We start from the raw sequence: 461,373 nt of genomic DNA, 5'->3' as shown, positions 1-461,373 counted from the left end.
GCCAAGAAACGTTGCAATCAGCGTGACCGAATGCCCGAGGGTGAAGGCAGTCACCAAATAGATTAGTTTACGTGTGGCACCGACACCAAGGGCCATGGCAATCACCAGAAGCACATGATCAAGACCTTCCAGAATGTGCAAGGCACCTTGAAAAACGAAATGACCGAAAGTTGAAAGAGGCGATCCGTCAATCACTACCGGCGTCTCAAGCTGTCCAGGTGCGGTCAGTGAGACAGGCGGGCTTATGCGCGCGTCGATGAGATGATTGTCGAGTGTAACGCCTGGCCCCGGAACAAGCGGGTCATACCCTGCGTGTACACTGAGGATCCCCATGGGGTCCTGACTGTTCAAATGCACCACGTAATCGACCATGGCCTGTCCGAAGAGCGGGTCGAGGCGCGGTGTAGGTTCTGCAATCGCTGCTTTGGCCGCGGACAGCGAATTGAACCCTGATTGCGGTTGTTTCATGTGCACGGTGAAGCCCGCAATCTTTGCGGAAAGATCCAGGCCTGCTTGCGAAAAGACCAGAGCTTCGGTTAATCGTGTTTCGAACGAACTCCTGTCTTGGGCAATTGCACTCATGTTCAGTCGGTAGCGGTTGCCGGTTCCGGTTGCCTCAAAGTGCAGGAAAGGCGATTCCAAGGGCGTTTGATCAACCTGTGCTTTTCCAACCAGATCGGAAAAAACAAGTGGCGCTGGCGCCCTGACATAAACAACCAGAATGCCGTTCTGCTCAGCAACCAGAATTGTGCGGACCTTTGTTCCTTCGGAAAAATGCGCGCTCGCGGGCTGCGTCAGCAGTATCGCCAGGACAAAAAACAGGCTGAAGAAAACAAAGTTAAGCGCGCTGGTGCACTTGTGGCTCTGAGGCATCGGGGCGGTCCGTCGAATGGGCCCGAGCGCTTCAACGGCACCCGGGCAGTCTATGTTGCAGCTTACCGGTTTTTACCGGCTATTCATTCCAGAATTTCTCTTGCCAGGTCATTTGCGGCAATTCGTCCACGACCTCGAAGGTTTTGGTTTGATTGAACGTGCGCTCGTAACGGTCTGTTGTGCGAACGTTCAGCGTGTGAACGCCAGCCGGTAAATCCGTGGGCAACTCGGCTCGCCAGAGATGGTTTGATTTTGTGGTGAGCATCCAGTCCTGGAACGGGCCGGCAATACCTGCCCATTGCAGGCCCTGCCAGGTGCGGTAGCCGGCGGTTGCTTCGCCCCCGTCTGTGCTGCGTACGGCCTGACGTCCATTGGTGGATTGCTTGGCCATCGCCAGAGGGTCGGAATAGGTCGGACCTTCGAATGCTTCCTCTCCTTCACCTTTTTGCGTGCGCTCTGCCTCAATCGGGTCGCCACCATTGATGGAGAAGGATACCTGGCTTTCCTTTGAACCGTTCCAGACGTTGATAGCGACATACGTCGTTCCGGAGAGGTCCTCCTTCGTCAACATGTCCATGTCTCCCAGGTCATTGACGGTAACCGGAGGCGTGATGTCGCTGGGGATGTCGTTTTGGTTCGTGAAGCTGACAAGCTTTTCTGCCCAATCACGAAAGCGGGGTGTGTTGAAAGAGACGTGAAGCTGATCGTCTTCCTCGCCTTCGAAGGTCATATAGGTATCGACATAGTCAGAGCCTGCGAAATCCAGCACGTAGTAGCCGCGCGGGGAGCCAAGACGCTGTGTCGCGTGGGGAATTCCGCTGTTGTTCAGGTCACCTGCCCACCAGGAGCCGGAGACCGCACCGGTGACGATCTGATGAAATTTGGCCGGCCCGGTCCCTGTAGCTTCTTCCCAGCCTTTGTAAAATTCGCCCGGCAGGATCTGTTCTGTTGTGTGTGTATGGCCCGAGAGCCCGAGCGCGGGTCTGTCACCTATCAGCTCGTAGAGCTTGTCGAGATTGTCGACCTGGTGCTTCTGGGCGGTTGCATCCGTATAGGTCACGAATGGTATGTGAGCGCTTAGAACGATCAGCTTGTCTTCCGGCACATTGGCAAGATCGTTTTTCAGCCATTCCAGCTGACGTTCGGAGATGACGCCGTTGTAGGAAGGCTTGGCCGACAGGTCACAGAATTCGTGGGCGTCAAAACCGTTGCAGGGGTAGCGCACGTCGTCGAGAACGACGAAGTGCACCTGACCTATGTCGAAGGAATAGTATTCGGGTCCGAATTCGCGGCGAAAGGTGTCAAAGCTGTCGGCATCGGATTTGGCATCAAAGTCAAGGTCATGGTTGCCGGCAACGTAGTATTGCGGCACGCCGCCCGTGGCGACAATCTTTTTGAAGCGCGGATAAAGCGAAAGGTCGTCACCCATGACGTCACCCTGAAACAGCAGGCACTGGGTGGCACTGTTGTCACGGTTAGCCAAAAGCTTGCCCACCGTCTGGCGGACATAGGAAACTTCCTGGTTGGAATACGGCTGTGTATCGCCGAAAACGAGACACTGAAATTCATCGCCGACCGGATTTTCCACAAGCGGAAAATTGACCGATTGAGGCAAAGGCCCCGTTGGCTCGATACCGCCAAACCGCAGATCGGCCGAACCGGCGACCTTGTGCACATAGCTGAACTGCGGAACCATGTCGTCACTGACTGGCGTCATGTAGCCCGCCGGTTTCGTGATGAAAAGGTTCATGTCGTCATAGGCGGGCAAAGAGTAGGAACCGTCTTCACCGGTTGCGACGACCTCGCGCCCGTTTGAGACTAGAACGCCGGCCAGTCCGGTCTCTCCAGCGTCCAGTCTGGAATTGCGGTTGGTATCCAAAAATACTCTTCCGGTTGCCATGTCAGCAGAACTGTCGCCATGCACGACATCAATTTCGCCAGTATATCCGGCGTCCTTGGCAATCGCACTGGATGCCATGACGCTGGTGCCCGCCAAAAGCAGGACCTGGGTAAGTTTTCTCATGAGAGCCTCCGCAGGGAATGAGCTGAAGATCAGCCAGGGCACTCTGCAAGCACACGGTGATGGAAGATTGGCATTCGCGTTAAAGTTATATTTCAGTTCGCAAGCACGCAATGTCATATTGTGGTTGAACCGTCACAAACAGCACGGGACACATTAGAACGAGGCCCGTTTTCGGGCCTGAACACAAAATCTTGCCAATGATGTTCCTGTCGGTTTCTCCTGACAGAAGGCTGTCAGGAGCCCTTTGCTAGAGTGCCTGACGTCACTGCAGCCAAGGAGACTTTCAATGACATTTGTTCCTGACAATTTCACTGTTTGGATGGAGATTCCGGTTACGGATCTGGACAAGGCAATCAGTTTTTACAATGACGTTTTCAAAACCGAACTCAAACTTGTTACAGATATGGGACCGAACCATATCGCGATGTTCACGACCAACAAGCAGGATGGCATTGCAGGACATCTTTATCCCGGCAAACCGGCAGGCGACGGCTCTGGGCCCACTGTACATATTGCATGCCCTGACACGCTTGAGGAAACCATGGAACGTTTTGCGAAAGCAGGTGGTGAAGTCGTCTCCGACCCGATTGCAATTCCGGCAGGCCGATTTGCGTATTGTATCGACCCGGATGGCAATTCCATCGGGCTTTTCGCTGCTTAAGGGTCTTGCAGCATGAGACGTGCCGACCGCCTTTTTCAGATCGTTCAATATCTGCGTGGCGGGCGGCTCGTCCGGGCACGACAGTTGTCCGAATGGCTGGAAGTATCGGAACGCACCATCTATCGCGATGTTGCCGACTTGCAGGCCTCCGGTGTGCCCATCGAGGGCGCTGCAGGTGTCGGCTACATCATGCGAGATGGCTACGAGTTGCCGCCTCTCATGTTCACACGAGATGAAATCGTTGCCTTGCTTGCCGGTGCACGTTTGATCCGCGCCTGGGGTGGAGCAGCCATGGCCCGGGCTGCCGAAGAGGCCATGATCAAGATCGATGCCGTCATGCCAGACAAACTGCGGGTGAGGCAGAATGAGGTGCAAATCCACGCATTTGCGCCAGAGATGACCCCACAGGTCAGGTCACATATCGATTTTCTTGAAAATGCTGCGGACACACGCAAGCGCCTTTCGATCGCCTATCGCGATGGAAAAGGCGATGCCTCTGACCGGGTGGTCCGTCCTCTCGGCCTTTGGTTCTGGGGCAAGGTATGGACACTTGTAGCCTGGTGCGAACTTCGCCATGACTTCCGCATGTTCCGTCTCGATCGTATTTCCGAATTGCGGGAGACCGGCGACAAGTTCAAAGCGGAGCCCGGCAAGACCTTGAAGGACTTCTATCGCTCCATGGAGAGCAAGGACCCGGGACGGTAACTGCGCATCAAATCGCTTCCAGTCCGGTTGAACCTCAGACAAGTTGCGATCTCCCGCCATACACATTTCTTCATGTTTTTCGAGCGCACAAAAAGCTTCAACTCACTTGAAAGCCATTGGAATATTGACCGGTGTGACGATTTGAATGTCGCTGAGGGATGCGGCTGGCTCGGGCCCGATACCATGAAATGCCATAATGTGCCGAAAGGCCGTTCTCATGTCGGAGCGCAGGTCGTGGTGAAGGACGAAAGTCAGCTTCTCACCGCGAAGCAGCTCGAGATTGTCTTCATCAAGATCATGCGCGACGAAGACCGATGGGGTCTTTCCGGCGCGTTCCAGAGCCTTCAATACAGCTTGATTGCCACCGCCCATGGAATAGACGCCGGCAATTTTGGGGGCGGACTGGATTTTCTCGGCAACTGCGCGCTCTGTCGCCGTGTTCAGGCCGCCGCCACCACTGGCTTCAAGAACCTCAATATCAGGCCGCGAGCGGCTCAACTCTGATCGGAAGCCGTTATACCGTTCTTCTTCGCCCTGAAAGGCAAGTTGACTGAGGATTGTCAGAACAACGCGGTCCGCGGGGCCAAGCTGTTTGAGCATGAGATAGGCCGCGGTCCTCCCCGCGTTCTCATTGCTCAAACCCGCATATGCCAGTTTTTGCGAACCGGTGATGTCGGTAAATATTGTGACGACCGGAATCCGCTTGTCCGTCAGGCGAGATATGGCACTGCGCAATTCAGCAGTGTCTCTGGCTTTCAGGCACACACCGTGACTTCCACGTTTGCGGATCCGGTCAAGCGTTGCCGCACACGTGGCTGAGGTCATCGTTTCAGCAATTGAAAAGCGCGTTCTAAGCGCCGCTGGAGCAAGTTGCTTCTGGACGTCTTCACTGGCCAGCTGGACTTCCCGGCTGAAGCGGGCAGGGGCCTCCATAACCACATCGATGAATAGACGCCGGCCCTTCGCCGCCAGTTGGCCTTCTTGCCGGCCAAGTTCTTCCATTGCGTCATGAACGCGACGATGGGTCTGGGGACTGACATTGGGCCGTCTATTGAGAACGCGATCTACTGTCGCCGTGCTCAGACCGGCTTGCAGTGCGATCTCCTTGATGGGAAATCGATGTGTCATTGATGGATTTTTGATGGATTATCACAGCGACGCAAGAGCGATTTCTGATAATCTTCGGGTTCTGGCAGATTGACCGATGCCTGGGAGGAAAACATGGATCAGAGAGCGGCCCTGAGCGGCTATTTCGATGCAGCTGATTGCGACATCGAAGAGTTTAAAGAACTGGTAGGGCAGCAACTGGACCCGGCTGCTGTGCCGCATGCTGCAAAGGTGACATCAAACATTCCGATTTATCGGGTTGCCGATTTGCAAGACGTGTTGAACGAGACAGAATCACGCCGGCGCCTAATGGCCGAATGGGCCAGGGTGCTGATGCACGGGGCTGGAGTGCTCATCCTTGATGGAGCCTATGCTGATGTCACGGCCATAGATCATGCCACCGACATTTTTGATCGGGTCATCGAGACGGAGAAGATTTCCACGGGCGGAGGGGCAGATCATTTTGCCGCAAGCGGGGCAAATGACAGGATATGGAACAGTTTGCAAAAGCTGTGCATGGCTTCGCCGGAGGTGTTCGCCACTTATTTTGCCAACACGGCAATCGACGCGGTTTGTGAAGCCTGGCTTGGCCCCAACTATCAGATGACGGCGCAAGTCAACGTGGTGCGGCCGGGAGGCGCTGCGCAGCAGGCACACAGGGACTATCACCTGGGTTTCCAGACTGCTGAAACATGCGCACGTTATCCGGCACATGTGCATGACCTGTCACCAGTGATGACATTGCAGGGCGGCATCGCTCATACGGATATGCCGGTCGAGAGTGGTCCGACAAAGTTGTTGCCGTTTTCACAACTCTATCGCCCGGGATATGCGGCCTACCGGCTGGAGACGTTCAAGCAGTTTTTTGAAGAAGCCTATGCTCAGCTGCCCTTGAAAAAGGGTGATGCATTGTTCTTCAATCCAGCCCTGTTTCATGCCGCAGGTGCAAATATCAGCAGCGATATCCAACGCATGGCCAATCTGCTGCAGATTTCGTCTGCATTTGGTAGAGCCATGGAGAACATTGACCGGCAGTCGATGTGTACTGTCCTCTATCCCGTTTTGCTAGAAAGAGTGAAAGCGGGAGACTTGGGGCAGGCAGAACTTGAGGCTGCAATTTCCGCCTGCGCGGAAGGGTATTCGTTCCCCACCAATCTTGACAGCGATCCCCCCACCGGCGGCCTTGCGCCAGAGACACAGAAACAGCTCATGCTACGAGCTGTGAGCGAGCGCATGAGCGTCGAAGAGTTTGCAGACGCACTTAAGGTCCAAAGCTCCAGGCGGCTCTATTAAGGGGCTGCATGTCTGCGCGATTTGCGATGCAATAAAGACGAACGGATGCTCTCACGCCGCCCGCAATGCGTTTGCGGGCGGTTTGCACCTGAAGTCGTTCGCCAGTGAACGGACAAAGGCGACATTTGAAAACAATTTCTGAGAGCGCGAGTTGATAGCTGCCAGGTCCTGTGCGGAGCGCCTCGAAATTGTTGCGCTGCAAAAAAAATATTGCTGAAGGACTTGAAGCCGTCCAAGCACCTGGGGCAGGCTTAGGACATGTATGCATCCCATGGATTTTTGAGGTCGGACATCGGCGACGTCGATGTTGTTTATCACGATGGGTTATTCCATCTGTTTCATCTCGTTCTTCCAAATCACGATTTCATTGCCCACGCGGTCAGCTCCGACGGCATGACTTGGCGCCGCGTAAAGAACGCGCTTTTTGTCGGAGAACCGGGAGAGTGGGACGACGACATGCTCTGGACAATGCACGTCACGCCGAACCCCGACAAAGCGGGAGAGTGGCGCATGTTCTATACGGGCCTGGCCCGTTCTGAATTTGGCCGTGTTCAGAGGGTTGGGTTGGCGCGCTCGAGTGACCTTTACCACTGGGAACGCTGCAATCAGGGTGTTTATCCACTCGAGATTCCAGCGCCACACTACGAAAGCTCGATTGACGAGGGACGGCACTGGGTCAGCTTTCGGGATCCGTTTTTCTATCATGATCGGCAAACCGGAGACCGGTTGCTATTGAGCGCAGCACGCGTCAAGGACGGGCCAGTCATCCGGCGCGGTTGCGTCGGTCTTACGCGGGAAACAGCACCTGACAGGTTTTCGTTTGAGGCCCCGCTGCATCGTCCTGGCCTCTATGATGATGTTGAGGTTCCCAACCTCTTCAAGCTTCACGACCGTTATTATCTGATGGGCTCGATCCGAGAAGATACAAAGATCCACTATTGGTATGCGCAATCCTGGGACGGGCCATACGAGAACTTCTTTGACAACGTTCTGCTTCCCTCCGGAAATTACGCCGGCCGCATCTGTCAAACCGAAGATCGATTGCTCCTATTCAATTTCTTTTCAAAGACCGAGAATTTTTACGGTCGCGAAGTGGTCAAAAAACTTCTACCGCCTCCAAAGGAACTGGACACCGATAAGGCAGGACGTTTGAAAGTCAGGTCCTACAGGAGTTTTGACAATCTGGTGACGGGCCAAGAGGTCGTTACAGCCTCCTATCAGTGCAAGATACTTTATGACAACAACTATGCCACGGCCATAGATCGACCTGATGGGCTCCATCTGGCCTGCAAAAGCGGCTACGAGGCATACCTGTTTCCAGGTCAGCACCAGGATTTCAGGCTGAGGACGCAGCTGATGCTTGAAGGGTCTGGAAAAACGGGCCTCGTGTTGCGGATGAACGAAGAGGGAGACGGATACTATCTTTCCCTCGATCTGGTGAATGGTATTGCGCAAATGCGCGCCTGGGGCGCAAATCCGACACCGGAATTTGAACACGCATTCCGATATGAGCCGCTTCAGGAGGCGCATTTCCGCGGCAGCGACCAAGGACCATGGCAGATCGAAGTTGTTGCGCATGGCATGTACATCGAATTTTCGATCGACGGATACGTCGTCTTAAGTCTGGTCGACGACAGCTTCCATGAAGGCGGCATTGGCTTTTACGTGGAGAGCGCAGCGGTATGCGTGAAAGATCTCGTAATTGAAACCTTGCGAAGACCGGTCAGTGAAGACACCGCGGAACGGGTTTATACGACCACTTATCTTGCGCCAGAAGACGAGGCGGACACGCGATGAGTGAGGCTCCCGATGAGTCGGAGCCGTGGCTCCTGGTCTGCGACGTCGACGATACGCTGACCGGGAACAGGGAGGACCTGAGAAAGCTCTGGCAGGCTTTGAAAAAACGCCGGAAAACCTTGAAGTTGGCCCTTAACTCCAGCAGACCGTGGCAAAGCGTTGATGAAACTATTTCGACGTATTTCCCCGAAGATTTTGAACCTGAAGCGATCATTACCGGACTTGGTACGGAAATCCGCTTAAGGGGTGCCTGGCTCGACAGCTGGCAGAAGCAGTTCAAGGAGTGGCCGGACCGGCGTGTCCGCAAACTCGTCACAGATATGGGATACGCTGCTCATTCAAGTGCCTACCAGACATGTGGGAAGGCAAGTTTTGAAGTTGCTGGCATAGATGCGGTCCAAGGTGTGTTGAATGCTCTGACGGATCAGGAAATACCGTTCCGTTCGGTCCACTCGGGAACAAGCGATCTGGACATTTTGGCGCCTGGTGCCGGTAAGGACACTGCCATGATGCATTTGGCAGGTATTCTTGAGGTCGCAACGTCTCATACGATTGCTGCCGGAGACTCCGGGAATGACCTTGCGCTCTTTAATGCCGCAGGCAAGGCAATTGCCGTGGGCAACGCGCGCAGCGAACTGATTGCCGCCATGCCGACGGAAAAAACCTTTCACGCTATAGCTCCTCATGCAGCTGGCGTGATGGAGGGATTGATAGAATTTGGACTGCTGACCAAAGAAGAATGCTGAAAAAGCCTTCGCAAACAAAAATAGAATGCCTGGGAGGGATGAAGTCTCAAACACGAAAGAAGGCCAACTCTCATGACTAAGCAAAACATCGGTTCACTGCTGATGATTTCATTACATGGCTATGTCGCCGGTTCGCCTGAGTTGGGCAAACCCGACACCGGTGGTCAGGTTGTTTTCGTTCTGGAACTGGCCAAGCGCTTCGCACGCCTCGGCTATCGGGTGGATGTCATGACGCGCCAGTTCGAAGACCAGCCAGCTGAAGACATTCTCAATGAAAATCTGCGGGTTGTCAGAGTGCCATTTGCGGGCAAGGAGTTCGTGCGCAAGGAAGACATGCACGACTGGTATGGCGACTTTGTCACGAACGCTTTGGCCATGATACGCGCAAAGAACCTGCATTATGACGTGATCAACAGTCACTACTGGGATGCAGGCGTATCTGGACAGAAAATCGCTGAAGAACTGCAAATTCCACACATCCACACACCGCACTCGCTCGGTTGGTGGAAAGAACACGACATGACCGGGGCCGGTGAGGAGGAGATGGCAGGCTATCGGTTCGAGGAGCGCATCCAGAGGGAATTTGTTCTCTACAGAAACTGCGATCATGTGATCTCAACGACAGAGCAGCAAACCGATCTCATCGTTGAACATTATCAGCTGCCCAAAGAACACATCACCATGATCCCGCCTGGGATTGACGAGGGCAGGTTCATGCCGGCAACGCCAGGCAAGGTTGAGGATGCCAGGGCAAGACACGACATGAAGGACACCGACATCTATGTGGTCGGCAGAGCTGCAGAAAACAAAGGCTACGACCTCATCATCGAAGCCTTGCCCAAAATCCTGGAACTTCAACCGGAAGCAAGACTTGTTCTGGCCGCAGGCGCGAATTCTCAAAGCGACATCGCTCTCCTGAACCAATGGAAACAAACGGCTGCCGACATGGGGGTTGGCGAACGGATTAGTTGGCGCGGATATGTCGAAGACGAAGACCTTGCAGATCTTTATCGTGCCCCGGGAATATTTGCCCTGCCGTCGCGCTACGAACCATTCGGAATGACCGCGGTTGAGGCCATGGCATGCGGAACCCCGACAGTTGTCACTGTTCACGGCGGCCTTTTTGAACAAATCGAGTTCGGAAAACATGCGCTAATCGCAGATCCCAAAAGGCCTGAAGAGTTTGCGACCATGGTCAACATGCCGATGCAGTATCCCTGGATCCGGGAAACGCTCGCCGTCGAAGGCGCAAGATTTGCCCGGCGTGTTTTTGGCTGGACCGGTATCGCCCGGCGGACACTGCAGGTCTTTGAGCACTTCAAGGGGCGCTATGACGATCTGCAGACTGAAGACATGCTTCTCGGCTAAGGATTTCTGAGAAGGAGGTGTTTTCCGTTTTCTAAAGGGATGGTTCAGCTTGCGTTCATGTGAATTTGATTACACGTTGATGATCAAATCGTAGGCAGAACCGGAACCGAAAACGTGAAACAGCTCGTTGCCCTTTTAATCGTGTTTTTTGCCGCCGTGACCCCGGCAAGCGCGGCCTGCCTGTCTCAGGCGCAGGCCCGCGATGCGGTGGCGAGCGGCAAAGCAGCACCACTTGGTGCGGTCGCCGGCCGTGCCGGCGGGGAAATCGTCAAGGCACAGCTGTGCCAACAGGGTGGCGGCTATGTTTACAAGTTGTCGGTTCTGAAGGGCGGTAAGGTGACGACGGTCACAGTCAACGCCAGTCGCTAGAGGATATTCACTGTTGTCCGGCGGCTTGGTCTGAGAATTGCCGGAGTGTTCCATTTTTGAAAGCCCGAAGTCAAAACGCATGCGCATTCTCGTTGTTGAAGATGATACGGATCTGAACCGTCAACTGGTTACCGCTCTCGAAGAGGCAGGTTATGTGGTCGACAGTGCCACGGACGGCGAAGACGGACACTTTCTGGGCGACACGGAGCCCTATGATGCAGTTGTCCTCGATCTCGGCCTGCCGACGCTCGATGGTCTTTCTGTTCTGGAAAACTGGCGCCGCGACGGACGCACGATGCCAGTTCTGATTCTGACCGCACGTGACCGCTGGTCCGACAAAGTGGCTGGCATCGACGCAGGCGCTGATGACTATGTCGCAAAACCCTTTCACATGGAGGAAGTCCTTGCCCGCGTCAGAGCCCTGGTACGGCGCGCCGCCGGTCATGCTTCCAACGAACTGACGTGTGGCCCGGTACGGCTCGACCTGCGGGCTGGAAGGGTTACGGTTGACGGAAATCCCATCAAACTGACCTCTCATGAGTACAGGCTCCTGTCCTACCTGCTGCATCATCAGGGCAAGGTCATCTCGCGTACGGAGTTGACGGAACATCTTTATGATCAGGACTTTGACCGCGACTCAAATACGGTCGAAGTCTTTGTCGGCCGGCTTCGCAAGAAAATCGGATCGGACCTGATCGAAACCATAAGAGGACTTGGGTATCGTCTCGGAGATGCCAGTGACAGCTGAATCGGCTGAGGTGGCACCGAACGTGAAAGCGCCGCCGCAGCGGTCGCTAGCAGCCAGGCTCGTTCTTGTCGCAGCTGTATGGTCCGCTATTGCTCTCGCCCTTGCAGGTGTGTTTCTCGTCAGCCTCTATCAGCGGGCAAGCGAACGTGCGTTCGACACGCAGCTGGAAATTCATATCAAGGCGCTGATATCCGAAATGCTGGAGACCGATGCCGACGCGCCTGAAGCTGCAGCACGCGTGACCGCACCGACCTATCGCGGAGATCCAAGATTTTCGCTGCCACTATCAGGTTGGTATTGGACCGTCAGGCGAGCCGACAGTCCAGCCATTCTTTATGCCTCTGAATCGCTTGTCGGTGACCCGTTGAACGTCCCCGAAATTGGAGACGCGGAAAGTGCGGTTGGCTTCATCACCGGGCCGACCGGCGACGAAATCAGGGTGATGCAGCAGAGAATTTCCATAGAAGACGTGCCCTACATCATTGCTGTTGGTGCCGCGACGGCGGGTTTCTGGGCCGATGTTTCCGAATTCAGCCGCATGGTCGCAATCACGCTCTGCGTCGTCGGACTAGGCTTGATCCTGGCTATTTTCCTTCAGGTTCGCGTCGGTTTGCGGCCGCTGTCCCGTTTGCGTGCGTCTCTAAGTGCAGTGCGGCAGGGAGAGGCGGACCGAATTGAGGAAGCTCTGCCGCGCGAGATCGCCCCGCTTGCGGTGGAGCTCAATGCTCTGATTGTCTCCAACAGGGAGATTGTTGAACGCGCCCGTACCCACGTCGGCAACCTTGCACACGGGCTTAAAACCCCGTTGTCGGTGATCTCCAATGAAGCAAGAGCGTCCGGCGGTCCGCTTGCCGACAAGGTTTCGGAACAGACCGCTATCATGTCGACGCAGGTACAGCATCACCTGGAGCGCGCGCGCATGGCGGCACAGCGGCGAGTGATCGGCGTTTCGTGCGAGACCGAACCGGTTCTGTCCCGTCTGATCCGAGCCATGGGCAAAATCTATCGCGAAAAAGGCATTGCGGTGACGTTCGATCAAGCGTCCGAGATACGGTTCCGCGGCGAGAGCCAGGATCTCGAAGAAATGAGCGGCAATCTGATCGACAATGCTTGCAAATGGGCTGTTTCAAAGGTCGCCGTCAAAGTTGAAACGCTTCAGGATCCGACCACCAACAGGGACATGTTTTCGATTACGGTCGAGGATGATGGTCCTGGACTGACGCCCGAAGAGCGCGCAGAAGCCGTCAAGCGCGGTCGTCGGCTGGATGAAACTGTCCCCGGGACCGGACTGGGCCTGTCGATCGTTGCGGATCTTGCCGCGCTTTATGGTGGCAAGTTCACGTTGGACGGGTCGGATTTGGGCGGTTTGAAGGCAAAGCTGATCCTGCCGTCACTCACCAGGGAATAGGCGAATTTTTAAGTGTTCCATGCCAATTTGATGAAGTGACTGTGATAAGTTGAATCGCAAATCATGTGCTTATATTCCGGTTTGTGGCCAAGTTCGGCCACAAATTGAAAATATCAATGATTCACCCACCGGTTCACGCCGGTTCTCAAACCCACTGGAGCATGTCGCCTTCAGGTGACAACCAGAAAAATGCTCTGGTAACTGGAAATCGAGCAACAGCACCGCGGTCGGCACAAATGCCGCCTTCCGGTGCTCTGGGAGCTTCAACGCATGCGTTTTCGCAGTGCCATCTGTCTTGCTCTGTTCACCGCTCTTGCCGGCTGTTCCATGACATCCGGCACGAAGGATACCAGCGGATTGGGATCGTTCTTCGGAGATCCGAACGCAAATGTTGCGGGGACTGAAGCCAATGCTGCAATTTCGGTGCTCGTGAACAACGAGTTCGGAGATGCGCTGGAGCCTTCGGATCGCCGCGCGGCAGAAGATGCGCAGAACCGGGCGTTGCGGGCCAAAGGTGTCGGTGTATCGGTGGCCTGGCAAAACGACCGTACCGGCCGCAGTGGCCAGGTGCGTCCCGGTCCTGTTTATTACGTGAATGAGACTGGCTGCCGTGAGTTCACTCATGAAATGGTATTGCGAGGGCAGATCCTGCAGGCACGCGGAACAGCTTGTGAAACCGATCGCGGCAAGTGGCAAGTCATCGGTTGAAGCCTCTTTGCGGTCTTTATCTCGAAACGCAATTCCCGATATCTATCAATCAGCTACTTGCAATCTCAACAATTGCTTAAGTCTCTGCGGGTACCATCGCTCGAATTGAGATCGCGATGTTGACCCTGTGAATGGTATATTCGGACAAGCTTGAAACCAAATTGAAGTCATATTTGGGCAGCCTCAGTCCTCAGGCGGTTGAGGCTTTGGTCCGTAATTTGGAACGCGCCAAGACCGAAAAAAACGCAGATCCCAACATCCAATTTATTCTTGCTGCAGCCGTAAAACTACTTCGCAAACCTCAAAAGGTGACGCCCGATATACAGGGCGGGGAGCAACGACGCGGCCAGATCCAGCGAATGTTCTTTTCGCCGCTGGATGACTTCCTGATCAACGAGGTTCTGCCGAACAGGCAGGAAGGCCGCATTTACCGAGGTATCCTGGACAAGGTCTGGGCATGGCTTTGCCGGGATGTTCTGGCGACTGATGTCAGGATCGTTCTGGAACAGGCCGGTAATGCGACAGTCAGCGGTGAAAGGGTTGACGCTCTTGTCCACGCCCTGCGAAGCCGGTCCGTCGAGCTGATCGGTGACGCTTTGCACCGCGCCGAAATCTCCGAGAAGGCGCATCGGCGAATTGGCATTGAACTTGGCGGTGAACGGGGTATCGCGGAAGTCAGGGATATCCTGAAGGTCTTTGCTGCCGAGAAGTGGCTTTCGCCGCTGTTGCAAAGCATCCCCGACCGGATCAACGAACATCGCTTGAAAAAGGACATGGATGTCCTGCGTCTGGTCGACAAATGCTCTGCGCGTTTCCCCGATCACGTGCCTGTGCTGGCCGCGGCGCTTGTTGAGCGATCCGAAACACCGTCCGCATTGTGCACCTTTGCCGGAAGGCTCGTGGGAGACGACGATCCCAAAGCCATCGCAAGCTCGCAATTCGCCCCATTTGTCGATGTGGTCATGAGCGAGGCCGAACGCTTGCAGATCCTTGCGTTCGAACACCGCAATCACAATCCGGATCCGGTTGCGTTTTCTCAAGCGCTTTCGGAGTATCACACTCTGGTTCGTGGCGTGGAACGCGACATCGATCTGACTGTTACAGGCAAGTGGCACAAGCAGCTGTCGGAAACCAAACGCAGCATATCGGGTGTAGTCACACGCGAACTTGACGGGGCCCACGGCGCTATAAGACGCGCCTTGCGGCTACCCAAACATGACCAGAGCGGCAAACTCGTGGTGGACCAGTCCGCCATCGACGACGCGGTCCGGGCGCTTCGGGTCGTGGGGATGGTGCGCAATGCGTCCGAGACCTTTGCAGTCAACGAGATCGGAAAACGGACGCGCCAGGCAGTCGAGCAGACGCTGGAAATCATGACACGTTCGCTGATCACCGACCTGGGTAAGGCGAAGGGGCAGCAGTTGGAGGCCAGTACGGCTGCGGCAGATGCTGCGATCATGCTCTCCGAAATTTATTTTGGTGCTGACTATGCCGCACAGTTGCGGCGCAGCCGACAATCCGCGGTTGGCAAGGGAGCTTCGAGAGAGGGTGCTCCACCCAAAAATCCGGAACGAAAGCTCGTCGCCAGCGCCCTTGGAAGGCGCTGAAAACATCTCCGAATTTAGGCCCGGCGTATCCTGTTGCCGGTTGGTCAGCCGCGACCGCCGGTCACAGGACAGCTGCCTTGCATTTGTCTGCTGCCGGTAGTCTATAGTGCGCCCATGATGTTCTGGATCCTTATTGCTGCATTGACGGCGGCCGCAACGCTTGCGGTTCTCGTCCCGCTTTCTAGAAACCGGCAGCCAGCCGGCGCTGCCGCTTCAAAGGCGGATGAGGCTGTTTACCGCGAACAGCTTGAAACAGTGGATCGCGACCTGAAAAGAGGGCTGATCGAGCCGGAGGCTGCCGAGGCAGCCCGGACGGAGATCGCGCGCCGTCTCTTGTCGGCCAGCGAACGGCAGACACAAACGGTCGAAAAGAGCGAGAGGTCTCTCCAGAACAAAATTGCAATCGGTCTGGCAATTGTCTTTCTGCCTGCCGCGACTTTCGGCCTTTACATCTTCCTGGGATCTCCGGATCAGCCGGATCAGCCGCTTTCGGCGCGTCTTGAGGGACCTGCGCAGGGACAATCAGTTGATGTGCTGGTTGCGCGCGTTGAGCGGCACCTTGCGGAAAATCCCGAAGACGGCCAAGGCTGGGCGGTTATTGCTCCGGTTTATATGACCATCGGGCAACCTGAAAGCTCGGCAAGAGCCTATGCAAACGCGCTTCGCATTGTCGGTCCGAACGCCGATTGGCTGACGGACATGGGCGAAGCGCTCACAATTGCCAATCAGGGACTGGTGACAGCAGATGCGCGCAAGGCATTTGATCAGGCCGTCAGCCTGCAGCCCGAAGCGGTGAAGCCACGGTTTTTCCTGGCGCTTGCACTCGGGCAGGAAGGCCGGACGGATGAAGCTGTAGCCGCCTGGGAACAGCTTCTTGAAGGCGAGGATGAAACGCAGGCCTGGGTTGGCGCTGCGCGCGCGCAACTTGCCGAACTTCAAGGAACCGCGCCGCCGGTGGCGAATCGGCCAGGACCCACTGAAGAAGATATTGCCGTAACTTCGGACATGACAGCCGAAGATCGACAGACCATGATCCAGGGTATGGTTTCCGGTCTTGCTGAGCGGCTGTCTGCGGAAGGCGGAAGCGTGGATGAATGGAACCAGCTGATGCGGGCTTACATGGTTCTTGGCGAAAAACAGAAGGCGGAAACAGCCTTGAATGACGCTCTGGCGGCTTATGCTGAAAATCCGGATGATTTGTCTCTGATCAAGGACGCTGCAGATCAGTTGGGCTTAACTGGATCATGAACGGAGCCGGGTGAGGGACATTTGGGGGCCCAAACGACTTCGCAATTGAAATTCGGACGCAATGCCATGACAAGAAAACAGATGAGATTGACCTTGATCGGATCGGCTGGTGCCGTTCTGGCTGTTGCGCTTGGGCTGATCCTGTTTGCCTTAAACGACCAAATCGTCTTTTTCCAAAGTCCAACGGACATCACGCAAAACACGATCCCCGACGGACAACGCATCAGACTGGGTGGTCTTGTTGAAGAAGGTTCCATCGTTCGCTCCGACAACGCTCAGGTTGAATTCCGCGTGACCGACATGGAGAACGTGGTTCAAGTTACCTATAAAGGTATTCTGCCGGATCTCTTCCGTGAAGGGCAGGGTGTTGTCACGGAAGGTATCATCGGGACCAATGGTATTTTCGTCGCAGACAGCGTTCTGGCAAAACACGACGAGAACTACATGCCCAAGGAGGTTGCCGAAGCCCTGAAGGATCAGGGGCATTGGCAAGGTGGTGAGGCGACTGCAAACTAGTTTGGCGGTCGAAATGGACGGGACTTAAAGGCCGACGATGATCATCGAATTCGGACACTATGCGCTGGTACTCGCGTTCGCTCTTACGCTGGTGCAATCCATCATCCCATTCTGGGGCGGTATTACGGGAAATGAACGGCTGATGGCGGTTGCCTCTCCAGTCTCCGTGATGCTTTTCATCCTGGTCTTGATATCCTTCATTGTCCTGACCATGGCCTATCTGAGTTCTGACTTTTCCGTTCTGAACGTCGTGCAGAATTCTCATTCGGCAAAGCCGTTCCTCTATAAGTTCACAGGCGTTTGGGGCAATCACGAAGGCTCGATGTTGCTCTGGGTGCTCATCCTGGTGTTTTTCGGCGCCTTGGTCGGCTTTTTCGGTGGCAATCTGCCGGCCGATCTCAGGGCTCTGACGCTGGCCGTTCAAGGCTGGGTGACCGCAGGTTTCATTCTCTTCCTTCTGGCCACGTCAAACCCGTTCCAGCGGGTCGTAAATCCGCCCCTGGAAGGTGCGGATCTCAATCCGATCCTTCAGGACATTGGTCTGGCGATCCATCCACCGCTTCTTTATGTCGGTTATGTCGGTTTTTCCATCACCTTCTCTTTTGCGGTTGCCGCCTTGATCCTGGGGCGGACTGACGCGGCGTGGGCGCGTTGGGTGCGGCCGTGGACATTGCTTGCATGGTGCTTTCTCACACTCGGCATCGCGATGGGCTCATACTGGGCTTATTATGAACTCGGCTGGGGTGGCTGGTGGTTCTGGGATCCGGTTGAAAATGCCAGTTTCATGCCCTGGCTGGCCGGGACAGCGCTGTTGCATTCCGCTATCGTCATGGAAAAGCGCGAAGCGCTGAAGGTCTGGACGATCCTTTTGGCGATCTTCACCTTTTCGCTCTCGCTTCTTGGAACCTTCCTTGTCCGTTCGGGCGTTCTGACCTCGGTTCACGCCTTTGCAACCGACCCGGCGCGTGGTGTCTTCATCCTTGGCCTATTGTGTATCTTTATCGGTGGCTCTCTGGCGCTTTACGCCTGGCGTGCACCGATGTTGAAGCAAGGCGGACTGTTTGCCCCTATCAGCCGGGAGGGCGGACTTGTCCTGAACAACCTCTTCCTGACAGCCGCGTGCGCAGCCGTTTTTGTTGGCACGCTTTATCCCCTGGTGCTCGATGCGATTACGGGTGAAACGATTTCCGTCGGAGCACCGTTCTTCAACCTGACATTCGGACCGTTGATGATACCGCTTTTGATGGCGGTTCCGTTCGGACCGATACTTTCCTGGAAACGTGGAGACCTTCTGGCGGCCTGTCAGAGGCTTTACGTTGCACTCGGCATTGCGCTGGCAATGACCCTGTTCACATTCTGGCTCTGGGGCATGGAAAAGGTCCTGGCACCGCTCGGTGTGGGCCTGGGTGTCTGGGTGATGGCCGGTGCGGTTTCTGAAATCCTGACGCGTGTGAAGCTTTTTGAAATCGGATTGAAGCGCGGGATCTCTCGACTTTGGGGACTTCCAGGCTCGGCGTGGGGAACCGCTGTTGCCCATTTCGGCGTCGGGGTGACGGTTCTCGGTATTGTGACCGCATCCGCTTTCCAGGAGGAACACATTCAGACCATGCGTCCCGGCGACTCGGTTGAGTTGTCCGGTTACCAGGTGACCTTCGACGGAGCCGCTCCCAGACGGGGACCGAACTACACCGAAGAAGTTGGTCATTTCACGATCCGCAAGGGTGGGGTCGTTGTCAGTGAACTTGATCCATCCAAAAGGGTCTACACCGCGCGGCAAATGCCGACGACAGAAGCGGGAATTTACACGACCGGCTTTTCCCAGGTCTATTTGTCGCTGGGCGAAAGTCGTGGTGATGGCGCGGTTGATGTCAGGGTCTATTTCAAGCCCATGATCACATTGATCTGGATTGGCTGCGTTATCATGTCAATTGGGGCGGTTTTCTCGATGGCCGACAGGCGCCTTCGTGTCGGCGCGCCCAAACCCTCACGAAAACGCACCGCTGCAGCGGCGCCGGCACCGGCAGAGTAGCGCCATGTGGAAGACGTTCTTTTCAGCCTTTGTCCTGAGTATTTGCTTGATGGTTCCCTCCGTACATGCGGTTACGCCGGACGAGGTTCTGGATGATCCGGTGTTGGAACAGCGCGCAAGGGCGCTTTCAGCTGAACTCCGCTGCATGGTGTGTCAGAACCAGTCCATCGATGACAGCGATGCACCCTTGGCAAAAGACTTGCGTGTCCTGGTCCGTGAAAGGCTTGTTGCCGGCGACAGCGACAAGCAGGTAATCGACTATCTGGTGTCGCGATACGGCGAATTTGTATTGCTGAAGCCGAGGCTTGCCTGGCACACGATCTTGTTGTGGGCAGCCGGTCCAATTTCACTGGTCGCCGGCATGATCGCAATTGTTGTGACACTACGGGGGCGCCCGAAACGTTTACAGGCCGAGGCAGGTTCCGCGCAGACGAAACTGTCGGCTGAGGAAGAGAGACGCCTGAAGGCCTTGCTTGAAAAAACGGATTGAACCTGCGGCCAGCTGAACACCAGCAAGGCCGGATCACATTGTTCACACCAAGGCGTTACTTGTATGGCTATTGGGCGTGCTTACCTCTGGCGCAGACAAACGCTGGAGGGCCTGGATATGGCAAGTCGACCACAGAAACTGGAATTTGACGGCGCACATGGTGCGAAGCTGGCGGCCCGATTGGATCTTCCAGCTGGTAAAATTCGGGCATTTGCGTTGTTCGCTCATTGCTTTACCTGTTCAAAGGACATTCCTGCCGCGCGCCACATCGCCGGTGCTCTCTCCGCCGAAGGTATCGCTGTTCTTCGCTTCGACTTCACCGGACTTGGCGGCAGTGGTGGCGATTTCTCTTCCACCGGTTTTTCTTCGAATGTCGAAGATCTGAAGTTGGCCGCTGACTTTTTGCGCAAGAACTACGAAGCGCCACAGCTCATAATTGGCCATTCCCTCGGGGGAGCTGCGGTCCTGAGCGTTGCCGGTGACATACCCGAAGCGCGTGCCGTGGTTACAATCGGCGCGCCTTCAGATGCTGATCATGTGATCCACAACTTCAAAGGGGCGGAAGACGAAATTCGGGAAAATGGGCTTGGCGAAGTTGATCTCGCGGGCCGCACCTTCACGATCCGGAAGGAGTTCCTGGAGGACCTGGAGGCGCAATCCGTTCAATCGAAAACGGCCAGCCTCGGCAAACCGCTGCTTGTTATGCACGCGCCCCTGGACGAAACGGTTGGCATTGACAATGCGACCAGTATTTTCGTTGCCGCCAAACACCCGAAGAGTTTCGTATCGCTGGACAAGGCGGATCATCTGCTAACGCGGAGCGAGGACGCTGCTTATGCGGCTCGTGTGATTGCCGGCTGGGCGAGCGCATATCTCGACAAGGACGAAGGATCGCAGAACGAACCGGTCCCGGAAGGCGTTGACGTTGTCGAGACAGGTCAGGGCAAATTCCAGGCAATGGTCGCCACAGGGCATCATCGGTTGATTGCCGACGAACCGACTTCCTATGGCGGTCTGGACAGCGGTCCGTCTCCTTACGGCTACCTGTCGGCAGCTCTCGGCGCGTGTACGGTGATGACGTTGCGCATGTATGCCGATCGCAAGGGACTGCAACTTGACCGCATCGGAACGCGGGTGCTTCATGACAAGGTCCACGCGGCCGATTGCCAGGAGTGCTCTGAGGAGCAGAAGGCCAAGGGGGGCAAGATCGATCGCTTCGAGCGCGTTATCTCTCTGGAAGGCGATCTGGATGCCCAAACACGTGCTCGCATGCTTGAGATAGCCGACAAGTGTCCGGTCCATCGGACGCTGGAAGCAGGTGCTGCTGTGGTGACCCGCGAAGAAATGAAATAGCGTCGACGCGAAAAGAGGCAGGCTGACTGTGCTAGGCAGCTGCCTCGCTTTCGAGCGATGAAAGGCGGATTTTCATGAAAGACAGCAGACGGCGCGCATCCCGGTCCGTGAGCGACTGGTAATCGTTTATCCAGTTTTCCACGGTCGATTGCGGTTGCTTGTTATGCATGGCGCGCGCCTTGCACAATGCGTTGTAGTCGGTGTTGTCCACGCCCAGTGCACGACAAAGAACGGCCACGCCTGTTGCGTCGTATCGAACCATGACATTGGTGACGTATTTCTGCTCCAGCCCAGCCATTTCTGCGAGCAGAAAACAGATGTCCAATAGGTTGTTTGACAGAGCCAACTTGGTAATGGCCTTGCCGAGAGTGCGCTGACCGGCACGGATTTCCTTCAGGACAGCTTTGGAGTCGATCCGGGTTGCTTTGCGTTCCAGTTTCGAGCTGGCAACGACCTTGCTTGCCTTGTGAAAGAGGTCGTGAATGAGCTCTTCATTTTGAGATCGCATCTCGCGTATGCGCTTTTGCTGCTCGCTCGGCATTTGTGCGATGAGCTTTTCATAGTCCGCTTCGCTGACGTCTGCACGCTCCATCAGCGCATCACGGATCTTGTCATCACGTTCGGCGAGCTTGATGAGCAGGCGGGAGCCCCAATCGGAAAATTCTGCCCCGGAGTTGGCGGCAACGGATTGTTTGACCGGGCTTTCACCGCGCTCCAGAAGCACGTCGGTGACTTTCGATTCAAGGTTGTCGCGTTTGGAAATGGCCAGCAGGTGACCTTGCCCCATTGTCTTGGCCAAACGGAGAATGTCTTCGCTCGCCAGCGCTTTGGATTGGGTAAGCATTGGACGCGCGATATCGATTTCTTCTCGGGCCAAATGGTTGGCAATCTCCGATGATGTCGTGTCGATTGGAGCTAGCTGTTCGGATACGTCTTTCTTTTGTTCCCGCTCCATTGCCGGCAACATCTTTTCAAGCACCGTGTTGAAGAGGGTGATCTCTTCGGTCTGGTAACTGTCCGCACCATTTACAAACAGCTCGGTGACGTGTTCGACGAGCTGATGGCGTTTTTCCGGCGTCGTTTCCTGGGCGAGATTAAGAATATCTTCGATCATATCGGGGCCAATCCGTTCTTTTGACCTTCAGGACTACCGTATAGACCGTTTACAACTGGATAAAACGCACCGAAAAAATTCAATTAATCTTGGGTGCATTGTGAAAAATCACAGTGAATGGACCGTGCGCTGCAGCAAATGCAAGTGTTCAGAGCTTTGTTCACTGTCGCGGCAATGTGTTTGAAAAGACCTGCGCGTCGATGTTGAACACGCAGGTCGGAGTTGCGGCTTTCAACGGAAGAAAGGGGTCGCTTAAAGGTAGCGGATGGGGCCGCCGGTTTTACTGTGCAACCTCGAAGTGATCTTCGCGCAACAAGACACTACCGTCAGGCTGAAGGACCCAATGCTCATTGGTGATGATCCCTTGTGCATTGTTCATTTGCCAATCCGCTGCAACGCGCGCGGATGTCAGGCCTTTGTCAACGATTGTGGTTGACGTGTTGAAATAGACGACATCATCAAATCCATCTTCAATGAGTTTTGTCCAGAACCCCTCAATGGCGGCCCGGCCCTTGAACGTACCGAACGGTTTAGCGACCATGACAGCGTCTTCTTCATAAAGCGCTGCCGCAGCGGCTGCGTCGCCAGCATTGAAGGCATCGCGCCAGGCACGGCTGGCTTTCGCAACGGCGGTGCTAAGTTCATATTCGCTGGCAGCACGTGTCTCCGCATCCTGCGCGAAGCTCTGTCCGCACGTGAGAGCGAGAATTGCGACAAGGGCGGTAAGCGAGTGTTTCAGTTTCATTGATTTGGTTCCTTAATGCATGTGTCAGGCTTGGGTGAGGTGAGTGAGGCAGGCTCGGTGGCGAGAAGTTGGTGCATTCATGCGTAGTCGCCGCGTTCAAAATGCCAGTTCAGACAAGCTTCAAATCCTGCTTTTGATTGCCGCTTTTCAGTAAGCTAAGCCGGGAAAGGCGCGTTTTCAGACACGGCAAATTCAGCCGTTTTGCGGCGCTCGAAACAACGGATCTGCGGCACGATGGTTTCCAGGAAGGAGGCGGGGCTGTCAGCGGCTCGGTCGGCTGAGGTTAACTCAAAGGTAACAAGGCGGGTCATGCTCGGCTCCGTGATGATTTCCGGTGCCGCTAATTTGAGATGGTTCTAATGTTCTAAAAAGAGTATAAAAAAGAAAATACTGTTCATTTTAGGAGAATAAATAATCAATGTTGTCCGTCTTGCCGCAAACGTTCGTCACCATTGTCGAGACCGGGTCGATAACGCGTGCCGCAGATGAGATGAACTTGGCCAAGTCCGCCGTCAGTCAAAACCTGAAGCGGCTTGAGACGGAACTTGACGTGAAGCTCGCTGTGCGCACGACGCGGCGTTTGTCACTGACGCCGGCGGGAAAGCGGTACTACCAAAAATGCAAAGAACTGATTGCGTTGTCGCGACTTGCACAAACGGAAATGGAAGCCTTTGGCGCCAGGCCATCCGGGCCAATTACGATCACGGCTCCCCATGCATTGATCTCGACCGTCATAGCGCCGGCAATGGCGTATGTGAGGCGGCAGTTTCCTCATCTCAAGCCACAGGTTATCGCTGACGACAAACGGCTTGATCTGATTGCAGAAGGAATTGACGTGTCCCTGACCGTTGGAGACCTGCCCGACAGCAGTTTGAGGGCGCGACGTGTTGGAGCCTTGCACGATATGCTTTGCGTTGCACCTGGCCTGCTCGATGCAGCACCTTCCCGTGACAATCCGACCTTCCAGGAATGGGTGCAGTCGCTCCCCTATATCGCTCATGCGCGCGAGCCGGAATATCTTGAGCACATCCTTCAACCTCAAAAGGACGGCACTCCGATACACCTTCATTTCACACCAGGTATCAGAAGCAACACGGTCGAGGCCATCGCAGCGCTCGCCCGGGAAGGCCTGGGCGTTGCGTTGCTGCCTGACATTGGGGTCGTTGAAGACTTGCGAACAGGACGACTTGTACCTCTTTTCGGAGAACACGCGCTCGAACAAACACCCGTATATGCTCTTCATGCTTATGAAAAGCTGTTGCCCGGGTCAGTTCAGGCAACCATCAAGGCAATTGAAACAACTCTCGCCGGTGCAGCAGACTGGCGATGATGCAAATTGGAGAGATGGCTGATCTTTGTGGGCCCGCTGTGCTGGGAATTGAAATCCGGATGGACCTGACTGCTGCCAGCCCTCGACGTTTCAAGAAATGTCAGGCAGCCTTTTTCTGCTTTGTTGCCTTCAGCTTCATCTTCATGAGCGACAGCAGGCGCCGGGCATCGGTTTCATCCAGCATGTGGTAGTTGGTCAGCCACTTGCTGCCGGTGCTTTCTGGAAACTTCAGGTGCTTGCAGCGTTCCTTGCAGATGGCTTGAAATTCCTTCGCGCCAATACCGGTTGCACGACAAACTGTGGCGATGCCTGTTGAATCGAAGCGAACCATCAGGTTGTGAACATATTTCATGTCCAGTCCGCAGAAAAAGGACAACAGTGCGACGGCATCCAGAAGATTATGCTCGATGGAGAGCTGATAGATTGCCTTGTTCAGGTTGGTTTTCTTTAGCCTGATGCCCATCAGCCATGCCTTCGGGCTGATCTTTGACGGGCGTTTGACAAGCTCTTTGCCGGCAGCGATATCTCCGTCGTCCTTGAAAAGGTCTTCAATCAATTCGTCATTCGACTTGCGCAGATGCCGGATGCGGTCTCCCAGCTGTTTGGGCATGTCTTTGACCAGGGACTCGAACACCGGCAGGGTGATCTCGGCACCCAGATTTGCGGCGACCGCATGCTTAACCTTTTTGCTGCCGCGATTGACGAGGATACCGCCCAGATCCTTGCTGATATGGTCGCGTTTGGCCAACGCAAGCAGATAGGCTTCGTCCTTGGTTGCGGCGATATTTTGAAGATCTTTCTCGCGAAGGCAATTGGAGCGCTCCAGAACCGCTTGGGCGACCGGCAAATCATCGCTTGCCATCGCTACGGCAAGCTTGTTCGAAGTCGCCTCGACAGTGCAAAGGCGTTCGGACATTGTTTTCCGGGCTTCCAATTCCAGAGAATCGTAAACGCCTTCGAGCATATTGTTCAGGAGACTGGTTTCTTCTGATTGAGTGTCACTTGCCCGTGCTACAAGCAGTTCGGTCACGTGCTCTGCAAGCTCGTGTTTCTTGTCTGCGGAACTGTCTTTTGCAAGTTGAAGGAGCGACTCAGTCATGTTGATACCCTAAGTCAAAAGTATCACTGCAATTCATTTACAACCGGTGAAGAAAAAGCCTTCAAGTTGCAATCGCTTGGTTTCATAATGTGTTTTTTGCACTTTATGATTGAAATAAAGAATAAGCATGAATACCTACCCAATTCTGTACTCCTTTCGGCGATGTCCCTATGCAATTCGGGCGCGTCTTGCTTTTCATGCAAGCAGAAAAACAGTTGAACTGCGCGAGATTGTACTGCGCGACAAGGCTCCGGACTTTCTGAAAACGTCGCCATCAGCAACAGTTCCTTGCCTCAAGGAAGGTAACTTCGTGCTTGATGAAAGCTTGGACATCATGTTGTGGACGTTGCGTCAATCCGATCCGGAGCATTGGTTGCGGCCCGAAGTTGGGACGCTTGATGACGCACTTGAATTGATCGAAATATGTGACGGTCCTTTCAAGCACCATCTTGACCGTTACAAATACGATACCCGTTATCAGGACGCAGACAGAGAAACCGAGCGCAGCGCTGCCTCCGATATCCTCTGGCGGTGGGAAAAGCGCTTGTCGCAAGGCTCCTGGTTGATGGGAAAACGTGCGTCACTTGCCGATTACGCCATTCTTCCTTTTGTCCGCCAATTTGCCAATTGCGACCGAACATGGTTCGACGGAGAGGCTTGGAATGCCATCAAGGCATGGCTTGGTGCATTTGAGACTTCTGAACAATTCCAGGCCGTAATGCCCAAATGGTCTAGATGGCAGGCGGGGGACGCGCCAGTGTTGTTTCCAGTTCCTTCGTCGTGAGAAGCAACTCTACAAAGGTTGTCTCCGGCTGAAGAGACCATTTGCCGATACTCTATTTTGTATGAACCACAGCGCAGAAGTCAGCGGTTCATTGCCGAAGCTGCGCGCCTCCAGCACAATCTTACAAAAACGTAATGCTACCGACAGGCGGCTGTAAGGAACGATTACCTAAGTTCTTTCTCGAACCGGAACGTGAGTCCCCGCAAGCGTTCCTGCAACGACCTTCAATTTGAAAGTCTACAGAGGAAGATAATATGCAAAACGGTCGGTCAGTTTCTCCCTTGCGGTCTCGCCGCGCCAAATTACTGGCAGGAGTATTCGCGCTCGGCGCTGCGGGTCTTTTGACCGCGCAAACCATAGTCCCCAGCCAGTTGGCGCACGCCGAGGCTGTACGCGTGAATGCAGCGTCTCCGGCGGACTTTTCTGACGTTGTCAGCACCGTAAGCCCTGCCGTTGTCAGCGTGCGCGTGAAGCAGGCAGCCGAGCCCCGCATGATGAACTTCAACGGCGGAGAGGGATCCCAGGAATTCTTTAAAGGCTTGCCAGACGGGCATCCGTTTGAACGCTTCTTCCGTGACTTTGGAAACCGTGGTGGTGAAGAAGGCCAGCGCGAGCGTCGCAATCCGCGTCAGTTCGGCATGTCCCAGGGCTCCGGCTTCTTCATCTCCAAAGATGGGTTTGTCGTCACCAATCATCACGTGATTGATCGCGGTACCGAATTTACGGTCATCGATCAGAATGGTGATGAGTACAACGCAACCCTGATCGGCGCGGACAAGCGCACAGATCTGGCGCTGTTGAAAGTCGAAAGCGACAACGACTTTACCTATGTCGATTTTGCTGATGATGCTCCGGAAGTCGGAGAGTGGACTGTCGCAATCGGCAATCCGTTCGGTCTCGGCGGTTCTGTGACCGCAGGCATCGTCTCCGCTCGTGGACGCGATATCGGAGCTGGTCCTTACGACGACTTCATCCAGATTGACGCACCCGTCAATCGCGGAAACTCCGGTGGTCCGGCCTTCAACATGAAGGGTGAGGTGATTGGTGTGAATGCGGCGATCTTCTCGCCGTCTGGTGGCAATGTCGGTATTGCCTTCGCAATCCCGGCTTCGACCGCGCAAGATGTCATCATGGAGCTGAAGAACGACGGCACAGTCGTACGCGGCTGGCTGGGTGTTCAGATCCAGAACGTGACCGATGACATCGCGGAAAGCCTTGGCCTTGATCAGGCCCGCGGCGCCATCGTCGCGGAAGCGCAGGAAAACAGCCCGGCTCAGAAGGCTGGCCTGCGCTCAGGCGACACCATCCTCGCGGTGGACGGCACCAGCGTCGAAGGGCCTCGTGATCTGTCCAAGATTGTTGCTGCCTATGAGCCGGACACCAAGGTTGACGTTACCATCTGGCGAGACGGCGAAGAACAGGACGTAACCGTTACACTCGGCCGTCTGAAGGAGCAGGAACAGGCTGCTGTCGAACAGCCGCAGGTCGAAGAAACAAAAACCAGCCTTGATGAGTTGGGTCTGGTTCTGACCACCAAGTCCGAAGCTGGCATGGAAGGCAAGGGCGTTGTGATTGCGGAGATCGATCCGGAAAGTCCTGCGGCCGAAAAACGCCTCAGCACTGGCGACGTCATTCTTGAAGTCGCTGGGATGCAGGTGAGCAACCCGGAAGATGTTCTCAAGGCACTCGACAAGGCTGAAAAGGATGGCCGCAAGGCGGTTCTCTTCAGGGTCGAAACCAACAACTCAACACGGTTCGTGGCGCTTCCCATGAACCTTGCCTGATCAGGATCCGGTCCCGCCCCGGACCGGCCCCTGTGTGGCAAGACCGGCCTGCCCTCTGCCCCCAAACCCCGACAGGCCGGTCTTTGCCTAGGGTTTAGCCTCTAAACCCGCACTGACTGGCGGTGGCGTCTCACATCCATCGCCGCCGCCAGCCATTTTCATTCAGCGCAACTCACGGTAAAAGGAAGCTATGTTGAGGATTCTTGTTATCGAAGATGATCCCGAAGCGGCCAGCTACCTAGTGAAGGGTCTGACCGAGCTCGGGCACACGGCCGACCAGGCCGCAGACGGTCAGACAGGGTTGCAGATGTCGCTGGACAGCGACTACGACATCCTCATTGTCGACCGCATGTTGCCCAGGCTGGATGGACTGTCCGTGATCCAGCAGCTTCGCGACGAAGGCAATCACACACCGGTGTTGATCCTTTCCGCCCTCGGTCAGGTGGATGACCGGGTCAAGGGTCTGAAAGCCGGCGGTGACGACTATCTGCCCAAGCCTTATGCCTTTACCGAACTCCAGGCCCGTGTCGAAGCGCTTGCCAGGCGTCCGAAATCCGCCAGCCAGGTCGAAACAACCTATACTGTCGGTGACCTGACACTTGACCGTATGGCGCATTCCTGCCGCCGGGGCGAAACCGAAATTCCACTTCAGCCGCGAGAATTCCGTTTGCTGGAATACCTGATGCAGAATGCCGGTCAGGTGGTCACCCGCACCATGCTCCTGGAAAATGTCTGGGAGTATCACTTCGACCCGCAAACCAATGTGATCGACGTTCATATCTCGCGCTTGCGTAGCAAGATAGACAAGGGCTTCGCCACACCGCTTCTGCACACAATCAGAGGTGCTGGATACACGATCCGTGACACGGCTCACTAGATTCACCCGAACGACGGCATTTAAGCTGTCGTTGCTCTATGTCGGTGTTTTCACGGTCATGTCCGGCTTTCTTGTCGTCTATGTGGCTGAAAATACCGACCACTTGATGTCCGAACAGGTCGTTCAATCCGTTGATTCCGAGCTTAAGGGATTGGCGGATGTTTACGTTCGCGGCGGCGTCCGTGACCTGGTGGAAACCATCGACCGTCGATCCAAACATCCCGATGCCAGCCTCTATTTGCTGACCGACTTTGCCGGCAATGCCCTTGTCGGAAACATTGCCCGCCTTCCGACTGTCGTGCTCGAAGAAGCCGATGGCGGACTGCGCCGCGTTCGCTACACGAGGCTTGGTCAAAACACCGAAGACATTGAACGTCAGGCCATGGTGCGCACGTTTGAGCTGCGTGGCGGTTTTCGTCTTCTCGTCGGACGGGATCTCGGCGATCAGCTGAAATTCTCCAATCTTCTGGCGAATGCGTTGCGGCTCTGGCTCGTCGTGATTGTTTTGATGGGGGCGATCACCTGGTTCTTTGTCAACAGCCGCGTGATGAAGCGCATCGACGATATTTCGGCAACGAGCCGGACGATTATGCATGGCGATTTGACTGGCCGGCTATCCGTTGCCGGAAACAATGATGAATTCGATCGGCTCGCGGTCAATCTCAATACCATGCTGGAACGCATTGAGTTGCTCATGCAGTCGATGAAGGATGTGACAGACAACATTGCTCATGACTTGAAAACACCTCTCACGCGTCTTCAGACACGCATCGAAGTCGCTCTGCGCGACTCCAAGGGAGAGGAAGGGTATCGCGACGCCCTTGAAGCAACACTTGACGAGACCGACCACCTGCTTCGCATTTTCAACGCGTTGCTGAGGATCGCCAGAATTGAATCGATGGCACCTGGAACGGTTATGGAACCAACGGACCTGAACAAAATGGTCGCGGAAATCGCCGAGCTCTATGAACCGCTTATCGAAGATGAAGGGGGCCGCCTAGAGACTGATGTGCCTTCCGGCCTTTATGCCGAGTGCAACAAGGACCTGATCAGCCAGGTTCTGGTCAACCTGACAGAAAACGCATTGAAATATGGCCGACCCGACGAGGGAAGCCTCTTGATCAGAATGTCGGCAAGCCTGGAAGACGGCCGTGTACAGCTGTCGGTAAGCGACAACGGTGCCGGTATTCCGGAGAAGGATCAGGAACGGGTTATAGAGCGGTTCGTGCGTCTAGAAGAAAGCCGTTCAGAACCTGGAACCGGACTTGGATTGAGCCTTGTCAAGGCAGTCGCCCGCTTGCATGGAGGAGAGTTGCGCTTCAAGAATGAGACACCGGGCCTGTCCGCCCGGATCGACTTGAAGCGGGCGGAGCCGGATGGCAGCGGGAGCGGAAATGGACAAGGCGGGAAAACCGGAGACGAAGCCCCTTGATGGCGAGAACGGCACCAGAGGAAGTCTTGCTGACCGGATAACCATTGTCCCAAGGACACCAGATCCGGACCGTGCAGACCTCTTCCTTAAAGACCTGTTGGACCATCCCGAGGCGGGCGAAAGCCTGAAAGACCTGTCCCGGGAAAAACCGAATCTGAGAGGTTTTCTTTCAGGCATAATTTCCAACTCACCTTATTTGCGCGATTTGATGCTTGCTGACCCGCCGCGCTTGTTGGCCTTGCTGCAAGAAGTGCCTGAGGCGCGCATCAGTCGGCTGCTGTCAGAAGCAGAAAATGCGGTTGCGGAAGATGAAGCCGGTATCATGCAGGCCCTCAGACTGTTCAAGCAGGACCTTGCCCTGACGTTGGGGCTGGCGGATGTCGGCGGAGTGATTGGATTGGACCGGGTAACAGGAGCGCTTGCCGGTTTTGCCGACGCTGCCCTGACTGCTGCTATCCGGTTTTGTCTCACGGATCTGACCCGCCGCAACAAGTTTTTACCTGTTGACGCCGAGCGGCCTGAGATCGACAGCGGAGTGATCGTGCTTGCAATGGGCAAACACGGTGCAAACGAACTCAATTACTCCTCGGACATTGATCTGATCGTGCTCTATGACCCGGATAAGGCGCCAATGTCCGGCAATGCTGAAGCACCTGTGGAATTTGTTCGCATGACCCGGCGCCTGGTAAAGATCATGCAGGACAGAACGGCTGAGGGATACGTATTCCGAACCGATTTGCGTCTGCGCCCCGATCCGGGAGCAACGCCGCTTGCAATGTCTGTTCCCGCGGCATTGGTTTATTACGAGTCACTTGGGCAGAATTGGGAGCGAGCAGCTCTGATCAAGGCACGCCCCTGCGCTGGGGACATTCCGGCGGGCGAGGAGTTTCTCAGAGAAATTGCACCTTTCATCTGGCGTAAATATCTGGACTTTGCAGCGATATCGGATGTGCAATCGATCAAGCGGCAAATCCACATGCACAAGGGTCACGGCGTTATCGCGGTTGCCGGCCACAACGTTAAACTCGGACGTGGCGGTATCCGAGAAGTGGAATTTTTCGTTCAGACACAGCAGCTGATTGCAGGCGGGCGCAATCCGAAATTGCGCGGACGCCGGACACTTGAAATGCTCGATGCGCTTTGTGATGCGGATTGGATCCGGGTGCGTGCAAGAGATGAGCTGAGGCACGCCTATGGCTTCTTGCGGGATGTCGAACATCGCATCCAGATGATGAATGACGAGCAGACCCAGCTTCTGCCGAAAGACAGCGAAGGCCTTAATCGTATCGCGTCGCTGATGGGATTTGAAAGCCTGCCTGACTTCGAGGAGGTCTTGCTCGATCATCTGCGCAAGGTGCAGCATCACTATGCTGAACTCTTCGAAGATGAGCCTGGCCTGTCGTCTGAACTCGGCAATCTGGTTTTCACCGGCGATGATCATGATCCGGACACGCTCGATACGCTGGCAAGGCTCGGATTTAAGCAACCGTCCGAAGCCGCCAACATTGTCAAATCGTGGCACTTCGGCCGGTACCCCTGCACCCGGTCAACCAAGGCCCGTGAACGGTTGACAGAAATGCATCCCTCTCTGATTGGAGCGCTTGCGGCAACTGATAACGCCGATGCAGCGCTCAGAGCATTCGACAGTTTTCTGTCAAAACTCCCCGCTGGCGTGCAGCTGTTTTCGCTTTTGAGATCAAACCCGCAATTGCTCTCGCTTCTTGCAACGACGATGGGAGCCGCCCCGCGCATGGCCGAAACGGTCTCAAAGCGTGTGCACGTTCTGGACGCCGTTCTTGATCCGGCCTTTTTCGGCGCCATGCCGAGCGTTCAGGAGTTTCGTGTCGGACTTGACCGTACACTTGCTCAGTCTCGCTTTTACGAAGAAGCCTTGGACAGGGCGCGCATCTTTACTCAGGAACAACAGTTTCTGATCGGCTTGAGGCTGATCTCCGACACGCTTTCTGCCGACCGGGTCGGGTTTGCCCTGGCCAGACTGGCGGAAGTTGTTGTTGACCGCATCCTGCGGCAGGTGATGGTCCATGTCGGCGAGAACCACGGCAACGTTCCAGGGGGAGACGTCGCAGTTCTTGCCATGGGCAAACTTGGCGGGCGGGAGATGACCGCTGCCTCTGATCTTGATCTGATTTTGCTCTATGAAGCTCCTGAAGATGTCAAAGAGTCCGATGGTCGAAGGCCATTGGCGATTTCACAATATTACACCCGCCTGACCCAAAGGCTTGTGACCGCTCTTTCCGCACCGACAGCAGAAGGCTCCCTTTATGAGGTCGACTTCAGGCTGCGCCCGTCCGGCAACGCTGGTCCACTGGCGACAAATCTGGGCGGCTTTATTGCCTATCAGGAGAGGGATGCGTGGACTTGGGAACATATGGCTTTGACCCGTGCCAGAGTGATTGCGTCATCGTCGCCGGAATTCAGAGCCAAGATCATCGGGAGTATCTGCAACACGCTGACCAAACCACGTGACCTCGTGCAACTCGCCAACGACGTGCGGGCAATGCGGGCGCGCATCGAAAAGGAAAAGGGGACCAAAGATGTCTGGGATCTGAAACAGGTTGCCGGTGGGTTGGTCGACATTGAATTCATTGCTCAGTTCCTGCAGTTGGCGAATGCAGAAAAGAGCAAGGAAATTTTGGCGCAGGGGACCGAAGAAGCTCTTGAAAAGCTGCGGGACGCTGGTTTCCTGGCACTGGACGATGCAGAACTTTTGTTGGAGGCGCTGCGCCTCTACCACAGGCTTACGCAAATCCTTCGGCTCGTGCTATCCGGCAAGTTTGTGTCTTCCGAGGCTCCGGGCGGAGTGCTTGATCTGCTTGTGCAAGCGTCTTCGAGCCCGACATTTGCACGCCTGGAAATCGAACTGGGGGAGCTGCAAAGCAAGGTTCGTTCGGTGTTCGTGCGACTGATTGGAAAAGTCGAGATCGAGGAATGATCAGTTTTGCGCGACTACGCGGCTTCTGCCTCGGCAATCGGGAGCGTGAAGCTGACGGTCGTACCCTTTTTCACCTTAGATTCAATCGTCAGCTTGCCGCCATGCAGTTCAACCAGTGAGCGGGCAATGGCCAGTCCAAGACCGGAGCCCTGGTGGGTTTTGGTAAACTGGTTTTCCACCTGAACGAACGGCTGCGCAAGGCGTTCTATGTCGCGCTCCGATATGCCTATGCCTGTATCGGTCACCTCGAAGCGCAGCTTGTCGCCACGCGGGATGGCCCGCAAGGTGACCGTGCCGTTGTCCGGCGTGAATTTCACCGCATTGGCCAGCAGGTTCAAAAGGATCTGTTTCAGCGCCCGCTTGTCCGCCAGGACCTGATAATCGTCCGACACGTCCTCGACCACAGTGATGTTCTTTTCGGTCGCAGCACCGGTGACGATCCGGCCTGCATCTGCTGCCGCCGCCGTTGCGCTGACAATTTCGGTTTCGATGGACATGCGCCCAGCCTCGATCTTGGACATATCGAGGACGTCGTTGATCACATTGAGCAGGTAAGTTCCAGAGGAATAGATATCCTTGCAATAGTCATTGTAGCGATCAGTACCAAGCGGCCCGAACATCTCCTGCGTCATGATGTCGGAGAAGCCGATGATCGCGTTGAGAGGCGTGCGGAGTTCATGAGAAATATTTGCAAGAAACTCCGATTTGGCCTGGTTGGCAGCTTCGGCCCGGGTCTTTTCTTCCTGGTACTTGTCCGCCATTTCCACGAGCTGTCGTGCCTGGATCTCAAGCGTCTGACGGGATTTCTGCAGATCGGAAACCGTCGCCTTCAACCGTTTTTCCGACTCCATCAGTTTTTCTTCGTGTTTCTTCAGCGCGGTAATGTCGGTGCCGACAGAAACAAAGCCGCCGTCTTTGGTGCGGCGCTCAGAAATCTGCAGCCAGCGCCCGTCTTCCAGCTGCGCCTCATAAGACCCTTCGGGCGCTCCGCCGCGCTGTGTCACGGTGATAGGCCTCGGAGCAACTTCTGAATTGGAAGCCGCCTCCATGACTGCCTGATATGGCGTTCCGGCCTTGATGACCGCGCTCGGCAGGCTGTGCAGCGATTGGTAGTTGGAGTTGCAGATGACCAGTTCGTTCTTGGCATTCCAGAGAACAAACGCTTCTGAAATGGTTTCGATCGCATCGCGCAAACGCAGGTCGGCCATCCGGCTTTGCTCTGCCAGCTCATGCTGCTCGGTGATGTCGATGCAAATACCGATCAGATGCGGTTCTGCGCGGCCGGGTTCAGACTGGATTTCACCGCGAGCCCGGAGCCAGATCCAGCTTCCGTCTGAATGCCGCATGCGAAAGGTCTCGTCGACCAGTGTTTCGCCGCTTTCAAGCAGGTGCTCGGCAAGGCCGAGGAGGTCGATATCATCCGGGTGGGTGATGTCTGCGACATCTGCAAAGCTCAGAATATCGTCTTTGGGCTCCCGCCCAAGCAGCTCGTAGAGTGAAGACGACCAGAACATCCGGCCCCTGGAAAGATCCCAGTCGAAGAGACCGCAGCGGCCATGGGTGAGGGCGGTGTCGATCCGTCCTCTTGTGGTCGCATACATTTCGTCAGCGGATTCCGCACGTGTTGCCTGACTGAAGAATCCGTAGATCACCGCTAAAAGAACCAGGGATGTTCCGACGAACAAGGTTACGTTGGCCGAAAGATCATTGCGCCAGCTCGAATAGATGTCCGTTTCCGGCTGAACAACGGCGATCATGCCGAGACGGCCGGACAAGTGATGGACGGTCGCGAAGACTTGCTCTTCCTGGTCGAGGCCGCCGATGTCCACGGGAATGGACAGAACGCCGGCTCGAGCACCAAAGACCGTCAGCGGTTGTGACGGGCCGAGCAAGTCGGTGATTGGCCGGCTCTCAAGGCCAGGTTGAATGGGGGCGGTCGCAACAACGGTGCCTGATTTGTCGGCAACAATGTAAATACGTCCCTTGCTGGTAGCGCCCGCGGGCAGGCTGTCTGCAAGAATACGTTTTAGGGTGGTCCTGTAGCCGGTGTCCGGCAAGGTCGGTTCAGATGCTTCCAGACTGCTTGCAACAACAGTTGCCATCAGGCTGAGTGTTGTCTGCGCCGAGCGCTGCGTGTCTGTATATCCGTTTGCCAGTTCACCGGCCCGAAATATCGCAAGGACGATGATGAAAATGATGGCGAGGCCCGGAATAAGACGGCGCATCAGGCTGTCTGATCTCGCCAGACCCGAAGAGAGGGCAGTGAGCAGAGAGCGGAGAGACAAGCTGGTGTCGCTTGTTCTTGTTTCTCCGTTTGACTCCTTATCGCCGCGCCGCGCAGATGCGTCGCCAGCCAATGCTCGCGCCATAGGAAGTGTGCCTCAAAAACCGCCGTCTCGGGGTCGGCCCCGAATCACTTCCATTTGAATCAAAACACGAGTTCTTGTCCAGACCTTGCCAAGAAGAAAATGGTTAACGCCGCGCCGCTTTACGCGCTGTTGCGTTAACCTTTTCCAGTATTTCACACTATTGCAGTGTTCTGTCGACGATATCGCGGCTGTCTCTTGACAGATTTTCGAATGATGAAACCCTCAAGAGGGCAGTTTCAGCAAGGGCAGAACGTTGTGGGTCTAGTGCGCGCCACGAACGAAAACTGGTCAAAAGCCTGGAAGCTACCTGTGGATTTCGGCGATCGATCTCCAATACTGATTCGGCAACAAGCTCAAATCCAGCACCATCGCTTCGTGCAAACTGTGTCGGATTGCCTGTGGCAAAGGATTGCAGCAAAGAGCGCACCCGGTTGGGGTTACCGGCATCATAGAGCGGGTGGGATTTGAGCGCGCGAACCTTTGCCAGGGCATCTTCTCCAGGGGCTGTCGCCTGCGTCACGAACCATTTGTCCATGGCCAGAGAATTGCCCTCATGGCGATTGAGGTAAGCGGCAAGAGCCTCGTCTTCCTTGGCAAGGTGGTCATGAACAAGCAATGTCAGTGCGGAAATTCTGTCGGTCATGTTGTCCGCAGCTGCAAACCCTTCCCAGATCGTTTCTGCGGCCCCTGCCAGTTCAGACACGGCGACAAATGAAAGCGCACGATTGGCGAGTGCGCGCTTGCCGGCGCTGACCGCATCTGGAGAAAAGGAACCGTTTGGCGTGGTAGACTTGGCAATCGACTGAAATTCAGCCCCGTGTGCAGCTGCAATGGCCTTTCGCAGCAGCTGGCGCGCCTCATAAACGGCATCTGGATCGACGTTCTTGCCGATCTCCTGAGCGATGTCGGCTTCACTGGGCAGGGCCAGGGCCTGTGCACGCAGTGCTTCATCCAGCAAGGCGTCGGTCAAAACATTGCCGATCACAGCAATCGTATCCGTCGACGGTGCGGCGCAGTTTCCCTGCCTTGTGTCGCCGGTCAGGCGAACGAGATCCTTCATCAAAAGGCTTTGAACGGCCTGCCACCGATTGAAGGGATCGCCGTCATTGGCAGCAAGGAACACAAGTTCGTCTTGCGACAGGGTTTGATTGAGCCTGACCGGTGCGGAAAACCCCCTGAGCAGCGACAGGACGGGACGGGAGGCGACATTGCCGAAGGTGACCTTCTGGTGTGCCTTGTCGAGTATCAGTACGTCGCCTTGAACGCGTGCACCCTCGGAAGCGACCGTATCAAGGTCGTTGCCATTTGCGCCTATCAATCCGAAACGCAGTGGAATAACAGCTGGTTTGCTGGTTTTCTGACCGGGAACAGGCGGGATTTCCTGGGACAGTGACACCGTAAATGTCTTTGAACCTGCATCGTAGTCGGTTTCCGCCGTTACAACCGGCGTGCCGGCCTGTTCATACCAACGCGAAAACTGATCGAGATTGGTTGACGCTGCTTCGGCAAAGCACGCCAGGAAGGCCTCAATCGTGGTGGCTTCACCGTCGTGCCGCTCAAAATAGAGATCCAGTCCTGCCTTGAAGGCATCATCACCAATTAGCGTTTTCAGCATTCGGACGACTTCAGCGCCCTTTTCGTAAACCGTGGCAGTATAGAAGTTATTGATTTCATGATAAGTTCTTGGTCGAACCGGATGCGCGAGCGGGCCTGCATCTTCCGGAAACTGATGCGACTTGAGCAATCTGACATCTGCGATCCGCTTCACGGCGCGCGAACGCATATCGGAAGAAAACTCCTGGTCGCGAAAAACCGTCAGACCTTCCTTCAGGCACAGCTGGAACCAGTCCCGGCAGGTGATGCGGTTGCCCGTCCAGTTGTGAAAATATTCATGCGCGATCACGGCTTCTATGTTTGCAAAATCCTGATCAGTCGCTGTTTCCGGATCGGCGAGAACATATTTATCATTGAAGATATTGAGGCCCTTGTTCTCCATCGCCCCCATGTTGAAGTCCGAAACTGCGACAATGTTGAAGACGTCCAGATCGTATTCGAGGCCAAACACTTCTTCATCCCAGCGCATGGAGCGTATCAGCGAGTCCATAGCCCACGCGCACCGGTCTTCCTTGCCGTGTTCAACATAAATGTTGAGTTCCGCTTCGTTGCCGGATTGCGTGGTGAAACGGGCAGGGACGCGGGCAAGGTCACCAGCCACAAGCGCGAAAAGGTAAGCGGGTTTGGGATGCGGGTCGTGCCAGACTGCAAAATGCCGTCCCGTGTCACCCAATAGTCCCTGTTCAACAAGGTTACCGTTGGCCAACAGAACCGGACATGCGTCTTTTTCGGCTTCCAATCGGGTTGTGTAGACGGAAAGGACGTCAGGCCGATCGAGGAAATAGGTGATGCGGCGGAACCCTTCTGCTTCGCATTGCGTGCAATAGGTGCCGGACGAACGGTACAGCCCCATAAGCTTGGTATTGGCATCCGGGTTGAGGCGGGTGATGATCTCAAGTTCGAACGGCTCCTCCGGTGGCGTGAAAAGCTCAAGTCGATCCGCTGTTACACTGAATTCGTGCTGGGCAGGGGCCTGTCCGTCAATGGTCAAGGACACGAGTGTCAGCTCGTCGCCGTCCAGTTCCAACGGGGCACCGGGATGCGTCCCGTCTTGCCGCGCGATGGACAGCACTGCCCGTACGATGGTTTCGGTTGGCGCAAGTTCGACACGAAGATCGACCGTTCCAATGCGGTATGCAGGCGGTTGATAGTCTTCCAGCCGGATGGCTGGCGCCGTTTCAGAACGCATCTGGATCTCCCGAGTGACAATGGCCAAGCGATGGCAGAGGGTTAGGCTCCCGCGTTAACATGATCGCGGAACATGGCAAAGTCTAGATTCCATGGCAGGCAGTTGATCCCCAATTCCAGCAGCTGGTGAAGGCAATCGAAGCTCAAGTTTTGACGCGGCTCTGGCCTTTGTCTATGTGAGGGGCAACGTCACTTGAAGGGACATTTTGAATGAGCCGTCTGGACAGCTTTATCCGCCGCATGACCTCGCAGAAAATCTTGCTTGAGTATCTTGTCGAAAAGGTCAATCAGGTCGATGGCCCGGTCCTGGAGCTGGGGTTGGGCAACGGCCGGACCTATGACCATCTTCGGGAAATTTATCCTGAAAAGGAAATTTTCGTATTTGATTTTGCCATGAATTGCCATCCGAGCTGCGCGCCGGATGCGGACCATATGATCCTCGGTGATATCCGCGACACGCTGGCCTTTTGCGGACCTCGCGTTGGGGCAAAGGCCTCGTTTGCCCATATCGATATCGGTTCAGCCGATCCGACCAATGACCTTGCCATTGTTCACTGGCTCGCGCCTCTTTTGAACGAACGCATGGCGGTTGGTGGTTTCGTCCTGACCGCATTGAAACTGGAGCTTTCGAATTTTGAAACGCTCGACAAACCGGACGGCATTCATCCAGGCCGGTATCACATCTACCGGAAAGTTTCGGAAGCCTGATCGTTCCTGACCGTTCAAGGATATCAAGACATGAGCGCCCCATTGGAAGGCATCAAGGTTGTTGAACTCGCCCGAATTCTGGCCGGTCCCTGGACGGGTCAGACGCTGGCCGATCTTGGTGCCGATGTCATCAAGGTTGAAAGTCCGCAAGGCGATGACACCAGAGGCTGGGGGCCGCCATTTGTCGATGGCGATCCAGACGAGAGCAGTGACGCTGCTTATTTCCACGCCTGTAACAGGGGGAAACGCTCCATAACCGTCGATTTCCGGACCGAGGAAGGACAGGACGTTGTTCGGCGTCTTGTGGCCGAGGCCGATATTCTGATCGAAAACTTCAAGGTCGGCGGTCTTGAGAAATACGGTCTCGACTATGACAGCCTTAGTAAGGTCAATCCGAAGCTGATCTATTGTTCGATCACCGGGTTCGGCCAGGACGGGCCATATGCCCACCGGGCAGGATATGATTTCATGATCCAGGGCATGGGCGGCATCATGGATCTGACCGGCGACCCTGAAGGCGACCCCCAGAAGATAGGTGTTGCCTTTGCCGATATCTTCACGGGTCTTTACGGTGTCGTCGGCGTTTTGGCCGCGCTCAGGCGTCGGGATCAGACCGGCGAAGGTGAGTGGATCGACATGGCTCTGCTCGATGCTCAGGTCGGGGTGCTCGCCAATCAGGCACTGAACTACTTTGTCTCCGGCAACACGCCGAAGCGTCTTGGCAATGCGCATCCCAACATCGTTCCCTACCAGGTCTTTCCAGTCGCCGATGGTCACCTGATCATAGCTGTTGGCAATGATGGCCAATTTGTAAGGCTGTGTGACGTTCTGGGGTGCCCTGAACTGCCGAAGCGCACAGAATTTGCCTCCAATGCGGCACGCGTTGCCGCGCGGGATGAATTGGTGCCACTCTTGACGGCGGCTATGGCCGGTTATCGTCGCGATGACCTTTTGAACGCACTGGAAAAAGAAGGTGTGCCTGCCGGTCCGATCAATTCCGTGGAAGATGTCTTCAACGATGAACAGGTTCGGCACAGGGGGCTGAAAGTTGAACTTCCGGCACCGCAGGCCGCGACAGGTAGTGTTTCATCGGTTCGTACACCTATCAGCTTCAAGAATGGCAATCTCGTTCTTGAGAAGGCGGCTCCTGCGCTGGGAGAACATACAGAAGAGATCCTTAAGGAACTCGGTCTGCAATCCGGATCCTGACGATTGGAGAAATGCGTGAAGGACACAGAGTATCTTAAGGTCAAGGACACAAGGGTTCTGTCCAATGAATGGGGCACGCTGACCCAGTTCAAGGTCGATTATCGCCGCAAGGATGGAAGATGGCAGGAGCAGATCCGTGAAGCCTATGATCGGGGCCACGGCGTGGCGTGTCTTCTGCACGATCCCGATACGGACTGCGTGCTGCTAACGAGACAATTCCGTCTGCCGGTTTGGTTGGGCGGCGAAGATCCGTTTTTGATCGAAGCACCCGCTGGGTTGCTTGAAGGAGCCCAGCCGGAAGAACGCATGCGCCTGGAGCTGATCGAAGAGACCGGATTTGAGGTTTCCGAACTCAATCATCTTTTCGATGCTTATATGAGCCCAGGGTCCGTCACCGAGTATCTGGCATTTTTCACTGGCACTTACCATTTGAAGAACAAGGTGGCCGCCGGTGGAGGCGCTGAAGACGAAGGAGAGGACATCGAGGTCGTTCATGTTCCCTTGCCTGACGCGCTAGGCATGGTGCGGTCGGGTGAGATCAGGGATGCGAAGACAATTATTTTGCTGCAGGAACTGGCACTTCGACAGTTTTCTGTGAGCAAAGATTGAGCTGGGGATTGCGTCGATAACACTGTTACATCTCTTAAATTGACGGCTCCTTTCAGGCAAGTAAGCTGCCAAATGTAAATCGAGGATCAGGGCCAATGGCAAAACCAGCACGGAATGACCGGCGATTGAAGCTGCGCTTGGCCACCGTCGTTGGGCTTGGATTTGGAGCATTTGTCGCGATCGCCATCGGCCTCGTCCTTGGTCTCTCCGTTGCCGCCAATTTCAAGAACACGTTTTCACTTTTGAACGACAAGGCGATTTTGAGCACGCAAGCGCTCGAACAACAATTGCGCACGCATTTTGGCTCGGTTCAAAGCGCGGTTGTCGGGCTGAAACCCTATTTCGACGACGGTACTCTGGGGTTTGAGAACCCGGAACGCACGCTTGAAGACCTCAAGATAGCACTCGGCTCCAACAACGATATTACGACACTTGCGGTAACAGACCCTTCAGGCAAACGCATGGGGATCTACCGCGCGCCAAATGGAAAAATGTGGCGCATCGAGAGCGATGTTCCACCGCCTGGCATGACTTCAAGGGACTTGCCGAAACTTGACGCCGACAGTCCGCCGAGCTGGGGGCCGCTGGTGGAACACGAAGTTGGGCTATTTGCAAATGTCTCGGTTCCAATCGTGCAGGACGGCGAGGTCAAGGGTCTTCTGACGGCTGCCAGTTCCATGCGAGACCTGACCCACATCGTGGCCTCTCAGGACGAAGGCAGGAACAATACGGTATTCATTCTGGATGGCGACAATCGGGTCATCATGCACTCAGATGCCAGCGGCTTGCAGACCGGCAGCGAAATCAGGACGAAACTGCCCAGTTCGCTCAGAACTGCCGGCGATCCGGTGCTGGCCGGCATGTCTGGCGAGGAAAAGCTTACGGAATTTGAAAAGGCGGCAGACCTTGGTATCGAGGTCTCATTCGTCCAGGTCGGAGACGCCGAATTCATCCTTATGAAGGCCCCGTTATCCGGCTTCAGCCAAAGGCCATTTACAATCGGACAGTATTTTCTGGGAGCCACCGTCTCGCGCGAGGTCGAGCGTTTGGCCGGTTCCATGTTCGTCGGATTTGGAGCACTGGTCATTTCGGTTCTGATTGCTTTCTGGATTGGACGCAGGGTTGCGCGACCTTTGCGGACACTGGCCGTTCAGTCGGAGCGTGTCGGAACGCTGTCCTTGAACGAAGTCGAACCGCTTCCGCGGAGCCGGGTCGCCGAATTGGACCAGGTTGCCCTTGCCTTCAACGCCATGGTTGAAGGCCTTAAGGCAATGAACACCTATGTCCCGCGTTCGTTGTTTATCAAACTGATGCGCCTTGGAGGCGGCGAAGCTGCCGAGGCAAGAGAAGCAGAACTCACGATCCTGTTCACCGATATCGTCGGCTTCACTGCGCTTTCCGAGCATCTGAGCGCTGAGGAAACAGCAGGCCTTCTGAACGATCATTTCGCCATTCTTGTGGAGGCGGTTGAAGGTGAGGGGGGAACGGTCGACAAGTTTCTCGGTGACGGCATGCTGGCATTTTGGGGCGCACCCGATGCACGTCATGATCACGCCGAAGCTGCCGTCAGAACGGCCCGCCGGATTGCGTCGGCGTTGCGCGAGGCCAATGCCAGGGCCAAGGCGAATGGAAAGCCGGAGATGTGTCTGCGGATAGGTATCCACACAGGGCAGGCCGTTGTCGGCAACGTGGGTGCCCTTGATCGGTGGAACTATACTGTTGTCGGGGACACCGTGAATGCAGCCGAACGTCTGCAGACCCTTGGTAAGGAGGTTCCAGGACATCCGGACGTTACAATTCTGGCGAGCGCGGATACGATTGCCAGGCTTCCGGAAGAAGAAAACCAGCGGGCTGTGGGGGAGCACCACCTGCGCGGACGCAGCGGTCTTATGGAAGTTTATTGGCTCGATCCGTTCCCGGTTGGCACGGTTCAAGCCAAAAACCTTCCCGTCAGTGCGGCAGAATAAGCCCTGTTTCCGGCCTCTCGGCAGGCCAAGATCATGAACCGCAATATAAAAATTTGAGAATGTGACGAACGTCACAGTCGATTATCACTGAATTCTGCATTGCTATCGACCGGCGAATTTGGTTGTCTTTCTATTGCAATAAGGGCTTAGTAAGCCTCTCGCAGACAATCCTTGCCGGGGAGGAAAAGCGCAGTGAATGTTCTCTCGATTGAGGGACTGACGGTAGACTTTAATACAGCAGAAGGCCGCGTGCGTGCTGTCGATGATGTGTCGTTTGTCGTTCCCGAAAACCGGACTGTCGCGCTGGTAGGGGAATCGGGGTCCGGCAAGACCGTTATTTCGCAGACGATTATGGGGCTGTTGCCTCAGGCAGCTGAGATCTCGTCCGGCAATGTAATCCTTGCAGATCCAACAGGCGAAGAACCGCCGGTGGACATCGCGGCGCTGGAGCGCAAGGGGCCGCAAATGCGGCATCTGCGCGGAAACCGCGTCGCGATCATTTTTCAAGAACCCATGACATCACTGTCGCCGCTCCACACGATCGGCGACCAGATCGGCGAAGCCGCCCTGTTGCACAGGAATGTATCCAGGGCCGAGGCGAGCGAACTGACCAAGACCATGCTTAGTCTTGTCAAGTTTCCCGATCCTGAGAGAGCGCTTGAAACCTATCCCTTTGAATTGTCCGGAGGCCTGCGCCAGCGCGCCATGATCGCGATGGCGATGATCTGCCGGCCGGCGCTGTTGATTGCCGATGAGCCGACAACAGCTCTCGATGTCACGATCCAGGCGGAAATTCTGAAGCTGATCCGCGAAGTTCAGTCGGAACTGCGCATGTCCGTTTTGATGATCACTCACGATTTCGGTGTTGTTGCCAACATGGCTGACGAGATCGCGGTGATTTATCATGGCCGGATCATGGAAAAAGGCACTGCACAGCAGCTTTTTTCCGATCCGAAGCACGATTATCTGAAGGCGCTTTTGAACGCGGTTCCAAGCTTTCACATGGACAAGGATGAACGGCTGGTGCCGATCCGGCCCATTGTTTTGAAGTCGGAAGAGCTGACGAGCAACAGGCCCCACTGTGATGTGGCTCCGGGTGAGCCTCTGGTTGAAATGCGGGACGTAACCAAGCAGTTCACGCTGCGCAAGGGATCATTCTTCGGGTCCAAGGCCAAGACCCTGACTGCGCTGGACGATATCAGCCTGACCATTCGCCGTGGCGAATGCCTGGGTCTGGTCGGTGAATCCGGATCAGGCAAAACCACAGCTGCAAAGGCAATCTTGAGGGCCATTGGTATTGAAGGTGGTCAGGTTCTCTATAACCGCGGCAACGGTCTGGAAGACATTGCCAATCTGAGCGGCGCGGAACTCATGGATTACCGTCGCCGGGTGCAATTGATATTCCAGGACCCGTTTTCCTCGCTCAACCCGCGCATGACCATCAACGATACGCTGATGGAGCCCATGGAAGTACATGGTGTCGGCACGCCGAAAGAGCGCGCGGAGCGCGCGCGCAATCTCATGAACCTTGTGGGGCTCGATCCGCGCTTCCTGAGGCGCTATCCGCATTCCTTTTCCGGCGGGCAAAGGCAGCGCATCGGCATTGCCAGAGCGCTGACGCTCAACCCGGAATTCATCTTGTGTGACGAACCGACGTCGGCCCTGGATGTATCTGTCCAGGCGCAGATCCTCAATTTGCTTCAGGACCTGAAGCGGGATCTCAATCTCACTTATCTCTTTGTCAGTCACAACCTTGCCGTTGTCGATTATGTTGCCGACAGGATCGCAGTCATGTGCCGCGGTCGACTGGTTGAAATTGGTGAGACCCGAACAGTGGTTGGCAACCCGCTTCATCCTTATACAAAAGCGCTCTTGTCCGCGGTACCGGAACCGGACCTGTCAGCGCCGCTTGATTTTGCCGCTCTGGATGCGAACAACGCGTCAGAGCCGCAACTTTGGCCGGAACCATTCCGCCTTGTGAACGGTCAGGAGCCGTTGCTGGTGGAAATGGAGCCGGATCACTTTGTCTGCGCACCTGGCCTAAAGAACACCGGGGCGCAAGAGGGGACAGCTGCATAATGCTTGTGAACACCGTAAGGGCCGGTCTGTTTGTGACCGCCGTCATGTTCGCGGGGCCTTTGGCCGCGCTTGAACTGAAGGAAACGCCAGGTCTCGACCCGGCACTTCCACCGGTGGCCGAAAGGCTGCCATCCGAACCGCTGGTCGTGGACCTCCAAGCCAAGGGCCGCACCGTCGGCAAGCATGGCGGTGCCATCGACACGCTCATCGGCCGCGCCAAGGATGTGCGTCTGATCAATGTCTGGGGTTATGCGCGCCTCGTCGGCTATAACGAGAAGTTGGAGCTGCTGCCCGACATTCTTGAAAATGTCGAAGTGGAAGACGGACGCATTTTCACGTTTCACACCCGTGAAGGCCACAAATGGTCAGATGGACATCCTTTCGGAGCTGAAGACTTCCGTTACTATTTCGAGGACATCGTCAGCAACGAAAAACTGACCCCCTCCGGTTTGCCGCCGTTTCTCGTTGTGAACGGCAAAGGTCCGAAATTCGAGGTGGTGGATGAGACCTCTGTTCGGTTTACCTGGGACGACCCCAATCCGCTGTTCCTGCCGGAACTTGCCAAAGCCCGGCCTCCGTTTATCTATCGCCCTGCGCATTATCTGAAACAGTTTCACGAAAAATATGGCGATCCGGACTTCATCACCAAGGAGGCCGCCAAGGTAAAGGCGCGCAGCTGGGCGCCGCTTCACGCCAAAAAAGATGACATGTACAACGCCCGGAATGTCAGGCTTCCGAGCCTTCAGCCCTGGGTGCGCATGCGTGACGACAGCGATTTGCGGTTCATTCTTGAACGCAATCCATACTACCACCGGGTCGACAGCACCGGACAACAATTGCCCTATACCGACAACGTCATCATGACAGTTGCGGACGGCAAGCTTATCCCGGCGAAAACTCAGGCTGGCGAAAGCGATCTTCAGGCCAGAAACCTGAGTTTTTCTGATATCACCGTCCTGAAAAAAGGCGAGAAGCAGAACGGTTACGTGACAGCGCTCTGGTCCAATACCAAGGGTTCTGAAATCTCCATTCTTCCGAACTTCACAGTGAAGGATCCCGAGTGGCGCGCGCTTTTCCGTGACAATCGCTTCCGCCACGCATTGTCGCTCGGCATTGACCGCAATCTGATCAATCGTGTTCTGTTCTTCGGTCTCGGTACACCCGGCAACGACACGATTCTTCCGGCAAGCCCGCTTTATAAGCCCGAATACACGACCAAATGGGCTGAGTATGACCCGGACAAGGCGAACGAACTGCTGGATGAAATCGGTCTGACCAAACGCGATGGAGAAGGCACGCGCCTTCTGCCTGATGGCAGGCCGATCGAAATCATCGTGGAAACAGCAGGCGAAGCCCAGGTGCAGGACGACGCGCTGGAACTGGTGAGCGAGATGTGGGGCGAACTCGGCATCAAACTGTTCGCCAAGCCAAGCCAGCGCGACAACCTGCGCGAACGGGCAATCACCGGCCAGCTGGTAATGTCGGTCTGGTGGGGGCTTGAAAACGGTATTCCAACTTCAGAAATGCCGCCTGAAGACCTGGCGCCGGTTCACGGAGATGTTTTGTCTTGGCATTCCTGGGGCGACTACTACGAAACAAAGGGTGAGGGCGGCGAAAAGCCGGATTGGGCGCCTGCCGAGCGTTTGATGGAACTCTACAATTCCTGGCTCGTTTCCAAGACACCGGAAGAGCGGACCAAAATCTGGGATGAGATGCTCCAGATCCATGCAAACGAGACAATCCGCATTGGACTTGTTTCCGGCGTTCGCCAGCCCGTAGCGATCAAGAATGTGGAGAATGTCCCGCTTGAAGGTATCTATGGCTGGGACCCGGGTGCGCATTTTGGAATTCATCGCATGGATGAGTTCTATCTGACGAACTGAACCCGCACCCGAAAGTGATTTCCGGGGCTCGTACGGAGGAAATATGGCTGACCGGCTGGAGATTACCGCAGAACTTATCGACTATGTTTGCCAGCACGGAACCCGGGAAACCGCATCACTTAAGAAACTTCGCCACCACACTCAAATCCTGCCGGACGCCGAAATGCGCGTCCCGCAGGAGCAGGGCCAGTTGCTGTATTTCCTGATCAAGGCCATGTCTGCCAAAAGGGTTATGGAGCTCGGTGTGTTCACCGGCTACAGCACGCTTTGGATGGCCTCCGCTCTGCCTGATGATGGCCGTGTTGTCGCCATCGACAAGCGCAACAATTGGCAGGAGTTGGCTGAAACCCATTGGCAGGAAGCTGGAGTCCGCCACAAGATCGATTTTCGGATCGGACGAGCGCAAGGGGTTATGCAGGACATGCTCGAGGAAGGTGAGGGAAGTTCATTCGATCTGATTTTCGTAGACGCCGACAAGAAGAGTTACACCGCCTATTACGAGCTTGCCTTGAAACTGCTCAGAACCGGCGGGATGATGGTGTTTGACAATATGCTTCGTCTCGGTGACGTCATCGATCCGGAAATCAAGGACCCGGCTGTAGATGAAATTCGCGCCTTGAATGCACGTTTGCGGGACGACGAACGGGTGGTGATTTCAATGTTGCCGTTTTCAGACGGCCTGACGCTTGCGCTGAAGGCGGGCTGATGCTGGAGTAAAATTCATGTTGTCACTGGTGCAGTGACAGCTCGTATTCAGACGCAGTTGGGGCTTAGGGGGAATAAGTGCTCTACTACATAATACGTCGGATATTGATGATGATCCCGACTTTGCTGGTGATCAGCTTTCTGACGTTTCTCATCATCGAGCTTCCGACTGGAGACTATATTTCCAACCAGATTGCAGCTCTGAAGGCTTCAGGGGAAAGTTCATCTGTTGCCAAGCTGGAGTTCCTGCGCAAGGAGTTTTCGCTCGATCGGCCATTTTTCGAAAGATACCTGATCTGGGTCGGTCTATGGCCAGGACCCCATGGGCTTGATGGTCTGATCCAAGGCAACTGGGGATGGTCTTTCGAGTTTGACAAGCCGGTCGATCAGGTAATCGGCCCGACATTGCCGCTCACGGTGGTCCTGAATTTCGCGACGATCCTTTTTGTCTATGTGGTTTCATTTCCGATCGGCATCTATTCCGCAACCAGGCAGTATTCATGGGGCGATTACGGCATCACCTTTGTCGGCTATATCGGATTGGCCACACCGAATTTCCTGCTTGCGTTGATCCTTCTATATTTTTTCAATCGCTGGTTCGGTCTTTCCGTGGGCGGGCTAATGGCGCCAGAGTATATCGATCAGCCTTGGAGTTTTGATAAGGCGATGTCGGTGTTGGCGCACTTGATTGTGCCGACGATCGTGATTGGAACTTCTGGAACGGCGGCCATGATCCGCCGTCTGCGAGCCAACCTGCTGGATGAGCTCCACAAGCAATATGTCACCACCGGCAGGGCAAAGGGGCTGAAGGAAAATCAGCTTCTGGTAAAATATCCGCTTCGAATGGCGATCAACCCGTTCATTGCCGATATCGGCAACTTGATCCCGTCGATGGTGTCGGGCTCGGTGATTGTGTCCGTGGTGATGAGCCTTCCAACGGTTGGGCCTGTTCTGGTCTCGGCACTTCAGTCTCAAGATCAGTTTCTGTCCGGATTCATTCTGCTCTTCGTCGCCGTCCTGACATTAATCGGCATGCTGATATCCGACCTGCTGCTTGCGGTGCTTGATCCTCGTATTCGTCTCGGCGGGAGGGCTTCGTCATGACCACGGATACCAACAACGGCGCGCCCGTCCGTGAAGTGGAACACTATGTAGATCCCACGCCGTTCAACCCTACCGTTGCCGAGGAGATGACGCCTGAGCAGGAGCGTTACTACCAGGCTTCCCAGTGGAAGATCATGTGGTGGAAATTCAAGCGCCACAAGGTTGCGGTCTGGTCGGGTGTCATCCTGATCCTGTTTTACCTGACGGTGCCTTTTGCCGAACTGATTGCACCTTATGATGCAAATACGCGCGACAGCTTGCATCTTTATGCACCTCCCCAACCGATCCATCTCTTCCATGACGGCTCTTTTGTCGGGCCCTTCGTCTACGGCATGACATCGGAAATCGACATGGAGACCCTGCAATGGGTGTTCAAGGACGACACGTCGCAAGTCCAGAAACTGAGGTTCTTCTGCAGCGGTGACGACTACGAATTCTGGGGCCTGTTCGACGCGTCTTTCCACTTGGTCTGTCCGGCTGAAGGCGGCACGATGTTCCTGCTGGGGACGGACCGTCTGGGCCGCGATCAGTTCTCCGGTCTTGTCTACGGTGCCCGCCTGTCTCTGACGGTCGGTCTAATAGGCGTTACCATTTCAATCGTCCTTGGTCTCTTCTTCGGTGGCATAGCCGGCTATTTTGGCGGTCTGGCCGACAGCGTGATCCAGCGTGCTATCGAGATCATCCGGTCCTTGCCGGAGTTGCCGCTTTGGATGGCGCTTTCCGCAGCGCTACCGGTTACCTGGAGCCCGGTCTGGATCTATTTCGGCCTCACGATCATTTTGGGGCTTCTGGATTGGCCCGGGCTTGCCAGAGCCGTGCGATCGAAGCTTCTGTCTCTGCGTGAGGAAGAATATGCCAAGGCTGCGGTATTGATGGGCGCCAAACCGAAACGGGTTATCACCCGGCACCTGTTGCCCGGTTTCACCAGCCACATCATCGCATCTGCTTCGCTGTCGATCCCATCGATGATTCTGGGGGAAACAGCGCTGTCATTCCTCAACCTGGGCCTCAGGCGTCCGGCGATTTCCTGGGGGGTCCTGCTGAACGAAGCACAGAACATTTCGGTAGTGACAGTTTATCCCTGGCTTATGGCTCCGGTAATCCCCATCATCATTGTGGTGCTGGCGTTCAATTTCCTTGGCGATGGTTTGCGCGACGCGGCAGATCCCTATAAGTGATGCAGCACAATTTTGAAAAGACATGGCGGGCCGTTCTGGCCCGTCTTTAGTGTTAGGAAGCGATCCATGTCGAAAAATGCCACAACTGCCGAAGGTTGGGATGAAGAATATGAAGCAGGCCGTTGGGCCTTCTTGCGTTCACTGCCGGAAAGCGGACGCTACGGCATTATCGGCATGTGGCTCAGCCTGACCGGATCCATGGACGAGGTGCTCGACATTGGTTGCGGTGAAGGCCTGCTCTACGAACGCCTGCAGCCCATGGGCATCAAGCGCTATGTGGGCATGGATCTTTCTCCTGCTTCGCTGGAAATCGCCAATGTCGATGCGGCTATCGCCAGTTTGCGTGCCAGTGACATGCACACATTTGAGCCACAGGATGGCGAAACCTTTTCCGCCATCGTTTTCAATGAAGTGCTGCACTTTGCGGACGATCCAGCAGCGCTTGTTGCCCGCTATGTGCCGTTCCTGAAAAAGGACGGGGTCATCGCGCTTTCCATGTATTCGCCGAATCGGCCGGAATCAGGCGCGAACAAGCTGATCAACCGGCTCTGGGAAGCGACGGACAATGAGGCGAACTGGGAAGTTCTGGATGACTATCGTCTTGTCTCGGACAAGAAGGGTGTGACCTGGCGCATGCGCCTTGTGAAGCCGTTGAGTTGAGTTTGATGCTGGCTGCTTTTTTGTCGCTGCCCAACAAAGTCGGATGTAATGCCCAGATGGCTTAATAGCCGGAAATCGCCGAAGGCGTAGCAAAGGCCGACGGAGACAACCAGCCCTGAAATCAGGGCTGGCTCAAACATCAACCCGGCAGCACGACAATGGTCGATTTACCGCCCTTGTTGCGCAGTGCATGGATCTCGGCGAGGTCCGGATCCGCGTGCCATGCCTGAGCTGCCTTCGTATCCGGAAACGAGAGCAGTGCAGTGATATTCGGAGCGTCTATGGCAGCTTCCAGCACCAACGGCTCTGGATCAGCGGCAACCACGCTTCCCCCATGTTTGGCGAGCGCATCGGCAGCCTTCTTACGGTAAGCGCCGAGTGTTTCCTTGTCGGTGACGGTTATCATGGCAAGAGCCTGTATAGTCATCTCAAAACTCCTTTTGAAGAGATGGCGCAACACTGCATCAAGTTTCCATGCGAAAAAATATTCAAATTTGGAATGCTAGTGTGCAAAAATGCACGGCATGGACAACTGGGATGATTTGAAGTTTGTGCTCGCCATTGCAAACGCTGGCAATGTGACCAAGGCGGCAAGGGCACTCGGGGTAACTCACTCCACCGTGTCTCGCAGATTGTCGGCGCTGGAAGACCGCCTCGGGACGAGGCTGTTCGACCGACTGCCTGATGGGCTTAAGCCAACCGTCGCGGGTGAGGAAGCTGTGTCGGCGGCGCGGCGTGTTGAGACAGAAGTGTTCGCGCTCGACACAAGGATCACCGCACAGGACACGGATCTCGAAGGCCCTCTTCGCGTCACTGCCGCACAACTGCTTTTCCAGATTCAGGTCGCGGAGATCATGCAAAAGTTTTCAGAGCGGCATCCCCGCATTGAGCTTGAGATGATCGCGGCCAATGAAAAACTCAGCCTGCATCGGCGCGAAGCGGATGTTGCAATTCGCGTGACCAACAATCCAGATGAAAGTCTATTCGGCAGGCAGGCGACAGGGCAAAACCGGACGTTCTATATGTCCAAGGAATTTGCGCGGCGCAATCGAGAGGCCATGGACGTTAGCCATGACAATGCGGATTTGCCATGTGTTGTCTTTAAATGGTGGGGCCGAGGCGTTCCGAAAGAGATGCGGGCGCGCTACCCCAAAGCCTATGTCAGTCTGGTGTCGGATGACATGATAGCCATGCTGGCAGCTGTTAGAGCTGGAATGGGCATTGGGAGGTTGCCATGCTTCTTGGGCGATCCCGACCCTGAACTGGTCAGGGTGCCCGGCCTGGAGCCGAGCCGATATCTCGATATCTGGGTCCTGACCCATCCCGACCTAAAAAACGTCACCAGAATTCGGACATTTCTGCGGTTCGCAGCCGATGCATTCAAGGCAAGCAGCGATCTTTATCTGGGGCGAACCTGACCCATCAGATCCAGCGCCGGACCTGGGCTTTGTAGGCAAGGTAATCCTTTCCGAATTTGCGCTTGAGGTGATCTTCCTCAGGCTTGATTTGAAATTCTGTCAGATACCAGATGAAGAGAGGGACGACAGCAGCAACGGTCAACGTTCCGTAGTAGGCCGCCAGCGACAAAAGAAGCAGGACATCGGCGACATACATCGGGTTTCGGCTGAAGCGATAGAGCCCGGTCGTCACCAGGACATTGACCTTGTCCGGCGTTGTTGGATTGAAGGTTGTCTTTGCCATTATGAAACGAAAAAGAGCGTGAAATCCGATTGCAAGACCGGATGCCAGCAGCACGATCGCGAGTGATATCTGACCAGGAAACGCCAGGCTAAAGCTTGGTAGCTGACGGTCACCTAAATAAAGCAGGCCGAGGCCAATCAACACGACGACCGGTGGTGGCACCTTCAGATGCATGATGCCGTCACCGATCAAGTTCGATAGGTTGGCCATGAGGCGTCGCCCGAGCGGCTTGGTCCCAGGCTTCCTTTAGGTGGAAAAGCTGGTCCGCTGCGACCACGCCTTTTTTGGCCAACAGTTTCTCAAATGCATTCAGCCAATGATCGTAGTACCCCTTTGTATCGCCTGAGCCGTCACCATCACCTGCAAGTTCAGCGCCGAGTGTGTCTGCCCACTCGCTCCACGAGAAGACGCCTGCTTCGTGGGCCTGGAGCGTCATGGCAAAGACACGCGCTTCCCAGGGAGCTGAAAAGACCGGACCCCCATCTTCGTCAAGAGGAAGGTGCGGTGTTGAACTCTTATGATCAGGCTGGGACAAGGTATGGCTCCCAAAGGTCAATACGAAGCGTCAGCGTTGGATCGCTGTCTTCGCCCCAGATATCCGGCCCGCGAAAGACCACACCGTAGAGCCAGCAAGGCTGTTCGCCATTCCCGTGTGCATTTGCATCCGGAAAAACATGAACACCATGGATGGCCTCGATTGTTCCAATGGCATCGCGTGCATATCTGGGCAGTCGAGTGTGATGCTCAGGGTGCATTCTTTTGGTTCGCACCAAGTCTCCAACCTTGAACCGGGCAACTTCCGACTGAGGACGGTCGACAGCTGCGCCTTTCGCCAGCGTTGCGGCAACGTCGGCTGCCGTGAGCACTCTTTTGACCGGTTGGACAACGGCTTTCTGGCGGCCTTCCTTCAGCTCGTCTTCTGTAACGAGGCCGTATTTGACTACCAGTCGCTCAAGTCCCCTGGCCCAGATTTCGTAGTAGCTGGACGAAAGATAGATGTCAGGTGGAAGAGACTCGCGTGAGAAACGGGAAGCATCGAGCGTCCATGTTCCAGTCGCGCCCATGGCAAGCGTCACCGCAAAAGCCCGCTTTTCCCAATCGGCATGAAAGTTGGGTTCGTTTTCTTCCAACTCTATGGGGCCGAACCCCATCTGGCCGCCAAGGTCGTGTGCACCGTTCATGCGCTTTCCTTCGCCTGCTGTGGAGATGCTGCAAGCCCGGTGCCGATCATGCTGTCGCGGGTGACCAGCTCCGCCAGTCGTTCCGCACTCCAGCCATCTGTACCCGCTGGGCGCTCGGGGATGACCAGATAGCGGACCTCAGCTGTGGAATCCCAGACCTTAATTTCCTTGACCGCTGGCAACGTGATGCCGAATTCCGCCAGCACACCGCGTGGATCACGCACTGCGCGGGAACGATAAGGCGCGGATTTGTACCAGACAGGCGGCAGTCCGAGCACCGTCCATGGATAACAGGAGCAAAGTGTGCAAACGACCATGTTGTGTGTGTCGGGAGTATTCTCAACCGCCACCATGTGCTCGCCCTGACGGCCGGTAAAGCCGAGCTCGGCGATGGCCGACGTCGCATCCTTCAAGAGCCGGCTTCTATAGTCCGGGTCGGTCCAGACCTTTGCAACCACTTGTGCTCCGTTTTTAGGACCGATCTTGGTCTCATAAGTCTCGATAAGCTCATCCAGGGCAGGCGGATCGACATAACCCTTTTCCGTCAAGAGCGTTTCCAGCGCTCGAACGCGGAGTTCGATGTCGCTCAATTCTGAATGGTCGTGATCGTGGTCGTGACCGGACATGGAATTCTCCTGATTTGTGGCCGGCCTCATTTGAGGTTGGGCCACCCTGACTGTCAATCGTGGACCGAGCTCTGCTCTTGCTGACGCGAGGGTCGACGGCCTTGGAACATCGACAATTTGCGGGATATTGCGTCGCGTGCCTCTCGTAAGTCCTGTAAGTCATTGATCATATAATCATATGTCCAGAGATCCATGACGTTTGCCACGACGGTGCGAACTCCCCTGGGGGAATCTCTGCCAAGCCATTTTGATTATTTCCCTCCAGAGGTCAAAATGGCATGCATTCGACGGAACTTTGGAGACGTTTCTTGAAAATCGGGCTGGGCGGTGGGTGCCACTGGTGCACCGAAGCCGTCTTTCAGGCAATTGCTGGCATTTCGAAGGTGGAGCAGGGGTTTATCCGCTCTGATCCTCCAGAGGACGCCTGGTCGGAGGCAGTCATCGTGACCTTCGATCCTGAATTGTTGCCTATGGATGTCTTGATCGAAATCCATTTGCGCACCCATTCAAGCACCTCCCGCCACAAGATGCGGGGTAAATACCGCAGCGCCGTCTACGTGTATGATGCAGGAACAGGCGTGAAAGTCGGCCGAATCCTGCGTAAGCTTCAACGTGATTTCGATGAACCCTTGATCACCAATGTCATGACACTCGCCGGTTTCAAGACGTCCGATGAACGTTTTCAGAGCTATTATGAGAAGGATCCCGAGCGTCCTTTTTGCAAGACGTACATTGATCCGAAACTTGCATTCCTCAGAAAGGAATTCTCGAAGGTGTTGAGGGAACAGCGCGTCGAAGCTGCCCAATAGGAATGACAAGTCTTGTGGTTTGAGCTTCAGTCAAACAGGCTTTTCACGCCCGGCCAATCCGCACCTTCATGGTGGGCGGCAATGGCCAGAAACTCTTCCAGAAACTCAAAGCATCCCTCGTCATGCGCCAAATGATGCGTCAGCAGGCCGATCGGTTCGCTACCAGTGTTGCGGCGGCGCGTGAGCTGCAGGTCAAAGCGTAACCGAGCACTTTCCCAGCCGATGAAGCGAACCTGTTTTTTCCACTTGATAATGTCGATATGTGACTGAACCTGATGGTCGCGCGGGAAATTGTGCCAAGTGAAGGTGGAAAGACCCGCAAGTCCCATACCAGGCAATCGGCGTGAAATTTCAGGCGCGATCCGGTTCCAGGGAGGCACCATAGCCTTGATGAATTTGGCGGCGAACAACGTCTCGAGCCGCGCTTTGCCGTTGGAAAGCTGCGCCATCAACTCATCCGGGTCGCGCCGGGTTCCAAGCTCCGCAGCCTTTTCGCGCAGATCCTTGCGTTGAAAGTTCTTGTGCTGCCAGCCATGTTGCAGCACCCATGCATGCGGCTCGTTTTGAAGCCGAGCTGCAAGGTCTTCAGTCGCGTTCTTCGGAATAACGGCAAGCGCAACATCGACCTTGTGGCGATTGCAAAGAGCGAGCATCTGCTCAAGTTCTGGCGTCGGTTCTACTGCGTCATCGTCCCGCCACCAGAACCTTACTTTGCGCCCACGTTCTGCAAACCAGTCGAGATGAGCCGTCAGTTCGTCTTTGAAGCGTTGCAGGTCCGTTGTCATGCGGCGCGCTCTTTAAGGTCGGTGAGGAGAATTTCGGCGCTTTTGTCAGCACCGCCGAGCAGAACCGCATGATGACTGCGGGGAAGTGCCAGAGCATCATCCGCTGCCACGGCAAGCCGTTCAGGTGTCAAACCCACTTCGGGTGTAACAATTGCCCTTCCATGTCGTGCCAATGCTTCCGCGCGTTGTGTTTGCTCCGTCTCGTTTTGCTGGGCAAACGGCGCAAATACTGCGGCGACGCCTGCAGTCAGTACATCAAGCACCGTGTTGTAGCCAGCCTGGCTGACGGAGAGCCGGGCGCGTTTCAAGAGGTCGGGAAAGTCACGGCGGGCCCGTTCAACACTGACACCGGTCGACGCGCGTTTCTGGTAGGCAAGAAAGGTGTCATCCGGCACGTCGTGACCCACTAGAACCCGCCAATGGGTGTCTCCGGCACGTCGGGAAAGTGGGCGGGCATCCAGGGCAGCTGTCAGCAGGTTTTCAGCGACCGCACCGCCACCGCAGGAAACGATGACTTCGTCTTCGCCATCAAACCCGCCATAGGCGGTGAGGGCATTCCCTTCGACATAACCGGTATAGCGGATCAGATGTTCTATCCGATCCGCAAATGGAAAGCTGTCGGCAAGTTGGACAAAATCCGGGTCGGAATGGACCAGCACTCGATGATAATTGTTCAGTGCCTGATCAGCCATCCACTCCTCTTTCCACAGTTCCTTCTTGCGAACCAGAATATCGCGAATGGATGTTGCAATAACAGGAGGGCTGGACCGTGCCTTCGCAGCACCGAGGAGGGGGCTCAGTTCAAAGTCCAGTTGGCGCCGCCCAAATGGATAGGTCTCTGTCAAAAGCAGATCGAAGTCTTCCTGCTCGAACGCTTGAATCGATGCTTTAACGCGCGCTGATTTCCATTCATCGTCAATATCTTCATCGTCTAAAGTAACAAGCCGCTTGAACGCGGCATCGGGGCTTTTACAGGCGGGAAGTTCAACGATGTGAAGCGGGCCGGTGTCCAGGGTCGGGGGGATCTTGTTGCCGCTGACCAGTGTCACATCAACACCTGCGGAGGCCAGCGCCTTGCCAATTGCAGCTGCCCGGACCACATGGCCTGTTCCCAATAGATGTTGCACGTGAATGAAGGCCTTGCGGGTCATATTCCTTGATCTTTCTGGGTCCGCTTATGGTTTTCGACGGCCTTGCGGGCAAACAAGTCCAACCGGGCAGCCCCGGCTTCCAGTGAATGGTTGGCGGAAATATATGCGCTGGCTGCCATACCCAATCGATCGGCAATGCCTGGGTTTTTGATGATGTTTTCCAGATGTGCGGCAAAGGCCTCAACATCGCCTTCCTGCGAAAGCAATCCGGTTTCGCCTTGCCGGACGATATCGGGAACTCCAAACGTATTACCGGCGACAACGCCGGTACCAGCCGCTTGTGCTTCCATCAACACCAGTCCGAATGCTTCGCGGATTGCAGGCCAGACGACAAGATCGTGTTGAGCATATTGCGCCGGTAATTCCTTCGCCCCGAGAGCGCCGAGATAGGTGATCCTGTCTGCCGGGAAGAGGTCAACCACCTGGGAGCGGACAGGCCCGTCACCGATCAGGGTCAGATGCCATGGAAGCTGCATAAGGCGGTCAAGGGCTCCGGCAAGAACCTGATAGGAACGAAACTTGTCACCTTCACGCATCATTCCGACAGCAAGAAGCTTCAAGGGCGCAGCTGCGGGAGGTTTGGCTGTTGATGCCGCCTGTTGATAAGGCTCTGCATCCAGAAAAGGCAAAAGAACTTCAAGACGGTCTGCTGGGACGACCTCTCGCAGGCACTCAGCATCAGCATTGTGAATGGCGGCAACGGCGTCGGCCTGTCGCAGTGCCGTATCGGCTGCAGCAAAGCCGAATGCCCAATTGCCTGTTTTGCGTTTCGGTGCGCGACTTGCCTCGATGATGGCGTAAGGCAGATCAAACCGTTCGGCGAGGGCGGGCCCAATCCAGTCGGGAGCCTTGTGATAAAGATGATACGTCAGGAACAGGTCTGGTTTGCTCCCATCGTATTTCCAGGTGTTGGCAATACGGCTGACTTCCTTAAGAGCTTCGGCCTTCACCTTTGACTGAAGCTCGTCGCTGCCATCCTTGCGCCAGGACCGGAATGTACTTGCAACCTCAATCTCATGCCCTGCTGCCCGGAGGGCTTTTACAATCAGACGTCCCATCGTCCTGTCACCGGATGGGACAGGATGATCAAGGGGTTTCATCGGAGCTGTGAAAGCGATCTTCATGAAAAGTCCTGCTGGCGGATCAAAGCACCTTACGAAACTTCTCTGCCAGCCGGTCAAGGCCTGGGTCAGTTGAAAACTCTTTGCGAACACGGCTTGCAGCGGCAAGTCCAAGCGTGCGCCTGCGATCCGGGGCTGCAATCAACCCGCTCAAGGCATCTGCGAGTTCATCTGGGGCACCCGGTTCCACAAGGACACCCGTTTCACCGTCAACGATAAGCTCCGGTATTGCCGAGACACGGGTTGAAAGACAGCAAAGCCCCATGGATTGAGCTTCCATCAAAACATTGGGCAGTCCATCCCGATCACCGGACTTTGCAAGTTTCGATGGTAAAACGAACAGGTCAGCCTCCGCGCAAGCCGCGATGACTTCCTCCCTTGGTTGGGCGCCGCGCCAGGTAATGCGATCTGCAACACCAAGCCGCTCGGCTTCTCGCTTCAGCACTTCAGAGAGATCGCCGCCACCGATATGCGTAAAGCTCCAGTTCAAGTGGCCCGGCAGCCTTGAAAGTGCACTCAGCAGATCGTCATACCCCTTCTTTTCAACCGCACGTCCAACGGATACGAGCCGAACCGGCCTTCCGCTGCCATCGCGCTTTGAAATTTCCCTGGAAGGCTCCGGAAATCCGGAAAAATCGAGCCCATGATAAAGGAGCTCGACCTTGCCGGGTGTCTCGGCAAGTCCCTTGAGGAAAGTGGCATTGACGCTCGTGCATGTCACACCCCAGGCCGCGTCGTTGATCTTGGTTCTCAAATCCCATTCCGGACTGGTCCAGATATCTTTCGCATGGGCGGAAAACGACCAGGAACGACCGGACAGGTGCGCTGCATAGCGTGCTGCGGAACAAGGAGTATGCAGATAATGGGTGTAAATCCAGGCGATGTCATCTGGTAATTCGTGAGCAAAAACACAGGCCTGCGACCAGCGGCGTTGCCGGTCCGCATTGGATTGCCGGGCAAAGTCGGCTTCAAAGAGCGCTTTGGCGTTCTCGTAGGTTGGTCGCTTTTCAGCCCAACGCTTGGCCCTGGCAACACGCGCCGGGTCGTCCTTTACATATTCGGGAAGATAGAGAACGTCCGCGGATATCTGTCGGTGCAGGTCGTGAATAAAGGGATCATAGGGTTTGCGCAGCGCAACGATCAAGATGCCTATTCCACGCCGCTCAAGGCCTAGAATTTCCTGTGCAATGAAAGTTTCAGACAGGCGTGGATAGCCTTTGACCACAACGGCAATTCTGGACATTACTTCGATCTTTGAAAGGGTTGGTCGTAGAGCTGCGAATCGCGATAGCGATCAGACTATAGCCAGTTTGACATTGCTATCCGCCGGATACTGCTCATCGAAGATTTCGCCGACACGTCCGGAAATAACCTCCAGTCCGCCAAGCAGATTGTCGACACCTGCGGCCGAGGGTGGCGCGAGGTTTGGGAGCTCCGACAAAGCCGTCGCCATAAGATCGGGATCCGGATAGCAGTCTATCGGCAGGACCTTCAAGAGGCCGCTCTTTTCCGCCCGCTCGGCGCGTATGGCCTGTTCGCGGCGCGGGACGACACGCGGCACCATTAAAGTGGGTTTGTCGAAAGACAGAATTTCACAGAAGGTGTTGTAGCCCCCCATGCCGACAATTGCCGTGGCATTGGCAAGATAGGGTTCGATCTGAGGCGTGAAACGAATAACCTCAACGTCGCGAAGATGCTCTGCCCGTTCGGTAAATTGCGCTGCCGAAGCAGCCGGCATGAAGGGGCCAAGCACAATCAATGCCGGAAAAAGAGGTCGCTGGCGCGCTTCATAGGCCCGCATGACCCAATCCACCATTTCAACACCGTCACCACCCCCGCCCGGGGTCACCAGAATATAGGGTTCTTCGTCGAACGGGGCAGGAGCGGGGTTCTCCAGTGCAGCATTCGGCATTTCCCTGCGCAGGTAACCCGTGTATCGGAGTTTTTCCTGCACACCTTCCGGCAACTCCATGCCTTCCAGCGGGTTACAGATATCTTCAGGGCCATAGACCCAGATTTCATCGTAGAGTTCTTTCAGCGCCGGGAAGACGTTCTTGCGGTCCCATTCTTCCTTCAGGACGGTTGCGTCATCCATCACGTCTCGCAAGCCCAGTACGAGGCGGGTGTTGGTGCCTTTGAGCGCTTCCAATGTGCCGAGCACTTCGCCTCTCAGGCCGAGCGGTTCCTTGTCGACAATGAAAATATCGGGTTCGAATATCTCGGCCGTATGTTCGATGATCGAAGAACGGATCGCCAGTGTCTGATCGATGTTGATGTGCAGCGACAAAGGTGTGTATTCGCCATTGCGCAGCTTGATGACACCCGGAATCCTGACAAAGTCGACACGGGTTCTGAATTCGAAACTGCCAATGATCGGTGAACCTGAGAGGATCAGAACAGAAAGAGTGTCAAAGTCTCCGACCAGAGACTGAGCGATTGCACGGCAGCGCCTTAAGTGGCCTAATCCGAACGAATCATGGCTATAGATCAGTATCTTAGGCGTTCCGGAACTCATACTGCCCCTAAATTTGTAAATTTGCCCCGAGGCACTTATGTCTCAATTGACTGGAGTTTGTCACGTTCCGATCTGTCTTGACAGACATCTTTCGACAAGGAACGGTCAACTGATACTTTCAATACGGTTGTGCCAAATGCTAAACCCGGCTAGCACTTCGAATTCGGATCGTTAATATACCAAATATGATCTGCTTGCACATTTTTGATCCATTTCTGTTTGGATGAGCTGATGGAAAAAAGCCTTTTCCGCTTCATTTGGAAGTATAGTTCGCGCCAGCAGATTTTTATTTTGATGGTCACCGTCCTTACCTATCCGGTGGTCTATTTCCTGCTCGAATTGCCCAAGTTGATTGTCAACGATGCCGTCCAGGGAGATAACTTCCCGCGCGCCGTTCTGGGTTTCGACTTTGACCAGATCCCGTATCTGGTTCTCCTTTGCCTGACATTTCTTGCGCTCGTTGTGGTCTCCAACGGGCTTAAATTTTATCTGAATGTCTATAAGGGCCGCCTGGGTGAGCGCATGTTGCGCCGTCTGCGTTTCGAGCTCTTTCAAAGGGTCTTGAGATTTCGGTTGCCGCATTTCCGGAAAGTGAGTTCCGGCGAGATCATTCCGATGATCACGTCTGAAGTGGAGGATGTTGGCGGTTATATCGGTGAAGCCTTTGCTCTGCCCGCCTACCAGGGCGGTATGCTGATCGTTCAGTTGGGCTTTATCTTCATGCAGGATCCCCTTTTGGGATTGGCCGCGATCAGCTCGTACCCGATCCAGGGCTACATCATCCCGATGCTGCAGAAGAAAGTCATTCTGCTCTCTCGCAAACGGGTGAAGAACGTTCGCTTGATCGCAGACAAGGTCGGCGAGAGCATCACCGGTGTTGCAGAGATCCACGCCAATGACGCTGCAGCCTGGCATTCGGCGGACCTTTCCGACCGTCTCTATGAGAACTTCAAGATCCGATATGAGATCTTTAACCGGAAGTTCCTCATCAAGTTCCTGAACAACTTCATGAACCAGCTGACGCCGTTCTTCTTCTACCTGATCGGCGGGTATCTGGTCATTCAGGGCAACCTGAGTATAGGTGCTTTGCTGGCCGTGATCGCCGCCTACAAGGATCTGGCAGGACCATGGAAGCTGCTGCTGTCCTTCTATCAGATGACGGCTGATGTCAGCGTCAAGTACCAGACCGTTGTCGAGAATTTCGACCCGCCGGACATCTATGACACCGAGCGCCTGACCGATGACGATCAGGTTGAATTGTCGGGTGATGTGAAGTTTGAAAGTGTCAGCTTCTCCGGCGGTGCGGCCGGTCAGGAAGTCATGGATATCTCGCTGACGGTCCCTGCGAACAGCACATGCGCGATTGTCGGGCCCGACGGGTCAGGTCGTTCAGAAGTGCTGCAACTTGCGGCTGGCCTGGTTTCGGCTTCTTCGGGAAAAGTCAGTATCGGCGAGCATGACCTCGACAAATTGACCGATTCAACGCTTGGCCGCGAAATCGCCTATGTCGGCGGTGCTGTTCACGTTTGGACCGGCACGATCCGGGACAACCTTTATTATGGTTTGCGTCACCGTCCTCTTGTGCCGCCCGAGCGGGAAGGGGAAGACCTCAAGAATTACAAGCGTAGGGTCAACGAAGCCAACCAGACGCGCAATCCGGTCTATGACCTAGCAGCAGACTGGGACGACCTGTCTGCAGCTGGCGTTGACGACGAGGAGCAACTCGACGCCAAGGCGCTGCAATTGCTTGAAGCGGTTAAACTCGACAAGGATATTTATCGGCTCGGTTTGCAATCGCGCTTTGATCCTTCCATGAACGACGCCTTTGCAGACAAGATCCTGAATGTGCGCAAAAACCTGGCTGGCCGCATTGCCAGCGAACCCGCGTTGGGTGGTTTGGTCGAGCTCTGGCACAAGGACCGTTTCAACGCCAGCGCAAGTCTGGCCGACAACCTGTTCTTTGCCGTACCTTCAGATCCGGATATCACCATGGACGAGGTGCCCGACCTCGAAGAGGTGAAATCGTTCCTGGCCGACACCGGGTTTGATGTCAAACTGCAGCAGATTGGCCTGAAGATCGCCGAAACCATGCTGGAGCTGTTCTCCAATGTTTCTGGCGACAGTGGTCTTCTGGGGTCCTATTCCTTCATCAATCAGGATGATCTGCCCGAGTTTGAACGGATTGTTAGGATCGCGAAGTCTGGGCACCAGCGTCCGGGTCTGACAGAAGCGGACAAATCTCGTCTGACCGGGTTGGCATTCAAGCTCGTCCCCGCAAGACACCGTCTTGGCGTTATGGACGACAGCTTGAAGGATGAAGTTGTGGCGGCCCGCAAGCGGTTCCTGGAGGGCGTCGTCAAGAACAGCGATGGGTTCGTCGCGTTCGATCCTGACGTTTATTTGCCGCCGCTCACAATCGAAGACAACTTGCTGTTCGGTCGCGCGAGGGTTGACCGCAGGGACGCCCGACGGCGCATCGACGACGTTATCCGTGCCATCGTGGAAGAGACAGGACTGCGCCATCCGATCATATATGCCGGCTTCGGCTACCATGTGGGCGTTTCGGGTTCGCGGCTGTCAGCGGGCCAGCGCAGGCGTATCGCATTGGTTAGAGGTCTACTGAAGAACGCAAAAATCACCATATTGGATGATATTGCTACAGGTATGACAGATGACGACAAAGAATTGCGCAGTGGTTTGCGGGGAATACTAGCCGGGAAAACGTTCTTGTTCGGTACATCGAACATGGATATTGCCGGTGAATTTGAAAAGCGCTTCGTTTTGGATCAGGGACGTATTGCAGACAAAGGGTAGGACAATGGCGGAAAACACGGTAAGGCCGCGAAGCAGCGGCCCAAAATGCCGGGGAGGCGAACATGACACTAGAAACTGAAGTCGAAGCCCTTCGTAAGGTTCCGCTATTCCACGGTATTGACGAGACCAAGCTGCGTCTCCTTGCCTTCATTAGCGATCGGACCGAGTATCCGGAAGGAGAGCGTCTTTGCTCCCAGGGTGAAGAAGGTGACTGCGCCTTTATCATCTTGTCCGGCGACGCGAATGTCCTGGTCCAGACCCCGGAAGGCGAGAAGAAAGTCGCTCAAGTGTCGGAAAACTCCATCGTCGGTGAAATTGCTATTTTGTGTGATGTTCCCAGAACAGCGACACTTGTCGCTGCCAACAACATGGACGTGCTTACTGTCTCAAAAGATGATTTCTTGAAACTCTTGCAAGAATTTCCGGATATATCGCTGGAAGTGATGCGGACGCTTGCGCTTCGTCTTGAGCGCACGACCCGTGACCTTGCGGATGCGCGCAGGGGGTCCTCCGGTGGTTAGGGAGTAACACGTGGCTGAGGAATTTTCGCTTCGATGCTGGGGAGTCAGAGGCTCTACTCCAACGCCGGGTTCGAGCACTCTCCGGTATGGCGGCGAGACGGCGTCTTTCGAAATCCACGCGGGAGACGCGCTCGTCCTCGTTGACTGCGGATCAGGCGCACGAAACCTCGGCATGGAGCTTCTCAAAGGGAAACATCGCCGTTTCGATCTTCTGTTCACGCACACGCATCTCGACCACATCTGCGGTCTGCCGTTTTTCAAGCCTGCTTATGACCCGAGTTTTGAAGTGACTGCCTGGGCCGGCCATTTTCAGGATGAAACAAGCCTTGTCGATATCGTCAGCAGGATCATGTCACCGCCGATCTTTCCGGTCGCAGCCAAGACGCTGAAAGCCGTCGAATTCAAATCGTTCACTGCAGGCGACAACATCCCGAGTGAAGACGATCTGGTCATTCGGACCACGAAACTGAACCATCCGGGCGGTGCCTGCGGCTATCGGTTTGACTATCATGACAAGTCGATCTGTATCATCACGGACCACGAACATGGCGATCCTGAAATCGATGCGGCATTGCCTGATTTCGTGCGTGGCGCCGACATCATGATCTACGATGCCATGTTCACGGATAGTGAATATGTTTCCTTCAAGGGCTGGGGACACTCGACGTGGGAAAAGGCTGTCCAGTTGGCCAAGGACGGTGATGTGAAGACGCCTGTCCTGTTCCACCACGATCCGCGCCGTTCTGATGATGAGCTCGATGAAATCGGGCTTGCTGCACAAAACAGCTATCCAGGTATGCTGGTTGCTAGTGAAGGCATGGTGCTGCGGCCCTAGAGCACATCCATTCAATGATTCAGCACTAGATGGATGTGCTCTGGTTCGCTGCGCCTTGCTTCTTTGAACCGTCAAACTAAAAAGGGCGGCCCAAACGGCCGCCAAAAAAATAATACGTGCTAAACTATTGATCGCCTGCCGACTACAGGAGTGCGGGAATTCCTTGATTGCACCCGGAATTCAGACGCTCTCAACTTCCAAACACGTTGAGAACGAATGACCTTTGCGATCAAAAGTTGTTTACAGGGTGTATACATTAAGTGCATGGTCCATTTGGGCTAAGCGTGCCGGATTTTTTTACTGACCGCACGTGAGAAATGCCGAATTGACGTCGCGTATGTGAGAACCTTGGGGGGCAAAGGTGGTCATTTCTGCGGAAAAATTCCTGCATTTGTCCAATCTTGCGGTGGCTGCTGCAATGGACCCGGTTTGCTGGCAGTCTTTTCTCGATGAATTGGGAACAGTGCAAGGCACGCGCATCTGCACACAACTGATTGGCTTCGATCAGCTGACCAAGGTTGCACCGCTGGCATTTGCCTCGGGCTATGATCCGGGGATCCTTGAATTATACGAAGCGCACTATTCGGATAAGAACCCTTATGCGGCCCATTTCACCAAATGCGCTGTTGGAGATACCATTTCCTCTGACGAGATGATTGTCCCTTGCGAACTCAAAAGAACATCCTTTTATGCGGATCTTCTGCAGCCCATGGAAGACATTTGGGGCGGTGGGGGTGCCATGCTGGCCAACGACGCGGACCGCATGTTTCTGATCGGCGGCAACATAAGGGAAAAGGATCGGGCGAAGTATGAAAGCGACTGGCTTGAGCTCTGCAGGGATCTGGCGCCGATCATTCGGCAGTCGCTTGAAATCAATCGGACGATCGCAGGCTTGTCGTTTGAGAAGTGGGCCGCCGAACAGCACAGGCTCGGTTCGCGGACTGCCATACTGCTTGTTGATGCCGGCAGAAGGATCCACTACGCGAGCAGCGAAGCTCAGGAGCTGCTCTCCGAAGGCAGTGTCATCGAGGCTGCATTTGGCGAGCGGGTCCGGTTTTGCTCAGATGCAATCCAATTTGAATTCAGTCATATGGCCCAACTCCAAGGCAATGGCAGGCAGGCGCCTTTTGGCAGTTGGAACTTTAAGGATCCAAAAGGTCAAGGCTGGACGTGCCGGGCAATGTCTGTGCGGCTTGATGAATTGGACAGAACGCCGTTCAGGGCATTTGTTTCCAAGAACAATCCAGCTCTTCTGGTCGCAATCAAACCTGAAGCAGACATGGAAACACTGCAGCGACAGGTTCAAGATTGTTTTGACCTCAGCAAGACTGAAGCAACTGCTGCCGTGATGTTGGCAAATGGACAATCCATCAAGCAGATTGCCACAAACCGGAGCGTCAGCGTTCATACCGTGCGCAATCAGATCAAGGCAGCCTTGTCGAAGTCAGGGTGCCATCGACAGAGCGAACTTGTCTGCAAGATCGAGCATTTGCGCCTGAGTGGCAGTGTGTGACCGGTCCGCAGCTCTTCACTTTGACTCACATTCCCGAAGGTCTTATTGCGCGTCGCAGCATATAAGTGGAAACTCCGAGGCCTTGGATTGAAGGGTCAACATGAGCTCACTTTCGGACAAAATGCGATACATATTGCGTGGCGGGCCGCCGGAATCCGGCATTCCTGACCGTGTGCGCGCCGAAATCCGTGCTCATGAAGCCTCCTCGGAGCGCCTGATCAGTTGGGTGCAGCTGGGTCTAGTGCTGTTTTTTTCGACGCTCTACATCATCGCGCCGCGTGCGGAGGGGTCGGCCGGATTTAATTTTGTGCCGATTGCGCTCGGCGCGTACTTCCTGTTCACGATCTTTCGATTGCTGCTGTCGTACCGGTTCGAGCTTCCACAGTGGTATCTGCTGATCTCCATTGGTGTCGACATGGCGCTGTTGGTCGGGCTCATTTTTTCGTTTCACATTCAGTACGACCAGCATCCGGCGTTTTATCTCAAGACGCCGACACTCATGTATGTTTTCATTTTCATTGGTTTGAGAGCCCTTCGTTTTGATCCGCGCTTTGTATTGACCACCGGCCTTGTCGCCGTTTCCGGTTGGCTTGGCCTGGTATTCTATGCCGCCTTTGCAGACATGGACTCCATGCGGGTCACCCGAAACTATGTGGAATACCTGACCGGAAACTCGATCTTGGTGGGCGCGGAGCTGGACAAGACCATGGTGATCTTAGCCGTCACCGTCATCCTGTCGGTTGCGCTCTATCGGGGACGCTCAATGCTGTTCGAGGCAACGCGCGATCACGCTGCGGCCATGGACTTACGGCGTTTCTTCGCGCCTGAAGTTGCCGCGTCTATTACAGATGCCAATACAGAGCTTCAGGCGGGAGAAGGCAACCTGCGTGAGGCGGCGATCCTCTATGCGGACATCCGCGGCTTTACGTCGGTGTCATCTTCTCTTCCTCCAGAAGCGGTTTTAAAGGTGCTTGCCGAATATCAGAACCTGGCGGTTGAAGTGATCAATCAGGCCGGGGGCCGGGTCGACAAATTTTTGGGAGACGGCATTCTGGCGACCTTTGGAGCGGTACAGCCTTCGGAGAGTTTTGCAGCCGATGCACTAGTAGCTGCAACCACGCTTGTGGAAAGCGTCAGGTCAGATCAACAGCGCTTCCGCACCGCAGGCTGGCCTGGAACTCTGACAATTGGAACAGCGGTTGCTGCCGGTCCGGTGACGGTCGGCGTCATTGGTTCAAAAAACAGGTTGGAATTCACCGTTATCGGCGATGCCGTCAACCGCGCGGCAAAGATGGAAGACGCCAACAAGGCGCAATTGACAAAAGCGCTGACAGACAAAAGCACCTGGGAACTGGCACAGAGCCAGGGGTATCAGGGCCCGGATGCGGAAATTCGTTGTGATACCGTCGTATCGGGTGTCTTGAAGCCGCTGGATCTTGTTGTGTTGGCGCGTTGAAGCAAGTCGCGGCGTTCCTGTCTCCTTCATACTGATTGTCCGCGGAAATGCTTGACCGGAGAGCATTTCTCGGTCACTTTGGCGCGTAAATTGACCATATCGTCAATAGAGTAAATTAAATTCATTGTTTTCAATGAATTATGATTTGGGAGAGCAAGGTGAAATTGGATTCCTCACTGGCCGCTGTTGTTACAGGCGGTGCATCCGGGCTCGGTGCCGCGACGGCGCGCATGCTTGCAGCCGAAGGCGTCAAAGTGGCTCTCTTCGATCGCAATACTGAACAAGGCGAGGATATGGCTGCTGATGTTGGCGGCTTGTTCGTCAATGTTGATGTGACGGATCAGGTGAGTGTGGAACAGGGATTTGCAAAAGCCCGTGAAGCACATGGTCAGGAACGTATCCTTGTCAATTGCGCCGGTATTGCTCCGGTCGCCAAGACCACGTCACGTGGTAAGCCGCATCCCATCGACATGTTTGAAAAGGTGATTGGCGTCAATCTGGTCGGTTCTTTCCGCTGTTTGTCTCTGGCAGCCACCGGAATGGCTGATCTGGAGCCTGTGACGCCCGACGGCGGACGCGGTGTGATCGTCTCGACGGCCTCGGTCGCCGCGTTTGACGGTCAGATAGGTCAGGTTGCCTATGCAGCGTCGAAAGCCGGTGTCGCAGGCATGACGCTCCCGGTGGCGCGCGATCTGTCAAAGTCCGGCATTCGCGTGATGACGATAGCTCCTGGCATATTCGAAACGCCGATGCTGCTCGGACTGTCCCAGGAGGTTCAGGACAGCTTGGGTCAGCAGGTGCCGTTTCCCTCGCGGCTTGGCAAGGCGTCGGAATATGCCAAGCTTGTAAAATCGATCTGCGAAAACGACATGCTCAACGGCGAGACCATCCGTCTGGATGGTGCAATTCGCATGGCGCCGCGTTAGGGCGCGAACCTGGAATTTTGTACGATCCTGTCCCTGTCGATCCGAAGGATGCCGATCAGGTCCTGAGTTGCAGCGTCAAAGCCTTTGCGCCATTCAGCAAACATGGCCTGCAGGCTTTTCCCGCAAATCTCCGCCTGATTGACGCCTGAGAGTGTGATTTTAAGGATCCGCACCCTGGACGTGACCTGTGGAAGCGCTCCAGGTTGCGGCTTTCCACTGCAAGATCTTCAGTTGGCTTGTTTTTTTAACACGGTCGGTTCAGTTTCCACTTTAATGTGACGCAGCGTTGCCGGACTTTTCCCGGCGCCCTGGTACGCACGGGAGAAACCAATGGCCGAAAACGCGCACGAATTAGCGCCCCATCACCTACCTTTTTTTATTCCAGCTGCTGACGGTAGCGACCAGATGATGACGAGTGTCCTCATCGGTCTGATCGTCATTGTGGTGCTTCTTGGCACTTTTTACCTGTATCTGCATTCATTGCCTGAACGCCTTGCCCACAAGCACGGCCGCATTCAATTCGAACTTGTTGCGGTGCTTGGGTTGTTGGCGCTGTTCACCCATAACCAGATATTCTGGGTTGCTGCGCTCGTTCTGGCTTTCGTGCAGATGCCTGACTTCATGACACCACTGGAATCGATAGCAAACTCGATGAGCAAACTCGCGAAGCGTTCTGGAAATGAGTCCTGTGAACCAGCACAGGAGAACCCGGAACCATTTGAAACGACCGTTGCGTCTGAGGCAGCGCCTTCTCAACCTGTAACGGATCCCGGACCGGCAATGGCAACACAAGCAGCTGCCGATGCTCCGGTTGTTCAAACAGAAAAGCAGGAGGACAAATAATGTTCGAGACGCTTTTCAGTGCGATGATTACAATTCTTCCTGACTACCTGTTTCGCAGATATGTGCAGGGCAAACGAATTGGTCATGAAATCACACTCTATTCGGTCTGGTATGAGCTGAGATTTGGCATCGTGACATGCCTGATGCTCACGATCACCCTGATCACTTTGATCTTTTACTACCACCCAACAGCAACAAGCGCGGTGTCGACATTCCGCACAATTCCCATCCTGCCGGAAGCGTCTGGTCGGGTCGAAGAGATATTCGTTCCCAACGAACTTGAGACGGAGATCAAGGCGGGTGCACCAATCTTCAAGTTGGACAGCAGTCGGCAGGAAGCCGATGTCGTAACCGCGAAGCAGCAGGTTGAGGAGATCAAGGGTGAAATCGCCCTGGCAGAGGGCGAGCTTGCGGTCGCGTCCGCACAGGTTGACCAGGCTGTAGCTTCATTGAAACAGGCCCAGGACGAGCTTGATACACGACAGGAATTGTTCGAACGCAATGCGAATGTCGTCAGTGAGCGTGACCTGGAAAAGCTGCAGAACACGGTTGATTCCCGCACGGGTGCACTCGAGGCTGCGAAAGCAAACAAGGACCTTGCTGAAACCAAGATCAACGTTGCGCTTCCCGCAAAGCTTTCAAGCGCAGAGGCAAAGCTTGAAGAAGCTGAAGTCGAATTGGGGAAAATGACCGTTTATGCCGGTGTCGACGGCATGGTCACCCAATTCGTGCTGCGTCCCGGCGAGATCGTCAATCCTTTGATGCGCCCGGCGGGAATCCTCATTCCCCACGATTCAGTGCAGGAGCGGATTGTTGCCGGTTTCGGGCAGGTCGAGGCTCAGGTCATCAAACGGGGAATGGTTGCAGAAGCTTTTTGTCCCGCCGTTCCATTCACCATCATCCCGTTGGTCGTGGCTGATGTTCAGTCTGAAATTGCTGCTGGTCAGGTCAGCACGGGTAGCCAGCTTGTGGATGCGACCAAGGCGTCGGAAACATCGACCGTTACAGCGATCCTTGAGCCCTTGTATGAAGGCGGTCTCGACAAGCTGCCACCGGGCGCAAGTTGTGAAGTGAATGCCTATACCAGCAATCACGACAGGCTTCTGGAGGACAAGGATTTGACGACAGCGCAGTATGTTTTCCTGCATGTGGTCGACACTGTTGGACTGGTGCATGCCATCATTTTGCGCAGTCAGGCTATCCAGTACCCGATCAGAACACTTGTACTGTCTGGGCACTAAACAGGCAGTCCGGATCGGGCGGCTCTCACCGCCCGATCCCGGTCCTGGGCGTCAGCTGGAATAGCTGACGATTTCAAATTCGATACCGTCATCATCGTCGAAATAGAAGCGGCGGCCCGGTTCGTAGTCACCGTGATTGCGGGTCTTGTAACCTCCAGCCTTTATGCGCTCTTCCGTGGCATCCAAGTCGTCCACGACAACGGCAATGTGGTTGAGGCCGCCATGGCGGGAATAGCTGCTTTCCTTCACCGCCTCTGTCGTGTGCGCAGGTGTATAGGCCGCCACATAACTGGTTTCGTTGCCTATGTGATAGGTGGTGCCACCGTCTTTCGCTGCACCTTTCCAGCGAACTTTCCATCCAAACCACGTTTCAAGCCGCTTTGCGGTCGCTTCCGGATCGCTCACGGTGACGTTCACATGTTCCAAAAAGGGGGTGCTCATCTGGTGTCCTTTCTCAGATTGACTTGATCGGGACACTGGAGATAATTCCTCAAGTTAAGTTGAGGTCAAGAGAGAAAAGAGAAAAAATTGAATAGGGTTATGCGAGGAAGTGATCTTCTTAGTATTGGTGAACTTGCGAGCAGAACCGGTCTCTCGGTGTCGGCGATCCGGTTTTACGAGGAAAAGGGACTGGTACATCCCGTGAGAAATGAAGGTGGGCAAAGGCGATTCTTGCGCGCGGATATCCGAAGGCTGTCCTTTGTCCTGGTTGCACAGGAATTCGGTTTTTCAATTGGAGAAATCGCTGGTCAGCTGAAACGGCTACCAGAGGGCAGGGCGCCAACAAAGGCAGATTGGACACGCATCGGAAGGGACTTTCGCCGGCACCTGGATGATCGGATTGAGCGCATGACGACGTTGAGGGACAAGTTGGATGCATGTATCGGATGTGGGTGCCTGTCGATGAAGTCATGCCAGCTTTACAACGCCGGTGATGCCGCGTCCCGACATGGCCGGGGACCGCGTTATCTCCTGGGAGATCTGCCTGATCCCGATGTCATTGAGAGAGCCGCCGGCCTGAACCGACCCGGCCGGCAGAAAAAATAATTTGGCATCAGTGTTTCTCTGGCGGGCTAAAGACATTTCTTTGGCCTTATCAACGCTTTGAGGGGCGGCCACGCTGCGTCCCACAACTCCAAATCACCGTTGTAATCCATCTGTCATCTGCCCGTCATCGCTCTGTCACGTGGACCCATTTAATGCGTGGTGTGCGCAACGATGCGTTTCACTTTAGCCATCCGATGGAGAGCCACTATGGATCATATCAACAAGGACGATCTTTCCTGGGACGAATGGGACGAAATGGTTCGTCCTACCTCTGAAACGACAGATTTTGACAAGGTCGTCGAATCCGGTCTTTCTCGGCGCGGTTTTCTCGGGGGCCTGGTGGCATTCGGGTCCGGCGCCGCCGTCATGGGCCTTGGCACTGGTGCGAGCCTCATGAATTCCACCTCCGCAAGGGCACAGGATGCCGGACGTTTCGCATTCAGCCCGGTTGGCATTGCGACCGACAGCACGGTTCATGTTCCTGAAGGTTACACATGGGACATTCTGGTGAAATGGGGAGACAAGCTCGTTTCCGACGCGCATGATTTCTCGCATGAGGCCGGTGTCCCGATCAGTTCTTCTGACAAGGTTTTCGGTGAAAACACTGATGGCATGGAGCTTTTTGCCATCGGCGACAAGCAGATCATCGCGGTGAACAGCGAGTATGTGAACCCGAAGATCAATCTGCCGCATACCGAAGATGGCACACCGCAAACGGCGGAAGATGTCCGCATGCTTCAAAACTTCCAAGGCGTTACCGTAATGGAGGTGGAAGAAGACGAAAATGGCTGGCGCGTGGTCGTCGACAGCCCGTTCAACCGCCGCATCACGCACAACACGGAAATGGCGATTTCCGGTCCGGCTGCTGGTCATGATCTATTGAAGACGGAGGCCGATCCGACTGGAACCCGGTCTCTCGGAACCTTCAACAATTGCGGTGCAGGCAAGACGCCGTGGGGCACTTATCTGACCTGCGAGGAAAACTTCAACGGCTATTTCGGGTCCACAGATCCTGAGATTGAGCTTCCCGAAGACTTCAAACGTTATGGTATTGCAGCGGAAAGCCGCTATTCCTACGAGAAGTTCGATGATCGCTTCGACATTTCCAAAAACATCAACGAGCCGCGCCGTGCTGGCTATATCGTCGAAATTGATCCCTCTGATCCGGCATCAACGCCTGTAAAACGCTCGGCGCTTGGACGTTTCAAACACGAAAATGCGGCTTGTGCGCTGGCACCCAACGGCCAGGTCATCGTCTATATGGGAGATGATGAGCGGGGTGAGTTTCTTTACAAGTTTGTCTCCAACGGCACCTACACACCGGGCGTGCCGACAGACGGCCTTTTGGATGATGGTGTCCTGCACGTTGCCAAATTTGCAGATGACGGAACTGGCGAGTGGATGGCCCTGACCCCGGAAACGACCGAAATGAGTCTTGAGGAAATCTCGGTCTTCACCCGGATGGCCGCTTCCAAGGTGGGGGCGACAACAATGGACCGTCCTGAATGGGTTGCCGTCAATCCGGTTGCCGTTGAAGCGTATTGCGCGCTGACCAACAACAAGAACAGGGGCGTGAAGCCGAATGCCGGCGGTGACGACACCGCGGTTAACGGTCCGAACCCGCGTGAGGAGAACAACTTCGGCCAGATCGTCCGTTGGTATCCCGAAAACGATGATCATGCAGATACCAAATTCAAATGGGATCTTTATGTTATGGCCGGGAACCCGGATGTCCATGCCGGAACCCCATATGCCGGCTCGGACAATGTCAACGCGGGTAACATGTTCAACTCGCCGGACGGCATGATGTTCGACTCTTCCGGTCTCTTGTGGATACAGACTGACGGAAACTACAAGAATGAGGGCGACTTTGCCGGCATGGGCAACAACCAGATGCTGGTTGGCGATCCGGTTACCGGCCAGATCGAGCGCTTCATGACTGTTCCTTATGGATCTGAAGTCACTGGAATTACATGGTCGGCCGACCGGCGTACGCTCTTTGTCGGCGTGCAGCACCCAGCAGCACCGTTCCCTGACGGTGAAGGCAAATTGGCTCGCTCGTCCGTCATCGCGGTAAAGCGTGCAGACAATGCGCTGATCGGCTAGCGCCGGACAAACTCAGCGTGAAAAAGAAGCGCGCCGGAAACCGGCGCGCTTTTGTTTCTCGTACCAGAGGTACTCTCCTTATCGATTGTTCAGTTGTGAACGGACACGCTTTAAACCCAGCTGAGTAATACGATATGGTCCACTGTTCTTGGATGCGATAAGGCGCTTGTATTTGAGTTTGCGGAAAAGTCGCAAAGAGCACCCGCCCCAATACCATCCGTCCCGCGTAACCGTTTCCTGATTGAGAATATGACCGTGCTCGTCCTTTTCCACGAGAATACAGCCACCTTGAGCCAGCAGGTGAAGAACCCGCTGCTCGGCTTTCGAAATGTCCATTGAAGTGAGAAGCCTGAATTTTGATGCAGTTAGTCAGTCACTGCCGCAAAACGCCTGCAGTGCTGGTGTGCATGACCCCGGCAAAGATCAGCCGGGGATTACCGGGACTCTGAAAATCCGCGCATAAAACCTCTCAATTGGAAGCTTGCGCCTAGCACGCCATGCCGCTCAAGACAATCAGGAGCTCAAGTCGGAATTGAAAGAAGGGCCGGATTTGAAGCAGCTGTTGCAAATCAGCAATCAGATCAGCTGCTTTCGGCAGGCCAGTAGCCGCTTTCTGGATCTCTGGAAACGACAACTGCGTTGACTTCTGCCGCTCCGCATTTGGCGCAAGTCAAACCGCTGCTAAGATCGGAGACCTTTTGAGAACCGGAAAATTTTGAGATCTTCAAGTAGCGAAAACGACCGCAATAGTCGCACCGAATGCCAAGCCGCTTGTCAGACTGAGCCAAGGTGTCAATAGTGGGATCGTCGGCGTCGACGGTAGCGCGCAATGCCATGGTAACAAACTTGTCTAGCTGAAAATCTGCATGGGATCGGTAAAAATCCGGATATTCAAGGTAGCACACTGTGTTGATTTAGAAAAGTTGCCACTTGCTCCACTTTGGTGATCCAAATGGATTACTAATGCAATTTACGTTGGAGTTTGCCCAATATCTGGTCCGGGGTTCATGCGACTATTTGAGTTTTGTTCGGTTCTGCCTCGAAGTCTCCCGGAATCAAGTCTTCTAGCACCGAATAAGGTGTGTTGGGATGCAATGGATGCCTTGACTTGAGGCACGTAAATGATTGCAACGATAACAGGCAAATGCTGTGCGTTCCGAGACGCCATTGATGACCATGCACACTCAGCCCGGCGTTGGACCGGAAGGTTCGTTGTCAGATGAGTGTTGACCAGCATGGATATATTGGTGTGGTGGGAGATCAGCCCTTCCAAACAGACTTCCACTCTTTGTTGCAAGAAGTGCGGGACAGGTTTTCTCCCCAGACCCTTACGTTAGTCCACAGCGTCTATATCTACGGAAGTATTGCGACTGGAAAGGCTGTTGCGGGTCGATCCGATCTAGATCTGACATTGATCCTGAACAAAGCGCCATCGAAGCACGACAGTGACCTAATCGAAAGCAAGAGGCGAAATTTTGAGATTGCCAATCCCATTGTAAGTAAAGTCGATTTCGGTATCGGATTTCTTGAGGACATTGTGTCGGTGGATGCAAGTTTGGCGTGGCGTTATTGGCTCAAACATCATTGTCGGTGCATCGCAGGCGAGGACCTGGCTGAAGACATCCCGCTGTTCCGGCCGTCTCGGTCGCTTGCCCTTGAGGTGAACGGCGATTTTGAACAGGTGCTGGGAAAATATCACCGCTTGCTCCTTGTCTCTAGACCGGCGTCCAACAACGGCAGGCTCGTGAGAGAGGCCTCGCGCAAATTGATACGTTCAACCAATATGCTCAGGAAAGATCGGGACATCGATTGGCCAGACACGCTTGAGGAGCATGTCGCCCGCTTTCAGGGCCTTTTTCCAGATCATCGCGACGAACTGCAATATTTTTTTCAGCAGGCCCGGGAACCCGTAGCGGAGCCTGAGTATTTTGCAGGACGGCTCGAAGCATTCGTGGGTTGGATGAGTGGTGTTTTGCACAATCGCGCTCAATAACGGCTTTGTAACACTTGGCCGGGCTACGCGGCAGGTCGCTCAGTTTTTATAAGCGCCTCGTTTAGCGGTCTCGGGTCATATCATCTCAATGGGCACACGACGCCATCCCTGCTTCGATCCTTTCGGCAGTGTTTACCGGCGTTTGGTGTACAAAGAGGTTCTTCGCTCAACCGAGTGAAACTCAACAAATCACGACGGAGTAAGGTCTCGGGGTATCCTGTCGGGATCGTATCTTCGTCCGTAAGTGGCCTGACCAAAGCTTGCCGCGGCAACCAGACCTAACAGCGCGAAAATGATAAGACCGGGGCGCACGAACCATTGTGCATCGGCTCGCATGTTCATCCAGAGAAATACAAAGAGTGCGACATCGATACCAGCGCTGACGGCGAACACCGTCCACCCTTTGGCTGGAGAACCGTTTGCGGTCCCCCGCAAAAACCGGATGTTTCTTTTATGCCCCGGGGCCAGACAACGATGCAGGTGACGCAGGAATTCAAGATATGTCCGAGCGCGGATCGTGTCGGGTGCGCCGGTCGCAAATGCCCCGCTGACCTTTACTGACATGCCGTCAGTAAACTTAATCAGGGCTCGGCCTGCAGGATCGGCGATCTTCGGCTTTTCCGCCCAGAGCCTGATTTCTATGACCTCGGCAAGCGGTCGCGCGTCACGGACCGGGTCCTTGCCCCAGACAAGGCGCATATCATCTGTAATGCGCAATTCCAGATCGCGCGACGTCGGTTCTCCGTCAACTGATGTAAATAATGAATAACAATTCATGGACATGACACTAACCAGCTCTGCGGCAAGGATAAGATCTGTTCAGAAAATTGCGCCAACAAATAGCAAATTAGAAATCTTCGTTACGAACGGCTTTAGCAAAGCACTCGACGAAGGGTGATCTTGGCGGCCCATATTTGCCTTGAGACGCCTGAAACATTGAAGAATGAATGTGTTGCCAGTTTTCGCTTGAAATCCAAGGTCTTTGTATACGAGATGCCTCTCGCTTTTTTTGACAGGCGGAAGTAAGAGGAGCACATGACAATGCTATCAGACACTTGGTTCGACCTGCTCGGTCTGTCAGGCCTGCTTAATCCGTTTGCACTTCTGATTGGAGGGTATCTTGGATGGCGCGCAGATCGCACTGGCAAATTGTGGATCGCTGGTTTTGCCGCCGCAGCACTCTCCTTGATACTTGAGGCCGCAGTCGGAATGCTTCAGATACCGCTGCCGGTCTCGCAGGACGCCGGCGCGCTGGCCATGTTTCCGTTCCGCTTTGTCGGTGGTGCCCTAGCCGGTGCACTCACTTATTGGATCGGCAGGCATCGTCAAAGGAGCTGAGCGGAACTCAGTCGTCCAGCCAGCTGTTGAAAAGATGCGCATTCGGGCATTCGGACAGGGCTTTGTCAGCACCGTCAGTGTGCTTATCCAGCCAGTTTTTGCATTTTTCAGTCTCCGAGCAATTGATACATCGGAATGCAGCAGACCGGATTGCAATTTTGCTCGGGGGGCCAGCGGGTATCTTCTTCATAGCGCCGATGGTTTCCAGCATTCTTCCCATCAGGTCAGCGCGTTCGTTCAAACGGTCCATCCAGTTCACGCTTTTGTCTCCTTCTGCCGGGACTCGTAGCGGACATTTGCCGCTTATTGTTCTTGAGGCCGGGCGGTGGCAGGCGCAGACCGGCAAGTTGGCAAACACTGCCTGATCACCGCCACATAGGCCTTGATCCGTATCAAGGCTGGGCAGGCAACTTGTTTGCGGCCATAATCAGCTCTTGAGAATCTTTTCGGCACACAACACCAGGAGATGGTGTGATGGTTGAAACGGTGAGCGCGCAGACGCTCCCACAAGGTGCAAGCGGTTCATCATCTGCCAAAGGGCTGGAGCCAGGCACCGAGCTGAAAGCCAAAGTCGAGCAGAACATGCCTGGGGGCGTTGTTCGTTTGGCTACGGCAGAAACGAAACTGGACCTTCGTGTGCCGGCTCCGCTTCCTGTTGGTGCGGATGTGACAGTCACAGTTTCCGGCAGCCGTCAGCAACCCTTGATCCAGATATCGACCCTTCCGGAGGGCGGACAGGTTGCGAATTCTACAGGACAACAGCCGACGACGCCGGGCAATGGTGCCTCTGCACCACCGACAGCTCAGGGGTCGGGTGTATCAATCGGAACGGCGCTGCGACCTGCTCCGACAATGGCTCATATGCTGCAATCGGTTGCGCCGCCTGCGCCCCAATCTGAAGCCGGTTCCGCAGCGTTGAGACCCGGTGTACCGCCACTGGCGCAAAGTACCGCTCCTCGAACTCGTCCGTCCATTTCTTCACCGCTTCAGCTGCAACCTTCAGAAAGCGGTGTGAAACCGCCAATGTCGGCATCTGGATCGTTACCAAGCGCGGAACCTCGCGGCAGCACCTCTTCGCAATTCACAACGACGCAATCGGGCACATCATTTCAGGTATCGCCCCGGGTTCCGGGCACCGGTCAATTGACAGGAGCTCAAAATCCCGTAAACGCGCCCACACCCAGTGCCGGGGCACCGGGCTCTTTACAGGTTGGCGGCCGGTCCAGTGTTCAGATTTCCGGTCAATTGGCTGGTCCGGCAAGCGGACAGTTGGCAACGGTTGCCCCGCCGTCTCTACCGGTAAACACAGCACCCGGCAGTGCTCAAAGCCCTGCACAGGTATTCGGTTCCGAACAGGTCATGGGTGCGCCACGACAGTCTTTGAGCGCACCTCAGGCAACAGGTCAACAGTCGGCCAACCCTCAGCAGGTTCAGACGGCAGGCGCAAACCCAGGTGGGCAGGGAACACAAGCGACACCGTCCCAACCGGCTGCCACCGGCAACCAAGGAGTGCCTATCCCCAATGTGGTGGAACCACGACAAACACTGACCGGTCAAACGGTACAAACTCAAACCGCTTCCGCCGCGATAAACTCGGGTCTGTCGTCTGCGCCAAAATTAGGTGCCGGAGGGGTGCTACCCGCGTCGCCTTTGCCAAGCAACACGCCTCAATCGGGACAGGTTGGCCCAACTGTGCCTGCACGCGCGCAGTCCGCCTCTGCTCCCGTCTCAGGAGGACGTGCGCCGGCCCATCCGAATTCAGTCCCGTCACAGGTGGCAACAAGCACCAGCCTTGGAACCAATACGAAAGCAGCAGCATCGCGTACGCCCGCATCGCAAGCCTACGCTACGGCGACGGTCGGATCACCGGCAGGGCAGACCGCTGCCACTCAACAAAGGGTTTTTCAGCAGCCTGTGGTCCAGGCCGCTGCTCAACTGCAAAAACCGCTGACGGAACAACAGGCCAGCTACAGCGCACTGTTCGCGCAAATTGGCAGTCTCATGAGTGCGCAAACAGCGGGCAAAGTTTCCATGCCGGATGCGGTCGTCAAGGCGATGCAACAGATCTTGGGCTTGCGATTGAATGCGGGACAACCGCCGACTGCGCAGTCTTTGCAGCAGGCCGTGAGCCAGTCTGGTCAGTTTCATGAGGCTGGCCTGGCCAGATCCGTCGGTGGAAATATGCCTCTGCCTGATTTGAAATCAGTACTTTTGTCCTTCAAGTCGCTGTTGCGATCTATGGGAGCGGAGGAGCAGATTTCCAGACCTGCCGGACAAGCGGCGCCGCCTGCGCGGCACGGTTCACCGCAGGGGCAGGCACCGCAAGCCGCAAGCGGGTTTTGGGCTGGTGCAGCTGCGCAGAACTTGCAGGCCTTGTTAAAGGATACAGATGCCTCGCTCGCTCGGCTTCGGCTCAACCAGCTGGTCAATTCGGGCCTTGCAGGCGAGGAGGGACCAAGGGCAGCTTCACGCCCGATGGATGTTGTGCTGGAACTGCCGCTCGCACTGGGACAGGAAACGGCCATCATGCAGATGCAAATTGGCAGGGATGGAAATGGTTCGCACCAGGAAGACGACCATGAGCTGGCATGGCGGCTGCGATTTGCGCTGGATTTAACTGCAACCGGACCTTTGGAGGCTGCGATCAGTCTGCGTGGTGGCGGCACCTACGCCAGCTTGTGGGTTGACCGCAAGGAGACCTTCGACAATCTGAATTCGTTGCGGGAGACCATGGAAGCCGCATTTGCCGATGCCGGGCTCGATCTTCAGGAATTCCGGCTTATCCGCGGACTGCCGCCGAGAACTGCTGCCCGCTACGGCGCGTTGATCGATCGTCAGTCTTGAGGATGGCTGTCCGATGAGCGATCAGAGCAAAGATAAAAAGCTGGCAATTGCCCTCCAGTACGAAAATGAGGGTGCGCCCATAGTCACGGCCAAGGGTGCCGGAACGGTTGCCGAGCAAATTGAACAGATCGCGCGGGAGGCAGGCATCCCCATTGAGGAAAACCCGATGATGGCCGAGGCACTCTCGCAGATAGAAATCGACCAGGAAATTCCGATAGAACTATATCAGGCGGTCGCTGTCATGATTGGCTTCATCATGCGCACCGGGCAAGCGCAGAACCCGCCTGAAGAACCCGGACCGTCCTGAAGTCCAACGGGTCTCCTCTTCACCTCGTGACCGACTGTGCGAAAGCGCATGGCTGGAGCAAGGAAAACCTTGCAGCAGAAGCAATTCCCGATTAGGTCAACAAGACAGCTACATATTCGCGCCGCAGCATAGTCTTCCGGGCTGCTTTTCAAAGGGCGCAACCGAAAAACAGGATTCTTGACGAAAATGACGATTGTCGACGTACGCACACCCGATCCGAAGAAATTCATCAAGGGCGCGACCGGCGACTGGGAAATCGTGATCGGCATGGAAGTTCATGCCCAGGTCACGTCCGAAGCCAAGCTTTTTTCCGGTGCCTCTACTGAATTCGGCAAGGATCCCAATAACAACGTCAGCCTCGTTGACGCGGCCATGCCAGGCATGTTGCCGGTCATCAACGAAGAGTGCGTGCGACAGGCGGTCCGCACTGGTCTTGGCTTGAAAGCCGAGATCAATCTGAAATCGGTTTTTGATCGCAAAAACTATTTTTATCCGGATTTGCCGCAAGGCTATCAGATCTCGCAGTTCAAGCAGCCGATCGTGGGCGAAGGGCAAGTCCTGCTGGACATGCCGGAAGAGCAAGTCGAGATTGGTGTTGAGCGCCTTCATCTGGAACAGGATGCCGGCAAGTCGCTGCACGATCAGCATCCCTCCATGTCCTTCGTCGATCTGAACCGATCAGGTGTTGCTTTGATGGAGATCGTGTCCAAACCCGACCTGCGCTCCTCGGAGGAAGCCAAGGCCTATCTGACCAAGCTACGCACAATCTTGAGGTATCTCGGCACCTGCGACGGCAACATGGACCAGGGTTCCATGCGCGCTGACGTCAACGTTTCTGTTCGCCGCCCAGGCGGTGAATTCGGTACGCGCTGCGAAATCAAGAATGTCAACTCGATCCGATTTGTTGGTCAGTCCATTGAATATGAAGCCCGCCGCCAGGTCGCGATCCTGGAAGACGGCGGCGAGATCGATCAGGAAACACGCCTGTTTGATGCCGTGAAGGGTGAAACGCGGTCTATGCGTTCCAAAGAGGAAGCGCATGACTATCGCTATTTCCCGGACCCGGATCTGCTGCCGCTGGAATTCACCCGGGGCTTTGTTGATGAACTGGCAGGCCACCTTCCGGAATTGCCGGATGACAAAAAAAGCCGTTTCGTGGCTGACTACGGGCTCACGGCCTATGATGCGGATATTCTTGTCGTCGAGAAGGCATCCGCTGATTTCTTCGAGGATGTTGCCAAGGGACGCGATGCGAAACTGTCCGCCAACTGGGTGATCAACGAGCTATTTGGCCGACTGAACAAGGAAGGCAAGGATCTTTCCGAAAGCCCCGTTTCCGCTGCGCAGCTTGGCGGGATTGTCGATCTGATCAAGGCCGGAACGATTTCGGGCAAGATTGCCAAGGATCTGTTCGAGATCGTGTGGACAGAAGGTGGTGATCCCGCACAGATCGTTGAAGATCGGGGCATGAAGCAGGTTACGGACCTTGGCGCTATCGAAGCGATTGTCGATGAAATCCTCGCCGCGAACCCGGACAAGGTCGAACAGGCCAAGGAAAAGCCGAACCTCGTAGGATGGTTTGTGGGTCAGGTCATGAAAGCCTCGAAAGGCAAGGCCAACCCGCAGGCAGTGAACGATCTGCTGAAGCAGAAAATCGGTCTGGAATAAGCCATGTCCACAGATGCTCCGCAATCGAATGTGGCATTGCCGATTACCGGTTCGTGCCACTGCGGTGCCGTCTCTTTTGAAATGAACGCTGTTCCTCGATACGCGGTTGAATGCAACTGTTCGATCTGCAGAAGTCTTGGAACAGTTTGGGGGCACGGGCAGGGGGCCGAAACAACCATTCACGCCGCCCCTGAAGCGACAATCAGATATTTTCGTGGCGAGAAAGAACTGGCTTTCCACACCTGCAGGACTTGCGGTTCGACCACACATTGGGAAGCCGTGAAGGGTGAGGCCTTGGGCCGACTGGCAGTCAACCTGCGCCTTGCAGAACCCGGAACAATCGAAGCCATCGGACATCGCAAATTCGATGGGGCGGAAACCTGGACGTTTCTGGATTGAGCTTTGACGGTTTCACCTGATATCCTTTGTCTTTGATAGTTGAAGCAGGGCACCTGAGTTCTGCCGGTTGTCGCGATTTCCAGGAGCTTCGATGAACGCGGATCTTTCGAGCCTGCTGCTGGCCCTTGGCATATTCGCCGTTGGCTTTGTGAGCATTGGCCCCAACATTCTCGCCATCATCGGCACGTCCATGGAACGTGGGCGCCGGTCGGGTGCCCGTTTGGCGCTGGGCGTTGGTCTGGGGTCCGGCATCTGGGCAACACTCACCGTTGCTGGCCTTACCGCGCTGATTGCCGCCTTTGCCTATGCGATCACCGTTCTGAAAATTCTGGGCGCTGCCTACTTGATCTGGCTTGCTTTCAAAGCGTTCCGTTCTGCCGCCAGTAGAAACGGTCACATCGCCGTCAAAGCAGCCAGAGGTGACCGGCTCCTGTTGCAAGGACTGGCCATTCAGATGACCAACCCCAAAGCAGCCCTGCACTGGATCGCGATTGTTGGCGTCGGTCTGGGACCGAACGCGCCACTCTGGGTCGGGTTCGTGCTCATCGTTAGCTGCACGATCATGTCCGTTCTGGCTCATCTGGCGTATGCTGTCACCTTCTCCACGCAGCCGGTCGTTACGCTTTATCGTCGCTCACGCCGTGTGATTGAAGCTGGGCTCGGCGTGTTTTTCACCTTTGCTGCCTTCAAGCTGGCGACCTATCGCAGCTGATCGCTAGGCAACCAAGTCTCAATAGGCTAAACGGCTGACAGTCTTGATCAAACCGCTGAGCCGCATGACCGCTCGTTTCGACACCAGCTCTTCTAAGGCGCCATTCTATGCCACACCCGTGGGCGTGTGGGCTATCGTGGCTCTCTGGGGCTTGTCACACCTGCTGTTGCGCGCGCTGTCGACACCGGTTCTCGGAACGGACGATATGTTCGAGAACGTGCTGGTTCAGACGCTTGAGCCTGGCTACATGCTACGCCAGCCACCACTTTACGAATGGCTTTTGTGGTCGGCACAACAGGTTTTCGGACCGACAATCTGGGCCGCGCTGTTCATCAAGTATGGACTGATATCACTAGCGGCGTTGTTCTTGTTCCTGATCGCACGCAAAGCGCTCTTTGATCCGAGATTGGCCGCGCTCTGCGCATTTTCCTATTCGCTTTACTATCAATTTGGCTGGAACCTTCATGAGGGTGTGACCCACACTGTCGTTCTGACAACAGCTTGCGCGGCAAGCGCGTTCTTTTTTCTTAAGGCGCTGGAAACTGAAAAGCTGGCCTTTTACCTGCTGTTCGGAGCAGTTGCCGGTGCCGGGCTTTTGGGTAAGCATTCCTATCCGCTCTTCGCACTTGCCCTTGTTCTTGCCGCGTTGAGCGACGCCCATTGGCGCGGGCGGTTCCGTTGGGCTGGCTTGTGTCTGGTGCCGGTCGCTGCGGCATTTGTCTACAGCCCCTATGCTCTCTGGATCTTGAGCGAAGGCTTGAAGTTGCTCGCCTCCGTATCCGACACCATGGGGGTAACCGCACAAACTCCGCATATTGCGAGGGCAGGCGAAGGGCTGGGAAAACTCACTTTCGGACTTGTTGGGTTTTCCGTGCCGCTCGTCCCGCTTCTGATCTTGTTGTTCTGGCCGAGGTATCTGCGGCGTATCCAGCCTGACGGAGCTTCACTCAACGCGGTCGCACGCCTGTGCGGGCGGACCGTGCTGGTGATGATCGTACTTACAGCTTTGCTGATCGTGGTGACCGGGGCGACCTATGTCAAAGAGCGGCACATGCATCCGCTGTTGCTGCTGTTGCCGATCTATCTGTTTGCCGACCTGGAGCGTTTTGAATTCAAAAGCCGTTGGCGCTGGCTTGCGGTTGTCATGCTGGCCGTGGTGGCTGTTGCGTTTCTCGCCCGTGTTCCAGGCCTCATCGCGCCCGACAAGTTCTGGTGCGGCGGCAAGTGCCGGCACATGAAGCCATATGCAGATCTGCAGGCGCCGCTCTCTGAATTGGGTGCAGCTGAAGCGACCTTGATTGCAGACGACGGATATACGGGCGGCAACATGAGAGTGCTTTTCCCTGATGCGAGAATTGTCACCAAAGCCATACCGGCGCGGGTGCCGCCGCGCGGAAAGTGTTTCTATATCTGGGAGGAAGGTGACCGGGAGCCGGAGTTGCCTTCCCAGGATCGTTTCAGCAAAAACGCCTATTGGGATGCGGCGGATCCGAAGTCAGCGCGCTATTTGACCGGCAATTGGCCTCATCTTTGGAAGCGTCAGGGTTGGAGAACAACCTGGTGGGGCGTTGCTGAATTGGACCCGGATCAGACGATTTGCAGATAGTGACCTGCTACGACCAACTGAAACATGCCCTGGACAGAGAAATCAGTATGAGCTCCACGATCCAAATTGAAAAAGCGTCTCCTGATCACTTGATGGAGATTGTCGAGATCATCAATGCCGGGGCGACTTCCGTTCGCAAGAACAAGGAATTTGGAGAATGGCAAAACTATCGCTCCGCCTTTGATGCTTTAAGGGACGCACCTGAGTGCGACATCTACGTGGCATTGGATGAGGCGGGTGCGGTTGTCGGAACCTATCAAATCCATTTCCTGAAAGGCATTGCCTTCAAGGGTCGGCCACGCGTGGAATTGGAAAGCGTTCATGTGCGCGCCGATCAGCGTGGCAAAGGCGTTGGCCGCACCATGATGAAACATGCGGAGGACCTGGCGCGCTCGGTGGATGCCTGCATCATTCAGCTGACCTCCAACAAGGAGCGTGAAGGCTCTCATCATTTCTACCGTCAGCTCGGCTACGACCAGAGCCACCTCGGTTACAAGAAAATGATGATGTGAGGCAGCTCACAAAGATGCTCGCTGCCGAAATCGCAATCGCCAGCTAACGGGCTTGCCAGAACAAACCCTAGTTGCTTCACTGTGGTAGCAGTGCCCTCGGCATCTTACCTTCAAACAGGAACTTCCATGACCATATCGCAGGAACAACCGATCGAGCTCTATTTTTGGCCGACGCCGAATGGCTGGAAAGCGAGCATCATGCTAGAGGAGCTCGGGGTTCCCTATAACCTGCACCTGGTCAATATCGGCAAGGGCGATCAGTTCGCCCCCGAATTTCTTGCGATTTCCCCCAACAACCGGATGCCGGCCATTCTTGACCCAGAAGGTCCCGGCGGTGAACCGATATCCGTATTTGAGTCCGGCGCAATTCTTCAATATCTCGGCCGGAAGTTTCAGAAATTCTATCCTGACGACGAACGCAAGCGCGTGGAGACGGAAGAGTGGCTGATGTGGCAGATGGGCGGATTTGGGCCAATGCTGGGACAAAACCACCATTTCCGCCATTATGCGCCGGAAGAAGTGCCTTACGCGATCGAGCGATACTCCAATGAGACCCATCGGCTCTATGGCGTTTTGAACAGGCGGCTGGAAGGACGGGCGTTCATTGCCGCTGACGAATATACCATTGCGGATATTGCAACCTTCGGATGGGCGCAGCGCTGGCAACGACAGAATATCGACTTGGAAGAGTTTCCCAATGTCAGAGATTGGCGGTTGCGGTTGGAGGCGCGCGACGCCGTTCAACGCGGTCTCGCTGTCGGTGCAGATCAGCAGAAAACGCTGGTGATTGAGAAGGACAAGGCGGCCCAAAGCGTCCTGTTCGGGCAAAAGGCGCGGTAAGGCTACCTGATCGAATAAAAGTGGTCCTGCCTGTTACTCAATTGACTTTGCGCCAGACTTCCTTTTCGCAAACATTGAATACAACCCGAACACAGCCTTGAACTTCGAGCGCTGAACCACCCTTCTTGCGTATGGTCGCGTTGGCGCTGAAGCCCCTGCGTGGATCATAGACCCGCCCCTTCCAGGCGTTGGGCTGCGACTTCATCCGCCAGAGCACCTTGAGTCCCAGGATCTTGCGGCCGCGTTTGCTGGCATCCCTGTTTTTCAGATCCGGCGTGTTTTTCATCGTATAGCCCTTGGGCGGCGTGAACCGCACGATTTTCCCGCAAGGCGCACTGCCGCAGGTGCTGATGTTGATGATGGCCCCGGCCGGTGTCTTCCAATTACCTGATATGTCGGGAGCTGCAGTTGCAGGAGGGGCTGCCAGGAAAAACAAAACCGGGATTGCGATCCCGAATGCGGATTTAAATAGAAACCGGAGCAAACTGAAATATGAAAGAGATGTCACGGAAATACCCCGCCGCGATGCCGATGAAGATTGCGCCACAATTTTTTACCAGCAAATGCGACGGGGCAATGGCCAAATCACCAGGATTTGGCAAACAGCACAGTTTTGTCTAATTGGCGCGGGTCCAGGTTTCACCCTTGCAGATCAACCCGCCCATCACGCAGCCTTCAAGTTTCAGCTTGTCGGCTGAGGTCAGTTCAATGAAACCGGTGTATGTCTTGCCGTCTTCAGCGTTGTAAACCTTGCCCTTCCACTGGTTGAATTTGGCCGTGGGTATCATCGATTTGACGATCTGAGCACCGAGCAAGGGCTGCTCACGCAAAGAAGTATCGGGATTGTTGGTGTCTTTGCGTGGCGTTTTCAGCCAGATCAGTTTGCCGCAAAGAGCGGCACCGCACGAACTGATGCGGATTTTTGAGGCCCCGTTCGGGCGCACCCAGTCTCCCTTCGCGTCTGCGGCAAGAGACAGCGTGGAAGATGCGGCAACAACACCGGCGGCCAAGGCAGCCGCCGCGATCATGGATTTCAGCATTAAGTCCTCCCAATGCGGAATAAGCTTCCGTTTACGGAAACGGAATGTATATGCTTTGAAAGCCTGCTGAAAACCCGTGTCCCCACGTCACCTGGCGGACTTTTTCCATCTGCTCACAAATTGTGAACTCAAACCCGGGGCATGTTTTCAATCCATTTCATGCTTTTGGCGGCGATGTCTTCCCAGCCATCTTCGAGCTGCATGTAGTGGCAGCGTCCTTCAATCACTTCGAAGGTTGCCAGGCTCCCATATCGGTCAGCCATGGTGAGGGCGGTGGAGGGGGGAACGACTTTGTCTTCACTTCCGGACAAAAACAGCAATGGCGCTTTTGCGTTGGCGAAGTCGACCTTGGTGGTCTGGTTGACATCGTACATCCAGAAAAACAGTTCGAAGAGTACGGCTCCGGACTCCGTACCCAACCGATCGCAAATTTCGTGCTGTTTTCGCTCCGGCATGGTGTTGAGACCATAAGCGGCAAGCAATTCAAAGTCCTGCCCCGGCACCATTTCCCAAAAACGCCCTGCCGACATGAACATCTTGCCAAGTGCCCGCTCCATTTCGGTCGTAGGCAGAGTGCCGTGAATAATGCTGCTGTTTATCAGAACGCCGGCCTCAATTAGTTCGCGTGGGGATAACAGCTGAGCAATCAGTCCTCCGAGAGAGTGACCAATGACAATGGGGCGCTGCTCCATCTCCCTAATGTAGTGGGCAATGTCCTCAACATAGTCCGCAATGCTGGCCCCCGTCAGCGCATCATTCCTGGCGTCCCCTTCGGGAAGCCCATGCCCACGATAGCTTGGCGTATGGCACTCAAATCCTGCGTTCTCAAAATAAGACTTGAACGTTTCCATGGTCCAGGGTTGGGCATTGGTGCCATGCAGGAGGACGATTGGCGGTTTTGGCATTTTCTTTCACTCCGAAGCAGCGATGGTTTTCCCAAAAATTTCAGCCAAGACTGCACTGAATTTCCCGTTTGGTGAACAGAACGTTGAGAGGTCCTTTCAAATTTTGTGAGAATGTCACTGATATTAAAGAGGAATTCGCAACTGCATGCTTACCGGCAAGTAAATTTCAGAGATATTTAAATTTTTGTTCGCATTACGTTAAACCTGTATCTTAACTGGCCATTTAACTGCTCCTGCTGAAGTACACCTCAAGAAACGAAGGGGAAAGCTACAAGAAAGCTTACGTTTCTTCGGTCGCAATAAAGGAGTGTTTTCGCTCCGGTCCGACCGGCAAGCAGGGGGAAGCATCTGGTGTTCCACGGAACCAAGAGAAGCTTCTGGAAAAACAGAGTAGGAAAGGGGAGCATCATGGCTCGTTTTGAAATTCATTCGGCTGATATGGCCATCATGGGCGGCAAGCCCGTTACAGCTGACATTCTGTTTCAGATGGGTCTGGACAGCGCTTGCGGCCGCAACGGCGCGACTGATCTGGTCACCGCACACAAGTGGTTCAACATTGCAGCTCTCAAAGGCAACCGGGATGCGGTTCAGTACCGTAAGGAAATCTCCGGTGAAATGAGCCCATCAGAAATTGCTGAAGCTCAGCGCTCCGCCCGTGAATGGCTGTCAATGCATTGAGCTGGTCAAAGGCTGCCGGCCATACGGCACCTCAACCGCAAACACCCATCTGACGCGGCAGTCGCATTTCAGTCTGCCGCGTCCGGATCTTGGTCGAAATTGTCGTAAGCTCAGCCGGAATGGGGTTAGTGAACTGGCGCTAGCCCATGCTCATCCCAGAGCGATCTTTCGATTTCCGCACCGAGTGCATATTCAAAGCCGATGATTTTTTGACTGCCTTTTTCAAGGCGGCACCGATAGGCAATTTCGTACCAGATACGATTGCTTCTGACGGCTCCTGCCGTGACATGAAGCGTATTTCCTTTTGAAAATCCGTTCCTGAAAGCATGCGGTGCAAGTCGCGTCGGACGAAAATCCGGCTTGTCTTGACGGAGTTGTTCCATCGCTTCAAGCGCGCATACCTGTTCGTGTTTGTCGGCACCCGTCAATGAGGCAAGTGCCACGCGCGCCTGGCTGGACCGGGGGCTTCTTAAGACATCCGCAGCCAGGAAAGATGTGGCGGTAACCCAGCTGTCAGCCAAAGGATTGGCTGGTTCTGTTTGAGGCGTTTCAGGAACGCCTTCTTCGCTTTCACCCGTCAAAGCGCTTCCATTTGGAAGGCCTGCGATGTCCAAGGTTCCTCTGGCCGCTGCTGGCGCTCGAACCAATTGCACTTCCACGGTTTCTTGGGGAGAGGTCTGTTGGGGCGGCCAGTAGCCGGCTCCTGTCAGAAAACTAAAAACAGCAAGATGCAACAATACGGCGCAGACCCAGTCGAACCGGGTTGCGATGAGATGAGAGAGTGCAGCAGGGGCAGGTGGACTATAAATGTCACGCTCCGAACCTGACCAAAAGACGTGGCAAGCTCACCAAAGGAGTGCGGCTGAAGTATGGAAGGCTTGGATATCGTGCAACCTTTATCTGTGCAAAATGTTTGCCTTTCACGAAAAGGCAATTGCGCTCAATTCCAAAAGCTGACGGGCGCCTGCCTTGCTTGCGAGACAAAGACCAATCCGCATTGCCGCGCTCACTTCTGACGGGCTATCCAACATGCAAGCCCATGGTAGCCAATGGGGAAAACGAATGGGCGTTCAAAAAAACGCCTTGAACTCCGAGGTTTTTGTTCGTACACGGAGCTTACCGGAGAGGTGGCCGAGTGGCTGAAGGCGCTCCCCTGCTAAGGGAGTATACCGGGAACGGTATCGAGGGTTCGAATCCCTTCCTCTCCGCCATTTCTTTTTGACAGCTATTTGATTTTTATCGGTGTTTGCGCAGGCCTAGCCGTAGATCTTGTCCAGAGCTCTGAATTTCTTGGGCGAGTAGCCGGTGTAGTGCTTGAATTCCCGTGACATATGAGACGAGCTGCTGAAGCCAAGGTCTTCGGCCAGGATCGATAGTGGCAAGTCTGATGAGTGCAATTCGTTCTTGACCAATGTAATCCGTTTCTTCCGGACATAATCTTGCGGAGAGACGTCGAATGTTGCCTGGAATTTCCGGACAAAATGCGAGCGGCTCATGCCAGCCAGAAGGTGCAGTTCCGAGATTTTCACACCCGTGCGGAGATTGTCTGCGATATGCCGGAGCACCGGCGCCATGCGCCGGACGTCGCGCTGGCGCTTGAGATCCCGGTGTTTCGCACGGGTTCTGAAATGGGGAGAGAGCAGGGATAGAATCCGGCTGCGGACGAGGATTTGATCCGCAAAGAATTCGCTGGTCAGATTTTCGTCAATCATCGTCATGGACCGAAATGTTTCCGACGCTGATTGCGCTTGAATTTCGAAGCTCCAGGGATAGAGGTCCAGCACGTCAATGCCGCCCTGAACAGTCATTTTAAAACAAACATTTAACAATCTGAGATGCGACGGACACGAATAGTCGAAACGTCGCGTTGTCGGGAAGAGATAAGTCCGCCCCTCTGCAAGCTGGCAATGGTGGCCGTCGTAAGTCACCTCAGCAGAGCCTCCGGCAATGAAATAGAGCCGGTGATAGTCGTCATTCAGACGGGTGCCGTTCCACTCGGTGAGGTAGTCCGAGTTGTCGGAGTGAAACAGCACGATTTCCAGGCCGCTGATATCCAAAGATCTGCTCACATTTGGAATAAAAGAGATCACATCAGTGAATGATAATTGGTTTTAAATAAAGAGATTTTTTCAAAAATGGGAAATAGGTGCAAAAAAATGAAACATTGATGCATAGACAGTGAGGCGTCTCGCAGGCTGTATTTTCCAAGTATTTGAAGGCATCGACGCTCTGGGAGGACCAATGAGGATCGAGAAATTCGAGACCTGGATATGCAAGCGGGGGCACGGGGTGTTCGACGAGGCCCGTGAAGGCGCTGCCCCAATGCCTTGGGACTATGGTGTCGGAAAAATTGTGACAAGCGACGGTGTCGAGGGCCTCGCTACCTTCTGGGCCGCACGCTCCGGCGCTGTTACCGATGCGTACCTGCAGGACGTAATCGCTCCGGTTATTCTCGGTCGCAACATTTCAGACCGCGAACGTATCTGGCACGATTTCTGGAACATCGACCGGCACGGAGCTTTTTTTCCCGTCTTCCTGCCGGGGCCCATCGATGTTGCTCTCTGGGATGCGGCGGCAAAGACCGTAGAACTCCCCTTGCACAGGTTTATCGGCAGCTACCGGCAGAAACTTCCCGTTTATGCCAGCAGTCTTTGGCTGGATTCGGTCCAGGCTTACGTGGATGAGGCGCTGAAATACAAATCGAAAGGCTTCAAGGCCTACAAGGTTCATCCTTGCGGTCCGTCCGATATGGACATGGAAATTCACACAGCAGTGCGCGCCGCTGTTGGCGAGGACATGATCCTGATGTCCGACCCGGTGTCCGAATACACCCTCTCCGAAGCGATCAAAGTGGCCAGGCAACTCGAGGATCTCAACTACAGATGGCTCGAGGAGCCATTCCGTGACTACGAGCTCGACAAATACGCCAAGCTTACTCGCGCCACTGATATTGAAATCGTTGGAACCGAAACCACTCGGGGTGGCCCCTGGGGAATTGCTCAAGCAATCAAGTTCGATGCGGTTAACACCGTCCGTGCAGATGTTTCCTGGAAAGCAGGGATCACGGGGACGTTGAAATCCTGTCATCTGGCTGAGGCTCACGGGATGAACTGTGAGCTGCATACAACAACTATGGGACCCATGGACATGGCGAACGTTCATGTCTCTTGCGCGGTTCGAAACTGCGACTTCTTCGAACTCTTTGTTCCAGAAGACATTTTTCAGGCTCCCATGCGCCAGAGCTACTACGACTTCATCGACGAAAATGGCGACATTCATGCTCCTGAGGGGCATGGGCTTGGCGTGGATATCGACTGGGATCTCGTCGATGAAAACTGCGTATCTCATCGCAGCTACAGCAACTGATTATCGCCGACGCAGGAGGAAGCGGACGGAATAATCGAAAAGGGAGGAAGTAAACCATGAAACTGATCGCAAAACTCGTAACTGGTGCCGCGCTGAGCGCAATGACCATAGTTTCAGCCGCCGCTGAAGACGCCCGTTACGCTTGGTATGCGTCAACAGTGCATCCTTATTTCGACGAGGTGCAAAAAGGCGTCGACAAATTTTCCGAAGACTTCGGCGTCGAGGTCACAAAGCGCCTCGGTCAGGATTGGACGCAAGACAATCAGAACGAAAACGTTGCTGCCATGGCGGCGCAGGGTTTCAATGCGTTCAGCATTTTTCCGTCGGATGTGTCAGGCGCCAGGGGGCTTTATGAAGAGCTTGCCGAGCAAGGCGTCACCATCGTGGATTTTGGCCAGGCAACCAAGGAGCCTACACCGGCTGCCTTTTACGTCGGGACCCAGTTGAAAGAGGCGGCGATGCTCGCCACTGAAGAGCTGATCAAATCCATGGGCGGCAAGGGCAACATCATCAACGTTCTGGAAGTTCCCGGGGACAACACCCGCTTGCGTCAGGAGGGCGTCGAGGAGGTCGTCGCCAAGTATCCCGACGTCAAGATTATCCAGACTGTCGGTGACCTTTCTTCAATTGAAGACAGTGTCGAGAAGGTCCAAAACGCCATTGCCGCAAATCTTGGCAACATCGATGGTATGATCGCGACCGGTTACACGCCGACCGTTGCAATCGCCCAGTTGCTGACCGAGTACCATGAAAATGGCGGCGAACGCATCCACTTCTACGGTATCGACACGGATGCCGTTGTTCTCGACGCGATCCGGGCCGGCCACATTGATGGCACGATGGCGCAAAACCCATTCGGGCATGGCTACATTCCAATGGTATTGCTGAAAAAACTGTCCGAAGGCTACAAGCCTCGTGAAGGCGTGCATTCAATCGATGCCGGTGTCGTCCCTGTAACCGCTGATAACATCGATACCTATCAGGCAGATATCTCTGCACTGACCAAAAACATCATCGACAATCTCGACAGCAAATATCTGACCAACTGATCCAGCTGAAACACCTCGCGGAGCCGGTCTTCCGGTTCCGCGAGCCATGCTCATATGTCAACGACAGGACCCCAGCTGTGTTTCTCACCAGACTAAAGTCGGGAAAGATCATCACGGGAGCAGAGTCAGGCATCATTGGTGCCGCCTTGATCCTGGTGATTTTATTCACGCTCTCTTCAGACAGTTTTCTGACCCAATACAATCTGTTCAATCTCACGCGTACGCAGTCACTTTACATCTTTGTCGCTCTTTCTCAGGCGGTGATGCTCGCCACCGGTAACATGAACCTTTCAGTAGGGGCGATTGCAGGACTGACTGCGGTGATATTCGGTTATTCCGTCGACACGCTCGATCTCGGATGGCCGCTGGCTCTGCTGATTGCATTGGGCGTTGCCTTGCTCGCAGGTGCCTTTAACGGGTTCGTCATGACCGTTCTCGGTGTGAACTCATTTATCGTGAGCTTGTCGACCCTCTTCATCTTCACCGGGTTCGTCTATGGAATTTCGGAAGGCTATTCCTACCGGGAGATCCCGGCGGATTTTGTCAGGATTGGCCGCGGCAACTTTCTGGGGCTGCCCTATCTGTTCTACCTCATGGTCGGGACCTTGATCGCCGTCTGGTACATGTTCCGGTACACTGTTTTCGGGCGGCAGGTGCTTGCGACAGGCAGCAATCTGGAAGCCGCAAAACTCTCCGGCATCAACACCGGCCGCATCATCATGGGAGCCAATCTCCTGTCGGCGTTCTTTGCTGGCGTCGGTGGGTTGCTTTGGGTGTCCCGACTAGGGTCGGCTCAGCCCGCCATCGGTCAAAATTGGCTTCTGATTTCATTTGCAGTCGCGATCATCGGTGGAACAGCGCTTGCTGGTGGCCGTATCACTGCCATCGGCCTCTTCTGTGGCGGCCTGATCATGGTACTGATCAAGAATGGCCTCATCCTGGTACAGGCAAATGTCTACTTCGAACAGGCGTTTTTGGGATCGATCATCCTCCTGACGATATTGCTCGACCGGGCACGTGAGGTCTGGAGCCGCAAGGCTGGAAAGTCATGACGCTCGAGCTCAGAAACATAAGCAAGTCCTTTCCCGGTGTGAGAGCCTTGGACGATGTGTCGGTCACATTCAAACCGGGCGAGGTTCATGCGTTGCTCGGTGAAAACGGCGCGGGCAAGAGTACCTTGATCAAGGCCATCTGCGGCATTCAAAGGGCCGACCAAGGCACGATCTCGTTGGAAGGTGTCCCACTCAACCTGTCGTCCCTGAAGGACGGTATGCGTCACGGCATCACTATCGTGAACCAGGAAATCCAGGTGTTTTCGGAGAGCAGCGTCGCCGAAAATATCATGATCGACAAACTTGAAAAGTACCGCAGTTTTGGCGGGATTTCCTGGAAGCGTCTCAATGCCGATGCCCTGGAATATCTAGAGCTGGTCGGACTTGAGATCGACCCGGAGACACCCATTGGGGGGCTGAGTGCCGCGCAGAAGCAACTTGTACAAATTGCCAAAGCGCTCTCCAGCAAGGCGACTGTCATTTTGTTCGACGAACCGACTTCATCCATTACCGCAAATGAAGTCACCAAACTGTTCGAGGTGATCGAAGACCTCAAGGCCAAGGGCTACACTTTGATCTTTGTGTCCCACAAGCTTGAGGAGGTGCTTGAGATCTGTGATCAGGTAACCGTGCTCCGCGATGGCCGCCATGTCGGGACGCGATGTATCTCGGAGCTGGACAAGGAAACGATCATCGAATTGATGATCGGCCGGAAAATTCAGATCGAAAACTTCGCCAGACTTGATACCGATCCAGATGATCTGGTCTTGAAGGCAAAAGAATTGTCGTCGAAAGGTCTGTTCGAAAACGCATCGTTCGATCTTCGGCGCGGTGAGATTTTGGGCTTTTACGGATTGGTTGGTTCCGGGCGAACCGAACTTGCCAAGACGATTATCGGCCACTTTCCCGTCAGTGCCGGAGCGCTTTCCGTCCATGGACGCGATGTCAAGATCCGAAGCGTCGCGGACTGCATCAAAGTGCACAACATCGGTTACGTGTCGGAGAACCGCAAGGAAGACGGCCTCTTTCTCGATTTTGATATCGAAACAAATATGACGATGGCGATCTGGAAGAAAATCCAGCATCCGGTAACGCGCGCCATCAACATGACTGAGCAACGCAATGTCGCAAACGGGTTGATGACGGCGCTGGATGTGCGCGCGACGGGCATCGACCAGCGCGTCGGCAATCTGAGCGGGGGCAATCAGCAGAAGATATCGATTGCAAAATGGCTTGCCGCCAATTGCGATATCCTGATCATCGACGAACCGTCGGTTGGCGTCGATATTGGCGCGAAGGCCATGATTCACAAGCTCATTTGGGATCTTGCCAAAGTTGAGAAGAAATCGATTATCCTGATTTCCTCAGACATGCCGGAAATGATTTCACTGGCCAGCCGGATACTAGTTTTCAAGGAAAAGCGCATTACGGGCGTGGTTCCGGGCATCGCTGAGCCCGGGCAGACCTACGACACTTTGAGCCGTGGGATCGGGAGATTGATGGCATGAGGACAATTGAAACGCCTTTCCGCCTGGACGGGAAAGTAGCCTTGATCACGGGCGGGGGAAGCGGATTGGGGTTGGCCATGGCCCGTTGTTATGTTGCTTCCGGTGCCAAGGTCCTGATCGCGGGCAAGACAGAGGCGAAGCTGCAGGCTGCGGTTTCGGAACTTGGCGAATGCGCCTCCTATCATGTTGCCGACATTACCTCACAAGGTGCGGCACGCGAATTGATCAGCACCTGTGTTGAGCGTTATGGGGGCCTCGACATACTGGTCAACAACGCTGGAAACCACGTCAAGAAACCACTCCTTGAAACGGAAGTGGAGGATATTCAAGCCATTCTGGACACCCATGTTCTGGCGGCATTCGAGTTGAGCCGCAGTGCGGTTCCGGCTATGAGCGCTCGGGGGGGCGGCTCCATCCTTTTTATCGCATCGATGGCTTCATATCTCTCCGTACCGCAGGTCATCGGATATACGGTGGCAAAATCCGCCGTTCTCGGGCTTGTCCGGGGAATAGCGGCGGAAATCAGCTTGCAAGGCATCCGCATAAATGGAATTGCGCCAGGATGGATCGAGACGCCCATGACGGCGAAGGCACTGGACAACGATCCGGAACGCAAGAACAAGATTATTTCAAGAACACCGATGAAGACCATGGGCAAGCCGGAAGATATCGGCTGGGCAGCGACTTATCTGGTCTCCGATGCCGCAGCCTTTGTGAACGGCCATGTGCTGGTCGTCGATGGTGGAGCCCTTAGCGGATTTTAAAGAATGAGAGCATTTTACATTGACAGCCCCGGAGTTACCCGCTTCGGGACCGCAACACCGCCTGAGATGAAAGAGAACGAGGTTCTTCTGAAAGTTCAAAGGGTTGGCTTGTGCGGATCAGATCTGAATACATACCGAGGCCGTAATCCGCTTGTCAGCTATCCGCGCATTCCAGGGCACGAGATCGCCGGTGAGATCGTGAAGGTCGGCACAAAGGTTCCGGGCTCAATTCAACCCGGTCAACTTGTTACTTTGAACCCTTACAAGAATTGTGGTGAGTGCCCGGCATGCCGCAAAGGGCGCATCAATGCCTGCCGAAACAACCAGACCATGGGTGTCCAGCGCGAAGGTGCCTTAACTGAAGTCATCGCGGTTCCCTGGGAGCGGATCATAAAGGCATCCGTCAAGGAGCTAAATCATCTTGCGCTCATCGAGCCGATGGCCGTCGGCTTTCATGCAGTCCGGCGCGGTCGGGCCCGAAAGACGGACAAGGTCATCGTTTTCGGCTGCGGTGCTATCGGGCTTGGGGTTATTGCCGGCTGCGTGCGGGCGGGCGCAGAGGTTGTGGCGGTCGATATTGTCGACCGGAAACTGGAAATTGCACATGCTGTTGGGGCTGCCGCGACAATCAACAGCAGGTCTCAGGATGTCATCGAATTTGCAAAGGATTATACCCGCGGTGACGGGATGGATCTTGCAATCGAGGCCGTGGGCCACCCCCAGACATTTGTTGATTGCGTCGATGTGGCCGCTCCGGCCGGGCGCGTGGTCTATATCGGGTATTCCCAGGCGCCAGTGTCTTACGACACCAAAAAAATCCTGACCAAGGAGCTGGATATTATGGGGTCCCGCGGAGCGTTGCAGCAGGATTTCGAGGACGCGGTAAACTATGTTGAGGCGGGTAGCTATCCAGCTGATGCGACCATCACCAGAGTTTTCGACTTCGAAGATGCCGATACCGCGCTTCAGCTTTGGGAAGACGACCCCAATGCGGTGACAAAGTTCATCATAGCGCAACCCGAAGCATCAAGCCGTGACTGAGGCTGTTCGCGCTCTTTCTTTTGGCGCTTCTGCACTCGCGGGACTTTATCGTCCTTGCGACACGGACGCCGCCAACTCAGTGCTCTGGGCGGCCTGGGCACACGGCATCCGTTCGTTTGACACGGCTCCCCACTATGGAAATGGAATGTCCGAGCGGCGCCTTGGCGATTTCCTCAGGCAGAAGGAGGGATGGGTTCTTTCAACAAAAGTCGGCCGTGTCCTGACACCTGCCGCCGATGCAGCCGATGTTGTCAACGGTTTCCACAATCCACTTCCTTTCGACCAGCATTTCGACTTTTCCTACGAGGGCATTATGCGGTCCGTCGAGGCAAGCTTTCACAGGCTGGGCCTGAACCGGATCGATACGCTCTATGTTCACGATATTGGCGACCCAAACGCTGGTACCGACACGGCCGGTCACAAGAAGCAGCTGCTTAACGGAGGGCAGGTGGCTCTTCACGAATTAAAGTCTAGCGGCGTCGTCAAGACTGTTGGACTGGGCGTCAATCACACGGCGATCTGCCGTGAGCTTGTCCCGGAGATGGACCTTGATCAAATTCTGCTTGCGGGCCGATACACTCTGCTGGATCAATCCGCACGGGATGAGCTGTTTCCGACAATTGAAAAGAAAGGCGTCCGTCTGGTTGTTGGCGGTGTGTTCAACTCCGGAATTCTGGCAACAGGTCCGGTAAAGGGCGCGCACTATGACTATGCGCCGGCTTCGGACCGCGTGTTGAAGAAGGTGTCTGAAATCGAAGCTATTTGTAAAAGCCACAATGTTCCGCTTGCTGCGGCCGCACTCCAGTATCCAGCACGCAATCCCCTGGTTGCGTCGACCCTGATCGGGACGGCCAGGACAAGTTCATTGATGAAAAACATCGAGCAATTCAAGACCCCTTTGCCCGAGTCTTTGTGGGGTGATCTGAGGCAGGCCGGTTTCATTGGAGAGAGAGAATGATTGTTGACGCCCATCAGCATTTCTGGTCGCTGGCAAGAGGGGACTACGCCTGGCCGAATGAAAGCGTCGCACCGATCTTCAAGGATTTCTCACCACAAGATCTGGAGCCGTTGCTTGTCGCCGCCGGCGTTGACCGCACAGTTTTGGTCCAGGCGACCGATAGTGTCGATGAAACAAGGTTTCTACTCGATTTGGCAGACAAATCAGATCGCATCGCAGCTGTGGTCGGATGGGTCGACTTTGCGTCGGATAAGGCGGTCAGCACGGTGCAGGAACTTGCGAAGAACCCGCAGCTCAAGGGGCTCAGACCCATGCTGCAGGGAATTGAGCAGGCAGACTGGATTTTGCAAGATCGTGCTGCAACCGTTCTGACGCATATGGCCAGTGTCGGATTGCGGTTTGATGCGTTGATCCAGCCGCGTCATCTGCCGCATCTGCACGAACTGGCAGAACGCCACCCGGATTTGGCGATTGTAATCGACCATCTGGCCAAACCTGAAATGGGGGAAGGGCGCGAACCTGATCATTTCTGGCGGACGGGCATGGAGCACCTCGCGGCGAGGCCCAATGTCTTTTGCAAACTCTCTGGCATGGTTACGGAAATAGGACCCGACTGGACATTGCAGGACCTGCAGCCATTTGCGCAAACGGTCCTTGATTGCTTTGGGCCTGATCGGGTGATGTTCGGGAGCGATTGGCCGGTCGTAAATCTTGCAAGTGATTATGCATCCTGGGTAACAACTGCCCGTTCACTCCTGTCAAACCTGCCGGAGCGCGACGTGAACAAGATAATGGGCGATACGGCGCGGAAATTTTACGGGATCGAATAGCCTGATCGCTGCTGTGCAGATCAGAGTTTTCTTGCAAACCGAAGATGTTCCTAAACGATCCCAAGCCGAACTTCGGGCGGGTAATCAGGATACCTGCGGCTTTTCCTGGAAACGTTCGAGGACTGAGTGCCATGCATGCTCGAGATGGCGGCGCATGACAGCCCTGGCCGCACCGCATTCGCGTGCCCGAAGAGCGTCAATGATTTCCAGATGGTCGCTGAGTGCAATAAGCCGCCGTTCCGTGTTGTGCTCGCGCCAGCTTTCGTGGAACCTGAAATAGAATATCAGCGACAAAGCAGCTTCGTTGACTAGTAACAGAATGCTGCTTGAGTACCGCAACAGCAGGCGGTGGAAGGCTGCATCCATCTCGGCAACATTCTGGGACGACTCTTCGGGTGCATCGAGGTAGGACCTGTGCAGCTGTTGCGCTGCGTCCAGATGTTGCCAGAACTCAGAGTCGTCTGGCAACTCGACAAGTTTGTCCAATGCCGACATCTCGCAGTAATACCGAAAATCAAAAAGGGTATCAGCCAGTTCTCTGGTGAAGCCGTGGTAAGTCCAGTTTCTGTGTTGCTCCTTGCTGAGAAACCCGAAACGGCTGAAGCTTACAAAGATTTGGTGGAGTGTCGCGATCGGTACGTTGATCTGAGCGGCGACGTGATTTTCGGCGATCCGGGCTCCTCTCGCGATCTTCTCATCCAAAAGCCAATTGAAAAACCGTGTTTCAGCGACTTCGCGCGTGGGCTTCGTCAAAACGGGTGAAAAAAAATCGGAGCCTTTGACAGGTTGTAAGAAATGAACTCCATCATCGCTCCTTGCGATGATTTTGTTTTTTTCCAGGTGGGCCAACACTTTTCGCGCTGTCGTCCGGCTTACTCCCAGAGTTAGGGCGAGGCCTTGAATGGTCGATGGAAGTTTTCCTTCCCGGCACAACTTCAGCGATTCATTGTATGACAGCTTAAATGTTTTGTCGGTTCGTGCCATTCCAAGCTCCGCTGCTGGAATTCTGAGTGTTCTTAATATCTGTTTTATATTTTTAAAAACATCTTCTCAAGGGGTGTGTGTCTTTTATAAATTTTGAACATAGAAGTGTGCGGCTGGATGGAGGTCTGGTCGAGGAAGGAGACACAATGTTCAAGAAATCTATGAATCGCCTGTTGGCCACGTCCATAATCAGTGCAACTGCTGCTTTGGGGGCAAGCGCTGTTCAGGCTCAAGACGTTTTGAAGTTCGGACACGTTTACGAGGCGGCCACTCCGTACCATGAAGCAGCGCTCCGGACCGCAGCCGAATTTGAAAAGGCGACTGACGGCAGGTTCAAAATCGAAGTGTTTCCTGCGTCTCAGCTCGGCAAAGAAGTCGCGTTGAACGAAGGATTGTCTCTCGGTACCGTGGATATTATCTACACCGGCATGGGGTTCATGGGCCAAAGTTACCCGCCAATCTCCATTTCAGACTATCCCTTTACACTGCGTGGATATGACCATTGGAAGGCGTATGCCACTTCGGATTTGTTCCGTGAGCTGGCCGGCGAATATACGAAAGTAACGGGCAATCTGGTTGCCTCGATGACGTATTATGGGGCACGTCACGTCACGTCGAACAAGTCGATCCTGAAGCCTGAAGACATGGCCGGTCTCAAGATCCGTACGCCAAATGCACCTGCATACCAGTTGTTCCCAAAGGCAACCGGCGCAAACCCGACACCGATGGCATTTTCTGAGGTTTATCTCGCGCTTCAGCAAGGTGTCGTCGACGCTCAGGAAAACCCACTTCCGACGATTCAGTTCAAAAAGTTCTACGAGGTTCAATCGAACATCAACCTGACCGGGCACATCACCAATTCTCTGGCTGTACTGGTCTCGCCGATTACTGCGCAGAAACTCGGTGACGACTATGCGGTTCTTCAAAAGATCCTGGGTGAATCATCAGATTGGGCGTCGGGAAAAATTGTTGAATCAGAGAACAACCTTGCCGGTTGGTTCCGCGAACAGGGTGTAACAGTCAATGAAGTTGACCGGGCGCCCTTTATCGCAGCAGTAGCGCCGCACCTGAAGGGCGATGAAACACCGTTCTCGGCGGAGCTCTACGACAAGCTTCAGGCGATCAAATAACCCAACCGGGATTATGGTAGCGAGTATTGGTTTGCCCCAACTGGGGCAAACCAACTAGCGAAAGGACGGCAAATGGCTGTGGACCCGGCAAGCATTGAAAAGCTGCTACAGGAACAGGAAGCGGAACAGACAAAAGCTGCCGAAGGAAACCGGCTTTCCCTGACAGACTACGTGCTTCTGGCCATTTTCCTAACGCTGTTTGTTGTTGTGTTTCTGCAGTTCTTCACCCGCTATGTCCTCAACGACTCCATAGCCTGGACTGAGGAAGCTGCGCGTTATCTGCTTATCATACTCGGATTTGCGGGAGCGTTTAAGTGCCAACAGCTCGACCTCCACATCAGGTTGGAATTCGTCGATCACTGGCTACCCAGGCAAGCAAAGTATCTGAAGTTTTTTGCACTGATTGCCACGACGGTGTTTTTTGCTTTCTGCGGCTACTCCCTGCTTGAACTGATCGAAAAGACGAGCTTTCAGCACATGGTGTCGCTGCCGTTCCCCAAATACTATCTCTACTACGTTCTTTTGGCGTCAATCGTCGCCATCGTCTGCCTCCAGCTTGTGCAGTTGACAAGGGCTTTTCGGACACTCTTCAAATGACAATCATCCTTTTGTTTGCGAGCCTTTTCGCGTTGATGCTGTTGCGCGTACCGATAGCCGTCGCGCTCGGACTGTCGTCTCTGGGCTACATTCTGGTTGAAGGGCTGCCATCCGTCGTCCTACCGCACAACATGATCGCTGGTATGGACAGTTTTCCCCTTCTGGCCGTTCCATTTTTCATACTCGCCGGGGCTTTGATGAACTCGGCCGGCATCACCTCACGCATATTCGATTTCGCGCGTTCTATTGTCGGATGGATGCATGGTGGCCTTGGCCATGTGAACATCGGCGCGAGCATCATTTTCGCAGGGATGTCAGGCGCCGCCGTTGCCGATGCTGGTGGGCTCGGCGCAATTGAAATCCGCGCGATGCGGGACGCAGGCTACGACGACGACTTTTCCGTTGGTGTGACGGCAGCTTCGTCAACAATCGGCCCGATTATTCCTCCTTCTCTTCCGCTTGTGATCTTTGGCGTGATGGCGTCCGTCTCAATCGGCGAATTGTTTGTTGCAGGCATCGTACCAGGGCTGCTGATGGCGTTGTCACTGATGGTCATGGTCTGGTTCTATTCGCGCCGTCGGAACTATCCGAGGGATACCGAATTCCGGCTGGGGAATGTCTGGAAAACGTTCAAACGTGCCTTTTTGCCGCTAATGACACCGGTCATTATTGTTGGTGGCATTGTCTCGGGCGCTTTCACGCCAACGGAAGCGGCGGTTTGCGCTGCTGCGTATGCCATGGGACTGGGGCTTTTTGTTTACGGCACACTAAATGCCAAGCGCTTGGCCACGGCCGCGATGGAAACGATCGAAATGACGGCCTCCATCCTCCTGATTGTTGGCGCGGCAAGCGTGTTCGCCTGGATCTTAACAGCCAATCAGGCCGCGGCCCTTTTCGCGCAAGGGCTGTTGTCACTGACCGAAAACAAATACCTGATTTTGCTATTGATCACTCTGGTCGTCCTGGTGGTCGGCCTGTTCATGGAAACGATTGCGGCTATTTCCATTCTGGTTCCGGTTCTTTTGCCCGTAACACAGCAAATTGGTGTCGACCCTGTGCACCTGGGCATCATTGTAATTTTGAACCTGATGATCGGACTTTTGACACCGCCCGTTGGCATGGTGCTTTTTGTCCTCTCGAAGGTCTCGAACGTACCATTTGAAAGATGTGTCAAAGCAACGGTGCCGTTCCTGGTGCCTTTGATAGGCGTGTTGCTCCTTCTGACCTTCGTGCCTTCGCTGACGCTTTATCTGCCCGAAGTTCTTTACCGGCAGTAGATCTTGGCGTGTCAGAACGCCGGAAGACCTCAAGAACACCTGTCGAAGGTTCCACTTTTCTAAAGTGGAGCCTTCTTTGAATTTCTCGCGCATTTTTGGCTGCCTTTCGGAAATTCCGCATTTGCATTCTGCAACTGGAAGATGGAGGATCAGACACGGACATGGTGTCCTGCCAAAGTTTGCCAGTGTGAATGCGCCTGTCGAACAGCTGTGCGCTTCGTGAACGAGAATGCGGTGCGGAGAGGTGATCGCACCAGCAGCGACATGCAGCTTTGGGATCTCAGTCTTTTCCCCCAATCGCAACAAGTGCCCAATTCCGGCAACGGCACCGACAAAACCTCGCTGAACACCACTATGCATGAAACGATAACTCCGGTGACGCTCAATTGCAGGATCGCCCACCTCTTCGCCGAGTACCGGTCGTGCTGTGCAATGATTGTCAGAACAAGGCCAAGGAGAATTGCCGCAATTCCAAATCCGAGTATGGGAAAGAGGAACATCGCGCCGTGCATGGCTATGGGCAACGCTGTTATTCGGAGCCAGGAGCCTTCCACATCGAACTCGGTTACGTGCCTTGTTAGGGCAAGCCGGAGAAGAGCGAAACAAACGAGCGCTGTCATTGCCATTGCGATCGTTCGGGCGGAACACGGCGGCTTCAGGATTGAGATGCGCCGACTGCTGAAGAGTGAGCAGGGCGATCCCGCCAGCAACCAGAAGCGCAACCAGAAGCGCAATCAGATCGCGCACTATTGCGGGTCTTGCTGCGCGTTCGCGATCATGTGCAGGCCTTACTTCGCATCGGGAGAATATATGCTTCAGACGCGGCAGAAAGGATTAGAAAAATGTGATCAGCGTCAGCGCAATGATCGCCATGGACAATGGACGCCCGAAGAATTGTCCCCAGAGATTGCCAATCATCTGCCAGAACTCCGGAGTTGATGCGAAGACGCCCCGCCGGAGAACCAGCATCGCGCCGATCACACACTCCACGACCGACTGTGTGTTGGCGCCGGTCGCGGGTTTGACGCTGACGCCTCTCTCTGCACAAGCCTCAAAGTCGATATTCTCCAGTCCGACCCCGAGACGGCCAATGACGCGAAGGCCTGGTGCGGCGTCCGGAAGAGCCAGGTCAACCCGCGTTCTATTTCTCACGATCAATGCATCTGCTTGCGCGAGGTCCCGGTGCAGACGCTCGGTATCGTCAACCAACGTCGGGTCATAGCAAACGTCAATTGCCGGGCGAAATGCCTCAAGAGCTGCTTCGTGCATGAACTTTGAAATGACGGTCTTTTCTGCCTACTAAGCCCCTCCCACAAGACCGTTCTTCCTCAGATCTGCACCAATCCTGCAGATCCGAGGTGACCATAGCAAGGTAGGCTCATGCCCTGCTTGCAGTCTACGGCTGGGAGGCTCTCAAGCGCACAAACGCGCCCTCCGATTTGTTGAAAGCAAACGTCAGCCGGACTGTTCGGCGATCAAGTCCCGGCCCATTTGCTGAAATAGATCCAGGTAGTCCAGCAAGACCCAGTTTTCCATGATCTTTCCATTTGCACAGCGATAAAAATCCATGACGCGGAGGGTGAGGGACCGACCGGAGGCCGCTACGCCCAGATAGTCGCCTGCATGCGTCATCGTCATGGAAGGCCAGCCGCTGACAGCTGCGTAATTGCCATCACCGATCCGGCAATAGTGATCACCGCCAACACGGTCTGGAAAAGCGGTCAGGAAAGACGCCCGGTGGTCTTTTTCAAAGCCGCTCCAGCGATAGTTGGAACCGATTCCACCGGGTCCGTACCAGAGCATGTCGTCATGCCAGTAGCCGTCGTCACCTGTCTGGCCCTTTGATGTGAAAGTATCAGGGTCGAACGCCTTGAGGTCGGCCAGCATTGCCTCGCACAGGTCCAGCGTTTTTTCTCCGTCAGCCTGTTCGGTGGGCAACACACCGTCATGCGTGGCCGGGCCCGGGAACAGCATTTCCGTACCCAGCATCTTCGGCAGAGGCAATCCGCCCGACTGGCGCATCAGGTCCAGCAGGTCGATGATTATCTTCGCTTCCGATATTCGTCCGTCAGGCTCCACGCGGTAAAACTCTCCCGCGCGCAGAAAGGCGAGGTGGCCTGACGGTTTGACACCGAAAAGCGGCTCCTCGAAATTGCCGACATAATGCACAACACTTGCCAGCCAATGCCCTCCAGGCGCACGCCCGTTTGGACCTCCAATGAAGATTTCGTCGCGGCGGCGAACATCTTTCAAAGCGTTTGTCAGCGGATCGAAGAAGCCGGCAACAACGGCATCGCGGCCTTTGAGGCGGTTGACCGGAAAGGCGACGTCAAAGACAGCGTCTTCTGCCAGATGACGGTCAAACAGGTCCTTTGCCTGAGAAGCCGAGACCGTATGAACCGCATTCAGAAATTGATGCGGGGGTATCCGAAAATCGGGCATTTCCAAACCTTTGAGATGAAGAGCTGAACGTGGCTTGATGTCATTTTTGCATTCGTATGCAAAAAATCATTGCCAAAGAATGATAAGTGTGTCTACTTATTTTGCATAGGAATGCAAAAATGAGTTTGCGAACGGTTCGGGAGGGGCGCTGTGGCTGAGATTCAGCTGAAAAACGTGTCAAAACGTTGGGGGGCCTTTGTCGGCGTCGACAACTTCAACTTGACGATCGCGGATCGAGAATTCCTTGTGCTTCTGGGGCCCTCCGGTTGCGGCAAGACCACAACGATGCGGATGATCGCCGGCCTTGAGGATGCCTCGGGCGGTGAAATTGTTATTGGTGACCGGGTGGTCAACAATCTCGAGCCCAAGGACCGGGATATCGCCATGGTCTTTCAGTCCTATGGCCTTTATCCGAACATGAATGTCTATGACAATATTCGCTTTCCGCTGAAAGTGCGCAAGGTCGATCCCTCGACGCATGACGAAAGGGTCATGCGCGCTGCCGATATGGTTGAGCTGCGGGAGTTTTTACATCGCAAGCCGGCGGAACTTTCAGGCGGTCAGCGTCAGCGCGTCGCGCTTGCCCGCGCCATTGTGCGCGAACCGAATGTCTTCCTGATGGACGAGCCGCTTTCCAACCTTGACGCCAAGTTGCGTGTGTCCACACGGGCACAGATCAAGAACCTGCAGCACGAGCTCCAGGTCACCACGATCTACGTGACACATGACCAGATCGAAGCAATGACGCTTGCCGATCGGGTCGTCGTGATGCAGCGCGGCATCATTCAGCAGGTTGGCACCCCCACTGATATCTACGACAAGCCTGCCAATACGTTCGTGGCGGGATTTATCGGTTCCCCCGCAATGAACCTCATGAACGGCACGTTAAAGGGTGGCACGTTTTCCGGTGAGCATGTCGAAATTGGCGGGTTGAACGGCCCGGACGGACCCGTGACCCTGGGTTTTCGCGCCGAAGATGCAGCCGTTGCTCAGTCTAGCGCTGAAGCGGAGATCAACGCGCCGGTCTACACGATGGAGCTTCTCGGCGACGCCACAATGATCACGGTCAAGGCGGGTGGTGCGCTGATCTCTGTGAAGGCAAGCAAAGACTATCGAATTGAGATTGATGAGACCGTCGGTCTGCATATTCCGCCGGAGATCTGTCACCTTTTTCATCACGAGACAGGCGCGCGTCTCGACGCCTAAAGCCTGTCCATACCCGGCACAGCCGGTTTCCAGAGATGCGTCATCGGCGCAAGGAATAGCAGGAGGACAAATATGCTTGTGAAAAGACTATTGTTGGCAGGTGCCATGTCATTGATGGCAACCGCTGCATATGCTGAATGCGGCGTCGAAAACGGCCGGATCAGTATCATCGGCAACGAATTCCCGGCAATTCAAACCGTTGGAGCGGGCGCTCAGGAATGTGCTTCGGACACGGTTGAAGTCAAATCGAACCTTACAGCCGACCATCAGAAGCTCAATGTTGCTGGCATGAGCGGAAATCCGGCCGAGTACACCACAGCCATCATTGCCAACTCGTCCATCGTCGCCTTGATGAACGATGATCTTATCCGCCCGCTGGACGATCTTGTTGCCAAGCATGGCGACGGGTTGAGCAAGAACCAGCTGATCACAATCGACGGCAAGGTCATGGCAGTTGCCTTCATGGCCAATGCGCAGCATCTGGTTTACCGCAAGGACGTCCTTGATGAACTTGGCGTCGAGCCGCCGAAAACCTATGAAGACATGCTCGGCATCGCGCAAATGATCCGCGAGAAGGGCATCATGGAAAACCCTGTCGGCGGTGCCTATGCCGCGGGTTGGAACCTTGCTCAGGAATTTAACAACATGTTCCTGGGCTTTGGCGGTGAGTTCTTCAAACCGGGCACCGCAGAACCGAACGTCAATTCCGAAGCCGGCGTCAAGGCTCTGGAAATGATGAAGGCACTCAGCGAATACATGAACCCGGACTTTCTGACCCATGATTCAAACGCCACAAATGCCGAATATCGTGCCGGCAACGTTGCGTTGATGAACATGTGGGGGTCGCGCGCAGCTACTTTGACCACAGCGGATGGTGTGCCACAGGAAGTTGTTGACGGCTTCGCCATTTCCGGTCCGATGACCGTTGGCGGTGGCTCAACGCCGGCTTCGACACTTTGGTGGGATGGCTGGACCGTTGCAAAGAACATTTCCGACGAAGATGCAGAGGCGACTTTCGTTGCAATGAAAAATGCAATCGATCCGTCCATTCTTAATGACGACGGTGTTGCGATCCAGGCCGTATGGCTGATTGACGGCTATGAGCCGACAGCTGCAGCAACCGGTGTTTTCGATGCCGCCAACAAGGGTACGATCCCTTACCCGACTTTCCCATACATGGGCCTGATGCACACAGCACTTGGCGCTGAATTGACTGACTTCATGCAGGGTAAGGAAAGCGCTGAGCAGGCGCTCAAGGATGTGGAAGCTGCTTACACAGCTGCTGCCAAGGAAAAAGGCTTCCTTTAATCGGGACCGCCTGGAGTGCGTCCAACTGGACGCACTCCATTTTCTCCAATCAACCAGATGATCGGGCAACGGTATGAAACACAGGACCTTCTTTTGGTTTTTTCTACCGACAGCACTTGCAATGCTGATCTTCATCGCAGCGCCAATAGGGTCGGTCGTGATCCAGTCGCTGTTCGTACCTCATGAAGCCGTTCTGGTTGAGACGGAAAACTGTGGTCCCTTTGGCTGCACCAAGAGTGTGGTGATCGACCAGGAAGCAACAGCTGAACTGCGTGAAGCCGAGCCGCTTGGGCGGTTTGCGGGACTTGGGATCTATCTGGATCGCGGGCACCTGGCTTTTGCAGAGGTGAGCGAAGCCTGGACCACTAGCCAGAGCATCGGCGAGTTCTTTAGCGATGTCGGCGATCTCCCCTTCTATCGGGCAATGGCGTTCACGCTGACTTACACATTTGTTGTGACGCCTCTGCTCATCGCCCTCGGATTTGTGATTGCGCTAGCGGTAAATTCGCTGAACCGCAGAATTCGCGGCTTTGTCATCTTCTTTTCGCTTCTGCCAATGATCGTTACACCGCTGATCGGATCGCTGACCCTTTATTGGATGATCGACAGTCGCGGCGTCATTGGTGAGTTCATCCAATATGTTGCAGGCAGCCCGGATCTTTCGCTGAAGGCCTCGACACCGTTGATGTGGATCGCATTGATGGTTTACGGCATTTGGCACTCGGCACCTTTTGCATTCGTTGTTTTTTACGCCGGACTACAGACCGTGCCGCAAGACACGCTGGAAAGCGCGCAGATCGACGGCGCAACACGCTGGCAGCAGACCAGATATGTTGTGCTTCCGCATCTGACGCCGCTCGTGACATTTGTGGCGCTTATCCAGCTCATGGACAATTTCCGCGTGTTTGAGCCGATCATCGGTTTCAATGCCTCCGCTCATGCGACGTCGCTTTCGTGGATCATTTTCAACGATCTAAGCGGAGAGACCAACCAGCTGTCAGCGGCTGCAACCACGTCCGTTCTGACGATTATCGGGGTGGCCATTTTGCTGTCGCCGGTTCTTGTGCGCACTTGGCGCGACTTTAAAGGGAAGGCTTGAGCCATGAGTTCATCTGCCAGACAGGCACCGGTTTCCCTCAAGGTTGCCTCGACCTTATTCATCGTTTTCTGGCTTGTGCTGGCAGCGTTTCCCTTCTTCTGGACGCTGTGGGGATCCTTCAAGGTCGAACTCGATTTCTTTTCGATCGCCGACTGGACCAATGCCATCACCGGCAAGCTGACCGAAGAAACGCATGGTTCGACCTTTACCGGGGCCGGATACTATGGTGCCTGGGTACAGGAAGAGTTTTGGCGCGCTGCGTTGAATACCGGCATCGTCTGCGTATTTGTCGTCGTCACCTCATTGACGATTGGCACGCTTGGTGGATACGCGCTCAGCCGCTCCAACTACAATTATGTCTTCTGGCTCCTGATAGCTGCGCTGATTTTCCGCGCCATGCCCCAAATCACACTGGTTTCGGGGTATCTGCCACCGTTTTTTGCCTGGAACCTTTGGGGGTATCTGCCGACAGCGATCATCGTGCTTGTGGCGATCAATCAGCCATTCACCCTTTGGATGCTGCATTCGTTCTTCAAGAAGATCCCGATCGATCTTGATGAAAGCGCGAAGGTTGATGGGTGCACGCAGTTTCAGGCCTTTCGCTATGTCATCATTCCGGTGATGTGGCCCGGTGTAATCACGACCGGATTGTTCAGTTTCCTGCTGGCTTACAACGATTTTGCTGTAACCACGATGCTGCTGAACGAGCAGAACCGGACCATGGTGCCGAAAATCGCGGCGTTCCTTGGAACGACCTATACCGAGGGTAACGTGATGTTCGCTGTTGCAGCTGTTGTGTCCGCCACTGCACCGTTGTTCCTGCTCGTGATGCTGTTCCAGCGTCAGATTGTCTCCGGACTGACCGCCGGAGCGGTGAAGGGCTGATCGGTGAACCAGGTGTCCCCCATACCGGCAAACAAGGCTGCCCTGAAGGCGTATGTGGACGCCTGCAGATTGGGACATGCCGGTGGGGCAGTTGCAGCAACGCATCGTTTTTTCGCTGAAGATGCGGTCATCAATCTTGTGCATCCTTTGAACGAGATAGTCGGACCGGGCAACTATGTCGATCGGTTCCTGGGGCCCCTCAAACAAGCTTTCAGCGGACTTGGGCGGTCCGACTATATCGCTTTCGGTGGAAGCTTTGAGGAGGCAGGCTGGGTAACTTCGACAGGCTACTATTTTGGGAATTTCAAGTCACCCTGGCTTGGCATCAGACCGACGGGAGCGCTAGCTTATCTCCGATTTGGGGAATTCCACCGAATGGAAAATGGGCGCGCTGTCGAGAGCTACATCTATCTCGATATCCCAGAGCTGATGATTGCGGCCAGTCAATGGCCAATTGCCGTTTCACCGGGAGCAACCCGCGGATATACCGGGTATCTGCCCGGCCCTGTGACCCAGGATGGTTTGCAGTGGCACCACAATGATCCGGCGGTAAGTGCGGTTTCCTTGAAGATGGTTACGCACATGCTGCGCAAGCTCGCGACCAAGGACGAACTGTGGCGGCCGTACTGGCACGAAAACATGCTCTGGTATGGCCCCGCAGCCTTCGGGAGCTTTGCGGGTCTGGAAGGCTTTGCCGGATTTCAGGTGCCTTTCGAGAACACATTCAGTGAATGGATCGGCGGAGCTGTCGAAGGCAGCCGCACCCGGCATTTCACGCGTTTTGGCGACGGCAATTATGTCTGCTCGGGCGGATGGCCGTCACTGAACGCGGTTCAGGCGAAGCCATTTCTGGGGCAGCCGTCCAAAGGAGATCGTCTCTATATGCGCGTGTGCGACTGGTGGCGGCGCGAAGGTGACAAGTTGATGGAGAACTGGGTCTTTGTCGATGTGCCACACGTGCTTTTGCAGTTGGGTTTTGATGTTTTTGAAGAAATGAACAGAGGCCGGACATGAAGGGATCTCGTCCTGAACAGGCTGTTTTGAGCCGCGATACGGATATGAGCAAAACCGATGAGACGAAACGTGTCATCGAGACAATGGTAGATGGCCTCAATGACCACCGGATCGCCGACATTGGAGAATTCTTCTCCGAAGGTTTTCGTTGGCTCGGCAACACCGGCTGCGGCACCAAAACCGGACTTAAGGAATTTCAGGACAACTGGCAAAAGCCGTTTCAGGCGGCCTTTTCGGAAAAGGTTTGCGTGGACGAAGCACGGCTCTACATGGGCGAGTGGGCGGCTGCATTCGGGAGGCAGGAAGCAACACATTCCGGTGCATTCATGGGCGTCGAGCCGACCGGAAAACGGGTTGAGATCCGCTATATGGACTTCTGGAAAGTGGTAGACGGCAAGATTGTCGACAACTGGGTCATGGTCGACTTTCCGCATGTCCTGGCTCAGCTCGGAATAGATGTTTTCAACGGGGAAGGGTGGGAGGCCTTCGACCGCGGAAACCGTCAACCCCCCGTTCCTGGCAAGGCGGCCTAACCGGGCCGCAGACAACTTCCAGAGCAATCTGAATAAGCGTCTTGATTGTTCTGCATACGTATGCAAATTGAGAATTGACAATTTTGTGCAAGCGGTAGAAGGCCGGAACAAGACCTTCGCCGGCGCTTTGAAAGGGAAGAAACATGGCGATTGAATATCTCAAGCGTGGCAAGCCTGAAGCCGAACGGTCTGAGGATGACGCCAAGGTTCGTTCAATCGTCGAGGGAACGTTGCACGAAATCGAGACACGAGGCGACGCCGCCGTGCGCGAGCTTTCGGAGAAGTTCGATAATTATGCACCACCGTCCTTCCGCCTGTCTCCGTCTGAAATTGAAGCCTTGATGAATCAAGTGTCGCCACGCGACATGGCTGACATCAAATTTGCGCAAGAGCAGGTGCGGAAATTTGCTCAGGCACAACGCGATTCCATGCTCGACATCGAGGTGGAAACGCTGCCCGGTGTCATTCTCGGTCACAAGAACATCCCGGTGCAGTCGGTCGGTTGCTATGTGCCGGGCGGCAAGTTTCCGATGGTCGCTTCAGCGCATATGTCCGTCGCGACCGCATCCGTGGCGAAAGTGCCACGTATCGTTGCCGCGACGCCCCCCTTCAAAGGAGCGCCTAACCCTGCGGTCATCGCGGCCATGCATCTGGGTGGTGCTCATGAGATCTACGTGCTTGGCGGTATTCAGGCGGTCGGCGCAATGGCGATCGGGACCGAAACCATTGACCCTGTGCATATGCTGGTTGGACCTGGAAATGCATTTGTCGCCGAAGCCAAGAGGCAACTCTTCGGCCGTGTCGGGATCGATCTCTTTGCAGGACCAACAGAAACTATGGTCATTGCGGATGAAACAGTTGATGCGGAAATGTGCGCGACGGATCTCCTGGGGCAGGCAGAGCACGGCTATAATTCCCCGGCTGTCCTCGTCACAAACTCCCGCAAGCTTGCCACAGAGACTTTGGCGGAAATCGACCGCCTCCTTGAGATCTTGCCGACTGCAGAGACTGCAGCGAAATCCTGGGAAGACTATGGCGAGGTTGTCCTGTGCGACAGCTACGAAGAGATGCTGGCGGTCGCTGACGATATTGCCTCCGAACATGTGCAGGTGATGACGGACAGGGACGATTGGTTCCTGGAAAACATGACTTGTTACGGTGCGCTGTTCCTGGGGGCCCGTACCAACGTTGCAAATGGTGACAAGGTTATCGGAACGAATCATACGCTGCCGACAAAGAAGGCAGGCCGCTACACAGGAGGTCTCTGGGTTGGGAAGTTCCTGAAGACGCACTCCTACCAAAAAGTACTGACGGACGAGGCTGCGGCTGAAATTGGTGCCTATTGTTCCCGTCTTTGCATGCTTGAGGGTTTCGTTGGCCATGCCGAACAGGCCAATATCCGGGTGCGCCGCTATGGAGGCGGCAATGTACCTTATGGAGAAGCAGCAGAATGATAAAAGTCCATGGACGCCTGACATCCGCCAATGTTCAGCCCGTCGTCTGGTGCCTGGAAGAGCTGGGCCTTTCTTATGAGCGTCTTGATGTCGGCGGGCCGTTCGGCGGCAACGACACTGCGGAATTTCTTTCAATGAACCCGCTGGGCCTTGTGCCCGTGCTGGAAGATGGTGGCGAAACCCTTTCTGAGGCCATGACCATATTGCGGTACCTGATACGCAAATATGGCGATCATCCCACCGATCCCATGGCTGCAGCGCAGATCGAGCGCTGGGCGGATATGTCGAGGCAGCACATCTATGTGCCGCTCATCCCGACCATTTTCATACAGTTCGTGCGCACCACTGTCGAAGACCGGAACTCAGCCGCAATCGCCGCTGCCGAGGCAGCTCTCAAACAAGCCATGACAATTGTCGAACAGTTGATAAAGGGTCCTTATATCGGCGGCGATGCGCTCAACCTTGCCGATTTTCAGATCGGAGGTCTGTTGTACCGATACTATGAGCTGGAGTTCGACCGCGCGGACCTGCCGGGGCTCAAGGCTTATTACGACAGGCTGTGTGAACGACCTGCTTATCAGAAGAATGTCATGATCGACTTCTGGCCGATGAAGGTGCCCGGCGCATGACGTTGGACACGCATACGCAGCACAAAGCGCGCATCGCCTCCTTGCGCGAAGCGATGTACGATTTTGAGGAGGTGAGTGTCCGCAAGGCACTCACCGAGCTTTGTTCTCCGGATGCCGTGTTTCGTCTTTGCCATCCAATTGGCGAAACGACAGGAAGCGACGCTTTTTATGACAAGGCCTATGCGGCCTTGTTCAAGGCAATACCTGATCTGGAGCGCCGGGATACCATCGTGATGGCCGGCTCGACACCGGAAGGCAATGATTGGGTCGGATGCGGTGGGTATTACACCGGTTCCTTCGAAAATCCATGGCTCGATATCCCGGCGACCAGGCACCAGGTTGCCATGCGTTTTCATGAGTTTTTTCGTTTTGCCGACGGCAAGGTGGTCGAGTTTCAGGCGCTTTGGGACATTCCGGAAGTCATGATGCAGGCCAGCGCCTGGCCAATGGCTCCAAGCCTTGGTCGGGAGTGGCAAGTGCCGGGCCCTGCCACTGCCGATGGCATCGTACCAGGTCCCTACGACGCAGGTGCCGGCAAAGTCACCTGTCAGCACATTATCGATATGCTCACATACATGAAGCGGCATCCGTCGCAAGGCGGCCCTGAAGTCATGGAAATGCCAAGGTTCTGGCACCCTAGGATGAGCTGGTACGGTCCTTCCGGTATCGGGACTGGGCGCGGCATCGAGGGATTTCGCAAATGGCACCAGATCCCCTTCCTGAACGGAATGCCGGACCGTGGACAATACGTGGATCAGGTCCAGTATCACTTCTTTGGCGACAGAAATTTTGCCGCCGTGACTGGTTGGCCGAACATGATCCAGACCGTTTCGCACGACGGTTGGATGGGAATTGCCCCATCTGGCAAGAAGATCACCATGCGCAGTCTGGATTTCTGGAGACTGGAGAACGGCCTGATCCGTGAAAACTGGGTGCTGGTCGACCTCTTGGACGCCTATGCGCAGCTCGGTGTTGACGTTTTCCAGAGGCTCCGGGAATTCAACAAGGCCCGCGCCGGCTTTGACCCAGACACCGGAGTGGCCTTTCAATGATCGAGCTTCCTTCCACCCCAAGTTTTTCTCTTGCCGGTAAACGCGTCCTTGTTACAGGTGCTTCCTCCGGTATCGGGCTGGCCTGTGCCACAGTATTGGCGGAAGCTGGCGGCGAGGTTGTCCTGGCTGCCCGGCGTGAGGAAAAGCTGAAAGAGGCAGTCTCAGCGCTCAATGGACGAGGCTGGAAGGCATCTGCCTTGCAGCTCGATATTGCCGATGTGCTGGAAGTGCAGGTGAGCGTGGAAAGACACGGGCCGTTTGACGTGCTCGTAAACAGTGCAGGCCTTGCAAGGCACACCCCGGCGACACAAACCACGCCTGAAGATTTTGACGCGGTGATGAATGTCAATCTCAGGGGGGCCTATTTCATCACGCAGTGTGTCGCCAAGGGGCTGATCGAGGCGGGAAGACCCGGTTCCCTGATCAACATGTCATCTCAGATGGCCCATGTCGGTGGCATCGATCGTGCTGTCTATTGCGCATCGAAGTTTGCAGTTGAAGGGTTCACCAAGGCGATGGCCCTGGAATTCGGTCCGAAACAGGTGCGGGTCAATACTATTTGCCCAACCTTCATACGAACACCTTTTACCGAACAGACCTTCGACAATCCCGAGCGGGTCAAGTGGATCGAACAAAAGATCAAGCTGGGTCGCACTGGTGTTGTGGAAGACATCATGGGCGCAGTGCTTTATCTGGCAAGTGATGCCTCGTCCCTCGTGACCGGAACCTCCCTTCTGGTTGACGGAGGTTGGACGGCAGACTGATGGGCAGCGAAAAAGTCACATCCGTTGAAGTTGCACGGCATGCCGGTGTCAGCCAGTCGGCGGTCAGCCGTGTCTTCACACCGGGTGCCTCCGTGTCTCCTAAAATGGCGGACAAGGTCCTGAAGGCAGCTGAAGAGCTTGGGTATCGGCCAAATGTTCTCGCCCGCTCACTGATCACGGGGCGCTCTCGCATCATCGGCCTCGTTGTGGCCTATCTGGAAAACCAGTTCTACCCGGACGCTCTGGAAAAGCTTTCAAATGCCCTTCAGGCTCACGGGTATCACATTCTGGTTTTCATGGTGTCGAATGATGATGCTGGTATCGACAAGGTGATGGGTGAATTGCTCGACTACCAGGTCGACGGCATCATCACCGCCTCGGTCGGCATGTCGAACGAGCTTGCCTCACGTTGCTCAAACGCCGGGGTTCCGGTGGTGCTTTTCAACCGTGGACAGGACGACGAGCGCCTTAATCAGGTGACCTCCAACAATTTCGAGGGCGGCCGAAAGATTGCCGAATTCCTTGTGGCCGGTGGTCACAAGCGCATAGCGCATATTGCCGGATGGGCTGGGTCTTCAACGGGGCGAGACCGTGAAGCAGGCTTCCGTGCCGGGTTGGAAGCAGCCGGTCAGGAACTTTTGGCCTGTGTTGACGGAATGTACAGGCGCGAGACCGCTGCCGCTGCAGCGCTCGACATGTTCAAGGGCGGGGATCGCCCTGACGCGGTTTTCGTCGGCAACGATCACATGGCTTTCGCTGTCATGGATGTCCTGCGGTTTGAGTTGAAGCTGGATGTACCGGGCGATGTTTCGGTCGTTGGCTACGATGATGTGCCTCTTTCGTCCTGGCCCGCCTACGACCTGACAACGTTGCGCCAGCCTTCCAACCGGATGGTGGAAGCGACGGTTTCCACGCTGCTTGGCTGGATCGAGGAAGGCAGCAAGGACGTTCAGAAAATCAAGATAGATGGGCCGCTCATGATCCGCGGGTCCGCACGTGTACCGGAAGGATGGCCGAATGAAAGGCTTTGACCCGCACTGGAAGGACTTTCCCGACTACATTATCGGGATCACCCGAGAGATCTGGGAAGAGCGAAAGATCGCCACGCTTCATCACTACTATTCTGACGATATCGTCGTTCGTTCGCCTGGTTCACTCGTTGTAGGCAACCAGGACGTCATCGGGGCGACAATGGCGACACTTGCCGAATTTCCCAATCGCACGCTTCTGGGCGAAGATGTCATTTGGTCCGGTTCACCTGAAGAAGGCATGCTGTCGTCTCACCGGATCATTTCAACAGCGACCCATCTCGGGGACGGTGTCTACGGCAAGGCGAGCGGCAAGAAACTGCAATACCGGATCATTGCCGACTGCCACGCGATCAACAATCAGATCAATGACGAGTGGCTGATCCGGGACCAGGGTGCGATCGTGCGTCAGATGGGATGGGATCCGGCGGACTATGCGCGAAACCTCATCACTCGCGAGGGTGGCCCAAAGGAATGCGTGCGGCCATTCACGCCTGCCATTGATCAACCGGGCCCATACAAGGGCAAGGGCAATGACAATGAGTGGGGCGCTAAATACGCCGACATTCTAGCCCGCCTTATGAACGCCGACATGTCAGCAATTGAAGCCGAATATGATCGGGCCTGCCAGCTTGCCTATCCAGGTGGTGTTGCCGGTTGTTCCTGGAGTGATGCAGACCGGTTCTGGATGGGGCTGCGTGCAAGCTTTCCGTCTGCAGAATTCAAGATCGAGCATCAGATTGGCCGCGATGACCCGATGATGCCGCCGCGCGCGGCGCTGCGTTGGTCGCTCCACGGCACCCATGACGGCTGGGGTGCCTTCGGCGAACCATCTGGTGCCGACGTCCACGTGATGGGTGCCGCACATGCCGAATTCGGTCCATGGGGTCTGCGCCGGGAATACGTACTTTTTGATGAAACGGCGATCTGGAAACAGATTGTCCTGAAAACAGGCTGATAGCCAGCCGCAACACCAACAGGTTCCGTCATGACCCCTGAACAAATGGAAACACGGATCGTCCGATACGGCGATTTGAAACCCTGCCGTACGGCCTTTATCGATGCTCATACACCCGGGTCCGATCAAAAGGAAAACTTCACGATCATTGGTGGCGGTGTTTCCGAAAGCCCGGACCAGCACGTCCATATCAAGGAGACACCGGGCTTTAACATCGGTGCGGCCGGACAACCGCCAAAATGCCGGAATTCACTTCACTCGCACACAACGGCCGAAGTCTTTTATGTCTTGAAAGGGCGGTGGCGTTTCTTCTGGGGCCGCTGGGGCAAGGCCGGAGAAATGGTGCTTGAAGAAGGCGACATCTTCAATATCCCCACCGGGATTTTCCGAGGCTTTGAAAATATCGGCACGGACTACGGAATGATCATGGCGATCCTGGGTGGTGACGATGCCGGCGGAGGGGTGACATGGGCGCCGCAGGTCATCGAAGACGCCGCAGATCATGGCCTTGTGCTGGGGGAAAACGGCGTCCTTTATGACACAAAAAAGGGTCAGTCTCTGCCTGCTGAAGTCAATCCGATGCCGCTCTTGAGTGAAGAAGAGCTGAAGGCGTTTCCGGAACTGCGCAACGACATTGTCGTTCGGGATTATATCGCCCGGTATTGGGACATGATGGCGCTTGCGGCGGGCAATCCTTGCAAGGTGATTGGTGAGAATGCGCTGCTCAAGGACAAGCCAGGTTTTGAAGTCGAATTCCTGACCCGCGGATCGATCCCCGAAACCGCTTACAGGCTGAACTGCCACGAGATCCTGATGGTCATGCGCGGCCATTGGAAACTCAGTTGGACGGGTGGCGAAAAGGTGCTGGCCCCGGGGGACACCTGCGCTGTTCCGCCGGAACTGGAGCATAGTCTGGAACCCTCGATGAGCGGAGAAGCCAGCCTCTTCAGAGTGATGAACACAGACGACCCCGCAGGTCCAACCTGGATCGGCTGACCAAGGGTTTTGAAGGACAGGTCAACCTGTTCCGCAAGGGGGAAATGCACATGAGCAAAATCGAAGTCACGCACGTGGGATCGCTGCCACGCACGCAAAAAGTCGTCGACTACATATTCGCCCGGGAAAATGGTGACGACTATGAAACTGCGGCGTTTGACGCGGCAATGACGGAAGCCGTCAATGAAACCGTGCGCAAACAGGTGGACGCCGGTGTCTCCATTGTGAGCGACGGCGAGACTTCCAAGATATCTTACGCAACTTACGTGAAGGATCGATACACCGGCTTTTCAGGTGACAGTCCGCGCAATGCGCCTGCGGATCTGAAGCTCTATCCGAGCTTCCTGAAACGCATCGCAGAAAGCGGCGGCACTCCAAAATACGCCCGGCCGATGTGCACTGGTGAAGTTCGTTCAAAAGGGCAGGGGGAACTGGAAAAGGACATCGCCAATCTGAAGGCGGCGATGGCCGCCAATGGGGTCGAGCGCGGCTTTATGAATGCAGCGTCTCCTGGTGTGATCTCACTCTTTTTGCAGAACGACTTTTATCCTTCGCGTGAGGCTTACCTTGAAGCCCTGGCCGAGGTCATGAAAGCGGAATACGAGACAATCGTTGGAGCAGGGCTCGATCTGCAGTTGGACTGTCCCGACCTCGCCCTGTCGCGGCACATGCTCTTCACCGACCTGTCCGACGAAGAGTTTATCAAGATTGCCGCAAGCCATATCGAGGCCTTGAACCATGCCCTTCAGAACATTGATCCGGCGAATGTGCGTATTCACATTTGCTGGGGCAACTACGAAGGACCGCACGTGTGCGATATTTCGATGGACAAGGTTTTTTCCACGCTGATGTCCGCACGTGCAAGGTATGTTCTCTTCGAAACGTCGAACCCGCGCCACGCGCATGAATGGAGCGTCTTCCGGGATCGAAAATCAGAAATTCCCGAAGACAAGATCCTTGTGCCGGGTGTTGTCGACACCACGACGAATTTTGTCGAACACCCGGAGGCCGTTGCACAGCGTCTCGACCGGTTTGTCGACATTGTTGGCGCTGACAGGGTGATCGCAGGCTCCGATTGTGGTTTCGGGACATTTGCAGGTTTTGGCGCCGTTGATCCTGAGATTGCGTATGCCAAGCTCGGCGCTCTTGCTGAAGGGGCTGCCATCGCTGGAGAGCGTGCGTGACCCCTTTGGTTCTATTGCCCGGCATGATGTGTGATGCACGCCTTTATGGGCCGCAAATAGCAGAATTGTCCGGTGAAGTGCCGTTACATCTGGCGCCCGTGACCGGGCACGAGAGCATTCGCGAGCTTGCGGAAGATCTCCTGCAAAATGCTCCTCCTCGCTTCGCGCTCGCCGGCCTTTCAATGGGTGGCATTGTGGCGATGGAAGTCGTTCGCCAAGCGCCTGAGCGCGTTGTCCGGCTTGCGTTGCTCGACACCAATCCGCGTGCCGAACTTGATGAGGTCAAGAAAGGCCGGGAACCGCAGATAGACAAGGTTCGGGCCGGCAGCCTCAAGGACGTCATGAGAGACGAATTGAAGCCCAACTATCTGGCGAACGGACCGCGCCGTCAGGATGTCCTGGACTTGTGCATGGACATGGCGCTGGATCTTGGTGCTGGTGTGTTCGAGCGTCAGTCGCGGGCATTGCAGACACGGCCCGATCAGCAGGACACTCTGGCTGGGGTCACATGTCCGACCCTCGTTCTCATGGGTGCCGAGGACAGGCTTTGCCCGCTCGATCGACATGAACTGATGCATGACCTCATAAGCGGATCGACATTGACGATCGTGGAGGGCGCTGGGCATCTCCCGACACTTGAACAACCTGACGCTGTCAATGAGGCGTTCAAAACCTGGCTGGAACTCTGATGGACATTGATCTCATCGACCTCCTGAAATCCGTCGACACACCGACTGTCTGCAACGCAATTGAAGTCGCCGAAGGGCGGCGCGGTTTCAATCGTTTCACGCGCGGCACAATGCTGTGTTCCGCACCAGAGGATGGTGCAATGGTCGGGATCGCAAGAACGGCAAAGATCTCCGCCTTGGCGCCGCCAACAGAGCCGGCTGAAGTTATCAAGGCTCGGCGGATGGACTACTACCGCTATATGTCGGAAGGTCCACGCCCGGCGATTACAGTTGTCGAGGACCTCGACTATCCAAATGCAATTGGAGCCTTCTGGGGCGAGATCAACACGACGGTACACAAGGGGTTTGATCTGGCCGGCACGCTCACCAATGGCGTCATGCGCGACCTCGGTGACTTGCCAGAAGGGTTTCCAGTTGTCGCCGGATCCATTGGCCCCAGCCACGGATATGTGCATGTGAAAGAAATCGACACTCCGGTGAAGATCTTCGGCCTTGAAATTCACCCCGGTGAACTTGTGCACGCAGATCGCCACGGTGCACTTGTGATACCGGACGCGGTCGTGCCGAACCTTGCCGGCGCCATCCGAAAGCTCCTTGAGACTGAAATGCTGGTTTTGGGCCCTGCACGCGAACCAGGGTTCAATTTCGAGAAATTTCAAGCAGCATGGACCGCGTTCGAAAAGGCGCGAACGTGAGCCTATTGGGTTCTCTTCACGGGTCTCGGCTGCCGTTGCTGGTTCAAATCGGCCGGGCGCTCTTAAATCGTCGTCTTTGCGCGACTGGTTCCTTGAAAGTGTTTGGCTGAGAAAGCATATCGAGGGGAAACGGACCAAAGCCAGTTCCTTGGGTACTTCAGTGCGGCAGAGTTTTTGTCTGTACAGGTACTCATTGCCGCATTGGACCAAGTGCCGAACATGCACTAAACATCAAGCTGAGCTCATCACGCAGGGCTGAACATCCGCCTTCCGCCCCTGATCCCCGAAGACTGAAAGGACACATCACATGTCGCTTCGCATCAACGATATTGTTCCGAATTTCACCGCTGAAACCGACCATGGTCAGATCACTTTCCATGACTGGATCGGCGACAATTGGGCGATCCTCTTCAGTCACCCCAAAGACTTTACCCCGGTGTGCACGACTGAGTTCGGCGCAGTGGCGCAGCTTGCTGCGGAATGGGAAAAGCGTGGCACGAAGGTGATCGGCGTGTCGGTAGACAGCGCAGACGATCATAAGAAGTGGAAAGCCGATATCGAAAAGGTTGGCGGTGCCGCTGCCGGATTTCCGATCATTGCCGATGAGGGGCTGGAAGTTTCAAAGGCCTTCGACATGTTGCCGTCAGAAGCGTATCTGCCGGATGGCCGTACACCTGCGGACAGCGCGACTGTGCGTTCGGTTTTCATTATCGGACCGGACAAGCAGCTGAAACTGTCGATGACATACCCGATGACTGTCGGCCGTAACTTTGCCGAAGTGTTGCGTGCGCTTGATGCACTGCAGACAACAGGCAAGGGTGTTGCAACACCGGCCAACTGGGAAGTTGGTCAGGACGTGATTATCCCGGCGACCGTAAGTGACGAAGATGCCAAGGCAAAATTCGGTTCTTTCGAGACCGTTCTGCCGTACCTGCGCAAAACCAAGGTTCCGGCCTAACGCCAATTGCCGGAACAGCGCTCAAGAGTGCCGTTCCGGCGTCCGATCACAGTCTCATCGGCGATTGAACCGTTCGAATGTGTCGGCGATCCGTTTTGCCTAACTCAAGCTGTGACGGTCTGGAGATCACCAAACGTCTGCAAAGAGCAGGTTATGACCTTGATGAGGTCACGCCAGATGCAGACAACTGGAAATACGCACCTCTCTTTTAATGCGGCGCTTAAAAGCGTCAGTAGCGCATCACTTGGCGAGTGAACTCTGTCGTGATGTCACAATACCGGAAAATGAAAATCCGCTCATTGTGCCTTGCTGGCGTTTGCCTCGGCGGCCGTGCGCCAGTCACTGGCATAGGTCGCAAGACCTGGAATAACCGCGGGTTCCACCGGTTTCAGGCTGAGATCAATGGGCTGCCCACCCAATTCTTGTGCTGCCAGGCAAAGCGCACCTATCACGACACCATTTTTTTCTTCTGACAGCTCTGTTTTGTCATCGGGGCGCAGAGCTGCGACCAGTGGCGCATATAAAGGTTCCTTCAAAAAGGTGCCGTCGAGCATCAAGCGGCGACCACCGTCCAGAACATCCGCGCAGTTGACCGTCAGCAGGGCAGCCTGCAACACCGCGAGAGCCGTTCGGTCTGCTGCGGTTTCCGGCATCGGCCCAATAATTTTGCCACGGCCGGCGCTGCCGGGAAACTGGCCGTCATTGTTGCTGAAGCTGGGAAGGGCCAAAGTGCCTTGATTCACGATATGGGCGAGCGCCTCAAGCTTCGCGCCGTCGCCGTGCCAGGTGGGGCCGGCAATTGCCGAAAACTCACGTCCTGCCATCACCAGTGCACCGCCAACAGGCATTCCGCTCATGTCGGCGTTAATCGTCGTGCCTCGATCGTGATTCAGTGTTGCCGTGTTGGCTTCCCTCGACATCGCAACGACCCAGGTTCCGGTCGAAACCAGTGTGAAGTCTTCAAGTCCAGCGGCAATGTAACGGTAAAAGTTCGAGCTGGAATCATGAGCACCGGTCAGAACGCCAATTGTGTCTGGCAAGCCGTATCGGCTCTGCAACTCGGGGCGAATATTGCCGAGTTTTGACCATGCCGGCCGGAAGTCGGGCATAAGCCCGCGCCAGCTCTGGGCATCCACGATGGGGCTCCACTGTCGTCGAGGAACATTCCACAGATGCGATTGAGCCCCCATGGCAGAAAATTCCGAAGCGGCAACGCCGGTCAGCCACCATCCCCAGTACTGGGCAATGTTCAAATAGTGGCTTGCCTTTGCAAAGGTTTTTGGATTTGCCCTTTGCATAAGAAGCAGTTGCCGCGCCGCGTGGGTCGAGGCCATCATCACCTGGCTTCCGCGATCCTCGAATGTGCCGCTTATGCCGAGATATTCAGTGTTGATGTCTTCCGGGCAGCTTTCTTCATAGTCAATCATGGGCAGCATCGCGCCCATGTGTTCGCTAGAAGGGTCCCCACCCACAAGAACACCTCCCGCGCCGTGTCCGACCGGTATCAGGAGCTCGATCGGGTGGTGCAGGCAGATAGCTGCAAGCGTTTCTCCCAACCAATCGCCAAGTGTCTTGAGGTCATGGTGCCGCCAGGGAGGGCCGTCCGATACTTTGTTCGGCGTCGACCGGTTCTCAAGCAAGTGTCCCGCTGGATCCGCCACCCAAAGGTCAACGTTGGTTTTACCAACATCGAGGACCGCGATTTTGCCCTTGCCGGTCATTCCCGATATCGAATTACGAAGTTGGCTGAAGTTTGATGCTCCCGAACAAGCCGTCCATTTGGCAGATCGTTCTCCTCGACTTTGGCATCGATTTCGGCCTCACTAAGCTGAAAAGCCTGCCAGCGTTCGCTGAGTCTTTTGCGAAGCTCGCTTTCAGGAACGTCCAGCGATACCGTGACGTCGAAAAAGGGAAGCAGGTCTTTCCACGGAGTTTTGTCCAGAAGAAGGTAGTTTCCTTCTGCCACCAGAATACGAACCGAATTGTCAATCAGGCGCGCTCCTGCGCGTGCGATTTCAATCTCCCGATCGAAAACGGGAACTGCCACATCCGGTTCTTTGTTGTCACGGAGCCGGGCGAGCATGGAAGCAAGCCCGCCGACATCAAAGGTGTCTGGAGCGCCTTTTCGCGGACGCAGGCCAGCCGGCACGAGATACAGGTCGTCATAGTGAAACCCGTCCATTGGAAACACTTCAGCAATACCGGGCTGGCCTGCGTTCATGCGATCAACAAGGGATTGTGCCAGTGTCGATTTGCCTGATCCGGGTGCACCGGCAACCGCGCAGATGATGCGTTGCCCTGAGGTCATGCCCAGCAGATGGTCTGCCAGGGCGGCTTCTGAGATTTCCACGCTCATATCAAACGATACTGCTTTGCCTTGTTGCGCAGGAAGGGGAGGCCCTTGTCCATCACTTCCTCGAAAGAGTTGGCGACAGGCCTCCAGATAGCAAGGCCGTATCCCACTTGGGGCGGCATGTTGATGAAACTTTCCATCGCCAACCCTCCCTTGAAGCCGATCGCCGCCAGAGTGGCGTAGATTTCATCCCAGTCGCAGGTTCCTTCGCCCGGCGTTCCCCTGTCACTTTCCGACAGGTGGATGTAACGCAGATGGTCACGCGCATCGAGGATCCCGTTGCCCGCGCCTTTTTCCTCAATGTTCATGTGATACGTGTCGAGGTGAATGAAGATGTTGTCGGCTCCCACCTTCTCAATCATGTCCTTCGCCTGCCAGCCCGTGTTGATCAGGTGGTTTTCATAACGGTTCACCGGTTCGATCCCGAAGTCGATACCAAGGTTCTTGGCATGTTTCGCCGCGGCCTCCAGGGCACGGGCGATATTGTCGTATTCGGTCTGGGTTGGCGGCACGCCGGTGCGCTCGCCTATCCCGCCATAGGTCACTCCAGACAGCGCTTCCGCACCCATGGCCTTGGTCATGTTCATTGCATCGATCAGATGCTCGATGGCACCGTCCGGGTTCACCGAGGCCCAGTTTTCCTGCGGCAGACCCAGCGAGCAGACGGCCCGCATGTCGTGCTTGGCCAGAAGATCGCGTGTGTGCTGCGCGTCGACGACGCTTGTGTCCAGAAGCGCGATCTCGATGAAATCCATTTTGTAGGCCGCGGCAGCCGGTATTGTTCTTTCTGCGCCCGCGCGGTCCCAATGCATGGTCCACATGCTTGTATGTACGCCGAAACCTTCCACGGTCATGTTCCTTTTCGTTGTCTGCTCCGCCATCGCAACCCGACCCACCTGAGCGCCATAACGCCGATCAGAAACAAGCCCCAGACTGCGGTTGAAAGATGTTGGTTTGCCCCGATCAGGTTCAGACCTGATGACAGCGCCTGAAGGATTATCAGGGCAACGGCCACGGGGAGGACGCGGCCGAAGCCACCGAAGGGATCGATGCCTCCCAGAAAACATGCCAGAACCGTAACAAGCAAAAGAGCCTCGCCATGGCCGACACGAACCGAGTTGAAACGTGCCGCCATCACGATCCCGGCAATCGCGCAAATTACGCCCGAGATGGCATAGATCGTGACCAGGGTTTTGCGGGTATGGATGCCGGAATATTCGGAGGCCTTGATGTTCGAGCCGACCATATAGACCGAAAACCCATGCCGCGTGCGCTTCAACATGATGTGCCAGACGATCGCGGCGAGTATGAAGATGATCATTGGAACCGGAATACCGGCAATGCTGCCGTGACCGAGGATGTTCACGAATTCCGGGAACCCTGAAATGTCGCCGCCTCTTGTGAGGAACTCTCCCAGCCCGCGCAGAAAAATCATCATGGCAAGCGAAACAAGAATAGGATGTGCGCCCACATAGGCAACGACTGCCCCCATGACGGCGCCAGACAAGGCGCCGGCAAGTACGGCAAGCGTGACACCAAGGATAAAAGCACCGATGCCCGCATCGGGTCCGCCGAACTGGATCAACGTCCATGCAAGAGCCAGGCCGGAAATGTTGGCCTGGTAGATGATCGCCAGGTTCAGACCGCCTGATAGAATGGGTACCAGCATGGCCAGTGTCAGCAGACCCAGCACTGGCATCTGAAATGCCATGGATCTCAGGTTTGCCCCGGTAAGAAACAACGGTGTTGCCAATGAGAATGCCAGGAACACTATTCCGAGAAAAATCAGAAGCGGCAACGTTTCTGCGCCGGCGACGGCATGAATGCGCTCTCTTAGGCTCATGTGGTGTTTTCCTTCAAGCGCGCTTCGGTGTCTCGAGACCTGTTCCAGAGTTTGAAGGACAAGTTTGAAGACGAAATCGCCACCAGGATTGTGGCACCGATAATCATCTGGAACGCGAAGGGAGATATGCCGAGAAGGTTCAATCCATTTTGTGTGATTGCCACGAACATCACACCCAATACACAGCCGACAACCGTTCCACGTCCGCCGCCAAGGCGTGCCCCGCCCAAAACGACCGCCGCCAGTACGTCCAGTTCCCGGCCGTAAAGCGCGTTGGGCACGATTTCCTGGGCGATGTTAACCTGCATTAGTCCGCCAATTCCCGCCATCATGCCGCACCAGCCGAAGGCCACGATCTGCATTTGCCAGATGTTGACGCCGGAGCGTCGCGCCCCTTCAGGATTGTCTCCGAAAGCGTAGAGTTGACGACCGAGTGTTGTCAGCCGGATCAGTGCCCATGTTGCCAGAACGCAAGCGATCATGACCGCAACAGACAGGTTCAGTTCCGACCAGCTTCCATCCGGTGCCTGGCGTTCGAAAATGAAGATGCGGTCAGTCCACCAATCGGGAAGATTGTAAATGTTTCGCCCCTTGGTGAAGAACATCAAGAGGCCGAAAAACGCGTTGAACGTCGCAATGGTGATGACGATGGATATCACGCGGAAACCATGGATTAAAAGAGCGTTGACCATCCCCAGGCCAATCCCCAACGCCGCCGCGACCAAAAAGCCGATGGCCCAACTGCCACCGCCGATCCCCATGAAAATCTGTGCCGCGACGTATTGGACAACCGAGGCAGCGACCGCGAACGAGATGTCGATGCCTCCCGCAATCAGAACCACGAGAAGGCCGACGGCCCAGATCAGATTGACGGCGTTGTTGTTCAGAAGCGAAGTGATATTGCCGAGTGTCAGGAATGTGTCTGTTGCCAGCGAGAGGCCGAGGATCATCAAAAAAAGGACAACCGAAAGGCGGGCTTCAACAGGGTATATGCGGAAGAGGTCACGCATAGATGAGCGCCTCCAGGTCTTGCACACTGGTAGCGTGAGGATCGTATTCTCCCACAATCTTGCCGTCGGCCATGTGCAAAACGCGGTCTGCGTTGAACATGACTTCGCTCACCTCGTCAGAGATCAACAGTATCGCAAGACCCTCATCTGCGAGCCTTCGAACAATACGAAATATTCCTGCCCGTGCCCCCACATCGACACCGACAGTCGGGCTGTCGAGGATCAGGAGGCGCGGTTCGGTCGCCAGCCATTTGGCGAGTACGACCCGCTGCTGGTTGCCGCCCGAAAGGGTCGAGACAGCGTCGTCCGGTTTTCCGATCTTGACGGCCAGCTCTTCGATCCAGTGCCGCACCAGCCGTGATTGTCGCGCTGGAGAGATCAAGCCAAATGCACCGAGAATGCGATCAAGCACCGAAATGACGGTGTTGTCGGCAATTGATTGCGGCTGGATCAGCCCCAGAGACAATCGATCTTCCGATACATAGGCCACACCGCGTGCGATTGCGTCGCGGATCGACCGGAGGCGGATTGGGGATCCCCCAAGACGGATTTCGCCTTTGTCGGGTGCATTCATACCAATCAGGGCATGTGCCAGTTCACTCCGACCGGCTCCGATCAACCCTGTGAGGCCGAGCACTTCTCCCTGTCGAATTATAAGATCTATATCCTTGAACTCGTCATGGCGTGAAAGGGCTTTGACTTCCAAAACAGGTAGGGCGGTCGACCGGTCTTGTGCCCGGACGACATTTTCCAACTGAGCTCCGGTCATCAGTTCTCCAAGGCGATACTGGGTCATGCCATCAGTCGGATAAACGCCTACAAGCTTGCCATCGCGCAGGACGGTTACTCTTTCAGAAATGTCGATCACCTCTGCCAACCTGTGACTGACGAAAACCACAGCGACACCTTGCGCGGAAAGCGTACGCACAACTTTCAAAAGCGCGTCGGTCTCGCTTTGCGTCAGGGACGCGGTCGGCTCGTCCATGAAGACAAGCCGGGCATCGCCCATCAATGCTCTGGCAATTGCAACAACTTGGCGTTGTGCAATCGGCAGGTCGCCAAGCCGAGTGTCCAGGTCAAGTGACACATTCAGCCGGTCCAGAACCTTTCTGACGCGGCCCTTGTAGCGCCCACCGAAGGCAAGGCGAGGCGCCACACCCACCATCTCGTCGAACGCAATGTTTTCAGCAACGGTCATGTGCGGAAAAAGGGCAAGGTCTTGCCAGATTACGGCAATCCCGAGGGCTCTGGCCTTGGTTGGCGAGGTTGTGCCGACGCGTTCGCCAAACAGCTCGATTTCGCCGCCCGCATCGGGGGTGTATACACCGGTCACGATCTTGATCAGCGTCGACTTTCCGCAGCCGTTTTCACCGGCAAGGCAGTGGACCTCACCCGCACGCACCTCGAAATCGACAGACTGCAGGGCTTTCACGCCGCCGAAGGTCTTCGAAACGGAACGAAGCCGCAGCGCGTGGGCTGTATCGGAAACTGTTGTCATGATTGTTTTCAGCGCCTGACGGGGAACCCGCTTTGCGCGGGGTCCCCAGGTTCAGCGTCAAAAGGTCTTAAAGACCCTTAGCGGCCAGCTCATCCACGGTGCTTTTGTTGATCTCAAGCAGGTTGTCCGTGATGATGTTGCGGGTTTCCGCGTCGGGCTCAACAACGCCGAGGCCTTCGATTTCGGTGCCACTGGCGATTTCGTCACCGTTGACCAGCATATTGCCCATCGTGACAAACACTCGACCGGCTTCAGCCGGATTCCACATGAAACCGCCTGAGATTACGTCGTCCTTGAGGAGTTTCTGGCCCTGGCCGGGCGAGAACGGTCCCATGACATGGACCTTGCCGCCCAGTCGACGCTCCTCGATGGCCCGACCTGCGCCAATGGGCCCCTGGCTGCCAAAGGCAAGGAAGCCACGCAGATCCGGGTTGGCCGCGATCAGGTCGAGTGCCGTCGAGCGGCTGTCATCGACACTTTCAGCCACGCCGTAACGGTCACCGACCGGCTGCAGCTTGTCTGCGCAGTTTTCGGCGATCCACTTGATTCCGGCATCGGCCCAAGCATTGTGGAGGGGGACGGTGAGGGATCCGACATATACTGCGTATGTGCCTGGCTCATTTGTCTTTTCGCACAAGAGTTTGGCATGGGCCTCACCAAAACCGTCTGCCGATGCCAGCTCGAAGTTCCAGTCGACATTGTTCAGGCCGGGTCCCTCATGCGCGACAACCTTGATACCGGCATCCATTGCTTTTTTCAGAACCGGCTCAAGTGCGGCTTCGTCGTTCGGCACCACGCCGATGACATCGACACCCTTGGCGATAAGATCCTCGATAGCACGGACTTGCAGCGCCGGGTCAGCCGAGGTTGGCCCGATCATTTCCGCACTGACACCAAGTTCTGCTGCGCGCTCTTTGATGCCTTCTTCCATTGCGTTGAACCAGGGGATGCCACCGATCTTGACGACGATACCCATCGAAGTTTCTGCATTGGCAGTGCTTGCGCAGGCCACCAAGGCAATCGCTGCTGTGACGTACTTTAGTTTGTTCATGTTTTCCTCCCATGCGCGGCACGCGGGTACCGCAAAGTCATCCGGTCCAATCCGATTGGGCCAGAGCTCGACTGGGCAAAAAACAAGTTGCTCAATCGATGTAGCAATGTTAGGCAGAAAGAAAAGTTCAGTCAAGCTGCTCGTGACGCAATAATTGAAGGGCACTGTCGCGTGAAATCCAGGCAGAAGAGCACGATCTACGACATCGCACAGAAAGCCGGCGCCTCTCCGTCAGCGGTGTCTGCAGCTTTGAATGGCAAATGGAAACAGCGACGACTGAAGAAAGAAACAGTCGACAGGATCCAGCGGATCGCGCAGGAAGAGGGCTATATGGCCAACCTTCAGGCGCGCGGGTTGCGGAAAGCGGAGTCCGGGCTTGCCGGCATGGTTTTGCCGGACCATGAAAACCGGTTTTTTGCAGAGCTTAGTCAGCAATTTGCGAAAGAGGCGCATGCGCGCGGTCTATGCCCGGCAATTGTGCATGCGGGACGTGATGCGGACGCTCAGCTCACATCAGTCGAAAGCCTGATTGCCTATTCTGTCGACCTGCTGATGATCGCAGGTGCGACTGAACCTCTGAGCTTGGCCAGTGCCTGCAGCAAGGCACGCATAAGACATGTTTTTGTCGACCATCCCTGCAGCGAAGCGCCCTCCATTGTCACCGACAACACGGGTGGTGCTGCAATGCTCACGAAGACGCTTCTGGATGAGATGGACATGCCATCGGAAACCGATCCGACGACGTGGCTCTATTTTCTCGGTGGTGAATCGAGCCTTCCTGCTTCGGCAGACCGTATCCATGGGTTCCGCCAGCAAGCTGAAGCAGCGAAAGTTCTGTTTGATCCGGGCCAGATTTTGGCCTGCGGCTATGAAAGCGAAAAGGCCGAGGAGGCACTTTCCGATCTCTATTCGAGGCTCGGGCAATTGCCTGCAGGTCTTTTTGTCAATTCGATCGGCTGTTTTGAAGGAGTTCTGCGTTTTCTCTCGCGCTTGCCGGAGGGGGATATCTCTCGATCCACGTTCGGCTGTTTTGACCACGACCCTTTCGCAACACTGTCGCGGTTTCCGCTGCGCATGGTCCGCCAGCGCGCAGACCTTATGGTGGAGGAAGCTTTTCGTCAGTTGGACAAAGGAACTTCCGAAGCGTGTTTGATCCGGGTCGCGCCAGATCTGGTCTGACATCACACGAACTGTAACCTCTTGGCCGAAATGCCGTAAAGACAAGCGGAAGAGGGGAGCGCCCCAGCGGGTTCCCTGAATTGGTGCAATCTAATCAAAAAGGTCAGGTCTCGACTGCCTGAGCGGTTCGAGTCGCGCCACAAGATCGCGCAGATGTTTCAGCATCGCGTTGCGGGCCTTTTCAGGGTCTCGTTGCTGTATTGCTTCGATGATCTGACAGTGTTCGTCAAATGCCTGGCGCGAGCGGCCCGGGATCGGCAGCAGCAAGCGGCGTGCGCGATTGACCTGAACCCATCCGGAAGCTGCAATCGCATTCAGTTTCGGATAGCCGGTAAATTCGAAAATCAGATCATGCATCTGCTGGTCTTCCCGGTAAAAACCAGCTTCATCCCTGTCTTCCAGACAAAGTGACTGAAGGCGGAGATTTCTGTTCAGCTCCGAGAGTTGTTCCTCGGTTCGGCTGGCGGCAACGCGCGCAACGGCGGCGAGTTCTATCGCTTCGCGCAGGAATGCACCTTCGCGAATTTCAGGCATGGAAAACCGGGTGACGCGCGAGCCGGATTGGGGCACCACCTCCACCAGCCCTTCACCGGCGAGCCTGGTAATCGCTTCGGTCACAGGTGACCTGGAAACGCCAAGCTGCGCGCAAATTTCCGGTTTTTTCAACAGCGTGTCGGGCGGCAGCTCCATGGCCAGTATGGCAGTGCGCAGGGCTTCATAAACGCGCTGGGCCAATGAACCTCTGAGCTTTCTGATATCGGGCAGGATGTAAGGCGGCAGGTCGCGTTCAGCGTTTGGGGACATGAGAGTTCCGTATTTGAATGCTAACATGTTAGTTGACGCGGCCGCTCTGTCAAGATAACCGTCAAAACCGAAAGGTGTTCACGCCTGAGAAGACTTGGAGAGACAATCGTGGCGCAAGCTCGGCCGAATACGATCCTTTTAAACGCCCAGGACACCGTCGTTGTTGCCCTGCAGGACATTGAAGCGGGGAATTTGGCAACACATGTCGACAAACCGCTGCCTGGTCAGATTAAGCAGGGGCACAAGATTGCCTGCAAGGATATTTCTTCGGGTGACCACATCATCCGCTATGGCCAGATCATCGGGCAGGCAACGCGGGATATCCGAACCGGCGAACATGTGCACACCCATAATCTTGGAATGGGTCAGCACAATCGAGACTACCAGCACGCAGAAGCGTCACAGCCGCTCCCTGCCGCAAGCAGCGAGCGGTCGTTCATGGGATACCGGCGCTCGACAGGCAAGGTCGGCACACGCAACTATATTGGCATACTGACATCGGTGAACTGCTCAGGGTCGGTCGCAAGGTTCATAGCCGAGGCGGCCGAAAAGTCCGGATTGCTGGACGCCTACCCGAATGTCGATGGCATCGTGCCGATTGTGCACGGTACCGGTTGTGGCATGTCTTCACGCGATGAAGGCTATGCAACCTTGTTCCGCACCCTTTCTGGCTACGCCCAGCATCCGAATTTCGCGGCAATTCTTTTGATCGGTCTGGGCTGTGAAGTGATGCAGATCGCTGACCTGATCGGTGATCGGAAAATACGGACGGGTGGCGATCTCCGTTACATGACCATTCAACAGAGCGGCGGAACCCGAAAGACCATCGAAGCAGGGCTAGCCGAATTGAAGGCGCTCGCCGGACTTGCCAACGAGGCCGTTCGCTCGCCTGCTCCGATTTCAGAGATAACCGTTGGTATGCAATGCGGTGGATCGGATGGCTATTCCGGCATAACGGCCAACCCGGCACTCGGGCTGGCCTCCGATATGCTGGTGCGCCATGGCGGTACGACGATCTTGTCGGAAACGTCGGAGATTTACGGTGCGGAGCATCTTTTGACGCGTCGGGCCGTCTCCGTCGATGTCGGCGAAAAGCTGATTGAACGCGTGCGCTGGTGGGAAGACTATACAGCCAGAAACGGTGGTGAAATGGACAACAATCCGTCGCCTGGCAACAAACGCGGCGGGCTGACGACCATCCTTGAAAAGTCGCTCGGCGCTGCAGCCAAGGGGGGAGCGGCCCCCCTGGTCGATGTCTACAAGTTCGGTGAGAGCATCGACAAGAAGGGCTTTGTCTTCATGGATAGCCCTGGATTTGACCCCTGTTCGGTGACGGGGCAAATCGCATCGGGTGCGAACATCATCGTCTTTACCACCGGTCGGGGCTCTGTTTCCGGGTATATGCCCACGCCCTGCATCAAACTGGCGACAAACAGCGAGATGTATGGCCGGATGTCTGAAGACATGGACATCAATTGTGGTGACATCGTTTCTGAAAATGTCAGTCTGGAGACCAAGGGGGACGAGATCTTCGAAACGATCATAAGGGTTGCTTCAGGCGAAAGGTCGAAAAGCGAAGAACTTGGATTTGGTGGTGTCGAATTCGTTCCCTGGCAGATCGGTGCCGTGATGTAGTCACATCACTTGGTAATCCAGGGAAAACCGGGTCAAAGGTCGCTCAATTTCGCTGGATACAAAGTATCTAGCCTGCCGCCTTGTGACTTTGCCTGCCGGAAAATCGGCTGAGAAGAACCGCAACGTTCTTGACCTGAAACTTCTTCAAGAGGCGGGCGCGAACATCTTCGACAGTTCGGGGTGAGAGGCCCAGAACCTGCGCCATTTCCTTGCTCGTCTGACCTTGTGACAGGAGCAGCAGAACGTCGCGTTCCCGAGGCGTCAGCTGTGGTCCGTTTGGTGTGTTGTCGATGAGTGCGAAGCTCAAGACGATGCGAGCGAGAGGGGTCTCCGGTGTCAGTGTTCGGGCACGAAATCGGCACCAGATGGCTGAGCCGTCCGCGCGGCGCATCAATCGCTCATCCGTATAAGGCAGGGACCGGCGCAAGGGTTCAAGCCCGATGTCTCTGATCTGATGAAACTCCTGATCCGTTCCATAAAGCAGACGGAAACTTTGTCCGACCAGATCTGGTTTTTGATAGCCGAACATGTGGGCAAATGTGTCGTTGCATGTGCGGATAACGCGGTGCTCCGTCAAGGCCAGACCCATTGGGGCACAATCGAAGGCGAGTTCATCAAGAAGGTTCATGGTTACCGTGTTCCTACGGTATTGGCACCGTAGTCAGACGATAGCATAGTAAAACTTTACAGGACCAGCAAAGGATGAACCCTGAATGCCGTTGCCGGATCAGCTGAACGCGGAAATCGATGCCAGACGTGAAGATCTGATTGCATTGACCCAGGATCTGCTGCGTATACCGACGCTGAACCCGCCTGGCGAAAACTATCTGGAAATTTGCGAATACCTTTCTAACCGATTGAGAGGTTCTGGATTTACGGTCGAGTTGATCCGTGCGCATGGAACTCCAGGCGACAGCGAGAAGTATCCACGCTGGAACATGATTGCGCGTCGCGAGGGGAAGCGTCCTGGCGAATGCGTTCATTTCAACAGCCACATCGATGTCGTGGATGTCGGGCACGGGTGGACCAGAGACCCGTTCGGCGGCGAACTCGTCGATGGAAAAATCTACGGGCGTGGAGCCTGCGACATGAAAGGAGGGCTGGCCGCAAGCATTGTTGCGGCGGAGGCTTTCCTGGCAGTTAGCCCCGACTTTTCAGGCTCAATTGAAATCAGTGGAACAGCGGATGAAGAATCCGGTGGCTATGGGGGCGTCGCTTATTTGGCTGAAAAGGGATATTTCAGCCCAGAACGCGTTCAGCACGTGATTATTCCAGAGCCGCTCAACAAGGATCGCATTTGCCTTGGGCATCGGGGCGTGTGGTGGGCGGAGATCGAAACGCACGGCGAGATCGCACATGGATCGATGCCGTTTCTCGGCGACTGTGCCGTCCGGCATATGGGCGCTGTCCTGGAGGAGATGGAAGAGAACCTCTTTCCTGCTCTTGCCCAGAAACGAACCGATATGCCGGTAGTTCCCGAAGGGGCGCGGCAATCGACTCTCAACATAAATTCCATCCATGGTGGTCAGTCAGAAGGTGACGAAGATTTCACGGGCCTTCCGAGCCCATGTGTGCCGGACAGTTGCCGCGTAGTGATAGATCGTCGTTTTTTGCTTGAAGAAAATATTGAAGATGTTCAGGCTGAGATCAGAGACCTACTTGAAGGCGTTGAAAAGAAAAGAGAAAACTTTCGATATGACTTGAAAGAGTTGCATCGTGTTCTGCCGACAATGACCGACAAGGACGCACCTGTGGTCAAGACGGTCGCAAAGGCGATCGCGCAGACAATGGGGAAGGAAGCGGAATATGTCGTAAGTCCAGGAACTTACGATCAAAAACACATTGACCGGATCGGCAAATTGAAAAACTGCATTGCCTATGGGCCCGGAATATTGGATTTGGCGCACAAGCCGGATGAATATGTAGGCGTGGAAGATATGCTCGATTCAGCAAAGGTTATGGGCCTTTCGCTGTTGGAGCTTCTTGCAAGGCCGTAACGTTCGTTGCGGCACTGAAAAAGGGGAGAGCTATGCGTTTGACGAAGTTAGGGAGTGGACTGATCAGCGTCCTGGCATTGGCCGCGGGTATTTCCATGGCACATGCCAAGAGCGACATCGTCGTTGCCATGCAACTGGAGCCGCCGCATCTGGACCCGACCAGTGCTGCTGCCGGAGCAATCGATTCCGTTCTTTATTCCAATGTCTTCGAGGGGCTTACGCGCTTCGGACCGGATGGTTCGGTCAACCCGGGGCTGGCGGAAAGCTGGAGCATCTCCGAAGACGGCAAGACCTATACGTTCAAACTTCATGAGGGTGTGAAGTTCCATGACGGGTCCGACTTGACTGCCGAGGATGTCAAATTCAGTCTGGACCGTGCTCGCGGTGAAGACAGTGCAAATGCTCAAAAGGCTCTTTTCGCCGGCATCGAAAGTGTCGAGGCCGTCGACCCGACCACGGTCAAGGTCGCGCTGAAGGAACCCAACGGGAGTTTGCTGTTCAATTTGGCATGGGGTGACGCGGTCATCGTTGCGCCTGAAACCATTGCCGACATCAAGTCCAAGCCGATCGGGACCGGTGCATTCAAGTTTTCCAACTGGGTCCAGGGTGACAGGATCGATCTGGAGAAAAACGCAGACTATTGGGGAACGCCCGCCAAGCTGGACAACGTCACCTTCAAGTTTATTTCGGACCCGACTGCAGCTTTCGCAGCCGTCATGGCGGAAGATGTGAATGCGTTTGTGGGTTTCCCGGCGCCTGAAAATTTGCCGCAATTCGAAGCCGATCCAAGGTTTCAGGTGCTGGTGGGTTCGACGGAAGGTGAAACCATTTTGTCGACCAACAACAAGCAACCGCCACTCGACAACCCCAAGGTTCGCAAGGCCATTGCCCACGCAATCGACCGGCAGGCGATCATTGATGGCGCCATGTTCGGCTACGGAACGCCGATCGGCACGCACTTCGCCCCCCATAATCCGGACTATGTCGATCTGACAGGCCTGAGCATGTACGATCCGGAGTTGTCTAAAGAGCTTCTGGCGGAGGCGGGACTGGCTGACGGCTTCACCACGACACTCAAGTTGCCGCCGCCTTCCTATGCCCGGCGCGGCGGCGAGATCATCGCCTCTCAATTGCGCGCCGTCGGCATCGAAACCGAAATAAGCAATCTGGAATGGGCCCAGTGGCTGGAACAGGTGTTCAAGGGCAAGGATTTCGGCCTGACCATCGTCAGTCACACGGAGCCGATGGACATCGGCATCTATGCCCGTCCGGACTATTACTTCAACTATGACAATCCGGCATTCAAGGAACTGTTCGAGAAGCTGACCGTTGAAAACGATCCGGACAAACGTTCTGAGCTTTTGAAGGAAGCGCAGAAAATGATCTCCGAAGACTATGTCAACGGTTACCTGTTCCAGCTTGCATTCCCGACTGTTGCCAATGCCAAGATCATGGGACTTTGGAAAAACCAGCCCACGCAGGCAACCGACCTGACGGCAGTCTATTGGGAAGACTGATCTGACTTCGCAACGCGGGCGCTTGCACGACTGTCAAGCGCCCGTTTCCAGACACACTTTATTGCAATCGCCCCGGTTGGATGTCGCCGGTCGGCGTGTGACAGGCTCATGCTGCGGTATTTTCTGAAAAGACTGCTGTCTCTTGCGCTCAGCCTGGTCGCGGCGTCCGTGGTCATATTCCTGGCTTTGGAAGTCGTTCCCGGAGACCCGGCTGCCTACATGCTCGGATTGAATGCCCAGGAAGACACGCTGAACGCGCTTCGCGAGCAGCTTGGCCTGAACGGAACGATCCTGGAACGTTATCTCTCCTGGGCAGGAGGTCTGCTCACAGGCGATTTTGGAATTTCCTACACATATCGAACGCCTGTTTCGGAGATGATCGGAGACCGGCTTTGGGTTTCGCTGCCACTTGCACTTTACGCGCTGACTTTGAGTACGCTGATTGCGTTCCCTGCCGGTATCTGGGCAGCTTCGCGCCGTGGTTCCTACGTTGATACCGGTGTCATGGGAGCAACCCAGCTTGGTGTTGCAATTCCCAATTTCTGGTTCGCCATGCTGATGGTTCTGGTTTTTGCCATCAATTTGCGCTGGTTTTCCGCTGGTGGTTTTGCCGGATGGGAGGCAGGGTTCCTTGCCGGGATGAAATCACTGACGTTGCCGGCGATAGCCCTCGCGCTGCCTCAGGCAAGCATCCTGACCCGTGTCATGCGCTCCAGCCTGCTGGACACATTGAGCGAAGACTTTATCCGGACTGCCCGCGCTAAGGGCCTGACCCGTGCTCAGGCTATGTGGCGGCATGCGCTTCGCAATGCACTAATCCCGGTTCTGACCATCATGGGTCTGCAATTCTCGTTCTTACTCGCAGGCGCGATAATTATCGAGAACGTCTTCTATTTGCCGGGCCTGGGACGCCTCGTTTTTCAGGCGATCAGCGCGCGCGATCTTATCGTGGTCGAAAGCGTTGTGATGCTGTTGGTCTTTGCGGTGATTGTTGTGAATTTCGCCGTGGACCTTGCCTATGCGCTTGTTGATCCGCGGTTGCGGAGGCGCCGCTGAATGAGCCTTCTGTTCTACAACCGCTCGTTTTTACCCGGGATCATTCTGACAACCGTCTTTGCAGCGGCAGCGCTCATAAGCTTGGTCTGGGTTCCATACGACACGACAATTCTGAACATTGCCGAAAAATTGAAACCGCCGAACCTGGCCCACCCGCTTGGCACAGATCAGTTCGGGCGTGACATCCTCAGTATGATCATGGTGGGGGCGAGAACGTCGATTGCCGTTGCGTTGGTGGCGGTCGGCATCGGCATGATTGCCGGTGTTCCGCTTGGCCTGGCAGCTGCGGCTCGCAAGGGTGGACTGCTGGATGAAGTCATCATGCGTATGAATGATCTCGTCTTTGCGTTTCCGAGCCTATTGATTGCCGTGATGATCACCGCGGTATTCGGAGCGTCGGCGCTGAATGCCATTATTGCGATCGGTATTTTCAATATCCCGGTTTTTGCGCGGTTGACGCGCGGTGCAGCGCTCACGCTCTGGAACCGGGAATACATTCTGGCAGCCAGGGTCGCCGGAAAGGGACAGGCGCGCATCTCCGTCGAGCACATCCTGCCGAACGTTGCCAACCTTTTGATTGTGCAGGGTACCATCCAGTTTTCGCTGGGCATTCTCGCTGAAGCTGGCCTTAGCTATGTCGGCCTGGGCGCTCAGCCACCGACAGCCAGCTGGGGCCGTATGCTGGCAGACAGCCAGACGATGATATCCTTCGCACCGCATCTGGCCCTGTTTCCCGGACTGGCCATTCTTCTGACCGTGCTGGGATTGAATCTCCTGGGCGACGGCTTGCGTGATTTGCTCGACCCAAAATTGAGGAGGGCAAGAACATGAGCCTCCTCGGGATCGATCGCCTGTCGCTGAAGATCCATGGCACGCCCATCCTGAAGGACGTGTCGTTTGCCGTTGACCCCGGACGCATCCTGGGCGTGATCGGCGAGAGCGGGTCCGGCAAGTCGATGACAGCTTTCAGTGTTCTGCAGCTATTGCCGAACGGGGCAGAATGTACCGGCAACATCAGTCTTGCCGGCAAGGATATCCTGACCTGCAGCGAAACAGAACTTTGCAGCATCAGAGGCCGCGAGGTTGGTATGGTGTTCCAGGAGCCAATGACCGCCCTCAATCCACTACAGACCATCGGCGCACAAGTCGCTGAAACGATATTGGTGCATGAGAACGTGTCGAAGGCGGAAGCGATGACACGCGCGGCAAAGGCTTTGCAACGGGCAGAGCTGCCGCAGGAGAAGTTTCCTCTGTCGCGCTACCCGCATGAACTTTCCGGAGGTCAACGCCAGCGGGTTGTGATTGCTATGGCAATCGCCCTGAGACCAAAGCTGCTGATTGCCGACGAACCCACAACAGCACTCGACGTGACGACACAGGCGCAGATCCTGGATCTATTGAAGCGTCTGGTCGCGGAAGACGACATGGGCCTGATGCTGATCAGCCATGATCTGGCGGTCGTTGCCGACCTTGCCGATGACCTTGTGATCATGCAGCAGGGAGAGGTGGTGGAGAATGGTCCCGCCCGGTCTCTTTTCGGTGCCATGCAGCATCCTTATTCGAGAGCGTTGCTGGAAGCGTCGAGCCATGTACCGGACCGGCTGGGCGAAGCGCACAAGACCTCGCTTCTTCAGGTCCGCAATGTCGTGCGCGATTATCAGCAACATGTTCATGGCTGGTGGGGAGCGACAACTCATTTTCGAGCCGTCAATGATGTCAGCTTCGACATACGGCGCGGTGAAAGCCTTGGCCTTGTCGGTGAATCCGGTTGCGGAAAATCCACGCTGACCCGTGCCATTCTCGGTCTGGAAGAGGTGCAAGGCGGGGAGATTCTTTTTGATGGTCAGCCTGTGTTCACACACCATCACGCCAACAAGGATGTGCGGCGAAGGATGCAGGTGGTTTTTCAGGATCCATATGGAAGTTTCAATCCCCGTTGGCGCGTTGAGAAGCTGGTCAGCGAACCGTTTCACCTGCTTCAGACACCTCTTCACGGGCATGAACGGGAAAACGCTGTCGTGGAAGCCTTGGAAAGTGTTGGTCTCGGCGCAGAAGACCGGCACAAGTACATACACGAATTCAGCGGTGGTCAGCGGCAGCGCATCGCGATTGCACGAGCCTTGATCATCAAGCCGGACCTGATCATCCTGGATGAAGCGGTGTCCGCCCTGGACGTTTCCGTGCGTGCCCAGGTGCTCGACCTTCTTGCTGATCTCGGGGATCGCTTCAATCTGACTTATCTCTTCATCTCCCATGACTTGAGCGTCGTGCGCTCCATCACCGATCGGGTGCTGGTGATGAAGGCGGGAGAGATCGTGGAGGGCGGACCGACAGATGCGGTCTTCGATCATCCAAACCACGACTATACGAAACAGCTTGTTGCCGCGGCGCCGGTTCTGCCAGTTGGTGCCGCGTGAGGGGGAATGATGACTGAAAACCTTAATCTCTGGTTCGATCCGGAAAAGTGCCTGATCGCTGGGAGATGGATCTCCAGCGCGAGCGGCGACAGCCTTCCGCTCATGAACCCGTCAAATGGTGAACGGATAGGGGCAATCGCAAGGGGAGGGGTCCCTGACATCGATGCCGCAGTTGCAGCAGCGCACGAAGCGCGCAACGGCGAATGGGGAAAAACAACAGCCGCTGAACGCGGCCGGTTTCTGTTTCGGCTCGGCAAACTGGTCGAGGCGCGCATTGACGATCTGGCTCGCATTGAAGCACTCGATGTTGGCAAGCCGCTCAAACAGGCGCGCAATGATGCGGTCGCTCTCGCCCGTTATCTTGAGTTTTACGGCGGCGCTGCGGACAAACTCCATGGCGAGACTATCCCTTATCTGGATGGCTACACGGTCTACACCTTGCGTGAGCCCTTCGGGGTGACAGGCCATATCGTGCCATGGAATTACCCCATGCAGATCATTGGACGTTCGGTTGGTGCAGCCCTGGCTGTCGGAAATGCCTGTGTCCTGAAACCGGCGGAAGATGCTTGTCTCACGGCCTTGGCTTTTGCTGATCTTGCAAAGGAAGCCGGTCTTCCGGAAGGAGCATTGAATGTGGTGCCCGGTCTTGGGTCTGAGGCCGGAGCCGCGCTCACAGGCCACCCGGGCGTTCAACACATCAGTTTCACAGGATCTGTGGCAACGGGGGTTCATGTCCAGACGGCTGCTGCGCGAAATGTCATACCCGTAACGCTGGAACTTGGCGGTAAATCGCCCCAGATTTTCTTCGATGATGCAGATCTTGAGGCTGCCCTGCCGTTTCTTGTGAACGCAGGGATCCAAAATGCAGGCCAGACCTGTTCAGCATCTTCTCGTATTCTGGTGCATAGATCCCGCCTTGCTGAAGTCGCCGAGCGCATGGCCGAAAAATACCGGGTCCTGAAAGTCGGACCGGCATTGGCGGATCTTGATGTCGGTCCTCTGATTTCATCAAGGCAACAAGGCATCGTCTCCAGCTTTCTGGATCGCGGTGCCGATCTGGAGAAGATCGCGGAGGGCCAGTTTCTGGATGCGCCTGAAGAAGGCAATTACGTCAAGCCGACGCTCTTTGCCGGTGTCGATCCCTCTCATGTTTTGGCACGGGACGAAATCTTCGGTCCCGTCCAGGTGATCATTCCCTTCGATAGCGAAGATGAAGCGATAGCGATCGCCAACGGCACGGACTACGGCCTCGTCGCAAGTGTCTGGACACGCGATGGCGCGCGCCAGATGCGTATGGCAAAGAAAATTCGGACCGGTCAGGTGTTCATCAACAACTACGGAGCCGGTGGCGGCGTCGAACTTCCGTTCGGGGGAATGGGCAAGTCCGGCCATGGACGAGAAAAGGGGTTTGAAGCCCTTTATGGCTTCACCTCGCTCAAAACCGTCGCTGCCTACCATGGCTGAAACATGCCCCTGCAGGACATCGAACTGGAAGGAAACGCACATATGAGACTTCAGGGAAAAACGGCAATCGTAACGGGCGGTGCTTCAGGCTTTGGAGCCGGAATTGTGCGAAAATTCACAGCCGAAGGTGCCAGTGTCCTGATTGCAGATTTGAATTTGGCTCTCGCGCAGGACGTCGCAAAAGAAACAGGTTGCAAAGCGGTCAAGGTCGATGTCGCCAGCAACGACAGTGTTCGATCACTTGCCGAAACTGCGTTGGCCGAACTCGGACGGGTCGATATTCTGGTCAACAATGCCGGCATCACTCATCTTCCAAAGCCAATGCAGGATGTGACGGAAGACGAGTTCGACCGGGTGCTGGCCGTCAATTGCAAGTCGGTTTATTTGACGGCCCGGCACCTGGTTCCTGCCATGACCGAAGCCGGCAAGGGCGCTATCCTGAATGTGGCTTCGACCGCCGGGCTCAGCCCGCGCCCGAAGCTCAATTGGTACAATGCCTCAAAAGGCTGGATGATTACCGCAACCAAAACAATGGCCGTGGAACTGGCTCCCGCCGGGGTAAGGGTCAATGCGATCTGCCCGGTTGCAGGGGAAACGCCGCTTCTGAAAAGCTTCATGGGCGAGGACACCCCTGAAATTCGCGCAAAGTTCCTGTCGACCATTCCAATTGGCCGCTTTTCGACGCCTGAAGACATGGGCAACGCAGCATGTTTCCTGTGCTCGGATGAAGCCGGCATGGTTACAGGTGTTGCCATGGAAGTCGATGGCGGTCGCTGTATCTGACTTGCCGTTGCTGAACTGGAATACCTGCCTTCCGCTAACGTCCTGATCCAATTGAATGCTTTGGTCCGCGATGGCGCTGTTTGGTGCCACGACGGATATGTGTGTCCGAATTTCTCCTGATTCTCGCGGATCGTCCCGCTGGACTTGTGTGTGTCTTTTTACAGTGAAAAGGCGGAAACGTGCGGTTTGTACGCTACTTGAAGCTTCTTTGTCCGACAAAATTTAACAATGTCAGACAAAGAATTTGCAATGTCTGACATTGTTCGTATTATGTCAGACAAAGTTGCGTTGCTTCTAAATGAACGAGAAAAGGCAGCATCGACTCATGTCGGCAGACCCAGAAAAAGTGCACGCTGATATCGACGAAGACGGTCCTCGTGATGTGCCCCGGGCTCTCATCAGATTGATTGAGGACGAAGGGCTGCAGGTTGGAGACAGGTTGCCTCCTGAGCTTGAGCTGGTTCGAAGGCTTGGTTTTGGTCGCTCCACAATCCGTGAAACCCTGAAAACCTGGGAAAGCATGGGAGTTGTCAGCCGAAACAAGGGCGCCGGCACCCGGCTAATTTCCGAGATTTCGAGAAATACGCTCAGGGTCGCTCTGACCATCAAGCACGAAGCTGAAAGCCTTCTGCGCATGCAGCAGGTGCGTCGCCCGCTCGAAATTGAGGCCGTAAGGATCGCGACCCGGCTTGCCACGCCCGAGCAGCGCAGGATCATCAGTGCTCGCGCTGCGGAGCTTATGGCGATTTACGAAGTTGGCGAAGACTGGCGGCCCGCCGACAGCCGTTTTCACAATGCCATTCACGAGGCAACTGGAAATCCGCTCTTCAAGCAGTTTATCGAACAAATCCAGAAAGCTTTTCACGACATTTACGAAACGCCCTTTGGTACGCCTCATCTGGGGCAAGAGACCATTCCTCTTCACCGTCCGCTCGCTGACGCGATCATTGCCGGAGATGAGGACAAGGCTGCGGACCTGACGGCGACCATCATCGACATGGTCTGTACTGCAACGCAGAAATTTTCCGAGGCACACAATGGTTGACTCAGTGCCGGAGAATTATTCCATCCAGACACTACTTGCTGCTGCTGCAACCGAGTTTGGTGGGGCCGTGACGCCACCAATCATGCAGACCTCTTTGTTCACATTCGACAATTACCGCGCTTTCGCGGAGCGGATGGCCGGGCGCTCCGATGACCCGCTCTACACCCGCGTTCAGAACCCGACAGTCTCCGCATTCGAAAACCTGATCGCCAAGGCGGAAGAGGGGGAAGCTGCAGTTGCCTTTGCTTCCGGAATGGCGGCGATTTCTTCTGCCGTAATGGCATTCATAAAACCCGGCGACCGGATTGCATGTGTCGAGAATGTCTATCCGGATGCATACAGGTTCTTTGAAAGGATGCTCCGCCCGTTCGGGGTGGAAGTAACCTATCACTCTGTAACGGCATTCGAGACGGACGAGAACCTGCTTGCAGGTGCACGCATTGCCTACCTGGAGAGCCCGAACACAGTTGTTTTTGAGGCAATGGACCTTCCAGCTGTCGCAGCCCATGCCAAACGTCATCAAACACTCACGATGATCGACAATTCCTGGGCAACACCGCTATTTCAGCAACCGCTGACGCTCGGCATCGACATCGTCTTGCACTCGGCTTCGAAATACCTTTCAGGGCACTCAGATACAGTTGCGGGTGTTGTGGTGGCGAAGCGGGACCTGATCGACCAGATCCGTGAGCTCTCGCTGGCGCTTCTGGGCGGCAAACTGGCACCATTTGAAGCTTTCTTGCTAACGCGTGGACTGAGGACGCTGACAGCGCGGATGCGCCAGCATCAGGCCACTGCAAATCATTTCGTCGACAAGTTGTCCGCACACGCGCTTGTCAAAAGAGTTCTTTCACCTGGCCCGAATGTTGTTCCCGGACTGACCGGCCGCTCGGGGCTGATGTCGGTGGAGCTCGATGAAGCCGTGGACATTCCTGCGTTCGCAGACACCCTGAAACTGTTCCGTCTCGGGGTGAGCTGGGGTGGATTTGAGAGCTTGGTCCTGCCGACGAAAATCGCACTCGAACAGGCGGGCGAACAAAATTCAATGCAGCGCTTTGGCGTCTCCGACCGAATTGTTCGCCTGAGCTTGGGGTTGGAAGACCCCAATGACCTTTGGGCTGACTTCGAAGCGGCCCTGAGTACAAGCGCCCACCGATAAGCGGCGTGTCTATGACGAAACCCCAAACAGTGGAGTTGATCATGAGGGGATTGATAGGAGCAACTAGCGCACTTGCCATAATGGCGAGCTCAGCGGTGAGCGCGGAAAGTCTGAAACTGGTGGAAGTGATCACCAGCCCGGAGCGAACCAAGGTCCTGCAGCAACAGGTTGAGGTTTTCGAAGCCGCCAATCCTGGAACTGAGGTGGAAATCGTGTCGCTGCCCTGGGGGCAGGCGTTCGAGAAGTTTGCAACCATGGTTGCTGGAGGAGACATTCCTGACGTGGTTGAAATGCCGGATCGCTGGGCCGGTATCTACAAGGACAAGCTGGTCGATCTGAACAGCCGGATTGCCGATTGGGAGCACGGCGAAACGCTGACCCAAAAAACAATCGACATGGGACGGCAGACAGACGGCAAAACCGCGCGAATGATCCCTTACGGTTTCTACCTTCGCGCCCTGTTCTACAACAAAAAGCTACTGGAAGAGGCCGGTGTCGGTGAGCCGCCGAAGACCATGGCGGAATTCATGTCCGCGGCAAAGGCCGTGTCCGAACTTGACGGAAAATACGGATATTGTCTTCGTGGTGGACCGGGTGGTCTGAATGGCTGGATCATGATGGCCGCCACCATGAACGGCAATAACACCTTCTTCGACGAGAACGGCAAGAGCACCCTCAATCAGCCCGGTTCGGTGGAAGGGATCCAATTTCTGATCGATCTGTACCAGAACGGATATGCGCCAAAGGATGCCGTGAGTTGGGGCTTTAATGAGATTGTGGCCGGTTTCTATTCGGGTACCTGCGCATTCCTCGATCAGGATCCTGATGCTCTGATCGCAGTGGCCGAGCGCATGGAGGCCGACAGTTTTGCGGTTGTTCCAATGCCGGTTGGGCCGGCAGGCAAAGCCTTCCCGACCATCGGTTTCGCCGGCTGGGCAATGTTTGACACGACGTCCAATGAGGACCTTTCCTGGAAGCTGATTGCGCATCTGGCCAGCCCAGAGGCAAACAAGGAATGGGCAAAGCGTGTGGGCGTTATCCCGATCCATGAGGGCGCCGAGCAGGATCCGTATTTCAAGACCGAACAGTTCAAGGGCTGGTTCGATACACTGAACGGTGACCAGTATGTGCCGACGGTAATGCCGACCTACCTGGAACAGTTTGGATATTTTGCGGATTCCATCGCCTTGGAAAGCAGTCAGGAAGCTTTGTTGGGCCAAATCAGCGCTCAGGAAGTCGCCGACAAATGGGCTGAATTTCTGACCGAAGAATATGCCCGCTGGAAAGCTGCACAATGATGTCGACTACTAAACCTGCGCCCGGGAAACCCCGGGCGCGGCCTTCTTTCTATTTCCGATACCTGGTCGAACCGTATCTCTATATTTCGCCGGCATTTGTTCTGATCGCACTTGTGATGCTGGTGCCATTGGTTATTGGCGTGTCTTATGCCTTTCAATCCGTTTCGCTGCTGCGCCCGTTCGAGACCGGTTGGGTCGGAACTGAGAATTTTCAGGCGCTTTGGACGGACAGGAAATTCTGGTTGGCGCTTAAAAACACCTTCTGGTGGACCCTTGGTTCGATCTTCTTTCAGTTTTTTCTCGGTTTGGGCCTGGCACTTCTTTTGAATACCCATTTTTACGGCAAACGGCTGGTTCAGGCGCTCGTATTCCTGCCATGGGCTGTTCCAACATTTCTTTCAGCTCTGACTTGGGCCTGGTTGTTCAATCCGACAATTGGGCCGCTGCCGCACTGGCTGGCCGCGCTCGGCATTTTGTCTGAGCCTTACAATATCTTGGGCGATCCGGATCTGGCAATGTGGGGCCCTATCACTGCGAATGTCTGGTTCGGGATTCCGTTTTTTGCCATCACGCTGTTGGCAGCGCTGCAGTCGATCCCCGGCGAACTCTATGAGGCAGCCGAAATCGACGGAGCGACCGCCTGGCAAAGCTTCACCAAAATCACCCTGCCGTTCCTGGCACCGATGATTGCCATCACTGTCATGCTGAGAACGATCTGGATCGCGAATTTCGCCGATCTCATTTTTGTCATGACCGGTGGAGGCCCCGCCAACTCAACGCAGATTCTGTCGACTTACATCTTCACAACGGCATTCCGGAAACTCGATTTCGGCTACGCATCGGCGATTGCGGTCGCCTTGCTGGTACTTTTGCTGATTTACGCTGTCATTCTGCTGGTTCTGCGCCGCAGACTGGTCAAGATCTGAGGTTCGTCATGAGTGCGCTTCGCAAGTCCTCACCCTTGGCCGTGACCGGGAAATATCTGGCTCTGGCCTTTTATCTGACCTTTGCGCTGTTCCCGCTTTATTGGCTGGCGAAAATCGCGGTGACACCGGACAAGCTCATTTTCTCGGAAGGAACCGCGATGGTTCCCAGCAGTTTCACTTTCGAGAATTTCAGAACGGTCCTGATCGCAACGGACTTCCTGTCCTATTTCAAGAACAGCCTGATCGTGTCCCTTGGGACCGCGGCCATCACCACCTGCGTGGCAGCTGCGGCAGGGTATGCATTTTCGCGCTTTGACTTCCGGGGCAAACGCCTTGTAATTGCGTTGATGTTGATCACCCAGATGTTTCCGCTGCTGATGATCATTGCACCGATCTACAAGATCGTGGCTGCCGTCGGATTGCTGAACTCGCTGACAAGCCTGATCATCGTCTATACGGCCTTCAATGTTCCCTTCGCCACATTCCTGATGCAGTCCTTTTTCGACGGCATTCCAAAGGACCTGGAGGAGGCCGGAATGATTGACGGCTGCACGAGGTTTGAAGCGCTGCGAAAGATCATTCTGCCCCTGACCCTGCCTGGACTGGGAGCAACACTTGGTTTCATCTTCACAGCGGCATGGAGCGAATTGCTCTTTGCGCTGATGTTGATCAACTCCAATGACACGATGACATTCCCTGTCGGGCTCTTGACGTTCGTCTCGAAGTTCTCGGTCGACTGGGGACAGATGATGGCCGCCGGTGTCCTGGCGCTTGTGCCATCCTGCCTCTTCTTCATTTTCATTCAGCGCTACCTGGTCCAGGGGCTTACCTCTGGCGCCGTCAAGGGATAGGAGCTCAAAATGGCCCGTATCGAACTGCAAAGCATCGCAAAGTCCTATGGTTCAGTTGAAGTCCTGCGTGACATTAACCTGACGATCGAAGACGGCGAGTTTATCGTGCTGGTCGGTCCATCCGGCTGCGGCAAGTCTACCTTGTTGCGCATGATCGCCGGATTGGAACCGATTTCGGGCGGTGAATTCACCATCGATGGCAGGCGCATGAACGAGGTTCCGCCCCGCGACCGTGACATGGCCATGGTGTTCCAGTCCTATGCGCTCTATCCGCATATGGACGTTGCTCGAAACATGGGCTTTTCGCTTGAAATACGGAAAGCGGCGGCTGAGGATCGTCAGTCCAAGATACAGGGCGCTGCGAAGACACTGGGTCTGACGGGATTGAAGGAGCGCCTGCCAAAACAGCTTTCGGGTGGCCAGCGTCAGCGTGTTGCAATGGGCCGCGCAATAGTTCGCGACCCCAGCGCATTTCTCTTTGATGAACCCTTGTCGAACCTGGATGCGGCCTTGCGTGTTGAGATGCGTCTTGAAATCGCTCGCCTTCACCAGCGCCTTGAAGCGACGATGATCTATGTTACGCACGACCAGGTTGAGGCATTGACCCTGGCTGACAGGATTGTGGTTCTGAATGGAGGCGATATTCAACAGGTCGGAACACCGCTCGACCTTTACGAGCGGCCGGCAAACAAGTTTGTTGCGCAGTTCATCGGGTCTCCGACCATGAATGTGCTGCGGGCCGAAGCCAAAGGCGACAGTATTGCACTTTCCGGTGGCACCAGAATTCAAGTCGAAGGAGACGTGCCTGCATCCGGTGTGAGCGAGCTTGGAATACGCCCGGAACACATTCACGTGGCAGGATCGGAAGCCGCTCAATTCAGCGGTAGGGCCGAACTGGTCGAACATCTCGGTTCGGACACAAATATCCATGTTCAGGTCGACGGGATCGGACCGTTTCTTGTTCGCGAACATGGACACGTGCCGGTCAACACAGGAGATGAGGTCGGTCTCTTCATCGATCCGGAAAAGGTTCATCTTTTCGCAGAAGACGGGCGGTCTTTGCGTTAGTCCAGTTGGGGAAAGACGGCGGTCCTTTTCACCGTTCCGTAGACGAAACTTGTGTCGATCGAGGCAATGCCGCCGATAGGGTGGATGCGTGTTCGAATGAAGGTTTCGTAGGCTTCCAGATCAGAGACCACCACGCGCAACTGATAGTCCATTGCACCGGTCAGGACATGGCACTCCAGGATCTCCGGGATGGTTTGAACGTGCCGCTCGAAACGCTGAACGTCTTCTTCATTGTGGCGCTCCAGCCGGATCCGGACAAAGACGGTGATCGGCAGCCCGTATGCAGACGCGTCCACATCGGCCATAAAACCGCGGATCGCGCCTGAATTCTCCAAATTGCGAAGGCGGCGAAGGCAAGGAGACGGCGATAGATTGACGGTGTCCGCGAGGTCCTGATTGGTCATGCGTCCGTCACGCTGCAGTGCCCGGATGATTTGACGGTCTTTGGCGTCCATGAATGTCTTTTCTGGCAGAAAATGCTAATTCTATGTTCCAAATTAGCATATTTTGAAATCAAATGCCTCTCAATCTTTCCTAAGTTGCTTCAAAGCAATTCGGGAGAACACTATGAGCATGTACAAGGGTTTTGCCAGCCGAGCGATCCACCACGCTTACCGGCCTTCGGACAACGAGGGATCGCTCACGCCGCCACTGCACTTGAGCTCCACATTTGTCTTTGAAACCGCAGAAGCAGGCGGTGAGATGTTCGCGGGCGAACGGCCCGGGCATATCTATAGCCGCATCTCAAATCCGACCCTTGATCTCCTTGAACGCCGGATTGCCGATCTTGAAGGTGCGGAGGCAGGTTTGGCGCTGTCTTCCGGCATGGGCGCGATTACCGCAACTCTTTGGACACTCGTTTCACCAGGCGACGAAATCATCGTTGATGAGACGCTCTACGGCTGCACATTTGCATTCATGCGCCACGGCTTGACTCGGTTCGGAATTAAGATCTCGCACGTGGATATGACCGATCCGGAGAAACTGCGCGATGCGATCTCGAACAAGACGCGGATTGTCTATTTTGAGACACCGGCGAACCCCAATATGCGTCTCGTCGACATCAAGGAGATTTCCGAAATCGCCCATGAGGCAAGTGCGACCGTGATTGTCGACAACACCTATGCGACCCCTTATCTGACACGTCCCATCGAACTGGGTGCAGACATCGTTCTGCATTCGGCAACCAAGTATCTGGGCGGTCACGGGGACGTTGTTGCCGGTCTCGTGGTTGGCTCGGAGGAACAGATCCAGGAGATCCGGCTTGTCGGTATGAAGGATATGACGGGTGCGGTCATGGCACCATTCAGCGCACTGCTAATCTTGCGAGGGCTGAAGACGCTGGCTTTACGTATGGATCGGCATTCGTCATCGGCGATAGAAGTGGCCCGTTGGTTGGAGGCACAGCCCTCAGTTTCCAAGGTGTTTTACCCGGGGCTTGAGAGCTTTGAGCAGCATGATCTTGCAAAAACGCAGATGCGGCAGCCCGGTGGCATGATCGCCTTCGAACTGACCGGAGGATTGGATGCCGGCACCAGCATGATGAACGCTCTGAAGATGATCCAGCGGGCAGTGTCGCTGGGGGATGCCGAAACGTTGATCCAGCATCCGGCCTCCATGACGCATTCGACCTATACGCCTGAAGAACGCGCGGCTCATGGCATCAGCGACGGATTGGTTCGTCTTTCGGTTGGGTTGGAAGAGGTTGACGACATTCTGGAGGATTTGCAGCAGGCCCTGCCGAGAGAAACCGTGGCTGACGCCGCCTGACGGTCAAGGTGTCCGGGCAACAGCGGATTTCACCCGGCGAAGCGGGATGGAACTCTCAATGTTCGCCACACCGGGCACACGTGTGAGCTTGCCTGTCAGGAATGTCTCAAAACTGGCCAGGCCGGTGGTTGCAACGCGCAGAAGGTAGTCGCGGTTACCGGTCATCAGCCAGCAATCAACAACTTCGGGAAATCCCTGGATCGCTGTCTCGAAGCGTTCAAGGCTGACATCGACCTGTTTGTCCAGTTGAACCGATACGAACACCGACACTTCGTAGCCCAGTTTCATTTCGTCGATCAGGGCGCAGTATCCGGTGACCACACCATTTTCCTCCAAGTGCCGCAGCCTGCGCGCAACCGGTGTCGGGCTGAGGCCGACTTTCTCGGACAGGTCTTGTATGGAAATTCGCCCGTTCTCGCGCAATTCACGCAGGATCTGGATATCAAACTGATCGAGATTAACTGAAACCACTAGGTTTTCCCGTTTTTGAAGCGAATACATCTATTTTCTAGCCCTGGTGACTATGAAAAAGCAAGAAACCAGCCCGAACTGACCGTTAGGTTGGTCGTCAAAAGAGAATTGGACGAAATCGGCATGACATCGAAAACGGCGCATCTCAAGACGATCGAGCAGCGGCTTTTGTGGCTGTCTCACTGGATGATCCACAACGCCAATCACGTTCGGCCAAAGGCTGATGGCATCAAGGTGGGTGGGCATCAGGCAAGTTCGGCATCGATGGTGTCGATCATGACGGCGCTCTACTTTTCAGCGCTCCGTCCCGAAGACCGCGTTGCCGTCAAGCCGCATGCATCGCCGCTGTTTCACGCGATCCAGTATCTCATGGGCAATCAAGACCTGGAAAAAATGAAAAATTTCCGGGGGTTTCATGGTGTCCAGTCCTATCCTTCCCGCACAAAGGATATCGATGATGTCGATTTTTCAACCGGCTCAGTCGGTTTGGGTGTCGCGATCACGTCGTTTGCCTCTCTCGTTCAGGATTTTATAGCTGCAAAGAACTGGTCAAAGGCCCGGACCTTGGGGCGGATGGTGGCATTGGTTGGGGATGCTGAGCTGGACGAAGGCAATGTCTACGAAGCACTTCAGGAAGGTTGGAAGAACGACCTCAGGAATTGCTGGTGGATCATTGATTACAATCGACAGTCTTTGGACGGGATTGTCCGGGAAGGATTGTTTGACCGGGTCGAGAAGATCTTCGACGCCTTTGGTTGGGATGTCGTCCGCGTCAAATACGGCGCTCTGCAGCAGGCAGCCTTCGATGAACCTGGTGGTGCCAGTCTGAAGCAATGGATTGATGCGTGTTCCAACCAGGACTATGCGGCCTTGACCTTCATGGGAGGTGCTGTCTGGCGCAAGCGGCTCATGGATGACCTCGGCGACCAGGGCGAAGTGAGCGCTCTCATCGACAGTCGGTCCGATGACGGGCTTGCCGCACTGATGGAAAACCTTGGAGGCAACTGCACCGAGACAATGGCCGCGGCTTTTGACGCGATTGACCACGACCGTCCGACATGTTTCCTCGCCTATACGATCAAGGGTTGGGGCACACCGATTGCCGGTCACAAGGACAACCATGGCGGCTTGATGAACAAGACCCAGATGGCCGCTTGGCAGGCTCATATGGGGGTCGGCGAAGGAGATGAATGGGAGCCCTTTGCAACGGTTGAAGATGTTGCTGCATTCAAGGGATTTTTGAATGAAGTCCCATTCTTTGCCAAGGGACCAAGGCGTTTCACCGCTGACAGGATCGATGTGCCGCCAATTGAACTCAGTTCAGATCGGGAAATCTCTTCCCAGATGGCATTCGGCAAAGTGCTCGACGATCTGTCGAAAGGTGACAGCGAACTTGCGCAGCGGATCGTGACAACGTCTCCGGACGTGACGGGGACCACCAATCTTGGACCTTGGGTAAACCGGCGCAAACTCTTTGCCCGTACCGCCATGGCCGACGCTTTTATCGAACACCGGATTCCATCGACCGCCAAATGGGAATTTACACCGGAAGGTCAGCATATCGAACTTGGCATTGCCGAGATGAACCTGTTCCTGTTGCTGGGCGCAGCCGGTTTGTCGCATTCGCTCTTTGGTGAGCGGTTGATTCCGATTGGAACGGTCTACGATCCGTTTGTTTGCAGGGGGCTCGATGCACTCAACTATGCCTGCTACCAGGATGCCCGTTTCATGATCGTCGGTACGCCGTCCGGGGTTACTCTGGCCCCGGAAGGGGGCGCACATCAGTCAATCGGAACACCGCTGATCGGTATGAGCCAGGATGGGTTGGCTGCCTTCGAGCCGGCTTTTGCCGACGAGCTGGCCGTGATCATGGAATGGTCTTTCGACTATCTGCAGCGGGATGGGGAAGGGGACCCGGACGAGCGTACCTGGCTTCGCGACGAAACCGGCGGTTCGGTCTACCTGAGGCTCTCTACCAATCCGATTGAGCAGCCGGTCAATCGCGCAGACAACGTTTTCAGACAAGGTGCAATCGATGGTGCATATTGGCTGCGCAAACCGGGGCCGAACTGTGAAGTGGTAATTGCATACCAGGGTGTCGTTGCGCCCGAGGCCATCAAGGCGGCTGGGTTGCTTGCAGGAAACCGACGCGATGTCGGCGTTCTGAGCGTTACGTCCGCAGATAGGTTGAATGCCGGATGGACAGCAGCGCAGCGAGCTCGGTCTCGCGGCCATGCCGGTGCAAGATCGCACATTGAGATGCTCATGGGCGATTTGCCGGCCCACTGCCGCCTGATCACTGTTATCGACGGGCATCCTGCGACGCTTGCCTGGCTTGGCGGAGTTGCCGGGCATCAGACAATCCCGCTCGGGGTGGAGCATTTTGGTCAGACCGGGACGATCTCCGATCTTTATCGTCATTTTGGCATCGATGCCGCTTCGATTGTCGAAAAGGTAAGCGGTCTGACGCCAGGCCCGGCAATTTAGCCACTTCTGCACACGATAAGCCCTATCGCGTTTGAAGGGCTGGCACGCCCGCACCTGCGCTCAGGTAGAGCGCAGGTCATACGTTGCTTTTCACGGTTCCAGATACAGGCCGCGAAATTCTTTCACCGTGCTGAGGCTAAGCAGCGTTTTCATTTGTGACACTGACGGGATCTGCGAGAGCCTGTTCCGATAGAGCTTCTCGTAAGCAGCGGTGTTTTTCGCGACAAGTCGAATGAGATAGTCGAATTCTCCCGATATCAGATGACATTCGAGAATTTCGGGCATTTTCGCGATCGCGCTTTCAAAGGCCGTGATGTCGTCGGTGCGCGCGCTTGTCAGTTTGACTTCGATAAAGACCTGGATCTCCAGATTCAGCGCACTTCGCTCCAGCCGCACCGTATAGCCTGAAATCACGCCATTTGCTTCCAGCAGTTTGACCCGTCGGTGACAGGCCGAAAGGGACAGGCCAACCTGTTCAGAAAGCCTGGCCATGGAGATGCGGCTGTCAATTTGCAAGGCTGTAAGAATTTTCTGGTCAATGGCATCCATGAGAAATATTCCGAAAACTCCGCTTAATTTCGATAATTATTCATAAAATATCCTAATTTTGCCGAAATTCGAGAACTTTTATGATCGAGTGCTGGCTAAATTTACCTACGGCAAAACGCCGCACGACAGGGGAAAATAATCATGTCTAAGAGGATCGTCGTCGGATATGACGGCAGCGAAAACGCCATGAACGCAGTGGAGTTCGCGGTTGGTTTGGCAAAGGCGGGAGGAGCAGGGCTCGTGTTAGCCCATGTGCTCGAGTGGTCGCCCTATACTTTCCTGACACCTACGGAAATTGAAGAACGGCACGCGAGACGGAACGAGGAACTGGAACGGGCGCAAACTGCCGTACTGGAACCCGTTCTGACCAAACTGGCCGGTACCGGGCTCGAGGTTGCCTCGGAGCTGCGCTACGGTCACATCGCAGAAACGCTCATCAAGATTGCGGAAGAAGAAGGAGTGGATCACCTCGTGATCGGTCGTACCGGCCAATCCAAACTGTCATCACGCATCTTCGGTTCCGTTGCCGGAAGTCTGGCACAGGCAGCGCCTGTTCCGGTCACCATCGTTCCGTAAGTCTTGGAAGGCGAAATTCAAATGAAAAACATCAGTGCTGCGGTTCTGGCCGCATTCGCCTCGCTTTGCGTATCCGCGCCGGCGATGGCTCAATCGATTGACGAACAGATCAATTCAGTTTTTGCAAGTTCCACCGGCTGGTTCGTCAGCTTCATCTTCAGCCCGTTTCCGGGAACGTCCTTTCCCTGGATCGTTGCCTGGCTGGTGATCGCCGCGACAGTTTTTACAATCTACTTCGGCTTCATTCAGTTTCGGGCTTTCCCGCATTCTATAGCCCTCGTCAAAGGCGATTACTCAGACCCGAATGACGCGGGTGAGGTAAGCCACTTTCAGGCACTTGCAACGGCGCTATCCGGCACTGTCGGACTTGGAAACATTGCCGGTGTTGCTGTTGCCGTTGGCATCGGGGGGCCGGGAGCGACTTTTTGGATGATCCTTGCGGGCCTGATGGGAATGGCCTCCAAATTCACCGAGTGTACGCTTGGCGTCAAATACCGGAATGAGTACTCCGACGGCACCGTTTCCGGTGGACCAATGTACTACATGACCAAGGGTTTTGAGGAACGCGGCCTGCCTGCAGGCAAGATCCTGGCTGTTCTGTTCGCGATCTTCTGTATCCTCGGTTCGCTTGGCGGCGGGAACATGTTCCAGGCCAACCAGGCTCATGCTCAGATCGCAAATGTCGTTGGCGACTATCCTGGCTGGATCACCGGTCTGGTGTTTGCAGCAATCGTATTTGCGGTCATCGTCGGCGGACTGAAATCCATTGCATCAGTGACGGAAAAAGTCGTGCCGTTCATGGGTGTTCTTTATGTCATCACTGCTCTGGTTATCATTCTGATGAATGCTGACAAGATCGGTTGGGCGTTCGGTCAGATCTTCGAAGGGGCGTTTACAGGTCTTGGAGTTGCCGGCGGTTTTGTCGGTGCACTTATTCAGGGTTTCAAACGGGCTGCATTCTCCAACGAAGCCGGCGTCGGCTCCGCGGCGATCGCACACTCCGCGGTTAGGACAAAGGAACCGATCACGGAAGGCTTCGTTTCTCTCCTGGAACCATTCATCGACACCGTTGTGATTTGTACGATGACGGCCCTCGTGATCATCATCACCGGTCAGCTGGTTTCCGATCCGCAAACGGGTCTCTACCTTCTCAATGAGGGCGGAACCGCCATTCAGACTGTTGATGGCAACTCAGGTGTTGCTCTGACATCGGCGGCCTTCTCCGCTTCATTCGGCTGGTTCCAGTACATCCTCGCAATTGCGGTTGTCCTGTTTGCTTTCTCGACGATGATCAGCTGGTCCTACTACGGCCTGAAAGCCTGGACCTTCCTGTTCGGTGAAGGCAAGACCAAAGAGCTTGTGTTCAAGGTCATCTTCTGCATCTTCGTTGTTATCGGAGCAGCAGCAAGCCTGGGCCCGGTGATCGACTTCTCAGACGCAGCGATCTTCGCAATGGCGGTTGTCAACATCATCGCGCTTTATGCGCTGATGCCGATCGTCAAGCGGGAGGTCAACAGCTACCTGAGCCGTCTGAAATCCGGTGAAATCAAGAAGTACGGCTAACTGCGCAGCAGCTCAGCCAAAAAAATCCGAAGCCGCCCCTAGTGGGCGGCTTCATGCTGTCTGTAGATCCGTTCTGGCTTCAGCGCTCATCGCTGCTGAGCACATTGGGGGTTTAACCTCATAGGGGCTTGGGGGAACGGATCTCACCTCTTTCTCATGGCGTTCACCGCGCTTGGAGCTGACGCAAGCTCATGTATTGCTGGAAGAGAGAGATTAAGGAGATGCCGAACCTTTATTTGAAAGTCCTTTGTGAAAAAATGTCACCGCTTGCGGGGCACGGGCAAATGTTGAGTGCCGCCCTGGCTGCACTATGCCTTCTTGGAGCTGTCGTTGGACTGCCGGCTTTTGCGACGGCGGCCCCTGGTCAGTTCTGTGCGAGCCACGGCAGCCAGATGATTTGCACGGGGCACACGGGTCCAAGAGGAGACTTGATGTTTGCCCAATATGCTCCAGCCTTGCAGAGCGGGCTTTATTTTGGCGTTTGGAAAGACGGGCGCCAGATGATCGAACGCGTCAATGCTTCCCCAAGCGAGATCGTGATCACACGGATGGCTGGTGGTGACGTGGATGGCAAGACCTCCCGCTATATCCGCAGTGGTGCCAGCCAGTACAATTCCGCTTCCGGACACAGGATCTTCGTGACCGGTCCGAACTCCTTCACATGGACAAATAGCAGTGGCCAGAACGGAGTGTCGTACACCCGGCAATAGAACGCCTGGTTACAGCTCTTTTTCGTCGCGTTGAAACGATCAACCCCGGCTCGTGGCCGGGGTTGTCTGTCTTGAGGACCTTAGCTGATCTGTGTCAGCAGCTTGTCGAGGCTGGCCTTGGCATCGCCGTAATACATTCGCGTATTGTCTTTGAAGAAGAGCGGGTTTTCGATGCCGGAATACCCGGTGCCCTGGCCGCGTTTGGAAACGAAGACCTGTTTGGCTTTCCAGACTTCCAGCACCGGCATGCCGGCAATCGGTGAGTTCGGGTCGTCCTGTGCCGCCGGATTGACGATGTCGTTGGAGCCGATAACGATGACGACGTCCGTTGATGGGAAGTCATCGTTTATTTCGTCCATTTCCATCACAATGTCATAAGGCACTTTTGCTTCAGCCAGCAGCACGTTCATGTGACCGGGCAAGCGGCCGGCAACCGGGTGGATTGCAAATCGAACGTCTTTGCCCTTGCCACGCAGGCGCTTGGTCAACTCGCTGACCGACTGCTGCGCCTGGGCAACTGCCATGCCGTAACCCGGGACGATGATGACGCTGTCTGCATCGTCCAGCGCCGCGACAACGCCGTCGGAATCGATGGCGATCTGCTCGCCTTCCACTTCCATGGCAGGACCGGTCGTGTTGCCGAAGCCTCCAAGGATCACCGAGATGAAAGAGCGGTTCATCGCCTTGCACATGATGTAGGAGAGGATCGCACCGGACGAGCCGACAAGAGCACCGACGACAATCAGCAGATCGTTGCCGAGCGAGAAGCCGATGGCGGCAGCGGCCCAGCCTGAATAGGAGTTCAGCATCGACACCACAACCGGCATATCGGCGCCGCCGATGCCCATGATGAGGTGATATCCGATGAAGAATGCGAGCAATGTCATCAGGATCAGCGTCCAGATTCCGGCTCCGTTCAGGAAAAGAAGGAGCAGAATGACGCTGAGAGCAGCCGCGCTCGCATTCAGCATATGACCGCCCGGAAGCTTTTCGGCTTTCGATGTGACTTTGCCTGCCAGCTTGCCGAAGGCAATGACCGAACCTGTAAAGGTCACAGCACCAATAAACACACCCAGGAAAACCTCAACGCGCAGGATTGACTGCTCAATCGGCGTTTTGTGGGCGAGGATAGCGGCAAAACCCTCCAGCGCATGGCGTTCCTCTTCGCTCATGCCGTTGACACGCACGAGTTCGATATAGGCGTTAAAGCCCACAAAGACGGCTGCAAGACCCACCAGCGAGTGCATCGCGGCAACAAGCTGCGGCATCTCTGTCATCTGAACGCGCTGAGCGACATAGTAGCCGATGATGCCGCCTGCAGCGATCAACGCGACTGACAGGAGCCAAAGGCCCGAGCCTGGGCCAATCAGTGTCGCGACAACAGCCAGCGCCATGCCGGCGATGCCGTACCACACAGCGCGTTTCGCACTTTCCTCACCCGAAAGACCGCCAAGAGACAGAATGAAAAGAACAGCCGCGACAACATAGACGGCAGTCGTAAAACCGAATTCCATCGTTCGGCCTCCTTAAGATTTCTGGAACATGGCGAGCATGCGCCGGGTGACGAGGAAACCGCCGAAAATGTTGATCCCCGCCATGAAGATGGAGACGCCGGCAAGCAGGATAACCAGGAAGGATCCAGACCCGATTTGCATCAAGGCCCCAAGAATGATGATCGAGGAAATCGCGTTCGTCACCGCCATGAGCGGTGTGTGTAGTGAATGGCTGACGTTCCAGATAACCTGGAACCCGACAAAGACCGAAAGCACGAAAACGATGAAGTGCTGCATGAAACTTGCCGGCGCGACAAGGCCGACAAGGAGCAGCGCCAGACCGCCGACTGCGAGCAGCGTGACCTGTTGTTTGGTTTGTGCCTTGAATGCCTCAGCCTCCTGCTGACGCTTTTCTTCAGGTGTCAGCTCCTTCGGCTTTTCCTTCGATTTTGCTGCGATCGCCTGAACCTTGGGTGGAGGCGGGGGGAAGGTGATCTCCCCTTCGAAGGCAACAGTTGCACCACGGATGACGTCATCTTCCATGTTGTGGGCGATCTGGCCGTCTTTTTCCGGCGTCAGATCTGTCATCATGTGGCGAATGTTGGTGGCATAAAGCGTCGAAGACTGGGACGCCATCCTTGAAGGGAAGTCGGTGTAGCCGACAATGGTAACACCGTTGTCCGTAACGACTTTTTCGTCCTTGACGGTTCCTTCGACATTGCCGCCGCGTTCGGCCGCAAGATCGATAATGACAGAGCCTGGTTTCATGGCCTTGACCATGTCTTCAAGCCAGAGTTTCGGAGCGTCCCGGTTCGGAATCAGCGCAGTTGTGATGACGATGTCCATTTCGGGAGCAAGTTCGCGGAATTTGGCAAGTTGGGCCTCCCGAAACTCCGGCGACGACACGCTGGCATATCCTCCGGTCGCCGCACCATCCTGCTGTTCTTCTTCGAAATCCAGGTAAACGAATTCAGCACCCATGGATTCCACTTGCTCGGCGACTTCCGGACGAACGTCAAAGGCGTAGGTCACTGCGCCGAGAGACGTAGAGGTGCCGATCGCTGCAAGCCCAGCCACACCGGCGCCAACAACAAGAACCTTTGCGGGAGGAACCTTGCCCGCCGCCGTGATCTGGCCGGTGAAAAAGCGGCCGAAATTGTTGCCGGCTTCAATAACGGCTCTATACCCGGCGATATTCGCCATGGAGCTGAGCGCGTCCATTTTCTGGGCACGCGAAATGCGCGGCACCATTTCCATGGCAATGACGTTGGCGCCCTTGTCCTTGGCAGCTTCCATCCCGGTTTCGTTTCCGCCCGGATTGAAAAAGGAAATCAGGGTCTTGCCCTTGGTGAGGTAACCAAGTTCCTTGTCATCCGGCTGGCGCACTTTGGAAATGATATCGGATCGTTTCCAAAGGCTTGGTGCGGTCTTGATAACCTCGACACCGGCTTCCTTGTAAGCCTCGTCCGAGAACCCTGCTGCTTTGCCTGCACCACTTTGGATCACGCAAGAATAGCCGAGTTTCTGGAGTTGCTTAGCCGATTCCGGGGTCATTGCCACACGGGCCTCCCCGGGGAAGGTTTCCTTCGGTGTGCCGATTATCAGCGCTTCTGACATATGTCGCTCCAAGATGGTGACCGGGAGAGGCCAATCGAAAATTTACCCACGCGATCAGACGTTGAGGACGTCGACAAACCGGGGGGCATGCATGTGTGCAGCGCATATAGAAACAAAAAAACTACTTATGACAAGGTGCGATTGCCTTAGAATTGGGCGGTATTTCCGCGCAGCTTTATGAAAGGCGCTAAACTTTATCGCACAGCTCGGGTGCGGAAATGAGAAAACGACGTTGCTTGCAACGCAATTCCTTTGCCGAATTACTAAGAATTTCGAATTGATTAGTATTTTTTTGCGCTGCGCAATCTGTGAGACAGTTGGCTCACTACACGGCAATTAATATGACATTTTTCGCCGCGCCCCCGTTTTCAGGGGCCGCGGCGAACTGAGATGCCTACTCCGCTGCTGCCTCGGCAGCCGGTTTGAGATCAAGATCAGAGGCATCGTGGCGCTCCGGAACTTGTTCGGCTTCCTCGCCCCAAACACGATTGACCCGGCGTCCGCGATCAACCGCGGGACGCGCATCGATCTTCTCCGCCCAAGCTTTCACGTGTTTGTAGTCATCGACCGCCAGGAACTCCGCGGCGTCATAAAGCCTTCCAAGCACCAGACCGCCATACCAGGGGAAAATGGCCATATCGGCAATCGAATAGTCATTGCCTGCAATAAAGGGTCTTTCAGCGAGCGTCTTGTCGAGCACGTCGAGCTGGCGCTTGGTTTCCATGGTGAAGCGGTCGATCGGGTACTGGAATTTTTCCGGTGCGTAGGCATAAAAGTGACCGAAGCCACCTCCGACATAAGGAGCTGACCCCATCTGCCAGAAGAGCCAGTTCATGGTTTCCGTGCGCGCAGCAGGATCTTTCGGCAGGAACGTACCAAATTTTTCAGCGAGATAGACCAGGATGGCGCCAGATTCAAAAACGCGGGTTGGTGTTCCGGTGCTGTGATCCATGAGGGCAGGGATTTTGGAGTTCGGGTTGGCGCCGACAAATCCGCTGGTGAATTGGTCGCCTTCATTGATGCGAACGAGCCAAGCGTCGTACTCCGCGCCCTTGTGTCCGAGCTCAAGCAACTCTTCCAGCATGACTGTCACCTTCACCCCGTTCGGCGTGGCAAGCGAATACAGCTGCAAGGGGTGTTTGCCGACAGGAAGATCCTTTTCCTGTGTTGCACCCGAAATTGGTCGATTGATGTTGGCGAATTGGCCGCCGCTGGGTTGCTCCCAGGTCCAGATTTTTGGTGGCGTGTATTCGGAAGAGTCGCTCATGTGAATTGGCCTCCGGAACGGAATTGACGATAGTGTATTCAGATCATCGGACTTCCGCCTGAAAACGGAATCCATCGCAATCTTACGATCAAATAGGGTGTCATGTCGGAATTGCCTAGAGGGCAATTCAATTTCATTGAGAAAGACGCTGGATAGGTAGCTCCACGCACCGCCATGCCACCGCCCCAGAGCGGTCAAAGCGATCCCGGCAGAACACCGGTCCTGACCAGCGGATGCGCAGATGCCCAATTCGGCAGATCGCATATAGCATCCCGGCTGAAACTGGGTTTGTTCAGGTTCAGCCGGAATATACGCTGTGTGAGGTACTACAAATGACTGCGGCCAAGCGCACTACCCTCGTACGACATAGACTGAACAATTGGAGTGCCGGACAACGCGGGCCGCGTTCGGTCCAAGCAGGAACTCCTTCAGGTCCGGTTTGTGAGCTCCGATCACAATAAGGTCCGAACCGGCCTGTCGCGCCGCTTCCAGGATTTCTTCATAGATGGAGCCGGCCGCAACCAGATGCCTGACATCCTTGTTGCGTTCCGGACCGAGAACCCTGCCGACCGTGTCGGTCAATGCCTGGCGTGTTTTGGAGACCATCTCACCCTGGAAATTCTCGTCGAAATAGGAGCTGACGAGAGTCACGCCGAAGTTCGGCACGACAGTGATCACATCAAGCTGCGCTTCGTCGAGGCGCGCGAGTTTGTCCGCGGTTTCCAGAACCTTCATGTCGTCCTGGTGGGAGACATCGATAGCGCACAAAATGGATTTGACGGTCATGCCGGTGCTCCTTCCAGGCGGCCAGCACGTGCGCGCTGGACCAGATAAATCAGGATCAGAAGTGCGAAGCCGGGAATGAAAATCAGTTCCTTCGGCAATTGGGCAACCTCAATCTGTGCAGTGTCGATGATAACGGGTTCATCGGCATAGAAGTCGAAGTTGCTCATGGCTTCGAAGAATGGTGTTCCCGGGAACGGTTCTTCCAGCTTGAGAACGCCGTCTTCCTCCAGAACGGTCAGGCCAAGCGCACTCAGACGCGCGTCGCCGCCATCCTCGCCGCCAGGTGACAGGACAAGGGTCGTTGCCGTTGTCAGACCGGTATCGAAGTCGGGACCGCTGACCTCAACACGAATTTCCTCTCCTGCAGGTGCATTGCCGACAGCCTGAACAAATTCGGTTGGTGGAACCTGCTCAAAAGGAGGCTGGATCCTGTTCATGAAGAAGTCCGGACGGAACAGCACGAACGCAACCAGAACCAGAGCAATGCTCTCGTAGATTTTGTTGCGCGTAATGAAGTGTCCCATGGTCCCGGCCGTGAACACCAGGATTGCGACGGTGGCGACAATGAAGACGATTATGCCCTGTATCCAGCCGACATCGATCAACAGGAGATCGGTGTTGAAGATGAACACGAATGGCAGCGCAACTGTCCGGAGCGAATAGAAGAAAGCCGTAAAGCCCGTTTTTATCGCGTCGCCCCCCGACACCGCGGCCGCGGCAAAGGAGGCAAGTCCCACGGGTGGCGTCACATCCGCCATTATGCCGAAATAGAACACAAACAGGTGCACGGCAATCAGCGGCACAATGAGGCCGGACTGGGCGCCAAGCTCGACCACGACGCCGGCCATCAACGAAGACACGACAATGTAGTTCGCGGTTGTTGGAAGGCCCATGCCAAGCACCAGCGAAAGCACGCCGACAAATACCAGCATCAGCACCAGATTGCCGCCGGAGACGAATTCCACGAGATCTGCCATGACCTGACCGATGCCGGTCAGCGTCACGGTTCCGACGATCACACCCGCGGTCGCCGTAGCAAGACCGATGCCGATCATGTTACGGGCACCGTCAATCATGCCGTGAACAAGGTCGCTCACGCCTTCCTTGAACGCTTCGACCATTTCATTTTCGCCGCGGAAAATTGCCTTGATCGGACGTTGCGTGAGCAGGATCACGAAGAGCAGGGCAGTAGCCCAGAAGGCTGAGAGGCCCGGTGACTTCTGCTCGATCATCAGGAAGTAGACCAGAACAATGATCGGCAACAGATAGTAGAGGCCGGCCTTGTAGATCTCGGAAATCTCTGGAAGCGTGATTTCCTTGGCATTCGGATCGTCCGGATGCAGGTCGTCAACGCTGGCTGCCAGTTTGAGAAGTGCCAGATAAGCAACGAAAACCAGTGCTGCAAGTATCCAATTGGCCCCGGCGGGCACGAGTGCGACGATCCAGCCGATCGGGAACTGGATGACGTAACAGAGCACGGCAAATCCGGCGAAGAAGAAGAACATGCCAAGTACGGTGCGCAGCGTCGAAACAGCCTTGTGACCGATTGTCGGCATGTTTCGCTTCACGGCTTCCAAATGCACGATATAGACCAGCGCGATATAGGAAATCAGAGCTGGCAGGAATGCGTGGGTGATCACTTCAACATAGGAAATGCCGACATATTCAACCATCAGGAAGGCCGCAGCGCCCATAACCGGTGGCATGATCTGACCGTTGACCGAAGAGGCGACTTCGACAGAACCGGCCTGTTCGGAAGTAAAGCCGACCCGTTTCATCAGAGGAATGGTGAATGTGCCTGTGGTGACAACGTTGGCGATAGAGGAACCTGAAATCAGGCCAGTCGCGGCTGAGCCCACGACAGCAGCCTTTGCCGGACCGCCTTTAAGGTGACCAAGCGCACCGAATGCCATCTTGATGAAGTAGTTGCCTGCGCCCGCCTTATCCAGGAGTGCACCGAACAGCACAAACAGGAATACGAATTTGGTGGAAACGCCGAGCGCAATTCCGAAGACGCCTTCGGATGTGATCCACATGTGGCTCATGGCCTTTTGGAGGGATGCACCCTTCCAGCGGATAACTTCCGGAACCCAGGGTGAGGAACCGAAGAAGACATAAAGCAGGAAGATCGTTGCCACGATCGCCATTGCCGGGCCGAGCGCGCGTCTGGCCGCTTCGAACAGGACAATGACCCCGGCTAGCGCAAACCACTTGTCAGTGTGGTCGGCCAGGCCGCCATTGTTGACGATCTTTTCATAGAAGAAGAAGCCGTAGAGCGCGATGAACGCCCCAAACAGGGCAAGGATCCAGTCCTGAATGGGGACATGATGGCGGGGGCTCGATTTCAGCGCCGGATAGGCCATGAAAGCCAGAAACATGGAGAACGCCAGGTGGAACTGACGGCTGTTGTTGATCAGATCCGAAGGCAGAACATTGTAGACAATCGGAGATGCCAGCAGGACCTGAAAGCATGACCATGTCAGGGCAATGCCCGCAATCAGCAGACCGACCGCACCGGCAGGATTTCTCGATCCGGAATCAGAGGCGGCAACTAGTTCTTGAAGTTCTTCTTCAGAAAGGCCTTGCCCCTTTGCCTGCCCGTTCTGTTGGTTCTGCTCTGACATTAAAATTCCCCCGGTCATCCGGCTGATCAACAGCGCCGGCACTGTTCAAATTCAACGATCGGGCAGGACGCAATCCTGCGCCTAGATCAGACTTTTTAGTTCTGGAGAGCGCAAGCGGTCGTGAAGAATTGAAATTGGACCGGCGCTACAGAACGGGCCCGGAAATTCCGGACCCGTATTTTTGAAAGACAGGAGCTTAGTTGATCCAGCCTTGCTCTTTGTAATATTTCGCAGCGCCCGGATGAAGCGGTGCGGACAGGCCGTCCTGAGCCATTTCTTCCGGCTTCAGGTTGGCGAATGCCGGATGCAGCTTCTTGAACGCATCGAAGTTTTCAAAGACTGACTTCACCAGCGTGTAGACTGTGTCTTCCGATACGTCTGCCGAGGTTACGAAGGTTGCGCCAACACCGAAGGTGCCGGTGTCTGCATCGTTGCCGCGATACATGCCGCCTGGAATGGTGGCTGTACGGTAGTAGCTGTTGTCTGCGACCAGTTTGTCGACAGTTTCACCACCCACGTTCACCAGAACGGAATCACATGCAGTCGTGGCTTCCTGGATAGAACCGGACGGGTGACCCACAGTGTAGATCATCGCGTCGATCTGGTTGTCGCAAAGCGCAGCGGACTGCTCAGCAGCCTTCAGCTCAGTAGCCTGCGTGAAATCGTCCGTGGTCCAGCCCATCGCTTCCATCAGAACTTCCATGGTGCCGCGCTGACCGGAACCCGGGTTGCCGATGTTGACGCGCTTGCCTTTCAGGTCTTCGAAGTTCTTGATGCCTGAATCCGCGCGTGCAACAACCGTGAACGGCTCCGGATGCACGGAGAACACGGCACGAAGGCCTTCAAACGGACCTTTTTCTTCAAACTTGGAAGTGCCGTTGTAAGCGTGATACTGCCAATCGGACTGTGCCACACCAAATTCCAGCTCGCCTTCACGAACAGTGTTGATGTTGTAAACAGAACCACCAGTGGATTCGACCGAACAACGGATCCCGTGATCTTTTCGGCCCTTGTTGACCAATCGGCAGATTGCGCCGCCGGTCGGGTAATAAACGCCAGTCACACCACCTGTGCCGATGGTGATGAATTCCTCTGCGGAGGCGGCGCCCGTGAATGCAATGCTGGTCGCCATCACAGCGCCTGCAAGGTTCATTTTCATCATCATTTGACTAGGCTTCCCTCTTAATTCAAGTTTTCTAAGCCTAAAATGGTCGTTGCCACCTTAGACGTTTTCAAATTCGTCGAGTAAGCGGTTGTGCTTCTCGACGTCTTGGATCCGGGCTTCTGCATCGGATCCGGCTCGCGCGACCAACATGCCTGTTATGGTTTCTATAAGCACGAGAGTGGCCGCGTAAGATGAGAAAAAGTGAGGACTTTCAGTGCGTTGTATGAAATGAAAGTCGGCGAATTGTAGTCCCGGAAACGCATGGCTGTCTGTCAGGACGATCACCTTTGCGCCGCTTGCCGCTGCGATCTCTGCCGCACGGACAGAACGATGTGCATAGGGATGTTTTGAGATGACAATCACAGTGTCCTTGGAAGACACTCCGGCAAGCGTACTTCCCAGCGTGGCGCCGTTCCGGCCGGCGACGATCCACCTGTCATCAAACCATTTGGCGAGATAGGCGAAGTAGTCGGTGAACCCTGCCGAGGCGAGAGCGCCGATCAGGATGATCCTGCGTGACCGTTCCAGCTGCTGAACCGTTGCGTCCAGCATGGACGGATCAATGTCATCAACGAGTGCCTTGATGTTGTCAATGCAGGCAGAAACCTGACGCGGCAGCAATGGCTGGTCCGCGTAGGATTGCAGTTTCCGGGCCTTGTCCTGAAAGGAACCGCCGCCGCGTCGGCTGATTTCCGAGCGGGCCTGTTCTCTGAGAGCCTCGTAGTCGGAAAAACCCAATGCCCGCGCAAGACGGGTGTAACTCGCTGGAGAGACGCCGCTTGCGGACGCAACCGATCGCAGGCTGCGGGTTGCGATTTCAACCTGATTTTCGGCAATATAATCCGCCGCAACACGAAGTGTGTCGCTCAACTCGGCGTAATTCGCCGAGATCGCTGTCCTTATCTGCGGCGGCGAAATAGTTTCCATTTCGTTACTGTTTCATTTGTTTTTTCGAAAGTCAAACCATGAAACAAATGTTTCCTTGCGGAAGCTATTGTTTCTTCTACGGCTGTCAGATCTGCGAGATTTCAAGCCATTCCTGTTCAGTGTTCGAACCACACCAAGGAAGTGCCAACTCGTCAGTTGTCCTTTATCGGCTCCACGGTTCTGCAGCTCATTGAACGCCGCTCTTGACGCCGGTTGCTTTCACCGTTGAAGCTTGGAGGCACCAGGGGGAACCGGTTGTGATTCCATTCGATGTTCTGACGGTCTTTTTTGCTGCTGCGATCGCGCTTGGCCTTGCGCCAGGGCCTGACAATATTTTTGTCCTCACCCAGTCTGCTCTCTATGGCAGGCTTGCTGGCCTGGTCGTCACACTTGGTCTTTGCACGGGACTGATTGTTCACAGCATTGCAGTTTCGGTGGGTGTGGCCGCAATATTCGAAACTTCGGTGCTGGCTTTCACATTGCTGAAATTTGTTGGCGCAGCCTACCTGATCTATCTGGCGTTCCAGGCTTTCCGGGCAGGAGGTGCGGACCTGAAAATGCAAAGCACGCCATCCTTGCCGCTGCCCGCACTTTTTCGTCGCGGCATCATCATGAACGTCACCAACCCAAAAGTTGCCATCTTCTTTTTGGCATTCCTGCCGCAGTTTGCCGATCCGGCCAGAGGATCGGTGCCGGTTCAGATCATGCTGTTCGGAGGGTTGTTCATCGTTGCGACGATCCTGGTCTTCGGTGCCGTGGCCCTTGGCGGCGGGCTGATCGGAACCTACTTGAGGCAGTCTCCAAGCGCTCAGACCTGGCTTAATCGCCTTGCGGGCATCGTCTTCGTCGGACTTGCCGTCAGGCTGGCGGTCACCGAGCGCTGACGGCAATATTCTTTTGAAGATGCCGCGTCACAAAGCCTGCATGGTGTAGACCGCGAAATAGCCCTCACGATCGGTATCGGAACTCAAGATCCGCCAGCCGGCCTCATCAGCAATCTCGGCAAACGCGCCTTCACTGTATTTGTGTGAGTTTTCAGTGTGGATTGTCTCGCCTTCCTGGAACGCGAAGGTTACCCCTCCGACGTCGACCGATTGTGTGCATTTGCTGACAAGATGCATTTCGATCCGGCTGTCTTCAGCGTTCCAGACAGCTTTGTGCTTGAAAGATGAGAGGTCAAACCGACCATTCAGATCGCGATTGATGCGCTGCAGAATATTTTGATTGAAAGCGGCTGTAACCCCCGCTGGGTCATCATAGGCTTCGATCAGGACGTGCTGTGCCTTTGGGCGGTCCACGCCGACAATCATGGTCGCGTTCGGCATTACTGTCCGAATATTCTTCAAAAGGCTGGCTGCGTCCGCTCTTTCGAAGTTGCCGATGGTTGACCCGGGAAAGAACACCAGAACCGGTAATTCCGGCAACAGCGGCAGCTGACCCAGAGGTTCGGTGAAATCCGCGGCCACAGGAATAACGGCGAGGGACGGAAACGCCCTTCGAACGCGTTCCGCGGCCTCTTTCAGGTGATTGGCCGAAATGTCGATTGGCATATAGACCGACAGATCCGGAAAGGCGCCAAGCAGCAAATTGGTCTTTCGGCTTGAACCACTACCCAGTTCGACCATGGCGCCGCGTGCGCCGGGCAGTCTCCGGTATTTGTCGACATTCTCTTCCAGAATGGTCAATTCCGTGCGCGTTGGATAATAGGCGTCCAGCTCTGTTATGGCTTCGAAGAGATGCGAGCCGACATCATCGTAAAGCCATTTGCTGGAAAGCTGCTTTTGATCTGCGCCAAGGCCCGACAAGACATCGGATCGGAACGCATCATTGTGAGAGACAGGGGGAACGTGTTTGCTCATAGGTCAGCCGCCAGTCTGAGGCCCAGCATTTGCCAACGCTGGTGTGGATAGAAGAAAGTGCGATAAGAGGCGCGCATTTGCTGCTTGGGCGTTGCACAGGAGCCGCCTCGAAGAACCATCTGGTTCACCATGAATTTGCCGTTGTATTCGCCGATTGCACCTTCCGGCGGCTTGAAGCCGGGGTAGGGCGAAAAAGCGCTTGAGGTCCATTGCCAGACATCGCCCCAAAGACCGTCTTTTTGCCCGGTCGGCAAAAGCACGCCGTTATCCAGAAAGTTGCCGTCAACTACCGTCGGCTCCGCGGCCGCTTCCCATTCTGCTTCGGTAGGAAGGCGTTGACCTGCCCAACGGGCAAACGCGTCGGCCTCGTAGTAGCTGACATGAACAACGGGTGCAGCCGGATCGACGGGGCGTGAACCCTGCAATGTGTAGGTCCACCATTCACCGTCCTGCCGCCACCAGTAAAGCGGCGTGTCCCAACCGTTCTGTTCCTTGACCGCCCAGCCTTCCATCAGCCAGAGCGTTTGTGTTTCATAGCCGCCGTCTTCCATGAAGGCGATCCACTCGCCGTTGGTTACGGGCCGATTGGCAAGCCTGTACGGATCGAGCCAGACTTTGTGCCGGGGCCCTTCACAGTCGTAGGCAAATCCGTCTCCATTGTGCCCGATTTGCAGAAGTCCGCCGTCAAAGTTGGTCCAACTCAAGTCCCGTGCAGCCCTCACTGAGAGCGGCTTCGGTTCGGAATAGGCCGGAAGCAACGGATTATAGGAAAAGGCGTGCAGAAGGTCGGTTACCAGAAGTTCCTGATGCTGCATTTCATGGTGACAACCAAGCGTGACAAGTTCTTCAAGCTTTAGTTCGTCAAGGTCGAACGCGTCGGTCATCAGACCGTGACGAACGGCATCTTCGACGTGATTGCGGTAGTTCATCACTTCTTCTGCCGAGGGGCGGGACAAAAGTCCGCGCTTGGAACGTGTGTGCCTGGGGCCGGCCTGTACATAATAGGAGTTGAAGAGCAGGGCGAAGCGATCGTCTATTGGCTGATAGCCAGGGAGCGATGGCTTCAGGATAAACTCTTCGAAAAACCAGGTCGTATGAGCCAGATGCCACTTGGGGGGACTCGCGTCCTCCATCGATTGAAGGCCCATGTCCTCAGCACTCAAAGGAGTGCTCAATTTCAAAGTTTGAGATCTGGTTTGATTGAAGAGATGCAGAATATCGTCAACCGGTGACGGCTGTATCTGCCCGTCCAAATTTGTCATATCAATTCCTCCACGCGGATCCCGGTCGACTTGCCCCCGACCGAGCCTGTGAATGCCACCAAGCGGTTTGAACGTAAGAGAGCTTTCTGGTTTTCCAATGTCGGGAATTGCACCGCACCGGTGCAAAAATGCGCCGACAATCGGGCTGAGTTCTCATTGTTTAGGAAAATCAACACTGATGAAGTTAGCTCCAGATTACGTGAAAAGGTGATTAATATTCCCCATCGCATTGTTTTATCAAAGGCAATTTGTACGACGGAGCCAATAGGCTGGTGCCTGCTGACAGGGAGAAAATAGGGAGACCATCCTGACAACCTGCTGTCAGGATTGCCGATGGGATCTCTTCACATTGGCGTGAGCATTGATGTTCGATTTCCCACTCGGCCCTGAACGCGGTTCGCCAACCAATGAGCCTGAGTGTCGAGTGGTAAAAACTGCGGATGAAAATTCGGACGATCAGGTTCGAGGCTTGACTTATTAGGATGCTTGTCCTAATTTTTAGGTCAATTGTCCTAATGACCCTTTAGGACACTGAAGTCACCAAATGGGAAAGCAAAGCAATGGCAGCAATCGATACGCGCCAGCAGATTGTCGAGGCAGCTGATGATCTGTTCTACAGCGCAGGATTTGTGCAGACATCCTTTGCCGACATTGCCAAGGCTGTGAACATCTCGCGAGGCAACTTCTACTATCATTTCAAGACCAAAGACGAGATCCTCGATGCGGTGATCGACAAGCGATTGGCTGACCGCGAGACGTTGTTGGCCAAATGGGACGAAACAGCTGACGACCCCGTCCAGCGCATCATTTGTTTCATCCGAATTGTCATCGTGAACCAATCAAAGATCATGGCATATGGCTGCCCGGTCGGCACGATGACGGCTGAACTTGCGAAGCTGAACCATCCTTCAAGGACCAGGGCCAACCAGATCATGGCTCTCTTTCGCAATTGGCTTCAGCGTCAGTTCGGAGCGCTGGGTTTTGGCAAGGACGCTGAGCTGCATGCGCTTCACGTTCTGGGTTGGAGCCAGGGTGTGGCGAGCCTTGCACAAGCGTTTGGTGACGAAGTGTATGTGCGCCGTGAGGTCGAACAGATCACCGACTGGCTGCATGAGATCGCTGTCACAGGTCGCCGAATTCCTTCATCCACCTGAACGAAACAATCATTATTGCGAGGTTAACGACCGATGTTTGTTGTCACATTGAGATTTTCAAAGAATAGGGAGCGGGCAGGTGAGTTTATCGCGGACCATAAAGCCTGGATCCAGAAAGGTTTCGATCAGGGCATGTTTCTGATGGTGGGTAGCCTGCAGCCAAATCAGGGCGGTGGCATCCTTGCACACCGGGTTTCGCGTGAAGAACTGGAGAGATTTGTCTCAAGTGACCCCTTTGTTGCGGAAGAGGTGGTAAGTGCCGACATCCTTGAAATCACACCGGCAAGACTGGATGAGCGGCTGAACTTTTTGGCGGCTTAAATCCGCACAGGCCTGTTTCCGGACACGGCGGGCAATAGATTTGCAGTTGGGAGAGACGTGACCAGCATATTGCACAGGTTGCAATTGCGCACCGTTTAGTGTCACAGCTTCGTTCTTGAAGATGACCAGATACGAAGCGGCGCGAAGACATTTGCTGCAGGCGGGAGACCAGAATGCCGGACTTTAGAGGATCCATTCCTGCTCTTGTGACCCCTTTCAAGAACGGCAAGGTGGACTACGAGACTTTGGAAGGCCTTGTTGAGTGGCATGTCGAAGAAGGCAGCCATGGAATTGTCGCTGTGGGCACAACCGGCGAAAGTCCGACAGTCTCAAAGCTGGAACACAAGGAAATCTTGAAACGCGTCGTAGAATTCGCGGCCGGCAGGCTCCCGGTGATCGCGGGAACGGGCTCGAACGCGACCGCTCAGTCCCTGGACATGCTGCAACACGCAGAAAGCGTTGGCGCCGACGCAGCGCTCATTGTTACTCCCTATTACAACAAGCCGAACCAGGCGGGCCTTTTAAGCCACTACCAGGTTCTGCATGACAACAGCAATCTGCCGATCATTCTCTACAACATTCCCGGGCGTTGCGTGATCGATATCTTGCCGGAAACAATGGCTCAGATGGCCAGCTGGCCGCGGATTATCGGCGTCAAGGATGCGACCGGCAGCATGGAGCGGGTCAGTCAGCAACGCGCCAAGTGCGGAACTGATTTCATCCAGCTCAGTGCGGAAGACGCAGCGGTTCTCGGCTTCAATGCACATGGCGGGAGCGGGTGCATTTCGGTGACGGCCAATGTTGCTCCGCGCCTGTGTGCCGAATTTCAGGAAGCCTCGCTGGCAGAAGACCTGGGCCGTGCACGTGCGCTTCAAGATCGGCTATTGCCTCTCCATAGCGCTGTGTTCCTTGAGCCGCCGGCAGCATGCGTCAAATATGCCTTGTCCAGGCTCGGCCGCTGCAGCGATGAGGTGCGATTGCCGTTGACACCAGTCACTGACGAGACGAAGCAAGCACTCAATCAGGCAATGGGAGCGGCAGGGCTATTGTAACCGGCAGAAAAAACGCCCCGGTGGGGGCGTTTTACGATGTCTGCTTTGCTGTTGCTATTGAACGCGCGGGAATAGGGTCTCTATCTCGCCAAGTTCGCCGCCACCTTGAAGCTTGTCCAGTTCAGGCTTCCAGGGCTGTGGAGCTTCAGGTGCGTTGAGCATGTTCAACGCGCGACCGGCGGATGCGGGAATGACTTGTAGCAGGGCTTCCATAACGATGCGCAAGCTGTCCAGCGTCACATAAATCACGGTCTGGCAACGTTCCCTGGTGTCATCATTCTTGATGAGTTCCCAGGGAGCCTGCTCAGCGAAATAGTTGTTCATTTCGTCCGCGACAGTGATTATCGACTGCACTCTTGCAGGAATGTCGGCGAGATCGACCCATTCACCCAAACCAGCTGTGGCGTCCACGACTGCTTTACGAATGGCTTCGTCCTGAGCCGACAGTGGGCCAGGCACAGGCAACGTGCCGTCAAACCGCGCCTTGGAAAACTTGGCGGCGCGCGACAGAAGATTGCCGATCTTGTTACCCAGTTCGCTGTTGTAGGTCTGTGTGATCAGTTCGACTGAAATCTGGCTGTCGCTATCTGCGCGCATATGACGGGCCAGATACCAGCGCAGTGCATCAATGCCGAGTTTCTCGATCACTTCGATCGGGTCGACAACGTTTCCGATGGATTTTGACATTTTCACGCCTCCAGCCCCAACCCAGTGGCTGTGCACGGAGAGTTTCTTTGGCAACGGTAGGCCAGCGGCCATCAGCATGATCGGCCAGTAGACCCCGTGTGGTTTCAAAATGTCCTTGCCTATCAAATGCTCGCATTCTGCCCACCAGGTTTCATACTTGGCGTCGGGCCAGTCGATGTTGGTCAGATAGTTGGCAAGCGCGTCGAACCAGACATAGGTAACGAACTCGGTGTCGAACGGCAGGTCGACGCCAAGGGTTACGCGGGATTTTGGACGCGAAATGCAAAGATCCTCGAGCGGATCTGACAGCATCTGTTTCAGCTCGTTTCGGAAGGCTTCCGGCTGTACGAAGTCCGGGTTGTCGGCGATGTGCTTCAGCAACCGCTCGCGAAACGGCTCCATCTTCAAAAAGTAGTTTGTTTCTTCCGTATGCTCGACCTTCATGGTCGGGTGCAGAGGGCACTGGCCTTCTTCGGTGAGATCGGATTCCTTCTTGAACTCCTCGCAGCCCTTGCAGTAGGTGCCGGTGTAATTCTTCTTGATAATCAGGTCCTTGTCGAAGATCGACTGCTCCATGCCGCCGACAGCCACCTTGTGCCCTTCGCGGCTTGTCCGGACAAAATAGTCGTACCGGACGTCAAGCTTGTCGAAAACGTCGCGGAATTCCTTGCAGCGCATATCGAGAAACTCTTCGACCGGCATGCCGAGATCGCTCGCTGCTTCCTGATTTTTTTGGCCATGCTCGTCAACGCCGGTGGACAGCATCAGCTCATACCCCAGCGCCTGACGGTTCCGCTTTAGGATATCAGCCATCACGGACGTGAAAGCATGACCGATATGCGGGGACCCATTGACGTAGTAGATCGGAGTGGTGATGTAGCTTTTCATCCAAACGCTTTCGAAATCTTGGCCTGTAGTGGCAGTCTGTCGACAGTGTTATCGGGCGCAAGCGACCGTCTGTGCCGAATATATGAAGTCGAAGCTATATTTCACACTCATGTGCCCATTGAAAGCCCTGGCTGGTGAAAAGCATGGCAGGCCATTTGATCGGGCAGATGCACCAAAGGACGTTGCTTGAACAATTACTTGTCTATCGGCAAGCCGCTCGGAACGCTTTTCGGAATACCGAACGGGGGATTGGCAACCGAGGCTGTTCCTGTCAGGGCTTTCAGGAAGCTGACCAGATCGGAAATCTCGTCGTCGCTCAAAGCAATGGGGGCAATGTCTCTAAACCTAGCATGCCGTGCCATTTCCCGTTTGTCATTCCAGACGACAAAATCAATTGCCTCCAGCCAGGGTGCATTCGGGAGTGAGGCAGTTTCAGGCCGCCAAGAGGCCAGACTGCCAGCCGGATCCAGGTGATGGCGAACAATGCCTTCAAGTGTTGGATAAGCCCCATTGTGACCATAGGGGCCAGTCAGTTCCACATTGCGCAGCATCGGGGTGCGGAACCTGTAGGCATCTTCCAGCCGGTCACTTTCTCCCATTCGGCCAACATCGCGCACCATGGGATCGAAGCGGCGGGTTCTGCCCGGCCCGAATGGCGGCAGGCCAATAGCATGGAATTTCTGATCGCTGAGCAGACTTCCAGAGTGACAGCTGGAGCACTGCGCCTTTCCATAGAAAAGCTCAAGGCCACGTTCCTGAGCGGGTGAGAGGGCCGCCTTGTCGCCAGCCAGATAATTGTCGAAGGGACTGTCGAAGCTTTCCCACTCCACAGCCTGGAAAGCCGCAAGCGCGTTGGCAACTTCGGCAATTGTGACCTCATCCGGCGTATCTATGTGATCAAACGCTTCGACAAACAGGCGACCATACTCGGGTATGACGCGTATGCGTTTGGCAAGGATTGGCCAGGATGCGTCGATGCGATCGTGTACTGCGCCGGCAACTTCGTTTTCTCTCGGATTTCCCGCCATCTCGAACTGGGCGACAAGCGGAAAGATCGCCTGAGCGGCCAGCAGTGTTTCAAGGCCCTCTGGAAGCCATTCCTCGGCAGGAGAATTGAAGCCGTTTTCGTATGTTTCGGCGATTGACAAACGCCCGTCGTGAAAGAGCGTGTGAAGGCCTTTTGCCCCGAGATTCCAAAGGCCTGGCGCGTTTCGTGGAATCCGCTTCTTAATTAGGTCACCGCCTTTGCCGGCCGTGCGCTCTGTACCAAGACCGGATCCGCCTTCGCCGATGCCAAGCGACAGCCGGTCACCTGTTCCAAGCGTTGGATGATGGCACGTGGCGCAGGCAATATTCCTGTTACCTGACAGGATCTTGTCGTAAAACAGGAGCTGGCCGAGCGCCGCCTGCTTTTGGTCGAAGGCGATGAAATCGTCTGAAGTGAGTGACGCTGGCAATTCCGTGGCATACGCCGGGGCTGACATGAGAAGAACAACGGGGAACGACAAGAGCCGATGACGAAAACCCTGAAAGCCGCCTTGTTGGGGCTTGTGCTGATGAATACACCTGCGCTCGCCGAAATCGAGGAAGCGCGCGACCTCATGGAGGCCAATCGCTACGAAGAGGCGATGAAGGAACTCTGGCCGGCTGCGCGGTCCGGCAACGCGGATGCCGAAGAGCTTATCGGCATCATGTATGCCATGGGGCTTGGCGTCGCACGGGACGATCAGAGGGCGTTTGAATGGTATCTCCGAAGCGCAATGAAGGGGCACCCGGGAGCTCAGTCCGGCGTCGGCTGGTATTATGAAATCGGTCGCGGAATGCCAGCACCCGACCTGGTACGCGCCTATATGTGGTACACCTTGTCCGCGATCGGCGGCGATCCTGATGCGGCGATCTCGCTTGAGGAAGTGGTCAAGAAAATGACGACGGATGAAATTGAGAAAGCGCATATCCTGGTCGATGACTACAAGGTTTGGATGTATCCGTTCCGATGACGTGAAACCGGCCAAACGCTTTGGCCAGCTTATTTTCCCAGGCAATACCTGAAACTATCAATTCAAGCGTCTGGAAAGCTTCGTAAATGCGGGAGCCCGGCAATGAAATCGCCGGGCTCCCTTTGCGATCCGAAGGATCAGTTCAGGTCTGCGTCGCGCGCACCGTTGATGTCGGTTTCAGCTGCAGCAACCGCTTCTTCCAGCGCACCGAAGATTTCGCCGCCACGGTTCACGTTATCCTTGAACCAGTCGTAGACCGGAGAAGCCGCTTCTTTGAAGGCCGCTTTCTGTTCCGGGGTCGGTACGTAGAGATCGCCGCCACCGGCAACGAAGTCTTCATAAGCCTGGATGGACTTACGCTTCGGAGAGGCGAAGGTCGCCTGCTGCAGGGCATAGAACCCGTCAAGAACAACGCGGCGCATGTCTTCCGGCATGGAGAGGAACTTCTCGTTACTCATCCACCAGAGAGCACCCATGTAGGCATGGCCGTCCAAAGTGACATACTGCAGACCGGCATCCGGGAACTTCATGCCCATGATGTCGGTGATACCGTTCTTGGAGCCTTCAACAACACCGGTCTGGAAGGATGTGAACAGCTCCGGCCACGGAATCGGGGTCGGGGAAGCACCAAGGGCTTTGACCAGTTCCTGCGGAAGGTCGGCGACGACGGTCCGGATTTTCAGGCCTTCCATATCGGCCGGATTTGCAACACGCCGCTTGGTGTTGGCAAAGTTACGCCAGCCGCCGGTGTTGCCGACAGTCATGAGGCGAATGGCGTTCTGGCTGTCTTCCAGTGCCATGGCGCGCATTGTGCGGACAAAGTCGCCGGACAGAACATGCTCGGCAATCCGGTCGTCGGCCATCATGTAAGGCAGATCGAGAACCTGCACATACGGGAAGATGCCCGAAGCGCCGCCGGACGTCGAAATGTAGATGTCGATCGCACCGCCAGCGACACCCTGGAGGCACTCGGCACCGTTGGAGCAAAGCTGCGTGCCGATGAAGAGTTCAACTTCAATGGCGCCGTTCGAGGCGGACTCCACGAAGTTCTTGAACACGATCAGGCCGTCATAGTCCTCGTCGTTTTCATTGGAGTTTGCAGTTGCACGCAAAGTGTAATCCGCGGCAACGGCACTCAAGGCCGATCCGGCGAGCATCGCCGCAACGGTGAGCGTTTTCAGTGCAGATTTGAGCATTAGTTACCTCCCTTTAAAAGCTCATAATCAGTTGGCAAATCCGGTCAGACGCGGAATCGTCATGGAAAGTGCCGGGATATAAGTGATCAAGAAGATCACTGCGATCTCTACCGCCAGGAACGGCAGAATTGCTTTGGCGATGGTCTCAACCCGTTCTCGTGAGACCGATGCCGCGACAAAGAGGACAAGGCCCATTGGCGGAGTGGCCAGACCGATGGTCAGGTTTACGCTCATGATAATGGCGAAATGGATCGGATCGACACCCATGGACGTGAAGATGGGTCCGAGGATCGGGCCGAGAATGATGATGGCCGGACCTGCATCCAAAAACATGCCGACGACGAATAGCAGCATGTTGATCAGGAAAAGCAGGATCAACGGGTTCTCAGAGAGGCTGAGAACGAACGCTGCCATCGTTTCCGGGGCATGGCTCAAACTGACGACCGTCTTGAAAGCCATTGCAGCGCCAACCAGCAAAAGCACAACGGCAGACGTAATGCCGGCCCTGTTCAAAACACCCGGGATTTCTTTCATCTTCAGGGAATGAAGAACGAAAAAACCGATCAGAAGTGCATAGGCGACGGCGACAGCCGCTGCTTCGGTTGGCGTGAAGACACCGAGCAAAATACCGCCCAGAATGATGATCGGCGTTTGCAGAGGTGCGACAGCCTTTTTGCACACCACCCGGAAATCACTTGAAACCACCCCGCGCAGGCTGACGAGCAGGAAATGCGCCAGCACCATCATCACGACAAAGAGCAGGAGTGTGACGGTGTAGGAGAAGGGTTCAAATCCGAGCGTGGACGCAATGCCGGTCGCTGTCACGGTTGCAAGACCTGCGACGTTGATCCGGAGAACGGCGAACGAGAACCATTTTTCGACTGGCGCCATGGACTGGCCTGGATTGACGATCCGCTGCGCTTTCGGAAGATCGTATTTATCCGCCATGAAACGCACCATGAGCATCAGGCCGATGCCGACCATGACGCCTGGAACAATACCGGCCAGAAACAGCGCGGCGACGCTTTCACCCATGACATACGCATAGATGATCATGATGCCGGATGGCGGAATGATCGGACCTATAACTGACGAAGCAGCCGTCACCGCAGCTGCGAACTTTCGCGTATAGCCCTGTTTCTCCATCGCCGGAATCAGCATTGACCCGAGCGCTGACGTGTCAGCGACCGCAGAACCGGAAAGCCCGGCGAACAGCATCGAAGACAGGATGTTCACATGGGCAAGACCACCCCGCAGGTGTCCCATCAGCGCCTGCGAAAACTCCACAAGGCGCATGGTGATACCGCCTTTGTTCATCAGCTCGCCTGCGAGCATGAAGAACGGAATCGCCATCAGAGGAAAACTGTCCATACCGTTGTAAACGTTACGGTAGAGAAGGGTGATATCCCGCTCTTGGCCGTTCATCCAAAGCAGGATGCCAGGCGCTGCCAGGAGACCGAAGAAGACCGGCAATCCGATCATCAGGAAAACAAGGAAGACAGGTAGGAACCAGATAAGCATCAGTCTGCCCCCGCCATGTCTGCTTCGGGCATGACCGGCATCCGGTCATCGCCGCCAAAGAGAGAGATAAGATTTCTCAGGATCAGTTCGATATTGACCAGCGTCAGCATGATCACGCCCACGAACATGGACAGCATCATCCAGCTGCGAGGAACCCTGATCCACTCTGTCAGTGTGAAATTGCCCGGAACGTAAAGAGAGGCGGTCGCGAATTTTCCGCCAAATCCGGTCACTTCGAAATATCCGATTTGGACGGAAACGACCAGAACGGCCAGTGAAATGAGCAGCAGGAACAGTGTCAGCACCTTACCCATCATAACAGGAAGGGCCTGCCCCAGCATGTCAATGGCAACAAAGCCACCCCGGCGAAAGGCCGTCGGAGCCATAAGGCCTGCCATCCAGAGCATGCAGAAACGAGCGGCCTCATCAGGCCATGGAAGAGCGTTGTTGAAAACGTAGCGGAATACGACCTGGATCAGGATCGCAACAACCATCAGGGCGACAGCAACGACGCCAATAGCTCGGCCAAGACGCAACAAATACGAATTGACGAAAGCAAACGGTGCTAACACCGCAAGCAAAATGCCCATGAGGGCCCCTCCCAAGTTTTTACTCCCGGCGGGGCTCAGTATCGCCCCGCAGTCCGCCCTTACCGTGGAGCGATTTGCCCGAGCTTGCCCGAGAAAAATGTCAAAGCGTCACCGGTGCGCATTTCCGCCTGCAACACCTGACCCAGAACAATCAGGTGATCGCCTCCCTCATAGGCAGCAAAACGCTTGCACTCGAAACGCGCAAGGCAATTCTCGATCAGCGGTATGCCTTTTTCGTCTATTCTGTGTGGCAGCTGATCGAATGCGTGCGCATTGCGCACAAAGCCATTGCAAACTTCCGCCTGATGGTGGCTGAGGACATGAATGGCGTAATGTTCGGCCTCTTCGAAATACTGAAAACGCCGCGATCCCTTGTCCGGCATCCAGAGCACAAGCGGCGGCTCCAGAGAAACGGACGAAAAGCTGTTGGCGGTGATGCCGACAGGACCATCCGCCGAATGCGTGGTCACGACGGTAACCCCGGTGGCGAAACGCCCGAAAGCGTCGCGCAACAGCCGTGTATTGTCTGAATCCGGCTCGAAGGTTACGGGATGATTGGCATTTTGCATGGTCATCAAGGCACCTCGTTGCCAAGAGCGGCTTCATAAAGCCGATACCAGGTTTCACGATCTATCGAGACTTTCAGGGCATCGGAGATTTTTGCTATGCGGTCGGTGTTGTTTGTGCCCATCACCGGCAGCAGTCCGGCCGGATGCGCCAAAAGGAATGCGACTGCCACCGCGGAGCGGTCAACGCCATGTGCGCCTGCAATCTCGTCCATCACTGCTCCAAGCTGGCCAGCTTCGGAAATCAGTGCACCACCACCTAGGGGAGACCAGGCCATGAGCTTTGTACCAAGTCGCTGATGGAATGCCAGGTCGCCGTTTGTGAAGGGTGATATTTCCTTCAGACTGATCTCGACCTGGTTGGTCACCAGCTTGTTTGACATAGCCGATTGCAGCAGCTCCCAGTCCCAGGGCCGGAAGTTGGAGACGCCTGCATTCTTTACTTTGCCGCTTTTGATCAGATCGTCTAGCGTCGCTCCGGTCTCATGGTGATCCATCAGCGGGTCCGGGCGGTGGATCAAAAGAAGATCAATCGTCTCGATACCCATCTCGGAGAGCGAAATGTCGACGGACTTCTCGATATGAGCGCGGCTGGTGTCGTAGTATTTCACCTTGGCATCGGCGTATCGGCCTGCCGGTGCAACGATGTCGCATTTGGTGACGATTTCCATACGCTGGCGCAGCGATGGGTTTGCCTTCAATGCGCCGCCGAGCACCGCTTCTGCAGCATAGCCGCCGTAGATGTCTGCCTGATCGAACGTCGTAATACCTTGGTCAAGGCAAACCTGGATTTTCCGCTCGACATGAGCAGGAGAAGTATCTGTGTCGTCACCCAACCGCCACATGCCGTAGACCAGTTGGGAAAATTCCAGGGTATCTGTAAGTTTGACGCGGTTCATCAGCGGCGGACTCCGTTGCCGAGTGGTGTTGCCGGTGTTTCTGCAGGTACGCGGCCATAGGCATGGGGCAGCGAGCATGTTTTCAAATTCGGCAATACACGGGCGCCGAAATGTTTTGCTTCTTCAAGGTGCGGGTAACCTGAGAAGATGAAAGCTCGAATGCCCATCTTCTGATAGCCCTCAATCTTCGACATGACCTGATCGGTGGAACCGACCAGTGCTGCGCCGCAGCCCGAGCGGGCACGTCCAACGCCGGTCCAAAGGTTTGGTTCGATGTATCCAAACTCGTCGGCGACCTCGCGGTTCTTTGCCTGGTGGCTGACACCCAGAGACTTGGCGTCGAGCGCACGTTCACGGATTGCCGTCCCCTGTGCATCGTCGAGTTTCGAGACGATGTAGTCGGCGTATTCCTGCGCTTCCTTTTCCGTATCCCGCACGATCATGTGAACCCGCAGGCCATAATCGAGAGTGCGGTTGTACTTCTCAGCAACGGAATTGACCGCTTTCATTCGGCTTTCCAGCTCCCCCATTGTTTCGGGCCACATGAGGTAGACGTCGCAATGCTGGCCGCAAAGCTCCAGTGCTGCCGGCGAGTAGCCGCCGAAATAGAGCAGGGGACCGCCTGTCTGGTAAGGCCGGACCGGATCCGTCGTCAGGTTCTTGAAGTTGTAGATTTCGCCTTCGTAGTTGATTTCGTCCTGTGTCCAGGCCTGTTTCAGGATTTCAACCACTTCACGTGAGCGCTGGTAACGATAACCGCTGTCAGCCTGTTCGCCCGGAAAATCGGACGAAATGATATTCACTGTCAGGCGGCCCTCGAGCATGTGATCGAGCGTCGCGATTGTCCGCGCCAGCATGATCGGCTGCATTTCGCCACAGCGCACGGCTGCCAAGAGATTGATTTTTTCGGTAATCGGTGCGCAGCCAGCAACGAAGCTCAGCGTGTCCTGACCCACCTGATAAGAGGACGGGCACAGAATGTTTCGAAAGCCCTGAGCCTCTGCCGTCTTCACAATTGACGAGCAATGCTTCCACGAAGAGCGCAGGTCGCCCTCCGGTACGCCCATAAACTGATAGTCGTCGGAGCAAAGTGCGGCAAACCAGGAAACTTCCGCTGCATCAAGGTCCGGCGAAGTGACTGGGACTACGGTCATAAAGTGCCTCCCTGGGACTGACCATTTCAACCCTCTGATACTGCCTTTGACTGGCTGTCGGGGTGTTTTCGTTTGTTTTCGAATGGCTTCATTTTGCCTTCGATTTCTTCTTGCATATCACCCGTTTTGATGTAAATCAATAGTGTATCAATTTTGAAGATCAGGCAACAAAAACATCATGCCAACCGCCTCGCAAACGTCTGGAGCGCTGCCGCTTTATGTGCAGATCAGCGAGCTTTTGATAAGAGATATTGCGGCTGGACGGCTGATCGATGGAGAGCGGCTGCCGCCTGAACGTGACATGGCGGAAGAGCTTGGGATATCCATCGGCACCTTGCGAAAAGCGCTAGCGGACCTTACGGATAAAGGCTTACTTGAGCGAATTCAGGGCTCGGGGAATTACGTACGTCAAGGAGGCACACAGGAAAGCGTCTATGCGATGTTCCGCCTGGAGCTTTTGTCCGGAGGTGGTCTGCCGAGGGCCGACATACTCACCGTGGATCGCCTGCCTAAGCCGGACAAGCTGCCAGCCTTCGGAACAGGCCGGGAAGGCACTCGCATTCGCAGGCTCCGCTACCTGAATGAGGTCATGATCGCTGTGGAGGAAATCTGGCTCGACGGAGACTGTGGCATGGTGCGGCAGGATCTGCTTTCAGATTCTCTGTATCGCTTCTACCAGAAGCATCTTGGGTTTTGGATTGTTCGCGCCGAAGACAGGGTCGCAATCGGAAAGGTCCCGGATTGGGCTCCGGACGTATTCTCAAAAACACCTGGAACACTCACCGGATATATAGAGCGTTTCAGCTGGTCCGACAAAGCCAGGCCGGTCGAGTATTCACGGACCTGGTTTGATACGGACAAGGCGCATTACGTACAACGGTTGAAATAGGCGGACGGCAAGAAGCCGCCGGAACTAGGAGAAGGAAATGCCTGCAAAGGTAAGATACGGGGTTGTTGGCTGCGGAATGATGGGCCAGGAGCATTTGCGCAATATCGCCCTGCTTGCCGACACCGAAGTGACCGTGGTGTTTGAGCCGGATGCTGACATGGCCCGTGAGGCAGCAGCGTTTGCACCTGGCGCAAAGTTTGTCGGGTCCGTTGCGGAACTCCTCGAGGTAGACGAGCTTGATTGCATCCTGATTGCGAGCCCCAACCATTGCCATGTGCCGCAGATGGAGGAGATCCGGAAAAAGCGGCCACTGCCTTTGTTGGTCGAAAAACCGCTTTTCACCGACCCGAAAGACCTGGCGGAGTTGGAAACATTCAAGTCGGCTTATCCGGCTCCGGTTTGGGTCGCCATGGAATACCGCTACATGCCACCGATTGCAGCCCTGATAGAACAGGCTGAGGAGGCGACCGGCGGGATCAAGATGCTCACCATTCGGGAACACCGGTTTCCGTTTCTCGACAAGGTTGGCGCTTGGAACAGGTTCAACAAATATTCCGGCGGCACCTTCGTTGAAAAGTGTTGTCACTTTTTCGATCTGATGCGCCTGATCATCAAAAGCGAACCTGTGCGCGTGATGGCCTCCGCCGGTCAGGACGCCAATCACAAGGATGAGACTTATGACGGCGAACAGCCAGACATTTTGGACAACGGCTATGTGATTGTCGATTTCGAAAACGGCTCACGTGCAATGCTTGAACTTTGCATGTTTGCAGAAGGCTCACGTTATCAGGAAGAAGTGGTCGCAATCGGATCTGAAGGCAAGATCGAAGCTTTCGTACCAGGCCCAGGGCGTTTCTGGCCGTCGGATCTCGGCGATCCTCCGGTACCCCAATTGGTCGTGTCCCCGCGGAAACCCAAGGGACCGCGCCAGATTGACATTCCCGTGGACCCGACAATTCTGGATGCTGGAGACCACAACGGCTCGACTTTCTATCAGCATGAAGGCTTCGTTGCCGTGGTACGGGGCGAAAAGCAAGTTCCTGAAGTAACTTTGGAAGACGGTCGCCGCGCGGTGGAAATGGGCCTTGCTGCCCAACAGTCAGCACGCACGGGCCAGGCTGTAATTCTTATGAGCAACAAGCTTTCCTCGGTCGCCTGTTGAATTAAAAGGTGTTTCCTCCGGGGCAACTGCCGGCGTGACACTGTCGCGCCGGCATTTTTATCGATCACCAGCGCGTTGCGGGCAGGTGATCGATGACCGCATTTGTACTGAAGCCGTCCCGTCCCCTGCGCATGTTGAGCGTTCGGATCGGCACCTTGTATTCCCTTCCTGTATCCGTTTGCCGGCATTGCTGCTTGCGATAGGCGATGTTTTCCGGAACATCCTTGGTGTTTTGTACCAACACGCAGAAAAGGTCATATCGGCCGTTGATTGCGATTTCGCGGCGCGCGCCTTGAGCGACAATGATCTGACGATGGCGGGTGAAGGCATTGTCGAACAGAAGAAAATTGCAGTACTTGGCCGAGCCCTTCGGAGTGCGCGTGCTCTGACAAAAGAAGATTTCCGCCTGTGCAGTTGAAGAGGTGAACGGCCAGAATGCGGAGAATCCAAGAACCGTCAGCAGGAGAACCACCGATCTCTTCAGGTTCTGCATGTTGATACACTCCATTCGTTCAGTGAGGTCATGTGTTTGAAACGCATTAATTTTAGCTTTCAGACTATGTTCCGCTTCATTGTGCTGTTGTGACGAGCTGGACATTTGGCTCAAGCGATGTGCAGGATAACTATTGGACCGGGTTGCAAAATCTATATTGGCAACTTTGACAATGTGATGGTGTTTGCCGGCTCCCTTATTTTTCACATTTAGGAGGGCCCTATGCGCAAGTCCTTATCCGTTCTTTTGTCTTCTGCATTGGTTTTTCAGGCAGTTTTTATAAATGGTGTTTTTGCAGCTCCGGCCGTGACCACGGCAAACGTGAACTTCCGTCAGGGCCCTGGAACCAATTTCGGATCGTTGGGAACGTTACCAAATGGCGCGGAGGTTGATCTTCAAAACTGCGACGACACGGGTGCATGGTGTTCGGTAAGTTACAACGGGCAGAACGGCTTTGTCAGCGGGCAATATCTTCAGCTGAGCCAATCTGAAGACACAACAGGGTGGCCAAGATCGTTTCAAACGGACGCCGGCGCAACGTTGGTCCTTTATCAGCCCCAGTTTACCGAGTGGGACAATTTCAAAACCTTAAAAGCACTTGTTGCTGCCGAATACATAAAGGACAAGGATGCAACACCCGTTTTTGGTGTCATCGGCGTAAATGGGGAGACTGTCGCGGACCCTGAAAAGGGTGTCGTCGATGTCAGCAACATTCAGGTTACCCAGCTGGATTTCTCGGCGCTTGATCGCAGCTCGCTCGGTGACCTCTCGCTGCAAATTGGCAAGATCATGCCAACCGGGATGATCACGGTAAAAGAAGATCGCATTACTGCGGGTCTCGCCGAGTATCAGCGCATGGATGATGTTCAGGGGCTGAACTCGGAAGCTCCACCGATTTTCATATCCAAGGAACCGGCCATTCTGGTTCAAACCGAAGGCGAACCCATTTTTGCGCCGGTTAAGGGCGATCAGGGCCTCAGCTTCGTCGTCAACACCAATTGGGATATTTTGAAGATCGATGAGACGAAAGAGCTTTACCTGCGTGATGAAAAATCCTGGTTGAAGACCAAGGACGTTTCAGCCGGATGGGAAGCCGCTTCAGAACTTCCGGAACTGATCAAAGCCCTTCCGGATGACGACAACTGGAAGGAGACGCGTGAAGCCATTCCCGGTGAAGCGTTTGCGGACAACAAGCCGCCAAAGGTAGTCTATTCCGACAAGCCTGCGGAAATGATCGTGTTTGACGGTGAACCGAAACTGGCGCCTGTCGAGGGGACAGATCTTGAATGGGCTTCCAACACCGACAGCGATGTTTTTTTCCTGAAATCCACATCCACCTGGTACATCCTGGTTTCAGGCCGCTGGTTCAAGTCCGCGTCCCTTGATGGGCCTTGGACATTTACAACTCAGGACATGCCTTCCGATTTTCAGAACATTCCGGAAAATGCGCCTTACTACTCAGTACGCTCTTCAATCCCAGGTACTTCGGAAGCCTCCCAGGCACGGCTGAAGGCCAGCATTCCGACAACTGCGCGTGTCGAAGTGGGCTCGGTGAGTGCAGATGTCGCCTATGCGGGAGACCCTGAGTTTGAGCCGATCCAAGGCACATCCATGTCTTATGCGGTCAACACCAACGAACAGGTGATCCAGGTCGGCGCCAAGTATTATGTGCTGCAGAACGGGGTCTGGTTTGTCAGCGACAATCCCGATGGTCCGTTTGTTGTTGCAACGGCCGTTCCGGATGAAATCTACACAATTCCACCTTCCTCGCCGGTCTATAACGTGACTTATGTCCGGGTCTATGAAAGTGAACCCAATGCGGTGTGGTACGGCTACACAATGGGATACCTGACAGGCTTTCTTGCCTGGGGCGTCTTCGTTTATGGAACAGGTTACTACTACCGTCCCTGGTGGCGCCCGGGTGTGCGCCCGATCTACTTCCGGCGACCGGTTACTTATGGAATCGGTGCCTTTTACAATCCGGTACGAGGGACTTTCGGGCGCTATGGTTATGCCTATGGACCGCGCCGCGGCATTGCCGGAGGCGGGATCTACAATCCGCGCACTGGAGGTTATATCAGGGGCGGTGCGATCAGTGGACCACGCGGCAGTGCTGGTTTCATAAGCGCCTACAATCCACGCACCGGCAACCGGATCGTCGCCGGAGGTGCCAGGGGAATTTACGGTTCCTGGGGTGGAGCAGTCGTCTCGGGACCGCAATGGTCCCGGACGCGAGACCTGCAGGCAAACGCAGCCCAGCGTTGGAAGCAGGATGGCAATCTTGGTCGTGTCGCCAGTTTCGACAGGCGTAGCGATGTCTTTGCCGGGCGCGACGGATCGGTCTATCGGCGCGATGGAGAGAATTGGAAGAAATTCGAAGGTGGCCGCTGGGGTGACGTTGCCGCACCTTCACGCGACAACCTTCAGAACAGACTTGGAGACATCGGTGCTGGGGCTGCCATTGGTGCAGGTGCGGGCGCAGCGATAGCGAACCGACCTGCTGGCGACAGAATTCAGAACCGGCCCAATGCGGGCAATCGTCCCAACGTCCAAAGACCTGCCAACCTTCCCGCAGGACAAAGACCGAATGTCCAACGGCCCGCCCAGCAGCCCAATGTCCAAAGGCCGGCCCAAAGACCCAATGTCCAGCGTCCAGCGCAACGGCCTCAGCAGAGACCTGCTACGCGCCCGGCGCAGCGCCCTCAGCAGGCACCGGCGCACCTGAACCGGGACCGCCGGGCGAGAGATGCGGGCAATCGTCAGGTCAATCGGCAACGCAATGTGCAACGGTCGAGACCACAGCAAGCGCGTCCGCAACAGGCGCGCCCACAGCGCGGCGGCGGCGGCCATCGCCGTGGCGGAGGCGGTCGTCGTCGCTAACGGCAATCCTGATTGAAGTGAAACAACCGATGTTCCCCGGGGACATCGGCTGTTTGCGTTCGTAACGGCATTACAAAGACTTAATTTGTTTGCATAACTTGGCATGCCTACCTCATGCGCACAGGCAGTTTACTGGGTGCAAGAGAGGAGCAGAGACATGATGGAGCCTGCCAGAGCAACGCACGGCATGATCGACTACGACCTGAATTCCGTCGATCAGATCAAAAACATCGAAGATCACGAAACGCTGATACGAGAATATGCAGGCAGGACACATTCCTTAAACGAAGTGCCTGCCATTGCCGATTTTGGCTGTGGGCCTGGAATGGGGTCTCTCAGAACTGTGCGTCCCGTCATTGATGTTTGGCGTAAATCGGTGCCTAAGCGGCGCGTTTCAGCCTGTTTTGCGGATCTACCCGGAAATGACTGGTCGGCCCTGAGAAGCCGATTGTTCGGGCAGGAAGGTATTTATTCCAAACCAAATCCACCACAGGTTCAGCTCGTCGCGCGTGATTTCTACAAGGAGATTTTTCCGAAAAGCTCGCTCTCACTATCGACAGCGTTTTACGCGACCCACTGGCTCAGCCGGCCCGTAACGGCTTTGTCGCCGGGCACGTTGTGGTTTGATGAGTTGCCTGCGCCGGCATATGCAGTTCTGAGACAGAAAGCCCTGAACGATTTTGCCCTTTTCGTGAAAAACCGAATGCATGAGCTCGCAACCGGTGGACGTCTGATCGTGTCTACGATGGGGTCTACCGTAGCCAAGAACACCAGGAATGGGGTTGCACCTTCACGAAGTATCCTGATGCCCTTCGCAACCGAGACGGCTTACGCCATGGTCAAGGATGGTCTTCTGGAGCGGTCTCTGGTCGATAACTTCGTCGTCGCAGTTTGGTTCTTGACGGCAGATGATGCTCGATTGGCAATTCATCAGACAATTTCGCAGGGAACAGCTTGCGAGGTCGAGTGTCTGGACATCAAGTCCAGCGATGATCAGGAAGCTGACCCTTTGGGTGGTCTTTTGATGACACCGCACCTTTATGCTCGAAAAAAGACCAAGGCAGCTCGCGCCGTGCTTCACAGCGCGCTGAAGACGCACTTGTTCGGGCCGTCTTGCGACACGCCTCTTCAAGCGGCTCAATTGGCGGAGAACTTCTACGAACGCATGGAAAGAGCCATATGGGCCGACGCATGCAGAGGACCAAATCGGCGCCACCTTGAGAAAAAAACCATCCTGACCGTCGTCTTGAAGAAAACCGAACACTCCTGACGGTTAGCGAACGACTAAATCGGAAGATCGCGGGCGTCCGCGATCGCTTCCATGGTCATGTAGGATGTCACTGTGTCCAGATCGACCTTTTCGATGAGGCGCTGGTAGATGCGATCAAAGGCGTTCATGTCTTCCGCAACGACTTTCAGCATGTAATCGTAGTCCCCGGCGATGCGATAGAAATCGATCACATTCGGGATCGACGCAACTTCATCGCGGAAGGTTTTAAGCCAATCCTTGGAATGGTGCCGTGTTCGGACCATTACGAACACTGTAAGATTGAGACCGAGCCGGGCAGGGTTCAGGCGCAGGGTATGCCCTTCGATAAGTCCACTCTCGTGCAAGGCCTTCAATCGGCGCCAGCAGGCGTTTTGGGAAAGACCAACCTCGTCAGCAAGTTCCCTTTGCGAAAGACGCGCTTCACGCTGCAGTGCCCTGACAAGCGCACGATCAATTTGATCTAATTTTTTCTCCATATCGGGTCAATTGACACAAAATAAGCAGAAAAACAATCTCATTAGGTGAAGAAACCAAACCTTGATGGGTCGTATGATCTGAGAAATCGGATTCGGAGCACATAATGACCCAAACAAGCGATTCGGCGCTCGATTGCTTCAAGAACGAACTCAAGGGTGACGACCTCATGGATCGGCTTCGGGCAGGTCTGATTGGCGAAGGGACAACCATTGCAGGCCCGTTCGGCGAACGGGAAATGATCTATGCCGACTATGTCGCGTCCGGGCGCGCTTTGCGTCAGATCGAGGATTTCGTCCTTGAAGAGATACTGCCGGTCTACGCCAATTCTCATACAGAAGCGTCGTATTGTGGCAGCGCCATGACACGTATGCGTGGTGCAGCACGCTCTGAAATCGCGAGGATTTGCGGCGCGAATGAACAGTATGCCACCGTTTTTTGCGGTTCGGGTGCAACGGCCGGTTTGAACAGGCTGGTCCATCTTCTCGGCGTGTCAGCTGCGGTCCAAGAAGGTCATCGTCCGCTGGTCGTCATCGGCCCCTATGAACATCACTCAGACATTTTACCTTGGCGCGAAAGCGGAGCTGAGGTGGTCGAGGTTTCTGAAGCTGAAGATGGCGGTCCGGACCTCCATGAGCTGGAAACCTTGCTGAAAAACGCGGGATCGGACCGGTTGATCGTCGGTGCCTTTTCAATGATGTCAAATGTCACCGGTATTGTGACCGATAGCGACGCGGTCACACGTGTCCTAAAGAAATACGGCGCGCTCAGTGTCTGGGACTGCGCAGGTTCAGGACCGTACCTTCCGATCGACGTCAAAGCCGGGCAGGAAACGCAGATAGACGCCGTGGTGGTTTCACCGCATAAATTCATTGGTGGCCCCGCAGCCTCTGGTGTGATGATCGTGCGCAAGGCTGCAGTCTCGCTGGGCACGCCTGTTTTTCCAGGTGGTGGTACGGTTCGTTTCGTATCTCCCTGGCAACACGATTACTGCGAGGAAATTGCAGTCCGCGAAGAAGCCGGAACGCCCAATGTGGTGGGAGACATTCGTGCAGCGCTTGCCTTTCTCGTCAAAGAGGCAATCGGGCAGAGCTGCATGGATGAGCGCAATGCGGTGGCGCGCGCGAAAGCGCTTTCGGCCTGGCAGCACAATCCGGCGATTGAAATTCTGGGAAATCCGAACGCGAGGCACACGCTTCCAATTTTTTCCTTCCGCATCAGGGATACCGAACGTGGTGGCTATATCCACCAGCAACTGATTACAAGGATGCTGTCTGATCTTTACGGTATTCAGGCACGTGGAGGCTGCGCCTGTGCCGGACCTTATGCCCACCGCCTCTTGGGCATAGACAGGGACGAGTCGGAAATGCTGAGAGCAGGTATTCTGTCCGGTGAAGAACTTAAAAAGCCGGGCTGGACAAGACTCAACTTTTCCGTGCTGATGAGTGACGAAAAGACTGACGCAATCATCGCAGCAGTTGAGGAACTGGCACTCAATCCTTACCCGGCCGCTGACTCTTATAACTGTGACACGACCACCGCGCGCTTCAACGCTGTGCGGGACGCCGCTTAAAGGAGACCATATGTGTCGCTGGGCCGCTTGGAGTGGAGCTCCCAAATATCTGGAGGAAGTGATTTGCGACCCGCAGCATTCCCTCATCGATCAAAGCCGGAATGCGCTTTCTTGTAAGACGGCGGTCAATGCGGACGGGTTCGGAGTCGCCTGGTATGGTGACCGTGAAACGCCATGTCTCTATAAGGACGTGCGCCCGGCCTGGTCGGATCCGAACCTTCTTCAGATCGCCCGTCACGTTCGCTCCGGACACTTTCTGGCCCATGTGCGCGCGTCGACAGGCACGGCGACCACGCGCGACAATTGCCATCCCTACACCTTTGAGCGCTGGACGTTCATGCACAATGGCCAGGTCGGCGGATACGACACCGTGAGGCGGCGTCTGGACAACATGATCCCCGATGACCTTTACCGCCACAGGGCAGGGGGCACTGACAGCGAAAGCCTGTTTCTGATCGCTTTGGCCTATGGTTTGAAATTGCACCCTCGAGCCGCAATGGCGCGAACAGTGAGCGAAGCTGAAGCGGTTTCCAAATATGCCGGAACCGCTCCGCATATGCGGTTTGCATCCGCCTGGTCGAACGGCGAAACACTCTATGCGGCACGCTATGCATCGGATCGATTTGCCCCGACCCTTTTTTACCGAAAATTCTCGGACGGGGTCATGGTTGTTTCCGAACCACTTGATGAAGCACCAAACTGCTGGGTTGAAGTTCAGCAGGGACACATGATCGAAGTGAAAAATGGAACAGTCACCGAGATGGCGTTCGTGAGCGACGAGGAACTCGCCGAAGTCGCCGCCGGTTAGCTTTCAATCCAATGCCAGGCGATTTCAATTTCATTTCTGTCGAAATGTTTTTCTTCGATCCCGACCAGCTTGGCAAAGGTCGCATCAACGGCAACTAGGGTTGCAAGCAGTTTGCTATCCGTCACGATGGCGATTTTGTTGAGATGTGCCAAGTGAGTGAGCATCCATTTGATGTCGGCAGCAACTGCCTCAAACGAGGTGCCGACGTGATCACCAAGGGTGACAAGTATGTTGATCTTGTCATGTATCTCGATCAGTTCTTCGGCCTTGGCGATCAGCTCTTTTTCTTGAGCGATGTCTATTTTTCCGGATATCTCGACACCCAGGACAGGGCCCAGGCTGCGGGGCAGGATTGAATACATGTCTTTTTTCTCCGGATGTGAGGGTCAATCGATCCTTTCACATGAGCTTAAGGGGCCACAATCCAGTTGTCCAAGCCCCAGAAATGCTTGGGTTCGCTCGCGAAGACTTCCTGTCCTGCAAAGTCCATTCAGGTATCGGATGCCGGTTTTTGCAGATCTTCCATTATCTGGCGTGTGCCTTTATCCACCAAATCTCGAATTTGCCGGGTGAGCGGAGAAAAATCCGTGCGGTCACGACCGTACGTCAGATTGAATTCATAAAAGATCACGTCTCCCGGGGGCATCAGGAGATGCTGAAGCATGGTCTCCAGCTTGTCGAATGCCTTTGCCAATTGTGCCTCGGTGGTCATTGCTGCCGCATATTCCGACCAAAGCGCCATCAAATGGTCGCGCACGTCTTCCGGTAGCGGCGCACAGAGCGTTTCAAAGTCGCGCCGCTCCCGCTCCTGTCTATCGTCATCCTGCCTTTGGGACGGGGCTGGCACGTCCCCGGAAATAGCTTCGCCCAGGTCATGGATGAGGCAGAGTTTAAGCAGTCTTTGAAAATCGATCCCTTCAAGCTCTCGCTCGAAAATCAGTATCATGAGTGCGAGCCGCCAGGTGTGTTCCGCTGTGCTTTCAGGTCGTTTCTCTCGCGTGGTGCCTGACCGCAACGTGTCTTTCAATTGCTCTGCGGCCTGGAGAAATGACAGAAGACCCGACAGTCGGTCGGTATCCATCCGGGCAAGACTTGAATTTGTGTTGGCTGTGTTGGTTCGATCGGTCATACCCACAGTTTAGCGCTGTACACCGGTCCCAACGAGAGCCTGAATAATTTATGCAGCTCTGGCCGTTTCTTCTCTGACAAGCCGCGCGAAACTGCCGTCTGACAACTGAAGTCTAGAAATCCGGATCTGGCTTTCCGGAATGGACATTTCCGGAAATACGGCAGCTTCGGTCCAATAGATGATGTCATCGTTGCGCGGTTCGAACCAGCCAAGGTCGGCCAGCTGGTGCTCAACATCGCGAATTTCATCTGTCGCAAAGCGCCAGAGCGGACGGTGGAGAAACTCCGAGACGGGCGCGCGCCATTCCCGCTCCCGTGCAGGCGACATGGCCAGAAGCCGGTGGGTGAGATCGCAGACAAGGTGGACCGGGTCGCTCGACCGGGACACCAAATGCAGAAGCGCATTGTCGGCCGCGCTGTCCGCTCGAGCGCGCAGAAGCGTTGTAATCCTGAGGCAGTCTTTGTGGTTTGGGTGCGATTTACCGCTTTCCCATCGTGAAATTCGGCTTTGAGAAACACCCAGCTCGTGTGCCAGAACGTCTTGTTTGATGCGGTTCAGCACTCGCCAACGACGCAGCGACAAACCCAAGCTGGAAGGAATAACGGCCGGAACGTTTTTCATGCGGCAAAGGTTACAGGCTATCGGCCAGAAAAGGGAGGCCTACTTGCCTTTGTTCTGGTCCCGGTATGCACGGCTGGATACTTGAACGGAGTTTCCATCCGGATCTTTGGCGTTTGAATATGAATAGCCGTCAGCCTTGTGAACGGGACCGAACTTCAACCCCTTCTTGTTGGCCTCTTTGCGAAAGGCCTGCACGTCTTCGACATCGAAGACAAGTTTGACGGACGCCTGGCCGAGCTTTTGAGCCTTACCGGCCCGGTGAAGCAGCAAGTGCGCTCCCCCATTTTCCGGCACGAGTTCGGTCAATCGGTCCGTTGGAGTTCTCACAACCTTGAAGCCGAAAAAGAATGAATAAAAGCATGCACTGATATCGACGTCGCGCGCATAGAGGATGATACGGTTGAGGCTGGCGCCAACTGTGGTTTGGGTGTGTTGCATTGAACCGGGGTCAAGCTCACTCATTTTCTGAGTTCGCCCTGCGTAAAAGCGATCGAAGGGTCTGACGAATGCTCGACATTGTCGCCTGGCACCGTAACCCAGGCATGTTTTCGGTGCTCGTAAACCGAAAAGCGAGGTGACGGAAACTCGGGATCTGCAAATGCGCCCACCGGAATTGCGATGACGCCGGGCCAGCCTTCAATCACGAACGCAAGTGTGGAACCACATTTGGGGCAGAACCGGTAAGTCGCCACATGCTCACTGTCACATTCCCGCTGCCATTCGGAGTAGTCTCCCGCAAGTAACACTCTATCGTCAGGCCAGCGGGCCTGAACAGCGAACACGCTGCCAGTTCTTTTCTGGCATTCGAGGCAATGGCAAGCCGAGATGCGCACCGGATCACCCTCGCATTCGGCGCGCAATTGCCCGCATCGGCAGGTCGCAGTTCGTGTCGCCATCAAGTGCCTCCAATTTAGTTTGCCGTTCACAAAAGCACCGGCAGGGGAGGCATTCAATATGGTTTTTTTCGAAGAGACCTATCGATATTTTTCAATAAAGGCATCTATTGCCAGCTTTCGGAAATCCGGCAAGCGCTGCTTCAGCGTTTCATGGTTCCAGTCCCACCAGGCAATTTCCATCAGAGCGTCGGCCTGGGTCTCCGAAAAACGTTGTTTAATCGGTTTTGCGGCGACGCCGCCTACCACCGTGTAAGGGGGCACATCCTTGGCGACTACGGCACCCGCCGCAATGATGGCACCGGTGCCAACATGAACGCCGGCCAGAACCGTGGCATTGTGACCGATCCAAACATCATGCCCGATGGTGACCCAGTCGTTCTTTCGCCATTCAAAGAATTCGGCATCGTCCTCGCCAAGTCCGTAAGCTGCCGCGCGATAAGTGAAGTGATGTTGTGAAGCACGCCAGGTCGCATGATTGCCGGGATTGATGCGCACGCGGCGTGCAATGGAGCAAAACTTGCCAATAGTAGTCCAGACGACATCTCCTTCTTGAACGATGTAGGAGTAGTCATTCATTTGGCTTTCGCGCATTTCTGTCCGCGCCCCAACTTCCGTCCATATGCCAAGTTCGCAATTGGTGACATTCGCTTCGGGATGAACGTTCGGGGCCTCGTTCAGGGACTGTTTCTGGGTGGGAGCGGACATTTTATCTCCATCGGCTCAAGGGTGGTTGAGGACCCGGTTTAGTCTTTGCGCAACAGGTCTTGGTGACGGTTTGATGACATTGCCATGACCCTTTTTGTTTTCCTGCTGGCCGATTTTCAAAACTGGACTGATGTTTGCTCAGGGATTTTTCGCTCCGAGCAAACGGTTTCCCCAAAAAGCAGTCACTCTCCGCCAGCGCTGGCCAAAGCACGAAGGGATTGAGCCTATTACGGGTTTTCAGGGAGTTGCGTGTGATTGAGCGTTGATCGATCATGTATGTCATTGATCTGTCATAAATCTTTGACGTTACAGTCAAACAGCTGTCATCCCTTTGTAATGATCCAGTGGCTCTTGTGCGCCGGGCACCACAGGACAAAACCAACAGGGTCGGCGCGTGATTCAGTTTCAGGAAGTTACCAAGACCTTCGGGTCTCGGACCGCTGTCAACAAGGTCAGCTTTAATATCGATGAGCCGCAAATGGTCGGCATCATTGGTCGCTCCGGTGCGGGGAAATCGACCTTGCTTCGCATGATAAACCGGCTGACCCCGGCAACGTCCGGCCATATTCTGTTTGACGGCCGCGACATCCTTGGCCTTCGGGGCGGCATGATGCGCCGTTGGCAGCGTGATTGCGCCATGGTGTTTCAGCAGTTCAATCTGGTTCCGCGTCTTGATGTCTGCACCAATGTAATGCTGGGCCGCCTTAACGGGCACGGCACTTTGAAAAGCCTGTTCAATGTTTTCAGCGCGAGCGATGTGAATACTGCGCTTGCGGCCCTGGACCGTCTGGGCATCGCCCAGGAGGCGACCAAACGGGCTGAAGAACTGTCCGGTGGTCAGCAGCAGCGCGTCGCCATCGCCAGAGCGCTCATGCAAGACCCGTACATGTTTCTGGCTGATGAGCCGATTGCCTCGCTTGATCCCATGAACGCCAAGATTGTCATGGATGCGCTGCGTGAAATCCATGAACGCGACAACAAGATCGTCCTCTGCAATCTGCACACGCTCGACACAGCACGCACCTATTGCGACCGGGTGATCGGTATGCGTGACGGTTTCATTGTGTTCGACGGCAAGCCGGAAGAGCTCACCACGACCGTTGCACGCGAAATCTACGGCGCGGATGAAAGTTTCAACGAGGCAGCGACCTCCACTGCCATCGATGCCGGTAAAGCCGGCGACAAAGAATCCGCTGGAGCGATGACCCCGGCGGCAGCAGCGGTCTGAACCGGCTGCACACCCTTAAACGTCATCAAGATCGAGAACTCTCGGGGAGTGTCCCACATGAAAATCGTTGCTAAAGTTGCTGCGCTTGCTGCAGTCAGCATGATCGCTCTGAATGCATCTGTCGCAGGTGCTGAAGAAATCACCGAATTCCGCATCGGCATCCTGGGTGGCGAAAACGCCTCTGACCGTCTGCGCGCCTATGAGTGTCTGGAGCAGAAAACCGCCGACCTTCTCGGTGTTCCGGTCAAGCTTTTCGCTCCAGCCGACTATAATGGAGTGATCGAAGGTCTGCTTGGAGGCAATCTCGACCTGGCCTGGCTCGGTGCCTCCAGCTATGCAAAGGTTTACCTGACTGATCCGGAAGCTGTTGATCCGGTTCTCATCAAAGTCAATGTCGACGGCGGCTACGGCTACTATTCGATCGGATTTGCCCGCAACGACAGCGAAATCAATTCGCTCGAAGACATGAAGGGCAAGGTTTTCGGCTTTGGTGATCCGAACTCCACTTCCGGTTATTTGATCCCTTCCATCGCCATTCCGCAGGAAGGCTATCCGATGAAGGCTGGCGAATACTTTGGTGACGTCGTCTTTACGGGTGGCCATGAGCAGACCATCGTTGCTGTTTCCAACGGTGACATCGATGCCGGTGTGACCTGGGCTGACGGCCTCGGTGAGTGGGAAGACGGTTACAACTCCGGCGCTCTGCGCAAGGCTTCCGATGCCGGTCTGGTCGACATGACCGAACTGCGTCAGATCTGGCAGTCCCCGGTGATCCCGGAAGGCCCGATCGTTCTGTCCAAGAAACTGCCGGAAGACGTCAAGATCAAGATGACCGGTCTGATCGCGTCCCTGAACTCTATCGACCCGGATTGCGCTTACAACATCGCTGCCGGTGAGACCAAGGGTTTCATGCCGATCACACACGAAGCTTACGTGAACATTGTTGAAGCTCGTAAGGCCAAGAACAAGAACTAAGCGGTTCTTCTGAACCCGAACGCGGGCCGGTTTCCGGCCTGCGTTTTCTATGACTTCCTCGAAGGATCTTGAAATGGCTGTTGCCGCACTCGAACAGGAAATCCTGACACTGCGCAAACGACGCCAGCTTTACTCCCTGATCGGGCTGCTGCTGGTCGTTGCCGTACTGATGTCCGGATACTCTAAATCGAACGAGATGAATTCCGGCGGCTTCTTGCAGGGCCTGACAAAATTCTTCGATTATCCGGGCGAGATCGTTCTTGAGGCATGGGAAGCCGGACCGGCCTTTTTCGGGCTGATCGTGCATTTCGTTCCCGCAATGCTGGAAACGCTCAATATCGCGGCTGTTGCCACTCTGATTGGCGGCGCCATGGCCGTGGTTCTGGCGATGACCTCGACACGCAATGTCGACAGCTGGGGACCGCTCATACCCGTGGTGCGCCGCATGATGGACATCATGCGCGCCTTTCCAGAACTCATTATCGCGCTCTTTCTGATTTTTGTGCTTGGTTCCAGTCCGGTGCCTGCCATGATTGCTGTCGCCTTCCACACGGCAGGTGCGCTCGGCAAGCTGTTCTCGGAAGTGAATGACAATATTGACCGCAAGCCCATCGAAGGGCTGTCGGCTTGCGGCGCAAGTTGGCTTCAACGCATTCGATTTGCTGTCCTGCCGCAAGTCGCACCGAATTATCTCAGCTATTTCCTGTTGCGTCTTGAAATCAATGTGCGTGCATCGGCAATTCTGGGTTTTGTCGGTGCAGGTGGCATCGGACAGGAGTTACGCCGGACAATCGGCTGGGGTAAGGGAGCGGGCGACGAGACAGCAGCCATTTTCGTTCTGCTCTTTTTCACGATCATGATGATTGACCAACTGTCCTCTTACCTTCGCGGCAAGCTTGTCGGCGCAGGCCGGGCGCACTGAGGAGGTTGAAGATGGCTTACGACACGTTCAACGAACCGTTTTTTGATCGCAACACGGTGTTTCAGAATGTCCGCCGAAGGGCATGGATTACAGTCGCCGCTCCTGTCGTCGTCTGTCTTTACCTCGTTTACACTTGGTTTGCGTTCGGTGTCCCGCAACTGTTGTCGAAGGCTCAGCCCGAGCGGGCGGCAATCCTGGCGACTGACTCGGTGGCCTACAAAGTTCACGTCACCAAGCTGCTTCGCCGTGACATCATGGAAGTCTCGATAGAAGGTGAACGACGCGCAACGTATGAAATCAACCAGCTACCCGATTGGGTCGAGGTTGAAGGGACAAATGCTTTCGTTGATTTGGGCGAGGGCTATTCGGTCGCTATCACCGGCAAGGTGATGGAATTTGACGTCCCGGACTATGGCGTTATCAAGGTCACTGCCACCAACAGCGGTGTCAACACCGAGCTACCGTCCGGCCCCGTGCCTGAGTGGCTCAGGGACAATCCGAAAAAGTTCGACGCCCGACCAACCCTCGACCGGCGTGTGCAGGTGACTCGAACCAAGATTGAGGTGCACAATTATTTCGGTGGCTGGGAGAATTTTTGGTTCCCGTTCACATCGGAACTGCATGGCATGCCGTTCAGTCAGCTCTGGGCAATCGCCCTGTCGAACGAGCGTCTCGATCCTTCTCAGTCCAACATGTCGTACATCATGCACGAATTCCTGGACAATCCGGACTGGCAGCATGGTGAAGTGTTTATAGCTCTTTTTGAAACCATCATGATGGCGGTGCTCGGCACCTTGACGGCAGCTTTTTTCGGCTTGCCGCTGGCCTTTCTGGCTGCCCGGAATTTCACGCCCTCCAAGATCCTTCGTTTCGGTACTCGCCGGCTGTTCGACTTCCTGCGAGGTATCGACATGCTGATCTGGTCGCTGATCTTTATTCGCGCTTTTGGCCTTGGTCCACTCACAGGTGCTTTGGCTATTGCGTTTACCGACACCGGCTCTCTTGGAAAGCTTTTCTCAGAAGCGCTTGAGAATATCGACAACAAGCAGGTGGAAGGCGTGCGCGCGACAGGCGCTAGTCAGTTACAGCGCTACCGGTTTGGGGTGATCCCGCAGATCCTGCCGGTTTTCGTTTCACAGGTCCTTTATTACCTGGAATCGAACACCCGTTCGGCAACGGTCATCGGGGCTCTTGGGGCAGGCGGCATCGGGTTGATGCTCGTTGAGACAATGAAAACGTCACGAGACTGGGAAAATACAAGCTATATCATCATTTTGACCATAGTCGTTGTGATCATCATGGACCAGACATCGAGCTGGCTCCGGCGAAAACTGATCGAAGGAAAATAGTCGGACGCCGGCACAGAAGAACGACAAGTCGGCCAACTGATGGCGTTGTATGCCCTGATTTTGCTTGAAAACTGTTGTTCGCATCTTTTTGCCGCATTTCCGTTGCGCTACCGTGTCAGCGTTCCCTTAAGGAATCAGAGCTGGCGGAGCGGGCGATGCAGCAAGGTTTTTGGAAGACTTGGACAAGCGCGGCTGTTGGGGCCGGAATACTCGTGACGGGCATGACCGTCTCTGCACATGCGATCGAGAGCTGTGTCGCATCCTTGAAAAAGCAGGCTGTTTCAGCTGGCGTTAAACCGGAAATTGCCGAACGTATGCTCTCCGGCGCCAATTACGACGAGAAAGTCATTCGTTTCTCCACGTCACAGCCGGAATACAAGACCGAGATCTGGGACTATATGGCGTTTCTGGTGGACGCCAAGCGGATTGACGACGGAAAGAAAAACCTCAAGAAACACCGCAATACTTTGTCCGCCATTGAGAAAAAATATGGCGTCAACCGTCATGTGGTGCTCGCCGTCTGGGGCATCGAAAGCGACTATGGCCAGTTCAGAGGAGATTTTTATACTCCCCATGCCTTGGCGACACTGGCGTGCGCGGGCAAACGCCGTCAAAAGTATTTCCGTGGTGAGCTGATCAAGACCCTGCAGATCGCGTCTCGCGGGGACGTGCCGATCAACGATTTCAGGGGGTCCTGGGCAGGTGCATTCGGCCAGACACAGTTTATGCCGAGCACATACAACAGCCTGGCTGTGGACTTTGATGGGGATGGCCGCAAGGATCTCGTGAACTCCGTGCCGGACGCATTGGCGTCGACTGCGAATTTCTTGAAGAACGCCGGTTGGCGCGACAGCCGCCCGTGGGGCATTGAAGTGAAGGTGCCGAGCAGCTATTCCGGTCCTTCGGGCCGTAAAAAATATGCGTCTCTGGCAACTTGGAACAAACGCGGTTTAACAAGGATTGATGGTGGCAAACTGTCCGGCAAGCTGGAGGCAGCTCTTATCCGGCCAGCGGGTGCCAAAGGGCCTGGCTTCCTCGTCACAAGGAACTTTCGTGCACTGCGATCTTATAACGCGTCAACGTCATACGGCATGGCGATTGCCCTGCTATCGGAACTCGTTGCTGGTGGTGACCCGTTCAAGACACCTTGGCCGACAAACAATCCGGGATTGTCGAGGGCGCAGCGGCTGGAGCTTCAGAAGCTCTTGAACAAAAACGGCTTTAATGTAGGTGAGGCAGACGGAAAAGTCGGTCCGGCCACCCGCGAAGGCATCCGCAAAGCCGAAGCTAAATACGGTATGCCTGTCACTGGTCGTCCGTCCTGGAACGTCTATTACGCACTTGGCGGGCGCTAGATCGAGGCGTTTGTTCAGCGCTAAAACGAATTGCCTTGTTGCGCTGCAGTATTTTGCAACGCAATATTGAGCCGGAAACTTGGAGGTTCGCCATGTCCGGTCGGATATTGACAGTTGCGCAACAAAAAGGCGGCTCGGGAAAAACCACACTGGCAGCTCACCTGGCCGTTGCTCTGGCAAAACAATCTGGTGAGCCGGTTGCAATTCTGGATGTGGATCCGCAGGGAACTCTTGGAACTTGGTATGAAGCCCGGGAGGAATCTTATGGCGAGAATGAGACCGGTCTGGAGTTTCGCACTGCTTCCGGGTGGGGCGCGCGCCGGGAGGCAAGGTCTCTGGCAAGATCGCATGGCTATGTCATCATCGATACACCTCCGAAAACAGACACGGACGCAAAGCCGGCCATAGACGCCGCTGATTTTGTTATTGTTCCGATACAGCCAACGCCGGTGGACCTGTGGGCGACATCACAGACGATTGAACTGGCAGCCAGAGAAGACACACCGGCACTGCTTGTGCTCAACAGAGTGCCGCCACGAGCTTCGCTGACAGGCGAGATGGCCGAGGCGATTGCAGAATCAGGTTACGACACACTGAGTGCCCGTCTGGGAAACCGGACGGTTTTTGCATCGGCCATGGGCCGGGGGTGTGCCGTAACTGAAGATGCGCCGAGCAGCAAAGCGGCACAAGAAGTTGCTTCATTGATTGAGGAACTCGTGAACAGGATCGGCTGACGCAGGCCTTGTCAGTCTTCACTCTTCAAAAATTTGCCTTGTCCTTGTCACGTTCCGGTGCCTTGATAGAGAAAATTATAGGCCCCGGAGGATTGGCCATGTCTATTTTTTCGCTTGTTTTTAAACATAAACTTCTGAAATCAAACAAAGATACTGCCCGCATCCGAACAGCTGTTTTGGCAACGCTTCTGCTCTTTGGCGGATTGCAGCCGGACGCAGCAAGTGCCCAGGACAAACGCATCGTCACAATCGATGATGCCGACTTCTTCGGCAGCGATTACCGAACGGTCAAAGACGTCGATCTGGACGGATGCAAATCGGCTTGTCTGCAGGACAACCAGTGCCGGGCCTTTACATTCAACACCTCTGCAGGCTGGTGTTTCCTCAAGACAGATTTCGGTGAACTCCAGAGTTTTTCAGGTGCGATCGCCGGGCGTGTGGTGGCGGTGCAGGCACCGCGAGCCGATATGAGTGCCGATCGTCGGGCGGAACTGAATTTCGTGCCGCAATCTCAACTCGAGAGCGCAAAAACCTATTCGCTGCAGATTGAAAATTCGGTCCGTGGCAATGGCCAGAGCGCTGACGTGAATCGTCGCAACGGACTTGCTGCGCTGAACAACCGAAATGGCGCGTTGGCGGAAAGCGATTTCCTTCAATTGCTTTTGCTGGAGCCGGGTGACTACGAGGGCTGGACCAGCCTGACGACGGCACTTTTGCTGCAGAACCCGGAAGATTGGCAAACAAAGGAAACCAAACAGAAGAACGCCATCTCGGCAGCGATCAATGCGTATCTGCGCTCTGTCAGCACCAATGAAAGGGCGTTCTCGCTCGACATCTTAGGCAGAACATTTGAGCGCCGCAACGAATTCAAAACAGCAATCAAGGCCCTTCGTGCGTCCTTGGCGCTCGAAGAAAACGCTAATCTGCGCCGCCGCTATGATGACCTGATTGCCAAACATGGTTTCCGGATTGTCGATCACGTGGTTGATTCCGACAGCGTGTCACCCAGGATCTGCCTCGTCTTTTCACAAAAGCTGGCTCTCGGCGAAGACATGAGCCCTTATGTCAGCGTCATCGGCGAGGGGACTGCTTCGATTGAAGCAAACGACAATCAGATCTGTGCCGACGGCTTGAAGCACGGTGCAAGATACAAGATTACGGCTCGTAGCGGATTGCCTGCCGCTGACGGAGAAAAACTGGAAAGATCCGCAGATCTATCCGTTTATGTGAAAGACCGGTCGCCGTCGGTCAATTTCCTCAGCCGCTCCTACGTCCTGCCTGCTGGCGGCAACCCGACGATCCCGATCATTTCGGTCAATACTGCGGAGGTTGAGGCGTCAGTTTACCGGGTCGGGAACAGGACGATCGCGGACATTCTGAGAGACAACAAGTTTTTGCGCCAGCTCGATTCCTATCAAGCCGAGCAGATTGAAGACGAGCTGGGTGAAAAAGTCTGGACCGGAATTGTCGAGACTGAAAACGAACTGAATGTCGATATTACGACTGCCATTCCTCTTTCGGAGACCGGAATTGAACTGGAGCCGGGTGTCTACGCAATGACAGCCCGCTCGAAATTGGATCTTCAAAACCGCTGGAGTGCTCTGGCCACACAGTGGTTTCTGGTATCCGATCTCGGGTTGACGGCTTTAAGTGGCGAAAATGGTGTGGCCGCAAATATCCGTTCCTTGACCACGGCTGCCGCGCTTGAAGGCGTCAAGGTGCGCCTGCTCGCCGTCAACAACGAAATCCTGGGTGAGGTGGTCACCAACGCCGACGGGTTTGCTGAATTTGAAGCGGGATTGACCCGCGGACGCGGGGGGCTGGCACCCGGTGTTCTGGTCGCGGAGACCGACGAAGGGGATTATTCTTTCCTTGATTTACGCAAACCGGCTTTCGATTTGTCGGACCGCGGCGTTGAAGGTCGGCCTGCGCCAGGGCCATTGGACGTTTTCGCCTGGACAGAACGCGGCATCTACAAAGCCGGTGAAACCGTCCATGCGCAGGCGCTCTTGCGCAATTCCAAAGCCGTCGCTCAGGAAGAATTCCCACTTACCTTTGTCTTCAACCGTCCGGACGGTGTCGAGCATGCTCGCTTTACTGTCAATGACAGCGGATTGGGCGGGCACCTTCAAGACCTGACTTTGAGTGCTTCGGCCCAGCAGGGCATCTGGTCTTGGGAGGTTTTTTCCGACCCCAAGGCAAGCGCACTGAGCCAGGAGACCTTCCTGGTTGAGGACTACCAGCCCGAAAGGGTCGATTTCGACCTTTCGACTTCGGCAACAGCCTTCAGTCGTACCGAACCGACGGCTGTCTCGCTTGATGCCAAATTCCTCTATGGCTCACCGGCAAGTGGTCAGACGCTGGAAGGCGATGTCATTGTCAAACCGACACGATCACTCAAGGCTTTCCCCGGGTATCGTTTTGGTTTGGAAGACAGCGAGGTTTACACGCAACGCCGCAGCCTTCCCTCGGGCCTTAAGACCGACGCTGACGGAAAGCTTTCCTTTGATGTGACGCTTCCGGAGTTGGCGGATACCACGCAGTTGTATGACGGCCAACTGGTCGCCAGACTGGTGGAGGCCGGTGGTCGCTATGTGGAGCGCGATCTTGAATTGTCCGTCGCGCTCGATGGACCGCGCATTGGAATCAAGCCCGCCTTCGATGGCGGTGTCGATGAAGGCGGACCTGCGGACTTCACAGTCATCGTGGTCAATGGCGATGGCGCGGAACAAAGCGCGGAAGGTCTCACCTGGACGCTTTCGAAAGTAGATCGTCGATACCAGTGGTACCGTGTTGACGGTCGGTGGAATTATGAGCCGATCACCACGACACGGCGTGTGTCCAGCGGTTATCTTGACGTCCTGGCCGGACAGCCGGCACGGTTGTCGCTCCCGGTTGAGTGGGGTGAGTACAGTCTCGACATCCAGGGCGGTGGTGATTTGCAAACCTCAAGCTCTGTAACGTTCGATGCTGGTTGGTACACAGCAGATGCGACTTCGGAGACACCAGACTATCTGGATGTCGGCCTCGACAAGAGTTCTTACAGGCCCGGCGACACCGCAAAGCTCAGGCTGAAGCCTCAAACGTCAGGGATTGCCGTCATTAATGTGGTTTCCGGCGGGCTTGTATCCAGCCGATCGATTGAAGTCGACGCGGCTGAAACGGAAGTCGAGATACCTGTCAGCGATGACTGGGGTGCTGGCGCCTATGTCACGGCAAGTCTCTATAGGCCCATGGACCTCGATCAGAACCGGATGCCTTCGCGTTCAATGGGCCTGTCCTGGCTGAAAGTCGATCCAGGTGCGCGCGCAATTGATGTAGAGCTTTCAGCGCCCGATAGGATCCTGCCGGAAACGACGTTGGATGTACCGATCAAACTGGCCAATCTTCAGGCAGGTACGCAAGCTTATGTCACTGTCGCGGCGGTGGATGTCGGTATTTTGAACCTGACTGCATTCGAGACGCCGGATCCGGAAAAATGGTATTTCGGCCAACGTCGTCTCGGCACGGATATCAGAGATCTTTATGGTCAGCTTATTGACCGGACTGCCGGCACGCTTGGCCGGGTGAGGTCGGGCGGCGATGCCATGGCCCTGCGCCTGGATGCGCCGCCGCCTGATGATGAACCGGTTGCTTTGTTTTCCGGTCTGGTTGAAGTTGGCGCGGACGGTGAAGTCACTGTTTCGTTCGATGTGCCGGCATTCAACGGTGCCCTCAAACTCATGGCGGTTGCCTGGAGCAAGGACGGCGTTGGCCACGCGGACCAGGAAGTTGAGGTCCGCTCACCGGTCGTGATGACTGCAAGCGCACCGGCATTCCTTGCACCCGGCGATCAATCGCGTCTCGCACTTGAAATTGACAATGTCGACGGCGTGTCCGGCTCCTATGAACTGGACGTTTCCGTTGCCGATGGATTGGCACTTGAAGGCGGCACTGACCGTCAGACACGCACCATTGATCTTGAAACCGGCAAGAAGACACTTTCGCTTCTGCCTGTGTCTGCCGGGTCATCCCCCATCAGATCGGAAATTGTCGCCTCGCTTACGGGGCCCGACGGCAAGGTATATGTCAAACGCCTCGGTCTGGACGTGAAGGATACTCAGCCTGAAGTGGTTCGCAGATCATCGTTTCAGCTGGCGTCCGGTGGCAGTTTGACACTCAGCCCGGACACGTTTGACGGTTTGCGCGCTGACACGGTCGATGTCACGCTGAGTGCCGGCGGCGCTGCAAGCATTGATATTGCAGGATTGCTGGCGGCGCTCGATCGGTATCCCTATGGCTGTACCGAACAGACGACAAGCCGCGCATTGCCCTTGCTCTATCTGAGTGAAGTGGCGGAAGCGGCCGGCCTTGGTGGTGACAGTGCCATCCGGGAACGTGTCGTGAAGGCGATAGCCGCAGTTTTGGCCAACCAATCCGCATCCGGTGATTTCGGGCTTTGGAACAGCTATGGCGACGGCGATACCTGGCTGGATGCCTATGTCACAGATTTCCTGACGCGCGCAAAAGAGAAAGGCTACCGGGTTCCTGATCTTGCCTTCACGACCTCGCTCGACAATCTGGAGAACCAGTTGGCATATGCTTCCGATTTCCAGGACGGCGGCGAGGGCATTGCTTATTCGCTCTATGTCCTGGCGCGGAACGGACGGGCTTCCATGGGCGACCTTCGCTATTACCTCGATGCGAAGCTGCAAAGCTTCGCCACGCCGCTTGCCAAGGCTCAGGTGGCCGCAAGCCTTGCCCTCTATGGTGAGCAGGAACGGGCTGCGACGGGTTTTCTTGCCGCGATCTCGGCACTTCCGCGCGAGAAGAAGCAGACTTACCGGTCCGACTACGGGTCAATCCTGCGTGACAGTGCAGGTGTCACCGACTACGTGGTCTCGGCCTCGATGGGAGAAAAACTGAAGGAAGATGCATTGGCTGCGCTGAAATCAGCGCAGGCACGAACGGGTGGACGCTCGACCCAGGATATGGCCTGGCTGCTGCTTGCAGCCCAGGCATTGAACCAGTCGGCTGAAGAGGCCCGGATATCCGTTGATGGAAATGAAACGCCCGGCCGATTGGCATGGTCGTTTGCGGGCGACGCCATTTCCAACACTCCCGTCAATGTTACTAACAACGGTGCCGATGAAACAGATCTGCTTGTCTCGGTTGCAGGACAGCCTCTGACGCCGGAACCTGCAGGAGGCACGGACTACGCGGTCGAACGGAAGATCTATGATCTCGACGGCAATGAGATCGATACTTCAGCTGTCCCCGTAAACACCCGTGTTGCCGTCGTCGTCACAGTTCGTGCGCTGACTGATCAGCCGGGCCGGTTGATGGTGGTTGACAGGTTGCCTGCGGGACTGGCGATCGACAATCCCAGACTTGTCCGTTCAGGCGATCTCGGTGGCCTGTCTTTCCTTTCGATGATTGATCGGCCGGAGCACAGTGCTTTTTATAGTGACAGGTTCGAAGTTGCGATCGACCAGACACGGCAAAATGGTCAGGAAATGAGTTTTGCCTATCTGGCGCGCGCGGCAACGCCGGGTGAATTTGCTCACCCGCCGGCGTCCGTTGAGGATATGTACCGGCCGGATCGCCGAGCGGTCACGGCAACAGGCCGCTTCACCGTTCTGGGCCCAACAAGGTGACAAAGTCATTGGCGGCAGGGCGATAGGAACATGCCTGGCTTGCTTAACGTTCGCCATCGACAAACCTGGCGCAAAGCCGGGCAGCGGTTTGTTGCTGCCAGCATCGGTGTTGCGTCACTCGCGATGTGCGGGATTTTGAAAGTCCAGGCCGACTATCGAGCCTTGCCGCCATTGCCGGCAGTGGGTGACCTGCCGCTTTCTGTTGTCGTGCTGGACAGGCAGGACAGGCTTCTGAGGGCCTTTACCAGCCTTGATGACAAATGGCGGCTACCGGTCGAACTTGAAAACCTCGACCCGCTTTACATCAAGATGCTGCTCGCATTCGAAGACCAGCGCTTCCACCGGCACAACGGGATCGACGTCAGGGCTCTGTTGCGCTCGGTACTTGCAAGCTTGCGCCAGGGGCAAATTGTTTCCGGTGGCTCCACTTTGACGATGCAGGTTGCCAGGTTGCTGGACGAAAGACCGACACGGTCGCTGAAGCGCAAATACGAGCAGTTTTTGAAAGCAGTGCAGCTCGAGCAGGCCTATTCAAAAGAAGACATCCTGCACTTTTACGCGCTCAGGGCTCCGTTCGGTGGCAACCTTGAGGGGGTGCGGGCTGCAAGCCTGACATGGTTTGGCAAGGAACCTAAGCGGTTGACGCCGGCGCAGGCCGCCCTGCTGGTCGCTCTCCCGCAAAGCCCTGAAGCCCGGCGTCCGGACCGCTTTGCTGAAAATGCAATGAAAGCCCGCAACAGAGTGTTGAGGCGAGCGCTTGAGGCAGGCGTCCTAACCAGGGACGAAACGGTGTCGGCGATGGCCGAGCCTGTTCGCGCCAGGCGATACGACATGCCGTTTCTGGCCCCTCACGAGAGCAGGGAAGCACGATCCGGCAATCCGGCCCGGTCCGAGCACAATCTGACCCTGGACAGAGATCTTCAGGCTGCACTTGAAAAACTGGCACGCCGAAAGGTGACGGCATTACCGGCGCCAATTTCGGCGTCGATTATTGTCGCAGATCATCAAAGTGGCGAGATCGTCGCCCGGATCGGTGCTCCGGATATGCTCAACGGCGGGCGTCTCGGGCACGTGGATATGACACGAGCTGTCCGCTCACCAGGCTCGACCCTCAAGCCCTTTATTTACGGACTCGCATTTGAAGAAGGCATCGGATTGCCTCAAAGCCTTATCGTGGACCGGGCAATCGATATCAGCGGCTATCAGCCGACAAACTTCGATCAGGCCTATCAAGGCACCGTCACATTGCGTGAAGCATTACAGCTGTCGCTCAATACTCCGGCCGTTCAGTTGCTCGAGGCGGTCGGTCCGGCACGGTTGATCGCGCGTTTGAAACGTGCAGGTGTTCGTCCTGTGCTGAAGAGGGATGTTGCCCCAGGTCTTGCGATCAGTCTGGGTGGGGTTGGCATCACTCTGAAGGACCTGGCCCAGGCTTATGCAGCGTTGGCAAGGGGAGGAGTTCCCATTGAACTCACGACCTGCCGAACAGATTGCAAGGCTGAAAGCAGTGTTCAGGGAACACAGAGGTTCCTGTCCGGGAAAGCATCCTGGATGGTCAGCGATATTTTGACAGGTCTTCCTCAGACACAAAGCGCCGAGACTTCTCACATCGCCTATAAGACCGGGACGGCTTACGGATACCGGGATGCCTGGGCGGCAGGATTTGACGGTCGTTATGTTGTGGCCGTTTGGGTTGGTCGACCGGATGGCACGCCGGTGCCTGGTCAAACCGGCGCTTCAGCGGCGGTCCCTATCTTGTTTGAGGTCTTTCAGAAGCTGGGGCCTGATAGAGTTCCGATGCGAGATGCCCCGGCAGACGTCGCCCGGCTAGCGCAACGCGAAGTGCCCGTGCCTTTGCGGTATGCGCGATTGCCAGATTCTCAACACCGCGATTCTAGAAACCAAGGTCTTCGCATCGCCTTTCCGCCGGACGGCGCGGAGCTGGACCTGGGCTTAACCAGGAACGGGGTGCCAAGTTTGCAGGTTCAGCCTTTGGTGGTGAAGCTGAAAGGGGGCAAGGCACCTTATTCGGTCTTGATCAATGGACGGCCATTGCCGGAAAAAATGCGTCGCCAACAGCTGGTCTGGCAACCGGATGGACCAGGCTTTACCGAGGTGACCGTTCTGGACAGATCAGGTCACAGTGACAAGGTGACGGTTCTGCTTCGATAGCCGCTGGTGTCACGCGCAACTTATGAACCCGTTCGATCCGAGGACTGCGCGGCTTTCTGATTCTGAGACAGCCAATTGTGTTGCTGCGTGAATCGCTCTGGCTCTGTTCGTGTGGTTCCCGTGGGTGACGATGGCCTGTTTGAAGCGGATTCGATTCCCCGCATTGACCGAAAATCCCGAAACCACCTTAGAAGCCTTGCTCATTGAAAACCCATTTTAGGGGCGGAACCGCGCCTATTTCCTAACAGTTCCTAAATTTCACCACCGATTTTGTGACATTCGCGCAACACCGGTTTTTGAAAACAGGCTCAGAGGGTTGGGGGAACCGCATTCTGTGTTGAACCGCGATGCTGGATGCGTATGGTCACATTTGCGAGCGGCTTCGCGCCGCACTGGTTTGCACACCTCGGACGTCCAACCTCCGGTCGGTAGCAAACACAGACATAATTCGCGGGGACAATGGTGCTTCTGTTTAGTACCGATTGATATGACTGATTGGAGGTCAAAAATGAAACTCTTTAAGGGCATGATGCTCGGCGCTGCTGCAGTTGCAACTGCTGCCACCGCTCAGGCTGCCGATCTTCCGGTTGCTCCGGAGCCGGTCGACTACGTTCGTATCTGTGACGCATACGGCGCACGCTTCTACTACATCCCGGGCACAGAAACCTGCCTGCGTGTTGGTGGCCGTGTTCGTACTCAGTTCATCGTGAACAACGTTCTCGACGATGGTAACTGGGGCACTCGCGACTCTGACGGTTACTCCTGGCGTACACAGGGTTACCTGTACCTCGACGCTCGTACAGCAACCGAGTTCGGTACTCTGCGTGCATATGTTGAGCTGTCTCAGCGTGTAGACAACGACGTCGAAGTATTCGACTTCGGTTCCACTTACATCCAGTGGGGCGGCCTCACAGCTGGTTACCTCGGTTCTAACTTCGACATCTTCACCGGTCAGGCTTTCGTCGGTGTTGTTGGTCGTGACTGGTCCGATGAAACTCTGAACCAGATCGCTTACACAGCAGCTTTCGGCAACGGTTTCTCCGCTACGATCGCTCTTGAAGATCAGGCTGGCCGTCAGGTCGGTTCTTACGGCGGCACCCGCATGCCGGACGTCGTTGCTGCTCTTGGCGTTTCCCAGGGCTGGGGTTCTGCACAGCTGTCCGGTGCTCTGCACCAGGTTTACCCGAGCACAGCTGCTGCTCACCAGACTGGCGCAACCAACAACGGTGCTGACGATCAGCTCGGTTGGGCAATCGGCGCTGGTGTGAAGTTCAACCTGCCGATGATCAACTCCGGTTCGAACATCTACTTCCAGGGCTTCTATGCTGACGGCGCTCTGTCCTACATCGGTGCAGGCAGCACTGAAGGCGGCGTGACTGTTTCTGACTTCGGCGCAACTAGCGGTACTTCCACTGGTTACTCCCTGTCAGCTGGTGCATACGTCCAGGCAACTTCCACTATCGGTCTGGCACTCGACGGTTCTTACATGGACGTCGATCAGGCTAACGGCTTCACCGACTTCTCCCGTTGGGCGATCGATGGTTCCGTACAGTGGGAGCCGGTATCTGGCTTCATCATGGGTGCTGACGTTGGTTACGCCAACACTGACCCGAACACTGGTTCCGATGTTGACGAACTCCTCTTCGGTGTTCGCCTGCAGCGCACCTTCTAATCAACCCTCTCTCGAGGTTTGATGAGAAACCCGGCGGAAACGCCGGGTTTCTTTTTGTTTGAACGTTTGATCAAAACCAGTCTGTGCAGATCTCTTCCAGTCAGATGGCATTGCGTAACAGATCTACGCGAATTTGGTCCTGCCGACCGGAATAGAACTCAGATCGTGCTCAGAAATTCTGCGACGGTCTCGTGAGTGTCCGGTTCCCAGAGAACCGGGGCGTGTCCCTGGCCATTGATCGTTTTGAGCTGAGAGTTGGGGTGCACATCGAGCATGCGTTTGCATGTTTCGGTGCTCAGGAGATCTGAATGCTCACCCCGCAGGATCAAAACTGGTCTGTCTGACAGGTTTTCGTAAAGAGGCCAGAGATCTGGAACCGGAGCGGCATCGTCCAGACTTGCAAACTGGCGTGCGAGTGCCGGATCATAGTCCATAACAAACTCGCCATTGCGTTCGGAGGCCAGTTGCGTCGCCATTTTTAGCCAGTCTTCTTTTCCGAACACCGGAAACTGTGGTCCAAGTGTTCGTGTAAGCACATCTGCGATCCCGTCAAGAGTGGCGCTGGTCATGTTGTGACCAAGTGTTGCTGCAATGCGGTGGATTGCGCGCATTTCGATATGAGGTCCAACATCGTTGAAGATGACCGCTGCCATACGATCTGCCGGGTAGCGAAGGCCCAAAACGAGCGCATGAAGGCCACCACGAGATGTTCCAAACAACGCAAAACGTTTTAACTTGAGGTGGTCAATGGCGGCGTCGATATCCTTTTCCTCGATCGGAAGAGCATAGTTTTGCCAATCCGGATCCCAATCGCTTTGTCCCCGCCCGCGATAGTCGAGCGCGATAACGCGATGTCCCTTTCTTTGAAGGAAATTGGAAATCTCATTGAAATCACGGGTATTTCTGGAAAGGCCAGGCAGGCAGAGAACAGGTATGGGTGCTTTGTGCATTTCATTCGCCTTGGGAGATGGTGGCCATTCTCTGCCAGCGAGCGTCAAACCATCAGGGCTCTTCCAGAAGAATTCGTCGGGCTGAGGCGCATCATCATTATTCTCGCCATTCAGTGCTTCTTGCGGCACGGAAGCCATGAGCGTCTCCTGCTGGGTTTCCAATTCTGTTTGCCGCGAAAGATAATGACCTTTCAATGAAGTTGCCAGCAGACAAACGAAAGACCAACGATGGGACCGCGCTCTTTTCAGGTGAAATTTGGTTGTGATTTGCGCCTTACCGGGCTGGGGTTTCCATTCATTTGGAAATCGTTCGGAATTTTTTGACCGCCTGATGAGTTGGAAGTATCCAATTGCGGCAAGAAAAGTTGTTTTGCAGGCTGGGAATGGTGCGGCAAGCATTGCTCCTTGACGTGCAGATGAGTATGTTGCGCCTCCATTCAAAACAGTAAGTGTACGATCTGGAAAGTCTGACCAGACCGTTCAAGAGGAAACCGAAATGTTCAAAGGCTCCATTCCAGCATTGATTACGCCGTTCAAGGATGGAGCGCTCGACGAGAAACGGTTCCAGGACTTTGTCGACTGGCAAATTTCGGAAGGTTCCTCCGGTCTTGTTCCTGTCGGCACGACAGGTGAAAGCCCAACGCTCACTCATGAAGAGCACAAGCGTGTGATTGAACTCTGTGTCGAAGCAGCGTCCGGCCGCGTTCCTGTGATGGCCGGGGCTGGGTCAAACAACACCACTGAAGCTATTGATTTTGCACAGCATGCCGAAAAGGCGGGCGCCAATGCAATCCTTGTCGTAACGCCTTACTACAACAAGCCAAATCAAGCCGGTTTGAAAGCGCACTTCAAAGCGGTCAATGATGCAGTCGGTATTCCGATCTTCATCTACAACATCCCGGGTCGCTCCATCATCGACATGGCCCCGGAAACAATGGCTGAGCTCTTCGAAACCTGCCAAAACATCAAAGGTGTCAAAGACGCAACTGCGGACATGGCAAAGGCAAGCCGTCAGCGGCATTTGTGCGGCCCGGAATTCGTTCAGCTTTCCGGCGAAGATATTTCTGCTCTTGCATTCAACGCCCACGGAGGCGTCGGCTGCATATCCGTAACCGCCAATGTTGCTCCGCGTATGTGCGCTGAATTCCAGGCAGCTACGCTCGCAGGCGACTACAAGAAAGCCTTGGAGCTACAAGACCGACTGGCTCCTTTGCATCGCGCGTTGTTCCTCGAACCGAGCCCGGGCGGGTCGAAATACGCATTGTCGCTGCTCGGCAAGATCGATGAGGAACTTCGTTTGCCGCTTGTTCCGATATCGGAAGGCGCAAGGACAGAAGTCAGGGATGCAATGGCACATGCGGGCTTGATCAACTGATCGGAAGTAACAGACAAGGTGCCGCGCACCTGGAAAGAACACAATGGCTCCGAAAAAGGGGGACGTACCGGGACGGACGATTATCTCCGACAACCGGAAAGCCCGTTTCAATTTTGAAATTGAGGACACGCTGGAAGCGGGGATTGAGCTGAAGGGCACGGAAGTGAAATCCCTGCGCAACGGCAAGGCGAATATTGCTGAATCCTACGCGGCTGAATATGGCGGAGAGATCTGGATCTACAACGTCTATATTCCGGAATATCTTCAGGCCAACCGTTTCAATCACGAGCCGCGTAGACCGCGTAAGTTATTGTTGCACAAGCGTGAAATTGGAAAACTCGCAGGAGCGGTTCAAAAGGAAGGCAAGACCATTGTCCCGCTCAAGCTGTATTTCAACGCTCAGGGCCGGGCAAAGCTTGAACTGGCCCTTGCGCGCGGGAAAAAGCTTCATGACAAACGCGAGACTGAGAAAAAGCGTGATTGGCAACGGGAAAAGTCCCGTCTTATGAAGAACTTGGGCTAAGCGGTAGTATTTTTCATTTCAATGGACTGGAATGACGCCTGTGCGCAACCTGTTATCAGCTTGAGGATAAGCTGTGAACGGCGTGTGACTTTCCTGTGGTTTGTCCTTTTCTCTTTCAACCGGCAATCCTGTTGAAAGCTTGTGGTCTGTGACAGAATTTCCATAAGTTTTGTGATTGATACCTTTTTAAGCCATCAAACTCGTTAGAATGCCTCGCTTCCGGTGGGAAATTGTCACAGGTCTTCGGCTGTTTCGATCCACCTGAACATGGACGAAACGTCCATGTGCGGCCGTTTCGCTGGCGTCGCCAGAAAACAGACCGACCCTGAAAACCACCGAACTCCCGCCAAGTTTTTCGATTTTGAGACCGGCGGAGACCCCATTGGGGAAGGTGAGCTCGGAAAAATAGTGGCATCCGGTTTCAACGACTAGAAAGATCTCGGAACTGTTTACAGGATCAAGGAGGCCGTTGGCCACGTACCAGCCATTCACAGCTGTGTCGAAGAAGCTCAAATACTGGACATTGTTGACGTGGCCATAGATGTCCACATCCATCCACCTGGTGGGGATTTGTTGAAAAGCTTTGAATTCCGAACGGTTTAATGGGACGGGGCGGGCAGCTTGTGGATGGACACCTGTCATCATAGGGCAGCCATGTAGATCTCAAGAGCGTCTTTTTCAGCAATGTCACGCGGGTTGTTGATCAGAAGCCGAGTCTGTTTCATGGCATCGCGCGCCATTTTGGGAAGATCGTCTTCACCGATGCCGACGTCGCGCAAACTTGTTTGCAGCCCGAGTTTTTCTGAAAGTTTGGCAAGCCTTTCCGCAAATACGTCTGCGCGGTTCACTGGATCTTCGATACATGAAAGATCCGGAAACAAGACGGGCGCTATTTCAGCGTAAAGCTCTGCCGCAACCGGGTTATTGAACTTCAAAACGTGCGGCAGAACCAGTGCGTTCGAAAGGCCGTGAGGGACGTGAAAAGTTCCGCCGATCGGATAGGCGAGGGCGTGCACGGCGGCCACAGGCGCGTTGGCAAATGCCATGCCTGCGAGCATGGAGCCAAGCAGCATTGCACCTCGTGCGCTCTCATCCTGTGGTGAAAAGACCGCTGTTTCGATGTTTGCTCCCAATAGTCGCAATGCTTCAATTGCAAGAGTTTTGGAAACAGGATTGTTGTTGGCAGATTTCGAGGCATAGGCCTCAATGGCATGCACCATGGCGTCTATGCCCGTGGCTGCTGTCACCGGGCCGGGCAGTCCGAGAGTCAGAAGCGGGTCAAGTACGGCAATGTCTGGCAACAGGATCGGCGAGACGACACCGCGCTTTTCCTCATCGCCAACAGTAATGATTGAGATTGGCGTCACCTCGGAACCTGTCCCGGCCGTCGTGGGTATCAGGATGAGCGGTAGACGTGGTCCCTTGGCGTTTCCAATGCCCCAGGCTTCATCCAAGTTCTCATTGCTGCCGGCAAGAAGCGCAACGAGTTTGGCAACGTCAAGAGATGAGCCGCCGCCAAAGCCTATGATGGAGGTCGCGCGATGCTGTTTCGCCGCTTCCACGGCTTCATCGACAAGCGCTCGCGGCGGATCGGCGGCAACTTTCTCAAAACGGCCGAGATTGCGGCCGGTTTCAACAAGGGCGTGCTCACAAGAACTTTGCAAACCAAGCGACAGGATGCCTGGGTCTGTGACAAGAAACGGGCGCTCACCCAGAAAATCAGCAGCGTGATCCGCCAGCTGAGCTGCCGAGCCGCTTTCAAAGACGATGCGTTGGCTGGTGTTGAACGTGAATGCACCGATCATTGCTTTCCCCATTTGACAGTGGCCTGAAGATTGCCCCTCAAAACGCAATCCGTCGAGAGGCCAATGGACCAGACTTTAGATGAAGTCGGTCTGTTCAGGGATGCATGCGAGCTCCTTTTGAGATTTTGTCTGCAATTTTCCTGTCGGTGTGAAAGGCAATGCCGACCACATTGGCGTTGTCTGGAGAAAATTTCGAGAACACTTCCCTGTTGGCGGTATCGTGTCCCGTTGTAAACATCTCTTCGACATAGATACTGGAAGAAACGCCTCGATTGAGCGCTCTCTTCTGTACCTTGGCAAGTGTTTGAGCGTCCGCGCACAGCACAATGATCGGCTGGACGCTCATTGGATAATAGACATTGTCAGCTGCGTCACGATAGGTTTCACCAATGATCTCGGCCTTTGCTGCGGCAATGCCGGTTGCCAGAAAAGCAGTGACATTCAGTTTTTGCCAAGCAGCAAGGTCATCGCGTACGACCACAACAAATTTGGTTTCGAACATGAGCACAAACTCCACGATGGTGGCGCCGGTGATGAGCAGGGTCTGCGCTATCGAATGATATATGTTCCACCCGAAAAGATATCGGACGCACTCACAGCAGACCGGGACAACGGACTTCCTTTCGTATCTTCACCAGTGCTGTCCGACATTGAATTTCGAAAGGAACTTGTTGAGTCCCTGACCGATATCGAGTGTGAAATCGGTGATTTCAAACTGGACTGCCTGATTGCAGATCTTGCTGCCTGTCTGAAACGACATGCAGATACCAGCCAGTCAAAACCGGCGGTGCTTGACCTGAGGGCCTTGAAGGAATGCAGCGATTTGATGAAGGAGTGCTGTGATCAGAACGTGAGGATGGCGGACCTTGAAGCGGTCGCGCAAATCGACCGCTATACTTTGGCCCGTCAGTTCCGCCATGCATTCGGGACCAGTCCACATCGGTATCTGGTCATGCGGCGCCTGGACCGGGTCAAGTCGAAATTGCAGAAGGGTGAGAAGCTTGCCGAAGCTGCCGTTGGCAGCGGTTTTTCCGATCAGAGCCACATGAGCCGACACTTCAAGCGTGCCTTCGGTATGTCTCCGGGGCAATGGCGGCGCCTGCGCGCCGCCGGAGATCAAACGCTATAGTTTGTTTGGACCGAATTTGTTCGACCGTGGGAAGCCGGTCGGCGGCAAGCGGCCAGCGTTTCCGCGTTCTCCGCACCAGTCCGCCAGTTCATCGAGCGACCGTGTGAAGCTCCTTCCGGAACTGTCTGTCCAGGTCAGACCTTCTTCTGCGCTGAAGACCCGCAAGTCAGAGATGTTTCCGTCCCGGTAGCGTTGCAGCCGGACGCCGCGTCCGCGGCCCATCTGCGGTATCTGCGCCAAGGGGAACACCAGAAGTTTGCGGTTCTCGCCTATGACAGCGACCTGATCGCCTGTTGCTTCGACACACAGCGAAGCCTCGGAAGGTGCAGAAAGGTTCAACACCTGCTTGCCCTTACGCGTGTTGGCAATAACGTCGTCTTCACAGACAACAAATCCGCGCGCTTCGTTGTTGGACAACAGCAGGTTTCGCCCCGCCTTGTGAACAAACGCGGTCACCACATCCTGCGCTTCGTCCATCTCAACCATCAGACGGATGGGTTCACCATGGCCACGTCCACCAGGAAGCCGGTCCGCACCAAGTGTAAAGAACTTGCCACCCGTTGAGAAAACCAGGATCTTGTCCGTCGTTTCCGCATGGAAAGATAGCTTCAAACTGTCTCCCTGTTTGAAGGACAGGCTCGACATGTCTGTCTGGTGGCCTTTGAGCGCGCGTATCCAGCCCTTCTCAGAGATAATGACGGTAATCGGTTCCTTCTCGATCATTGCCTGCTGGATATCGACAAGGTCGGCTTCCGGAGCTTCGGACTTGTCCGTACGCCGACGGCCGATTTCGGTCTCCGGGCCATAAACCTTGGAAATTTCGGAGATTTCCTTGGATATCTTGGTCCACTGGCGAGCGTCTGAACCGAGCAATTTGGTCAGCTGATCTTTTTCATCGGTAAGCTTGTCGTGTTCCTTGCGGATTTCCAGTTCTTCCAGCTTGCGCAAGGACCGCAGGCGCATGTTCAGAATGGCTTCGGCCTGGACATCGGTCAGCTCAAACGTCCTGATCAATTCTGCTTTCGCGTCATCCTCTTCGCGGATAATGCGGATCACTTCATCAAGGTTCAAGTAGGCGATCAGATAGCCGGCAAGGACCTCAAGTCGATGATTTTTCTGACCAAGACGGTACTCGGAGCGGCGTATCAGAACGACTTTGCGATGGTCCAGCCATTCGCGAAGGACCTGCTTCAGTCCCATGACCATCGGCACCTTGCCCATGGACAGAACATTCATGTTCAACGAGAAGCGGTTTTCCAGGTCCGTCAGCTTGAACAGGGATTCCATAAGCAGATTGGCATCGACATTACGGGACCGGGGAACCAGCACGACGCGGATGTCTTCCGCTGATTCGTCACGGACATCGTCCAGCAAGGGAAGTTTACGTGCTGTCAGCAGCTCGGCAATCTTCTCTATGAGCCGCGATTTTTGGACCTGATAGGGAATTTCAGATACCACAATGACCCATTGGCCACGTCCCAGATCCTCAACTTCCCAACGCGCCCGGATACGGAAACTTCCTCGGCCGGTTGCATAAGCTTCGCGAATTGAGCCTTGGTCCGACACCAGCAGACCGCCTGTCGGAAAATCCGGTCCCTTGATGTATTCAAGCAGCTCGTCGGCTTCCGCCTTCGGGTTCTTGATCAGGTGTTGGCAGGCCTCGCAAAGCTCAAAGGCATTGTGCGGCGGGATCGATGTGGCCATGCCGACCGCAATGCCGGACGATCCGTTCCCAAGCAGGTTAGGGAACCCGCCGGGCAACACGATCGGCTCCTTGTCTTCGCCATCGTAGGTTTCCCGGAAATCGACAGCGTTTTCGTCCAGGCCATCGAGCAATCTCTTGGCCGTGTCAGTCATTCGGGCTTCGGTGTAACGCATGGCAGCCGCGTTATCGCCGTCGACATTGCCAAAATTGCCCTGACCGTCAATCAGTGGATAGCGCTGCGCAAAATCCTGTGCCAGTCGGACAAGAGCGTCGTAGACAGCCTGGTCACCATGCGGATGGTATTTACCGATAACGTCACCGACGACGCGTGCGCATTTCTTGAAACCGGCGCCCGGGTCGAGCTTCAGAAGCCGCATGGCGTAAAGAAGGCGCCGGTGAACCGGTTTCAAACCGTCGCGCACATCCGGTAATGCCCGGTGCATGATGGTTGAAAGGGCATATGCGAGATAGCGCTCTTCCAGCGCATCTTTCAGATTGATGCCTTCGATTCCGCCGCTTGGTGGAGGTGTCGTCTCTTTTCCCATATTTGCTTGCTAAACCTTTCCACCAATCGGCGCAATTCGATTGCAGTCTTTTGCAGTCACGAACGGCGGATTTTCAACGGAAATCGAACGTGCTGTGAGCAATTCTCTACAATTTCAGTGGGCCATCCGGATTGGCATGAAGCCAATTGGTCGACCTGACTTCTGTCTGTGTGTCGGACCTGCAGGTCAGATAGCCGCTCGGGGCGGAAACTATGCACTCAACCCGGGAAGAAGGGGGGCAATTGATCCTCTATGGTTGAAATTCTGCCGATACTGAATACATCGAAGTGGTCATGTTGCTCTGTACCCTCGTTCAGGATTTTAGCTCTTGAAATCAAGGATCCAAAATTGACCCGAACCGCGAGAACACTCCTGCTGTCAGGGTTGGTCCTGGGAATTTTAGCGGCGATAACCGCGATTTTTTTCTCAGCAAGTTTCTACTATCTGCGTGCCAAACCATTTGAAACGCCTGCCGGCAGCATGCGCCCCACTCTTCAGCAGGGAGACAGTTTTCTTGTCAGTCAGATCTTTCCAATCATTGGTGAGAGATATGCACCCGAACGCGGAGACATTGTCGTTTTCCGCCATCCCCAGAACCAAGGCGTTACATATGTAAAGCGTGTCATTGGCCTGCCGGGTGAGCGCATTCAGATGAAAAATGGGGAAGTTTATCTGAACGGTCAGCCCTTCGATCGGCAGAAAGCGGAAGCGATCGAGGAAAAGTCCAGAGATGGACAGGTTTCGTTGGTTCAGACTTACCGTGAGATCTTGCCAAACGGCAGATCACACGAGGTCATCGACCTCCAGGTTGACAGCAGGTTCGACGAAACACCGGAATTCGAAGTCCCCGAGGGAAATTTGTTTGTGCTGGGTGACAACCGAGACAATTCGATCGACAGCCGTATGCAAGAACATTTTGGATTTGTACCGATCGAAAATGTCACTGGTATCGCCCGTCATATCTATTTCTCAGGCCCTGAAGCCGGATTTGTGTGGCGCTCCCTGGAAGCGAATTAAGACAGTTCAGAGAAATGCCTTATTGAAAATTCCAGGGAAAGTCGGTGCGAAACCGTTTTTCGAGCGCCCCGAGCAGCATGTTCCGCGTGCCGCTGTCTTCACCGTTTCGCTCCGTCAGGTGACGGTTCAGGAAAAAGCCTGTCAGTTCAAATCCCTCGGTCACGTCGTTCCAGGTCAGTTCACTTCCCTTCTGGCGTTGCCCATCCAGCAGGAAGGAGGGCAGGGGCAAGAGCTTGTCATGATAAGGCAGACCGGCCTGACGGCTCACTGCACGAGCTGATTTTGGAGAGACATAGACCAGATCTTCCTGAGACCCGTTTGCAGCGCAGGAGGTCAGATCCAGGCCAATGCCGAGGTCGCGAAGCAACTCGAGCTCGAAACGGATGAGCAGTGCTGCGGCCGCATCGGAACTCTCCAGATGGTCTAGAACAACAGACAACGCTGAGTACAGCTTCGGATAAGGATGGCGTTCAGGCAGAAGCCTGAGCAGAAAAGCAAGGTGTTGAAGAGAAGCGAGGCCGACCGAATTTGTCATCAGGTCTCCAGCACGCAAGGCGTGCGGCTCAATCTGGAATTGACCTAAATGGTCTGACAGACGCGCTTTCCAGGTCAAATCCAACTCGTTACCTGGTTGCAGCATGGGGCGATGGCGTCTGGACCGGCCGCCGCGCACCAGACCGAGATGCCGTCCTTGGTCCAGCGTCATGACTTCCAGAATGACATCGTTTTCGCCATGTTTGCGGGTGGTCAGAACCACGCCGCGTCCGCTCCACTCCACGTCTCAGGTCCTGTGTTTGGATGACAATTAGGTCTGGAACTGTTTCGCCGATTTTGGCGGATTCTGGTCTAAGTGCCAGTTATTTCGGAAACTCGAGTCCCATTTCGCGGTAGCGTTCAGGGTCGTCGGCCCAGTTCTCGCGGACTTTTACAAAAAGGAACAGGTGCACGGGCGCATCAATGATCTCAGAGAGTTCTTCTCGTGCGGCTTGGGAAATTGCCTTGATCGTCTGGCCCCGTTTGCCGAGCACAATGCTTTTCTGGCTGTCACGCTCCACGTAGATCGTTTGTTCGATACGGGCGGAACCGTCCTTTCGAGCTTGCCATTGCTCGGTTTCCACTGTGGAAATATAGGGCAGCTCCTGATGTAGGCGTTCAAACAGCTTTTCGCGCGTGATTTCGGCCGCAAGGATACGCAGCGGCAGATCAGACGGTTGGTCTTCAGGATAGAGCCAGGGTCCTTCAGGGACTTTGGATGCAAAATAGTCCAGTATCGCGTCGGTTCCGTCGCCCGTCAGTGCGGAAACCATGAAGGTTTCTTCAAACTGAATGTATTCGTTGGCCTTCTGTGCAAGGTCGAGCAGTTTTTCCCGCTTGGCAATGTCGGTTTTGTTCAGAATGAGAACCTTCGGAGCCGGCTGGTTCCTCAGTCGTTTTAATATGTTTTCCACTTCTTCATCGATGCCTTTACGTGCATCGATCAGAAGCGCAATGACGTCTGCGTCCCTCGCACCGCCCCAGGCGGTGTCGACCATTGCGCGGTCAAGCCGCCGCTTGGGTTTGAAAATGCCGGGCGTATCAATGAATACCAGCTGGGCGGACCCATGCATTGCGACACCGCGCACAATGGTACGCGTTGTCTGAACCTTGTGGGTAACGATGGACACCTTGGTGCCGACGAGCTGATTGATCAGGGTTGATTTGCCCGCATTCGGAGCTCCGATCAGTGCAACAAAGCCGGCTTTCGTATCGGCCGGCATATCTGCCAGAGGTTCTGGAAGCGGCATGTCAAAACGACCGCTCGGGGCAACGAACCCGTTGTCGTCATCGTCCGGTTCGCCGTTGGTGTTCTCATCGCTCACGGTGTCATCATTCCTTCCAGACGCCTTCACGGCGCAGAACGGCTTCGGCCGCATTCTGTTCGGCAAGCCTCTTTGAGCCACCTTTGCCTTCCCCCGGTGCCAGGCCCTGAACGGTTACGGCAACCGTGAAACTGGGAGCATGGTCTGGGCCATCACGGCCTATCACGTCATACCGAGGGGTGGGCAGGCTTTTGGATTGTGCCCATTCCTGCAATGTCGTCTTGGCATCTCTTAACGGACCGGACCAAGATAGCATGCGCGGTTCCCAAAGGCGTCTCACGAATTCCTGGGCCGCCTCAAATCCACCGTCCAGATAAATGGCTGCAATCACCGCTTCGCAAATGTCAGCAAGCAAGGCGGTTTTCTTGCGCCCACCAGTCTGTGCCTCTGCAAGTCCGATGCGCATTGCGTCACCGATGCCGAGCTCCTGCGCGATTTCGGCACAGGTCTCGCGCTTGACCATATGATTGAAACGCCGTGCAAGTTCGCCTTCGTCTGCCTTCGGAAAGTGCTGGTGCAGCATGGAGGCAATGGCGAGGCCAAGAACCCGGTCGCCCAAAAACTCCAGTCGCTGATAGCTGCCCGCAACGGTGTCCGAAGGGTTCAGCGCACTTGCGTGCGTCAACGCCACTCTCAGAAGTTCCAGGTCCTTGAAGTCATAAGCAAGAGCCGACTTCAGTGCTGAGATTGGGTTCTTTGGTTTTAGGGTCATGCGTTTGGCCTGATATCCGGACTTAAAGGGTCCGGCCAAGCCGCTCCCAGCGTACACTCCAGGGCCAGGTCCAGATCTGCCAGGCCGGGGTCTTGTCCTTGATGGAGAAGAATAGGATCTCCGCGCGACCCATGAAGTTTTCGATTGGCACGTAGCCGACCTTGCTCAAAACGCGGCTGTCGACAGAATTGTCCCGGTTGTCGCCCATCATGAAGTAATGGCCTTCCGGAACCTTGTATTCGCGCGTGTTGTCCAGCTGACCGTTGGTGGTCAAGTCCAACGTGTCGTAGGAAACGCCATTTGGCAGCGTTTCTCGGAAACGAGGCACCCGGCGTACAGCACCCGATTCAGACTGCTCTATATAGTCGTCGATGCGCTCGCGTTTAACCGGTTCGCCATTGATGTGAACGACACCCTCCAGCACCTGGATCGTGTCGCCAGGTAAGCCGATAACCCGTTTTATGTAATCGATGGACGTGTCGGTCGGCAGTTTGAAAACAGCGACATCGCCACGTTCAGGATCGGCCGACCAAACGCGGCCAGGGATCGGCACCAATCCGAAAGGGAACGAATACCGGGAGTAGCCGTAGCTGTATTTGGACACAAACAGGTAGTCGCCAATCAGCAAGGTGTCCTTCATCGATCCGGATGGAATGTTGAACGGCTGAAACAAAAATGTGCGCACGACAAGGGCAAGCAGAAGCGCCTGGACGATCACCTTTATGGTTTCGCCAACGCCGCTTTCCTTCTCTTTTTTGTTTTCGGTCACGCTCATAATTTCCCTTAAAAAACTTTCCGTTGATCCGGAGGGCGACGCTGCAATCCTGCGCGACTTTTAGCTGTTCACGTCTGCGGAAGCAATGCAGGCGAGGGCGCAATGCCCAATGCCTTTCAGTTTGATCCTGGTTGGGGTGGTTCCGGCCAGTCCTGGGGCCATGCGGAAATGACGACGAAGGCCTGCGCCAGCGGAAAATCATCCGTGATCGTGAGATCGATGGTCGTTTTGAAGCCCTCAGGTGTCATCGCCGCAAGCCGTTCGGCAGCCCCTCCTGCCAATGCAATTGTCGGCTTTCCCGATGGCAGATTGACCACACCCATTTCCCGCCACGCGACACCCATGCGGATGCCACTTCCCAACGCCTTGGAGCAAGCCTCCTTGGCCGCAAAACGCTTGGCGTAGGAAGCGGCTCTCTCGGCGCGCTTGTCGGATTTGGCTCGTTCAATGTCGGTGAAGACCCGATTGGTGAAGCGTTCGCCAAAACGGTCCAGTGTTTTTTCGATCCGACGAATGTCGATCAGATCGCTACCAATACCCAAAATCATGTTTCTTGAATTCCGTCCCTGAGGGGTATCGGCAAAAGGTGGTGCATGCCGGACCTGGAATCAAGCGCCGCCGTCTTCTTCCAGCGTGCGCCCTGGTGCTGGGAAGAGCTGCTCGCCCCGTTCGGCGAGAATGCGTTTGCGCCGCCGCTGATAGACTTCGACACTCTTATAGACAATCACATAGGACACCGAGCCGATGACCAATCCGAGAGGAAGGCCACCTATGAACATCGGCTTGAGCATTGGCCAGAGAGAATCCATCGATTTTTCCAGAAGTCCGTGCTGAAACTGCTGATGGACATGCGCAGGATCTGCTTTAGGCGCGCGTCCATGCAGGATCCATTGACCGATTTTGAACGTGAATGCCCAGATAAACGGGAAGGTGATCGGGTTCCCGATCGAAGTGCCGAGCGCGGCTGCAATCAAATTGCCGCGAAGCAACCAGGCCAGGCCGAATGCTGTCAGGAAGTGGAACCCGACCAACGGTGTGCATGAAGCAAAGGCACCAGCTGCAAACCCTATGGCAATTGCGTGTGGTGTTGCAGTCAGCCGCAAAACCCGTTTGCCGAAATACTTGGTGGATCGTGACCAGCTGTTCCGTGGCCAGACGGCAACGCGCAATCGCTCAATGCGTGTTGGTATTTGTCTTCGGCGGAACAGCATCGTGTGGGCTTCGTCTCCGTTACTTCTATTTAGCTCAGTCCGCGGCTGCCTGGCTTGACCGCGGGCAGGGCCGCCAGTTCCGGAGGCAGATTGTCCGGTTCGTAAACAGGCACCTTGTATTCCGTCAAGGCAATCAATGGCACGGATGTGTCCGCCTCTCCCGCAGACCGGTCGATCAGGCAAGCCACTGCAACCACTTCAGCACCAAGAGCTTTCAGCGAGGTTACCGTCTCGCGCACTGAAAGGCCTGTTGTGACGATATCTTCGACAATAACCACTTTTGCCCCCTTCGGAAGGTCGAAACGGCGCAGGCGAAACTCGCCATCCTCGCGTTCCACCCACATTGCGGGGACGCCCAGATGGCGTGCGGTCTCATAACCGGGGATAAGGCCGCCAAGCGCAGGGGAAATGATGTAATCGACCTGTCCATGTCCGGAAGACCTGATCTTGTCCGCCAGCGCCTTGCACAGCGTCGCGGTCTTGTCGGGATACATGAATACCCGCGCCTTTTGCAGGTAGACCGGGCTGCGAAGCCCGGAGGTCAGAATGAAATGCCCTTCCATGTAGGCACCGGCTTCGCGAAACAAGGACAAGACTTCGTCGCGTGTCATTTAGCTGGATCCTCGGGTGTGTTGCGCCTCATCCATTTACACGGTTGACGCTTGAAACATTCGGTTTGGAACGCAATTGGTTGATAATCCGGTTCAGGTGTTTCAGATCCCAGACCTCCAGGTCAATGAGCATCTGATGAAAATCGCGTGCACGCTGTACCATCTTGACATTGTCGATATTCCCGCTATTCTCACCGATTACCTGTGCAATCGTCGCCAGAGACCCTGGTTCGTTGGCAGCAGAGATGTCCAGACGGGCCGGAAACCGTTCCGGATTGTTGTGATCGATATCCCAACGCACATCTACCCAGCGTTCCGTCTGGTCATCAAATTCCTTCAATGCCGGCGACTGTATCGGATAAATGGTCAGTCCTTCCGACGGGGTCAAGATACCAACGATGCGGTCACCCGGAACGGCGCCGCCATCCGGTGCAAAAGTAACGGGAATGTCACCGGATAGACCTCTGATCGGGAGCGCGGGACCTTCGCCTGGATCATCCGAGTGCTCAGCGGCATTTTTCTCTGCCTCAAGCGCGTCGGGCGGAATTCGGAATTTCATGCCTTGGCCCTGCTTGAGCCCGAACCAGCCTTCTTCGGTCAACGGTCCTGATATTGCGACCCGTTCATCCTGATAGTCCGGATGCGCAGATTTAAGCACCAATTGTGCGCTGAGGTCCCCTCGACCAACTGAGGCCAGCAGATCGGCAACGCTGGACTGATGATGCTCTGTAAGGACGGCCTCCAGAAGGTCTTCCGAATAGGCCTTGTCGGCGCGTGCAAAAGCCCGTTTCAAAATGTGCTCACCCAAAGCGCCATATTGTTTGCGAACCGACTCCCGTGTCGCGCGTCGAATGGCAGCCCTTGCCTTTCCCGTGACAGCAATTGCCTCCCAGGCCGGCGGAGGGGTTTGAGCCGGAGAGCGGATTATCTCCACTTCGTCACCGTTTCTGAGCTCGGTGACGAGCGGCATGATCTTGCCGTTCACCTTGCACCCAACGCATGTGTTGCCGATCCCTGTGTGAACGGCATAGGCAAAATCGATAGGGGTGGCACCTCTGGGCAGGGCGATCAGGCGGCCTTTGGGGGAGAAGCAGAAGACCTGATCGTGGAACAATTCGAGCTTCGTGTTCTCCAGAAACTCTTCCGGTGTGTCCCCTTGCGCAAGAAGTTCCGTAGTCCGGCGCAGCCACTCGAATGCCCGGCAGTCTTCCGTGTGGCGGGCGATGTTGCGACCGCCATACTCGCCGTCTTTATAAAGCGCATGTGCCGCAATACCGTATTCTGCGACCCGGTCCATCGAAATCGTTCGGATCTGAAGTTCAACGCGCTGGCGGGAAGGTCCGACAATGGTGGTGTGGATCGAACGGTAGTCGTTCTGCTTGGGTGTCGAGATGTAATCCTTGAACCGGCCAGGCACCGTTGGCCACGTTGTGTGAATGACGCCAAGCACGCGGTAGCAGGCTTCGACTGTTCCGACGGTGACCCGGAAGCCGTGAATGTCGGAAAGTTGCTCAAAGCCGATTGCCTTGCGTTGCATCTTCCGGAAGATCGAATAAGGCCGTTTCTCCCGTCCTCGGACTTCAGCTGCCATGCCCCGTTCGCTCAAGCGTTCGGTCAGTGTGGTTTCGATGTCCTTGATCAGTTCGGCGTTGCGGTCCCGCAGGTCGCTCAACCGGCTGGTAATCGTCTCATAAGCTTCCGGGTTGAGGGTATGGAAGGCAATGTCCTCCAGTTCCTCACGCATGTCATGCATGCCCATGCGGCCGGCGAGCGGCGCATAGATTTCCATGGTTTCTTCGGCAATCCGGCCACGTTTGTGTTCCGGCATGTGCTGCAGCGTTCGCATGTTGTGCAAACGGTCTGCAAGTTTGACCAGAAGCACCCGAACGTCATCGGCAATGGCAAGCAGCAGTTTTCGGAAGTTTTCTGCCTGTTTGGCCTTCTGCGAAACAAGGTCAAGCCGCTTGATCTTGGTCAGGCCTTCAACAAGCTTGCCGATTTCCTCTCCAAAGAGAGAGTCGATCTCGGATCGTGTCGCATCCGTGTCCTCGATCGTGTCATGCAACAAGGCAACGGCAATCGTTGCGTCGTCGAGGCGCAGGTCGGTCAGAATGGCGGCGACTTCAAGAGGGTGGGAAAAATAGGGATCGCCCGATGCACGCATCTGGGAGCCATGTTTTTGCATGGCATAGACGTAAGCCTTGTTGAGCAAGGCTTCGTCAGCTTCCGGATTGTAACGCGTAACCCGTTCAACGAGTTCGTATTGACGCATCATGGCCGCAACCGACCTTGGAAACCGGCTGAGACTTCAGCTGGAAAAAGAAAAAAACGCTCAAAGCGCGGGCTGCAGCCAGCCGCGCTTCGAACGAGCTTGTGACGTGAAATCAGACGTCGTCGGTCCGCTCTGGCGGAACCAGGCCTTCCAGTCCGCGAAGAAGATCTTCTTCTGACATGCGGTCAAATTCAACAGCACCGTCATCGACGCTGTTCACCTGTGTAACCTGCTGTTGTCCGGGCGCAGGTACCACCGGCACGGCTTCTGCCTCCGGCTCGTCCACTTCCACAAACTTTTGCAGGGAGTGGATCAGGTCTTCTTTCATATCTTCCGGACTGACGGTCTGCTCGGCAATCTCGCGAAGCGCGACAACAGGGTTTTTGTCGTTGTCACGGTCGATGGTCAGCGGCGAACCGCTTGAGATCATGCGAGCCCGGTGCGCAGCCAGCAGCACCAGCTCAAACCGGTTTTCGACCTTGTCGATGCAGTCCTCGACGGTCACGCGCGCCATTCGACGTCTCCATAGGCTTCAGGAACTTGAAGAACCAGCGTATAGTAGTCGCGTTTAGAAAAAGCAACCCCTTGTCAATTCTTGGAAGCGGAAGCTTGTGTTGACGTTACGGACGGTCAATTTTCGCTGATTTTTTGTCGGTTTTTCGAAAGTGGCTCTCGCTTTTGCATTGCGGCACTCCGATATTATAGTGTAGGGCACTGGCAGGCCCTTAACTAAAGAATCAAAAGGCCGATGGGAAAATAAAACAATAAGCTGTTTGACGTTGCCTTATAAGTAGCATCGCCACAGCAAAGTATGCGCTGATTGATGACGAAAGCTGGTGAATTGTGCCTGGCTGCGGGAAGCCTGGTACTTGAAGACATCTTATTTCTTTGCGCATATGACTTGGAAAGGTTTCAAATAAAATGTTTGACGCTCGTGAAAAGGTTGCCTTGTTCATTGATGGGGCCAACCTGTATTCCACTGCCAAGGCTATCGGCTTCGACATTGACTACAAGCGTTTGCTGAAAGAATTCCAAGGGCAAGCCTATCTGCTGCGCGCATATTACTACACGGCATTGATCGAGGATCAGGAGTATTCTTCAATCCGGCCCTTGATTGATTGGCTGGACTATAACGGATACAAGGTCATTACGAAGCCCGTGAAGGAATTCGTTGACAGCGCTGGCCGTCGCAAAGTCAAAGGCAACATGGATATCGAGCTCGCCGTGGATGCGATGGAACTCGTAGAATCCGTCGATCACGTTGTGCTGTTTTCAGGCGATGGAGACTTTCGTTCGCTCGTCGAGGCGTTGCAACGAAAGGGGCGCAAGGTCAGCGTCGTCTCAACGCTGAAGACGCAGCCACCAATGATCGCCGACGACCTGCGCCGCCAGGCTGACCATTTCATAGACCTCGCCAATCTTGCCAACAAAATCGGCCGTGACCCCTCAGAACGTCCGGTACGCCCGCAAGCTCCTGCGGATCTGGATGACGATGACGAGGAAGACGACTACTGAGTTCAGGTCTGTCTTGACGATGAATTGGAAGAACGAAACTCTCGGGCCGGTCGATCCACCGCTGGATTGCCCGGCCTGTCCGCGTCTGGTGGCACTTCGCGAAGAGCTCAAGACCGCGCATCCAGACTGGCACAACGCACCTGTTGTTTCGTTCACATCGGAAAAGCCCCGCCTGCTGGTCATCGGCCTGGCACCTGGCATGAAAGGCGCCAACTGTACCGGACGGCCTTTCACGGGCGATTACGCCGGTGATCTCCTCTATAAGACAATGCTTGATTATGGCTTCGCCGAAGGCACTTATCTGGCGCGACCCGATGACGGTCTGCAGCTGAAAGACGCCATGATCACCAATGCGGTGCGGTGCCTGCCGCCGCAAAACAAGCCGACAGGTGCGGAAATCAAGACCTGCCGCCCCTACCTGTTGTCGACACTGGCCGCCAATCCTTCCATTCGTGCTGTTCTCGCACTTGGCCGTATTGCCCACGAGACGTTTCTGACGGCGCTTGAGCTGAAACGGTCCGCCTTTCCCTTTGCACATTGCGCCGAACACGACTTGCCTGGCCACAGCATGACGCTTTTCGACAGCTATCACTGCTCACGGTACAACACCAACACAGGCCGACTGACGGAAGACATGTTCAGATCGGTGTTTGACAAGATCCGCAAGACCGTTCCCTGATCCGATCGAGCAAAATTCGTTTGAGGGAGCATAAACGGCAACATCGGGCGAAGTGCCCTGCTGCAAACTTCCGAGCGTAATGCTTTCCGGTGCTCGCCAGCATCGTCATGATCTCGTGTGCCTCAATGAGGTCTGCAATGGAAGAGCGTTGGAACCTCATTCAACGGAATGCGGAGACTTCTTGTAGTCTTCTGCATCGGCGATTGCCCAACCGTTCGGTCCCAGATGTTCCTGAGGCTTGAAGCGCGCCTTGTAGGCCATCTTTTCAGATCCCTCGACCCAGTACCCAAGGTAAACATAGGGAAGGCGAAGCTTTCTTGCGCGTTCAATATGGTCGAGGATCATATAGGTCCCGAGCGCCGTATCGGCGTAGTCCGGATCATAAAACGAATAGACCATGGAAAGGCCGTCGGAAAGCTGATCGCTGAGCGCAACGCCAAGAAGCGGCCCGTCGCCCGTGCCGGTGATGAAGGAATTCGGGCCTCGCTTTCGATACTCGATCAGCAGCGTGTCCACATGCGTGTCTTCCACCATCATTGCATAGTCGAGAACGCTCATTTCGGTCATTCCGCCATTTTCGTGGCGTTCTTCCAGATAGTCCCGGAATAGATCGTATTGTTCGGCTGAGGGGCTCGGTGGCAGACGTGCTCCGATCAGGTTTGAACCCGACTTCCAGACCCTTCGGAAAGAACGGCTCCACTTGAAGTCGTCAACACGCACGCGCACGGAGACACAGGCCTGACAGCGCTCGCAAGCCGGCCTGTAAGCAATATTCTGGCTGCGACGAAAACCGCCCTGTGTCAGGACTTCATTTAGAGCAGGTGCTCCATGGCCAACAAGGTGGGTGAAGACCTTTCGCTCTTGCTTTCCCTCAAGATAGGGACAGGGCGCAGGCGCTGTAAGATAAAACTGCGGATGATCTGTTGGGTGCCGTGTCACCGTGTTGTCCCGCGATACCTCAAAATATGTCCCTGATCTGTTGCCTTACAATCCATAATACCATGGAGCCACCAAAGAGAAGGTCAACCATAAAATAATAGCCAGCGGCGTACCAGCCCGCACAAAGTCGGCAAAACGGTAATGTCCGGGGCCCATGACGATCAGATTTGTCTGATAACCGACCGGCGTTGCGAACGAGGTGTTCGCGGCAATGATCAAGCAAACGACAAAGGCTTCGGGCGGTTGACCGATCTGCTCTGCCAGATTGATCGCAATCGGTGTAAACAGGACGGCCGCCGCATTGTTTGACAGAAAATTCGTCAAAATCATCACGATGAAAAACAACGCGGACAGCACGACAGATGCCGATGCCCCCTCCAATACATCGACAAGACCGGAAGCAATCGCCACTGCCCCTCCAGTGCCTTCCAAAGCAACAGCTCCGGCAAGAGAAGCTCCGACAAGCATGAATATCCGGCTGTCGATGGCACGCATGGCCTGGCGAATGTTCAGGCAACCTGAAGCGATCATGGCAAAGGTGCCGGCGACTGCTGCGGTCACGATCGGAACGATGCCGGTTGCCGCAAGCGCGACGACGATCGCAAAAATCGCCAGGGCCCGGGGGGCATAACGCCTTCGTGGGACCTCGGTTGTTGACCAGTCGAGCAACAGCACATCCCTGTTGCCGCGCAGTCGAGCGATCTCGTCCTCGTTTCCGGCGACCAAAAGGACATCGCCAGCTTCCAGGCGGATATCGTTCATGGCCATGCGGGGCATGCGGCTGCGCCGTTGAATGCCCATCACCAGGCAGCCGGTTTCCGAATAGAAGCCGGATTGGGGCAACGTCCTGCCCATCAGGCGTGACGCTGGAGCGACAACCACCTCCGACAAGCTGATCGACCCTGGCTGCGCAGCCGTGGTTTCGCGCTCAGCACTGCTTGGGGTTTCGCTCTCGGTCTCCATCAACGGTTGGCGGCGGGCAAGCGCATTTGCGAGCGCTGCACGCGTCGCGGCAACGATCACCGTGTCCCCGGGTGTCAGCACCACATTTTCAAAGGGGGGCAGAATTGGCTTTTGACCACGTTGAACCAGTCGAACCGTCATGTCCTTGAGCTTGGGAAACATGCCGGACACAGATTCAACCCCAACCAGCGGGTGACCGTGGGTGATCTCGATCTGCGCAATGAATTGCTTGCCCGATGTTGCCTGAAACTCTTCAGCCATTGTTTTGCGCGCACGCATGAGATGAGGCATCACGAAGAGAACATAGATGGCACCTGTCCCTGCGACGATCATTCCGATGGGCGTGAAGCTGAAGAAGGTCAGCTTCAGGTCGGATGTTTGAGCCGCATAATTTGCTACCAGAAGGTTGGTTGACGAGCCGATTAATGTCGTCATGCCGCCAAGGATGGCAATGAAGGAAAGCGGCATCAGAACCCGGGCAGGGGATTGGCCGACTGTCGCTGCAACGGCTGTCAATATGGGCAGGAACATCACCACGACCGGCGTGTTGTTCAAAAACGCGCTCAAGACAGCAACAATGATCAGGATTGGAATGGCAGCACGTGCCGAATGGCCCCGGGACATCTGGACGATTATTTTAGCTGGGCCTTCCAGAGCATCTGTCTGGAACAGACCCTGTCCGATGATCAAGAGGCAGATGACCGTGATGAGAGCCGGATTGGCGAAACCGGTCAGAAAGTCTGCCGTCGTAATCGGGTCGCCGTCCGGCGACGTGACCGGAAAGACCGAAAATATTACGATAAACGCGGAAACGGATCCTAGCGCGATTGTTTCAATCGGATAACGTTCAAGGGCGTAAAGAAAGACGGTTGACGCGATCACCAGAAAGGTAAGCGCCATCGCGATATCAACTGAATGCATTCACCTGCCCAAAGCCACAGTGGCCAATCTATTTCAAGGCATAGTTTAAAACAGCCGGTCGGTCGATTGGAAGGGGACGCTAGCCAGAATGCGGTTAAAAGTTGCTGGTTCCGCTAGAAACTGCCCAATCGATGCAATGGAAATATCTAAATCTCAATGTCCGAGGGAATAACCTCAGCTCTGTCCCGTTTCTCTCAATGACCGCGCCAGAGCGGTCTGACCAGAAGAGGAAACGGACATGGAAAATATCTCACCCGCCCGCATTATGGCAGCAAAGCCCTCATATGCCGTGCGCCGCGTCGATCTGCAAGACTGTGCAGCAGTGTCTTCAGCTGACTATAAACCGCAAGCAGGCGACCTTGTTCTGGCTCGTATTTCTGAAATCGGCTCCCACGGCCGTATCGAATTGCCGAACGGCCGCAAGGCCAAGCTTAACATTGGCGACGAAGTGATCCTGGCTTATGGCAACAGATATGCTCCCGACCAATATGAATCCTATGTCCCGGAAAGTCTGGAAACCTGTCACATGGTTGCAGCCGGCGGCATCGCATCAAAGGCCGTTTCCTGGCACAACAGGCTCTCCGGGCCGACTGCAATAGAACCGGTCGGCGTTCTTTGCCTGTCAAATGGCCGTCCGGTAAATTTGAACGCCTACGCGCTTCCAACATTGGCCGGACCAATGCCTTCCGTCGTGCTCGGCGTCTTCGGAACGTCGATGAATTCCGGCAAGACGGCAACAGCGGCGGCGCTCGTCAGAGGCTTTGCGCTGAACGGCTATCGCGTCGGAGCTCTCAAGATCACAGGCACCGCTGCTGGCGGGGATCCCTGGTTGATGCGCGATTCAGGCGCAAGCGAGGTTCTTGATTTCACCGATGCCGGAATGGCAACCACCTTTGGCGTTCCGCTCGACACCCTGGTGGCCTCGACCCGCAATCTTCTAAGGTCTCTCAGCAGATCGAATTGTGATCTTGCTGTGGTGGAAATTGCAGACGGCCTGTTTCAGGACGAAACACGGCAGATTGCGGAAAGCAAGCTGATCCAGTCCGTCTTCGACGGCGTTGTGTTTGCCTCAGGAGACGCATTGGGTGCTGTCGCAGGCGCAAAGCAGCTGACTGACCTTGGATATAATGTGCTCGCAATTTCCGGCGCCTTGTTGCGGTCTCCGCTTGCTGCACGGGAAGCCGCTGCAAATCTCGGCCTTCCGGCCTATGACCTGCCGGAATTTCACCAGGCAGAGAAAGTCTCTCAAATCATGGATACCGTGGTATCGCCTCGGTACGCGGCAACCGGATGAGCCAATTTCAACCAAGCACAGGCGAGGGCTTCCCACGATTGTGGAAGCCTCGCCGGACGGTGATGTGCATGGCTCTCGTGGCCGCCGGTATCGCCCAGGCAGTTGGCGCAATCATCCTTTCCCTTAGCGCAAGTTCATTGCTCAGAAAGGACGCGGACCTGTTCGGGCAACCCGTTCTGGCCGTCTTCATATTTGCCGCCATTTCTGCGCTCGGGCTTTTCATTTTTCAAAACAGGCACGCCGAAAGATTCGCGTTGTCTTACGTGCATGAAGTGCGACTGGCCTATGCACGCCACGCCCTTTTGTTACCCTTTGACGGTAAGGCTCCAGGTGTCGGCTTGTCGCTGACCAGGCTTGTCAACGACCTGGGGGCAATCAAGCTGTGGCTTTCCAGAGGGCTTTTGGCACTGATTGCTCTTGTTCCGACGGTTGCGACGCTGGGGACCTGGATTTTCCTGGCGGAACCGACGCTCTTGTTGCCGCTTTGCGCCGTCATTTTCATGTGGGGCATTGCCATTCTGGCAACATTGCGGCCACTCAGACACAGCATTCGCAGGTCAAGGCAAAAACGTGGTGGGATGGCATTGCTTCTTGGCCGGGCGTTGCCTGACCGGTTGCCGTTACTGCTTCATGGCCGGCTTGAACCGCTTCTGAGACGACTTGCCCGCCGCAGTGAGAAAGTTTGCAGCTATCTAATTCAACGCGCGACATGGTCCGGTGTCCTGAAAGCCTGCAGTCGCGCAACATTTCCGGTCGCGGTTGGCTTGTTTGTGCTCACATCGCTGGACGGCGCGGAAACGATCGTTTTGTTCCTGATGTTGTTTTCGTTCTTGGCAACGCAGCTTGAGACCGGGGCAGCGGGTATTGAATATTATGAAGCCAACAAGGTCGCTCGTGAAAAACTGGCAAGAGTTTTTGGTCTAACGGCTTTGAAACCTCAATCGACTTCCCACGGCAAAAAGGTTGACTGGCAAGCGCCGCTTGTGATTTCCGGCCTGAAGCTGCCATCCGGAGAAAGCGTGTCTGCGCGGATTGAGCCGGGTGTCAGCAACGACATTGTGCTGACTGACCCGGAAGATCGGCATTTTCTTGCGCTTAGCCTGGCCGGTTTGACAGTGCGGGCAGACGAAGGGAGGGTTCTTCTGGGCGAAATCGACTATGCGTCTCTGGGTGCTAAGGAGATCTGGAGGGCTGTTGCCTTGGTTTCCCCGGCGAATGGAATTCCGGAAGAAACGGGCGACAAGCAGGCCGTACAATTAGGCATGAAGTCCGGTGTATCCGATGAGGTGCCGGAGAGCCTAATGGAGATCTTCGAACTTCAGTTGGACTGGGACAGCAGGACTGCAACTCGACTGTCCGACGCAGATCGCTTGAACATCAGGCTTGCTCGCGCACTTTTGCGCCGGCCGAAACTCCTCATTATTCAGGACAGTGGAATTTGCCGGACGGATTGCACCGGCAAGAAAACTCGCCAGTTGGCAGAAGACGCTGGAACGACACTTCTGTTTCTCTCAGCGCCCAAGACCGATTGAGCAAGGAAGCCCTAACTGCCACAAAGTGCAGAGACCGAAAGCAGCCCCGAACCAAATATGGGGTCATGGCCGGGTTCACCAAGGTCTTCAGCGTTCGACTTGAGAAGCTCAAACACATCATCGACGGAGAGGTCCGGATTGGTCTGGCGGACAATCGCCGCAGCGGCGGACACAAACGGCACGGCAAATGATGTTCCGGTTCTCCACTTTGCTCCCTTGACCGAGGCCGCCGACCACACGTTAACACCTGGTGCTGCCAGATCGACATAACTGCCGCGATTTGCCCGGCGGTAGATCCGCTTGTTCTTGTCGACTGCAGTTACCGCCAACACGCCAGGAAAAGCTGCGGGATAAGCCGGGTCTGCACTGGGGCCGTTGTTGCCGGCTGCGGAAATCAGCGCGATGCCGCGGTTTTCCTTGATATCATCGACCGCCAGCGCAAGGACACGGTTCTCAGGCCCGCTAAGGCTGAGATTGATCACCGAAACCTGTTCTTCGGCGAGCCTGTATAGAGCTTCAACAAGGGTAAAAGCGTCGGCTCTTTCATCCCGCCCACTTCGATAGAATGCATCAACGGCGATCAGCTCGCTGTCAGGCAGAAGACCAGGAGTGCGTGTATCCGGTTGCCCGATCAGGATTGCCGCGACAGCAGTGCCGTGGCTGGCCTTGGAGGCAGGTCGCTCCTGGTCGGCCAGTCGCAATACCTTGATCTTGGCACCGCTGAAGGTGGAGTGATTCTCGTTAAGGCCGGTATCGACCATGCCAAGTCGGATCCCGGTTTCACACTTGTTTGCGAGTTCGGCAACCTGACCTGGCCAGTCTATCAGTGTGAAGGCAGCACAGTGCTGTCCGGTGCATGTGTTGTCGCCGCGATCCAAGCGGTAGAAGTGATTGAAATCGGCATTTCCGCCTGAAGGCAGCGCCCGCACCGCGTCACGCGCATCTTCCAGGCTGGTATTGGATGGTGGGCTAAGGCGATGAGAGCGAACGGTGCCGCCAGGAACCGAGCGTTCTTCCAAGATACCGAAGCCGTTATCCAGAAGATTTTGCAAATCCTGCGGTGAAATATTGAAAACGATGATTTCCGAAGATGCGAATTGAGGCAGAGGCGCAGTCGGAACTACCCGTCTGGGTGAAGTTTGTTCCTGACGTTGCCTGTTCTGACCACCAAAGAGCCGGCGCAATGGTGAAAGACCTGACGCAGATCCGCTGTTCCGGCCTCCCTGGCTGCTCTGACCGCCTCGTTGGCCTTGGCTGTCATTTCGGTCGTCGTCGTCATTATCATCATCATCGTCGCTATCATCGCTGTCGCTGTCTCCCCCATCGCTATCGCTGTCGCTGTCGTCGTCGTCAGCATAGGCTGACTGTAAAAACAGATACGATGCGCTTTCCTGTCTGAAGGCGTCGGTCAGGGGGAGGAAAAATGGCATTGCGACAAACGCAAAAAACAGCTTCTTCATAGCGTCACCTTTTCATACATCGGTTGCGGAATAAACCGCCTGCTTGTTTCGTACTCATAGGAAGAACGTGAAAACGGCTCGAATATTCCGCTCCTCAGGCTTTTAAAATGGTACATGCATGACTGACCCGTTTTGTGGATTGTTGATTGAGAAACTGCCGAATTTGAGACGGTATGCTCTGTCACTGTGTCGATCCGGAGACCAAGCTGACGATCTTGTCCAATCAACCGTTGAACGCGCCTTGAAGGCGAGATCCAGTTTTGATCCGGCAAGCAAGATAGAAGCGTGGCTGTTCCGAATTCTGCGAAACGCGTGGATTGATATCATCCGAAAAAACAAAGTTCGGGGCCACGAGCTGGAGTATGACGACGCTCCCGAAATCGCAGACAGTGTGTGTCATCAAGGTGATGCACGCCTGATGGTTTCCAGTGTCATGGCAGCGGTCGAACGACTTCCCGAGGGTCAGCGGGAAGTTCTTTTGTTGGTGAGCGTCGAAGGGCTGAGCTATGCGGAAGTTGCAGAAATACTCGACGTGCCAATGGGAACAATCATGAGCAGGCTTTGCCGTGCCCGCCGCGCACTCGCAACCAAAATTGGACTGTCCTCGGAATAAATCGGGTTTCAAACCGTATTCCGAAAGAGTAGAGGCTAACTATGGACCAGACCGAGATGACCGATGAACTCATTATGGCCTATGCGGATGGCGAATTGACGGCAGACCAGGCCGCAAGGGTTGAAGAAGCCCTGAAAACAGACCAGTCCGCGCAGCGCAAGCTTGCCATGTTTCGAGAGACCGCTGACCAGCTGAAGGCAGCAACAGCTCCGCCTATACCGGATGATCTGGCACGTCGGATCGACGCGTTGATCGGAGATAAGGACGATGAACCCGCACCTGCGGAGGCAGACAATGTGGTGCCGTTCCGTCGCTTTGGACGCTCCGGATTTGTTCCGACCGCAATTGCTGCTTGCCTGGCACTCGCGATCGGTCTTGGAACAGGCTATTCGCTCAATCTGCCTGATCAGGCAGGCGAAGGGTCACCCTTTGGGGTTGCAGCACTTGCGGACCCTGGGATTGAAGGGGCGCTGGCGTCAACGCCTTCTGGCGAAAGCAGCGTGCTGTCGTCGGGGGCGACGCTCAACCTGATCGCATCGTTCATGGATGAAGCCGGGGTGCTTTGCCGCGAATTCGACTATGAAGGGGCGAATGGCCACTCTGTCGTGTCGGTCGCCTGTCGCGATGGTGGCCAGTGGCAACCGAAGATCGCTATTGCGGCCTCCGGAGACGCGGCGAACCACTACGCTCCAGCTTCTTCGCTCGATGCCCTGGAAGCCTGGTTGAAATCGTCCGGTTTGGGAGACCCTCTCGGCGCTGAAGATGAACTGCAGCACTTGGCCGTGAGATAGATCTGCCAGACCTTGAAGGTTTAGCCCTGGTGGTGATCACCGACATGCTGCTGATGATAAGCCGAGTTGATCACCACAACACCCAGGATCAAGTCATGCAGAAGGCGTTTGCGATCCGAAAAGAGCGAAACCAGCAGTACCAGGGGCGTGAGCAGGGATATGGAGAACCAGAAGAGCAAAACATGCACTGCTGCCAGTAGCGGATAGGGCTTTGCGCCATACCACAAGCGCATTTCCAACCCCATGGCACGCATGCCAAGCGTTGAAGCCTGTGGCCCGCCAAGTGTGAAGGCAACATAAAGCAGGGCGACCGCCGCCGGCAGGATCCCGTATAGCAGGAAGCCCAGGCCAAGCGTGAACACTCCAAGAAAGAACACGAGTACGCCGGCACCGAATGTCAAAAGCGCAATCACAATCACGTCTATACAGAACGCGAATATCCGACGGCTGCGAACACCGGCAAAGAGCTCCGGGTTGACCATCGGATCAAAGACATCCTGGCGTGTGTAATCGGCAGTGCTTGCAGCTGACATTTTCAGGCTCCCAAGAATGTGATGAACCAGATGTGGGGATTGGATGCCGACTTCGCAAATCGGACTGCAGACGGCAATGCCTCCGTTGAGGTGCGGGCTCAAAAGAAAAAAGTTCAGAACACTACTCGGAAGTGACGTGACAGGTTGACATTTGAGGCTGGGAATCAATCCATTCTGTCGCCGATTTCCAGATAGCGCACAACAAACCCACGTTCACGCAAAGCCGCCACAATCCGCTCTCCGTGCGGGCGGTCAAAGGCCTCAAAGGTCACATCGAGGGTTGCTCCTTTGGCGGGCACATTCAGGAACAGCCTGTGATGTTCCACGTCGACCACATTGCCCTGCATGTCTCCAATGACGGTGGCAATTTCGCCGAGCGTTCCCGGGCGGTCAGGCGTGTCGATGCGGATTGACACAAGGCGGCCATCGCGGGCGAGCTCGCGCACAACGATCTTGGAGAGAAGGCGTGGGTCGATGTTGCCGCCGCAAAGGACAAGTCCGACCTTTTCACCGGCAAACCTGGCCGGATCGCTCAACAGGGCTGCAAGTCCGGCAGCACCGGCACCTTCTGCAATTGTCCGCTGCAGGGTCAGGTAGGCGTTGATCGCCTGTTCGATGCTGCTTTCTGAAACCAGCAATATGTCATCGACCCGGTCCTTGACAACTTCCGTCGTGAGTTGACCAATGTCCCGTACCGCAATGCCTTCGGCAATGGTTGCCCCTTCGCATCGCACTTCCTTGCCGTAGAAAGCTCCCCACATGCCAGGATAGAGCGTCGTCTCAACGCCGATTACCTTCACTGACGGCTTCAGTGCCTTGGCCGCCGTTGCAATGCCGGAGATCAGGCCGCCACCGCCAACCGGGATCACCAAGACGTCGAGATCGGGTTGCTGCGCCAGCATTTCCAGAGCAATGGTTCCCTGGCCGTGAATGACTTGCGCGTCGTCATATGGATGAACCCAGACAAGATCCTTCTTCTGCGCCAGACGATCGGCCTCTTCCTTGGCCTCGGCAAGCGTGTTGCCGGCCAGGATCACTTCGGCGCCGTATCCACGCGTGGCGGCAATTTTCACGAAAGGTGTCAAGACAGGCATGACGATCGTAGCCGGAATGCCAAGCCGGCCAGCGTGATAGGCAACCCCCTGCGCATGGTTGCCCGCAGAAACGGCGATCACGCCGCGTGATTTCTCGTGCTCGGACAGGCTGGTGAGTTTGACCAGTGCGCCACGTTCCTTGAAAGCGCCGGTAACCTGCATGTTCTCGTATTTGACAAAAATATCCGCACCGGTCAGCTGTGACAGACGCGGCGCAGGCAGGCACGGCGTTTCAAGAACCGCGCCTTTGATGATCTCCGCAGCATTGTGGATTTTATCGACAGTAACTTGCTGCGGGTCGTTGAAAGCCAGTGTCATGAACGCTCAGCCAGCATTCCGGCCACCTTCGGCGCGAAATAGGTCAGAATGCCATCGGCACCGGCGCGCTTGAACGCCAACAGGCTTTCCAGCATGGCCTTGTCGCCATCAAGCCAGCCGTTTGCGGCGGCCGCCTTGATCATCGCGTATTCACCTGAGACCTGATAGGCATAAGTTGGAACCTGAAATTCGTCTTTGAGCCTGCGGACGATATCGAGATAGGGCATGCCTGGCTTCACCATGATCATGTCCGCACCTTCCGAGATGTCGAGTTCGGCTTCGCGCAGGGCTTCGTCCGTGTTGGCGGGATCCATCTGATAGGTGCGCTTGTCTCCCTTCAATGTGCCCGACGACCCAACAGCATCGCGGAACGGCCCGTAAAACGCCGAAGCGTATTTGGCCGAATAGGCCATGATCTGCGTGCCGCGAAACCCTTGGGCGTCAAGCGACTGCCGAATAGCGCCGATACGGCCATCCATCATATCTGAGGGGGCGATCACATCCGACCCCGCTTCGGCCTGAACGAGAGCCTGCCGGCAGAGCTGATCGACTGTCTCATCGTTGAGAATGGTTTCGTCTTCCATCAGGCCGTCGTGGCCATGGCTGGTGTATGGATCCAGCGCGACGTCCGTCATCAGCCCAGTGTTAAAACCCTCTGCCTTGATGGCGCGCAGGGCGCGGCAGGTCAGATTGTTGGCGTTCAGTGCTTCTGATCCTGTGTCGTCTCGCAGGGAAGGATCCGTATATGGAAAGAGAGCAAGCGCGGGAATGTGGAGATTTGCGGCACGCTCGGCTTCGCGCACGGCTTCATCCACCGACAAACGGACAACGTCGGGCATGGATGGAACCGGTTGCCGGATACCTTCCCCGTCCACCAGAAAAATCGGCCAGATCAGATCATCGACGGTCAGCGCATTTTCACGCACGAGACGCCGGGACCAGTCGGTCTGGCGATTGCGGCGCATGCGGGTGCCCGCAAGCAGTGTATCCATATGGTCAGATGTGATCTTCGGGAGGGACGTTTTGGACGGCATTTCAGCAGCCTGTATTAGAGGAAAGTTCGTTTTTGCATTCTGCCGGGAGTGAGCCGACAATCTACCACGCAGTTTGACGCAGTCCAACATTCTGTAAAATAACTGAAAATAAAAACAAAAAAGAGATTGTTTGACGTTTGCGTCAAATATGGTTTAGTGCTGCCGCAATTGAAAGCGGCGGGTGTGTCCGGGGAAGGGGCCTGTGTCATCGCCTGCGATGGGAGGACAACGAAGTGGACTTTTCACCGAACGAAGATCAGCGCGCCTTTCAGGATATGGCAGCAAGCTTCTCAAGAGATGAGCTCGCTCCCTTTGCCAAGGAATGGGACGAGGAAAGCCATTTTCCGATCCCAACTTTGCGCAAGGCCGCAGAACTCGGATTTGGTGGCATCTATGTCCGGGAAGACGTTGGCGGCTCTTCGCTCAGCCGTCTTGATGCTGCATTGATCTTCGAAGAGCTGTCCAAGGGGTGCACATCGACAGCCGCCTATCTTTCCATTCACAACATGGTGGCCTGGATCATCGACACATTCGCATCGGAGGAGTTGCGCCAAAAATATCTGACCAGGCTCTGCACGATGGAATTGCTGACAAGCTACTGCTTGACGGAGCCAGGTTCCGGTTCTGATGCCGCGTCCCTAAGGACAAGCGCTAAGGACGATGGTGACCACTACGTTCTGAATGGATCCAAGGCTTTCATATCGGGCGGTGGGGTCAGCGATCTTTATGCGGTTATGGTGCGCACGGGCGGCGAGGGGCCGTCCGGAGTTTCCTGTCTTCTGGTTGAGAAGGGCACACCAGGCCTCAGCTTCGGTGCCAACGAAATCAAGCTTGGCTGGAAAAGCCAACCGACAGCGCAAGTCAATTTTCAGGATTGCCGTGTGCCAAAGTCCAATCTGATCGGTGAAGAAGGACAGGGTTTCAAGATTGCTATGTCTGCGCTTGACGGGGGACGCCTCAACATAGGCGCCTGCTCTCTAGGGGGCGCACAAGCCTGTCTTGATCTTGCAGTGAATTACATGAAAGAGCGCAAGCAGTTCGGCAAGCCGCTTGCCGAATTCCAGGCGCTGCAATTCCGATTGGCCGACATGGTCACTGAACTGGAAGCCGCGCGCCTTCTGTTGCACAAGGCCGCGACCGCGGTCGATGCCAAGTCTCCAGATGCAACGCGGCTGGCTGCGATGGCGAAGCGGCTCGCAACTGACACCGGGTTCAAGGTCGTCAACGAAGCACTGCAGCTTCACGGCGGCTACGGCTACCTGCGGGACTATCCGATCGAGCGTTTTCTTCGCGACGTCAGGGTGCATCAGATCCTGGAAGGCACGAATGAGATCATGCGCCTGATTATCGCCCGACAGCTCTTGAAAGACTGAGTGAATTCAAGCTGCTTGGAAATTGAAATGACTCCTCTTTCTTGCGAGGCGCCCAGTGAGCGACGAAATTCTGTTTGAAAAGCGCGGCAGGGCCGGCTTTGTTACCCTCAATCGGCCAAAAGCGCTGAACGCACTCAGCCAAGCAATGGTTCGCTTGCTTGAGGAGCAACTCACGCGCTGGGCGGACGATCGGGAAGTCGCGCATGTGGTCATCACCGGTTCGGGTGAAAAGGCTTTTTGTGCCGGTGGCGATATCCGCAGCATCTATGATGCCAGAATGGCCGGGAAGGCAGACGGCCTGGCAGAATTCTTCTGTGAAGAATATCTGCTCAATGCGCACATCAAAGCCTATCCAAAGCCATATATAGCGTTGATCAACGGCATAGTCATGGGAGGCGGTGTTGGTGTTTCAGTGCATGGAAGCCACCGGATCGGCACTGAAAAGACGCTCTTTTCAATGCCGGAAACCGGGATTGGCTTCTTTCCGGATGTCGGTGGCACGTACTTTCTGCCGCGCATGCCGAAGAAGACAGGCATCTATTGTGCTCTCAGTGCCGGCCGTTTGAAGCAAGCAGATGCATTGGCGACGGGTGTCCTGACCCACGCAATCGAGGAACGAAGTCTGGGCGACGTCGCTCTTGCGCTTGAAAGTGCAGAAGATGTCAACACAGCACTGGCACCATTTCTGGTCACGCCCGAAAAAGGACCGGTCACCGAACAGGCTGATTTGATCGAAAAGCTCTTTTCAGCCTCCAGCGTGAGCGACATTCTTGACAGGCTGGATGGCTCCGGCGACGAGTTCGCCCGAAAAACCGCAAGTGCAATTCGGGCTAAATCGCCGACCAGTGTTCTGGTTGCCTTTGAACAGATGAAGCGCGGAACCGAGTTATCCTTTAATGAGTGCATGAAGCTGGAATACCGCATCGTGTCGCGTATCTTGCTGGAAAATGACTTTTTTGAAGGCATCCGGGCAGCCGTTGTCGACAAGGATCAAAACCCTGCGTGGAGCCCTACACAGTTCAGCCAAGTAGACAGCGCGACGCTGGCATCGTATTTCGAAGAACCGCCTGAGGGCGATTTGCCTCTTTGATACTGACCATTGGACACTCGCTGAATATGATCACCAGCTTTCAGGACCTGATCGACTCGCGCCCGCCCTGGAGCACTTTGCTGATCTGGTATCTGCGTGTCATCGCGATCATTTTGATTGGAGGCGGCGTCATCTACTGGGCGCGGATCATAGGTATTGTCGAGTGGCGGGGACTTTGGTTCTGGGAAATGCCGATTGCCCTTCAGGGAGCAATTGTGTTTTTCGCCGTTCTGGACCTTGTGGCTGCAACCGGGCTTTGGCTGACGGTATCCTGGGGCACAGTCATGTGGCTGTTTCGCTGTTTTTGCCAGATCGTGATGCATACCGCCTTTTCCGACCTATACGGTCGCCGGCCATATGAGATTGCATTTTATCTGCTGACGATCGCGATCTACGTGACACTTCACTATCTGACCATCAAGGAAAACCGGGAGGCTGCGGGTCGACCTGCAGAGTCCAGAACTTGAATCATTCTTTGAACCGCTTTTCAAAGCGGTTCAGGACAAGCGGTCAACCGATTCAAAATCAACGTAAAAACAGTTTGGGAGGAAACCATGCCAAGCACTATCGGATTCATCGGTCTGGGCAATATGGGCGGACCGATGGCGATCAATCTTGTCAAGGCCGGACACAGGGTTCTTGGATTTGATCTTTCCGAAGCAGCCGTGGCGCTCCTGACCGATGCAGGCGGCGAAAAGGCCGGCAGTGTCGCAGACCTTGCTGCGCAAGCGGATGTGGTTGTTACCATGCTGCCGGCGGGCAAACATGTGCGGCAGATCTATCAGGGCGAGGGCGGCATCCTCGACAACGCCAGATCCGGTACATTGTTGATCGACTCTTCCACGATCGATGTCGATAGTGCTCGTGCGGTCAGTAGTGCAGCAGAGGAAAAGGGGATGCTCATGGTCGATGCCCCGGTTTCCGGTGGTGTCGCTGGTGCCGCTGCCGGCACGCTAACTTTCATGGTGGGAGGACCGGACAAGGCCTTTCAGGAAGCCAAAGCCTTCCTCGACATCATGGGCAAGACAATCGTTCACGCAGGGGGGGCTGGAAACGGCCAAGCCGCAAAGATCTGCAACAACATGATCCTCGGTATTTCGATGATTGCGGTCTCCGAGGCATTCGTTCTTGCGGAGAAGCTCGGCTTGGACGCGCAAAAGTTGTACGATGTTTCGTCGACTGCGTCGGGTCAGTGCTGGTCGCTGACGTCCTATTGTCCGGTTCCAGGGCCATTGCCGACATCGCCGGCAAATCGCGATTATCAGCCGGGCTTTGCCGCTGCAATGATGCTGAAGGATTTAAAACTCGCCCAAGAAGCAGCAAATTCTGCAGGAGCGGCAACACCGCTTGGCGCTGAAGCTTCGTCTTTGTATGCATTGTACTGCAACTCTGGCGGTAATGAGACGGATTTCTCCGGGATTGTGAACTTCCTCAGGGGGGCAGGGTAAACAAGACATTAATCGGACCCCTAAATGACCCTTCAAAAGTTAACTTATGATTCAGCGTGTCTCTTAAGCGGATTTTAGAATCGCTCGGTTAGATTGCAGGTCAAGGCGGGAAAATATCCGCCGAAAGACAGGTACTATAAGAGGCGCAATCAAATGATCACCGCAAGTAGGGCAGTCGACGCTGTGGCACCAGGTGAAGAGGAAGCAGTGGACATCAAGCCACTCTACCTCGAGGCACTTACGCTCGTCGAGCGACTGCATAGACGTCTTTTGGACGTTATCAAGGATGAGTTCGATCGCATGGGTCGTTCCGATGTCAACAGTGTGCAGGCTTTGCTGCTGTTCAACATTGGCGATGCTGAATTGACAGCTGGTGAACTGCGGACACGCGGTTACTACCTGGGATCAAACGTTTCCTATAACCTGAAGAAACTGGTTGAAACCGGCTATATTCATCACCAGCGTTCTCGCATGGACCGTCGGTCCGTCCGTGTAAGCCTCACGGACAAGGGCCAGGAAGTGGCAAAGATCGTCAATGATCTTTATGAGCGCCACATTCTGTCTGTCGAACAGGTTGGTGAGATCGGGCCGCAGGATTTTGTTGCTCTGAACAAGTCTCTGCGCCGTCTAGAGCGGTTCTGGACTGACCAGATTCTCTACCGTCTGTAAGTTTTCGCGGTACATTCAGATGACAAGGCACCGCCCTCGGGGCGGTGCCTTTCTTTTTGGGCAGATTTTCAAGGGTATTTGCCGCTGCGCGGAGCTCCGAAACCACAAACGCTGCACGCTTTGTCGACCTCACGCAGAATTGCGCTGCCGAATTGTTGATTTCAGCTCAAAAAGCTGATGTCTTCGCCTCAGATAGACCTAGCGGCAAGAAGCTGACATCTTGTGGTCACATTGGAATGGCTTTGTGCGGTATTCCAAACGAAAAGATGGTTAAAAAATCAAGCGATTTGTTAACTCCCTTCCGCTAGGAATTGGTATAGCTGGCTCGGTTTAATTATGGCAAACCGGCCTGAAACACGAAAACATCCGCGCATCGTCGCAGCAACATGGGGTCGGCAATGAACCTTTTATCCGGACCGTTCGGGATAAAGCTTCACGTCAATAAGACGACTGGGAAATCGCTAATGGGCCTTTGCGCGCTCGGTTTGGCGGTACCGTTTGTGTTGGGCGGACCGGCTCCAGCGCAAGGCGGTCAGACCGTTGAATGGGCAGACAATTTCGACATTGCGACCGAAAACATTACGGAAGTGAAGTCGTCGGCACCGACGCTGTCACCCAACACGGCTGACTACAATGCGATTGCGATCAACCGCTATCAGCAAATTGTCCAGGCTGGCGGCTGGGGCACGGTGAGCGGGGGTAGCAAAACCCTTCGCATCGGCTCCCGCGACCCACGTGTCGTGGAATTGCGCCGCCGTCTGATCGCATCAGGTGATCTTGAGCAGCAAGCGGGCCTCAGCGATACATTCGATTCTTATGTCGACGCCGGATTGCGCCGTTTTCAGCTGCGTCATGGCCTGATTCCGGATGGCGTCATGGGCGCAGATACCGTTGCCGCCCTGAACGTTCCGGCACATGTCCGCCTGCGCCAGCTTGAGACCAACATGATCCGCCTGCGGTCCATGTCCGGCTTCAAGGGCGATCGGTACGTGATGGTGAATATCCCGGCAGCCGAGATCGAGGCCGTCGAAAATGGCCGGGTCCGGTCCCGCCATACCGCTGTTGTGGGAAAGATCGATCGTCAGACGCCAATCCTGAACAGCAAGATCTATGAGTTGAACTTCAACCCATACTGGACGGTGCCAAAGTCGATTATCCGCAAGGATCTGATCCCGAAGATGAAAGAGGATCCGCAGTATCTTTCAAAGAACAACATCCGGATCTTTGACTGGAGTAACAACGAACTCAGCTGGCAGCAGATCGACTGGAATACCGACGAAGCGACACAGTACCGCTTCACGCAGGATCCGGGCGCAGAAAACTCGCTTGGCAACGTGCGCATCAACTTCCACAACAAGCACCAGGTTTATCTGCACGATACACCTTCCAAGACGCTGTTCGGTGAAGCCAACCGCTTCCACTCTTCCGGCTGCGTCAGGGTTCAGAACGTGCGTGAGCTGGTAACATGGATGCTGCAGTCATCAAACGCGGATTGGAGCCGGAACAAGGTGGACTCCGTTATTCGTACAGGTGAGCGTGAAGACGTGAAGCTGAAGAAGTCCATTCCGCTTTATCTGACATATGTGACAGCCTGGTCCAATGCCGACGGTGTCGTGCATTTCCGTGAAGACATCTACGACCGGGACGACATTCATGGAACCGGGTCGCAGGCCCGTCTCTGAAGCTGTTTCTCCAGGTTTATGGCAATGTTCATTAGAAACGCCGGCCTTGATCAGGCCGGCGTTTCGTGTCTTCTGGTCCTTGTTGAGCAAGGAGCAGGGCAATGAGTCGCGATCCGCGGCCGGGCGAGATCTATCTGGAATTCAGGCCGGTCGGGAAACAGGTCAAGGTAACCGCCATTGATGCGGCGACCGGTATCGAGGTGTCGACCTTTGGTCCGGCGTCTGTGGCGCAGGAAGACCTGAAGCGGATTGTGGTGCGCAAGCTGCAGCGTCGCATTGAACAAGAAGCCGCGGCCAAAACTATTCGACCAGATCCGACACTGTATTGATAACGGCAGAACCGTCGTCGCGTGATCTTACGCGACTTGATTGATTTACTTGCGGAACATTTTTGATTTTGCGGAACATTGGTGTCGTTTTCCAAGTGGGTCGCGTCGCTATGACCCTTGGTTCTTGCCGAACGCTGTGTTAATCCCTCGCGTCAAGCTGGCACGGTTGCGATGAAGGTCTGCAAAGGACCGTACCGCTGGTGCCTTCTGCTCCTCGCACAGAATACAAGGATGATGCGATGTCTTTGATGGAAAGCTCTGGTCAATCCCTGCAGTCCGGTTTCTTCACCAGCGGTCTATCAGAGGCTGATCCGGACATTTTCGGCACGATCGAAAAAGAAATGGGTCGTCAGCAGCATGAAATCGAATTGATTGCATCGGAAAACATCGTTTCTCGTGCGGTGCTGGAAGCTCAGGGCTCGATCTTTACCAACAAATATGCGGAAGGTTACCCGGGCAAGCGGTACTACGGCGGGTGTGAATTTGCCGATATTGCCGAAACGCTGGCTATCGAGCGCGCCAAGGAGTTGTTCGGCTGTAACTTTGCCAACGTGCAGCCGAATTCAGGTAGCCAGATGAACCAGGCTGTTTTCCTGGCGCTTCTGCAGCCGGGCGACACATTCATGGGTCTTGATCTGAATTCTGGCGGTCACCTCACACATGGATCTCCAGTCAACATGTCCGGCAAGTGGTTCAATGTCGTTTCCTATGGAGTTCGTCAGGACGATCATCTGCTCGACATGGATGAAGTCGAACGTCTTGCGCATGAGCACAAGCCGAAACTTATCCTGGCTGGCGGCACCGCCTATTCTCGGATCTGGGATTGGAAAAAGTTTCGCGAGATTGCCGACAGCGTCGGTGCCTACCTGATGGTGGACATGGCCCACATTGCCGGTCTCGTGGCCGGTGGCGTCCATCCGTCACCGGTTCCTCATGCTCACGTCGTGACCTCAACTACGCACAAATCCCTGCGTGGCCCGCGTGGCGGGCTTATTCTCAGCAATGACGAAGCGATCGCAAAGAAGATCAATTCCGCCGTGTTCCCCGGACTTCAGGGTGGCCCGCTGATGCATGTGATCGCCGCCAAGGCTGTGGCCTTCAAGGAAGCATTGCAGCCCGAATTCAAAGCCTATGCGCGCGCGGTTGCGGAAAATGCCAAGGCATTGTCCGAGGCCCTGAAAGAACAGGGGCTCGATATCGTATCCGGTGGGACCGACAACCACCTGATGCTTGTCGACCTTCGTCCGAAAAACGCGACCGGCAAAGTTGCCGAAAAGGCGCTCGGACGGGCCAACATTACCTGCAACAAGAACGGGATTCCGTTCGATCCGGAAAAACCTTTTGTTACGTCCGGTATCCGTCTTGGAACACCGGCAGCAACGACGCGCGGCTTCGGCGTGGCTGAATTCCGCGAAGTTGGTCTCTTGATCACGGAAGTGTTGGACGGTTTGAAGGCCGCAAACAGTGAAGAGGGCAACGCGGCAGTTGAAGCAGCCGTCAAAGCCAAGGTAGAAGCACTGACGGCCCGCTTCCCGATTTACGGGGGCTGACAATCGCGGGCTCGGTCAGGAGCTACAAGAAATGAGATGTCCTTTTTGCGGCGGCGACGAAACCCAGGTCAAGGATTCCCGCCCGACCGAGGACAATACCGCTATACGCCGCCGCAGGATCTGCAACACCTGCGGCGGCCGTTTCACCACATTCGAAAGGGTGCAGCTGCGCGAACTGATGGTGCTGAAACGCTCCAATCGCAGGGTGCCTTTCGATCGGGAAAAGCTCATGCGGTCGGTTCAGATCGCCGTTCGAAAACGGCCTGTTGATCCGGACAAGATTGAACGCATGGTCAGTGGCATTGTTCGCCAGCTGGAAAGTTCGGGCGAAAGCGAAATTACCGCGGAAACAATTGGCAACCACGTCATGGAAGGCCTCAAGGGCATAGACGATGTCGCCTATGTGCGTTTTGCTTCTGTCTACAAGAATTTCCGCGAAGCCAAGGATTTCGAGGCCCTTTTGGACGAACTCAGTGATTCCGATGGGCAGCCTGTAAAAAATACATAATTCCTTCGTATCCGGTTTTTCATGTCAGTAGTATCCGATCTCGATTCGCGCTTCATGGCTGCCGCAGGACGTCTTGCCAGGCGGGGCCTCGGACGTGTGTGGCCCAACCCCTCGGTGGCAGCTCTGATTGTCAGGCAAGGGGAAGAATGTCATCGCCTTGTTGGCCGAGGCGTCACTTCCCGGCCGGGAATGGCCCATGCGGAAGTCAATGCTCTGGCCGAAGCCGGTGACAAGGCTCAAGGTGCGACTTGTTATGTGACGCTCGAACCTTGTTCCCACTACGGGCGCACACCACCTTGCGCGCTTGCATTGATTGAGGCTGGTATTGGCCGTGTCGTAATCGGGATGCTCGACCCCAATCCACGTGTTGCCGGGCGGGGTGCCAAAATGCTCGAAGATGCCGGGATTCCCGTGACGATTGGAGTGCACAAATCCGAGATGGAGGATCTCTATCACGGGTTCACTCTGCGTCAGCTCAAGCAACGGCCGCACGTATTTCTGAAATTGGCGGCATCGCAAGACGGGTTCATTGGCCGTTCAGGCGAGGGGCAGGTCAAGATTTCCGGCCCCTTGTCCATGCGCAAGGTGCACGGTTTCAGAGCTGAACACGATGCAATCCTGGTCGGGTCTGGTACAGCGCTTGCTGACGATCCATTGTTGAATTGCCGACTGCCGGGACTGGCGGCAAGGTCTCCTGTCCGCGTTATCATTGATCGCTGTGCGCGCCTCCCGCTGGAATCCAAGCTTGTAAGAACCTGCGTTGACGTTCCCGTCTGGCTGATTTGTGGCAACGATGCTGATGCCGACAAAATCGAGGTTCTGGCAGCTGCGGGAGTTAACGTGATCCGGGTCCCGGCAAGCGACTGCAGCATCAAGCCGGCCGTGATTTTGAGCGCTTTGGCCACTCGCGGCATCACCAGTGTCATGGTGGAAGGCGGGGCAAGAATGGCGTCGTCATTTCTTGCGGACGATCTTGTCGACGATCTGTGCGTGGTGACGGGAAATCTCGTGATTGGTGAAAATGGAATACCGGCCCTGCATGATCTTGATCTTGAGAATGTGCTGACAGACCCCAAGTTTCAGCGGGTCGAGGCCGGTTCCTATGGCGACGACACATTCATTTATCTCAGACGGCGTGGAGCCTGACATGTTTACCGGCATTGTGACCGACCTTGGCGAAATTCTCTCAGTTGAAGATGTTCCAGCCGGCAAGCAGACACGGATACGGACCACATACGACACGCACACGTTTGACATTGGAGCGTCGATATCCTGTTCGGGTGTCTGTCATACGGTGACAGCAAAACAAAACTCTTCAGACGGCAATTGGTTTGAAGTTGTTTCGGCAGCAGAAACTCTTGCGCTTACGAATGTGTCAGCGTGGACCGCTGGCCAGAAGATCAACCTTGAGCGATCGCTGACCCTTGGCGCAGAACTCGGCGGTCATCTGGTGCTGGGTCATGTTGACGGACTTGCAACCGTCACAAAGCGGGAAAATCACCCCGAAAGCGTCTATTTTCAGTTTGAGGCGTCTGGGGAGACCGCGCCATTCATTGCCAAGAAAGGGTCGGTTGCACTTGATGGAACTTCGTTGACTGTCAATGAGGTTGATGGGCTACTGTTTTCAGTATTTCTCATTCCGCATACGCTCGAAGTGACCACTTGGTCCGAACGCCAGGTCGGCGACAAGATCAATCTGGAAGTTGATATGATGGCGCGCTATGCAGCGCGTCTTGCGGAATTCTCCAAGACCGGGTAGGGGACGGACCTAATACCTTCTTAAAAGAACTGTTCTTCCCTGATTGCGAGTGCCCGGCGGCGCAGATTTCGCCAGGTTTTTGCGATCATGCTCGAATGAGACTGGACAAACCGGGGCAGACATGGTTCCTGTCGCGGCCTTATAAAGGATTGTACGACCCATGAGCGCTGCAAAGAAACTTCTGATCATCGAAGCCCGCTTCTACGACGATCTTGCCGATGCGCTCGCCGAGGGTGCCATAAAGACGATTGAGGCGGCTGGTGCCACCTATGACAGGGTCGCGGTTCCAGGTGTCCTGGAAATTCCGGCAGCTCTGTCCATGGCCATGACTGCAATGGAGAACGACGGTGTTCTTTATGACGGTTTCGTGCTTCTTGGCGTGGTGATCCGAGGGGAAACCACACATTATGACATCGTCGCCAATGAATCGAACCGAGTGATAATGGATCTGATCGTCGATGCTGATCTTGCAGTCGGAAACGGGATTTTGACCGTTGAAAACAACGATCAGGCGTGGGCGCGTGCAAAAGTAGACGACAAGAACAAAGGCGGAGCTGCAGCTCAGGCGGCCTTGGACATGATCGCCCTGCGTGAACGCCTCGGAGTATAACGAATGACCGGAAAGGCTGACCCGGAAAACCCGGCTGCCAAAACTGTGCGCCCTGCGAACAAGCGGGGCGTTGCCCGGCTGGCTGCCGTCCAGGCTCTGTACCAGATGGAGGTGGGCGGGGCCCCTCTGACCAGTGTGATCAGCGAGTTCACAGCTTTTCGACTGGGCAAGGAAATTGACGGGGCGCAATACCGTGATGCCGACGAACAATGGTTCAAGCAAATCGTTGCCGGTGTCGTTGAAGACCAGAAGTTCCTCGATCCTTTCATTCATACAGCGCTCACTGAAGACTGGCCGCTGAAACGCATCGACAGCCTTTTACGTGCAATATTGAGATCCGGTTCTTATGAGCTTCTGCGCCGGAAGGATGTGCCGCCGAAGGTGATCATTTCTGAATATATCGACGTAGCCAAAGCCTTTTTCGAGGACGATGAACCGGGTCTCGTCAATGGCGTTCTTGACCGTCTGGCGCATGAGCTGCGAGATGCTGAGTTCGGCGACAAAAAGGCTGATGGTGCCATCTGACGATGAATGCGGATCGGCCTGGCGAGTTTGATCTCATCAGGGAGTTTTTCGCTCCGCTGGCAAAAGATCCGGGAAGTCTGGGCTTGACCGACGACGCGGCCGTGCTGACACCGCGCGCAGGTTCTGATCTTGTGCTCACCAAAGACATGCTTGCCGCAGATGTTCATTTTTTCTCCGAAGATCCGCCGGAAGCAATCGCTGCAAAGGCATTGAGGGTCAATCTCTCTGATCTGGCCGCGAAAGGGGCAAAACCCCGCGGCTACTTGATGGGTCTTGCTTTGCCGTCCGACTGGTCGCCCGACTGGCTGGAACGTTTTTGCAGTGGGCTCGCAGACGACCAGAAGGCTTATGACTTCAAACTCTTAGGGGGCGACACGATCCGCTCTTCCGGTGGATTGCTGGTCTCCATTACCGCACTGGGTGAGGTGCCTTCCGGAAAGGCTGTTCGCCGCACGGGTGCGCGTCCGGGTGACCTACTTTTCGTAACCGGCACGATCGGCGATGCGGCGGCAGGACTTCAGGTGCGGCTGGATCCGGCGTTTGGACAAGAACGCGTATTATCGGCTGCTGATAGTCAATATCTGTGCGATCGATATTTGTTGCCGAGGCCGAGAACAGCCCTGACTCCCGTTCTGCTTGAATACGCAAATGCAGCCATGGATGTTTCCGATGGCCTGATTGCCGATTGCGGTCATCTGGGACGAGCGTCCGACGTCGACATTGTGCTCGATTTGGACAAGGTGCCGGTATCGCGGGCGATTGAGAGGATAAAAGCAAACTCGCAAGATGATTTCCTGCGCTGCGTTGACGGGGGCGACGACTACGAAATCCTCGCATGTGTTTCTGAAGAAAATGCCGGGCAGTTTTCAAATCAGGCCGCTGCGGCGAACTGTCCGGTGACATTGATCGGTCGTGCCGGTCCGGGAACAGGAATTGTTACGGTGACAAAAAAGGGAAGTCCACTTCACCTGGATGAACCGGGCGGTTTCCGCCATTTTTGATCCGGTCATCATCTGATCCTGGAAATGTGATCCTGCATATGGCTTTGTGTTCGGCCGCGCTCATGTTACCGGTTGATTCCTGCCTTTCTTGACTATCTGAAACCAGAGACTTGAGCCATGACCGCCGCTCTGACGGAAGCCTTTGTTGATGACCGATTGGCCAAGCGCAACGCTTTGTTGCTTGCTCTTGCACAAGCTGTCGGAGGTGCATCGGCTTCGATCGTGATCGCCACAGGCCCGCTTGTCGGGTACATGATGCTGGACGAAGACAAGTCCCTGGCAACCTTGCCCGTATCGACCATGGTTCTCGGCACAGCGTTCGGTACCATCCCTGCCGGCATGATCATGCGACGTTACGGGCGCCGTGCGGGTTTTGCAGGCGCTTCTCTTCTTGGTGTCCTTGCAGGCCTGCTGGCCTCATTTGCAGTGTTCAGAGACAGTTTCCTGCTGTTTTCCCTGGCCTGCTGTCTGGGGGGCTTTACCGGTGCATTTGTCCAGCAGTACAGGTTCGCGGCCGCAGATACGGCAAGCAATGCATTCAAACCCAAAGCAATATCCTGGGTGTTGGCAGGCGGTGTCCTGGCCGGAATTGTCGGGCCTCAAACTGTCATCGCCACCAAGGACCTTTTCTCACCAATTCTTTTTGCCGGGACCTACCTTGCACAGGCAGGCCTCGCGCTTGTTGCCTTTGTCCTGGTTCTATTCATCAAGATCCCAAAACCGCCCCGGATCAGTCATGCCCAGGCGGGCGGTCGTCCCCTTCTTGAGATCATGGCGCAGCGCCGCTTCATAGTCGCTGCTGCTTGCGGGATTTGTTCTTATGCTCTGATGAGCCTCGTGATGACGGCAACGCCCCTTGCCATGATTGCCTGCGGCCTGACGGAGACCGACGCGGCGCTAGGTATCCAGTGGCACGTGTTGGCGATGTTCGGTCCGAGTTTCTTCACCGGCAGTCTGATCGCGCGCTACGGCAAGGAAAGGGTCGTTTCCATTGGCCTTGCGCTTCTTGCCGGGTGTTCGGTCGTAGCGTTGATGGGTATTGAACTGACGCACTTCTGGACCGCTCTCGTCCTTTTGGGACTGGGCTGGAACTTCGGTTTCATTGGCGCAACAGCAATGCTCACCGAAGCCTATCGGCCCGAAGAACGCAATATGGTGCAGGCCGCAAACGACTTTCTGGTTTTCGGATTCGTAGCTGCGGCGTCGTTTTCTTCCGGTGCACTGCTCAACGCCTTCGGCTGGGGCACCGTCAATATTCTGGTCTTTCCATTTGTGGCACTTTGTCTCGGTTTGCTGGGTTGGCTCGTCTGGGCTGAAAGAAAAGAAGTTACAACCGCTTAAAGTCGTTGCGAAAATTCATTTCGTCATTGCAGCATAAATACCGCACTGCACCAAACAATACCGCAACGGAAGTACCGAATTAAACAATGTGAGAGCTTGACGAAGCGCTCCGCTTTGCTGCTATCGTGTCGATGCTTCACGCTGCGGAAATGGCGTGAATTGCGGTACGGCGAAAAAACAACAAGAAAATCATGCCGCCACAGTCTTGGGAGGAAGTATGATCGAGCTTGTCGTCATCATTTTTTGTGGTCTCTTGTCCATCGCCTATGGCGCTTGGGCCATTCAGTCCGTTATGGCGGCGGACGCGGGAAATGCCCGTATGCAGGAGATCGCGGAAGCGATCCAGGAAGGAGCCAGCGCATATCTCAACAGGCAATACACTACGATCGCGATCGTTGGTGCGGTTGTTTTTGTACTTGTTTGGATACTGCTTTCCGGACCTGCGGCAATCGGGTTTGCCATTGGCGCCATCCTCTCCGGCGCAGCTGGTTACATCGGCATGATGGTTTCCGTGCGGGCGAATGTCCGCACTGCTCAAGCAGCAAGCCAAAGCCTAGGGGCAGGGTTGGAAATTGCGTTCAAGGCCGGTGCCGTCACCGGCCTTTTGGTTGCCGGCCTCGCGCTGCTGGGTGTTGCCGTCTACTTTACAATTCTGACAGGCCCGATGGGCTATGCAGAGTCAGACAGAACCGTGATCGATGCTCTGGTGGCCCTTGGCTTCGGTGCCTCTCTTATCTCGATATTTGCGCGTCTCGGCGGCGGTATCTTCACCAAGGGTGCTGACGTTGGCGGTGACCTCGTTGGTAAGGTAGAAGCCGGAATCCCAGAGGACGATCCCCGCAACCCTGCGACCATTGCGGACAACGTCGGCGACAATGTCGGTGACTGTGCCGGCATGGCTGCTGACCTGTTCGAAACCTATGCGGTTACCGTTGTCGCCACCATGGTTCTGGCGTCGATCTTCTTCACTGGCGCCCAGGCAGTTGAGTTGATGCTGTTGCCGCTCCTTATTGGCGCCAGCTGTGTGGTCACCTCCATCATCGGCACGTTCTTCGTCAAGCTTGGCGAAAACAACTCGATCATGGGGGCCCTCTACAAGGGCTTCATTGCAACTTCGGTCCTGTCGGCAGTCGCACTTGCGGTGATCATTTTTGGCTGGCTTGGTGGCAGCACCGAATACACGACCTCAGGCGGAACAACCTTCTCCGGCTTTGATCTGTTCGTGTGCGGCGTTGTGGGGCTGATTGTTACCGGCCTGATCATCTGGGTGACCGAGTATTATACGGGCACTGAGTATCGCCCGGTGAAATCCATCGCCCAAGCTTCGGTTACAGGTCACGGCACCAATGTCATTCAGGGGCTAGCGGTTTCGCTCGAGGCAACAGCCCTTCCGGCAATCATCATTATTGCCGGTATTTTGGTGACCTTCTCCTTTGCCGGATTGTTCGGCATCGCAATCGCGGTGACGACGATGCTTGCTCTGGCAGGCATGGTTGTTGCCCTTGATGCCTTTGGTCCGGTGACTGACAATGCCGGTGGTATTGCTGAAATGGCTGACCTGCCTGCTGAAGTCCGCACAACGACGGATGCGCTCGACGCTGTCGGCAACACCACAAAGGCAGTCACCAAGGGCTACGCAATCGGTTCTGCCGGTCTCGGTGCCCTGGTGTTGTTTGCCGCCTACACGGAAGATTTGAAATTCTTCTCTGCCAATGCGCAAGAAGGATCGATCTTCTACGGCATTGATGTCAGCACGCTGTTCACGCTCTCCAACCCTTATGTCGTCGCCGGCCTTCTGTTCGGTGGACTGCTGCCATATCTCTTCGGTGGCATTTCGATGACGGCTGTGGGCCGGGCTGCCGGGGCAGTTGTGGAAGAGGTCCGCCGTCAGTTCAAGGAAAAGCCGGGCATCATGCAGGGTACGGAGCGGCCGGACTATGGCCGGGCGGTGGATATGCTCACGAAGGCAGCCATTCGGGAAATGATCATTCCCTCGCTGCTTCCCGTGCTGTCACCGATCGTGGTCTTCTTCGTGGTGCGTGCGGTGGCAACCCCGGCGGATGCGTTCGCAGCCCTCGGAGCCATGCTGCTTGGTGTGATTGTCACTGGACTGTTCGTGGCGATATCGATGACCGCCGGTGGCGGTGCATGGGACAACGCGAAGAAGTCGTTTGAAGACGGTTTCACCGACAAGGACGGCGTGACCCACGAAAAGGGCAGTGACGCGCACAAGGCATCGGTAACCGGCGATACAGTTGGTGATCCTTACAAGGACACTGCCGGCCCGGCGGTGAACCCGATGATCAAAATCACCAACATCATGGCACTGTTGCTGTTGGCGATCCTCGCGCATTGAGGAGAGCGAAATGAAAAGAGAAAACCCCGGCCTGTCAGGCCGGGGTTTTTGTTTGAGCCACTGAAATAGGTCAGAGACTGAAGTTCGGGTTTGTCGCGCCGCGCAGGATCTGGGTCAGGAAGCCATAGTCGGCACCGCCTGTCCGTGTCTTGCGGGTCACGATATCGACGATCTTGCCGTCTTCGAGGGAGTAGTTGCCCATGTCCTTGACGAAACCGTCCTCATCGAAATAGACCGCCACGACGCGCTGTTCGACGATATCAGGGGCCATGAAGGCCGTGGTCGCGGTCTTCTGGGAAATGTAGTAGTAGGCATCGCCCGCAAGGCTCGACGTTGTGGAGGGTGAGCCGAGGACCAGTTCAACCTGTTCACGGCTGGAGCCGACCTGCACCTGACTCATCATGTCGCTTGTGATGACATGACCATGCGTGTAGGTGGTCGTGAAACATCCGCCGAGAGGCAGTGTTACAAGAAGCGGAAGGATCAGGGCGCCTGCCTTGAAGTTCATTTAAGAAGTCCCATCTTGCCAGATCTGCTGGCTTCCTTGAATTTCGTTGCTTGGCAAATTCACTATCGTGGGATAGGGCACAAGGCAACACTTGGTTTTATGGAGACGTCATGCTTTTTGGGCTGTTCCGCCGCCGTTCCCGCGATGCCGAGCACAAGGTTTATTGTGAAATCGTGGCTCAAGCGCGGCAACCGGTCTTTTATTCAGGGTTACTTGTCCCCGATACTGTGGATGGCCGATTTGACATGATCGTTGCTCATGCGGTGCTGTATTTCCGCCGTATGCGGGCCGAGGGCGCTGATGTGGCGGAATTTGCGCAAAACGTCTTTGATCTGTTTTTTCAGGATATGGATGCGTCTCTGAGAGAGATGGGCGTAAGCGACACACGCGTTCCCAAAAAAGTGAAAGTGATGGGCGAGGCTTTCTATGGCCGGGCGGATGCTTATATCTCCGCCATCGATAGTGGCAATGTTGCCGAACTTGCTGACGCTATCGGGCGCAATATTTTCACAGAAGATGCGCAGCCGGTCGCTCAAAAGAGACTTGCTGCCTATATTCTGGAGGCTGCGAGGCTGTTAAACGAACAGTCTGCGCAGGATCTTATGCGCACCGATGTTCGCTGGCCAGATCCAAATGCCTTCAAGACCTTGCCAGTCTGAACTCCTGTTTCGAAAAGAAACACAACATCGGCGAACGCAAAAATTAGAAGAAGAACAATGGCACAGAACAGTTTTCCCTATTCCTTCAAGGTGAATGCAAGCAAGGTGGTCGACAAGGAACAGTCGGTGGTCGTGAAGCCGGATCAGGCTGAGTTGGCCGCCATTGCCAAAACCTATGAACTGGATGGGATCGAAACACTCAAGGCAGATTTCACTCTCAAGCCCTACAGAAAAGCCGGATTGCGGGTAGTCGGGCCTATATCGGCAACTGTGACACAAACCTGTGTGGTAACGCTTGAACCCTTCCAAAGCAGTCTCAAGCTGGACGTGGACCGTACGTTCGAGCCACACTCGACCCGGGCACGCAAGGCTCGAGATCTGAATGACGACGGCGAAATCGAAATTGATTTGGAATCGCTCGATCCACCCGACGTGATCGAGGATGGTGTGCTTGATCTGGGTGGGGTCATCTGCGAGGAGCTTGCCTTGTCACTGGATCCCTTTCCGCGTCGTCCAGGCGTAGAGTTTGAAACCGGGGAGGAGGAGGCCCCAGACGCCGGTGAACAGGCGGAGGAAAAGCCCTCGCCATTCGCCGCCCTTCAGGCACTGAAGGACAACCCGGCCGACAAATGATCGTGCCGTAACCCACACCGGTCGGTGTGGACCCTTCGGCTGCGTGAGCGGGTTTTCAACGTCAGTTCGGTGCACGTTCATTAAAACGGTTGTCACTCTTGCCAAAACCGTTATGTTCGCGCCCGTTCTTGGCACTCCTGTCTGGGCCTCTGTCGTGGTGGCAGGACTATGGGGGGCGCCATCCGGTGCTGTTCTTGGTAGCGAAACGTCAAAAGACATTCTAGATGGCGAAAACTATACCGATTTCCCTGGACGCCATGGGCGGCGATAACGGGGCCGAGGTTGTCATTCCCGGCGCCGAGATCGCGCTTGTCCGGCATCCTGATATTCATTTCATCCTGTATGGCAATGAAAAGGTCATCGGTCCGCTCCTCGAAGAGTATCCGCGCGTTCGCGACGCTTCGACTTTTCATCATTGCGACGTTTCCATCGCCATGGACACAAAGCCGAGCCAGGCGCTGCGCCAAGGCCGCTGGAGGTCTTCCATGTGGCGGTCGATCGAGGCTGTCAAACAGGGCGAAGCCTCAGTTGCCGTGTCTGCCGGCAATACCGGTGCATTGATGGCAATGTCCAAATTTTGCCTGCGTACGATGGCAAACATCGAGCGGCCCGCAATTGCGGCGATATGGCCGACGACACGCGGTGAGTCCGTTGTGCTGGATGTGGGGGCCACGATTGGCGCTGATGCTCAACAGCTCATTGATTTCGCCATTTTGGGCGGTGCGATGGCGCGTGCCCTGTTCGGGGTGCAACGCCCCAGCGTTGGCCTTCTCAATATAGGTGTTGAAGAGGTGAAGGGGCTCGAAGAGGTCCGCACCGCTGGACGTCTGTTGCGGGAAACGCCTCTGCGCTCGCTCGAATACGCTGGCTTCGTGGAAGGTGATGACCTCGGTAAAGGGACCGTGGATGTCGTCGTGACCGAAGGCTTTGCCGGCAACATCGCATTGAAGACAGCAGAAGGTACGGCCAAACAGATCGGCAGTTACTTGCGTTCGGCTATGAATCGGACCTTTATGTCCAAAATTGGTTATCTCTTCGCCAAAGGCGCCTTTGACCTGCTGCGCGAGAAAATGGATCCGCGCAAGGTCAATGGCGGTGTGTTCCTGGGATTGAACGGCATTGTGATCAAAAGCCATGGCGGCACGGATGCCGAGGGCTATGCCTCGGCGATCGATCTGGCCTATGACATGGTTAAAAATGAACTGACTCACAAGATCGCTCAGGATCTTGTGCACTACCATCGGGGTCGCTTCGCTGAAGACGGGCCCACATCGGAAGGTGATTTGTGAGCGTTATCCGTTCGACCGTGACCGGCTGTGGCAGTTTCCTGCCGGAAAAGATCCTGACCAACGACGACCTTTCAAAGATGGTCGATACCTCAGACGAATGGATCGTACAGCGTACCGGCATCAAACAACGGCACGTAGCGGCCGAAGGGCAGGTGACGTCCGACCTTGCACTCGGTGCTGCAAAAAGAGCCCTTGAGCATGCAGGTCTTGATGCACAGGACATCGACACGATCATTCTTGCCACGGCAACGCCCGACAACACGTTTCCTGCAACGGCGGTGACCGTTCAAAGCGGTCTTGGCATTTACCACGGTGCTGCCTTTGATATTCATGCCGTCTGTTCGGGGTTTGTCTATGCCCTTACGACAGCTGATGCCTATATCCGATCTGGATTGGCAAAGCGGTGTCTTGTGATCGGTGCGGAAACTTTTTCCAGGATACTTGATTGGACCGATCGCACCACCTGCGTGCTTTTTGGCGACGGAGCAGGTGCTGTCGTGGTCGAAGCTGAAGAGTGCGCCGGAACCAATGCAGACCGTGGAATTCTCACGTCGCATCTGCGCTCGGATGGGCGTCACAAGGAAAAGCTGTTTGTCGATGGAGGTCCTTCGGCAACGCAAACGGTTGGACACTTGCGCATGGAAGGCCGCGAAGTCTTCAAACATGCGGTTGGCATGATCACCGATGTGATTGAGGACGCTTACAAGGCGACAGGATTGTCCTCTGATGATCTGGATTGGTTCATACCGCACCAGGCCAACAAACGCATCATTGATGCCAGTGCGAAGAAATTGAATATCGCGCCTGAGAAAGTGGTGACAACGGTACAGCTGCACGGCAACACGTCTGCCGCATCCATACCTTTGGCCTTGGATACGGCCGTTCGGGACGGACGTGTCAAAAAGAACGATCTTTTGATGTTGGAGGCGATGGGCGGCGGTTTTACCTGGGGTTCGGTCCTGCTGCGCTGGTAGTCGGTCTTCATTCAAAAAACGACAAATGCGATCTTGTTAAGGAGTTCCGGTTGACCGGCTCGCCTTGAGGCCGTACCGTATGGCCTTGCATCGAAGTTCTCTTGCAAAATCAGCCAGATCACTGGCGTCCTTGAGGAGGGGTTATGGGCAACCGGACTATTACCCGCGCGGATTTGTGCGAAGCCGTTTATCAAAAAGTCGGGCTTTCGCGCACCGAATCTTCTGAATTGGTCGAACGTGTACTTTCTGAAATTTCTGACTGTCTTGTGACGGGAGAATCGGTAAAATTATCAAGCTTCGGGTCATTTGTGGTCCGCTCCAAAGGGGAGCGTATAGGACGCAATCCGAAGACTGGCGAGGAAGTACCGATTTCACCGCGCCGAGTGATGGTGTTTAAACCGTCCAATGTATTGAAGCAGCGGATCAATGATGCGCTAACAGGACAGGCCAGTAAATAACCAAAAAAGACCGGATGAGCTCGCAGGATAAAAGCCCAGACGCTTTTCGTACCATTAGCGAAGTCGCAGAAGACCTTGATTTGCCGCAGCATGTGCTGCGCTTTTGGGAGACCCGATTCTCGCAGATCAAGCCGCTAAAACGAGGTGGTGGGCGCCGCTATTACCGGCCTGACGATGTGGAGCTCTTAAAAGGCATCCGGCATCTGCTCTATGGCGAGGGGTACACCATCAAAGGTGTCCAGCGCATTTTGAAGGAGCAGGGACCGCGTTTCGTCATGCAGGCCTGGCAGGAAGACATCGCGCAGATCCATATGGAACCGGAGGCTGTTGAACCTGTCTCTGCAGCGCCAGAGGCGTCTTCGTCACCGGCGCCTGTGTACACTGACAATGGGTATGGACCTCAGGAGAAGTTGCCGAGCGGTCTGTTGCCGGATGATGCCCCCGAAACGGATAGGGGTTCACAATCCGGCGGTCTGAACATTCTGGGTCGACTGCGAGGCGAAAAGCCTGCTGCAAGTGCCCCGGCCGGCAAAGCTTCCGTCACCAAAGAGGACATCAGGCGCCTGCAGGCAACGCTCTTTGAACTGCTGGAATGCAAGCGCACGCTCGATCAGGCGCGATAAGTCTTAGCGTTCCGCATAGGTCTAAGACTTCTGAAACTTGCCCAGAAATTTTTGCAAAAAACTTGTTTTTTGGAACCTTTCCGGCTCACCGGCAACTTGAGCTTGGCGGGCAAATTCTCTGAGTTCACTCATTGACGGGCGCGATGAAGGAGGCACCCTCTTACGAGGGGTTCCGGTTAGGCCGGTCTCGCGAACATCGTCACGCCATGCAGTCTCGTCAGAGGATTGCACGGCAGTTTTGTCGTGGTGTTTTTGTTCCGGCTCGGACGCACCCGCACTATCTGGGTTTTGCGGAGAAGATTTTTTGACTTCATACAGGCGCTGTAAGATCGCAGCGTCTACCGGATCGTCAGGATCCAGGTCGCTGACGTCGACATCGCTGATTTTTGACGACTGGATTTCGCCGCTTTCATCGTATTGATTCTGGATCGTTGGACGATCACCGCCTGAGATGCCAAGTTCGGCACTGGATTGCACACATAGGACAATGCGGTCCGGGAAATCTTCGTCTGTTTTTTCGTAAGTGATTCTGATCTTTTCATCAGCGGTCATGCCAAAGACGTCGCCATCGGGGAAGACTTCTTCGCGCTGATAGCAAAATCCAACGAATGCGAGAAGGTTGGAGACCATGTATTCCGGCGGCAGGGTGCACGGATCGAATTGCACCTGATAGCCGATCAGATATTCAGAACCCGCTGCTGCGACCCCGATAGCCCTTTTGTCTGACACGGACTGAATCGGAGAATAGAAATGAGAGCGGATGAATAAAGTGGTCGGATTGTCATCGGTTGCGAAATTGCAGAAGGTCTTTACCGGTAACAAATAGCTGTTTGGTCCCCAAAACACACCCTTGCACGGCGTTTTCAAGCCTATCTGAGCTGCGAGCATTTTGGTCAGGTCCATGGCGAACCTGGTCTTTTTGCTGTCGCAGAAAGCCTCGAAATCAGGCCCCATCACTTTGGCAATGTTTTCGGGCAGGTCGACGCCGCCCATACCAAACTTGCGTACGGAAATGCTCGTGACGGCGTGGCATTGCTCAATGACCTCGGGAGCGTCTGGAAAGACGTTTTGGGTCATCAGATCACTTGTTGAACCGGTAAGGTGGGTCTTCTGGGTAAGCGGCAAACTTTGCGTGACCATGATTTGCATGTCACCGAACAACATGTAGATGTCCGCCTCCGTGCTGGTCACCATAAGCCGGCAAGCAACCGGGTCGAGCCCAAAATGCCCGATCGTCTTCCTAATGAGCGTTTGAACCGCGTCGCTGTCGAGCGGTGCATAGGTTTCATAAAGCAGCTGACAATCGACACTGCGCAACGGATGGGTTTTCAAGGCCGCCCCCAATTGAATTGCTACGGGGTTAGGTCTAATGACAAACGGTAAACGCGGCCTTGCAACGCAAAATTGAATTTGCCCTATCTGCGCATTTAGTTGAGACCCATGCAGGATGCGTAGAAACTGGTGGTTGCTGGCCAATCCGAGAAGATACCCTTCACGCCAACATCCTTTGCCAGAACATCCACGACTTCCAGCATGTCACCGTCTGACTTGATCACGTCGCTGACGGTCTGATAGTACCAGCCGCCGCCCGTGTTCAGCGGTCCTGAACGCTCCAGGGTCCAGGTGATGAGGTCCAATCCGGCGTCTTTTGCGGCTTTCGCATAAGCTGATGGAACTATTTTGCCGTCTTCGACGCTCAACAGCACAAAGAGCGGCGGTGCGATGTAGTTGACGCCCTTGTCCTTCAATTCCTGCATCGAGGGAGAAAATGTCGACGGATCCTGTGGATTGACGTCGCGCCGGCCATCCAGGAACACCGCCTGTTTGCCGAATTCCGGTTCGTTTTCGATCCAGTAAAGCACGTCATCGAGACGGAAGGATTGTGCAAAGACATCTTCGGGTGGAACACCAGCTTCCTTGTAGTCGTCGATCAGCTTCTGTGCGTAGTCTGCTTGTGAAAAACCGTCATGGGGCATGTCAATCTTCGGCGACTTCAGTTCCGGCGTGAATTTGACACCGAGGTCCTTGAATAAGGCGATGGATTCAGCGTGGGTCATCAATGTGCCGGTCGCCCCGTAAAGCTCCGTCCTCCATGAGGCCGTGCCGTTCATGTAGTCTTCAACCGACTGTGCCTGCTTGTCGGCACTGTCCATTTTCCCCTTCAGGGACTTGAATTCAGCCAAACTGATATCCGAAGTTCGGCATTCGGCGGACGCGGGATCGCCGCCGCTGGCCGGTTCAAATCCAGAGGTGCACTTGGCTGCAAGGTTCGTCGCAAGAATGTTGGTCGTGGTATGCAAATCGTTCTGGGAGTGACGGCAAACCAATTCCTTGTCTGCGGTAAAGGTCACGTCGCATTCCAGCACACCCGCGCCCATCAGCGCAGCGGCTCGGTATCCTTCTTCGGTGTGCTCGGGAAATTGCAGCGGTGCGCCTCGGTGACTGATGGAAAAGAGCGACGGCTTTGCAGGTTTGCCGATGCAGGCGGCGAGCTTGTCTTTCAACGGGCCGGCGTTCATTTGAGAAACGAGATAGGCAGGTCGTGGTCCCAGATCGACACCTTCAGCAAATGCTGTCGCGCCAAAGCCGAAGCCGAGAAGGATCGAAAGTGAGAGACTGATACGCATGGTCTTTATCCCGGTTCTTGAATCAAATTCTTAAGTGGCTTCAGAAGATATTTTAGGTCAGTAGGTTATCAGGAAAAGGTCAAGCTGGCTTCCAGGCAACTTTGAGAGCCTGCGGACCCCGGACGGACAGTCCGCGTTTGTATTTGGGTGCCTCTTCTGCCAGCTCAACGGATCGAAAACGCTTCAACAGCGTTGAAAAGATGATGTCCATATCCAGCCGCGCCAGATGATTGCCCAGACAAAAATGTGCACCTCTGCCAAAAGCGGTGTGCCAGTTGGGGGAGCGTCCGACGTCGAAGATGTCTGCATTCGGAAATTGTCGCGGATCTCTGTTGGCAGCACCGTAAAGCACACCGAACTTCGTACCCCGGGGATACGTGCTGCCGCACACATTCATCTCCTTGGTCGAATAGCGATGAAAGAAGGGCAGGGGCGATTCATACCGGAACATTTCCTGCACAGCCGTCTTCATGATGCCGGGCTCCTTGCGCATGCGCTGCATTTCCGTTGGAAATTTCAAAAGCGCATGCAAGCCGGAACCGAGTACATCAATTGTCGATCCGTGGCCTGCCATCAGGATCAGCATGGCAGTGGAAAAGAACTCGTCGTGGTTCATGTGCCCTTCGCGTTCAGCCTGTATCATCACGGACAGCAGATCGTCCCTGGGCACCGCCTCACGTTCAGTTTTCAGCTTCAGGAGGTACTCGTAAAACTCGGTCGTATTGCGTTCCGCGAGTTCCTTGCGTTCATCGGACCGTTCAATATCGAAAAACTGCACGATGTTTTCCGACCAGATCCGCAGTTGCGGGCAGTCTTCGTCGGGAACTCCGATGATCCGTCCAATCACATGGCCGGGCACATGGGCGGCAAGATCGGCAACAAAGTCGACTTCGCTGTGATCCTGTAACCCGTCGTAGAGGCTGTCCACATAGGCCTGTATCTCATCCCGCAGCTTGCCCACCATGACAGGTGTAAACAGCTTGAACACCTGCTTGCGCAATCTGTCATGAATTTCACCGTCACTGTCCAGCAACGAGAATTGCACGAAACGGGAATGATGGGGCATGTCGTGCCAGTTACCGGCTCGCTTTTGCGCCGATATCTCTTCCGGACTGGCAACATGCTCCATGGATCGGACCATATCGTCATGCATGACGATTTCCATGACATCTTCAAAACGTGCGGCAAGCCAGACATCAAAGTCTTCGTAATAGGTCAAACCCTCGCTTTCACGCAGAGCCTCGTAGGTCGGATAGGGGTCTTGCGCAAAGGCGTCTGACAGTGGCTCAAAGGAAAGGTCTGTGGACGGGGGCATCAGGCACTCATGAGAAGCCGCTCATTGCGGTAAAATTGTGATTCTTGGCAGGGTCGAAGATTTGGCTGGCCAAGTGCAAGCAAAATCCGCTGTCAGTGTGCCGATATCAGCAAATTTGAGCGATTTTCAGCAATTGGTGCTTGAGGCTTGGGGATAGCGAGGAAAGGGCAAAACTGACGATACCCGCCTTAGGGCTGGGTTCTTAACGATTGTGAAATCGCGAAATGGCGGCTGACGCTTTTGGAAGGCCCCATTGCAAGCTGGAGTGCGTGAGATCGACATGAAAGTGCCGAAGGCTTTCATCAACGAGTATCAGACCTTCTTGAAGGAGACCGGGTTCGACAATCCGAACCCGCAGGCGCTCCTGATGGAACTCGCCTCGCTCAGCATGGAAGTCTACCTGAAGGAAATAGCCTGGCTGTCGGATTTCATAGGCCGGATCAGGAAAGCCAATCGCGAGGCTGCTTGAACAACAGCGCGCCAACGCCAGCGCAAAAGTTCACTTCTTATCATAGCGACGCCAACTGCTCTCGTTTCGCCGAACTTCTAGGGAAACGGCATGAGATTGCTATCGACGTATTCTGATGCTTCTCATGTCTGAATTCGAGTTGTATTGATCGAAGTTATTAGGGCCGCGCTTACCAAGCGCTTATTGACACGCTCACGCGATGCTGTGTGAGGTCCTGAGAAACGCGCTCCGGTCTCTGCCGCAAACGCCTTTGGTTTTCTACATCGACTGGTTATCTGCATTCAAAATCCATTGGTTTTGGCACGAATGTTGACTTGATCGAGAAAATCCATAACCATTTTGTTATGGATTCGAAAAACCTTGATCTCGTATTTTCAGCGCTCTCTGACGCGACACGCCGGGGAATTCTGGCCAGTCTGGCTTCGGGAGAGCGGACAGTGCACGAACTGACATCCGACTTCGACATTTCGCAGCCCGCGGTGTCTCGGCACCTGCGTGTGCTGGATAGCGCGGGGCTTGTCAGGCGAGAAAAGCGGGGGCGAGAAACCATTGTGACGGCCGCCACGGAAACTGCAGCTGAAGCTGCGCACTGGCTGACGCATTACGTGGATTTCTGGACTGCACATTTTGATCAGATGGACGTCATTCTGACAAAGCAAAGGGAGCGACCAGATGGCCGTTGAAACAAGCTTTTCCGACAACATACTGACGATTACAAAGGAGTTTCCTCAACCGATCGAGGCAGTCTTCGATGCTTGGATTGACGCGGCAAAAACAACGCATTGGTGGGGATGTGCAAATACGACCAGGGTTGTTTCCACAGTCGAGCCCAAAGTGGAAGGCGCATATCGGCACACAATGTCCATTGAAGGCGTCGGAGATCATACGATCGAAGGCACACTGATCGACTATGATCCGCCAAACAAATTGGCATACACAATCCCGGCAAATGACTTTGCGCCCGAAATGCTTGTCTCGGTGAGTTTTGAACAGACTGGAAAGGGGACGCGGGTCGTTCTCAAGCAGTCGGAAATTGGCGGTGGCCTGAAAGACGTGGTCGCAGCCGGATGGACGGCATCGTTTGAGAGGCTTGAAGCTTTTTTCGAGGGTCAACGGCGGGTGGCGTGACTGTGTCTCACCCTACCGAATGCGCAAAAGAATGGTCTTTTGTCTATACCAATCTGGTCTGTTTGAGGTCAGGATACACGCACATTTGCCGTTGGATATGGAATGATTTGCCAAATGGGCCTAAGGGCTTTCCGCAGTGAACCTGGAATGGATCGGAAGGGTTGCCGCTCCGTAGGCAAGTGCATTCGGCCCAAACTGGCTTCCAGTTACCGATAGATCGTCCGAGACCTTCAGTTTCAAATCAGACACCAGCACATCGGTGATCGATTTTGGCACCGGGGCCGACACAATCAATTCAGAGACCTTTGCGAACGTGCCGAGGCTCTGAACGAGACTGCCCAGCTTTTCGACGACTGTACCACGCCACTGGCTGACAGCCGGATCGTCGTCTAGCGCGCCAGACGCGATTGCGTCATGCGTCAATTGCCAAGCTTTGCTGTCGCAAATGGAAATCTGCGGAGTTGCGCCTGTATAGATGCGGCCACCAAGAATTAGCCGAGGTTTCAGGTCCTCACAGACGTAACAGAAAAGCAGATCGTCAATCCGTTTGGCCTGACCGAACAAGGTCTCCGCACTGGCGGTCGCGGTTATGTCGTTCTGGATGAACACCTCAAAACCAGTATGCGCGCGCAAATCTTCTTCAAAGTCATGTGCAAGAACTGCTTGTTCCTCAGGTCCGCCGGCCTCAAAACGCCCGGGAAGTGTGAGGCCAACTCCTGCAATAAGCGCTCTTTGCTCAGTACCCAGTTCCGACAACAAAGCGTCGACTGTTCCGGTCAGCGTGTCTTGCACCGTCTGGACATCAAGCACAGCTAAGGGGCTGCGGCTTTGAGCGACCGGCTCACCGACGAAGTTGATGATGGTCGCCTCGATTGCATGACGGTCAACATGAAGCCCGATTGAAAAAGCCCCATTTGGGTTCAAGCTGATTGGCGTGGTCGGAGGCCCGATCCGTCCGCGGACCGCTTCGCCTTTACTGACCAGATTGTCACGTTCCAGAGCTCTGACGATGACAGATATCGTCTGCGCGGACAGCCCACTTTCCTGTCCGAGCTGGAGCCGAGTCATGCCCTCATGCTGCAAGAGAAGGGACATGATCAATCGTTCGTTGAAGCTGCGCGCCAAAACCTGATTCATACCGCCTGGGTGTTCTGCGACACGAACAGTTGGTGGCGGGGCAAAACGCATATCCGGCAAAAGTACAGCCTCCGGCTTTCAAGTCAGGGTCAGCGATGCTCACCTCGTGTTCGAGGCACGGCTTCACGTTATGGGTTATCACGTTTGGGCGTCGGGAACCGGATGCGTATATCTTGTCCGGAGATTAACTCCCCATGGTTTAGTCATTTTGCTCCGGCCAGCCAATGGCCGCGATCTCTTCTGCAATGGCGTGGCCCAAGTCCTTGTGGGCCTGAACGTCGAGATGAAAGCCGTCCTCATCACTTGAGTTGACGACAAGACCCGCATTGAAGAAATGCACTTCATGTGCTTCGGCAATACGTTCATATTCACGTGCCAGCGCACGCGATTTTTCCTGTGCACCGAGAAACACATCCGACCATTCTTTCAGATCAAGGGCTGTTGGCGGCGGTGCGACAATCAGTATTTCAGGGATCTTCCCATCGACACCGGCAGGCATGGATTTGATGTCGCTGACCAACGCTCCGACACCCATGGCGATTTCACCCGGGGTCTTGTTGAAGCGCACCTTCAGGTCGTTGGTGCCGAGCATGATGATGATCAGATCAAGTGGCTTGTGGCTCATGATGCAAGGCCGAAGATAGGTTCGGCCATTCTTCTCAGAACCCTCAATCTCGTCATCACTGACGGTGGTTCTGCCACTCAAACCTTCTTCGATTACAAGCCACTCGTTGCCGATGAGGCCGCGTAAAACTCCCGGCCACCTGACATCATGCGGATATCGGTCATCTGGTTTGTTCGCGGTCGTTTGTCCGTACGTGTTGGAATCTCCGTAACACAACACTGATCGCATACAACCTCCACAAGGTGTCTTTATTTTCAACAAGATAGGCAGTCAGATCGTGAGTGCCAACGTGATCCAGCCTAGAAGCGGATCTTCCAATGGTCAATAGTAATTCATCGTGAATAATTATTGACAAGGGCGTATTTTCCGTGCTCATCATGATGAACAGACACACGGATCCGGTCAAAAATGCCTTGTTCGTGTCGTCAGATCACGGGAGGATCAAATGAAACTCATGAAATCAGTTCTGGCGGCTGCCGCTGTCACTTTGGGCCTTGGTGCCGCTTCGCCTGCATTGTCCAATGAAGAGGGGCCGATCCTGGTCGTAAGCGGGCCGTTGTCCTGGCCGTTTTTCGCCGCGGTGAAGAAGGGCTTCGACGATGCTGCGGAAATTTTCGATGTCGACTACCAGTATATCGCGGTCACGGACACCTCGAATATGACGAGCGATTACCCGCGGCTTTTGCAGCAAGCGATCAGCCGTGAGCCCAGAATGCTTCTCGTTGGTGAATTCTTTCCAGACGGCATGGACCCGTTGATCAAGGAGGCGACGGCTGCCGGTATTCCTGTCCTCATTCACAATTCCGGCCAGACCCTTTGGGAGGGCAACGGATCAATCGGATTTGTCGGCGAAGACCCTTATCAGATGGGGTACAAAGCGGGGCAGATCCAGGCGGACGCCGGTGTGACCACAGGTCTTTGCTTTAACCAGGTGCCCGGCAATCCGACTGTTGAAGAACGGTGCAATGGCTATGTCGCTGCCATGAAGGAAGCCGGAAAGGAAACGATCTATCAGACCATCGGCACGGGGGATGCGACAAACCCACAGGCGATGACGCAGGCAATCAAGGGCAGCCTGCAGGCAAATCCCCAGATCGACGGGATCTATACATTGAATGCGGTTCCCGCAATGTCCGCATTGCGCGCGGTGGATGAGGTCGGACGTAAAGGCGATATCATGGTCGGAACGGCAGACTTGTCCAATGAAGCCCTCCTTGCGATCAAGAATGGTGACCTTGCATTTGCCATGGATCAACAGCCTTATCTGCAAGGGTTCATGTCTATTCAGATCGCTCACCAATACCTGAATTACGGTCTGCATCCGATTGGGCATGTCAAAACCGGACCATTGGTGATCGACAGTTCCAATGTGGAAGAAACACTGAAGGTCAACAAGGAACACGCAGGAGTTCGCGGCGCCTCCTAGGCGCCGCAAGGCCCGGTCCGCGTATCCAACCTAGCTTGCCTGGAGAATGACGTGCTCAGGAATTTCATGAAGCGGCCCGAAGCGGGCGCTTTCGCGGCTTTTGTCATCACTTACCTTTTCTTTGCCTTGGCCACACAGGGAACCGGATTTATCTCAGTGAACGGGACTGCCGGATGGCTCAATCTGGCCGCTGAACTGGGAATTGTCGCGATTCCGGTAGGTCTTTTGATGATTTCAGGTGAGTTCGACCTGTCGATTGGTTCGACAGTTGGGGCTTCGTCCATGATCCTGGCGCTTGGAACCAACCAATACGGATTGCCGATCTGGCCTATGGTTTTTCTGGCACTGGCCGCGGGCGCCACGATTGGTCTGGCGAACGGACTTGCTGTCGTAAAGACCAAACTGCCCTCTTTCATAGTCACCCTGGCAACCAACTTCATCGTGATCGGCGCAACCATGGGCATTTCGCGTCTGGTTGCCAATGTCACATCAAGTTCGATTGTTGCCTCCGACAGTGCAAAATTCGTGTTCGCGGCGCGCTGGGGCCAGGCCAATATTTCCATCCTCTGGTGGTTGCTCGTTGCATTCATCGGTTACCGGATTTTGAGCCGCAGCATTTTCGGTAACTGGATTTATGCAACCGGTGGCAACCTGGATGCTGCCCGAGGGGCAGGTGTGCCGGTGCAGCAGGTCAAGATCAGCCTGTTCATAGCGACCGGACTCGCCGCCGCCCTTGTCGGTATCCTCCAGGGCGTCCAATGGAATTCAGGCAACGCGACCTACGGTATGGGCTTTGTGTTCCAGGCTCCGATTGTCGTTGTCATTGGCGGCGTTCTGCTAACTGGCGGGTATGGCAGTGTCACCGGTATTGTACTCGGCACGGCGCTGTTCGGTGTCATATCAAGCGGAATTTTCTATACCGGCTGGAACACGGACTGGATCCAGTTGTTCCTTGGGCTTTTGCTTGCGGCAGCCGTTCTTGCCAACAACTACGTTCGCCGGTTGGCGCTCTCAAGCAAATAGGATCCGTCATGTCTCAGCCCCTTATGGAATTGCGCGACGTCGACAAGTTTTTCGGGTCCACCAAAGCGCTCAAACACGTGTCCATGCAGGTCGAACCAGGCAAGATCCTTTGCCTGCTCGGCGACAATGGAGCCGGCAAGTCAACCCTGATCAAGGTCCTTTCCGGGTATCACCAGCCAACATCAGGAACGGTGTTTTTCGAGGGCAGGCCAACCAGATTTGCAACGCCACGCGAAGCACGTCAGCGCGGTATTGCAACAGTTCATCAGGACATTGGCTCTATTCCGTTGATGAGCGTTGGCCGCAATTTCTTTCTGGGCGCTGAACCTGCCAAGGGCCGTTGGCCGTTTCGAAGCATCGACACACGTCTCGCCAACGAGGTCGCTGTGGAACAGATGCAGAAATTCGGGCTTACCCGGGTGACCAGCGGAGATCAGCTTGTTGGAACGATGTCCGGCGGTGAACGCCAGGTTCTGGCAATAGGACGGGCAATGTATTTCGGTGCCAAGATGCTGATCCTCGACGAACCGACATCCGCCCTGGGCGTCAAGGAAGCGTCGATGGTTCTTAAAATGATGAGAATCGCCCGGCAGAACGGTGCGGGCATTGTCTTCATAACGCATAATGCACGCCACGCCATGAGCGTTGGCGACACATTTGTAGTCCTGATTCAGGGAGAGGTCGCAGCGTCATTCAAGCGGGGCGAGAAGTCTCGTGAGGAAGTTCTCAATCTCATGGCCGGAGGCGAAGACATGAGCGAGCTTGAAGATGACCTTGAACAGATTGATTGACCGATGAGCCTGTTTCTAGCGGTGGATGTTGGAACCGGCAGTGTGCGTGCAGGTGTTTTCAGCCAGGATGGGCAGCTGCTGGCGCAGGCCAGTCAAGAAATCAGAACCTGGCACCCAAGGCCCCATTTTGCACAACAGTCCAGTGCTGACATATGGGGTGCGGTGTGCGCTTCCGTGCAGTCCGCAATGAGCCAGGCCTCCGTCGCACCGGAGGACGTCGCAGGACTGGGGTTCGACGCGACCTGTTCCCTTGTTGTGGCCGACGGACAGGGCGAACCACTCAGCATTTCGCCCGATGGTGAAAGAGAGCAGGACATTGTTTTGTGGGCGGATCACCGGGCGATCGCAGAAGCTTCCCGGATCGATGAAACCGGTCACCAGAGACTGAGTATTTCAGGTGGCAAGATATCTCCTGAAATGCAATTGCCGAAGCTGCTCTGGATAAAGGAGAATCTTCCTTCCATCTGGGAGGCGGCCGGGCACTTCTTTGACCTTCCGGACTGGCTGACATGGCGGGCCACGGGAAACCTGACGCGATCCTTGTGCAGCACGGTATGCAAATGGACCTATCAGGGCGAAGCCGGCACGACCGGTGAAGGCTGGGATGCCGAATTCTTTGCACTTGCAGGACTTAAAGACCTCGCAGATGAGGGGTTCGGGCGCATTGGAACTGAATGTTTGAGCCCCGCAGCCCCCCTTGGCCAGTTGAGTGAAAAGGCGGCGCAAGAGCTCGGGTTGACGTCGTCGACCCTTGTTGCAGCAAGTATGATTGACGCCCATGCAGGTGCCATGGGAACGCTCGGAGTTACGGCTGAAGCTGTCGGTCCGGATCGTATGGCTTTAATAGCCGGCACCTCCGCGTGTCATATCACTGTTGCACAGCAGGCGGCCTTCGTGCCGGGTGTCTGGGGACCCTATTATGGTGCTGTATTGCCTGACCTTTGGGCAAATGAAGCCGGTCAATCCATGGCCGGCGCAGCAATCGACACGGTTCTGCAGAGACACAGCGCTTTTGAAGATGCAAAAGCGATGGCCACTGGGCAGGGCAAGAACGTCTATGACTTCCTGGATGATTTCCTGTCCGGTCTTTCGGCCAATGAGCCTCCATCATTTCTGTCTGTCGACCGTCACATTATTCCGGATTTCAACGGGAACAGGGCGCCACTCGCCGACCCACGACGATTGGGTGTGACCTGGGGACAGACCGCGGTTTCCGACATTGAGGATCTCGCGCGCGATTATCTCGCCTGTATCCAGTCACTGGCCTATGGGACAAGGCATATTCTCGACCAGTTGGCCGAGAACGGCGTTCGACCGGATGCGATTGTTGTCAGCGGCGGCCTTGGACGCAACAGTCTCTATTGTAAGACTCATGCGGACGTCACCGGATTGCCCGTGCTTTTGCCTGATCAGGAAGAGCCTGTTCTGCTTGGGACTGCGATGCTTGCAGCTGTCGGGTCCGGAAAATTTGAAAGCCTGCGCAATGCCATGGACGCAATGAGCGGACCTGCAAAGGTTCTCCAGCCGGACACCAGGACAAGGGCTTTCCACGACAGGAAGTACCGTGTCTTCCGCGCCATGCACGACGACTTTGAAACCTACCGAAAAATCATGTCCGACTAAGGCCCGATAACATGTCCGAGAACTCTGTTTATCTGTTTGCCAGCGGTGACAGCCGGGAAAGTGCGAACCGAACCTGCTGGCCGGCCCAGGAAGCCATGGAAAGGGCGTTTGCCCGAGAATGCAGGGCACTCGGATTTGATGTCAATCGTGCGCACCCGGTCGATCCGGACAAAGGACATGGATTCCTGTCCTCGCAGCGCGACGGCATGGATGCTGTTGCGTCTGTTCCGAGCGATGCAAAGATCGTGGTCGCAGAGGCCGTCTGGCAGTATTCGCACCACATACTTCCCGGCCTTACCAGTCACAAGGGCCCCATTCTCACACTGGCAAACTGGTCCGGGCAATGGCCCGGTCTTGTGGGGATGCTCAATCTCAATGGCTCCCTCTCAAAGGCAGGGGTCTCCTATTCGACCCTTTGGAGCGCTGATTTTGATGACGGGTTTTTTCGCGATCATCTAAAGGCATGGCTGTCCACCGGCAAAATCAGCCACGATGATAGCCACGTCGCGGACTATGACCCTGATTTGACCCCGGATCCCGACAAGGTAACCGTTGGCCGAATTGCAGCGGATCTACGGAAGAACAAATCCATCATGGGTGTCTTCGATGAAGGCTGCATGGGCATGTATAACGCGATCATTCCTGATGAATTGCTGATGCCTCTGGGAGTGTTCAAGGAACGCCTTTCGCAATCGGCCCTCTACCACGAAACGCTTCAGATATCCGAAGGCGAGGCCCGGGCCGTTTACGACTGGATGCGGGCGAGGGGTATGACTTTCCATCTCGGCCGCGACGAGGCGACGGAACTGACTGAAGACCAGGTCCTGATGCAATGCCGGATGTATGTCGCAGCCGTGCGGATGGCGGATGCATTTGATTGCGAAACTATCGGAATACAATACCAACAGGGCCTCAAGGATCTGCTGCCGGCCTCCGATCTGGTGGAAGGAATGCTGAACAACGCCGACCGTCCGGATGTCGTACGTGCGAATGGCAACGTGATCAGGCCCGGCCAGCCGGTTATCCATTTCAATGAAGTGGATGAATGTGCCGGTTTGGATGCTTTGCTGATTAACAGAACACATTCCGCACTTGGCGAACCCCTGGAAACAACACTCCACGATATCCGATGGGGTGATCTGGATGCCAGCGGAACGACGGACCAATTTGTCTGGGTTTTTGAAATCTCCGGTGCTGCGCCACCAGCTCACCATCTCGGTGGCTGGACGGGCAGCGAAAGTCTGCGCCAGCCGGCAATGTATTTTCCCTCAGGCGGTGGCACACTCAGCGGTGTCGCCAAACCGGGTGAGATAATCTGGTCGCGCATCTACGTGCAGGAAAGTGCGTTGCATATGGACATCGGTCGCGGACGATGCATTGAGCTTCCTGAAGTTGAGACGGAGCGGCGGCGGCGAAGCACAACCCCGGAATGGCCGATCATGCACGGGGTTCTTGATGGCGTCAGTCGCGACCAGCTTATGGGACGCCACAAAGCCAACCACATCCAGGTCGTCTACGCGAATTCTGCATCCGGCGCAGATCGAGCTCTTTGGACGCGCGCGCATCTGGCGCACGAGTTGAACATCAAGGTCAATATCATTGGAGACGTTGCCGGATCAGGGTGAGCCCCACCCGCATGGTTCGGGGTGTGTCGATCCTGTCATCCAAAGATACCCCTCAGGCTCTCTGTGGCCTTGGGTCACGTGAGGCGGGATGACCGCTTCCAGCCATTGTCTTAGATCAAGGCAGGCAAGCCGCATATCCGTCAACCTAGGGTCTTGCAATTAAGGGAGGCCAGTCATGGCTCAATCCATCTTAATTCCCGTTGATCTTGCCCATAAAGACGCTTTGTCAAAAGCTGTTTCCGTGGCAGGAGAACTGGCGAAACTCGGTGTTGGCACTAAACTCACTCTGATCGGCGTTACAAGTTCTGCGGTGACTGAAGCTGCACACAATCCCGCCGAGTTTGAAAAGAACCTGGATGCCTATGCGCGCGACGTCGCGCAAGAAATCGGACATCCAGTTGAGACCCGTTCGATGATCGACAACGACGTCGCTGTTGACCTTGGCAATGTGCTTATCAAGGCCGCAGAAGACATGGGCGTCGATCTGATCGTGATGGCGTCTCATATCCCCGGCTTCCTGGATCACATCTTTTCCTCCAATGCAGGGTACGTCGCCAGCCACGCAAAGTGCTCGGTTTACGTGGTGCGCTAGAAAAGGCCTGAATTGGTGCAACAGAAGTTCAGGCTGACCTCAAGCTTGGCTGCCGATTTGTGCCTAGCGCATTGAAGACGCCGAGAAATAGCGCTTTGGACAGAAGACTTGGGAGTTCTCACGTGGTCTCCGAGCGATCGGTTGCGGGCGGCGGCGTGCGGGAAAGAGCCGCGATTTCTTTGCGCATCTCTGGTGTCATCTCGATGTGAATGGACCGCAGCGCAGGGTCAAGCTGACGTGTGTTTCGAGCACCGATGATCGGGCAGGTTATGCCTTCGTGTGCACCGGCCCAGGCAACAGCAAGACTGACAGGATCATACCCACCTTCACGTGCAAAAGCCGTGAACGCTTCGGCTACATCGTAGACCCAGTCATCACCATACCGGGACGCGTACATGTCATTGTCCTTCAGGCGTCCGGCACTCTTTGTCGACGCACCGGAATATTTGCCTGTCAGGAGACCACCGCCAAGAGGGCTATAGGAGATGACGGCCATCTCCTCTGATTGTGCCAAGGGTAGAATTTCGACCTCGGCCTGCCGTTTCACAAGATTATACATCGGTTGAATGACCTCAAAACGAGACCATCCTTTGTTTGCGCTCAAGCCGAGCGCCTTGGCGATTTGCCAGGCTGCATAATTGCTGACGCCGAGGTAAAGCACTTTGCCCGATCGTACGAGGTCCTCGAGCCCGCGCAGGGTTTCTTCAAGCGCCGTATCTTCGTCCCATCGATGAACGAAATAGACATCCAGACGGTCGGTGTTCAATCGCTTCAAGCTCGCTTCAACGGCTTTTGTCACGTGTCTGCGATTGGTGCCTCCGTCATTGACACCTTCTCCCATTTTTCCGAACACCTTCGAGGTGATCACAAGATCGTCGCGCTCATGAGAGATCAACTTGCCAAGAATTTCCTCGGCAAGGCCATTGCTGTAGACATCCGCACAATCGAAAAAATTGATGCCCGCGTCGCGTGTCGCCTTGTAAAGCTCCGCAGAAGTAGCTTCGTCCGCATCGCCGCCGAATGACATGGTTCCAAAGCAGAGTTGCGAGACTTTGACGCCTGTGCGGCCGAGTGTTTTGTACTGCATCTTTTAACATCCTCGAATCCAGGATCCGCATTTGCTCATGACTGGAAAACATCACACAGCATCGCCGGATGGCATCGGTGTTTGAGTGAAAAACAAGAAAATTGGGCACACTGCGATTGTGCTGGGCGTGCTCATGAAGGGGGCGCAAGAATAGCGTTCCGTATCGGATTTATCAAATCAGGAAAGCCGATGTCAGGCCATTCGCCAAGTTTCGCTGATGTGCAAAAGCACCCAGGGCTGTCTCTCAATCGATGGGAGAATGATGACGTCTTGCAGGCCGCCATATTTTGAGCAACTGCAAGTTCAGCACGTTTTCAAAAAGGGGTAGGAGGGGACAAGTCCAGACAGCATTGACGCGGGGGTTTTGCGCGCTCTTTGCAGCGCCGGCTGGTGTCGTTTCGAAAATGGTGTTCTTGTTAGAGCAAGGTGGCCGGTACCGGCCACCTTGAAAGAACGCGCATGGACTATTGCGCCGTTGGAGCGGATGACTGGGTGGTGTCCGTATCGCCGACGGCCGGCGCGCCGTCGCTTGGGGCAGAGCTCTGGGGAGCAACACTCTCATTCCCTTGTGAAGCCCCATCGGGTTGATTGGAATTTTCGCCATTGCAAGCGGCTAGTCCAAGTAGTGACGCAGCAACAACAACCATGAACGCGCTTTTCATCTGGAATATCTTTCCTTAAGTCTGCGCTTACAAGTATTTATCCCTGTAAGCGCGTTCGTTGAGAGTTCCCGCCCCGTCTTTGTTATTATGGTTGGGAGTCTAGGATTTGAATTCGTCGATAAGTTGAAAATTTAGAGCTAAAATTGTGGAATTAATTTAGATCTATTTTCAGCTTGCTTTGTGTCTGCTTGTCTTGTGTCAAATAAGCCAGGCGTTGAGCGCTTTGCCCTAAGGTCCTGTTTTGAGGGCTGTTTGGACGGTGATGGAAACTGTCGTCTTTGTCCTGCCCGGTGTGTTTGATAGTTGTCGGGTCGGGCACAAAGTGTCCATTCTTTGGCACGAAACGGAATTCAGCCGATCGTCGATTCCGGCTCGACCGGCTGTCGTTTGGGTCTTGCGGCTGCTGGGGTGACCAACAGAAAATTTTCCCGCCAGCGATTCCCGACTGACAGTGTGATTGATGTTCGTCGGTGTAACGCTCTGGCCCGCAGGTGTTGCCGCTAGAGCTTTTGGACCGGTCGCAGCACGTCCTCAAATCCTGGAAAGACTCCTCGACCGTTTTTCTCAATCCAGAATTTTGATTAATCGATTAACTTAAGCGTTGACTTGAGGTCGGCTAACTTGCTTAATCGTTAAAGCAAGGGGGCATGATGGTCAGCATCAAGCAAATTGCCAATGACATGGGCGTGTCGACCGCAACGATTTCGAACGCGTTGACCGGCAAGGGACGGGTTTCGCAGGAATTGACTGCGCGTATCCGGACAAGAGCGGACGAACTTGGATATCGTCCCAGCACGGCGGCCCGTGCCCTCAAGACAGGGCAGACCGGCATTCTCGGTCTTGTCATGCCCGACCTGACCAACCCGCTTTTTCCACGGATTGCCCAGACGCTCTCGATGGAAGCAGACAAACGGAAGCTTGGTATTCTGATTGCGGATTCGCGGGGCAGCGCGGACGAGCAGACCGAAGCATTGCGGAGACTGATGGATCGGGGCGTGGATGGCCTTATCGTTGTACCGCAAAAGGGAACAACGCCCGACCCGGTGCCCGTGCCGATTGCGGTTTTGAACACGGCTTCTGACCCGGGAAATTCAGTCTCTGCGGATCACGCAGGCGGCGGCGCTCTGGTTGCACGGCATATCCTGGATATCGGACATCGCAAGCTCGTGATCCTTGGAGGGGACAAGGTTTCCGAGGTGCAGCGTGATCGCATTGCCGGAATGCGTGGTGCCCTGCCTTCGGACATTGAAGTCGATGTGTTTTGGGGCGAAGCAGGCGTTGAGCTGGCGGCCGCCAAGGTGCAGGCGGGTGCGACAGCGATCATGACCACGTCAGACCTGATTGCGCTGCAGGTGCGCACCGAATTGATGCGCAGGCAGATTTCCGTCCCGGATCAAGTCAGTCTGACGGGCTTCGACAACATGTCCTTTTCTTCAATCATGCATCCGGCGCTTACGACGGTTGCCCAGAATGTCGACGAAATCGCCAGCCGCGCGATTGACATCATCTCAGCCAAAATCAGCGGCGATACACCGGCTCAAGAAGGGGAAACCGTACCGATGCGATTGGTGGTGCGGCAATCAACATCCATCCCGAGCCAGCTTTTAACAAGGAGACGACCTCAATGACCAAGTACATACCCATCCTTGCGCTGAGTGCAGCTCTCACTGCGACCGGTGCGGCAGCACAAGACAAGCTTACCATCTCGGTCTATTCCTTCGCTCAGGACGCTTACAAGGAAGCGCTGTACGATCCTTTTGAGGAGATGTGCGGATGTGAACTGGTGATTGAAACCGGCAACTCCGTGGAGCGCATGGCCAAGATCGAGGCAAATGCTGCGGATCCTGTGATCGATATGGCGGTGATTTCTTCCCACGACGCGCTAAGCCTCGCGCGCAAGGGTCTTCTTCAGCCAATTGATACTTCAAAGCTTCAAAGCTTCGACAAACTCTACCCGGCGGCCCAGGATCCGATTGGCGACAGCATGGCTGTTGGCTACACTTTCTATGCAAGTTCAATCGTTTATCGTGAAGACCTGGTGAGCATTGAGAGCTGGAACGACCTGCTGGGTGAAAAGCTGGCAGGCAATGTTTCCCTACCGAATATTACCGGCACACAAGGGCCGCTCACCCTGATGATGCTCAACAAGGCCGAGGGTGGCGCTCCGGGTGAATTTGGCGCAACGATTTCGGAAATCGGCAAACACGCCGATGACATCGTGACCTTCTACTCCCGGTCTTCGGAGCTTGCGCAGCTCATGAACCAGGAAGAAGTCATTGCAGCACCTGTCGGCCGCTTCGCCTGGAGCCGCTTCAAGAGTTCTCCGCTTCCGTTTGCATGGGCCGATCCGAAAGAAGGCCAGGCAGGCGGCATGAATGTGATGATCATGACCGCCAACAACGGCAATGAAGAACTGGCCTACAAGCTCATGGACTATTGGCTTTCGACAGAAGTTCAGACCCGGGTTGCCGAAGCGCTGATCGACAGCCCGGCCAATATGGACGTCAAAGTCAGTGATGAAGTGGCGGAAAACCTGACCTACGGGGCCGAGCTCATCAATTCGCTCAACATTCTTGACCCAGCCGTCATCATCGCCAATCGCGATGCTTGGGTAAACCAATGGAACAATGAGGTCATCCGTTAAAGACGACCCGGGGGCGGTCAGACCGGCCGCCCTCCCACGCCCATTCGCCCGGAGCTTCCTCATGTTTCTCAACCGCGCAGAAGGACTGGCGCTTGCCCTGCCTGCCGCGCTTTTCACCTTTCTTGTATTCCTGGTGCCGGTTGGCATCCTGCTCTCGGTTGCCTTTCAGGCCGAGAGCGGGGCCTGGAGCCTGCAGGGCTATGTTGATTTCTTCTCCGAACCTTTGAACCAAAGCGTCTTTTTCCGCACGCTCAAACTCGGAATTCTGGTCGCCGGGACCTCCGCAGTGATCGGTTATGCAGCAGCGTTCTGCATCGTAAATCTGCCGGCAACATCGCGAGGGCGCATATTCGGCCTCGTTGTTCTGCCGCTGATGATTTCTCCGGTGGCCCGGACTTATGCCTGGATAGTCATTCTGGGCAGGACCGGCATCGTCAACGATGTGATTGTGGGGCTCGGCCTGTCGGAACTGCCCATCCGCCTGCTGTTCACCGAAACGGCTGTCTTCATCGGTCTTTTGCAACTGTTCCTTCCGCTCATGATCATTTCCCTGGTTTCCGCCATGGAGAACATCCCCCGCGATGTTGTTCCGGCAGCCCGTGTGCTGGGCGCCAGCTGGTTCCAGGTCTTTTTCCGGGTGATCCTGCCGCTGACCAAGGAGGGGCTGGTGATCGGCGGTACGCTGGTCTTTACCGGAGCGCTTACGGCCTACATCACGCCGGCCATTCTAGGAGGGTCGAAGGTCCTTATGCTTGAAACATTGCTCTACCAGAAGGTCAATGTTTCAAACGACTTCGTGTCGGCAAGCGTGATCGCCATGATCGTGATCGTCATGTGTTTCTCGGCCAATCTGGTCCTGAAGCGCATTGCCTCGGTGAGGAGGTAGACCGTGTCCCGTTTAACTGTCTGGCTTATTCTGGGTGCAACGCTCACTTTCCTGATCGGCCCGTTCCTGATCGTTATTCTGGCTGGCGCTTCGGCTGGAGAGGCTTTGTCTTTCCCGCCTCAGGGCCTGTCGCTCAAATGGTACGCCAAGGTCTTCACGGTGGAGAGCTTCCGGGCCAGCTTTGCTCTTTCAATGTTCCTTGCGATCTTTGGCACGTTGGCAGCCCTGCTGATCGGCATCCCGGCTGCTTATGCGCTCAACCGCTACGATCTGCCCGGTGCAGAGACCATCCGAACGATTGTTGCCGCACCCATCATCGTGCCCGGCATCATCGTTGGGCTGGCGCTTCTGCGATACTTCGTTGTGCCGCTTGATGTCACAATCACCATGGCGCTTTTTGTGACACACACCGCTCTGGTGCTGCCCTATGCGGTGCGTGTTGTGTCTTCGAGCCTGAACAATCTGCGTGCTGATATGGAAGAGGCTGCGGTCATCCTCGGCTGCACCCGGCTGCAGGCCTTCACCAAGGTCGTTCTGCCCAACATCAGGGGCGGTATTCTCGCCGCCTTCATTCTGGGTTTCGTCACCAGCTTCAACGAGGTGCCGGCCTCATTGTTCTTGTCCGGACCTGGCGTGCGCACGCTGCCGATCGACATGCTGTCCTATATGGAAATCACATTCGACCCGTCGGTCGCTGCGCTGTCGGCTCTCCTGGCCTTCATGTCGGTCGCCATTGTTTTTGCCGCCGAACGACTTCTGGGGTTCTCTCGTTATGTCTAACGCATTCGTTTCAATGTCGGATTTGACGCTCTCCTACGGGCAGACGGTCGCTGTGCCGGATCTCAATCTGGATATCCGAAAGGGCGAACTGATCGCGCTGCTGGGACCGTCGGGCTGCGGCAAGACAACCACCATGCGCGCCATCGCCGGGCTTTTGACACCGACCAGCGGCAAAATCATGATCGACGGTGCGGACGTGACCCGGACACCGGCAAACAAGCGGGGCATCGGTCTTGTTTTCCAGTCCTATGCGCTCTTTCCTCATCTCAGTGCTTTTGAGAACGTCGCGTTCGGGCTGCGGCTTCGCAAACTGCCGGATGCTCAGGTGCGGGCCAAAACGGAAGCCGGTATGGCAACTGTCGGCCTGAAGGGCTTCGAGACGCGCAAGCCCGCTGAAATGTCCGGCGGGCAGCAGCAGCGATTGGCACTCGCCAGGTCTCTTGTGATGGAACCCAAGGTCCTCCTGCTTGATGAACCGCTGTCCAACCTGGATGCACGACTTCGGCTGGAGATGCGCAATGAATTGCAACGGGTGCAAAAGGACACCGGAATTACGATGGTTTTTGTGACTCACGACCAATCAGAGGCACTGGCTCTGGCCGATCGGGTCGTGTTGATGAAGGATGGCAGGATTGAGCAACTTGGATCGCCGGCAGAGCTTTACGCCGAACCCAGCACAGCGTTTGCCGCAAACTTCATGGGATTTGAGAATATCTTCCGGATGGAGGGAACGGATCTCGTCTCTGACCAAGGCCGACTGCCGCTTGGCACTGACGTTGCCGCCCCCATGCTCGCCTGGCGCCCAAGCGGTGTCGCGGTCGGGAAGGGGCCACACACCGGCCGGGTGATCGCAAGCAGTTTTGCCGGCGAACACCGGGAATACGTGATCGACAGTCCGCTGGGTCAGATCAAGGCCGATGCCTCGATCGAGCTTCCCGAAGTGCCGCTAGGCGAGCAGGTTGCTTTTGACCTTCCCCAGGCAACCGCGCGGCAATTGGCACTGTGACAGCAATTTGGGTCGATACGGATTTCGGGTTTGACGACCTGTGGGCGCTTCTCGTGCTGAGGCACTTTGGGCGGAATGTGGCTGGCGTCTCCCTTGTTGCGGGAAACGCACCGCTTGCTCAGGTAACAGTCAACGCAATGGGCGCCAAGACTGCTTACGGGTTCGACTGGCCGGTATGGCAGGGAGCAACCAAGCCGCTGAAGCGCCCGTTGGAAACCGCTGAGCGCATTTTGGGCCCGACAGGCATGCGAACCAGAGGAATGGTGCTGCCCAAGCCGGATACGAACGCGCCTTCCGAAGGCGCTGTGCAGGCTCTTGGAAACTGGCTTTCAGATGGCGCGGGTGCTGAGCGCGAGGTTTTGGCGCTTGGGCCACTGACCAATATTGCTTTGCTCCTGCAGCAGTCGCCCGAACTGGCTGATCGGACAACGCGGCTGATCTGGATGGGAGGAAGCGCGGGCAGGGGAAACCACACGCCTCTGGCAGAGTACAATGCCTTTGCGGACGCAGACGCATTGGCCTATGTGCTTTCAACTGGCATTCGGATCGACATTGTCGACCTGTCATTTTGCCGAAAAGTGACCTTTGGAGCAAAGGACATGCCCCTGACGGACCAGCTGACCGGTGACCTTCTTGGGGGTTACCTCGATATTGCCTTGGAGCGCGGACGGTCCGCAATGGCGATCTACGATCCTCTCGCCGCACTGGCCGCGGCGCAGCCGGACTGCATTGGCTTTTCGCCATGCGCCGTTGAGGTTTCGACCAAATCTGACGAGAGCTATGGCGCAACGAACGTCTCGCACGTCGCAGCGTCCAAAGTGAGACTTGCAACAACAGCCGGAACCGATCTTGCCCGGCTCTGTCTGAGTGCATTGAAACGGGAGGCCATGGATGGCCCAAGATAGCAACATCAACGCGCCGGAATTGCGGGCCCGCGCTGTGAGGGCTGCCCAGGGTCTTGAACCGTTCGATCTCCTCATATCGAACGCGCGCCTGCTGGACATGGTCACGGGCCGGGAACGGGACGCCGATATTGGCATTGTCGGTGGGCTCATCGCCAGCGTTCGAAAAGCAGGCTCAAAGGCCGATGCAATTGCAAGTCTTGATGCCGGAGGCCGCTTCGTGGTGCCCGGTTTTATCGACACGCACATGCATGTTGAAAGCTCGATGGTGACACCGGCCGAATATGCAGCTGCCGTGGTTCCGCGCGGCGTGACCACCATTGTCTGGGATCCGCATGAATTCGCCAACGCATGCGGTCTTGCCGGGGTTGATTATGCGATTGACGCTGGCAAGGAGTTGCCGCTGCGCTTGCTTACTCTTGCGCCCACATGCGTTCCCTCCGCGCCCGGGTTTGAAGCCAGCGGTGGCGACTTTGACCCGGATCTGCTGACAGAGCTTCTGGCAAGACCCGACATCCATGGCGCTGCGGAGTTGATGACGATGCAGCCGCTGTTGAATGGCAGCGACAGGGTCCAGGGCATCGTGAATGCCGGTCTGGCAAGCGGTAAACGTGTGTGCGGACACGCGCGCGGCCTCAACGACGGCGCATTGTCGGCCTATGCCGCAGCCGGTGTTGAGACCGACCATGAACTGTCTTCAGCCGAAGATCTGATTGCACGCCTTGAAGCCGGCATGACCGTTGAATTGCGCGGTTCGCACGAACATCTATTGCCGGAGTTTGCAAAGGCCATTCTCGACCTGGGCCATCTTCCGCAAACGCTCACACTCTGCACCGACGACGTCTTCCCGGACGATCTTCAGCGCCAGGGTGGCCTCGACAACGTCATCCGGCTCATGATCCGTTTCGGACTTCCCCCGGAGTGGGCCTACCGCGCAGCAACTCTCAACGCGGCAACGCGCATAAGGCGACCCGACCTTGGCCTGATCGCGCCGGGCAAACGCGCCGACATCGTTCTCCTTGACGATCTTGCGCAGGTGAAGCCGAGCCTTGTTGTTGCAGATGGCAAAACTGTCTCTGAAGATGGAAATTTGACTATGCCCTGCCGTAGCACCGAGCCACCGGCTGCGTTGAGGAATTCTGTGTCCGTCGCCGAATTTCAAGCTGATGACCTTGAAATTCAGGCTCCCGGCTCCAGCGCACAGATCGCGGTTCTTTCAAAACCGCGTTTTCCGGTCTGGGGGTCACGAACGGTCGATGTGGAGGCGGGCAAGCTGATCCTGCCCGACGACATGATCCGCATGGCCGTTGCGAACCGCTACGGGCAAAATGCGCCCGTCCGGGTCGCCTTTCTGGAAAAGTGGGGCAGGTGGCGCGGCGCATTTGCAACAACCGTTTCCCACGACAGCCACAACCTGACGGTCTTCGGCCGTGATCCATCCGACATGGCCCTGGCCGCCAATACCGTCCGGTCTTCAAACGGCGGAATGTGCGTGGTTGCCAAGGGAGAAGTCATTGAAAAAATTGAACTTCCATTGGCGGGCCTGGTGAGCGAAGCCCCGCTTTCGGAGATCGCCGTGCGCTTCGCCGCTCTGCGCAAAGCTCTCGATGCCCTGGTCGACTGGGAGCCGCCCTATCTGGTGTTCAAGGCACTCTTTGGCGCATCTTTGGTCTGCAATGCGGGGCCACGCCTGAGCGATGTCGGCATCATTGATGTCTTCAAGGGACGCGTGCTCGAGACACCGGTTCTTTCTTTGGACAGCACAGCCGAGTGAGCAGTCGGGCCCGTAGTTATGCCCGCGTTGCAGCGCGATGAATTCCCTGAGGCTCCTGAGCTTCTTTCTCGGACGTTGCCCGCGTCATCGGAGAATACGACCCCGAATGGGTGTTCTGTGAAAACGTCGCGGGACATCTGGACCTTCAACCCGGATTTTTCGCACTGAATGATGGACTGGCCAATCGGGTGGAGCGATCCCGCGCAGCCGGTAACAGGGTTGTCCCGCTGGTCGCGGCTTATGCGTGGCGAACTCTCAAGGCTGCTTTCTTTTAAAGAAAAATGACGGCTTTTGGCGGGAAGCTGACGTTTGCTGTAGCTGCGAAGAAACTCCCGCCCAACTAAAAATGCTGTCATTCATCGATTGCAGTAGATTTCGGCCTTGGTCGCGAATTCCCAGCTTAGCGGTTACCGCACACAACTAGGTCGTCGAACAATGGACATCCGTTCATGCAAGTGGACCGATGAGAGCAGTCGCCGCAGCGGTCAGAAGCGAAGTAACTACGAAATGATGACATGTTCTCTGACTTGGTCCAGATCTCCAACAGTGAAGTGCTATCTGTCAGCTTATCACCCTCTGCGAGGCCGCTTTGGAAGGAACATGGATGTACCGAGAGATCTTCAGAAACATACATGGAAAATCGCCCAGCGTCGCACGCGTCTACCATAGTGGGATTAGCACTAGTTCGAGCGAAAACACCGCTAACGCAACAAGCGTCGAAACCAACTTTTAATTTTCGCTGACTAGAGGTTGCCAACACGAAAAACTCATCCAACCTATCGCTGTTCCTTAACATCTTCTTCTCAAAGACTTTCCGGCCAGACGGTTTGTAGTTTAGGAAAATTATGGCGTTGATTCCTGACAAAAAAGCTGGCGGCTCCTGAAGCCATGCAATTGCAAGGTCAATGCTCTCTGAATCCAAAATGAAGTGCACGTTGACCTTGATGCCGCACTTTGTCAGCGTCTGTATGGTTTCAGCTGTTTCATCGAACGGTTCGTAGGCAGATACAGCCACGGCACCGCAATGTTTTTGTGTCGCTTCCAGAATTTCGCGACTTAGCCCGCGCCCATTGGTCGTGTAGTTCGGTACAATTTTCTTCAAGGCGGTATATTCTAAAATCTCGACAAAATCGGGATGCTGATTTGGGTTTCCGCCTCCCAACGCAACCTGAAAGACGCCCATTTCGGAAGCTTGATCAATGATGTTTTTGTAGTCTGACAGCGCCATGTGCTGCCCGTGTTTGGTCGAAGACTTATAGCAGAAAGCACAACCCTTATCGCACCAATTGGTTATCGATATGTCCATTAGCTCAGGGCCGTGAGGTGACCAGAATGGATCGCGCGCTCCTTTATCGGGCAGTCTAGCAAAGAAGCCGGTCTCTGGGTTGAAGAACGACGTGTACCCCAAACTGCGGTAACGTATGGTTTTGAGCAACTTATCTACCAATAATTGTTGAATGCATTGATGTAAAACTCGTCAGATTTTATTTCAAACATCTCCATACATAGCAAAGACTCAGCAAGTTTACCGTCGCTACTAAGAGAACCTGTGTAGACAGAATTCCCTTGATCAATGGCCTCTTTCATTTTTTCAATTACGTCTGGTGTAAATTCATGTCTGTTTGCCAGACTGTCAGCTTGATCTGATGTTGCGATGGTCTCGCCGCTTTGCAAACCGGAGAGTATCTCCCAGTGCATTTCCCGAAAAAGGTCCCCCACCGGGCCATTCGGGTCAACCCCAACGGCCTTCATAAAAACTTCTTCAGTGAAGTCACTATCCGAGATATATACGAAGGATGTCGACGAACTGTTTGAAATGAAATCAAGTTTAAGCTTCATTGTTAGCCCTTCCTAGCAGTTCAATGCAGGCGAGAACTTTGTCCAGCTGGTTATCTTCATAATTGTCGTCGACAACCTGCGGCAACCAAGTAGTCAAGAAAATTCGATCATGTGCCAAGTCTTCGTCATCTAACTCTAGCCCGTATACGATCCGGGCATAGTTTTCAGGTGAACCGTACTCGACGGAATAGTATCGCTCAAACTCCCGCTTCATCTCGGTCGAGTGCACGAACAAGGCATCGTATACCTTTCCAAATAGCTGTTCGCCGAGTCCATTTTCAGATACTCCAAGTTGTGCAAGGAATTCCTGCCTGTTTGGTTCCCAAGATGTAGGTAACGCCAAAAGTACTTGGTTTCTCATGGTTAACTGACGCCTTTCGCTATCTCTGCGAGACATGCGTTGACACGCACTGACGCGGTATCTTCACAGCTTTTCAACGCTTCGACGAACTCTGGCACTTCTTGCATCTCGGCAAACAGGTTCATTATAGCTTCACTTTCGTCCCAGTGTGCATAAGGGGCGAAGAAAAGAGACACAGCAAGCGCAGTTTTGCCTACTCCTGCTTGATCTTCGTGACTTGATTTGAGAAGTGAATTCAGGAGATGACTCGCTCGGTCCCTCCACTCTTCTCCTCGGTAGTCGCTTGACCGGGAGAACATAGCTTTCACACAAGCTTCCAGCTTCATGTCATCGAGGCTAAGTAAGTGGTCTAAGAGTATCTGGATGTTTAAATGATCAGTCTGGATGCGTTTCCTGAAAAGGAACCAACATAACTCTCGAAGGTCGCGATCATTGACTGGATTCCTAAGTTGCTCACGAACCCAACTAACGTCACCATCCGACTGAATTTCCGGAGATAACAAAGGAAGATTGTTGAGATAATGACGTGGAAAATCATCACTATTCTCGCAAAGTGCCTTCACATGGTCGTTGGCCTGCTTGCGGGCCAAAAGATACGCGTACCTAAAGAATCCCTCATGAATTGGCCATTTTTTGATATTTTCAAACATTGTGTCAACCGCATTTGGGTCGTCCTTTGACAATCGATTGATCACAAAGTGAGCCAACAAAAAATCTCGCATCTCATCATAGGTGAATGAGATGTTAGATAAGCCCAAAGATGATAGCCCCGTCGGAGGAACTTCTCTGCGAAGAACGATATCTTCTCCAATAAATTTATCTATGATCTGTCTTTGCTCGTTACTAAACCCATTCAGTGCTATTTGTGCGAAGTCCTCAATCGACAACATCTTCGCACAGACTTGATAGAGTGTTGAAATAGCCTCTTGTCGCTTGTCATTGGGGAACTCCTGAATCTTTGTCACAAGGTATCGTTCAAAGATTTCGCCCTTATAGATATCGGGCACGAAACCAATCTCTTGACCTTCGTTGATGTCACAGAAGATCCTAAGCAAGATTAGATCGTCTTGTAGCACCCTTTGGGAGTAATTCGACAAATGACCACGTATCTTAAAGTGGTCCAAATAGGAGGCAAACAGCTGAAGCTTGTTCTCGTCAGACATATTGCTTCTCAGGTCTCGCACGCGGTGCATGAATTCTGAGAACTGGGGGGCAAATAGGCCTGAGAACTTATGATCGAAGAATTCACTACGACAGGAGATAACAACCTTTATATACTCATACTGGCATAGGGCTTCCAAGAAGACTCTCAGCTCAGACACAAACCCATCCAGGTCACCAACTTCGTTGATACCGTCAATAGCGATTATGAATGGTTTTCCAAAGTCGGCAGCGACTGCATTAAGTAGTTGAAAGAGGTCATGTGGGTCACCAAACTCCGGAGAGTAGCGATTGTTCGCAATGTAGGACAACAGACGGTTTGGTCCGGGATAGTCGTTCAGCCTTCTCGCGGGTACAAATATAGTTGGAATTTCAAACTGTCGGAATTGGTTTTCAACTAGGTCGCAAATAAAGTTCGTCTTGCCTTGACCCGCCATACCTGTAATTAGGAAAATTTTCGCGTTTGCAAGTTCAGCCTTTTTTTGGATGTCTTCGAGAGACCGAACCAAGCCCATGCCGCCATATGTCAGACTGTGCCTAAATACCTCCCAATAACCACTCAAGTAATCATGTGAGGCGAAATTTTTCTCTGCTTCTCCTTCGTAAGTGTACGGGAACAAATGCTCCTTCACCCGAGAAATACTATCAAGCTGCGTTTCTAGGCGCGCATAAAGCTCCGGGATCGTTTTGGGATAAGGAGATGCTGTGGCATTTGCTAGATCGAAATCAATCGGCTCCATGTGCGACAGTTTAAGTATTCGATTGTATTGCGCTAGACTGAATTCAGTTAGGGCATCGTCAATCTTCTCGCAAAAAAACAATGGGTTCGCGAAGTATCTCATCTCTTCTTTTGTCTTCGTCGTTTCGACAAAAACGGAAGGAATGTACTTCTTTGAATTTTTTTCATCTTCTATTTTTTGGGCGCTGACATCTAAGAACGCGTTCAGCTCTGTTCGAAACTTGCGACTGGTGTCCTCGGCGACAAAAAATCTCTCAAGAATATCAGCGACGGTCTCCAGTTTTGCGTCAGGAAGCTCGCTCAGTAACTGAGACAGGTTTTGGTAATCGATTATGTCTCGCTCAAGACTGAATTTGATGGAACAACCTGATGCTGCTTCTACAAGTTTCTTTGACGAATAGCTCTTCTGCTTCTCTGTCAGAACGTAGATCAACAAGCGGTCAAATTCGTTTCCAAGATCAAATTCCTCAAATTTCTCAACTGTTTTCAGGGCTTTGCCACTTGAGGCATCAGAGGTGATTTGCAGCGAAGTCCTGCTTATCGAGCATCCCAGATCAATCGCCGGAAAATTCATCTGGATCTTATTTTGGTTCTTGAGCTCTGGGCAATCAAACACGACAGAAAAGACTGGTATCAGTAAGTCCTCAGATATCGTGTTTATGTCGAAAAGCCCCATCGAGTTTTTCACGCGCACATCAAAAGCAAATCGCGCTAGTAGTCCGCTCGATTTTGTCAGGAGTTCTTGTCTTCTCATGGGGCCATTATTTTTCCGTCGAAATGATGCGTTTAGCAGCTTGACCGAAGATTTGAGCGTCAGCTCGTGCTGTCATCCAATCTTAGGGAACATCACTAGTTGGAAAAGGTCAATTTCCAATCGTTGAATTCAGAACCTCGTTTTGCAACTAGAGGTTCGGCAAGCCACAAAATTTCGCAAGCGATGCGAATGACAGCTCAGGGCCGAAAGCGCCTTTGGTTCGCCCTCAATCTGGTGGCCAAATGAAGTTGCGCGCTACAACAGCACGAACCAGTCTTTACGCATGACTACAGGCCTTTCGCTCGGCAACCGAGCAAAAGATCTCAACGACATCCATGTCTTTGAAAAATGGTCGGGCAGGCCGGATTTGAACCGACGACCCCTTCACCCCCAGTGAAGTGCGCTACCAGGCTGCGCTACTGCCCGAACGGACCCTACCTAGCTTGTTCGCTTTGCAAGCGCAAGCAGCTTGTTGCGCTCGTCCTGTGAGATTTTTGAAACCGGTCTAATGGGCTTTACGCGACCGCCAGTCTTTGTCTGCGTGCGCGCTTTTGCTCGATCTTGTCCGTCGCGATCATGCCCCAGGCAAGGCCATAGAGCATGTACATGTGGCGCCAGTGATCGGTGTCGATAATCACCGACAGGATCAGATGCGCCACGAAGACCGCAAAGACGCATTGGGTGAACGCCGTCCAGGGCCGGGACTTGAACAGGAGCGGCACCAGAGCGCAGACTGTCCAGAGCGCCATCGCGATATAGACGAACCCGCCGAGCCAGCCATAGGTGGTGAAGCCTTTCAGGTAGACGTTGTGTTCGTCTTCGGGAAAGTACTTGTTGAACTCCAGCGGACCGAGGCCGAGCGGGTATTCCATCACCATCTGGAAACCGAGCGCATAGCGGGCAAAGCGACCGAGGCGGGCACCGTCATATTCCTGAACGAGCCGCGCGCGCTGGGAAAACATGTCCGACACGGTGTCGATGGAAAGGGCTGCGGCAAGCAGACCGGCACAGGCCAGAATGCCGGCAAAGCCCAGAAACACCAGACGCGCGCGCCGGCGGTTGCTCTGCTCTGTTACGAGCGCAAGGAAATAGACCACAAGAACGGCTGCCACCAGAACGCCCCAGGCACCGCGTGAGAAGCTGAGAAAGATGCCGAGCAGGAGGATGGCAAGCGGCACCAGCAGCGCAAAGTTCCTGATGACGGACTCGCGCAGCAGCTTCTGGATGATCAGCATCGTCGGCAGCACCAGAAACGGTCCGAAGACGTTCGGGTCCTGAAAGGTGCCGCGTGCCCGGCTGTAAAGCGTGAAATACTCAGCGCCCGGAAACAGATTGAAATAGCCGGCAATCCCGATCATCGCCACAAAGACCGCGCTGATCGTGTAACCGTTTTGAATGACACGGAAGCGGTCCGGCTCATCGGCAAGGATAGCGGCATAGAAGATCGCCGTTATCGCCAGGAAGCCCGAGACGGCGATATACATCACCGCATCGCCGAATTCCTGCGCCATCGGGATCGAGGCGACACCACCGGCGACATAAAGCATCATGCAGATGATCAGAGGGCCGAATTCCGGGCGCAGCTTCAGTCCGAATGCCAGCCAGATGACCGACAGCAGCACCATGTAGAGTTCGTAAGGTGCCGGTTCTTCAATAACGAAACCTGACAGGAAGGCTGCAAGCCACAGTGCCGCATTTCCCAGGCTTTTAGCCGGGAGGCCGACAGACGCACGCACCAGAGGTGGGCCGCCATGTGTGCCAGCCATGACGCTCAATAGGCATTCTCCGTGTTGAGCAGGCGGAACGGTGTCAGAAACAGGATCTGCAGATCGAAAAGCAGGGACCAGTTTTCAATATAGTAGACATCGCACTCGACACGGTTCTGAATTTTCTCCGGCGTGTCGACTTCACCGCGCCAGCCGTTGATCTGCGCCCAGCCCGTGACGCCCGGTTTGACCTTGTGACGGGCGAAGTAGCCGTCGACGACGTCATCCCAGGTCTTGTTGTCCGTATGAGCGTTGACCGCATGCGGACGCGGACCGACCAGCGACAGGCTGCCTGCCAGAACGTTGAACAGTTGCGGCAGCTCATCGATGGAGGTTTTTCTGATGAAGCGTCCGACACTGGTGACACGCGGATCGCCCTTGGTCACGACGGTCTTTGCGTCGGGATCCGCCATGTCGGTGTACATCGACCGGAACTTCAGGACGTCGATGACCTCGTTGTTGAAGCCATAGCGCTTCTGCCGGAAAAGGACCGGACCCTTGCTGTTGAGTTTGATCGCAACGGCCGCTGCGATCATCACCGGGAAGAGGGCGACAAGGGCAAGTGTCGCGAACACCAGATCGAAGATCCGCTTGGCGACCATGTCCCAGTCGGCAATTGGTTTGGCGACAACATCCACAAACGGAACCGTGCCGATAAAGGACGCAGCGCGATTGCGGAAACGGACCTTGTCCGTATGGGCCGACAGGCGAATGTCGACAGGCAGAACCCAAAGCTTTCTGAGAAGTTCCAGCACACGTTTTTCAGCGCGCAAGGGGATGCACACAATCAGCATGTCGATGCGGGCAAGCCGGGCGAATTCTACAAGCGCACTGATGTTGCCAAGCTTCTGATAGCCCGCCACCACCGGCGGCGAGCGATCATTTGACCTGTCATCGAAGATGCCGCAAATGCGGATATCGTTTCCCGGCTGGGCTTCAAGTTCGTGTATCAGCTCCGCGGCAGCCGTACCGCCTCCCACGATAATTGCCCGCCGTTCCAACCGGCCCGACGTCATCCAGCGGCGCACAAGTTGGGAGATGATGACGCGGGAAAGGCAGAGCCCTGTCAGTCCAAACACAAACCACGAGCCGATCCATGCCTCCGCCAGCCCGATGCCGACGCCGGTCGTGGAGCGAAGCAGAGCGAACATCGCGAAAACAAGGGTCCAGCCGGCAGCGACACGGCCAAGCTGTGAAAGGCCCTGGCGCATGACCTGGACCTGATAAACATCCGCAGCCTGAAAAAAGGCCAGCGTGAACAGCAGCGCCGCCGCAATTGCAAAGACGTTTTCCAGCTCGAAACCGGAAGGCTCCTGACCTGCAACTGCCGCGACCAAAGCCGACCCGGCGACCAGCAGAATGTCGGTGAGGCGCACAAACCCTGACAGCACGGGCGCCGAAAGCCCCTTGCCACCAAGGCCTTGTGCAATTTCAGCTGCTTCCACGCTCAAGCTGGAGCCATTCCCGGACAGTTTCTGATTGTTGTCGGGGTCGGTGATGCCCTGAAGAGAATCCCGGAATTGCTTTTCCAGCCGGTCGTCCAGGTCGTCAGCGCGTGAACCAACACCTGCCTTTGCAGCAAATGCCTTGGGCTCGATCGGCTCCGTCGGTTTTAGGGCGTGGCTGCTCATGATCTGTTGCTCGACCTCGCCAGTGCTGTTTGCGCACGCGCAACACCGGAAAGACCGTTTGCCGGAGCAGCAACAGACTGATCAGCCGGTTTGATGCCTTTCAGCTCCTGGTAAAGCGTTGTGATGCGATCATTCATCAGCTCGGTCGAGAAAGTCTCGGCCAGACAGCTGCGAAGTTCCTTTGCTCCGTTTGCCATCTGCTCGGGGCTTTCAAGTGCCGCTTCCATCGCAACGGTCAGCTTGCCAATGTGGCCCGGTTCGATCAGTCGATTGGAATATCTGCCGAAGATCTCAGGAATTCCGCCGACGCGGGTCGCAATCAGCGGGCGTTCCGCGGCAACAGTTTCCAAAATGATGTAAGGCATTGCCTCCGCCCGGGACGGGACAACCACATTTCGTGCAAGCTTGAAGGCTTCGCGGGCGGGCAGGGCGCCGTGGAACGTGACGGCACGCTCCAGGTCGAACCTTTTGACCATGTTGCGGTAGCGCTCTTCATCAGGGCCTTCGCCGACGATATGCGCACGTGGGGCATGACCGGTCCTCAAGCGAATATTGTGGAGCGCTTCAATGAAGAGATCCGGTCCCTTCAAATCACGCAGCATACCGATATAGAGGAAATCGGCAGCGCTCTCGTCAACGCTGACCGGTGCAAATTCGGCGGGCGTCAGCCCGTTATAGACAATCCGTGACAACGCGCGCGGTTGACCGACCTTGCTCTCGTAAGCCGCAGCTTCGTAATCCGAGACAAAAACCAGGCCGTCAGTCAGACGCCCAAGCATGCCTTCAATTGTATGATAGACCCGGCCTTCGAACCGGTTCGGATCGTAGTGAAGGCTGCCGCCATGCGGACAGTAAACGCGGGACACCTTCTGACCGCGGAGCTTCAAGATGCTGCCGATCAGGCGCACGTAAGCGCCCCCCTTGGCACCATGTCCGTGCAAGATATCCGGTTTCAGGTCCCGGATATGACGATAGAGCGATAGCGTTGCCGTGAGATCCTTAAAGGTCAGCTGACGCTGCATTGGAAAGCGAGCCAGGCCGAGAGCCAGCTTTGGTTCAAGCTCTTCCACGCCTCGATTGTCGAAAGCGCTGCCCGTAGTGCTATCGCAAATTAAGCCGACATCGTGTCCCGCTTCCGCCTGGGCTGTCGCCAGATCGCGGATATGACGGAAGATCCCGCCGATAGGCGAGCGAACACAATGCACGATCCGCATGGGAGTCGTTGTCATGGTGCAGTTTCCCTGTTCTCGCCCCCGGGTTTCTTATTGAACCTGTGGAGCTCTGAGACTGCACACTAGCAAAGGGAGGTGAGTCCGCGGTTAACTTCGTGGATCTCTAGAAATAGCGTTCGCGGACATAAATTGTGTCTCCAGGCCGGACAGGGTCCGAAATGGGCACACGTCCGTTTAGGATTTCACCGTTGATCTGACGGGTGACATCGACGTTCGATTGCTGTGCCCTGGCCGAAAATCCACCGGCAGTGGCAATGGCATTTTGCACTGTCATGCCGGCCACATAGTTATACTGGCCTGCATTTTGCACCTCTCCCATCAAGAAGATCGGACGATAGGTGTCGATCTCCACGGAGACATCCGGGTCGCGGATAAAACCTTGCCGCAATTTGCCGGCAATCTCTGAGGCAAGCCCTTGCTGGGTCTTGCCGCGAGCCGCAACGCTTCCAACCAGTGGAAAGGAAATATATCCAGCTTGATCAACGACATAGGTATTGGACAGGTCGTCCTGACCAAACACGATGATGCGCAGCCTGTCGCTTGAATCCAAGAGATAGGGCTGTGTCAGTGTTTCATGAAATGCTGTCGGCGGCTGCCTGTACCCGCTGCAAGCAGCAAGGCCCAGGCAGATGCCCAGGACAAGTAGCGCTCTCATTCGCATCAACGACTCTCCTACAATTCGGAGATAGCATCGCGTGTTATGGTTAATTGAGGGTGAAGAGAAAAAAACACTCAAAGGAGGGATGAATGAATCCCCCGGAAAAAAATTAACAGCAGATCTGACGGGATTTGGGACAGTTTAACTGATCGCTTACCCTAATTCGACATAGTTTGCCGGAACCTTGGAGTTTCTAACGATGAATGCTGAGCGGCAGACCCTTCCTGACGACGACATGGCGCTGGACCTGGGCGGTCTATTGCGTGCCATTGGACGGTCACTGAGCTGGCTCTTGCCGCTGACACTGATCGTTGCCGCTGCGGTCTTCCTGGGACTTCAGTTCGTTGCGCCTAAATATAAAGGCGAGGCGCGGATCATTATTGAGAGCACGGACAACAATTTTCCGGGTGCCTCACGTGGTGTGGAAGAAGAAAGAGCTCTGCTTGACGCAGAAGGCGTCGCCAGCCAGGCGCAGCTTCTCATGTCCGCTGATCTGGCTCGCCGTGTCGCCAGCAAACTCAACCTGGCCGCAATACCTGAATTCGAAGCCCAACGGTCGGGCGGCCTGGTAAAAGGTCTCCTGTCGATGATTGGTCTGGGCAGCACCTCTGCCGGCAACAGCGAAGAGGAGAGGGTGCTCAAACACTATTATGAGAACCTGGACATCTATCGTCTCGACGGGTCACGTGTCATCGCCGTCGATTACACAGCCGAAAACCCGGTGCTCGCGGCAAAAGTAGCCAACACTATCGTCGATCAGTACCTCCTGCTTCAATCAAACGCAAAGCGCCAGACCACCGAACAGGCGTCAGCCGCGCTTGAGCCCCAGATCCTGGAGCTGCGCAAGGAAGTGCAGGCGGCAAGGCAGGCGGTTGCCGATTTCAGGGCGCGGGCGGATCTGCTCATTGGTGCCGACAACATTCCGTTGAACCAGCAGCAGCTTGGCGAAACCAGCAGCGATTATTCCGCAGCCCAGGCTGTCAAGGCAGAATCGCAGGCCAAGGCAGATCTCATCCGTGAGCTTTTGAACTCAGGCGGGTCGCTCGAAACCGCCAGCGACGTTCTCAATTCTCCCCTGATCCAGCGTTTGCGTGAACGGCAGGTCGAAATTCAGTCCAATATCGCCGAGCTGTCCATCACTCTGTTGCCAAGCCACCCGCAGCTAAAGGCGCTTAAGTCGCAGCTGGGTGACTACGACAGACAGATCATATCGGAAGCACGCAAGATCCTTCAGGGACTGGAAAACGATGCCAAGGTCGCAGAACAGCAGGCCAAGGCACTGGAAACGCGTTTGGACAATCTGAAAACGGCTGCCGCAAAATCCAATGCGGATCAGGCCCGTCTGGCAGAACTTGAGCGCGAGGCCAATGCCAAGGCGATGCAGCTTGATCAACTGTTGCTAAGCTATCAGGAAGCGGATTCGCGGTTGAGGGCGCTGGTGCAGCCTGCTGACGCGAGGGTCATTTCCCAGGCGGCCATCCCGGTGGAGCCTGATTCTCCGAAAATCATGTCCAGCACGATTATCGCAACGCTTGTCACATTCATTCTTGGTTGTGCCTTTGTCCTGATGCGCGAGTTTTTGAGCGGCAATGCCCTATACCGCATGAACCAGGTCGACCCGGCATTTGCCGGTGCATCGCAGGATCAATCTGGCGAGCGCGTCGCTTATGCGTCACCGGAAACCGGCCGCTCGAGAAACATCGGTCCAGGACCAGACGACAGTTTGGGTTGGGAGCGAGGGTATAGCCAAACCATTTCCAACTATCGGATGGACACCGGTTTCCGTGAAGCTGAGCGACCCGGCGCACTCGGTGACAATGACGACCACACTGTAGCCGAGGCCAGAAAAGGCCGGTTCGAAGACACACCTGAAAAATCGACTCGGTCAGGCACCGAGCATGGGCGCAAGAAGCGCAGCCTGCGTGACCGCAACAGCTATGATCACGACGTTGCACCCGACTGGATCGGGAGCATGCGCGGCAAGGAGGCGAATGAAGTACCGGAACCGGTCACTGACGATGGCTCTGCGCGCGAGACGAAGACTGCTTTCGACGCGGCGAAGGGAGCGATGGCTGCCGCAGCGCTAGGGAAAAAGCGCCGCTTGAAAAACGAAGAAGACGACTTTCCAGCAACTTATGCCGACGAGGTTGAACCAAGTGGCCGCATTGTCGTTCTGAGTGTCGATGACGACGCTCTGTCTCACGACCTGGCGTTTGATCTCGTTCGCAAGGCCGCAGGCTCGAGCCGGTCCGCGTTGATTATGGAAGTCTTTCCGGAACAGTCCAATCCGAAGGCTGCTGAAGGCTTCGCCGATATTGTTGCAGGCCACGCGGCCTTCGCAAAGGTCGTCTACCGTGACGCAGGATCAAAGGCCCATATTATTGAAGCAGGGCGTGAAGCCATTACCGACGACATGGTCAACGCTGAGCGGTTCAAGCTTGCCTTGGAAGCGATTGATTCAACTTATGAAACCATCGTCGTCGATTTGGGCGCCATCGATGGGACCCTGGCCAGCGCCCGTATGTTGAGCTTTGCGGACAGGGTTCTGATTGCCGCCAGTGCGCCTGACCAGGGACATGAACTGCAAAGCGCGGCCAATCTCCTGGCGCACAATACCGGGGCAAAGGTGGAAGTGGTGATTGCAGGTGGCAAGGGACCCCGTCGTAACGGAGATGGCCACGCGGCTTGAAGATGAAGTCGTTCCAGCGGATTGTCCTATCCGCGACTGCTCACGCCGGCTTTCAATTTCCTTAGGCGCCGGACCAGAGGCCAGAGAACGTCCGAGTTACGGATGCCCGCTTTGATCTGCAGTCGGAACGCATCCTTCTTTTTCTGCAAGATCCCTTTCCAGGTAAACGCCATTGCAAGGTCTTTGAGCGGGACCGCCTTGGTCCAGGCTGTTTTGTATCGTTCCTCTCCAAGGCCGAGGTCGAGAACGTTTAATTGCTCAGAACCGCAGGCGTATTCGACGATTTCCTTGATCAGCACCAGGCCAGGGCTGTTTGGCAACATGTCGTCATGTGCAACGCTGTTGCTATAGGCGTAAAGCGTGCCGTCCTGTTCCACGCACAGATAGGTCGCGCGAATGGCGCCCCCGGTTTCCAGGAACCAGATATCCATCGACTTTGTTTGTTCACCCAAAGCGGATGGTATCAATCCTAGGAGCCGCGCCAGAAACCCCTGAGCTTCGGGGCTTGAAAATGCATTGGGAATTCCGGCCTCTTCAGCCCGTTTTTCGCGCTGATCCAAAAATGCTTGGAAGGCATGAACCACCTGCTCAGGCTCGACAGCCCTTCCAACGCGATAGTCGCCGCTTGCCTGCAGGTGTCTTTGCTTGCGCAGCAGGTTCTTGCGTGATGACTTGCTGTGCGTTTCCCGAAAGAATGCGTCGAAGGCCTCAGGAAGATCCTGAACGAAGATGGGACTTGGACTTTGTGTCGCAGATGCGTTGAGCAAAGGGTGCGGCCGGCCGCGCCAGTGTTCAGGAATGTTCGATAGACTGACTACGTCCGCTCCAGTCTGGATCTGAACGTCTCGCATAATGTCCGCGATCTGCGTCCTGGTCACTTCGCTATAAAAGTTTGGATCCCATAAACCGGTGTTTTGGTTGCCATTTTGATGGCCAAGAAACGTAAGGGTGCTGGCAAGTCCTCTGCGCTCCAGCGCAAACGGCAGGATTGCGGCAGGCTTTCCCTCGACCTGGATCACGACGATGGCGGCCTTGATCTTGCGTTCTTTTCCAATGGTTTCAATCCATGATGAAAGCCATTCGGAAGACTGGTACGGGTTTCTACAATCTGCAGTTCTTAATTGTTGCCAGTATGGTAGCGCTTCGCTAAGGCTATTGAGAACGGTGAGGTGCCAAGGGCTGGAAGTTGAGGTCACAGACTTTTCCTCGACCTCATCAAAGATCGTTTGAACACGATTGTTACACTCGGATAAACCATTTTGAACGATCATGGGGCTTAGACCGTATCGCACGCTAGAAGATCAGATTAAGTCTCGATAGATTTAGCAATAATTGTTAAAGAAACGGTGCCTAATTGGCACCTTCTTCACAAATGGGCATCACGCCAGATGAAAGTTCGGCACAAGTCAGTTTCACGCGCTTTCCGGGTCCTGAAAGGGACCGGACTCGATCGCGTTCTGGCGCCGTTTACGCAAGGGTGTGGTGCAGTCTTCATGATGCACCATGTCAGGCCGGCCCGTACAAGCGCGTTTCAACCAAATCGTCATCTGGAGATCACCCCTGAGTTTCTGCGCCTGGCCGTGGAACGGATCAGGGCCAACGGGTACGAGATCATCGCGCTGGACGAGGCCGTCGATCTGTTGAAATCAGGATACGGCAATCATCGCTACGCCGTTTTGACGTTTGATGATGGGTACAAGGACAATCTTGAGGTTGCCTATCCGATCCTGAAAGAGCTCGAAGCACCGTTTACTGTTTTCATCACCAGCGGCCTGATCGACCGGACATGCGAGTTATGGTGGCTGGCGCTGGAAAAGATCATTGCTGAAAACGATGAGGTGATTTTCAGCCAGGCCGGTGAGGCCAGCGGTCTTCCCTGCGCAAGTCTAGATGACAAGATCGCCTGTTTCGACAAGATCGTTGATTACCTGACCCTGGAAATAGGTGAATACGACCAGCGGAAAATCATTCGTGCCCTTTCTGAGAAATACGGATTGGACCTTGCCGCGATGGCGGACGAACTGATGATGACGTGGGATCAGGTGCGAGAACTCTCTTCCGATCCATTGGTTTCGATCGGCGCTCACACACATGAACACTATGCGATGGCCCGGCTTGAGGCCTCTGTAGCTCGCGCTGATGTTCTCAAAGGTCTGGGGCGGCTTGAAGAAGAGCTTGGCCGGCGTCCAAAGCACTTTGCCTACCCTTATGGGAAGTCGCACGCTGTCAGTCTGCGGGACGCTGAAATCGTCAGGGAAATTGGCTTTGCCTCTTCTGTGACAACGTTGCCGGGGGTTCTTCAGTCCGCCAACGCACGCGACCCCATGATGCTGCCACGGGTGTCGCTCAACGGCCGGTTCCAGGATCCCGGTATCGTTGATCAGTATCTGACGGGAGCACCTTTCGCGCTTTACCGGGCGGCTCGGTGGGCTGCCTCTGGATTTGGGGTCAGGTCCGGCTTTTCCCGCCTTTTTCCATCCACCAGATGATGGCACCGGCCGGAACCACCCAGACCAGGCCGGCAATTGCAAAATAGATCAGTCGTACGATGGATGAGGCCCCCTGCAGTGTGATGTCACCTATCACCATCGCTGTGAGCGCATAAATCACTACGAACACGACCAGCAGCACCATGCCAACGAATTTTCTGAACGAGGGGACCATTTGCAAGGGTTTCCATTATCTTTCGATGGATTGTGATGGCTGTCACAGACACGCTCCGCGAGTGTCCCGTAAATCTTGCTTCATAACGGAAGACATCCGGCGCAGCTTATAGCCCGGATCTGCTTTTTGCGGCAAGCGGCCCGAACTGTTTGACCGGTTCGTTCGTCGCCAGATTGAGACATTTGAAATTTCTGACTTGGCGCAGGGTTATTTTTGGGCCCGAGCGAGCTGACCCGTATAACGTTTTCGAAGGGGCAGAAGCGCTTTCATGTGCGTGGAAGAGCGTTGGTCATTTGATTTTGGCCTTGCGACCCGGATCAAGTCATCAACGGCAAGGTGTTTGACATGATCAATTCTTCAATAGGCATTACAGGTTCTGTCGGGCGATGGGGAAAAAACGGCCAACTCGATGTCGTCGCAGTGCAAACGCGACTGAATGAACTCATGGGTGGTTCGCGCACAAACCTTGTTCCTGATGGTATCAGCGGAAGGAAGACGCGCGGAATGATCGCTGACTTTCAGATCAGCGTGGTCGGATTCCGGCATCCTGATTCCCGTGTTGATCCAGCAGGGCGCACAATAATTGCAATGAATGATCCGAACTCGGCGTCGGTGTGGCAAAGGATGAGCATTCCCGATCTGCCGGACGACAACGGCCCGTCAGGTGGTGGATCATCGGAAAAGCCGAAAGAGGAGCCAAAACCGGCAACGCGCCCGACAATGGTACCGCGTGCGTTGACTGACAAGGAAATTGCCGCGACCAAGCCTGGTGGGTTTTTAAGGTTCGCAGATGCGGCCTCGCCGGGTGGGTTTGCCACCGTCAAGGCTGGCGAAACTTGGCTTGCGCCTGAAGGCAAACGCCTGATCATCCATGCCATCGAGTATGAAACGCGGGAAGGCGGCAAACTCAAACCCAACGGCATCATCACCTACCAGCAGATCACATCCGACATTGCAACGGCAAAAGAGGGGGTGATCTATCGGCAAAACAGGGAGGGCTTTGTCACAGATATTCTTTACGCAGGGATTGCGCATGCGGGGAAGAAACTGAAGTCCACGCAAGTCCTGATCGAGATGGAAATGGAGTTTTTGCTTGCGGTCGCTTCTGCCAATCCGTTCGTCTTTGCCGCCGATACCGGGCTCAAGGTTGCCGAGTGGACAGCCAAGAACAAAGACAACTTTCCCAAATGGGCAAAGGCCGTCAGCCTTGTTCTTGCTGCGCGAAAGACGCTGAAAACGTATGCTCCGACCCTGTGGGACAAGATCGTGGACGCTGCCCTTTTTGCGGCATGGAAAGGAACAAAGGCAGCTGTTGCCATGTTCGGAGAAGATGTGGCTCGCAATATTCCGGAGGCGATGGCAGGGGACACCAAAAAGATCACCAAACTTGCAGGATCTCTTTTGGGCTCCATCGGCAAGAGTGGCTTCAACGCGCGCATGACGGCACTTCGTCTGGTTTGGACCATTTTGTCGAGTGTTGTCATGAAGGCACTGACTTCTGTTCCGGCGGCGGTAAAAATCACGGCGACCGAAAAGAAAAAGGCTGCTCTGGATCTGGTCTCGTCCCTCAAGAAGGCAGGAGTTGCCCTCACTGAAGGTGATGCTGCGACAATTGTCGAAGAGGTGGTTAAGAACGCTGATGAGGTGAACAGCGCAATCAAGAAGCTCAAAGCGGGCTACGATGCCATTCGCTAGCGGCTGGTGGGCCTTTCGGCAGGCGTGAACTCTGAATTGCGGCTGGTTCGAAGGCGCGTCCCGGTTGCGCGTCAGGCCTGAACCGCACGATATGTCATTGGAATTGGCACAAAGTGTCTCAGGCTCCTTGCCGACATGCTGCAGCCCCTATATTTCGGCATCCAAGGGATTTATTGGAAACGTGACAGGGCCGGGGCTGGTTTATGAACGTCATCGCAGACAGCGCTAAGGAAAGCACAGGTCAATTGATTCCAGCCAGAAGACAAAGGATCCAGCAAAGCCGGGCGATGATCCGCTGGTGGCTCTATATGGTGTGCGCTTTGATCCTGGCGATGGTTGTTGTCGGCGGGGCAACCCGTCTTACGGAATCGGGCCTGTCCATCACCGAGTGGAAGCCCATTCATGGCGTCATTCCGCCTTTGAGTGAAGCTGAATGGGAAGAAGAGTTGGAAAAATACCGGCAGATTCCCGAGTATCAGCTCATCAACAAGGGAATGAGCCTGGAAGAATTCAAGTTCATCTTCTGGTGGGAATGGGGACACCGGCTGTTGGGCCGGTTCATTGGGGTTGCCTTCTTCGTCCCAATGGTTGCGTTCTGGGCAGCGGGAAGGATTGAACCGTGGCTGAAGCCGAGGCTCCTGTTGGGACTTGCTCTGGGCGGATTGCAGGGTTTTGTCGGCTGGTGGATGGTGGCTTCGGGTCTGGTTGAGCGTGTTGATGTCAGTCAGTACAGGCTGGCAGTGCACTTGACGTTGGCCTTGATAATCTTTGCCTATCTATTCCGGATTGCGCGACGTTTGACCCCACTTTCGGAGCCAACCGAAACAGAAACGGCGCGACTATCAGGACTGAGTAAACTCGTATTTGCATTTGTTTTCCTGCAAATATTCCTGGGTGGTTTGGTTGCCGGCCTGAATGCCGGGCTGACGTTCAACACCTGGCCACTCATGGACGGTCAGGTGATCCCGAAGGGGCTTTTCATTATGGACCCGATCTGGCTCAACTTTTTTGAGAATGTCATGACGGTCCAGTTCCAGCACCGGATTACCGCTTATATTCTGGTGTTTATCGGCCTGGCGCTAACGGTCGCCACCTTCCGTGTCAGCAGCCGTCCAGCGTTGCGCCGGGCTGGCGCACATGTCGGCGGTTTCATTTTGCTTCAGGCAATCTTCGGGATCTTGACGCTGATGTGGCATGTTCCGCTTTCAATTGCATTGGTTCACCAAGGGTTTGCAGTGATTGTCCTGGCGGCTGCCGTGGATCACTTGGCCCTGTTGAAGGGGCCTTACCCGTTGCAAAACAAGGCCTAGTCTGCAAAGAGTGGATCTCCGGCGTTGACGTTTCGACTATCAATTGCAGCGCAATCCGCTCTCGCCCATCAAAGAGGAGTGCTCCGACAGTGATCAAGTAAAGGCCAACTGAAAAATCGCCTTCGGCCAATTGGATTTACTTGCGGAGCACATCATGCAACCCATCATCTATGACGTGGCTGTCTCAGTTGACGGCTTTATTGCCGGTGCGGACGACGACATCACGAAATTTGCCCATGAGGGCCCCGTTGTTGAGGACTATTTTGAGCGCCTCTGCACATACGCCATCGCAGTCATGGGACGGAACACCTACGAATTTGGCTACCGATTTGGGCTTGAGCCGGGAGCCAACCCGTATCAGAACATGAGGACCTATGTTTTTTCCCGTTCGCTGGAGCTTCCGGAAGAAAGTGACGTGGAAGTGGTTGGAATAGACGAACTCCCAAAGATCAAAGAGCTGAAGGCGAAGGCACCGGGGCCAATTTACCTTTGCGGGGGAGGGGAGTTCGCAGGCCACCTCCTGAGCAATCGCCTGATTGACACCCTTCGTTTGAAGCGAGCCCCGATCCTTCTGGGCAGGGGCGTCAAGCTGTTTGGTGGCGTTGGTGACGGTTGCGAGATGGTCAACACAACAACGCGCACCTACGATGGGGGCTATATGTTTCAGGAGTTTCAAGTCCAACCCTAGACAGAAGAAAGCCCGCCAAATCGGCGGGCTTTTTATTGATCCGGTTGGGAAGTCTACCCCGAAAGGGCTTGGTCCAGATCGGCGATGATGTCATTGACGTCTTCCAGTCCCACAGAAATGCGAACCACATCGGGTCCGGCCCCTGCTGCGACTTTCTGATCGTCGGAGAGCTGACGGTGCGTTGTCGAAGCCGGGTGGATGATCAGGCTGCGTGTATCGCCAATATTGGCCAGGTGTGAGAAAAGCTCCACCTTGGATACGAGATTGACGCCCGCATCATAGCCGCCCTCAACGCCGAAGGTGAACACGGCACCGGCGCCTTTGGGCAGATATTTCTGCTGCAAAGAGTGGTGCGTGTCTTCGGGCAAGGCGGCATAGGACACCCAACTGACCTTATCGTGACCCGACAGATGAAGAGCAACCTTCTTGGCGTTGTCGCAGTGTCGCTGCATGCGCAGCGGCAACGTTTCGATGCCAGTCAGGATCATGAACGCGTTGAACGGCGAAATCGCAGGGCCGAGATCACGCAGGCCAAGGACGCGGCAAGCGATGGCAAAAGCGAAGTTGCCGAACGTCTCGTGCAGCACGATGCCCTGGTATTCCGGTCGAGGCTGCGAGAGCAATGGATAGTTACCACTGGCAGACCAATCAAAGCTGCCGCCATCCACGATAATGCCGCCCATGGAGTTGCCGTGACCGCCCATAAACTTGGTCAGGGAGTGCAGCACAATATCTGCACCGTGCTCGATCGGGCGGCAGAGATAGGGACTAGCCATTGTATTGTCGACGACAAGCGGAATGCCTTTGGCCTTTGCAAGGGCCGCAATGGCTTCGATATCAACGACGATACCTCCCGGATTGGCCAGGCTTTCGATGAAGATCGCCCGGGTCCGATCGTCAATTGCCGCTTCGAACGAGTTGATGTCTGCTGGATCGGCCCACTTTACACCCCAGCCGAAGCTTTTGAAGGAGTGGTTGAGCTGATTGATGGAACCGCCATAAAGCTTGTTGGCCGCAACGATATTGTCGCCGGGCTGCATCAGCGAGTGAAAGCACAGAAGCTGAGCGGAGTGGCCGGATGCTGTTGCCAGGGCGGCAGTACCGCCTTCAAGAGCAGCAACCCGTTCCTCAAGCACAGCAGTGGTCGGATTGGTGATGCGCGTATAGATGTTGCCGAAGGCCTGCAAACCGAACAGGGAGGCCGCATGGTCAACATCGTCGAATACAAAAGATGTTGTCTGGTAAATTGGTGTTGCCCTGGCACCGCTCGATGGATCAGGCGCAGCGCCGGCATGGATGGCAAGCGTGGAAAAGCCCGGAATGTTTTCGCTCATTTATTAACCTCCCTTTTGGATTGGCGGCCAGTTTGACCGAAGGCCTCGGGCAGGTCAAAGCAGGATTTTCCGATTTCCGGACGGGAGTAAAAATTGAAGTTCCGAAAACGCGATCAAGGCGCAAAACGGACTACTGATTGGAGATATCGTCCCCCTGGTTCAGTCTCATTAGAAAATAGACACCGAACACCAGGGCGATCGCCAGAATGGGCAGGCACAGTGCCAAGAGGACTGTGTCACTTACCAAGGGAACCATGAGCACCTCCTGTGCTTATGAATTGCGGACCCGCAACCACGAGTGTTGACCCGCCAATATGGACAAACAGGAAAATTCGTTCTTTGCATTTGTGCAAAGATCAAGGAAACATCGCGTCAAACAAGCCTAAATCTTTAAGCGCGTTTGGTTTGCGATGAACGCCTTTCCGACCCTTTGACCTGCCGATGGAACCCTTTTTCGGTCCAGCTTTCGTCGCGGTTGGCGAAAGGTGACCCAGGTTTTGCGCGGTTTGAGATCACAAACAAAACGAATGACACCAGGCCGGCCATCGCCATCAAAACCAGTTCAAACGCCGTAAATAGGGTCGGTTCCTGCATTCTGTCCCCTCTTCGAACATGTTTCCGGACTTGATGTCCGGTTGAAAGGGTTTGGTCGACAAGACGTCATCCAAACCAATTACATGCAGTGTCGAAGCTGGCAGCATTTTTCTAACCGTCTTTGTCCCCGGACAGTCCTCGGTGCTGGAACCCGGATTTCAGGGAAGGGCGTTTCGAAGACAAAGTCCTTGAGTTGACGCCCGCCCAACCGATCTCACCGGACAACCGACCATATTCGATCTTGGGACAGCGGTTCATAACCACCTTTATTCCGGCATCTTCGGCTCGTTTTGCGGCCTCATCATGGCGAACCGTCAATTGCATCCAGATTACTTTCGGCAACTTCTGGTTCGAAATGACCTGGTCGACAATTTGTCCCGCGGCTTCTGAATTTCTGAAAATGTCGATCATATCGGGAATGGCCGGCAGATCTTCCAGCGACGCATATACTTTCTGGCCAAGAATTTCCTTTCCAGCCTGACCGGGGTTGATGGGCCAAACGTCATAACCTTTTGAAAGCAGATACTTGAGTACAAAAAATGACGGACGAACTGAGTTCGCGCTTGCGCCGACCATGGCAACAGTTTTGACCTCATCCAGGATGCCTTTGATGTAGGCATCGGAATATCCGTCGTGATTCATCGTCAAAGTATCCCTTTTCTATATCGCGCCATCCAATGCGAAACCGGGGGATGCTGCAAGGGCGACAGAGTGCACATAAGGTCAAATTTTCGAAAAAGCGCACGCGCGGTCAGGCAGCTCGGTCCGAAGCAGTCTAGACAAGGTGAGCCAAAGACAAGGTACAGGCTTGGGAAACTTGGATGAAGGCAATCAAAAAGCGTTTTGAGGACACGTTGAAAGAGATCGATACAACACTCGATAGGCCCTTGGATATTGCTGTATTGGCGGCCAATGCAGCCTATTCCAAGTTCCACTTTCAGCGGTTGTTCTCTGCGTTATTCGGTATGGGAGTTGTCGATTATCAGCGCCTTATGCGGTTTCGGCGCGCCGGTATTCAACTCGCGTTCCGACTGGAGACACCTATCACCGAGGTTGCCTTCAACACCCATTACGAAAACCTGGAGAGCTTTTCCCGCGCCTTCAAGCGCGTCTTCGGTCAGAGCCCGAGCGCGTTTCGAAAGTCGCCCGATTGGTCGAGCTGGCAAAGTGTCTATCAACCGATGTTGGATTTGAAAGGAGAATTCATGTCGAGCGTTGAACTCAGTGCCGAACAAGTGCGAATCATAACCTTTGAAGAAACACGGATCGCAGTTCTGGAGCACTGTGGACCGCCTGCGCAAGTTCCTGCGTCCGTTCGAAAATTTGTTGCCTGGCGCAAGGATTTTGGTACGCCACCTTCAAGGAGTGCGACCTATAACCTTTGTTACGATGATCCAAAGACAACGCCAGCCGAGGCCTTTCGATTCGGCATTTGCTGCCAGGTCGACAAGCCAGTTGAGAAAAACCCTTTTGAGGTCGAAACCGGTCGTATTCCCGGTGGGCGCTGTGCGGTTTTCCGGCACAAGGGTCCGCTGCAATACGCTGACAACGCAATCCGTGAACTCTATGGGAAGTGGCTTCCGTCTAGCGGCGAAGACCTTCGGGACTTTCCACTTTTTGTCGAACGGGTCAGCTTTTTTCCGGATGTGGCCGAGCACGAGGCAATCACGGATATTTATTTGCCGCTTCAGCAGTGATGTACACTCTCAAGCATTCAGGAGAGGTTTTCCGCCTGTTGAGCGCGCAGTTCCTTTCGGATAACCAACTTTAATCCCGACCAGGTTGCATCTACGGCGCAGACCTTTACGTCGACAAGGCCGATTGGCAAGCAGATATCACGAATGACGTCTTCGGTGACGGTTGTCGGCACCTTGCTGGCTTTTTTAGGCCAGGAGATCCAGATCATGCCGTCAGGAGCCAGACTTTCTCTGAGCTGTGAGAGTTGAGTTTCCAGATCCTCGCGCTCGGTTATGAAGACATGGGCACATTCCAGACCCGGTTCAGCGCTTGTGAGCAGCATCAGGGCTGGCTCCTGCACCGTCAGTAGCTCGGCGATTTCCTGTGGCATTCCCTGTCGCCAGCAAGTCATCCCGGGTTTCAGTCCGAGCTTTGCCGCAAGGGGGCGGCCGGAATAGCCAGCTTGTGTCATGGTCATTCCCAGTTCACTGAAACACCGGTCACCTTAAGTGTCGGTCCACTCAGGTTTGCGCTTTTGCAGGAACGCGGAAATACCTTCCTCCGCATCATTTGCCATCATGTTTTCAACCATGGTCTCAGCGGCAAAGTCGTATGCCTCGGCAAGCGGCATTTCCAGCTGACGGTAGAAGGCCTCTTTCCCGATCTTGAGAGTTTTTGCTGACTTGGATGCAATGACTTCGGCGTATTTCTGGACGACCTGCTCCAGATAGTCACCAGGAACGATGCGGTTGATCAGACCGAAGTCCTTGGCGGTCGATGCGTCTATGCTTTCTCCGGTCAAAAGCATTTCCATTGCCTGTTTCGGAGCCACATTTCTCGACAGGGCAACCATTGGTGTAGAGCAGAATAGACCGATATTGACACCCGGTGTGCAGAAGGTTGCCGTATCCGTTGCAATCGCAAGATCACACGATGCAACCAGCTGACATCCGGCTGCCGTCGCAACGCCTGTCACCACAGCTATCACGGGCTTCGGGTGCCGGACGATCTGCTGCATCAGGTCCGAACACTGCCGCATGATTGCCTGGTAAGTTTCTTTTCCTCCGTCGCTTTCGGCCCGCGCGGCGGTCAGTTCCTTCAAATCGTGACCGGCACAGAACACCTTGCCTTCCGCACCCAGCAGAACGACACGCGCATTCGGATCGGTTTCTGCTTTTGTCAGTTCATTCGACAGCGCGCTCATCATCTCTCGTGAAAGCGCATTCATGCGTTCCGGACGTTGCATAACGATGCGGTAAACGCCTTCGTGAAGAAGCGTGGAAAGCAAGGGCTTTTGGGCGTCGTCATTCGCTGCGGCTTCGGACATGGGGCACTCCGTGAACAGATCCTTTGTTGGTCTTATACCTGATCCGATCCTGGCTTCCATAGCAGTGTGTTCGATTGGAACACCCTGTAAAGTTTCCGATCACAGATCCTTTATCAGGCCTTTGAAGCGGGCAGCTGACGGGTTGCGCCGGATCAGTTATCCTTGCTTGATGTGGAAGATTGCCCCATTCCGGTCCTGGACCGGCGCATTGCTGGGACTTCTTGCCCTTCTTGCTCCTGCTGCAGGGCAGGAAAAAGTCGATGTTGCGCTTGTTTTGGCGGTCGACGTTTCCCGCTCCATGTCACCGGAAGAACTTGACATTCAGCGCAAAGGCTACGCTGCGGCAATCTCAAGCCCTGAGGTCGTCCGCGCGATCGAGCTGGGTGCGCACGGTCGGATTGCACTGATGATGTTCGAATGGGCCAACGAAAACCACGCCCGCGAGATCGTCGGCTGGTCTGTTATCGAAACGCAGGAAGATGCGTTGGTTTTCGCCGATAAGGTTCTGAAGGACAGATCATTCGGACAACGCCGTACGTCCATATCGGGCGCTATCCGGCATGCTGCCGCCATACTTGCCGATGTGCCTTTCGAAACGTATCGCAAAGTCATCGATATTTCAGGTGATGGACCGAATAATCAGGGGTTGCCGGTGACGCCTGTGAGAGATGCCGCACTGGAGGAGGGGCTTGTTATCAACGGGCTTCCATTGATGACCAAAGGCGGCATTGGATTTCAGTTCAATATTCCTGACCTAGATGAATACTATCGCCGGTGCGTGACCGGCGGCCCGGCGAGTTTTGTGATCCCTGTAATCGAGTGGGCTCAATTTCCAGATGCGGTGCGCCACAAGCTGATCCTGGAAATCGGCGGACGGGTGCCGGCTGAAGTGCCGAAGGTCCTCAAGGCGCAAATCCGCTTTGGGGAGCCCTATGATTGTCTGATTGGTGAGAAAATTTGGCGGCGGCTGCGCCAACAGTATTTTTGGGATCCGTGAAGACCGGATTCTACGCGAACGCGGCGAAATACTTCACAGTTGATGTGCTGAGACTTGGCTTCATTATTCGCAAGTCGCTGGCTGGCAGTTCTTGCTTTCCATTTGTTTACCATAACGGAAACTCGACCCTCATTTCTAGCGAGGGTTGTGCTATGTATGCATAAAAGGGGTCTGGCAGGTCGTTTTGGTTTTAGGGGGAAGGGTGTCGCTCGACATCGAAAAAATATTGACCAGAGAAGCGTCCAATGTGCTTGGGCGCATTGTCATGTCTGGTGAAGACCTCAATGATCATTTCAACATCAACAAAGTTCTGAAATTCATTCAAGGTGTCTACAAGAGCACCGGCATAGAACTCGACGTGAATTGTTTTTATGTCTGGCCGAACATTCAGTCTCTCGCCGAGGCCATTCGGCAAAGGCAGTACCAGGACATTCCAAAACTGATTTTGCTCAAGGAAGGGGACGAAAGCTTGCCGCTTTTTGTCTTCGCCGGAGGGGCAAGCTGCTTTCTTGAATTAAAAAATATCCTGGCGGGCCTCGATTTCAGAGGTGCTGTCTATGGTGTCCGCCAGACTCAATTCGGAAGGCATCATCTGGAGCCTGCGATTGTTGCAGACGAAGTTGAGGCCTGCCGTCACATTATTGAACAAAGGTTCAAAGACGTGCCGGTGCGGTTACTCGGCTATTCGTTTGGCGGCGTTGTTGCTCTTGAGCTTGCCCGGAAGCTGAGGGCTGCAGGTTCGGAAGTCTGTTTTCTGGGATTGATCGACACGCATCAAAGCGAACATGCGTGGCCACTCAGGGTCTGGGCTCGCGTAGTCGGCAAGAGAATTCTCAGCCGTCTGGGAAAAGTCAAGGCCGCTATGACGACAGGTCAGTGCAAAACGGGTCCGACCGTTTCCACATCGGTGTCATTGCCCAGAAAAGTCCTGGCGCGGCGGCTGAGCCCCATACTTTTCAGGTTTTACAGGCCCACATCTCTCAAGTATCCGGAAATGGCTCCGGAGTGGGTCTACGGGCACACACCAAGATACGAAAACGCTGGAAAGCAATTGCTGCGTATGCGCGGTCTTTATCAGCCAAGAGCCTATGGTGAGCATCTCGTCTTCTACAGGGCAAGTGGCCTTAAGCCGCAAAGCTGCGATCCATGGGATACTTGGCATCGGTTTTTGCCGAAGGCAGAGTGGTCGAGCGTACGGGGCAATCATCTGAGTGCTGTTGCTGGCAAAAACGGCTTAGCTATTGGCAAGGACGTTGCCGATCGCCTGAACATGACGATGACGGAGGCACCAGCCTGGGACCTCCGTTTGGCAGGCGCGGGATAGTCAGGTTCCAACACTCGTTGCCGGTTATCCTCTCCGACGGCGCCTGCGCCGCTCACCGGTGCCGGTATCTGGAGATGATGTTTGCTGACGCGCCGGCAGTTCGACGGCAGCGCGCAGGTTCGGGAAGGGATCTGCTTTGTTCGGCAATGCCATCGCGTTGACGAAATGCTCCTGAAACTTCGGTTCAAGCGCTGTTTCGATTTTTTCGATATCACGCACTGTCTGTTCGATTTCCCGGCGGAAACCACGATTGAGCAATGCCATGCGTGCCCCAGTGCCTGCGGCATTGCCGACGCCGGTCACACCTTCAAGGGGGCAATCGGGTATCAGTCCGAGGACCATCGCATATTTGGGATCGATGTAGCTGCCGAAAGCACCGGCCAGACGAATACGGTCAAGCTGATAGGTGCCGAGTTTGTCCTGCAGCAACTTCACTCCGGCATATAGAGCACCCTTGGCAAGCTGTATTGCGCGAATGTCGGTCTGCAGGATTGAGATCTCCACCCCGTCTTCGGCGATCGAATAGGAAAAGGTTCGGCCTTGTGACCGGATGCGTGGTGTTCGTGTGGCCATATTGCCGTTGATGACACCGTCTTCCGTGATTAGCCCGGCAAGGAACATTTCCGCGACGGCCTCGATGATGCCCGACCCGCAAATTCCTGTGACACCGACGCTGTCGATTTTCTCAGCAAACCCTTCCTCGTCCGACCACTCGTCGACGCCAATGACCTTGAAGCGGGGTTCCAGCGTCTGCTTGTCGATCCGAATGCGCTCGATCGCGCCGGGAGCGGCGCGCTGTCCAGAAGAGATTTCTGCACCTTCAAAAGCCGGTCCTGTCGGGGAGGAGGCAGCAAGCAGTCGATCCTTGATACCAAGAACGATTTCCGCATTGGTTCCAACGTCAACCAGCAAAGTGATTTCGTCGTGTGAATATGGGCTCTCAGACAAAGTTGCTGCCGCTGCATCAGCGCCAACGTGCCCGGCTATACATGGCAGCATGTAGACACGTGCTCCTGGATTGAGCTCCAGGTTCAGATCACGCGCAACCAGGTTCATTGCATCGGAGGCGGCAAGTGCGAACGGTGCGCCACCAAGTTCCACGGGATCAATGCCGAGAAACAGATGATGCATCACCGGGTTGCCGACAAAGGTCGCATCGAGCACGTCTGAGCGTTCAGCGCCGACATCGCCGACAAGTTTACCGACAAGGGCATTGATTGCCTCCCGAACCGCCTTGGTCAGGTCGGGAAGTTTGGCCGGGTTCATCTGCACATAGGACACCCGGGACATCAGATCCTCACCGAACCGGATTTGCGGGTTCGATGTGCCGGCCGAAGCGACCGTTCGACCGTTTTGCAGGTTGCACAAATGTGCCGCAATGGTCGTGGAACCGATGTCGACCGCAAGTCCGTAGACGGCTTTCTTTTCTCCCGGCCAAAGCGCAATCAGCGTTGGCAACGATCCTGGATCCTGGTGAATGGCGGCTGTCACGTTCCAGCCTGCCTTGCGCAACAGAACCTGAACGCCGGGAAGCAGGGCGGGATCAAAGACGAGGTCTGCAAGACCAGTTACGGCGACCAGTGCTTCGCGAAGGCGGTCGATGTCACCTCGTGGTGTTTCCATGTCCGGTTCGTCAATGGAAACACTCACCAGCGAAATTGCGCTATCTGCCTCGATCTGCTTGGCTTCCGCGCGTTTCCGGACCACCTGACGGTTGGTTTGCGCGTCGGTCGGGATATCAATCACCAGGTCCCCGAGAATTTTCGCCTGGCAGGAAAGACGGCGATCTTCGGGCAGTTTGCGCAAGGTTGCATAGCGTGTTTCGGCCTCGGTCGCACCTTCCAGGTGGTTTGCCGAGCTTATGACGTTTTCCTTGGCGAATTTCCCCTCGGACACAGCAACCTGGCACCGTCCGCATATGCCACGTCCGCCGCAAACCGATTCCACATAGACGCCAAGTGAGCGAGCGGCATCAAGCAGTGGGGTGCCAACGGGAAAGGTGCCACGTCGCCCACTGGGTTGAAAAACAACTTTGGCGTTCTGGGGTGTGTCGGTCATGGCTTTGGTTCAGTCACCATATGGATTTTTCAATTTTCGACAAAAGCTTGTTCTATCCGTTGACCGCGGGAGAAGGAATGCACATTGGCAACAACAAACCTCCTGTGGGGCCTGGAGAGACCAGATGCGTATTCCTGCGCCCTCGTGATGCACAAAACCCCTCCCGAAAACGGGAGGGGAATGAAGCAGCGCTTCGATCTCGTCACCGAACCTGTCTGATCATTCGGAGACGTCAGCCTGCGGACCGCCGTGCGGCGCGACCGCCGCGGCGACGTCCGCCGCCGGCAGACGCTCCGCCATCCGCCGGAGCCGCGGATGCAGCGCTCGCTGCTGCCGGCTGGTGGTCTCTGTAGGTCATAATCCATTCCTGGCAGTTCGGGTCCGTTCCATTCAGAACATTGGCAGCTCGCACGGCTTCCATTTCCTGCGGGCGGCAGGGGTTCATGATCGCCGAAGTCATGCCTGCGCCGATCACCATCGGAATGAAACCCGCATTGATGCCGTGCCTGTGCGGCAGGCCAAAGGAAATGTTGGAAAGACCGCAGGTCGTGTTCACTTTCAGCTCGTCGCGCAAGCGGCGCACAAGTTTGAAGACCTGCAAGCCGGCAGTTCCCATCGCACCGATCGGCATGACCAGAGGATCGACGACAATGTCATGTGACGGGATGCCGAAATCGGCTGCCCGTTCCACGATCTTCTTGGCAACGGCAAAACGCACATCCGGGTCTTCCGATATCCCGCTTTCGTCGTTTGAGATCGCAACCACCGGAACGTTATACTTCTTGATAAGCGGCAGGATCGCTTCAAGCTTTTCTTCTTCGCCCGTAACCGAATTCACAAGCGGACGGCCCTTGGCGACTTCCAGCCCGGCTTCAATGGCCGCAGTGACAGATGAATCAATTGACAAAGGAACGTCCGTAAGTTCTTGAACAATCTCAAGAGTTTTAACCAGAAGCGGAGGTTCGGTCTCGTTCGGATTAACCGCGGTAACGCCTGCATTGATATCCAGCATCGTAGCGCCGGCCGCGACCTGCGCCAATGCATCGGCTTTGACGGTTTCGAAATTGCCTTCGTTCATTTCCGCGGCCAGTTTCTTGCGGCCGGTCGGGTTGATCCGTTCACCGATCACACAAAACGGCTGGTCGAAGCCGATGATGATTTCCTTGGTGGCGGAGGCGACAACAGTGCGGGTCATTTAGGCGCTTTCGTTGACTGTCAGTGTGGAAGAGGGGGATTGAAAGGACCAGCTCCCGCGGTTGTGGAGCCAATCCGCTGTTTTCTGGACCCCGCCAAACGGATAAACGTGGATTTGAACGAGCTGGCAGGACGGCTGACTGACAACACGGTTTTCAAGCGGCTCAACCATGGTGTCCGGGTCATAGCCGGCAAGCATTGAGACGACTGCTCCACCGCGCTTTTTCAGGAAATTGAGCGAGTTCTCGACGCCGGCAAAGGCGGCATATTTCAAGAGCGTCGTCATCTTTGCAGGACCAGCCACCCCGATATGCACCGGAAAGAGGTTGCCCCAGTCTCGCAACTCGTCAAGCCAGAGGCTGACCCGGTGAGGGTCGAAGCCGAACTGGGTGACAATGCGGAATTCCGCATCACTTTGGGCCGCCAGTTCATGCTTGCGGTTCAAAAATTCCCTGATGACGTCAGGTGAAATGTCGGGAGCGCCCTCCGGGTGACCTGCAACTGCAATCTTTTGAATACCAAGCTTGTTGAAAAGACCGGTTTCCAAAAGGGCGACAGACGAGGTCAATGGACCGGATCTTTCGGCTTCACCCGCTATTGCCAGAACTTCGGTGACGCCTGCCTCTTGCGTGAGCCGGTGGATACGCCGCTCAAACGCTTCATAGGACGGGTACCGGCGCGCTGCCATATGCGGCACCGGCGTCAGCTTGTGGTTGGTCAGTGTGCGGGCAGCAGCAACAATGGTATCTTCCGAAGCATTGCCGAGATCTGTAACATAGACCTGCGTTCCGACGGGAATGTTGGCAAGCAATTCCGTTTTTTCGATCACCTGTTTGGGTGACATTTCCGTCGAGGCGGGAAGCCGCCCATTCGCCAAAAGACGCTGTTCAGTCATTCTCGCTGCCTCCACTTGCCAACAGGGTTTTCAGACGGTCCTTCGGATAGGCCGTCACGAGCTCACTCAACGCCGTTTCCGCCTCAGTTTCCAGATCGTCGGAAACCTCAATCGGGTCTGCACGGCGCCACTCGGCCATATAGGCTTCGCTGTCCTTTGCACCGACCCTCATGGCGCAGGCGTCGATTGCCTCCATGAACATGGCAGGCAGTTCCCTCCGGGCTGATTTCCGTCCCTTTTTCACAAGGATCTGTGCCGGAATATCCCGCCAAAATACGATGATCTTCTGCGCCATGGCCTCTTTCTCCACCTGACAAACTATCTTTGAAGGAAGGGCTGATCTTCAGGTCGCCTGATAGCGGCATCAGCACGTGAAAAACCGACTTATCCCACGGTGGGAACGGCGGAATTCACTTTGGCGGTTCGCTGCCGACAAAGGGCGCCAGCATTCCATACCCGGTTTTTTTGATTTCGAAAGGAAGTTTCAGACGATCTGCGGCGCGTCTCGCGGCTGCTTCGAGGTCCGGATCGTCGGTCTGTGCAAGGTAAAGCAAGCGCGTATAGTGCGCGAAATACATGTCCCTCAGATGCGGGTGCCAGTCGAGTCCGAGCGGCTCGATAACCATGGTCTGGAAGTGCCTTGCCAGAAAGTCAGTCAGGTAGAATGTGCCCAACTGGTCCTCTTCCATGTCGTCAAATGTGTCCAGTCCGGAAAAGAAAGCATAGCAATGCGCGCCTTCGATACGGCGGGCACCCGTTTCCTGGAGAACCTTGTCCAACAGCCCGCCGGTACCGCAATCGCCATAGGCGACCAGAATCTCGGAATAGACATCGTTGTTCATGAGGATAGTTCGGCGAACTTCCTCAGGAATCTTGTCGGGCGTATTGTGAAGCTTTGCCGGCAGGCAGGTGAGGTCGATATGATCGAGTTTGTTCTGTTCTCTGATCGCGATGATTTCACGTGCCAGGGCACCGCAGGCGATCACGAGCACGCGGCCGATCTTGTTGGCCGCGTCGCCTTCCGTTTCGATTGGAAAGAGAGGCTCGCCCGCCTGCATATCGGCAGCCTCCTTGAACATGTCTCAGCCTCAGCCTTTGGCCAGCTGGTTGTGACGCCGGGCAATCAGGTCCTTTGCCATTTCCACGGCAACGGCCGCATCCCGGCAATAGCCGTCAGCCCCGACAGCCTCGCCGAATTCCTCATTGAGAGGCGCACCGCCGACGAGCACGATGTAATCGTCCCGAATGCCTTTTTCCTTCATCTCGTCGATGACGACTTTCATGTAAGGCATCGTGGTTGTCAGCAGCGCCGACATGCCGAGTATGTCCGGTTGATGCTCTTCGATGGCAGCCAGGTAGTTTTCGACCGGATTGTTGATGCCGATATCGATCACCTCAAAACCAGCGCCTTCCATCATCATGGAAACAAGGTTCTTTCCGATGTCGTGGATGTCGCCTTTCACCGTGCCGATCACCATCTTGCCGACCTTTGGCGCGCCAGTTTCGGCAAGCAGAGGACGCAAGATTACCATGCCGGCCTTCATGGCGTTGGCTGACAACAGCACTTCCGGCACAAAGAGGATGCCATCGCGGAAGTCGATGCCGACGATACGCATGCCTTCAACGAGGGCTTTGGTCAGGACGTCATAAGGTGTCCAGCCGCGTCCAAGAAGGATGTTCACCCCTTCTTCGATTTCTTCCTGCAGACCGTCATAGAGATCATCATGCATCTGTTCGACGAGTTCGTCGTCTGACAGGGAGGCGAGATCGATATCGTCTTCATCGGACATAAGGCAGCTCCACCGGGCGCGCATACAGGGCGCGAAAGGCCAACAGATTAAGAAAAAACCTTATGCCTCAAGCTTGAAACCTGGATATCTCCAATGCGACACGGCAAGTCGTTTACGCGACAGCAGTGCCGGGAAGGGCGCGTCTCGCAGTGTTTGGTATGCCGGATTAGCGTTTTGAAACCGCGATTTACCCGATTTGCTACCTGAAAAAGAAAAAGGCGGATCGAGTGATCCGCCTCCAGTTTGTCGTTCCGATCCGGACGCGGTCAGAACAACCCTTCAATCTGTCCGTTGTCGTCAAGACGGATATGGTTGGCAGAGGGCACGCGCGGCAAGCCCGGCATGGTCATGATCTCACCGCAGATGACAACAATGAAGCCGGCACCTGCTGACAGGCGAACCTCACGAACCGGCAGGCTGTGGCCGGTCGGTGCGCCGCGCATTTGCGGGTCCGTTGTGAACGAATATTGCGTCTTGGCCATACAGACCGGGAGGTCGCCGAAACCGTCGGCCTCCCAGCGCTTCAACTGGTCGCGCACGGACTTGTCTGCCAGCACCTCATCGGCGCGGTAAATCCGCTTGGCGATGGTCTCGATTTTTTCAAACAGCGACAGGTTGTCATCATAAAGCGGAGCAAACTGTGCTGCGCCGCTTTCAGCCAGTTCAACCACGCGGTTTGCCAGTTCTTCCGTTCCAGCAGAACCATTGGCCCAGTGCGTAGCCAGGATGGCATCGACGCCGAGATCGGCGCAGTAGTCTCTGACGGCCTGAACTTCTGCATCTGTGTCCGCTGTGAAGTGGTTGATCGCAACAACGGCCGGAACTCCGAACTGCTTGACGTTTTCGATGTGACGGCCAAGGTTCGCACAGCCTTTGGTGACGGCATCGACATTTTCAGCGCCGAGATCATCCTTGGCGACGCCGCCATTCATTTTCAGGGCCTTGATCGTGGCAACGATGACAACTGCATCAGGCGACAGGCCGGCCTTGCGGCATTTGATGTCGAAGAATTTTTCCGCGCCGAGATCCGCACCGAAACCGGCCTCGGTCACAACATAATCAGAAAGTTTCAGAGCTGTCTGTGTGGCGACAACAGAGTTACAGCCATGCGCGATATTGGCGAATGGACCGCCATGGATGAAGGCCGGGTTGTTTTCCAGTGTCTGAACCAGGTTCGGCTGCATCGCCTCTTTCAGCAGCACGGTCATGGCACCGTCCGCTTCCAGGTCGCGTGCTCTGATTGCCGTACGGTCACGGCGATAAGCCACGATGATGTCACCAAGACGCTTTTGAAGGTCATCCAGATCCGTTGCCAGGCAAAGGATCGCCATTATCTCCGAAGCAACGGTGATGTCGAAACCACCTTCCCGAGGGAAGCCGTTGGCAACGCCGCCGAGCGAACAGACAATGGAGCGCAGCGCACGGTCGTTCATGTCGAGCACCCGGCGCCATGTGACCCGGCGCTGGTCGATACCAAGTTCGTTGCCCCAGTAGATATGGTTTTCAATCAACGCAGCCAGCAGGTTGTGAGCGGAGGTGATGGCGTGAAAGTCACCTGTGAAATGCAGGTTGATGTCTTCCATCGGTACGACCTGTGCGTAACCACCGCCCGCAGCGCCGCCTTTCATGCCGAAGCATGGGCCGAGAGAAGGTTCGCGCAGGCAGATCATGGCGTTCTTGCCGATCCGGTTCAGACCGTCGCCAAGACCAACAGTCGTCGTCGTCTTGCCTTCGCCTGCTGGCGTCGGGTTGATGGCTGTGACCAGGATCAGCTTGCCGCTGTTGCGCCCATCGAGACTTTCAATGTAGTCAGCTGCGATCTTGGCCTTCGTGCGGCCATAGGGCAGCAGGGATTCTTCTGGAATGCTCAGCCGCTCGCCGATGTCCTGAATAGGTTTCATCTTGGCTGCGCGGGCAATCTCAATATCGCTGGCCATCTTCATGTCTCCGGGCGTGTCAAATATTGCGGTTTATTCAAGCAGGCATTTGCCGCTCAAGTCGTTGAGGGAACGCTATTTGAGAGCGCGGTACTTGAACTGTTCCGAATACGACAGGATGCGCCCCGGAAACGACGACGCATTCAGTCCCCGTGAGCTTGGGGACGCGAGGGCGAAAAAGCAGCAGAAACTGAACAGCGATTGGTAATATTCGCCGTGCTCCGGTTAATCGAGCTGCTGACGCCTGGTATTGACTGTGAAAATTCGAGCGCCAAGTCTTGACTAACAACTGAGCGAAAAGATGTGTGGTGTTATCCTGTCGACGCGTACAAGGAGTCACGGATCGAGGCGGTTGGCGTATCTACTTATTGAAGGGCCTTTGGTGTGCAAAGGGTGGACATCATTCCTGATGAAAGCGCGGCTGTCACGACAGATTTCGGCCCCTATATGCTGCTCGCTGATGTCGATCTCAAAATATTTTCTGTGTTTGATGATCTGAAATACGACCGCTCCGACGCCGAAATAATGAGTCCCGCGATGCGGCGCCATGCCGTATCAAAACTCGCAAGTCTGGGGTTCAGACAGACGTCTGGTTCTGTGTTGTACAACAAGGCAACCGACATTACTTGCTACATTCCAAAGCCTCAGGTGCTCGGGGCATCTCCCTTTGATGTGACGCGCTATACTCCCAAACGGGACAAGGATTACTATATTCTCACACCAACACAGACAGCCTGCCAGTTCATCGACGCCTATCCTTATGACCTTGCTGTTGAAAAGGTTATTTCGCTTATCCAGAAACAACCGATCAATCTCTACAGAATTCTTGACTATCTGGAACACAAGCCGGCTCACGAGGCCATACGTCCGGCATTGGGATACTTTAAGTCAGCCCAGCGAAAGGCAGTCCAGTCCGAACCCTTGTGCCGAAGGCGGGCGCTTGGGTAGAGGAGATGCGCCGGTACACAATAGACTGCCTATGGATGCAGTGGGGTCAATGCAAGCTCAGCAGAACTTCTATGTCTCTTTGAGAGAGTGGCTCCAGCAAGGCCTTTTCCTCGGCGTTCAACTTGGCATCGCCTTTGACGTATTCTTTTATCTGAAGCGCGATTGTGCTCGTTGATTGATAGTATAGATCACCCTGCGAGCGGCTGATCTCTTGCAGCAGTCGTTCGATCAGCTTCTTGCGTTTGACTGAATCGAGGTCAATCCGCTTGTCTCGTAGCACCTGCTGCCCGTCCGGTCTGTTAACGTGAAAACGCGTTCATTCAGGTAGGTAGGACAGAAGCGCTTCACTTCCATAGGTAAAACTTGTTCAATCTCGCCGTTCGCTAACACCGGACGTGACAAGCGGGAATTTTCCGTAGATCCTTTCAGCGTCATGACTGATTCAGAAATTCTCTCACGTTTGCCAGAGCGCTTGAAAAAAGCGCGCCGTGCCCAGGGCCTATCGCTGGAGGCAGTTGAAAAGATTTCCGGTGTGTCTCGATCCATGGTCAGTCAAATTGAACGCGGGGAATCAAATCCAACCGTTGCGACATTGCTCAACCTGACGAGGGCCTTGAATGTCGATTTTGCAGGGCTTCTGGGCGAGGACACGCCAGAAGACCGGGTGGAAATTCTGCATGAGCATCAGACGCCCGCGCTTGATAGGGCAGGAGACGGGTGCAAGATCCGTATTCTGTCACCGCCACAGGACACCGGCCGGTTTGAAGTCTATGAGCTTATTTTCGCCAAAGGCGGCAAACTGGAGAGCAAACCTCACGAACGCGGAACCCGCGAGCAGTTGATCGCGGAAGAAGGACGGCTGGAGGTGACATCGGGTGTTGCCAAGGGCGTCATCGACAAGGGCGATACTGCACGCTATGCCGCTGACGTGCCCCATTGCATAGAAGCGATATCAGGTACAGCTCGTGCTATCTTGATGGTCGTGAAGTTCTGAGGCTTGCTGGGCAGCGTCCTGGAGGCGTGTTGACCTTTCACTGATGGCACTGTTCAAGCTCCAAAATGCATTTCTATAAAACGCTGCCAACGTATCACCATCCCGGGCGAAGATGTTCACATGACTTAACTTCGGCTAATGCATGACGAACCGAAACGCCCTCTCTAAAATTTGCACTTTCTGGGACCGCAATAGCAGCCTTGTCAGCATAGAGTTTCAAACAAGACATACACATGTTCTGTCGAGGCCACTCTAATCCTTCGGCAAGGGGACGTCTGGCCATTCTTCGGTCACTTCGGCCTGGACCGGTCGGTCCAGATAAGTCGTCAAAACAACGTAGCTCCGCGTCGCCCGGACCCCGGGCAGGGCATAGACCTGGGCCAGGAAGTTCTCCATTGCGTCTGCGTTGGCTGTTCTGACCTTTAAGATCACGCAAGTATCGCCCGTGACGGAGTGGAGCTCTTCAACTTCCGGAAAGTCCCTGAGACGCATCATCCTCTCGCTCTTGCCCCAGCCGCTTGCATCGACATGAACAAAGGCCAGGAAAGGCTTGCCGACCGCCATCGCGTCAATGTCAGCGTTTGTGCCTTTGATAACTCCTGAAGCGGTCATGCGTTTGACCCGTTCATGCACTGCCGGTGCCGAAAGGCCGACTTCCTCGCCGATTTCGGCATAGGTCTGGCGGGCGTTGCCTACCAGTTTGCCTAATATCTTTCGGTCGAATGCATCCAGCGGCCTCTTCGACAGCCTGTTTTTCTGAACGTCTTCTCTATTTGATGTCATTCGGCATCTTCCGCATTGATCAAAATTTTATTCAGCTTCATGCTCTCACGGAAGAAGAAATTCAGCAAGCGAGGTTGAGGCATGAACGAAAGGATGATCAATCCCGTATCCGGGATATACCCGGCGACACCGGACTACATTCATGCGCTGGAAATTCAGGGCCCCGGTCGCATGCTTTTTGTCAGTGGCACGATGGGTCTCGACGCAAAGGGCCGCGCTCCGGATGGACTGGACGAGCAGCTTGAACTGATTTGGAACAATCTTCGGCGCATCCTGAACGCCGCCGATATGACGTGCGATAATATCGTGCGCGTTACGAGCTATCTGACAAGCGCCGACCTTGCAGAAAAGAACCAGAACGCAAGGGTCAGGGCTCTTGGAGACCGACGGGTGCCGACAACTGCCATCGTCGTCAGGACGCTCACACCCGATTGGCTGGTTGAGATCGAAATCGTGGCAGCTGCCTGACGGCACCCAATACGCTTTCTCTTGCAGAAATTGGAGATCGGAATGCAATTCGATGTCTTTTTGGTTTTCCTCATCACCACTGCCGTGGTCGTTTTCACACCAGGCGCTGCAGCGGTCGCCGTCGCTGCGCAAGGGGCGGCAAACGGCGGCAAACGAGCGCTTGCCGGTGTTTTTGGGATTGCGTTTGCCAATGCAATCTATTTCGTGTTTTCGGCGACAGGGATCGCATCTTTGCTCGTTGCGTCCAATCTCGTGTTTTCAATCATCAAATGGGCCGGGGTTACATATCTGGTCTGGCTTGGACTGACGTCGCTTCTGGCACCGGCCGGTGCTCTCAGCGTAAAGCGCGACAAACAGTTGTCGAGTTTGAAGAGCCTGTTTGCAAAGGGCTTTGTCATCGAGTTCGCCAATCCGAAAGCGCTCTTGTATTTTGCAGCGATACTGCCGCAGTTTCTGAACGTCGAGCAACCCATTCTACCCCAGATCCTGATCATGGGTGGCGTGACCTTCCTGATAGACCTGACATCCTACACGGCCTACGCTTTCCTGGGAGACAGGCTGACCAGGGGAGGGGTCAAAAACTGGATCGTCTCCTTGTTCAACAAATGTGCCGGTGGTGCATTGCTTTACGCTGGTATTCGAATGGCAGGGGTAACCATGCCCCGATGACGTGAAAAATTCGCGCAGGTGTCAAAAAATCCGTGATACCGGAAATCTTCTCTTCTATTACGAGTGAAAATCCGGCATAGTGGATGAAATATCCATTTTGCCGGAGAAATGCCGTGTCCGAGGCCTTCCTGTCACATATCCACGAGACCCTGAAAGAGATCGAAGCGGAAGGGCTTTACAAGCGCGAACGCCAGATTACGTCGCCGCAGGGCGGTCTGATAACGGTTGGTGGACGTGACGTGATCAACCTATGCGCCAACAACTATCTAGGCCTGGCTGATCATCCAGCGCTCGAGGAAGCAGCGAGAAAAGCGCTTGAACCCAAGGGTTATGGCATGGCTTCGGTGCGCTTTATCTGCGGAACACAGGACATCCACTGTCAACTCGAGCAACGTTTGGCAGGTTTTCTGGGCAAGGATGATGCCATTTTGTTTGCTGCCTGTTTTGACGCGAATGGCGGCTTGTTTGAACCTCTTCTCGGACCTGAGGACGCGATCATATCGGACGCGCTCAATCACGCGTCTATCATCGACGGCATCCGTCTTTGCAAGGCCAGACGCTTCCGATATGCCAATTCCGATATGACGGATCTGGAGGCAAAGCTTCAGGAGGCACGTGATGGCGGTGCCCGGCACATGATGATCGCCACAGACGGTGTCTTCTCCATGGATGGTTATCTGGCCAAGCTCCCCGAGATCACTGCCTTGGCTGAGAAATATGGCGCCGTCGTCATGGTGGACGATTGCCATGCGACAGGCTTCATGGGTCCAAGGGGCGAAGGCACACCAGCGCATTTCGGTGTAAACGTCGACATTCTCACAGGGACACTGGGAAAGGCGCTGGGCGGTGGCATAGGTGGGTATATTGCCGGACCGCAACCCGTTATCGACCTGTTGCGCCAGCGGGCGCGGCCCTATTTGTTCTCCAATTCGTTGCCGCCTGCAGTCGTGATGAGCGGACTTGAAGCCATCCGCCTCGTCGAAGAAGGGGATGATCTTCGCCAGGCCCTTTTCGACAATACCGGTTACTGGCGAACAGGCCTGGAAAGCCTCGGCTTTAAGCTGCTGCCAGGCGAACATCCAATCGTGCCGGTCATGCTGGGTGACGCGAAACTCGCTCAGGCAATGGCAGCAGAGCTCTTTGAAGAGGGTGTCTTTGTTTCTGGCTTTTTCTTTCCCGTTGTACCACGGGGACAGGCACGTATCAGAACCCAAATGAACGCTGCTTTGTCCCGCTCCGACCTTGATCGGGCGTTGGATGCCTTTGCCAAGGCCGGCAAGGCAACAGGGGTTTTGTCATGAGCAGCAATCAGATGAAGGCGCTGTGCAAGGCAGAACCACGGCAAGGGCTCTGGATGACCCGGGCACCCGTTCCCGAAATAGGCCCGGACGACGTTCTGATCCGTATCAACAAGACGGGTATTTGCGGAACCGACATCCACATCTGGAACTGGGATGAATGGGCATCGAAGACAGTTCCCGTGCCTCTGATAACTGGGCACGAATTTGCCGGTGAAATCGTCGAGATCGGCAGTGGAGTAACGGATCTCGAAATTGGTCAACGCTGTTCAGGTGAGGGGCACCTGATTGGCAAGCACTCTCGTCAATCGCGCGCAGGCAAGTTTCACCTTGATCCCGAAACCCGTGGCATTGGGGTCAACGAACAGGGTGCTTTTGCCGAATATTTGCGTCTGCCGGCTTTCAACGTGGTGCCGCTTCCTGATGAGATAGACGATGAAATTGGTGCCATATTGGATCCGCTTGGAAATGCAGTGCATACAGCGCTGAGTTTCGACCTTGTCGGCGAAGACGTACTCATCACAGGTGCAGGTCCGATTGGCATCATGGCAGCTGCCGTTGCGCGCCATGTCGGTGCCCGCAATGTGGTCATCACGGATGTCAATCAAGCGCGCCTGGACCTTGCAACACGGGTCGCCGATGTTGTTCCGGTGAATGTTGCCGAGGAAGACCTCAAAGGTACTGAGCAAAAGCTAGGTATGAAAGAGGGTTTTGATGTCGGTCTGGAAATGTCCGGCAACCAGATTGCCCTCGACCAGATGGTGGAAAACCTTGTGATGGGTGGGCGCATTGCACTTCTGGGAATTCCGCCGGGAAAATCTCCGGTGGACTGGTCTCGCATTGTCTTTAAGGCGATCACGATCAAGGGCGTTTACGGCCGCGAGATTTTCGAGACCTGGTACAAAATGATCGCCATGCTTCAAAACGGCCTGGACGTCAGGAATGTCATCACGCACCGGTTTGCGGTTGATGACTTTCAGCAAGGCTTTGCAGCAATGAAGTCGGGGGAGGCCGGGAAAGTCGTCTTGAGCTGGACCTAAGCCGCACCTCTCTTCGCTACTTGTCTGGAAATTTGGTCAGAAACCGTTGCTCCTGAGTCATTCTTCATTAAATTTCTCAAAATCTCTTGAATATGCTCAAATTGAGCATTAATATCTCATCAGTCGAGGAGTTCGACTGACCATCCATCAATTCGAGGGAGACTCGAATGTCACAGTTTGACTACGGCGTATTCATCGGCCGTTTTCAGCCGCTGCATATCGGTCATGAGGCCGTGATCCGATCAGCGCTTGAAAAGGTCCATACTTTGATCGTGCTGATCGGTTCTGCACGGCAGGCACGCACCCCCCGCAATCCCTTCACATTTTCCGAGCGCGAGGACATGTTCGCGAAGGTCTTCAAGCACGAATTGACGACCGGACGACTGGTGTTGAAACCCGTTCGGGATCACCCCTATTCAGACACAGCGTGGTGCACAGAGGTGCAGCGCGTGGTCAACGAAACCGTTCTTGAGCACTACAACAAGGGCGGGGTCGTATTGCACGGATTGCAGGACTTGCGGATTGCCTTGGCTGGCTACGGCAAGGATCGGAGCAGCTACTACCTGAAGCTCTTTCCCGAGTGGGGAAATGTTCAGCTCGCGAGCCAATACGGAACATTTTCCTCGACAGATGTCAGGAAACAGTTCTTCCAGCGCATTCCTGTGATTTCGCAATCGGTCCTTTCGGACGAAGTATCCGAATGGCTCAAGGCTTTCGCTCTATCGGACCCATTTCGGGGGCTTCTGGAAGAGGCTGAGTTTCTCGACGCCTACCCTGATAAATGGGGACGCGGTCCCTTTGTGACCGTCGATGCGGTGGTCATTCAGTCTGGCAATATTCTGCTGGTGGAGCGCGGAGAAGCGCCGGGCAAAGGGTTGTTGGCATTGCCGGGTGGTTTTCTCAATCCGCAAGAAAGCATTCGCGATGCGGCCATTCGGGAGTTGAAGGAAGAAACCAGGATCAGCGACCACAAGGGCGAGATACCTCCTGCGATGCTGGCATCTTTCATCGATGGCTCGAAAACACGGGTTTTCGATCATCCCGAGAGGTCTTTGCGTGGCCGCATCATCACACATGCCTACCTTTTCAGGCTCCCGGAGCGGCGTGAGCTGTTCTCGGTCACCGGCGGAGATGATGCCAGATCGGCGAACTGGCATCGGCTGGGGGATCTGAAACCCGAGCAGTTCTTCGAAGATCACTGGTCCATCATCGATCTGATGGCAGATCTGTGATGCTGGATCGTTCACTCGCCTGAGGGGGAGCCCCTCTGGCACGTTCACCTTGTCGCGTGAGGAGTTCACAATGACAAATCCACTATTGGCAACAGATAGCTACAAGCAATCTCACTACAGGCAATACCCGCCCGAGGCTCGGCAGATCTCGGCCTATGTCGAGGCACGCGCCAATCCATTTTCGGGCGACGTGTTGTTCTTCGGCCTTCAGGCCTATCTGAAAAAGGCGCTTCAACGGCCGATAACGGTCAAGGACATTGAGCGGGCTGCTCAAATCTGCTTGGCACACGGCGTCCCGTTCAACCGGGAAGGCTGGCAGCAGATTGTTGACGAACACGCTGGCCTGCTGCCATTGGAAATCAAGGCGCTGCCCGAAGGCTCGCTGGTGCCAAGTGGTGTGCCGCTGGTCCAGCTGGAAAACACCGATGACCGCATGCCCTGGTTGACCACGTGGGTCGAAACCGCGCTGCTGCGCGCGGTCTGGTATCCCTCAACGGTCGCCACAATGTCCTTCAAATGCAAACAGGTTATCTATCGCGGATTGCTGGCAACCTCTGATGAACCGGACCAGCAAATTCCGTTCAAGCTGCACGATTTTGGCGCACGCGGTGTTTCTTCGTCGGAGAGCGCTGCTCTCGGAGGCATGGCGCACCTTGTGAACTTTGCCGGCACCGACACGATGGAGGCTCTGGAAGCTGCCACGGAATTCTATGATGCCGACATTGCCGGTTTTTCCATTCCAGCTGCCGAACACTCGACAATGACAAGCTGGGGCCCGGAGCGCGAGACGGCTGCCTATGCCAACATGCTCGATCAGTTCGCGCAAAAGGACGCGTTGGTCGCGGTTGTCTCGGACAGTTATGACATCCACAACGCCGTGAAGAACATCTGGTGCGGTGCCCTGAAGGACCAGGTACTGTCATCTGGTGCAACGGTTGTCATCAGACCGGATTCCGGAAGCCCGGTTGAGACCCCCCTGAAGGTTCTTGAGACGCTTTGGCAAAGCTACGGTGGTACGGAAAACGCCAAGGGAGCACGGGTGCTCAATCCGGCCGTCAGGGTCATTCAGGGTGATGGAATGACGCTCGCGACCATCAGGCAACTTGTCGATGAAATGGTTCGGAAACGCTGGTCACTGGACAATATCGCCTTTGGCATGGGGGGCGGCCTGCTGCAGCACGTCAATCGGGACACGATGCGTTTTGCGATGAAGGCAAATGCGATGAGAACCGGGGACGTCCAATGGAAGGACGTTTTCAAGATGCCTGTTTCCGACCCGAACAAGGCATCGAAGGCGGGCCGTCAGGCGGTCGTTGTCAAAAACGGTCAATTGGTTGCCAGAAAATTCGACGAGGTGGACCCGTCGGATGACCAATTGAAAGTGGTCTATCGAAACGGGAAGCTGCTTGAAACATCAAGTTTTGATGATGTGCGTGCACGCGCAATTGCCAGTCTCAAACAAAGTCTGGCATCCGGGTAGCTGAAACGGGCCGAAGACCAGCACTGGGCGAGCGACTTTGCAACCCGGGAGCTGGCACACAGCCTGAGGAGACGCCGATTTGTAGCGTCTCCTGTGTTTTTTATGAAAGCGAAGACGCCTGGCTTTTCAGCACCGTGAAGCTACGCGTTCTCCTGAAGATCAGTTGCGCAACTTTCCGAAGAACACCTCTCTTGGTGCAGACAGCAAGTCAGAAACCCTGAAACCTGCACCACCTGCGTAGCGGACCAGGACCAATGAGGCTGCCAGGAAGGCAAACTCACGCTTGATGGCATTCAGATTGTCCCAAAGTGTCTTGTCCAAACTGATTTTGCCGGAACAATAAATCACAAGGATCAGGAAGGCAGCCGCCGCCGCGATCCTGACCCCATGTCCTGAGGCGAGTGTCAAGCCGACAAGAATGAGCAGCAGGGGAAATCCGGACCAGCTTTTGACATGATCGAGTCCGTAGAAAAATCCACCAGCCAGAAAGGCAACGGCGACCGAAAGGCGCAGCAGCAGGCCAAGAGCCGACCAGTCCGCCGTTTGTGCGCCGGCTCCGCGTCCGGTCAAACGTTCATCGAGGCTCATGCTGCCTGATCCGAGAACTGCAAGTGTAAAGCACATTCCGGACAGACCGATGTCGCGGATCTGGACAATCATCGCCGGCGTGAAGAAGGTGCTGGCTGATGTGTCGTGACCAGGCACAGTTGAAACGGGGAGAGCAGCAACGAACGACCACATCAGCAGGCCAAAGACAATTGCAAGCGGCCGGACAAGAAGACCGGCTACGAGCGCTATACCTGCGACAAGCTCGAAGGCTGAGAGTGCCGTCAGGAAGCCCCAAGCGGACAACCAGTCGCCACGGAACAGATACGACTGGAAAAAATCATTTATGTAGCCGTTTGAAGCCGTGTATTTTTCAACGAATTCGCTCGCTCTGCCGGCGTCGATTGCCCGTTGGAGCTTCCACCAGCCGCCGACGACAAAGACGGACCCAAGTCCAAGCCGCAGGAGCAAAGCGACCTGGTCACTCTGGCGGACGGTCAGACGGTCGGGTCCGGCGGAAAAGATACGTTCGATTTGCGCGGCAAAACCGCTTGAATGCAAAGAATTGGAAGACATTCGTCTTACTCCGAAGATGATAAAACAAGGTCCCGGTTTGGCCGGGTTGCGGAGCTAGATGAAGGTTTTGGGAGGTGCAGGGTCGACGGGCACTTCAACACCGTCAAGCACATCCAGCTTCGCCCTGCCAGCGCGCTGAATTCTCCAATCGCGCGCCCTCTCGGCCGGGGCCATGGCCAATGTCGCTGAACAGTGGCTTGAACAAAAGTCAGCATCGGAGAAACAGGTCAGAAAGCAGGCTCTTTGACCTTGCTGTTCCGCAGTTCCTGACGGTGCGTTCCTTGTGGAAGCTTCAATAGGTTCAGCGGAGTTTGGGACCGTCTCGACAGTTGAATAGGCGAGAGTTGCGTTGCCGACCGAAAACGCGAAAGAAACAGTTTGGGCCGATGTCCAGAACGCCAGCAGGGCGACGACAAGCACAGGAAGGTGGCTGTTGAAGAAACGAAACATGTCTCGACTCGATCGACTTTTTGCGATGCAGCATGAAGCTCACGTTAAAGATGATCAAGGAAAAAATGCAATCTAAAGTAAATGTGTTCTCTTTTCAAAACCGCTCGAGAATGGTGCGTGGGTGACTTGCTTTTCTGTAGCCGCAGATAATGCAGCTTTCCCTAGGCCATAACCGATTTACGGAAGAAATTGGACTTTTCTGGGTCTTTCAATGTGTTGAAAAACAGTTCAATCACAGGTTCTGAGACTTTGATCGGCGAAGGGCCATAAGTCTCGTATTTGTCCGACAGAGCTTTGTTCACAGCATTTGAAAAGTTCACGAAATCAATATGTTCTGATGGGAACTGCTTTGAAACGCGGCCAACGATTTCTCTGATGGACTTGTCGTTGGCAATCGTTATGGCCGTAATCTCGTTACCGTGTGATTTGGCAAGTTTGCGATAGGCTTCAGACAGTTCGTCAATGAACTGAGCGTCCGACGTTCGGCAGATATAAGCTGCGAAAGCTTGAAGAAATTCGATTTCCCAGGATGGGTCCGCACGTTTGATCTGCGGTTCGAAGACTTTTCTCACAACATCAAAACACAGGAATCTTAGGACCGACATTGCGAAGAAGTCCTTGTTGGCCCCTACGAAGGGCTGCTTCTTGTGGATGCGGCCGCAGGCCTCGTAATTGGAGCGATAGATGTCGAAGAGGTCCTGAGAGGCGGACAGGAAGTCAAAAACAGCCTCGATGTCGGCTTTGCTGAGTTTGCCGTCCCGAAGCTCCGCGGCGCTTATCAGGCTTTTGCGTGCAAGATCCATCGCCTTTTGTCCAGCCCCCACACATATGTGTGGTCCGCTGAGTTTGGGCCATGTCACAGCCGGTTTCTTGTTTGACAAACGCATCATCAACCTCGTGGCTCGATAGCAAATGATGCGCTTGATTGGTTAGTTTATTTTTAACTTTTTTGTCAGGGAAAATACTGAAAAGGCAATGAGTAAGAGGCACAAACTGAGATTGGCTCAGGAGAGGCGAGCGAGCGATTGCATTGCGACGAGCCGTCAGCGCGTCCTTTGCCAATCGGGTTCATAGCTGACTTCCGAACACCCCGCAAAGCGGGCCATGCGGTTGAGTTCCGACGCAAGTTTTGCCGTTCGCGCTTTTGACGCGCGGACACCTTTTTCCGGCCAATAGGCACGCACATGCAGCCTGTCCTCATTCCGAAGCGCCTTCATGTCAATGCGACCGATGAGGCGAGCACCTTCGAGCACCGGAAAGACGTAATACCCATATTCGCGCTTGGCTTCCGGAACGAATATTTCAATCCTGTAGCTGAAGCCGAATAGCCGTTCGCTTCTTTTCCGGTCTCTGAGCGCTGGATCAAAAGGTGATAGGACCCGCACACGCGAAGGCGGTGTTTCGACGGTGTTGAGGGTCTCGACCGTTTCAGGAAAGGCATACACCCGGCGAAATGACCCGTCAGCACATTCGATTTCAACTTCTGTCAGTATGCCTCTGCCATGTGCCACCTGACACCAGTCCTTGGCTTCCTTCGGGGTAATCAGGTCCCAGAAAGCCGAAATTTCACCCGAGGTCGCAAACCCGAGACGTTCCATGGCCGAGCGCGCAGCCCAGTCGATCGTTTCCTCGGCATCAAAACGGGTGTTCAGCTTCTCATGTGGTATGACGCGTTCGGTCAGGTCGTAGACCTTTTGGAAGCCAGCGCGGTGACAGACGGAAAGTTCACCCGTTCGCCAGAGAAACTCCAGAGCGGTTTTGGAAGGGTGCCACTCCCACCAGCCGCCACTGCTGCGTTTTTCGTCCTCGCCGACAGTTGCCGACGTTGCCGGACCGTGATCGCTGATCTGCTTGAGAACGTTCTCGATCTTGGCTTCAAATCCATTGTCATGCCAGTTGCGCCAACGCCCGGTAAGGGCTTCCCGGTCCCGTTGAAAGCGCAAACGCCAGTGCGGAAAGAATTGAGTCGGAATGACCGATGCATCATGGGTCCAATGTTCAAAGACAAGTCTGTCCCGCTCCAGCAAAAGCTTGAGGTTCTTCTCCTTGTAGGCGGGTCTGCGCGCTGCCAGGATCATGTGGTGCGCACGCGCCACGGTGTTGATGCTGTCGACCTGGGTAAACCCGAGTTTCGTGATCAACGTAGCCAGATCTTCGCCCTTGCCACTGCCTCTCGGTGTTTCGCTAAGGCCATGTTTTTGCAGGAAGAGATGTCGAGCCACTGTGTTCGGCATCTTGAAAATCGAGGAAGACGTCATGACCAAGTGTTAGCATCTCAATGTGCAGCCTGACCAGACATGGGGGCTTGAATTGGTGTTTATGACAATGGTTTTTATGCAATCCAGTCATGCATTGCGATTTGGTTGGGCAATAGGGTCGGCATCTACGGCTTTTTCATTGACCGGAGAACCGCTAGACGCTTGATTGGTTGGCATGTTTAAGGGTGAATTTTTCAAAGTTGCGATCGAATGTGTCTGAATTTTTGCAGCAGAACTGCTGTTTATTTGTCGTTGGTTTTGGTTTCGGGCATGGCGGCCATGCCGAACGGTTTTGCAGGTACGGGAAGCTGCGATCAAATCAAGATAAACGGGTCAAATGTCTGGTTCCCGATCTCGATCAGGCACAAGGACGCTGAAGATCTGAGCGGTGTCTTTCCGGACCTTGCGCAAGAAATCTTTCAATCGATGAAGGTTGATGTCGCGTTTGGTGCCAAAGTGCCCTGGAAACGCGTGTTTGTTCAGCTCGAGAGCGGTGAGATCGATATGGTCGCCGGCGCTTACCATACCAAGGATCGGGCTCGGAACTACGTGCTTAGCTCACCTGTTATCAAGGAGCCGGTAGCGATTTTTGTGCGCGCCGACATGTCAGACCGCCCTGGGTCGCTTGAAGATTTGATAGGTTTGCAAGGGTTGGCGCCCTTTGGTGCGACTTTCGGTGAAGAGTTCGACGATTTCGCGAACAAACACCTGACCATCAGTCGTCAGTCCTTCGATGATTTCTCGACCAATATGGAACTTCTTGTCGATGGCAAGGCCGATTATCTGGTCATCGCGCGTCAGGCCGGCGAGATGATGTTGAAAGATCTCGGGGTGGAAGGCGAGGTCGAAGCGCTGCCCTGGCCGGCGCTCGAAAACTCCTTGCACTACATGTTTTCAAAGAAGTCGCCTTGCCTGAAACACATCAATGCCTTTCAAAATGAGCTGGAAAAGCGCGTTGAGGCGGGCGAAGCCGCCAACATGATGAAGGCTTTCAACGCGTCGGCAAGCGGGCAGGAATGATACCGGGAGACTTATCTTGACCGGACTGGTGAATGCAGGCCCGGAATTGATACTGATCTCAATCACGGCATTCCTGATTGCCGGTTTTGTCAAAGGGCTTGTTGGGTTTGGCCTGCCGACAATCGGGTTGGGCCTGTTGACTGTTTTTGTCGGCGTGGAAAAGGCGATGGTGCTGGTCCTGTGGCCGGCATTTTTAACCAACCTCTGGCAGGGGCTTCTTGGCGGTCACCTGAAAGTCTTGCTGCGACGCCTGTGGCCGTTTTTGAGTGCCGCTGTCCTTGTCCTCGGTGCGGGCACTTTGGTTCTGACACGCCTCCCGGTTGGAGTGGCCGATCTGGTGCTGGGTATCTTGATGGTGGCTTATGCCGTGCCGCTGCTGGCAGGAGTTGTTCTGGCAATACCAGCGCGTATTGAAGTGCCGCTCGGTGTTGGGCTAGGCTTGGTCAACGGGGTTTTCTCGGGACTGACCGGATCTTACACGGTACCGGGCGTCATGTTTCTTCAGGCGATCGGTTTGCCGAGAGATCAGCTAATTCAGGCTATGGGGCTCTTGTTTCTGTTCTCAACGGTTGCGCTCGGCATCTCTCTGGGCAGCTTCGGGCTCGTAAGCGGGCGCGAAACCTTGGCCTCCATCATACTCGTGATCCCGACATTGCTTGCAGTTTGGACAGGCCAGAAAATGCGCAAAAGGGTTTCAGAAGCTGCATTCAGGCGTTTGATCCTGGCGGCCATACTGGCGCTTGGCCTTTATCTGATCCCGCTTGGTGTCTGGCGGCTGGCGCAGTAGCAAAGAACGCCGCGATCACGCGGCGTTCTTGAAAAGACCAACACAGCACATCAGGACTTTGCGACGAGCCTCATAGGCGTTGCAGTCCCGACACCGGACGTGGATTTGGTATTGGCCCATTGGTAAGACTGCCGCTCTTCCGTCGGCGTACACAGGAAACGTTCCCGATAGCACTTGGTGAAATGAGACGTGGAGGCAAAGCCGCAGGCTAGAGCAACGTCCAGTACCGGACGGCTTGTCCGGCGCAGAAGATCCCGCGCGGTTTCAAGCCGCAGACGCAGGTAATACTGGCCCGGTGTGCAATTGAAATGACGACGGAACAGACGCTCAAGCTGACGTGGGGACAGGTTCACTGTCATCGCCAGTTGCTGGCAACTGAGCGGATCTTCAATGTGCAGATCCATGATGCGAATGGCATCGAGGATCTTGGCATTGGAGATACCGGTCCGGGCCTCAATGTCATGACGCTGAGCAGATTCGCCTGAGCGCATGTTCTGGTAAAGCGCGACCTCGGCAACCTCGTGCGCAAGATATGCTCCATGCTGGATGGCAATCAGCCGCAGGATCATGTCGAGCGACGCCATGCCGCCTGCGCAGGTGATGCAATTGCGGTCAATTGCAAAGATATCAGAGGTCACTTCAACGTCCGGAAACTCTTCACGCAGTGACCGCAGGTTCTCCCAATGAATGGTGCAGCGTCTGCCATCGAGCAGATTGTATCTGGCCAGGAGATAGGCGCCCGTGCAGATGGCGCCAAATGTGCGGCCCATGGCATTTAAACGCCTGAGCTTGTTGCCGAGATCCGGATTGAGCGGCAAGCGTTCCACATCAATGCCAGTACACAACAGTGTAATGTCAGCGTCGTGAAGCTCACGAATAGACTTTTTTACTGCAACCTCGCATCCGTTGCTTGCTATGACTGAATTCCCGTCAAGGGAATAAGTCGTCCATGCGTAATACTCCCGGCCGAGCAGCCGATTTGCTATACGCAGTGGTTCAATGACGCTTGCGAATGCGTTCATGGAGAACCGGTCCAACAGAACGAATGCTATCGTCTGGCCTGTTTCTTCGTGTGTGCGTCCGGACATTTACTTCACCTCGTTGGAAGGTATTATTGAGGTTTGTCTTTGTTTATCTACAGATTTTTCAATTTGTCTTGGTCTGTCAAATAAAAAGCGACATAGACTGTCGAATTCTTTGAATTGTCACAAATGATTGCAAATTGTGAGCGAATGCGTGATCGCCATTTGGCGATGCCAATGACAATATTTTCCGGTTTTCAGTTGTTAGAAATCACCGGCCGCAACGGGTCGAGAGTAGGGCTTTTGATAACCTGGTTCTGCCCTTTGAATGAACTTCACTTTATGCGTTGAGAAATGGCTGGCACGGGCTCGAATGGACACATCTCTTCGAAATGGGGACATGGACCCTGAAAGTTGACCGAAATTAGAATGTTTTTTTTGAAATTCGGTTGTTTCGTGGATGCGGGTTGCTTCAAGTCAATGTAGGAGTGGTGCTACATGGGGCACAAATCCACCAGTGCGATGACCTACGGACCTCAACTCAAATGAATGTACTTGCCAAACCCGCTGATCTTGAAGCTGCCGCCCCGGCAGGTGTCTTCGTCGAGGAAGTGAAAACTGTACAACATTACACGGATCGGCTGTTCCGGTTCCGCATGACCCGCCCGGCGAGCTTTCGCTTCCGTTCCGGCGAGTTCGTCATGATCGGTCTCATGATCGACGGCAAGCCGCTTTACCGTGCCTACTCGATTGCCAGCCCAGCCTGGGACGAGGAACTGGAGTTCTTCTCCATCAAGGTTCCGGACGGTCCGCTGACTTCGCATCTCCAGAAGATCCAGCCGGGCGATGCGGTTTTGATGAAAAAGAAGCCGACCGGCACGCTTGTCAACGACGCGCTCGTTCCCGGCAAAAGGGTCTATATGTTTTCAACCGGTACAGGGATCGCACCTTTCGCGAGCCTGATCCGGGATCCTGATACCTATGAAAAGTTCGATCAGGTCATCCTGACCCACACCTGCCGCGAGGTGGCAGAGCTGAAATACGGCGAAGACCTGGTTCAGGAAACAATCAACGATCCGCTGATCGGGGAGTATGCGAAAGACAAGCTGGTGCATTATACCTCTGTCACCCGCGAAGACTTTCCGCGCCAGGGCCGCATTACCGATTTGATCCAGTCAGGCAAACTGTTTGAGGATCTCGGTGTACCTCCACTCGACCCTGCGGTCGACCGCGGCATGATCTGCGGCTCCATGGACATGATCCGAGACACCAAACAACTGCTAGAAGCCGCTGGCCTCAACGAGGGCGCAAACAACAAACCCGCCGAGTTCGTCGTTGAACGGGCATTCGTGGGTTAAAAAGCTGTTGTGGTTTTGAAATGAACCCGTCTGTTTTCAGACGGGTTTTTCGTTGTCTAATTCGGTAACGGCCAGGATGACAGCAACCCTATAACAGAGGTAAAATATTTGCGTGATCCTCACGCGCATACTCGAGTTCTGACCGGCTTGCGACCGACAGCCGGTTCGCTCTGAAGCCAATTTGCACACCGAGCGATTTTAGAATTTCAAGTGTCTCGCAATTGTAGGAATTGCAAGGGTGCGAGACTGTGTCGGGCCGATACCCGAGAATGGCATTGAGACTGTCGGAATTCCGTTTGTATTCTGTTTTTTGCTCGGCAGCCGGAAGTTCGGCCAGGGTGGTTGGGTGCGTGTGAGAATGGAGCCCAACAACATGATCTGAATGCGACAACTGCTTGACCTGTGAAGCGGTTAGCCAGAGCTTTTCCCTCGCGCTATCAATCGAAAAGCGTGCTTCTTTCATCATAAGTTCTACAATCGACCTGTAGCTCTCACCTGTGAGTACATTGTCTCGCAGATATCGGAACCATCTGTCGTTGCGTGAATAATAAGTAGCATGCGTAAGGTAGCTTCCATGATCGAACCTATGTTCTGAGGTGTGATAAGCTTCCGACAGCAATTCATGAGCGAGTTCGAAAAACCGTTCATAAAATTCATCAATGCTGTCAAAACAGGTTGTCCGGAAGTAACGAAAGATTTCCAGTGGCTCCAATCCACCTTCGAGAATAGAAGAATAAACGAACCAGAAACCTGTCAGGCCATGCTTTTCAAGGACAGGCAGCGCAACATCATATTGGCAGGCGAGGGTATCATCGAACGTTACACAAACTTCGTTTCGTTCTAGTGAGCCAGCTTTCGCCCGGTCCAGCCAGTCTTTCGCTTTGAGAATTCGGTGTTTTCGAGAGATGAACTCAAGAATCGCTTCGAAGGTATTGCCGTTGATGCTTCCCTGGGTCTGCGGATGATCTTGTCCATGAAAATGATGGAACATTAGACCGGTGGGGCGTTCGAACCGCAATTTCACCTCTTCACTGTTCCAGGGTCTGAAAGAACGTAAGGTCGACTAAGGTGCGCACGCATACATGTTCTTTTGCTCCGTCATTCGACTGAACTCAAGTCCTGACACTGTATCCCGGAAGCATCTGGTTGGAGAGCGTTTGCAAATTATTTCTGTTGATAAGCAATACACAATAAGTCCAGGAAACGGGCGTAGTTTAAGTCTTTTGTTTAAATTGCGGTAGGTGGCAGTCGCCCTCCAGAGTCCATCAATGGTAAGCTCAAGCAAATGACCGACAAGATGGATAGTATTTTTGATATCGCTCCATATTCTATGGCGCGCGCCGAAAAGGTCGCGTTCCTGCAAAGTAGTATGAGTGAGTTGACCCAATTTCACTATGATCGGTGCAGCGAATATAAGGCGATGATTGATGCATTGTTCGGTGGCTGCGATTTTTCCACCAACTTGGACGAACTTCCTTATTTGCCGGTGGGTGTCTTTAAGCACCACAGGCTGAAAAGCATTCCAGATGATGAAGTTTTTAAATACATGCGCTCTTCTGGTACGTCAGGTCAGCGCCCCTCGGAAATAGTTTTAGATAAAAAGACCGCCAATTTGCAGACTAAGGGGCTCACAAAAACGCTTAATGGCGTTTTGGGTGGTCAACGCCTGCCAATGCTTGTTGTCGACAGCGAAGACGCTCTGGGCGCAAATGCGAATTTTTCGGCACGCGGTGCTGCAATTCGCGGGTTTTCAATGTTTGGACGTCGTCCGGTATTTGCTTTGGACCACGACCTCAAACCAGACCTGCTGAGGATCAAGAGCTTTTTCGATCAGCACAAAGACAAAGCCGTATTTGTTTTTGGTTTCACTTTCCTGATTTGGACTTCTTTGTGTGAGACCTTGGCAGAGCTGGACATACAAATTGACATGTCTAATGCCATACTTTTACACGGCGGCGGTTGGAAAAAACTGGTCAACAAGGCTGTGTCTCCTGCCGCCTTTAAAGAACGACTTAAGCAACAGTTCAACATCTCACGCATCCACGACTATTACGGCATGGTTGAGCAGACCGGATCAATTTATGTCGAATGCGACGCGGGCCACCTGCATTGCAGCGTATTCAACGATGTGTTGATCAAGGATGTCATCTCGCTTGAAAACAAAAATTTCGGCGAAGAGGGATTGATTCAGACCTTGTCGATATTCCCCTACTCCTATCCTGGCCATTCGATTTTGACCGAAGACCTGGGCATGCTGCTCGGTGAGGATGATTGTCCTTGTGGACGGAAAGGAAAATATTTTCGTGTCCTGGGTCGGTTGGCAGAAGCTGAAATAAGGGGCTGTAGCGATACACTGTGACCTTCCAAGCCCTCAATCATAGTCGCATCGCCGGCGCTGAAAGCTTTGACGATCTGCTGAAAGAGGGTCCGAGAAGGATATTCGACCCAATGGTGGTCGAAATGTTGTCTGCATTTTCCAAGATACTCATGAAGGATGAGGCTCATGCCTATCCGGATGTCGTTAGTCTTGGTTTTTTCTGCCGACGCGCCAATCTTTCGATTGTCGCTCGCAGGTATACGCTCAACGATGCAATTCGCATAGGACGAGGCCACTCTGTTCACTACACGCCATCAAACGTCCCTTTGAATTTCTGCTACAGCATGATTGCCGCGCTTTTGGCCGGCAATTCCTGCGTCGTGCGCCTTTCGAACAAGGCATCGGTTGTGACCGAATTTGTCGTTGAAAAACTGAATGCTATCTTGTCGCGTTCCGAATTTGAGGCTCTGCGCAATAGGATTTTTCTGTTTCGGTCCCAAGCGGACGACAAACTAAACCAAGCACTGGGAGATATTGCTGACATTCGAATAATTTGGGGTGGCGATCAAACCGTAAGGGACATTCGCAAGGCTTCATTGAAGCCCCATGCTTACGATATCACATTTCCCGATAGGTATTCGATCTGCCTGATCGCAGCAAAGGAATATCTTGAGGAGAACGATAAAAGAGGTATTGCGACAGCGTTCTACAACGATACTTTCGTGTTTGATCAAAATGCTTGTTCTTCGCCAAAAGCTATCCTCTGGATCGGAGATCAGGTTTCTGTTTCGCGAGCTCAAGAGTTGTTCTGGAACCAACTGGATCAACAAATGCGACGCAAGGGCTACAAATGTCCTGCTTCAAAGACAAATGAGAAGCTTACCAAGATTGCAGGTTTGGCTGTCAGCGGACTTGAGCCAAGAGTGTCGCGAAGCAACATGACGGGCAATGTCATCGTGAACACGATGCCAGAAGCGTTGGAGAATGCGGATAATTTTACTGGGGGCGGATATTTCTTGCAGGTGCAGTTTGAACACCTGGCGGCCTTGCCAGTGATCAATGACCATCGACTACAGACCGTAACGCATTTTGGGTTTGCACAGACCGAGCTTGAAGCGCTTGTACTCAGCGTGCCCACAAAACTGAGTGCGGAAAGGTTGGTAAAGATAGGAAACGCAACGGCGTTTGATGTCATCTGGGATGGATATGATTTGATTGGCCAGATGTCAAAATTCGTTTTGGTTCAATGAGTAAGTGCCAGAAAATGACTCAAGAATCGAACTGGCTCAACCGAAGGCAGTGAGCGGAACAACCAGAAATGTCGGAAAATAACGAAAAGTATCAGAAGTGCTTCATGGAAGCTTTTCCCGTCCAAAAGCAAGATCTGGAGGGTTTAAAGTACCAGGATATTCCGGAGTGGGACAGTATTGGTCACATGAACCTTGTCGCTGCGCTGGAAGATGAATTTGGTATCGAAATGGAGATCGACGACATCACGGATATCTCAGACTTCCGAAAGGGCAAGGAAGTCCTGTCAAGATACGAAATTTCAATTTAATGACCGGTAGTCCCAAGCTCAATTTCGATATCAATGGCATCAAGGAATGCCAGAGAAATCGGCATCCGATCCTATTTCTAGATAAGGTTGTTGATGTCGTGCCCGAGCAACGCGCAACCGGGATCAAGGCATTTTCGTACAATGAGTGGTTTTTTCCTGCACACTATGAGGATGAGCCTTCTGTGCCTGGCTTCATCTTGGTCGAAACGATGGTTCAGACTTTTATTATGACGTTTCTGACCATGCCCGAACATAAAGGCAGCAAAACAAATTTCCTAAACATCGGCAATGGTAGTTTCCGGAGGCAGATTATCCCTGGCGATACGCTTGTTGTGAATGCTGAGCTTGCCTCCTTGAAAAGAGGCATAGCAAGAGGGAAAGCCGACGCATATGTCGAAGACGAATTCGCTTGTTCGGCAGATTTTGTCGTTTCGATCAGGAGCGCGACCGATGCCATTTTCCAAAAAATGAGGGAGAAGCATAGTTGAAGCGCGTCGCTGACTACGTTTTCGATTATTTTGCTTCCCTTGGTGCACGGCATGTTTTCCTTGTCACCGGCCGTGGCGCTTTGTTTTTGACGGATGCTGTGGAGAAAAACGATGCGTTGCACGCTGTGTGCCCGCACCACGAGCAGGCGGCTGCTTTCGCTACTGTTGCCTATGCTCAAGTTTCTGATCTGCCTGCAGTTTGTCTAACGTCCACCGGTTGCGCGTCGACAAACGCCATTACTGGCGTACTTACGGCCTGGCAGGATGGGATTCCCTGCTATTTTATTTCTGGTCAAAACACCCTTGCTGAGGCCAGACGTCATACCGGTGAACCGATCAGAACCTACGGCCAGCAAGAAGCGGATATCGTCGAATTGGTGAGCCCGATAACAAGATATTCCGCATTTGTCAGTGATCCTGCCAAGATCCGTTTTGAACTGGAGAAAGCGACAGCGCTCGCGAACAAAGGAAGGCCTGGCCCCGTTTGGATCGATATTCCACTGGATGTTCAGAACATGCGTGTCGATCCGGATGCACTGCAAGGGTATGAACCGGACGAAGAACAAAATGCTAAGGTTTTCGGGGATGATCTTGCATTTCTTGAAGAGAGCCTCAAGAACGCAACGCGGCCTGTCATCCTAGTCGGCGGTGGTGTCAAACTCGACAACGCTGCGGAAAGCCTCAAGGCCTTTGCGGAACGAAATGACATACCAGTGACTTTTACGTCATCAGCAACAGATGTCTACGGTACGGCAAACAGTCATTCCATAGGGTCAGTTGGAGTAATGGGCTGTTCCAGAGCCGGTGCATTTGCGGTCCAAAACTCAGATCTGCTGCTTGTACTGGGCTCCAGATTGCCGTCTTCGGTCATTGGTGCAGATGCGCACAAATTTGCACGCAAGGCCGATATTATTGTCGTGGATGAGAATATCGAGGAGTTCGAGCGGAATAAGGACCTGTTCAAAAGGATAATACCAATCCGACCGGGGCAGGTGCTCAATATCTTATCTTCAAAGAAATTCAGGACGAACAGTGATTGGCTCAAAAAGTGCTTACACTGGAAAACGCTGTTTGCCGACTTCGATGGATGGGAAAATCAAGACACAGCTATTGACCTGCATAATTTCGCTAGAGTTTTGTCAAATGTGCTGCCCGAGAGGGCAAATTTCATATGTGATTCAGGATTTATCGATGTAATCCTGCCAACAAATATGCGCTTTTCTTTGGGGCAGAAATGCGTGCATCCAGTTTATCAAGGTGCGATGGGATTTGCTCTTCCTGCGACAATGGGTGCGTGGCTGGCAACGGAAAGACCGACAGTTGCTGTTATTGGCGACGGCTCGATAATGATGAACCTGCAAGAACTTCAAACTATCGTCCACAATGGACTGCCGGTAAAAGTCATCGTTGTTAACAATGGTGGCTATGCAATTATCAAACGGCGTCAAAAGGAACTTTTCCGCAAGCGCACAATTGGCACGGATCAGTCAAATGGTGTTGGAGTGCCAAGGTTTTCCTCGGTCGCTGCTGCCTTTGGCATCGAGTATGCCAAAATCGAGAACCTTGACACATTGGAACAAGATCTTGGTGGGTTGCTTCAAAGACCTGAAGCCATGTTGATCGAGATCGATGGTCTGGCCGACCAAGTTTATCTTGAAGTCTCTTTTGCCAAGACCCAGGAAAGAAGGTATGTGCGGCGGCCATTGGAGGACCAGTTTCCCTTCATGGACAGAGACGTGCTTAAAAACGAAATGATCGTTCCAGTTATTGATCAATAAGGAAAAGCGTCTGCTGCCATGAATAAGAACGCCTCTGCTGGATCCATCTTTGAGAACCGTCCATATATTGTCGCCGAATTGAACACCAGTCACTTTGGAAAGGTCGAGACGGCACAGGAGATGGTTCTCAAGTGCAAGGAAATTGGCGCGGATTGCGTGAAATTTCAATCTTGGACGGAAGAAAGCCTTTACGCAGATTCCTATTTCAAAGAAAATCCGATCGCAAAGCGGTTCTTTAAAAAGTATTCAATGGGCCCTGAAGAACTCTGGGAACTCTCACGTTATTGCAGGTCTATCGAAATTGGATTTTCTTCAACGCCGTATTCAATAGATGAAGTCGATTTTCTAATTGAACAGTGCGATGCCGATTTTATCAAAATCGCGTCTATGGATTTGAACAACATTCCCTATCTGGAATATATTGCCAACAAACATGCAACGACCATTCTTTCAACCGGCATGGGAACTATACAGGAAATTGAAAAAGCTGTAGCCGTCTTTGAAAAGGAAGGTCACGATCGCCTCTGCCTTCTCCACTGCGTGTCCGTCTATCCTTGCCCAACCGAGATTTGCAATCTCAACAACATCCCGATGCTGGCGGAACGCTTTCCCGATGCGATAATTGGGTATTCGGATCATACGAAAGGACCGGAGGCCGCGGTTGCCGCGATTGCTTTAGGTGCGAGGGTCATCGAAAAACACTTTACGCTCGATAGTAGTCAAATCGGCATGGACAATCACATGGCAACCGAGCCTGATGAGTTTTCTCAGATGATCTCCTTTTGCCGCAAGACGGTTGACGCCCTTGGAAGTTCGGGAAGGCAGCTGACTGAAAGCGAACTCAAGCAAAGAGCTCAAATGAGAAGAAGTGCAGTTGCAGCTCGAGATCTCAAAGGTGGGGATAGCTTCAGGCGTGACGATATTGTTTTCAAGCGACCCGGAACAGGAATTCCACCGGACAGGATCGAAACATATTTTGGTATGGTCCTCTCAAAGGACATAGCAAAAGGTGAGGTTGTCAAAGAAACTGATATTCAGCGCCAGGATTAGTCAATGTGAGCTCTGATCGGGTCTTTCACAAAAGGGACGGCGAAATGATATTCGGCATTGACCGGTTTGCCGAAAATGTCGCGTTTCAAACAGATGATGGCGACCGCTATAGGTATTCCGAACTCGTCAGTACAGTGGATGAGTTTTCAAAAAACCTGGAAGTCCAGAAAACCCTTGCAATATGCATTTGCGAAAACAGCGTCGCTTTCATTGCAGGCTATCTCGCTTTTCTGAACACCGGTATAGTGCCCATCATGCTAGGGGCACAGATCGACCCCTCTTTCATAGTCGGTTACATTGGTGAGTACCGGCCACGCTATCTATGGAAGCCGCGAACGCTAGCAATTAGCGTTCCCGGCTTCAAGCTGGCAGCGTCTCTGAACGACTATGATCTTTTGGTCAGCTGCGAGACTGTCACGTTGGATCTACACTCTGATTTGGCGCTTCTGGCAACGACTTCCGGATCAACAGGCAGCAAGAAACTGGTGCGTCAGACACTGGACAATTTGTCGGTCAATACGAGTGCAATCACCGATAGTCTCCACCTTGATGATAACCTATCGACAATCACGACATTGGCCTTGAACTACACTTTCGGCATGTCCGTTTTGCATACCCATTTATCTGTTGGGTCGACGATCCACTTAACGTCTCGTTCGATCATGCAAAAAGATTTCTGGTTAAGAATGCGGGAAGGTGAAGTTGGAATTCTTTACGGTGTTCCTTTTACATTCGAAATGTTGAAGAAGCTGAAAATACACCGACAGGATTTGCATCACTTGCGTGTACTTGCTCAAGCCGGCGGAAAACTTTCACCAGAATTGAGCGCTTATTTTTCGAGCTGGTGTGAGGAGGCAAAAAAGAAGTTCTACATAATGTACGGTCAGGCGGAAGCCACAACCCGTATCAGCTGTTTTTGCCTAAACGAACACCCGGAAAAAGGTCAAAGCGCTGGCCGTCCGCTTAAAGGTGGAGAAATACGAATCCAATCCGAAAAAACAGTCAAGTCTAAGAATAATGTCCTGGGTGAAATTGTTTATCGAGGACGAAATGTCTGCATGGGGTATGCGGAAGGAGCTGATGATCTTGTTCTCGGCGATACCTGGTGCGGAGAGCTGTTGACCGGTGATACGGGATTTGTGGACGACGATGGTTTTGTCTTTGTCACCGGCCGTAAAAAACGAATGGTCAAACTCTATGGTCATAGCGTTTCGCTAGACGATATCGAAGCGTTACTTAATGCTGAGTGGCCAGGTCAATTCATTTGCATCTCATGCGACGAGAAAGTCGTGGTGTTCTATTCGGAAGATCAAGATACAGAAGTGTTAGCCCGTTTTCTTGCTTTAAACCTGAAATTTCAAATGAAAGACTTCAGTTTTCACCGACTGGGAAGGGTTCCGCGAACAGAGAGCGGAAAAGTAAGTTATCATCATTTGGATGTGCTTTATCGATCTTCATTGGCGACGGAAATTTAAGTAGAGGTGCCAAGTTTACGAGGAATGTATCTCAGATGCAACGCAGTCTAAGTCATCGGCTACTCCTTGTGAGTGAACTATCGCGATTTGTAGATTTCGTTCGTGATAACTATGGAGAAACGCATTCCTATGTAATGCATCCGCAAATGGCGCGCCATTTCTATGAAGATGGCGAGCATCTGAACATCTACGCGGCGTTCAAAAACGATGAGCTAATTGGCGTATGGCCATTTCTCTACTACAACCGCCAAAAAACGGACGCTGCGGGCTGTCTGTTTTTGTTTAAGCCTATGGATGGTCTTCCGTTCGTCGGTCAGGCTTTCATGAAATCATTTCTTGAGGATGTTGCGCCCGAAGGGTATTTCACTGCCGGAATAATAGAGCGGCTCTTGCCATTCTACCGGCGGGTGAAGCATCGATGCGAGCATTTTAGTCAGTTTTATTGGCAACCTGTGAAGTCGACACATTTAAGGTCTAAGGATGTCGGTTTCGATTTCTCCGTTCGATTGATTTCCACCAATGAAAACCTGTCAGAATTGAGAGGGCGTTTTCCAGTTTCCGACTTTCTTCCACGCAAAGACTTCTGGTTCTTGAAAAAGAGTTATGTAGACAATTTGTCTCAAACCTTTGAAGTATTCGAGGGAGTTTGCAACAACGAAGTTTTTGTTTTTGTCACCGCATCGTATGAAACTCCGATAGGCCGAATTCTGCGCCTCTATGATTATTTTGGTAAGCTTGAGAAATTTGACGCTGTTCTCAAATATCTTCAACGAAAAGCTCTCGCTGAACACTGTCGGCATGTCGATATCATGGTTGCCGGGATTGATGTGGCTGTATTCGAACGAGCTGGATTTGAGTCCTTAGACTGCAATCAGAACGAGACGATTGTCCCGAACAATTTTTTCCCCTTTCAATCCGTGAATTCAAGAGTCCATTTTGGAGTAAGGCTAAACAACTCTGATCTCTCGGGGGAACCGGTCGTGTTGTTTAAAGGTGCCGGAGATCAGCTTGTTCCGCGACAGATCGTAGACTGGGAAAAGTCGGTTGAGGTCAATTATTGCCAAACGTAAGTCAAATTGAACACGCCCGAGCTTTGTTTGTTAAGGCTCAGGTTGTCTGGAAAAAATACTTCTGCTGACTAACGTTCCAGAAGTCAACGTTTTCAAGAACTTCGACAAATCGCATTGCTGCGTTTCCGGTGCCAAAAGAAGGATCTGCATCGTGGCGTTTTCCCCATTTTTCGGCCAAAAAGTCCCTGATAACGTCGCAATCAAAAGCGGTTACGTCCGTAATCGTCTTGGACCTTGACCTTAGATGCTGCCGGGAGCCCACGTTGAGGCTGGGAAGTCCTAGAAAGGGTGCTTCTCTAACCCCGGCACTAGAATTTCCAACCATCACACTCGCGTGTTTCATCAGGGAGGAGAAATAGGAAAACCGCATGCTCGGCAAACAGCGAAAACGTTCACTCGGCAACTTGTCGATCTCGCGGAAGATTTCTTCGCTACCAGGATCGTTGTTAGGCATGATGACGACGAATTGCCGACCACTCGCCGTCAGATTTTCAAATAACTTTCGCGCCTGTGCACCAATCGTATCGCGTTCTGAGGTCACTGGGTGAAAGACTGCAATCCCGTAATTCTCGAATTCAATCTCGTACCGTTTTCTAACTTCGGCTATTGGGATGCCGTTGCCGTGCAAGTGAATGTCCAGTTCTGGAGAGCCTATGGTGAACACGGTCTTGGGATCTTCGCCAAGCGTAATGACGCGCTCGCGCGCGTCTTGCGAACTCACGAAATGATAGGTGCAGAGTTTGGTATTGCAGTGGCGATAAATCTCATCGATTGTTCCGGAAACTTCGCCACCTTCAATGTGCGCACATCTGATGTAGTTTGTCGCGCAAACAAGCGCACCAGCCAGAGCCTCTATTCTGTCTCCGTGAATAATGGTCAGGTCTGTGGGGTTTTCGTGCAACCAGTCTGAAAGTCCGATAATTGTCTTGGAAAGAATAATGTCTTGAGAGTCGCCGATACGTTGGTTGATGTATTCCTGCCTGCGAACACCTTGAACCCTTTCAACTTCGATACGGGTCGCCCCGTACCGCTCCAGCATATGCATACCTGTTACAAAGAATGTCACATTGTGACCGGCGTCTCTTGCGGCCACCGCGAGGGGTTCCAGCTTTCCAAAATCGGCGCGTGTACCGGTAAGAAACAGAAGATTGCGTTCCATGCAGACCTCCGCCTTACGTTTCCAGATCGTCCCAGCGTAACTGATCGTTCCGCTTTGCAGACCGTTTCAAAGACCTGCCGATCACCTTTTCAAAGTCTTGGACAGGAATTTCACCATTGCCAGGGCGCCGCGCCCAGATGTCTTGTTCGGCGATAATGTGGCCTGCCTTCAGGTCACGGTCGGCAACCACAGAACCGCGGGCAAACCGATAAACATCTTCTTCCGGTGTGGTTCTTTGCTTTCTGTTGTGGAGAGCGGTATGAATTTCGCGAGAGCGATCAATCAGATGACGCAGCTCGGAAGGGTCCATCGAGCAAGAAATATCCGGGCCTATCCGATACCTCGTGTCTGTAAAGTGCCGCTCAAGGATACATGCACCAAGCGCAACGGACGCAAGCGCCATTTCCGGGCCGATGCTATGGTCGGAGAACCCTATGACGGCCTCAGGAAACGCAGCTTGTAGTTCACGGACGCCTTGCAGCGAAACGATTTCAGGAGGAGAGGGATAAAGGTTAGTGCACTCTAACAGAGCGAAAGAATTCCCCGACTTTTCCAATACTTCAACGGACGGACGAATGCTCTCCAATGTCTGCATTCCTGTTGACATGATGACCGGCTTACCGAAGCGGGCAATGTGTCTGATCAAGGGCAGGTGATCGCATTCACCGCTTCCGATCTTAAAACCGGGTACGTCAATTGAGGCAAGAAAATCTGCGGCTGCACGCGAGAAGGGGGTGGAAATATAAATCAGTCCAAGGTCTTCGGTAAACTGCTTGAGCTCTTTCTCAGCTTCTGGCGGCAAGGCGCATTGGCGCATTACATCGTAGATTGAAACATCCGCGTTGGGCGGAAAGATCGACTTTGCTTCGTCTGTCATTTCGTCTTCGACAAAATGGGTTTGGTGTTTGATCATCTCGCAGCCGCTGCGTGACGCTGCTTCGACCATGGACTTGGCGACATCGAGGCTTCCCCCGTGATTTATTCCGATCTCGGCAATCACAAGAGGTGGCTGTTCCGGGCCTATTTCACGATTGGCAATGCGCATCTGTATAATCCCTTAGTACCACCGGCTCGGCAATGTTGCGTGTGTCCTGTAAATGAGCGCCAAAAGGAGGCTGCCTGGAAAAGTAGCGGCTTGAACAGGGGGCATCCTAATTGTCACAATCCAATGCGCTTCAGCCGTGGTTCAGGTGAAAAGTCCTTTTTCCAAATTTCCAATCGGTCGACAATCTCTGGTACGAGGTCAACCACAGTTTGCTCCGGCGTTATTACCGTGTGGTGCATCGATGGGTACCAAGGAGAAATTTCCTGTCCTAGTTTGAAATGGGCTTGCGGGTCTCCGAAGCTCCAGCAAGGCACATTGTGGAGTGCTGCCATATCCGACACGCTGGTGGGAGCTGTAATCACAAGATCGCAAAGCTCAGTCATAGCTCCAGCGTCCATAAGGTTGTTGAACTGGTCAACGTCAGGGAAATGGAAGAACTGGCCTCGGTCGGCTTTGTGCTCCAGATAACGGATTTCCTTGTCGAGGCTGGCATACTGAAGATTTAAGAAAATACAACCTTCAGTCTCCAGAATGGGTGCGAAATCTATAACTGAAAAGTAGTTGCGCACCCTGGCTGAACCCAGGTTCCGTGACCTCCAAGAAATTCCGATGATTGGCTTATCGTCAGCTTCCGGCAAACGACCATACAACTCCTGAACACGACCCTGGCGCGCTTTGAGGCAAGGAAATCTTGCTTTGTTAAACGATTCAATTGTTGGTCGTAGGAAGCATTGTAGATCCGCCATAGCGGTGTGGCAGTCGTAGTCGTCAATAGTGGCTTCCATTGTATCTGCTTCAAAGCTTGCCAGTCGAACAACTGCTTCCGGAAAACTGTAAGCAAAGGGTTCCAGAAGTTTTTGAGACCCCTCGATGATCACTTTGTCTGCTTCTGCAATGACTTCGGAAAAGATAGTGGAGGCTCGCAACGCATCGCCGACACCTTGGTCAGCATGGACGAGGATGGTTTTACCTTTGAGGCTTTCACCGTCCCAAGCGGGTTTATTGAATTTGCGGCAAATTACTGGGAGATTGTCTGCCGAAAAACGTGCCCTGTGGTGTTCCCAGCCTTTCTTCAAATTGCCGGCACCAAGATATGCCAAGCTGAGGTTCCATTCAGCTGTTGGGTGATTTCCGCCAACCAAATCGATGCTTTTTCTGAAGGCTTCGATGGCATCTTTATGGCGAGTGTGCGCAAGCAGACAGACACCGAGAGTAACTTGTCGATCTGGATTCCTTGGAGCGACAGAGGAGGCGAATTCGGCCGAGGCAAGGCCGTCAATTGCGTTCCCGTCGCGAAAGCATGTTTTTGCAAACTCGTGGTGCAATTCATCGTTTTCCGGAAAGCGTTTCAAGGTCTTTTCCAGAAAGTCGCGAGCTTTGTCGTATTCTCCATTGTCTTGCAGGGACTTGGCAAGCAATACGTAGGCTTCCGCACCTTCCGGATCCATCAAGATGCACTTTGAAAAGAACGTTATTGCCTTCTCATGCTGTTTAGCATCTCGCAGCATAACGCCGTAATTCCGGTAACCGTCGGGATGATTAGGGTGGCGTTGAATAAGGCGCTGGAAGATGAGTTCGGCTTCTTCTTCCATATTGCACTTGGAAAGACTGATTGCATGCAGGTTCCAGGCGTCAACGAGTGTGGGGTCAAGATCCAGCGCCCGCCTGGTCAATGCAAGAATGCTTTCATTGTCTGCATTCGGAATGTCTGACATGGCTCGTGCCAGGTTGGCATAGAAGGGGCCCCGGTCATTTGCGATGTTGATCGCCTTCTGGATCTGTTGGATCGCCTTCATGGGATCCCCAAGCTGGCGGTAGGTCACGCCAAGAAGGTGATTTGCATCCGGATGACTGGGAGCTTTTTTCAGAACTTGTTTGTATAGGCGCTGCGCCTTCTCAAGGTCGCCGGCTTTTTGGAAAGCCAGAGCGCGATGCAGCTTTTCAAGTGTCGGATTTGGAGCAGTTTTTAATGCCATTTGGGAGACTGGTCCGTAATTTTACGAAACATCGTTTGCTGTCAGGAGCTTACCAGTACGGTAAAAACAAAAACAGTTTTGGAGAAGTTTTCGCCTGTCTATCCGCAGTTTTCTTGCAGGTTGGACGAGTTGTTTCTGCAAACAATGGTTTGAACCTGATTGAGCACAGAATTCAGGTGCTCCACATTCGCATTTCTGACGAAAAAATCTGTGACACGACTGAATGCACAGCTTCGAACCAGGCTTCATTGATGAAATGATCTAGATATGAAGCACCGATTCTGCCTCAGACCGAATCGAACGAGGATAAGATGAAGGAATTTAACTATTTGGTCGTCGGCGCGGGCTCCATCGGAAGAAGACACTTCGACAATCTAAAGGTGCTTGGCAAGCAAGCAGAATTGCTTCCTTGGCGTCAATTTGATGTTGGTATGTTTGATGCGACGCTGAAGCAGAAAAAAGGCCGGATCGCGGTGGTTATAGCCTCGGGCACAGGCATCCGCCTTGAGCTTATCTCGCGATGTGCTGAGTATGAAGTTCCACTCTATATCGAGAAGCCACTAGCGTACACAAGGGATCAACTGAGCCAGATCTTTTCTATACCTATGGAGTTACAGCGGCGATCCGTGATCGGCTTCATGATGCGCTACCATCCGATTGTTCAAAAGATGGCGGGCTTCAAGCTTTCCGGTCCCTTTCGGTCCACCTTGGCAATCGGCCACAATGTAAACCAATGGCGCAAGGAGTGGAGTTTTTCAGAAAGCTATGCGTCAGATCCTGAAGGCGGCGGAGTACTATTGGACCTTTGTCATGAAATCGATATGGCTTGTATTTTGGACCCTGAGCTTAGAGTGACGAGCGTCTCTTGCCTCGAACATCCTGCCTTTGGAGGTGTGGATGTTGCCTCTTCAATTTCAGCACAAGGCACCAGACTGGGACTTTGTACAATTCACATGGACTACCTTGCTCCGCAGTTGATCAGGCGTGGAAGTTTTGAAGGTCTGCATGAGCGCTTTGATTACGACTTTCAAAAAAACGCCATTGTAGTTTCAGGCAACGGTCCAGATTGCGAACAAAAACTACCCCAGGAACGAAACTCACTCTTTCTCAGTTTAATGAAAGATTTCATAAGTTTGGCTGAAGAGCAGGACACACCTTTCAATAAGCTGTTCCCGAGGATGGACCTGGTTCGAAATTCTTGCAACGCAATAGCCGATGCTTGGGAGAAACGAAGGTTCGTTGGCCAGATAGAGGCGGACTTAACATGATACTTGGCCACATCGGTGCGCGAATGGGTTCTAAAGGAGTACCTGGGAAAAATGTTCGCTTTCTTTGCGGAAAACCTTTGATCGACTGGTCTCTGGAACAGCTCCTTCAAAACGAAAGTGTCGAACAGGTTGCCGTGTCAACGGATGATCCTGAGCTGTACGAATATGCAGTTGGAAAAGGAGCGTTGGAAATCGGACTTCGCCCCGCTCATCTGGCAACTGACGATGCATCGAAATGGGATGTCTGGCGGGATGCACTAATAAAATCGGAAGAGTTGCTTGGCTTGGCCGATGCATTTGTCGACTTGGACTGCACATCTCCACTGCGTGATCCAAAAGATATTGACAACGCATTAGAGCTATTTTTTCGGGAAATGCCCGATATGGTCATGTCTTGCTGTGTTGCTCGAAAAAATCCCTATTTCAATCTGCTCGAACTCGATACGGGCGGCTCACTTCAAGTATCCAAACCGTTGGCAGAAAAAGTCGTCGCACGGCAACAAGCTCCATTGGTGTACGAACACGCTGCCTCGACCTATGTCGTTTCACCAGCCTATTTACGGGCTGCTTCTTCACTTTTTGAAGGGCGCGTCATCCCGTATGAGATGCCTCCGGAACGCTGTGTGGATATTGATTCAGAATTTGATTTTAAGCTGGTTGAGCTGTTGATGAAGGAATACTTAAATGGGTGATAAAAAAACAGTCTTTCTAACCGGCTCTGGGGGCGTTCTTGGGACGGTCTACATTGAGAAGTTTCTAGAGAACGGCATGGATGTTATCGCCTCTGAACTACTTGGTGATCGTTTTGATGGATTAATGGACCGATACGGTGATCATGACTGCTTTCACTGTGTAGAGCTTGATGTAGGCAGTGAGGAACAAGTCGCGGGAATATTCAAGTCACTCGCAGAAAAGAGTTTATTTCCAAACGTTGTCATCAACAATGCAGCCATTACCGGCGAATTGTTGATGGGGCGAGGGGAATCTTTTCCAGATTTTGCGAACACCAAGCTAGATACTTGGGAAAAAACGTTGAAGGTCAATCTGACTGGGGCGTTTCTTGTTGCGCGCCAGATGGACATAGACATTGTGGGTAAGTACCCCGCTAAACTCATCAATGTGGCTTCGATGTATGCCCTGAACGGGCCCCATCATGACATCTACGAAGGTATGCCTTTCAAGTCCTTCAGCGCATATTCTGCTACAAAGGCCGGAATTCACGGGTTGACAATTTGGTTGGCCGGCTATTGGGCAAAACGGAACTGCACGGTCAATACTATCGCTCCCGGAGCGGTGTTCAATGATCACTCAGAAGAGTTTCAAAACAGGGTAGGTAAGCTGATCATGCTTGATCGGATGGCAGAGCCTGAGGAAATTGCAGATGCAATGACATTTCTTGTTTCTGACAATTCACGTTACATGACCGGGCAGATGGTCAACGTTGATGGTGGCTTTAGTGGCTGGTGAGCGCATGCTCCAGACAAAACCAATCCAAACGTACCATTGTCCACTAAGACTATTTGGTTGCGGTACAAATGAGCATTACTTCTTTTGAGAAGCGAATGAACTTGTTTTTTGGCTTCATGAAATCTGGTGTAAAATTCCGGGCTAACCATACAAGTGCACCAGTCCAAGGATGCTTCCAATAGACAGGCAATTGAATGAATCTGTCGCCGATGACTTCCTTGAAGCCAGTGATCTTGTGGATGTCTTCTATCGCCTTGAGCGTAAATGCTGTGCGATGAGTGAAATCGCTATGGAAGTCGACAACATTGTACTTCCAGTCGGGCGTCATCGTAATGATTGTTCCACCTGGCTTTAGTATCCGATAAGCTTCAGCGAGTATTCTTTCCGGATAATAGAAATGTTCAACGACGGACTTGCTGTATATTACGTCGAAAAAATTGTCTTCATAAGGTAAGGCAGCTTCTAGGTCGCCCACACGAACGTCAGCTTCAGGACAATGCTGCTTCGCCAAGTCAGATTGGTCGAAGCCATAGCCTAGAGCTCCTTTGGCCATAAAACCTTTGAGAAACTCGCCCCGCCCACATCCCAGGTCGAGCAATTTAGCACCTGGAAAGAGACTGCATTTTTCCCATAAATGAGCCGTCATCACAAAGGGGTATCCGGTGAACGCTTTTTGACCGTAGGTGACGTCCAAGTATTCATTTTGCGGTTTTGAACCACCGCTCATATTGGTCATTTTGCTGCTCATTCCCTCTGAGCCCGGGTAGGTTAAGTAAAACAGTCGCGGTACGCTGCTGGACGCCGGGCAGCCGAAGTTCATTGATTATCGTCGTGGCAAAATTCTATTTTTAACCAACTTCTATTCAGGCAATGAACTCAATCGATCAACAAGATCGTGGCAGGTGTTTTATCTTTTCTGGAGACTAAATTTCTTTCCAGATACCTGCAATGACAGCTCGGTTGTCTGTTCGAGTTGTCCGCACATTATTTTTGCGCTTGACGAAGCCAACCGGAAATCGATCAACGCCTAAGGCCATTACTGCCTCACGAATCCCTGGTTCTGGAATTGCTGGCGGCGATACTGCTGAGGGCGGTTGCGGACGCGGCGGTATTGCTGGGAGCGGTATTGCTGGCGCTGGTAGTTTTGACGGTTCTGTGCGGCCCGGCCTTGCCTTTGTTGCAGCTCACGCTGCTGCAGGCTTTGCTCGCGGGCTCTCTGGTTGGCCCGCTGTTGTTCAAGGCGCCGCCGTTCCTGCTGTATCCACTGGCGCTGCAATTCAAGCAGCTCCTTTTGCCGCTCGAGCTCTGTGCTTTGTGCAACTCTCAAGGGAGCGTCAGCCGATGAGCGGCTCGGCCAAGCGAGCATGAGTTGACGAGGTTTTTTGACAGGCGCAGTGTCCGTTGAAGTCACGTCAACGTTTTGACGGGCTTGGGCGGGACAAACAACAGCGAGCGCTGTTATCAGGCATGTTGCCAGAGTGGTGGATTTGAGGAAGGTGATGAACATGTGCTGCCGGTTCTTGGCCGGTGACTGTGAAAGGCACTTCGCCATTCACTCAACTCTACCGGTAACTGAGTCGTTCTTCCTGTAAGCTCCAAATTAACAGATTGCTTACAGTCGCGGTCTTTCTTAAGGATTTGATTAAGAAATTATGCCCAGTTTTCTTGAAATCCGAGAAACCTTCGATCGATGTTCTGCGGCTCTGTTTCGATTGTGCATACGCCGCCAATGGTTATGTCGGCATGATGTCACCAAGTTCCCTCGATTTTGTTTTCCGCAATGGAGTTGAGCAGGAACTGGCGCATATCACCCTGAAACTGAATGCTTCCATTGAGCGTGATGCCGTTCACCAGACCGTTCTGCTGGCAACTAACGAAACTCTGCGCACCGTGAGATCGACGGAGCCGCTGTCAGTGGCTTTGGCAGCGGGATCTATAGAATATTTGAATCTGGTTCCGGAGGGCTGACAGTTTTCAACGAGCAGTGATTTCACGTCCCCCTGTTCATGAAGTGGTGTTCTCCAGATGCGCAAATACAAAATGCTCCCCGCCTGCGTTGACCGCTTGAAAACTTTTGTTTGGGCTGCGCGCTGTCCATGGCAGTGTTCAAGCTTTGGCAAGTGCAAATTGGTGATGTAGGGCACATGGAATTCCCACAATGGCCGTATTGTTTGCCTATCGATTTGCCTCTTGCCGTCTGATCGGAGTTTTTCAATCATGTTGCCTCGACTTACTTCAACTTTCGCTTTTTTTATTAGTATTCCCGCTGCTGTCCTTGCCGCAGAAAACGGTCCAATAACCAGCATTACACTGTCTTCTGGTGGTCTTGCGGAGGTCGTTCGCAAGGCGGATATCGATAGCACCGGTCTTATCAACATGACGGTGCCGCTCGATCAGGTGAACGATGTCTTGAAAAGCATTGTTGTCTTCGATGAAAAGGGTGTCGTCGAGGGCATCACGCTTCCTGGCCCCAACCCACTGGCGGAGACGTTCAAGAACCTTCCCTTTTCGGTTGATGACCTCCAGTCACCGGCCCGGCTCTTGGCCGCTTTGCAGGGGACCAATGTGCTCATTGAAAAGGCCGGTTCCAGCGTTGAAGGTTTGGTGCTGGGCGTTTCCGTACGTGACGAAGGAGACAGCGGACAACGCAACGTCGTCTCTGTTCTGAGCGCAAGCGGCATCACAAGCGTCGATCTGACCGCCGATACGGAAATTCAGTTTCTGGACGAAGATATTCAGCAGAAAGTTGCCAAGGCGCTCGGAGCCGTCGGCAGAGGCAAGTCCGACGGCGCGCGCAGTGTGGCGCTGAAGGTTGCGGGCGAGGGAGCTCGCGAAGTGGCAGTTTCCTATGTGGTGCCAACTCCCATTTGGAAGACTGCCTACCGTGTTGTGACGCTCGCTGACGACACGGCCCGTCTTCAGGCCTGGGCGGTTCTGGAAAACGCCAGTGGAGAGGATTGGCGGGATGTCACGGTGACCTTGTCTTCAGGTGCGCCGGTAACACTCAAACAACGCTTGCATGATCTTTATTGGAAACAGCGACGCGAAGTCCCGATCGACGTGTCCGCCGGTTATGTGCCCCCGGCGGACACGGGCGCTGAACCTAGATTTGAGGTGGCGGAAAGCGAAGCCATGTTCGACGGCCGTTCAAGGATCGCCGCATTGTCGGCAGCGGCCCCTGCACCGACACCCATGGCGCGCAAGATGGCAAATGCCAATGTCGGCGAGGCAAGTGAAGGAGCTGTGACAGCCTCCTTCACGTTGCCCTGGCCGGTAAGCCTTGAGAGTGGTGAAACACTGTCGGCTCCAATTGTCGATAAGGTCGTTTCCGCAGAAACTGTTTCCGTTTATCGGCCCGAAAGCGGCTTGGCGCATCCGATCGCGGCGATCTTGATCAAGAATGAAACCGACACAAGCCTGCCGAGGGGCATCCTGACGGTCTATGACGAAAGCGAAGGGTATGTCGGCGACGCGCAGATCAATGGCATGCCATCAGGCGAAAGCCGTATGGCGAGCTTTGCAACCGACAAGAAGGTCAGAATTGCGCAATCGGCCGAATCTGACAATGAAATCACGACGATCAAGGTAGCAAACGGCCTTTTGACGGCCTCTGTCCGCCAGCGCGCTGAAACACGCTACGCCATCAAAGGCGCGCCTGATGATGCGCGGACGGTTGTCATTGAACACCCCAAACGGCCGGGCTGGGAGTTTTCCTCATCGGAACATATGGACGATACGGCCACGCACAATCGACTGAAAATTGAAATTCTGGAAGGCGCGACTGAAACTGCGGCCGTGCTCGAACAACGTACGCTTTCAGAAACATATTCGCTGATCACGACCGATGCGCAGACCCTGGTCAGTCTGGCTTCACGCGCCCCTGAAAGGCAGACAGCTACCAAATTGAGGGAACTGGCGAAGCTGCAGTCCGAGATCACCCAGGTAGAACGTCAGATCAATCTGCTGCGTGCCCGCAAGAATGAGGAGACGTCAGACCAAGATCGGCTTCGAGCCAACTTGTCTGCCGTTCAAACCGGTGCCGATCTCTATAAACGAACGGCCCGCAAGCTTGCCGAGTCTGAGACCCGCATCGAAGCAATCGACACTGAGATTGCCGCTATGAAGGAGCGGAGCGAAGAAATCAGAGCAACGCTTGGCGAGGCTATCAGGACGTTTTAGAGGGCGCATCGGCCAAGGCCGTCACTGCGCCCGCCAACTCGTCAAAATGGGAAATGATCCTGTCGGGTCCGAGCTGCTCGACAGGGACAGGTGTGTAGCCGAAATTAACGGCAATGACCGGAATTCCGGCATTGCGGGCTGCATTAATGTCGGTCACGCTGTCTCCGATCATTATAGAGCCGGTCACCGTGCCTCCTGCCTGGTTGATCGCACCGTGCACCGGTGCGGCATCCGGCTTTGAAACGGAAAATGTATCCCCGCTGATGACAGCGTCGAAATATTGAGACAGGTCCAGCTCCGTCAGCAGCGGTAGCGTCAGGCGCTCTGCCTTGTTAGTGCAGACCGCCAGCTTCCAGCCTTCCTCTCGAAATGCCTTGAGTGCGTCGACGACACCATCGAAGGGGCGCGTGTGCACCGCGATGTTCGCGGCATAATGTTCCAGGAAGTGCTCAAAGAGCGGCTCGATGTCTGCGTCCGTCCAGTCAATGCCATTGAACTCCAGACCTCTTTGGATCAGCACCTTTGCACCCATTCCCACCATATGTGCGACGTCGTCTTGGGGTATGGCCGAATGGCCGGCTGCTGTCATGACAACATTGAGCGTTGCAACAAGATCTTCCATGGAAGACACCAGGGTGCCGTCCAAATCAAACACCAGAACAGACATGAGACCCTCAGCTGAGTTGCAGAACGTCAATGCCTATCTGCATCACGCAAATGCTGCAAGCCAATCAATCGCTATGGGTGACAGAGTGTTGGAACTCAATGTTGTCAGAGCTTATAGGCAGTGCGGAAACCGCCCCAATGCCGGCCTTGCACGATAATGGGTGCATCGACTTCCTTCATCCAGACGATGTTGCCGCCACCCATATCCCTTGCGTAGGACTGGATCAGGAAAGGACGGGTGTTACGCGCGGCGCTCAGGCCCGCACGATCGTCGAAAATTCGTTTGTTTCTGCAGTTGGCCGCGTTCCAGACGGGGTCGTCCGGGTTTTGGGGCTTCGAATAAACAAGGTTGTGAACCGGCAAGTAGCCATTCCGGTCAACGGTTGCGCAAAAAGCCAGTCCATTGCAGTTCTCAAGAATGTCTTCCTGGATCTCGGGCAACATGTCTTCCAGTTTGGCAAGCGCGCGCGTTGAGACCTGTTGCGGATTGGTTCCGGCAATCGGCTTGTAGACCGTGTCAAAAAGATCGTCTTGAGTAAGTGCGTTCGCAGCAAGCAGGTTTTCCATTGCGGCAGCGATCCTCGCGGCACCGGACTGTGCGCGTTCGACTTCTTCTGCATGACTTTCGTGTATGGCTGCGATCTTTCGCTCCAACCCAGCCTTGAATGCGTCATTTGGATCACTGAAGGCGCAATGACAGCCGTTCTCCGAAACCGCGACGATTTTCATTTCGGCCTGGCCAATGCCAGTCAGGTCCAAAAGTAGCGTGAAGCCTTTGGAGAATTTACTGTTTTCATCCGGCTTGAACAGCAGTCCACCTTTGGAAATATCAAGGGTTTCAATGCGGACGCTTTTTGAACCGCTCGAGACCGTACCTTGGATCTTGACAGGCAGTCGGTCCGATTGTCGGCGGTCACCCATCCCGGTTTGACGGATCATCATTGTGAAACGAGATTGCAGGGACCGGGTTGCAGCACTCATTTCAGCGCCGGTCTCGCGCGCCAGCGTGCCACCTTCCTCGGCCTTCGCAGCGGAATTGGTGATGGATTGGGCCGTGTGGACAACCTCCTGTACGAAGTCGGCGGTTTTGTGCGCCTGACCACCGATAACGTTCGTTGTTTCGATCTGGGTCTGAACGGCTTCCTCGACGGCTGCAAAGCTCGGGCGAATTTTGCCGATCACGTCGATGATCTGTCCGACTGACCCCAGGCTTTGCTCTGCAGACTGATTGAGCCGATCGATATTGGCAACGATTTGCTCGGTCGCCGATTGTGTTTCGACGGAGAGGGCTTTGACTTCACTTGCCACAACCGAGAAGCCTTTTCCTGCTTCACCGGCCCGGGCTGCCTCGATCGTCGCATTGAGCGCCAGGAGGTTGGTTTGCTTGGCGATGTCGGAGATCAGGCTGACTACATTTGCAATGTCATCAATCGCCTGCTTCAGATCCATAACGCCCTGATTGACCTCGTCGGCAACATCCCGCGCTTCGTTGGCAAGCTCGTTGGAAACGCCGACCTGATTGCCAATCTCGCCGCTGGATGCCGTCAGCTCCTCGATGGAAGCCGCAAGTCCGGTGGCGTTTTCCTCGGCAATGGCTGACTGATCGGCGAGCGACTGGCTGCCGCTGCGAATTGTCGCGAGCGTTTCCATTTGGCTGTCGAGCCGGCTCTGCACTTTTTGTGCTGATGAATCGATCGACTTTGCTGCGACCTGTAAATCGTCCTCAAGGCTGTCGAGCACAAACCCCATCTGGTCGGCATGGGAAGGGTCATCCGTTTCGGCCGGAAGTTCAATTTCAGTGGTCTCGTCGCGAACCAAGTCGTCCGACAAAGCATTATTGTGCCGATCGCGCCGCGGCTTCAGTCGAAAGATGTTCATCTGATTCTGTGCTTTCCGAACACTGAATAATTTCAAGTATTATCGAGGGTCTGTCTAAAATGATGGTTAACAAATTAACCATACGGCACCGTAAGTGTCTGACGGCAGTTCCCCCGTGAAAAGGGGAATGTCACTGGACCGGTGGAGGCTGGCCATGTTAAGCACCCGGCGGCCAGAAAAGAGACGGCCGGTCAACATGCACGTCAATGGGCGTTGACCGGAGGAATGGGTAATGAGCGATCAGTTTAAACAGGAAGCAGCGGAACGCGCGGCAGAAGATGTCACCGAAGGAATGCGGCTTGGCATTGGAACGGGTTCAACGGCCGAGTTCTTCGTGCATGCACTTGCCAAGCGTGTGGCAGCAGGCCTGAGCATTGTAGGTGTGCCGACGTCCGAACGCACACGAGACCTGGCGACCGGGCTGGGCATAAAATTGACCACCCTGGATGAATTGCCGCAGCTCGATCTGACCGTCGACGGTGCTGACGAATTCGATCCTCAACTCGCTCTGATCAAGGGCGGGGGAGGTGCTTTGTTGCGTGAGAAAATCGTGGCGGCAGCTTCCGAGCGAATGATCGTGATTGCCGATGGCAGCAAGGAAGTTGACGCACTTGGGCGGTTTCCATTGCCGATAGAAGTGGTCCCGTTTGGACTGGAAGCAACGCGACGGGCAATCGTCACGGTGCTGAGCGATCTGGGGCTTCCGCAGGCATTGGTGTTGCGAGGCGGGGCCTCACAACCATTCGTGACCGACGGCGGGCATTTTATCCTAGATGCGCACCTTGAAAAAATCTCCGATGTGAAAGCTCTTGCCGCGCCACTGGTTGCCATACCGGGCGTGGTCGAACATGGTCTTTTCATCGAACTTGCAACAAAAGCTTACGTGGCAGGCACAGATGGGGTAAAGACCGTCTTGCCCATCTAAGTAGTATGGATATGGCTTTCCAGGCTAATGAGGAAGCCGCCTAGGAGTAAAAAATGAAGCTAATCAAATCATTCCCACGGGCAGCTGTTCTGGGCGCAGTCATGATGGCTACCGGTTGCCTGTCGACAGCCGCACTTGCACAGGATGGTCCTTCAGAGAGCCATCTGGCAGCGGCAAAAAAGGTGACAATCGCAACGAGAATGCTGGAACCGTTTGATGACATCCTGCCGTTGTTGGCGGAACAGACACGGACTGCCTTCATTCAGGCGCAGCCGACTCGTGCAGAAGACGTCATCGACGTGACCCAGAAGATTGCGCTCCAACTGGCACCGAAGCGCGCGCTGTTGAACGAGAGAGTTTATACGCTGTGGGCCGAAAGCTTTACGGAAGAAGAACTTGATCAGCTTGCTGAATTCTACAGCACTGACCTTGGACAAAAGCTGACCCGCTCGATCCCGGTTGTCACTTCCAAGTCGGTTGCGTCTGCCCGCGAGTGGCAGGATGCCCTGTCTACCGAAATGGTAACACTGGTCCAGCAGGAGCTTGAGCGCATCGACAGCGCCCAGTGATCCTGAGTACCCTGGAAGGCCGGTTGGCATCAGGTGTACACATGAAAAACACGATGATTTGACGACGGCCCTCTGGCTGACGTGAAGGGCCGCGAACGCGGCCCAAATCGTTTGGGTTAGCGGGCAACTCTCTTTGTTGGCATTTGTCCGTTTTCGCGCAGGGGCTTGTTTGAAAAACACGACCGCTTATTTGCGCACCGAATGAAACAAAAGAGCAAAAGCCGGCAAGGCTGAGAATGAAGAGGCTGTGATGACTGAGTACAACTACGATCTGTTTGTCATCGGGGGCGGGTCCGGCGGCGTGCGTGCGGCGCGCATCGCGGCGACCCATGGTGCCCGTGTCGGGATCGCAGAAGAGTATCGCTACGGTGGCACATGCGTTATCCGCGGCTGTGTCCCGAAGAAACTGTTTGTCTATGCCTCAAAGTTCTCTGAGGAGTTTGAAGACGCGGAGGGGTTCGGCTGGTCGGTCGGCGAGCGCAGTTTTGACTGGACCAAGTTGATTGCAGCCAAGGACCAGGAAATTTCCCGGCTTGAAGGCATTTATCGGCGCAATCTTGAACGAACCGACGTGGACATACATGACAGCCGCGCGGTTGTCGAAGACGCTCATACGGTTCGTCTGCTCTCCACCGGCCAGACCATCACGGCCAAATACATTCTGATCGCCGTTGGGGCGTCACCCAATGTTGATACCAATCTTCCGGGTGTGGAACATGTCATCACGTCCAATGAAGCCTTTCACCTGAGTGAATTGCCGGACCAGATCGTGGTTGCGGGCGGTGGCTATATTGCGGTCGAATTCGCCGGCATTTTCAATGGTCTGGGTGTCGACACCACACTGATCTACCGCGGCGAGGAGATCCTTCGCGGGTTTGATCGTGACCTGAGAACGACTGTTCGTGAAGAGATGGAAAAGAAGGGTATCAACGTCATTTTAAATGACACTTTTTCCAAGATCGAAAAACAGGCTGATGGCTCGCTGGTCGGTGCGACCAAGGGCGGGCGCAGCCTCCAGGCCGGTCAGATCATGTTTGCAATCGGACGTCGTCCCCACACCAGCGATCTAGGCCTGGAAAAGGCTGGCGTTGAAATGGACAAGATCGGCGCCATCAAGGTGAGTGATGACTCTCAGACAAGTGTCCCGTCGATCTACGCGGTCGGCGACGTCACCAACCGGGCCAACTTGACGCCGGTCGCTATCCGGGAAGGTCATGCTTTTGCAGACACGATATTCGGTGGCAAGGCCTGGACGGTCGACCATAGCCTGATTGCGACAGCCGTGTTCTCCCAACCTGAAATGGGAACAGTCGGCCTGACACAGGAACAGGCGCTCGAGAAAACGCCGAATCTTGATATCTACAAATCCAGTTTCCGGCCGATGAAGCACACTTTGTCCGGGCGCGACGAGAAAATGCTTATGAAGATGATCGTCGATGCGAAGACGCAGAAAGTGCTGGGTGTGCATGTTGTTGGGCCGGACGCCGGAGAACTGGCTCAAATTCTCGGCGTTACACTGCAAATGGGGGCGACAAAGGCAGATTTCGATCGGACTATTGCCGTACATCCAACCGCAGCGGAAGAGTTGGTCACCATGCGTGAGCCAACAGAACAGCTGCGGGGCTGATCGCGTTCAGTCATAGCCACCAAAAATGTGAAGTCCCGGCGGTCTTTACGCTGCCGGGCCGGTTCCGGATTTTCGAACCGGACGGCGTGCGTGCTCCTGACCGGTCGCTTGACTGGTTTCTTCTTCCTGGAAGAAGGTTTCTTCAAAGAACGAGTATCTGCCGCGCCCCAGTTTCTTGGAATGATAAAGTGCGGCATCGGACCTTGCCACGAGCTGCTCAAATGTCGCGCCATCATCAGGCGCAATCGCAATCCCAACACTCATGCCGATCTGAGCAGATGTTGTTGCGTCCAGGGAGATCGGCTCATTTCCGGCTCTGATCATTGCCTTCGCACAGCGCGTCAACTCGGCGCGAGTGGGCGTACCCTTGTAGAGCAACATAAACTCGTCTCCGCCGATGCGGCAGGCAAGCCCACGTTCTGCGATGATGTCCTGCAGACGCTCTGCAATGGTTCTGATGACCTTGTCACCTGCGGCATGACCAAAGGTGTCGTTGACTGCCTTGAACTTGTCGAGGTCGCAATGGACAACGGCAAAGGGCTGATCCGGTAAGGCCTCGACGGACGCTTCAAGCGACCGGTTGAACTGCAGCCTGTTCCCAAGCCCGGTCAAGGTGTCATGCAAGGCCAGATACCGGTTTTGCTGTTCACTGGCTTGAAGGGAACTTGTCAGCTGTCCGATGCGCCACGCAATTCCGAATGCAAGTGCGGCTAGTGCAACACTCAGAACAGCAATCACCGGAATGACCGTTGGCCAAATGGACGTTCCTTCGGTCTTGCTTGCCCAATTGAAGGTGCCCACCGGTTCCCCGTTAGGGTCTGAGACCAGATGAAAAGGTTCCCGAGCGCCCGGGCCGCTGCCTTCAATGAAGGAAAAGGCGTCAAAGCGGAGCTGGGCATTGAGCTGTTTTAACAGCAAACTGTCCAGATAGCGGGCGGAGAAGAGGATCGTTGGAGGTCCATCCGGCAGGGTTTGGGCATGTCTGTCCGGAACGATCGGCATTGCTCCGAAAATGGCCGGCTTGCCGTCGATCCGTGTGAAACCCATCAGCGCATATTCGCTCGGGTCAACGCCTTGCAAGGATCTGTGTCCGAAACCGCCAGGGACACGGACACGGTTTCGCTGATAAATCAGTTTCAGCTTTTCATGAACAGTTTGGAGTTCGGGCGTTTCAGCGACAGGTCGCCGGATAATGTGGATGTAGTCATCAAAGGACTCTGCCAGAACCTCGCCACCACCGGAGATCAGCACCACCTTATTGTGCCGATAGTCGGTCCACAGCGTATCGAAGCTGAGCTGAACATGAACCGGGTCCAGAGCGTTGACGAGACGCGCCACAGCTTCGTCCGATGAGGCAACACTAATTTGTTCCCGTACAATTGTCCGCATTTGGTAGGCTAGAGCGCCGTCGAACAATTGCTGCTCATTTGCTATAGCCTGCCGGTTCGATGCGTGAGAAGCGACCAGCCCCACAAAGATGAGCGACGCCGCAGTTACGGCGATAAGCAGCCCGGCCAGCAGGAAGGCCAGTCGCGATATCTGCTGCCGCGGAACTTTCCAGGTCCGGTCGCTGTATCTTTTGCCAGGCTCGCTCACACCTTGATCCTGTTTGGCATCATCTACCAAGATGAACGCCATGGGTTACTGCATGTGATGAAATTCTAAGCAGAGATTGCTTAATAAGATGTACGAAAAATTGAAATTTATGAGTAGTATCAATGAGTTTATGCAATTTTCGGTGCTGTGCACATTGCCAGTATTACGGATAAAAATGGAAAGATTGAACTTAGTGCAACTTTGATTGGGTGGTGAAGCCCGACATGTCTTCCGCGTGGGGCGCGGATGGTGCCATGGCGAATTCAAAGGCATTCCGGCCATTATCTTTCGCGCGATAGAGTGCCATGTCCGCGAGGCGGATCAGGTCCTTTTCCGTAGTGCCACAGTCTGGCGCAGTCGCAATTCCGATGGAAATGCCAATTTCCACGCGCTGTCCATTGCCGATGTCGATCGGCTGTGCAATGGCGGATCTGAGCTGGTCTGCCAAAAGGTGCAGCGGATGTTTGTCAGAGAGGCTCGTCACCAGAATGATAAATTCATCACCGCCAATCCGGCTGACAACACCTTTGTCTGCGACGAGACCTTGCAGTCGGTCTGCAACGGCACAGATCACTGTGTCGCCGGCCTCATGGCCGTAAGTGTCATTGACCGGTTTGAAACGGTCCAAATCGCATGTGAGTATCGCAAATGGACAGTCGGGCAGGTTGTCCAGAGCGAAGGCAAGGCAATCGGAAAAGTGATGCCTGTTGGGCAGGCCGGTCAAGGCGTCATGCCTGGCAAAATAGTGGTTTTTCCGCTCGCTCTCTTCCAGCGATCGCGACAATCGGCTGATCTTGCTTGCCACGGCGAAAGCAACGACCGCGATCAGCGTCGCGAGGACGAAAATCAGGGGCAGGGCGGCGACCCAGATTTCACGGCCCGGCTTGGCATGAATCCATCGAAAATATCCGAATACCGAGCCGTCGGAAGCCATGACCAGGTGATTGCGCGCATCTTCCTGTGCAGGTGCCCCCAGCTGAAAACGCAAATCCTTGAACGAGAGCTGGTCGTTTATTTCTGCGACCCACTCTTCATCGAGATAGGCGGCATTCACGAGTACGTGTGGATAGTCTTCATTCAACTGTACCTGGCCGTCGTCTGGCAGAATGGGCATGGTACTCAAGAACGCAGGCGTACCGTCAACAACGGCAAATGTTGCAGCAGAAAGGTCAAGAAGAACCGATTGTGGCATGTGCCAGTTTAAAAAATCAGAGCCGGAAACACCACGCTTGGCCTCAAAGGCAGCTCGCGTTTGATCTGCCAGTTCTCTTATCAGATTGTCGGGCGGCAGCTGTTTGGGCCCGAATCTGGTTTTGCCTTCGACAGCCTCAGCAACCATGGTGCCGTCCTTTCGGACAATGAAAGTCCGATCCAGCACATAGTCTTCCCAGAGGTATTCGACGAGCTCGTCTTCGATGAATTCCTTGTCGAGAGGCGCCTGCACGGCATTGAAGGTTTTGTCCCATTGGGCTAAGGACAGTTGGTCGCGCCCGATCTGCCAGTGAATGTCCTTGAGCATTGCGTCCATACGCATTTGCTCGCTTTCCAGCGCTTTGCGGTCGGCTTCTCGCCATGCCATGTGGGCAATAAATGTCAGCGAGGCCGCGGACAGCACGATGAGCAGTGCCGCAAGCCCATAAATCCAGACAGTTATTTTCCGCCCGGCATTTAGACCGGTGGAGGAAAGGCTGTGCGGAACGCCATCATTTTCGCGTTTGCCAAGCAAAGGCTGGTCACCTGTTACGTTAAAAACGCAACTACACTAGCCTCTAAGACTTAAAACTGTCTGCCCGTAGCGTGATTATCTGGGAGACTTCTCCCCAATTCTTCGAAGAGCCTTAACAAAGAGTTCGATTTCATCTTCAGTATTATATGCATGCAAGGAGGCGCGTACGACCGAGTCCAGCCCTCTTTCGGGGAGATCTATGCGTGCCGAACTTGCGGTGCTGACCGAGATATTGATCGATGAGTCAGACAATCGGGATTTGGTTTGCTCCGCTTGTTCTCCATCAAGCGTGAAGGTCACGATACCGCCCTTCCTGGCGCCTTTGTCATGCAGGTTTGACCCAGCGATGCCTTTAAGTTCAGAGCGCAATTGTGCGCCTAGTGCACAAATGCGATTTCCGATGCGCTCCATGCCGAACCCTATGGCATATGTGGTGGCAACTCCCAGACCGATTTGCCCTGCAACATATCTTTCCCAGGTTTCAAACCTTCGAGCACCGGGAACGAGCCGGTACGTTTTTTCGTCGATCCATTCAGCCGACTGCAGATCAACGAATGGTGGGTCGAGTTGATCAAGTACCCGGTCGCTTACGTAAAGAAAACCGGTTCCACGAGGCCCTCGCAGATACTTTCGACCGGTGCCGGACAACATCTGGCATCCGATTTCGTTGACGCTGAGTGGAATCTGGCCGGCTGACTGGCAAGCGTCCAACAAATATAGAATTCCGGCCTTGTGAGCGATTTCGCCAACGTCTTCGGCAGGATTGATCAAGCCGGAAAAGGTCGGGATATGCGTCAAAGCGATCAGCCGGGTTCTCGGCGTGATGGTAGACTGAAGCTGCTTCAGGTCAATCTGCCCATCTGCGTCATCCTCGACGATGTCGATCTCGATGCCTTTGCGGCGCTGCATCTGAAGAAAAGCGACATAGTTGGATACATATTCCGAACGCCCGGTCACGATGCGGTCACCTTCGCGGAAGTCGATGGCATAAAAGGCCATATCCCAGGCACGTGTGGCGTTTTCGATGTAGGCGATTTCATGCGGCTTGCTGCCGATGAGTGCGGCCAGTGCTATATAGAAACCGTCGAGGTCAGCCATTGCGGCGGCTGCTGCCTCATAACCTCCGATCTTGGCTTCAAGATCAAGATGCTGTTTGACAGCATTCAGAGAAGGTTGCAGGGCCAGACCCGTGCCGGCATTGTTAAAGTGGATCCGCTGGCCTACACCGGGTGTGTCTGCCCGCAAGAGCTCGACGTCTTGTTGAGACAGGGAAGGGACAATCATGGCAACCCTCAAGCGGCATCAAGAGTTATCTGGAGACTCAAGACCGGTTCATCATGACAATCACTTATTTTGGTTATGGCTCTCTCGTCAATGTCGACACCATTCCCGCTGCAATGGAGGTAACCCCCGGCCGTCTAAGCGGGTGGGTCCGTGAGTGGCGTGTTTGCGGTATTGGTGAGGACGGTCAAGGTCGGTGTGCCTTGAGTGTTAGAAAAAAGCAAGGAAGCGAAATCTGGGGCGTGATGGCGCGCGAGGCAAAAGAGGGGCTTGCCCAACTGGAGCATCGTGAAAGGCGCTATGAAAAGGTTGAAGCCATCGGAACCGCTTTTGCCTGCGAGGCAAAGAACGAGCCTGGGCCTGCCGATCTCTTTCTCTTCAAGGCGGCGCCGGATCACCTTAGATGGGGAAACGATGCACATCCCATTCTGCAAAGCTATCTGGATTGTGTTCTGGCAGGCTACTTCGGGATCTGGGGAGAAGACGGGATCGACCACTTTCTGGAAACAACGGACGGATGGCAGGCCCCGGTTCTTTCTGACCGGCACAAGCCGCATTATCCGCGAAGTATCAGGCTTGAGAGAGACCTTGCGCTTCTTGTGGATGAAAAGCTGACCGGCAAGGGCGTCGAATACATGCAGCCTTGAGATGGGTCGATTGAACAACTTGTGCACTTAGCCAAGCCAGGTTTGCAGACCGTGTCCGGCGAGGTAAGCGATGCCAGCCGCCAGCATGCCGATGGCCATTGTTTCCACTCCGCAGGACATCCAGTGTCTTTGAGACCACTTTGCACGGAAGGACCCGATCGCGAAGAAAGCTATGGCCGTCAAAATCGTTGCCGTTGCCGCATCGGCTGGAAGCGGCAGGATGAAGGGAACCAGCGGGATCGCGCCGAAAAGTACAAACGCTGCAAAAGTATAAAGGGCTGCCTTTAGCGGATTGCGCATACCGTCCGACATTCCGTATTCGGCCTGCATCATGGTCTCGATCCATGTTGTCCGATTTGAGGAGATAAGTCGCACGATGTCCTCAAGGTCGTCACCAGAGAACCCCTTGCCGGCAAAGATCTGACGGAGTTCTTCCCGTTCTCCGTCCGGTTCGATCTCGATGTGTTTTTCTTCGATCGCTCTCAAGCGCTGAAAGTCCTCGTTTTCGGACTTGGAACCGCTGTAATTGGCGGCGGCCATTGAAAATCCGTCTGCAAGCAGATTTGCAATTCCAAGAATTAGGATGACTTTAGTGGAGAGGTTCGCGCCAACGGACCCGGCAACGATTGCGAAGGTTGTTACGGCACCGTCAATCCCGCCATAGATCCAGTCCCGCAAGTAGCTGGTGTCCGGACCTGCTGCGAGGCGGACGGAAATATCGTGGGGCCGGTGGCTGTGTTCGAGACGTGGCTGCGGCATAGAAAAATCCTGAATTTTGCTCAGGTTCTGCGCTATTTGGGTTCTGTGCCATGATCCGTCTCAAGGCTCGCAACAATTCAGGGTTTGATTTCTTGGAAATCAGAACCGGATTTCAGTCGAAATTTGGCGGAATGCCCTGTGGCATAATCGGCACTTGGCGTGTATAAGGCCGCACGTTTGCACGATTTGGGCAAATAAAATCGGACGAATTTGTCGTGGACTGCGCGGTTGGCCAAATGGAACGAACCTGCAGGTCCAATGAGGAGTAGGAATGATGGCGGAGAAGTGGAGCCCGGACAGCTGGAGATCGAAACCGATCTTGCAGGTGCCGGAATACCCGGATCAAGAGGCTTTGGCGGATGTTGAACAGCGCCTGTCGACTTATCCGCCGCTCGTTTTTGCAGGTGAAGCGCGTGCTCTGAAGCAACAGCTCGCTGATGTCGCGGCCGGCAATGGTTTCCTTCTCCAGGGTGGAGACTGTGCAGAGAGTTTTGCCGAGCACCATCCAGATCACATCCGTGACTTTTTCCGCGTTTTTCTGCAGATGGCAGTTGTCCTGACCTACGCAGCCGCTCAGCCTGTCGTGAAGGTTGGACGTATTGCCGGACAGTTCGCAAAGCCGCGCTCTTCGAATATTGAAAAGAAGAACGACGTTGAGTTGCCGAGCTACCGCGGAGATATCATCAACGATATCAACTTCACGTCTGAAAGCCGGATCCCGGACCCGACGCGAATGGCCATGGCCTACCGGCAGTCAGCGGCAACACTGAACTTGCTACGCGCCTTTGCGCAAGGTGGTTTCGCCAACCTGGATCAGGTGCATCAGTGGACGCTGGGCTTTGTCTCCGACAGTCCGCAAGGGCACCGTTACAAGGAACTGGCTGACCGGATCGCGGAATCGCTCGCCTTCATTCGGGCTTGCGGTATCAGCGGCGATACGGTTCCGCAGATGCGCGGGACGGATTTCTTCACCAGCCATGAGGCCCTGCTGCTTGGTTATGAAGAAGCATTGACCCGTGTCGATTCCACATCTGGCGACTGGTACGCAACATCCGGACACATGATCTGGATTGGCGACAGGACCCGCCAGCCGGACCACGCCCATGTGGAATTCTTCCGCGGTATCGAAAACCCGATTGGCCTGAAATGCGGACCGTCCTTGACGGCGGACGGATTGCTGGAACTGATCGACGTTCTGAACCCGGACAACGAGCCTGGCCGTCTGACGCTGATCGCCCGCTTCGGTGCGGACAAGGTGTTCGACCATCTGCCGCAGTTGGTGCGCGCAGTGGAACGCGAAGGCAAATCTGTTGTCTGGTCCTGCGATCCGATGCACGGCAACACAGTTTCCGCTGGCGGCTATAAGACCCGCCCGTTTGATCGTATTCTGAAAGAGGTGGAAGCATTCTTTGCCGTCCACCGTGCTGAAGGCACCCATGCAGGCGGTGTGCATGTCGAAATGACCGGCCGGAATGTGACCGAGTGTACCGGCGGTGCAAGAGCGTTGACCGAAGAACAGCTTGGCGATCGCTATCACACGCATTGTGATCCGCGGCTGAACGCCGACCAGGCACTGGAATTGGCTTTCCTGATTGCGGAAAATCTGAAGAAGGAACGTGACGACAAGCAAGCCGAACCGTTGGCGGCAAGCGCCTGATCGGATCTGTTGCTTAACGCTGCGTTATCAAAAGGCGGCCTCGGCCGCCTTTTTTCGTTTCCAAAGCGCAAAATCACATCTGGGCAGAGATTTGGTAAGCCTCATTTAACGCTCCGGGCGCATACCTGCATCGGAGGCGTTTCTTCTGTTGCCACGTTTCGGCGAGAGGATGGAACGTTTGAGAGTTTGAGTACGACCGGACGGCTATGAGTTGCCGGTCGCGTTGATTGTCGAGTTGCTGGGGGAGTGGACTTTGCGCGACCGGTGGGATCTTTCAAAGAATTCCTGTCTGATTGCTGAGGACAATGCCCACATGCGCGCAATAATGCGTTCAATCCTGACCGGGTTTGGAATTCGCTCTACGTTCGAGGCAAGCGACGGCGCGGAAGCATTGGAACTGGTCGTGGACCGGAAACCCGACATTGTTCTGTGCGATTGGGTCATGTGTCCTTTTGGTGGCAATGAATTTTTGCGCATACTCAGAGGCGACAGAGATCCGCTTATCAGCACGACGCCGGTTTTGATCGTGACCGCCCACGCCAAACGCGCCACGATCCTGGAGGCGGTTGGCATTGGCATCCATGGATTTGTTGCCAAGCCGGTTTCACCAGCCGTTCTCTATAATCACATAGGCGAAACACTGGAGCGTCAGGATCTGCACGGTCGGTCCAAAGGGGTACTTGGACCGGGCCACCAAAAACTCCACCGAAATCTTAATCCGTCAGAGGCACCTGAACTTGAAGTGCCATCAGCGCAGCCGTATGACGATTTTGACGCCTCGGGGTTGGCGCTGCTTTAGACCGAAACCCTATTTTTATTTTGCGAACAAAGTTGTTCGTTTCCCCTCAAAGCGAAGCGCGACGGTCTGCATGCAATTGCATTCCATTGGCTTTAGGAATTCTGCCCCGAACCAACAGCCGGTCTTGTGTTGAGTTCAGGAAATTTACATCGCAATAAAGCACTTGCGGCGCGGTAGGCTCGGCAAAAGAGGAAGGTAGATGGCAAGGTCAACTTATCACACCGGGGGCTGCCTCTGCGGCCACATTCGTTTCGAAGCCACAGGTCCGGCCTTGAACCCACACACCTGTTCTTGCCAGATGTGTCGCAAACACACAGGGGCGCTCACAGCGACCTGGGCCGAGTTTTCAAGTGACGCTATTGCTTGGACTGGACCGGGCGGCCAACCGGCCACTTTCCGATCATCTGAAAATTCCAGCCGGGCCTTTTGCGGGCGGTGCGGCAGTACAATAGGTGCAATCGACGACGCACCGACTATCGCACTCCTTCTTGGAACCTTTGACAAGCCTGCCAAAAAGGACCTCATGCCAACCGCACATTCGTTTCGAAGCAGCCGGCCGAAATGGTGGCACGTGGATATCAAGGCCGATTAGGCGTGACCGGTTCTGGCAGAGAGGCGCGGAGAGGAACCATGTTTTGCGCAACAAGCGCAGCAGGGCAGGACCAAAACTCTTTGCCACCAATCGCGCAAGGAATAGACTGAACCTTTGAGCGCATGCGTGAGAGCGGTTTTCTGGTTTGACGTTTCGAGACCAAAGAACACCTGAAGGTTCGCGAGATCAGATAGACAGGTGGCGTTCTTCAGGCTACATCTTGGAAGAATGACACTTCCTGGCATTGCTCCCATGATATCTGATCGTTTTAGACTGGCTGTCGCGCAGCTGAACCCGACCGTTGGCGATGTGGCCGGCAATACGGACCTTGTTAGAAAGGCCCGTGCCGAAGCCGCCGCAAAGAAGGCGGATATCGTTCTGACTTCAGAACTGGTGCTCTCCGGCTATTTGCCCGAAGACCTTGTTCTGAAACCGGCATTTGTCAGTCGGTGCATGGAATGTGTGGAAGCGCTGGCAAAGGAAACGGCCGATGCTGGGCCTGCACTGGTGGTTGGCACGCCTTGGAGAGCTGACGACGGTCAGGTCTACAACGCAGTCGTGTTGCTTGACGCTGGCGAAATAAAAGCGGTCCGTTACAAATACGATCTACCTAACTATAGCGTTTTTGACGAAAAACGGGTCTTTGCAGCAGGCCCGTTGCCCGGTCCGGTCGATTTCAGAGGTGTTCGCATCGGTTTGCCGATCTGTGAAGACATCTGGAATGACGAAGTCTGCGAATGCCTTGAAGAAACTGGCGCTGAACTTTTGATGGTACCAAACGGGTCTCCATATTGGGAGAACCGTGCCGAAGAACGCATGCAAGTGGTTGTCGCCCGGGTTGTTGAGACAGATTTGCCTCTGATCTACTGCAATCAGCTTGGTGGGCAGGACGAGCTCGTCTTCGATGGCGGATCCTTTGCTTTGGCAGCGGACAGAAGCCTCGCGTTTCAGATGCCACAATTTGAGCCCGGCATCGGTATAAGCGACTGGACGAGGTCCGGTGAAACCTGGGTCTGTGAAAATGGCGAATTCGCTAAACTTCCGGACCTTGACGAGGCCAATTGGCGTGCCTGCGTCATGGGACTTGGTGACTATGTCAACAAGAACGGATTTCCGGGTGTCGTTCTGGGTCTGTCTGGGGGGATCGATTCCGCCATTTGTGCCGCCATGGCGGTGGATGCGCTGGGTGCCGACAGGGTGCATGCGATCATGCTGCCTTTTCGGTATACGTCTGAGGAAAGCATCGAGGACGCAGCTGCGTGCGCCAATGCTCTTGGCATCCGCTATGACACGGTTCCGATTGCAGAGCCCGTGGAAGGGTTCACTTCCGCTCTTTCCGCTCTATTCAGTGGAACCCAGGAAGACACGACAGAAGAAAACCTGCAGTCACGGGCCCGTGGTGTCATCTTGATGGCCGTCTCCAACAAATTCGGCAAAATGGTTATGACGACTGGCAACAAGTCGGAAATGTCGGTCGGGTATGCGACCCTTTATGGCGACATGAACGGCGGCTACAATCCCATCAAGGACCTATATAAGACACAGGTTTATCATTTGGCAGCCTGGCGTAACGCACATCTGCCCAACGGGCTGCTTGGGCCGGACGGAGAGGTTATTCCCTCCAATATCATCACCAAAGTTCCGACTGCCGAACTTCGCGAAAATCAGACGGATCAGGATTCGTTGCCTCCCTATGATGTTCTCGATGACATTCTGGAGTGTCTGGTAGAAGAGGAAATGTCCGTTAGTGACATCGAAAAACGCGGCCATGACAGAGCGTTGATCCATCGTATCGAGCACTTGCTTTATGTCGCCGAATACAAACGACGTCAGGCGCCTCCCGGCGTCAAGATCACGGAGCGGAATTTCGGCAAAGACCGCCGCTACCCAATTACCAACAGGTTCCGGGACCGCACCTGACGCCGGTTCTATATCTTTCTGCCTGGCAGGCTACATGAGCTATTTCAGTTTTCTGCGTGACAACGCGCGTTGGCTCTCGGCTTCCTATTTGATGGCTGTGTTTTCCGGTTTTGGGCAGACGTTTTTCATTTCCTTGTCCGCCGGCTCCTTGCGGGCCGAATTCAGTCTCAGTCACGGTGACATCGGCCTTTTATACATGTTCGCAACCTTGGGCAGTGCTCTGACGCTGCCCTATGTGGGCAAGAGCCTGGATCATTTTCCGGTGCAGCGGATTGCTGCCGTCGTGATGGTCGGTCTTGCGCTGTTTTGTGTCTTGATGGCGAACACAACGTCTGTCTGGATGATCTTTGTTGCCTTTTACGGTCTTCGCCTTTGCGGGCAGGGAATGATGACGCACACGGCGATCACTGCGTCAGGACGCTGGTTCTCCGCACAAAGGGGCAGGGCAGTTTCAATCGCCACGATGGGATTCCCGACGGCGGAGGCTCTGTTTCCGATCTGTTTTGTTGCCTTGAGCGGTCTGTTCGGCTGGCGCGGGGCATGGACTGTTTCTGCACTCGTGCTGATTGTTGTGTCCATGCCAGTGATATTGACGCTGCTTGCAAAAGACAGAGTGCCGAGCGCGAAGGAAGTTGCGGAAAAGGGGCCAGAGGGACGCCAATGGACACGGCCGGAGGTCCTGCGGGATCCCAGGTTCTGGTTGGTTTCCTTCGGCGTCAACGCACCGGCGTTTATTGGTACTGCGATCTTCTTTCACCAGGTCTATCTGGTGGAGCTGCGAGGTTGGTCGCTCGAAGTGTTCGCCAGCGCGTTTGTCATCATGGCTCTGGGCGTTGTCTGCGCAGCGCTTGTCATCGGTCCGCTGATAGATCGGTATTCCGCTCGCCAGCTTCTGCCATTCACTCTTTTGCCCCTGACAATTGCCTGTGCTGTGCTTGCGTTCTTTCACGCCCCTGCCGCGGCCTTTGTTTTTTTGGGTCTTGTCGGGATCTCAAACGGTTTCAACGGCACGTTGGTCGGGGCTTTGTGGCCCGAGGTCTACGGAACCACCAATATGGGTGCGATCAGATCAGTGGCGTTTGCCTTTATGGTGTTCGCATCGGCAGCCGGCCCAGGCCTGATGGGGTGGCTGATTGATCTGGGAATTTCCTTCGATTTACAAATCATGGCGGTAGGGCTCTACTGCATTGCCTTTTGTGGCGTTCTCGCCATCATGGCCAAGGCTTATCGACCGGAGCACGCGGCAAATTGAATGCTTCGGGACCAAAAAACTCAAGCGCCTTCTGAACTGGACCTTTGATCAGTTCGACAAAGGAAAGCTTGCCCGATACTCACCGAATTGGTTGCCATCCGACGATGCCGCAAAGGTCTCATTTATGTGGCTTGCACCAGTTAGGGGTTGCCGCAGGGAAGCTGCCAAGCTAACTCAGTCGGCATGACTGTAACTGTTCGTTTTGCGCCGTCACCGACTGGCCACATCCACATCGGCAACAGCCGTCCCGCCCTCTACAATTGGCTCTTCGCTCAAAAGATGGGTGGTCAGTTCATATTGCGCTTTGACGATACCGACACGGTGCGATCGAAGCAGGAATATGCGCAGTCGATTGAAAAGGACCTGAGGTGGCTCGGCATAGATCCAGACCGCATTGAGCGACAGTCTGATCGCCTGACGACTTACGATGTATCTGCTCAAAGGCTGAGGGATGCCGGCCTCCTTTATCCTTGTTACGAAACGCCGGACGAACTGGAACGCAGGCGTTCACGGCAACGCGCACTCGGCAGGCCACCAGTTTATGACCGGTCTGGACTGAAACTGAGCGCTGAAGAACGCGCAGCCCTGGAAGCCGGAGGGCGCAAGGCGCATTGGCGTTTCCTGTTGCCGAACTTCGATGGTGACCCGTTCTCAACCAGGCGGACCGATGTTGCATGGTCAGACCTGTGCAGAGGTGATCAGGCTGTTGACCTTGCTTCCATGTCCGACCCGGTTCTGATCCGCGCAGACGGCTCTTACCTTTATACGTTCACATCCATCGTCGACGATATCGATATGGGCGTCTCCCACATTCTCAGAGGCGAAGACCATATTTCGAACACCGCTGTTCAGATAGCAATTTTCAAGGCATTGAATGCCGAACCTCCGATATTCGGTCACCATAATCTGTTGACCACACAGGATGGTGAAGGCCTGTCGAAGCGAAAAGGCGCTCTGTCAATCGGTTCACTGCGAGAGGAAGGCCTGGAACCGATGGCCGTTGCGTCTCTTGCAGTCCTGACCGGCACCAGCCAGGCAGTTGAGCCAGTCCCGACAATGGCAGCGCTTGTTGAGAAGTTCGATCTCACCAGCGTGTCGAAGTCTTCCGCGAAATTCGATCTGGAGGAGCTGAAGGGCCTGAATGCCAGACTGGTCCACGAACTGCCGTTTGAGGCTGTGAAGGACCGATTGGCCAACCTGGGTATTCGCCCAAGTGCAGATTTTTGGGAAACTGTGCGCGGAAACTGTGAAACAGTCGGGGATGCCCGCCACTATTGGCAGGTCGTTGTCGGTCCTGTCGAAAGCCGGGTTGAAGATGATGATGTTGACTTCATTGCGAAGGCAAAAGAGTTCCTGCCTGACGGCGACATCACGCAAGACAGCTGGGGTGCATGGACGTCAGCCTTGAAAGCGGAAACAGGCCGGAAGGGACGTGGACTTTTTATGCCGCTCCGCCGCGTGCTGACAGGGATGGATCACGGTCCAGACATGAAGGCCTTGCTGCCGCTTATTGGGCGACAAAATATTCTGGACCGACTACCCTAACGGCATCCTTGCGACTGTCCTGAGCCGGTCGGAAACCGTCGTCATGTGTTCTGAACACTGGCGAAGAGCTGTCTCCTTCATCGTCTTCGCCGAGACGCGCGCGTATGGAGAGTACAGGCAGCCCGTCCTTGCTTTGGGTGACCTTGGCCAACTCGTTGCCAGCCGCACCTTGTGTGTCAGACAGACGACCAAGTGAAACTGTAACATCAAAACCCTTTTCCAGATTGAAAAGAGTGTCCGGATCTTCATAGCGTGGCAGGTGCGCGCGACGCAGTGGTGTGCGGGCAAACGGAGAGGGAGCGTTCTCGTCTTCCTCAAAGGTTCCGCCACGGCTCGGCTGTAATGTGCGGCGCGGAAGACCCGCACTGATGTCCGACAAAAATATGCGATTGCCGGACCCGCTGGACAATTCTGTCCAGGACGAGGGCGTTTTGGCTTGTCCGGTCGCACGGCAACTGCAGCCCTCGACATATTCCGACTTGTATCGGTGCGCGAAGGGCTGATCGGCATAAAGATCGCCTGCCAATGACATCATTTGCGCCTGGTCACCGCCCGGATTTCGATAAACGTAAAGTTCCGTTTCAGCGGCAGGACAGATCTCAGAGCAGCGGGCCTGATCATTCACAAACTGGTTCTTTCCTGTCGAAAAGCTGACCGGAAAGAAATACCCGTCGCAGGTTCGAACACACAACGTGCGGAATGTGCCGCCTGTTGGAAAGTGCGTGCGTCTCTGGTTGGTGCTCGTCTTGCGGCGTACGGCACGGATGTCGCGGTCGCCAGAATGGGCCGCAACAGGTTCGGCTCTTGTCTGCGGGTTGAACAAGCGCGAAAACAGGTTGCGGGGTTTGTCTTCGCCGGTATTCGTGTTTCTGTTGGCTTCGTGAGAATTGGTGGGTCGATTGCACTTGGCGAGTGAGGCCTTGATTTGCCGAATGCGATTCGTGTTCTTCGCCGAACCTCCGCCAGACCTGGCAAGTTGCCTGTCGATCTTGGCCAGATTGGCCTTCATGCGCTTGATCTTGCTGTTCAAACCAGCGCAGTTGGGGTTATTGCCTCGAGCACAGTTGAAATAACGCGCGTCGCGTTCGGCTGCGGAAATCGCATTTTGCTGCTGTTGCTTCGCAGCGCTCCATTTCCGTGCTGTGGTGCTCTGGTTGCCCGAGCCGGACTCCAGCCGGCGCAGCTCTGATTTCAAGCTGGCGCAGCTGGCCGCTATTGCATCGTGTGCGGGCAGGACAAAGGCTGCGCACACAATAAGCGTGCGCAAAATACTTCCGGACTTGGCGTTTCGGCAAAGTCTCATGACCCATCCCCAGCAGCGTTCAACACCACGCCGTGTCGGCTATTGCCTAAGGCAACACTATCACTGCAACATCAATCAATAGCAACGAAAGCTCTCACGTTAGGTTAATGCTGGCGACGGTTTTTGACCGATCTTCGGTCCATAGAAGTCGGGTCAGCGGCGCGCGCGAGCCGGTCGAGAATATCCTCCAGCATGGCCTGCTGGTCTTCAGTCAACGCATCGAGAAGATCTTCTGAATAGGAAAGTGCCTTGGGGACGATGTCTTCATAAAGAGCCAACCCATCTTTGCTCAGATGCAACGATTGTTCCCTTTGATCATCAAGGCTTCTGTTGCGCTCCAGAAACCCCTTCTCGGCGAGCGAAGAAACGGCCCTGCTGACCTTGGTCTTGTGCATTGAGGTTTCGCGGCCGATATCCCGGGCTGCCATGGACCCGTGTTCGCCAAGTGTGGCCAGCACGCGCCACTCCGGAATCCCGATCCCATACTTGTCCGCATAAATCTTTGAAAAAGATCGGCTAACCGTCTCGGCAAGGTGATTGAGACGGTAGGGCATGAAGTGCCGCAACTTCAGGACCCGGTGTTCCGCGCCATCCGGGCCTGGATCATGCTGGGGTTGCTTCGATTGTTCTGACATGATCGCGATATCGTCCTGCGAATTTCGTTAAGCCTGTTTCGCGGCCAGAATTGGTCTGCCGTGATCCGGCCATTTTCTGTGTCTAGCAAGTATAATCAATTGAAGTTTTCGGCAAAGACACTCGAAGCTTCTTCAGAAAATTACAAGTTGCGTAAGCAAGTGTGGCGGAGAGCTTGCGCAATCGAAGTGAAATTGCGGCAAATGCGTGGAGCTATCTGTTGATAAAGAGGGAATAGTTAAGGATTTGGTGGGGGCGAAATTGCGAATCAGAGACGTAAGCTGAGACGCTACAGTCAATAGTTAAAGCGCAAGATCGGATGCGGGAAATCCGCAAGCGCCGACACTCAGCTGGCAGGAAAGCGAGGCCGCTATGGTGGAAATCAGGAACCCTTCCGAGACTGTTCCGGGAAAAAATGACCGGTTCGAGGAACTGGGAAAAGGCTGCTATGCTTTTGGCGCCGACGGTTGTTCCAACACAGGTGTGATCATTGGTGAACGCGGCGTTCTTGTCGTGGATCCACAGGCAACACCTGCTCTTGCCGAAAAAGTACTCCAGAAAATACGGGAACTGACGGACAAGCCTATTAAGCAGGTTGTTCTGACCCATTTTCATGCCGATAGCACACTTGGGGCAACGGCTTTCGAGCCCGCGGATGTCATTGCATCTGACCTGACAAGACGGATGATCGATACGCGTGGATCCGATGATATCCGTGTGTTGTGTGACCGCGATTCGGCACTTTTTTCAGACCTTCCAGCAGACAGCACTGTCATTCAGCCCAGTATGACGATTGCGTCTTCAATGACGATCGACCTCGGCGGAATGGAAGTTCGTCTTATGCACCTTGGCCGAGGTCACACCATGGGCGATATGGTTGTCTGGGTACCGCAGAGTTCAGTCATATTTGCGGGCGATTTGGTGCAAAAAACAAGTGTTCCCTATTGCGGGGATGCTCATCTGACGGACTGGCCGCGTGCGCTCGATCGTGTGACCGCATTTCGTCCGAACGCTCTGATGCCCGGACGTGGAAAGTCTGCCAAGGGTGGTCCGGCAGTTGCGACCGCCGTAGAAATGACGAGGGATTACGTCATTACTCTTCGAGATGCAGCGTCTGCCTGTGTGGAGCAGAGCCTCGGTCTTCGGGACACTTATCTCGCCGTCAAGGACGCACTGGAGCCTCAGTTCGGGTCGCGCGAGAACTTTGAGTTTCACCTGCCTTTCAATGTCGCACGCGCCTATGATGAGGCGCTTGGGCTCGATCAACCACAAATCTGGACCCTTGAGCGTTGTGCGGATTTGGTTGATGCTTTGGGGGGATCTCAATCGACGCCGGACGACGCAGCTTCCGATGAACAGGTGGCAGTTGCAGCGCAGTCCGATGAGGCCGACGGGGATCAGACAGTCGAAGACAGCCAGTCTGAGCTTGTCACCGACACCGATTTTGCCGCTTCGCTGGTCTCCGGACCAGAGCAAGATGACGAAGGTGAAGATCTGGACCTTACTGCAGATGATATCGCCGACGATGGCGATGAAACAACCGTCGCATCGCGGCAAGGTGATGGTGAAAACCAGGAAAAGGTTCTGGAAGGAGTTCGCTGATTTCAGCGAGAGATATGGTCTTCTTGAGTTTGACGCGCGCTTGACCAGCGCGCGTTTTCTCTGTCTAGCGCTTGATCATGATTGTAAGGCCCCCACATGTGAGGCGTTCCTAAGATCTGGAGAATATCAATGCGTTTTTTGACAGCCGTCGCTTTTGCACTGGCCGTTTGTGTTCACGGTGCGGGCCTGGCGTTCGCTGACGACGATCCCGATTTGATTTTCAAGAAATCGACCGTCTGGAAATTCTTGACCCCGGATCACAAGCTGGCAACCTATGCAATCGACGATCCACTGGTCGATGGCGTTGCCTGCCATTTCACGGTTCCGGAGAAGGGGGGCGTGTCAGGCTGGCTGGGTGTTGCGGAAGAGGTTTCCGATGTTTCGCTGGCCTGTCGCCAGGTCGGGCCGGTAACGATCAAGGAAAACTTCGAGCAGGGCGAGGAAATGTTTCGTCAGCGTCGATCGTTCATGTTCAAGAAGATGCGTATCGTGCGGGGGTGCGACACAAAGCGAAATGTTCTGGTCTACCTGGTCTACTCAGACAAGCTGATTGAAGGTAGCCCGAAGAATTCCACTTCGACGGTGCCGCTGATGCCCTGGGGTGATCAAATGCCGCCAAACTGCGGTGACTACCTGAGCGACTGATTTTGATAACAATTGGCCTTGGCGCGGGTCAGTCCGCGTCAAGCGTTTCGAGATGCTTGGCGACCGGAAGATCGGCATCGGCGCAAAAATGCTTGTACAGCATGGCCATGATGTCTTTGACCGGTTCGCTTGCCAGTCGATAGTAAATCGTTGTTCCTTCGCGCCGCGTTGTCACCAATCCCTGTGCGCGCAATAAGGCCAACTGCTGTGAAACCGTAGGCATACGCAACCCGGTTTTTTCAGCCAAATCGCTGACGCAGCGTTCCTCTTCCAGGACCAGACACATCAGCAGCAGGCGCGGCGCGGATGCCATCATCTTTAGAAATTCCGCCGCAGATTCCGCTTTTTCTTCTAGTGCCTTGTATTCCATGAGGTAACCTTGCCAAACAAAGGATCGCACTGCAAGTGAGGCGCTTGGCCAAAGCAGTGCAGGCGCTTTTAAATACGGCTGGCGACCGTGACAATGATGTTGCCGTTTCCGCAACCTGTGCCTGTCATCCAGCACATGCTTTTCTGCTGCATTTCCTGACCGAAAGCTTTGGTGCCGTCGGTGATGACGACGATGGCTGCAAATGGGCCGCCAAAAACAATGGCCAGAAAGACTATGACAAAGAGGCGGTTCAACATGGGTATCTCCTGATGGCAATCCGTATCGATTGACTGGAGATTAGGCTTGTGGCCTTGAACCCATGCTGAGTGTCACATTCAGCTACCGTTCAGTTTCGTAAACGCTGAATTAATCTTTTGTTTTCAGATGTTTACTCATTTAGAGGTTCTTTGTCATCGCTGTTCGCAGCGCTTTCAGAAGAACCTTGTCCCGCTCATAGATGTCCTTTCTGAAATGCGTTGACCCGTCCTTGTTCATCCATGCTGTCAGATAGGTCAGATGCACTTCTATGGGCACCTTGGGCTTGATGACAGTTCGTTTTTCACTGTCTCTGACTGTTTCCCAGTGTCCCGGATTCACGGCACTATCGACAAGAAGCACGTCGGCTAGCCCAAACGGGTTGGAGACCCGGATGCAACCGTGGCTGAACGCGCGCTCCGACCGAGAGAACAAGGATTTGGACGGCGTGTCGTGGATATAGATATTGAACCGGTTCGGGAACATGAACTTGATCCGGCCGAGAGCATTTCCATCGCCTGGGTCCTGGCGCAGTCGGAACGGAAAATTGCCGCGCGAATAGCCGTTCCAGGCAATTTGCGTCGGGGCAATTTCAGTTCCATCCCGGAATATCCTGATTTTCTTGCTGGTCAGGGCTGAGGGGTCCTGCTTCAGCTTGGGGAGGTATTCCTTCGTTGCGATGGAGTAGGGCACATTCCAGAAAGGGTTGATCTCGACATATTCCAGCTGGTCGGAAAAGACAGGAGTGGCGTGATAAGGCTTGCCCACGACAACTCTGGCGGTGTGGATCGTCTTTCCGTTGCGCACCACCTTCAGGTTCTGGTCCGCTAGATTTGAAAACACATAGAACTCGCCAAGATCGTCCCGCATCCAGCGGCGGCGCTCCATGTTGAGTTCCATCTGGATCAGTTTTTCCTGGATAGGGGTGTTGAGGTTGGCTAGCGTGCTCTTGCCGATGACCCCATCCATATCAAGTCCGTGATACTCCTGAAAGGTTCTGACCGCCTCCACCAGCGCGCCTTCGTATAGATCTCCGGTGTGATTTTCAGCGCCTGGAATATCCTCTTCGATCAACCTTTGCTGAAGGGCTTCGAGACGAGGATCCTGCATCCCCGGTTTCAGCACTTCACCATCCGGGACCTGTGTGAAACCGCCACTTGCGGCCTTTTCCCGATATTGGGCAAGCCGCCGTTTCAAGCGGGCATAGTTGTCGGACTGGGGCGCAAGGCCTTCCAGAAAAGCGCTGAAGTCGACTGCCTTCTCGGCATTCTCAAAAAGGTTTTTGGCATCCGGTTTGTCTGGAAACAGGTTCAGCGCCTTGTTGATTGCATTGGGCTGCACCCTTCCGGAAGACAAGTGGGTGGCGTATCGCAGAAACTGGCGGGACAGGTCCAAATCGAACGCGGCCCATTCATCAGCTGTCTGGGCGGTTTCAGATCGTTCGATGAATTCTATTGGGCCGTAATTGTTTGGATTGAGCGCATGGTCATTGGCCTCGGCCATGGCAGCGATGACGAGATGCGCATTCTCGGTCAGCCCGTTTTCCGTGAACCAGACGGGAGCGAATGCACGTTCGCCGTAATAGAAAAACAGGCCGCCTTCGTCATCATCTGACATTGCGGACTGGATCGCCTTGGCAATCGGCGTTTGAGGATCGAGCACCTGAGGCTGCGGGACGATCTGCGTCTCTTCGACAGCCGGTGCCTCGGTCTTTGCAAGAGCCTCTTGACCGCCGTGCGGCAAGCTAAGAGCCAGAACTAATATCAGGACTTTGAAGACAAAACGAAATGATGAAAAGCTTTCCAAAGGAATACCCCCTCTGATTCCCGGTTCGCTCAGTTTAAGACAAGTCAGGTGATGCGCCAACGTTACGGTATTCACGTTTTGGCGGGCCACCTCATTTGCTGCCTTGACCGGCTCGCGATTTCCGGTCCATAAAGCTGGCCATGATGACGGCCACACGGAACATCATTTCGATCACCATTATTTGCAGCTAGCGACACCGCTGGCTGTGGCCGTTCCCTCTTGGCAAAAATTTCTCTGAGACGGATCGCCCGGCCAGCCGGCCAGGAGACCGTTTGACATGAGCGCCGCTGAACCAGCGAAATCCGGCACTTTCAAGGGCTTGAAGCTCACCAATACATTGACGCGCAAGAAGGAAGACTTCCGGGCGATCGATGACGGCAACGTGCGGCTCTATGTCTGCGGCCCGACGGTTTACGATTTCGCTCATATCGGCAATGCACGTCCGGCCATTGTCTTCGACGTGCTTTATCGTCTGCTGCGCCACCTCTACGGCGAGAGCCACGTAACATATGTCCGCAACATCACCGACGTGGACGACAAGATCAATGCAAGGGCTCTGCGGGACTATCCCGATTTGCCTTTGAACGAAGCCATCGCGAAGGTGACCAAGAAAACTACGGATCAATATCACAAGGACATCGATGCGCTCGGCGTTCTTGAACCCACCTTCGAGCCTCGTGCGACCCAGCATATCGACGGAATGGTCGAAATGATTGGCGTTCTGATCGACAAGGGGCATGCCTATCAGGCTGGTGGTGAAGTCCTCTTTGATACCTCTTCAACGGACAGCTACGGCGGTCTTTCCAAGCGCAAGCTGGACGAGCAAATGGCCGGTGCCCGCATCGCCGTTGATGCGCACAAGAAGAACCCGGGGGATTTTGTTCTCTGGAAGCTGTCCAGTGAGGAAGAGCCGGGTTGGGAGAGCCCTTGGGGCAGGGGACGGCCTGGCTGGCATATCGAATGCTCGGTCATGAGCGAACATCACCTGGGCAAGGTTTTCGACATTCACGGTGGCGGTCTCGATCTGATCTTCCCGCACCATGAAAACGAGATTGCGCAGTCATGCTGCGCACATGGCACTGACCTGATGGCCAATTACTGGATGCACAACGGCTTCCTGCAGGTCGAAGGCCGCAAGATGTCCAAATCGGAGGGAAACTTTTTCACAATCCAGGAGCTTCTGGAAACGGAAAGTTTTGGCGGCCGGAGCTGGCCGGGTGAAGTTTTGCGCCTCGCCATGCTGATGACCAACTACCGCGAGCCGATCGACTTCTCGCAGCGCAAGCTCGAGGAGGCTGAGAACCTGTTGTCAAAATGGCCGGAGCCCGTTGAAACCGATGCGCCGCCTGCCGACGAGGTCGTCGATGCACTGCTGGACGATCTGAACACGGCCTCGGCCATTCAGGCACTTCATTTGCTTGCGCAGGAAGCCTCAAGGAACCCCGACAAGCTGCAGGCCTATTCCGCCTCCGCGATCTTGCTTGGTGTTTCACCAGTCAAGGTCGATCTCTCGGGATTTGATGAAACTTCAATCCTGTCATCCATAAATCGCCGTTTGGAGGCACTGAAGGCCAAGAACTGGGCCGAAGCCGATCTGATCCGCGATGAACTGACGTCTCAGGGAATTCTTCTAAAGGATTCAAAAGACTCAGAAACCGGCGAGCGGGTTACGACATGGGAGGTCAAGCGGTGAGCGTAGTTGAAAATCAGTCACTCAGCGGCGGATGCCAGTGCGGCGCGGTGCGCTACCGGGTCACCGGAAAAACCGACTATCCGCATCTGTGCCACTGCCGGATGTGCCAAAAAGCGTCGGGTAATTTCTTTTTGCCGTTGATAGGGACAGAGAAAAAGGATTTCGAGTGGACCAGGGGAGAACCGACCTGGTTTCATTCTTCCAAGCCTGTCCGGCGCGCCTTTTGCAACATCTGCGGCACTCCGCTGGCGTTCGACACAGTGGGAGACACGGTCATTTCCTTCACCCATGGAAGCCTGGACGATGTCGGAGCCGTCACACCGGTTGAGCAATCCGGCGTGGAGGGGCGCGTTTCTTTCTATGACAAACTCTTCTCGCTCCCTGAAACGGTGTCAAATCGCGACGACCTGCCAGGGGGCACAAGTGATGTTTCATCGACCAATTGCCAGCACCCGGATCATGACACAACAACCTGGCCGGAGGGACATCGATGACCGGGTTTAGCGGCGGTTGCCAATGCGGCGCTGTTCGCTTTCGCGTTGCCGGCGAGCTGGGAATGGCGTCCATTTGTCATTGCCGTATGTGTCAAAAGGCTTTCGGAGGGCTCTACGGTCCGCTCGTCAGCGTGCTGGACGAAAAGGATCTCAGCTGGATACGCCAGGAACCGAAACGGTTCCAGAGCTCGAACGCGGTGAAACGCGGGTTTTGTGGTGAATGCGGCACACCTTTGACCTATGAAGCCCCGGATGGGGTAGCGTTGGCTATAGGCGCATTTGACGACCCGGGAGCGATAGCACCCGTTATTCAATATGGGGTCGAGGGCAAATTGCCCTTCACTGACCGCATGGCGGACATTCCGGCACGCACGACCGAAGACGATTTTGAGGCACTCGCCTTTCTGGCCTCGATCGTGTCGAACCAGCACCCTGATCACGACACCGAAACCTGGCCGCCGGTTAAGTCAGGTCATACGGAAAACATATAAAAAGCAGCGAACGCGCTGGGTAGGAAACGCATATGACCAAGGATCGCCTTTATCTATTCGACACAACGCTGCGCGACGGAGCGCAGACGAGCGGGATTGATTTTTCGGTCAACGAAAAGATTGTGATTGCCGGACTTCTTGAGCGCCTCGGTGTCGACTATCTGGAAGGCGGTTATCCGGGAGCCAATCCGACCGACACGGAATTCTTTCGCGAAAAGCGTACGGAAAAGGCGATTTTCACTGCGTTCGGCATGACCAAACGGGCAGGGCGTTCTGCCGCCAATGATCCTGGTCTACAGCAGATTCTGACGTCGAAATCGGATGCATGCTGTTTTGTTGCCAAGGCCTGGGACTATCACGTCAAGGTCGCGCTTGGGTGCACCAATGAGGAAAACCTGGATTCGATCCACGAAACAGTGACCGCTGCCGTGGCCGCAGGAAAAGAGGCCATGATCGATTGCGAGCATTTTTTCGATGGATACAAGTCCAACCCGGACTACGCCATCGATTGCGCCCGCACGGCTTATCAGGCCGGTGCCCGTTGGATAGTACTCTGTGACACCAATGGCGGAACCCTGCCGGATGAGGTCTATCATATCGTGGCGCGCGTCCAGGATGTCGTGCCTGGCTCACATCTCGGCATCCACACCCACGATGATACGGGTCACGCGGTTGCCAATTCGCTGGCAGCTGTTGATGCGGGCGTTCGTCAGGTTCAGGGCACGCTCAACGGGCTCGGAGAGCGCTGCGGCAACGCAAACCTGATCACTTTGATCCCGACATTGAAGCTCAAGCCGGCATTCAATGAGCGTTTCGAACTGGGTGTCAGCGATGAGCAGCTGAAAGAGATCACAGCCATCTCTCATGCCTTTGACGAGATACTGAACCGGTCCCCGGATCGACAGGCTCCTTATGTCGGCGAAACGGCTTTTGCCACCAAGGCCGGTATCCATGCGTCCGCGATTTTGAAAGATCCGCAGACCTATGAACATGTTGCGCCTGAAAACGTCGGTAACCAGCGCCGCGTTCTGGTGTCCGACCAGGCCGGTAAAAGCAATCTTCTGGGAGAACTCAACCGGGTCGGCATTGAAGTCGACAAAGCCGATCCGAAGCTCGACCGGCTGCTTGCTCTGGTCAAGGAACGGGAAGCGGAGGGGTATGCCTACGAGGCCGCCGACGCTTCCTTTGAACTGCTGGCCCGGCGTGAATTGGGGGAAGTCCCGCGTTTTTTTGACGTGAACTCCTTCCGGGTGATGGTCGAGCGCCGTTTCAACGCGATCGGTGATCTGGTCACCGTGTCTGAGGCGGTCGTCAAAGTGGATGTTGAAGGCGAAACCCGCATGTCGGTTGCCGAAGGAAACGGTCCGGTCAATGCGCTGGACATGGCTCTGCGCAAAGATCTCGGCAAGTATCAGTCGGACATTGCGGGCCTGGAGTTGATTGATTACAAGGTGAGGATTCTCAATGGTGGAACGGGCGCTGTAACGCGCGTTCTCATTGAAAGCCATGATACCAAATCCCACCGCCGCTGGTTCACGATCGGTGTCTCTTCAAATATTGTCGATGCCTCGTTCCAGGCACTTGTCGACTCCATCACATTCGCGCTTTTAAAGGCAAACGGGTCTGACTAAGGTCCGTCGCTGGCAAGGCGCCAGAAAGGCAATCTGATGTCGCAGACGGTGTCTGACGCCGAAGCGCATGCGGAGTTCCGCAGGGGACTGATGTTCGGTTTTGCGGCTTACGGTATGTGGGGCTTCTTTCCCGCTTACTACAAGCTGACCGACACGGTTCCTGCCGACATTGTCGTCTCCCATCGTATCCTTTGGTCGGTGCTGTTTGTCGGATTGTATCTGTACCTGCGGGGCCGCTGGCCTGAAGTGCGCGAGGTTTTCAGACAGCCCAATGTGCTGAAGGGCTTGTGCGCTTCGGCAAGTTTTATTGCGGTCAACTGGCTCGTGTTCGTCTGGGCGATTGCCAACGAGCAGGTTCTCGACGTTTCCCTCGGGTATTTCATAAATCCCCTTGTGAGCATCGTCGTCGGTCTGGTTGTGCTTCATGAGCGCCTCTCGATAGGACAGGGCATTGCCGTTGGAATTGCAGCTCTGGCGGTGTTGATGCAGGCGGTGCTTGCTGGCGGATTGCCCTGGGTGTCGCTGGTTCTGGCTTTTTCCTTCGCCGGTTATGGCTATGTCCGCAAGGTGACGCCTGTGAAGGCTACGCCGGGGATGTTCGTGGAAACGCTTTTGCTGATGCCGCTGGCGAGCCTCTATGTTCTCTTGAGCCTCAGCTGGGGTGAAGATGCCTTGGTGCTGAACGATCTGCCGGTTCTCGCAGCACTCGCAGGGACCGGTATTGTCACCGCTCTGCCGCTCATCTTCTTTTCATCTGCGGCTCGGCGTTTGCCGCTCTTCATGTTGGGTTTGATGCAGTATATGGCGCCATCCATGCACTTTCTGATGGCAGTCTATGTTTGGGGCGAACCACTCGACCCGACAAAGCTGATGGCTTTTGCGCTCATCTGGGTGGCGCTAGTGGTCTTTACCTTTGACAGTTGGCATCGTTACCGAAAGGCGCATTGAGATCAGGTCACGCCTGTTGTTGCTCAGTCTGCGGCTACCAGCTGGCCGCGACCGGTTCTCTTGGCCGTATAGAGCCTCAGATCTGCGGTTTTGAGAGCGGTGTCGAATTTGTCGTCTTCAAGCACCGACGCTCCGATGCTTGTTTGAATATTGTGTTCCTGACCGTCGAATTTGACGGGCGCGATTTGTATGGTTTGAAGCAACCCCTGTAAACTTTGAGCGACTTCATCCCTCGACCTGTCGCAAAAGACTATGCAGAACTCATCGCCCCCCAGACGGGCAACAATGTCGTTTTCATTGGTAAGTTCGGCGAGGTGACCTGCAAAGCGCTTTAGGACCGCGTCCCCGAAATCGTGGCCGAGGGTATCATTGATGTCCTTGAAGGAGTCCAGATCCAGCAGGGCCAGCCAGTGGTTGCGGCCCTCGGTCACGGCCCACCCCTTGATGACTTTGGCTGTTTCGTCGAGCAGGTAGCGTCGGTTGTATAGCCCGGTCAGTGCATCGCGCATCGCCATGTTGTTCAGTTCTTCAATGCGATAGATGTAGTCCAGATTTTGCGACACTCTGAGAAGCAGTTCCTCCGGAGAACAGTTCTTGTCGACAAAGTCAGCGGCGCCATACTTCAAAAATCGAACCCGATTGTCCGGATTTGCAAATGAGGACATGCCGATGACGCCGACTTTTTCAGCATCATGCAGCCGCCTGCAGGCTTTCAAAAAAGCAAATCCGTCTTTGTCCGGCATGAAATAGTCGGCCAAGACCAGCTTGATGTCCGGATTGGCCGCCAGGCACTCCAGGGCTTCATCCGTGGAGCCGGCCTGATAGACCTTGTAAAGATGTTTGGAGACTATCTTGGAAATTGCATCGCGTTCGACCGCAGCATCATCGAGAACCAGGATGCCGATGCTCGGGTTCTTCGCAAGTTTGCGGATCAGATCGGCAACGTAGTTCAAACTGCCCGGTGAATCCTTCAACACATAGTCGATCACACCCTTTTCCAGCATTTTGCTCCGGGTTTTGGCATCGAAACGGCTGGTGAAGACGATCGTCGGAATTTTCCATTTTTCGCAAAGATCGACGATCTCGCCATCAGGTGCATCGGGCAAGGTCAGATCGACCAGGGCAAGGTCCGGCTCGCCGATGGGCAGATTGAGGCAGCTTTCAGCTTCCGCATAGTTTCGGGCCACCATGATCTGGTTTCTGCCGACCTCGTGCAGTTTTTTAACGATCGCTTTTTCAAAAAACGAAGCGTCTTCAACCAAAAGGGTCGTTTGCATGGAAGGACCTATTGCTAGCGAATCTTTCGGGACGGTACTATTCAATGACACCAACCGCAATTTATACGGTTGTTGTTTTTCCGATCACCTCAGGAGAAAGATCTTTCTACCTGACTACTTTGTTCACAACTCTCTGACGTCGGCCAGGTGATCTGATACCTGCTGCGAGGTGCCGGAAACTTGTTGGCGCAGCAACGGCAAGATGTCCTCTATCTTCTTGGCGACCAGATAAGGGACTTCGGTTTCTGGACGGATGTAGCCCTGAGCACGCATGTGGTCCAGCAGTTCAAGAAGTGGTGACCAGAAACCGTTGATATTCGCAAGGACGACGGGCTTGCGGTGCTGACCAAGCTGGGCCCAGGTCATCATTTCCACGGCTTCTTCCAAGGTGCCGATCCCACCTGGTAGCGCAATGAACGCATCCGATTTTTCGAACATCAAATGCTTGCGCTCGTGCATATCACTGGTGATGACAAGGTCTTCCAGCGTGTCCAGCATCACTTCGCGTTTTTCCAGGAACTTTGGAATAATCCCGGTGACGTCGCCGCCGGACTCCAGCGCAGATTTTGCAACCGTGCCCATCAGGCCGACCGAGCCGCCGCCGTAGACCAGACGCAGCCCCGCGTCGGCGATGAGCTGACCAAGACGGGTTGCCGCTGCTTCGTGAGTCGGGTCCGAACCAAAGCTGGAACCACAATAAACGCAGACGCTCTTAAGCTGATTTTGAGAAACCGTATTCATGACGCAAAGATGTGGCATTCAGATTGCCATGTGGTCAAGCATTCTGTTTGAAAGGCCTTGGTTCTGAAGCGGGATTTCTTGCCGCGCTTTGAAAGAACAGCTATGCATGGACCCTGACAGGACTTTTCTGACTGTGGCTGAAGCCGCAGGGCCTGATGCAGGGAACAGACACGGAATTGCCGCGGACAAGAATTCGCGCTTCCGACAGGAAAAAAAATGAACAAGCTGACATTGATCTGGACTTTGATTGTGGGTGTACCGGTCGGGGTTGCCGCAGTCGTGACCGGGTACACTTACAACCAGACCGGCCGGTTGCCGTTTCAGCAGCCTGCAGAAGTTGTTTCTGCACCTGCCACGCAAGAAACGGACGAGCAATCTGTCTCATCGCTTCAGCAATCATCTGGCTCAGACGGTCCGGTTGAGACCAAGGCTGCCGAAAAGAGTGTGGACGTCGAAAGTGGGACACCGCCAAAGGGGCCAAGCTTTGATGTTGTTGGTGTTGAGCCGACCGGCGAAACGGTTGTTGCAGGTCGTTCCGATGCCGGTGCAATTGTTGCTCTCCTGGCCAATGGCAAGGTCGTCGGTACAAGCATTGCCAACGAGGCCGGCGAGTGGACAATTATTCTTGATGAACCGCTCAAGCCGGGCGACTATGATGTTGGCCTAGAGGTTCATGACGAAAAGGGCCAGCCCGTCGAGCAATCGACTGAAAGGTTGGCTGTCTCCATTCCCGAAGGCGGAAACGAACAGCCACTGGTCGTCTTGAATACCCCCGATGGTCCTTCAGACGTTCTCCAAAAACCAGCAACAGAAACCGTGATCGCCGCCGCGCCGCAGACCAGCACGAGCGCGCAGGTTACCGGAAAAGATTCAGTGGCCGATACGGGTCAAACGCCATCGGTTGAGGCAGAAACAGCTGCCAATGAAACGGCTGGCGAAGACGTTTCAGCCAAGTCCTCTGAAGCTTCAAATCCATCGGCGGAAGTTGCCGTTTCAGCGTCAGCTGCACCGGAGACCTCATCGCAGGCCACGGAAGAACAGACGGCTGCAGCATCGCAAGAAACAGCTCCTGCTACAGAAGATGGAAAAGCGCAGGTTGCTGCCCAAAGCGCAGATGCGCCGAGTGGAGAAACAACGGCTGTCGCTGAAAGCGGCGATCACGCAACTCCCGAGGTGAAAGCGGAGGAAACGCAAACAGCAGCTGCATCTTCTCAGCAAGACAGCCAGGGCGCGGTCACGGCGGAAACGCAAAGTACGATTGCGGGCAAATCGGAAAAAGCACCAGCAGAAACAAGTGTTGCTGCTTCAGCGGCAACCGAGACGCCGAGCCAAGCAGCTCCAACGGTAACTGTGGAAGCTGTGGAATCTGAAAAAGACAAGGTTTATGTCGCAGGCACCGGCGAACCAGGGTCTTCAGTCCGCGTGTATGTTGGCGACGAATTCCAGGGTGAAGCCCAGGTCAATTCCAGTGGAAAATGGCTGGTGCAGGGCAGCAAGAACATCGCCGAGGGTGACGTGGAAGTTCGGGCGGACCTGATTGCCGGCGACGGCAGTTCTGTTGACGCCCGCGCTGCGGTGACCTTCGAAAAGGAAGAAGACAAGCAGATCGTCCTGACAAAGGTTGTGGCCACCGGAAGTGGCGATACTGGTGACGGGCAGGGTGCTCAAGTGAAAAAGTCGCTGCCTGTGGTCATCATCCGCAAAGGGGATAACCTTTGGCGGATCTCGCGTAGGCTCTATGGTGATGGTGTTCGCTACACCACGATTTACAAGGCGAACACCGACCAGATCCGCAATCCCGACCTCATTTATCCTGGCCAGGTCTTCCTGACGCCTGAGGGCGATCTCAATTGGTCCGATGGATCGGATGACGACGGGCGCAACGGATAGGTGATCCAGCCCTGAAGCAAACGTAATAAGAGGCGGGAGAGGAAAGCATTCTCCTGCCTTTTTTCGTTTCCTGCCTTGTTTTTGAATACATTCATCGCATATTCACGATGGAACACGCGGATGTGAGCCGGGATATGCTCGATGAGCGAAACGGAAGTGAAAACCAAAACTTGCCTTGAAGCATCGCGCGCGTGCTTGCAAAGCTGCGAGGACCTTGCCGGAATTTTTCGCGCGCTGGGGCATCCCGCGCGCCTTGCGATTATCAAGCAGCTTGCCGTTCGAAATGAAGCCTGTTGTGGCGAGATCGTGGATCATCTGCCGCTGGCTCAGTCCACCGTTTCCCAGCATTTGCAGGTCCTGAAGGATGTTGGCCTGCTGACATGCGACACCCGTGGCAGAAACTGTCATTACATCTTGAATTGGGACAAGCTCGCGCAGGCCGAGAGGTGCTCACAAGACTTCTGGACCTGTCTTAATGCGGTTCAGTCCGACCAGGCGCCCGCGACCAAGGACCCGGCGAGCTCCGCCGGCGAATAAATAAAGAACGGTCGCAACCGCGACCCGGAGAAAATTTGTGACAGATCAATCAGCCACCTCGCCGCACAAGTCATCTGGTGCGGCTGCAGGCAGCCAGTCAGACCAGCCCAAAATCCGCAAGGCGGTCAATGCCGATGAGGGCAGCACGCTTACAACACTGGCCAATCTCTGGCCCTTTATCTGGCCTTCAGACCGGCCTGATCTGAAAAAGCGCGTATTACTGGCGGTCTTTGCGCTGATCATCGCAAAATTCGTTACTGTGCTATCTCCCTATTTCTTCGCCTGGGCAACCGACGCACTGACAGGGGAGGTGGCGGATCTTCCGGCATTTCTTGTTGCGCCGGTCATGCTTGTTCTTGCCTATAATGCTGCGAGAATTCTATCTGTTGCCTTTAACCAGCTTCGGGACGCCTTGTTTGCGCGGGTTGGTCAGCACGCCGTGCGAGAGCTTGCGAATCTGACGTTCCGCCATTTGCACCAGCTTTCGCTGCGGTATCACCTTTCGCGCAGGACAGGCGGGCTCAGCCGCGTCATTGAGCGCGGGGTGAAGGGGATTGAGTCCATAGTTCGTTTCACGATCTTGAACGGACTGCCGACCATCCTTGAATTCGCGATTATGGCAGCGGTGATCTGGTACCAGTTCGGCTTTTTCTATGTTGTCGTTGTGGCAGTCATGATCGCAGCCTATGTCTGGTTCACGGTCAAATGTACCAACTGGCGTATCGGCATTCGCCGCGAAATGAACGAAAGCGACACGGAAGCCAATTCCAAGGCGATCGACAGTCTCTTGAATTTCGAAACAGTCAAGTATTTCGGAAATGAGAAGATGGAGTCCGAACGCTTTGATGTTTCCATGGCCAGATACGAAGCGGCGGCAACCAAGACATGGACATCGCTTGCCTGGCTCAACCTCGGACAGGCCGTCATCCTTGGTATCGGCATGGCGGTCTGCATGGCGCTCTCGGCGCAGGCCGTTCTGGCCGGCGAACAGAACATAGGTGACTTTGTTCTTATCAACGCCCTGTTGATGCAAATTTCCATTCCGCTCAATTTCATAGGCTTCCTCTATCGCGAAATTCGACAGGGACTGGCGGATATCGAAACCATGTTCGATCTTCTTCTTGTTCCGGCTGAAATCAAGGATCAGCCTGACGCTGCACCGCTCTCGGCAGTTGAGGGCAAAATTGTCTTCAAGGACGTCAGGTTCCACTACGATGCCGACCGCCCGATCCTGAAGGGTATTGATTTCGAAGTTCCTGCCGGGAAGAGCGTGGCTATCGTCGGACCTTCCGGAGCAGGTAAGTCGACAATTTCCAGGTTGTTGTTCCGTTTTTATGACGTGACTGGTGGCTCTGTTGAGATTGACGGGCAAGACGTTCGCAATGTCACTCAGGAAAGTGTCCGCCATGCGATCGGCATGGTTCCTCAGGACACCGTGCTTTTCAACGATACGATTGCCTACAACATTCGATACGGCAGGCCGGGCGCGAGTGAAGAGGATGTCAAGGAGGCTGCCCGCATGGCCCAGATCCATGACTTCATCGAGAAACTGCCGAAAGGGTATGACTCGGAGGTTGGCGAGCGGGGACTGAAACTGTCCGGCGGAGAAAAACAACGTGTTGCCATCGCCCGCACAATTCTGAAGTCACCGCCAATTCTGATCCTGGATGAGGCGACCTCTGCGCTGGACACCCACACGGAACGGGAAATCCAGTCGGCATTGGATCAGGTTTCCAAAAACAGAACCACGCTTGTGATTGCGCACCGTCTGTCGACGGTCGTCAATGCCGATCAGATTATTGTGCTTGAGGCCGGTGAGATTGCAGAGCGTGGCACCCACATGGAGCTTCTGGAAAAGGGCGGTCTCTACGCTTCCATGTGGGCACGTCAGAGAGAGGCGGATGAAGCTGAGGAGCGGCTGCGCGCTGCGCGGGAGCAAGACGATCTTGGTGTCGTGACCCGGGGCAAGACTGCGGACTACATTCCAGCGAAATAGAGAAATGGCGGCAATGCATGGCAGGGGCAGCCGCGCAGCAATTAGGCTGCGCGGTGGATTTCCACATTGAGGTCGTTTGCGCCTTGCAAACCTTCGAAGCGCTTTTGGGCGTGTTTCGAAGAAGTGGACCGGAACAAGAAGCGCGAGACAACACCTGCCAAACGGCGCAGTTCCTGATTGCGGATCGAACGCGCGCGGAGTTCGTAACTATCGCCTGTGTGCAACATGATGGTCTCCTTTGTGTGTCTGTTACCCTGTATTTCACATTGAGAAAGTTGGGAGAATTGGGCTTCTCTGGAAGGTTTTGTTCCAGAAGATCGAATAATTGATTGGGGCACCTGGCTACCTGTGCGCATATTCAAGTATCAAGCATGCGTTGGTTTTAGTGCTTCTTCCGCCTGGTCGGTTGCATCGAAACTGGCCGTTTAATGTCGGAGCGAAGCCAATTTCATGCGCTCACGCCGCGCGCTTGAACTCGAATACGCTGTCATTCGCATTCTCCAAATTCAGTGATGTGCCGGCTCTGTTTGTTTTCTTGCCTTTTGCACGAACGAGAAAACCGGTCAGAGCAATCGCCAACTGCCGCAGTCCTTCACTCCGGGCAGCGCGTGCCCTGATTTCGTAGATATCGCCTGTGTGCAACATGGTGGTCTCCTTCGTGTTGGTGAGACTGTTATTTCATGTTGCGATCTTTGGAAGAATATGGCTTGAATAGAAATTATTATTCTATAAAGTCGAATAATGAGACTGGAAGATCTGAAATTCTTTATTCGCATTGCTGAGCTTGGCAGCATGGCCAGTGCAGGCCGGGAAATCGGACTATCACCATCTGCAGCCAGCACAAGGCTGACCGGGCTTGAAAAAGTCTTTGGTGCTCAGTTGTTTGCAAGAACAACGCGAAAGACAACTTTAACAGAAGCGGGCCGCGTGTTGTTGGAACATGCGCGCGCGGCTGTTGGAGAAATCGATCAGGCCAAAACGATACTTGAGGCTTCCAATGAAGCGCCTCGCGGGTCGCTGCGGATCTCCTGCAACACCTTTTTCGGCAGAAAACATATCCTGCCTCATCTGGTGGAGTTTCGGTCGCTATATCCGGACATCCAACTCGAAATGGACATTTCGGACCGTATGGTGAATGTCGTCGACGAAGGCTACGACATTGCGGTTCGCGGGGCACCACTTGCCGATTCTTCCCTTCTTGCACGACGCCTGGGCGGCAATCCGAGGGCTCTTTGCGCCTCGCCAGACTATCTGGCCCGCAAGGGCGTCCCCAGCACACCGGAAGATCTTGCCAATCACGACTGTATCAGCATGGCATCCGTACCCATCTGGTATTTCAACGGCCCTGAAGGCGAAATGGCGTTCGAGTTGAAAAAGCCGGTGATCAAGGGGGATAGCGGAGACCTGACCTATGATGCCGCTATCCACGGACTTGGCCTCAGTCTGAAATCACTTGCGCACGTTTGGGAAGACTTGCGCGATGGACGGCTGGTTGCTGTCATGGAAGACTACTCGATCGCCCGAACGGGCGCGATCTGGGCGGTCTATCCACCCAGTCAGTTTGTTCCGCCGAAAGTGACGGCTTTTGTGGACTTCCTGATCGGAAAATATGGCAAACCGCCTTATTGGGAGACCGATTACAAGCTTCCGTCAGCCGCAAGTCTTGGGGAGAGACCGGCAAGATTCGAATGAATAACGGGATTTGCCGGTTCTCTTGGTAGAAAAAAGCCTCTAGAAGCGGGGAAAGAGAAGCGCAACAGGTGCATATCAATAGGGGATGAGTTGCCGATAAAGCCAGGTCCCGAAAAGCCTGTTCAGTGAAGCGGATGTAAAATGTCGATTGTTGATAGCGTTACCAAGTCCATGGTTCCGATCCACCGCGAAGGGTGGCCGTTCGTTGCCATTGCACTGGTCGCAACTCTGGTTGTTGGATGGTTTATCGATCCGCTGTTCTGGATCGGGCTCTTTTTCACAGGATGGGTTTGCTACTTTTTCCGCGATCCCAAGCGGGTCACGCCGGTGCGCGAGGGGTTGGTCATTTCCCCGGCTGACGGGGTGGTGAGCCTTGTCGGTTTGGTGCGCCCGCCGGCTGAGCTGGAGCTCGGCAACGAACCCCTGATGCGCGTCTCCATTTTCATGAATGTTTTCAACTGCCATGTGAACCGCGCGCCTATCGGTGGCAAGATCACCCGAGTGGCCTACCGGGCAGGTAAGTTTTTAAATGCCGAGTTGGACAAAGCCAGTGAAGACAACGAGAGAAACGGGCTGGTCATTGAGACCGGAAACACCCGTATTGGCGTGGTCCAGATTGCAGGACTTGTTGCTCGCCGGATCGTGTGTTTCGTGCGGGAAGGGGAAACGCTCAACACGGGTGAGCGTTTTGGACTGATCCGCTTCGGATCCCGTCTGGATGTTTATTTCCCGGCGGACACGCAGCCGAAAGTGGCGCTCGGACAAACGATGATAGCCGGTGAAACGGTTCTGGCGGACCTAAGTGTTCCGCAAGAAGCCGCACAAACGCTGACCAGAGTAAACTGAGGCCAGACGTGACCGAGGCCCCCGAAACAGACACCGACCAGAACCGCTCTGCGCCGCGTTTCCGCCGCGTTCCATTGCGTCTGATTGTACCGAACATGGTGACGCTGCTCGCACTGTGTTCCGGACTGACGGCTGTGCGTATGGCTTTCGAAGGTCGTTGGGAATTCGCGGTCGGGGCCGTGCTGGTGGCGGCGGTGCTTGATGGACTGGACGGACGCGTCGCGCGCATGATGAAGGGAACCAGCCGGTTTGGCGCGGAACTGGATTCTCTGTCGGATTTCGTCAATTTCGGCGTAACGCCTGCGCTGATGCTCTATCTTTGGATACTCAAAGACGCGGGAAACCTCGGCTGGATTTCTGCGCTTATCTTCGCGATTTCAGCTGCCCTTCGCCTGGCAAGGTTCAACGTCGCGCTTGACGATCCCGACAAGCCAGCCTGGGCATCGCGTTTTTTTACCGGTGTTCCAGCGCCGGCAGGGGCGTTGACGGTTCTCCTGCCTCTTTATCTGGACTTTCTCGGACTGTTTCCGCACTGGTTTGCCGACGCTGCGTTCGTCGCCGCTTATACAATCTGCATTGGGTTTTTGCTGATCAGCAGACTGCCGACCTATTCGGGCAAAACGCTCGGAACACGCGTCCGCCGAGACTACGTTTTGCCCCTGTTTGTTTTCGCCGTCCTGGTCGTGGCCCTGACAGTCAGCTATCCATTCCGCATGCTAGCCGGCGGGGCGGTTCTTTATCTCCTCACGATCCCGTTTTCCTGGCGCGCACACAGAAAGCTGGTTCTTGCGGATGCATCGATGCACCTCGTTGACGATGGTGATGAGTGCGATACCGACCTCGACAATATAGCAGACCGGGATAAGGATCACGGTGGCTGACCACCAATAGTCAGCGGCCGGTTTCGGATCTCGCAAATCGGGTTTCAACGTCTTAAAAACCAGTTCACTTAAAGCGCCTCGTTCAAATGAGGAGCTAAAAATGTTGCATGAAAAAACAATACTGATCACAGGTGCCAGCAGCGGAATTGGCGCTGCAGCAGCGGGTTTGTTTGCCGTGTCTGGCGCAAATCTGGTTCTAACGGCGCGTCGCAAGCAGAAGTTGGAAGAGGTGAGGACGTCGATACCAGATGCCGCCGGCAAGGTGGAAATATTGGCTGGTGATGTGTCTGACCCGGATTTTGCATCAGCGGCGGTGTCAATGGCCGTCGAAAAGTTCGGTGGTCTGGACGGTGCCTTTAACAATGCCGGAATGCTTGGCGACATGGGCCCCGTTCCCGAAATGAGCCTCACCAGCTGGCAGCAGGTGATGGACACAAATCTCACCAGCGCCTTCCTGCTCGCCAAGCATCAGATACCGGCCTTGAAGACCCGCGGTGGCGGCGCAATTGTCTTTACCTCATCCTTTGTGGGCCACACGATTGGATTGCCGGGCATGGCTGCCTACGCAGCATCAAAAGCCGGATTGGTCGGGTTGACGCAGGTCTTGGGCGTGGAACATGGCCCCGACAATATCAGAGTCAACGCGCTTCTACCCGGCGGAACACGCACCGAAATGGCAGGGGATGATCCGGCATTTCATGACTATGTCGCCGGATTGCACGCGCTGAAACGCATGGCGAAGCCTGAAGAGATTGCCAATGCGGCCATGTTCCTGCTTTCCGATGCCGGTTCGTTCGTAACCGGCTCCGCAATGCTGTGTGACGGCGGCAACTCGATCACCAAGGCATAAAGGAAATTGGCAACGGGCTGGCGTTGAAGACAAGGTTGTGCTGAGGCTCTCTGTGGTGCTCAGCATGGCCAAAATCGAGAAACAGGCGTGACCGTTGCCATCTCTGACGGGTAGGGCTGTAGGATCCCTCAGGAAAGCTTTCGAATGAATTTTTGCTCGGTGACGGCCTTGCCCCATTGGTCGCCGACATATTCCTCAGCAAGGTCGAAGCCGTTCGCTTCATAAAGTGCCCGTGCAGCTTCCAGTCCCTTGAGTGTCCAGAGATGTATTTCACGAAAGGCGTGACGATCACAATGATCCAGCGCGCTTTTCAGAAGTGATTTTCCAAGCCCTTTGCCTCGCAGGCGTTCAGACAAAATGAACCAGCGCAGATGTGCAATGTTGTTTCCAAGATGCTCTCCATCAATGCTGATGGAACCAATCACTTCGCTGCCGTCGAGCACGCTCCAGCTGTTGTTAAGCGGGTTCGCGATCCTGGGCATAAACTCGGCCATTGCCGCTGATACAACGCTTTCGAACCTTGCTCCCATGCCAACTATCGGACCGTGAGTCCGAGCATGCATTGCCGCGATGTCTCCGATCATTCCGGTCTGGTAGCCATCCACAATCGGATACTTGGTTCTCAGCGCCTCATTGCCTGCGTCTGATCCTTTCAATGCATCAGCGTACAAAGACATGGCTTTTGCGACATCTTCGGGGTTTTCCCCATCAAGACGGGAAAGGGCGCCGTGTGCCTGATTGTTTCCGAAACGGTCAATCGCAGCATAGGTGGCCTGGCCCTGTTCAGTGAGGCTCAGACCAAAGGCCCTGCCATCGCTCACTGAGCGTGTCTGTTCAATGTCTCCACGTCGTTCCAATGATTTGAGAAGCCTGCTGATCGTGGACTTTTCAAGTTTGAGCAGGGCAGAAAGGTCCTTTGCGGTGAGCCCCGGGTTCAACCCGATCTCAAGGATCGCATGGACGCCAGACCCCGATAGGTCTGTTCCGGCGATTGCCTTGTCCAGGAAACCAAATTCCCGCACGAGCTGACGTGAAGCGGAGCGAACGGTCTGAACAACGGATGGAGAAACGGGTGTCATCTGTAAAATCCAATATAGTTGTATTAAGCAACTATATTGGATTGGCTAAGGACAGCAAGCGGTTTTTGGTTTTGCGTTTCAAAAAGGAAAGGCCGCCAAAGTGGCGGCCTTTCGTCTTGCTTGGAGGTTACTCGGCCGCGTGCGGCAGTTCCTCTTGCGGGGGGACTTTTGGTGGTGCCGGCTTGGGCATTGACACGACCTTGGCTGCTGGCCGTTCTTTTTCCTGTTGCGGATCTGTCCATTCGACATCCTGATCCGCTTCCGTTTCCACCTCAACCGATTGCTGAAGCTCCTTGCGCTCTCTGCGGCGAGCTGCATTTTCTGCAGGCCAGAACCAGACAGCTTTGGCGGAGCGGACAAATGTGCTCGGCAAGGCGATCATCACCGGGATCATGACCAGTGTCAGGATCGTCGAGAACGCGAGGCCTGAAATGACCGCTGTCGAGAGCTGGATCCACCAGATAGCCGTAATGCCGCCGACTGCGACAGTCTGCGTGAAGAAGTCGAGATTGACCGCTGTCGCCATCGGAATGAGGCCGACAATCGTTGTCACAGTCGTCAACAGGATCGGACGCAGACGCTGGCTGGAGGTCTTCAAGATCGCATCCAGCGGTTCAAACCCGTCGTGTCTGAAGCGGTTATAGGTGTCTATGAGAACAATCGCGTTGTTCACCACGATACCCGCAAGCGCGACAATTCCGGTCCCGGTCATGATGATCGAGAATTTCTGGCCTGTCAGCATCATGCCCAGCAGAACACCCATCACCGACATGACAACCGTGGAGAGCGTCAGGAAGGTCTGGTAGAACGAATTGAACTGCGTCAGCAGAATGAGGAACATGAGGAAGAGCGAAGCAACCATCGCCTTCATCAGAAATTCACCCGATTCCTTCTGGTCTTCATCTGCCCCGCGGAATTGCAGGTAGACGTTGTCCGGGAAGGTCTGTGCGTCAATCCACTCACTCAGCTCCTGAACCTTGGCGTCAACCGTCACCGGCTTGCCTTCCGCATCCAGCGCTGTCTGGTCGACTGTAGCCTTCAGCATCATGGAATAAAGACCGTCCCTGCGTGTGATCGCAGAAACTTTTTGTTCCGGTGCCCGGTCTATGAAATTGGCAATCGGGACAAGACCGAGATTGGTCTGCAGACGCAATTGGTCAAACCGGTCGAGCGTGCGCTCGTCAGCTGGCAATCGAACACGAATATCAACTTCGTCTTCGGAATCTGTCGGACGGTAATTGCCGATCAGAACACCGTTGGTCACGAGCTGAACCATGTTGCCGACTGAGCCGATACCAGCCTGATAGCGCCCTGCCTGTTCGCGGTCGATGGTGATCTGCCATTCGATGCCCGGCAGAGGGCGACCATCTTCCTGATCAAGCAGATTATCCATCTGGTCAAGTTGAGCCCGGATGCGGGCAACCTGTTCAACCATTGTGTCGTATTCGGTTGATTTGACTTCCAGCTGGAGGTCCTTGCCGGTTGGCGGGCCGCCTTCGATCTTGCGGGTTTCAACCTTGATACCCGGGATGGAAGCAGTGCGCTGACGGATCTCCTCAAAGATCTCGGCAGCATTGCGCCGACAGCAGTATTTTGCCAGTTCCAGCGACATTTCACCGATCACGTCAGCAGGTTTGTCCTGCACCCCGCCAATGAATTGCGGGCCACTGCCGCCACCCGGAGGGAAGGCGGAGGTGATGACATTCTGGATACCGGCCGTCTGCAGAACTTCAGCCTCGACCTGCTGGACAATCGCAAGGGATTCGGCGGCGGACATGTTGCCGCGAGCCGAAACCATGACAACAGCCTGATCAGGTTCTTCATCAACGAAGAACTCGACCCCAGTCGGATTGGACGAAAAGGACGTGAAGATAAGGCCACACGTTCCGAGAACGACCACAATCGTCAAAATGTTGCCGATCGGGTTGCCTGCCAGAAGTTTCAAATGGCGAACGTAGAGACCGGTGAGACCCTTGATCGTCGTTGCGTCAAATGTGAGTTCCGCCGGTTTTTCGCTCTGGCCGCCGCCATTGCGTGTGCCGAAACCCAGACGCTTGCGCACTCCGTCAAACACCCACTCAAGGAAGTGGACGAGCGGGGAGATTGTTTTGTATCCGGCCCAGATGGCAACAAACGCTAGTCCGCAAACCGTCAGGTAGAACCCGACATCAAGGGCAATCGGATGTGAGAAGATTGCAAGCGGCTGAGCCAGCCCGGAGAGATATGTGAAGATCCCGCCGATAGATCCGGTTATGATTTCAGGCCTTGTTGTGACCAGGAAGTAGGCAAAATACGCCGCGAATCCGACAGCCACTATCTCAAACATCAAAGAGACAAAAGTGACAGTCCGGAAACTTTTGGACGGTTTTTCGTTTTCAAGCTCGACCTGCTTTGCAGCGCGCTGCCGGCGCCAGCGAACGAAGGGGCGCAAAACCAGGAAAGACAGCACACCCACGACGAAGAAGGACAGAATTGCCGCTGGAACAGCTAGCGGAGCTTCTGCAATTCGCGCGGCAAAATCGGGAGAACCGATCATGGCACCGAACGTGGCAAGAGCAGATACGGCCGCGATGACGCCGAAAAGGAATGAAAGCACAAGGGCTGCGTTACGCTCAACCCAGTGCGTGGTAATCGCAAAGACGCCGCCGGTCACAGGCAGGAAGACCATTGCCGTCAGCAGAGCTGCGGTCAGAACGATGATGACCATGATCGGCAGGTAGCTCATGAATTCGCCGGCAACGCCCGGCCAGAGCAACATCGGCAGAAAGGCCACCAGCGTCGTGGCGGTCGAGGAAACGATCGGCCAGAACATCAGTCTGGCGGCACGGATATAAGCCTCCCGGTCCTCCATGCCTTCGTGAACTTTGCGGTCCGCATATTCGACCATGACGATGGCGCCGTCGACGAGCATACCGACTGTCAGCACAAGGCCGAACATCACCATGATGTTCACCGTGTATCCCAGGCCGGACAAGATCAGGAAGCCGACCATGAAGGAGGTCGGGATAGCGAGACCAACGAGGAGGGCTGACCGCAACCCAAGAGCTGCCAGAACCAGGATCATCACGAGGAAGATCGCTGTCAGGATCGAAGACTGCAGTGAGCCCAGCACTTCGAAAATATTCGAAGACATGTCGAGCATGTAGTCGACCTGGATCGTCTCGGGCCAGTCTTTGGTGGCTTCATCAACAACAGCCCGGATCGCCAGATTGTTCTCGATGATGTTGGTGCCGATCCGCTTGGTCACATCCAGGGCGATGGCAGGCTTGCCGTTTACACGCGTATAAGAGTCCGCGTCCTTGAAGGTGCGGCGGATTTCGGCGAGATCGCTGAGTGTAACAACGCCTTCTCCGGACTGCTTGATCGGCAGAGAATAAACATCGAGGGAGTTTTCGATCAGGCCCGGAACCTTGACGTTGAAGCGGCCCTGTCCTCCATCAATGTACCCGGCAGGGACAAGCTGGTTATTGTTGGACAGCGACGTCAGGAGTTCCTGCTGCGTGACCGAATAGGATTCCAGTTTCTCTGAATCGATCAGAACTTCCAGGAGTTCTTCTCTGTGGCCTTTCAAGTCGGCAGAGCGAACTGTGTCGATTGCTTCGACTTGATCCTTCAGGCGCCGCGCATGCTGATACAGAGTGCGTTCCGGCACGTTTCCAGACAAGGCGATTGTAATCGTCGGGATAAGCGCAAAGTTGGTTTCGGAGATCGTCGGCTCTTCAGCATCGGCAGGCAATTCACCCTTTGCGGCATCAACCTTGTCGCGAACATCCGCAAGCGCTTCGTCCTTGTCGAAGGAGATATCGAATTCCAGGACGATACCGGCATGGCCTTCGGACGCAATTGCCGTGATTTCCTTGAGCCCATCCAGGCCGCGAAGCTCTGTTTCCATGGGCCTGACGAGCAGGCGTTCCGCGTCCTCGGGTGAAATGCCCTGTTGCGCGATTGAGACATAGAATACCGGGACATCAATGTCCGGACTGTCTTCCTTCGGAATGCTGATATAGCTGAACACCCCTGCAACAAGCAGGGCGACCATCAGTACGAAAACCGTTTTAGGACGTCGGAGGACGCCTTCGAGCATGTCAATCACTGGCTGACCTCCGCAGTTTCAAACACCGGTTGAACGGTTTCACCGTCACCCACATATTCCTGTCCGACGACAATCACCGTAACGTTCTCGGGCAAGCCGCCGACCCAAAGGCCGTCAGATTCGCCGCCCAGAACTTTGACTGGGTAGAATGCAGTCTTGTTGTCTTCGCCAACAGTACGCACACCGACCTGCCCATCGTCGTTGAGGGTCAGGATTGCAGGTGAGATCTTGTGTGCTTTTTCCACCGGGAGAGGAAGACGGCTGACTGCAGTGACACCGTCACGGGCCTTGCCGTCTTTGTTTGGCAGCTCAATCTCGATGCGGAAAGTCCGGGTGTCAGGATCCGCAGAAGGAGAGATATAGCGCACGACACCGTTGATCGTTCCGCCGGTAACCAACTCCACCTCGGCTTCCATATTGACGGAAATCTTGCCGATGTTGACTTCCGAAACCTGACCGATTGCGATCATAGGGTCGGAATTTACAACGGTGGCACAGATGCTGCCGCTTTCAAGTTGAGCACCAACTTCAGCCATTGGACTTTCAATCACGCCGTCGATTGGTGAGCGGATGATCGTGCGCTCCAGCTCCAGCTTGGCTTCCTTCAGTCTTGCGGTCGCTGCGTCCTGAAGGGCCTGTGTTGCTGCAGCGCGGGTCTGCGCCGTAAACCCTTTTGTGGCCAATTGTGTCGCTGCGCTGTGGTCCAGTTCTGCCTGGGTGAGTGCAGCTTTGGCTTCAAGCACGCGTGCTTCGCGTGTGCCACTGTCCAGTTCACACAAAATGTCGCCGGCTGAAACTCTCGCGCCTTCGCGTGCAGGCCGTTTGACAACATCGTCCGTTGTCGCCGACATGACAGCAACCTTGGCTTCAGCCTCGGTCCGGCCACGGACTTCCAGCACGGCCTGCCGGTCTTGAGCTTTCAGCCGAGCGACCTGAACACGGAATGTTTCGCCGGTTTTGGCTGCAACTCTCTCGGCGGGGGCTGGTGTCGCGTTTTCACCGTCGCCGACGCCTCCAACCACTACAGAGCCACTCGACATCCAGAACCCGATACCAGCCGCCAATGCAACTGCAAGGATGTATGAAAGCTTCACACGCATTCTTAAAACTCCGCGATATTCGCTTACTCGGCAGCTGCAAGCTGCTCGGCGCTGTCTTCAGCTATCTTGATCAAGGCCCCGCCGTGCTCTTCCAGGTAGGCGAGGGTGAAATTCATGCAGGCAATGCCATAGTTCCGGGTCCAATCAGAACCAGGATGGCGGCATTCCTCGTTTTCGCACTCCGTCAAAAGCCTCAGCTCTTCCTGCACCTGGGCCTTACGGCGCTCCAGCGCGCGACGAATAACCTCCGGAGGCAGCTGTGCTGCGTTGAGGGCAATGAGGAGAAACGGCGATTTGAAAGTGTCTGCGGCTTGCGGTTCACATAGGGAATTGATGAACTCGGTCCGGCCAGCTTGCGTAATTGAGTACACTTTACGGGCCGGTTTGCCGGCTTGAGGTTCTTCCCGAACAGTCACGAGGCCATCGGATTCAAGCCGGGCAAGTGCCGGATAAATCGAACCGAAACTCGCATCGTCAAAATAGCTAAACCGCCCCTCGGTCGATTCCTTCCGGATCTCATATCCGGTGGCATCGCCAAACGACAGAATCGCAAGACAGAGGCTGCGCACACTCATTGACTTCTCCGTATCCGGAAGCGTCCTCCCGGTCTGACGGTTGTGAGACGAACGACCACATTACGTCAGACAGGGCATACCGGATGACTGACCGTAGCCTGTAAAAAGTAACATATGCTGGTTCGATATATCGACTAGTTATATATCAAATCGAAACTAATCAAGAGTGCGGTGCACAATTTTTTAAAGAGATTAAGCGCTATTCGAACCAGATATGCCCGGCTTGGCGGAATTGACACCTTGTTGACACAAGCAGGGGCGACATAACGTTAGTATCTCGTCGCTGCTTTTCGAAAGGGTCTGGCATGACCGGCAAATATTCTCGGTACTTCAAACTGCCCAAAGATCCGTTGTTTCGATTGCTTGTAGTCAACGGTGCTGCCGGTCTTGGCATTGCTGCTCTCGTTCTGGGAGGGATCTTCGCCGCGAACATCGGAAATCTTAGAGAGCTTGTGCTTGCCGCCGACGACCCATTCCTACCAGTGATCATGCTTGCATTTGGCCTGATAATTACCCTTGTATCGGTGGTGATGGGGTCCGCGATCATGCTCCTCGGCGACAAACCGCGAGAGGGCGGTGGAGGTGGGAAGCGGGAGGCCTTGCGCTTCACCGCTGAATTGACGCCCATTGCGGTGACTGCGGCGGGGCCGGGCGCACACAAAAACCACAACTGATGCCGAAATCATGGCTGATAGCCTGATAGGTTAAAGGCTATCTGTGCACGCCATAGAATGAGCTTTCAGCCTGTGCACCGCCGGAAGGGCGGGGCCCGAAATCGGCGAACAGGGTCATGGCGGCAGCAGCAAGAAGAAGCAGCAATCCTGCAGATGAAAGCCTCATCTCTCCGGTCCTGTCGATCATTGCGCCCTCCCAATTCTCAACCGTCTTATAGGCACCCAGCATCTAAGGTCCCGGTAACAGGTCCTCTAAAATTTTATTGGAACTGATTTTGGGTCAGGAAAGTCCTGTTTGAATGGCCAGGCCGCGGCCGGTTTCATGCATTCAAACACAAAACCTGATTGTCTCGAACCGTGAGAACGGCAGTTCGCACCCATTAACTATGATCGTTAATATACAACTTAAAACTGAATGCGTCAGGTTGCACCCCAGGGTTTTGACAGCTACGAGTGAGATAAGTTAACAATTTGTTAACGAGTGCTCGGGGTTGCAATGCGATATTTCATCAAAAATCTGCATATATTTGTTTTTACGTTCTTATCTGTCTTTGCAGCGCTCTGGGTTGCTCAAAATACGGATCGGACAACTGCAGAAATTCAACCCCAGGTTGAGGATGCTGTTGAGTTGGGCGACCTCGCAAAAGAGGTTCACAAAGAGTTCAGGTCGGTCAGTTTGAGCGAAATAACAGACGAATTTGTCTCGATATATGTCGAAACGATGAGGTTGCCGACATCGCTGTTTGAAAGATTGTCGGACCGTCTTGGCGAAGTGGAAGCAGATCTCAAGCGCAAACGCGCATCAAGGCGGACCGAAGCGAACGAATCCGTGGTCGAAACCGAGTACTTGTCCCGCCCCCATCCGATCGAGTGGGACGCGTCATACCGAGGCAAGGGAAAGGGCAATTCCCTGACCGACACCGATGCACATGGTGGCCAGCGCCAGTTTGCCACCCCGCTTACGCAACTCTAGCGCAGCTGATCCGACAATTCTTGCGCCCGACATACCCAAAGGATGGCCAAGAGCAATAGCGCCACCATTCGGGTTCAATACGTCACTGTCTTCGGGAAGGCCAAGGTCACGCATCACTGCAATTGCTTGAGCCGCAAATGCTTCGTTCAGCTCGATAACGTCAAACTCAGAAAGCGAAAGTCCAAGCCGGGCGCAAAGTTTGCGGGTGGCTGGAGCTGGGCCAATTCCCATGATCCTCGGCGGTACACCTGCCGTTGCACCGCCGACAATGCGAGCAACCGGGGTTAGTTTGTGCTTGGTAACGGCAGCTTCTGATGCAATCAGAAGCGCCGCAGCCCCGTCGTTCACTCCCGAAGCATTTCCAGCGGTCACCGTACCCCCTTCACGGAAAGGCGCTTTGAGTGCCGACAGCGACTCGAGCGTCGTTCCTGCTCGCGGATGCTCGTCGGTATCTACAAGGACAGGGTCGCCTTTGCGCTGGGGGATCATGACCGGAACGATTTCCTCTGCGAAGCGGCCCGACAACTTGGCGGCCTCGGCCCGCAGTTGGCTTCGCAACGCAAACGCATCCTGGTCGTGCCGGGAGATGCGGAAGTCTTCGGCAACGTTTTCGGCAGTTTCCGGCATGGAATCGATGCCGTACTGGCTTTTCATCAACGGATTTACGAATCGCCAGCCAATGGTCGTATCGTAGATTTCGGCATTCCGAGAATAGGCACTTTCCGCTTTTGGCATCACGAAAGGTGCCCTGGACATGCTTTCGACACCACCGGCAATCGCAAGATCCATCTCACCAGACTTGATGGCCCGGGCAGCTGTCATGACCGCGTCCATGCCTGAACCGCAGAGCCTGTTCAACGTCATTCCCGGGACGGTCTCGGGAAGGCCCGCCAGCAAAGCGGACATCCGAGCAACATTGCGATTGTCTTCGCCGGCCTGGTTGGCGCATCCGAAAAAAACGTCGTCGACTTCTGTCCAGTCCGTTTCCGAATTTCTTTCCATTAGGGCCTGTATCGGGATTGCGCCAAGATTGTCGGCACGAACCGAGGACAGCATTCCACCAAACCGACCGATCGGTGTCCTGACGAAATCACAGAGATAGACATGATGCATAGGCAAGTTCCCAACGTGTCGCTTTCTAGGCGCACAGTGATTGGAAAGTGCGCGATGGACTACGTGAAGTCTTGCCGGATTTCAGCACCGAAGGCAAGAAAGCATCACAGAAAAGTCCGAAATACTATTCGATGCGTGATGCTTTATCGTAGCGAATTATGTCATCCTCGCTGAGATAAGTTCCGGACTGCACCTCGATCATCCGCACCGGAATTTTACCCGGATTTGTGAGCGTGTGACGAGCGCCAAGCGGGACATAGGCGGACTGGTTTTCTGTCAAAAGACGTGTATCGCCATCGATCGTGACTTCCACAGTGCCAGAAACAACAACCCAATGCTCAGCTCTGTGCAGATGGCTCTGCAGGCTGAGTTGTTTGCCGGGCTTGATGAGCATGGATTGTACGGAAAATCTGTCTCCCGCACTGATCCGTTCCGTGTAACCCCAAGGCTTGTAGGCGCGAGGATGCTTTTCGGCTTCTTCACGGCCTTCGGACTTCAGCTGTTCGACCACATCCTTGACATCTTGTGCCCGGTCCTTGTGTGCAACAAGCACGCTGTCGGCAGTGGCAATCACCATCACATTTTCAAGTCCGATAACCGAAACCAGGCCTTTATCGGCAAAGGCAAGGCAGTCCTTGGATCCGAGAAACCGGGCATCGCCCAAAGCGGAGTTGCCGTCTCCGTCCTTGTCCAGAACCGTCCAGATGGCCGACCACGAACCCAAATCATCCCATTCCGGTGCAACAGGAGCGCAAACGACATTGCTGGCCTTTTCCATAATCGCGTAGTCGATCGAAATGTTGTCGAGCTTTTCGAAGGTGGCGGTGTCCAGGCGGGTGAAGTCGAGGTCAGCATGCCGCGTTTTCATTACCGCGCTGACATCTTCAAAAAGCTTCGGTTGCAGCGATTTGAACGCGGCAATCATCGTCTTGGCCGAATAGAGAAAGATGCCTGCGTTCCAAAAATAGTCGCCGGCCCGCAAGAATTCTTCCGCGCGGGCGTGGTCGGGCTTTTCCACGAATGCATCCACCGGTCGTACCGGGTCACTGCCCGAGACTACTTTAATGTAGCCGTAACCGGTATTAGGTTCCGTCGGAGTAATCCCGAAAGTAACGATTGCGCCGTTTCTGGCGGCACCCTCGGCGTTCACAACGGAAGCAATGAATTCATCTTCCTTTCGGATCAGGTGATCAGAGGGCAAAAGAAGGACAAGGGCATCCGGGTCGGTCTCAACCGCTGTCATCGCCGCCATCAGGGCAGGGGGAGCTGTGTTGCGGCCGACTGGTTCAAGTAGAATGGACTGCGCATCGATGCCAAGCTCCGCAAGCTGTTCTCCAATCAGGAAGCGATGATTGTTGCTCCCGATCACGATCGGGTCCGCGAACCCGGAGGCCTGAACACGCTTGCAGGTTTTCTGAAACAGGCTGTCACCATCGAAAATCGTCAAAAACTGTTTGGGTCTGTCCTTGCGCGACAAGGGCCACAGGCGCGTTCCAACGCCTCCCGACAAAATGCATGGAAATATCATTGGTTGATCCTGAAGCTGGCTGTGCCTTGGCTAGTCACGGCAAAACGTCAATTTGACTGGATTGTTAAACAGCGGAGGTTGAAGTTGCAAGCAATGGGGTTGACGGGTATTTGTGTTATAAAGTAACGCCCTCGGACGACGCACATTTTGAGCAGAACTGGCCTTCAAAACATGACAAAATCAGAAACCAGTCTGGTGAAGCTCGACCGGGCAGGGATTCAGAAAGGCACCGATTGGCTGGTAAGGGGTGTCGATCTGTCTGTTGAGGCAGGTGAAATCGTGACCCTGATCGGGCCCAACGGGTCAGGCAAGTCGACGACAGCGAAAATGGCGCTCGGCATCATGAAGCCGAACGAAGGCCGTGCCGTAAGAAGCCGAGGCCTCACAGTAGGTTATGTTCCCCAGAAGCTTTCAATTGACTGGACTCTGCCGTTGAGTGTTCGGCGTTTTCTACGCCTGACGAACCCATTGACTGATGCTGAATGCGTTGAGGCTCTTGAAAAAACAGGAGCGAAACGGCTCATTGATGCAGAGATGCGCTCATTGTCCGGCGGTGAGTTGCAACGCGTAATGCTGGCCCGCGCCATCGCCCGGGCTCCTGGGCTGCTTGTACTCGATGAACCGGTACAGGGCGTTGACTATGCCGGTGAAATCGCAATCTACGATCTGATTTCCGAAATCCGAGGAACCCTGGGCTGCGGTATCTTGATGATCTCTCACGACCTCCATGTGGTCATGGCGGCGGCGGATCAGGTCATTTGTCTGAACGGGCATGTCTGTTGCCGCGGAACGCCTTCCGATGTCAGTCAGAATGTCAATTATCAGGCTCTTTTCGGCGCGCGTTCCGGAACGGCGCTGGCCGTTTACGAACATCATCATGATCACGTTCATCTACCCGGCGGGAAAGTGCAGCACATCGACGGTTCTCTTTGTTCGGATTGTCTGGGCGAGCACCATGAGCACGATCATGGCGATGATGGCGCTGAAGTGCAGTTGGAGCGCCAAAATGCTCGATGACTTTTTCACAAGAGCGCTTGTCGCCGGAATAGGGGTGGCGCTTGTTGCCGGTCCGCTTGGCTGTTTCATCGTCTGGCGTCGAATGGCCTATTTCGGTGATACACTTTCGCATGCTGCACTTCTGGGCGTGGCCCTGTCTTTATTGCTCAGTATCAACACGACACTTGCAGTTGGAGCCGTTTCGGTTGTGATTGCAATGCTTTTGGTTCTGTTGCGCCGGAATGACACCCTGTCGTCGGACGCCCTGCTGGGGTTGCTTTCACATTCAGCCCTGGCACTCGGACTGGTTTGCCTTGCATTCATGACCTGGGTCCGCGTCGACCTGCTCGGACTGCTGTTTGGCGATATTCTGGCTGTTACACGCATCGACATTGCGCTGATCTATGCTGGGGGCGGAATTGTGCTCATGGTTCTGGCACTCATCTGGCGGCAGCTTTTTGCTGCAACAGTAAGTCCTGATCTTGCCGCCGGAGAGGGACTGCGGCCTGAGCGCACAGAATTGATCTTCATGATTCTGACAGCGATTGTTATCGCAATTTCTCTCAAGATCATCGGAGCGTTGCTGATTACGGCACTTTTGATCATTCCCGCCGCAGCGGTGCGCAGGCTCTCTGCCACGCCGGAGCAAATGGCGGTACTTGCGGCCATTATCGGAAGTGCATCGGTGGTCGGGGGGCTCTATGCCTCTCTCAATTATGATACACCTTCCGGCCCTTCAATCGTCGTGGCTGCAGTGGTCCTGTTCACGCTGAGCCTTGTTCCCGGTGGGCTTTTGGTAAAGTGGATGAGAACAAACAGAAGTGGAGACCAGCCGTGAGCGCTGAAACGCATCCTGAATTGACCAAGAATCAGGCGCTGGTCTTTGGTTCTCTATCGGGCGCAGGTGGTCCGCTGACAGCTTACGCTATTCTGGATCAGTTGCGCGACGACGGGTTCCGCGCCCCTCTTCAGGTCTATAGAGCATTGGACAAGCTGGTCGAATACGGCATGGTGCACAGGCTGGAAAGCCTGAACGCTTTTGTGGCCTGTGCTCATACAGGTTGCGCGGCCCACGGCGCCGCTGCTTTCGCCATTTGCGAAAGATGCGGCGATGTGTCTGAATTTACACCGGAAAAAGCAATCGACTTGCTACGTAATTGGACGGAGCAGCAGGGGTTTCGATTGTCTCGCACCACAATTGAACTGCGGGGTACCTGCAAGGCATGTGCATCCAGTAACTGAACCGCCAATTCGATCTTCTACCGGTAGTGCCATCAACCAGAACAGTCGAAGATACAACTTAAGCGCTTGATGTGTGTCAGATGCACCGCCTATTGTTTTCCGCGACAGCCAATCGCGGAATATGGGAGGCGCCTGTGACTGACCGAATGGGCATTGGCATCATCGGCTGCGGAAATATCTCAAAAACCTATTTCGATCTGGCCCCAGCATTTACCGGATTAGAAATACGGGCATGTGCTGATCTGAGTAGGGAGGCGGCTGAGATTAAGGCGGATTATTATGGTATTCGCGCCTTGACGGTACATGACTTGTTACTGGCCGAGGACATCGACCTGATAGTCAATCTGACCGTGCCTGATGCGCACTACCTTGTCTCTCATGAGATCCTGGCCCACGACAAACACGTTTATTCTGAAAAGCCCCTGGCGCTGTCCATTAAGGATGGCATGGCCTTGGGTGACCTGGCCAAGAAAAAAGGCCTGAAAGTCGGATGTGCACCGGACACATTTCTCGGTGGCGCGCAACAGACAGCCAGAACGGCTCTGGACGGCGGGTTGATCGGAGATGTGATTGGAGGCACTTGTCATGTTCTCAGTCACGGGATGGAAAGCTGGCATCCAAATCCTGACTTTTTCTATAAATCAGGTGGTGGACCGATTTTCGATCTGGGCCCCTATTACATCGCAGCTCTGGTCAATCTCATCGGTCCAGTTAAGCGTGTTGGGGCACTTTCGTCCTCCGCCTTCAAAGAGCGAACCATCGAAAGCGGGTCGAGATCTGGCGAACGCATTCGGGTTGAAACGCCGACCACTATCCAATCGCTGCTCGAATTTGAAAATGAAGCTTCCGTGACACTTTCAGCCAGTTGGGATGTCTGGGCCCATCGTCATGCTCCTATGGAAATATACGGCACAAAAGGTTCGCTCTTTCTGCCGGATCCGAACTTTTTTGGCGGTGAAGTGGAATGGGCGGGACCCGATGGCGGGATCAGGCGTCTGGATCAATCCGGACATCCCTTTGCTGTAGCCAATGTGAAGGAAACCGAAACCGCTCATGCCAACTATCGATCAGCTGGCCTTGCCGATATGGTTCAATCCATTCTTCTTGGCGGTGATTTCCGTTGCTCATTAGACCGTGCTCTGCACGCGGTCGATGTCATGGCTTCAATCCTGAAATCCGGGGAAACAGACACTTTTGTTGGCATTGAGCACTCTGCCGAGCGTCCTGATCCCTTGTCTGCCGTCGCCGCAAACCAACTCTTGCAATAGCGGCGGTTGCAGTGGCTTTGTGGGGCTCTTATGTTCCGCCTGAGGTCCTGTCACTTTTGCTGATCGGACCTGCCAATTGCCGGTGGTTCGAGGGAGAGAATTCATGGCGATCTTGATAACAGGACTAGTCCTGTTTTTCGCAATACACGTTTTGCCAATGGTCCCTGCCACGCGGGCGGGATTGATCTCGAAAATCGGTGAAAATGCCTACAAGGGCGTCTTTGCGCTGGTCTCGATTGCCGGTTTCGCTCTGATAATTTACGGCTACGGTGTCGCAAGGTTTGAAGGGCCGCCGCTGCTATATGATCCGCCGCTTTGGCTGCGTCATGTGACCATGTTGCTTATGGTGCCGGTTTTTATCTTTCTCGTGGCAGCGTACGTGCCGTGCAGGATCAGACGCGCCCTGAAACATCCGATGCTTGTCGCGATCAAACTTTGGGCGCTCTCGCACTTGCTGGCAAACGGTGATCTTGCCTCCGTTCTTTTGTTTGGCACTTTCTTTCTCTGGGCAGTTGCAGATCGGATTTCCGTCAAACGGCGTGGACCCGGAGCAGGGCAAATTGCCGGTGCGACGGCCGAACCGGGAAGACATACCGACATTGTGGTGATTCTGATCGGCATTGTTCTCTATGGACTATTTGTCTGGAAGTTGCATGGTTGGCTTTTCGGCGTCCCGATAGTCTGATACACGCGGGCAGCTGATGAAAAACCTCTGCGGATTTGTCAATTCATCGAGGTTTGCCCCACTTGCGCCACGAAAAGAATGTTAAGCGCGTCCTGGGAATTGCCCGAGACGGATCAAATGGATAATGTGCGCCCCGCGCAATGGGGTGTTGATCCGGTCATGGCGACGGGCCGGTAGAGTGAATGCAGGAACACGACACGTATGTCTGATATTTTTCGTGAAGTCGATGAAGATATCCGCCAGGAGAAATACCGTCGGCTTTGGGATCGGTTTGGCCCATGGGTAATCGGTGTCGCGGTTCTGATCGTTATTGGTACTGGTGGCTATCGCGGTTGGCTCTATTGGCAGGAAACGCAGGCCCAAAGCGCTGGCGACAAGTTTTTTGAAGCTGTTCGGCTTTCTGAGGCTGAAAACTACCAGGAAGCCGCGGCGCTTTATGGAGAACTGGAATCGGCTCTTGGCGGATATCCGGCTCTCGCAAAGCTGCGCAAGGCGACCGACCTGGCAAATTCCGGCGAGGCTGCTGATGCTCTTGCGCAGTTTGATGCGCTTTCGCGAGATGCCAGCCTTACCGATGCCTTGAAAGATGTTGCTGCCCTTCGCGCCGGTTACCTAGCGGTCGACAGCGAAGATTATACCGGTGTGGCCGATAGGGTCGAGAGATTGACATCCGACACAGGTCCATTTCGGGCAGCCGCGCGTGAACTACTCGCGCTAAGCGCTTGGAAAAGCGGCGAGGTTGAAACGGCACAACAATGGATTTCCGCGCTTGAGGACGACCCGGAGACGCCCGCTGAAGTCAGTCAGCGCGTCTCGCTGTTGAGCGATGTCATTCGTGCCAGCGGTGGCGATGCATCTCCTGAAAGTGAAGGAACTGGCCAGTGACACGAGCAGTCGTTTCTTCATTGGGGCGCGGGCCGCTGGTTGTTATTGCACTGTCTCTTGCGTTGACAGGATGCGGTTCAGTTAGCGATTTCACGCAGAACGTAAACCCGTTCAACCGCGAGAAAATTCTGTCTGGCGACCGCCAGCCCGTCTTTGACGGCGCGGATCCTGCGTCTGAAGCTCTTGGACAATCTGCGAAAGTCGGTCCTGCGACCGGCGGGCAGAGCTGGACCACTGCCGGAGGCGGACTGACAAATGATCCGGGCAACATCGCGATTTCCGTATCAGGCAACAGAGCCTGGCGGACGCAGATCGGTACATCCGGTCGCGGGCTCACGACATCTGCTCTCAGGATCTCCTCAAGACCTGTGAGCGACGGCAGCAGGATCTATCTTTACAAGCCGAATGGCGAGGTCGTGGCGCTCTCAACCGGAGGCGGTCGGCAGTGGACTGCAAATCTGCGTCCGGAAGGTGAACGCGATGTTGGTCCCGGTGGCGGCGTAACGGTTGCCAGCGGCATTGTTTATGCCGCAACGAGCTACCGCCAGCTGGTCGCACTGGAAGCCGGATCTGGACGTGAAATCTGGCGCGCGGATCTGGACACCCCCGCGCGTGGAGCCCCTGTTGCAGGGGCAGGGCACGTCTTTGTCGTTTCCCAGTCAAACGAAGTCTATGCACTGTCTCAGTCTGACGGCTCGGTGGCATGGAGCTATGCCGGCGTTGAAGAAACCGCAGGCTTGCTGTCTGCAGCCAATCCGGCAATCTCCGGAAACAAGGTCATCGTTCCGTTCTCATCGGGCGAGATCATGGCTATTGATATCAAGAGCGGTGAACCTGAGTGGATCGATGGAGTTTCCCGAGGCTTTAGGACGCTTGCCTTGTCGGGCCTTGCCGATGTTTCGGCGAGCCCGGTAATCGCAGGCAACACGGTTTATGCGACTGGGGTTGCCGGACGCACGGTGGCTGTTGACGCTCGCTCAGGACAGCGCCGCTGGGAGCAGGATCTGGGCAGCGTGCATACACCTGTCGTCTCGGGCAACGCGCTCTTCATGGTGGACCTGGATGACCGGATGGTCGCGCTCGACCTGAAGACCGGCGAGCCGCTTTGGGCGACGTCGCTTCCACGTCCGGAGAAAAAGAAGCGCCGCCGTAACTGGGCAGGGCCAATTCTTGCAAATGGTGCGCTTGTGGCGTTTTCCAGCGATGGTCAGATTGCCGTTGTTGATGCGGCGTCCGGCAACACGATGCTGACCCAACGCACAAATGCGGATGTCTACGTGACACCAATCGTTGCAGGCGGCCGCGTTGTGGTGCTGACCGGGAATGATGGCGTAGCCGCTTACAACTAGCAATCAGGGGCTGGGCTCACGAAGAGGCCCACCCGTCAGGAGTTACTGCTGTGGGCGCAACTGTCGCCATCATCGGACGGCCGAATGTCGGTAAGTCCACGCTATTCAATCGTCTGGTCGGCAAGCGCCTGGCGCTGGTCGACGACACGCCCGGTGTCACGCGCGACCGACGTCCCGGCGATGCGCGGCTCGGCGATTTGCGCTTTACAATCGTTGATACGGCCGGCTTGGAAGATGCCGATCGGCGTTCGCTTGAAGGACGCATGCGTCATCAGACGGAAGAAGCGATCGAAACCGCGGATGCCGTGCTTTTCGTCATAGATGCCAGAGCCGGGATTACACCTCTCGATTCTCATTTTGCCGAAGTTGCCCGCAAGACCACTCGGCCAGTTATTCTTCTGGCTAACAAGGCGGAAGGCAGAGCTGGGGAAAGCGGACTTTATGAGTCCTTTTCGCTCGGCCTGGGGGACCCCATCGCGATTTCCGCCGAGCACGGCGAAGGCCTTGCCGATCTTTATGACGCGCTGAAACCTCATGTCGATCGGGTCACCGAGGAAGAGGAAACCCGGCGCGAGGAAGCCGTCACCAACGTCGATGTCGACGAGGACGGTGAAATCATCGACGAGGAAGACCCTGTCGGCACAATCGAGCGACCCCTTCGGGTTGCCATTGTGGGGAGGCCAAATGCCGGCAAATCCACGCTGATAAACAAGATGCTTGGTGAAGACCGGATGTTGACCGGACCTGAGGCCGGCATCACGCGGGATTCCATATCTGTTGACTGGACTTGGCGTGACCGGCACATCAAGTTGTTTGACACAGCCGGAATTCGCAAGAAGGCACGTGTTCAGGAGAAACTCGAAAAACTCTCCGTTGCTGATGCGCTTCGTGCCATCAAATTCGCTGAAGTGGTCGTTGTGACGCTTGATGCAACAATGTCCTTTGAAAAGCAGGATCTGCAGATCATCGATCTTGTCGCGAGAGAGGGCCGAGCCCTCGTCATCGCAATCAACAAGTGGGACCTGGTGGAGGATCGTGAAGCAGCGTGGAAAAAGATCCGCGACGCCAATGAGCGATACTTCAATCAGATCCGTGGCGTACAGATTGCGACACTCTCAGGACTGCAGGGGCAGGGCATCGATCGGTTGGTAGAGAGCGTCTTTACCGCTTATGAGGCCTGGAACTCGCGCGTGTCGACATCCATGCTGAACCGCTGGCTTGACAGGGTAACGATCAATCATCCGCCTCCTGCCGTTGCAGGGCGACGCGTTCGGTTGCGTTACATGACGCAACCAAAAACCAGGCCGCCGCATTTCATCGCTTTTTGTTCGCGGCCTGAACAGCTTCCCGAAAGCTACACCCGGTATCTGGTGAACTCACTTCGTGAAAAGTTCAACATTCACGGCACGCCTATTCGCCTGTCCTACCGCAAGGGCGAAAACCCTTACGCGACCAAGAAAAAACGAAAGATACAGTAGCCGGGGAGTGCTCCGGCCATTTCCTGCATGTCGCGCCTTTGTGATCAAGGACCGGCGTGGTGCCTTATTTTTTTGAAGGAGACGTGTTGATGTCGAATGAGCGGCTTGATTTTGCCGTGGCGCTTGCTGAGAAGGCTGGTGTCCTGGGGCTGGATTATTTTCGCAAGCTGGACACTCTGACGATTACTCAGAAAGGGCACCAGGACCTCGTTTCCGAGGCTGACCGGAATGTGGAAACGCTTATCCGTGAGGAACTCGCAAAGGCGTATCCCGATGACGCCATTCTGGGTGAAGAGCACGGCATGGAAGACGGCTCGTCCGGATACACCTGGGTGACGGATCCGATTGATGGAACTGCGAATTTTGTGACCGGTATCCCGCAATGGTGCGTCATCATTGCCTGTGTGTATCAGGGCAAGGTGATCGTGGGCGTCATTCACGACCCAGTTGCGAAAGAAACATTCAAGGCTGCCGCAGGCGGCGGCGCTTTTTTGAATGACAAGCCGATCAAGATCTCCGACAGCCAGAGCCTCTCGGTTGGCTCTGTGGGGGTTGGTTTCAATGGCCGAACCGCAATTACAGATGCAGTCAATGTTGTTGGCGCCGTTGTTTCCAACGGAGGCGTTTTCTTTCGCAATGCCTCAGGCGGCTTGATGCTTGCCTACGCTGCTTCAGGGCGGCTGATCGGATATGTGGAATCGCACATGAATGCCTGGGACTGCCTCGCAGGCATGCTCCTGACAGTTGAAGCTGGTGGTGTTGTCATGGAGCAGGACATCAACCATGCGCTCCATCACGGTGCTCGTGTTGTTGTCGGAGCTCCTGGGGTCTTCGAAGAATTGCGGGCAATCGCTGAAAGCTCATTCGCCCCGCTGGAAGCAGCATAGCAGCTGCTTAAAAACCGGAGACGGCATGCTTCGCCACATGCCGTCATCTCCAACTTTCATTAGCACAGCAAGTCTCATTCAAACGTGCTGATCGACAAGCACGGGGTTACCGTCCGGATCGACAAGGGTAAAACTGGCCGGGCCTGAGGTCGTCTCATCTGCTTCAGTGACAAAGGCGTAGCCCTTGCCTTTGAGATCCTTCTGAAGTTCGCGGATATCCTGAAAACTGCCCAGCTTCTGCGCGTTCTGGTCCCAGCCGGGATTGAATGTCAAAATGTTCTTGTCGAACATGCCTTGAAACAGACCGATGACAGTGTCGCCGTTTTTCATGATGAGCCAGTTGTCGTCACCGGATCCACCAAGATCTGAAAACCCAAGCCCTTCATAAAAAGCTTTCGACTTTTTGATGTCCTTCACGGTCAGGCTGATTGAAAATGCACCAAGTTTCATGCGCTCGTCCTCCTAGCCCGGTTTTCAGGGCAGCCGTGATGCTGTCAAAGGCCGAGACAGGTTGCAAGACCTGATCGTGTTGCATCTGTAAAGTGATAGGCATGCCAGCCGAGCGCTTTTGCAGCTGCCACGTTGGCCGCACTGTCGTCGATAAGAAGCAACTGCTGCGGCGCGAGGTCGAGTGAGTTGCTGACATGCTCGAAAAACGCTGTTTCCGGTTTGGCGTGACCGATACGTCCGGATGAAAAGATCTCACTGACGCGATCGCCAAAACCGGATACATGCTCAATATAGCTGGCCCGGTGATGTTCATTGTTGGTTGCGATCACTTGTTGCACCCCTTGAAGGTTCATTCTGTCCAGCAAATCGCAGGTATAAGGGTCTTTCAGATCGTCTTTCCGGAACCAGTATTCCAGAAGCGCCCCGACGCTGAGTTTGTGATTGCTTGCCTCCAGCCAGCGCTGAACATGAATTTTCAGATCGATCTTGCCTGAAATCACATCCAGGAACGTGTCGTCAAAAATGCCCTTCTGAAGATCACGCAACGAAATGCCAAGGTCGTCTTGAAGGCTATCGGCCCAGACGAAGCGGCCATTCACGATGTTTCGGTTCAAAACACCGTCGAAGTCCCAGGCAATCGCTTTGAGCTTTTGATGCATTGTTTCAAAGTTCGATGATCTGCTGGGAGAAAGGCTTTCACGGCGTGGTGGATGTGAACGGATCTATGCAGCCAGACTACACCCACTCTCGACTGACACGATCGAAAAGCCTGCCTGTTTCCAGGACATCTGGTTTGACCAGTTCAAGGAGGTCTTCCGCGACAAGCTCAGGTGTTGCGAGGTTGTCGGGAATTTCTCCCGGCATTGCCTTGGCTCGCAATCCCGTGCGTGTCGGGCCTGGGTCCGCCATGTTGATCTTCATCGGAGTTTGCAGGCTTTCATTGGCCCATGTCTTTGTCATGGCTTCAACGGAGGCCTTGCTTATAGCGTGAAGACCCCAGAATGCGGTGCAGGTCTGGGCCTGTACCGCCGTCAGGAAAAGCGCACGGCCGGCATCAGATTGACGCAGTAGCTGGTCCAGCGATCTGATCAAGCGCCAGTTCGCGGTGACGTTCACTGACATGACCTTTTCAAAGTCCTTGGGACTGATATGCCCGATTGGAGACAAGACACCCAGCATGCCCGCATTGCCGATCAGAATGTCGAGCTTCTTCCAGCGTTCAAACACGGCTGCACCAAGCCTGTCGAGAGCGTCGTAATCCATCAGGTCGAGCGGTACGAGTGTCGACTGCCCACCGGCTGATTTGATTTCGTCGTCCAGATCCTCCAGGCCACCCACCGTGCGGGCAAGAGCAATCACGTGAGCTCCGCGTTCACCCAGCTTCTTTGCGATTTGATAGCCAATACCGCGGGATGCGCCGGTTACAAGCGCGACCCGGCCGTCAAAGTCTTTTTCCATAATGTGCTCTTAGCCGACTTCTACCAGGCGAGGGGGTGACACGAAGTCCTGGTCTTCGGACAGGTCTGTCAGGGGTGTCGGATAGTCTCCGGTGAAGCAATGGTCGGTGAATTGCGGGCTGGCGTCGTTTCGTCCATCAAAGCCCATGGACCTGTAGATGCCGTCGACTGACAGGAAGGCCAGGCTGTCTGCACCGATATACGCGCGCATTTCCTCAAGACCATATTTGGCGGCCAGCAGTTTTTCGCGAACAGGTGTGTCGATCCCGTAATAGTCCGAGTATTTGATAGGTGGACTTGCGAGACGGAAATGCACTTCACGAGCGCCGGCTTCACGGATCATCTGAACGATTTTGACCGAGGTGGTGCCGCGTACAAGGCTGTCATCAACCAGCACGACCCGCTTCCCTTCGATCTGGGAACGGTTGGCGGAGTGTTTCATTTTCACGCCAAGTGCCCGGATCTGTTGGGTCGGTTCGATGAATGTGCGCCCGACATAGTGGTTGCGGATAATTCCAAGCTCGAACGGGATACCGCTTTCCTGGCTGTAGCCGATCGCCGCCGGTACACCACTGTCGGGCACGGGAACAATCACATCCGCATCGGCCGGTGTTTCTTTGGCGAGTTGTTTGCCCATTTCCCGGCGAACGTCATAAACGCTGCGCCCGCCAACCACCGAATCCGGCCGAGAGAAATAGATGTATTCAAAGATGCAGGGACGGGCCGGACATTTGCCGAAGGGAAAGTAGGATTGGATTCCGGTGGATGTGCAAACAATCACTTCGCCGTTTTCGACTTCACGAATGAATTTGGCACCGATGATGTCAAGCGCACATGTTTCCGACGCCAGAATTGGCGCACCGTTGAGGTCACCTAGAACGAGTGGGCGAATGCCAAGAGGGTCGCGCGCACCAATCAGTTTCTTGGATGTCAGGGCGACGAGAGAATAAGCCCCTTCCATTTGTGTGATTGCTTCGATGAAGCGATCGACGATCTTTCCTTTGCGGGACCGGGCAACCAGCTGCAGCACAACTTCCGAGTCAGACGTGGACTGACAAATCGCCCCGTCGCGGATCAGTTGAGCGCGCAAGGTGAGGGCGTTGGTGAAGTTGCCGTTGTGACAGACCGCAATGCCGCCGCCATCGAGTTCGGCAAAGAGCGGCTGCACGTTACGAAGGATGGTTTCGCCGGTCGTTGAGTAGCGGACGTGACCAATGGCAGCCTTGCCGGTCAACCGTCCGATCGTGTCCGCATCGGAAAAGTGGTCACCGACAAGACCCAGATGCCGTTCCGCCCGGAACTGGTCATTGTCGAAGGTGACGATGCCAGCCGCTTCCTGTCCGCGGTGCTGGAGGGCATGAAGGCCAAGGGCCGTCAGTGCGCTGGCATCCTCATGTCCCAAAATGCCAAACACACCGCACTCTTCGCGCAGTGTGTCGTCATTGATGTCAAACGGCTCGTGAATCTCAGTTCCGCCAGTCATGGCGAACTCTCCTTGAGTTCGGCCGGTTTGTTGAAACCGGTCCGTCTATGGTCAAGATCGGCGCCGTCCGGCGGCGTCAGTTATTACTGTCCGTAGTCAGCTGTTCGAGGCCTTGGGTCTCGGATTCACTGTAAGTCGGTTCTTCGGCAGGCGTGCTGGCATTGCCTCCGCCACTCAGATTGTTCTCGCGGATTTTATCGAGAATTGCCTTTTCGGGGTCTTCCGGAAGCACGGCTACCAGCCGTTCTCCGATCGACAAGAGAATAGGTCTCGATTTCGCGTCAAGCACCCATTGCGGTTGCTGGTCAGGCTGGACAAACCAGTTGAAGAACATCATGGCGACGACAACCAGCAACAAGCCGCGAACAGCACCAAAGACAAAGCCAAGCGTGCGGTCGAGGGCGCCGATGCGGCTGTCCAGAACAAAGTCCGAAATCCGCATCGTAATGTAGCTTACAACAAGAAGTGTCACGAGGAAGACAGCGGCCGCGGAAACACCCATGGCGACGATGTCATGGGAGATATACTGCTTGGCGTAAGGCACGACCCGCTCATAAAGCAGGAATGCCGCTGCTGCGGCTGCGACCCAGGATACGATGGAAAGAACTTCCCGAACAAATCCGCGGATCATCGCGAGGATCGCCGAAATGAACATGATGGCCAAAAGCAGTCCGTCCAGCAGCGTTATCGGCATGATCCTTGAAATTCCTCTGTCTGGCGCTCTGGCAAGAGCCTAAACCTTTTTTCAAACCCGGCGCATAATGCGTCAGGTCCGCCCTGAAGCACTAGCCTCCGCCGAAAGTTTGGCAACAAAGTCCCCAAGTTCCGGCAGCCCTGTGGCTTTGAAAGCCGATGCGGCGCCGTCCTTCAGGTTCCCTTCCGGACAATAGGCCTGATCGAAGCCGAGTTTTTCCGCTTCTTTCAGCCTGGATTGGGCCTGGGCGACTGGCCGGATGGCACCTGACAGGCTGACTTCGCCGAAATAGACGCAATTGGACGGAAGGGCAAGCCCGCTGAGTGAAGAGATCAGGGCAGCCGCAACAGCAAGATCGGCGCCTGGCTCATTGATTTTCAATCCACCAGCGACATTCAGATAGACATCATGTTGCGAAAAACGCACGCCGCATCGTGCTTCCAGCACAGCAAGTATCATCGACAAACGAGCGCTGTCCCAACCGATAACCGCGCGGCGTGGTGTTCCGAGCGAAGATTGGGCAACAAGCGCCTGAATTTCGATCAGCAGAGGCCGTGAGCCTTCCAGACCGGCAAAAACCGCGGCCCCCGGTGCGGAGGTGTTGCGATCTCCCAGGAACAACGCAGAAGGATTTGGCACTTCCACCAGTCCTTTGCCGGTCATTTCGAAGACACCTATTTCATCAGTGGCGCCGAAGCGGTTCTTCACAGAGCGCAATATCCGGTACTGGTGCGCGCCATCGCCTTCGAAATAGAGGACTGCATCGACCATGTGTTCCACGACCCTGGGGCCTGCAATCTGGCCGTCCTTGGTCACGTGGCCGACCAGAACCAGCGTGGTTCCATTCTTTTTGGCATACCGGACCATCGCCTGAGCCGATGCACGCACCTGCGTGACAGTACCGGGGGGAGAATCGACCTGGTCGGTCCAGAGCGTTTGCACTGAATCGAGAATCAGAAGTGCAGGAGCGGTATCGGCCTCAAGCGTTGCAAGAATATCTTCCACACTGGTCTCTGCCGCCAGAGCAACAGGGGCATCGGCCAGGCCAAGCCTTTCAGCCCTGAGCCGTACCTGGCCAATGGCTTCTTCGCCCGAAATATAAATTGTCTTGTGACCGAGATGAGCCAGCTGGGCAGCTGCCTGGATCAGGAGTGTCGATTTTCCGATGCCTGGGTCACCACCGACAAGCAATGCCGAACCGCGCACAAATCCGCCACCTGTGACCCGATCGAGTTCGGCGACTTTTGTCTCGCATCGCGGTGCTTCCTTGCTGTCTCCTGTCAGACCGACCAGCGGTACAACCCGTCCCTTGCTGCGGGAGGCACGGCTAGGGCCGCCGCCCACACCGCCACCGGTCTGTTCTTCGACAATCGTGTTCCAGTCGCCGCAGGATTCGCAGCGGCCGACCCACTTTGCGGAAACTGCGCCGCAGGATTGGCAAACAAAGGAAGTCGAGCGCCGCGCCATTGCCGTTTATCAAGCTCCGATCAGGAGAGGGGCCCGTAGACGCGTTCAAAACGACGCCCGAGGCTGGTCAGGTATTCATAGTCGATGGTCTCCGCATAAGCCGCAATCTCCGCCGCCGCAACATTTGGTCCGAGCATTTCCACAAAGGCACCGCGTTGAAGAAGGTGCTCGGGCACGTCCGTGACGTCCAGCGTAATCATGTCCATGGAAATACGTCCGAGGATCGGTGTCTTGTGGCCACCGATCATGCCGAACCCACCTGGCTGATCATCGCTGGAGCTGGCGCGCCGCAACATGCCGTCCGCATATCCTGCCGCTATGACAGCACTCCGGAGCGGGCGACGGGCCGTCTGCTTTGCCCCGTAACCGATTGTGTCGCCTTCGGGCACGTCGCGCACGATCATGATCCGTGCCTCAACCTTAGCAACAGGCTTCATCGGATTGGGAGCTGTCTCTATCGCCTGACCACCGTAAAGTGCGATACCGGGCCGGACCAGATCGAAGTGGTATTCCGGCCCCATCAAGATCCCTGCTGAGTTTGCCAACGACTTCGGAATGGACGGGAAGGGCGCGGTGAGTTTACGAAACCGATCGAGCTGTTCCCGGTTCATGGGATGGTCGGGAACAGAGCCGCAGGCCAGATGGCTCATGATAAGCGACGGTTTGAAGGGACCAAGCAGATCCTTGTCCTGCATGGAGGTTCGAAACTCTTCCGGCGAGAGCCCAAGGCGATGAATGCCGGTGTCAACGTGAACTGCAGCATCAAGATTTTTGCAAGCGGACCTGCAGATCCCGGCCCATTCTTCCAATTCTTCAAGAGAGCCCAGAACGGGTCGAATATTCTGGTCAAGAAAGTGTTCGGCGGTCCCGGGAAGCAAGCCGTCAAGGACGTAAATTGTTGCCTCAGGCAAGATCCGCCGAAGTTCAACAGCTTCCGTCGGAACGGCTGTAAAAAAGGTCCGGCAGCCTGCTTCGAAAAGGCAAGGGGCAACTTTGTCCTGGCCGGTGCCATAAGCGTCGGCCTTGATGGCGGCCGCGCATTCAGTTTCGCCGATGAGCCTGTTGTTGAGATCTGACCAGTTTGCCGCAATGGCGTTCAAATCGATTGTCAACCGGCCACCATAAAGTTCGGCAGGGAATGATGAATGGTGATACGGCGACACGATGCGCTTTGGTCTCCAGCCAGAATCAGTGAATGCTCAATAGACGAGAGTTTAGCGCATCAGAGACTGGGAATGCCATTGCTGAGATCTGCAAGATGGCGAAATGGACATCAATCCATGTAGAGGAATTCGACCCCGGTCTCGCCACTTCTAATCCACCGAATTTCGGCGTAAAAACGCAGTCTGCGGCTTTCAACTTCAATTGTGACACGTTGCCCGGGCTCAAGCCCCTTGGTATTCGTGGCAAGGCGGCATCCACCCACGCTGATATCTTCCACAACGCAAGGACGGTGCGCTCCTTCCTGCTTGAGCAACCCGGGCCACTTGCACCTTTTGCGGGGGAAAATCCTCGCTTCTTCCAGGAGTTTTTGTTTCGAAGAATACAAGTGGTTTCGCCTGAAATGCACTGTGGGAAATAATCAGCAACGAACCATATCTATAGTTGTTTAACAGCGCTTTAAGTTTGCAATTCGCGCTTTCTAGTTGCGGATGTTTTCAGGTGAGGCCTGACTGCCCCTGTCTCTTGTTGCAATGGCAGTTGTTTCCAACTGCCATCTGTCCTATCGACTTTTGCATTTGCGACAAAGCTATTCATACCTCTGCGGCAAGTGGTCGTCCTCTGCAAGGTCGGAGAAACGGGTGAATTCGCCCTGGAAGTGCAGGTTGGCTGAGCCTGTCGGTCCGTGACGTTGCTTGGCGATGATCACCTCTGCCTTGCCTTTGGCTGCATCGTGCTTGGCTTCCCAGGCTGCATATTCAGGTGATCCGACCTCTGGTTCGGTCTTCGACAGATAGTATTCTTCACGATACACGAACAGCACCACATCGGCGTCCTGCTCGATGGATCCGGATTCACGCAGATCCGACATCATCGGACGTTTGTCGTCTCGCGATTCAACCCGACGGGAAAGCTGTGACAGCGCGATGATCGGTACGTTGAGTTCCTTTGCCAACGCTTTCAATCCGGTGGTGATCTCGGTGATTTCCTGAACGCGGTTGCCGGAGTTCTTGGCTGAACCGGAAAGAAGCTGGATATAGTCGACTACCAAAAGATCCAGGCCGCGCTGGCGTTTCAAGCGCCGTGCCTTGGCGACAAGCGACGCGATGGAGATACCGCCGGTCTGGTCGACATGAAGTGGCACGGCTTGCATTGTCTGAGCGCAAGCTGCGAGTTTTTCAAACTCCGCCTCCGTAATGTCTCCGCGGCGGATTTTGGAAGACGATATCTCGGCCTGCTCGGAGATAATACGTGTTGCGAGCTGTTCGGCTGACATCTCGAGGGAGAAGAACCCGACCACACCGCCATTCACGGTTTTTATCGAACCGTCCTGCTGCTCTTCCGACTTGTAGGACTGAGCGATGTTATAGGCGATGTTGGTGGCAAGCGATGTCTTGCCCATTGCGGGTCGGCCGGCAAGGACAATAAGATCCGAATGCTGCAATCCGCCCATCAGTCTGTCGAGTTCTCGTAAGCCGGTGGAGATGCCCGAGAGCGCCCCCTCACGATTATAGGCCGCATGCGCCATTTCGATGGTTTCAGACAACGCATCGCCAAAGGCAACGAACCCGCCTTCGGAGCGTCCGGTCTCCGCCAATTCGAACAACCTGCGCTCGGCATCGTCGATCTGCTGTCCCGGCGGTACGTCGATCGGGGCGTCAAATGCGATGTTGACCATGTCTTCGCCGATCCGGATCAGGTTCCGGCGAATGGCGAGGTCATAGATCGCGCGGCCATAGTCTTCGGCGTTGATGATGGAGGCTGCGTCTCCAGCAAGCCTCAGCAAGAACTGTGTGGCCGACAGATCTGCGATTTTGGCGTCTGCAGGGTAGAAGGTCTTGAGCGTTATCGGAGAGGCGGTTTTGCCTGCTCTGATAAGATGGCCGATCTTTTCGTAGATGTCCTGATGTGAAGGAACAAAGAAGTGGTGCGGTTCCAGAAAATCGGAAACCCTGTAAAAGGTTTCGTTGTTCACCAGAATTGCGCCCAGAAGCTGCCGCTCGGCTTCCGCGTTATGCGGCGCCAGGCGTTGGATGTCTTCTTCCGTTTCGACCTTCTGCAACGTGCCCTTCATTTCGTCCCCCGATGACCCAAGTTCATTCGGAATACTCTCTGTTGAGGGGCCGCTCAAGCACCAAAAAGAGCAGTTTTTGATTCTTCATGAGATCCACAGATCAACGGGGAAAGAGTCGAATCCTGCTTGACTCTAAAGTCGATTGAAGACTCAAGGCTGTAGCTCTTAGTGTTTGAAATCAAACAATTTTTTGAAAAAGTAAATGGAAAGTTAACAATTTTGTCATGAGTTTCAAGGCGTTGAATGAGACTTTGAATTCACCAAATGAAGCGACTTGTAGATGATTGGAAATAAACTGCTGGCAAAAGAAAAACGGCGCTGAAAACAGCGCCGTTGATCTTTAGCCGGTGAAGTTGAATTAAAGCCCTCAGGCTTCTTCTTCAGCTGCAACTTCTTCGGTTGCTTCAGCGCCTTCTTCGGCGCCTTCCTCTTCTGCTTCTTCGTCCTCTTCGAATTCGAAGACATCCTGTTCAGGTGTGGTGAGGTCTTCACCAGCAGCCTGACGGACAGCTTCGTCTTCCGAACGGGCGACATTGACAGAGATGCTGACCTCGACTTCCGGATGAAGCTGGATCAGAACCGAGTGCAGGCCGATGGTTTTGATCGGTGTCCGCAGTTCAACCTGATTGCGGGCAACGCTGAAGCCGCTTTCGGTAAGGCCATCAGCGATGTCGCGTGTAGATACGGAACCGTAGAGCTGTCCGGTCTCGCCCGCTGAACGGATCATGACCAGGGATTCGCCGTCGAGCTTGGAAGCAACTGCTTCTGCCTCAGACTTACGCTCAAGGTTGCGTGCTTCAAGCTGGGTGCGTTCACGCTCAAAACGCTCAAGATTGGCTTTGTTGGCGCGCAGTGCCTTGCCTTGCGGCAGAAGGTAGTTACGAGCATAGCCGTCGCGCACACGGACTTTGTCGCCCATTTGGCCAAGCTTGGCGATACGCTCAAGAAGGATAACTTGCATGTCTATCTCCTACTGTCCCATTGGAAGATCCAATGGTTAGAGACCGTTTTCCCGCGGTCCCAATTCGGGTCTCCCGGGAAAACCCGGGAGAACAGCATTTCTGATGGCCAGAAACGCTTAGCTGATCACGAAGGGCAGCAGGCCGAGAAGGCGAGCGCGTTTGATTGCGCGGGCCAGCTCACGCTGTTTCTTCGCCGAAACCGCGGTGATGCGGCTCGGGACAATCTTGCCGCGCTCGGAAATGTAGCGTTGCAGCAAACGGATGTCTTTGTAGTCTATCTTCGGTGCGTTCGAACCGGAGAACGGGCAAGTCTTCCGGCGACGGAAGAAGGGACGGCGGCTCGGAAGCTGTGCAACATCAACCATTGTCTCTTACTCCTCTTCGGTCCGGCGCGGTGGACGGCTACCACCAGGACGCTCGCCACGGTCACCACGGTCGCCACGTCCACCACCACGGCGGTCGTCACGGTCGCGTTTCTGCATCATTGCGGAAGGCTCTTCGTCCAGCTCGTCGACACGGAAAGTCATGTGACGCAGGACGTCTTCGCTCAGACCCATCTGGCGTTCCATCTCGGCAACAGCTGCATGCGGTGCTTCGATGTTCATCAGGGTGTAGTGAGCCTTGCGGTTTTTCTTGATGCGGTAAGTGAGAGTACGAAGACCCCAGTTTTCGATTTTTCCGACTTTTCCGCCGGCGCCTTCGATCAGGCCCTTGTACTGTTCGACAAGTTGTTCGACCTGTTGGGCCGAAACGTCCTGGCGCGCCAGGAACACGTGCTCATAAAGAGGCATGGAAACAAGCCTTTCCTCAAGTTGACAACACGAGATCTGGCGCAGAGCCTCCTCGCAACCCCGGAAAGGCACGAGAAATCTAACGAGAGCGGGAACACGGGAAGTCGGACCTTTTGAGAAAATCCTGGCTAGCGCCCTTCCGTTCAGCCCCCGGCCAAACCTCGGATGAAGCGGGCTCTATACTCCTTTCGGGGGAAAATGCAAGTCTTGCTGAAAGAAAACTGCGGACCATTGATCCCCTGCATCTCGAGGCGCACGTTCGCGATGATCTCACCGGCTTCCGGCTTGTTGGGAATGCAAAGTTGGGTCGCTCATGTGTAGAGGACTAACAAATCGCGCAAAACCGACTGAAATTGAGAAATCATGGCACAAGGCCTTGACAGTGTGGTCAAGAGCGTATCATAGCCTCGCGCCAAGTTCGACTTCAGCCCATCCCCGGGTTGGTATGCCGCTTTCTTATTAAAGCCGGGCGCAGAACGCGAAAGCATTCCGGTCCCGTGCACGTGTCTCGGAGGCGATTTCAAATGACGATTGCATTCACATTCCCCGGCCAGGGCAGCCAGAGTGTTGGCATGGGCAAGGCGCTTGCGGATGCTTTTCCGGAAGCAAAAGCGGTTTTTGAGGAAGTCGATGAGGCTCTTGGCCAGAAACTGTCCGATATAATGTGGAGCGGTCCCGAGGATGCTCTGACGCTTACTGCAAACGCCCAGCCGGCGCTGATGGCGGTCAGTCTGGCAACGATGCGCGTTCTGGAAGCAAAAGGTCTCGAACTCAAATCTACAGCCGCGTTTGTTGCAGGTCATTCGCTTGGAGAGTATTCGGCGCTTGCGGCTGCCGGCAGCCTCGACGTTGCCACCGCAGCAAGGCTTTTGCGGGTGAGAGGCGATGCCATGCAAAACGCCGTTCCTGTCGGTCAGGGAGCGATGGCGGCTCTTCTCGGTCTTGATTTTGAAACTGCACAGGAAGTCGCTGAAGATGCCGCTCAGGGTGAAGTCTGCCAGGCTGCCAATGACAATGCGCCAGGACAAGTGGTCGTCTCAGGCCACCTGGCAGCCGTTGAACGCGCGGTAGAGATTGCCAAGGCCAAGGGCGCGCGCCGTGCGGTGATGTTGCCGGTCAGTGCGCCGTTTCACTGTTCCCTCATGGCACCTGCCGCCGATGCTATGGCAGCGGCGCTTGCGGGCGCCGATATCAAGGCACCGTCAGTTCCTCTTGTGGCGAACGTTCTTGCTGCACCGATTTCAGATCCGGCTGAAATTCGTGATCGTCTTGTTGAACAGGTTACCGGAACCGTGCGTTGGCGTGAAAGCATCACCTGGCTTTCTGAAAACGGAGTTGAGACCTTTGTGGAAGCCGGAACCGGCAAGGTTCTGACCGGCATGGTCAGACGGATTGCCAAAGAGGCTACCGGGATAGCCGTCAATACTCCTGAAGACATCGACGTGCTTTTGGAAAAGCTTTCCGGATAGGCCGCTTTTTCTGTAGGTTTCACCATCAAGTGCCCCAAGCGGGGCAAGGACCGACGAGGGAAGGACCCCTAATGTTCAGTTTGGAAGGGAAAAACGCACTTGTCACTGGTGCGACCGGTGGCATCGGCGAAGCAATTGCCCGTGCATTGCATGCACAAGGTGCGACGGTTTCTCTGTCTGGAACACGGGCCGAAAAACTGGAGGCGCTCGCCGCCGACCTCGGCGAACGTGCGTTCGTAACGCCTGCCAACCTTTCTGACCGCGGGGCAGTCGATGCTCTTCTACCGCTTGCGGAAGAAAAGATGGGCTCGGTAGATGTTCTGGTCAACAACGCGGGTATCACCAGGGACAATATCTTCATGCGAATGAAGGATGACGAGTGGGACCAGGTGCTGGAAGTGAACTTGACCTCCGGTTTCCGTCTCTGTCGTGCGGCGATCAAGGGTATGATGAAGCGTCGTTCTGGGCGCATTGTTGGCATTACGTCGGTTGTCGGTGTCACGGGAAATCCGGGCCAGGTTAATTACGCTGCGGCAAAGGCCGGCATGATTGGCATGTACAAGTCTCTGGCCCGTGAAGTGGCAAGCCGGAACATCACCGTTAATACAATTGCGCCAGGTTTCATCGAAACAGCGATGACCGATGCGCTGAATGACAAGCAAAAAGAATCGATTTTGACCAGTGTCCCTACCGGGCGTCTGGGCACTTCGGCTGAAATCGCTTCAGCCGCTCTTTATCTTGCCAGCGACGAAGCCGCCTATGTGACAGGGCAGACCCTGCATGTAAATGGTGGCATGGCAATGATTTAAAAGGAAAAATTGCCGAGAAGGCGAAATGAATCCGGGCCGCCGACAAGCGTTCTGGACCGGCTGGTAAAGGTCAACAAAGTGTGTTACCAACCCGCCGATTGTTACGAAATGCGCATTCAAGTCCGGTTTTCCGGTTTGGATGCGTATTGGCATCTTGAAGACCGCGATGTCGCGCCTCCGCTTTTTGGAAAACCGGTCAGGGGCAGGTCGCGAGATATGTTTAGAAGAAAACTAAGGAAGTGAAAGATGAGCGATATCGCGGATCGGGTAAAGAAAATCGTCGTTGAGCACCTCGGTGTTGACGCAGAAAAAGTTGTAGAAGGCGCAAGCTTCATCGACGACCTGGGTGCGGACAGCCTTGACACCGTTGAGCTGGTCATGGCCTTCGAAGAAGAATTCGGCGTAGAAATCCCGGATACAGCAGCAGAAACCATTCTCACTGTGGGCGATGCTGTCAAATTCCTGGAAGCCAACAAGTAAGGGCATAGCCCTTCTTTTTGTGAATGTATGAAGATCGGGCCGGCGGGGATATGCTCCGCCAGGCCCTTCAACAGTAAGTGCGGGTGTATGAGGCGAGTAGTCGTAACTGGGTTGGGCATGGTCACGCCGCTTGGCAGCGGTGTCGATGTCACTTGGAAAAAGATCCTCGAAGGTAAGAGCGGGGCCAACAAGGTCGACAATTTCAAGGTTGACGACCTGGCCTGTCAGATTGCCTGTCAGATACCGCGCGATACTGCTGAAGAAGGCGCGTTCAATCCTGATGACTGGATGGACGTCAAGGAACAGCGCAAAGTCGACGACTTCATCGTCTACGCAATGGCAGCTGCCGATCAAGCCATGGCGGATTCCGGTTTCAAGGCCGAAACTTATGATCAGCAAGCCAGATCAGGCGTACTGATCGGGTCCGGTATCGGCGGGCTTCAGGGGATTGAACAAGGTGCTCATCTGCTGGCTGAAAAGGGGCCGCGCAGGGTAAGCCCGTTTTTTATTCCTGGTCGTTTGATCAACTTGGCCGGTGGTTACGTTTCAATTCGCCACAGCCTGAAGGGCCCGAACCATGCGGTTGTGACTGCTTGTTCGACGGGCGCACATGCTATTGGCGATGCTTCCCGGCTGATTGCGTTCGGCGATGCCGATGTGATGGTTGCTGGCGGCACTGAGTCTCCGGTCTGCCGACTGGCTCTTGCCGGATTTGCAGCTTGTCGTGCGTTGTCCACCGCATTTAACGACACACCGGAAAAGGGCTCACGGCCGTATGACGTCGCTCGTGACGGGTTCGTCATGGGTGAGGGGGCCGGTGTTGTCGTGCTGGAAGAATACGAACATGCGGTCAAGCGCGGTGCAAACATCTATGCTGAGGTCATCGGATACGGCCTCTCGGGAGACGCCTACCATATCACGGCTCCTTCCTCTGACGGCGATGGTGCATACCGCTGCATGGCAGCAGCATTAAAGCGTGCTGAAGTTACTCCTGCGGATATCGACTATGTGAACGCGCATGGAACTTCAACGCCGCTCGGTGATGAGATTGAGCTCGGTGCTGTCACACGCCTTGCTGGCGAACATGCTTCAGGTCTGACCATGTCATCGACCAAATCTTCGATTGGCCATTTGCTTGGGGCTGCCGGCGCCGTGGAATCCATATTCTCCGTCCTGGCAATTCGTGACGGTATGGCCCCGCCGACGATCAATCTTGACAATCCGTCCGTTGAAACGGAAATCGATCTGGTTGCGCACAAGCCGAAGAAGATGGACATCGACGTGGCCTTGTCGAACTCATTCGGCTTTGGTGGCACAAATGCTTCGCTCGTCTTCCGCAAAGTTGCCGCATAACCCATTCAAATTCTCCCCAGCCGGGTACGATTCGTCAAAATCCCGGCTCGGGAAATTGATTGTGACAACTGATCCGATTGAGCTCATTATCCCGGATGTGAGGCTCGATCCTGGAGGTGCCGCTAAACATGCGCATTAAGCCGAAAAGCCCGCGTGAAGCCCTGCAGCCTGAACCTGCGCCAGAGCCGCCGCAGCGGTCGAGGCATGTCCGCAACCCCCTTGTAATTTTGATTAATCTTGTGATCACGCTGGCGGTCTTCGGTCTCGCGGCGGTTGGCGGTGCCCTGTACTTCGGGAAAGAGAAGTTCGAAGAGGACGGTCCGCTTCAACAGGACGCCACGGTCGTCATATCCTCCGGCGCGGGCCTTACGGGCATCACCAATCGGCTTTCCGGGCAAGGTGTCATCGGCGACAGCCTGATCGATGAATGGATCTTCAATCTTGGAATCCGGTTCTACAAGAACGCGACCAAATTGAAGGCCGGCGAATATGCGTTTGCGCCTGGCGTTTCGATGCAGCAGGTAATGACCGATCTTGTCGAAGGCAACGCAGTTGTCCACTCGGTGACAATTCCTGAGGGCTGGACCACGGCACAGATCCTCGAGCGCGTGCGGGAGCACCCGATCCTCACCGGTGAAATCACGGAAGTTCCTGTCGAAGGTGAATTGCTTCCCAATACCTATACTTTTGCCCGCGGCGCTGCCCGTCAGGATGTACTGAACCAGATGAAGGCAGCACAGGAAAAATTGCTTGCCGAGGTTTGGGAACGCAGAACCGAGGGCCTTCCTGTTGAGACGCCTGAAGAATTGGTGATCCTTGCGTCAATCGTTGAAAAGGAAACGGCGTTGGCGGATGAACGTCCGCGCGTGGCAGGTGTTTTCGTCAATCGCTTGAACAAAAACATGCGTTTGCAGTCCGATCCAACCATACTTTATGGCCTTTATGGTGGTGAGGCCTGGTTGAAGGATCGTTCGGCTATCAAGCAATCAGAACTGCGTGCCGATAACGACTACAACACTTATCAGATCGACGGTCTGCCGCCTGGTCCGATAGGCAACCCCGGTCGAGCGGCTATGGAAGCGGTGGCAAACCCGTCGCGAACGCAGGATCTGTTTTTTGTCGCAGACGGCACCGGTGGGCATGTTTTCGCCGAGACGTATGAACAGCATCAGGCGAATGTTCGCAAATGGCGCGAGATCGAACGTGAACGCCGGCAGGCAGAACAAGAACAGACGACCCAGCCGGGCACATCGAATTAGTCGGGGGTGCGAGCCCGATCACAACAAATCCGGAGGGGGCAATGGCGCTAGCCAGCATGACAGGGTTTGCGAGGTCGATTGGAGAATCCGGTCCGGTACGCTGGACCTGGGAACTCAGATCGGTTAACGGCAAATCTCTTGATCTTCGTATTAGAATCCCGACCGGCCTCGAAACCCTTGAACCCAAGATCAGAGAACGTTGCGCAAAGGTGCTGAGGCGAGGCAACGTCTCGATCGGCCTTTCGATGAACCGGGACCAGTCTGAGCAACAGTTTCAGGTGAACGAATCTGCGCTGGAAGCGGTTTTGACTACAATCGAGCTTCTGAAAAATCGTGTTCCTGAGCTTGCACCTCCGTCAGTCGACGGAATTCTGTCTCAAAAAGGTGTCTTCGAACTCAAGGAACCAGAGGACGACGAGGTTGCGCAATTGGCTCTGCATAATGCGCTCTTAACGTCACTGGACGCTGCCCTGATCGACCTTGTGGACATGCGGCACACCGAAGGCAGGGCAATCGGGTCAGTTGTTCGCAACCAGATCGACAGGATTGCCGACTTGACGCACGCCGCCGAAGGTCTGCCGGCACGCAAGCCCGAGGCAATCAAGGCAAGACTGAAAAAGCAGCTGACCGAATTGCTGGATGCGGCCGAGGGGCAACTGGATCCTCAGCGACTTCATCAAGAAGCGGTATTTCTTGCGACCAAGGCGGACATTCGCGAGGAACTCGATAGATTGCATGCTCATGTCGCTGCCGTCAGAGAATTGATGGATAGTGGCGGTGCAATTGGCAGACGCCTGGACTTCCTGGCGCAGGAATTTAACCGCGAAGCGAACACTTTGTGTTCCAAGTCCAATGATGTTGATCTGACTGCGATCGGGCTGGACTTGAAGGCGGTCATCGATCAAATGCGCGAGCAGATACAAAACCTGGAGTGAGCCAAATGACCGACGCAGCTGTTGGGACGACCGGCGGGACCACCGTCAGTGCTGAACAGGCTGAGCAACAGCGCCGGGGCCTGATGCTTGTTTTGTCGTCTCCTTCCGGCGCAGGCAAATCGACGATTGCCCGCCTGCTTCTGGAAAAGGAGGACAATCTGGCGTTGTCGATTTCCGTGACGACGCGCGCGCGTCGTTCAAGCGAAGTTGATGGTGTCCATTACCATTTTCTGGACGGCAAGCGCTTTGAGCAAATGCGCGATGCAGACGAGCTGCTTGAATGGGCCGAGGTACATGGAAACTACTACGCGACGCCCAGAGGGCCGGTTGAAAACGCGATCGAAAACGGGCGCGATATTCTCTTCGACATTGATATTCAAGGAACGTTTCAGCTGTTCGACAAGATGCGTGACGATGTCGTGTCTGTTTTCATTCTGCCGCCATCGATTGCTGAGATGAAGTCGCGACTGAAACGGCGTGCGGAAGATTCTGACGAGATTATCGCAAAACGCATGAAAACTGCGGTCGGAGAAATGCGCCACTGGTCGAAATACGACTATGTGGTTGTCAATGACGATCTGGAGCGGGCCTATGAGAATGTCCGCGCCATTTTGAAAGCAGAACGACTGAAACAGTTCAGGTCACCTAAAATCGGCCCGCTTATCCAGGGGATGGTCGACGATTTGGAGACCGAACTCGGAGAAGTCAAAGCCTGAAGGCCAGAGTGCTCTTTCATTTTGGATTGTTGGGCCTTTGAAGGCTTTGAGATGTTTCGGCATAGCGTTGCCGATAGAGAGCTGCGATCCGGTCTTTGACCTTGGCAAGATCCGGGTGCAGCCGCAGCCTTTCATGGAAGCTCATCCAGGAGTTTCCAAGCCCAAGTGGCTTTGCGTTCAAACGATGCAAATCTTCACTTTCGCCGATCCAGTCCGGTAAGATTCCCATGGCTTCGCCTGTTCGCAGAATGTCCAACAAGGCTCGAGAATTGTTGACGGCATATCTGCTGGGCTTTCCGTCCAATATGTCAGCGAGCAACCGGGAAGAGCGCAGCTTGGCTCTTGCGCCGCAATAACCTGCCCAAACCTGGTTTGACCAGGATGCGGGATCGTAGGCGTCCGCGTGTTTTCTGAGATAGGCGGAAGATGCGTAGGCGTAAAAGCCGCGTTCACCGAGTTTTTGCGCTATCAGGTGCGATTGCGTAGGAGGCAGGTTTCCTACCGCGATATCTGCCGAGTTTCGAGTGAGATCCCAAAAAGTGTCATCTGCATAAAGTTCGATACGGATGTTTCCGAGCCCTTCAACGAGCACCGGGACATGACGGGACAGAAAGTGTTGGCCCCATTCTCCCAAAGTGATCCGGCAAACTTGCTCAACATGTCCGGCTTTTTCAAAATCAACGGCTCGTTTGAAGTCGGCGGCACCACGCGCCATGGACCTTGCAACTTTGATAAGTCGTATGCCGCCTTCCGTCAGCACATAACCTGTTTGCCGTCTGTCAAACAATTGCACGCCGAGACGGTCTTCCAGTCGCGCAATATGCCGCCCAACGGTTGGTTGCGACAAGGCAAGCGTTTCTGCGGCGCGGCTGAGGCTCTCGTTCTCCGCGACTGCCAGAAACACACGAATGGTATCCCAATCGAAATCTATGTCATTCATAAATGAATAATAGCATGCAATTTCATTCAATTACATCGGCTTCGTTGTCTGACATTTTGCCACTGTCGCAAGGGAGGCAGATTATGATTTTCACCTGGCTCGAAACGCTCAAGCGTCAGCAGACCCGGAGACATCGCGCGTCGATTGCGCTGCGTAGCTTCCGTCAGGGTCTATCAGCCCATTTGCAGAAAGATATTGGCTTGAACGACCCCGAAACGCTCAGAAAGCGGCTTGAAAACAGTGCTCACGAGCATGCCGTCAACCGGTTATCGACTTTCAGGTCGACTTGCTGGTTCATCAAAAGGCGGCGGCGTCCTTGAAGACATTGCCGAGTGCAACGAAACCTTCGATGTCGATTTCTTCGGCGCGAGCCGTTGGCCTCAGGCCCGTTTTTTCGATCAGGCTTTCAGCGTTTGGAGCAAGAGGCTTGAGACTGGCACGCAGCATTTTCCGCCTCTGTCCGAATGCGGCCGCAGTTATTCGCTGCAGGGAATTCAGATCGCAGGGTAGAGGACTGCAGTTTGGTGTGAGATGCACAACCGCCGACGTCACCTTTGGTGGAGGTGTAAAAGCTTTGGGACTGATGTCAAAGAGGATACCACCCTTGCAGCGCCAACCTGCCAACACGCCAAGCCGACCATAAGCCTTGGATCCGGGGGCGGCGGCAATCCGTTCTCCCACTTCCTTTTGAAACATCAAAGTCAGTGAAGACCAGAAGGGTGGCCAAGTTTCCGTGGTGATCCAGTTGATCAAGAGTTGAGTGCCGACATTATAGGGCAAATTGGCAGCAATGCGGACCTTGTCGCCTCCGGTTATTGAAACCGGGTCAATTTGAAGTGCGTCCCCTTCAATCACCTCAAGACGCCCGGGATAATGATCGGCAATCTGCGCAAGCGCCGGCAGGCAGCGGTTGTCTTTTTCGATCGCAACAACCTTTTTGGCCCCTGACGCCAGCAGTGCCCTTGTCAGTCCACCAGGGCCGGGACCAATCTCAAGAACCGTGCAGTCCTCAAGACTCCCTGCTGAACGCGCAATTCGTGATGTAAGATTGAGATCGAGCAAAAAGTTCTGACCCAATGACTTCTTGGCATTGAGGCTGTGGTTCGCAATCACCTCACGGAGCGGCGGCAGGTCGTCGATTTGGGCCATCAGGTCCTGTCTGCGGTTTAAAAGCGTTCTGGATTGGCAAGCACTGATGCCATGCGCAGCGAGGCGGCAAAGCTGTCAATCCGCACGGACCCCGTGCCTGCAAGGCTGTAGGCAGTGCCGTGGTCCGGAGACGTCCGTACGAAAGGCAGACCAAGCGTGATATTGACGCTGTCATCAAAGCCAATTGTCTTGGCGGGAACGAGTACCTGATCGTGATACATACCCAGGACACAGTCATAAGTCTTGCGTGCTGCTGCGTGAAACAGGGTGTCCGCAGGATGGGGCCCAGTGGCGGTGATGCCCATGTCTACGAGCTTAGCAATTGCCGGTGCGACCACATCGCGATCTTCCGTTCCCATTGTCGCGTTTTCACCCGCATGTGGATTGAGGCCACAAATCGCCAGATGCGGGTCTGAATAGCCGAACCGGGTCTTGAGGTCACCAGCAGCGATGCGCGCAGTTTCGACGATCAGGTCTATTTCGAGTTTCTCCGGAACGTCTTTCAATGGGATATGAATGGTGACCGGGACCACCATTAGTTCCGGTCCCGCAATCATCATAACAGGATTTGCAGGTTGATCCGGCCAGTGTTTCTTTGCCAGATCACCCAGAAATTCGGTGTGACCGGGAAAACTGAAGCCGGTCTTATAGAGCGCTGCCTTGTTGATCGGGTTGGTAACAACTGCTGCTGCCAGACCATTTGCAGTGTCTTCCACACAGCGCTCGATTGATGTCACGATCGAATGTGCCGTTTCTTCCTGCTCTTCACCGGGCTTGTCTTCAATTGCAGGGCCCGTCTGTACAATTGGAAGGGACTTAGAGAAAGCGTGTCCAGCCTCCGCAGGACTGGCATCGTCCATACGCACATTCAGTCCAAGTCGAGCCGCACGGCTCTCGAAAAGAGCACGGTCACCGCGAACATAGAAGGGTGGCAACTGAAGCGATTTGCGGTTTTTCCAGGCAAGAAGAACCAAATCCGGGCCGATGCCAGCCGGTTCACCCATGCTGACCGCAAGCGGCAGAGGAGTGGGTTTCATATCAGATCAACGATAAATGATTGTCGCGCGGCGACGGACTTCAAGCAGATACCGACGGGACTGACGTTGGCTTTCTTCGCTGCGAATTTCGTTTTCAAGCTTGGTTCTGACGGCAATGTCGGAAGCTATTTCCCGTTTCCCGCAGACCGCAATCATTTCGTAGCCGACAGGAGAGTTGGACGGTTTGGTCAGTTTTCCCGGCTTCAGAGCAGAGATTTCTTCCATGAGGCCTTCCGGCAATTCTGTTTCCAACCTGCGGCCAATGGGTTGTACGACGACTTCGCTGTATTTTCCGAGCAGGGCTCCGGCATTATCGCAGCCGTCGAACGATGCACGGATCTGGTTGCTTTCGCTCTTGCGTTTCGATTTGAATCCACCGGAAGAATTTTTCGGGACTACAACGATGACACGCTTGAGATCATATTCGACAGACGTCCTGCGTTCTTCCTCATCTGTTTTCTGGAGCGCTGCGATGATGTCGGATTCGTCGACTTCGACACGACCGCTGAACTTTCGCCGCAACAACTGATTCCAGGCCAATTGAGCCTTAAGGCGTTTTTTCAGTGTGTCGGGTTGAACACCACCCTGGCGCAGAGCCGAAGACAGCTTCGATGGTGTCATTTTGACACCGCGGGCAATGTTGTTGAATGCACCGTCGACTTCGCTTTGCGTCACTTCGATGCCGACACGATCCGCTTCAGCCAGTTTGATTTGATCATCTACGAGCTCTTCAGAGGCTTGACGCCGAGCGACTGAAGCTGATTTCCGCTGTGTGAGCGTGATCAGGCGCGCACGCTGCGTTATGTCGTAATCGGTAATCGGAACGTCGTTGACGATCACCTTGATAGCCGCGTGAGCCGGCATCGCCAACGGCGCTGCCAGGATCAGACCCAGGCTGAGGAAAATTGGGGCAAGACGAAGTCGCATTGATGAACCATCCGTGCTGGCCTTTGGCCGAACCGAAGTTTTAAGCATTTCGGTGGATTTTAGAAACCACCTGTCGCTTTGTTTTCTAGTGCCATGATGTTTCGCACATCATGGCCTTAATTTCAAAATTTCAGCAAATGTGGTGACAATTCGTGGCGGTAAGATGACCCAACGCATTTGTGATGGTCAAAACTCAACCGTTTCTAGCGGTAAACGTGTATCAGTTAAGAGCACCGCTTGATACTTGTGTATTGCCGATGGTTCTCAACCCGATCCGGAAATAAAGTGTTCTGTTCACTTCATCGCCATCATTCCGGCTGCGGTCTTCAGCGTAGGAAACGGAGAAGGAGAACCCTTCGTCGTCATAGCCGATACCGAATCCATCCTGCACGATATTGCTGTTTTGAAGGTCATAGCGCATTGAGCCGAAAACGCGCCAGTTTTCTTCAAGACGCAGGCTTGCCGATCCGAGCAATTCTTCACGAGGGTCGTCAATGCCGATGTCTGGCTGTGCGTTCAGGAAGGCGTAGGCCATAGACGAAACTACCGGACCGTAGATCGCGCTTGCCTGGGCCTGTACACGGTTGACAGTCAGGTCTTCCTTGTCAAGCCGCGCCTGAGCGCCGACCTTCACGCCATAGCGGGTATCGATGTAGAGACTGCCTACATAGTCAGAGAGGTCTGTCTCTAGGCCGGAATCCTGCGTTGCACCGAGGATGTCGGGTGTCGCATATGAGTTTTCGCCCGCAATATGATAGGACCGGCCGAACAGACCGCTAACATAATAACCGCTATCAAGTTGCAGTTTGTAATTCAGGCCAACATTCAGCCGCGTTCCGCCTTCTGCACGGTCAAAGCCTGAGAATTTGTCGTAGTCGAACAAAGTTGTGGTGTCGAAGACGATGCTTTGCGCATCATCGTTCGGCAATTCACCGATCCGCTGTTCATTCGGACGGGCGACGATCTGGGCGACCGGCTCAAGTATCTGGTTGCCGCCGTTAAAGGTGGCGACAAATGGATAGCGGTATTCCATGCCGACCGCCGGCATGGCGCGTCCGACGAAACTCTCGCCGCTCAGCGCTGTCACATCCGCATCAGGCGAGGCAAGGAAGAACAGGTCGCCGCGCATATAGGCGAACGGTGTAAAGGTCTGCCCCAGGGGGTCAATGAACGTTTTGCGCCAGTTTCCTTTCAAGGAGAGACGCGAGAATGTTCCGTCAACGCCTCGGAATTTGGGCGTTGTACCACCGTCAACCGAAAATGCATCGGTCTCATCGCGCGTCAGCGAGGTGAAGTTCGCAGTGAGTGCCAGTTCACCTGCAAGAACCGGATCGGCGAAAACATAATCATAATCGATCACCGGAAGGACGAGCGGCTGTTTGTCCTGAAGCGAGCTGCCGACAGAGGAGAAGCCATTCGCATTGAACTCACTGTCGGTGTAGTCCTCCTGGGAGATTTGATAGGCATAGCCCCTGACCGTCAGCGCATTGCTGTCCGTTCTGCCTTCCAGATAGATCTCCGAGGTATCACCGTTTCCGCTGAAGCTTGTGAAGGAATAATCCTGGAAGAACTGGCGATCGCTTTTGTAGGTCACGTTCCAGCCTAGCGTCCAATCTTTTGCAAGACTGAAAGAACCCTTCGAATTGATGGCACCGCGCCAGCGTTCGTCAGCACGTGACGTTGTGAAGTTGTTCGGCTGAGCGTGATAAAGACCGGCGCCCGAAAGGCTGATCTGACCTGACGAAAACCGATAGCGTGCCTCGACGTCACCAAAAACACCCTGTTTGGTCAAAGGGGTCAAAATGGTGGTGACATCATAGTTCGGGGCGAGGGCCCAATAGTAGGGAATCGTGACGCCATAGCCGAGCTTGTCGTTAATGACACCTTCGGGCATCAGGAAGCCCGACTTTCTCTTGACCGTCGGATCCGGCATCGACAGGTAAGGCAGATAGGCAATCGGTTGCCCATAGACCTCAAAGGCTGCGTTCTCGAACCGGATCACCTTTTCCTGCTGGTTATGGATGATCTTTTCAGCTCTCACGCGCCAAAGCGGTGGTTTGTTCGGCGGGTTGGTCGGTTTCGTATAGACCGTATAGAGGCCATTATCGATCGTGGTGACATTGCTGCCTTCGCGCCGCGCCTGTTCGGCAATGAAACGCGTGCGCTTGGTCGTGTCGATCTGGAGCGCTTTGGCAAAGCCCTCGGAGAAGTCTTCTGACAACACCATTTCTTCAGTGCGTACAACAGTGCCGTTTGCTTCGATAAAAATGACATTGCCGGCTGCGCGCAGTTGCTGACTTTTGCGATCGAACACAATCTGCTGCGCCTGAACGGTGTTGCCGTCGTAGTAAACTTGCACATTGCCGGTCGCGACGATCAGGTCCCGGTCGAAGTCGTAGGTGATTTCTCTGGATTCAAGCAGAAGGTTCGCATCCGGATTTACGTCGTCGGCGAGGCCGGACACGAGATCCTGTGCTTTGGCGGTATCAGTTCCCGGAAAACAGACGGCAACGGTTATGGCGACTGCGCTTACCGCCGCCAGCAGGTTGCCCTTCTTGGACCAAATCTCTGTGTTCAGGAATGCTGCAAAAGACATCGCTTTAGCCATCTTCCTGATGCAAGAGAATAGTCAACCCCATAAGTACTCCAAATATTCCAGGCGCCCACGCAGCAACAAGCGGCGGGACGATTCCCGCACCTCCAAAGTCTTTCGCAAGCTCGGTTAGAACGTAAAGCACGAACCCGGACAGGATTCCACCCAGAATCATACTTCCCAATCCACCAAACCGCGAAACTTTAAGGGAAACTGCCGCTGCAATCAGAATCATAGCGACAAGAAGAAGCGGGCGAGCGAGCAGAGTCTGGTACTGCAAATTGTACCGATAGGCCGGCAATCCCGCATTTCTTGCCAATTCGATGAAGCGCGGCAAATTCCAGAACGAAATTGATTCGGGTGAGCCGATGCTTTCACGAACCTCGGTGGCGGTCAGGAAGGTGCTGACTTCGTAACGTCCATAAGTCTGCGGATCCTGTTCGGTGGTGTAGACGATTGCATCGCTCAAATACCAGATTTCATCACCAAGACGAGCCTCTTCCGCCTCGATCCGCTCTCTAAATGTGCCGTCCTTGTCAAAGGTGAAAATCGTAACGCCTACGAGGAATGTGCCGCCTTCAAGAAGCTTTTTGGCCAAGAGCACAGACTCTCCGTCAAGCCCGTCCTGGCGGACCCAGACGTCTGAAGAGGTTTGCAAAAGAAAGTTCTGTTCAGAGCCGAAAAGGCCCGTAGCGACTTCATCGGACTTTTGCTGAAACCAGACGGCTGCCGGATTGTAGACCGTGATGGAAAGAATGCCGAGCACGATGCCCACGACAATCGCAGGCATGGAAAACTGCCAGACACTGATACCCGAAGCGCGCGCAACAACCAGTTCAAGCGCGCGGCTCAAAGTCACGAAGGCAGCAATTGCGCCGAACAGAACGGTGAAGGGGATAACCTGTTCAAGCAGGAGCGGCACGCGCAGAAGCGAAATCAAGGCAACCCGCAGGACGGAAAAGCCTTCCCGGTCGCCACCGCGCCGGACCAGTTCCAAAACGTCGAACAGGAAGATCAGAACTGCAGCAAACAGGAAAAGACCAAGAATGGCCTTCAGGAACCTGCCTGAAAAATAGAGTGATAGAGTTTGGCCCAGGATCACGCTGCGCCTCCAGTCCGCCGGCCGTTGAGGCGGTCGCTAAGGCCATCGATCAGATCCTGGATCTTCAGCTGCAGTTTGGTGAGCCATTTCGGTTCTGCCAAACTCCGTTCCCTGAATATCGATACCAAAGCAAGAGCAGCGCCCGTGATCGGCACAACATAGAGCAGCGCTAGAACTGCTGATGAAGCGCCCGCAATTGCCGTGACACCAAATCCAGTTGTTCTGAGCAGCACGCAAGAACAGATGGCACCAAGCACAGCCGCACCGCGACCTTGTCGCGTGGTGCGTGCCTTACCGAGGAATGCGAACACAATCAGACCAAAGGCGATGCAGTAGAGCGGCTGGCTGAAACGTTCGTGCAGTTCCTGGGCCAGCTTATCTGGATTTTTAAGCGCATATGCGTCGTTTCGACCAGGCACCATCAGGTTGGCCGTTGTGCGCTCGCTTGCCTTGAATACCGGTTCGCCAGCTTCCGGAATCAGATTGGATAGATCGAACGCGTATGACTGAAAGCGGACGATGGAAATGTCACCGTCCTGTTTCGGACGCCGCTGAATAGTGCCGTTCTGCATTACCAGAAGGGTCCGCTCGGACGCTTCCACGATCTGCCCCGTTTCGGCCTGGTAGGTAAATGAGGTTTCTTCATCGCGCGTGTCATGAAGAAGAAGGCCATCCAGGGTGCCGTTGCCCGAACGGTTTCGTATGTGGAATGTGAGCCCATCTTCTACGGTAATGAAACGGCCCGGTTTGACGATGTTGGCCACAAGGTCGGCGCGAACACGGGTAATTTCCGTTCTGAGTTGGGCCAGCCCCAGAGGTGCGACGTAGAGCGCCATCGTGCCTGTCAGCGCCATAACAATGACGGAAAAAATCATGACGGGCTTGAGCACAAGAAACCGCGAGCCACCGCTTGCATCGATCACGATCAGTTCACTGTCGCCCGAAAGCGCGTTGAGAACGAGGATCAGCGCGATCATGAGAGCAAAGGGAGCAACGATCACGATCAGGAAGGGCAGGGCCAGCATTGTGATGCCGATAAACTGCACGATGGTCTGGCCTTTGGACGTGACGAGATCCAACTGGCGCAACGCCTGTGTTGCCCAGACAACACCTGTCATGGCCGCAATGGTCAGGGTGAAAGCATAGACCGTCCGGCGGATAATGTACCGTTCAAGCGTCTTCATAGCTGCAGGAGCTTGTCCCTTGTAAAATTGACGATCTTCCAGCCCACGTCCGAATAACACGAAATGTGGTGAACGGCCCATGAAGAAGAATGGTAAATATACATTAATTTTTGCAGCTCTTGCCGAAAAGCTGTTGAAACCCCATGATTTGGAAGGAATTCAGCAATCCAGGGACTAGTCTGCCCCCAGTCAATGGCAACTCAAGATATGCCTCCTAATCAATCAGCAGCAATACCAAATTTTTACAGGACCGTCGCATGAGCAAACTTGCAAAAATCACCTTTACGAAAGCAGCCGCGCCAAAAGGCGGTGTGGCGGTTGTCCTCGCCGGCGAAGATCTGAGCTTCGGACAGATAGCCGGTGAACACCTGTCCGGGCTTGAGGGAGGCTTTTCACGTGTCGCGGAGATAGCCGGCTTTGAAGGGAAGAAAAAAACCACGTTGGATCTTGTCGCTCCAGCCGGCCTCGCCGTTGATCGGCTGATCGTCCTCGGTATCGGCAAACCTGATGACCTGACCCGGGATGATTGGCGTGCATTCGGTGGCACGGTTCTGGCCGGCCTTCGAGCTGCGAAAGCGAGCGCTGCGACCGTACTTTTGGATGCGCCGGAAGACAGTGACCTTACAGCAGATCTGGAAGCTGAGTTTGCCATGGGCGCAAAACTGCGTGCCTATGAGTTCGACGCCTATAAGACCGTCAAAAAAGACGGCGAAAAGACGAAAGACTTGAAGCTTACACTGTCAGTTGCTGATCAGAAGGCCGCCAAAAAAGCCTGGGCGGCGTCCGAAGCAATTGCCGATGGTGTGATCCTCGCCCGTAATCTCGTCAATGAGCCTGCAAACGTGCTTGGGCCGGTGGAATTCGCCAAGAAGGCCCAAGAGCTTGAAAAGCTCGGCGTTGAAGTTGATGTCCTCGGCGAAAAGGAAATGAAAAAGCTGAAGATGGGAGCCCTTCTTGGTGTTGCTCAGGGCTCAGTCCGTCCTCCGCAACTGGCCGTGATGCGCTGGAATGGCGGCAAGAAGGGTGTTGCACCGGTTGCCTTGATCGGGAAGGGCGTTGTTTTCGATACTGGTGGTATTTCGATCAAGCCGGCAGGCGGCATGGAAGATATGAAGGGCGACATGGGCGGAGCTGCTGCTGTCGTCGGTGCGATGCATGCCATTGCAGGCCGGAAAGCCAAGGCAAATGTGATCGGTGTGATCGGTCTTGTTGAGAATATGCCCGATGGCAACGCTCAGCGGCCAGGTGATATCGTTACAGCCATGTCCGGCACCACGATCGAAGTCCTGAACACGGATGCAGAAGGGCGCTTGGTGCTGGCCGATGCGCTTTGGTACACGCAGGAAAAATACAAGCCTTCGATCATGATCGACCTTGCGACACTGACTGGGGCTGTTCTGGTCGCACTGGGCAATCTGAATGCAGGTCTGTTTTCCAACAACGATGAGCTTGCAGACAATCTCTTGGCGGCTGGAAAGGCGAGTGGTGAGTCGCTCTGGCGCCTGCCACTGTCCAAAGGCTACGACAAGATGATCGATACGCCCAATGCGGACGTTAAAAATATTGGCGGCCGCTGGGCAGGCTCTATTACGGCTGCGCAGTTTTTGCAGCGCTTTGCCAATGATGTGCCCTGGGCGCACCTGGACATTGCTGGCACGGCATTTGGCGCTCCAAAAGACGAAATCTGTCAAAGTTGGGCCTCAGGCTACGGTGTTCGGCTTCTGAACCAGCTGGTGGCCGATCACTACGAAAACTGAGCGTGCTGTTTAGAAAAAGAAAAACCCGCCAATCGGCGGGTTTTTTATGTCCCTGGCGTTTGGTTCAGCAGGTCTTGTAGGCCTGACAGGCTGTTGCCGGTTCAACCAAAAGCCCCATTCCAACGGTGGCACCTGCTACAACTGCTACCAACGCAAAAAACACAACTACTCGTGCAAGCATTCACCAAACCCCTATGTGAGCTGGTTCGGGAATACCGTTCACCAGCCAAATAAAAATGATCATTGGATCGTCCCCGGGGACGAACCCTAGTCAATCGACATTTGCGAAGGGTTAATGATACGAGTCTTGTGGCCTGTCTATGCCGGTTTTGTTGTCCTGGCCATTTGAAGGCGCTGCTGTTGCAAGCCTGCATCACTCGCGCGACGGCAATGCCCTGGTTCGCTGGAGCATGAGCCGTGCAATCAATGAGGCGTAGTAGTGGAATGCACGATGAGCGTTGAAGTTGTCTTCTATCACCTATTGCACAAGCCGCTTGAAGTGGCCTTGCCGCAATTGCTTCTGAAATGCCTGGAGCGAGACTGGAAAGTTGTGGTGCAAACCGGAAGCGATGAACGCTGCAACGCACTTGATGCCCATTTGTGGACGTTCACCGACGACAGCTTTCTTCCGCATGGAACGAAGGGTGATGGGAATGCTGAACACCAGCCGATCTATCTGACTTCGGGACAGGACAATCCGAACGAAGCAGATGTTCGTTTCCTGGTCGATAGAGCGGAACCGCCTTCACTGAGCGCCTATAAACGCGCAATCTACATGTTTGACGGCAATGATCAGGAGGCCGTGCAGGAAGCCCGAAACCGTTGGAAAGAAGCCAAGGCAGAGGGTTTTGAAATTGCCTATTGGCAACAAACCCAGGCTGGAGGATGGGAACGTAAAGCTTAGGCGCGCGTTTCTGGTGCTGGCGCGACAACCTTCAAATCAGGCAAGCCTTGCCAAAAGCAAGGGCACCTTTCCGATATGATCGAGCCGATGGTATCGATCATTTCCAAGAGGTGCTTCTGCTTCCTCAAGAGCCCAGGTGACGTGGTAAGGCACATGGACGCCATAGGAGCCTGCTTCCAGTGCCGGCACAACGTCCGATTTCAGAGAGTTGCCGATCATCATGGCCTTCTCGGGACCTGAGCCGTGACGGGCAAAGAGTGTGCGGTAGGTCGCCGCCGATTTTTCCGATACGATTTCGATGGCATCGAAAAAGACATCCAGTCCGGAGGCAGTAACTTTGCGCTCCTGATCGAACAGGTCACCCTTTGTGATCAGCACCAGTCGATATTGGTCTTTCAGTGCCTTCAACGTTTCTTCGACATGAGGCAACGGCTCCAAGGGATGCTTCAGCATATCCCTGCCGGCCTCAAGGATTTCAGAGATCACATCGGCATGGACCCGTCCATTGGTGACTTCGATAGCTGTTTCGATCATGGACAACGTGAAGCCTTTCGCGCCGTAACCATAGTGCAGCACATTGCGTCGTTCGGCAGCCAGTAAGCGGTCGGAGAGGTGGGTCTTTTCGGTAAACTCGGCAAGCAGCGAAGCGAAGCGGTCTTGTGTCAAACGAAAAACGCGTTCGTTGTGCCAAAGCGTGTCGTCGGCGTCAAAGCCGAGCGTGGTGATGCCGGCCATCAGCTTGCTTCCTCAAACTCCGCGGAAAGTTCCAACCAGTCTTCTTCAGTCTTGACCAGCTTTTTTTCGCAGTAGGCACGCTCCTTGGCGAATTTGGCGGCCCGCTCGGGCTCGTTTGCAAAGAATGACGGGTCGGCAAGAGCTTCATCCAGCTTTCCGATTTTGTCCTGCAGCCTTGCCATCTCCTTTTCAGCAGCATCGATTTTCTGCTTGAGCGGTTTCAACTGGCTGCGTTTTTGAGCTGCCTCCCGCCGTTTGTCTTGTGCGGACGCTTTTTCGGCTTCGGAAGCTATTGCCCTGTCTCTGGCTTTCTGTGCTGCCTCCGGGCCCTGCAGAATGAGGCGGCGATAATCATCCATATCACCGTCATAGGGTTCCACCTTGCCGCCGGCGACGAGCCACAGCCGGTCGGCGCAAGCTTCAATCAGGTGTCGGTCGTGACTGATCAGCACCACAGCACCCTGGAAGTCATTCAATGCCATCACCAATGCTTCGCGGCTGTCGATGTCCAGGTGGTTGGTCGGTTCATCGAGAATAAGCAGGTGCGGGCCGTCGAACGTCGCCAGCCCAAGCAGCAGGCGAGCCTTCTCGCCGCCGGACAGGTCCTTGGCCGGTGTGTCCATTCGATCGGTAGGCAATCCGAATCTGGCTACTCTTGCCCGCACTTTAGCCTCGGGAGCGTCCGGCATCAGCGTGCGCACATGCGCGACGGCGTTCTCGGCCGGTTTCAACTCATCCAGCTGATGCTGCGCAAAAAAGGCAATCTTCAGCTTTGAGGCCTTGGCCATGTCACCGGCCATGGCTGCCAGCCGCCCTGAAATCAGTTTCGCAAATGTAGACTTGCCATTGCCGTTCGCACCAAGGAGCGCGATCCTGTCGTCTGTGTCGATGTTCAGCGTCAGATGCTGGAGGATTTTGGTTTCACCATAGCCCGTCGCAACATTTTCAAGTTTGAGGATCGGAGGAGCCAACTGGTTTTCCGGATCAGGAAAATGGATCGGCCTGCCGCTTTCCTCCGTCAAGGCGGCGATGGGCTGCATCTTTTCAAGCATTTTCAGCCGCGATTGGGCCTGCCGTGCCTTGCTTGCCTTGTAGCGGAACCGGTCGACGAACGCCTGCATGTGCTTTCGCTGTGCGTCCTGTTTTTCCTTCGCCTTTTCGGCAAGGATCATGGCCTCGCGCCGCTGACGGTCAAAACTGTCGTAGCCGCCTGAATAAAAGGTCAGCTTGCCGCGGTCCAAGTGCACGATGCTGTCGACTGAATTGTTGAGAAGGTCCCGGTCATGGGAAATCAGGAGAACCTGATGAGGATATCTGGAGACATAATTTTCCAGCCACAAAGTGCCTTCCAGATCGAGATAGTTGGTTGGTTCGTCTAGCAGCAACAAGTCCGGTTCGGAAAATAGAACGGCTGCAAGTGCTACGCGCATACGCCATCCGCCGGAAAAGGATGAGCACGGCCTCAGTTGCGCGTCCGCATCGAAGCCAAGACCGGACAAGATGGCACCAGCGCGTGCTTCTGCTGTGTGTGCACCGATATCCGCGAGCCTGGTATGAATTTCGGCGATCTTTTCCGGCGACGTTTCGATCTCGGCATCTTGGAGCAACTTCGTGCGCTCGGTGTCAGCCGCAAGCACGACTTCCATCAAAGTGTCTTCGGTCCCAGGTGCTTCCTGCGCCACTTGGCCGATCCGGGTTCGCTTGGGAACCTGCACATGGCCTGTCTCGGTGGAAAGGTCTCCGGTAATGATCTTGAAGAGCGTTGATTTGCCCGCGCCATTGCGCCCGACGAGGCCGGTCTTGGCCTTGCCGGGCAGGGTAACGCTGGCCTTGTCGATCAGGAGACGGTCCCCGATCCGGTAAGTTAGATCAGAAATTTGCAACATGGGCCGGATGTTTGGCGAACCTGTGTCCCGGATGCAAGGAGAAAGCGAGCCTCCAGATCAACGATTATCCGCCTGTGGCAGAGATGCACATGGCAAGCAGGCCCAGGCCGATCATTGTTCAAGAAAGTGGACAATTTCCCGGACAATGCGTCGATGTTGCTCTTCCCGCTCGGCTCCACCATTGATGCACACCATTTCATCGCCGGGTTCATGTTCTTTCAAAATGGCAAATCCCGCCGATTTGCAGACGCCCATGAAGTCGAAATGACCGGCATCCTTCAGTTCCACATGACGATGAGAATTCTCCGGCAGTGCTGATGAAAGGGCGCGCGATTCAATAGTCTGATCGAGCATGTCCGCTCTACCGGAACCAAGGACCAGAACGGGCTTGTCGATGGCCGCGAGGCTGCTGCGCGAAAAGACGGGTGTTCCTCCAAGGTCCAGGCTGATGAATTTGGCGATACGTTCGTCTTCGCGCCGCGTTTCCATTTCCTTCTGGTCTCGTTGTGTCTCCGCAACTGACCACCCTTTCAGGACACTGCAGGCAACGGGCGTCGCGTCGTCGGTACAGACTGAACGGTATCGGTCCGTATCGAACTGAGCGCCTGCGAGAAGCATGGTGGTGAAGCCGCCAAGTGAGTGGCCGGCCGCATAGATTCGTTCAGGATCGATGCGTGTCTTGTAGGGGCTGGTTTCAACCAGATAACTGATCAACCGGCTCAGGTCGACGGGACGCTCCCAAAGCTCTCTTGCCTGGTCGGCGTCGCGTTTGAATGTGCTGGTTCCAGGATGATTGACTAAGGCGACAATATAGCCCCGCCGAGCCATCTCTGATGCCAGCCAGGCCTGATTGAATGTATTGCCGTACATTCCGTGGGAAATGACGAGGAGGGGGAAGGTGCCTTCCGCGGGCTCGCCTTCCGGATCAGCATCAGCCATTTGCCAGACTTTGCTTTTGTCTGCGCGCTGAAAGATGCCCGGGGTCCCGGTCGGGTACCAGAGATCGCCTTCGAGCTTGCGATCAACTCGATTGTCTTGAACCACCAACTTGGTGACGCCAGGTCCGAACGGCAGTTGGGATGCCGTTTCGGATTGCGACAAGGCTGGAGTGGTAACCAAAAGCGCAACTGCCGCGAAGGCTGAAGAAAGAAGGCTTTTGACTGTCTTTCGTGGATCGGGTTTGGGCTGGAGCATCTGACTTCCGCTGGTTGATTGCAATAGCAGTCAATTGGCGCTGAACCATACGTGTTGACAATCGGTACGGGGCACGTGTCCTGTCCTTGATCGTGATAAAGGACAGGATCAACGCCGTGAACTGCCGTCTAGGGTTCCCATGATCAGCATTCCCATCTCGTTTTTGCTTGCCAGTGTCTTTCTCGGCCTGGGTGTCCTGGTTTTTTCCCGGAAAGTTCTTCCAATGCGTACCAGGTGCCTTTTCCTTGCGCTTTTTTGCGTGATGTCCCTTGAGGCTGTGCTGGTCGGCCTGCGGTTTGCATTTGCAAACTATTCCTTCCTGCCGCTGCAGCGAGTTCTCCCGGTCTGGATAGCGCCCCTTGTTTTCCTGTCTTTCACCTCGCTGACAGTCTCACCTGCACGGCTTGGCAAGTGGTTTCTGGTTAATGGCGTGATTTCGGTTGGCTTGTCCGTTGCGCTGTTTTTCCCAGTCCCTTTCATCGGTTATATCGATGCAGTGATCGCGGCGAGCTTCAGTGTCTATTCCGTGGCTTTGATACGCCTGTGGAGCCAGGGAAGGGACGTCTTCTCCCAATCTCCGATAGAACTTGGAGCGTTGCTTTCGAAGTTTCTTTTGGCAGCAATCGCCGTGATGATCGCGACGCTAATCATCGATGGACTGATTGCGATCCTTTTTGCCCAAAACAGACCGGACGCGGCGGCTTTGGCGATTTCGTTCGCCAGTCTTTTCTTTTTGATTGCTGCGGTTACGCTGATTGCTGCAAGTACAAAGTGGAAACCGGGACGATCAAAGACGCCCGAATCTTATGCTACCGATGAGGGGAAAAGCCGTGCTCTTGTTGATGAAGCACGCACATTGCATAAGGACCGCGGGTTCGCGAAGGACCCGCAGTTGTCGCTGACACGCCTTGCCAGGCGATTGAGTGTTCCGGAACGGGATCTCTCTCAAGCGGTCAATCGCATACTTGGCATGAATGTAAGTCAGTTCGTCAACAGTATCAGACTGGAAGAAGCTGCCGAACGCTTGAAGGTATCAGATGAGCCTGTGTCCTCCATACTGGAAGAGGTCGGTTTTTTGACGCGCTCCAATTTCTACCGCGAATTTCAAAACCAGTACGGTGAAGCTCCAGGGACTTATCGAAAGAAGGTTCAGTCCGAGCTTTCGAGGTCAGCCCGATCTTCTTCATAGGCAAGATCGGCGAGATAAACGGCCGCAAATCCCGCGACCAACTCGTGACAAAGGATGACTTCCCGGTTGCCCGGATCCCAGAAGGCGTTTTCCTCTTCACAGACATCAGCCCGAAACGTCACTTTTTCAGGGAGTTCGTAGAGGCTGTCGAGTTCCTTTGCGACCCTCTCCATCAACTCGGTTTCTTTCAGAAAAAGCGCAAACGGCTTCAATTCATCAGGGGCCTTTTCATGAACGACCGAGATTTTACCGCCGGGGCCTGCATTTTCGACGCGCCAAAATGGTTCGGTCGAATACTCCCAGGAATCGGCAACTTGTTCATATTCGTCGACGCAGGTTTCAACACGGTCTTCAGGCATACCAAGATCGTTGGCGAGTTCCAGGAACGTTTCTTCATCCGCTCCAACCATTAGGCAAAGCATCTGATAGCCACGCTGAACGTTGAGATCGTGTTCATCGTAGAAAACCATGCTCTCAACATCTTGCTCCGCGATCATAAACCAACCGACCATCGCACTTATCAGCAAAATGTCGGTGTCTTCGGTGTCGTCCGCCAGCATGGAGACCGTGGCGAGATTGTCGACCGCGTTCTCTTCCTGCGCAAGAACGGGCAGCTCGAGTTCGGAAACGAGCATGTGACCACCCTCGTGGTACAGCGTATGAAGGACATTGCCCGCTACGAAGACGAACAATTCTTCCCGATCCTCGGGGGAAAGGGCTGCAATTTCCTGTTCAAGGGAGCTAGCGGCCACATCGCTGACACTTTGGGGAGCGGGGACATCTCCCAGGAATACACCGAAACCGAAGGCGGCAATGGCAGTGCTCAAAAGGGAAGGCAGGGCAGCGGCCGCTGATGCGATGAATGACATTCTAAGATAGCCTTTGCCGGGTCCCTGGACAGCCGTTGATTTCCTTGAACTGCGCAGAATAAGCTTGAACAAAGTGCTTTTCCAGCGTCTTTCGCGCTGCGGCAAGTGTTTGACTTGGAAATGTCATACACCCGCCCCCTTGCGGGCGAGGCAGCGCGCCGTTATTAAGGCCGCGAAATTCAGATATTCGGGACCTGGCATTTTGCCGGTCTGTAATTGAACAAGAAAGACGACACAATGGCGATTGAACGCACGTTTTCCATGATCAAACCGGACGCCACCAAGCGCAACCTGACCGGTGCCATCACCGCCAAGCTGGAAGAAGCTGGCCTGCGTGTGGTTGCTTCCCGTCGCGTCTGGATGTCCCTGCGCGAAGCTGAGGCCTTCTACGCCGTTCACAAAGAGCGTCCCTTCTTTGGTGAATTGACAGAGTTCATGTCGTCCGGCCCGACCGTTGTTCAGGTTCTTGAAGGTGAAGGCGCAATTGCGAAGAACCGTGAAGTCATGGGTGCGACCAACCCTGCTGAAGCAGCCGAAGGCACCATCCGCAAGGAATTTGCGCTTTCCATCGGCGAAAACTCCGTACACGGTTCTGACGCACCTGAAACAGCTGCTGAGGAAATTGCCTACTGGTTTTCCGGCACTGAAATTGTTGGCTGAACAGACCGATAAATCTCGTTGAGATTTGAAAGGGCCGGCTCTTTGAGCCGGTCCTTTTTTACGTCTGCCAGGGCATTTGATACATCCCGTTACACATTCTTACGAAGTGAAGACAGCGTTCAAAGCACGAATGACTCATAGTTGTCCTGTCTGGGCGACAACTTGGAGACAAACATGCGACTATGTCTTGCGTTGGCCGTTGTGCTGATAACCGTGCCAGCAACCGCCCATGACAGCACCGAGCCGCTTCACGGTGAAGAAGCAGTTGAACACACCCACATTGGCGATGAGATCTGGGACCTGCTGTTGCCTGAAGCTGAAGCGCAGGCGGACATCACGATCGACGGTGCCTATCGGCACATTCGTGCGAACGGTTATCCTGACAAAGCTCCAGGCCAGTTTCCCAATCGCAACAATCCGCATTCGATTTCAAAAAAGAATTACAATCTGAAAATTCCTGCCAAACCGCATGCGACGGGAAAGGCAACGTCTGCTCAGGGAGCTGTCTTCGGCATTGCCATCAACGGTGTTGTTATGGATCCGGGCACAGCAGAATATTGGCAAAATGATCGGAACTCGGGTTGGAATTATGAAGCGCTGGGCGGCGCGTGCAAGCTTGGCCTGGATCGTTACAACGCGCATGTTCAACCCAACGGGACATACCACTACCACGGCATACCGACTGGTGTATTGGCTGCCAATGGCGGTGACACTGTTCCGGCCATGATCGGTTACGCTGCGGATGGTTTTCCGATCTACGGGCCATTTGGATATTCTGATCCCGGTGAAAAATCTGCAGTTCGCAAATTGAAGTCCAGCTATCGTATTAAAAACGGATCAAGACCGGACGGTCCGGGCGGGCGTCACAATGGCAAATTTACGCAGGATTGGGCGTTTGTATCAGGTTCAGGCGACCTCGATCAGTGCAACGGGCGATTTGCGATGACGCCGGAATACCCGGAAGGTATCTACCACTATGTCCTCACGGACGAATTTCCATTTATTCCCCGCTGCTGGATGGGAACACCTGATGGCAGTTTCTTGCGCCTGAAAGGGCGGCGCGGTGATGTGGATACGCAAGGGCTGGAGTCGACGGTCGATTTTGCAGCGATGATTGACAATTCCGACGCGGCGTTGACGCTTATTCAGGCTCAGGGCGGACATCCGCCCCGATTGCGCCGTGGTGGACGAACGTCACCTCCCGGTCTCGGCCCGCGGCAAGGGCGGGGGCCGCGCCAGGGCGGAATGCCACCACCAGGTGGGCAGCCCGGTGGCAGGGGACCTTGCAGCGGCAGCTGATCAGAAGGGCTTCGATTCCAGGAAGAGGCGCTTGACGGCGCCTCTTTTTGTTTTTCATAAGGCTAATTCGCCTTTGCGAAACCTGCGCTCCAAATGGGTCGATATGAACCAGCAACCACCCAAAAGCACTTACTCCGTCTGTCCGCACGATTGCCCGTCAACATGTGCACTGGACGTTCATTTTTCTCCGCATGGCGATGTGCGAAGACTGAACGGCGCCAGAGACAACGCCTATACGGCGGGTGTAATCTGCGCCAAGGTCGCCCGTTATGCAGAGCGGCTTTATCATCCAGAGCGCCTGACCAAACCATTGCTGCGCGTCGGCAAGAAGGGGGAAGGCCGTTTTACGGAAGTGTCCTGGGAAGAAGCGCTTGATCTGACGGCCGAACGGTTTCTCAAGGCAGAAGCCGAGTTCGGAGCACAAAGTGTCTGGCCGTATCATTATGCGGGCACCATGGGCCTGGTTCAGCGGGACAGTATTCATCGCCTCCGGCACGCAAAAGGGTATTCACGCCAATTCGACACCTTCTGCACCAACATGGCCTGGACGGGATATCTTGCCGGAACCGGTCGTCTGGCCGGACCGGATCCTCGCGAGATGGCCGTGTCTGATCAGGTTGTCATCTGGGGGACGAACCCGGTCGCCACGCAGGTTAACGTGATGACCCACGCCATAGCTGCTCGTAAGAAACGTGGGGCGCGCATCGTTGTTGTGGACGTCTATGAGACGGAAACGATGAAGCAGGCGGACTTGGGTTTGATCCTGAAGCCCGGAACAGATGCGGCGTTGGCTTGCGCAATTATGCATGTGCTCTTTCGCGATGGCCTTGCCGATCGGGCATATCTGGAAAAATACACTGACTGTCCGGACGAACTGGAAGCACATCTCAAAGACAGACCACCGGAATGGGCGGCCGGCATCACGGGTCTCAAAACAGCGCAGATCGAAGAAGTCGCCCAACTGATTGGACAGGTGAAAAGAACCTACTTTCGCCTTGGTTACGGCTTTACCCGCTCGCGGAACGGCGTTGTTGGAATGCATGCCGCATGCTCGATTGCATCGGTGACGGGTGCCTGGCAGCTGGAAGGCGGCGGCGCTTTTCACAACAACGGCGCAATTTATGAGCTCAACAAGGAAATGATCGAAGCCGGGTCATTGAAGGATCCTTCGGTTCGCGTGCTCGACCAAAGCCTGATCGGTCGTATTCTGACGGGCGATCAAGACGCGCTGCAAGGTGGCCCGCCTGTCAAGGCCATGCTTGTTCAAAACACAAACCCGGTGTCGGTGGCACCTGAACAGGAACTGGTGAAGCAAGGCTTCGCGCGCGAAGATCTGTTCACCGTCGTTCACGAGCAGTTTTTGACCGAAACAGCCCGGATGGCGGATATCGTCCTGCCGGCCACACAGTTTCTGGAACATGATGATATCTATAAAGGCGGTGGCCATCAGTATCTCATGTTTGGTCCGAAGGCGGTTGAACCGCCCGCGGGATCAAGAGAAAATCTCTTTGTTATCAGCGAGATCGCAAAGCGCGTTGACTCAAAACCTCATGTCGGCTTCGACATGAGCGCACGCGACCATATTGACTGGATGCTGCAGCAGTCAGGCTACGGCACCTTGAATGAACTTGAAGCTGGAAAGTGGCGGGACTTGCAGCCGGATTTTGAAACCGCTCATTATCTGAACGGGTTTGCGTATGCGGACGGAAAGTTCCGTTTCAAACCCGATTGGGGCCGATTTGCAGCACCGAACAAACCGGATGGGGACACGGTTTTCGGTCCGGTGGCAGAAATGCCTGTATTGCCTGATCAGTGGGACATCATCGAGCGAGCCGATGAAGAACATCCTTTGCGTCTTGTGACCGCTCCGGCAAGGTCTTTCCTGAATTCGACCTTCAACGAAACCGACAGTTCGCGCAAAAAAGAAGGGCGGCCGGAAGTCTGGCTAAGACCGGACGACGCAGCAAGGTTCGGGATCGAGGATGGCGCTAAGGTGAAGACGGGAAATCGCCGAGGTGAGGTTATGCTTCACGCCCGCCTGAAAGACAGCATTGCACCCGGCACAATTGTCTCGGAAGGTCTTTGGCCCAACGATGCCTTTGAAGACGGCAGAGGCATTAACACACTGACCAGTGCAGACCCGGTCGCCCCCTATGGCGGAGCAGCCTTTCACGACACGGCGGTCTGGGTGAAGGTGGCCTAAAAGAAAAGCGGCGCATCGATCTCGCGATGGCGCCGCCCTCTTGCAAAAAGCCGAACCCAAGTCAGGTTTGGGGCTCCCGGTATTCAGGTCTGGCTTTCTGAACTCGTGGTTTCCGGCGTCACAAGCCTGCCTTCTTCAGCTTTGTAGAAGTACTGGCTGGCGACCAGCCACCCTTTCAACGGCCGCAAAATGGGTATGCAGGTCAAAAGGATCAGGGGCAGGGTGGTCACAAGGTGAACCCAATAGGGGGCGGTAAAGGCGATTTCCAGCCAGATGGCAAAGGCAACAGCCGGAACGCAGCCAAAGCAGATGACAAAGAATGCCGGGCCATCGGCCGGGTCCGCGAAACTGTAGTCAAGGCCACAATGCGTACAGCCACTTTTCAGCTTCAGGAAGCCGTCGAAAATGCTGCCTTCGCCGCATCGCGGGCATCTGCCCCTGATGCCGGTCTGGATCGGGGGAAGTTTTGGCCAACTTTCTGACGTGCTCATCGGGTGCTCTTTCTGCAGGTGCATCCTTGTGCGTATCTGTCCTGCGACTAAAACCAGTCACTTTGCAATTTTGACTGCAAGTGAATGCAGTCAAAGATATGCCAATTTTTTACGATTGCAAGAAGTTTGCCTGCGACGGATTGCCATGGGAGGCGAGTTAGAAATAGGTCGCGACGTCTTGGGGCGCATTAGACAGCGTTTCGGCAATGACGCTGAGTGCGGTATCGACTTGTGAACGCTTGTGCGGACCGCCCAGGCAAAGCCGCACAGCTTCAGGCGACTGGCCCGATACAACGAAGGCATCGCTCTCTGCCAGCCCGATCGACTGGTTTCTGACCTGGCTTACAAAGGCGGTGGAGGTCCAGCCATTGCCGAGTTGCAGCCATAAGTGAAACCCGTCCGGGTCGGCTCGGAAGGTCTGGTCTTTCAGATGTTGCGCAGCAAGTTTCTGGCGGGCCGCGCTCTCGTTGCGGATATGCCAAAGCATATCATTGGCAGTGCCGTCTTCGATCCAGCGGCTCGCAAGTGCCATCATGATTGGTGAGACCATAACGCTTTGTGAGCGCAGGACCCGCGCCAAGCGCATAGACGCGTTTCGCTCCGGTGCAACAACATGGGCAAGGCGAAGGCCGGCGCCGACGCATTTGGAAAGAGAACCGACATACCATGTCGTCTCCGGAGCAAGCACTGCAAAGGGTTGCGGCTTTGTTTGGCAAAGTTGACCGTAAGCATCGTCTTCAAGAATGGGGACACCATGCCGTGCAGAAATCTCAGCAAGCTCCTTCCGCCGTTGCAGCGACAGGGTGCGTGTTGTCGGATTGTGAAGTGTCGGGTTGAGATAAAGCGCTTTGATCATTCTGTCTTTGCATGCAGCTTCAAAGGCTGCGGGATCCAGCCCATGATCATCTTCTTCAAGCCCCATGAGGCCAAGATTGAGCTGGCTGCAAAGCGAGCGGATGCCAGGGTAAGTCAGGGCTTCACACGCGATCATGTCGCCCGGTGATGCGAGCACGGACAAGATGC

General features: G+C 54.8%; 432 protein-coding genes and 2 tRNA genes (2 of these 434 only partly in view). 253 read left to right on the top strand and 181 right to left on the bottom strand.

The genetic code is table 11. The features are described from left to right. Positions 1 to 873, bottom strand: the 5' portion of a protein-coding gene (locus Q0835_RS02950) for a HupE/UreJ family protein (RefSeq protein ID WP_298958277.1). The gene continues 396 nt to the left of window position 1, outside the view; only the first 873 of its 1,269 coding nucleotides appear in the window; the start codon lies at positions 871 to 873; its stop codon lies beyond the left edge, outside the window. A 79-nt stretch (positions 874 to 952) separates the two neighbouring features. Beyond that, positions 953 to 2,896: a calcineurin-like phosphoesterase family protein gene (locus Q0835_RS02945; protein ID WP_298958275.1), complete on the bottom strand. Its 1,944-nt coding sequence runs from the start codon at positions 2,894 to 2,896 to the stop codon at positions 953 to 955. A gap of 286 nt (positions 2,897 to 3,182) precedes the next feature. On the opposite strand from Q0835_RS02945, the gene Q0835_RS02940 reads away from it, so the two are divergent. Continuing rightward, positions 3,183 to 3,557 (top strand): VOC family protein, encoded by a 375-nt coding sequence (locus Q0835_RS02940; RefSeq protein ID WP_152502635.1) that lies wholly within the window; start codon positions 3,183 to 3,185, stop codon positions 3,555 to 3,557. Between the two features lie 12 nt (positions 3,558 to 3,569). Then, a complete protein-coding gene (locus tag Q0835_RS02935) occupies positions 3,570 to 4,262 on the top strand; it encodes a YafY family protein (protein WP_298815936.1) in 693 nt (230 codons plus the stop codon). Positions 4,263 to 4,364: 102 nt separating this feature from the next. Here Q0835_RS02935 and Q0835_RS02930 read toward each other — a convergent pair whose 3' ends face one another. After that, entirely contained in the window at positions 4,365 to 5,390 is a 1,026-nt protein-coding gene (locus tag Q0835_RS02930) for a LacI family DNA-binding transcriptional regulator (RefSeq protein WP_298958272.1), read from the bottom strand. Positions 5,391 to 5,483: 93 nt separating this feature from the next. Between Q0835_RS02930 and Q0835_RS02925 the strand changes: the two genes are divergently transcribed. From Q0835_RS02925 to Q0835_RS02860, 14 genes are all read left to right on the top strand, one after another. Then, the gene (locus tag Q0835_RS02925) at positions 5,484 to 6,662 is read left to right on the top strand and encodes a phytanoyl-CoA dioxygenase family protein (RefSeq protein ID WP_298958271.1); all 1,179 of its coding nucleotides are present in this window, start codon (positions 5,484 to 5,486) and stop codon (positions 6,660 to 6,662) included. A gap of 258 nt (positions 6,663 to 6,920) precedes the next feature. Further along, entirely contained in the window at positions 6,921 to 8,459 is a 1,539-nt protein-coding gene (locus Q0835_RS02920) for a glycosyl hydrolase (protein ID WP_298958270.1), read from the top strand. After that, on the top strand, positions 8,456 to 9,205 hold the full coding sequence (locus tag Q0835_RS02915) for an HAD family hydrolase (RefSeq protein ID WP_298815943.1): 750 nt from the start codon (positions 8,456 to 8,458) through the stop codon (positions 9,203 to 9,205). Before Q0835_RS02920 ends, Q0835_RS02915 begins: the two co-directional genes overlap by 4 nt. A gap of 72 nt (positions 9,206 to 9,277) precedes the next feature. Further along, positions 9,278 to 10,573, top strand: a complete 1,296-nt coding sequence (locus Q0835_RS02910; RefSeq protein ID WP_298815945.1) for a glycosyltransferase — start codon at positions 9,278 to 9,280, stop codon at positions 10,571 to 10,573. Between the two features lie 114 nt (positions 10,574 to 10,687). Beyond that, the gene (locus tag Q0835_RS02905) at positions 10,688 to 10,942 is read left to right on the top strand and encodes a hypothetical protein (protein ID WP_173006090.1); all 255 of its coding nucleotides are present in this window, start codon (positions 10,688 to 10,690) and stop codon (positions 10,940 to 10,942) included. A 79-nt stretch (positions 10,943 to 11,021) separates the two neighbouring features. Further along, entirely contained in the window at positions 11,022 to 11,690 is a 669-nt protein-coding gene (locus Q0835_RS02900) for a response regulator transcription factor (RefSeq protein WP_152502628.1), read from the top strand. Then, positions 11,680 to 13,098, top strand: coding sequence for an ATP-binding protein (locus tag Q0835_RS02895; protein WP_298958268.1), 1,419 nt, complete (start codon positions 11,680 to 11,682; stop codon positions 13,096 to 13,098). The genes Q0835_RS02900 and Q0835_RS02895 overlap by 11 nt, the downstream gene beginning before the upstream one ends. A 270-nt stretch (positions 13,099 to 13,368) precedes the next feature. Then, entirely contained in the window at positions 13,369 to 13,806 is a 438-nt protein-coding gene (locus Q0835_RS02890) for an RT0821/Lpp0805 family surface protein (protein WP_298815951.1), read from the top strand. A gap of 206 nt (positions 13,807 to 14,012) precedes the next feature. Further along, on the top strand, positions 14,013 to 15,413 hold the full coding sequence (locus tag Q0835_RS02885) for a hypothetical protein (protein ID WP_298958267.1): 1,401 nt from the start codon (positions 14,013 to 14,015) through the stop codon (positions 15,411 to 15,413). A gap of 114 nt (positions 15,414 to 15,527) precedes the next feature. Continuing rightward, complete coding sequence (ccmI, locus tag Q0835_RS02880; protein ID WP_298958265.1) at positions 15,528 to 16,661, top strand: c-type cytochrome biogenesis protein CcmI; 1,134 nt, start codon at positions 15,528 to 15,530, stop codon at positions 16,659 to 16,661. 66 nt (positions 16,662 to 16,727) lie between these two features. Then, positions 16,728 to 17,177 (top strand): cytochrome c maturation protein CcmE, encoded by a 450-nt coding sequence (ccmE, locus tag Q0835_RS02875; RefSeq protein ID WP_298815957.1) that lies wholly within the window; start codon positions 16,728 to 16,730, stop codon positions 17,175 to 17,177. Between the two features lie 37 nt (positions 17,178 to 17,214). Further along, positions 17,215 to 19,206 (top strand): heme lyase CcmF/NrfE family subunit, encoded by a 1,992-nt coding sequence (locus tag Q0835_RS02870; protein WP_298958263.1) that lies wholly within the window; start codon positions 17,215 to 17,217, stop codon positions 19,204 to 19,206. 4 nt (positions 19,207 to 19,210) lie between these two features. Continuing rightward, entirely contained in the window at positions 19,211 to 19,696 is a 486-nt protein-coding gene (locus Q0835_RS02865; protein ID WP_298958261.1) for a cytochrome c-type biogenesis protein, read from the top strand. A 117-nt stretch (positions 19,697 to 19,813) separates the two neighbouring features. Further along, positions 19,814 to 21,049 carry a bifunctional alpha/beta hydrolase/OsmC family protein gene (locus tag Q0835_RS02860; RefSeq protein ID WP_298958260.1) on the top strand — a complete coding sequence of 412 codons (1,236 nt, stop codon included), beginning with the start codon at positions 19,814 to 19,816 and terminating at the stop codon, positions 21,047 to 21,049. Positions 21,050 to 21,080: 31 nt separating this feature from the next. Here Q0835_RS02860 and Q0835_RS02855 read toward each other — a convergent pair whose 3' ends face one another. The 3 genes from Q0835_RS02855 to Q0835_RS02845 all read right to left on the bottom strand — a co-directional run bounded on the left by Q0835_RS02855 (position 21,081) and on the right by Q0835_RS02845 (position 23,219). Further along, entirely contained in the window at positions 21,081 to 22,163 is a 1,083-nt protein-coding gene (locus tag Q0835_RS02855; protein WP_298815964.1) for a DUF2336 domain-containing protein, read from the bottom strand. Positions 22,164 to 22,443: 280 nt separating this feature from the next. Beyond that, positions 22,444 to 22,908, bottom strand: a complete 465-nt coding sequence (locus tag Q0835_RS02850) for a nuclear transport factor 2 family protein (protein ID WP_298958258.1) — start codon at positions 22,906 to 22,908, stop codon at positions 22,444 to 22,446. Positions 22,909 to 23,063: 155 nt separating this feature from the next. Further along, entirely contained in the window at positions 23,064 to 23,219 is a 156-nt protein-coding gene (locus Q0835_RS02845; RefSeq protein ID WP_298958256.1) for a hypothetical protein, read from the bottom strand. 107 nt (positions 23,220 to 23,326) lie between these two features. Between Q0835_RS02845 and Q0835_RS02840 the strand changes: the two genes are divergently transcribed. Next, positions 23,327 to 24,238: a LysR substrate-binding domain-containing protein gene (locus Q0835_RS02840; protein WP_298958254.1), complete on the top strand. Its 912-nt coding sequence runs from the start codon at positions 23,327 to 23,329 to the stop codon at positions 24,236 to 24,238. A gap of 100 nt (positions 24,239 to 24,338) precedes the next feature. On the opposite strand, the gene Q0835_RS02835 is transcribed toward Q0835_RS02840, so the two are convergent. Then, positions 24,339 to 25,337: a DUF2336 domain-containing protein gene (locus Q0835_RS02835; RefSeq protein WP_298958252.1), complete on the bottom strand. Its 999-nt coding sequence runs from the start codon at positions 25,335 to 25,337 to the stop codon at positions 24,339 to 24,341. 127 nt (positions 25,338 to 25,464) lie between these two features. Here Q0835_RS02835 and Q0835_RS02830 point away from each other — a divergent pair, with 127 nt between their 5' ends. The 5 genes from Q0835_RS02830 to Q0835_RS02810 all read left to right on the top strand — a co-directional run bounded on the left by Q0835_RS02830 (position 25,465) and on the right by Q0835_RS02810 (position 33,167). Continuing rightward, entirely contained in the window at positions 25,465 to 26,121 is a 657-nt protein-coding gene (locus tag Q0835_RS02830) for a glutathione S-transferase (protein WP_298958250.1), read from the top strand. A 254-nt stretch (positions 26,122 to 26,375) separates the two neighbouring features. Next, on the top strand, positions 26,376 to 27,905 hold the full coding sequence (locus Q0835_RS02825; protein ID WP_298958248.1) for a Do family serine endopeptidase: 1,530 nt from the start codon (positions 26,376 to 26,378) through the stop codon (positions 27,903 to 27,905). A gap of 190 nt (positions 27,906 to 28,095) precedes the next feature. Next, the gene (locus Q0835_RS02820) at positions 28,096 to 28,782 is read left to right on the top strand and encodes a response regulator transcription factor (RefSeq protein ID WP_298815978.1); all 687 of its coding nucleotides are present in this window, start codon (positions 28,096 to 28,098) and stop codon (positions 28,780 to 28,782) included. Next, complete coding sequence (locus tag Q0835_RS02815; RefSeq protein ID WP_298958246.1) at positions 28,766 to 30,214, top strand: HAMP domain-containing sensor histidine kinase; 1,449 nt, start codon at positions 28,766 to 28,768, stop codon at positions 30,212 to 30,214. Before Q0835_RS02820 ends, Q0835_RS02815 begins: the two co-directional genes overlap by 17 nt. Beyond that, positions 30,159 to 33,167, top strand: a complete 3,009-nt coding sequence (locus tag Q0835_RS02810; protein WP_366142316.1) for a bifunctional [glutamine synthetase] adenylyltransferase/[glutamine synthetase]-adenylyl-L-tyrosine phosphorylase — start codon at positions 30,159 to 30,161, stop codon at positions 33,165 to 33,167. Before Q0835_RS02815 ends, Q0835_RS02810 begins: the two co-directional genes overlap by 56 nt. A 14-nt stretch (positions 33,168 to 33,181) precedes the next feature. Here the strand turns inward: Q0835_RS02810 and Q0835_RS02805 are convergent, their stop codons facing one another. Both Q0835_RS02805 and pepN read right to left on the bottom strand, forming a co-directional pair. Beyond that, entirely contained in the window at positions 33,182 to 35,536 is a 2,355-nt protein-coding gene (locus tag Q0835_RS02805) for an ATP-binding protein (RefSeq protein ID WP_298958245.1), read from the bottom strand. 157 nt (positions 35,537 to 35,693) lie between these two features. After that, the gene (gene pepN, locus Q0835_RS02800) at positions 35,694 to 38,339 is read right to left on the bottom strand and encodes an aminopeptidase N (protein ID WP_298958244.1); all 2,646 of its coding nucleotides are present in this window, start codon (positions 38,337 to 38,339) and stop codon (positions 35,694 to 35,696) included. Between the two features lie 209 nt (positions 38,340 to 38,548). On the opposite strand from pepN, the gene Q0835_RS02795 reads away from it, so the two are divergent. The 10 genes from Q0835_RS02795 to Q0835_RS02750 all read left to right on the top strand — a co-directional run bounded on the left by Q0835_RS02795 (position 38,549) and on the right by Q0835_RS02750 (position 50,440). Next, complete coding sequence (locus Q0835_RS02795; RefSeq protein WP_298815986.1) at positions 38,549 to 39,046, top strand: class I SAM-dependent methyltransferase; 498 nt, start codon at positions 38,549 to 38,551, stop codon at positions 39,044 to 39,046. Positions 39,047 to 39,076: 30 nt separating this feature from the next. Then, the gene (locus Q0835_RS02790) at positions 39,077 to 40,255 is read left to right on the top strand and encodes a CaiB/BaiF CoA-transferase family protein (RefSeq protein ID WP_298958242.1); all 1,179 of its coding nucleotides are present in this window, start codon (positions 39,077 to 39,079) and stop codon (positions 40,253 to 40,255) included. Between the two features lie 15 nt (positions 40,256 to 40,270). After that, positions 40,271 to 40,864: an NUDIX domain-containing protein gene (locus Q0835_RS02785; protein WP_298958240.1), complete on the top strand. Its 594-nt coding sequence runs from the start codon at positions 40,271 to 40,273 to the stop codon at positions 40,862 to 40,864. A gap of 95 nt (positions 40,865 to 40,959) precedes the next feature. Further along, positions 40,960 to 42,831, top strand: a complete 1,872-nt coding sequence (locus Q0835_RS02780; RefSeq protein ID WP_298958238.1) for an adenylate/guanylate cyclase domain-containing protein — start codon at positions 40,960 to 40,962, stop codon at positions 42,829 to 42,831. Positions 42,832 to 43,023: 192 nt separating this feature from the next. Next, the gene (locus Q0835_RS02775; RefSeq protein ID WP_298958236.1) at positions 43,024 to 44,910 is read left to right on the top strand and encodes an ABC transporter ATP-binding protein; all 1,887 of its coding nucleotides are present in this window, start codon (positions 43,024 to 43,026) and stop codon (positions 44,908 to 44,910) included. After that, entirely contained in the window at positions 44,910 to 46,793 is a 1,884-nt protein-coding gene (locus tag Q0835_RS02770; RefSeq protein WP_298958234.1) for an ABC transporter substrate-binding protein, read from the top strand. The genes Q0835_RS02775 and Q0835_RS02770 overlap by 1 nt, the downstream gene beginning before the upstream one ends. 43 nt (positions 46,794 to 46,836) lie before the next feature. After that, positions 46,837 to 47,499 (top strand): class I SAM-dependent methyltransferase, encoded by a 663-nt coding sequence (locus Q0835_RS02765; RefSeq protein WP_298958232.1) that lies wholly within the window; start codon positions 46,837 to 46,839, stop codon positions 47,497 to 47,499. 77 nt (positions 47,500 to 47,576) lie between these two features. Beyond that, positions 47,577 to 48,602, top strand: a complete 1,026-nt coding sequence (locus Q0835_RS02760; protein WP_298816000.1) for an ABC transporter permease — start codon at positions 47,577 to 47,579, stop codon at positions 48,600 to 48,602. Next, entirely contained in the window at positions 48,599 to 49,780 is a 1,182-nt protein-coding gene (locus tag Q0835_RS02755; protein WP_298958230.1) for an ABC transporter permease, read from the top strand. The genes Q0835_RS02760 and Q0835_RS02755 overlap by 4 nt, the downstream gene beginning before the upstream one ends. 66 nt (positions 49,781 to 49,846) lie before the next feature. Beyond that, positions 49,847 to 50,440, top strand: coding sequence for a class I SAM-dependent methyltransferase (locus Q0835_RS02750; protein WP_298958228.1), 594 nt, complete (start codon positions 49,847 to 49,849; stop codon positions 50,438 to 50,440). A 139-nt stretch (positions 50,441 to 50,579) separates the two neighbouring features. Here Q0835_RS02750 and Q0835_RS02745 read toward each other — a convergent pair whose 3' ends face one another. Then, positions 50,580 to 50,867, bottom strand: a complete 288-nt coding sequence (locus tag Q0835_RS02745; protein ID WP_298958226.1) for a DUF1330 domain-containing protein — start codon at positions 50,865 to 50,867, stop codon at positions 50,580 to 50,582. A gap of 88 nt (positions 50,868 to 50,955) precedes the next feature. Between Q0835_RS02745 and Q0835_RS02740 the strand changes: the two genes are divergently transcribed. Continuing rightward, entirely contained in the window at positions 50,956 to 51,858 is a 903-nt protein-coding gene (locus tag Q0835_RS02740) for a LysR family transcriptional regulator (protein WP_298958224.1), read from the top strand. A gap of 4 nt (positions 51,859 to 51,862) precedes the next feature. On the opposite strand, the gene Q0835_RS02735 is transcribed toward Q0835_RS02740, so the two are convergent. From Q0835_RS02735 to nthA, 4 genes are read right to left on the bottom strand one after another with little or no spacing between them, the layout of a single operon-like run. Beyond that, positions 51,863 to 52,351 (bottom strand): isoprenylcysteine carboxylmethyltransferase family protein, encoded by a 489-nt coding sequence (locus Q0835_RS02735; protein WP_298958223.1) that lies wholly within the window; start codon positions 52,349 to 52,351, stop codon positions 51,863 to 51,865. Then, positions 52,323 to 52,676, bottom strand: coding sequence for a nitrile hydratase accessory protein (locus Q0835_RS02730; RefSeq protein ID WP_298958222.1), 354 nt, complete (start codon positions 52,674 to 52,676; stop codon positions 52,323 to 52,325). Before Q0835_RS02730 ends, Q0835_RS02735 begins: the two co-directional genes overlap by 29 nt. Beyond that, positions 52,663 to 53,322, bottom strand: a complete 660-nt coding sequence (gene nthB / locus Q0835_RS02725; protein WP_298958221.1) for a nitrile hydratase subunit beta — start codon at positions 53,320 to 53,322, stop codon at positions 52,663 to 52,665. The genes Q0835_RS02730 and nthB overlap by 14 nt, the downstream gene beginning before the upstream one ends. Beyond that, a complete protein-coding gene (gene nthA, locus Q0835_RS02720) occupies positions 53,319 to 53,948 on the bottom strand; it encodes a nitrile hydratase subunit alpha (RefSeq protein ID WP_298958220.1) in 630 nt (209 codons plus the stop codon). Before nthA ends, nthB begins: the two co-directional genes overlap by 4 nt. A gap of 308 nt (positions 53,949 to 54,256) precedes the next feature. On the opposite strand from nthA, the gene Q0835_RS02715 reads away from it, so the two are divergent. Next, complete coding sequence (locus Q0835_RS02715; RefSeq protein ID WP_298816019.1) at positions 54,257 to 54,757, top strand: peptide-methionine (S)-S-oxide reductase; 501 nt, start codon at positions 54,257 to 54,259, stop codon at positions 54,755 to 54,757. A 26-nt stretch (positions 54,758 to 54,783) separates the two neighbouring features. Here the strand turns inward: Q0835_RS02715 and Q0835_RS02710 are convergent, their stop codons facing one another. From Q0835_RS02710 to Q0835_RS02690, 5 genes are read right to left on the bottom strand one after another with little or no spacing between them, the layout of a single operon-like run. Then, the gene (locus Q0835_RS02710; protein WP_298958219.1) at positions 54,784 to 55,542 is read right to left on the bottom strand and encodes a polysaccharide deacetylase family protein; all 759 of its coding nucleotides are present in this window, start codon (positions 55,540 to 55,542) and stop codon (positions 54,784 to 54,786) included. Further along, positions 55,539 to 56,693: a glycosyltransferase gene (locus Q0835_RS02705; RefSeq protein ID WP_298958218.1), complete on the bottom strand. Its 1,155-nt coding sequence runs from the start codon at positions 56,691 to 56,693 to the stop codon at positions 55,539 to 55,541. The genes Q0835_RS02710 and Q0835_RS02705 overlap by 4 nt, the downstream gene beginning before the upstream one ends. Then, positions 56,690 to 57,817 carry a glycosyltransferase family 4 protein gene (locus Q0835_RS02700; protein WP_298958217.1) on the bottom strand — a complete coding sequence of 376 codons (1,128 nt, stop codon included), beginning with the start codon at positions 57,815 to 57,817 and terminating at the stop codon, positions 56,690 to 56,692. The genes Q0835_RS02705 and Q0835_RS02700 overlap by 4 nt, the downstream gene beginning before the upstream one ends. A 19-nt stretch (positions 57,818 to 57,836) precedes the next feature. Beyond that, entirely contained in the window at positions 57,837 to 59,057 is a 1,221-nt protein-coding gene (locus tag Q0835_RS02695; protein ID WP_298958216.1) for a glycosyltransferase family 4 protein, read from the bottom strand. A 51-nt stretch (positions 59,058 to 59,108) separates the two neighbouring features. Further along, positions 59,109 to 60,329, bottom strand: coding sequence for a glycosyltransferase (locus Q0835_RS02690; protein ID WP_298816029.1), 1,221 nt, complete (start codon positions 60,327 to 60,329; stop codon positions 59,109 to 59,111). 231 nt (positions 60,330 to 60,560) lie between these two features. Between Q0835_RS02690 and Q0835_RS02685 the strand changes: the two genes are divergently transcribed. From Q0835_RS02685 to Q0835_RS02660, 6 genes are all read left to right on the top strand, one after another. Continuing rightward, positions 60,561 to 63,143, top strand: coding sequence for an ATP-binding cassette domain-containing protein (locus Q0835_RS02685; RefSeq protein WP_298816030.1), 2,583 nt, complete (start codon positions 60,561 to 60,563; stop codon positions 63,141 to 63,143). A 62-nt stretch (positions 63,144 to 63,205) separates the two neighbouring features. Continuing rightward, positions 63,206 to 63,664, top strand: coding sequence for a Crp/Fnr family transcriptional regulator (locus Q0835_RS02680; RefSeq protein WP_152502590.1), 459 nt, complete (start codon positions 63,206 to 63,208; stop codon positions 63,662 to 63,664). 10 nt (positions 63,665 to 63,674) lie between these two features. Beyond that, positions 63,675 to 64,499, top strand: a complete 825-nt coding sequence (locus Q0835_RS02675) for an MBL fold metallo-hydrolase (RefSeq protein ID WP_298958215.1) — start codon at positions 63,675 to 63,677, stop codon at positions 64,497 to 64,499. A gap of 361 nt (positions 64,500 to 64,860) precedes the next feature. Further along, positions 64,861 to 66,012: a helix-turn-helix transcriptional regulator gene (locus Q0835_RS02670; RefSeq protein WP_298958214.1), complete on the top strand. Its 1,152-nt coding sequence runs from the start codon at positions 64,861 to 64,863 to the stop codon at positions 66,010 to 66,012. Between the two features lie 100 nt (positions 66,013 to 66,112). Further along, on the top strand, positions 66,113 to 67,468 hold the full coding sequence (locus Q0835_RS02665) for an adenylate/guanylate cyclase domain-containing protein (RefSeq protein ID WP_298958213.1): 1,356 nt from the start codon (positions 66,113 to 66,115) through the stop codon (positions 67,466 to 67,468). Between the two features lie 158 nt (positions 67,469 to 67,626). Continuing rightward, positions 67,627 to 68,394 carry an SDR family NAD(P)-dependent oxidoreductase gene (locus Q0835_RS02660; RefSeq protein ID WP_298958212.1) on the top strand — a complete coding sequence of 256 codons (768 nt, stop codon included), beginning with the start codon at positions 67,627 to 67,629 and terminating at the stop codon, positions 68,392 to 68,394. Here Q0835_RS02660 and Q0835_RS02655 read toward each other — a convergent pair. Next, positions 68,391 to 68,567: a hypothetical protein gene (locus Q0835_RS02655; RefSeq protein WP_298958211.1), complete on the bottom strand. Its 177-nt coding sequence runs from the start codon at positions 68,565 to 68,567 to the stop codon at positions 68,391 to 68,393. The genes Q0835_RS02660 and Q0835_RS02655 overlap by 4 nt on opposite strands. A gap of 157 nt (positions 68,568 to 68,724) precedes the next feature. Between Q0835_RS02655 and Q0835_RS02650 the strand changes: the two genes are divergently transcribed. After that, positions 68,725 to 69,237 carry a hypothetical protein gene (locus Q0835_RS02650; protein WP_298816042.1) on the top strand — a complete coding sequence of 171 codons (513 nt, stop codon included), beginning with the start codon at positions 68,725 to 68,727 and terminating at the stop codon, positions 69,235 to 69,237. Further along, complete coding sequence (locus Q0835_RS02645) at positions 69,237 to 70,478, top strand: HlyD family secretion protein (RefSeq protein ID WP_298816043.1); 1,242 nt, start codon at positions 69,237 to 69,239, stop codon at positions 70,476 to 70,478. Before Q0835_RS02650 ends, Q0835_RS02645 begins: the two co-directional genes overlap by 1 nt. Positions 70,479 to 70,529: 51 nt before the next feature. Here Q0835_RS02645 and Q0835_RS02640 read toward each other — a convergent pair whose 3' ends face one another. Next, positions 70,530 to 70,919, bottom strand: a complete 390-nt coding sequence (locus tag Q0835_RS02640) for a VOC family protein (protein WP_298958210.1) — start codon at positions 70,917 to 70,919, stop codon at positions 70,530 to 70,532. Positions 70,920 to 71,018: 99 nt separating this feature from the next. On the opposite strand from Q0835_RS02640, the gene soxR reads away from it, so the two are divergent. Together soxR and Q0835_RS02630 are read left to right on the top strand one after the other, a co-directional pair. Then, on the top strand, positions 71,019 to 71,525 hold the full coding sequence (gene soxR / locus Q0835_RS02635) for a redox-sensitive transcriptional activator SoxR (protein ID WP_298816045.1): 507 nt from the start codon (positions 71,019 to 71,021) through the stop codon (positions 71,523 to 71,525). Between the two features lie 207 nt (positions 71,526 to 71,732). Further along, positions 71,733 to 73,631 (top strand): PhoX family phosphatase, encoded by a 1,899-nt coding sequence (locus Q0835_RS02630; RefSeq protein ID WP_298958209.1) that lies wholly within the window; start codon positions 71,733 to 71,735, stop codon positions 73,629 to 73,631. Between the two features lie 78 nt (positions 73,632 to 73,709). Here Q0835_RS02630 and Q0835_RS02625 read toward each other — a convergent pair whose 3' ends face one another. Together Q0835_RS02625 and Q0835_RS02620 are read right to left on the bottom strand one after the other, a co-directional pair. Next, positions 73,710 to 73,967, bottom strand: coding sequence for a YjhX family toxin (locus tag Q0835_RS02625; protein WP_298958208.1), 258 nt, complete (start codon positions 73,965 to 73,967; stop codon positions 73,710 to 73,712). A 245-nt stretch (positions 73,968 to 74,212) separates the two neighbouring features. Beyond that, the gene (locus tag Q0835_RS02620) at positions 74,213 to 74,467 is read right to left on the bottom strand and encodes a hypothetical protein (protein ID WP_298958206.1); all 255 of its coding nucleotides are present in this window, start codon (positions 74,465 to 74,467) and stop codon (positions 74,213 to 74,215) included. Positions 74,468 to 74,850: 383 nt separating this feature from the next. Here Q0835_RS02620 and Q0835_RS02615 point away from each other — a divergent pair, with 383 nt between their 5' ends. Next, complete coding sequence (locus Q0835_RS02615) at positions 74,851 to 75,624, top strand: nucleotidyltransferase domain-containing protein (protein WP_298958205.1); 774 nt, start codon at positions 74,851 to 74,853, stop codon at positions 75,622 to 75,624. Positions 75,625 to 75,813: 189 nt separating this feature from the next. Here Q0835_RS02615 and Q0835_RS02610 read toward each other — a convergent pair whose 3' ends face one another. After that, positions 75,814 to 76,407 (bottom strand): hypothetical protein, encoded by a 594-nt coding sequence (locus Q0835_RS02610; RefSeq protein ID WP_298958204.1) that lies wholly within the window; start codon positions 76,405 to 76,407, stop codon positions 75,814 to 75,816. A 252-nt stretch (positions 76,408 to 76,659) separates the two neighbouring features. On the opposite strand from Q0835_RS02610, the gene Q0835_RS02605 reads away from it, so the two are divergent. Continuing rightward, a complete protein-coding gene (locus tag Q0835_RS02605) occupies positions 76,660 to 76,962 on the top strand; it encodes a phosphatidylglycerophosphatase (protein WP_298816073.1) in 303 nt (100 codons plus the stop codon). A gap of 7 nt (positions 76,963 to 76,969) precedes the next feature. Here Q0835_RS02605 and Q0835_RS02600 read toward each other — a convergent pair whose 3' ends face one another. Next, entirely contained in the window at positions 76,970 to 77,212 is a 243-nt protein-coding gene (locus tag Q0835_RS02600; protein ID WP_298958606.1) for a DUF6455 family protein, read from the bottom strand. Positions 77,213 to 77,436: 224 nt separating this feature from the next. Between Q0835_RS02600 and Q0835_RS02595 the strand changes: the two genes are divergently transcribed. The 8 genes from Q0835_RS02595 (at position 77,437) to Q0835_RS02560 (ending at position 85,850) form a co-directional block, all read left to right on the top strand. Continuing rightward, a complete protein-coding gene (locus Q0835_RS02595; protein ID WP_298958203.1) occupies positions 77,437 to 79,806 on the top strand; it encodes a flagellar hook-length control protein FliK in 2,370 nt (789 codons plus the stop codon). Between the two features lie 13 nt (positions 79,807 to 79,819). Beyond that, entirely contained in the window at positions 79,820 to 80,113 is a 294-nt protein-coding gene (locus Q0835_RS02590; protein ID WP_298958202.1) for an EscU/YscU/HrcU family type III secretion system export apparatus switch protein, read from the top strand. A gap of 186 nt (positions 80,114 to 80,299) precedes the next feature. After that, positions 80,300 to 81,781: an Asp-tRNA(Asn)/Glu-tRNA(Gln) amidotransferase subunit GatB gene (gene gatB / locus Q0835_RS02585; RefSeq protein ID WP_298958201.1), complete on the top strand. Its 1,482-nt coding sequence runs from the start codon at positions 80,300 to 80,302 to the stop codon at positions 81,779 to 81,781. A gap of 3 nt (positions 81,782 to 81,784) precedes the next feature. Then, positions 81,785 to 82,180 carry a GFA family protein gene (locus Q0835_RS02580; protein WP_298958200.1) on the top strand — a complete coding sequence of 132 codons (396 nt, stop codon included), beginning with the start codon at positions 81,785 to 81,787 and terminating at the stop codon, positions 82,178 to 82,180. A 91-nt stretch (positions 82,181 to 82,271) separates the two neighbouring features. Continuing rightward, positions 82,272 to 82,892 (top strand): LysE family translocator, encoded by a 621-nt coding sequence (locus tag Q0835_RS02575; RefSeq protein WP_298958199.1) that lies wholly within the window; start codon positions 82,272 to 82,274, stop codon positions 82,890 to 82,892. Between the two features lie 43 nt (positions 82,893 to 82,935). Further along, positions 82,936 to 84,498, top strand: coding sequence for a glycosyltransferase family 39 protein (locus tag Q0835_RS02570; protein WP_298958198.1), 1,563 nt, complete (start codon positions 82,936 to 82,938; stop codon positions 84,496 to 84,498). Positions 84,499 to 84,545: 47 nt separating this feature from the next. Then, the gene (locus tag Q0835_RS02565) at positions 84,546 to 85,010 is read left to right on the top strand and encodes a GNAT family N-acetyltransferase (protein WP_298816088.1); all 465 of its coding nucleotides are present in this window, start codon (positions 84,546 to 84,548) and stop codon (positions 85,008 to 85,010) included. 126 nt (positions 85,011 to 85,136) lie between these two features. Next, positions 85,137 to 85,850, top strand: a complete 714-nt coding sequence (locus tag Q0835_RS02560) for a glutathione S-transferase N-terminal domain-containing protein (RefSeq protein WP_298958197.1) — start codon at positions 85,137 to 85,139, stop codon at positions 85,848 to 85,850. Between the two features lie 37 nt (positions 85,851 to 85,887). Here the strand turns inward: Q0835_RS02560 and Q0835_RS02555 are convergent, their stop codons facing one another. The 3 genes from Q0835_RS02555 to Q0835_RS02545 form a co-directional block, all read right to left on the bottom strand. Beyond that, entirely contained in the window at positions 85,888 to 86,358 is a 471-nt protein-coding gene (locus Q0835_RS02555) for a DUF2147 domain-containing protein (protein ID WP_298816092.1), read from the bottom strand. Between the two features lie 109 nt (positions 86,359 to 86,467). Further along, a complete protein-coding gene (locus Q0835_RS02550; RefSeq protein WP_298958196.1) occupies positions 86,468 to 86,890 on the bottom strand; it encodes a DUF2147 domain-containing protein in 423 nt (140 codons plus the stop codon). 128 nt (positions 86,891 to 87,018) lie between these two features. After that, positions 87,019 to 87,795, bottom strand: a complete 777-nt coding sequence (locus Q0835_RS02545; protein WP_298958195.1) for an alpha/beta hydrolase — start codon at positions 87,793 to 87,795, stop codon at positions 87,019 to 87,021. A gap of 408 nt (positions 87,796 to 88,203) precedes the next feature. On the opposite strand from Q0835_RS02545, the gene Q0835_RS02540 reads away from it, so the two are divergent. Beyond that, positions 88,204 to 88,473, top strand: a complete 270-nt coding sequence (locus tag Q0835_RS02540) for a hypothetical protein (RefSeq protein WP_298816097.1) — start codon at positions 88,204 to 88,206, stop codon at positions 88,471 to 88,473. A 125-nt stretch (positions 88,474 to 88,598) separates the two neighbouring features. On the opposite strand, the gene Q0835_RS02535 is transcribed toward Q0835_RS02540, so the two are convergent. Beyond that, the gene (locus Q0835_RS02535) at positions 88,599 to 89,120 is read right to left on the bottom strand and encodes a DUF930 domain-containing protein (protein WP_298958194.1); all 522 of its coding nucleotides are present in this window, start codon (positions 89,118 to 89,120) and stop codon (positions 88,599 to 88,601) included. Between the two features lie 474 nt (positions 89,121 to 89,594). Between Q0835_RS02535 and Q0835_RS02530 the strand changes: the two genes are divergently transcribed. After that, positions 89,595 to 89,684 (top strand) — tRNA-Ser (locus Q0835_RS02530). Positions 89,685 to 89,729: 45 nt separating this feature from the next. Here Q0835_RS02530 and Q0835_RS02525 read toward each other — a convergent pair. Beyond that, on the bottom strand, positions 89,730 to 90,530 hold the full coding sequence (locus tag Q0835_RS02525) for an AraC family transcriptional regulator (protein ID WP_298958193.1): 801 nt from the start codon (positions 90,528 to 90,530) through the stop codon (positions 89,730 to 89,732). A gap of 184 nt (positions 90,531 to 90,714) precedes the next feature. On the opposite strand from Q0835_RS02525, the gene Q0835_RS02520 reads away from it, so the two are divergent. From Q0835_RS02520 to Q0835_RS02485, 8 genes are all read left to right on the top strand, one after another. Next, positions 90,715 to 91,839 (top strand): enolase C-terminal domain-like protein, encoded by a 1,125-nt coding sequence (locus Q0835_RS02520; protein WP_298958192.1) that lies wholly within the window; start codon positions 90,715 to 90,717, stop codon positions 91,837 to 91,839. A 56-nt stretch (positions 91,840 to 91,895) separates the two neighbouring features. Beyond that, the gene (locus Q0835_RS02515) at positions 91,896 to 92,888 is read left to right on the top strand and encodes a sugar ABC transporter substrate-binding protein (protein ID WP_298816139.1); all 993 of its coding nucleotides are present in this window, start codon (positions 91,896 to 91,898) and stop codon (positions 92,886 to 92,888) included. 77 nt (positions 92,889 to 92,965) lie between these two features. Continuing rightward, complete coding sequence (locus tag Q0835_RS02510) at positions 92,966 to 93,940, top strand: ABC transporter permease (protein WP_298816142.1); 975 nt, start codon at positions 92,966 to 92,968, stop codon at positions 93,938 to 93,940. Beyond that, positions 93,937 to 95,448: a sugar ABC transporter ATP-binding protein gene (locus Q0835_RS02505; RefSeq protein ID WP_298958191.1), complete on the top strand. Its 1,512-nt coding sequence runs from the start codon at positions 93,937 to 93,939 to the stop codon at positions 95,446 to 95,448. Before Q0835_RS02510 ends, Q0835_RS02505 begins: the two co-directional genes overlap by 4 nt. Beyond that, entirely contained in the window at positions 95,445 to 96,212 is a 768-nt protein-coding gene (locus Q0835_RS02500) for an SDR family oxidoreductase (protein ID WP_298958190.1), read from the top strand. The genes Q0835_RS02505 and Q0835_RS02500 overlap by 4 nt, the downstream gene beginning before the upstream one ends. Positions 96,213 to 96,215: 3 nt before the next feature. Then, the gene (locus Q0835_RS02495; protein ID WP_298958189.1) at positions 96,216 to 97,253 is read left to right on the top strand and encodes a zinc-binding alcohol dehydrogenase family protein; all 1,038 of its coding nucleotides are present in this window, start codon (positions 96,216 to 96,218) and stop codon (positions 97,251 to 97,253) included. Then, a complete protein-coding gene (locus Q0835_RS02490; RefSeq protein ID WP_298958188.1) occupies positions 97,246 to 98,211 on the top strand; it encodes an aldo/keto reductase in 966 nt (321 codons plus the stop codon). Before Q0835_RS02495 ends, Q0835_RS02490 begins: the two co-directional genes overlap by 8 nt. Further along, entirely contained in the window at positions 98,208 to 99,041 is an 834-nt protein-coding gene (locus tag Q0835_RS02485) for an amidohydrolase family protein (protein ID WP_298958187.1), read from the top strand. The genes Q0835_RS02490 and Q0835_RS02485 overlap by 4 nt, the downstream gene beginning before the upstream one ends. Positions 99,042 to 99,125: 84 nt before the next feature. Here the strand turns inward: Q0835_RS02485 and Q0835_RS02480 are convergent, their stop codons facing one another. Beyond that, the gene (locus tag Q0835_RS02480; RefSeq protein WP_298958186.1) at positions 99,126 to 100,025 is read right to left on the bottom strand and encodes a GntR family transcriptional regulator; all 900 of its coding nucleotides are present in this window, start codon (positions 100,023 to 100,025) and stop codon (positions 99,126 to 99,128) included. 146 nt (positions 100,026 to 100,171) lie between these two features. Here Q0835_RS02480 and Q0835_RS02475 point away from each other — a divergent pair, with 146 nt between their 5' ends. From Q0835_RS02475 to Q0835_RS02465, 3 genes are all read left to right on the top strand, one after another. Continuing rightward, entirely contained in the window at positions 100,172 to 101,155 is a 984-nt protein-coding gene (locus Q0835_RS02475; RefSeq protein ID WP_298958185.1) for a sialic acid TRAP transporter substrate-binding protein SiaP, read from the top strand. Positions 101,156 to 101,227: 72 nt separating this feature from the next. Continuing rightward, positions 101,228 to 101,752, top strand: coding sequence for a TRAP transporter small permease (locus tag Q0835_RS02470; protein ID WP_298816158.1), 525 nt, complete (start codon positions 101,228 to 101,230; stop codon positions 101,750 to 101,752). After that, positions 101,749 to 103,029 (top strand): TRAP transporter large permease, encoded by a 1,281-nt coding sequence (locus Q0835_RS02465; protein ID WP_298816160.1) that lies wholly within the window; start codon positions 101,749 to 101,751, stop codon positions 103,027 to 103,029. The genes Q0835_RS02470 and Q0835_RS02465 overlap by 4 nt, the downstream gene beginning before the upstream one ends. Positions 103,030 to 103,178: 149 nt before the next feature. Here Q0835_RS02465 and Q0835_RS02460 read toward each other — a convergent pair whose 3' ends face one another. From Q0835_RS02460 to Q0835_RS02450, 3 genes are all read right to left on the bottom strand, one after another. Next, positions 103,179 to 103,649 carry a tripartite tricarboxylate transporter TctB family protein gene (locus Q0835_RS02460; protein ID WP_298958184.1) on the bottom strand — a complete coding sequence of 157 codons (471 nt, stop codon included), beginning with the start codon at positions 103,647 to 103,649 and terminating at the stop codon, positions 103,179 to 103,181. A gap of 214 nt (positions 103,650 to 103,863) precedes the next feature. Beyond that, complete coding sequence (locus Q0835_RS02455) at positions 103,864 to 104,298, bottom strand: hypothetical protein (protein WP_298958183.1); 435 nt, start codon at positions 104,296 to 104,298, stop codon at positions 103,864 to 103,866. Between the two features lie 186 nt (positions 104,299 to 104,484). Then, positions 104,485 to 105,471, bottom strand: a complete 987-nt coding sequence (locus Q0835_RS02450) for an ester cyclase (RefSeq protein ID WP_298958182.1) — start codon at positions 105,469 to 105,471, stop codon at positions 104,485 to 104,487. A 150-nt stretch (positions 105,472 to 105,621) separates the two neighbouring features. Here Q0835_RS02450 and Q0835_RS02445 point away from each other — a divergent pair, with 150 nt between their 5' ends. The 17 genes from Q0835_RS02445 (at position 105,622) to Q0835_RS02365 (ending at position 121,923) form a co-directional block, all read left to right on the top strand. Next, a complete protein-coding gene (locus tag Q0835_RS02445; protein WP_298816169.1) occupies positions 105,622 to 106,677 on the top strand; it encodes an ABC transporter ATP-binding protein in 1,056 nt (351 codons plus the stop codon). 72 nt (positions 106,678 to 106,749) lie between these two features. After that, entirely contained in the window at positions 106,750 to 107,985 is a 1,236-nt protein-coding gene (locus Q0835_RS02440; protein WP_298958181.1) for an extracellular solute-binding protein, read from the top strand. A 73-nt stretch (positions 107,986 to 108,058) separates the two neighbouring features. Further along, on the top strand, positions 108,059 to 109,084 hold the full coding sequence (locus Q0835_RS02435) for a sugar ABC transporter permease (RefSeq protein ID WP_298958180.1): 1,026 nt from the start codon (positions 108,059 to 108,061) through the stop codon (positions 109,082 to 109,084). 3 nt (positions 109,085 to 109,087) lie between these two features. Then, positions 109,088 to 109,969 (top strand): carbohydrate ABC transporter permease, encoded by an 882-nt coding sequence (locus Q0835_RS02430; RefSeq protein ID WP_298816175.1) that lies wholly within the window; start codon positions 109,088 to 109,090, stop codon positions 109,967 to 109,969. Between the two features lie 12 nt (positions 109,970 to 109,981). Then, positions 109,982 to 110,983: a hypothetical protein gene (locus tag Q0835_RS02425; protein ID WP_298958179.1), complete on the top strand. Its 1,002-nt coding sequence runs from the start codon at positions 109,982 to 109,984 to the stop codon at positions 110,981 to 110,983. Beyond that, on the top strand, positions 110,980 to 111,516 hold the full coding sequence (locus Q0835_RS02420) for an ester cyclase (protein WP_298958178.1): 537 nt from the start codon (positions 110,980 to 110,982) through the stop codon (positions 111,514 to 111,516). Before Q0835_RS02425 ends, Q0835_RS02420 begins: the two co-directional genes overlap by 4 nt. Positions 111,517 to 111,659: 143 nt before the next feature. Beyond that, on the top strand, positions 111,660 to 112,970 hold the full coding sequence (hisD, locus tag Q0835_RS02415) for a histidinol dehydrogenase (protein WP_298958177.1): 1,311 nt from the start codon (positions 111,660 to 111,662) through the stop codon (positions 112,968 to 112,970). Then, on the top strand, positions 112,967 to 113,599 hold the full coding sequence (locus tag Q0835_RS02410; RefSeq protein WP_298958176.1) for a glutathione S-transferase family protein: 633 nt from the start codon (positions 112,967 to 112,969) through the stop codon (positions 113,597 to 113,599). Before hisD ends, Q0835_RS02410 begins: the two co-directional genes overlap by 4 nt. Beyond that, a complete protein-coding gene (locus Q0835_RS02405; RefSeq protein WP_298958175.1) occupies positions 113,596 to 114,651 on the top strand; it encodes an ester cyclase in 1,056 nt (351 codons plus the stop codon). The genes Q0835_RS02410 and Q0835_RS02405 overlap by 4 nt, the downstream gene beginning before the upstream one ends. Continuing rightward, positions 114,648 to 115,415 carry an SDR family oxidoreductase gene (locus tag Q0835_RS02400; RefSeq protein WP_298958174.1) on the top strand — a complete coding sequence of 256 codons (768 nt, stop codon included), beginning with the start codon at positions 114,648 to 114,650 and terminating at the stop codon, positions 115,413 to 115,415. The genes Q0835_RS02405 and Q0835_RS02400 overlap by 4 nt, the downstream gene beginning before the upstream one ends. Next, the gene (locus Q0835_RS02395) at positions 115,415 to 116,446 is read left to right on the top strand and encodes a LacI family DNA-binding transcriptional regulator (protein WP_298958173.1); all 1,032 of its coding nucleotides are present in this window, start codon (positions 115,415 to 115,417) and stop codon (positions 116,444 to 116,446) included. Before Q0835_RS02400 ends, Q0835_RS02395 begins: the two co-directional genes overlap by 1 nt. Next, positions 116,433 to 117,401 (top strand): ester cyclase, encoded by a 969-nt coding sequence (locus Q0835_RS02390; protein ID WP_298958172.1) that lies wholly within the window; start codon positions 116,433 to 116,435, stop codon positions 117,399 to 117,401. The genes Q0835_RS02395 and Q0835_RS02390 overlap by 14 nt, the downstream gene beginning before the upstream one ends. Before the next feature lie 30 nt (positions 117,402 to 117,431). After that, complete coding sequence (locus tag Q0835_RS02385; RefSeq protein WP_298958171.1) at positions 117,432 to 118,397, top strand: cupin domain-containing protein; 966 nt, start codon at positions 117,432 to 117,434, stop codon at positions 118,395 to 118,397. A 50-nt stretch (positions 118,398 to 118,447) separates the two neighbouring features. Further along, entirely contained in the window at positions 118,448 to 119,581 is a 1,134-nt protein-coding gene (locus tag Q0835_RS02380) for a cobalamin-independent methionine synthase II family protein (protein WP_298958170.1), read from the top strand. After that, positions 119,578 to 120,270: an alpha/beta fold hydrolase gene (locus tag Q0835_RS02375; protein WP_298958169.1), complete on the top strand. Its 693-nt coding sequence runs from the start codon at positions 119,578 to 119,580 to the stop codon at positions 120,268 to 120,270. Before Q0835_RS02380 ends, Q0835_RS02375 begins: the two co-directional genes overlap by 4 nt. After that, positions 120,270 to 120,965 carry an RraA family protein gene (locus tag Q0835_RS02370; protein ID WP_298958168.1) on the top strand — a complete coding sequence of 232 codons (696 nt, stop codon included), beginning with the start codon at positions 120,270 to 120,272 and terminating at the stop codon, positions 120,963 to 120,965. The genes Q0835_RS02375 and Q0835_RS02370 overlap by 1 nt, the downstream gene beginning before the upstream one ends. 307 nt (positions 120,966 to 121,272) lie before the next feature. Next, positions 121,273 to 121,923: a peroxiredoxin gene (locus Q0835_RS02365; RefSeq protein ID WP_298816199.1), complete on the top strand. Its 651-nt coding sequence runs from the start codon at positions 121,273 to 121,275 to the stop codon at positions 121,921 to 121,923. A gap of 296 nt (positions 121,924 to 122,219) precedes the next feature. Here the strand turns inward: Q0835_RS02365 and Q0835_RS02360 are convergent, their stop codons facing one another. The 7 genes from Q0835_RS02360 to Q0835_RS02330 form a co-directional block, all read right to left on the bottom strand. After that, complete coding sequence (locus Q0835_RS02360; RefSeq protein WP_298958167.1) at positions 122,220 to 123,644, bottom strand: FGGY family carbohydrate kinase; 1,425 nt, start codon at positions 123,642 to 123,644, stop codon at positions 122,220 to 122,222. After that, positions 123,641 to 124,279 carry a nucleoside/nucleotide kinase family protein gene (locus Q0835_RS02355; protein ID WP_298958166.1) on the bottom strand — a complete coding sequence of 213 codons (639 nt, stop codon included), beginning with the start codon at positions 124,277 to 124,279 and terminating at the stop codon, positions 123,641 to 123,643. Before Q0835_RS02355 ends, Q0835_RS02360 begins: the two co-directional genes overlap by 4 nt. Next, positions 124,276 to 125,124 (bottom strand): sugar phosphate isomerase/epimerase, encoded by an 849-nt coding sequence (locus tag Q0835_RS02350; protein WP_298958604.1) that lies wholly within the window; start codon positions 125,122 to 125,124, stop codon positions 124,276 to 124,278. The genes Q0835_RS02355 and Q0835_RS02350 overlap by 4 nt, the downstream gene beginning before the upstream one ends. 2 nt (positions 125,125 to 125,126) lie before the next feature. After that, the gene (locus Q0835_RS02345) at positions 125,127 to 126,119 is read right to left on the bottom strand and encodes an ABC transporter permease (RefSeq protein ID WP_298958165.1); all 993 of its coding nucleotides are present in this window, start codon (positions 126,117 to 126,119) and stop codon (positions 125,127 to 125,129) included. Then, positions 126,116 to 127,129: an ABC transporter permease gene (locus Q0835_RS02340; RefSeq protein ID WP_298958164.1), complete on the bottom strand. Its 1,014-nt coding sequence runs from the start codon at positions 127,127 to 127,129 to the stop codon at positions 126,116 to 126,118. Before Q0835_RS02340 ends, Q0835_RS02345 begins: the two co-directional genes overlap by 4 nt. Next, a complete protein-coding gene (locus Q0835_RS02335) occupies positions 127,122 to 128,627 on the bottom strand; it encodes a sugar ABC transporter ATP-binding protein (RefSeq protein WP_298958163.1) in 1,506 nt (501 codons plus the stop codon). Before Q0835_RS02335 ends, Q0835_RS02340 begins: the two co-directional genes overlap by 8 nt. A 67-nt stretch (positions 128,628 to 128,694) precedes the next feature. After that, positions 128,695 to 129,603 carry a substrate-binding domain-containing protein gene (locus Q0835_RS02330; RefSeq protein WP_298816343.1) on the bottom strand — a complete coding sequence of 303 codons (909 nt, stop codon included), beginning with the start codon at positions 129,601 to 129,603 and terminating at the stop codon, positions 128,695 to 128,697. A gap of 246 nt (positions 129,604 to 129,849) precedes the next feature. Between Q0835_RS02330 and Q0835_RS02325 the strand changes: the two genes are divergently transcribed. Then, positions 129,850 to 130,857 carry a LacI family DNA-binding transcriptional regulator gene (locus tag Q0835_RS02325; RefSeq protein ID WP_298816211.1) on the top strand — a complete coding sequence of 336 codons (1,008 nt, stop codon included), beginning with the start codon at positions 129,850 to 129,852 and terminating at the stop codon, positions 130,855 to 130,857. A gap of 90 nt (positions 130,858 to 130,947) precedes the next feature. Here the strand turns inward: Q0835_RS02325 and Q0835_RS02320 are convergent, their stop codons facing one another. Continuing rightward, entirely contained in the window at positions 130,948 to 131,661 is a 714-nt protein-coding gene (locus Q0835_RS02320) for a GntR family transcriptional regulator (protein ID WP_298958162.1), read from the bottom strand. A gap of 108 nt (positions 131,662 to 131,769) precedes the next feature. Between Q0835_RS02320 and Q0835_RS02315 the strand changes: the two genes are divergently transcribed. After that, complete coding sequence (locus Q0835_RS02315; RefSeq protein ID WP_298958161.1) at positions 131,770 to 133,296, top strand: altronate dehydratase family protein; 1,527 nt, start codon at positions 131,770 to 131,772, stop codon at positions 133,294 to 133,296. 67 nt (positions 133,297 to 133,363) lie between these two features. On the opposite strand, the gene Q0835_RS02310 is transcribed toward Q0835_RS02315, so the two are convergent. Further along, entirely contained in the window at positions 133,364 to 133,924 is a 561-nt protein-coding gene (locus Q0835_RS02310) for a PAS and helix-turn-helix domain-containing protein (RefSeq protein ID WP_298816217.1), read from the bottom strand. Between the two features lie 85 nt (positions 133,925 to 134,009). Here Q0835_RS02310 and Q0835_RS02305 point away from each other — a divergent pair, with 85 nt between their 5' ends. The 13 genes from Q0835_RS02305 to ugpC all read left to right on the top strand — a co-directional run bounded on the left by Q0835_RS02305 (position 134,010) and on the right by ugpC (position 148,877). Continuing rightward, a complete protein-coding gene (locus Q0835_RS02305) occupies positions 134,010 to 135,293 on the top strand; it encodes an acetylornithine deacetylase/succinyl-diaminopimelate desuccinylase family protein (RefSeq protein ID WP_298958160.1) in 1,284 nt (427 codons plus the stop codon). A 32-nt stretch (positions 135,294 to 135,325) separates the two neighbouring features. Next, positions 135,326 to 136,810, top strand: a complete 1,485-nt coding sequence (locus Q0835_RS02300) for an ABC transporter substrate-binding protein (RefSeq protein ID WP_298958159.1) — start codon at positions 135,326 to 135,328, stop codon at positions 136,808 to 136,810. Between the two features lie 108 nt (positions 136,811 to 136,918). After that, positions 136,919 to 137,866, top strand: a complete 948-nt coding sequence (locus tag Q0835_RS02295; protein ID WP_298958158.1) for an ABC transporter permease — start codon at positions 136,919 to 136,921, stop codon at positions 137,864 to 137,866. Continuing rightward, entirely contained in the window at positions 137,867 to 138,697 is an 831-nt protein-coding gene (locus Q0835_RS02290) for an ABC transporter permease (RefSeq protein WP_298958157.1), read from the top strand. Continuing rightward, a complete protein-coding gene (locus tag Q0835_RS02285) occupies positions 138,694 to 140,283 on the top strand; it encodes a dipeptide ABC transporter ATP-binding protein (protein ID WP_298958156.1) in 1,590 nt (529 codons plus the stop codon). Before Q0835_RS02290 ends, Q0835_RS02285 begins: the two co-directional genes overlap by 4 nt. 9 nt (positions 140,284 to 140,292) lie before the next feature. Further along, positions 140,293 to 141,747: an aldehyde dehydrogenase family protein gene (locus Q0835_RS02280; RefSeq protein WP_298958155.1), complete on the top strand. Its 1,455-nt coding sequence runs from the start codon at positions 140,293 to 140,295 to the stop codon at positions 141,745 to 141,747. A 42-nt stretch (positions 141,748 to 141,789) separates the two neighbouring features. After that, complete coding sequence (locus Q0835_RS02275; protein ID WP_298958154.1) at positions 141,790 to 142,530, top strand: SDR family oxidoreductase; 741 nt, start codon at positions 141,790 to 141,792, stop codon at positions 142,528 to 142,530. Between the two features lie 325 nt (positions 142,531 to 142,855). Continuing rightward, on the top strand, positions 142,856 to 143,575 hold the full coding sequence (locus tag Q0835_RS02270; RefSeq protein ID WP_298816232.1) for an FCD domain-containing protein: 720 nt from the start codon (positions 142,856 to 142,858) through the stop codon (positions 143,573 to 143,575). Beyond that, entirely contained in the window at positions 143,568 to 144,734 is a 1,167-nt protein-coding gene (locus Q0835_RS02265) for an aminotransferase class I/II-fold pyridoxal phosphate-dependent enzyme (RefSeq protein ID WP_298958153.1), read from the top strand. The genes Q0835_RS02270 and Q0835_RS02265 overlap by 8 nt, the downstream gene beginning before the upstream one ends. A 41-nt stretch (positions 144,735 to 144,775) precedes the next feature. Further along, positions 144,776 to 146,032, top strand: a complete 1,257-nt coding sequence (locus tag Q0835_RS02260) for a sugar ABC transporter substrate-binding protein (RefSeq protein WP_298958152.1) — start codon at positions 144,776 to 144,778, stop codon at positions 146,030 to 146,032. Next, complete coding sequence (locus Q0835_RS02255) at positions 146,029 to 146,958, top strand: sugar ABC transporter permease (RefSeq protein ID WP_298816238.1); 930 nt, start codon at positions 146,029 to 146,031, stop codon at positions 146,956 to 146,958. The genes Q0835_RS02260 and Q0835_RS02255 overlap by 4 nt, the downstream gene beginning before the upstream one ends. An 8-nt stretch (positions 146,959 to 146,966) precedes the next feature. Continuing rightward, entirely contained in the window at positions 146,967 to 147,809 is an 843-nt protein-coding gene (locus Q0835_RS02250; RefSeq protein ID WP_152502494.1) for a carbohydrate ABC transporter permease, read from the top strand. Positions 147,810 to 147,818: 9 nt separating this feature from the next. Continuing rightward, a complete protein-coding gene (gene ugpC, locus Q0835_RS02245) occupies positions 147,819 to 148,877 on the top strand; it encodes a sn-glycerol-3-phosphate ABC transporter ATP-binding protein UgpC (RefSeq protein ID WP_298958150.1) in 1,059 nt (352 codons plus the stop codon). Here the strand turns inward: ugpC and Q0835_RS02240 are convergent. Continuing rightward, positions 148,874 to 149,332, bottom strand: a complete 459-nt coding sequence (locus tag Q0835_RS02240; protein ID WP_298816243.1) for an Lrp/AsnC family transcriptional regulator — start codon at positions 149,330 to 149,332, stop codon at positions 148,874 to 148,876. The genes ugpC and Q0835_RS02240 overlap by 4 nt on opposite strands. Before the next feature lie 112 nt (positions 149,333 to 149,444). Between Q0835_RS02240 and Q0835_RS02235 the strand changes: the two genes are divergently transcribed. Then, positions 149,445 to 150,647 carry a methionine gamma-lyase gene (locus tag Q0835_RS02235; RefSeq protein ID WP_298958148.1) on the top strand — a complete coding sequence of 401 codons (1,203 nt, stop codon included), beginning with the start codon at positions 149,445 to 149,447 and terminating at the stop codon, positions 150,645 to 150,647. 3 nt (positions 150,648 to 150,650) lie between these two features. On the opposite strand, the gene Q0835_RS02230 is transcribed toward Q0835_RS02235, so the two are convergent. Beyond that, positions 150,651 to 151,118 carry an Lrp/AsnC family transcriptional regulator gene (locus Q0835_RS02230; protein WP_298958147.1) on the bottom strand — a complete coding sequence of 156 codons (468 nt, stop codon included), beginning with the start codon at positions 151,116 to 151,118 and terminating at the stop codon, positions 150,651 to 150,653. A 123-nt stretch (positions 151,119 to 151,241) separates the two neighbouring features. On the opposite strand from Q0835_RS02230, the gene Q0835_RS02225 reads away from it, so the two are divergent. After that, complete coding sequence (locus tag Q0835_RS02225; RefSeq protein WP_298958146.1) at positions 151,242 to 153,605, top strand: 1-deoxy-D-xylulose-5-phosphate synthase N-terminal domain-containing protein; 2,364 nt, start codon at positions 151,242 to 151,244, stop codon at positions 153,603 to 153,605. Between the two features lie 90 nt (positions 153,606 to 153,695). On the opposite strand, the gene Q0835_RS02220 is transcribed toward Q0835_RS02225, so the two are convergent. Then, the gene (locus Q0835_RS02220; RefSeq protein ID WP_298816251.1) at positions 153,696 to 154,154 is read right to left on the bottom strand and encodes an Lrp/AsnC family transcriptional regulator; all 459 of its coding nucleotides are present in this window, start codon (positions 154,152 to 154,154) and stop codon (positions 153,696 to 153,698) included. 141 nt (positions 154,155 to 154,295) lie between these two features. Here Q0835_RS02220 and Q0835_RS02215 point away from each other — a divergent pair, with 141 nt between their 5' ends. From Q0835_RS02215 to Q0835_RS02205, 3 genes are all read left to right on the top strand, one after another. Further along, on the top strand, positions 154,296 to 154,730 hold the full coding sequence (locus tag Q0835_RS02215) for a universal stress protein (protein WP_298958145.1): 435 nt from the start codon (positions 154,296 to 154,298) through the stop codon (positions 154,728 to 154,730). A 21-nt stretch (positions 154,731 to 154,751) separates the two neighbouring features. Beyond that, positions 154,752 to 156,293 (top strand): alanine/glycine:cation symporter family protein, encoded by a 1,542-nt coding sequence (locus tag Q0835_RS02210; RefSeq protein WP_298958143.1) that lies wholly within the window; start codon positions 154,752 to 154,754, stop codon positions 156,291 to 156,293. A gap of 221 nt (positions 156,294 to 156,514) precedes the next feature. Continuing rightward, positions 156,515 to 157,003 carry a hypothetical protein gene (locus Q0835_RS02205; RefSeq protein ID WP_298958141.1) on the top strand — a complete coding sequence of 163 codons (489 nt, stop codon included), beginning with the start codon at positions 156,515 to 156,517 and terminating at the stop codon, positions 157,001 to 157,003. 80 nt (positions 157,004 to 157,083) lie between these two features. Here Q0835_RS02205 and Q0835_RS02200 read toward each other — a convergent pair whose 3' ends face one another. The 7 genes from Q0835_RS02200 to Q0835_RS02170 all read right to left on the bottom strand — a co-directional run bounded on the left by Q0835_RS02200 (position 157,084) and on the right by Q0835_RS02170 (position 166,882). Further along, entirely contained in the window at positions 157,084 to 158,517 is a 1,434-nt protein-coding gene (locus tag Q0835_RS02200) for an NAD(P)(+) transhydrogenase (Re/Si-specific) subunit beta (RefSeq protein ID WP_298816258.1), read from the bottom strand. 12 nt (positions 158,518 to 158,529) lie between these two features. Beyond that, positions 158,530 to 160,101 (bottom strand): Re/Si-specific NAD(P)(+) transhydrogenase subunit alpha, encoded by a 1,572-nt coding sequence (locus Q0835_RS02195; protein ID WP_298958602.1) that lies wholly within the window; start codon positions 160,099 to 160,101, stop codon positions 158,530 to 158,532. Between the two features lie 406 nt (positions 160,102 to 160,507). Beyond that, the gene (gene yghU / locus Q0835_RS02190; protein ID WP_298958139.1) at positions 160,508 to 161,380 is read right to left on the bottom strand and encodes a glutathione-dependent disulfide-bond oxidoreductase; all 873 of its coding nucleotides are present in this window, start codon (positions 161,378 to 161,380) and stop codon (positions 160,508 to 160,510) included. A 351-nt stretch (positions 161,381 to 161,731) separates the two neighbouring features. Beyond that, the gene (locus Q0835_RS02185; protein WP_298816261.1) at positions 161,732 to 162,166 is read right to left on the bottom strand and encodes a universal stress protein; all 435 of its coding nucleotides are present in this window, start codon (positions 162,164 to 162,166) and stop codon (positions 161,732 to 161,734) included. Next, positions 162,163 to 164,790: a TRAP transporter permease gene (locus Q0835_RS02180; RefSeq protein WP_298816263.1), complete on the bottom strand. Its 2,628-nt coding sequence runs from the start codon at positions 164,788 to 164,790 to the stop codon at positions 162,163 to 162,165. Before Q0835_RS02180 ends, Q0835_RS02185 begins: the two co-directional genes overlap by 4 nt. A gap of 196 nt (positions 164,791 to 164,986) precedes the next feature. Next, positions 164,987 to 165,949 carry a TAXI family TRAP transporter solute-binding subunit gene (locus tag Q0835_RS02175; protein ID WP_152504356.1) on the bottom strand — a complete coding sequence of 321 codons (963 nt, stop codon included), beginning with the start codon at positions 165,947 to 165,949 and terminating at the stop codon, positions 164,987 to 164,989. Between the two features lie 63 nt (positions 165,950 to 166,012). After that, the gene (locus Q0835_RS02170) at positions 166,013 to 166,882 is read right to left on the bottom strand and encodes a MurR/RpiR family transcriptional regulator (RefSeq protein WP_298958137.1); all 870 of its coding nucleotides are present in this window, start codon (positions 166,880 to 166,882) and stop codon (positions 166,013 to 166,015) included. A 257-nt stretch (positions 166,883 to 167,139) separates the two neighbouring features. Here Q0835_RS02170 and Q0835_RS02165 point away from each other — a divergent pair, with 257 nt between their 5' ends. Further along, positions 167,140 to 167,766, top strand: a complete 627-nt coding sequence (locus tag Q0835_RS02165) for a LysE family translocator (protein WP_298958134.1) — start codon at positions 167,140 to 167,142, stop codon at positions 167,764 to 167,766. Positions 167,767 to 167,793: 27 nt separating this feature from the next. Here Q0835_RS02165 and egtD read toward each other — a convergent pair whose 3' ends face one another. Together egtD and egtB are read right to left on the bottom strand one after the other, a co-directional pair. After that, positions 167,794 to 168,741, bottom strand: coding sequence for an L-histidine N(alpha)-methyltransferase (gene egtD, locus Q0835_RS02160; protein WP_298816270.1), 948 nt, complete (start codon positions 168,739 to 168,741; stop codon positions 167,794 to 167,796). After that, positions 168,738 to 170,003, bottom strand: a complete 1,266-nt coding sequence (gene egtB / locus Q0835_RS02155; RefSeq protein WP_298958131.1) for an ergothioneine biosynthesis protein EgtB — start codon at positions 170,001 to 170,003, stop codon at positions 168,738 to 168,740. Before egtB ends, egtD begins: the two co-directional genes overlap by 4 nt. A 560-nt stretch (positions 170,004 to 170,563) precedes the next feature. Here egtB and Q0835_RS02150 point away from each other — a divergent pair. The 3 genes from Q0835_RS02150 (at position 170,564) to dapA (Q0835_RS02140) (ending at position 172,530) form a co-directional block, all read left to right on the top strand. Then, positions 170,564 to 171,157 carry a TetR/AcrR family transcriptional regulator gene (locus Q0835_RS02150; protein ID WP_298958128.1) on the top strand — a complete coding sequence of 198 codons (594 nt, stop codon included), beginning with the start codon at positions 170,564 to 170,566 and terminating at the stop codon, positions 171,155 to 171,157. Positions 171,158 to 171,190: 33 nt separating this feature from the next. Then, positions 171,191 to 171,478, top strand: a complete 288-nt coding sequence (locus Q0835_RS02145; protein WP_298816276.1) for a hypothetical protein — start codon at positions 171,191 to 171,193, stop codon at positions 171,476 to 171,478. 173 nt (positions 171,479 to 171,651) lie between these two features. After that, a complete protein-coding gene (gene dapA / locus Q0835_RS02140; protein WP_298958125.1) occupies positions 171,652 to 172,530 on the top strand; it encodes a 4-hydroxy-tetrahydrodipicolinate synthase in 879 nt (292 codons plus the stop codon). Between the two features lie 54 nt (positions 172,531 to 172,584). Here dapA (Q0835_RS02140) and metG read toward each other — a convergent pair whose 3' ends face one another. Together metG and Q0835_RS02130 are read right to left on the bottom strand one after the other, a co-directional pair. After that, positions 172,585 to 174,105 carry a methionine--tRNA ligase gene (metG, locus tag Q0835_RS02135; protein WP_298958123.1) on the bottom strand — a complete coding sequence of 507 codons (1,521 nt, stop codon included), beginning with the start codon at positions 174,103 to 174,105 and terminating at the stop codon, positions 172,585 to 172,587. 194 nt (positions 174,106 to 174,299) lie between these two features. Further along, positions 174,300 to 175,589 (bottom strand): cytochrome c peroxidase, encoded by a 1,290-nt coding sequence (locus Q0835_RS02130; protein ID WP_298958121.1) that lies wholly within the window; start codon positions 175,587 to 175,589, stop codon positions 174,300 to 174,302. 30 nt (positions 175,590 to 175,619) lie between these two features. On the opposite strand from Q0835_RS02130, the gene Q0835_RS02125 reads away from it, so the two are divergent. Continuing rightward, on the top strand, positions 175,620 to 176,102 hold the full coding sequence (locus tag Q0835_RS02125) for a tetratricopeptide repeat protein (protein ID WP_298958119.1): 483 nt from the start codon (positions 175,620 to 175,622) through the stop codon (positions 176,100 to 176,102). A gap of 137 nt (positions 176,103 to 176,239) precedes the next feature. Here Q0835_RS02125 and dctP read toward each other — a convergent pair whose 3' ends face one another. Genes dctP through Q0835_RS02095 form a run of 6 tightly spaced genes read right to left on the bottom strand, consistent with a single transcriptional unit; the run spans position 176,240 to position 182,028 of the window. After that, positions 176,240 to 177,298 (bottom strand): TRAP transporter substrate-binding protein DctP, encoded by a 1,059-nt coding sequence (gene dctP / locus Q0835_RS02120; RefSeq protein ID WP_298816287.1) that lies wholly within the window; start codon positions 177,296 to 177,298, stop codon positions 176,240 to 176,242. Positions 177,299 to 177,325: 27 nt separating this feature from the next. Beyond that, entirely contained in the window at positions 177,326 to 178,819 is a 1,494-nt protein-coding gene (locus Q0835_RS02115) for a TRAP transporter large permease (protein WP_298816289.1), read from the bottom strand. Next, positions 178,819 to 179,409: a TRAP transporter small permease gene (locus Q0835_RS02110; protein WP_298816291.1), complete on the bottom strand. Its 591-nt coding sequence runs from the start codon at positions 179,407 to 179,409 to the stop codon at positions 178,819 to 178,821. The genes Q0835_RS02115 and Q0835_RS02110 overlap by 1 nt, the downstream gene beginning before the upstream one ends. Before the next feature lie 59 nt (positions 179,410 to 179,468). Further along, positions 179,469 to 179,984 carry a flavin reductase family protein gene (locus Q0835_RS02105; RefSeq protein WP_298816293.1) on the bottom strand — a complete coding sequence of 172 codons (516 nt, stop codon included), beginning with the start codon at positions 179,982 to 179,984 and terminating at the stop codon, positions 179,469 to 179,471. Next, a complete protein-coding gene (locus Q0835_RS02100) occupies positions 179,984 to 180,874 on the bottom strand; it encodes an aldo/keto reductase (protein ID WP_298958117.1) in 891 nt (296 codons plus the stop codon). The genes Q0835_RS02105 and Q0835_RS02100 overlap by 1 nt, the downstream gene beginning before the upstream one ends. Next, positions 180,874 to 182,028 (bottom strand): LLM class flavin-dependent oxidoreductase, encoded by a 1,155-nt coding sequence (locus Q0835_RS02095; RefSeq protein ID WP_298958115.1) that lies wholly within the window; start codon positions 182,026 to 182,028, stop codon positions 180,874 to 180,876. Before Q0835_RS02095 ends, Q0835_RS02100 begins: the two co-directional genes overlap by 1 nt. A 178-nt stretch (positions 182,029 to 182,206) precedes the next feature. Here Q0835_RS02095 and Q0835_RS02090 point away from each other — a divergent pair, with 178 nt between their 5' ends. Both Q0835_RS02090 and Q0835_RS02085 read left to right on the top strand, forming a co-directional pair. Next, positions 182,207 to 182,917: a GntR family transcriptional regulator gene (locus Q0835_RS02090; protein ID WP_298958113.1), complete on the top strand. Its 711-nt coding sequence runs from the start codon at positions 182,207 to 182,209 to the stop codon at positions 182,915 to 182,917. A 37-nt stretch (positions 182,918 to 182,954) separates the two neighbouring features. Continuing rightward, positions 182,955 to 184,079 carry a Gfo/Idh/MocA family oxidoreductase gene (locus tag Q0835_RS02085; RefSeq protein ID WP_298816300.1) on the top strand — a complete coding sequence of 375 codons (1,125 nt, stop codon included), beginning with the start codon at positions 182,955 to 182,957 and terminating at the stop codon, positions 184,077 to 184,079. A gap of 64 nt (positions 184,080 to 184,143) precedes the next feature. Here the strand turns inward: Q0835_RS02085 and Q0835_RS02080 are convergent, their stop codons facing one another. Further along, positions 184,144 to 184,572 (bottom strand): hypothetical protein, encoded by a 429-nt coding sequence (locus tag Q0835_RS02080; protein WP_298816303.1) that lies wholly within the window; start codon positions 184,570 to 184,572, stop codon positions 184,144 to 184,146. A 222-nt stretch (positions 184,573 to 184,794) separates the two neighbouring features. Here Q0835_RS02080 and Q0835_RS02075 point away from each other — a divergent pair, with 222 nt between their 5' ends. After that, positions 184,795 to 187,452, top strand: coding sequence for an SH3 domain-containing protein (locus Q0835_RS02075; protein ID WP_298958111.1), 2,658 nt, complete (start codon positions 184,795 to 184,797; stop codon positions 187,450 to 187,452). Positions 187,453 to 187,609: 157 nt separating this feature from the next. Beyond that, positions 187,610 to 188,722, top strand: a complete 1,113-nt coding sequence (locus tag Q0835_RS02070; protein WP_298958109.1) for a hypothetical protein — start codon at positions 187,610 to 187,612, stop codon at positions 188,720 to 188,722. 14 nt (positions 188,723 to 188,736) lie between these two features. Here the strand turns inward: Q0835_RS02070 and Q0835_RS02065 are convergent, their stop codons facing one another. Continuing rightward, positions 188,737 to 189,198 carry an Lrp/AsnC family transcriptional regulator gene (locus Q0835_RS02065; RefSeq protein WP_298958106.1) on the bottom strand — a complete coding sequence of 154 codons (462 nt, stop codon included), beginning with the start codon at positions 189,196 to 189,198 and terminating at the stop codon, positions 188,737 to 188,739. A gap of 104 nt (positions 189,199 to 189,302) precedes the next feature. Between Q0835_RS02065 and Q0835_RS02060 the strand changes: the two genes are divergently transcribed. Next, a complete protein-coding gene (locus tag Q0835_RS02060) occupies positions 189,303 to 190,769 on the top strand; it encodes an aminotransferase class V-fold PLP-dependent enzyme (protein WP_298958104.1) in 1,467 nt (488 codons plus the stop codon). A gap of 10 nt (positions 190,770 to 190,779) precedes the next feature. After that, the gene (locus Q0835_RS02055) at positions 190,780 to 191,577 is read left to right on the top strand and encodes a class II glutamine amidotransferase (RefSeq protein ID WP_298816314.1); all 798 of its coding nucleotides are present in this window, start codon (positions 190,780 to 190,782) and stop codon (positions 191,575 to 191,577) included. Here the strand turns inward: Q0835_RS02055 and Q0835_RS02050 are convergent. The 6 genes from Q0835_RS02050 to Q0835_RS02025 form a co-directional block, all read right to left on the bottom strand. Next, positions 191,574 to 191,939, bottom strand: a complete 366-nt coding sequence (locus tag Q0835_RS02050; RefSeq protein ID WP_298816316.1) for an STAS/SEC14 domain-containing protein — start codon at positions 191,937 to 191,939, stop codon at positions 191,574 to 191,576. The two genes, Q0835_RS02055 and Q0835_RS02050, sit on opposite strands and share 4 nt — an antisense overlap. 128 nt (positions 191,940 to 192,067) lie before the next feature. Beyond that, positions 192,068 to 192,706 (bottom strand): HD family hydrolase, encoded by a 639-nt coding sequence (locus Q0835_RS02045; protein ID WP_298958102.1) that lies wholly within the window; start codon positions 192,704 to 192,706, stop codon positions 192,068 to 192,070. A gap of 48 nt (positions 192,707 to 192,754) precedes the next feature. After that, positions 192,755 to 193,327, bottom strand: a complete 573-nt coding sequence (locus tag Q0835_RS02040; RefSeq protein WP_298816320.1) for a helix-turn-helix transcriptional regulator — start codon at positions 193,325 to 193,327, stop codon at positions 192,755 to 192,757. Between the two features lie 39 nt (positions 193,328 to 193,366). Further along, positions 193,367 to 193,789: a VOC family protein gene (locus Q0835_RS02035; protein ID WP_298816322.1), complete on the bottom strand. Its 423-nt coding sequence runs from the start codon at positions 193,787 to 193,789 to the stop codon at positions 193,367 to 193,369. Continuing rightward, positions 193,786 to 194,223 carry a GFA family protein gene (locus Q0835_RS02030; protein WP_298958101.1) on the bottom strand — a complete coding sequence of 146 codons (438 nt, stop codon included), beginning with the start codon at positions 194,221 to 194,223 and terminating at the stop codon, positions 193,786 to 193,788. The genes Q0835_RS02035 and Q0835_RS02030 overlap by 4 nt, the downstream gene beginning before the upstream one ends. A 78-nt stretch (positions 194,224 to 194,301) precedes the next feature. Beyond that, a complete protein-coding gene (locus Q0835_RS02025) occupies positions 194,302 to 194,928 on the bottom strand; it encodes a DapH/DapD/GlmU-related protein (RefSeq protein ID WP_298958099.1) in 627 nt (208 codons plus the stop codon). 394 nt (positions 194,929 to 195,322) lie between these two features. On the opposite strand from Q0835_RS02025, the gene phnC reads away from it, so the two are divergent. The 9 genes from phnC (at position 195,323) to Q0835_RS01980 (ending at position 210,971) form a co-directional block, all read left to right on the top strand. Next, positions 195,323 to 196,156, top strand: a complete 834-nt coding sequence (phnC, locus tag Q0835_RS02020; RefSeq protein WP_298816328.1) for a phosphonate ABC transporter ATP-binding protein — start codon at positions 195,323 to 195,325, stop codon at positions 196,154 to 196,156. A gap of 57 nt (positions 196,157 to 196,213) precedes the next feature. Then, a complete protein-coding gene (gene phnD, locus Q0835_RS02015; RefSeq protein ID WP_298816330.1) occupies positions 196,214 to 197,131 on the top strand; it encodes a phosphonate ABC transporter substrate-binding protein in 918 nt (305 codons plus the stop codon). A 73-nt stretch (positions 197,132 to 197,204) separates the two neighbouring features. After that, the gene (gene phnE, locus Q0835_RS02010; RefSeq protein WP_298958097.1) at positions 197,205 to 198,053 is read left to right on the top strand and encodes a phosphonate ABC transporter, permease protein PhnE; all 849 of its coding nucleotides are present in this window, start codon (positions 197,205 to 197,207) and stop codon (positions 198,051 to 198,053) included. Between the two features lie 11 nt (positions 198,054 to 198,064). After that, positions 198,065 to 199,402 carry a phosphonate ABC transporter, permease protein PhnE gene (gene phnE / locus Q0835_RS02005; RefSeq protein WP_298958095.1) on the top strand — a complete coding sequence of 446 codons (1,338 nt, stop codon included), beginning with the start codon at positions 198,065 to 198,067 and terminating at the stop codon, positions 199,400 to 199,402. Between the two features lie 221 nt (positions 199,403 to 199,623). Next, a complete protein-coding gene (locus Q0835_RS02000; protein WP_298958601.1) occupies positions 199,624 to 200,757 on the top strand; it encodes a lytic murein transglycosylase in 1,134 nt (377 codons plus the stop codon). 92 nt (positions 200,758 to 200,849) lie between these two features. Beyond that, the gene (gene parA / locus Q0835_RS01995; RefSeq protein ID WP_298958094.1) at positions 200,850 to 201,491 is read left to right on the top strand and encodes a ParA family partition ATPase; all 642 of its coding nucleotides are present in this window, start codon (positions 200,850 to 200,852) and stop codon (positions 201,489 to 201,491) included. 98 nt (positions 201,492 to 201,589) lie between these two features. Beyond that, entirely contained in the window at positions 201,590 to 207,127 is a 5,538-nt protein-coding gene (locus Q0835_RS01990; RefSeq protein ID WP_298958092.1) for an alpha-2-macroglobulin family protein, read from the top strand. A gap of 30 nt (positions 207,128 to 207,157) precedes the next feature. After that, the gene (pbpC, locus tag Q0835_RS01985; RefSeq protein WP_298958090.1) at positions 207,158 to 209,299 is read left to right on the top strand and encodes a penicillin-binding protein 1C; all 2,142 of its coding nucleotides are present in this window, start codon (positions 207,158 to 207,160) and stop codon (positions 209,297 to 209,299) included. Between the two features lie 508 nt (positions 209,300 to 209,807). After that, positions 209,808 to 210,971 (top strand): porin, encoded by a 1,164-nt coding sequence (locus Q0835_RS01980; protein WP_298958088.1) that lies wholly within the window; start codon positions 209,808 to 209,810, stop codon positions 210,969 to 210,971. Between the two features lie 158 nt (positions 210,972 to 211,129). On the opposite strand, the gene Q0835_RS01975 is transcribed toward Q0835_RS01980, so the two are convergent. Further along, positions 211,130 to 212,059: an alpha/beta hydrolase gene (locus Q0835_RS01975; protein WP_298958086.1), complete on the bottom strand. Its 930-nt coding sequence runs from the start codon at positions 212,057 to 212,059 to the stop codon at positions 211,130 to 211,132. A 358-nt stretch (positions 212,060 to 212,417) separates the two neighbouring features. On the opposite strand from Q0835_RS01975, the gene dapA (Q0835_RS01970) reads away from it, so the two are divergent. Next, a complete protein-coding gene (gene dapA, locus Q0835_RS01970; RefSeq protein WP_298958084.1) occupies positions 212,418 to 213,296 on the top strand; it encodes a 4-hydroxy-tetrahydrodipicolinate synthase in 879 nt (292 codons plus the stop codon). Between the two features lie 43 nt (positions 213,297 to 213,339). Further along, a complete protein-coding gene (gene smpB, locus Q0835_RS01965; protein ID WP_298820183.1) occupies positions 213,340 to 213,819 on the top strand; it encodes an SsrA-binding protein SmpB in 480 nt (159 codons plus the stop codon). Positions 213,820 to 214,005: 186 nt separating this feature from the next. On the opposite strand, the gene Q0835_RS01960 is transcribed toward smpB, so the two are convergent. The 3 genes from Q0835_RS01960 to Q0835_RS01950 all read right to left on the bottom strand — a co-directional run bounded on the left by Q0835_RS01960 (position 214,006) and on the right by Q0835_RS01950 (position 216,126). Further along, complete coding sequence (locus Q0835_RS01960) at positions 214,006 to 214,461, bottom strand: thioesterase family protein (protein ID WP_298958599.1); 456 nt, start codon at positions 214,459 to 214,461, stop codon at positions 214,006 to 214,008. Further along, a complete protein-coding gene (locus tag Q0835_RS01955) occupies positions 214,461 to 215,624 on the bottom strand; it encodes an iron-containing alcohol dehydrogenase (protein ID WP_298958081.1) in 1,164 nt (387 codons plus the stop codon). The genes Q0835_RS01960 and Q0835_RS01955 overlap by 1 nt, the downstream gene beginning before the upstream one ends. A 94-nt stretch (positions 215,625 to 215,718) precedes the next feature. Then, entirely contained in the window at positions 215,719 to 216,126 is a 408-nt protein-coding gene (locus Q0835_RS01950; RefSeq protein WP_298815043.1) for a DUF2000 family protein, read from the bottom strand. A gap of 54 nt (positions 216,127 to 216,180) precedes the next feature. On the opposite strand from Q0835_RS01950, the gene Q0835_RS01945 reads away from it, so the two are divergent. Further along, positions 216,181 to 216,753, top strand: coding sequence for an AraC family transcriptional regulator (locus Q0835_RS01945; protein WP_298958079.1), 573 nt, complete (start codon positions 216,181 to 216,183; stop codon positions 216,751 to 216,753). Here the strand turns inward: Q0835_RS01945 and parC are convergent. Further along, a complete protein-coding gene (gene parC, locus Q0835_RS01940; protein ID WP_298958077.1) occupies positions 216,748 to 219,003 on the bottom strand; it encodes a DNA topoisomerase IV subunit A in 2,256 nt (751 codons plus the stop codon). The genes Q0835_RS01945 and parC overlap by 6 nt on opposite strands. A gap of 348 nt (positions 219,004 to 219,351) precedes the next feature. Here parC and lepB (Q0835_RS01935) point away from each other — a divergent pair, with 348 nt between their 5' ends. Then, the gene (gene lepB / locus Q0835_RS01935; RefSeq protein WP_298958075.1) at positions 219,352 to 220,020 is read left to right on the top strand and encodes a signal peptidase I; all 669 of its coding nucleotides are present in this window, start codon (positions 219,352 to 219,354) and stop codon (positions 220,018 to 220,020) included. Positions 220,021 to 220,039: 19 nt separating this feature from the next. Here the strand turns inward: lepB (Q0835_RS01935) and recO are convergent, their stop codons facing one another. The 9 genes from recO to rpoZ all read right to left on the bottom strand — a co-directional run bounded on the left by recO (position 220,040) and on the right by rpoZ (position 227,974). Further along, positions 220,040 to 220,798: a DNA repair protein RecO gene (recO, locus tag Q0835_RS01930; protein ID WP_298815030.1), complete on the bottom strand. Its 759-nt coding sequence runs from the start codon at positions 220,796 to 220,798 to the stop codon at positions 220,040 to 220,042. A 79-nt stretch (positions 220,799 to 220,877) separates the two neighbouring features. Next, positions 220,878 to 221,804, bottom strand: coding sequence for a GTPase Era (gene era, locus Q0835_RS01925; protein WP_298958597.1), 927 nt, complete (start codon positions 221,802 to 221,804; stop codon positions 220,878 to 220,880). A gap of 82 nt (positions 221,805 to 221,886) precedes the next feature. Further along, entirely contained in the window at positions 221,887 to 222,591 is a 705-nt protein-coding gene (rnc, locus tag Q0835_RS01920) for a ribonuclease III (RefSeq protein WP_298815025.1), read from the bottom strand. Positions 222,592 to 222,613: 22 nt separating this feature from the next. Further along, complete coding sequence (gene lepB / locus Q0835_RS01915; protein WP_298815022.1) at positions 222,614 to 223,366, bottom strand: signal peptidase I; 753 nt, start codon at positions 223,364 to 223,366, stop codon at positions 222,614 to 222,616. A gap of 116 nt (positions 223,367 to 223,482) precedes the next feature. Then, the gene (gene acpS / locus Q0835_RS01910; RefSeq protein ID WP_298815019.1) at positions 223,483 to 223,914 is read right to left on the bottom strand and encodes a holo-ACP synthase; all 432 of its coding nucleotides are present in this window, start codon (positions 223,912 to 223,914) and stop codon (positions 223,483 to 223,485) included. Positions 223,915 to 223,974: 60 nt separating this feature from the next. Continuing rightward, positions 223,975 to 224,577 (bottom strand): DUF2062 domain-containing protein, encoded by a 603-nt coding sequence (locus tag Q0835_RS01905; protein ID WP_298815016.1) that lies wholly within the window; start codon positions 224,575 to 224,577, stop codon positions 223,975 to 223,977. A 29-nt stretch (positions 224,578 to 224,606) separates the two neighbouring features. Continuing rightward, complete coding sequence (gene pyrE / locus Q0835_RS01900) at positions 224,607 to 225,188, bottom strand: orotate phosphoribosyltransferase (RefSeq protein ID WP_298815013.1); 582 nt, start codon at positions 225,186 to 225,188, stop codon at positions 224,607 to 224,609. Between the two features lie 28 nt (positions 225,189 to 225,216). Beyond that, entirely contained in the window at positions 225,217 to 227,463 is a 2,247-nt protein-coding gene (locus Q0835_RS01895) for a bifunctional (p)ppGpp synthetase/guanosine-3',5'-bis(diphosphate) 3'-pyrophosphohydrolase (protein ID WP_298958073.1), read from the bottom strand. A 109-nt stretch (positions 227,464 to 227,572) separates the two neighbouring features. Then, the gene (gene rpoZ, locus Q0835_RS01890; RefSeq protein WP_298815007.1) at positions 227,573 to 227,974 is read right to left on the bottom strand and encodes a DNA-directed RNA polymerase subunit omega; all 402 of its coding nucleotides are present in this window, start codon (positions 227,972 to 227,974) and stop codon (positions 227,573 to 227,575) included. A 407-nt stretch (positions 227,975 to 228,381) separates the two neighbouring features. On the opposite strand from rpoZ, the gene Q0835_RS01885 reads away from it, so the two are divergent. Together Q0835_RS01885 and Q0835_RS01880 are read left to right on the top strand one after the other, a co-directional pair. Further along, positions 228,382 to 228,975, top strand: coding sequence for an NYN domain-containing protein (locus Q0835_RS01885; RefSeq protein ID WP_298958071.1), 594 nt, complete (start codon positions 228,382 to 228,384; stop codon positions 228,973 to 228,975). Positions 228,976 to 228,994: 19 nt separating this feature from the next. After that, entirely contained in the window at positions 228,995 to 229,654 is a 660-nt protein-coding gene (locus tag Q0835_RS01880; protein WP_298958069.1) for a uracil-DNA glycosylase, read from the top strand. Positions 229,655 to 229,810: 156 nt separating this feature from the next. Here the strand turns inward: Q0835_RS01880 and Q0835_RS01875 are convergent, their stop codons facing one another. Together Q0835_RS01875 and Q0835_RS01870 are read right to left on the bottom strand one after the other, a co-directional pair. Beyond that, on the bottom strand, positions 229,811 to 230,593 hold the full coding sequence (locus Q0835_RS01875) for an arginyltransferase (protein ID WP_298958067.1): 783 nt from the start codon (positions 230,591 to 230,593) through the stop codon (positions 229,811 to 229,813). 45 nt (positions 230,594 to 230,638) lie between these two features. Beyond that, entirely contained in the window at positions 230,639 to 232,477 is a 1,839-nt protein-coding gene (locus Q0835_RS01870; RefSeq protein WP_298958065.1) for an SLC13 family permease, read from the bottom strand. A gap of 238 nt (positions 232,478 to 232,715) precedes the next feature. Here Q0835_RS01870 and Q0835_RS01865 point away from each other — a divergent pair, with 238 nt between their 5' ends. Together Q0835_RS01865 and Q0835_RS01860 are read left to right on the top strand one after the other, a co-directional pair. After that, positions 232,716 to 233,771 (top strand): hypothetical protein, encoded by a 1,056-nt coding sequence (locus tag Q0835_RS01865; RefSeq protein WP_298958063.1) that lies wholly within the window; start codon positions 232,716 to 232,718, stop codon positions 233,769 to 233,771. A 68-nt stretch (positions 233,772 to 233,839) separates the two neighbouring features. Continuing rightward, positions 233,840 to 235,303 (top strand): hypothetical protein, encoded by a 1,464-nt coding sequence (locus Q0835_RS01860; protein WP_298958062.1) that lies wholly within the window; start codon positions 233,840 to 233,842, stop codon positions 235,301 to 235,303. A gap of 11 nt (positions 235,304 to 235,314) precedes the next feature. Here Q0835_RS01860 and Q0835_RS01855 read toward each other — a convergent pair whose 3' ends face one another. After that, positions 235,315 to 236,763, bottom strand: a complete 1,449-nt coding sequence (locus Q0835_RS01855; RefSeq protein WP_298958060.1) for a S8 family serine peptidase — start codon at positions 236,761 to 236,763, stop codon at positions 235,315 to 235,317. A 118-nt stretch (positions 236,764 to 236,881) separates the two neighbouring features. Here Q0835_RS01855 and Q0835_RS01850 point away from each other — a divergent pair, with 118 nt between their 5' ends. Further along, positions 236,882 to 237,376 (top strand): RNA polymerase sigma factor, encoded by a 495-nt coding sequence (locus Q0835_RS01850; RefSeq protein WP_298814947.1) that lies wholly within the window; start codon positions 236,882 to 236,884, stop codon positions 237,374 to 237,376. Between the two features lie 41 nt (positions 237,377 to 237,417). Further along, entirely contained in the window at positions 237,418 to 238,167 is a 750-nt protein-coding gene (locus Q0835_RS01845; protein ID WP_298958058.1) for a zf-HC2 domain-containing protein, read from the top strand. Positions 238,168 to 238,187: 20 nt separating this feature from the next. Here Q0835_RS01845 and Q0835_RS01840 read toward each other — a convergent pair whose 3' ends face one another. The 3 genes from Q0835_RS01840 to hemB all read right to left on the bottom strand — a co-directional run bounded on the left by Q0835_RS01840 (position 238,188) and on the right by hemB (position 241,104). Next, on the bottom strand, positions 238,188 to 238,700 hold the full coding sequence (locus Q0835_RS01840; protein WP_298958057.1) for an RDD family protein: 513 nt from the start codon (positions 238,698 to 238,700) through the stop codon (positions 238,188 to 238,190). 164 nt (positions 238,701 to 238,864) lie between these two features. After that, positions 238,865 to 240,112 (bottom strand): threonine ammonia-lyase, encoded by a 1,248-nt coding sequence (locus tag Q0835_RS01835; protein ID WP_298958056.1) that lies wholly within the window; start codon positions 240,110 to 240,112, stop codon positions 238,865 to 238,867. Beyond that, positions 240,109 to 241,104, bottom strand: a complete 996-nt coding sequence (hemB, locus tag Q0835_RS01830) for a porphobilinogen synthase (RefSeq protein ID WP_298958596.1) — start codon at positions 241,102 to 241,104, stop codon at positions 240,109 to 240,111. The genes Q0835_RS01835 and hemB overlap by 4 nt, the downstream gene beginning before the upstream one ends. Positions 241,105 to 241,379: 275 nt before the next feature. On the opposite strand from hemB, the gene Q0835_RS01825 reads away from it, so the two are divergent. From Q0835_RS01825 to Q0835_RS01750, 16 genes are all read left to right on the top strand, one after another. Next, entirely contained in the window at positions 241,380 to 242,519 is a 1,140-nt protein-coding gene (locus Q0835_RS01825) for an isobutyryl-CoA dehydrogenase (RefSeq protein ID WP_298958055.1), read from the top strand. A 55-nt stretch (positions 242,520 to 242,574) separates the two neighbouring features. After that, positions 242,575 to 243,609 (top strand): enoyl-CoA hydratase/isomerase family protein, encoded by a 1,035-nt coding sequence (locus Q0835_RS01820; RefSeq protein ID WP_298958054.1) that lies wholly within the window; start codon positions 242,575 to 242,577, stop codon positions 243,607 to 243,609. A 26-nt stretch (positions 243,610 to 243,635) separates the two neighbouring features. Next, positions 243,636 to 244,076, top strand: a complete 441-nt coding sequence (locus Q0835_RS01815; RefSeq protein WP_298958053.1) for a DUF6163 family protein — start codon at positions 243,636 to 243,638, stop codon at positions 244,074 to 244,076. 57 nt (positions 244,077 to 244,133) lie between these two features. Continuing rightward, entirely contained in the window at positions 244,134 to 245,057 is a 924-nt protein-coding gene (mmsB, locus tag Q0835_RS01810) for a 3-hydroxyisobutyrate dehydrogenase (RefSeq protein ID WP_298815088.1), read from the top strand. A 153-nt stretch (positions 245,058 to 245,210) separates the two neighbouring features. Then, positions 245,211 to 245,726, top strand: a complete 516-nt coding sequence (locus tag Q0835_RS01805) for a winged helix DNA-binding protein (RefSeq protein ID WP_298814927.1) — start codon at positions 245,211 to 245,213, stop codon at positions 245,724 to 245,726. A gap of 398 nt (positions 245,727 to 246,124) precedes the next feature. After that, positions 246,125 to 247,408 carry a L,D-transpeptidase family protein gene (locus Q0835_RS01800; protein WP_298814923.1) on the top strand — a complete coding sequence of 428 codons (1,284 nt, stop codon included), beginning with the start codon at positions 246,125 to 246,127 and terminating at the stop codon, positions 247,406 to 247,408. 101 nt (positions 247,409 to 247,509) lie between these two features. Continuing rightward, positions 247,510 to 247,737 carry a serine hydroxymethyltransferase gene (locus Q0835_RS01795; protein WP_298958052.1) on the top strand — a complete coding sequence of 76 codons (228 nt, stop codon included), beginning with the start codon at positions 247,510 to 247,512 and terminating at the stop codon, positions 247,735 to 247,737. 239 nt (positions 247,738 to 247,976) lie between these two features. Beyond that, positions 247,977 to 249,287 (top strand): serine hydroxymethyltransferase, encoded by a 1,311-nt coding sequence (gene glyA / locus Q0835_RS01790; RefSeq protein WP_298958051.1) that lies wholly within the window; start codon positions 247,977 to 247,979, stop codon positions 249,285 to 249,287. A 31-nt stretch (positions 249,288 to 249,318) separates the two neighbouring features. Next, on the top strand, positions 249,319 to 249,795 hold the full coding sequence (nrdR, locus tag Q0835_RS01785; protein ID WP_298814916.1) for a transcriptional regulator NrdR: 477 nt from the start codon (positions 249,319 to 249,321) through the stop codon (positions 249,793 to 249,795). 21 nt (positions 249,796 to 249,816) lie between these two features. Continuing rightward, positions 249,817 to 250,941 (top strand): bifunctional diaminohydroxyphosphoribosylaminopyrimidine deaminase/5-amino-6-(5-phosphoribosylamino)uracil reductase RibD, encoded by a 1,125-nt coding sequence (gene ribD, locus Q0835_RS01780; protein ID WP_298958050.1) that lies wholly within the window; start codon positions 249,817 to 249,819, stop codon positions 250,939 to 250,941. A 1-nt stretch (position 250,942) separates the two neighbouring features. Then, complete coding sequence (locus Q0835_RS01775; protein ID WP_298814910.1) at positions 250,943 to 251,554, top strand: riboflavin synthase; 612 nt, start codon at positions 250,943 to 250,945, stop codon at positions 251,552 to 251,554. 160 nt (positions 251,555 to 251,714) lie between these two features. Continuing rightward, a complete protein-coding gene (ribH, locus tag Q0835_RS01770) occupies positions 251,715 to 252,164 on the top strand; it encodes a 6,7-dimethyl-8-ribityllumazine synthase (RefSeq protein ID WP_298958049.1) in 450 nt (149 codons plus the stop codon). 3 nt (positions 252,165 to 252,167) lie between these two features. Further along, positions 252,168 to 252,689, top strand: coding sequence for a transcription antitermination factor NusB (gene nusB, locus Q0835_RS01765; RefSeq protein ID WP_298958048.1), 522 nt, complete (start codon positions 252,168 to 252,170; stop codon positions 252,687 to 252,689). Between the two features lie 2 nt (positions 252,690 to 252,691). Further along, positions 252,692 to 253,690, top strand: coding sequence for a thiamine-phosphate kinase (thiL, locus tag Q0835_RS01760; RefSeq protein ID WP_298958047.1), 999 nt, complete (start codon positions 252,692 to 252,694; stop codon positions 253,688 to 253,690). 117 nt (positions 253,691 to 253,807) lie between these two features. Continuing rightward, a complete protein-coding gene (locus Q0835_RS01755) occupies positions 253,808 to 255,031 on the top strand; it encodes an MFS transporter (protein ID WP_298958046.1) in 1,224 nt (407 codons plus the stop codon). 217 nt (positions 255,032 to 255,248) lie between these two features. Beyond that, entirely contained in the window at positions 255,249 to 257,387 is a 2,139-nt protein-coding gene (locus Q0835_RS01750; RefSeq protein ID WP_298814894.1) for a sodium-translocating pyrophosphatase, read from the top strand. Between the two features lie 70 nt (positions 257,388 to 257,457). Here Q0835_RS01750 and bamE read toward each other — a convergent pair whose 3' ends face one another. Next, a complete protein-coding gene (bamE, locus tag Q0835_RS01745; protein WP_265681224.1) occupies positions 257,458 to 257,895 on the bottom strand; it encodes an outer membrane protein assembly factor BamE in 438 nt (145 codons plus the stop codon). A gap of 110 nt (positions 257,896 to 258,005) precedes the next feature. On the opposite strand from bamE, the gene Q0835_RS01740 reads away from it, so the two are divergent. From Q0835_RS01740 to Q0835_RS01715, 6 genes are all read left to right on the top strand, one after another. Beyond that, positions 258,006 to 258,554 (top strand): ubiquinol-cytochrome C chaperone family protein, encoded by a 549-nt coding sequence (locus Q0835_RS01740; RefSeq protein WP_298958045.1) that lies wholly within the window; start codon positions 258,006 to 258,008, stop codon positions 258,552 to 258,554. 57 nt (positions 258,555 to 258,611) lie between these two features. Further along, entirely contained in the window at positions 258,612 to 259,187 is a 576-nt protein-coding gene (locus Q0835_RS01735) for a YceD family protein (RefSeq protein ID WP_298958044.1), read from the top strand. Positions 259,188 to 259,411: 224 nt separating this feature from the next. Continuing rightward, entirely contained in the window at positions 259,412 to 260,476 is a 1,065-nt protein-coding gene (plsX, locus tag Q0835_RS01730) for a phosphate acyltransferase PlsX (RefSeq protein WP_298814873.1), read from the top strand. Beyond that, the gene (locus tag Q0835_RS01725; RefSeq protein ID WP_298958043.1) at positions 260,473 to 261,450 is read left to right on the top strand and encodes a beta-ketoacyl-ACP synthase III; all 978 of its coding nucleotides are present in this window, start codon (positions 260,473 to 260,475) and stop codon (positions 261,448 to 261,450) included. The genes plsX and Q0835_RS01725 overlap by 4 nt, the downstream gene beginning before the upstream one ends. A 143-nt stretch (positions 261,451 to 261,593) precedes the next feature. Beyond that, complete coding sequence (locus Q0835_RS01720; protein ID WP_023003819.1) at positions 261,594 to 261,908, top strand: integration host factor subunit alpha; 315 nt, start codon at positions 261,594 to 261,596, stop codon at positions 261,906 to 261,908. 14 nt (positions 261,909 to 261,922) lie between these two features. After that, entirely contained in the window at positions 261,923 to 262,531 is a 609-nt protein-coding gene (locus tag Q0835_RS01715; RefSeq protein ID WP_298958042.1) for a MerR family transcriptional regulator, read from the top strand. Positions 262,532 to 262,552: 21 nt separating this feature from the next. Here the strand turns inward: Q0835_RS01715 and Q0835_RS01710 are convergent, their stop codons facing one another. The 3 genes from Q0835_RS01710 to Q0835_RS01700 all read right to left on the bottom strand — a co-directional run bounded on the left by Q0835_RS01710 (position 262,553) and on the right by Q0835_RS01700 (position 266,473). Further along, positions 262,553 to 263,863, bottom strand: a complete 1,311-nt coding sequence (locus tag Q0835_RS01710) for a hypothetical protein (RefSeq protein ID WP_298958041.1) — start codon at positions 263,861 to 263,863, stop codon at positions 262,553 to 262,555. 95 nt (positions 263,864 to 263,958) lie between these two features. Then, positions 263,959 to 265,158: a glycerophosphodiester phosphodiesterase family protein gene (locus Q0835_RS01705; protein ID WP_298958040.1), complete on the bottom strand. Its 1,200-nt coding sequence runs from the start codon at positions 265,156 to 265,158 to the stop codon at positions 263,959 to 263,961. Positions 265,159 to 265,237: 79 nt separating this feature from the next. Further along, positions 265,238 to 266,473, bottom strand: a complete 1,236-nt coding sequence (locus Q0835_RS01700) for a cytochrome P450 (protein ID WP_298814856.1) — start codon at positions 266,471 to 266,473, stop codon at positions 265,238 to 265,240. A 280-nt stretch (positions 266,474 to 266,753) separates the two neighbouring features. Between Q0835_RS01700 and Q0835_RS01695 the strand changes: the two genes are divergently transcribed. From Q0835_RS01695 to Q0835_RS01685, 3 genes are all read left to right on the top strand, one after another. Continuing rightward, the gene (locus Q0835_RS01695) at positions 266,754 to 266,942 is read left to right on the top strand and encodes a hypothetical protein (protein ID WP_298958039.1); all 189 of its coding nucleotides are present in this window, start codon (positions 266,754 to 266,756) and stop codon (positions 266,940 to 266,942) included. 344 nt (positions 266,943 to 267,286) lie between these two features. Then, the gene (locus Q0835_RS01690) at positions 267,287 to 267,625 is read left to right on the top strand and encodes a metalloregulator ArsR/SmtB family transcription factor (protein WP_298814852.1); all 339 of its coding nucleotides are present in this window, start codon (positions 267,287 to 267,289) and stop codon (positions 267,623 to 267,625) included. Continuing rightward, the gene (locus Q0835_RS01685) at positions 267,615 to 268,070 is read left to right on the top strand and encodes an SRPBCC domain-containing protein (RefSeq protein ID WP_298958038.1); all 456 of its coding nucleotides are present in this window, start codon (positions 267,615 to 267,617) and stop codon (positions 268,068 to 268,070) included. The genes Q0835_RS01690 and Q0835_RS01685 overlap by 11 nt, the downstream gene beginning before the upstream one ends. Positions 268,071 to 268,190: 120 nt before the next feature. Here the strand turns inward: Q0835_RS01685 and Q0835_RS01680 are convergent, their stop codons facing one another. Then, positions 268,191 to 269,207 carry an ROK family transcriptional regulator gene (locus Q0835_RS01680; RefSeq protein WP_298958037.1) on the bottom strand — a complete coding sequence of 339 codons (1,017 nt, stop codon included), beginning with the start codon at positions 269,205 to 269,207 and terminating at the stop codon, positions 268,191 to 268,193. Positions 269,208 to 269,406: 199 nt separating this feature from the next. Next, a complete protein-coding gene (locus tag Q0835_RS01675; protein WP_298958036.1) occupies positions 269,407 to 270,060 on the bottom strand; it encodes an SGNH/GDSL hydrolase family protein in 654 nt (217 codons plus the stop codon). Between the two features lie 217 nt (positions 270,061 to 270,277). On the opposite strand from Q0835_RS01675, the gene Q0835_RS01670 reads away from it, so the two are divergent. The 6 genes from Q0835_RS01670 (at position 270,278) to Q0835_RS01645 (ending at position 276,912) form a co-directional block, all read left to right on the top strand. After that, complete coding sequence (locus Q0835_RS01670) at positions 270,278 to 271,258, top strand: sugar ABC transporter substrate-binding protein (protein ID WP_298814841.1); 981 nt, start codon at positions 270,278 to 270,280, stop codon at positions 271,256 to 271,258. Positions 271,259 to 271,324: 66 nt separating this feature from the next. After that, on the top strand, positions 271,325 to 272,281 hold the full coding sequence (locus Q0835_RS01665) for an ABC transporter permease (protein WP_298958035.1): 957 nt from the start codon (positions 271,325 to 271,327) through the stop codon (positions 272,279 to 272,281). 8 nt (positions 272,282 to 272,289) lie between these two features. Beyond that, positions 272,290 to 273,072, top strand: a complete 783-nt coding sequence (locus Q0835_RS01660; RefSeq protein WP_298958032.1) for an ATP-binding cassette domain-containing protein — start codon at positions 272,290 to 272,292, stop codon at positions 273,070 to 273,072. 3 nt (positions 273,073 to 273,075) lie between these two features. Continuing rightward, positions 273,076 to 274,695 (top strand): FGGY-family carbohydrate kinase, encoded by a 1,620-nt coding sequence (locus Q0835_RS01655; RefSeq protein ID WP_298958030.1) that lies wholly within the window; start codon positions 273,076 to 273,078, stop codon positions 274,693 to 274,695. 11 nt (positions 274,696 to 274,706) lie between these two features. Continuing rightward, complete coding sequence (locus Q0835_RS01650) at positions 274,707 to 276,320, top strand: fucose isomerase (RefSeq protein ID WP_298958028.1); 1,614 nt, start codon at positions 274,707 to 274,709, stop codon at positions 276,318 to 276,320. Positions 276,321 to 276,495: 175 nt separating this feature from the next. Then, positions 276,496 to 276,912 (top strand): universal stress protein, encoded by a 417-nt coding sequence (locus Q0835_RS01645; RefSeq protein WP_298958027.1) that lies wholly within the window; start codon positions 276,496 to 276,498, stop codon positions 276,910 to 276,912. A 118-nt stretch (positions 276,913 to 277,030) separates the two neighbouring features. Here the strand turns inward: Q0835_RS01645 and Q0835_RS01640 are convergent, their stop codons facing one another. Beyond that, positions 277,031 to 277,999: an aldo/keto reductase gene (locus tag Q0835_RS01640; RefSeq protein WP_298958026.1), complete on the bottom strand. Its 969-nt coding sequence runs from the start codon at positions 277,997 to 277,999 to the stop codon at positions 277,031 to 277,033. Positions 278,000 to 279,308: 1,309 nt separating this feature from the next. Between Q0835_RS01640 and Q0835_RS01635 the strand changes: the two genes are divergently transcribed. From Q0835_RS01635 to Q0835_RS01605, 7 genes are all read left to right on the top strand, one after another. After that, positions 279,309 to 280,289, top strand: coding sequence for a LacI family DNA-binding transcriptional regulator (locus Q0835_RS01635; protein WP_298958024.1), 981 nt, complete (start codon positions 279,309 to 279,311; stop codon positions 280,287 to 280,289). Continuing rightward, on the top strand, positions 280,286 to 281,305 hold the full coding sequence (locus Q0835_RS01630; RefSeq protein ID WP_298958023.1) for an extracellular solute-binding protein: 1,020 nt from the start codon (positions 280,286 to 280,288) through the stop codon (positions 281,303 to 281,305). Before Q0835_RS01635 ends, Q0835_RS01630 begins: the two co-directional genes overlap by 4 nt. A gap of 61 nt (positions 281,306 to 281,366) precedes the next feature. Continuing rightward, complete coding sequence (locus Q0835_RS01625; protein ID WP_298958022.1) at positions 281,367 to 282,191, top strand: ABC transporter permease; 825 nt, start codon at positions 281,367 to 281,369, stop codon at positions 282,189 to 282,191. Between the two features lie 3 nt (positions 282,192 to 282,194). After that, positions 282,195 to 282,971 (top strand): ABC transporter permease, encoded by a 777-nt coding sequence (locus tag Q0835_RS01620; protein WP_298814811.1) that lies wholly within the window; start codon positions 282,195 to 282,197, stop codon positions 282,969 to 282,971. Next, the gene (locus Q0835_RS01615) at positions 282,964 to 283,977 is read left to right on the top strand and encodes an ABC transporter ATP-binding protein (RefSeq protein ID WP_298958021.1); all 1,014 of its coding nucleotides are present in this window, start codon (positions 282,964 to 282,966) and stop codon (positions 283,975 to 283,977) included. Before Q0835_RS01620 ends, Q0835_RS01615 begins: the two co-directional genes overlap by 8 nt. Continuing rightward, complete coding sequence (locus tag Q0835_RS01610; RefSeq protein ID WP_298958020.1) at positions 283,974 to 284,882, top strand: nucleoside hydrolase; 909 nt, start codon at positions 283,974 to 283,976, stop codon at positions 284,880 to 284,882. The genes Q0835_RS01615 and Q0835_RS01610 overlap by 4 nt, the downstream gene beginning before the upstream one ends. Continuing rightward, positions 284,869 to 286,653 (top strand): adenine deaminase C-terminal domain-containing protein, encoded by a 1,785-nt coding sequence (locus tag Q0835_RS01605; RefSeq protein ID WP_298958018.1) that lies wholly within the window; start codon positions 284,869 to 284,871, stop codon positions 286,651 to 286,653. The genes Q0835_RS01610 and Q0835_RS01605 overlap by 14 nt, the downstream gene beginning before the upstream one ends. A 400-nt stretch (positions 286,654 to 287,053) precedes the next feature. On the opposite strand, the gene Q0835_RS01600 is transcribed toward Q0835_RS01605, so the two are convergent. From Q0835_RS01600 to Q0835_RS01560, 9 genes are all read right to left on the bottom strand, one after another. Further along, positions 287,054 to 287,959: a radical SAM protein gene (locus Q0835_RS01600; protein WP_298958594.1), complete on the bottom strand. Its 906-nt coding sequence runs from the start codon at positions 287,957 to 287,959 to the stop codon at positions 287,054 to 287,056. 134 nt (positions 287,960 to 288,093) lie between these two features. Continuing rightward, a complete protein-coding gene (locus Q0835_RS01595) occupies positions 288,094 to 288,492 on the bottom strand; it encodes a hypothetical protein (protein WP_298958016.1) in 399 nt (132 codons plus the stop codon). Beyond that, positions 288,482 to 288,853: a hypothetical protein gene (locus Q0835_RS01590; RefSeq protein ID WP_298958015.1), complete on the bottom strand. Its 372-nt coding sequence runs from the start codon at positions 288,851 to 288,853 to the stop codon at positions 288,482 to 288,484. Before Q0835_RS01590 ends, Q0835_RS01595 begins: the two co-directional genes overlap by 11 nt. 2 nt (positions 288,854 to 288,855) lie before the next feature. Beyond that, on the bottom strand, positions 288,856 to 291,507 hold the full coding sequence (locus tag Q0835_RS01585) for an SMEK domain-containing protein (RefSeq protein ID WP_298958014.1): 2,652 nt from the start codon (positions 291,505 to 291,507) through the stop codon (positions 288,856 to 288,858). Between the two features lie 349 nt (positions 291,508 to 291,856). Continuing rightward, positions 291,857 to 291,933 (bottom strand) — tRNA-Pro (locus Q0835_RS01580). Between the two features lie 89 nt (positions 291,934 to 292,022). Further along, a complete protein-coding gene (locus Q0835_RS01575) occupies positions 292,023 to 293,273 on the bottom strand; it encodes an O-antigen ligase family protein (protein WP_298958593.1) in 1,251 nt (416 codons plus the stop codon). Positions 293,274 to 293,278: 5 nt separating this feature from the next. Further along, positions 293,279 to 294,904: an undecaprenyl-phosphate glucose phosphotransferase gene (locus tag Q0835_RS01570; protein WP_298958013.1), complete on the bottom strand. Its 1,626-nt coding sequence runs from the start codon at positions 294,902 to 294,904 to the stop codon at positions 293,279 to 293,281. After that, positions 294,901 to 296,133 carry a glycosyltransferase family 4 protein gene (locus Q0835_RS01565; protein ID WP_298958012.1) on the bottom strand — a complete coding sequence of 411 codons (1,233 nt, stop codon included), beginning with the start codon at positions 296,131 to 296,133 and terminating at the stop codon, positions 294,901 to 294,903. Before Q0835_RS01565 ends, Q0835_RS01570 begins: the two co-directional genes overlap by 4 nt. A gap of 106 nt (positions 296,134 to 296,239) precedes the next feature. Continuing rightward, on the bottom strand, positions 296,240 to 296,797 hold the full coding sequence (locus Q0835_RS01560; protein ID WP_173006068.1) for a polysaccharide biosynthesis/export family protein: 558 nt from the start codon (positions 296,795 to 296,797) through the stop codon (positions 296,240 to 296,242). A gap of 196 nt (positions 296,798 to 296,993) precedes the next feature. Here Q0835_RS01560 and Q0835_RS01555 point away from each other — a divergent pair, with 196 nt between their 5' ends. After that, the gene (locus Q0835_RS01555; protein WP_298958011.1) at positions 296,994 to 299,483 is read left to right on the top strand and encodes a GumC family protein; all 2,490 of its coding nucleotides are present in this window, start codon (positions 296,994 to 296,996) and stop codon (positions 299,481 to 299,483) included. Positions 299,484 to 299,509: 26 nt separating this feature from the next. Here the strand turns inward: Q0835_RS01555 and Q0835_RS01550 are convergent, their stop codons facing one another. After that, on the bottom strand, positions 299,510 to 300,679 hold the full coding sequence (locus Q0835_RS01550; protein WP_298958010.1) for a GNAT family N-acetyltransferase: 1,170 nt from the start codon (positions 300,677 to 300,679) through the stop codon (positions 299,510 to 299,512). A gap of 192 nt (positions 300,680 to 300,871) precedes the next feature. Between Q0835_RS01550 and Q0835_RS01545 the strand changes: the two genes are divergently transcribed. Then, positions 300,872 to 301,972, top strand: a complete 1,101-nt coding sequence (locus Q0835_RS01545; protein ID WP_298958009.1) for a polysaccharide deacetylase family protein — start codon at positions 300,872 to 300,874, stop codon at positions 301,970 to 301,972. Here the strand turns inward: Q0835_RS01545 and Q0835_RS01540 are convergent. Further along, positions 301,932 to 302,147, bottom strand: coding sequence for a DUF2842 domain-containing protein (locus Q0835_RS01540; protein WP_298814783.1), 216 nt, complete (start codon positions 302,145 to 302,147; stop codon positions 301,932 to 301,934). The two genes, Q0835_RS01545 and Q0835_RS01540, sit on opposite strands and share 41 nt — an antisense overlap. Before the next feature lie 345 nt (positions 302,148 to 302,492). On the opposite strand from Q0835_RS01540, the gene Q0835_RS01535 reads away from it, so the two are divergent. The 3 genes from Q0835_RS01535 (at position 302,493) to Q0835_RS01525 (ending at position 305,840) form a co-directional block, all read left to right on the top strand. Then, entirely contained in the window at positions 302,493 to 303,842 is a 1,350-nt protein-coding gene (locus Q0835_RS01535) for a hypothetical protein (protein WP_298958008.1), read from the top strand. Positions 303,843 to 304,045: 203 nt separating this feature from the next. Further along, positions 304,046 to 305,152 (top strand): COX15/CtaA family protein, encoded by a 1,107-nt coding sequence (locus Q0835_RS01530; protein WP_298958007.1) that lies wholly within the window; start codon positions 304,046 to 304,048, stop codon positions 305,150 to 305,152. Positions 305,153 to 305,306: 154 nt separating this feature from the next. Then, on the top strand, positions 305,307 to 305,840 hold the full coding sequence (locus tag Q0835_RS01525) for a dihydrofolate reductase family protein (protein WP_298958005.1): 534 nt from the start codon (positions 305,307 to 305,309) through the stop codon (positions 305,838 to 305,840). Between the two features lie 53 nt (positions 305,841 to 305,893). Here the strand turns inward: Q0835_RS01525 and Q0835_RS01520 are convergent, their stop codons facing one another. The 4 genes from Q0835_RS01520 to Q0835_RS01505 all read right to left on the bottom strand — a co-directional run bounded on the left by Q0835_RS01520 (position 305,894) and on the right by Q0835_RS01505 (position 308,410). Then, positions 305,894 to 307,174: an O-acetylhomoserine aminocarboxypropyltransferase gene (locus Q0835_RS01520; RefSeq protein WP_298814771.1), complete on the bottom strand. Its 1,281-nt coding sequence runs from the start codon at positions 307,172 to 307,174 to the stop codon at positions 305,894 to 305,896. Between the two features lie 130 nt (positions 307,175 to 307,304). Beyond that, on the bottom strand, positions 307,305 to 307,430 hold the full coding sequence (locus Q0835_RS01515; protein ID WP_298958004.1) for a hypothetical protein: 126 nt from the start codon (positions 307,428 to 307,430) through the stop codon (positions 307,305 to 307,307). Between the two features lie 134 nt (positions 307,431 to 307,564). After that, entirely contained in the window at positions 307,565 to 307,768 is a 204-nt protein-coding gene (locus Q0835_RS01510; protein ID WP_298958003.1) for a hypothetical protein, read from the bottom strand. Positions 307,769 to 307,879: 111 nt separating this feature from the next. Then, complete coding sequence (locus Q0835_RS01505; RefSeq protein ID WP_298814766.1) at positions 307,880 to 308,410, bottom strand: CoA-binding protein; 531 nt, start codon at positions 308,408 to 308,410, stop codon at positions 307,880 to 307,882. A 179-nt stretch (positions 308,411 to 308,589) separates the two neighbouring features. Here Q0835_RS01505 and Q0835_RS01500 point away from each other — a divergent pair, with 179 nt between their 5' ends. Continuing rightward, on the top strand, positions 308,590 to 309,465 hold the full coding sequence (locus Q0835_RS01500; RefSeq protein ID WP_298958002.1) for an AraC family transcriptional regulator: 876 nt from the start codon (positions 308,590 to 308,592) through the stop codon (positions 309,463 to 309,465). Between the two features lie 17 nt (positions 309,466 to 309,482). Here Q0835_RS01500 and Q0835_RS01495 read toward each other — a convergent pair whose 3' ends face one another. Together Q0835_RS01495 and Q0835_RS01490 are read right to left on the bottom strand one after the other, a co-directional pair. After that, on the bottom strand, positions 309,483 to 309,923 hold the full coding sequence (locus tag Q0835_RS01495) for a DUF3052 family protein (protein WP_363324437.1): 441 nt from the start codon (positions 309,921 to 309,923) through the stop codon (positions 309,483 to 309,485). A gap of 27 nt (positions 309,924 to 309,950) precedes the next feature. Continuing rightward, complete coding sequence (locus Q0835_RS01490) at positions 309,951 to 310,772, bottom strand: enoyl-CoA hydratase (protein WP_298958001.1); 822 nt, start codon at positions 310,770 to 310,772, stop codon at positions 309,951 to 309,953. A gap of 10 nt (positions 310,773 to 310,782) precedes the next feature. On the opposite strand from Q0835_RS01490, the gene Q0835_RS01485 reads away from it, so the two are divergent. After that, complete coding sequence (locus Q0835_RS01485) at positions 310,783 to 311,769, top strand: DUF1194 domain-containing protein (RefSeq protein WP_298958000.1); 987 nt, start codon at positions 310,783 to 310,785, stop codon at positions 311,767 to 311,769. Positions 311,770 to 311,971: 202 nt separating this feature from the next. Beyond that, complete coding sequence (locus tag Q0835_RS01480; protein WP_298957998.1) at positions 311,972 to 313,093, top strand: thioesterase domain-containing protein; 1,122 nt, start codon at positions 311,972 to 311,974, stop codon at positions 313,091 to 313,093. Positions 313,094 to 313,117: 24 nt separating this feature from the next. On the opposite strand, the gene Q0835_RS01475 is transcribed toward Q0835_RS01480, so the two are convergent. From Q0835_RS01475 to Q0835_RS01445, 7 genes are all read right to left on the bottom strand, one after another. Next, positions 313,118 to 315,151, bottom strand: a complete 2,034-nt coding sequence (locus tag Q0835_RS01475) for an ASKHA domain-containing protein (protein ID WP_298957996.1) — start codon at positions 315,149 to 315,151, stop codon at positions 313,118 to 313,120. Positions 315,152 to 315,383: 232 nt separating this feature from the next. Then, a complete protein-coding gene (locus tag Q0835_RS01470) occupies positions 315,384 to 316,346 on the bottom strand; it encodes a methyltetrahydrofolate cobalamin methyltransferase (protein WP_298814749.1) in 963 nt (320 codons plus the stop codon). Further along, positions 316,347 to 317,240, bottom strand: a complete 894-nt coding sequence (locus tag Q0835_RS01465; RefSeq protein ID WP_298957995.1) for a methylenetetrahydrofolate reductase — start codon at positions 317,238 to 317,240, stop codon at positions 316,347 to 316,349. It lies immediately after the preceding gene. Beyond that, positions 317,233 to 317,535 carry a virulence factor gene (locus Q0835_RS01460; RefSeq protein ID WP_298814743.1) on the bottom strand — a complete coding sequence of 101 codons (303 nt, stop codon included), beginning with the start codon at positions 317,533 to 317,535 and terminating at the stop codon, positions 317,233 to 317,235. Before Q0835_RS01460 ends, Q0835_RS01465 begins: the two co-directional genes overlap by 8 nt. Positions 317,536 to 317,650: 115 nt before the next feature. Beyond that, on the bottom strand, positions 317,651 to 318,319 hold the full coding sequence (locus tag Q0835_RS01455; RefSeq protein ID WP_298957993.1) for a DUF1638 domain-containing protein: 669 nt from the start codon (positions 318,317 to 318,319) through the stop codon (positions 317,651 to 317,653). A gap of 9 nt (positions 318,320 to 318,328) precedes the next feature. Further along, positions 318,329 to 319,030: a B12-binding domain-containing protein gene (locus Q0835_RS01450; protein WP_298814737.1), complete on the bottom strand. Its 702-nt coding sequence runs from the start codon at positions 319,028 to 319,030 to the stop codon at positions 318,329 to 318,331. 266 nt (positions 319,031 to 319,296) lie between these two features. Continuing rightward, complete coding sequence (locus Q0835_RS01445) at positions 319,297 to 320,967, bottom strand: formate--tetrahydrofolate ligase (RefSeq protein WP_298957992.1); 1,671 nt, start codon at positions 320,965 to 320,967, stop codon at positions 319,297 to 319,299. A 393-nt stretch (positions 320,968 to 321,360) separates the two neighbouring features. Between Q0835_RS01445 and Q0835_RS01440 the strand changes: the two genes are divergently transcribed. Continuing rightward, positions 321,361 to 321,915, top strand: a complete 555-nt coding sequence (locus Q0835_RS01440; RefSeq protein WP_298957991.1) for a hypothetical protein — start codon at positions 321,361 to 321,363, stop codon at positions 321,913 to 321,915. A 46-nt stretch (positions 321,916 to 321,961) separates the two neighbouring features. Here Q0835_RS01440 and Q0835_RS01435 read toward each other — a convergent pair whose 3' ends face one another. After that, complete coding sequence (locus Q0835_RS01435) at positions 321,962 to 322,195, bottom strand: hypothetical protein (protein ID WP_298814729.1); 234 nt, start codon at positions 322,193 to 322,195, stop codon at positions 321,962 to 321,964. Positions 322,196 to 322,348: 153 nt separating this feature from the next. On the opposite strand from Q0835_RS01435, the gene Q0835_RS01430 reads away from it, so the two are divergent. Further along, positions 322,349 to 322,909 (top strand): XRE family transcriptional regulator, encoded by a 561-nt coding sequence (locus Q0835_RS01430; protein ID WP_298957990.1) that lies wholly within the window; start codon positions 322,349 to 322,351, stop codon positions 322,907 to 322,909. A 252-nt stretch (positions 322,910 to 323,161) separates the two neighbouring features. Here the strand turns inward: Q0835_RS01430 and Q0835_RS01425 are convergent, their stop codons facing one another. After that, on the bottom strand, positions 323,162 to 323,692 hold the full coding sequence (locus Q0835_RS01425) for an Lrp/AsnC family transcriptional regulator (protein ID WP_298957987.1): 531 nt from the start codon (positions 323,690 to 323,692) through the stop codon (positions 323,162 to 323,164). Between the two features lie 81 nt (positions 323,693 to 323,773). Here Q0835_RS01425 and Q0835_RS01420 point away from each other — a divergent pair, with 81 nt between their 5' ends. From Q0835_RS01420 to Q0835_RS01395, 6 genes are all read left to right on the top strand, one after another. Then, complete coding sequence (locus tag Q0835_RS01420) at positions 323,774 to 324,160, top strand: RidA family protein (protein WP_298957986.1); 387 nt, start codon at positions 323,774 to 323,776, stop codon at positions 324,158 to 324,160. Positions 324,161 to 324,202: 42 nt separating this feature from the next. Beyond that, positions 324,203 to 324,829, top strand: a complete 627-nt coding sequence (locus Q0835_RS01415) for a LysE family translocator (protein ID WP_298814717.1) — start codon at positions 324,203 to 324,205, stop codon at positions 324,827 to 324,829. Positions 324,830 to 324,942: 113 nt separating this feature from the next. Then, on the top strand, positions 324,943 to 326,130 hold the full coding sequence (locus Q0835_RS01410; protein ID WP_298957985.1) for a glycine C-acetyltransferase: 1,188 nt from the start codon (positions 324,943 to 324,945) through the stop codon (positions 326,128 to 326,130). Further along, positions 326,127 to 327,167 (top strand): L-threonine 3-dehydrogenase, encoded by a 1,041-nt coding sequence (gene tdh / locus Q0835_RS01405; protein ID WP_298957984.1) that lies wholly within the window; start codon positions 326,127 to 326,129, stop codon positions 327,165 to 327,167. The genes Q0835_RS01410 and tdh overlap by 4 nt, the downstream gene beginning before the upstream one ends. 167 nt (positions 327,168 to 327,334) lie before the next feature. Continuing rightward, the gene (locus Q0835_RS01400) at positions 327,335 to 328,399 is read left to right on the top strand and encodes an NUDIX domain-containing protein (RefSeq protein ID WP_298957983.1); all 1,065 of its coding nucleotides are present in this window, start codon (positions 327,335 to 327,337) and stop codon (positions 328,397 to 328,399) included. A 70-nt stretch (positions 328,400 to 328,469) separates the two neighbouring features. Further along, on the top strand, positions 328,470 to 329,879 hold the full coding sequence (locus Q0835_RS01395) for a nicotinate phosphoribosyltransferase (protein ID WP_298957981.1): 1,410 nt from the start codon (positions 328,470 to 328,472) through the stop codon (positions 329,877 to 329,879). Between the two features lie 159 nt (positions 329,880 to 330,038). Here the strand turns inward: Q0835_RS01395 and Q0835_RS01390 are convergent, their stop codons facing one another. The 4 genes from Q0835_RS01390 to Q0835_RS01375 all read right to left on the bottom strand — a co-directional run bounded on the left by Q0835_RS01390 (position 330,039) and on the right by Q0835_RS01375 (position 333,709). After that, positions 330,039 to 331,001, bottom strand: coding sequence for a DoxX family protein (locus Q0835_RS01390; RefSeq protein WP_298957979.1), 963 nt, complete (start codon positions 330,999 to 331,001; stop codon positions 330,039 to 330,041). Between the two features lie 54 nt (positions 331,002 to 331,055). Next, entirely contained in the window at positions 331,056 to 331,451 is a 396-nt protein-coding gene (locus tag Q0835_RS01385; RefSeq protein ID WP_298957977.1) for a hypothetical protein, read from the bottom strand. 161 nt (positions 331,452 to 331,612) lie between these two features. Next, on the bottom strand, positions 331,613 to 332,254 hold the full coding sequence (locus Q0835_RS01380; RefSeq protein WP_298957975.1) for a hypothetical protein: 642 nt from the start codon (positions 332,252 to 332,254) through the stop codon (positions 331,613 to 331,615). A gap of 240 nt (positions 332,255 to 332,494) precedes the next feature. Next, positions 332,495 to 333,709: a crosslink repair DNA glycosylase YcaQ family protein gene (locus Q0835_RS01375; RefSeq protein ID WP_298957973.1), complete on the bottom strand. Its 1,215-nt coding sequence runs from the start codon at positions 333,707 to 333,709 to the stop codon at positions 332,495 to 332,497. 270 nt (positions 333,710 to 333,979) lie between these two features. On the opposite strand from Q0835_RS01375, the gene Q0835_RS01370 reads away from it, so the two are divergent. Both Q0835_RS01370 and Q0835_RS01365 read left to right on the top strand, forming a co-directional pair. After that, positions 333,980 to 334,729, top strand: a complete 750-nt coding sequence (locus Q0835_RS01370; RefSeq protein ID WP_298957971.1) for a transporter substrate-binding domain-containing protein — start codon at positions 333,980 to 333,982, stop codon at positions 334,727 to 334,729. Between the two features lie 16 nt (positions 334,730 to 334,745). After that, positions 334,746 to 335,516, top strand: coding sequence for a sulfite exporter TauE/SafE family protein (locus tag Q0835_RS01365; RefSeq protein WP_298957970.1), 771 nt, complete (start codon positions 334,746 to 334,748; stop codon positions 335,514 to 335,516). 50 nt (positions 335,517 to 335,566) lie between these two features. Here the strand turns inward: Q0835_RS01365 and Q0835_RS01360 are convergent, their stop codons facing one another. Then, complete coding sequence (locus Q0835_RS01360; protein ID WP_298814682.1) at positions 335,567 to 336,604, bottom strand: GlxA family transcriptional regulator; 1,038 nt, start codon at positions 336,602 to 336,604, stop codon at positions 335,567 to 335,569. Between the two features lie 479 nt (positions 336,605 to 337,083). On the opposite strand from Q0835_RS01360, the gene Q0835_RS01355 reads away from it, so the two are divergent. Further along, the gene (locus tag Q0835_RS01355; protein ID WP_298957967.1) at positions 337,084 to 337,896 is read left to right on the top strand and encodes a ferredoxin--NADP reductase; all 813 of its coding nucleotides are present in this window, start codon (positions 337,084 to 337,086) and stop codon (positions 337,894 to 337,896) included. An 88-nt stretch (positions 337,897 to 337,984) separates the two neighbouring features. Here the strand turns inward: Q0835_RS01355 and Q0835_RS01350 are convergent, their stop codons facing one another. After that, the gene (locus tag Q0835_RS01350) at positions 337,985 to 338,914 is read right to left on the bottom strand and encodes a polysaccharide deacetylase family protein (protein ID WP_298957965.1); all 930 of its coding nucleotides are present in this window, start codon (positions 338,912 to 338,914) and stop codon (positions 337,985 to 337,987) included. A gap of 267 nt (positions 338,915 to 339,181) precedes the next feature. Between Q0835_RS01350 and Q0835_RS01345 the strand changes: the two genes are divergently transcribed. The 8 genes from Q0835_RS01345 to Q0835_RS01310 all read left to right on the top strand — a co-directional run bounded on the left by Q0835_RS01345 (position 339,182) and on the right by Q0835_RS01310 (position 347,632). Then, the gene (locus tag Q0835_RS01345) at positions 339,182 to 340,255 is read left to right on the top strand and encodes an acyl-protein synthetase (protein WP_298957963.1); all 1,074 of its coding nucleotides are present in this window, start codon (positions 339,182 to 339,184) and stop codon (positions 340,253 to 340,255) included. 89 nt (positions 340,256 to 340,344) lie between these two features. After that, positions 340,345 to 341,463 (top strand): acyl-CoA reductase, encoded by a 1,119-nt coding sequence (locus Q0835_RS01340; protein ID WP_366142323.1) that lies wholly within the window; start codon positions 340,345 to 340,347, stop codon positions 341,461 to 341,463. 68 nt (positions 341,464 to 341,531) lie between these two features. Then, the gene (locus tag Q0835_RS01335) at positions 341,532 to 341,771 is read left to right on the top strand and encodes an acyl carrier protein (protein WP_298814673.1); all 240 of its coding nucleotides are present in this window, start codon (positions 341,532 to 341,534) and stop codon (positions 341,769 to 341,771) included. After that, positions 341,771 to 342,259 carry a 3-hydroxyacyl-ACP dehydratase FabZ family protein gene (locus tag Q0835_RS01330; protein WP_298814672.1) on the top strand — a complete coding sequence of 163 codons (489 nt, stop codon included), beginning with the start codon at positions 341,771 to 341,773 and terminating at the stop codon, positions 342,257 to 342,259. The genes Q0835_RS01335 and Q0835_RS01330 overlap by 1 nt, the downstream gene beginning before the upstream one ends. After that, complete coding sequence (locus tag Q0835_RS01325) at positions 342,256 to 344,037, top strand: thiamine pyrophosphate-binding protein (RefSeq protein ID WP_298957962.1); 1,782 nt, start codon at positions 342,256 to 342,258, stop codon at positions 344,035 to 344,037. Before Q0835_RS01330 ends, Q0835_RS01325 begins: the two co-directional genes overlap by 4 nt. Before the next feature lie 18 nt (positions 344,038 to 344,055). Next, positions 344,056 to 345,087, top strand: coding sequence for an N-acetylneuraminate synthase family protein (locus tag Q0835_RS01320; protein ID WP_298957961.1), 1,032 nt, complete (start codon positions 344,056 to 344,058; stop codon positions 345,085 to 345,087). Between the two features lie 44 nt (positions 345,088 to 345,131). Beyond that, positions 345,132 to 346,562: an AMP-binding protein gene (locus Q0835_RS01315; protein WP_298957959.1), complete on the top strand. Its 1,431-nt coding sequence runs from the start codon at positions 345,132 to 345,134 to the stop codon at positions 346,560 to 346,562. A gap of 68 nt (positions 346,563 to 346,630) precedes the next feature. Continuing rightward, the gene (locus Q0835_RS01310) at positions 346,631 to 347,632 is read left to right on the top strand and encodes a hypothetical protein (protein ID WP_298957957.1); all 1,002 of its coding nucleotides are present in this window, start codon (positions 346,631 to 346,633) and stop codon (positions 347,630 to 347,632) included. Between the two features lie 37 nt (positions 347,633 to 347,669). On the opposite strand, the gene neuC is transcribed toward Q0835_RS01310, so the two are convergent. The 3 genes from neuC to Q0835_RS01295 form a co-directional block, all read right to left on the bottom strand. After that, complete coding sequence (neuC, locus tag Q0835_RS01305; RefSeq protein WP_298814663.1) at positions 347,670 to 348,791, bottom strand: UDP-N-acetylglucosamine 2-epimerase; 1,122 nt, start codon at positions 348,789 to 348,791, stop codon at positions 347,670 to 347,672. Between the two features lie 13 nt (positions 348,792 to 348,804). Further along, positions 348,805 to 349,836 carry an N-acetylneuraminate synthase family protein gene (locus Q0835_RS01300; protein WP_298957955.1) on the bottom strand — a complete coding sequence of 344 codons (1,032 nt, stop codon included), beginning with the start codon at positions 349,834 to 349,836 and terminating at the stop codon, positions 348,805 to 348,807. A 113-nt stretch (positions 349,837 to 349,949) separates the two neighbouring features. Continuing rightward, on the bottom strand, positions 349,950 to 351,761 hold the full coding sequence (locus tag Q0835_RS01295; RefSeq protein WP_366142322.1) for a tetratricopeptide repeat protein: 1,812 nt from the start codon (positions 351,759 to 351,761) through the stop codon (positions 349,950 to 349,952). Between Q0835_RS01295 and Q0835_RS01290 the strand changes: the two genes are divergently transcribed. The 4 genes from Q0835_RS01290 to Q0835_RS01275 are packed head-to-tail and all read left to right on the top strand — an operon-like array spanning position 351,674 to position 354,547. Beyond that, the gene (locus Q0835_RS01290) at positions 351,674 to 352,072 is read left to right on the top strand and encodes a hypothetical protein (protein WP_298957952.1); all 399 of its coding nucleotides are present in this window, start codon (positions 351,674 to 351,676) and stop codon (positions 352,070 to 352,072) included. The two genes, Q0835_RS01295 and Q0835_RS01290, sit on opposite strands and share 88 nt — an antisense overlap. Before the next feature lie 51 nt (positions 352,073 to 352,123). Next, on the top strand, positions 352,124 to 353,080 hold the full coding sequence (locus tag Q0835_RS01285) for a hypothetical protein (protein WP_298957950.1): 957 nt from the start codon (positions 352,124 to 352,126) through the stop codon (positions 353,078 to 353,080). After that, positions 353,077 to 353,772: an acylneuraminate cytidylyltransferase family protein gene (locus Q0835_RS01280; RefSeq protein WP_298957948.1), complete on the top strand. Its 696-nt coding sequence runs from the start codon at positions 353,077 to 353,079 to the stop codon at positions 353,770 to 353,772. The genes Q0835_RS01285 and Q0835_RS01280 overlap by 4 nt, the downstream gene beginning before the upstream one ends. Continuing rightward, positions 353,765 to 354,547 carry an SDR family oxidoreductase gene (locus tag Q0835_RS01275; RefSeq protein ID WP_298957946.1) on the top strand — a complete coding sequence of 261 codons (783 nt, stop codon included), beginning with the start codon at positions 353,765 to 353,767 and terminating at the stop codon, positions 354,545 to 354,547. Before Q0835_RS01280 ends, Q0835_RS01275 begins: the two co-directional genes overlap by 8 nt. 49 nt (positions 354,548 to 354,596) lie before the next feature. Here the strand turns inward: Q0835_RS01275 and Q0835_RS01270 are convergent, their stop codons facing one another. Further along, complete coding sequence (locus Q0835_RS01270) at positions 354,597 to 355,283, bottom strand: class I SAM-dependent methyltransferase (protein ID WP_298957944.1); 687 nt, start codon at positions 355,281 to 355,283, stop codon at positions 354,597 to 354,599. 330 nt (positions 355,284 to 355,613) lie between these two features. Here Q0835_RS01270 and Q0835_RS01265 point away from each other — a divergent pair, with 330 nt between their 5' ends. The 3 genes from Q0835_RS01265 to Q0835_RS01255 all read left to right on the top strand — a co-directional run bounded on the left by Q0835_RS01265 (position 355,614) and on the right by Q0835_RS01255 (position 358,726). Further along, on the top strand, positions 355,614 to 355,892 hold the full coding sequence (locus Q0835_RS01265) for a hypothetical protein (protein WP_298957942.1): 279 nt from the start codon (positions 355,614 to 355,616) through the stop codon (positions 355,890 to 355,892). Between the two features lie 263 nt (positions 355,893 to 356,155). Next, complete coding sequence (locus tag Q0835_RS01260; RefSeq protein ID WP_298957940.1) at positions 356,156 to 356,515, top strand: hypothetical protein; 360 nt, start codon at positions 356,156 to 356,158, stop codon at positions 356,513 to 356,515. Positions 356,516 to 356,764: 249 nt separating this feature from the next. Beyond that, complete coding sequence (locus tag Q0835_RS01255; protein ID WP_298957939.1) at positions 356,765 to 358,726, top strand: DUF4139 domain-containing protein; 1,962 nt, start codon at positions 356,765 to 356,767, stop codon at positions 358,724 to 358,726. Here Q0835_RS01255 and gph read toward each other — a convergent pair. Both gph and Q0835_RS01245 read right to left on the bottom strand, forming a co-directional pair. After that, positions 358,713 to 359,393, bottom strand: a complete 681-nt coding sequence (gph, locus tag Q0835_RS01250; RefSeq protein WP_298957937.1) for a phosphoglycolate phosphatase — start codon at positions 359,391 to 359,393, stop codon at positions 358,713 to 358,715. The two genes, Q0835_RS01255 and gph, sit on opposite strands and share 14 nt — an antisense overlap. Before the next feature lie 104 nt (positions 359,394 to 359,497). Continuing rightward, a complete protein-coding gene (locus Q0835_RS01245) occupies positions 359,498 to 361,270 on the bottom strand; it encodes a methyl-accepting chemotaxis protein (protein ID WP_298814631.1) in 1,773 nt (590 codons plus the stop codon). A 232-nt stretch (positions 361,271 to 361,502) separates the two neighbouring features. Between Q0835_RS01245 and rpiA the strand changes: the two genes are divergently transcribed. The 3 genes from rpiA (at position 361,503) to gor (ending at position 364,391) form a co-directional block, all read left to right on the top strand. Beyond that, on the top strand, positions 361,503 to 362,195 hold the full coding sequence (rpiA, locus tag Q0835_RS01240; RefSeq protein ID WP_298957935.1) for a ribose-5-phosphate isomerase RpiA: 693 nt from the start codon (positions 361,503 to 361,505) through the stop codon (positions 362,193 to 362,195). A 53-nt stretch (positions 362,196 to 362,248) separates the two neighbouring features. After that, positions 362,249 to 362,764: a DUF2059 domain-containing protein gene (locus Q0835_RS01235; protein WP_298814625.1), complete on the top strand. Its 516-nt coding sequence runs from the start codon at positions 362,249 to 362,251 to the stop codon at positions 362,762 to 362,764. 250 nt (positions 362,765 to 363,014) lie between these two features. Continuing rightward, positions 363,015 to 364,391 (top strand): glutathione-disulfide reductase, encoded by a 1,377-nt coding sequence (gor, locus tag Q0835_RS01230; RefSeq protein ID WP_298957933.1) that lies wholly within the window; start codon positions 363,015 to 363,017, stop codon positions 364,389 to 364,391. 45 nt (positions 364,392 to 364,436) lie between these two features. Here gor and Q0835_RS01225 read toward each other — a convergent pair whose 3' ends face one another. From Q0835_RS01225 to Q0835_RS01215, 3 genes are all read right to left on the bottom strand, one after another. After that, positions 364,437 to 366,029: a diguanylate cyclase gene (locus Q0835_RS01225; RefSeq protein ID WP_298957931.1), complete on the bottom strand. Its 1,593-nt coding sequence runs from the start codon at positions 366,027 to 366,029 to the stop codon at positions 364,437 to 364,439. A 148-nt stretch (positions 366,030 to 366,177) separates the two neighbouring features. Beyond that, positions 366,178 to 367,713, bottom strand: a complete 1,536-nt coding sequence (locus Q0835_RS01220; protein WP_298957929.1) for a diguanylate cyclase — start codon at positions 367,711 to 367,713, stop codon at positions 366,178 to 366,180. A gap of 75 nt (positions 367,714 to 367,788) precedes the next feature. Then, complete coding sequence (locus tag Q0835_RS01215) at positions 367,789 to 368,997, bottom strand: aminotransferase class V-fold PLP-dependent enzyme (RefSeq protein ID WP_298957927.1); 1,209 nt, start codon at positions 368,995 to 368,997, stop codon at positions 367,789 to 367,791. A 53-nt stretch (positions 368,998 to 369,050) separates the two neighbouring features. Here Q0835_RS01215 and Q0835_RS01210 point away from each other — a divergent pair, with 53 nt between their 5' ends. Continuing rightward, entirely contained in the window at positions 369,051 to 369,641 is a 591-nt protein-coding gene (locus Q0835_RS01210; protein WP_298957925.1) for a gamma-glutamylcyclotransferase family protein, read from the top strand. 27 nt (positions 369,642 to 369,668) lie between these two features. On the opposite strand, the gene Q0835_RS01205 is transcribed toward Q0835_RS01210, so the two are convergent. Then, on the bottom strand, positions 369,669 to 370,400 hold the full coding sequence (locus tag Q0835_RS01205; protein ID WP_298814606.1) for a VIT1/CCC1 transporter family protein: 732 nt from the start codon (positions 370,398 to 370,400) through the stop codon (positions 369,669 to 369,671). 274 nt (positions 370,401 to 370,674) lie between these two features. Between Q0835_RS01205 and Q0835_RS01200 the strand changes: the two genes are divergently transcribed. The 6 genes from Q0835_RS01200 (at position 370,675) to gltX (ending at position 378,165) form a co-directional block, all read left to right on the top strand. After that, entirely contained in the window at positions 370,675 to 372,057 is a 1,383-nt protein-coding gene (locus Q0835_RS01200) for a class II 3-deoxy-7-phosphoheptulonate synthase (protein WP_298958587.1), read from the top strand. A 211-nt stretch (positions 372,058 to 372,268) separates the two neighbouring features. Beyond that, the gene (locus Q0835_RS01195) at positions 372,269 to 372,856 is read left to right on the top strand and encodes a response regulator (protein WP_298814602.1); all 588 of its coding nucleotides are present in this window, start codon (positions 372,269 to 372,271) and stop codon (positions 372,854 to 372,856) included. A 199-nt stretch (positions 372,857 to 373,055) separates the two neighbouring features. Further along, complete coding sequence (locus tag Q0835_RS01190; RefSeq protein ID WP_298957923.1) at positions 373,056 to 373,448, top strand: GFA family protein; 393 nt, start codon at positions 373,056 to 373,058, stop codon at positions 373,446 to 373,448. Between the two features lie 252 nt (positions 373,449 to 373,700). After that, complete coding sequence (locus tag Q0835_RS01185; protein ID WP_298814597.1) at positions 373,701 to 375,368, top strand: NAD+ synthase; 1,668 nt, start codon at positions 373,701 to 373,703, stop codon at positions 375,366 to 375,368. Between the two features lie 34 nt (positions 375,369 to 375,402). Continuing rightward, on the top strand, positions 375,403 to 376,620 hold the full coding sequence (locus tag Q0835_RS01180; RefSeq protein ID WP_298957922.1) for an MFS transporter: 1,218 nt from the start codon (positions 375,403 to 375,405) through the stop codon (positions 376,618 to 376,620). Between the two features lie 183 nt (positions 376,621 to 376,803). Further along, positions 376,804 to 378,165: a glutamate--tRNA ligase gene (gltX, locus tag Q0835_RS01175; protein WP_298957920.1), complete on the top strand. Its 1,362-nt coding sequence runs from the start codon at positions 376,804 to 376,806 to the stop codon at positions 378,163 to 378,165. Here gltX and Q0835_RS01170 read toward each other — a convergent pair. Then, on the bottom strand, positions 378,128 to 379,468 hold the full coding sequence (locus Q0835_RS01170) for a DUF2865 domain-containing protein (protein WP_298957918.1): 1,341 nt from the start codon (positions 379,466 to 379,468) through the stop codon (positions 378,128 to 378,130). The two genes, gltX and Q0835_RS01170, sit on opposite strands and share 38 nt — an antisense overlap. 104 nt (positions 379,469 to 379,572) lie before the next feature. Beyond that, the gene (locus Q0835_RS01165) at positions 379,573 to 380,103 is read right to left on the bottom strand and encodes a MarR family transcriptional regulator (RefSeq protein WP_298957916.1); all 531 of its coding nucleotides are present in this window, start codon (positions 380,101 to 380,103) and stop codon (positions 379,573 to 379,575) included. Between the two features lie 370 nt (positions 380,104 to 380,473). Here Q0835_RS01165 and Q0835_RS01160 point away from each other — a divergent pair, with 370 nt between their 5' ends. Then, positions 380,474 to 381,703, top strand: a complete 1,230-nt coding sequence (locus Q0835_RS01160) for an MBL fold metallo-hydrolase (RefSeq protein WP_298957914.1) — start codon at positions 380,474 to 380,476, stop codon at positions 381,701 to 381,703. A gap of 129 nt (positions 381,704 to 381,832) precedes the next feature. Continuing rightward, positions 381,833 to 382,348, top strand: coding sequence for a CreA family protein (locus Q0835_RS01155; protein ID WP_298814582.1), 516 nt, complete (start codon positions 381,833 to 381,835; stop codon positions 382,346 to 382,348). 28 nt (positions 382,349 to 382,376) lie between these two features. Here the strand turns inward: Q0835_RS01155 and Q0835_RS01150 are convergent, their stop codons facing one another. The 3 genes from Q0835_RS01150 to Q0835_RS01140 form a co-directional block, all read right to left on the bottom strand. After that, positions 382,377 to 382,718 carry a metalloregulator ArsR/SmtB family transcription factor gene (locus Q0835_RS01150; protein WP_298814580.1) on the bottom strand — a complete coding sequence of 114 codons (342 nt, stop codon included), beginning with the start codon at positions 382,716 to 382,718 and terminating at the stop codon, positions 382,377 to 382,379. A 68-nt stretch (positions 382,719 to 382,786) separates the two neighbouring features. Further along, positions 382,787 to 382,975 carry a sugar transporter gene (locus Q0835_RS01145; RefSeq protein WP_298814578.1) on the bottom strand — a complete coding sequence of 63 codons (189 nt, stop codon included), beginning with the start codon at positions 382,973 to 382,975 and terminating at the stop codon, positions 382,787 to 382,789. Between the two features lie 139 nt (positions 382,976 to 383,114). Continuing rightward, positions 383,115 to 384,779 carry a L,D-transpeptidase family protein gene (locus tag Q0835_RS01140; RefSeq protein WP_298957913.1) on the bottom strand — a complete coding sequence of 555 codons (1,665 nt, stop codon included), beginning with the start codon at positions 384,777 to 384,779 and terminating at the stop codon, positions 383,115 to 383,117. 277 nt (positions 384,780 to 385,056) lie between these two features. On the opposite strand from Q0835_RS01140, the gene cysS reads away from it, so the two are divergent. The 5 genes from cysS to rarD are packed head-to-tail and all read left to right on the top strand — an operon-like array spanning position 385,057 to position 390,036. Then, positions 385,057 to 386,472: a cysteine--tRNA ligase gene (cysS, locus tag Q0835_RS01135; protein WP_298957911.1), complete on the top strand. Its 1,416-nt coding sequence runs from the start codon at positions 385,057 to 385,059 to the stop codon at positions 386,470 to 386,472. Continuing rightward, complete coding sequence (locus Q0835_RS01130) at positions 386,469 to 386,966, top strand: GFA family protein (RefSeq protein ID WP_298957909.1); 498 nt, start codon at positions 386,469 to 386,471, stop codon at positions 386,964 to 386,966. Before cysS ends, Q0835_RS01130 begins: the two co-directional genes overlap by 4 nt. Further along, positions 386,963 to 387,457 (top strand): GFA family protein, encoded by a 495-nt coding sequence (locus tag Q0835_RS01125; protein WP_298957908.1) that lies wholly within the window; start codon positions 386,963 to 386,965, stop codon positions 387,455 to 387,457. The genes Q0835_RS01130 and Q0835_RS01125 overlap by 4 nt, the downstream gene beginning before the upstream one ends. Positions 387,458 to 387,489: 32 nt before the next feature. After that, the gene (gene cimA, locus Q0835_RS01120) at positions 387,490 to 389,088 is read left to right on the top strand and encodes a citramalate synthase (protein WP_298957907.1); all 1,599 of its coding nucleotides are present in this window, start codon (positions 387,490 to 387,492) and stop codon (positions 389,086 to 389,088) included. Between the two features lie 36 nt (positions 389,089 to 389,124). After that, complete coding sequence (gene rarD / locus Q0835_RS01115) at positions 389,125 to 390,036, top strand: EamA family transporter RarD (RefSeq protein WP_298814566.1); 912 nt, start codon at positions 389,125 to 389,127, stop codon at positions 390,034 to 390,036. A gap of 23 nt (positions 390,037 to 390,059) precedes the next feature. On the opposite strand, the gene Q0835_RS01110 is transcribed toward rarD, so the two are convergent. Together Q0835_RS01110 and Q0835_RS01105 are read right to left on the bottom strand one after the other, a co-directional pair. Continuing rightward, complete coding sequence (locus tag Q0835_RS01110) at positions 390,060 to 391,313, bottom strand: diguanylate cyclase (RefSeq protein ID WP_298814564.1); 1,254 nt, start codon at positions 391,311 to 391,313, stop codon at positions 390,060 to 390,062. 123 nt (positions 391,314 to 391,436) lie between these two features. After that, positions 391,437 to 392,054, bottom strand: a complete 618-nt coding sequence (locus tag Q0835_RS01105) for a TIGR00730 family Rossman fold protein (protein WP_298957905.1) — start codon at positions 392,052 to 392,054, stop codon at positions 391,437 to 391,439. Positions 392,055 to 392,270: 216 nt separating this feature from the next. Here Q0835_RS01105 and Q0835_RS01100 point away from each other — a divergent pair, with 216 nt between their 5' ends. The 3 genes from Q0835_RS01100 to Q0835_RS01090 all read left to right on the top strand — a co-directional run bounded on the left by Q0835_RS01100 (position 392,271) and on the right by Q0835_RS01090 (position 396,477). Next, positions 392,271 to 393,944 carry a LysM peptidoglycan-binding domain-containing protein gene (locus Q0835_RS01100; RefSeq protein WP_298957903.1) on the top strand — a complete coding sequence of 558 codons (1,674 nt, stop codon included), beginning with the start codon at positions 392,271 to 392,273 and terminating at the stop codon, positions 393,942 to 393,944. Positions 393,945 to 394,085: 141 nt separating this feature from the next. After that, positions 394,086 to 394,481, top strand: a complete 396-nt coding sequence (locus tag Q0835_RS01095; RefSeq protein WP_298957902.1) for a metalloregulator ArsR/SmtB family transcription factor — start codon at positions 394,086 to 394,088, stop codon at positions 394,479 to 394,481. Positions 394,482 to 394,593: 112 nt separating this feature from the next. After that, entirely contained in the window at positions 394,594 to 396,477 is a 1,884-nt protein-coding gene (locus Q0835_RS01090) for an ABC transporter ATP-binding protein/permease (RefSeq protein WP_298958585.1), read from the top strand. Between the two features lie 41 nt (positions 396,478 to 396,518). Here the strand turns inward: Q0835_RS01090 and Q0835_RS01085 are convergent, their stop codons facing one another. Next, a complete protein-coding gene (locus tag Q0835_RS01085) occupies positions 396,519 to 396,704 on the bottom strand; it encodes a hypothetical protein (protein ID WP_298814554.1) in 186 nt (61 codons plus the stop codon). A gap of 229 nt (positions 396,705 to 396,933) precedes the next feature. Further along, the gene (locus Q0835_RS01080; RefSeq protein ID WP_298957901.1) at positions 396,934 to 397,122 is read right to left on the bottom strand and encodes a hypothetical protein; all 189 of its coding nucleotides are present in this window, start codon (positions 397,120 to 397,122) and stop codon (positions 396,934 to 396,936) included. A gap of 96 nt (positions 397,123 to 397,218) precedes the next feature. On the opposite strand from Q0835_RS01080, the gene Q0835_RS01075 reads away from it, so the two are divergent. From Q0835_RS01075 to Q0835_RS01060, 4 genes are all read left to right on the top strand, one after another. After that, entirely contained in the window at positions 397,219 to 398,169 is a 951-nt protein-coding gene (locus Q0835_RS01075) for a LysR family transcriptional regulator (protein ID WP_298957899.1), read from the top strand. Between the two features lie 141 nt (positions 398,170 to 398,310). Continuing rightward, on the top strand, positions 398,311 to 399,015 hold the full coding sequence (locus Q0835_RS01070) for a phosphatidylserine decarboxylase (RefSeq protein ID WP_298814546.1): 705 nt from the start codon (positions 398,311 to 398,313) through the stop codon (positions 399,013 to 399,015). Between the two features lie 95 nt (positions 399,016 to 399,110). Beyond that, positions 399,111 to 399,896 carry a phosphatidylcholine/phosphatidylserine synthase gene (locus tag Q0835_RS01065; RefSeq protein ID WP_366142321.1) on the top strand — a complete coding sequence of 262 codons (786 nt, stop codon included), beginning with the start codon at positions 399,111 to 399,113 and terminating at the stop codon, positions 399,894 to 399,896. A gap of 100 nt (positions 399,897 to 399,996) precedes the next feature. After that, positions 399,997 to 400,746 carry an SDR family oxidoreductase gene (locus Q0835_RS01060; protein ID WP_298957895.1) on the top strand — a complete coding sequence of 250 codons (750 nt, stop codon included), beginning with the start codon at positions 399,997 to 399,999 and terminating at the stop codon, positions 400,744 to 400,746. A gap of 128 nt (positions 400,747 to 400,874) precedes the next feature. Here the strand turns inward: Q0835_RS01060 and Q0835_RS01055 are convergent, their stop codons facing one another. The 4 genes from Q0835_RS01055 to Q0835_RS01040 all read right to left on the bottom strand — a co-directional run bounded on the left by Q0835_RS01055 (position 400,875) and on the right by Q0835_RS01040 (position 407,593). After that, entirely contained in the window at positions 400,875 to 401,825 is a 951-nt protein-coding gene (locus Q0835_RS01055) for a helix-turn-helix domain-containing GNAT family N-acetyltransferase (RefSeq protein WP_298957893.1), read from the bottom strand. Between the two features lie 127 nt (positions 401,826 to 401,952). Then, positions 401,953 to 405,918 carry an efflux RND transporter permease subunit gene (locus tag Q0835_RS01050; RefSeq protein WP_298957891.1) on the bottom strand — a complete coding sequence of 1,322 codons (3,966 nt, stop codon included), beginning with the start codon at positions 405,916 to 405,918 and terminating at the stop codon, positions 401,953 to 401,955. Beyond that, entirely contained in the window at positions 405,915 to 407,018 is a 1,104-nt protein-coding gene (locus Q0835_RS01045; protein WP_298957889.1) for an efflux RND transporter periplasmic adaptor subunit, read from the bottom strand. The genes Q0835_RS01050 and Q0835_RS01045 overlap by 4 nt, the downstream gene beginning before the upstream one ends. Positions 407,019 to 407,041: 23 nt before the next feature. After that, on the bottom strand, positions 407,042 to 407,593 hold the full coding sequence (locus tag Q0835_RS01040; protein WP_298814527.1) for a helix-turn-helix transcriptional regulator: 552 nt from the start codon (positions 407,591 to 407,593) through the stop codon (positions 407,042 to 407,044). 305 nt (positions 407,594 to 407,898) lie between these two features. Between Q0835_RS01040 and Q0835_RS01035 the strand changes: the two genes are divergently transcribed. Continuing rightward, positions 407,899 to 408,267, top strand: coding sequence for a hypothetical protein (locus Q0835_RS01035; RefSeq protein ID WP_298957887.1), 369 nt, complete (start codon positions 407,899 to 407,901; stop codon positions 408,265 to 408,267). A 37-nt stretch (positions 408,268 to 408,304) separates the two neighbouring features. Here the strand turns inward: Q0835_RS01035 and Q0835_RS01030 are convergent, their stop codons facing one another. From Q0835_RS01030 to Q0835_RS01020, 3 genes are all read right to left on the bottom strand, one after another. Beyond that, positions 408,305 to 408,454, bottom strand: a complete 150-nt coding sequence (locus Q0835_RS01030; protein ID WP_298814522.1) for a hypothetical protein — start codon at positions 408,452 to 408,454, stop codon at positions 408,305 to 408,307. 693 nt (positions 408,455 to 409,147) lie between these two features. Beyond that, positions 409,148 to 410,353 carry a 3-oxoadipyl-CoA thiolase gene (pcaF, locus tag Q0835_RS01025; RefSeq protein WP_298957885.1) on the bottom strand — a complete coding sequence of 402 codons (1,206 nt, stop codon included), beginning with the start codon at positions 410,351 to 410,353 and terminating at the stop codon, positions 409,148 to 409,150. Positions 410,354 to 410,477: 124 nt separating this feature from the next. Then, positions 410,478 to 411,881, bottom strand: coding sequence for a mannose-1-phosphate guanylyltransferase/mannose-6-phosphate isomerase (locus Q0835_RS01020; RefSeq protein ID WP_298957883.1), 1,404 nt, complete (start codon positions 411,879 to 411,881; stop codon positions 410,478 to 410,480). A 171-nt stretch (positions 411,882 to 412,052) separates the two neighbouring features. On the opposite strand from Q0835_RS01020, the gene Q0835_RS01015 reads away from it, so the two are divergent. From Q0835_RS01015 to Q0835_RS00975, 9 genes are all read left to right on the top strand, one after another. Continuing rightward, positions 412,053 to 412,898 (top strand): ATP-binding cassette domain-containing protein, encoded by an 846-nt coding sequence (locus Q0835_RS01015; RefSeq protein WP_298957881.1) that lies wholly within the window; start codon positions 412,053 to 412,055, stop codon positions 412,896 to 412,898. Further along, on the top strand, positions 412,849 to 413,715 hold the full coding sequence (locus Q0835_RS01010; RefSeq protein ID WP_298958583.1) for a metal ABC transporter permease: 867 nt from the start codon (positions 412,849 to 412,851) through the stop codon (positions 413,713 to 413,715). Before Q0835_RS01015 ends, Q0835_RS01010 begins: the two co-directional genes overlap by 50 nt. Further along, positions 413,712 to 414,119 (top strand): Fur family transcriptional regulator, encoded by a 408-nt coding sequence (locus Q0835_RS01005; protein ID WP_298814508.1) that lies wholly within the window; start codon positions 413,712 to 413,714, stop codon positions 414,117 to 414,119. The genes Q0835_RS01010 and Q0835_RS01005 overlap by 4 nt, the downstream gene beginning before the upstream one ends. Positions 414,120 to 414,253: 134 nt before the next feature. Next, positions 414,254 to 415,387, top strand: coding sequence for a Gfo/Idh/MocA family oxidoreductase (locus Q0835_RS01000; protein WP_298957879.1), 1,134 nt, complete (start codon positions 414,254 to 414,256; stop codon positions 415,385 to 415,387). Between the two features lie 103 nt (positions 415,388 to 415,490). After that, positions 415,491 to 416,072 carry an NnrU family protein gene (locus tag Q0835_RS00995; protein WP_298814502.1) on the top strand — a complete coding sequence of 194 codons (582 nt, stop codon included), beginning with the start codon at positions 415,491 to 415,493 and terminating at the stop codon, positions 416,070 to 416,072. A 201-nt stretch (positions 416,073 to 416,273) separates the two neighbouring features. Then, positions 416,274 to 416,957 carry a tetratricopeptide repeat protein gene (locus Q0835_RS00990; RefSeq protein WP_298957877.1) on the top strand — a complete coding sequence of 228 codons (684 nt, stop codon included), beginning with the start codon at positions 416,274 to 416,276 and terminating at the stop codon, positions 416,955 to 416,957. Beyond that, on the top strand, positions 416,954 to 418,306 hold the full coding sequence (locus Q0835_RS00985; RefSeq protein WP_298814496.1) for a PQQ-binding-like beta-propeller repeat protein: 1,353 nt from the start codon (positions 416,954 to 416,956) through the stop codon (positions 418,304 to 418,306). Before Q0835_RS00990 ends, Q0835_RS00985 begins: the two co-directional genes overlap by 4 nt. Positions 418,307 to 418,356: 50 nt before the next feature. Then, a complete protein-coding gene (der, locus tag Q0835_RS00980; protein WP_298814493.1) occupies positions 418,357 to 419,784 on the top strand; it encodes a ribosome biogenesis GTPase Der in 1,428 nt (475 codons plus the stop codon). A gap of 89 nt (positions 419,785 to 419,873) precedes the next feature. Then, positions 419,874 to 420,671 (top strand): inositol monophosphatase family protein, encoded by a 798-nt coding sequence (locus Q0835_RS00975; protein WP_298814490.1) that lies wholly within the window; start codon positions 419,874 to 419,876, stop codon positions 420,669 to 420,671. 78 nt (positions 420,672 to 420,749) lie between these two features. Here Q0835_RS00975 and Q0835_RS00970 read toward each other — a convergent pair whose 3' ends face one another. The 12 genes from Q0835_RS00970 to rpsF form a co-directional block, all read right to left on the bottom strand. Further along, a complete protein-coding gene (locus Q0835_RS00970; protein ID WP_298957875.1) occupies positions 420,750 to 421,121 on the bottom strand; it encodes a VOC family protein in 372 nt (123 codons plus the stop codon). Positions 421,122 to 421,165: 44 nt separating this feature from the next. Then, positions 421,166 to 421,780: an HAD-IA family hydrolase gene (locus tag Q0835_RS00965; RefSeq protein WP_298957873.1), complete on the bottom strand. Its 615-nt coding sequence runs from the start codon at positions 421,778 to 421,780 to the stop codon at positions 421,166 to 421,168. A gap of 76 nt (positions 421,781 to 421,856) precedes the next feature. Further along, positions 421,857 to 422,579: an SDR family NAD(P)-dependent oxidoreductase gene (locus Q0835_RS00960; RefSeq protein WP_298957872.1), complete on the bottom strand. Its 723-nt coding sequence runs from the start codon at positions 422,577 to 422,579 to the stop codon at positions 421,857 to 421,859. Between the two features lie 9 nt (positions 422,580 to 422,588). Continuing rightward, complete coding sequence (gene purF / locus Q0835_RS00955; protein ID WP_298814475.1) at positions 422,589 to 424,061, bottom strand: amidophosphoribosyltransferase; 1,473 nt, start codon at positions 424,059 to 424,061, stop codon at positions 422,589 to 422,591. Positions 424,062 to 424,137: 76 nt separating this feature from the next. Then, positions 424,138 to 424,755 carry a CvpA family protein gene (locus Q0835_RS00950; protein ID WP_298814473.1) on the bottom strand — a complete coding sequence of 206 codons (618 nt, stop codon included), beginning with the start codon at positions 424,753 to 424,755 and terminating at the stop codon, positions 424,138 to 424,140. 72 nt (positions 424,756 to 424,827) lie between these two features. Then, positions 424,828 to 426,222, bottom strand: coding sequence for a DNA repair protein RadA (gene radA / locus Q0835_RS00945; protein WP_298957871.1), 1,395 nt, complete (start codon positions 426,220 to 426,222; stop codon positions 424,828 to 424,830). Between the two features lie 20 nt (positions 426,223 to 426,242). Then, complete coding sequence (gene alr, locus Q0835_RS00940; protein WP_298957869.1) at positions 426,243 to 427,385, bottom strand: alanine racemase; 1,143 nt, start codon at positions 427,383 to 427,385, stop codon at positions 426,243 to 426,245. Positions 427,386 to 427,495: 110 nt separating this feature from the next. Continuing rightward, positions 427,496 to 427,792 (bottom strand): PilZ domain-containing protein, encoded by a 297-nt coding sequence (locus Q0835_RS30320; protein WP_152502260.1) that lies wholly within the window; start codon positions 427,790 to 427,792, stop codon positions 427,496 to 427,498. A 180-nt stretch (positions 427,793 to 427,972) separates the two neighbouring features. Then, on the bottom strand, positions 427,973 to 429,457 hold the full coding sequence (locus tag Q0835_RS00930; RefSeq protein ID WP_298957866.1) for a replicative DNA helicase: 1,485 nt from the start codon (positions 429,455 to 429,457) through the stop codon (positions 427,973 to 427,975). 367 nt (positions 429,458 to 429,824) lie between these two features. Continuing rightward, positions 429,825 to 430,418 carry a 50S ribosomal protein L9 gene (gene rplI / locus Q0835_RS00925; RefSeq protein ID WP_298814461.1) on the bottom strand — a complete coding sequence of 198 codons (594 nt, stop codon included), beginning with the start codon at positions 430,416 to 430,418 and terminating at the stop codon, positions 429,825 to 429,827. A 117-nt stretch (positions 430,419 to 430,535) separates the two neighbouring features. Continuing rightward, positions 430,536 to 430,784, bottom strand: a complete 249-nt coding sequence (rpsR, locus tag Q0835_RS00920) for a 30S ribosomal protein S18 (protein ID WP_207139517.1) — start codon at positions 430,782 to 430,784, stop codon at positions 430,536 to 430,538. A 6-nt stretch (positions 430,785 to 430,790) separates the two neighbouring features. Continuing rightward, on the bottom strand, positions 430,791 to 431,210 hold the full coding sequence (rpsF, locus tag Q0835_RS00915) for a 30S ribosomal protein S6 (RefSeq protein ID WP_298814445.1): 420 nt from the start codon (positions 431,208 to 431,210) through the stop codon (positions 430,791 to 430,793). Positions 431,211 to 431,734: 524 nt separating this feature from the next. Between rpsF and fabD the strand changes: the two genes are divergently transcribed. The 7 genes from fabD (at position 431,735) to gmk (ending at position 438,231) form a co-directional block, all read left to right on the top strand. After that, a complete protein-coding gene (gene fabD, locus Q0835_RS00910) occupies positions 431,735 to 432,679 on the top strand; it encodes an ACP S-malonyltransferase (protein WP_298814442.1) in 945 nt (314 codons plus the stop codon). Between the two features lie 71 nt (positions 432,680 to 432,750). Beyond that, positions 432,751 to 433,488: a 3-oxoacyl-[acyl-carrier-protein] reductase gene (gene fabG, locus Q0835_RS00905; protein WP_298814439.1), complete on the top strand. Its 738-nt coding sequence runs from the start codon at positions 432,751 to 432,753 to the stop codon at positions 433,486 to 433,488. A 246-nt stretch (positions 433,489 to 433,734) separates the two neighbouring features. Beyond that, complete coding sequence (locus Q0835_RS00900; RefSeq protein ID WP_008194310.1) at positions 433,735 to 433,968, top strand: acyl carrier protein; 234 nt, start codon at positions 433,735 to 433,737, stop codon at positions 433,966 to 433,968. Between the two features lie 87 nt (positions 433,969 to 434,055). Further along, positions 434,056 to 435,321 (top strand): beta-ketoacyl-ACP synthase II, encoded by a 1,266-nt coding sequence (gene fabF / locus Q0835_RS00895; protein ID WP_298814432.1) that lies wholly within the window; start codon positions 434,056 to 434,058, stop codon positions 435,319 to 435,321. Positions 435,322 to 435,449: 128 nt separating this feature from the next. Continuing rightward, on the top strand, positions 435,450 to 436,580 hold the full coding sequence (gene mltG, locus Q0835_RS00890; protein ID WP_298957863.1) for an endolytic transglycosylase MltG: 1,131 nt from the start codon (positions 435,450 to 435,452) through the stop codon (positions 436,578 to 436,580). A 41-nt stretch (positions 436,581 to 436,621) separates the two neighbouring features. Continuing rightward, positions 436,622 to 437,515, top strand: coding sequence for a YicC/YloC family endoribonuclease (locus tag Q0835_RS00885; RefSeq protein WP_298957861.1), 894 nt, complete (start codon positions 436,622 to 436,624; stop codon positions 437,513 to 437,515). A 5-nt stretch (positions 437,516 to 437,520) separates the two neighbouring features. After that, positions 437,521 to 438,231, top strand: coding sequence for a guanylate kinase (gmk, locus tag Q0835_RS00880; RefSeq protein ID WP_298957859.1), 711 nt, complete (start codon positions 437,521 to 437,523; stop codon positions 438,229 to 438,231). Positions 438,232 to 438,247: 16 nt separating this feature from the next. On the opposite strand, the gene Q0835_RS00875 is transcribed toward gmk, so the two are convergent. The 7 genes from Q0835_RS00875 to lptF form a co-directional block, all read right to left on the bottom strand. Further along, positions 438,248 to 439,171: a LysR family transcriptional regulator gene (locus Q0835_RS00875; RefSeq protein ID WP_298957857.1), complete on the bottom strand. Its 924-nt coding sequence runs from the start codon at positions 439,169 to 439,171 to the stop codon at positions 438,248 to 438,250. A gap of 297 nt (positions 439,172 to 439,468) precedes the next feature. Further along, positions 439,469 to 440,320, bottom strand: coding sequence for a 16S rRNA (adenine(1518)-N(6)/adenine(1519)-N(6))-dimethyltransferase RsmA (gene rsmA, locus Q0835_RS00870; protein WP_298957855.1), 852 nt, complete (start codon positions 440,318 to 440,320; stop codon positions 439,469 to 439,471). Between the two features lie 17 nt (positions 440,321 to 440,337). Further along, entirely contained in the window at positions 440,338 to 441,357 is a 1,020-nt protein-coding gene (gene pdxA / locus Q0835_RS00865) for a 4-hydroxythreonine-4-phosphate dehydrogenase PdxA (protein WP_298957853.1), read from the bottom strand. A gap of 6 nt (positions 441,358 to 441,363) precedes the next feature. Next, positions 441,364 to 442,284 carry a peptidylprolyl isomerase gene (locus Q0835_RS00860; RefSeq protein ID WP_298814411.1) on the bottom strand — a complete coding sequence of 307 codons (921 nt, stop codon included), beginning with the start codon at positions 442,282 to 442,284 and terminating at the stop codon, positions 441,364 to 441,366. 220 nt (positions 442,285 to 442,504) lie between these two features. Further along, positions 442,505 to 444,880, bottom strand: coding sequence for an LPS-assembly protein LptD (locus Q0835_RS00855; RefSeq protein WP_298957851.1), 2,376 nt, complete (start codon positions 444,878 to 444,880; stop codon positions 442,505 to 442,507). A 4-nt stretch (positions 444,881 to 444,884) separates the two neighbouring features. Then, positions 444,885 to 445,979, bottom strand: coding sequence for an LPS export ABC transporter permease LptG (gene lptG / locus Q0835_RS00850; protein WP_298957849.1), 1,095 nt, complete (start codon positions 445,977 to 445,979; stop codon positions 444,885 to 444,887). Continuing rightward, the gene (gene lptF / locus Q0835_RS00845) at positions 445,976 to 447,163 is read right to left on the bottom strand and encodes an LPS export ABC transporter permease LptF (RefSeq protein ID WP_298814400.1); all 1,188 of its coding nucleotides are present in this window, start codon (positions 447,161 to 447,163) and stop codon (positions 445,976 to 445,978) included. Before lptF ends, lptG begins: the two co-directional genes overlap by 4 nt. A gap of 257 nt (positions 447,164 to 447,420) precedes the next feature. Between lptF and Q0835_RS00840 the strand changes: the two genes are divergently transcribed. Beyond that, entirely contained in the window at positions 447,421 to 448,920 is a 1,500-nt protein-coding gene (locus Q0835_RS00840; protein WP_298957847.1) for a leucyl aminopeptidase, read from the top strand. A gap of 451 nt (positions 448,921 to 449,371) precedes the next feature. Further along, a complete protein-coding gene (locus tag Q0835_RS00835; protein WP_298814395.1) occupies positions 449,372 to 449,824 on the top strand; it encodes a DNA polymerase III subunit chi in 453 nt (150 codons plus the stop codon). 36 nt (positions 449,825 to 449,860) lie between these two features. Here Q0835_RS00835 and Q0835_RS00830 read toward each other — a convergent pair whose 3' ends face one another. The 3 genes from Q0835_RS00830 to Q0835_RS00820 all read right to left on the bottom strand — a co-directional run bounded on the left by Q0835_RS00830 (position 449,861) and on the right by Q0835_RS00820 (position 453,639). Then, on the bottom strand, positions 449,861 to 450,559 hold the full coding sequence (locus tag Q0835_RS00830) for an HAD family hydrolase (protein ID WP_298957845.1): 699 nt from the start codon (positions 450,557 to 450,559) through the stop codon (positions 449,861 to 449,863). Further along, positions 450,559 to 452,445 (bottom strand): ABC-F family ATP-binding cassette domain-containing protein, encoded by a 1,887-nt coding sequence (locus Q0835_RS00825; protein WP_298957844.1) that lies wholly within the window; start codon positions 452,443 to 452,445, stop codon positions 450,559 to 450,561. Before Q0835_RS00825 ends, Q0835_RS00830 begins: the two co-directional genes overlap by 1 nt. A gap of 111 nt (positions 452,446 to 452,556) precedes the next feature. After that, positions 452,557 to 453,639, bottom strand: a complete 1,083-nt coding sequence (locus tag Q0835_RS00820) for a prolyl oligopeptidase family serine peptidase (protein ID WP_298957842.1) — start codon at positions 453,637 to 453,639, stop codon at positions 452,557 to 452,559. 139 nt (positions 453,640 to 453,778) lie between these two features. Between Q0835_RS00820 and Q0835_RS00815 the strand changes: the two genes are divergently transcribed. Further along, a complete protein-coding gene (locus tag Q0835_RS00815; RefSeq protein WP_298957841.1) occupies positions 453,779 to 454,828 on the top strand; it encodes a helix-turn-helix domain-containing protein in 1,050 nt (349 codons plus the stop codon). On the opposite strand, the gene Q0835_RS00810 is transcribed toward Q0835_RS00815, so the two are convergent. Beyond that, complete coding sequence (locus Q0835_RS00810) at positions 454,789 to 455,697, bottom strand: DUF4344 domain-containing metallopeptidase (RefSeq protein WP_298957839.1); 909 nt, start codon at positions 455,695 to 455,697, stop codon at positions 454,789 to 454,791. The genes Q0835_RS00815 and Q0835_RS00810 overlap by 40 nt on opposite strands. Positions 455,698 to 455,934: 237 nt before the next feature. Between Q0835_RS00810 and ndk the strand changes: the two genes are divergently transcribed. The 3 genes from ndk (at position 455,935) to Q0835_RS00795 (ending at position 459,859) form a co-directional block, all read left to right on the top strand. Then, positions 455,935 to 456,357 carry a nucleoside-diphosphate kinase gene (gene ndk / locus Q0835_RS00805; RefSeq protein WP_152502235.1) on the top strand — a complete coding sequence of 141 codons (423 nt, stop codon included), beginning with the start codon at positions 455,935 to 455,937 and terminating at the stop codon, positions 456,355 to 456,357. A 174-nt stretch (positions 456,358 to 456,531) separates the two neighbouring features. Continuing rightward, the gene (locus Q0835_RS00800) at positions 456,532 to 457,656 is read left to right on the top strand and encodes a YHYH protein (RefSeq protein WP_298957837.1); all 1,125 of its coding nucleotides are present in this window, start codon (positions 456,532 to 456,534) and stop codon (positions 457,654 to 457,656) included. A gap of 103 nt (positions 457,657 to 457,759) precedes the next feature. Then, complete coding sequence (locus Q0835_RS00795) at positions 457,760 to 459,859, top strand: molybdopterin oxidoreductase family protein (RefSeq protein WP_298957835.1); 2,100 nt, start codon at positions 457,760 to 457,762, stop codon at positions 459,857 to 459,859. An 83-nt stretch (positions 459,860 to 459,942) separates the two neighbouring features. Here the strand turns inward: Q0835_RS00795 and Q0835_RS00790 are convergent, their stop codons facing one another. After that, entirely contained in the window at positions 459,943 to 460,350 is a 408-nt protein-coding gene (locus Q0835_RS00790) for a DUF983 domain-containing protein (protein WP_298814376.1), read from the bottom strand. Positions 460,351 to 460,507: 157 nt separating this feature from the next. Continuing rightward, positions 460,508 to 461,373: the 3' portion of a PLP-dependent aminotransferase family protein gene (locus Q0835_RS00785; protein ID WP_298957833.1), read on the bottom strand. It continues 529 nt past the right edge of the window; only the last 866 of its 1,395 coding nucleotides appear in the window; the start codon falls outside the window, past its right edge — the gene reads right to left on this strand; the stop codon is at positions 460,508 to 460,510.

The organism is uncultured Roseibium sp., assembly GCF_947499295.1.
Taxonomy (GTDB): Bacteria; Pseudomonadota; Alphaproteobacteria; order Rhizobiales; family Stappiaceae; genus Roseibium.
Note: the sequence above shows the minus strand (reverse complement) of the source record. Positions and strands in the feature narration are given on the sequence as shown.

Coding starts and splice junctions, on each gene's coding strand:
- Q0835_RS00975 (WP_298814490.1), top strand. CDS start 419,874: ATGTCGAATGAGCGGCTTGATTTTGCCGTGGCGCTTGCTGAGAAGGCT.
- Q0835_RS02590 (WP_298958202.1), top strand. CDS start 79,820: ATGAGCGATCAGAGCAAAGATAAAAAGCTGGCAATTGCCCTCCAGTAC.
- Q0835_RS01080 (WP_298957901.1), bottom strand. CDS start 397,122: ATGTTGCACACAGGCGATATCTACGAAATCAGGGCACGCGCTGCCCGG.
- Q0835_RS01560 (WP_173006068.1), bottom strand. CDS start 296,797: ATGCGAATGAGAGCGCTACTTGTCCTGGGCATCTGCCTGGGCCTTGCT.
- pdxA (WP_298957853.1), bottom strand. CDS start 441,357: ATGAAACCCACTCCTCTGCCGCTTGCGGTCAGCATGGGTGAACCGGCT.
- Q0835_RS00930 (WP_298957866.1), bottom strand. CDS start 429,457: ATGAAGGGCACGTTGCAGAAGGTCGAAACGGAAGAAGACATCCAACGC.
- cimA (WP_298957907.1), top strand. CDS start 387,490: ATGACCAAGGATCGCCTTTATCTATTCGACACAACGCTGCGCGACGGA.
- Q0835_RS01800 (WP_298814923.1), top strand. CDS start 246,125: ATGAACCTTTTATCCGGACCGTTCGGGATAAAGCTTCACGTCAATAAG.
- Q0835_RS01720 (WP_023003819.1), top strand. CDS start 261,594: ATGGGCAACCGGACTATTACCCGCGCGGATTTGTGCGAAGCCGTTTAT.
- Q0835_RS02855 (WP_298815964.1), bottom strand. CDS start 22,163: ATGATCGAAGATATTCTTAATCTCGCCCAGGAAACGACGCCGGAAAAA.
- Q0835_RS01235 (WP_298814625.1), top strand. CDS start 362,249: ATGAAGCTAATCAAATCATTCCCACGGGCAGCTGTTCTGGGCGCAGTC.
- Q0835_RS02925 (WP_298958271.1), top strand. CDS start 5,484: ATGGATCAGAGAGCGGCCCTGAGCGGCTATTTCGATGCAGCTGATTGC.
- Q0835_RS02755 (WP_298958230.1), top strand. CDS start 48,599: ATGACCACGGATACCAACAACGGCGCGCCCGTCCGTGAAGTGGAACAC.
- Q0835_RS01880 (WP_298958069.1), top strand. CDS start 228,995: ATGAATTGGAAGAACGAAACTCTCGGGCCGGTCGATCCACCGCTGGAT.
- Q0835_RS00800 (WP_298957837.1), top strand. CDS start 456,532: ATGCGACTATGTCTTGCGTTGGCCGTTGTGCTGATAACCGTGCCAGCA.
- Q0835_RS01980 (WP_298958088.1), top strand. CDS start 209,808: ATGAAACTCTTTAAGGGCATGATGCTCGGCGCTGCTGCAGTTGCAACT.
- Q0835_RS01865 (WP_298958063.1), top strand. CDS start 232,716: ATGGAAAATATCTCACCCGCCCGCATTATGGCAGCAAAGCCCTCATAT.
- Q0835_RS01215 (WP_298957927.1), bottom strand. CDS start 368,997: ATGATTGTCCCTTCCCTGTCTCAACAAGACGTCGAGCTCTTGCGGGCA.
- Q0835_RS02400 (WP_298958174.1), top strand. CDS start 114,648: ATGATCGAGCTTCCTTCCACCCCAAGTTTTTCTCTTGCCGGTAAACGC.
- Q0835_RS01595 (WP_298958016.1), bottom strand. CDS start 288,492: ATGAAGCTTAAACTTGATTTCATTTCAAACAGTTCGTCGACATCCTTC.
- Q0835_RS02065 (WP_298958106.1), bottom strand. CDS start 189,198: ATGGAGAAAAAATTAGATCAAATTGATCGTGCGCTTGTCAGGGCACTG.
- Q0835_RS02505 (WP_298958191.1), top strand. CDS start 93,937: ATGACGCTCGAGCTCAGAAACATAAGCAAGTCCTTTCCCGGTGTGAGA.
- Q0835_RS01795 (WP_298958052.1), top strand. CDS start 247,510: ATGAGTCGCGATCCGCGGCCGGGCGAGATCTATCTGGAATTCAGGCCG.
- Q0835_RS01860 (WP_298958062.1), top strand. CDS start 233,840: ATGGCTCTCGTGGCCGCCGGTATCGCCCAGGCAGTTGGCGCAATCATC.
- Q0835_RS02900 (WP_152502628.1), top strand. CDS start 11,022: ATGCGCATTCTCGTTGTTGAAGATGATACGGATCTGAACCGTCAACTG.
- Q0835_RS02145 (WP_298816276.1), top strand. CDS start 171,191: ATGTTTGTTGTCACATTGAGATTTTCAAAGAATAGGGAGCGGGCAGGT.
- Q0835_RS01040 (WP_298814527.1), bottom strand. CDS start 407,593: ATGAGTGTGCGCAGCCTCTGTCTTGCGATTCTGTCGTTTGGCGATGCC.
- Q0835_RS02200 (WP_298816258.1), bottom strand. CDS start 158,517: ATGGAATTCGGTTTTACGACTGCCGTCTATGTTGTCGCGGCTGTTCTT.
- Q0835_RS02260 (WP_298958152.1), top strand. CDS start 144,776: ATGAGGGGATTGATAGGAGCAACTAGCGCACTTGCCATAATGGCGAGC.
- Q0835_RS02355 (WP_298958166.1), bottom strand. CDS start 124,279: ATGAGCGTGGAAATCTCAGAAGCCGCCCTGGCAGACCATCTGCTGGGC.
- Q0835_RS00970 (WP_298957875.1), bottom strand. CDS start 421,121: ATGAAACTTGGTGCATTTTCAATCAGCCTGACCGTGAAGGACATCAAA.
- Q0835_RS01495 (WP_363324437.1), bottom strand. CDS start 309,923: ATGACCATGACACAAGCTGGCTATTCCGGCCGCCCCCTTGCGGCAAAG.
- Q0835_RS01370 (WP_298957971.1), top strand. CDS start 333,980: ATGGCGGCCATGCCGAACGGTTTTGCAGGTACGGGAAGCTGCGATCAA.
- Q0835_RS02305 (WP_298958160.1), top strand. CDS start 134,010: ATGCCGTTGCCGGATCAGCTGAACGCGGAAATCGATGCCAGACGTGAA.
- Q0835_RS01500 (WP_298958002.1), top strand. CDS start 308,590: ATGAAGGCAATCAAAAAGCGTTTTGAGGACACGTTGAAAGAGATCGAT.
- Q0835_RS01035 (WP_298957887.1), top strand. CDS start 407,899: ATGACCGGCAAATATTCTCGGTACTTCAAACTGCCCAAAGATCCGTTG.
- Q0835_RS02770 (WP_298958234.1), top strand. CDS start 44,910: ATGCTTGTGAACACCGTAAGGGCCGGTCTGTTTGTGACCGCCGTCATG.
- Q0835_RS02075 (WP_298958111.1), top strand. CDS start 184,795: ATGCGCAAGTCCTTATCCGTTCTTTTGTCTTCTGCATTGGTTTTTCAG.
- nthB (WP_298958221.1), bottom strand. CDS start 53,322: ATGAACGGTGCACACGACCTTGGCGGCCAGATGGGGTTCGGCCCCATA.
- gatB (WP_298958201.1), top strand. CDS start 80,300: ATGACGATTGTCGACGTACGCACACCCGATCCGAAGAAATTCATCAAG.
- Q0835_RS02690 (WP_298816029.1), bottom strand. CDS start 60,329: ATGAGTTCCGGAACGCCTAAGATACTGATCTATAGCCATGATTCGTTC.
- Q0835_RS02685 (WP_298816030.1), top strand. CDS start 60,561: ATGGAAAAAAGCCTTTTCCGCTTCATTTGGAAGTATAGTTCGCGCCAG.
- Q0835_RS02070 (WP_298958109.1), top strand. CDS start 187,610: ATGATGGAGCCTGCCAGAGCAACGCACGGCATGATCGACTACGACCTG.
- rpsF (WP_298814445.1), bottom strand. CDS start 431,210: ATGCCTCTTTATGAGCACGTGTTCCTGGCGCGCCAGGACGTTTCGGCC.
- Q0835_RS02030 (WP_298958101.1), bottom strand. CDS start 194,223: ATGGCGACACGAACTGCGACCTGCCGATGCGGGCAATTGCGCGCCGAA.
- Q0835_RS01895 (WP_298958073.1), bottom strand. CDS start 227,463: ATGATGCGTCAATACGAACTCGTTGAACGGGTTACGCGTTACAATCCG.
- Q0835_RS02930 (WP_298958272.1), bottom strand. CDS start 5,390: ATGACACATCGATTTCCCATCAAGGAGATCGCACTGCAAGCCGGTCTG.
- ugpC (WP_298958150.1), top strand. CDS start 147,819: ATGGCCCGTATCGAACTGCAAAGCATCGCAAAGTCCTATGGTTCAGTT.
- Q0835_RS01675 (WP_298958036.1), bottom strand. CDS start 270,060: ATGCGATCAGTGTTGTGTTACGGAGATTCCAACACGTACGGACAAACG.
- Q0835_RS02625 (WP_298958208.1), bottom strand. CDS start 73,967: ATGGACATTTCGAAAGCCGAGCAGCGGGTTCTTCACCTGCTGGCTCAA.
- Q0835_RS00875 (WP_298957857.1), bottom strand. CDS start 439,171: ATGAATGACATAGATTTCGATTGGGATACCATTCGTGTGTTTCTGGCA.
- Q0835_RS02205 (WP_298958141.1), top strand. CDS start 156,515: ATGCCGAACCTTTATTTGAAAGTCCTTTGTGAAAAAATGTCACCGCTT.
- Q0835_RS02095 (WP_298958115.1), bottom strand. CDS start 182,028: ATGACCGTAGTCCCAGTCACTTCGCCGGACCTTGATGCAGCGGAAGTT.
- fabG (WP_298814439.1), top strand. CDS start 432,751: ATGTTCAGTTTGGAAGGGAAAAACGCACTTGTCACTGGTGCGACCGGT.
- Q0835_RS01010 (WP_298958583.1), top strand. CDS start 412,849: ATGGCGATGATGGCGCTGAAGTGCAGTTGGAGCGCCAAAATGCTCGAT.
- Q0835_RS02890 (WP_298815951.1), top strand. CDS start 13,369: ATGCGTTTTCGCAGTGCCATCTGTCTTGCTCTGTTCACCGCTCTTGCC.
- Q0835_RS02000 (WP_298958601.1), top strand. CDS start 199,624: ATGACCGTCTCTGCACATGCGATCGAGAGCTGTGTCGCATCCTTGAAA.
- Q0835_RS02270 (WP_298816232.1), top strand. CDS start 142,856: ATGTCGGCAGACCCAGAAAAAGTGCACGCTGATATCGACGAAGACGGT.
- radA (WP_298957871.1), bottom strand. CDS start 426,222: ATGGCGCGGCGCTCGACTTCCTTTGTTTGCCAATCCTGCGGCGCAGTT.
- Q0835_RS01415 (WP_298814717.1), top strand. CDS start 324,203: ATGCAATTCGATGTCTTTTTGGTTTTCCTCATCACCACTGCCGTGGTC.
- Q0835_RS01170 (WP_298957918.1), bottom strand. CDS start 379,468: ATGAGACTTTGCCGAAACGCCAAGTCCGGAAGTATTTTGCGCACGCTT.
- Q0835_RS01030 (WP_298814522.1), bottom strand. CDS start 408,454: ATGATCGACAGGACCGGAGAGATGAGGCTTTCATCTGCAGGATTGCTG.
- Q0835_RS02825 (WP_298958248.1), top strand. CDS start 26,376: ATGCAAAACGGTCGGTCAGTTTCTCCCTTGCGGTCTCGCCGCGCCAAA.
- Q0835_RS01275 (WP_298957946.1), top strand. CDS start 353,765: ATGGGTGATAAAAAAACAGTCTTTCTAACCGGCTCTGGGGGCGTTCTT.
- Q0835_RS02405 (WP_298958175.1), top strand. CDS start 113,596: ATGACGTTGGACACGCATACGCAGCACAAAGCGCGCATCGCCTCCTTG.
- Q0835_RS01225 (WP_298957931.1), bottom strand. CDS start 366,029: ATGGCGTTCATCTTGGTAGATGATGCCAAACAGGATCAAGGTGTGAGC.
- Q0835_RS01690 (WP_298814852.1), top strand. CDS start 267,287: ATGGATTCGAAAAACCTTGATCTCGTATTTTCAGCGCTCTCTGACGCG.
- Q0835_RS01575 (WP_298958593.1), bottom strand. CDS start 293,273: ATGGCTGGCACACATGGCGGCCCACCTCTGGTGCGTGCGTCTGTCGGC.
- rnc (WP_298815025.1), bottom strand. CDS start 222,591: ATGACCCTAAAACCAAAGAACCCAATCTCAGCACTGAAGTCGGCTCTT.
- Q0835_RS01645 (WP_298958027.1), top strand. CDS start 276,496: ATGGCTCAATCCATCTTAATTCCCGTTGATCTTGCCCATAAAGACGCT.
- Q0835_RS01815 (WP_298958053.1), top strand. CDS start 243,636: ATGATCACCAGCTTTCAGGACCTGATCGACTCGCGCCCGCCCTGGAGC.
- Q0835_RS01805 (WP_298814927.1), top strand. CDS start 245,211: ATGATCACCGCAAGTAGGGCAGTCGACGCTGTGGCACCAGGTGAAGAG.
- Q0835_RS02390 (WP_298958172.1), top strand. CDS start 116,433: ATGAAAGGCTTTGACCCGCACTGGAAGGACTTTCCCGACTACATTATC.
- Q0835_RS01635 (WP_298958024.1), top strand. CDS start 279,309: ATGATGGTCAGCATCAAGCAAATTGCCAATGACATGGGCGTGTCGACC.
- ribD (WP_298958050.1), top strand. CDS start 249,817: ATGTCAGTAGTATCCGATCTCGATTCGCGCTTCATGGCTGCCGCAGGA.
- Q0835_RS01750 (WP_298814894.1), top strand. CDS start 255,249: ATGATCGAGCTTGTCGTCATCATTTTTTGTGGTCTCTTGTCCATCGCC.
- Q0835_RS02630 (WP_298958209.1), top strand. CDS start 71,733: ATGGATCATATCAACAAGGACGATCTTTCCTGGGACGAATGGGACGAA.
- Q0835_RS02125 (WP_298958119.1), top strand. CDS start 175,620: ATGACGAAAACCCTGAAAGCCGCCTTGTTGGGGCTTGTGCTGATGAAT.
- Q0835_RS01020 (WP_298957883.1), bottom strand. CDS start 411,881: ATGATATTTCCATGCATTTTGTCGGGAGGCGTTGGAACGCGCCTGTGG.
- nusB (WP_298958048.1), top strand. CDS start 252,168: ATGACCGGAAAGGCTGACCCGGAAAACCCGGCTGCCAAAACTGTGCGC.
- Q0835_RS01015 (WP_298957881.1), top strand. CDS start 412,053: ATGACAAAATCAGAAACCAGTCTGGTGAAGCTCGACCGGGCAGGGATT.
- Q0835_RS02595 (WP_298958203.1), top strand. CDS start 77,437: ATGGTTGAAACGGTGAGCGCGCAGACGCTCCCACAAGGTGCAAGCGGT.
- Q0835_RS02705 (WP_298958218.1), bottom strand. CDS start 56,693: ATGACCCGCAAGGCCTTCATTCACGTGCAACATCTATTGGGAACAGGC.
- Q0835_RS01885 (WP_298958071.1), top strand. CDS start 228,382: ATGTTTGACGCTCGTGAAAAGGTTGCCTTGTTCATTGATGGGGCCAAC.
- Q0835_RS02110 (WP_298816291.1), bottom strand. CDS start 179,409: ATGGGCATTTTGCTTGCGGTGTTAGCACCGTTTGCTTTCGTCAATTCG.
- Q0835_RS01735 (WP_298958044.1), top strand. CDS start 258,612: ATGGCACAGAACAGTTTTCCCTATTCCTTCAAGGTGAATGCAAGCAAG.
- Q0835_RS02235 (WP_298958148.1), top strand. CDS start 149,445: ATGAGCATGTACAAGGGTTTTGCCAGCCGAGCGATCCACCACGCTTAC.
- Q0835_RS00900 (WP_008194310.1), top strand. CDS start 433,735: ATGAGCGATATCGCGGATCGGGTAAAGAAAATCGTCGTTGAGCACCTC.
- Q0835_RS01280 (WP_298957948.1), top strand. CDS start 353,077: ATGATACTTGGCCACATCGGTGCGCGAATGGGTTCTAAAGGAGTACCT.
- Q0835_RS02180 (WP_298816263.1), bottom strand. CDS start 164,790: ATGTCAGAGCAGAACCAACAGAACGGGCAGGCAAAGGGGCAAGGCCTT.
- Q0835_RS02520 (WP_298958192.1), top strand. CDS start 90,715: ATGAGGATCGAGAAATTCGAGACCTGGATATGCAAGCGGGGGCACGGG.
- Q0835_RS01695 (WP_298958039.1), top strand. CDS start 266,754: ATGAAAGTGCCGAAGGCTTTCATCAACGAGTATCAGACCTTCTTGAAG.
- Q0835_RS01455 (WP_298957993.1), bottom strand. CDS start 318,319: ATGTTCAAGGAGGCTGCCGATATGCAGGCGGGCGAGCCTCTCTTTCCA.
- Q0835_RS01650 (WP_298958028.1), top strand. CDS start 274,707: ATGTCCGAGAACTCTGTTTATCTGTTTGCCAGCGGTGACAGCCGGGAA.
- Q0835_RS01905 (WP_298815016.1), bottom strand. CDS start 224,577: ATGCTGTTCCGCCGAAGACAAATACCAACACGCATTGAGCGATTGCGC.
- Q0835_RS01715 (WP_298958042.1), top strand. CDS start 261,923: ATGAGCTCGCAGGATAAAAGCCCAGACGCTTTTCGTACCATTAGCGAA.
- Q0835_RS02130 (WP_298958121.1), bottom strand. CDS start 175,589: ATGTCAGCCCCGGCGTATGCCACGGAATTGCCAGCGTCACTCACTTCA.
- Q0835_RS02465 (WP_298816160.1), top strand. CDS start 101,749: ATGACAATCATCCTTTTGTTTGCGAGCCTTTTCGCGTTGATGCTGTTG.
- egtD (WP_298816270.1), bottom strand. CDS start 168,741: ATGAGCAAACACGTTCCCCCTGTCTCTCACAATGATGCGTTCCGATCC.
- Q0835_RS00795 (WP_298957835.1), top strand. CDS start 457,760: ATGAACCAGCAACCACCCAAAAGCACTTACTCCGTCTGTCCGCACGAT.
- Q0835_RS02100 (WP_298958117.1), bottom strand. CDS start 180,874: ATGAACCGCGTCAAACTTACAGATACCCTGGAATTTTCCCAACTGGTC.
- Q0835_RS01555 (WP_298958011.1), top strand. CDS start 296,994: ATGAATGCTGAGCGGCAGACCCTTCCTGACGACGACATGGCGCTGGAC.
- Q0835_RS01545 (WP_298958009.1), top strand. CDS start 300,872: ATGAAAGTTCGGCACAAGTCAGTTTCACGCGCTTTCCGGGTCCTGAAA.
- Q0835_RS01585 (WP_298958014.1), bottom strand. CDS start 291,507: ATGAGAAGACAAGAACTCCTGACAAAATCGAGCGGACTACTAGCGCGA.
- gltX (WP_298957920.1), top strand. CDS start 376,804: ATGACTGTAACTGTTCGTTTTGCGCCGTCACCGACTGGCCACATCCAC.
- Q0835_RS00860 (WP_298814411.1), bottom strand. CDS start 442,284: ATGCGACTTCGTCTTGCCCCAATTTTCCTCAGCCTGGGTCTGATCCTG.
- Q0835_RS00830 (WP_298957845.1), bottom strand. CDS start 450,559: ATGGCCGGCATCACCACGCTCGGCTTTGACGCCGACGACACGCTTTGG.
- Q0835_RS01315 (WP_298957959.1), top strand. CDS start 345,132: ATGATATTCGGCATTGACCGGTTTGCCGAAAATGTCGCGTTTCAAACA.
- lepB (WP_298815022.1), bottom strand. CDS start 223,366: ATGAGCGTGACCGAAAACAAAAAAGAGAAGGAAAGCGGCGTTGGCGAA.
- Q0835_RS00810 (WP_298957839.1), bottom strand. CDS start 455,697: ATGTCATTCATCGCATCAGCGGCCGCTGCCCTGCCTTCCCTTTTGAGC.
- Q0835_RS00840 (WP_298957847.1), top strand. CDS start 447,421: ATGAGCAAACTTGCAAAAATCACCTTTACGAAAGCAGCCGCGCCAAAA.
- Q0835_RS01465 (WP_298957995.1), bottom strand. CDS start 317,240: ATGACTGAACAGCGTCTTTTGGCGAATGGGCGGCTTCCCGCCTCGACG.
- smpB (WP_298820183.1), top strand. CDS start 213,340: ATGGCTCCGAAAAAGGGGGACGTACCGGGACGGACGATTATCTCCGAC.
- phnD (WP_298816330.1), top strand. CDS start 196,214: ATGAAAATCGTTGCTAAAGTTGCTGCGCTTGCTGCAGTCAGCATGATC.
- Q0835_RS02700 (WP_298958217.1), bottom strand. CDS start 57,817: ATGAAGATCGCTTTCACAGCTCCGATGAAACCCCTTGATCATCCTGTC.
- Q0835_RS02475 (WP_298958185.1), top strand. CDS start 100,172: ATGTTCAAGAAATCTATGAATCGCCTGTTGGCCACGTCCATAATCAGT.
- Q0835_RS01245 (WP_298814631.1), bottom strand. CDS start 361,270: ATGAACATCTTTCGACTGAAGCCGCGGCGCGATCGGCACAATAATGCT.
- Q0835_RS01390 (WP_298957979.1), bottom strand. CDS start 331,001: ATGTCTTCCAATTCTTTGCATTCAAGCGGTTTTGCCGCGCAAATCGAA.
- Q0835_RS01515 (WP_298958004.1), bottom strand. CDS start 307,430: ATGGTTCCCTTGGTAAGTGACACAGTCCTCTTGGCACTGTGCCTGCCC.
- Q0835_RS02605 (WP_298816073.1), top strand. CDS start 76,660: ATGACAATGCTATCAGACACTTGGTTCGACCTGCTCGGTCTGTCAGGC.
- Q0835_RS02220 (WP_298816251.1), bottom strand. CDS start 154,154: ATGGATGCCATTGACCAGAAAATTCTTACAGCCTTGCAAATTGACAGC.
- Q0835_RS02485 (WP_298958187.1), top strand. CDS start 98,208: ATGATTGTTGACGCCCATCAGCATTTCTGGTCGCTGGCAAGAGGGGAC.
- Q0835_RS01565 (WP_298958012.1), bottom strand. CDS start 296,133: ATGACAACGACTCCCATGCGGATCGTGCATTGTGTTCGCTCGCCTATC.
- Q0835_RS02695 (WP_298958216.1), bottom strand. CDS start 59,057: ATGTCCAGAATTGCCGTTGTGGTCAAAGGCTATCCACGCCTGTCTGAA.
- Q0835_RS01630 (WP_298958023.1), top strand. CDS start 280,286: ATGACCAAGTACATACCCATCCTTGCGCTGAGTGCAGCTCTCACTGCG.
- Q0835_RS02650 (WP_298816042.1), top strand. CDS start 68,725: ATGGCCGAAAACGCGCACGAATTAGCGCCCCATCACCTACCTTTTTTT.
- purF (WP_298814475.1), bottom strand. CDS start 424,061: ATGACTGGCGGAACTGAGATTCACGAGCCGTTTGACATCAATGACGAC.
- Q0835_RS01855 (WP_298958060.1), bottom strand. CDS start 236,763: ATGAAGAAGCTGTTTTTTGCGTTTGTCGCAATGCCATTTTTCCTCCCC.
- Q0835_RS01300 (WP_298957955.1), bottom strand. CDS start 349,836: ATGCGCATTGCCAATCGTGAAATAGGCCCGGAACAGCCACCTCTTGTG.
- Q0835_RS02060 (WP_298958104.1), top strand. CDS start 189,303: ATGACCCAAACAAGCGATTCGGCGCTCGATTGCTTCAAGAACGAACTC.
- Q0835_RS01285 (WP_298957950.1), top strand. CDS start 352,124: ATGAAGGAATTTAACTATTTGGTCGTCGGCGCGGGCTCCATCGGAAGA.
- Q0835_RS01660 (WP_298958032.1), top strand. CDS start 272,290: ATGTCTCAGCCCCTTATGGAATTGCGCGACGTCGACAAGTTTTTCGGG.
- Q0835_RS02550 (WP_298958196.1), bottom strand. CDS start 86,890: ATGCTGAAATCCATGATCGCGGCGGCTGCCTTGGCCGCCGGTGTTGTT.
- Q0835_RS01145 (WP_298814578.1), bottom strand. CDS start 382,975: ATGTTGAACCGCCTCTTTGTCATAGTCTTTCTGGCCATTGTTTTTGGC.
- Q0835_RS01165 (WP_298957916.1), bottom strand. CDS start 380,103: ATGTCAGAACAATCGAAGCAACCCCAGCATGATCCAGGCCCGGATGGC.
- Q0835_RS01445 (WP_298957992.1), bottom strand. CDS start 320,967: ATGGCCAGCGATATTGAGATTGCCCGCGCAGCCAAGATGAAACCTATT.
- Q0835_RS01430 (WP_298957990.1), top strand. CDS start 322,349: ATGACTGATTCAGAAATTCTCTCACGTTTGCCAGAGCGCTTGAAAAAA.
- Q0835_RS02835 (WP_298958252.1), bottom strand. CDS start 25,337: ATGACTGAGTCGCTCCTTCAACTTGCAAAAGACAGTTCCGCAGACAAG.
- dapA (WP_298958084.1), top strand. CDS start 212,418: ATGTTCAAAGGCTCCATTCCAGCATTGATTACGCCGTTCAAGGATGGA.
- egtB (WP_298958131.1), bottom strand. CDS start 170,003: ATGACAAATTTGGACGGGCAGATACAGCCGTCACCGGTTGACGATATT.
- Q0835_RS02435 (WP_298958180.1), top strand. CDS start 108,059: ATGAAACACAGGACCTTCTTTTGGTTTTTTCTACCGACAGCACTTGCA.
- Q0835_RS01755 (WP_298958046.1), top strand. CDS start 253,808: ATGACCGCCGCTCTGACGGAAGCCTTTGTTGATGACCGATTGGCCAAG.
- Q0835_RS01380 (WP_298957975.1), bottom strand. CDS start 332,254: ATGGATCTTGCACGCAAAAGCCTGATAAGCGCCGCGGAGCTTCGGGAC.
- Q0835_RS02460 (WP_298958184.1), bottom strand. CDS start 103,649: ATGACAGCGCTCGTTTGTTTCGCTCTTCTCCGGCTTGCCCTAACAAGG.
- rpiA (WP_298957935.1), top strand. CDS start 361,503: ATGAGCGATCAGTTTAAACAGGAAGCAGCGGAACGCGCGGCAGAAGAT.
- Q0835_RS02080 (WP_298816303.1), bottom strand. CDS start 184,572: ATGCAGAACCTGAAGAGATCGGTGGTTCTCCTGCTGACGGTTCTTGGA.
- Q0835_RS01505 (WP_298814766.1), bottom strand. CDS start 308,410: ATGAATCACGACGGATATTCCGATGCCTACATCAAAGGCATCCTGGAT.
- Q0835_RS01335 (WP_298814673.1), top strand. CDS start 341,532: ATGTCGGAAAATAACGAAAAGTATCAGAAGTGCTTCATGGAAGCTTTT.
- ccmE (WP_298815957.1), top strand. CDS start 16,728: ATGACAAGAAAACAGATGAGATTGACCTTGATCGGATCGGCTGGTGCC.
- Q0835_RS02740 (WP_298958224.1), top strand. CDS start 50,956: ATGCACGGCATGGACAACTGGGATGATTTGAAGTTTGTGCTCGCCATT.
- Q0835_RS00995 (WP_298814502.1), top strand. CDS start 415,491: ATGGCGATCTTGATAACAGGACTAGTCCTGTTTTTCGCAATACACGTT.
- Q0835_RS01360 (WP_298814682.1), bottom strand. CDS start 336,604: ATGTCCGGACGCACACACGAAGAAACAGGCCAGACGATAGCATTCGTT.
- Q0835_RS02480 (WP_298958186.1), bottom strand. CDS start 100,025: ATGGCACGAACCGACAAAACATTTAAGCTGTCATACAATGAATCGCTG.
- pyrE (WP_298815013.1), bottom strand. CDS start 225,188: ATGACACGCGACGAAGTCTTGTCCTTGTTTCGCGAAGCCGGTGCCTAC.
- Q0835_RS02680 (WP_152502590.1), top strand. CDS start 63,206: ATGACACTAGAAACTGAAGTCGAAGCCCTTCGTAAGGTTCCGCTATTC.
- Q0835_RS01955 (WP_298958081.1), bottom strand. CDS start 215,624: ATGATCGGTGCATTCACGTTCAACACCAGCCAACGCATCGTCTTTGAA.
- hisD (WP_298958177.1), top strand. CDS start 111,660: ATGGCGATTGAATATCTCAAGCGTGGCAAGCCTGAAGCCGAACGGTCT.
- Q0835_RS00990 (WP_298957877.1), top strand. CDS start 416,274: ATGTCTGATATTTTTCGTGAAGTCGATGAAGATATCCGCCAGGAGAAA.
- Q0835_RS01125 (WP_298957908.1), top strand. CDS start 386,963: ATGACCGGGTTTAGCGGCGGTTGCCAATGCGGCGCTGTTCGCTTTCGC.
- Q0835_RS02515 (WP_298816139.1), top strand. CDS start 91,896: ATGAAACTGATCGCAAAACTCGTAACTGGTGCCGCGCTGAGCGCAATG.
- nrdR (WP_298814916.1), top strand. CDS start 249,319: ATGAGATGTCCTTTTTGCGGCGGCGACGAAACCCAGGTCAAGGATTCC.
- Q0835_RS01570 (WP_298958013.1), bottom strand. CDS start 294,904: ATGAGCAGCCACGCCCTAAAACCGACGGAGCCGATCGAGCCCAAGGCA.
- Q0835_RS01095 (WP_298957902.1), top strand. CDS start 394,086: ATGAGCGAAACGGAAGTGAAAACCAAAACTTGCCTTGAAGCATCGCGC.
- Q0835_RS02745 (WP_298958226.1), bottom strand. CDS start 50,867: ATGACTATACAGGCTCTTGCCATGATAACCGTCACCGACAAGGAAACA.
- phnE (WP_298958095.1), top strand. CDS start 198,065: ATGGCTTACGACACGTTCAACGAACCGTTTTTTGATCGCAACACGGTG.
- Q0835_RS02545 (WP_298958195.1), bottom strand. CDS start 87,795: ATGCCAAAACCGCCAATCGTCCTCCTGCATGGCACCAATGCCCAACCC.
- Q0835_RS00820 (WP_298957842.1), bottom strand. CDS start 453,639: ATGCTCCAGCCCAAACCCGATCCACGAAAGACAGTCAAAAGCCTTCTT.
- Q0835_RS00950 (WP_298814473.1), bottom strand. CDS start 424,755: ATGCCGATAACGCTGCTGGACGGACTGCTTTTGGCCATCATGTTCATT.
- Q0835_RS01990 (WP_298958092.1), top strand. CDS start 201,590: ATGTCTATTTTTTCGCTTGTTTTTAAACATAAACTTCTGAAATCAAAC.
- Q0835_RS02790 (WP_298958242.1), top strand. CDS start 39,077: ATGAGCGCCCCATTGGAAGGCATCAAGGTTGTTGAACTCGCCCGAATT.
- Q0835_RS02780 (WP_298958238.1), top strand. CDS start 40,960: ATGGCAAAACCAGCACGGAATGACCGGCGATTGAAGCTGCGCTTGGCC.
- Q0835_RS02820 (WP_298815978.1), top strand. CDS start 28,096: ATGTTGAGGATTCTTGTTATCGAAGATGATCCCGAAGCGGCCAGCTAC.
- Q0835_RS02255 (WP_298816238.1), top strand. CDS start 146,029: ATGATGTCGACTACTAAACCTGCGCCCGGGAAACCCCGGGCGCGGCCT.
- Q0835_RS02055 (WP_298816314.1), top strand. CDS start 190,780: ATGTGTCGCTGGGCCGCTTGGAGTGGAGCTCCCAAATATCTGGAGGAA.
- Q0835_RS02450 (WP_298958182.1), bottom strand. CDS start 105,471: ATGCCCGATTTTCGGATACCCCCGCATCAATTTCTGAATGCGGTTCAT.
- Q0835_RS02040 (WP_298816320.1), bottom strand. CDS start 193,327: ATGAAAAACGTTCCGGCCGTTATTCCTTCCAGCTTGGGTTTGTCGCTG.
- Q0835_RS01060 (WP_298957895.1), top strand. CDS start 399,997: ATGTTGCATGAAAAAACAATACTGATCACAGGTGCCAGCAGCGGAATT.
- Q0835_RS02045 (WP_298958102.1), bottom strand. CDS start 192,706: ATGACCGATCGAACCAACACAGCCAACACAAATTCAAGTCTTGCCCGG.
- metG (WP_298958123.1), bottom strand. CDS start 174,105: ATGAAAAGCTACATCACCACTCCGATCTACTACGTCAATGGGTCCCCG.
- hemB (WP_298958596.1), bottom strand. CDS start 241,104: ATGGATACACTGCTTGCGGGCACCCGCATGCGCCGCAATCGCCAGACC.
- Q0835_RS00965 (WP_298957873.1), bottom strand. CDS start 421,780: ATGCATCAAAAGCTCAAAGCGATTGCCTGGGACTTCGACGGTGTTTTG.
- Q0835_RS02935 (WP_298815936.1), top strand. CDS start 3,570: ATGAGACGTGCCGACCGCCTTTTTCAGATCGTTCAATATCTGCGTGGC.
- Q0835_RS02910 (WP_298815945.1), top strand. CDS start 9,278: ATGACTAAGCAAAACATCGGTTCACTGCTGATGATTTCATTACATGGC.
- Q0835_RS01055 (WP_298957893.1), bottom strand. CDS start 401,825: ATGACACCCGTTTCTCCATCCGTTGTTCAGACCGTTCGCTCCGCTTCA.
- Q0835_RS01525 (WP_298958005.1), top strand. CDS start 305,307: ATGCAACCCATCATCTATGACGTGGCTGTCTCAGTTGACGGCTTTATT.
- Q0835_RS01375 (WP_298957973.1), bottom strand. CDS start 333,709: ATGACGTCTTCCTCGATTTTCAAGATGCCGAACACAGTGGCTCGACAT.
- Q0835_RS02810 (WP_366142316.1), top strand. CDS start 30,159: ATGGCAGCGGGAGCGGAAATGGACAAGGCGGGAAAACCGGAGACGAAG.
- soxR (WP_298816045.1), top strand. CDS start 71,019: ATGCGAGGAAGTGATCTTCTTAGTATTGGTGAACTTGCGAGCAGAACC.
- Q0835_RS02085 (WP_298816300.1), top strand. CDS start 182,955: ATGCCTGCAAAGGTAAGATACGGGGTTGTTGGCTGCGGAATGATGGGC.
- Q0835_RS02805 (WP_298958245.1), bottom strand. CDS start 35,536: ATGGCGCGAGCATTGGCTGGCGACGCATCTGCGCGGCGCGGCGATAAG.
- Q0835_RS01510 (WP_298958003.1), bottom strand. CDS start 307,768: ATGCAGGAACCGACCCTATTTACGGCGTTTGAACTGGTTTTGATGGCG.
- Q0835_RS00815 (WP_298957841.1), top strand. CDS start 453,779: ATGATCAGCATTCCCATCTCGTTTTTGCTTGCCAGTGTCTTTCTCGGC.
- Q0835_RS01185 (WP_298814597.1), top strand. CDS start 373,701: ATGATATCTGATCGTTTTAGACTGGCTGTCGCGCAGCTGAACCCGACC.
- nthA (WP_298958220.1), bottom strand. CDS start 53,948: ATGTCCGGTCACGACCACGATCACGACCATTCAGAATTGAGCGACATC.
- Q0835_RS02795 (WP_298815986.1), top strand. CDS start 38,549: ATGAGCCGTCTGGACAGCTTTATCCGCCGCATGACCTCGCAGAAAATC.
- Q0835_RS02380 (WP_298958170.1), top strand. CDS start 118,448: ATGAGCAAAATCGAAGTCACGCACGTGGGATCGCTGCCACGCACGCAA.
- Q0835_RS01740 (WP_298958045.1), top strand. CDS start 258,006: ATGCTTTTTGGGCTGTTCCGCCGCCGTTCCCGCGATGCCGAGCACAAG.
- Q0835_RS01775 (WP_298814910.1), top strand. CDS start 250,943: ATGTTTACCGGCATTGTGACCGACCTTGGCGAAATTCTCTCAGTTGAA.
- Q0835_RS01420 (WP_298957986.1), top strand. CDS start 323,774: ATGAACGAAAGGATGATCAATCCCGTATCCGGGATATACCCGGCGACA.
- Q0835_RS01270 (WP_298957944.1), bottom strand. CDS start 355,283: ATGACCAATATGAGCGGTGGTTCAAAACCGCAAAATGAATACTTGGAC.
- plsX (WP_298814873.1), top strand. CDS start 259,412: ATGGCGAAAACTATACCGATTTCCCTGGACGCCATGGGCGGCGATAAC.
- Q0835_RS02560 (WP_298958197.1), top strand. CDS start 85,137: ATGACCATATCGCAGGAACAACCGATCGAGCTCTATTTTTGGCCGACG.
- Q0835_RS01150 (WP_298814580.1), bottom strand. CDS start 382,718: ATGGAATACAAGGCACTAGAAGAAAAAGCGGAATCTGCGGCGGAATTT.
- Q0835_RS02665 (WP_298958213.1), top strand. CDS start 66,113: ATGAGCTCACTTTCGGACAAAATGCGATACATATTGCGTGGCGGGCCG.
- Q0835_RS02280 (WP_298958155.1), top strand. CDS start 140,293: ATGACTGAAAACCTTAATCTCTGGTTCGATCCGGAAAAGTGCCTGATC.
- Q0835_RS01470 (WP_298814749.1), bottom strand. CDS start 316,346: ATGACCCGCACTGTTGTCGCCTCCGCCACCAAGGAAATCATCATCGGC.
- Q0835_RS01625 (WP_298958022.1), top strand. CDS start 281,367: ATGTTTCTCAACCGCGCAGAAGGACTGGCGCTTGCCCTGCCTGCCGCG.
- neuC (WP_298814663.1), bottom strand. CDS start 348,791: ATGGAACGCAATCTTCTGTTTCTTACCGGTACACGCGCCGATTTTGGA.
- rplI (WP_298814461.1), bottom strand. CDS start 430,418: ATGCAAGTTATCCTTCTTGAGCGTATCGCCAAGCTTGGCCAAATGGGC.
- era (WP_298958597.1), bottom strand. CDS start 221,804: ATGCCGCTTCCAGAACCTCTGGCAGATATGCCGGCCGATACGAAAGCC.
- Q0835_RS01605 (WP_298958018.1), top strand. CDS start 284,869: ATGGCCCAAGATAGCAACATCAACGCGCCGGAATTGCGGGCCCGCGCT.
- Q0835_RS02455 (WP_298958183.1), bottom strand. CDS start 104,298: ATGCACGAAGCAGCTCTTGAGGCATTTCGCCCGGCAATTGACGTTTGC.
- Q0835_RS01640 (WP_298958026.1), bottom strand. CDS start 277,999: ATGCAGTACAAAACACTCGGCCGCACAGGCGTCAAAGTCTCGCAACTC.
- Q0835_RS01960 (WP_298958599.1), bottom strand. CDS start 214,461: ATGACAGGTGTCCATCCACAAGCTGCCCGCCCCGTCCCATTAAACCGT.
- Q0835_RS02385 (WP_298958171.1), top strand. CDS start 117,432: ATGACCCCTGAACAAATGGAAACACGGATCGTCCGATACGGCGATTTG.
- Q0835_RS02215 (WP_298958145.1), top strand. CDS start 154,296: ATGTCTAAGAGGATCGTCGTCGGATATGACGGCAGCGAAAACGCCATG.
- Q0835_RS01425 (WP_298957987.1), bottom strand. CDS start 323,692: ATGACATCAAATAGAGAAGACGTTCAGAAAAACAGGCTGTCGAAGAGG.
- ribH (WP_298958049.1), top strand. CDS start 251,715: ATGAGCGCTGCAAAGAAACTTCTGATCATCGAAGCCCGCTTCTACGAC.
- dctP (WP_298816287.1), bottom strand. CDS start 177,298: ATGCTCAAATCTGCACTGAAAACGCTCACCGTTGCGGCGATGCTCGCC.
- Q0835_RS01520 (WP_298814771.1), bottom strand. CDS start 307,174: ATGAGCGAAAACATTCCGGGCTTTTCCACGCTTGCCATCCATGCCGGC.
- Q0835_RS02345 (WP_298958165.1), bottom strand. CDS start 126,119: ATGAGCCTAAGAGAGCGCATTCATGCCGTCGCCGGCGCAGAAACGTTG.
- Q0835_RS00855 (WP_298957851.1), bottom strand. CDS start 444,880: ATGTCTTTTGCAGCATTCCTGAACACAGAGATTTGGTCCAAGAAGGGC.
- Q0835_RS02290 (WP_298958157.1), top strand. CDS start 137,867: ATGAGCCTTCTGTTCTACAACCGCTCGTTTTTACCCGGGATCATTCTG.
- Q0835_RS02310 (WP_298816217.1), bottom strand. CDS start 133,924: ATGAACCTTCTTGATGAACTCGCCTTCGATTGTGCCCCAATGGGTCTG.
- Q0835_RS01460 (WP_298814743.1), bottom strand. CDS start 317,535: ATGGCGCAGAAGATCATCGTATTTTGGCGGGATATTCCGGCACAGATC.
- Q0835_RS02565 (WP_298816088.1), top strand. CDS start 84,546: ATGAGCTCCACGATCCAAATTGAAAAAGCGTCTCCTGATCACTTGATG.
- Q0835_RS02850 (WP_298958258.1), bottom strand. CDS start 22,908: ATGAAACTGAAACACTCGCTTACCGCCCTTGTCGCAATTCTCGCTCTC.
- Q0835_RS01065 (WP_366142321.1), top strand. CDS start 399,111: ATGGTGACGCTGCTCGCACTGTGTTCCGGACTGACGGCTGTGCGTATG.
- Q0835_RS02600 (WP_298958606.1), bottom strand. CDS start 77,212: ATGGACCGTTTGAACGAACGCGCTGACCTGATGGGAAGAATGCTGGAA.
- Q0835_RS01070 (WP_298814546.1), top strand. CDS start 398,311: ATGTCGATTGTTGATAGCGTTACCAAGTCCATGGTTCCGATCCACCGC.
- Q0835_RS02830 (WP_298958250.1), top strand. CDS start 25,465: ATGAATACCTACCCAATTCTGTACTCCTTTCGGCGATGTCCCTATGCA.
- Q0835_RS02185 (WP_298816261.1), bottom strand. CDS start 162,166: ATGACCGTCAAATCCATTTTGTGCGCTATCGATGTCTCCCACCAGGAC.
- Q0835_RS02035 (WP_298816322.1), bottom strand. CDS start 193,789: ATGAGTGAGCTTGACCCCGGTTCAATGCAACACACCCAAACCACAGTT.
- Q0835_RS02330 (WP_298816343.1), bottom strand. CDS start 129,603: ATGGGTATCGTCGTCAAGATCGGTGGCATCCCCTGGTTCAACGCAATG.
- Q0835_RS01105 (WP_298957905.1), bottom strand. CDS start 392,054: ATGAATACGGTTTCTCAAAATCAGCTTAAGAGCGTCTGCGTTTATTGT.
- rpsR (WP_207139517.1), bottom strand. CDS start 430,784: ATGGTTGATGTTGCACAGCTTCCGAGCCGCCGTCCCTTCTTCCGTCGC.
- Q0835_RS01395 (WP_298957981.1), top strand. CDS start 328,470: ATGACAAATCCACTATTGGCAACAGATAGCTACAAGCAATCTCACTAC.
- gph (WP_298957937.1), bottom strand. CDS start 359,393: ATGTCTGTTCTGGTGTTTGATTTGGACGGCACCCTGGTGTCTTCCATG.
- Q0835_RS02300 (WP_298958159.1), top strand. CDS start 135,326: ATGCGTTTGACGAAGTTAGGGAGTGGACTGATCAGCGTCCTGGCATTG.
- Q0835_RS01330 (WP_298814672.1), top strand. CDS start 341,771: ATGACCGGTAGTCCCAAGCTCAATTTCGATATCAATGGCATCAAGGAA.
- yghU (WP_298958139.1), bottom strand. CDS start 161,380: ATGAGCGACTCTTCCGAATACACGCCACCAAAAATCTGGACCTGGGAG.
- pbpC (WP_298958090.1), top strand. CDS start 207,158: ATGCCTGGCTTGCTTAACGTTCGCCATCGACAAACCTGGCGCAAAGCC.
- parC (WP_298958077.1), bottom strand. CDS start 219,003: ATGGGAAAAGAGACGACACCTCCACCAAGCGGCGGAATCGAAGGCATC.
- Q0835_RS01590 (WP_298958015.1), bottom strand. CDS start 288,853: ATGAGAAACCAAGTACTTTTGGCGTTACCTACATCTTGGGAACCAAAC.
- thiL (WP_298958047.1), top strand. CDS start 252,692: ATGAATGCGGATCGGCCTGGCGAGTTTGATCTCATCAGGGAGTTTTTC.
- Q0835_RS02915 (WP_298815943.1), top strand. CDS start 8,456: ATGAGTGAGGCTCCCGATGAGTCGGAGCCGTGGCTCCTGGTCTGCGAC.
- Q0835_RS01665 (WP_298958035.1), top strand. CDS start 271,325: ATGAAGCGGCCCGAAGCGGGCGCTTTCGCGGCTTTTGTCATCACTTAC.
- Q0835_RS02225 (WP_298958146.1), top strand. CDS start 151,242: ATGACATCGAAAACGGCGCATCTCAAGACGATCGAGCAGCGGCTTTTG.
- tdh (WP_298957984.1), top strand. CDS start 326,127: ATGAGCAGCAATCAGATGAAGGCGCTGTGCAAGGCAGAACCACGGCAA.
- Q0835_RS02870 (WP_298958263.1), top strand. CDS start 17,215: ATGATCATCGAATTCGGACACTATGCGCTGGTACTCGCGTTCGCTCTT.
- Q0835_RS01850 (WP_298814947.1), top strand. CDS start 236,882: ATGACTGACCCGTTTTGTGGATTGTTGATTGAGAAACTGCCGAATTTG.
- Q0835_RS02750 (WP_298958228.1), top strand. CDS start 49,847: ATGTCGAAAAATGCCACAACTGCCGAAGGTTGGGATGAAGAATATGAA.
- Q0835_RS02025 (WP_298958099.1), bottom strand. CDS start 194,928: ATGTCCGCTCCCACCCAGAAACAGTCCCTGAACGAGGCCCCGAACGTT.
- Q0835_RS01685 (WP_298958038.1), top strand. CDS start 267,615: ATGGCCGTTGAAACAAGCTTTTCCGACAACATACTGACGATTACAAAG.
- Q0835_RS01085 (WP_298814554.1), bottom strand. CDS start 396,704: ATGTTGCACACAGGCGATAGTTACGAACTCCGCGCGCGTTCGATCCGC.
- Q0835_RS02335 (WP_298958163.1), bottom strand. CDS start 128,627: ATGACAACAGTTTCCGATACAGCCCACGCGCTGCGGCTTCGTTCCGTT.
- Q0835_RS01680 (WP_298958037.1), bottom strand. CDS start 269,207: ATGAATCAGGTTTTGGCGCGCAGCTTCAACGAACGATTGATCATGTCC.
- Q0835_RS02275 (WP_298958154.1), top strand. CDS start 141,790: ATGAGACTTCAGGGAAAAACGGCAATCGTAACGGGCGGTGCTTCAGGC.
- Q0835_RS01255 (WP_298957939.1), top strand. CDS start 356,765: ATGTTGCCTCGACTTACTTCAACTTTCGCTTTTTTTATTAGTATTCCC.
- Q0835_RS02265 (WP_298958153.1), top strand. CDS start 143,568: ATGGTTGACTCAGTGCCGGAGAATTATTCCATCCAGACACTACTTGCT.
- Q0835_RS02710 (WP_298958219.1), bottom strand. CDS start 55,542: ATGACAACGGACCTGCAACGCTTCAAAGACGAACTGACGGCTCATCTC.
- fabD (WP_298814442.1), top strand. CDS start 431,735: ATGACGATTGCATTCACATTCCCCGGCCAGGGCAGCCAGAGTGTTGGC.
- Q0835_RS02420 (WP_298958178.1), top strand. CDS start 110,980: ATGAAGGGATCTCGTCCTGAACAGGCTGTTTTGAGCCGCGATACGGAT.
- Q0835_RS02365 (WP_298816199.1), top strand. CDS start 121,273: ATGTCGCTTCGCATCAACGATATTGTTCCGAATTTCACCGCTGAAACC.
- Q0835_RS01345 (WP_298957963.1), top strand. CDS start 339,182: ATGACCGACAAGATGGATAGTATTTTTGATATCGCTCCATATTCTATG.
- Q0835_RS02050 (WP_298816316.1), bottom strand. CDS start 191,939: ATGTATTCAATCCTGCCCCGCAGCCTGGGCCCTGTCCTGGGTGTCGAG.
- Q0835_RS02610 (WP_298958204.1), bottom strand. CDS start 76,407: ATGTCCATGAATTGTTATTCATTATTTACATCAGTTGACGGAGAACCG.
- Q0835_RS01110 (WP_298814564.1), bottom strand. CDS start 391,313: ATGCAAACGACCCTTTTGGTTGAAGACGCTTCGTTTTTTGAAAAAGCG.
- Q0835_RS02845 (WP_298958256.1), bottom strand. CDS start 23,219: ATGACCCGCCTTGTTACCTTTGAGTTAACCTCAGCCGACCGAGCCGCT.
- Q0835_RS01075 (WP_298957899.1), top strand. CDS start 397,219: ATGAGACTGGAAGATCTGAAATTCTTTATTCGCATTGCTGAGCTTGGC.
- Q0835_RS02620 (WP_298958206.1), bottom strand. CDS start 74,467: ATGGCATTGCGCGCTACCGTCGACGCCGACGATCCCACTATTGACACC.
- Q0835_RS02210 (WP_298958143.1), top strand. CDS start 154,752: ATGAAAAACATCAGTGCTGCGGTTCTGGCCGCATTCGCCTCGCTTTGC.
- Q0835_RS01840 (WP_298958057.1), bottom strand. CDS start 238,700: ATGTCAGCTGCAAGCACTGCCGATTACACACGCCAGGATGTCTTTGAT.
- Q0835_RS01540 (WP_298814783.1), bottom strand. CDS start 302,147: ATGGTCCCCTCGTTCAGAAAATTCGTTGGCATGGTGCTGCTGGTCGTG.
- Q0835_RS02470 (WP_298816158.1), top strand. CDS start 101,228: ATGGCTGTGGACCCGGCAAGCATTGAAAAGCTGCTACAGGAACAGGAA.
- Q0835_RS01400 (WP_298957983.1), top strand. CDS start 327,335: ATGTCACAGTTTGACTACGGCGTATTCATCGGCCGTTTTCAGCCGCTG.
- Q0835_RS02945 (WP_298958275.1), bottom strand. CDS start 2,896: ATGAGAAAACTTACCCAGGTCCTGCTTTTGGCGGGCACCAGCGTCATG.
- Q0835_RS01355 (WP_298957967.1), top strand. CDS start 337,084: ATGAATGTACTTGCCAAACCCGCTGATCTTGAAGCTGCCGCCCCGGCA.
- Q0835_RS02440 (WP_298958181.1), top strand. CDS start 106,750: ATGCTTGTGAAAAGACTATTGTTGGCAGGTGCCATGTCATTGATGGCA.
- Q0835_RS02615 (WP_298958205.1), top strand. CDS start 74,851: ATGAGTGTTGACCAGCATGGATATATTGGTGTGGTGGGAGATCAGCCC.
- Q0835_RS01180 (WP_298957922.1), top strand. CDS start 375,403: ATGAGCTATTTCAGTTTTCTGCGTGACAACGCGCGTTGGCTCTCGGCT.
- Q0835_RS02295 (WP_298958158.1), top strand. CDS start 136,919: ATGCTGCGGTATTTTCTGAAAAGACTGCTGTCTCTTGCGCTCAGCCTG.
- Q0835_RS02175 (WP_152504356.1), bottom strand. CDS start 165,949: ATGAAAATGAACCTTGCAGGCGCTGTGATGGCGACCAGCATTGCATTC.
- Q0835_RS02495 (WP_298958189.1), top strand. CDS start 96,216: ATGAGAGCATTTTACATTGACAGCCCCGGAGTTACCCGCTTCGGGACC.
- Q0835_RS02580 (WP_298958200.1), top strand. CDS start 81,785: ATGTCCACAGATGCTCCGCAATCGAATGTGGCATTGCCGATTACCGGT.
- Q0835_RS01835 (WP_298958056.1), bottom strand. CDS start 240,112: ATGACACTGGCTTTCAACGACCCGCAGCAAGTTACTGTCGATAAAATC.
- mltG (WP_298957863.1), top strand. CDS start 435,450: ATGCGCATTAAGCCGAAAAGCCCGCGTGAAGCCCTGCAGCCTGAACCT.
- parA (WP_298958094.1), top strand. CDS start 200,850: ATGTCCGGTCGGATATTGACAGTTGCGCAACAAAAAGGCGGCTCGGGA.
- cysS (WP_298957911.1), top strand. CDS start 385,057: ATGAGCGCCGCTGAACCAGCGAAATCCGGCACTTTCAAGGGCTTGAAG.
- Q0835_RS02575 (WP_298958199.1), top strand. CDS start 82,272: ATGAACGCGGATCTTTCGAGCCTGCTGCTGGCCCTTGGCATATTCGCC.
- Q0835_RS01950 (WP_298815043.1), bottom strand. CDS start 216,126: ATGTTCGAAACCAAATTTGTTGTGGTCGTACGCGATGACCTTGCTGCT.
- rarD (WP_298814566.1), top strand. CDS start 389,125: ATGTCGCAGACGGTGTCTGACGCCGAAGCGCATGCGGAGTTCCGCAGG.
- Q0835_RS02250 (WP_152502494.1), top strand. CDS start 146,967: ATGAGTGCGCTTCGCAAGTCCTCACCCTTGGCCGTGACCGGGAAATAT.
- Q0835_RS02285 (WP_298958156.1), top strand. CDS start 138,694: ATGAGCCTCCTCGGGATCGATCGCCTGTCGCTGAAGATCCATGGCACG.
- Q0835_RS01535 (WP_298958008.1), top strand. CDS start 302,493: ATGATCAATTCTTCAATAGGCATTACAGGTTCTGTCGGGCGATGGGGA.
- Q0835_RS01705 (WP_298958040.1), bottom strand. CDS start 265,158: ATGCGTATCAGTCTCTCACTTTCGATCCTTCTCGGCTTCGGCTTTGGC.
- Q0835_RS02170 (WP_298958137.1), bottom strand. CDS start 166,882: ATGGAAACTATTTCGCCGCCGCAGATAAGGACAGCGATCTCGGCGAAT.
- gor (WP_298957933.1), top strand. CDS start 363,015: ATGACTGAGTACAACTACGATCTGTTTGTCATCGGGGGCGGGTCCGGC.
- Q0835_RS01670 (WP_298814841.1), top strand. CDS start 270,278: ATGAAACTCATGAAATCAGTTCTGGCGGCTGCCGCTGTCACTTTGGGC.
- fabF (WP_298814432.1), top strand. CDS start 434,056: ATGAGGCGAGTAGTCGTAACTGGGTTGGGCATGGTCACGCCGCTTGGC.
- Q0835_RS02640 (WP_298958210.1), bottom strand. CDS start 70,919: ATGAGCACCCCCTTTTTGGAACATGTGAACGTCACCGTGAGCGATCCG.
- Q0835_RS02370 (WP_298958168.1), top strand. CDS start 120,270: ATGGACATTGATCTCATCGACCTCCTGAAATCCGTCGACACACCGACT.
- Q0835_RS01700 (WP_298814856.1), bottom strand. CDS start 266,473: ATGCCCCCGTCCACAGACCTTTCCTTTGAGCCACTGTCAGACGCCTTT.
- pcaF (WP_298957885.1), bottom strand. CDS start 410,353: ATGCATCATGTCTATCTCTGTGATTTCGTCAGGACACCGATCGGTCGG.
- Q0835_RS02410 (WP_298958176.1), top strand. CDS start 112,967: ATGATAAAAGTCCATGGACGCCTGACATCCGCCAATGTTCAGCCCGTC.
- Q0835_RS02320 (WP_298958162.1), bottom strand. CDS start 131,661: ATGTCCCCAAACGCTGAACGCGACCTGCCGCCTTACATCCTGCCCGAT.
- Q0835_RS01155 (WP_298814582.1), top strand. CDS start 381,833: ATGCGTTTTTTGACAGCCGTCGCTTTTGCACTGGCCGTTTGTGTTCAC.
- Q0835_RS01450 (WP_298814737.1), bottom strand. CDS start 319,030: ATGTCCGATGAAGACGATATCGATCTCGCCTCCCTGTCAGACGACGAA.
- phnE (WP_298958097.1), top strand. CDS start 197,205: ATGGCTGTTGCCGCACTCGAACAGGAAATCCTGACACTGCGCAAACGA.
- Q0835_RS02105 (WP_298816293.1), bottom strand. CDS start 179,984: ATGACCATGCAAAATGCCAATCATCCCGTAACCTTCGAGCCGGATTCA.
- Q0835_RS01340 (WP_366142323.1), top strand. CDS start 340,345: ATGGTGGTCGAAATGTTGTCTGCATTTTCCAAGATACTCATGAAGGAT.
- lptF (WP_298814400.1), bottom strand. CDS start 447,163: ATGAAGACGCTTGAACGGTACATTATCCGCCGGACGGTCTATGCTTTC.
- Q0835_RS01190 (WP_298957923.1), top strand. CDS start 373,056: ATGGCAAGGTCAACTTATCACACCGGGGGCTGCCTCTGCGGCCACATT.
- Q0835_RS00825 (WP_298957844.1), bottom strand. CDS start 452,445: ATGTTGCAAATTTCTGATCTAACTTACCGGATCGGGGACCGTCTCCTG.
- Q0835_RS02765 (WP_298958232.1), top strand. CDS start 46,837: ATGGCTGACCGGCTGGAGATTACCGCAGAACTTATCGACTATGTTTGC.
- acpS (WP_298815019.1), bottom strand. CDS start 223,914: ATGATTTTGGGTATTGGTAGCGATCTGATCGACATTCGTCGGATCGAA.
- Q0835_RS01210 (WP_298957925.1), top strand. CDS start 369,051: ATGACAATCACTTATTTTGGTTATGGCTCTCTCGTCAATGTCGACACC.
- Q0835_RS01845 (WP_298958058.1), top strand. CDS start 237,418: ATGGACCAGACCGAGATGACCGATGAACTCATTATGGCCTATGCGGAT.
- Q0835_RS01490 (WP_298958001.1), bottom strand. CDS start 310,772: ATGTCCGAAGCCGCAGCGAATGACGACGCCCAAAAGCCCTTGCTTTCC.
- Q0835_RS02500 (WP_298958190.1), top strand. CDS start 95,445: ATGAGGACAATTGAAACGCCTTTCCGCCTGGACGGGAAAGTAGCCTTG.
- Q0835_RS00960 (WP_298957872.1), bottom strand. CDS start 422,579: ATGGAAAAAGACTTTGACGGCCGGGTCGCGCTTGTAACCGGCGCATCC.
- Q0835_RS02395 (WP_298958173.1), top strand. CDS start 115,415: ATGGGCAGCGAAAAAGTCACATCCGTTGAAGTTGCACGGCATGCCGGT.
- Q0835_RS02735 (WP_298958223.1), bottom strand. CDS start 52,351: ATGGCCAACCTATCGAACTTGATCGGTGACGGCATCATGCATCTGAAG.
- Q0835_RS01320 (WP_298957961.1), top strand. CDS start 344,056: ATGAATAAGAACGCCTCTGCTGGATCCATCTTTGAGAACCGTCCATAT.
- ndk (WP_152502235.1), top strand. CDS start 455,935: ATGGCGATTGAACGCACGTTTTCCATGATCAAACCGGACGCCACCAAG.
- Q0835_RS01100 (WP_298957903.1), top strand. CDS start 392,271: ATGAACAAGCTGACATTGATCTGGACTTTGATTGTGGGTGTACCGGTC.
- Q0835_RS01160 (WP_298957914.1), top strand. CDS start 380,474: ATGGTGGAAATCAGGAACCCTTCCGAGACTGTTCCGGGAAAAAATGAC.
- Q0835_RS02840 (WP_298958254.1), top strand. CDS start 23,327: ATGTTGTCCGTCTTGCCGCAAACGTTCGTCACCATTGTCGAGACCGGG.
- Q0835_RS01870 (WP_298958065.1), bottom strand. CDS start 232,477: ATGCATTCAGTTGATATCGCGATGGCGCTTACCTTTCTGGTGATCGCG.
- Q0835_RS02150 (WP_298958128.1), top strand. CDS start 170,564: ATGGCAGCAATCGATACGCGCCAGCAGATTGTCGAGGCAGCTGATGAT.
- Q0835_RS01655 (WP_298958030.1), top strand. CDS start 273,076: ATGAGCCTGTTTCTAGCGGTGGATGTTGGAACCGGCAGTGTGCGTGCA.
- pepN (WP_298958244.1), bottom strand. CDS start 38,339: ATGCGTTCTGAAACGGCGCCAGCCATCCGGCTGGAAGACTATCAACCG.
- Q0835_RS02115 (WP_298816289.1), bottom strand. CDS start 178,819: ATGCTTATCTGGTTCCTACCTGTCTTCCTTGTTTTCCTGATGATCGGA.
- Q0835_RS02090 (WP_298958113.1), top strand. CDS start 182,207: ATGCCAACCGCCTCGCAAACGTCTGGAGCGCTGCCGCTTTATGTGCAG.
- Q0835_RS02360 (WP_298958167.1), bottom strand. CDS start 123,644: ATGACCGGCAAGGGCAAAATCGCGGTCCTCGATGTTGGTAAAACCAAC.
- Q0835_RS01615 (WP_298958021.1), top strand. CDS start 282,964: ATGTCTAACGCATTCGTTTCAATGTCGGATTTGACGCTCTCCTACGGG.
- Q0835_RS01385 (WP_298957977.1), bottom strand. CDS start 331,451: ATGTTTCGTTTCTTCAACAGCCACCTTCCTGTGCTTGTCGTCGCCCTG.
- Q0835_RS00790 (WP_298814376.1), bottom strand. CDS start 460,350: ATGAGCACGTCAGAAAGTTGGCCAAAACTTCCCCCGATCCAGACCGGC.
- Q0835_RS01975 (WP_298958086.1), bottom strand. CDS start 212,059: ATGGCTTCCGTGCCGCAAGAAGCACTGAATGGCGAGAATAATGATGAT.
- Q0835_RS02940 (WP_152502635.1), top strand. CDS start 3,183: ATGACATTTGTTCCTGACAATTTCACTGTTTGGATGGAGATTCCGGTT.
- Q0835_RS02860 (WP_298958260.1), top strand. CDS start 19,814: ATGGCAAGTCGACCACAGAAACTGGAATTTGACGGCGCACATGGTGCG.
- Q0835_RS02540 (WP_298816097.1), top strand. CDS start 88,204: ATGGCTCGTTTTGAAATTCATTCGGCTGATATGGCCATCATGGGCGGC.
- Q0835_RS02340 (WP_298958164.1), bottom strand. CDS start 127,129: ATGCGTGACCTCTTCCGCATATACCCTGTTGAAGCCCGCCTTTCGGTT.
- Q0835_RS02240 (WP_298816243.1), bottom strand. CDS start 149,332: ATGGACGCCAAAGACCGTCAAATCATCCGGGCACTGCAGCGTGACGGA.
- Q0835_RS00885 (WP_298957861.1), top strand. CDS start 436,622: ATGGCGCTAGCCAGCATGACAGGGTTTGCGAGGTCGATTGGAGAATCC.
- bamE (WP_265681224.1), bottom strand. CDS start 257,895: ATGAACTTCAAGGCAGGCGCCCTGATCCTTCCGCTTCTTGTAACACTG.
- Q0835_RS01475 (WP_298957996.1), bottom strand. CDS start 315,151: ATGACCGACACACCCCAGAACGCCAAAGTTGTTTTTCAACCCAGTGGG.
- Q0835_RS01045 (WP_298957889.1), bottom strand. CDS start 407,018: ATGCGTGTGAAGCTTTCATACATCCTTGCAGTTGCATTGGCGGCTGGT.
- gmk (WP_298957859.1), top strand. CDS start 437,521: ATGACCGACGCAGCTGTTGGGACGACCGGCGGGACCACCGTCAGTGCT.
- Q0835_RS01600 (WP_298958594.1), bottom strand. CDS start 287,959: ATGGACATATCGATAACCAATTGGTGCGATAAGGGTTGTGCTTTCTGC.
- Q0835_RS01530 (WP_298958007.1), top strand. CDS start 304,046: ATGAACGTCATCGCAGACAGCGCTAAGGAAAGCACAGGTCAATTGATT.
- Q0835_RS02865 (WP_298958261.1), top strand. CDS start 19,211: ATGTGGAAGACGTTCTTTTCAGCCTTTGTCCTGAGTATTTGCTTGATG.
- Q0835_RS01205 (WP_298814606.1), bottom strand. CDS start 370,400: ATGCCGCAGCCACGTCTCGAACACAGCCACCGGCCCCACGATATTTCC.
- Q0835_RS02645 (WP_298816043.1), top strand. CDS start 69,237: ATGTTCGAGACGCTTTTCAGTGCGATGATTACAATTCTTCCTGACTAC.
- Q0835_RS01200 (WP_298958587.1), top strand. CDS start 370,675: ATGGCGGAGAAGTGGAGCCCGGACAGCTGGAGATCGAAACCGATCTTG.
- Q0835_RS02920 (WP_298958270.1), top strand. CDS start 6,921: ATGTATGCATCCCATGGATTTTTGAGGTCGGACATCGGCGACGTCGAT.
- rsmA (WP_298957855.1), bottom strand. CDS start 440,320: ATGGCCCAAATCGACGACCTGCCGCCGCTCCGTGAGGTGATTGCGAAC.
- ccmI (WP_298958265.1), top strand. CDS start 15,528: ATGATGTTCTGGATCCTTATTGCTGCATTGACGGCGGCCGCAACGCTT.
- Q0835_RS02430 (WP_298816175.1), top strand. CDS start 109,088: ATGAGTTCATCTGCCAGACAGGCACCGGTTTCCCTCAAGGTTGCCTCG.
- rpoZ (WP_298815007.1), bottom strand. CDS start 227,974: ATGGCGCGCGTGACCGTCGAGGACTGCATCGACAAGGTCGAAAACCGG.
- Q0835_RS00835 (WP_298814395.1), top strand. CDS start 449,372: ATGAGCGTTGAAGTTGTCTTCTATCACCTATTGCACAAGCCGCTTGAA.
- glyA (WP_298958051.1), top strand. CDS start 247,977: ATGTCTTTGATGGAAAGCTCTGGTCAATCCCTGCAGTCCGGTTTCTTC.
- dapA (WP_298958125.1), top strand. CDS start 171,652: ATGCCGGACTTTAGAGGATCCATTCCTGCTCTTGTGACCCCTTTCAAG.
- Q0835_RS01945 (WP_298958079.1), top strand. CDS start 216,181: ATGATATATGTTCCACCCGAAAAGATATCGGACGCACTCACAGCAGAC.